General features: G+C 68.1%; 404 protein-coding genes, 1 tRNA gene, 1 other RNA gene, 1 pseudogene and 2 riboswitches (1 of these 409 running past the window's edge). Of the genes and pseudogenes, 234 read left to right on the top strand and 173 right to left on the bottom strand.

Going from position 1 to position 459212, the window contains the following annotated elements:
- The 6 genes in view from AB0P21_RS12435 to AB0P21_RS12410 are tightly spaced (at most 37 nt apart) and all read left to right on the top strand, a layout consistent with a single transcriptional unit that may run on beyond the window.
- Positions 1 to 25 carry the 3' portion of a ThuA domain-containing protein gene (locus AB0P21_RS12435; RefSeq protein WP_363696027.1) on the top strand. It extends 710 nt beyond the left edge of the window, so 25 of the gene's 735 nt are visible here — the last part of the coding sequence; its start codon lies beyond the left edge, outside the window; it ends in the stop codon at positions 23 to 25.
- Between the two features lie 37 nt (positions 26 to 62).
- Positions 63 to 1451, top strand: a complete 1389-nt coding sequence (locus AB0P21_RS12430) for a phosphomannomutase/phosphoglucomutase (protein WP_363696026.1) — start codon at positions 63 to 65, stop codon at positions 1449 to 1451.
- Positions 1451 to 1654, top strand: coding sequence for a Trm112 family protein (locus tag AB0P21_RS12425; RefSeq protein ID WP_363696025.1), 204 nt, complete (start codon positions 1451 to 1453; stop codon positions 1652 to 1654). The genes AB0P21_RS12430 and AB0P21_RS12425 overlap by 1 nt, the downstream gene beginning before the upstream one ends.
- Positions 1654 to 2736 (top strand): hypothetical protein, encoded by a 1083-nt coding sequence (locus tag AB0P21_RS12420; RefSeq protein WP_363696024.1) that lies wholly within the window; start codon positions 1654 to 1656, stop codon positions 2734 to 2736. The genes AB0P21_RS12425 and AB0P21_RS12420 overlap by 1 nt, the downstream gene beginning before the upstream one ends.
- Positions 2730 to 3896: a mannose-6-phosphate isomerase, class I gene (manA, locus tag AB0P21_RS12415; protein ID WP_363696023.1), complete on the top strand. Its 1167-nt coding sequence runs from the start codon at positions 2730 to 2732 to the stop codon at positions 3894 to 3896. The genes AB0P21_RS12420 and manA overlap by 7 nt, the downstream gene beginning before the upstream one ends.
- 36 nt (positions 3897 to 3932) lie before the next feature.
- Positions 3933 to 4892 carry a cation diffusion facilitator family transporter gene (locus AB0P21_RS12410; RefSeq protein WP_363696022.1) on the top strand — a complete coding sequence of 320 codons (960 nt, stop codon included), beginning with the start codon at positions 3933 to 3935 and terminating at the stop codon, positions 4890 to 4892.
- A gap of 201 nt (positions 4893 to 5093) precedes the next feature.
- Here the strand turns inward: AB0P21_RS12410 and AB0P21_RS12405 are convergent, their stop codons facing one another.
- The 4 genes from AB0P21_RS12405 to AB0P21_RS12390 form a co-directional block, all read right to left on the bottom strand.
- Positions 5094 to 5756 carry an ABC transporter ATP-binding protein gene (locus AB0P21_RS12405; RefSeq protein WP_363696021.1) on the bottom strand — a complete coding sequence of 221 codons (663 nt, stop codon included), beginning with the start codon at positions 5754 to 5756 and terminating at the stop codon, positions 5094 to 5096.
- A gap of 19 nt (positions 5757 to 5775) precedes the next feature.
- Entirely contained in the window at positions 5776 to 7734 is a 1959-nt protein-coding gene (locus tag AB0P21_RS12400; RefSeq protein ID WP_363696020.1) for a hypothetical protein, read from the bottom strand.
- Positions 7735 to 7890: 156 nt separating this feature from the next.
- Complete coding sequence (locus AB0P21_RS12395) at positions 7891 to 8220, bottom strand: lactococcin 972 family bacteriocin (protein ID WP_363696018.1); 330 nt, start codon at positions 8218 to 8220, stop codon at positions 7891 to 7893.
- Positions 8221 to 8448: 228 nt separating this feature from the next.
- A complete protein-coding gene (locus AB0P21_RS12390; protein WP_363696017.1) occupies positions 8449 to 8817 on the bottom strand; it encodes a MerR family transcriptional regulator in 369 nt (122 codons plus the stop codon).
- Between the two features lie 120 nt (positions 8818 to 8937).
- Here AB0P21_RS12390 and ahcY point away from each other — a divergent pair, with 120 nt between their 5' ends.
- Entirely contained in the window at positions 8938 to 10371 is a 1434-nt protein-coding gene (gene ahcY, locus AB0P21_RS12385) for an adenosylhomocysteinase (protein ID WP_363696015.1), read from the top strand.
- Between the two features lie 60 nt (positions 10372 to 10431).
- Here ahcY and AB0P21_RS12380 read toward each other — a convergent pair whose 3' ends face one another.
- Positions 10432 to 11187, bottom strand: a complete 756-nt coding sequence (locus AB0P21_RS12380) for a class I SAM-dependent methyltransferase (RefSeq protein ID WP_363696014.1) — start codon at positions 11185 to 11187, stop codon at positions 10432 to 10434.
- A 19-nt stretch (positions 11188 to 11206) separates the two neighbouring features.
- Positions 11207 to 12199, bottom strand: coding sequence for an RDD family protein (locus tag AB0P21_RS12375; RefSeq protein ID WP_363696013.1), 993 nt, complete (start codon positions 12197 to 12199; stop codon positions 11207 to 11209).
- 82 nt (positions 12200 to 12281) lie between these two features.
- On the opposite strand from AB0P21_RS12375, the gene AB0P21_RS12370 reads away from it, so the two are divergent.
- Positions 12282 to 13280 carry a stage II sporulation protein M gene (locus tag AB0P21_RS12370; protein WP_363696012.1) on the top strand — a complete coding sequence of 333 codons (999 nt, stop codon included), beginning with the start codon at positions 12282 to 12284 and terminating at the stop codon, positions 13278 to 13280.
- A gap of 32 nt (positions 13281 to 13312) precedes the next feature.
- Entirely contained in the window at positions 13313 to 14074 is a 762-nt protein-coding gene (locus AB0P21_RS12365) for a DUF1206 domain-containing protein (RefSeq protein ID WP_363696011.1), read from the top strand.
- A gap of 3 nt (positions 14075 to 14077) precedes the next feature.
- Here the strand turns inward: AB0P21_RS12365 and AB0P21_RS12360 are convergent, their stop codons facing one another.
- The 3 genes from AB0P21_RS12360 to AB0P21_RS12350 all read right to left on the bottom strand — a co-directional run bounded on the left by AB0P21_RS12360 (position 14078) and on the right by AB0P21_RS12350 (position 16589).
- Positions 14078 to 15238, bottom strand: coding sequence for a polysaccharide lyase family 7 protein (locus AB0P21_RS12360; protein ID WP_363696010.1), 1161 nt, complete (start codon positions 15236 to 15238; stop codon positions 14078 to 14080).
- A 77-nt stretch (positions 15239 to 15315) separates the two neighbouring features.
- On the bottom strand, positions 15316 to 15981 hold the full coding sequence (locus AB0P21_RS12355; protein WP_363696009.1) for a fibronectin type III domain-containing protein: 666 nt from the start codon (positions 15979 to 15981) through the stop codon (positions 15316 to 15318).
- Between the two features lie 8 nt (positions 15982 to 15989).
- Entirely contained in the window at positions 15990 to 16589 is a 600-nt protein-coding gene (locus AB0P21_RS12350) for a hypothetical protein (RefSeq protein ID WP_363696007.1), read from the bottom strand.
- A 145-nt stretch (positions 16590 to 16734) separates the two neighbouring features.
- Here AB0P21_RS12350 and AB0P21_RS12345 point away from each other — a divergent pair, with 145 nt between their 5' ends.
- The gene (locus tag AB0P21_RS12345; RefSeq protein WP_363696005.1) at positions 16735 to 17271 is read left to right on the top strand and encodes an MOSC domain-containing protein; all 537 of its coding nucleotides are present in this window, start codon (positions 16735 to 16737) and stop codon (positions 17269 to 17271) included.
- On the opposite strand, the gene AB0P21_RS12340 is transcribed toward AB0P21_RS12345, so the two are convergent.
- The 5 genes from AB0P21_RS12340 to AB0P21_RS12320 are packed head-to-tail and all read right to left on the bottom strand — an operon-like array spanning position 17268 to position 22360.
- Positions 17268 to 18560: a DUF58 domain-containing protein gene (locus AB0P21_RS12340; RefSeq protein ID WP_363696004.1), complete on the bottom strand. Its 1293-nt coding sequence runs from the start codon at positions 18558 to 18560 to the stop codon at positions 17268 to 17270. The genes AB0P21_RS12345 and AB0P21_RS12340 overlap by 4 nt on opposite strands.
- Positions 18560 to 19534: a MoxR family ATPase gene (locus tag AB0P21_RS12335; RefSeq protein WP_363696003.1), complete on the bottom strand. Its 975-nt coding sequence runs from the start codon at positions 19532 to 19534 to the stop codon at positions 18560 to 18562. Before AB0P21_RS12335 ends, AB0P21_RS12340 begins: the two co-directional genes overlap by 1 nt.
- On the bottom strand, positions 19531 to 20673 hold the full coding sequence (locus tag AB0P21_RS12330) for a DUF4350 domain-containing protein (protein ID WP_363696002.1): 1143 nt from the start codon (positions 20671 to 20673) through the stop codon (positions 19531 to 19533). Before AB0P21_RS12330 ends, AB0P21_RS12335 begins: the two co-directional genes overlap by 4 nt.
- Positions 20670 to 21317: a DUF4129 domain-containing protein gene (locus AB0P21_RS12325; RefSeq protein WP_363696001.1), complete on the bottom strand. Its 648-nt coding sequence runs from the start codon at positions 21315 to 21317 to the stop codon at positions 20670 to 20672. Before AB0P21_RS12325 ends, AB0P21_RS12330 begins: the two co-directional genes overlap by 4 nt.
- Positions 21314 to 22360, bottom strand: coding sequence for a hypothetical protein (locus AB0P21_RS12320; protein WP_363696000.1), 1047 nt, complete (start codon positions 22358 to 22360; stop codon positions 21314 to 21316). The genes AB0P21_RS12325 and AB0P21_RS12320 overlap by 4 nt, the downstream gene beginning before the upstream one ends.
- Before the next feature lie 228 nt (positions 22361 to 22588).
- On the opposite strand from AB0P21_RS12320, the gene mtrA reads away from it, so the two are divergent.
- The 5 genes from mtrA (at position 22589) to raiA (ending at position 28399) form a co-directional block, all read left to right on the top strand.
- Complete coding sequence (mtrA, locus tag AB0P21_RS12315; protein WP_026163715.1) at positions 22589 to 23266, top strand: MtrAB system response regulator MtrA; 678 nt, start codon at positions 22589 to 22591, stop codon at positions 23264 to 23266.
- 71 nt (positions 23267 to 23337) lie between these two features.
- Positions 23338 to 24999 (top strand): MtrAB system histidine kinase MtrB, encoded by a 1662-nt coding sequence (mtrB, locus tag AB0P21_RS12310; RefSeq protein ID WP_363696491.1) that lies wholly within the window; start codon positions 23338 to 23340, stop codon positions 24997 to 24999.
- Entirely contained in the window at positions 24996 to 26762 is a 1767-nt protein-coding gene (locus AB0P21_RS12305; protein ID WP_363695999.1) for an LpqB family beta-propeller domain-containing protein, read from the top strand. Before mtrB ends, AB0P21_RS12305 begins: the two co-directional genes overlap by 4 nt.
- A gap of 12 nt (positions 26763 to 26774) precedes the next feature.
- Positions 26775 to 27557, top strand: coding sequence for a phosphoribosyltransferase family protein (locus AB0P21_RS12300; protein ID WP_363695998.1), 783 nt, complete (start codon positions 26775 to 26777; stop codon positions 27555 to 27557).
- Between the two features lie 215 nt (positions 27558 to 27772).
- Complete coding sequence (gene raiA, locus AB0P21_RS12295; protein ID WP_363695996.1) at positions 27773 to 28399, top strand: ribosome-associated translation inhibitor RaiA; 627 nt, start codon at positions 27773 to 27775, stop codon at positions 28397 to 28399.
- Positions 28400 to 28638: 239 nt separating this feature from the next.
- Here the strand turns inward: raiA and AB0P21_RS12290 are convergent, their stop codons facing one another.
- Positions 28639 to 29433 carry a serine protease gene (locus tag AB0P21_RS12290; protein ID WP_363695995.1) on the bottom strand — a complete coding sequence of 265 codons (795 nt, stop codon included), beginning with the start codon at positions 29431 to 29433 and terminating at the stop codon, positions 28639 to 28641.
- Between the two features lie 163 nt (positions 29434 to 29596).
- On the opposite strand from AB0P21_RS12290, the gene AB0P21_RS12285 reads away from it, so the two are divergent.
- From AB0P21_RS12285 to AB0P21_RS12270, 4 genes are all read left to right on the top strand, one after another.
- Positions 29597 to 30964 (top strand): BTAD domain-containing putative transcriptional regulator, encoded by a 1368-nt coding sequence (locus tag AB0P21_RS12285; protein ID WP_363695993.1) that lies wholly within the window; start codon positions 29597 to 29599, stop codon positions 30962 to 30964.
- A gap of 27 nt (positions 30965 to 30991) precedes the next feature.
- Positions 30992 to 32209 (top strand): crosslink repair DNA glycosylase YcaQ family protein, encoded by a 1218-nt coding sequence (locus tag AB0P21_RS12280; protein ID WP_363696489.1) that lies wholly within the window; start codon positions 30992 to 30994, stop codon positions 32207 to 32209.
- A gap of 238 nt (positions 32210 to 32447) precedes the next feature.
- Complete coding sequence (secA, locus tag AB0P21_RS12275) at positions 32448 to 35369, top strand: preprotein translocase subunit SecA (protein ID WP_363695991.1); 2922 nt, start codon at positions 32448 to 32450, stop codon at positions 35367 to 35369.
- 75 nt (positions 35370 to 35444) lie between these two features.
- The gene (locus AB0P21_RS12270) at positions 35445 to 36398 is read left to right on the top strand and encodes a nitronate monooxygenase (RefSeq protein ID WP_363695989.1); all 954 of its coding nucleotides are present in this window, start codon (positions 35445 to 35447) and stop codon (positions 36396 to 36398) included.
- Here the strand turns inward: AB0P21_RS12270 and AB0P21_RS12265 are convergent.
- The 6 genes from AB0P21_RS12265 to AB0P21_RS12240 are packed head-to-tail and all read right to left on the bottom strand — an operon-like array spanning position 36388 to position 42493.
- Positions 36388 to 37692: an alpha-glucosidase/alpha-galactosidase gene (locus AB0P21_RS12265; protein ID WP_363695987.1), complete on the bottom strand. Its 1305-nt coding sequence runs from the start codon at positions 37690 to 37692 to the stop codon at positions 36388 to 36390. The two genes, AB0P21_RS12270 and AB0P21_RS12265, sit on opposite strands and share 11 nt — an antisense overlap.
- A complete protein-coding gene (locus AB0P21_RS12260; protein ID WP_363695985.1) occupies positions 37689 to 38615 on the bottom strand; it encodes a carbohydrate kinase family protein in 927 nt (308 codons plus the stop codon). The genes AB0P21_RS12265 and AB0P21_RS12260 overlap by 4 nt, the downstream gene beginning before the upstream one ends.
- A gap of 5 nt (positions 38616 to 38620) precedes the next feature.
- A complete protein-coding gene (locus tag AB0P21_RS12255; RefSeq protein ID WP_363695984.1) occupies positions 38621 to 39442 on the bottom strand; it encodes a carbohydrate ABC transporter permease in 822 nt (273 codons plus the stop codon).
- Positions 39439 to 40362: a sugar ABC transporter permease gene (locus AB0P21_RS12250; protein WP_363695983.1), complete on the bottom strand. Its 924-nt coding sequence runs from the start codon at positions 40360 to 40362 to the stop codon at positions 39439 to 39441. The genes AB0P21_RS12255 and AB0P21_RS12250 overlap by 4 nt, the downstream gene beginning before the upstream one ends.
- On the bottom strand, positions 40362 to 41645 hold the full coding sequence (locus AB0P21_RS12245) for an ABC transporter substrate-binding protein (RefSeq protein ID WP_363695982.1): 1284 nt from the start codon (positions 41643 to 41645) through the stop codon (positions 40362 to 40364). The genes AB0P21_RS12250 and AB0P21_RS12245 overlap by 1 nt, the downstream gene beginning before the upstream one ends.
- Before the next feature lie 38 nt (positions 41646 to 41683).
- Positions 41684 to 42493, bottom strand: a complete 810-nt coding sequence (locus tag AB0P21_RS12240; RefSeq protein ID WP_363695981.1) for an endo alpha-1,4 polygalactosaminidase — start codon at positions 42491 to 42493, stop codon at positions 41684 to 41686.
- Between the two features lie 306 nt (positions 42494 to 42799).
- Here AB0P21_RS12240 and AB0P21_RS12235 point away from each other — a divergent pair, with 306 nt between their 5' ends.
- From AB0P21_RS12235 to AB0P21_RS12210, 6 genes are all read left to right on the top strand, one after another.
- Positions 42800 to 43828 carry a LacI family DNA-binding transcriptional regulator gene (locus AB0P21_RS12235; RefSeq protein WP_363695979.1) on the top strand — a complete coding sequence of 343 codons (1029 nt, stop codon included), beginning with the start codon at positions 42800 to 42802 and terminating at the stop codon, positions 43826 to 43828.
- Positions 43825 to 45117 carry an extracellular solute-binding protein gene (locus AB0P21_RS12230; protein WP_363695978.1) on the top strand — a complete coding sequence of 431 codons (1293 nt, stop codon included), beginning with the start codon at positions 43825 to 43827 and terminating at the stop codon, positions 45115 to 45117. The genes AB0P21_RS12235 and AB0P21_RS12230 overlap by 4 nt, the downstream gene beginning before the upstream one ends.
- On the top strand, positions 45114 to 46016 hold the full coding sequence (locus AB0P21_RS12225) for a sugar ABC transporter permease (RefSeq protein WP_363695977.1): 903 nt from the start codon (positions 45114 to 45116) through the stop codon (positions 46014 to 46016). The genes AB0P21_RS12230 and AB0P21_RS12225 overlap by 4 nt, the downstream gene beginning before the upstream one ends.
- Entirely contained in the window at positions 46013 to 46843 is an 831-nt protein-coding gene (locus AB0P21_RS12220) for a carbohydrate ABC transporter permease (protein ID WP_363695976.1), read from the top strand. Before AB0P21_RS12225 ends, AB0P21_RS12220 begins: the two co-directional genes overlap by 4 nt.
- A gap of 21 nt (positions 46844 to 46864) precedes the next feature.
- Positions 46865 to 47923, top strand: coding sequence for a glycosidase (locus AB0P21_RS12215; protein ID WP_363695975.1), 1059 nt, complete (start codon positions 46865 to 46867; stop codon positions 47921 to 47923).
- Positions 47924 to 48237: 314 nt separating this feature from the next.
- Positions 48238 to 49923 carry a hypothetical protein gene (locus AB0P21_RS12210; protein ID WP_363695973.1) on the top strand — a complete coding sequence of 562 codons (1686 nt, stop codon included), beginning with the start codon at positions 48238 to 48240 and terminating at the stop codon, positions 49921 to 49923.
- Here the strand turns inward: AB0P21_RS12210 and AB0P21_RS12205 are convergent.
- From AB0P21_RS12205 to AB0P21_RS12185, 5 genes are all read right to left on the bottom strand, one after another.
- The gene (locus AB0P21_RS12205; RefSeq protein WP_363695971.1) at positions 49913 to 50317 is read right to left on the bottom strand and encodes a hypothetical protein; all 405 of its coding nucleotides are present in this window, start codon (positions 50315 to 50317) and stop codon (positions 49913 to 49915) included. The genes AB0P21_RS12210 and AB0P21_RS12205 overlap by 11 nt on opposite strands.
- A 1399-nt stretch (positions 50318 to 51716) precedes the next feature.
- Entirely contained in the window at positions 51717 to 52409 is a 693-nt protein-coding gene (locus tag AB0P21_RS12200; RefSeq protein WP_363695969.1) for a helix-turn-helix transcriptional regulator, read from the bottom strand.
- Between the two features lie 59 nt (positions 52410 to 52468).
- The gene (locus AB0P21_RS12195; RefSeq protein ID WP_363695967.1) at positions 52469 to 53440 is read right to left on the bottom strand and encodes a VanW family protein; all 972 of its coding nucleotides are present in this window, start codon (positions 53438 to 53440) and stop codon (positions 52469 to 52471) included.
- Positions 53441 to 53808: 368 nt separating this feature from the next.
- Complete coding sequence (locus AB0P21_RS12190) at positions 53809 to 54333, bottom strand: Rv3235 family protein (RefSeq protein WP_363695965.1); 525 nt, start codon at positions 54331 to 54333, stop codon at positions 53809 to 53811.
- Between the two features lies 1 nt (position 54334).
- A complete protein-coding gene (locus tag AB0P21_RS12185; protein ID WP_363695964.1) occupies positions 54335 to 55390 on the bottom strand; it encodes a LysM peptidoglycan-binding domain-containing protein in 1056 nt (351 codons plus the stop codon).
- A gap of 168 nt (positions 55391 to 55558) precedes the next feature.
- Between AB0P21_RS12185 and AB0P21_RS12180 the strand changes: the two genes are divergently transcribed.
- Positions 55559 to 56104, top strand: coding sequence for a hypothetical protein (locus AB0P21_RS12180; protein WP_363695963.1), 546 nt, complete (start codon positions 55559 to 55561; stop codon positions 56102 to 56104).
- Positions 56105 to 56140: 36 nt separating this feature from the next.
- On the opposite strand, the gene AB0P21_RS12175 is transcribed toward AB0P21_RS12180, so the two are convergent.
- Entirely contained in the window at positions 56141 to 56389 is a 249-nt protein-coding gene (locus tag AB0P21_RS12175) for a helix-turn-helix domain-containing protein (protein WP_363695961.1), read from the bottom strand.
- Positions 56390 to 56576: 187 nt separating this feature from the next.
- Between AB0P21_RS12175 and AB0P21_RS12170 the strand changes: the two genes are divergently transcribed.
- The 5 genes from AB0P21_RS12170 (at position 56577) to AB0P21_RS12150 (ending at position 61289) form a co-directional block, all read left to right on the top strand.
- Complete coding sequence (locus AB0P21_RS12170) at positions 56577 to 57233, top strand: SAF domain-containing protein (RefSeq protein ID WP_363695959.1); 657 nt, start codon at positions 56577 to 56579, stop codon at positions 57231 to 57233.
- A complete protein-coding gene (locus tag AB0P21_RS12165; protein ID WP_363695957.1) occupies positions 57233 to 58498 on the top strand; it encodes a P-loop NTPase in 1266 nt (421 codons plus the stop codon). The genes AB0P21_RS12170 and AB0P21_RS12165 overlap by 1 nt, the downstream gene beginning before the upstream one ends.
- Positions 58499 to 58589: 91 nt before the next feature.
- Complete coding sequence (locus AB0P21_RS12160) at positions 58590 to 59378, top strand: DUF4097 family beta strand repeat-containing protein (protein ID WP_363695956.1); 789 nt, start codon at positions 58590 to 58592, stop codon at positions 59376 to 59378.
- A 46-nt stretch (positions 59379 to 59424) separates the two neighbouring features.
- Positions 59425 to 60081, top strand: coding sequence for an HAD family phosphatase (locus AB0P21_RS12155; RefSeq protein WP_363695955.1), 657 nt, complete (start codon positions 59425 to 59427; stop codon positions 60079 to 60081).
- 2 nt (positions 60082 to 60083) lie between these two features.
- On the top strand, positions 60084 to 61289 hold the full coding sequence (locus AB0P21_RS12150; RefSeq protein ID WP_363696488.1) for a glycosyltransferase 87 family protein: 1206 nt from the start codon (positions 60084 to 60086) through the stop codon (positions 61287 to 61289).
- Here AB0P21_RS12150 and AB0P21_RS12145 read toward each other — a convergent pair.
- Positions 61286 to 62611 (bottom strand): hypothetical protein, encoded by a 1326-nt coding sequence (locus tag AB0P21_RS12145; protein WP_363695953.1) that lies wholly within the window; start codon positions 62609 to 62611, stop codon positions 61286 to 61288. The two genes, AB0P21_RS12150 and AB0P21_RS12145, sit on opposite strands and share 4 nt — an antisense overlap.
- 12 nt (positions 62612 to 62623) lie before the next feature.
- Positions 62624 to 63130, bottom strand: coding sequence for a cupredoxin domain-containing protein (locus AB0P21_RS12140; RefSeq protein ID WP_363695952.1), 507 nt, complete (start codon positions 63128 to 63130; stop codon positions 62624 to 62626).
- A 220-nt stretch (positions 63131 to 63350) separates the two neighbouring features.
- On the opposite strand from AB0P21_RS12140, the gene AB0P21_RS12135 reads away from it, so the two are divergent.
- The 4 genes from AB0P21_RS12135 (at position 63351) to pruA (ending at position 68123) form a co-directional block, all read left to right on the top strand.
- Positions 63351 to 64814, top strand: coding sequence for a wax ester/triacylglycerol synthase family O-acyltransferase (locus AB0P21_RS12135; protein ID WP_363695950.1), 1464 nt, complete (start codon positions 63351 to 63353; stop codon positions 64812 to 64814).
- Positions 64811 to 65350: a hypothetical protein gene (locus AB0P21_RS12130; RefSeq protein ID WP_363695948.1), complete on the top strand. Its 540-nt coding sequence runs from the start codon at positions 64811 to 64813 to the stop codon at positions 65348 to 65350. The genes AB0P21_RS12135 and AB0P21_RS12130 overlap by 4 nt, the downstream gene beginning before the upstream one ends.
- 58 nt (positions 65351 to 65408) lie before the next feature.
- Complete coding sequence (locus AB0P21_RS12125) at positions 65409 to 66350, top strand: Ku protein (RefSeq protein ID WP_363695947.1); 942 nt, start codon at positions 65409 to 65411, stop codon at positions 66348 to 66350.
- A 144-nt stretch (positions 66351 to 66494) separates the two neighbouring features.
- Entirely contained in the window at positions 66495 to 68123 is a 1629-nt protein-coding gene (gene pruA, locus AB0P21_RS12120; RefSeq protein ID WP_363695945.1) for an L-glutamate gamma-semialdehyde dehydrogenase, read from the top strand.
- Positions 68124 to 68136: 13 nt separating this feature from the next.
- Here pruA and AB0P21_RS12115 read toward each other — a convergent pair whose 3' ends face one another.
- A complete protein-coding gene (locus AB0P21_RS12115) occupies positions 68137 to 68796 on the bottom strand; it encodes a TetR/AcrR family transcriptional regulator (protein ID WP_363695943.1) in 660 nt (219 codons plus the stop codon).
- A gap of 139 nt (positions 68797 to 68935) precedes the next feature.
- Here AB0P21_RS12115 and AB0P21_RS12110 point away from each other — a divergent pair, with 139 nt between their 5' ends.
- Entirely contained in the window at positions 68936 to 69799 is an 864-nt protein-coding gene (locus tag AB0P21_RS12110; RefSeq protein ID WP_363695942.1) for an alpha/beta fold hydrolase, read from the top strand.
- 69 nt (positions 69800 to 69868) lie between these two features.
- Here AB0P21_RS12110 and AB0P21_RS12105 read toward each other — a convergent pair whose 3' ends face one another.
- Entirely contained in the window at positions 69869 to 70366 is a 498-nt protein-coding gene (locus tag AB0P21_RS12105) for a DUF2505 domain-containing protein (RefSeq protein WP_363695940.1), read from the bottom strand.
- A 93-nt stretch (positions 70367 to 70459) separates the two neighbouring features.
- Between AB0P21_RS12105 and AB0P21_RS12100 the strand changes: the two genes are divergently transcribed.
- A complete protein-coding gene (locus tag AB0P21_RS12100; RefSeq protein WP_363695939.1) occupies positions 70460 to 70846 on the top strand; it encodes a VOC family protein in 387 nt (128 codons plus the stop codon).
- Here AB0P21_RS12100 and AB0P21_RS12095 read toward each other — a convergent pair.
- Positions 70843 to 71472 carry a TetR/AcrR family transcriptional regulator gene (locus AB0P21_RS12095; protein ID WP_363695937.1) on the bottom strand — a complete coding sequence of 210 codons (630 nt, stop codon included), beginning with the start codon at positions 71470 to 71472 and terminating at the stop codon, positions 70843 to 70845. The genes AB0P21_RS12100 and AB0P21_RS12095 overlap by 4 nt on opposite strands.
- A gap of 118 nt (positions 71473 to 71590) precedes the next feature.
- On the opposite strand from AB0P21_RS12095, the gene AB0P21_RS12090 reads away from it, so the two are divergent.
- A complete protein-coding gene (locus tag AB0P21_RS12090; RefSeq protein WP_363695936.1) occupies positions 71591 to 72592 on the top strand; it encodes a PhnD/SsuA/transferrin family substrate-binding protein in 1002 nt (333 codons plus the stop codon).
- Between the two features lie 15 nt (positions 72593 to 72607).
- Here AB0P21_RS12090 and AB0P21_RS12085 read toward each other — a convergent pair whose 3' ends face one another.
- On the bottom strand, positions 72608 to 72982 hold the full coding sequence (locus tag AB0P21_RS12085; RefSeq protein ID WP_363695934.1) for a MerR family transcriptional regulator: 375 nt from the start codon (positions 72980 to 72982) through the stop codon (positions 72608 to 72610).
- Positions 72983 to 73076: 94 nt separating this feature from the next.
- On the opposite strand from AB0P21_RS12085, the gene AB0P21_RS12080 reads away from it, so the two are divergent.
- A complete protein-coding gene (locus AB0P21_RS12080) occupies positions 73077 to 74027 on the top strand; it encodes a hypothetical protein (RefSeq protein ID WP_363695933.1) in 951 nt (316 codons plus the stop codon).
- A 96-nt stretch (positions 74028 to 74123) separates the two neighbouring features.
- On the opposite strand, the gene AB0P21_RS12075 is transcribed toward AB0P21_RS12080, so the two are convergent.
- Positions 74124 to 75017: an aminoglycoside phosphotransferase family protein gene (locus AB0P21_RS12075; protein ID WP_363695932.1), complete on the bottom strand. Its 894-nt coding sequence runs from the start codon at positions 75015 to 75017 to the stop codon at positions 74124 to 74126.
- Positions 75018 to 75136: 119 nt separating this feature from the next.
- Here AB0P21_RS12075 and AB0P21_RS12070 point away from each other — a divergent pair, with 119 nt between their 5' ends.
- Genes AB0P21_RS12070 through AB0P21_RS12060 form a run of 3 tightly spaced genes read left to right on the top strand, consistent with a single transcriptional unit; the run spans position 75137 to position 77989 of the window.
- Positions 75137 to 75553: a hypothetical protein gene (locus tag AB0P21_RS12070; protein ID WP_363695931.1), complete on the top strand. Its 417-nt coding sequence runs from the start codon at positions 75137 to 75139 to the stop codon at positions 75551 to 75553.
- Positions 75481 to 77181 carry a DUF1906 domain-containing protein gene (locus tag AB0P21_RS12065; protein ID WP_363695930.1) on the top strand — a complete coding sequence of 567 codons (1701 nt, stop codon included), beginning with the start codon at positions 75481 to 75483 and terminating at the stop codon, positions 77179 to 77181. The genes AB0P21_RS12070 and AB0P21_RS12065 overlap by 73 nt, the downstream gene beginning before the upstream one ends.
- Positions 77182 to 77212: 31 nt before the next feature.
- The gene (locus AB0P21_RS12060; RefSeq protein ID WP_363695928.1) at positions 77213 to 77989 is read left to right on the top strand and encodes an acyltransferase domain-containing protein; all 777 of its coding nucleotides are present in this window, start codon (positions 77213 to 77215) and stop codon (positions 77987 to 77989) included.
- 73 nt (positions 77990 to 78062) lie between these two features.
- On the opposite strand, the gene AB0P21_RS12055 is transcribed toward AB0P21_RS12060, so the two are convergent.
- From AB0P21_RS12055 to AB0P21_RS12040, 4 genes are all read right to left on the bottom strand, one after another.
- Complete coding sequence (locus AB0P21_RS12055; RefSeq protein ID WP_363696487.1) at positions 78063 to 79028, bottom strand: helix-turn-helix domain-containing protein; 966 nt, start codon at positions 79026 to 79028, stop codon at positions 78063 to 78065.
- A gap of 92 nt (positions 79029 to 79120) precedes the next feature.
- Entirely contained in the window at positions 79121 to 80947 is a 1827-nt protein-coding gene (locus tag AB0P21_RS12050; protein ID WP_363695926.1) for a glycoside hydrolase family 76 protein, read from the bottom strand.
- A complete protein-coding gene (locus tag AB0P21_RS12045) occupies positions 80947 to 85035 on the bottom strand; it encodes an AbfB domain-containing protein (protein WP_363695925.1) in 4089 nt (1362 codons plus the stop codon). The genes AB0P21_RS12050 and AB0P21_RS12045 overlap by 1 nt, the downstream gene beginning before the upstream one ends.
- Before the next feature lie 122 nt (positions 85036 to 85157).
- Entirely contained in the window at positions 85158 to 86537 is a 1380-nt protein-coding gene (locus AB0P21_RS12040; RefSeq protein ID WP_363695924.1) for a glycoside hydrolase family 76 protein, read from the bottom strand.
- 286 nt (positions 86538 to 86823) lie between these two features.
- Between AB0P21_RS12040 and AB0P21_RS12035 the strand changes: the two genes are divergently transcribed.
- A complete protein-coding gene (locus AB0P21_RS12035; protein ID WP_363695923.1) occupies positions 86824 to 91299 on the top strand; it encodes a glycoside hydrolase family 2 TIM barrel-domain containing protein in 4476 nt (1491 codons plus the stop codon).
- On the opposite strand, the gene AB0P21_RS12030 is transcribed toward AB0P21_RS12035, so the two are convergent.
- Positions 91289 to 93118 carry a hypothetical protein gene (locus AB0P21_RS12030; RefSeq protein ID WP_363695921.1) on the bottom strand — a complete coding sequence of 610 codons (1830 nt, stop codon included), beginning with the start codon at positions 93116 to 93118 and terminating at the stop codon, positions 91289 to 91291. The two genes, AB0P21_RS12035 and AB0P21_RS12030, sit on opposite strands and share 11 nt — an antisense overlap.
- Positions 93119 to 93334: 216 nt before the next feature.
- Between AB0P21_RS12030 and AB0P21_RS12025 the strand changes: the two genes are divergently transcribed.
- Positions 93335 to 93922 carry a hypothetical protein gene (locus AB0P21_RS12025; protein WP_363695920.1) on the top strand — a complete coding sequence of 196 codons (588 nt, stop codon included), beginning with the start codon at positions 93335 to 93337 and terminating at the stop codon, positions 93920 to 93922.
- A gap of 51 nt (positions 93923 to 93973) precedes the next feature.
- On the top strand, positions 93974 to 94816 hold the full coding sequence (locus AB0P21_RS12020; RefSeq protein WP_363695919.1) for a tryptophan 2,3-dioxygenase family protein: 843 nt from the start codon (positions 93974 to 93976) through the stop codon (positions 94814 to 94816).
- A gap of 127 nt (positions 94817 to 94943) precedes the next feature.
- Here the strand turns inward: AB0P21_RS12020 and AB0P21_RS12015 are convergent, their stop codons facing one another.
- The 3 genes from AB0P21_RS12015 to AB0P21_RS12005 all read right to left on the bottom strand — a co-directional run bounded on the left by AB0P21_RS12015 (position 94944) and on the right by AB0P21_RS12005 (position 102304).
- A complete protein-coding gene (locus AB0P21_RS12015) occupies positions 94944 to 95900 on the bottom strand; it encodes a family 43 glycosylhydrolase (protein ID WP_363695918.1) in 957 nt (318 codons plus the stop codon).
- Positions 95901 to 96014: 114 nt separating this feature from the next.
- Positions 96015 to 101126, bottom strand: a complete 5112-nt coding sequence (locus AB0P21_RS12010) for an AAA domain-containing protein (protein ID WP_363695917.1) — start codon at positions 101124 to 101126, stop codon at positions 96015 to 96017.
- Positions 101123 to 102304 (bottom strand): M48 family metalloprotease, encoded by a 1182-nt coding sequence (locus tag AB0P21_RS12005; protein WP_363695915.1) that lies wholly within the window; start codon positions 102302 to 102304, stop codon positions 101123 to 101125. The genes AB0P21_RS12010 and AB0P21_RS12005 overlap by 4 nt, the downstream gene beginning before the upstream one ends.
- Positions 102305 to 102379: 75 nt before the next feature.
- Here AB0P21_RS12005 and AB0P21_RS12000 point away from each other — a divergent pair, with 75 nt between their 5' ends.
- From AB0P21_RS12000 to AB0P21_RS11975, 6 genes are all read left to right on the top strand, one after another.
- On the top strand, positions 102380 to 103327 hold the full coding sequence (locus AB0P21_RS12000) for an FkbO/Hyg5 family chorismatase (protein ID WP_363695913.1): 948 nt from the start codon (positions 102380 to 102382) through the stop codon (positions 103325 to 103327).
- A 66-nt stretch (positions 103328 to 103393) separates the two neighbouring features.
- Complete coding sequence (locus tag AB0P21_RS11995) at positions 103394 to 104029, top strand: hypothetical protein (protein ID WP_363695912.1); 636 nt, start codon at positions 103394 to 103396, stop codon at positions 104027 to 104029.
- A 23-nt stretch (positions 104030 to 104052) separates the two neighbouring features.
- Entirely contained in the window at positions 104053 to 104742 is a 690-nt protein-coding gene (locus AB0P21_RS11990) for a response regulator transcription factor (RefSeq protein ID WP_363695910.1), read from the top strand.
- 2 nt (positions 104743 to 104744) lie between these two features.
- Positions 104745 to 106079: a HAMP domain-containing sensor histidine kinase gene (locus AB0P21_RS11985; protein ID WP_363695909.1), complete on the top strand. Its 1335-nt coding sequence runs from the start codon at positions 104745 to 104747 to the stop codon at positions 106077 to 106079.
- Between the two features lie 148 nt (positions 106080 to 106227).
- Complete coding sequence (locus AB0P21_RS11980) at positions 106228 to 111963, top strand: RHS repeat-associated core domain-containing protein (protein ID WP_363695907.1); 5736 nt, start codon at positions 106228 to 106230, stop codon at positions 111961 to 111963.
- A 76-nt stretch (positions 111964 to 112039) separates the two neighbouring features.
- Positions 112040 to 112510: a MarR family winged helix-turn-helix transcriptional regulator gene (locus tag AB0P21_RS11975; RefSeq protein ID WP_363695906.1), complete on the top strand. Its 471-nt coding sequence runs from the start codon at positions 112040 to 112042 to the stop codon at positions 112508 to 112510.
- A gap of 17 nt (positions 112511 to 112527) precedes the next feature.
- Here AB0P21_RS11975 and AB0P21_RS11970 read toward each other — a convergent pair whose 3' ends face one another.
- Genes AB0P21_RS11970 through AB0P21_RS11955 form a run of 4 tightly spaced genes read right to left on the bottom strand, consistent with a single transcriptional unit; the run spans position 112528 to position 116636 of the window.
- Entirely contained in the window at positions 112528 to 113562 is a 1035-nt protein-coding gene (locus AB0P21_RS11970) for a LacI family DNA-binding transcriptional regulator (RefSeq protein ID WP_363695904.1), read from the bottom strand.
- Position 113563: 1 nt separating this feature from the next.
- A complete protein-coding gene (locus AB0P21_RS11965) occupies positions 113564 to 114400 on the bottom strand; it encodes a carbohydrate ABC transporter permease (protein ID WP_363695902.1) in 837 nt (278 codons plus the stop codon).
- Positions 114397 to 115317, bottom strand: coding sequence for a sugar ABC transporter permease (locus AB0P21_RS11960; RefSeq protein ID WP_363695901.1), 921 nt, complete (start codon positions 115315 to 115317; stop codon positions 114397 to 114399). Before AB0P21_RS11960 ends, AB0P21_RS11965 begins: the two co-directional genes overlap by 4 nt.
- Positions 115314 to 116636, bottom strand: coding sequence for a sugar ABC transporter substrate-binding protein (locus AB0P21_RS11955; RefSeq protein WP_363695899.1), 1323 nt, complete (start codon positions 116634 to 116636; stop codon positions 115314 to 115316). The genes AB0P21_RS11960 and AB0P21_RS11955 overlap by 4 nt, the downstream gene beginning before the upstream one ends.
- Before the next feature lie 141 nt (positions 116637 to 116777).
- On the opposite strand from AB0P21_RS11955, the gene AB0P21_RS11950 reads away from it, so the two are divergent.
- The 12 genes from AB0P21_RS11950 to AB0P21_RS11895 all read left to right on the top strand — a co-directional run bounded on the left by AB0P21_RS11950 (position 116778) and on the right by AB0P21_RS11895 (position 131409).
- Positions 116778 to 118802, top strand: coding sequence for a beta-galactosidase (locus AB0P21_RS11950; RefSeq protein ID WP_363695898.1), 2025 nt, complete (start codon positions 116778 to 116780; stop codon positions 118800 to 118802).
- Positions 118802 to 120364: a glycosyl hydrolase 53 family protein gene (locus AB0P21_RS11945; RefSeq protein WP_363695896.1), complete on the top strand. Its 1563-nt coding sequence runs from the start codon at positions 118802 to 118804 to the stop codon at positions 120362 to 120364. Before AB0P21_RS11950 ends, AB0P21_RS11945 begins: the two co-directional genes overlap by 1 nt.
- 47 nt (positions 120365 to 120411) lie before the next feature.
- A complete protein-coding gene (locus tag AB0P21_RS11940) occupies positions 120412 to 120933 on the top strand; it encodes a nuclear transport factor 2 family protein (RefSeq protein ID WP_363695895.1) in 522 nt (173 codons plus the stop codon).
- 65 nt (positions 120934 to 120998) lie between these two features.
- On the top strand, positions 120999 to 121877 hold the full coding sequence (locus tag AB0P21_RS11935; RefSeq protein WP_363695893.1) for an alpha/beta hydrolase: 879 nt from the start codon (positions 120999 to 121001) through the stop codon (positions 121875 to 121877).
- Positions 121878 to 121909: 32 nt separating this feature from the next.
- Positions 121910 to 122410, top strand: a complete 501-nt coding sequence (locus AB0P21_RS11930; protein WP_363696486.1) for a MarR family winged helix-turn-helix transcriptional regulator — start codon at positions 121910 to 121912, stop codon at positions 122408 to 122410.
- 91 nt (positions 122411 to 122501) lie between these two features.
- Positions 122502 to 122783 (top strand): hypothetical protein, encoded by a 282-nt coding sequence (locus AB0P21_RS11925; protein WP_363695891.1) that lies wholly within the window; start codon positions 122502 to 122504, stop codon positions 122781 to 122783.
- Positions 122780 to 123688 carry an FAD:protein FMN transferase gene (locus tag AB0P21_RS11920; protein WP_363695889.1) on the top strand — a complete coding sequence of 303 codons (909 nt, stop codon included), beginning with the start codon at positions 122780 to 122782 and terminating at the stop codon, positions 123686 to 123688. Before AB0P21_RS11925 ends, AB0P21_RS11920 begins: the two co-directional genes overlap by 4 nt.
- Complete coding sequence (locus tag AB0P21_RS11915) at positions 123688 to 124236, top strand: hypothetical protein (protein ID WP_363695887.1); 549 nt, start codon at positions 123688 to 123690, stop codon at positions 124234 to 124236. The genes AB0P21_RS11920 and AB0P21_RS11915 overlap by 1 nt, the downstream gene beginning before the upstream one ends.
- Positions 124233 to 125444, top strand: coding sequence for an NADH-ubiquinone oxidoreductase-F iron-sulfur binding region domain-containing protein (locus AB0P21_RS11910; RefSeq protein WP_363695885.1), 1212 nt, complete (start codon positions 124233 to 124235; stop codon positions 125442 to 125444). Before AB0P21_RS11915 ends, AB0P21_RS11910 begins: the two co-directional genes overlap by 4 nt.
- The gene (locus AB0P21_RS11905) at positions 125432 to 125653 is read left to right on the top strand and encodes a ferredoxin (RefSeq protein ID WP_363695883.1); all 222 of its coding nucleotides are present in this window, start codon (positions 125432 to 125434) and stop codon (positions 125651 to 125653) included. The genes AB0P21_RS11910 and AB0P21_RS11905 overlap by 13 nt, the downstream gene beginning before the upstream one ends.
- A gap of 124 nt (positions 125654 to 125777) precedes the next feature.
- Positions 125778 to 130643, top strand: coding sequence for an NAD-glutamate dehydrogenase (locus tag AB0P21_RS11900; protein WP_363695881.1), 4866 nt, complete (start codon positions 125778 to 125780; stop codon positions 130641 to 130643).
- An 82-nt stretch (positions 130644 to 130725) separates the two neighbouring features.
- Entirely contained in the window at positions 130726 to 131409 is a 684-nt protein-coding gene (locus AB0P21_RS11895) for an IMP cyclohydrolase (RefSeq protein WP_363695879.1), read from the top strand.
- A gap of 3 nt (positions 131410 to 131412) precedes the next feature.
- On the opposite strand, the gene AB0P21_RS11890 is transcribed toward AB0P21_RS11895, so the two are convergent.
- Positions 131413 to 132150 (bottom strand): GntR family transcriptional regulator, encoded by a 738-nt coding sequence (locus AB0P21_RS11890; protein WP_363695877.1) that lies wholly within the window; start codon positions 132148 to 132150, stop codon positions 131413 to 131415.
- Between the two features lie 163 nt (positions 132151 to 132313).
- Here AB0P21_RS11890 and AB0P21_RS11885 point away from each other — a divergent pair, with 163 nt between their 5' ends.
- The 12 genes from AB0P21_RS11885 (at position 132314) to AB0P21_RS11830 (ending at position 146437) form a co-directional block, all read left to right on the top strand.
- Positions 132314 to 133315 carry a Gfo/Idh/MocA family oxidoreductase gene (locus AB0P21_RS11885; protein WP_363695875.1) on the top strand — a complete coding sequence of 334 codons (1002 nt, stop codon included), beginning with the start codon at positions 132314 to 132316 and terminating at the stop codon, positions 133313 to 133315.
- Complete coding sequence (locus AB0P21_RS11880) at positions 133312 to 134193, top strand: sugar phosphate isomerase/epimerase (protein ID WP_363695873.1); 882 nt, start codon at positions 133312 to 133314, stop codon at positions 134191 to 134193. The genes AB0P21_RS11885 and AB0P21_RS11880 overlap by 4 nt, the downstream gene beginning before the upstream one ends.
- Positions 134193 to 135134 carry a 5-dehydro-2-deoxygluconokinase gene (gene iolC / locus AB0P21_RS11875; protein WP_363695871.1) on the top strand — a complete coding sequence of 314 codons (942 nt, stop codon included), beginning with the start codon at positions 134193 to 134195 and terminating at the stop codon, positions 135132 to 135134. The genes AB0P21_RS11880 and iolC overlap by 1 nt, the downstream gene beginning before the upstream one ends.
- Positions 135135 to 135745: 611 nt before the next feature.
- Positions 135746 to 136618 (top strand): deoxyribose-phosphate aldolase, encoded by an 873-nt coding sequence (locus AB0P21_RS11870; RefSeq protein WP_363696484.1) that lies wholly within the window; start codon positions 135746 to 135748, stop codon positions 136616 to 136618.
- A complete protein-coding gene (iolB, locus tag AB0P21_RS11865; protein WP_363695869.1) occupies positions 136615 to 137502 on the top strand; it encodes a 5-deoxy-glucuronate isomerase in 888 nt (295 codons plus the stop codon). The genes AB0P21_RS11870 and iolB overlap by 4 nt, the downstream gene beginning before the upstream one ends.
- Before the next feature lie 349 nt (positions 137503 to 137851).
- Positions 137852 to 139771, top strand: coding sequence for a 3D-(3,5/4)-trihydroxycyclohexane-1,2-dione acylhydrolase (decyclizing) (gene iolD, locus AB0P21_RS11860; RefSeq protein WP_363695867.1), 1920 nt, complete (start codon positions 137852 to 137854; stop codon positions 139769 to 139771).
- Positions 139764 to 140657 carry a TIM barrel protein gene (locus AB0P21_RS11855; protein WP_363695865.1) on the top strand — a complete coding sequence of 298 codons (894 nt, stop codon included), beginning with the start codon at positions 139764 to 139766 and terminating at the stop codon, positions 140655 to 140657. The genes iolD and AB0P21_RS11855 overlap by 8 nt, the downstream gene beginning before the upstream one ends.
- An 81-nt stretch (positions 140658 to 140738) precedes the next feature.
- On the top strand, positions 140739 to 141734 hold the full coding sequence (locus AB0P21_RS11850) for a sugar ABC transporter substrate-binding protein (protein ID WP_363695863.1): 996 nt from the start codon (positions 140739 to 140741) through the stop codon (positions 141732 to 141734).
- A gap of 9 nt (positions 141735 to 141743) precedes the next feature.
- Positions 141744 to 142790 carry an ABC transporter permease gene (locus tag AB0P21_RS11845; protein ID WP_363695860.1) on the top strand — a complete coding sequence of 349 codons (1047 nt, stop codon included), beginning with the start codon at positions 141744 to 141746 and terminating at the stop codon, positions 142788 to 142790.
- Positions 142787 to 143662 (top strand): ATP-binding cassette domain-containing protein, encoded by an 876-nt coding sequence (locus AB0P21_RS11840; protein WP_363695859.1) that lies wholly within the window; start codon positions 142787 to 142789, stop codon positions 143660 to 143662. The genes AB0P21_RS11845 and AB0P21_RS11840 overlap by 4 nt, the downstream gene beginning before the upstream one ends.
- On the top strand, positions 143659 to 144837 hold the full coding sequence (locus AB0P21_RS11835) for a Gfo/Idh/MocA family oxidoreductase (protein ID WP_363695857.1): 1179 nt from the start codon (positions 143659 to 143661) through the stop codon (positions 144835 to 144837). Before AB0P21_RS11840 ends, AB0P21_RS11835 begins: the two co-directional genes overlap by 4 nt.
- A 103-nt stretch (positions 144838 to 144940) precedes the next feature.
- Positions 144941 to 146437, top strand: a complete 1497-nt coding sequence (locus AB0P21_RS11830; RefSeq protein WP_363695855.1) for a CoA-acylating methylmalonate-semialdehyde dehydrogenase — start codon at positions 144941 to 144943, stop codon at positions 146435 to 146437.
- 180 nt (positions 146438 to 146617) lie between these two features.
- On the opposite strand, the gene AB0P21_RS11825 is transcribed toward AB0P21_RS11830, so the two are convergent.
- The 3 genes from AB0P21_RS11825 to AB0P21_RS11815 are packed head-to-tail and all read right to left on the bottom strand — an operon-like array spanning position 146618 to position 149753.
- Positions 146618 to 147619, bottom strand: coding sequence for a Gfo/Idh/MocA family oxidoreductase (locus tag AB0P21_RS11825; RefSeq protein ID WP_363695853.1), 1002 nt, complete (start codon positions 147617 to 147619; stop codon positions 146618 to 146620).
- Between the two features lie 14 nt (positions 147620 to 147633).
- Complete coding sequence (locus AB0P21_RS11820; RefSeq protein WP_363695852.1) at positions 147634 to 148773, bottom strand: phytanoyl-CoA dioxygenase family protein; 1140 nt, start codon at positions 148771 to 148773, stop codon at positions 147634 to 147636.
- A gap of 11 nt (positions 148774 to 148784) precedes the next feature.
- The gene (locus tag AB0P21_RS11815) at positions 148785 to 149753 is read right to left on the bottom strand and encodes a LacI family DNA-binding transcriptional regulator (protein WP_363695851.1); all 969 of its coding nucleotides are present in this window, start codon (positions 149751 to 149753) and stop codon (positions 148785 to 148787) included.
- A 183-nt stretch (positions 149754 to 149936) separates the two neighbouring features.
- Between AB0P21_RS11815 and AB0P21_RS11810 the strand changes: the two genes are divergently transcribed.
- From AB0P21_RS11810 to AB0P21_RS11800, 3 genes are read left to right on the top strand one after another with little or no spacing between them, the layout of a single operon-like run.
- Positions 149937 to 150974, top strand: a complete 1038-nt coding sequence (locus AB0P21_RS11810) for a Gfo/Idh/MocA family oxidoreductase (RefSeq protein WP_363695850.1) — start codon at positions 149937 to 149939, stop codon at positions 150972 to 150974.
- Entirely contained in the window at positions 150971 to 151756 is a 786-nt protein-coding gene (locus tag AB0P21_RS11805; protein ID WP_363695849.1) for a TIM barrel protein, read from the top strand. The genes AB0P21_RS11810 and AB0P21_RS11805 overlap by 4 nt, the downstream gene beginning before the upstream one ends.
- Positions 151757 to 151809: 53 nt before the next feature.
- Positions 151810 to 152553, top strand: coding sequence for a GntR family transcriptional regulator (locus AB0P21_RS11800; RefSeq protein WP_363695847.1), 744 nt, complete (start codon positions 151810 to 151812; stop codon positions 152551 to 152553).
- A 14-nt stretch (positions 152554 to 152567) separates the two neighbouring features.
- Here the strand turns inward: AB0P21_RS11800 and AB0P21_RS11795 are convergent, their stop codons facing one another.
- Both AB0P21_RS11795 and AB0P21_RS11790 read right to left on the bottom strand, forming a co-directional pair.
- Entirely contained in the window at positions 152568 to 153845 is a 1278-nt protein-coding gene (locus AB0P21_RS11795) for a hypothetical protein (RefSeq protein ID WP_363695846.1), read from the bottom strand.
- A gap of 16 nt (positions 153846 to 153861) precedes the next feature.
- On the bottom strand, positions 153862 to 154362 hold the full coding sequence (locus AB0P21_RS11790) for a SigE family RNA polymerase sigma factor (protein ID WP_363695845.1): 501 nt from the start codon (positions 154360 to 154362) through the stop codon (positions 153862 to 153864).
- 279 nt (positions 154363 to 154641) lie between these two features.
- Here AB0P21_RS11790 and AB0P21_RS11785 point away from each other — a divergent pair, with 279 nt between their 5' ends.
- The 8 genes from AB0P21_RS11785 (at position 154642) to AB0P21_RS11750 (ending at position 160728) form a co-directional block, all read left to right on the top strand.
- Complete coding sequence (locus tag AB0P21_RS11785; RefSeq protein ID WP_363695842.1) at positions 154642 to 155919, top strand: ATPase, T2SS/T4P/T4SS family; 1278 nt, start codon at positions 154642 to 154644, stop codon at positions 155917 to 155919.
- Positions 155919 to 156779, top strand: coding sequence for a type II secretion system F family protein (locus AB0P21_RS11780; RefSeq protein WP_363695841.1), 861 nt, complete (start codon positions 155919 to 155921; stop codon positions 156777 to 156779). Before AB0P21_RS11785 ends, AB0P21_RS11780 begins: the two co-directional genes overlap by 1 nt.
- Positions 156776 to 157714 (top strand): type II secretion system F family protein, encoded by a 939-nt coding sequence (locus AB0P21_RS11775; protein ID WP_363695839.1) that lies wholly within the window; start codon positions 156776 to 156778, stop codon positions 157712 to 157714. The genes AB0P21_RS11780 and AB0P21_RS11775 overlap by 4 nt, the downstream gene beginning before the upstream one ends.
- 14 nt (positions 157715 to 157728) lie before the next feature.
- The gene (locus AB0P21_RS11770; RefSeq protein ID WP_363695838.1) at positions 157729 to 157929 is read left to right on the top strand and encodes a hypothetical protein; all 201 of its coding nucleotides are present in this window, start codon (positions 157729 to 157731) and stop codon (positions 157927 to 157929) included.
- A gap of 593 nt (positions 157930 to 158522) precedes the next feature.
- A complete protein-coding gene (locus AB0P21_RS11765; RefSeq protein WP_363695836.1) occupies positions 158523 to 158936 on the top strand; it encodes a TadE family protein in 414 nt (137 codons plus the stop codon).
- Positions 158937 to 159007: 71 nt separating this feature from the next.
- Positions 159008 to 159424: a hypothetical protein gene (locus tag AB0P21_RS11760; RefSeq protein ID WP_363695835.1), complete on the top strand. Its 417-nt coding sequence runs from the start codon at positions 159008 to 159010 to the stop codon at positions 159422 to 159424.
- Positions 159425 to 159453: 29 nt separating this feature from the next.
- Positions 159454 to 159852, top strand: a complete 399-nt coding sequence (locus tag AB0P21_RS11755) for a Tad domain-containing protein (RefSeq protein ID WP_363695833.1) — start codon at positions 159454 to 159456, stop codon at positions 159850 to 159852.
- An 81-nt stretch (positions 159853 to 159933) separates the two neighbouring features.
- On the top strand, positions 159934 to 160728 hold the full coding sequence (locus tag AB0P21_RS11750; RefSeq protein WP_363695831.1) for an SDR family oxidoreductase: 795 nt from the start codon (positions 159934 to 159936) through the stop codon (positions 160726 to 160728).
- Between the two features lie 11 nt (positions 160729 to 160739).
- Here the strand turns inward: AB0P21_RS11750 and AB0P21_RS11745 are convergent, their stop codons facing one another.
- Complete coding sequence (locus tag AB0P21_RS11745; protein ID WP_363695830.1) at positions 160740 to 161570, bottom strand: NAD(P)H-binding protein; 831 nt, start codon at positions 161568 to 161570, stop codon at positions 160740 to 160742.
- 48 nt (positions 161571 to 161618) lie between these two features.
- Between AB0P21_RS11745 and AB0P21_RS11740 the strand changes: the two genes are divergently transcribed.
- The 3 genes from AB0P21_RS11740 (at position 161619) to AB0P21_RS11730 (ending at position 164388) form a co-directional block, all read left to right on the top strand.
- Positions 161619 to 162374, top strand: a complete 756-nt coding sequence (locus tag AB0P21_RS11740; RefSeq protein ID WP_363695829.1) for a helix-turn-helix domain-containing protein — start codon at positions 161619 to 161621, stop codon at positions 162372 to 162374.
- A 63-nt stretch (positions 162375 to 162437) separates the two neighbouring features.
- Positions 162438 to 163559, top strand: coding sequence for a peptide chain release factor 2 (prfB, locus tag AB0P21_RS11735; RefSeq protein WP_363695828.1), 1122 nt, complete (start codon positions 162438 to 162440; stop codon positions 163557 to 163559).
- A 103-nt stretch (positions 163560 to 163662) separates the two neighbouring features.
- Positions 163663 to 164388, top strand: a complete 726-nt coding sequence (locus AB0P21_RS11730; protein ID WP_363695826.1) for a pentapeptide repeat-containing protein — start codon at positions 163663 to 163665, stop codon at positions 164386 to 164388.
- A 45-nt stretch (positions 164389 to 164433) separates the two neighbouring features.
- On the opposite strand, the gene AB0P21_RS11725 is transcribed toward AB0P21_RS11730, so the two are convergent.
- Positions 164434 to 165873: an MFS transporter gene (locus AB0P21_RS11725; RefSeq protein ID WP_363695825.1), complete on the bottom strand. Its 1440-nt coding sequence runs from the start codon at positions 165871 to 165873 to the stop codon at positions 164434 to 164436.
- 113 nt (positions 165874 to 165986) lie between these two features.
- On the opposite strand from AB0P21_RS11725, the gene AB0P21_RS11720 reads away from it, so the two are divergent.
- Positions 165987 to 166841, top strand: a complete 855-nt coding sequence (locus tag AB0P21_RS11720; protein WP_363695823.1) for a helix-turn-helix transcriptional regulator — start codon at positions 165987 to 165989, stop codon at positions 166839 to 166841.
- 39 nt (positions 166842 to 166880) lie between these two features.
- On the opposite strand, the gene AB0P21_RS11715 is transcribed toward AB0P21_RS11720, so the two are convergent.
- From AB0P21_RS11715 to AB0P21_RS11705, 3 genes are all read right to left on the bottom strand, one after another.
- Complete coding sequence (locus AB0P21_RS11715; RefSeq protein WP_363695822.1) at positions 166881 to 167828, bottom strand: right-handed parallel beta-helix repeat-containing protein; 948 nt, start codon at positions 167826 to 167828, stop codon at positions 166881 to 166883.
- Positions 167829 to 167933: 105 nt separating this feature from the next.
- On the bottom strand, positions 167934 to 169367 hold the full coding sequence (locus tag AB0P21_RS11710) for a cellulase family glycosylhydrolase (RefSeq protein ID WP_363695821.1): 1434 nt from the start codon (positions 169365 to 169367) through the stop codon (positions 167934 to 167936).
- Positions 169368 to 169531: 164 nt separating this feature from the next.
- Positions 169532 to 170440, bottom strand: a complete 909-nt coding sequence (locus AB0P21_RS11705) for a LysR family transcriptional regulator (RefSeq protein ID WP_363695820.1) — start codon at positions 170438 to 170440, stop codon at positions 169532 to 169534.
- Positions 170441 to 170513: 73 nt separating this feature from the next.
- On the opposite strand from AB0P21_RS11705, the gene AB0P21_RS11700 reads away from it, so the two are divergent.
- Positions 170514 to 171422, top strand: a complete 909-nt coding sequence (locus AB0P21_RS11700) for an EamA family transporter (protein ID WP_363695818.1) — start codon at positions 170514 to 170516, stop codon at positions 171420 to 171422.
- Here the strand turns inward: AB0P21_RS11700 and AB0P21_RS11695 are convergent.
- Genes AB0P21_RS11695 through AB0P21_RS11685 form a run of 3 tightly spaced genes read right to left on the bottom strand, consistent with a single transcriptional unit; the run spans position 171367 to position 173704 of the window.
- Positions 171367 to 171915 carry an NADAR family protein gene (locus AB0P21_RS11695; RefSeq protein WP_363695817.1) on the bottom strand — a complete coding sequence of 183 codons (549 nt, stop codon included), beginning with the start codon at positions 171913 to 171915 and terminating at the stop codon, positions 171367 to 171369. The two genes, AB0P21_RS11700 and AB0P21_RS11695, sit on opposite strands and share 56 nt — an antisense overlap.
- On the bottom strand, positions 171912 to 172628 hold the full coding sequence (locus AB0P21_RS11690; protein WP_363695816.1) for a TIGR03943 family protein: 717 nt from the start codon (positions 172626 to 172628) through the stop codon (positions 171912 to 171914). The genes AB0P21_RS11695 and AB0P21_RS11690 overlap by 4 nt, the downstream gene beginning before the upstream one ends.
- A complete protein-coding gene (locus AB0P21_RS11685; protein ID WP_363695815.1) occupies positions 172625 to 173704 on the bottom strand; it encodes a permease in 1080 nt (359 codons plus the stop codon). Before AB0P21_RS11685 ends, AB0P21_RS11690 begins: the two co-directional genes overlap by 4 nt.
- Positions 173705 to 173856: 152 nt before the next feature.
- On the opposite strand from AB0P21_RS11685, the gene AB0P21_RS11680 reads away from it, so the two are divergent.
- The gene (locus AB0P21_RS11680; RefSeq protein WP_363695813.1) at positions 173857 to 175074 is read left to right on the top strand and encodes a serpin family protein; all 1218 of its coding nucleotides are present in this window, start codon (positions 173857 to 173859) and stop codon (positions 175072 to 175074) included.
- Here AB0P21_RS11680 and AB0P21_RS11675 read toward each other — a convergent pair.
- Positions 175005 to 175559 (bottom strand): helix-turn-helix domain-containing protein, encoded by a 555-nt coding sequence (locus tag AB0P21_RS11675; protein ID WP_363695811.1) that lies wholly within the window; start codon positions 175557 to 175559, stop codon positions 175005 to 175007. The two genes, AB0P21_RS11680 and AB0P21_RS11675, sit on opposite strands and share 70 nt — an antisense overlap.
- Entirely contained in the window at positions 175556 to 175972 is a 417-nt protein-coding gene (locus AB0P21_RS11670; RefSeq protein ID WP_363695810.1) for an SRPBCC family protein, read from the bottom strand. The genes AB0P21_RS11675 and AB0P21_RS11670 overlap by 4 nt, the downstream gene beginning before the upstream one ends.
- A 91-nt stretch (positions 175973 to 176063) precedes the next feature.
- On the opposite strand from AB0P21_RS11670, the gene AB0P21_RS11665 reads away from it, so the two are divergent.
- The 5 genes from AB0P21_RS11665 (at position 176064) to AB0P21_RS11645 (ending at position 180233) form a co-directional block, all read left to right on the top strand.
- Positions 176064 to 176249 carry a hypothetical protein gene (locus tag AB0P21_RS11665; protein WP_363695809.1) on the top strand — a complete coding sequence of 62 codons (186 nt, stop codon included), beginning with the start codon at positions 176064 to 176066 and terminating at the stop codon, positions 176247 to 176249.
- A 78-nt stretch (positions 176250 to 176327) separates the two neighbouring features.
- Positions 176328 to 176714 (top strand): Imm1 family immunity protein, encoded by a 387-nt coding sequence (locus AB0P21_RS11660; RefSeq protein WP_363695808.1) that lies wholly within the window; start codon positions 176328 to 176330, stop codon positions 176712 to 176714.
- A 235-nt stretch (positions 176715 to 176949) separates the two neighbouring features.
- Positions 176950 to 177792, top strand: coding sequence for a nitrilase-related carbon-nitrogen hydrolase (locus tag AB0P21_RS11655; protein ID WP_363695806.1), 843 nt, complete (start codon positions 176950 to 176952; stop codon positions 177790 to 177792).
- 26 nt (positions 177793 to 177818) lie between these two features.
- Positions 177819 to 179225 (top strand): dihydropyrimidinase, encoded by a 1407-nt coding sequence (gene hydA, locus AB0P21_RS11650; protein WP_363695804.1) that lies wholly within the window; start codon positions 177819 to 177821, stop codon positions 179223 to 179225.
- A gap of 9 nt (positions 179226 to 179234) precedes the next feature.
- Positions 179235 to 180233, top strand: coding sequence for a TIGR03842 family LLM class F420-dependent oxidoreductase (locus AB0P21_RS11645; protein ID WP_363695803.1), 999 nt, complete (start codon positions 179235 to 179237; stop codon positions 180231 to 180233).
- Here the strand turns inward: AB0P21_RS11645 and AB0P21_RS11640 are convergent.
- From AB0P21_RS11640 to AB0P21_RS11615, 6 genes are all read right to left on the bottom strand, one after another.
- On the bottom strand, positions 180223 to 181581 hold the full coding sequence (locus AB0P21_RS11640) for a polysaccharide deacetylase family protein (protein ID WP_363695801.1): 1359 nt from the start codon (positions 181579 to 181581) through the stop codon (positions 180223 to 180225). The genes AB0P21_RS11645 and AB0P21_RS11640 overlap by 11 nt on opposite strands.
- A 132-nt stretch (positions 181582 to 181713) precedes the next feature.
- Positions 181714 to 183069, bottom strand: a complete 1356-nt coding sequence (locus AB0P21_RS11635; RefSeq protein WP_363695799.1) for an FAD-binding oxidoreductase — start codon at positions 183067 to 183069, stop codon at positions 181714 to 181716.
- Between the two features lie 32 nt (positions 183070 to 183101).
- On the bottom strand, positions 183102 to 183950 hold the full coding sequence (locus AB0P21_RS11630) for a carbohydrate ABC transporter permease (protein ID WP_363695797.1): 849 nt from the start codon (positions 183948 to 183950) through the stop codon (positions 183102 to 183104).
- A 1-nt stretch (position 183951) separates the two neighbouring features.
- Positions 183952 to 184872 carry a sugar ABC transporter permease gene (locus AB0P21_RS11625; protein WP_363695796.1) on the bottom strand — a complete coding sequence of 307 codons (921 nt, stop codon included), beginning with the start codon at positions 184870 to 184872 and terminating at the stop codon, positions 183952 to 183954.
- The gene (locus AB0P21_RS11620) at positions 184872 to 186209 is read right to left on the bottom strand and encodes a sugar ABC transporter substrate-binding protein (protein ID WP_363695795.1); all 1338 of its coding nucleotides are present in this window, start codon (positions 186207 to 186209) and stop codon (positions 184872 to 184874) included. Before AB0P21_RS11620 ends, AB0P21_RS11625 begins: the two co-directional genes overlap by 1 nt.
- 70 nt (positions 186210 to 186279) lie before the next feature.
- The gene (locus AB0P21_RS11615; protein ID WP_363695793.1) at positions 186280 to 187326 is read right to left on the bottom strand and encodes a PfkB family carbohydrate kinase; all 1047 of its coding nucleotides are present in this window, start codon (positions 187324 to 187326) and stop codon (positions 186280 to 186282) included.
- 141 nt (positions 187327 to 187467) lie between these two features.
- On the opposite strand from AB0P21_RS11615, the gene AB0P21_RS11610 reads away from it, so the two are divergent.
- The 8 genes from AB0P21_RS11610 to ssrA all read left to right on the top strand — a co-directional run bounded on the left by AB0P21_RS11610 (position 187468) and on the right by ssrA (position 193131).
- Positions 187468 to 187848: a hypothetical protein gene (locus AB0P21_RS11610; protein ID WP_363695791.1), complete on the top strand. Its 381-nt coding sequence runs from the start codon at positions 187468 to 187470 to the stop codon at positions 187846 to 187848.
- The gene (locus tag AB0P21_RS11605; protein WP_363695790.1) at positions 187841 to 187999 is read left to right on the top strand and encodes a hypothetical protein; all 159 of its coding nucleotides are present in this window, start codon (positions 187841 to 187843) and stop codon (positions 187997 to 187999) included. The genes AB0P21_RS11610 and AB0P21_RS11605 overlap by 8 nt, the downstream gene beginning before the upstream one ends.
- 159 nt (positions 188000 to 188158) lie before the next feature.
- The gene (gene ftsE / locus AB0P21_RS11600) at positions 188159 to 188848 is read left to right on the top strand and encodes a cell division ATP-binding protein FtsE (RefSeq protein WP_360283195.1); all 690 of its coding nucleotides are present in this window, start codon (positions 188159 to 188161) and stop codon (positions 188846 to 188848) included.
- A gap of 58 nt (positions 188849 to 188906) precedes the next feature.
- On the top strand, positions 188907 to 189818 hold the full coding sequence (ftsX, locus tag AB0P21_RS11595) for a permease-like cell division protein FtsX (RefSeq protein ID WP_363695788.1): 912 nt from the start codon (positions 188907 to 188909) through the stop codon (positions 189816 to 189818).
- A 57-nt stretch (positions 189819 to 189875) separates the two neighbouring features.
- Positions 189876 to 191336, top strand: a complete 1461-nt coding sequence (locus AB0P21_RS11590; RefSeq protein ID WP_363695787.1) for a M23 family metallopeptidase — start codon at positions 189876 to 189878, stop codon at positions 191334 to 191336.
- Positions 191337 to 191520: 184 nt separating this feature from the next.
- On the top strand, positions 191521 to 191991 hold the full coding sequence (gene smpB, locus AB0P21_RS11585; protein ID WP_363695785.1) for an SsrA-binding protein SmpB: 471 nt from the start codon (positions 191521 to 191523) through the stop codon (positions 191989 to 191991).
- 101 nt (positions 191992 to 192092) lie between these two features.
- A complete protein-coding gene (locus AB0P21_RS11580; RefSeq protein WP_363695783.1) occupies positions 192093 to 192650 on the top strand; it encodes a DUF1707 and DUF4870 domain-containing protein in 558 nt (185 codons plus the stop codon).
- A gap of 101 nt (positions 192651 to 192751) precedes the next feature.
- Positions 192752 to 193131: a transfer-messenger RNA gene (ssrA, locus tag AB0P21_RS11575) on the top strand.
- A 42-nt stretch (positions 193132 to 193173) separates the two neighbouring features.
- Here ssrA and pcaC read toward each other — a convergent pair.
- The 5 genes and pseudogenes from pcaC to pcaH form a co-directional block, all read right to left on the bottom strand.
- Positions 193174 to 193527 (bottom strand): 4-carboxymuconolactone decarboxylase, encoded by a 354-nt coding sequence (pcaC, locus tag AB0P21_RS11570; protein WP_363696483.1) that lies wholly within the window; start codon positions 193525 to 193527, stop codon positions 193174 to 193176.
- Between the two features lie 96 nt (positions 193528 to 193623).
- Positions 193624 to 194325, bottom strand: a pseudogene (locus AB0P21_RS11565) (alpha/beta fold hydrolase); the annotation flags it as partial.
- Positions 194322 to 195530: a lyase family protein gene (locus tag AB0P21_RS11560; protein WP_363695781.1), complete on the bottom strand. Its 1209-nt coding sequence runs from the start codon at positions 195528 to 195530 to the stop codon at positions 194322 to 194324. The gene AB0P21_RS11560 and the pseudogene AB0P21_RS11565, both read right to left, overlap by 4 nt.
- 5 nt (positions 195531 to 195535) lie before the next feature.
- Positions 195536 to 196078 (bottom strand): protocatechuate 3,4-dioxygenase subunit alpha, encoded by a 543-nt coding sequence (gene pcaG, locus AB0P21_RS11555; RefSeq protein WP_363695780.1) that lies wholly within the window; start codon positions 196076 to 196078, stop codon positions 195536 to 195538.
- Complete coding sequence (pcaH, locus tag AB0P21_RS11550; protein WP_363695778.1) at positions 196075 to 196812, bottom strand: protocatechuate 3,4-dioxygenase subunit beta; 738 nt, start codon at positions 196810 to 196812, stop codon at positions 196075 to 196077. Before pcaH ends, pcaG begins: the two co-directional genes overlap by 4 nt.
- A 101-nt stretch (positions 196813 to 196913) precedes the next feature.
- Here pcaH and AB0P21_RS11545 point away from each other — a divergent pair, with 101 nt between their 5' ends.
- From AB0P21_RS11545 to AB0P21_RS11535, 3 genes are all read left to right on the top strand, one after another.
- Positions 196914 to 197522 carry an IclR family transcriptional regulator gene (locus AB0P21_RS11545; RefSeq protein ID WP_363695776.1) on the top strand — a complete coding sequence of 203 codons (609 nt, stop codon included), beginning with the start codon at positions 196914 to 196916 and terminating at the stop codon, positions 197520 to 197522.
- 135 nt (positions 197523 to 197657) lie between these two features.
- Positions 197658 to 198833, top strand: a complete 1176-nt coding sequence (locus AB0P21_RS11540; RefSeq protein WP_363695774.1) for a 4-hydroxybenzoate 3-monooxygenase — start codon at positions 197658 to 197660, stop codon at positions 198831 to 198833.
- 330 nt (positions 198834 to 199163) lie between these two features.
- The gene (locus tag AB0P21_RS11535) at positions 199164 to 201464 is read left to right on the top strand and encodes a M4 family metallopeptidase (RefSeq protein WP_363695772.1); all 2301 of its coding nucleotides are present in this window, start codon (positions 199164 to 199166) and stop codon (positions 201462 to 201464) included.
- A gap of 49 nt (positions 201465 to 201513) precedes the next feature.
- On the opposite strand, the gene AB0P21_RS11530 is transcribed toward AB0P21_RS11535, so the two are convergent.
- A complete protein-coding gene (locus tag AB0P21_RS11530) occupies positions 201514 to 202086 on the bottom strand; it encodes a TetR/AcrR family transcriptional regulator (protein WP_363695770.1) in 573 nt (190 codons plus the stop codon).
- A 64-nt stretch (positions 202087 to 202150) separates the two neighbouring features.
- Between AB0P21_RS11530 and AB0P21_RS11525 the strand changes: the two genes are divergently transcribed.
- Positions 202151 to 202807, top strand: coding sequence for a class I SAM-dependent methyltransferase (locus tag AB0P21_RS11525; protein ID WP_363695768.1), 657 nt, complete (start codon positions 202151 to 202153; stop codon positions 202805 to 202807).
- On the opposite strand, the gene AB0P21_RS11520 is transcribed toward AB0P21_RS11525, so the two are convergent.
- The 3 genes from AB0P21_RS11520 to AB0P21_RS11510 all read right to left on the bottom strand — a co-directional run bounded on the left by AB0P21_RS11520 (position 202800) and on the right by AB0P21_RS11510 (position 205418).
- On the bottom strand, positions 202800 to 204002 hold the full coding sequence (locus AB0P21_RS11520) for a hypothetical protein (RefSeq protein WP_363695766.1): 1203 nt from the start codon (positions 204000 to 204002) through the stop codon (positions 202800 to 202802). The two genes, AB0P21_RS11525 and AB0P21_RS11520, sit on opposite strands and share 8 nt — an antisense overlap.
- A gap of 133 nt (positions 204003 to 204135) precedes the next feature.
- A complete protein-coding gene (locus AB0P21_RS11515) occupies positions 204136 to 204852 on the bottom strand; it encodes a hypothetical protein (protein ID WP_363695764.1) in 717 nt (238 codons plus the stop codon).
- Positions 204849 to 205418, bottom strand: coding sequence for a helix-turn-helix domain-containing protein (locus AB0P21_RS11510; RefSeq protein ID WP_363695762.1), 570 nt, complete (start codon positions 205416 to 205418; stop codon positions 204849 to 204851). Before AB0P21_RS11510 ends, AB0P21_RS11515 begins: the two co-directional genes overlap by 4 nt.
- Positions 205419 to 205479: 61 nt before the next feature.
- On the opposite strand from AB0P21_RS11510, the gene AB0P21_RS11505 reads away from it, so the two are divergent.
- The 5 genes from AB0P21_RS11505 to AB0P21_RS11485 all read left to right on the top strand — a co-directional run bounded on the left by AB0P21_RS11505 (position 205480) and on the right by AB0P21_RS11485 (position 211791).
- Positions 205480 to 206361: a nucleotidyltransferase domain-containing protein gene (locus AB0P21_RS11505; protein ID WP_363695760.1), complete on the top strand. Its 882-nt coding sequence runs from the start codon at positions 205480 to 205482 to the stop codon at positions 206359 to 206361.
- Positions 206362 to 206459: 98 nt separating this feature from the next.
- Positions 206460 to 208586 carry an alpha-galactosidase gene (locus tag AB0P21_RS11500; protein WP_363695759.1) on the top strand — a complete coding sequence of 709 codons (2127 nt, stop codon included), beginning with the start codon at positions 206460 to 206462 and terminating at the stop codon, positions 208584 to 208586.
- Between the two features lie 46 nt (positions 208587 to 208632).
- Complete coding sequence (locus AB0P21_RS11495; RefSeq protein WP_363695758.1) at positions 208633 to 209547, top strand: sugar ABC transporter permease; 915 nt, start codon at positions 208633 to 208635, stop codon at positions 209545 to 209547.
- Complete coding sequence (locus AB0P21_RS11490) at positions 209544 to 210425, top strand: carbohydrate ABC transporter permease (protein WP_363695757.1); 882 nt, start codon at positions 209544 to 209546, stop codon at positions 210423 to 210425. The genes AB0P21_RS11495 and AB0P21_RS11490 overlap by 4 nt, the downstream gene beginning before the upstream one ends.
- 10 nt (positions 210426 to 210435) lie before the next feature.
- Complete coding sequence (locus AB0P21_RS11485; RefSeq protein WP_363695755.1) at positions 210436 to 211791, top strand: extracellular solute-binding protein; 1356 nt, start codon at positions 210436 to 210438, stop codon at positions 211789 to 211791.
- Here AB0P21_RS11485 and AB0P21_RS11480 read toward each other — a convergent pair.
- The 3 genes from AB0P21_RS11480 to AB0P21_RS11470 are packed head-to-tail and all read right to left on the bottom strand — an operon-like array spanning position 211788 to position 214155.
- On the bottom strand, positions 211788 to 212567 hold the full coding sequence (locus AB0P21_RS11480; protein WP_363695754.1) for an ABC-2 family transporter protein: 780 nt from the start codon (positions 212565 to 212567) through the stop codon (positions 211788 to 211790). The two genes, AB0P21_RS11485 and AB0P21_RS11480, sit on opposite strands and share 4 nt — an antisense overlap.
- Positions 212564 to 213352 carry an ABC-2 family transporter protein gene (locus AB0P21_RS11475; RefSeq protein WP_363695752.1) on the bottom strand — a complete coding sequence of 263 codons (789 nt, stop codon included), beginning with the start codon at positions 213350 to 213352 and terminating at the stop codon, positions 212564 to 212566. The genes AB0P21_RS11480 and AB0P21_RS11475 overlap by 4 nt, the downstream gene beginning before the upstream one ends.
- Positions 213349 to 214155: an ATP-binding cassette domain-containing protein gene (locus AB0P21_RS11470; protein ID WP_363695751.1), complete on the bottom strand. Its 807-nt coding sequence runs from the start codon at positions 214153 to 214155 to the stop codon at positions 213349 to 213351. Before AB0P21_RS11470 ends, AB0P21_RS11475 begins: the two co-directional genes overlap by 4 nt.
- Before the next feature lie 159 nt (positions 214156 to 214314).
- Here AB0P21_RS11470 and AB0P21_RS11465 point away from each other — a divergent pair, with 159 nt between their 5' ends.
- The 3 genes from AB0P21_RS11465 to AB0P21_RS11455 are packed head-to-tail and all read left to right on the top strand — an operon-like array spanning position 214315 to position 216453.
- Positions 214315 to 214689, top strand: a complete 375-nt coding sequence (locus AB0P21_RS11465) for a DUF1707 domain-containing protein (RefSeq protein WP_363695749.1) — start codon at positions 214315 to 214317, stop codon at positions 214687 to 214689.
- On the top strand, positions 214686 to 215102 hold the full coding sequence (locus AB0P21_RS11460; RefSeq protein ID WP_363695748.1) for a hypothetical protein: 417 nt from the start codon (positions 214686 to 214688) through the stop codon (positions 215100 to 215102). The genes AB0P21_RS11465 and AB0P21_RS11460 overlap by 4 nt, the downstream gene beginning before the upstream one ends.
- Positions 215092 to 216453: a multicopper oxidase family protein gene (locus AB0P21_RS11455; protein WP_363695747.1), complete on the top strand. Its 1362-nt coding sequence runs from the start codon at positions 215092 to 215094 to the stop codon at positions 216451 to 216453. The genes AB0P21_RS11460 and AB0P21_RS11455 overlap by 11 nt, the downstream gene beginning before the upstream one ends.
- 2 nt (positions 216454 to 216455) lie before the next feature.
- Here AB0P21_RS11455 and AB0P21_RS11450 read toward each other — a convergent pair whose 3' ends face one another.
- From AB0P21_RS11450 to AB0P21_RS11400, 11 genes are all read right to left on the bottom strand, one after another.
- A complete protein-coding gene (locus AB0P21_RS11450; protein ID WP_363695746.1) occupies positions 216456 to 217577 on the bottom strand; it encodes a putative sulfate exporter family transporter in 1122 nt (373 codons plus the stop codon).
- Positions 217577 to 217717, bottom strand: coding sequence for a hypothetical protein (locus AB0P21_RS11445; RefSeq protein ID WP_363695744.1), 141 nt, complete (start codon positions 217715 to 217717; stop codon positions 217577 to 217579). Before AB0P21_RS11445 ends, AB0P21_RS11450 begins: the two co-directional genes overlap by 1 nt.
- A gap of 97 nt (positions 217718 to 217814) precedes the next feature.
- A complete protein-coding gene (locus tag AB0P21_RS11440; protein ID WP_363695742.1) occupies positions 217815 to 218009 on the bottom strand; it encodes a hypothetical protein in 195 nt (64 codons plus the stop codon).
- An 89-nt stretch (positions 218010 to 218098) separates the two neighbouring features.
- Positions 218099 to 219193 carry a sulfite oxidase gene (locus AB0P21_RS11435; RefSeq protein WP_363695740.1) on the bottom strand — a complete coding sequence of 365 codons (1095 nt, stop codon included), beginning with the start codon at positions 219191 to 219193 and terminating at the stop codon, positions 218099 to 218101.
- Positions 219194 to 219246: 53 nt separating this feature from the next.
- Positions 219247 to 219855, bottom strand: coding sequence for a response regulator transcription factor (locus AB0P21_RS11430; RefSeq protein WP_363695739.1), 609 nt, complete (start codon positions 219853 to 219855; stop codon positions 219247 to 219249).
- Positions 219852 to 220997 (bottom strand): sensor histidine kinase, encoded by a 1146-nt coding sequence (locus AB0P21_RS11425; RefSeq protein WP_363695738.1) that lies wholly within the window; start codon positions 220995 to 220997, stop codon positions 219852 to 219854. The genes AB0P21_RS11430 and AB0P21_RS11425 overlap by 4 nt, the downstream gene beginning before the upstream one ends.
- Before the next feature lie 24 nt (positions 220998 to 221021).
- Positions 221022 to 221756, bottom strand: coding sequence for an ABC transporter permease (locus tag AB0P21_RS11420; RefSeq protein WP_363695737.1), 735 nt, complete (start codon positions 221754 to 221756; stop codon positions 221022 to 221024).
- A complete protein-coding gene (locus AB0P21_RS11415; protein ID WP_363695736.1) occupies positions 221753 to 222655 on the bottom strand; it encodes an ABC transporter ATP-binding protein in 903 nt (300 codons plus the stop codon). Before AB0P21_RS11415 ends, AB0P21_RS11420 begins: the two co-directional genes overlap by 4 nt.
- Before the next feature lie 121 nt (positions 222656 to 222776).
- Positions 222777 to 224204, bottom strand: a complete 1428-nt coding sequence (locus AB0P21_RS11410; RefSeq protein WP_363695734.1) for a glycosyl hydrolase family 18 protein — start codon at positions 224202 to 224204, stop codon at positions 222777 to 222779.
- Positions 224205 to 224467: 263 nt separating this feature from the next.
- Positions 224468 to 225322 carry an EamA family transporter gene (locus AB0P21_RS11405; protein ID WP_363695732.1) on the bottom strand — a complete coding sequence of 285 codons (855 nt, stop codon included), beginning with the start codon at positions 225320 to 225322 and terminating at the stop codon, positions 224468 to 224470.
- 21 nt (positions 225323 to 225343) lie between these two features.
- Positions 225344 to 225973, bottom strand: coding sequence for a TetR/AcrR family transcriptional regulator (locus AB0P21_RS11400; protein WP_363695730.1), 630 nt, complete (start codon positions 225971 to 225973; stop codon positions 225344 to 225346).
- A gap of 70 nt (positions 225974 to 226043) precedes the next feature.
- On the opposite strand from AB0P21_RS11400, the gene AB0P21_RS11395 reads away from it, so the two are divergent.
- From AB0P21_RS11395 to AB0P21_RS11385, 3 genes are all read left to right on the top strand, one after another.
- Positions 226044 to 227495: an NAD(P)/FAD-dependent oxidoreductase gene (locus tag AB0P21_RS11395; RefSeq protein WP_363695728.1), complete on the top strand. Its 1452-nt coding sequence runs from the start codon at positions 226044 to 226046 to the stop codon at positions 227493 to 227495.
- Positions 227496 to 227569: 74 nt separating this feature from the next.
- Entirely contained in the window at positions 227570 to 228886 is a 1317-nt protein-coding gene (locus AB0P21_RS11390) for a hypothetical protein (RefSeq protein WP_363695726.1), read from the top strand.
- Entirely contained in the window at positions 228883 to 229092 is a 210-nt protein-coding gene (locus tag AB0P21_RS11385) for a hypothetical protein (RefSeq protein WP_363695725.1), read from the top strand. The genes AB0P21_RS11390 and AB0P21_RS11385 overlap by 4 nt, the downstream gene beginning before the upstream one ends.
- On the opposite strand, the gene AB0P21_RS11380 is transcribed toward AB0P21_RS11385, so the two are convergent.
- Both AB0P21_RS11380 and AB0P21_RS11375 read right to left on the bottom strand, forming a co-directional pair.
- The gene (locus AB0P21_RS11380; RefSeq protein ID WP_363695723.1) at positions 229055 to 230599 is read right to left on the bottom strand and encodes a fibronectin type III domain-containing protein; all 1545 of its coding nucleotides are present in this window, start codon (positions 230597 to 230599) and stop codon (positions 229055 to 229057) included. The genes AB0P21_RS11385 and AB0P21_RS11380 overlap by 38 nt on opposite strands.
- A 94-nt stretch (positions 230600 to 230693) precedes the next feature.
- Entirely contained in the window at positions 230694 to 231452 is a 759-nt protein-coding gene (locus tag AB0P21_RS11375; protein WP_363695722.1) for a MerR family transcriptional regulator, read from the bottom strand.
- 109 nt (positions 231453 to 231561) lie between these two features.
- On the opposite strand from AB0P21_RS11375, the gene AB0P21_RS11370 reads away from it, so the two are divergent.
- The 3 genes from AB0P21_RS11370 to AB0P21_RS11360 are packed head-to-tail and all read left to right on the top strand — an operon-like array spanning position 231562 to position 235201.
- Positions 231562 to 233370: a hypothetical protein gene (locus tag AB0P21_RS11370; protein WP_363695720.1), complete on the top strand. Its 1809-nt coding sequence runs from the start codon at positions 231562 to 231564 to the stop codon at positions 233368 to 233370.
- Positions 233367 to 234188: an SDR family NAD(P)-dependent oxidoreductase gene (locus tag AB0P21_RS11365; RefSeq protein WP_363695719.1), complete on the top strand. Its 822-nt coding sequence runs from the start codon at positions 233367 to 233369 to the stop codon at positions 234186 to 234188. The genes AB0P21_RS11370 and AB0P21_RS11365 overlap by 4 nt, the downstream gene beginning before the upstream one ends.
- A 56-nt stretch (positions 234189 to 234244) precedes the next feature.
- Positions 234245 to 235201 (top strand): alpha/beta hydrolase, encoded by a 957-nt coding sequence (locus AB0P21_RS11360; RefSeq protein ID WP_363696481.1) that lies wholly within the window; start codon positions 234245 to 234247, stop codon positions 235199 to 235201.
- Here the strand turns inward: AB0P21_RS11360 and AB0P21_RS11355 are convergent.
- Positions 235198 to 235479 (bottom strand): DUF6855 family protein, encoded by a 282-nt coding sequence (locus AB0P21_RS11355; protein ID WP_363695718.1) that lies wholly within the window; start codon positions 235477 to 235479, stop codon positions 235198 to 235200. The two genes, AB0P21_RS11360 and AB0P21_RS11355, sit on opposite strands and share 4 nt — an antisense overlap.
- 44 nt (positions 235480 to 235523) lie before the next feature.
- Here AB0P21_RS11355 and AB0P21_RS11350 point away from each other — a divergent pair, with 44 nt between their 5' ends.
- From AB0P21_RS11350 to AB0P21_RS11335, 4 genes are all read left to right on the top strand, one after another.
- Positions 235524 to 236669: a CoA transferase gene (locus tag AB0P21_RS11350; RefSeq protein WP_363695717.1), complete on the top strand. Its 1146-nt coding sequence runs from the start codon at positions 235524 to 235526 to the stop codon at positions 236667 to 236669.
- Between the two features lie 147 nt (positions 236670 to 236816).
- Positions 236817 to 238373: a sugar ABC transporter ATP-binding protein gene (locus tag AB0P21_RS11345; RefSeq protein ID WP_363695714.1), complete on the top strand. Its 1557-nt coding sequence runs from the start codon at positions 236817 to 236819 to the stop codon at positions 238371 to 238373.
- On the top strand, positions 238370 to 239398 hold the full coding sequence (locus tag AB0P21_RS11340) for an ABC transporter permease (RefSeq protein WP_363695713.1): 1029 nt from the start codon (positions 238370 to 238372) through the stop codon (positions 239396 to 239398). The genes AB0P21_RS11345 and AB0P21_RS11340 overlap by 4 nt, the downstream gene beginning before the upstream one ends.
- A 31-nt stretch (positions 239399 to 239429) precedes the next feature.
- Entirely contained in the window at positions 239430 to 240437 is a 1008-nt protein-coding gene (locus AB0P21_RS11335) for a substrate-binding domain-containing protein (protein ID WP_363695712.1), read from the top strand.
- Positions 240438 to 240501: 64 nt separating this feature from the next.
- Here AB0P21_RS11335 and AB0P21_RS11330 read toward each other — a convergent pair whose 3' ends face one another.
- Both AB0P21_RS11330 and AB0P21_RS11325 read right to left on the bottom strand, forming a co-directional pair.
- Entirely contained in the window at positions 240502 to 240897 is a 396-nt protein-coding gene (locus tag AB0P21_RS11330) for a hypothetical protein (protein WP_363695710.1), read from the bottom strand.
- Positions 240898 to 240955: 58 nt separating this feature from the next.
- Positions 240956 to 241954: a LacI family DNA-binding transcriptional regulator gene (locus AB0P21_RS11325; RefSeq protein ID WP_363695708.1), complete on the bottom strand. Its 999-nt coding sequence runs from the start codon at positions 241952 to 241954 to the stop codon at positions 240956 to 240958.
- Between the two features lie 128 nt (positions 241955 to 242082).
- On the opposite strand from AB0P21_RS11325, the gene AB0P21_RS11320 reads away from it, so the two are divergent.
- The 3 genes from AB0P21_RS11320 to AB0P21_RS11310 are packed head-to-tail and all read left to right on the top strand — an operon-like array spanning position 242083 to position 244494.
- Entirely contained in the window at positions 242083 to 243519 is a 1437-nt protein-coding gene (locus AB0P21_RS11320) for an NAD-dependent malic enzyme (RefSeq protein WP_363695706.1), read from the top strand.
- A gap of 25 nt (positions 243520 to 243544) precedes the next feature.
- A complete protein-coding gene (locus AB0P21_RS11315) occupies positions 243545 to 243940 on the top strand; it encodes a VanZ family protein (protein ID WP_363695705.1) in 396 nt (131 codons plus the stop codon).
- Positions 243937 to 244494: a YqgE/AlgH family protein gene (locus tag AB0P21_RS11310; RefSeq protein ID WP_363695704.1), complete on the top strand. Its 558-nt coding sequence runs from the start codon at positions 243937 to 243939 to the stop codon at positions 244492 to 244494. The genes AB0P21_RS11315 and AB0P21_RS11310 overlap by 4 nt, the downstream gene beginning before the upstream one ends.
- Before the next feature lie 32 nt (positions 244495 to 244526).
- On the opposite strand, the gene AB0P21_RS11305 is transcribed toward AB0P21_RS11310, so the two are convergent.
- Positions 244527 to 244793, bottom strand: a complete 267-nt coding sequence (locus tag AB0P21_RS11305; protein WP_270132618.1) for a DUF3039 domain-containing protein — start codon at positions 244791 to 244793, stop codon at positions 244527 to 244529.
- A 289-nt stretch (positions 244794 to 245082) separates the two neighbouring features.
- Here AB0P21_RS11305 and AB0P21_RS11300 point away from each other — a divergent pair, with 289 nt between their 5' ends.
- Both AB0P21_RS11300 and AB0P21_RS11295 read left to right on the top strand, forming a co-directional pair.
- A complete protein-coding gene (locus AB0P21_RS11300) occupies positions 245083 to 246852 on the top strand; it encodes a DEAD/DEAH box helicase (RefSeq protein ID WP_363696479.1) in 1770 nt (589 codons plus the stop codon).
- A 1203-nt stretch (positions 246853 to 248055) separates the two neighbouring features.
- Complete coding sequence (locus tag AB0P21_RS11295) at positions 248056 to 248385, top strand: MarR family transcriptional regulator (RefSeq protein WP_363696478.1); 330 nt, start codon at positions 248056 to 248058, stop codon at positions 248383 to 248385.
- A 5-nt stretch (positions 248386 to 248390) separates the two neighbouring features.
- Here the strand turns inward: AB0P21_RS11295 and AB0P21_RS11290 are convergent, their stop codons facing one another.
- Positions 248391 to 249239 (bottom strand): helix-turn-helix transcriptional regulator, encoded by an 849-nt coding sequence (locus AB0P21_RS11290; protein ID WP_363695702.1) that lies wholly within the window; start codon positions 249237 to 249239, stop codon positions 248391 to 248393.
- Between the two features lie 102 nt (positions 249240 to 249341).
- Here AB0P21_RS11290 and AB0P21_RS11285 point away from each other — a divergent pair, with 102 nt between their 5' ends.
- Both AB0P21_RS11285 and AB0P21_RS11280 read left to right on the top strand, forming a co-directional pair.
- Positions 249342 to 250064 carry an SDR family NAD(P)-dependent oxidoreductase gene (locus AB0P21_RS11285; protein ID WP_363695700.1) on the top strand — a complete coding sequence of 241 codons (723 nt, stop codon included), beginning with the start codon at positions 249342 to 249344 and terminating at the stop codon, positions 250062 to 250064.
- A gap of 246 nt (positions 250065 to 250310) precedes the next feature.
- On the top strand, positions 250311 to 251546 hold the full coding sequence (locus AB0P21_RS11280; RefSeq protein ID WP_363695698.1) for an MFS transporter: 1236 nt from the start codon (positions 250311 to 250313) through the stop codon (positions 251544 to 251546).
- A 142-nt stretch (positions 251547 to 251688) separates the two neighbouring features.
- Here the strand turns inward: AB0P21_RS11280 and AB0P21_RS11275 are convergent, their stop codons facing one another.
- On the bottom strand, positions 251689 to 252423 hold the full coding sequence (locus AB0P21_RS11275; protein ID WP_363695697.1) for a hypothetical protein: 735 nt from the start codon (positions 252421 to 252423) through the stop codon (positions 251689 to 251691).
- 55 nt (positions 252424 to 252478) lie between these two features.
- Here AB0P21_RS11275 and AB0P21_RS11270 point away from each other — a divergent pair, with 55 nt between their 5' ends.
- Positions 252479 to 253123, top strand: a complete 645-nt coding sequence (locus tag AB0P21_RS11270; RefSeq protein ID WP_012919439.1) for a helix-turn-helix domain-containing protein — start codon at positions 252479 to 252481, stop codon at positions 253121 to 253123.
- Between the two features lie 908 nt (positions 253124 to 254031).
- Here AB0P21_RS11270 and AB0P21_RS11265 read toward each other — a convergent pair.
- Positions 254032 to 254505 (bottom strand): Lrp/AsnC family transcriptional regulator, encoded by a 474-nt coding sequence (locus tag AB0P21_RS11265; RefSeq protein WP_363695695.1) that lies wholly within the window; start codon positions 254503 to 254505, stop codon positions 254032 to 254034.
- 152 nt (positions 254506 to 254657) lie between these two features.
- Between AB0P21_RS11265 and hppD the strand changes: the two genes are divergently transcribed.
- The 7 genes from hppD (at position 254658) to AB0P21_RS11230 (ending at position 261158) form a co-directional block, all read left to right on the top strand.
- Positions 254658 to 255860: a 4-hydroxyphenylpyruvate dioxygenase gene (hppD, locus tag AB0P21_RS11260; RefSeq protein ID WP_363695694.1), complete on the top strand. Its 1203-nt coding sequence runs from the start codon at positions 254658 to 254660 to the stop codon at positions 255858 to 255860.
- 192 nt (positions 255861 to 256052) lie between these two features.
- The gene (locus AB0P21_RS11255; RefSeq protein WP_363695692.1) at positions 256053 to 256523 is read left to right on the top strand and encodes a hypothetical protein; all 471 of its coding nucleotides are present in this window, start codon (positions 256053 to 256055) and stop codon (positions 256521 to 256523) included.
- A gap of 43 nt (positions 256524 to 256566) precedes the next feature.
- Positions 256567 to 257940: an FAD-linked oxidase C-terminal domain-containing protein gene (locus AB0P21_RS11250; RefSeq protein WP_363695691.1), complete on the top strand. Its 1374-nt coding sequence runs from the start codon at positions 256567 to 256569 to the stop codon at positions 257938 to 257940.
- A gap of 150 nt (positions 257941 to 258090) precedes the next feature.
- Positions 258091 to 258696 carry a hypothetical protein gene (locus AB0P21_RS11245; protein WP_363695689.1) on the top strand — a complete coding sequence of 202 codons (606 nt, stop codon included), beginning with the start codon at positions 258091 to 258093 and terminating at the stop codon, positions 258694 to 258696.
- A 6-nt stretch (positions 258697 to 258702) separates the two neighbouring features.
- Entirely contained in the window at positions 258703 to 259401 is a 699-nt protein-coding gene (cseB, locus tag AB0P21_RS11240) for a two-component system response regulator CseB (RefSeq protein ID WP_363695688.1), read from the top strand.
- A gap of 1 nt (position 259402) precedes the next feature.
- Positions 259403 to 260647: a HAMP domain-containing sensor histidine kinase gene (locus tag AB0P21_RS11235; RefSeq protein WP_363695687.1), complete on the top strand. Its 1245-nt coding sequence runs from the start codon at positions 259403 to 259405 to the stop codon at positions 260645 to 260647.
- 79 nt (positions 260648 to 260726) lie between these two features.
- Positions 260727 to 261158 carry a hypothetical protein gene (locus AB0P21_RS11230; RefSeq protein WP_363695685.1) on the top strand — a complete coding sequence of 144 codons (432 nt, stop codon included), beginning with the start codon at positions 260727 to 260729 and terminating at the stop codon, positions 261156 to 261158.
- Positions 261159 to 261220: 62 nt separating this feature from the next.
- On the opposite strand, the gene AB0P21_RS11225 is transcribed toward AB0P21_RS11230, so the two are convergent.
- Positions 261221 to 265003 carry an endo-alpha-N-acetylgalactosaminidase family protein gene (locus tag AB0P21_RS11225; RefSeq protein WP_363695683.1) on the bottom strand — a complete coding sequence of 1261 codons (3783 nt, stop codon included), beginning with the start codon at positions 265001 to 265003 and terminating at the stop codon, positions 261221 to 261223.
- A 259-nt stretch (positions 265004 to 265262) separates the two neighbouring features.
- Here AB0P21_RS11225 and AB0P21_RS11220 point away from each other — a divergent pair, with 259 nt between their 5' ends.
- Genes AB0P21_RS11220 through AB0P21_RS11210 form a run of 3 tightly spaced genes read left to right on the top strand, consistent with a single transcriptional unit; the run spans position 265263 to position 269572 of the window.
- Positions 265263 to 265436: a hypothetical protein gene (locus AB0P21_RS11220; protein ID WP_363695682.1), complete on the top strand. Its 174-nt coding sequence runs from the start codon at positions 265263 to 265265 to the stop codon at positions 265434 to 265436.
- Between the two features lie 18 nt (positions 265437 to 265454).
- Positions 265455 to 268247 (top strand): lantibiotic dehydratase, encoded by a 2793-nt coding sequence (locus AB0P21_RS11215; protein ID WP_363695681.1) that lies wholly within the window; start codon positions 265455 to 265457, stop codon positions 268245 to 268247.
- Entirely contained in the window at positions 268244 to 269572 is a 1329-nt protein-coding gene (locus tag AB0P21_RS11210) for a lanthionine synthetase C family protein (RefSeq protein ID WP_363695680.1), read from the top strand. The genes AB0P21_RS11215 and AB0P21_RS11210 overlap by 4 nt, the downstream gene beginning before the upstream one ends.
- A 7-nt stretch (positions 269573 to 269579) precedes the next feature.
- Here the strand turns inward: AB0P21_RS11210 and fahA are convergent, their stop codons facing one another.
- A complete protein-coding gene (gene fahA, locus AB0P21_RS11205; RefSeq protein WP_363695679.1) occupies positions 269580 to 270782 on the bottom strand; it encodes a fumarylacetoacetase in 1203 nt (400 codons plus the stop codon).
- Positions 270779 to 271630 carry a hypothetical protein gene (locus AB0P21_RS11200; RefSeq protein WP_363695678.1) on the bottom strand — a complete coding sequence of 284 codons (852 nt, stop codon included), beginning with the start codon at positions 271628 to 271630 and terminating at the stop codon, positions 270779 to 270781. The genes fahA and AB0P21_RS11200 overlap by 4 nt, the downstream gene beginning before the upstream one ends.
- Positions 271631 to 271701: 71 nt before the next feature.
- Between AB0P21_RS11200 and AB0P21_RS11195 the strand changes: the two genes are divergently transcribed.
- Positions 271702 to 272892 carry a homogentisate 1,2-dioxygenase gene (locus tag AB0P21_RS11195; protein ID WP_363695676.1) on the top strand — a complete coding sequence of 397 codons (1191 nt, stop codon included), beginning with the start codon at positions 271702 to 271704 and terminating at the stop codon, positions 272890 to 272892.
- Positions 272893 to 272970: 78 nt separating this feature from the next.
- The gene (locus tag AB0P21_RS11190) at positions 272971 to 273597 is read left to right on the top strand and encodes a hypothetical protein (protein WP_363695674.1); all 627 of its coding nucleotides are present in this window, start codon (positions 272971 to 272973) and stop codon (positions 273595 to 273597) included.
- Here AB0P21_RS11190 and AB0P21_RS11185 read toward each other — a convergent pair.
- The gene (locus tag AB0P21_RS11185; protein ID WP_363695672.1) at positions 273594 to 274403 is read right to left on the bottom strand and encodes a polysaccharide deacetylase family protein; all 810 of its coding nucleotides are present in this window, start codon (positions 274401 to 274403) and stop codon (positions 273594 to 273596) included. The two genes, AB0P21_RS11190 and AB0P21_RS11185, sit on opposite strands and share 4 nt — an antisense overlap.
- A gap of 147 nt (positions 274404 to 274550) precedes the next feature.
- Between AB0P21_RS11185 and AB0P21_RS11180 the strand changes: the two genes are divergently transcribed.
- The 5 genes from AB0P21_RS11180 to AB0P21_RS11160 all read left to right on the top strand — a co-directional run bounded on the left by AB0P21_RS11180 (position 274551) and on the right by AB0P21_RS11160 (position 280562).
- Positions 274551 to 276443 (top strand): 5'-nucleotidase C-terminal domain-containing protein, encoded by a 1893-nt coding sequence (locus AB0P21_RS11180; RefSeq protein ID WP_363695670.1) that lies wholly within the window; start codon positions 274551 to 274553, stop codon positions 276441 to 276443.
- A 93-nt stretch (positions 276444 to 276536) separates the two neighbouring features.
- Positions 276537 to 277226, top strand: a complete 690-nt coding sequence (locus AB0P21_RS11175) for a GntR family transcriptional regulator (protein ID WP_363695669.1) — start codon at positions 276537 to 276539, stop codon at positions 277224 to 277226.
- Positions 277223 to 277981, top strand: a complete 759-nt coding sequence (locus AB0P21_RS11170; RefSeq protein ID WP_363695667.1) for a creatininase family protein — start codon at positions 277223 to 277225, stop codon at positions 277979 to 277981. The genes AB0P21_RS11175 and AB0P21_RS11170 overlap by 4 nt, the downstream gene beginning before the upstream one ends.
- Before the next feature lie 117 nt (positions 277982 to 278098).
- Positions 278099 to 279025 (top strand): PHB depolymerase family esterase, encoded by a 927-nt coding sequence (locus tag AB0P21_RS11165; RefSeq protein ID WP_363695666.1) that lies wholly within the window; start codon positions 278099 to 278101, stop codon positions 279023 to 279025.
- Between the two features lies 1 nt (position 279026).
- Positions 279027 to 280562 (top strand): AbgT family transporter, encoded by a 1536-nt coding sequence (locus tag AB0P21_RS11160; RefSeq protein ID WP_363695664.1) that lies wholly within the window; start codon positions 279027 to 279029, stop codon positions 280560 to 280562.
- A 28-nt stretch (positions 280563 to 280590) separates the two neighbouring features.
- Here the strand turns inward: AB0P21_RS11160 and AB0P21_RS11155 are convergent, their stop codons facing one another.
- Both AB0P21_RS11155 and AB0P21_RS11150 read right to left on the bottom strand, forming a co-directional pair.
- Entirely contained in the window at positions 280591 to 281259 is a 669-nt protein-coding gene (locus tag AB0P21_RS11155) for an alpha/beta hydrolase (RefSeq protein ID WP_363696476.1), read from the bottom strand.
- A gap of 80 nt (positions 281260 to 281339) precedes the next feature.
- Complete coding sequence (locus AB0P21_RS11150; protein WP_363695663.1) at positions 281340 to 282356, bottom strand: amidohydrolase family protein; 1017 nt, start codon at positions 282354 to 282356, stop codon at positions 281340 to 281342.
- A 94-nt stretch (positions 282357 to 282450) separates the two neighbouring features.
- Between AB0P21_RS11150 and AB0P21_RS11145 the strand changes: the two genes are divergently transcribed.
- Together AB0P21_RS11145 and AB0P21_RS11140 are read left to right on the top strand one after the other, a co-directional pair.
- On the top strand, positions 282451 to 283164 hold the full coding sequence (locus AB0P21_RS11145; protein WP_363695662.1) for a TetR/AcrR family transcriptional regulator: 714 nt from the start codon (positions 282451 to 282453) through the stop codon (positions 283162 to 283164).
- A gap of 154 nt (positions 283165 to 283318) precedes the next feature.
- Positions 283319 to 283912, top strand: a complete 594-nt coding sequence (locus AB0P21_RS11140; protein WP_363695660.1) for a malectin domain-containing carbohydrate-binding protein — start codon at positions 283319 to 283321, stop codon at positions 283910 to 283912.
- A gap of 59 nt (positions 283913 to 283971) precedes the next feature.
- On the opposite strand, the gene AB0P21_RS11135 is transcribed toward AB0P21_RS11140, so the two are convergent.
- Together AB0P21_RS11135 and AB0P21_RS11130 are read right to left on the bottom strand one after the other, a co-directional pair.
- Complete coding sequence (locus AB0P21_RS11135; RefSeq protein ID WP_363695659.1) at positions 283972 to 284532, bottom strand: ATP-binding protein; 561 nt, start codon at positions 284530 to 284532, stop codon at positions 283972 to 283974.
- Between the two features lie 6 nt (positions 284533 to 284538).
- On the bottom strand, positions 284539 to 285117 hold the full coding sequence (locus tag AB0P21_RS11130; RefSeq protein ID WP_363695657.1) for a nicotinamidase: 579 nt from the start codon (positions 285115 to 285117) through the stop codon (positions 284539 to 284541).
- Between the two features lie 123 nt (positions 285118 to 285240).
- Between AB0P21_RS11130 and AB0P21_RS11125 the strand changes: the two genes are divergently transcribed.
- Positions 285241 to 286581: a SidA/IucD/PvdA family monooxygenase gene (locus tag AB0P21_RS11125; RefSeq protein WP_363695655.1), complete on the top strand. Its 1341-nt coding sequence runs from the start codon at positions 285241 to 285243 to the stop codon at positions 286579 to 286581.
- A gap of 14 nt (positions 286582 to 286595) precedes the next feature.
- Here the strand turns inward: AB0P21_RS11125 and AB0P21_RS11120 are convergent, their stop codons facing one another.
- The gene (locus AB0P21_RS11120; RefSeq protein WP_363695654.1) at positions 286596 to 288257 is read right to left on the bottom strand and encodes a hypothetical protein; all 1662 of its coding nucleotides are present in this window, start codon (positions 288255 to 288257) and stop codon (positions 286596 to 286598) included.
- Between the two features lie 149 nt (positions 288258 to 288406).
- Here AB0P21_RS11120 and AB0P21_RS11115 point away from each other — a divergent pair, with 149 nt between their 5' ends.
- Entirely contained in the window at positions 288407 to 289165 is a 759-nt protein-coding gene (locus AB0P21_RS11115; RefSeq protein ID WP_363695653.1) for an AIM24 family protein, read from the top strand.
- A gap of 76 nt (positions 289166 to 289241) precedes the next feature.
- Here AB0P21_RS11115 and AB0P21_RS11110 read toward each other — a convergent pair whose 3' ends face one another.
- The gene (locus AB0P21_RS11110) at positions 289242 to 289655 is read right to left on the bottom strand and encodes a hypothetical protein (protein WP_363695652.1); all 414 of its coding nucleotides are present in this window, start codon (positions 289653 to 289655) and stop codon (positions 289242 to 289244) included.
- Between the two features lie 396 nt (positions 289656 to 290051).
- On the opposite strand from AB0P21_RS11110, the gene AB0P21_RS11105 reads away from it, so the two are divergent.
- The 5 genes from AB0P21_RS11105 (at position 290052) to AB0P21_RS11085 (ending at position 294061) form a co-directional block, all read left to right on the top strand.
- The gene (locus AB0P21_RS11105; protein ID WP_363695651.1) at positions 290052 to 290183 is read left to right on the top strand and encodes a hypothetical protein; all 132 of its coding nucleotides are present in this window, start codon (positions 290052 to 290054) and stop codon (positions 290181 to 290183) included.
- Positions 290184 to 290249: 66 nt separating this feature from the next.
- Positions 290250 to 291347 (top strand): ThiF family adenylyltransferase, encoded by a 1098-nt coding sequence (locus tag AB0P21_RS11100; protein WP_363695650.1) that lies wholly within the window; start codon positions 290250 to 290252, stop codon positions 291345 to 291347.
- Complete coding sequence (locus AB0P21_RS11095; RefSeq protein WP_363695649.1) at positions 291344 to 292627, top strand: PqqD family protein; 1284 nt, start codon at positions 291344 to 291346, stop codon at positions 292625 to 292627. Before AB0P21_RS11100 ends, AB0P21_RS11095 begins: the two co-directional genes overlap by 4 nt.
- The gene (locus tag AB0P21_RS11090; RefSeq protein WP_363695648.1) at positions 292624 to 293220 is read left to right on the top strand and encodes a DUF3105 domain-containing protein; all 597 of its coding nucleotides are present in this window, start codon (positions 292624 to 292626) and stop codon (positions 293218 to 293220) included. Before AB0P21_RS11095 ends, AB0P21_RS11090 begins: the two co-directional genes overlap by 4 nt.
- A gap of 76 nt (positions 293221 to 293296) precedes the next feature.
- Positions 293297 to 294061, top strand: a complete 765-nt coding sequence (locus AB0P21_RS11085) for a helix-turn-helix transcriptional regulator (RefSeq protein WP_363695647.1) — start codon at positions 293297 to 293299, stop codon at positions 294059 to 294061.
- Between the two features lie 284 nt (positions 294062 to 294345).
- Here the strand turns inward: AB0P21_RS11085 and AB0P21_RS11080 are convergent, their stop codons facing one another.
- The 3 genes from AB0P21_RS11080 to AB0P21_RS11070 are packed head-to-tail and all read right to left on the bottom strand — an operon-like array spanning position 294346 to position 298177.
- On the bottom strand, positions 294346 to 295713 hold the full coding sequence (locus AB0P21_RS11080; RefSeq protein ID WP_363695645.1) for a carboxyl transferase domain-containing protein: 1368 nt from the start codon (positions 295711 to 295713) through the stop codon (positions 294346 to 294348).
- On the bottom strand, positions 295710 to 296852 hold the full coding sequence (locus tag AB0P21_RS11075; RefSeq protein ID WP_363695644.1) for a CoA transferase: 1143 nt from the start codon (positions 296850 to 296852) through the stop codon (positions 295710 to 295712). Before AB0P21_RS11075 ends, AB0P21_RS11080 begins: the two co-directional genes overlap by 4 nt.
- Positions 296849 to 298177 (bottom strand): SLC13 family permease, encoded by a 1329-nt coding sequence (locus tag AB0P21_RS11070; protein WP_363695643.1) that lies wholly within the window; start codon positions 298175 to 298177, stop codon positions 296849 to 296851. Before AB0P21_RS11070 ends, AB0P21_RS11075 begins: the two co-directional genes overlap by 4 nt.
- An 83-nt stretch (positions 298178 to 298260) precedes the next feature.
- Between AB0P21_RS11070 and AB0P21_RS11065 the strand changes: the two genes are divergently transcribed.
- Positions 298261 to 298989 (top strand): FadR/GntR family transcriptional regulator, encoded by a 729-nt coding sequence (locus AB0P21_RS11065; RefSeq protein WP_363695641.1) that lies wholly within the window; start codon positions 298261 to 298263, stop codon positions 298987 to 298989.
- Positions 298986 to 299744, top strand: coding sequence for a sulfite exporter TauE/SafE family protein (locus tag AB0P21_RS11060; protein ID WP_363695639.1), 759 nt, complete (start codon positions 298986 to 298988; stop codon positions 299742 to 299744). The genes AB0P21_RS11065 and AB0P21_RS11060 overlap by 4 nt, the downstream gene beginning before the upstream one ends.
- On the opposite strand, the gene AB0P21_RS11055 is transcribed toward AB0P21_RS11060, so the two are convergent.
- From AB0P21_RS11055 to AB0P21_RS11040, 4 genes are all read right to left on the bottom strand, one after another.
- On the bottom strand, positions 299741 to 300757 hold the full coding sequence (locus AB0P21_RS11055; protein ID WP_363695637.1) for a YdcF family protein: 1017 nt from the start codon (positions 300755 to 300757) through the stop codon (positions 299741 to 299743). The genes AB0P21_RS11060 and AB0P21_RS11055 overlap by 4 nt on opposite strands.
- A complete protein-coding gene (locus AB0P21_RS11050) occupies positions 300754 to 301641 on the bottom strand; it encodes a phosphatase PAP2 family protein (RefSeq protein ID WP_363695636.1) in 888 nt (295 codons plus the stop codon). The genes AB0P21_RS11055 and AB0P21_RS11050 overlap by 4 nt, the downstream gene beginning before the upstream one ends.
- Positions 301642 to 301728: 87 nt before the next feature.
- A complete protein-coding gene (locus AB0P21_RS11045; RefSeq protein ID WP_363695635.1) occupies positions 301729 to 302760 on the bottom strand; it encodes a hypothetical protein in 1032 nt (343 codons plus the stop codon).
- 38 nt (positions 302761 to 302798) lie between these two features.
- Positions 302799 to 303614, bottom strand: coding sequence for an inositol monophosphatase family protein (locus tag AB0P21_RS11040; RefSeq protein WP_363695634.1), 816 nt, complete (start codon positions 303612 to 303614; stop codon positions 302799 to 302801).
- A gap of 24 nt (positions 303615 to 303638) precedes the next feature.
- On the opposite strand from AB0P21_RS11040, the gene AB0P21_RS11035 reads away from it, so the two are divergent.
- The gene (locus tag AB0P21_RS11035) at positions 303639 to 304907 is read left to right on the top strand and encodes a D-arabinono-1,4-lactone oxidase (RefSeq protein WP_363695632.1); all 1269 of its coding nucleotides are present in this window, start codon (positions 303639 to 303641) and stop codon (positions 304905 to 304907) included.
- Between the two features lie 724 nt (positions 304908 to 305631).
- On the opposite strand, the gene AB0P21_RS11030 is transcribed toward AB0P21_RS11035, so the two are convergent.
- A complete protein-coding gene (locus AB0P21_RS11030; RefSeq protein WP_363695630.1) occupies positions 305632 to 306966 on the bottom strand; it encodes a nicotinate phosphoribosyltransferase in 1335 nt (444 codons plus the stop codon).
- Positions 306967 to 307015: 49 nt separating this feature from the next.
- Here AB0P21_RS11030 and clpS point away from each other — a divergent pair, with 49 nt between their 5' ends.
- From clpS to AB0P21_RS10995, 7 genes are all read left to right on the top strand, one after another.
- Positions 307016 to 307303 (top strand): ATP-dependent Clp protease adapter ClpS, encoded by a 288-nt coding sequence (clpS, locus tag AB0P21_RS11025; RefSeq protein ID WP_328320582.1) that lies wholly within the window; start codon positions 307016 to 307018, stop codon positions 307301 to 307303.
- Positions 307300 to 307851 (top strand): DUF2017 domain-containing protein, encoded by a 552-nt coding sequence (locus AB0P21_RS11020; protein WP_363695628.1) that lies wholly within the window; start codon positions 307300 to 307302, stop codon positions 307849 to 307851. The genes clpS and AB0P21_RS11020 overlap by 4 nt, the downstream gene beginning before the upstream one ends.
- Before the next feature lie 40 nt (positions 307852 to 307891).
- Positions 307892 to 310996: an isoleucine--tRNA ligase gene (gene ileS, locus AB0P21_RS11015; protein ID WP_363695627.1), complete on the top strand. Its 3105-nt coding sequence runs from the start codon at positions 307892 to 307894 to the stop codon at positions 310994 to 310996.
- A 10-nt stretch (positions 310997 to 311006) separates the two neighbouring features.
- Positions 311007 to 311984, top strand: a complete 978-nt coding sequence (locus tag AB0P21_RS11010; protein WP_363695625.1) for an aldo/keto reductase — start codon at positions 311007 to 311009, stop codon at positions 311982 to 311984.
- A gap of 65 nt (positions 311985 to 312049) precedes the next feature.
- Positions 312050 to 312502 carry a M67 family metallopeptidase gene (locus tag AB0P21_RS11005; protein WP_363695623.1) on the top strand — a complete coding sequence of 151 codons (453 nt, stop codon included), beginning with the start codon at positions 312050 to 312052 and terminating at the stop codon, positions 312500 to 312502.
- A 1-nt stretch (position 312503) separates the two neighbouring features.
- Positions 312504 to 312782 carry a MoaD/ThiS family protein gene (locus AB0P21_RS11000; protein ID WP_270132520.1) on the top strand — a complete coding sequence of 93 codons (279 nt, stop codon included), beginning with the start codon at positions 312504 to 312506 and terminating at the stop codon, positions 312780 to 312782.
- The gene (locus AB0P21_RS10995) at positions 312782 to 313732 is read left to right on the top strand and encodes a cysteine synthase family protein (protein WP_363696475.1); all 951 of its coding nucleotides are present in this window, start codon (positions 312782 to 312784) and stop codon (positions 313730 to 313732) included. Before AB0P21_RS11000 ends, AB0P21_RS10995 begins: the two co-directional genes overlap by 1 nt.
- 13 nt (positions 313733 to 313745) lie before the next feature.
- Here AB0P21_RS10995 and AB0P21_RS10990 read toward each other — a convergent pair whose 3' ends face one another.
- The 3 genes from AB0P21_RS10990 to AB0P21_RS10980 all read right to left on the bottom strand — a co-directional run bounded on the left by AB0P21_RS10990 (position 313746) and on the right by AB0P21_RS10980 (position 316748).
- Positions 313746 to 313991 carry a hypothetical protein gene (locus AB0P21_RS10990; RefSeq protein ID WP_363695621.1) on the bottom strand — a complete coding sequence of 82 codons (246 nt, stop codon included), beginning with the start codon at positions 313989 to 313991 and terminating at the stop codon, positions 313746 to 313748.
- 117 nt (positions 313992 to 314108) lie between these two features.
- Positions 314109 to 316349: an excinuclease ABC subunit UvrA gene (locus AB0P21_RS10985; RefSeq protein WP_363695619.1), complete on the bottom strand. Its 2241-nt coding sequence runs from the start codon at positions 316347 to 316349 to the stop codon at positions 314109 to 314111.
- 36 nt (positions 316350 to 316385) lie between these two features.
- Positions 316386 to 316748 carry a hypothetical protein gene (locus tag AB0P21_RS10980; protein WP_363695617.1) on the bottom strand — a complete coding sequence of 121 codons (363 nt, stop codon included), beginning with the start codon at positions 316746 to 316748 and terminating at the stop codon, positions 316386 to 316388.
- A 180-nt stretch (positions 316749 to 316928) separates the two neighbouring features.
- Between AB0P21_RS10980 and murI the strand changes: the two genes are divergently transcribed.
- The 3 genes from murI (at position 316929) to AB0P21_RS10965 (ending at position 319400) form a co-directional block, all read left to right on the top strand.
- A complete protein-coding gene (gene murI, locus AB0P21_RS10975; protein ID WP_363695615.1) occupies positions 316929 to 317732 on the top strand; it encodes a glutamate racemase in 804 nt (267 codons plus the stop codon).
- 91 nt (positions 317733 to 317823) lie between these two features.
- Positions 317824 to 318570 carry an MBL fold metallo-hydrolase gene (locus AB0P21_RS10970; protein ID WP_363695614.1) on the top strand — a complete coding sequence of 249 codons (747 nt, stop codon included), beginning with the start codon at positions 317824 to 317826 and terminating at the stop codon, positions 318568 to 318570.
- On the top strand, positions 318570 to 319400 hold the full coding sequence (locus tag AB0P21_RS10965) for an alpha/beta hydrolase (RefSeq protein ID WP_363695613.1): 831 nt from the start codon (positions 318570 to 318572) through the stop codon (positions 319398 to 319400). Before AB0P21_RS10970 ends, AB0P21_RS10965 begins: the two co-directional genes overlap by 1 nt.
- On the opposite strand, the gene AB0P21_RS10960 is transcribed toward AB0P21_RS10965, so the two are convergent.
- The gene (locus AB0P21_RS10960; protein WP_363695611.1) at positions 319397 to 320578 is read right to left on the bottom strand and encodes a Gfo/Idh/MocA family oxidoreductase; all 1182 of its coding nucleotides are present in this window, start codon (positions 320576 to 320578) and stop codon (positions 319397 to 319399) included. The genes AB0P21_RS10965 and AB0P21_RS10960 overlap by 4 nt on opposite strands.
- Before the next feature lie 145 nt (positions 320579 to 320723).
- Between AB0P21_RS10960 and AB0P21_RS10955 the strand changes: the two genes are divergently transcribed.
- The 4 genes from AB0P21_RS10955 to AB0P21_RS10940 all read left to right on the top strand — a co-directional run bounded on the left by AB0P21_RS10955 (position 320724) and on the right by AB0P21_RS10940 (position 323572).
- Positions 320724 to 321548 (top strand): SGNH/GDSL hydrolase family protein, encoded by an 825-nt coding sequence (locus AB0P21_RS10955; protein WP_363695610.1) that lies wholly within the window; start codon positions 320724 to 320726, stop codon positions 321546 to 321548.
- A gap of 119 nt (positions 321549 to 321667) precedes the next feature.
- On the top strand, positions 321668 to 322384 hold the full coding sequence (rph, locus tag AB0P21_RS10950; protein WP_363695608.1) for a ribonuclease PH: 717 nt from the start codon (positions 321668 to 321670) through the stop codon (positions 322382 to 322384).
- Positions 322381 to 322986: an RdgB/HAM1 family non-canonical purine NTP pyrophosphatase gene (gene rdgB / locus AB0P21_RS10945; protein ID WP_363695607.1), complete on the top strand. Its 606-nt coding sequence runs from the start codon at positions 322381 to 322383 to the stop codon at positions 322984 to 322986. The genes rph and rdgB overlap by 4 nt, the downstream gene beginning before the upstream one ends.
- Before the next feature lies 1 nt (position 322987).
- The gene (locus AB0P21_RS10940; RefSeq protein ID WP_363695605.1) at positions 322988 to 323572 is read left to right on the top strand and encodes a hypothetical protein; all 585 of its coding nucleotides are present in this window, start codon (positions 322988 to 322990) and stop codon (positions 323570 to 323572) included.
- A 21-nt stretch (positions 323573 to 323593) separates the two neighbouring features.
- On the opposite strand, the gene AB0P21_RS10935 is transcribed toward AB0P21_RS10940, so the two are convergent.
- Both AB0P21_RS10935 and AB0P21_RS10930 read right to left on the bottom strand, forming a co-directional pair.
- Positions 323594 to 324172 (bottom strand): dihydrofolate reductase family protein, encoded by a 579-nt coding sequence (locus AB0P21_RS10935; protein ID WP_363695603.1) that lies wholly within the window; start codon positions 324170 to 324172, stop codon positions 323594 to 323596.
- Between the two features lie 108 nt (positions 324173 to 324280).
- Positions 324281 to 325549 carry an MFS transporter gene (locus AB0P21_RS10930; RefSeq protein ID WP_363695601.1) on the bottom strand — a complete coding sequence of 423 codons (1269 nt, stop codon included), beginning with the start codon at positions 325547 to 325549 and terminating at the stop codon, positions 324281 to 324283.
- 56 nt (positions 325550 to 325605) lie between these two features.
- On the opposite strand from AB0P21_RS10930, the gene AB0P21_RS10925 reads away from it, so the two are divergent.
- A complete protein-coding gene (locus AB0P21_RS10925) occupies positions 325606 to 326172 on the top strand; it encodes a CGNR zinc finger domain-containing protein (RefSeq protein ID WP_363695598.1) in 567 nt (188 codons plus the stop codon).
- Between the two features lie 4 nt (positions 326173 to 326176).
- Here AB0P21_RS10925 and AB0P21_RS10920 read toward each other — a convergent pair whose 3' ends face one another.
- Positions 326177 to 326452, bottom strand: coding sequence for a hypothetical protein (locus tag AB0P21_RS10920; RefSeq protein WP_363695597.1), 276 nt, complete (start codon positions 326450 to 326452; stop codon positions 326177 to 326179).
- A 157-nt stretch (positions 326453 to 326609) separates the two neighbouring features.
- On the opposite strand from AB0P21_RS10920, the gene AB0P21_RS10915 reads away from it, so the two are divergent.
- Positions 326610 to 326852 (top strand): hypothetical protein, encoded by a 243-nt coding sequence (locus AB0P21_RS10915; protein ID WP_363695595.1) that lies wholly within the window; start codon positions 326610 to 326612, stop codon positions 326850 to 326852.
- Between the two features lie 438 nt (positions 326853 to 327290).
- Here the strand turns inward: AB0P21_RS10915 and AB0P21_RS10910 are convergent, their stop codons facing one another.
- Complete coding sequence (locus tag AB0P21_RS10910) at positions 327291 to 329621, bottom strand: M4 family metallopeptidase (protein ID WP_363695593.1); 2331 nt, start codon at positions 329619 to 329621, stop codon at positions 327291 to 327293.
- A 473-nt stretch (positions 329622 to 330094) separates the two neighbouring features.
- On the opposite strand from AB0P21_RS10910, the gene AB0P21_RS10905 reads away from it, so the two are divergent.
- Positions 330095 to 331975 carry a CocE/NonD family hydrolase gene (locus AB0P21_RS10905; RefSeq protein ID WP_363695591.1) on the top strand — a complete coding sequence of 627 codons (1881 nt, stop codon included), beginning with the start codon at positions 330095 to 330097 and terminating at the stop codon, positions 331973 to 331975.
- A 52-nt stretch (positions 331976 to 332027) separates the two neighbouring features.
- Here AB0P21_RS10905 and AB0P21_RS10900 read toward each other — a convergent pair whose 3' ends face one another.
- On the bottom strand, positions 332028 to 333041 hold the full coding sequence (locus tag AB0P21_RS10900; protein WP_363695589.1) for a LacI family DNA-binding transcriptional regulator: 1014 nt from the start codon (positions 333039 to 333041) through the stop codon (positions 332028 to 332030).
- Between the two features lie 471 nt (positions 333042 to 333512).
- Between AB0P21_RS10900 and AB0P21_RS10895 the strand changes: the two genes are divergently transcribed.
- From AB0P21_RS10895 to AB0P21_RS10885, 3 genes are all read left to right on the top strand, one after another.
- The gene (locus tag AB0P21_RS10895; protein WP_363695588.1) at positions 333513 to 334661 is read left to right on the top strand and encodes a LuxR C-terminal-related transcriptional regulator; all 1149 of its coding nucleotides are present in this window, start codon (positions 333513 to 333515) and stop codon (positions 334659 to 334661) included.
- Between the two features lie 754 nt (positions 334662 to 335415).
- Positions 335416 to 337353, top strand: a complete 1938-nt coding sequence (locus AB0P21_RS10890; RefSeq protein ID WP_363695586.1) for a M6 family metalloprotease domain-containing protein — start codon at positions 335416 to 335418, stop codon at positions 337351 to 337353.
- 165 nt (positions 337354 to 337518) lie between these two features.
- Entirely contained in the window at positions 337519 to 338526 is a 1008-nt protein-coding gene (locus AB0P21_RS10885) for a helix-turn-helix transcriptional regulator (RefSeq protein ID WP_363695584.1), read from the top strand.
- A gap of 132 nt (positions 338527 to 338658) precedes the next feature.
- On the opposite strand, the gene AB0P21_RS10880 is transcribed toward AB0P21_RS10885, so the two are convergent.
- The 5 genes from AB0P21_RS10880 to bcp all read right to left on the bottom strand — a co-directional run bounded on the left by AB0P21_RS10880 (position 338659) and on the right by bcp (position 345155).
- Complete coding sequence (locus tag AB0P21_RS10880; protein WP_363695582.1) at positions 338659 to 340875, bottom strand: S8 family serine peptidase; 2217 nt, start codon at positions 340873 to 340875, stop codon at positions 338659 to 338661.
- A gap of 262 nt (positions 340876 to 341137) precedes the next feature.
- Positions 341138 to 341482, bottom strand: coding sequence for a hypothetical protein (locus AB0P21_RS10875; protein WP_363695581.1), 345 nt, complete (start codon positions 341480 to 341482; stop codon positions 341138 to 341140).
- 1106 nt (positions 341483 to 342588) lie between these two features.
- Positions 342589 to 342669: transfer RNA gene (locus tag AB0P21_RS10870), tRNA-Leu, on the bottom strand.
- A gap of 53 nt (positions 342670 to 342722) precedes the next feature.
- A complete protein-coding gene (locus tag AB0P21_RS10865) occupies positions 342723 to 344357 on the bottom strand; it encodes a VWA domain-containing protein (protein WP_363695579.1) in 1635 nt (544 codons plus the stop codon).
- Positions 344358 to 344684: 327 nt separating this feature from the next.
- Positions 344685 to 345155, bottom strand: a complete 471-nt coding sequence (bcp, locus tag AB0P21_RS10860) for a thioredoxin-dependent thiol peroxidase (RefSeq protein ID WP_363695577.1) — start codon at positions 345153 to 345155, stop codon at positions 344685 to 344687.
- A 265-nt stretch (positions 345156 to 345420) separates the two neighbouring features.
- Between bcp and AB0P21_RS10855 the strand changes: the two genes are divergently transcribed.
- The 6 genes from AB0P21_RS10855 to AB0P21_RS10830 are packed head-to-tail and all read left to right on the top strand — an operon-like array spanning position 345421 to position 350452.
- Positions 345421 to 346935 carry a circularly permuted type 2 ATP-grasp protein gene (locus AB0P21_RS10855; RefSeq protein ID WP_363696473.1) on the top strand — a complete coding sequence of 505 codons (1515 nt, stop codon included), beginning with the start codon at positions 345421 to 345423 and terminating at the stop codon, positions 346933 to 346935.
- Between the two features lie 16 nt (positions 346936 to 346951).
- A complete protein-coding gene (locus AB0P21_RS10850; protein ID WP_363695576.1) occupies positions 346952 to 347899 on the top strand; it encodes an alpha-E domain-containing protein in 948 nt (315 codons plus the stop codon).
- Complete coding sequence (locus tag AB0P21_RS10845) at positions 347896 to 348738, top strand: transglutaminase family protein (RefSeq protein WP_363695574.1); 843 nt, start codon at positions 347896 to 347898, stop codon at positions 348736 to 348738. Before AB0P21_RS10850 ends, AB0P21_RS10845 begins: the two co-directional genes overlap by 4 nt.
- 18 nt (positions 348739 to 348756) lie before the next feature.
- Positions 348757 to 349800 carry a glucose 1-dehydrogenase gene (locus AB0P21_RS10840; protein WP_363695572.1) on the top strand — a complete coding sequence of 348 codons (1044 nt, stop codon included), beginning with the start codon at positions 348757 to 348759 and terminating at the stop codon, positions 349798 to 349800.
- A 53-nt stretch (positions 349801 to 349853) separates the two neighbouring features.
- Positions 349854 to 350117, top strand: a complete 264-nt coding sequence (locus tag AB0P21_RS10835; RefSeq protein WP_363695571.1) for a DUF3618 domain-containing protein — start codon at positions 349854 to 349856, stop codon at positions 350115 to 350117.
- The gene (locus AB0P21_RS10830) at positions 350114 to 350452 is read left to right on the top strand and encodes a co-chaperone GroES (protein ID WP_363695570.1); all 339 of its coding nucleotides are present in this window, start codon (positions 350114 to 350116) and stop codon (positions 350450 to 350452) included. The genes AB0P21_RS10835 and AB0P21_RS10830 overlap by 4 nt, the downstream gene beginning before the upstream one ends.
- 13 nt (positions 350453 to 350465) lie before the next feature.
- On the opposite strand, the gene AB0P21_RS10825 is transcribed toward AB0P21_RS10830, so the two are convergent.
- Positions 350466 to 350843 carry a DoxX family protein gene (locus AB0P21_RS10825; protein ID WP_363695569.1) on the bottom strand — a complete coding sequence of 126 codons (378 nt, stop codon included), beginning with the start codon at positions 350841 to 350843 and terminating at the stop codon, positions 350466 to 350468.
- Positions 350844 to 350940: 97 nt separating this feature from the next.
- Between AB0P21_RS10825 and AB0P21_RS10820 the strand changes: the two genes are divergently transcribed.
- From AB0P21_RS10820 to AB0P21_RS10780, 9 genes are all read left to right on the top strand, one after another.
- Positions 350941 to 351417 (top strand): MarR family transcriptional regulator, encoded by a 477-nt coding sequence (locus AB0P21_RS10820; RefSeq protein ID WP_363695567.1) that lies wholly within the window; start codon positions 350941 to 350943, stop codon positions 351415 to 351417.
- A gap of 42 nt (positions 351418 to 351459) precedes the next feature.
- Positions 351460 to 352056, top strand: coding sequence for a TetR/AcrR family transcriptional regulator (locus AB0P21_RS10815; protein ID WP_363695565.1), 597 nt, complete (start codon positions 351460 to 351462; stop codon positions 352054 to 352056).
- A 29-nt stretch (positions 352057 to 352085) separates the two neighbouring features.
- Positions 352086 to 353012 carry an alpha/beta fold hydrolase gene (locus AB0P21_RS10810; protein ID WP_363695563.1) on the top strand — a complete coding sequence of 309 codons (927 nt, stop codon included), beginning with the start codon at positions 352086 to 352088 and terminating at the stop codon, positions 353010 to 353012.
- Positions 353009 to 354115: a succinyldiaminopimelate transaminase gene (gene dapC / locus AB0P21_RS10805; RefSeq protein WP_363695561.1), complete on the top strand. Its 1107-nt coding sequence runs from the start codon at positions 353009 to 353011 to the stop codon at positions 354113 to 354115. Before AB0P21_RS10810 ends, dapC begins: the two co-directional genes overlap by 4 nt.
- A 101-nt stretch (positions 354116 to 354216) precedes the next feature.
- On the top strand, positions 354217 to 355590 hold the full coding sequence (locus AB0P21_RS10800) for a M15 family metallopeptidase (protein WP_363695559.1): 1374 nt from the start codon (positions 354217 to 354219) through the stop codon (positions 355588 to 355590).
- 215 nt (positions 355591 to 355805) lie between these two features.
- The gene (locus AB0P21_RS10795; RefSeq protein ID WP_363695557.1) at positions 355806 to 356348 is read left to right on the top strand and encodes a hypothetical protein; all 543 of its coding nucleotides are present in this window, start codon (positions 355806 to 355808) and stop codon (positions 356346 to 356348) included.
- Positions 356349 to 356391: 43 nt separating this feature from the next.
- On the top strand, positions 356392 to 357546 hold the full coding sequence (locus AB0P21_RS10790) for an amino acid deaminase/aldolase (RefSeq protein WP_363695555.1): 1155 nt from the start codon (positions 356392 to 356394) through the stop codon (positions 357544 to 357546).
- Entirely contained in the window at positions 357543 to 358844 is a 1302-nt protein-coding gene (locus AB0P21_RS10785) for a D-arabinono-1,4-lactone oxidase (RefSeq protein ID WP_363695553.1), read from the top strand. Before AB0P21_RS10790 ends, AB0P21_RS10785 begins: the two co-directional genes overlap by 4 nt.
- 22 nt (positions 358845 to 358866) lie before the next feature.
- A complete protein-coding gene (locus AB0P21_RS10780; RefSeq protein WP_363695551.1) occupies positions 358867 to 359589 on the top strand; it encodes a PIG-L deacetylase family protein in 723 nt (240 codons plus the stop codon).
- Between the two features lie 66 nt (positions 359590 to 359655).
- Here AB0P21_RS10780 and AB0P21_RS10775 read toward each other — a convergent pair whose 3' ends face one another.
- Positions 359656 to 360069, bottom strand: a complete 414-nt coding sequence (locus AB0P21_RS10775; RefSeq protein WP_363695549.1) for a hypothetical protein — start codon at positions 360067 to 360069, stop codon at positions 359656 to 359658.
- A 9-nt stretch (positions 360070 to 360078) separates the two neighbouring features.
- Between AB0P21_RS10775 and AB0P21_RS10770 the strand changes: the two genes are divergently transcribed.
- The gene (locus tag AB0P21_RS10770) at positions 360079 to 360930 is read left to right on the top strand and encodes a hypothetical protein (RefSeq protein WP_363695547.1); all 852 of its coding nucleotides are present in this window, start codon (positions 360079 to 360081) and stop codon (positions 360928 to 360930) included.
- A gap of 230 nt (positions 360931 to 361160) precedes the next feature.
- Here the strand turns inward: AB0P21_RS10770 and AB0P21_RS10765 are convergent, their stop codons facing one another.
- From AB0P21_RS10765 to gndA, 3 genes are all read right to left on the bottom strand, one after another.
- Positions 361161 to 361712 (bottom strand): DUF6817 domain-containing protein, encoded by a 552-nt coding sequence (locus tag AB0P21_RS10765; RefSeq protein WP_363695545.1) that lies wholly within the window; start codon positions 361710 to 361712, stop codon positions 361161 to 361163.
- A 959-nt stretch (positions 361713 to 362671) separates the two neighbouring features.
- Positions 362672 to 363196 carry a DUF6319 family protein gene (locus AB0P21_RS10760; protein WP_363695543.1) on the bottom strand — a complete coding sequence of 175 codons (525 nt, stop codon included), beginning with the start codon at positions 363194 to 363196 and terminating at the stop codon, positions 362672 to 362674.
- A 111-nt stretch (positions 363197 to 363307) separates the two neighbouring features.
- Positions 363308 to 364747 carry an NADP-dependent phosphogluconate dehydrogenase gene (gndA, locus tag AB0P21_RS10755; RefSeq protein ID WP_363695542.1) on the bottom strand — a complete coding sequence of 480 codons (1440 nt, stop codon included), beginning with the start codon at positions 364745 to 364747 and terminating at the stop codon, positions 363308 to 363310.
- A 188-nt stretch (positions 364748 to 364935) separates the two neighbouring features.
- On the opposite strand from gndA, the gene AB0P21_RS10750 reads away from it, so the two are divergent.
- Together AB0P21_RS10750 and AB0P21_RS10745 are read left to right on the top strand one after the other, a co-directional pair.
- A complete protein-coding gene (locus AB0P21_RS10750) occupies positions 364936 to 369687 on the top strand; it encodes a DUF2961 domain-containing protein (RefSeq protein WP_363695540.1) in 4752 nt (1583 codons plus the stop codon).
- A gap of 11 nt (positions 369688 to 369698) precedes the next feature.
- On the top strand, positions 369699 to 370235 hold the full coding sequence (locus AB0P21_RS10745) for an isochorismatase family protein (protein WP_363695538.1): 537 nt from the start codon (positions 369699 to 369701) through the stop codon (positions 370233 to 370235).
- On the opposite strand, the gene AB0P21_RS10740 is transcribed toward AB0P21_RS10745, so the two are convergent.
- Positions 370219 to 370923, bottom strand: coding sequence for a 3-keto-5-aminohexanoate cleavage protein (locus tag AB0P21_RS10740; protein WP_363695536.1), 705 nt, complete (start codon positions 370921 to 370923; stop codon positions 370219 to 370221). The genes AB0P21_RS10745 and AB0P21_RS10740 overlap by 17 nt on opposite strands.
- 76 nt (positions 370924 to 370999) lie before the next feature.
- On the opposite strand from AB0P21_RS10740, the gene AB0P21_RS10735 reads away from it, so the two are divergent.
- Positions 371000 to 371845: a class I SAM-dependent methyltransferase gene (locus tag AB0P21_RS10735; RefSeq protein WP_363695534.1), complete on the top strand. Its 846-nt coding sequence runs from the start codon at positions 371000 to 371002 to the stop codon at positions 371843 to 371845.
- Positions 371842 to 372975: a lipase family protein gene (locus AB0P21_RS10730; RefSeq protein WP_363695532.1), complete on the top strand. Its 1134-nt coding sequence runs from the start codon at positions 371842 to 371844 to the stop codon at positions 372973 to 372975. Before AB0P21_RS10735 ends, AB0P21_RS10730 begins: the two co-directional genes overlap by 4 nt.
- 868 nt (positions 372976 to 373843) lie before the next feature.
- Here the strand turns inward: AB0P21_RS10730 and tyrS are convergent.
- Both tyrS and AB0P21_RS10720 read right to left on the bottom strand, forming a co-directional pair.
- A complete protein-coding gene (tyrS, locus tag AB0P21_RS10725) occupies positions 373844 to 375046 on the bottom strand; it encodes a tyrosine--tRNA ligase (protein WP_363695530.1) in 1203 nt (400 codons plus the stop codon).
- A 163-nt stretch (positions 375047 to 375209) separates the two neighbouring features.
- A complete protein-coding gene (locus AB0P21_RS10720; protein ID WP_363695529.1) occupies positions 375210 to 376253 on the bottom strand; it encodes an aminoglycoside phosphotransferase in 1044 nt (347 codons plus the stop codon).
- A gap of 75 nt (positions 376254 to 376328) precedes the next feature.
- On the opposite strand from AB0P21_RS10720, the gene idi reads away from it, so the two are divergent.
- From idi to AB0P21_RS10705, 3 genes are all read left to right on the top strand, one after another.
- Complete coding sequence (gene idi / locus AB0P21_RS10715; protein ID WP_363695527.1) at positions 376329 to 376904, top strand: isopentenyl-diphosphate Delta-isomerase; 576 nt, start codon at positions 376329 to 376331, stop codon at positions 376902 to 376904.
- A gap of 79 nt (positions 376905 to 376983) precedes the next feature.
- Complete coding sequence (locus AB0P21_RS10710) at positions 376984 to 377541, top strand: sigma-70 family RNA polymerase sigma factor (RefSeq protein ID WP_363695526.1); 558 nt, start codon at positions 376984 to 376986, stop codon at positions 377539 to 377541.
- 115 nt (positions 377542 to 377656) lie between these two features.
- Positions 377657 to 378565 (top strand): GNAT family N-acetyltransferase, encoded by a 909-nt coding sequence (locus AB0P21_RS10705; RefSeq protein ID WP_363695524.1) that lies wholly within the window; start codon positions 377657 to 377659, stop codon positions 378563 to 378565.
- Here the strand turns inward: AB0P21_RS10705 and AB0P21_RS10700 are convergent.
- Entirely contained in the window at positions 378516 to 379538 is a 1023-nt protein-coding gene (locus AB0P21_RS10700; RefSeq protein ID WP_363695523.1) for a 2-dehydropantoate 2-reductase, read from the bottom strand. The genes AB0P21_RS10705 and AB0P21_RS10700 overlap by 50 nt on opposite strands.
- A gap of 50 nt (positions 379539 to 379588) precedes the next feature.
- Entirely contained in the window at positions 379589 to 380233 is a 645-nt protein-coding gene (locus AB0P21_RS10695) for a TetR/AcrR family transcriptional regulator (protein WP_363695521.1), read from the bottom strand.
- 81 nt (positions 380234 to 380314) lie between these two features.
- Here AB0P21_RS10695 and AB0P21_RS10690 point away from each other — a divergent pair, with 81 nt between their 5' ends.
- Both AB0P21_RS10690 and AB0P21_RS10685 read left to right on the top strand, forming a co-directional pair.
- The gene (locus AB0P21_RS10690) at positions 380315 to 380755 is read left to right on the top strand and encodes a VOC family protein (protein ID WP_363695519.1); all 441 of its coding nucleotides are present in this window, start codon (positions 380315 to 380317) and stop codon (positions 380753 to 380755) included.
- A gap of 1 nt (position 380756) precedes the next feature.
- Positions 380757 to 382022 (top strand): AAA family ATPase, encoded by a 1266-nt coding sequence (locus tag AB0P21_RS10685; protein ID WP_363695518.1) that lies wholly within the window; start codon positions 380757 to 380759, stop codon positions 382020 to 382022.
- A gap of 14 nt (positions 382023 to 382036) precedes the next feature.
- On the opposite strand, the gene AB0P21_RS10680 is transcribed toward AB0P21_RS10685, so the two are convergent.
- Entirely contained in the window at positions 382037 to 383140 is a 1104-nt protein-coding gene (locus AB0P21_RS10680; RefSeq protein ID WP_363695517.1) for a peptidoglycan recognition family protein, read from the bottom strand.
- 122 nt (positions 383141 to 383262) lie between these two features.
- Between AB0P21_RS10680 and AB0P21_RS10675 the strand changes: the two genes are divergently transcribed.
- Both AB0P21_RS10675 and AB0P21_RS10670 read left to right on the top strand, forming a co-directional pair.
- On the top strand, positions 383263 to 386112 hold the full coding sequence (locus tag AB0P21_RS10675; RefSeq protein ID WP_363695515.1) for a BTAD domain-containing putative transcriptional regulator: 2850 nt from the start codon (positions 383263 to 383265) through the stop codon (positions 386110 to 386112).
- Between the two features lie 75 nt (positions 386113 to 386187).
- Positions 386188 to 388743, top strand: coding sequence for an AAA family ATPase (locus tag AB0P21_RS10670; protein ID WP_363695514.1), 2556 nt, complete (start codon positions 386188 to 386190; stop codon positions 388741 to 388743).
- A 46-nt stretch (positions 388744 to 388789) separates the two neighbouring features.
- Here the strand turns inward: AB0P21_RS10670 and AB0P21_RS10665 are convergent, their stop codons facing one another.
- A complete protein-coding gene (locus AB0P21_RS10665; RefSeq protein WP_363695513.1) occupies positions 388790 to 390151 on the bottom strand; it encodes an FAD-binding oxidoreductase in 1362 nt (453 codons plus the stop codon).
- A gap of 125 nt (positions 390152 to 390276) precedes the next feature.
- A complete protein-coding gene (locus AB0P21_RS10660; protein WP_363695512.1) occupies positions 390277 to 391296 on the bottom strand; it encodes an aldo/keto reductase in 1020 nt (339 codons plus the stop codon).
- 219 nt (positions 391297 to 391515) lie between these two features.
- Here AB0P21_RS10660 and AB0P21_RS10655 point away from each other — a divergent pair, with 219 nt between their 5' ends.
- Entirely contained in the window at positions 391516 to 392475 is a 960-nt protein-coding gene (locus AB0P21_RS10655) for an AraC family transcriptional regulator (RefSeq protein ID WP_363695511.1), read from the top strand.
- Here AB0P21_RS10655 and AB0P21_RS10650 read toward each other — a convergent pair.
- From AB0P21_RS10650 to AB0P21_RS10630, 5 genes are read right to left on the bottom strand one after another with little or no spacing between them, the layout of a single operon-like run.
- Positions 392472 to 393431 carry an ABC transporter permease gene (locus AB0P21_RS10650; RefSeq protein WP_363695510.1) on the bottom strand — a complete coding sequence of 320 codons (960 nt, stop codon included), beginning with the start codon at positions 393429 to 393431 and terminating at the stop codon, positions 392472 to 392474. The genes AB0P21_RS10655 and AB0P21_RS10650 overlap by 4 nt on opposite strands.
- Before the next feature lie 13 nt (positions 393432 to 393444).
- On the bottom strand, positions 393445 to 394368 hold the full coding sequence (locus tag AB0P21_RS10645) for an ABC transporter permease (protein ID WP_363695508.1): 924 nt from the start codon (positions 394366 to 394368) through the stop codon (positions 393445 to 393447).
- Positions 394365 to 395378: an oligopeptide/dipeptide ABC transporter ATP-binding protein gene (locus AB0P21_RS10640; RefSeq protein WP_363695507.1), complete on the bottom strand. Its 1014-nt coding sequence runs from the start codon at positions 395376 to 395378 to the stop codon at positions 394365 to 394367. The genes AB0P21_RS10645 and AB0P21_RS10640 overlap by 4 nt, the downstream gene beginning before the upstream one ends.
- Positions 395378 to 396367, bottom strand: a complete 990-nt coding sequence (locus AB0P21_RS10635) for an ABC transporter ATP-binding protein (protein WP_363695505.1) — start codon at positions 396365 to 396367, stop codon at positions 395378 to 395380. The genes AB0P21_RS10640 and AB0P21_RS10635 overlap by 1 nt, the downstream gene beginning before the upstream one ends.
- Before the next feature lie 3 nt (positions 396368 to 396370).
- The gene (locus tag AB0P21_RS10630) at positions 396371 to 398173 is read right to left on the bottom strand and encodes an ABC transporter substrate-binding protein (protein ID WP_363695504.1); all 1803 of its coding nucleotides are present in this window, start codon (positions 398171 to 398173) and stop codon (positions 396371 to 396373) included.
- A 168-nt stretch (positions 398174 to 398341) separates the two neighbouring features.
- On the opposite strand from AB0P21_RS10630, the gene AB0P21_RS10625 reads away from it, so the two are divergent.
- From AB0P21_RS10625 to AB0P21_RS10615, 3 genes are all read left to right on the top strand, one after another.
- Positions 398342 to 399025, top strand: a complete 684-nt coding sequence (locus AB0P21_RS10625; protein WP_363695502.1) for a response regulator transcription factor — start codon at positions 398342 to 398344, stop codon at positions 399023 to 399025.
- 2 nt (positions 399026 to 399027) lie between these two features.
- Positions 399028 to 400464, top strand: a complete 1437-nt coding sequence (locus AB0P21_RS10620) for a HAMP domain-containing sensor histidine kinase (RefSeq protein ID WP_363695500.1) — start codon at positions 399028 to 399030, stop codon at positions 400462 to 400464.
- Between the two features lie 130 nt (positions 400465 to 400594).
- A complete protein-coding gene (locus tag AB0P21_RS10615; RefSeq protein WP_363695499.1) occupies positions 400595 to 402193 on the top strand; it encodes an ABC-F family ATP-binding cassette domain-containing protein in 1599 nt (532 codons plus the stop codon).
- On the opposite strand, the gene AB0P21_RS10610 is transcribed toward AB0P21_RS10615, so the two are convergent.
- Positions 402166 to 402999 (bottom strand): hypothetical protein, encoded by an 834-nt coding sequence (locus AB0P21_RS10610; protein ID WP_363695497.1) that lies wholly within the window; start codon positions 402997 to 402999, stop codon positions 402166 to 402168. The genes AB0P21_RS10615 and AB0P21_RS10610 overlap by 28 nt on opposite strands.
- A gap of 97 nt (positions 403000 to 403096) precedes the next feature.
- Here AB0P21_RS10610 and AB0P21_RS10605 point away from each other — a divergent pair, with 97 nt between their 5' ends.
- Together AB0P21_RS10605 and AB0P21_RS10600 are read left to right on the top strand one after the other, a co-directional pair.
- Positions 403097 to 403621 carry a CGNR zinc finger domain-containing protein gene (locus AB0P21_RS10605; protein WP_363695496.1) on the top strand — a complete coding sequence of 175 codons (525 nt, stop codon included), beginning with the start codon at positions 403097 to 403099 and terminating at the stop codon, positions 403619 to 403621.
- Positions 403622 to 403644: 23 nt separating this feature from the next.
- Positions 403645 to 404166, top strand: coding sequence for a GNAT family N-acetyltransferase (locus AB0P21_RS10600; RefSeq protein ID WP_363695494.1), 522 nt, complete (start codon positions 403645 to 403647; stop codon positions 404164 to 404166).
- Here AB0P21_RS10600 and AB0P21_RS10595 read toward each other — a convergent pair.
- Together AB0P21_RS10595 and AB0P21_RS10590 are read right to left on the bottom strand one after the other, a co-directional pair.
- Positions 404120 to 405100 carry a cation diffusion facilitator family transporter gene (locus AB0P21_RS10595; RefSeq protein WP_363695492.1) on the bottom strand — a complete coding sequence of 327 codons (981 nt, stop codon included), beginning with the start codon at positions 405098 to 405100 and terminating at the stop codon, positions 404120 to 404122. The two genes, AB0P21_RS10600 and AB0P21_RS10595, sit on opposite strands and share 47 nt — an antisense overlap.
- On the bottom strand, positions 405100 to 405507 hold the full coding sequence (locus AB0P21_RS10590) for a metalloregulator ArsR/SmtB family transcription factor (protein WP_363695490.1): 408 nt from the start codon (positions 405505 to 405507) through the stop codon (positions 405100 to 405102). The genes AB0P21_RS10595 and AB0P21_RS10590 overlap by 1 nt, the downstream gene beginning before the upstream one ends.
- Positions 405508 to 405612: 105 nt before the next feature.
- Here AB0P21_RS10590 and AB0P21_RS10585 point away from each other — a divergent pair, with 105 nt between their 5' ends.
- Together AB0P21_RS10585 and AB0P21_RS10580 are read left to right on the top strand one after the other, a co-directional pair.
- Positions 405613 to 406638 (top strand): LacI family DNA-binding transcriptional regulator, encoded by a 1026-nt coding sequence (locus tag AB0P21_RS10585; RefSeq protein ID WP_363695489.1) that lies wholly within the window; start codon positions 405613 to 405615, stop codon positions 406636 to 406638.
- Complete coding sequence (locus tag AB0P21_RS10580; protein WP_363695487.1) at positions 406625 to 407854, top strand: MFS transporter; 1230 nt, start codon at positions 406625 to 406627, stop codon at positions 407852 to 407854. Before AB0P21_RS10585 ends, AB0P21_RS10580 begins: the two co-directional genes overlap by 14 nt.
- Here the strand turns inward: AB0P21_RS10580 and AB0P21_RS10575 are convergent.
- Positions 407842 to 410151 (bottom strand): glycosyl hydrolase, encoded by a 2310-nt coding sequence (locus AB0P21_RS10575; RefSeq protein ID WP_363695485.1) that lies wholly within the window; start codon positions 410149 to 410151, stop codon positions 407842 to 407844. The genes AB0P21_RS10580 and AB0P21_RS10575 overlap by 13 nt on opposite strands.
- Before the next feature lie 108 nt (positions 410152 to 410259).
- Positions 410260 to 411282, bottom strand: a complete 1023-nt coding sequence (locus AB0P21_RS10570; protein WP_363695483.1) for a LacI family DNA-binding transcriptional regulator — start codon at positions 411280 to 411282, stop codon at positions 410260 to 410262.
- A 205-nt stretch (positions 411283 to 411487) separates the two neighbouring features.
- Here AB0P21_RS10570 and AB0P21_RS10565 point away from each other — a divergent pair, with 205 nt between their 5' ends.
- The 5 genes from AB0P21_RS10565 to AB0P21_RS10545 are packed head-to-tail and all read left to right on the top strand — an operon-like array spanning position 411488 to position 418345.
- Positions 411488 to 412819 (top strand): extracellular solute-binding protein, encoded by a 1332-nt coding sequence (locus AB0P21_RS10565; RefSeq protein ID WP_363695482.1) that lies wholly within the window; start codon positions 411488 to 411490, stop codon positions 412817 to 412819.
- Entirely contained in the window at positions 412819 to 413712 is an 894-nt protein-coding gene (locus AB0P21_RS10560; RefSeq protein WP_363695480.1) for a sugar ABC transporter permease, read from the top strand. The genes AB0P21_RS10565 and AB0P21_RS10560 overlap by 1 nt, the downstream gene beginning before the upstream one ends.
- Positions 413709 to 414524, top strand: coding sequence for a carbohydrate ABC transporter permease (locus AB0P21_RS10555; protein WP_363695478.1), 816 nt, complete (start codon positions 413709 to 413711; stop codon positions 414522 to 414524). Before AB0P21_RS10560 ends, AB0P21_RS10555 begins: the two co-directional genes overlap by 4 nt.
- On the top strand, positions 414521 to 416956 hold the full coding sequence (locus tag AB0P21_RS10550) for a glycoside hydrolase family 2 protein (protein WP_363695477.1): 2436 nt from the start codon (positions 414521 to 414523) through the stop codon (positions 416954 to 416956). The genes AB0P21_RS10555 and AB0P21_RS10550 overlap by 4 nt, the downstream gene beginning before the upstream one ends.
- A 9-nt stretch (positions 416957 to 416965) precedes the next feature.
- Complete coding sequence (locus tag AB0P21_RS10545) at positions 416966 to 418345, top strand: glycosyl hydrolase (RefSeq protein ID WP_363695475.1); 1380 nt, start codon at positions 416966 to 416968, stop codon at positions 418343 to 418345.
- On the opposite strand, the gene AB0P21_RS10540 is transcribed toward AB0P21_RS10545, so the two are convergent.
- The 3 genes from AB0P21_RS10540 to metE all read right to left on the bottom strand — a co-directional run bounded on the left by AB0P21_RS10540 (position 418338) and on the right by metE (position 422527).
- On the bottom strand, positions 418338 to 418832 hold the full coding sequence (locus tag AB0P21_RS10540) for a GNAT family N-acetyltransferase (protein WP_363695473.1): 495 nt from the start codon (positions 418830 to 418832) through the stop codon (positions 418338 to 418340). The two genes, AB0P21_RS10545 and AB0P21_RS10540, sit on opposite strands and share 8 nt — an antisense overlap.
- Before the next feature lie 12 nt (positions 418833 to 418844).
- Positions 418845 to 420047: an ornithine--oxo-acid transaminase gene (gene rocD, locus AB0P21_RS10535; RefSeq protein ID WP_363695471.1), complete on the bottom strand. Its 1203-nt coding sequence runs from the start codon at positions 420045 to 420047 to the stop codon at positions 418845 to 418847.
- A 164-nt stretch (positions 420048 to 420211) separates the two neighbouring features.
- Entirely contained in the window at positions 420212 to 422527 is a 2316-nt protein-coding gene (metE, locus tag AB0P21_RS10530) for a 5-methyltetrahydropteroyltriglutamate--homocysteine S-methyltransferase (protein WP_363695470.1), read from the bottom strand.
- 131 nt (positions 422528 to 422658) lie between these two features.
- Positions 422659 to 422872, bottom strand: a riboswitch (cobalamin riboswitch).
- An 87-nt stretch (positions 422873 to 422959) separates the two neighbouring features.
- Between metE and AB0P21_RS10525 the strand changes: the two genes are divergently transcribed.
- Positions 422960 to 423478 (top strand): hypothetical protein, encoded by a 519-nt coding sequence (locus tag AB0P21_RS10525; protein ID WP_363695469.1) that lies wholly within the window; start codon positions 422960 to 422962, stop codon positions 423476 to 423478.
- Here the strand turns inward: AB0P21_RS10525 and AB0P21_RS10520 are convergent.
- The 8 genes from AB0P21_RS10520 to AB0P21_RS10485 all read right to left on the bottom strand — a co-directional run bounded on the left by AB0P21_RS10520 (position 423475) and on the right by AB0P21_RS10485 (position 435155).
- Positions 423475 to 424773: an aspartate aminotransferase family protein gene (locus AB0P21_RS10520; RefSeq protein WP_363695467.1), complete on the bottom strand. Its 1299-nt coding sequence runs from the start codon at positions 424771 to 424773 to the stop codon at positions 423475 to 423477. The two genes, AB0P21_RS10525 and AB0P21_RS10520, sit on opposite strands and share 4 nt — an antisense overlap.
- Entirely contained in the window at positions 424770 to 426131 is a 1362-nt protein-coding gene (locus AB0P21_RS10515) for an aminotransferase class III-fold pyridoxal phosphate-dependent enzyme (protein WP_363695466.1), read from the bottom strand. Before AB0P21_RS10515 ends, AB0P21_RS10520 begins: the two co-directional genes overlap by 4 nt.
- Positions 426128 to 427675, bottom strand: a complete 1548-nt coding sequence (locus AB0P21_RS10510) for an aldehyde dehydrogenase family protein (RefSeq protein WP_363695464.1) — start codon at positions 427673 to 427675, stop codon at positions 426128 to 426130. The genes AB0P21_RS10515 and AB0P21_RS10510 overlap by 4 nt, the downstream gene beginning before the upstream one ends.
- Before the next feature lie 200 nt (positions 427676 to 427875).
- The gene (locus AB0P21_RS10505) at positions 427876 to 428805 is read right to left on the bottom strand and encodes an ECF transporter S component (protein WP_363695463.1); all 930 of its coding nucleotides are present in this window, start codon (positions 428803 to 428805) and stop codon (positions 427876 to 427878) included.
- Positions 428802 to 430421: an ATP-binding cassette domain-containing protein gene (locus tag AB0P21_RS10500; RefSeq protein WP_363695461.1), complete on the bottom strand. Its 1620-nt coding sequence runs from the start codon at positions 430419 to 430421 to the stop codon at positions 428802 to 428804. Before AB0P21_RS10500 ends, AB0P21_RS10505 begins: the two co-directional genes overlap by 4 nt.
- Positions 430418 to 431515, bottom strand: a complete 1098-nt coding sequence (locus tag AB0P21_RS10495; protein WP_363695460.1) for an energy-coupling factor transporter transmembrane component T — start codon at positions 431513 to 431515, stop codon at positions 430418 to 430420. Before AB0P21_RS10495 ends, AB0P21_RS10500 begins: the two co-directional genes overlap by 4 nt.
- Positions 431512 to 432528, bottom strand: coding sequence for a hypothetical protein (locus tag AB0P21_RS10490; protein WP_363695459.1), 1017 nt, complete (start codon positions 432526 to 432528; stop codon positions 431512 to 431514). The genes AB0P21_RS10495 and AB0P21_RS10490 overlap by 4 nt, the downstream gene beginning before the upstream one ends.
- Complete coding sequence (locus tag AB0P21_RS10485) at positions 432525 to 435155, bottom strand: prenyltransferase/squalene oxidase repeat-containing protein (protein ID WP_363695457.1); 2631 nt, start codon at positions 435153 to 435155, stop codon at positions 432525 to 432527. Before AB0P21_RS10485 ends, AB0P21_RS10490 begins: the two co-directional genes overlap by 4 nt.
- 141 nt (positions 435156 to 435296) lie before the next feature.
- Positions 435297 to 435441: riboswitch (cobalamin riboswitch) on the bottom strand.
- Between the two features lie 58 nt (positions 435442 to 435499).
- On the opposite strand from AB0P21_RS10485, the gene AB0P21_RS10480 reads away from it, so the two are divergent.
- The gene (locus tag AB0P21_RS10480) at positions 435500 to 438544 is read left to right on the top strand and encodes a hypothetical protein (RefSeq protein WP_363695456.1); all 3045 of its coding nucleotides are present in this window, start codon (positions 435500 to 435502) and stop codon (positions 438542 to 438544) included.
- Here AB0P21_RS10480 and AB0P21_RS10475 read toward each other — a convergent pair.
- From AB0P21_RS10475 to AB0P21_RS10450, 6 genes are read right to left on the bottom strand one after another with little or no spacing between them, the layout of a single operon-like run.
- Positions 438537 to 440723 carry a TIM-barrel domain-containing protein gene (locus AB0P21_RS10475; protein ID WP_363695455.1) on the bottom strand — a complete coding sequence of 729 codons (2187 nt, stop codon included), beginning with the start codon at positions 440721 to 440723 and terminating at the stop codon, positions 438537 to 438539. The genes AB0P21_RS10480 and AB0P21_RS10475 overlap by 8 nt on opposite strands.
- Complete coding sequence (locus AB0P21_RS10470) at positions 440723 to 441859, bottom strand: glycoside hydrolase family 15 protein (RefSeq protein ID WP_363695453.1); 1137 nt, start codon at positions 441857 to 441859, stop codon at positions 440723 to 440725. The genes AB0P21_RS10475 and AB0P21_RS10470 overlap by 1 nt, the downstream gene beginning before the upstream one ends.
- An 8-nt stretch (positions 441860 to 441867) precedes the next feature.
- Positions 441868 to 443124, bottom strand: a complete 1257-nt coding sequence (locus AB0P21_RS10465; RefSeq protein WP_363695451.1) for a sugar ABC transporter substrate-binding protein — start codon at positions 443122 to 443124, stop codon at positions 441868 to 441870.
- A gap of 19 nt (positions 443125 to 443143) precedes the next feature.
- Entirely contained in the window at positions 443144 to 443968 is an 825-nt protein-coding gene (locus AB0P21_RS10460) for a carbohydrate ABC transporter permease (RefSeq protein WP_363695449.1), read from the bottom strand.
- Positions 443961 to 444830 (bottom strand): sugar ABC transporter permease, encoded by an 870-nt coding sequence (locus AB0P21_RS10455; RefSeq protein ID WP_363695447.1) that lies wholly within the window; start codon positions 444828 to 444830, stop codon positions 443961 to 443963. Before AB0P21_RS10455 ends, AB0P21_RS10460 begins: the two co-directional genes overlap by 8 nt.
- A complete protein-coding gene (locus AB0P21_RS10450) occupies positions 444827 to 445996 on the bottom strand; it encodes an ROK family transcriptional regulator (RefSeq protein WP_363695446.1) in 1170 nt (389 codons plus the stop codon). Before AB0P21_RS10450 ends, AB0P21_RS10455 begins: the two co-directional genes overlap by 4 nt.
- A gap of 246 nt (positions 445997 to 446242) precedes the next feature.
- On the opposite strand from AB0P21_RS10450, the gene AB0P21_RS10445 reads away from it, so the two are divergent.
- The 4 genes from AB0P21_RS10445 to AB0P21_RS10430 all read left to right on the top strand — a co-directional run bounded on the left by AB0P21_RS10445 (position 446243) and on the right by AB0P21_RS10430 (position 454156).
- Complete coding sequence (locus AB0P21_RS10445; RefSeq protein WP_363695444.1) at positions 446243 to 447424, top strand: ROK family transcriptional regulator; 1182 nt, start codon at positions 446243 to 446245, stop codon at positions 447422 to 447424.
- 98 nt (positions 447425 to 447522) lie between these two features.
- Positions 447523 to 450783: a TIM-barrel domain-containing protein gene (locus AB0P21_RS10440; RefSeq protein WP_363695442.1), complete on the top strand. Its 3261-nt coding sequence runs from the start codon at positions 447523 to 447525 to the stop codon at positions 450781 to 450783.
- Positions 450780 to 453626 (top strand): TIM-barrel domain-containing protein, encoded by a 2847-nt coding sequence (locus tag AB0P21_RS10435; RefSeq protein ID WP_363695440.1) that lies wholly within the window; start codon positions 450780 to 450782, stop codon positions 453624 to 453626. The genes AB0P21_RS10440 and AB0P21_RS10435 overlap by 4 nt, the downstream gene beginning before the upstream one ends.
- A 269-nt stretch (positions 453627 to 453895) precedes the next feature.
- On the top strand, positions 453896 to 454156 hold the full coding sequence (locus AB0P21_RS10430) for a hypothetical protein (protein ID WP_363695439.1): 261 nt from the start codon (positions 453896 to 453898) through the stop codon (positions 454154 to 454156).
- 346 nt (positions 454157 to 454502) lie between these two features.
- Here AB0P21_RS10430 and AB0P21_RS10425 read toward each other — a convergent pair whose 3' ends face one another.
- Entirely contained in the window at positions 454503 to 455003 is a 501-nt protein-coding gene (locus tag AB0P21_RS10425; RefSeq protein ID WP_363695437.1) for a MarR family transcriptional regulator, read from the bottom strand.
- Between the two features lie 128 nt (positions 455004 to 455131).
- Between AB0P21_RS10425 and AB0P21_RS10420 the strand changes: the two genes are divergently transcribed.
- The 4 genes from AB0P21_RS10420 to AB0P21_RS10405 are packed head-to-tail and all read left to right on the top strand — an operon-like array spanning position 455132 to position 459010.
- A complete protein-coding gene (locus tag AB0P21_RS10420) occupies positions 455132 to 456109 on the top strand; it encodes a DMT family transporter (RefSeq protein ID WP_363695436.1) in 978 nt (325 codons plus the stop codon).
- Complete coding sequence (locus AB0P21_RS10415) at positions 456012 to 457127, top strand: ROK family transcriptional regulator (protein WP_363696472.1); 1116 nt, start codon at positions 456012 to 456014, stop codon at positions 457125 to 457127. The genes AB0P21_RS10420 and AB0P21_RS10415 overlap by 98 nt, the downstream gene beginning before the upstream one ends.
- The gene (locus tag AB0P21_RS10410) at positions 457111 to 457953 is read left to right on the top strand and encodes a TIM barrel protein (RefSeq protein ID WP_363695434.1); all 843 of its coding nucleotides are present in this window, start codon (positions 457111 to 457113) and stop codon (positions 457951 to 457953) included. The genes AB0P21_RS10415 and AB0P21_RS10410 overlap by 17 nt, the downstream gene beginning before the upstream one ends.
- A gap of 1 nt (position 457954) precedes the next feature.
- Complete coding sequence (locus AB0P21_RS10405) at positions 457955 to 459010, top strand: Gfo/Idh/MocA family oxidoreductase (protein ID WP_363695433.1); 1056 nt, start codon at positions 457955 to 457957, stop codon at positions 459008 to 459010.
- Positions 459011 to 459212 lie beyond the last annotated feature (202 nt).

The following is a 459212-nucleotide window of genomic DNA, read 5'->3' as shown; positions in this document are numbered from 1 at the left end:
ACCCGGGTGGTTCGAAACAGCCTGAAACACAGGTACGAGGTCGGGCCAGATAAGGTCCACGCATGGTTGACGTAGCTGCGATCTTCAAGGCGTACGACGTCCGCGGGGTCGTCCCGGACGAGCTGGACGAGGCGGTGGCCCGGGCGACCGGGGCGGCGTTCGTCGAGGTGCTGGACGTTCTCGCCGGTCCCGGAGCCGTGGTGATCGGCTACGACATGCGTCCGTCGAGCCCTGGGCTGGCCGCCGCCTTCGCGGAGGGGGTGACCAGCACCGGGGCCGATGTGATCGACATCGGGCTGGCCTCCACCGACCAGCTGTACTTCGCCTCCGGGCGGTTGCAGCTGCCCGGTGCGATGTTCACCGCGAGCCACAACCCGGCGCAGTACAACGGGATCAAGATGTGCCGCGCGGGCGCCTCGCCGGTCGGCGCGGAGTCCGGGCTGCGCGATATCGCCGACCTGGTCGCCAAGACGCTGATCGACGGGCTGTCGCCGGTCGCCGTACCGGGGCACGTGAAGCACAAGGACCTGCTGACGGCGTACGCGGACCACCTGAACGACCTGGTCGACCTGACCGGCATCCGGCCGCTGAAGGTCGTCGTCGACGCCGGCAACGGGATGGGCGGGCACACCGTGCCGGCCGTCTTCGCCACCGGCCCGGTCGAGATCCTGCCGCTGTACTTCGAGCTGGACGGCAACTTCCCGAACCACGAGGCCAACCCGCTCGACCCGAAGAACCTGGTCGACCTGCAGGCCAGGGTGCGCGAGACCGGCGCCGACCTGGGGCTGGCCTTCGACGGCGACGCCGACCGCTGCTTCGTGGTGGACGAGAAGGGCGACGCCATCTCGCCGAGCGCGATCACCGGCGCGGTCGCCGTCCGGGAGCTGGCCAAGCACCCCGGGTCGACCATCCTGCACAACCTGATCACCTCCAAGGCGGTGCCGGAGCTGGTCGCCGAGCACGGCGGCGTGCCGGTGCGGACCCGGGTCGGGCACTCCAACATCAAGCAGAAGATGGCCGAGACCGACGCGGTCTTCGGCGGCGAGCACTCGGCGCACTACTACTTCCGGGACTTCTGGCGGGCCGACACCGGCATGCTCGCGGCACTGCACGTGCTCGCGGCGCTCGGTGAGCAGGACAAGCCGGCCTCGGAGCTGTTCTCGATCTACGAGCGGTACGTCGCCTCCGGTGAGCTCAACAGCCGGGTCGACGACGCCGCCGCCACGGTCGCGGCGATCGAGGACACCTACGGCGACCGGGAGGGCATTACCGTTGACCACCTGGACGGTCTGACGATCGACGCAGGAGACTGGTGGTTCAACGTGCGCACGTCGAACACCGAGCCGCTGCTGCGGCTTAACGTCGAGGCCGGGGACGCCGCCACCATGGAGCGTGTTCGCGACGAAGTACTGGCCCTGATCACCGGTGCGCCGGTGGAGGAGAAGAAATAATGCCTGTGAACCTGGACCCCGACCTGCTGAGCATCCTGGTCTGTCCGAAGTGCCGGTCGGAGTTCCGCGTGGACGACGAGGCCAGTGAGCTGGTCTGCACCAACGCGACCTGCGCGCTGGCCTACCCGGTCCGCGACGACATCCCGGTGCTGCTGATCGACGAGGCGCGCGAGACCAAGGATGCCGAGGCTTCCGACAACTGATGAGTGCCTTCGACGATTCGCGGCTGGACGACCCGGCCGCCCTCGAGGCTTCCGACCACCTGCTCCGCCGGCTCGCCGGTGCCGGCGCGCGCGTGCGGGCCGAGCTGGAAGCCTCCGAGGACTCGCTGTCCCAGCTCTCCACCGACGGCTTCCGGCCGCGCGCGATCGTCGCGGCCGGCCGGGACGCGCGACTGGTCCGGGCCGTGCTGGAGCCGGTCTGCCCGGTCCCGTTCGTGGCGTGGCCCGGTCCGGGTCTGCCGGGGTGGACCAGCCCGCTCGACCTCGTGGTCGTCCTGGGCGGCTCCGACGACGACCCGGGCGCGGTGTCTGCCGCATCCGAGGCCGTACGACGTGGCGCGGGTCTCCTGGTCGCCGCACCGCCGGACTCCCCGGTAGCGCAGGCCTCTGCCGGTTCCCGGCACGCAGTACGGCTGCCGTCGCAGTCGGATGACCAGCTGGCTGCCGCTGTCGCAGTACTGCAGGGGTTGCACCAGATGGACCTCGGACCCGCTGTGGACGCCAAGGCGGTCGCGGAGATGCTCGACGAGGTGGCGATCGAGTGCTCGCCCAACCTCGACCTGGCGTCGAACCCGGCCAAGGACCTGGCGCTCATGCTGGCCGACGCGCTGCCGCTGGTCTGGGGTGGGTCTGTACTGGCCGCTCGTGCCGCGCGACGTGTTGTGGAGGCTGTGCGGCTCGCTACCGGCCGTCCGGCTCTTGCAGCCGACTGTGGACACCTGCTGCCGGTGCTGGCGAGCCAGCCGCCGCGGGATGTCTTTGCCGACCCCTTCGACCAGGCAGAGGAGCTCCGGCCCGGTCTGGTCATCCTGGACGACGGTGTCGAGGACGCAGGCGTTGCCGAGCACCGTCGCCAGCTGATGGACAAGGCGGAGCGTCACGACGTACGGGTGCACGTGGTGACCCAGGCGAACGGGACCGACGTCGCCCGGTACGCCGCACTGACGCAGCACGGCCGGTACGCCGCGGCGTACCTGGGCATTGGTCTGGGCCGCTACGGCACCCCGAGGGACGACCAGGCTCCGAGCGGTGCAGGCAACCCGGCGGAGGACCCGGCGTGGTAGTTCGGCTCCAGAACACCATCCGCGACTACGCCTGGGGTTCGCGGACCGCGATCCCCGAGCTGATCGGGGTGGAACCGGATGGCCGGCCGCAGGCCGAGGTGTGGATGGGCGCGCACGAGTCGGCGCCCTCCCTGCTGCCGTCGGGGGAGTCGTTGTTCGCTTTGGTGTCCGCGGACGCCGTCGGTGTGCTGGGGGAGGAGACCGCCGCTGCTTTCGACGGGCGGTTTCCCTTCCTGGCAAAGATCCTGGCCGCCGAGCAGCCGTTGTCGATCCAGGCGCACCCCTCGCGGGAGCAGGCCGTGGACGGCTTCGCGCGGGACGAGGCGGCCGGGATTCCGCGGGACGCCGGCGATCGCAACTACAAGGACGCCTGGCCGAAGCCGGAGATCCTGATCGCGCTCGGGCCTTTCGACGCGTTGGTCGGCTTCCGGCCGATTGCATCGTCGGTCGCGCTGCTCCAGACGCTGGGAGTGCTGGACGAACTGCGCGAGCTGCTGCTCGACGGCAAGCTGCAAGAGGCGTTCACGTCGTTCATGAGCACCGACCGGGATGCCATTCGTCCGTTGGTCGCGGCGCTCGGCGAGGCCTGCCGTGCGTACGAGGGTGCAGAGTTCGCGTTGGAGACCGAGACGCTGGCCCGACTGTGCGACGAGTTCCCGGACGACCCGGGGGTGCTGGCCGCGTTGCTGCTCAACCGGGTGCGGTTGGAGCGCTTCGACGCGGTCTACCTGCCGGCCGGGAACGTTCACGCTTATCTGCACGGCACGGGCTTCGAGGTGATGGCGAACTCGGACAACGTGTTGCGTGGTGGGCTGACGCGCAAGCACGTCGACGTACCGGAGCTGGTGTCGGTGGTTGACTTCGAACCGCTGGAGTCGCCGCTGCTCGCCGGGACCGCGGTGGCACCGGGCGTGACGGAGTACGAGACGGGCTGTGAGTACTTCGCCGTACGGCGGATCGACCTGGCCGGTACTCCGGTCGAGGTGGCCGCCGGAGGTCCGCGGATCGTCGCGTGTGTGGACGGATCGGCCACGGTCGGTGCCGGGGGCACCGATGAGGTGGTGGAGTTGTCCGCTGGGCAGTCCGCGTTTCTTCGTGGACCCGAAGGACCCTGTACTCTGCGTGGTTCCGGCACGGCGTTCGTCGTGTCCGCTCGCTGATCCCCTTGTCTTGAGAGCCCCCGGAGGACAACGAACATGGCTGGTGGCGGTAACAAAGCCGTCGTCGCGGCACTACTGGCTAACACCGGTATCGCGGTCACGAAATTCGCCGCCTGGGGGCTGACCTCGTCGGCCTCCATGCTGGCCGAGGCGATCCACTCCCTGGCCGACGCGGGCAACCAGGTGCTGCTGCTGGTCGGCGCCAAGCGGGCCAAGCGGGAGGCCGACGAGCTGCACCAGTTCGGCTTCGGCCGGGAGCGCTACGTCTACTCGTTCATCGTCGCGATCGTGCTGTTCAGCGTCGGTGGGTTGTTCGCGCTGTACGAGGGCTACCACAAGGTGCACGAGCCGCACGCGATCGAGCACTGGAAGTGGGTGCCGGTCGCCGTCCTGCTGGCCGCGATCGTGATGGAGTCGCTGTCGTTCCGGACCGCGATCGTCGAGGCGAACAAGATCCGCGGCAACACGTCGTGGACCCGCTTCATCCGCAACGCCCGCTCACCCGAGCTGCCGGTGATCCTGCTCGAGGACTTCGCCGCGCTGACCGGCCTGGTGCTGGCGCTGATCGGCGTCGTGCTGACCCTTGCCACCGGCAACGGAGTCTTCGACGGCCTCGGCTCGATGGCGATCGGCGCGCTGCTGGTGGTGGTCGCGATCTTCCTGGCGATCGAGATGAAGTCGCTGCTGCTCGGCGAGTCGGCCACCCGCGAGGCGCAGCAGAAGATCGTCGCCGCGATCGAGAACACCCCCGGCGTCCAGCGCCTGATCCACATCCGCACCCTGCACCTGGGTCCGGAAGAGGTCCTGGTGGCGGCCAAGCTCGGTGTCCCGACGGATGCCGACGCGGCAACCATCGCGGAGACCATCAATGCTGCCGAGCGCGCAATTCGCGAGGCGGAGCCGATGTCGCAGCACGTTTACCTCGAGCCGGATATTTATGCCGAGGGTTACAACCGAGAAGAACGCCCCGCCGTTCCCGAGGCGCCTTCCCACTAACAACTTTTGTATTTGGAAAGCCCCAGCCACCAGCACACGCTGCAGGTGGCTGGGGCTTTCCGGCTCCTACCGCTTACTGCGTGGAGGCCCGCGGAGTCCGCTATTGCTCGGCTGTCGGTGCTGGCTTGGCGTAGCACTCCGCAGTAAGCGGTGGAGCCGGCGGCGGGGACCCGCGCCGGTGGGTGCTGGTGGTTGGGGTTACTAAATGTTGTTGGTGACCAGTTCGGGGCGGACCAGGGAGTGGCGGGTGTCGCAGGCGGCCATCATTTCGTCGTCGTGGGTGGCGACGATGACGGTGCAGCCGCGGCCGGCCAGGGCGCGGAACAGGGAGATCACCCGGGTCCGGTTCGCTTCGTCCAGAGAAGCCGTGGGCTCGTCGACGAAGACTGCTTTGGCGTTCTTGTAGATGGCGCGGGCGATGGACAGGCGTTGTTTCTCGCCGCCGCTGAGGTGGGAGGACAGTTCGTTGTTGCGGCCGGTCAGGCCGGTCAGGTCGAGGGCCTCGTTGAGCGCGGTCTGGTTGCCGAGGACGCGGGAGCCGAAGATGCTCGACTTCATCACCACGTTGAAGGCGACCGACTCCTCCTCCATCACGCCGTAGTCCTGCAGGACGAAGGCGCCGGAGTCCTTCCAGAAGCGGCGGCGTTGGCCGGCCTTCCAGTCGGTGGTGTCGACGCCGTCGACCAGCACCCGGCCAGAGGTCGGCTGCTGGAGCAGGCCGAGGCAGTGCAGCAGGGTCGTCTTGCCGCAGCCGCTGGGCCCGACCAGCGCGGTCATCGTGCCGGGCTCGAACACGAGGGACGCCTGGTGGACGATCGGGCGGCCGTCGATGACGACGGAGACGGCTTCGGCTTCTATCTTCATGATCGCGTTTTCTTCCCGTCTACAGTCTGCGTCGGCTGACGTTCTCGAAGGTCCAGCGGGTGGCCAGCAGGTGCGTCACCGGCGCGGCGAGCAGTCCGACCAGCGCGGCGGCGGCGACCAGCAGGGCTCCGTCGCCGCGGCGGAAGCCGATGATCATCACGGCCAGGCCGAGGCCGACGCACCACTCGATGATCACCCGGTCGGCCAGGATCTCCCGCCATTCCTGGCCGGCCAGGCGCAAGGGGAAGTCGCGTTTGGCGCGCAGTACGGCGGTGATGAAGGCGGCGATCAGCGACGAGACCACCAGTGCGACGATCAGCGCGATCAGCGAAACGCCTTGCAGCCAAGCGAAGTACGCCGTGAACTGCGCCAGCAGGACGCCTTCCTCGGCCGCGTACTTCACCTGTGTCTTGTACTGCAGCCCGTGCTCGATCAGCAGCGCCTGGGTTTGCCCGAGGCCGGTGAAGACCAGGTTGCGGGTGGACGCCGCGGAGGCGAGGAAGTCGTCGTTGAAGGTGGCGTGCAGCTGCGGCGCGACCATCACGATCGCGTCCTTGGGGAAGATCAGTTCCCCGCTGCCACCGCCGGCCAACGGCACCTTGCCTGCTTGGGAGAAGTGGTAGAAGGAGATCTTGCTCAGCGCCGCGGCGCCGGTCGACTTGTCCCTGGTCCACAGGTCCAGGTTCGGCCCGACGAACTCCTTGACCCCGGCCGGAAGCTGATCGGCCGGCAGCGCCGACAACCCGGGCAGGTCACCGGACGCGCCCTTGTTCATCAGCCGTAACCAGCCTGGACTGACCAGCGCCAACGTGTCGTACTTGCCGAGGTCGACGCCTTCCAGCGCCTCGTCCTCCCAGGTGTACGACAGCGCGACCGCGTCCTTCTTCTCCGCGTCGCCGACCACATCGCCGACCTGCTTCATGATCTGCTGGAAACCCTCTTCGCCCAGCGCCGCCGGGACCGACACCACGACCTGGTCGGCCAGTGCCTTCCAGCGGGCTTGTTGCTCGGCCGATCCACGAGCAGTGGTGTACGCGGTGAAGGCGGGCGCGACGGCGGCCAGTACCAGCACGAAGGTCAGTCCTTTGAGGACCAGTGACACCTTGCCCAGCGACTTGACCGCTGGTTCGCGCCTGGCCAGCATCGCCGGGCCTGGCCAGGACGCGGCTGACATGCCGACCGCGAAGGCCATCGTCAGCGCGATCACGATCACGTCGAACGTGACCAAGATTCCGAGGTACTTCGGGACGAAATCCCAGCCTTGCGCGACCCCTGTCCACGCCAATGCGAGGACATCGACCACGACCGCGCCGGTCAGGATCGCGACCAGGAATCCGGCCAGGTCCTCGTACTGGATCCGCCAGGTCGAGACACCGGCCAGTGCGCGCAGGGCCCGGCCGCGGGCCTTGACCGACAGCCAGTACAAGACCAGCGACACCATCAGCGCGGTCGCGGCCAGCAGGCTGGTGGCGAAACTGCCTTGTTTGACGACCAGCCGCAGCGTCCCGCCGAGATTGTTGTCGTTCCATTTGGTGATTACCCGGTGCCCGGTCAGCCAGGTTTTGAAGGCCGGGAGTCCGTTGGTGGAGCCGGTGACAAGGTATTCGCCGGAGGCGTAGGAGTGCTCGAGTGCTTCTTTGCCGCGGACGGTGGCGTCCTGGTCGTTGCCGAACCGGCGGACCCGCTCGGGCAGGTCGCCTTCGGTGCCGACCTTCACGAACACCTGGCCGGTCTGGTCGCCGCTGAGATCCGGCGCGACCTTGACCAGGCCGAGGTGCAGGCTGTCGCTCAGTACGCCGAGCTCGCGGATCGCCTGGGTCTCGTCCATCCCGGTGCTGGAGAAGTCGAGGTTGACGATCGACTTCGTCGACAGTTCCTGGGGATACGACCGGTCGTGCATGGTCGCGACCAGCGTGACGGCCACCGCCAGCAGCGCGAACAGCAGCGCCGACACCGCGACGGCGATTTTCCTGTGCACCGGCTTGTCTCCAGGCGATCAAATCAGGGGTGGGCGGGACGGATGCCCCGTGGTGGCCGCTCATCTTCGCACGCAGCGCTACCCGACGCGACTCTGCGCACATGCCACCGGCCCGGCCGTTGGGGGCCGACCGGGCCGGTTGCGCTCAGCGGTTTATCAGCAGGTGCGGTAGTAGTAAGCGTCGTCCGCGCCCGGGGTGTTGATGGCGGACTTCTCCGCGATCGACTTCTGGTTCGACGCGGTGTTGATGCTGCGGACCAGGTCGCCGTTCAGCTTGACCGACGAGCCGTGGCAGCCGCTCACGGTGTAGTACGAACGCACCTTCACGTTCTCGAAGCCGTACTTCCAGGTGCCGCCCTCGGCGGGCTTGCGGGTCTCGATGCCCACGTGCAGCCAGGCGTTGGCCGACGGCAGCGCGACGCCGACGCCAGCGAAACCGAGTCCCGCCATCAGCGCGACGGCCATTCCCTTACGTGCCTTGTTCATTCGTTTTCCCTTTCCTAGAAAACGGGGCGGAAAGGGGTGCTGCGAACCAGAAATTCATCCGGAAAAAAAACTCGGCTCCGCAACCCCCTCGTGACGGAAAAGATACGAGACCTACACAATACGAAGCAATCCCGCAGGGTCACGAAAAGGTAACGAGTGGAATTAGTTGCAGGAACCTGCAATGAATATGACAGAAATTGTTAATGGTGTAATCGTGGTCGTTTTTATTCAGCGTGGACGGTTGTGCGGCGGCGGCAGGGTGCCGGACCGGCCGAGCCAGCGCAGGGCGCGTTCGCGATCGATCTCGGCCGGGCTCGGCGGCGAGGTCAGCCGGCCGGTGCGGTAACCGAGGTCGCGGATGTCGGCGGCGACCGACGGCTCGGCCAGGGCTTTCAGGGCGAAGGCGAGCGCGGCCGGCGTCACGTCGTACCGGCGTTCCAGTTCGAGGGCGAGCTTGACCGCGGCCAGGTCGCGGCCGTCGTACTGGCGCTGGGTGGTGCGGGTGGCGCGGGAACTGGGCAGCAGCCCGAGCGCCTCCCGGTAGCGGAGCATGCGGGGGGTGGTGCCCAGGCTCTTGGCCGCCTCGGTGATGCGCATGACGCCAATCCTGACATTTCAGTGTCAAAAACGCCGACCCGGCGGCCCGTCACCCGGCCCCGGACCTCTAGGCTCGAACTCGGCAGCAAGTAACCACGTCCCCAGGGGAGCGGTAACGGTATGACCTTCGACTACAAGGTGGCAGACCTCGGCCTGGCCGAGTTCGGGCGCAAGGAGATCCGGCTCGCCGAGCACGAGATGCCGGGTCTGATGGCGATGCGCGCGCAGTACGGCGAGAGCAAGCCGCTGGCCGGCGCCCGGATCATGGGCTCGCTGCACATGACCATCCAGACCGCGGTGCTGATCGAGACGCTGACGGCGCTCGGCGCCGAGGTGCGCTGGGTCTCCTGCAACATCTTCTCCACCCAGGACCACGCGGCCGCCGCGGTCGTCGTCGGCCCGGACGGTACTGCCGACGCCCCGCAGGGTGTCCCGGTCTTCGCCTGGAAGGGCGAGACGCTGGAGGAGTACTGGTGGTGCACCGAGCAGGCGCTGAACTGGCCCGGTGAAGGACCGAACATGATCCTGGACGACGGTGGCGACGCCACCATGCTCGTCCACAAGGGCACCGAGTTCGAGAAGGCCGGCGTCGTTCCGGACCCGTCCACCGCGGAGTCGGAGGAGTACGCCGTCGTCCTGTCGGTGCTGACCCGGACCCTGCAGGAGGACCCGCAGCGCTGGACCACCATCGGCCAGGGCATCAAGGGTGTCACCGAGGAGACCACCACCGGCGTGCACCGGCTGTACGAGATGCACAAGGCCGGCGCGCTGCTGTTCCCGGCGATCAACGTCAACGACTCGGTCACCAAGTCGAAGTTCGACAACAAGTACGGCTGCCGGCACTCGCTGATCGACGGCATCAACCGGGCCACCGACGTGCTGATCGGCGGCAAGGTCGCGTTGGTCGCGGGCTACGGCGACGTCGGCAAGGGCTGCGCGGAGTCGCTGCGCGGCCAGGGTGCCCGGGTGATCGTCACCGAGATCGACCCGATCTGCGCGCTGCAGGCGGCGATGGACGGCTACCAGGTCACCACGATCGAGGACGTCGTCGGGATCGTCGACATCTTCGTCACCACCACCGGCAACAAGGACGTCATCACCGCCGACCACATGGCGGCGATGAAGCACCAGGCCATCGTCGGCAACATCGGTCACTTCGACAACGAGATCGACATGGCCGGGCTCTACAAGACGGCCGGTATCGAGCGGGTCAACATCAAGCCGCAGGTCGACGAGTTCCGCTTCCCGGACGGTCACACCATCATCGTGCTGTCCGAGGGCCGGCTGCTGAACCTCGGCAACGCGACCGGGCACCCGTCGTTCGTGATGTCGAACTCGTTCACCAACCAGGTGCTGGCGCAGATCGAGCTGTTCGCGAAGACCGCGGAGTACCCGACCGACGTCTACGTGCTGCCCAAGCACCTGGACGAGATGGTCGCCAAGCTGCACCTCGGCGCGCTCGGGGTCAAGCTGACCGAGCTGTCCAAGGAGCAGGCGGAGTACCTCGGGATTCCGGTCGAGGGTCCGTACAAGTCGGACGCTTACCGCTACTGAGTTCGAGCCGAAGGGCGTCGTACCGGGAGGTCTCCGGTACGGCGCCCTTCGGCGTTCCGGTCAGCGGATGGCGGCGAAGAGGTGCTTGTCGGCGACCTGGCCCAGTACGGCGACCTCGGCGAAACCGGCCTTGCGGTACGACTGGATCGTGTCGGTCAGGGTGATGTCGCGGCCCTTCCAGCGATCCGCGAACCGGGCTTCCCGCTCGGCCAGCAGTTCGGCGAAGGCGGGCTCCGCGGCGGCCGCGTCCCACCAGGTCTGCCAGTCCTCGACGCCGCTGGCGTGCGAGCCGGCCCAGATCTCGTCGCGCAGCTCGACGGCGAGCGCGTCCAGCCGCGGTACCTCGTCGGGGCCGAGCCGCATGGTGTCGGCGTTGAGGAACACGCCGCCCGGGCGGATCCGGCGGCCGAGGGTCTGCGCGACGGCGTCGAGGTCGGCCGGGTCGAGCCAGTGCAGTGCGGTGGCCGAGCAGACGGCGTCGATCTGACAGTCACCCATTACTGCGTCCCAGCCTGGTGTCCGCAGGTTGGCCTCGGCGAAGCGGACCTGGTCGGAGGCGGTGGTCTGCCGGGCGATCTCCAGCAGGAACGGGTCGAGGTCGAGGCCGATGATCTCGGCCTGGGGGAAGCGCCGGGTGGCGCGGGCGGAGATCGAGCCGGGGCCGCAGGCCAGGTCTACGAACCGCTTCGGCTGGTCGACGAGGCGGTGGACGACGTCCAGCATGAGCTGGAACTGGTCCTCGCGGTCGGGGAGGTAGCCGGCCTGCTGGGTGTCCCAGCGGGTCAGCCAGGTGGTCCAATCCGGTTGATGCGACATGGTCGCAAGAGTAGTCGGGTTAGGTCCACTGATCTGGTTCGCTGCCGGGGGCGTGCCAGCCTTCGGCGTTGATCTTGGTGGGCTGGGGTGTGGGGGGCGGGGAGTGTGGTGGGTAGGGCTGGAGGTTCGGCGGCCTGACGTGGCTGTCGGGTGCGGGTTGCAGGCCGTAGGGGCTGGGTGGGGCGAAGGGGCCGGCTGGTACGGCGTACGGGTTCACCGGGGGACCGAAAGGGCCTGTGGTTGTTGCGTAGGTGGCTCTGGCGGTGGCTAGGCGGGAGAGCTCACGGCGGCGGCGTTCGGCCAGTACTGCGGACAGGAACGCGGGGGCGATGATCGTCACCGGGGGTGCGGGAGCTACCACCTGGCCGACTCGGTAGGCCAGGGCGTCACCGAGGGAGATCCGGGCGACTGGCTCTAGCTCCATGTACCGCGCGAGGTACTCGCGGGAGGTGTTCGCCAGCTCGTCTGTCAGGCGCGACAGCTCCAGCGACTGCGCCCACTGGACCAGATGACCAGGAACGAACAGCGGCGGCGACGCCATCGGCTGGTGCCGCTCGCGGATCACCACCGTGCCTGCGACCATGTCGCCGATCCGCTTGCCCTGCTTGTTCATCAGGCTCGCCACGATCCCCGGGCTGGCCGCGAACCAGGGCGCGAAGTCGACGAACAACCACAGCAGCGCCCGGACCAGCGCGTGCCGGAACCTGATCGAGCTGCCGTCGTCGCGGACCACCTTGAGGCCGAGCATCATCTTGCCGAGCGTCTTGCCCCGGGTCAGCGTCTCCATCACGACCTTGTAGCCGACCAGCACCAGCAGCACGGTGATGAACACCAGCGCGATCCCGAGGGCCTGGCTCGCCTCGGTCAGCAGGAAGCCGAGCAGCGCGCCGAGCAGCACGGTCAGCACGATCACCTGGATGACGAAGTCGATCGCGCAGGCCAGCGCCCGGGTCGGCATCCGCGCGATCCGCACCTCGAGGACCACCGCTTCCCCCGTGACCAGCTGAGACACCGCAGCCCTCCCTACCCGTAAACCGACACCCCGGACAGCTAGTGTGACGCAGCAAAGAGCCAGTAGAGCTTAGGGAGGGCTGATGGACGTAGAAGCGTTCGTGTCCGTGCATCAGCCGCAGTGGGATCGGCTGGCCGCTCTGACTCGTCGGCAGCGCCGGCTGACCGGTGCCGAGGCCGATGAGCTCGTGTCGCTCTACCAGCGCGTCGGTACACACCTGTCGGCGCTGAGGGCCAGTGGCGCCGACCCTGTCACCATCGGACGGCTATCAGGCCTCATCGCCGACGCGAGAGGCGCAGTGACCGGTGCGCAGGCTCCTGTCTGGCGGGACATCTCCCGGTACTTCCTGGTGAGCTTTCCTGCCGCTCTGTACGCGTCACGCCGCTGGTGGCTCACCGTCGGTCTGTTGTTCTACCTGGTGGCCACCTGGATGGCCTGGCGGATCATCGCGCACCCAGAGGTGCTCGACTCGGTCAGTACGCCGTCGCAGATCCAGGAGCTCGTCGACAAGGACTTCGCCAGCTACTACTCGGAGAACCCGGCCCAGGACTTCGCCCTGCGGGTCTGGATCAACAACGCGACCATCTCGGCCGCGGTACTGGCGATCGGGGTGCTGCTGGTCCCGGTGGTGTTCGTGCTGTGGAACGAGTCGACGCGCCTGGGCGAGATGGCCGGGATCATGATCAGCTACGACCGGGCCGATGTGTTCTTCGGCCTGATCACGCCGCACGGTCTGCTCGAGCTGACCGCGGTGTTCGTCGCGGCGGCGGCCGGGCTGCGGCTCGGCTGGTCCTGGATCGCGCCCGGGCCGCGAACCAGGATGCAGGCGCTGGCCCAGACCGGCCGGGCCACCGTCGGGATGGCGATCGGCCTCGGCGCGATCCTGCTGGTCACCGGTCTGATCGAAGCGTTCGTCACCCCGTCGCCGTTCCCGACCGCGGTCCGGGTCGGCATCGGCGTACTCGCGGAGCTCGGATTTTTTGTCTATGTGTGGACGCTCGGTCGCAGAGCGTACAAGTCCGGCGAGTACGGCGACGTCGAGGAAGCCGACCGCGAGGCCAGTGCGCCAATCAGTGCCTGAGGCCCCGTTTTCCCGTGGGTACGTGGATTTGTATGACCACCGCCCAAAGAGCACAGAACAGCCGTTTGTACTCCGTCGCGATCACCGTCGGCCTGATCGCGTACGGCGTTGTCCACCTGTTGATCGCCTGGATCGCCCTGCAACTCGCGTGGGGGAAGTCGTCCGAGCAGGCTGACCAGCAAGGCGCCCTGCAGGAACTGGCCAGCAAGCCCTTCGGCACCGCGTTGCTGTGGGTGGTCGCGATCGGGCTGCTCGCGCTGGTGGTCTGGAAGGTGCTGGAGCTCGTCTACGGCCACCTCGACACCGAGAAGAAGGTCTCGTCGGCCGGCCGCGGCGTCGTCTACCTCGCGCTGTCGATCAGCGCCGCCAGGATGGCGATGGGCTCCGGCGGCGGCAACCAGCAGAAGGGTATGACCGCCAAGCTGATGGAGTCCGGCCCCGGCCGGATCCTGGTCGTGGTGATCGGCCTGGTCATCATCGGCGTCGGCATCCGCCAGCTGTACAAGGCCTACACCAAGAAGTTCACCGAGGACCTGACCGGCGGCGTCTCCGAGTCGACCATCATGCTCGGCCGGGTCGGCTACGCCGCCAAGGGCGTCGCCTTCGTGATCGTCGGTGTCCTGTTCGCGGTGGCCGCCATCAACTACGACCCGGAGAAGGCCGGTGGCCTCGACACCGCGCTGCGCACGTTGAAGGACCAGCCCTTCGGCTCGGTGCTGCTCACCCTGATGGCGCTGGGCATCGCCTGCTTCGGCGCCTACTGCTTCGTCTGGTCGCGCAACGCCAAGAAGTAGGGCTCACGAGTGGCTGACGGTCAGGTCGTGGATGGTGGTCTGGCCGTAGTTGGTCGCGGCGCAAGGTGACGAGTTGCCGCAGTTCGCCTGGGTGTAGGCACCAGCCTTGAAGTAAGCCCCGGAGAAGGACTTGCTGAGGGTCGTCTGCAGGACGCCGTTGTAATAGGCCTTCACCTTGCCGCCGCTGACCACGAACTTCGCCTCGTAGACAGTGCCGAGCACGTACGAGCTGGTGACCAGCTTGTGGTGGGTGGTGTCGCCGTTGGTGATGTAGAGGCTGCTGCCTTCCAGGCGGAACACGGTGACGTCGTCGTCGGCGTCGTGGATCTGGGCTCCGACCAGATGCGGCTTCTCGGTCGGCAGGTGGTCGAACGACTCGCGCACCACCAGCGTGTGCGTCCCCGAGGTCGACGACCAACTGGCGTTGCTGGTGCCGTTGTTCGCCATCTCCCGCAGTTCCGAGCGCGGGTTGCTCGAGCCACTCGTGGTCACCCCGTTGACCGGGGCCCGGAACTGGACGCCGTCGCCGGCGACCACGAAGTACGGGGTGTTGGTGTAGGTGTCCAGGGCGGGTCGCTTGATCTCGGTCGGGCTGCCGGCCGAGCCCGTCGGCAGGGTCAGCTTCCAGTTCGTCAGATCGAGCACGTCAGCCGGCACGCCGCCGGGGTCGGTTCCGCCGTCGGCGCCCCAGACCTCGATCTCGGTGATGCTGTTCCAGCTGCCGGTAGTGCCGCTGTTCTCGACGTACCCGTGGCCGACGTACCGGATCTTCGACGCGGGCTGGTCGGTGAAGTCGAAGGTCTGCAGCCCGGTGGTGGTGCCGCTGCTCCGGCCGTCGAACACGTCGATCCAGGCCGAGCCGTTCCAGAGCTGAAGCTCGAAGTCGTTCTTGCGGGTGTCGCCCTTGTAGACGGCGACCTTCAGGTGCGACACGGCGCGGGACGCTCCGAGATCGAGCTGCAGCCACGCGCCGTCGCCATCGCCTGACCAGCGGGTCGTGTAGCTGTTGTCCACCACGTTCGCGGCGACGTTGGCATCGCTCGTGCTGGCTGACACGGAACTACCCGACGGAGTGATCTCGACGGCGGCCGCGGCCGCCTGGCCGGTGGTTGCTCCGGCGCCGATCACCACCAGCGCAAGGCTCAACACGAGCTGACGTCTCATCGGCTTCCTTCCATAGGGTCGATCAACTCTAGGTTGCCGACCCTGTTCGGACAGTGAGCTGTCCGGAAGCTGCCAGCTCAGTCCGCGCCGGTGGTCTGATGAGCGAGGTTGGAGGGTTCGCCTCGGTGGAAGGCCCGGATCCGGTACGACGCGATGCGTTCGGCAGGCAGCGTGGTCAGCTCGGTGAAGGTCGAGTCCGGGTCGACGAATCCCGCCACCCGGTACTGCGGCCGGCCGTGCGGCTTGATCTCCAGCAGGTAGCCGTCCTCGTCGGAGGCGTTGTCCTTCCAGGTCACCCGGACGCCGTCCTTGCCCACCGACTTGGCGGCCACCTCGGTTGGCGCGTTCGCCGTCGGGCTCTCGCCGGCGGTCCGGTAAATGGTTGCTGCGGGCAACTTGACCTCGACGGCGGTGGAGACCGGGCCGAGGACCGGGGTGACCCGGTAGTAGAACGGTGTCTTCGGCATCAGGTCCGGGTGCTCGAACTGGCGCTGGCCGGCGCCGGCGAAGTCCAGGATCGTGTAGCGGCCCTCGGGCTCGGTGGCGAACTCGACGATCGTGCCGGCCGAGTCCGTGGGGGCGCCGGACCAGTCCAGGGTGATGTCGGTGGGAGTCGTCAGGGTCGCGGTGAGCTGGAGGCCGGCCGGTGGCGGCGCGGGCGCGCCGGCCGGCTGATCGGTCGCGTGGGATGCGCAGCCGGTCAGCACGGCCAGCAACGTCGCCGCGGTGGCGATGCGGATCAACGTGAGTCCTACTTCCGCCAGAAGTTGACGCCGCTCCACTGGACCGTGACCGGTCCCTTGCCGCTGTCGGTCCGGTAGGAGCCGAACTTGTCGTAGAAACTGCCGCCCGGGCTGGAGATGTTCAGCTTGAGTGAACCGTTGATGTACGTCTTGTGCGAACTGCCGACCACGTGCACGGTGTTCACCCGTACCGAGGTCCCGACGGTGGCGCCGTTCGCGATGGTGCCGCCGCCGACCCGGTACAGCCGGCCGCCGTTCTCCACCGCGAGCATGAAGAATGGGCCGGCCGAGCTCTCGTTGAAGGTCTGCTTGAGGCTGATCCGGGTGCCGCTCATCGAGCTGATCCGGAAGTAGCCCTCGAACTGACGGGAACCGCTGGTGTAGGTGGCGTACCGGCGTTCGGCGCGCTGGTCGCCACTGCCGGTGGAGCAGGTCAGCTGGAAGGTCAGGCCGTTGATCTGACCGCAGCCGCGTTCCTGCTCGGTGAAGGAGGGGGAGTAGGAGGTCCAGCCACCCGGCTCGACCTCGGCGAAAGCGCTGGGGGCGGCGAGCGTCGCGCCGGCGGCCAGAACGGCAGCCAGGGCGAGCGCGCGAAAGCGTCTCTTCATGGGATTTACCTCATCGGATAGTTCGGGGCGTTAACTGTCCGCGTACGCTCGCTCACCATAGGGCAAACGCTTACCGAACCGACAGAGCTGTCGGTGGGATTTTGTGGAACCGAGTTCCATTAAGCCGGTTCCCTAGGCTGGGAGGATGAGAGTCCACAGCGTTCACCGCGACGACAAGCACCGGTTCAGCAAGTCGCCGGTCGGTGAGATCGAGCTGATCGAGGGATTCGGGGTCGCGGGTGATGCCCACGCGGGCGCGACCGTGCAGCACCTCCACCTGGTGCGCAGGGACCCCACCGCACCGAACCTCCGGCAGGTGCACCTGATCCCGCTTGAGGTCCTCGACGAGCTCGCGACCAAGGGGTACGACGTGGCGCCGGGCGAGCTGGGTGAGAACGTCATGACCGCCGGGCTGGATCTCTTCGAATTGCCGACCGGTACGAAGCTCCACCTGGGCGACTCCGCGATCGTCACGGTCACCGGACTACGGGACCCCTGCAGTCAGATCAACGGGCTGCGCAGAGGCCTGCTCAAGCAGCTGGTGACCAAGGCCGAGGACGGCACGGTGCTCCATCGGGTCGGGATCATGAGCGTCGTCACCGTCGGCGGCATCGTCCGGGCCGACGACCAGTTGACCGTCACGCTCCCGGCCGGTCGCCACGAACCGCTCTGCCTGGTCTAGAGCCGGCCGGCCTTCTTCAGTGCCAGGTACGTGTCGGCGAGCGCAGGAGCGATCTGCTCTGGGTTCTCGTCGACCACGGTGGCCCCTGCTCGGCTGAGGACGGCGGTGACCCGTTCGCGGTCCAGACGGGTCCGGGCGGCCGAGGCGGCCCCGTAGATCTCGATCATGTCGGAGGTGGTGGTCTCCATCTCCGTCAGCCGGGGATCGGCGACAGAGGCCAGTACTACGACGTGGCGGCGCAGCAGCGGGCCGATGACCGGCAGCAGGGACTCCTCGATCACTGCCGGGTCCAGGCCGGTCAGGATGACTACCAGGGAGCGCTGGCCGAGGCGTTCGAGCACCTGGGAGACGACCACCCGGAAGTCCGTCTGCACGAGCTGGGCGTCCACATTGGCCAGGGCGTTCACGAACGACGGCAGCACGTCCTGCGGCGCCGGGCGGCGGACATCGGCTCGTACCTCGGAATCGCAAGCCAGCAGGGAAACCCGGTCACCAGCACGCGTCGCCAGCGCGGCCAGCAGCAGCGCCGCGTCCATTGCATGGTCCAGTCGCGGGGCATCGCCGACCCGGCCTGCCGACATCCGGCCGGAGTCGATCACGATGGCTACCTGCCGGTCGCGCTCGGGCCGCCAAGTACGCAGTACGACGCTGTCTCGGCGGGCCGTTGCCCGCCAGTCGATGCTGCGGACGTCGTCACCCGGCACGTAGTCCCGCAGCGAGTCGAACTCGGTGCCCTGACCCCTTACCAGCAAGGCGGTCCGGCCATCGAGCTCACGTAGTCGCGCCAGTCGCGACGGCAGGTGCTTGCGGCTGTTGAACGGCGGCAACGCCCGTACGGTCCACGGCACCTTGTGGGACCCCTGCCGACCCGCGAAGCCGAGCGGGCCGATCGACCGGATGGTCACACGATCAGCATGCCGATCCCCACGCCTGGTGGGCACCAGGTGCGTCGTCAGCCGCCGCCGCTCGCCACTGGGCAGGTCAAGCTTGTGTGGCGGATCCTGTACGCCGGCCGACGGCGGCCAGGCATCGCGCAGCAGCCCCTTGACCCGGCGCCCCGGATTGGCCACCAGCAACGTCACCACAGCCTGCTGTCCCAGCCGCAGAGCGGTATCGCCCTCACGACTCAACTGCAGCCGCCGTGGCGACCCAGCCAGCAGCAGGTCGACCAGGCACACCAGCAACACCACTGCGACCACCAAGCCGACCCCGGCCCACCGCGGCATCACAGCGGCTACGAAGACGACTCCTAGCCCAGCGAGGACGCCGGCCCGGCCAGTGAGGACCATCAGCGTGGCACTGGCACCGTGGCCAGCACACTCTCCAGTACTGCGTCCGCCGTCACACCTTCCAGCTCTGCCTCCGGCCGGATCTGCACCCGGTGCCGCAGACAAGGCCGCGCCATCGCCTTGACGTCGTCAGGGATCACGTAGTCGCGCCCGGACAGCCAGGCCCACGCCCGGGACACGGCAAGCAGCGCAGTGGCACCACGAGGCGACACCCCGAGCTGCAGCGACGGCGACTGCCGAGTGGCCCGGCAAAGGTCAACCACATAAGCCAAAACATCTTCCCGTACTGCGACCCGCCGTACTGCGGCCTGCCCGGCCAGCAGGTCCTCAGGCCCGGCCACCGGCCGCAACCCCGCAGCGGCAAGGTCGCGCGGATCGAACCCCTGCGCATGCCGAGCCAGTACTGCGATCTCCGCGTCGCGCGGCGGCATCTCCAGCGTCACCTTCAGCAGGAACCGGTCCAGCTGGGCCTCGGGCAACGGGTAGGTGCCCTCGTACTCGATCGGGTTCTGGGTCGCGGCGACCACGAACGGGTTCGGCAGCAGCCGCGGCTCGCCGTCGACGGTGACCTGCCGCTCCTCCATCGCCTCCAGCAGCGCGGCCTGCGTCTTCGGCGGCGTCCGGTTGATCTCGTCCGCGAGCAGGATGTTGGTGAAGACCGGTCCCTTGCGGAACTCGAACTCGCTCGTCTTCGCGTCGTACACCAGCGACCCGGTGACGTCACCGGGCATCAGGTCGGGGGTGAACTGGACCCGCTTGGTCTCCAGCCGCATCGCCATCGACAGCGCCCGCACCATCAGCGTCTTCGCCGTTCCCGGCACGCCTTCCAGCAGCACGTGGCCGCGGCAGAGCAACGCCAGCACCAGCGCGGTGACGGCCATCTCCTGGCCGACCACGGCCTTGCCGATCTCGTTGCGCAGCTCGACCAGTGCCTGCCTGGCCCGTTCGGGGGTGACCTCGGTAGCGGTCGTCACGGGTGTCGTACCTCCAGCGTCAGCACGTTGAGCTCATGGGACAGGAACATCAGGGCGGAGTCGTCGACCGGTGGTTGACCATAGAGCAGTTCGTAGAGCATTGCGGGATCCCTACCGGTGCGGGCGGCAACTGTCGTCACCACGGCGGTCGGCTCGGCCCGGCGAGGGATCCCGTGGGCCTTCTGGAGCTTGCCGAGCGCGGACTCGCGCAGCGCGGCCGCGGCACGGTCGCGAGCCCGGGACCGACGGTAGAGCCTTGCCCTGCCCTCAGTGGTCTCCGCCGCGTGCACGATGACCGGCAGCGGCTCCGGCACCACAGGTCCGAGCCGGCGGCCACGCCAGATCGCCACGATGAAGGCGGCGAAGGCCAGCGCCCAGGCGATGTACCGGACGTCCGGCGGGACCAGTGGCGGTCCGTCGGACTTGTCGTTGCCGCTGGAGCTGTTGCTCTCGTACTGCGGCAGGTACCAGACCAGGTTCGAGTGGGTGCCGAGCAGGTTCAGGGCCAGCGCCGCGTTGCCGTCCTCGGCCAGTTGGGCGTTGGTGAAGGTCCGCGACGACCCCACCACGTCCACGATCTTGCCGCCCGTCTCGAGCCGGATCACCGTGTGGTTGATGCCGTCGCCGTAACAGGTGGTGGCCGAATCGGGAGCGGAGTACGAGACGCCGCTGACGGTCGCTGCACCGGCTTTGACCGCAGCAGGCAAGTCGCAGCCGGGGAAGCGGCTGCCCTCCGGCAGCGACTCCGACGAGTTGAGTACGCCGGGTGCAAGGACCTCCAGAGCCCTGGAGCTCGGGCGGATGAGCACCACATGGCTCCAGCCGGCCCGGTCGATCTTCTCCCAGTCGGCGCGGCGCAAGGACCCGCCGGGCCCGATCAGCAGAGTGCCCGACGCGGAGTCGACGGAGTCCGCAAAGGTCTCGGTACCGGTCACCTCGACGCCGTGGTCCTCCAGCAGAGCTGCCAGCGCCTTGGCCCCGGACGGCTCAGCAGAGTCGGGGCTGAACGGCCCCGAGGTCCGTGCGGCACCAGCGATCAAGAGAACCAGTACTACGAGCACCAGGCCGCCGGTGATCAGCATGGGCAGCCGCAGCGCCCGCCAAGCGTCGGTGCCGCTCCGGCCGATCGCCGTACTCATTCCTGCACCAGCTGTCGCGTCGACACGTGCCTGGCAGCCTCATCGGCCGCCACCACTCGCGCATAGCGCTCTGCTGTCCCCGGCCGGTTGCCGTAGACAACCTCCGTGAACATGAGCGCCGCCGGCTGCAGCGGCTCCCGCAGAGCAGGCACTACCCGCCCCGCGTCCGCCACAGCCTCGTACGCCGTACGCCCGGGTCGCTCGTCGAGCACGGTGCGCTCGGTCAGCTCGGCAACGCAGGCACGGAACCTGCTGCGCACCGCAGCCGTGTAGTCACCACTCGCCGCTTCGCCCTCGGCCTGAGCCCTGTACTCCGATGCGCTGCGTGGCCGGCCGGTCTCGAAGACCGTCTGGCCCTTGATGCCGCGGGTGGTGCGCAGGACGCCGGCTCGCCAGAGGACGACCACAGCGATCAGCGCGATCAGCCCGAGGAGCATCAGCAGACCCGCGTGACCGTCGGGGGTCTGGCCGGTCAGGTTGCCCAGCAGGTCGCCGATCCAGTCCATCACCTTGCCGATGATCCGGGACACGATGTTGTCGCCGGCCTGGCCGTAGGCCGGTTTGGACAGCTCCTTGGCGGCCTCCCGCGCGGCGTCGTCGCGGCCGATGTCGATCGGCGGCTCGGCGAACACCAGGGCCCTCACAGGATCGACCCCGGCTGTTGCTGGGCCGGGTCGACCACCGGCCGGAGGGCGGGCCGCAGCCAGAGGTCGAGCCCCTCGCGCCGCACCCGCAGGTCCAGATAGATGAGTGCCTGGACGGCCGACATGAAGGCGAGGCTGGCGATCAGGGTCAGCACGGTCGCGACCCCGGCGGCGACGCCCAGCACGACGGCGATGACGGTCGCACCGGTGTCCTCGCTCCCGTCGGCCCAGGACCCGAGCGTCGCGATCAGGGTGCCGATCCCGAACTGCAGCGCGTAGCTGACGATGTTGACCACCACTCCGCCGAACAGCAGGATGCCGAGCACCCGCCAGAACTTGCCCCGGACGAGCTGCCAGGAGCGCCGCAGCGAGCCCCAGATGCCAACCCTGGCTGGGATGTAGAGCCCGATGTCCGGCGCGTGCTTGCCCTCCATCAGCACGACGGTGCCCGCGAGCACCAGCCGGATCCCGAAGACCAGCACCAGCACGCCGCCGACCATGACCAGTAGTACGGACACCAGCCCGGCCGCCTCCGACGAGATCACCGCGTCAGCGCCGGAGCCGAGGCCGAAGACGCCCAGCCCCCAGCCGGCGATCACCACGACGAAGCAGAGCGACTGGACGATGCCGACGGCCGCCAGCGCGGGCAGCGAGCGGCGTACCAGCCGGAGCAGCTCCCGTGGGCCCACCCGGTTGGCCAGCTGACTGCGGACGGCGGCCAGGGCGATGATGCCGGACAGCATGCTCGACACGACGGCGAACAGGATCAACTGCAGGCCGTACATGACCAGCATGGAGATGCCGGCCTGCTCGAACGGGGAGTCGGCGTTGAAGAAGCCACTGAGGCCGCCGGGCACGGTCAGCTGGGTCAGCGCGGCCTGGACGGCGGCCAGCGCGATCCCGGCCAGCACCGGCAGGCCGAGCATGATGGCCTTGTTGTCCGAGATGGTCCGGGCGGCGTTGTCGAGCAGGTCGGCCGGCAGCCACGGGCGCAGCGGTTCGGAGTACTCCGAGCTCTCGTAGACCCCGATGTCGTCGCGCATGCCGCCCCCTCCCTGAGTTGCCCCGACCTGTGCAGTGCACCATGATCACAGCCCGGGCGGTCCATACCTCCATTAGTACGGTCCCGCTCGGCGATCCGGCGTGTGCGCTACCCGGAGAATGGGACACTATCCGTAGTGCGTACGATCAGCGCCCGCTGGGCGCAGCCCAGATCCGGACCGGCCGTGAGATATCCAGGGAGCAATGGCGTGGCAGAAGGTAACCGGACGATGCGGGGCCGAGTCCTCATCGTCGATGACGACACGGCGTTGTCCGAGATGCTCAGCATCGTGCTGCGCAACGAGGGCTACGACACCTACCTGGTCGCCACCGGCGACAAGGCGGTGCCTGCTTTCCGTGAGTTCAAACCCGATCTGCTGCTGCTCGACCTGATGCTGCCGGGGATGGACGGGATCGACGTCTGCCGCGCGATCCGGGCCGAGTCCGGGGTGCCGATCGTGATGCTGACCGCCAAGAGCGACACCGTGGACGTGGTGCTCGGGCTGGAGTCCGGCGCCGACGACTACGTGGTGAAGCCGTTCAAGCCGAAGGAGTTGGTGGCCCGGATCAGGGCCCGGCTGCGCCGGATGGACGAGCCCGGCCCGGAGTCGCTGACGATCGGCGACCTGACCATCGACGTGGCCGGCCACTCGGTCAAGCGCAGCGGCGAGACGATCCAGCTCACCCCGCTGGAGTTCGACCTGCTGGTCTGCCTGGCCTCCAAGCCGTGGCAGGTGTTCACCCGTGAGGTGCTGCTCGAGCAGGTCTGGGGCTACCGGCACGCGGCCGACACCCGGCTGGTGAACGTGCACGTCCAGCGGCTGCGCTCGAAGATCGAGAAGGACCCGGAGCACCCGGAGATCGTGGTGACCGTCCGTGGCGTGGGCTACAAGGCCGGTGCGGACTGATCGAGTACGGACGCGACGACCAGTCGCAGGCGGACAAGCCGGCAGCCGAGCCGGAGCCCCGCGGAACCGAGATCGAGCTCACCGCCGCCGGGGCTGACTGGCACGCCCAGCCGCAGCCGCTGTGGCAGACCCATCCGCGGCACTGGCCGGACGTCTGGCGGCGCTCGATCCAGGCCCGGATCGTGACCGGCACCCTGCTGATGTCGATGGTGGTGCTGATCCTGGTCGGCTGGGTGATGATGAGCCAGGTCACCGACGGCATCCTGGAGTCGCGCCGCGACTCCGCGCAGAAGGAGGCGGTCGCCCAGCTGGCCTCGCTGTCCGGTTCGCTGAACGCGGCCGACCCGGGCGCGATCCAGCTGAAGTTGTCCCAGCTGGTCGCGGGCTCCAACCGGCCCGGCCTGTACGAGGTGGTGCTGATCCCGAGCGACAGCGCCGAGTCCAACGCGATCCGGGCCACCGGTCTGGTCGAGAGCGACTCGATCCCGCAGGAGCTGCGGGCCTCGGTCTCGCGGGACGAGACCAAGCTCTGGGACACCTACATGCGGATCCGCTACACCAGCGGCCAGAGCGAGCCGGGACTGGCGATCGGCTCCCAGCTCCGGGTGCTGGACGCCAGCGGCCAGCGCTACGAGGTCTACTTCCTGTTCCCGCTGACGGCGCAGAAGGAGACGCTGGACGTTGTCCAGCGGGCTCTGCTGACCGCCGGCCTGTTGCTGGTCGTGCTGCTCGGCGGCGTCGCCTGGCTGGTCACCCGGCAGGTCGTCACGCCGGTCCGGATGGCCCGGCGGATCGCGGAGCGGCTCGCGGCCGGCCGGCTCGAGGAGCGGATGCAGGTCCGCGGTACCGACGACCTGGCCCGGCTGGCGGTCTCGTTCAACAAGATGGCCAGCAACCTGCAGCAGCAGATCCGCCGGCTGGAGGAGCTGTCCCGGCTGCAGCGGCGGTTCGTCTCCGACGTCTCGCACGAGCTGCGGACCCCGCTCACCACGGTCCGGATGGCGGCCGACCTGCTGCACGACATCCGCGACGACTTCGACCCGATCAGCCGCCGTTCGGTCGAGCTGCTGCAGAACGAGCTCAACCGGTTCGAGGAGCTGCTCGCCGACCTGCTCGAGATCAGCCGCTTCGACGCCGGCGCAGCGGCGCTGGACCTGGAGGACATCGACCTGCGCGACATCGTCTCGCGGGTGCTGGAGAACCACGAGACGCTGCTGGAGCGCAAGGGCGCCGAGGTCCGGCTGGAGATGCCGGAGCCGTGCCGCGCCCAGGTCGACTCGCGCCGGATCGAGCGGATCCTGCGCAACCTGATCGGCAACGCGATCGAGCACAGTGAGGGCAGGCCGATCGTGATCAGCACGGCGTACGACGAGGAGGCCGCGGCGGTGGCCGTCCGCGACCACGGTGTCGGTTTCCGGGCCGAAGAGGCCGAGATGGTGTTCAGCAGGTTCTGGCGGGCCGATCCGGCCCGGGCCAGGACCACCGGCGGGACCGGGCTGGGCCTGTCGATCGCGCTGGAGGACGCCCGGCTGCACGGCGGCCGGCTGGACGCCTGGGGATCGCCCGGTGACGGCGCGTACTTCCGGCTCACGCTGCCGCGTCGCCCGGACATCATCCTGACCGGCTCGCCGCTGCCGCCGCGGCCGACCGATGCCGTCCGGGTGGTGACCGAGATGTCGCTGGTCGACGTCGGCGCGCCGTACCAGAAGCTCACGGGTGGTGATGAGTCGTGAGCCGCAAGCTGTTGGCCGGAGTACTGGCTACTGCTCTGCTTGCGGCCGGTTGCGCGACGGTGCCGACCAAGGGCCCGATCCGCAACAGCAGCCAGGACGCGCCGGCGACCGGTCAGAACGGGATCGGCGTCAAGGCGCGGCCGCCGCGGCCCAATGCCGAGGCTCCGCAGTTGGTGAACGGCTTCCTGGAGGCGATGTCGGACTCGCGGGCGTTCGATGTCGCCCGGGAGTACATGACCGCCGAGGCGGCCGGCGCGTGGAAGCCCGAGTCCAAGATCTGGATCTACGACCAGAGCGCGAGCTCGGGGGTTTCGCGGGGCGCCGACAACAAGATGCATCTGTCGGCGCCGCTGATCGCGACCATCGATCCGCGGGGCACCTGGACGCCGGCGCCGAACGGCCAGCCGCTGAACTGGACCTTCGAGCTGACCGAGGTGTCGAACCAGTTGCGCGTCACGAACGCGCCGCCCGGGGTCTTCCTGGGCAGCAATCAGCTGGATTCCAAGCTCACGCCCCGGGCGCTGTACTTCTTCAACCCGTCCAAGCGCCTGCTGGTGCCCGACCCGGTCTTCCTGCCGTTCAACCTGTCGCCCGGCCAGGAGGCCACCCAGCTGGTCCAGGAGTTGCTGAAAGGCCCGACCGACCGGCTGGGCAACGGTGTCGTCTCGCTCGCCCCGCCGGGGACGACGGTGAACGTCTCGGTGCCGGTGGACAACGGCGTGGCGACGGTCGCGTTGAGCGACACGGTCGCCGCGCTGACCGACGCCCAGGACCGGGAGCGGCTGGCCGCCCAGATCACCAAGACGCTGCGCCCGATCACCGACCGGGTCCGGATCACGGTCGCGGGCGCCCCGCTGCTGCAGGACCGGGACGTGCTGCAGTTCACCAACCTGTTCAGCCAGTGGGACCCGTCGGTGCAGAACGGCAAGCTGAAGGACCTCTACGGCCTGCGGGACGGCAAGATCCAGCGGATCCAGGGGCAGGACGACGGCCAGACGATCGAGTCGCAGCCGATGAACGACAGCCAGCTCTACTCCTACGACGCGAAGTCGTTCGCGGTGAACCTGCGCGGTGACTCCGGCGCGATCGTGACGTCGACCAAGGGCGGCCGGCCGGTGGTCGTCGTCGGCCGGCTGGACGCCCCGAAGACCGAGAAGCCCGAGTCGCCGATCCCGGCCGAGGGCAAGGTACTGCGGCCGAGCTTCGACTACGAGGAGAACCTGTGGGTGCTGGACCAGGCGGACAGCTCGTCGCCGAGGCTCCGGGTGCGCGGGCAGGACGGCAAGCTGCAGACCGTGTTGGCGAAGTTCGGCGGTCGGCCGATCGCTTTGCGGATGGCGCCGGACGGGGTCCGCGCGCTGCTGGTGGTGGAGTCGAAGGGCGTGAACACCGTGCTGACCGGGACGGTCGAGACCAACGAGAAGAAGCAGCTGGTGCTCGGCCGGTTCAAGTCGCTGCAGTTGCGGCTGGCGGACATCACCGACGCGGCCTGGAGCAACACGGGCGTGCTGGTGGCCGGCAAGGCGATCAAGGGTGAGCAGTCGCGGCCCTGGCAGGTGAACATGGACGGCTCGCAGCGGCGGGTGATTCCTGGGGGCAGCGACAAGTTCGACGCGGTGCTGGTGGCGTCCAATCCGAACATCGACACGTTGCCGGCGGTGCAGGACAGCAAGAAGCAGTTGCACTGGCAGGGCAAGGACCTGACCTGGGTCAGCCTGGCCGAGGGCGCGGAGGGGCAGATCACTCCGGTCTATCCGGGCTGAGCCTGGCACCGCTTGGCTTGGCTTGAGCTGCTGCTGGCTGGGTTTTCCACAGGCGGGCTTGACTGCGGTTGCGGTGCAGGCTGGGTTCGCGGATCGTGGTCCGGGTGGCTGCTGCGGGATGCGCTGGTCGATCTCGTGCTGGGTGGGCGCTGCGCGGGGTGCGAGCGGCCGGGGACGGCGCTCTGCCCCGCGTGCCGGGCTGCGCTGGCCGGCAGTACGCCGTACCGGGCGTGGCCTGAGCCGGTGCCTGCCGGGCTGCGGCCGACCACGACCACAACGGAGTACGGCGGGATCGCGCGCTCGGTGATCCTCGCCCACAAGGAGCAGGCCCGCTATGCGTTGGCGCGACCGCTCGGCGAGGCGCTGGCGATGGCGGTCCAGACCACCCTCGGCCCGGCCCGAGCGGCGTGGCTCTGTCCAGTGCCGTCGTCGCGAGCCACGGTCCGGCGGCGCGGCCACGACCCGCTCCGACGGCTCACTGTGGTGGCGGCCGGCCGGCTCCGCCGCAGCGGGTACGACGTACGGGTGGCTGATGCGCTGACCGTCGTACGGCGTCCGCTGGATCAGGCCGGGCTGTCCGCCGAAGGCCGCGCGGCCAACCTGGCTGGGGCTTTCGCGGCCCGTTCGCGCTGGGCTGAAAGGCTGACGGGTCAACCGGTGCTGGTGGTCGACGACGTGCTGACCACCGGATCCACGCTCGCCGAGGCCTGCCGGGCCTTGGCATCGCAGGGAATTCCGGTCCTCGGCTGCGCCGTGGTCGCGGCCACCCGGCGGCGCGTCGGGTCCGGTTCATGAAACCGTCCCTACCGGTTTTCGCAGAAGCCGACTAGCGTTGGCTCATGACACCCGCTTGGGCTTGTCGAACTGGGATGTGGACGAGGACCGGATCAGCCGGCTTCCTTCCCACGGAGTTCGCCGGGCCGGACAGCGGGTGTTGTCGTTTCGGGCATCCGCAGCATGGTTACGGGGGTCCGAAGACGTAACAGAGTCGCCGATCGATGGAGGTTTCCGTGGACGTCGTTGTCAAGGGTCATCACTGCGAGGTCAGTGACCGCTTCCGGCAGTACGTCGAGGAAAAACTCGAGCGGATCGAGAAGGTCGATCACCGGGTACTGCGATGCGAAGTAGAAGTCAGCCAGGAGAAGAACCCGCGACAGCACGACCGGGCGATGCGAGTCGAGCTCACGATGTACACCAAGGGCCCCGTGGTCCGGGCCGAAGCCTGCGGCGAGACCAAGCAGGCCGCGTTCGACGTCGCCCTGGACCGGTTGCAGGCACAGGTCCGCAAGGCGGCCGACCGCCGCCGGGTGCACACCGGCCAGCACGCCCCCGAAGGACTGCGGCACGTCGCCGCGAAGCAGGCGCTGAACGGCAACGCTCCTTCGTTGGAGGAGCCGGTCGCCGAGGACGAGGTGCCGACCCAGAAGTTCGGTTCGCTGACGGTGACCGGTGACGGCCCGCTGGTGATGCGCGAGAAGACCCACACAGCCAAGCCGATGTCGCTGGACCAGGCGCTCTACGAGCTGGAACTGGTCGGGCACGACTTCTACCTGTTCGTCGACGCCGACGAGAACCAGCCGAGCGTGGTGTACCGCCGCCGCGGCTACGACTACGGCGTGATCCGGCTGTCTGTCTGATCTTCGGGAGGAGCCACAAAAATGAGGGGCCCGGTCCACTGGACCGGGCCCCTCATTTCCTTCCCCTGTGAAGGTTCAGTGCCCTGGGTCGGGCGTTGTTTGGCGCTTGCGGCGCCCAGGCACGCACCTCGCGGCACTTGACGAGCATCCACGATGCTCCGCATCGAGGACGCTCCTCAAGCACCGCGATGCACGCACCTGGACACCGCAATCACTCAAACAACGCCCGACCCAGGGCACTAGCTGTCGATCTGCGCCTGCAGTGCCGCGGCGTAGGTCGCTACCTCGGCATAGACGCCCGGGTTGCCGGCGTCGGCGCAGCCGATGCCCCAGGAGACGACACCGAAGAGCCGGCCGTTGAGGACCAGCGGGCCGCCCGAGTCGCCCTGGCAGGAGTCCTTGCCGCCGTCTTCGTAGCCGGCGCAGATCTCACCGGCGCCCGTGTAGCCCTCGCTGGCGTAGGCGGACTCGCAGTACGCGTCACCCAGTACCGGCACGGCGACCTTCTGGAACGTGTCGTCCGGGCCAGTGCCCTCGGTGGCGCCCCAGCCGTAGACGACCGAAGCAGCGCCGGCGGCGTCAGCGGCAGCGCTGGTCTCCAGCGCGAGAGTCGGTACGCCGTCGAACGGCGTCGCCAGGGTCATCACCGCGACGTCATGCCCCGGAGACTTCCCGTACTCCGGGTCCGCCCAGATGCTGGTGATCTTGGAGGTCTTGCCGCCGGTGCCGGACAGCTCGTCGCGGCCCTGGATCGCTGTGTAGGTGCTGGCTGCCGCGGTCGCGCAGTGCGCAGCGGTGACGATCTTGTTGGCCGCGACCAGCGTGGAGCCGCAGTACTGGCCACTGGGGACCGGGGAGCCGCTGTTGTTCAGTGCGATCGCCCACGGGGCGTCCGCGGTACTGGCGAGGTCTCCGCCGACAATCCGAGTGTGCGGGCCGGGCGGCGGCGCGGCGTTGGCCGACACTGCTCCGAGGGACGCTGCGGTCAACGCACCAACCGCGAGTACGGCGCGAACCAGCTGCAGTCTTGACATGCCTCACACTCCAGGGGTGATTGGGGCAGCGCGGGCGGCGCTGCCTGCCTCGACACTCTCGCGCCTACCGGTGGTAGCGCACCTCTCACTTGCGGTAACTCGGAAGTTATGACCGCTGCGATCCCTACACTCGGTCGGTCTGGACCGGAGCGAGGAGAGCCCGATGAGGACTGTGAGTTATGAGGTGCTCGGGCCGCTGACCGTCCGGCGCAACGGCATCCGGCGGGACGTGGGCCCTGAGCAACGACAGCGGATTCTGGCCGCCCTGCTGCTGCACGCCAACCAGGCGGTCCCGCTGACCGATCTGGTCGCCGCTGCCTGGGACGGCAAGCCGCCCGCGGACGCTGACCAGGTGGTCCGCACCCAGGTCGCCGCACTGCGGGACCTGGTAGATCCGCAGCGGATGGCCAGAGCCGCCGAGTTGCTGATCACGCTGGCGGACGGCAGCTACGTGCTGTGCGTCGAGCCGGGCGACAGCGATCTCGACCTGTTCAACCGGGACGTCGAGCGGGCCGGCGAGTTGCGGGCCGCGGGCAGCAACGCCGAGGCCGCCAAGCTGCTCCGTACTGCGCTCGCGCTCTGGCAGGGCACGCCGCTGGAAGGCCTGACTGGTCCGCTGTTCGACAACGCCCGCGCGCAGCTGGCCGATGCTCGGCAGCGGGCTCAGGAAGCGCTCGACCAGCTCGGCACCGGTCAGTCCGCCTCCTCGCCTGGCCAACCGCCCGCCACTACCTGGTCGTCCGCACAGCCGATGACGCGTTCTCAGCCGCCGACGCCCTGGCAGGCCCCGTCCTCCGCGTACGGGACGCCGCAGCCGGTGGAGCCTGCTCGGCCATCGGTGGCGAAGCTGGTCGTGCTCAAGCTGCTCGGTGCGGCGGTACCGGTCGTCTCGCTCGGGTTCCTCGGCTGGCTGGTCACCGCGGGAGTCGCGCTCAAGCGCCGCAGCCTGGCGCTCGGATTGTCGGCCGCGGCTTACCTGGCCAGCATCGTGTGGTTCACGGTGTACGTGATGGTTCCTCCGGAGGAGCCTGAGTTGTCCAACGGTCAGGCCTTGGTCACGCTGCTCTACCTCTGCGCCGGCATCGCCTGCTCGATCCAGGCCGCCATCGTGATCGGCAGCCCCAAGCGGCGCGCTGGCCTGCAGCCGCCGTACCTGCTCCGGCCGCAGCTGCCGCAGTACCAGCCGCAGCCGTTCCAGTCGTCGCAGCACTCGCCCGACGCCGTACTGCGGAACGAGGCGCGGCACCTCGCCAGCACCCAGCCTGCTCGCGCTCGCCTGCTCGGGATCGGCCGCCCCGACCTGCCCCGGCAGTTCGACGACGGCGGCCTGATCGACCTCAACGACGCCCCTGCGGACCTGCTCGACACCCTGCCCGGGGTCACCGGCAAGCAGGCCGCGGCGATCGTCGTCAGCCGCCTCCAGAGCGGCCGGTTCCGCCGGGTCGACGAACTCTGGACCAGAGGCCTGCTGCCCGGCCCGTTGGCCCCGGAGCTCACCGACCGGCTGGTGATCATCGACCTCCAGGACTGAGTTTTGTCGGTGCCACCAGGCAGACTTCTGCCCGTGACTACCGAGGTGTTGTCGACGGCTCAAGCCCGGCGGATCGCGCTCGCCGCTCAGGGGTTCACCGATCCGCGCCCGAAAGGCGTGCCGGACTCGCGCGCGCTGACTCGCGTGCTCGGCCGGATCGGCCTGATCCAGATCGATTCGGTCAACGTGCTGAGCCGAGCGCAGTACCTGCCGCTCTACTCCCGCCTCGGGCCGTACCCGCGCGACCTGCTCGACCGCGCCGCGGGCAAGTCGCCGCGCAAGCTGGTCGAGTACTGGGCGCACGAGGCGTCGCTGATCCCGGTCGAGACGCACCCGCTGATGCGGTGGCGGATGGCCCGGGCGAGCACCGAGGCGTGGGGCGGTCCGCGCTCGATCGCGGTCGAGCGGCCGGAGCTGGTCAAGCAGGTGCTCGCCGACGTGCGCGACCACGGCCCGTTGACCGCCCGGGAGATCGACGACGACGTCGAGCGCGACCGCAACAACTGGGGCTGGAACTGGTCCGACGTCAAGCGCGCGCTGGAGTTCCTCTTCTTCGCGGGGGAGATCACCGTCGCCCGGCGCAACCAGCAGTTCGAGCGGATGTACGACGTACCGGAGCGGGTGCTGCCCGCCTCGGTGGTCGCGACCCCGACCCCGACACCCGAGGAGGCACATCGCGGTCTGGTCTCGATCGCGGCTCGCTCCCACGGTGTCGCGACCGCGCAATGCCTGAAGGACTACTTCCGTACTGCGCCCGCCGCCACCGCGCAGGCGATCGCCGAGCTGGTCGAGGAGGGTGAGCTGCTGCCGGTCACCATCCAGGGCTGGAAGCGCCCGGCGTACCTGCACCGCGACGCCAAGCTCCCACGCCGGGTCAACACCAGAGCCCTGGTCAGCCCCTTCGACTCGCTGGTCTACGAGCGCACCCGCACGGAGGTCCTGTTCGACTTCCGCTACCGGATCGAGATCTACGTCCCCGCCGAGAAGCGCATCTACGGGTACTACGTGCTGCCGTTCCTCCTCGGCGACCGCCTGGTGGCCCGCGTCGACCTCAAGGCCGACCGCACCGCCGGCGTCCTCCTGGTCCAGTCGGCCCACGCCGAGCCGAAAGCCCCCGCCGAGACCGCCGAGGAACTGGCCGCCGAGCTGACCCAACTAGCCGGCTGGCTGGGCCTCGACCAGGTCCGGGTAGCCGGCGGCGGCGACCTGGCCCCCGCCCTGAGCATCGCCCTCCGAGGCTCCTAGCCACCCACCACCACCCACATCAACACCCCAGCGGGGCGTAGTACTGGAACTTTTCGGACCTCTCACTCGTGGGTGGAGCAAGGCGTGGCTCACTCCGGGGAGTGGGTTGGCGCCCGCCGCCCAGTACCATGGGTGGCGCCCGCCAGGCGGGCAGTCCGTGCTGCGTCCGTCACCGGGTACGCACGGTCAGGCACCCGCCGCATTGAAGGCTGCACAGTCAAGGAGTGGACCCCCCACGATGAAGGCGTTCGACAAGTTACTGCGGATCGGCGAGGGCAAGATCGTTCGCAAGCTCGAGAGCATCGCCAAGGTGGTGAACTCGATCGAGGACGAATTCACCCCGATGTCCGACGAAGAGCTGCGCGCCCAGACGGCCGACTTCAAGCAACGGGTCGACAACGGGGAGTCCCTGGACGGCCTGCTGCCGGAGGCCTTCGCGGTCGTCCGCGAGGCGGCCAAGCGGACCCTGCACCAGCGCCACTACGACGTCCAGATCATGGGCGGCGCGGCGCTGCACCTGGGCAACATCGCCGAGATGAAGACCGGTGAGGGCAAGACCCTGGTCGGCACCCTGCCGACCTACCTGAACGCGCTGTCCGGCAAGGGCGTGCACGTGGTCACGGTGAACGACTACCTGGCTCGCTTCCAGGCCGAGTGGATGGGCCGGGTGTACCACTTCCTCGGCCTCGACTACGGCGTGATCCTGCCGGAGATGACCCCGGCCGAGCGCCGGCTGGCCTACGCCAAGGACATCACCTACGGCACCAACAACGAGTTCGGCTTCGACTACCTGCGCGACAACATGGCCAACTCGATCGAGGACTGCGTCCAGCGCGAGCACAACTACGCGATCGTGGACGAGGTCGACTCGATCCTGGTCGACGAGGCCCGGACCCCGCTGATCATCTCCGGCCCGGCCGAGGACTCGCAGCGCTGGTACGTCGAGATGGCCAACCTGGCCGGCGTGCTGAAGCCGCGGTTCGCCGACGACAAGATCGCCGAGGACCAGCGCCCGGTCGCCGACTACGAGGTGGACGAGAAGAAGCGCACCGTCGCCATCCTCGAGCGCGGGATCGAGAAGGTCGAGGACCGGCTCGGCATCGACAACCTGTACGAGTCGGCCAACACCCCGCTGATCAGCTACCTGAACAACGCGCTGAAGGCCAAGGACCTGTTCCGCAAGGACAAGGACTACGTGGTCGTCGACGGCGAGGTGCTGATCGTCGACGAGCACACCGGCCGGACGCTGCACGGCCGCCGCTACAACGAGGGGCTGCACCAGGCGATCGAGGCCAAGGAGAAGGTCGAGATCAAGGAGGAGTACCAGACGCTGGCGACGATCACCCTGCAGAACTACTTCCGCCAGTACAGCAAGCTGGCCGGGATGACCGGTACGGCGCAGACCGAGGCCGCCGAGTTCTCCAAGATCTACGGCCTGGGCGTCGTCCCGATCCCGACCAACAAGCCGATGGTCCGCCAGGACCAGCGCGACCTGATCTACCGCACCGAGGAAGCCAAGTTCGAGGCCGTCGTCGAGGACATCGCGACCCGGCACGAGACCGGCCAGCCGATCCTGGTCGGCACCACCAGCGTGGAGAAGTCCGAGCGGCTGTCGAACCAGCTCCGCAAGCGCAACATCGCGCACGAGGTGCTGAACGCCAAGCAGCACGCGCGGGAGGCCGCGATCGTCGCCGAGGCGGGCCGTAAGAACGCCGTCACGGTGGCCACCAACATGGCCGGCCGTGGTACCGACATCATCCTCGGCGGCAACCCCGAGCACCTGGCCGACAAGGACCTGCGCGCGCGCGGGATCGACCCGGTCGAGTCCGCGGAGGAGTACGAGGCGGAGTACCCGAAGGTCCTGGAGAAGTTCGAGAAGCTGGTCAAGGACGAGCAGGTCGAGGTCCGCGAGGCCGGCGGCCTGTACGTGCTGGGCACCGAGCGGCACGAGTCGCGCCGGATCGACAACCAGCTGCGTGGCCGGTCCGGCCGGCAGGGCGACCCGGGCGAGTCCCGCTTCTACCTGTCGCTGGAGGACGACCTGATGCGCCTGTTCAAGCGCGAGATGGTCGACTGGGCGATGTCGCGCAACGACGACGACACGGTGCCGCTGGAGAACAAGGTGGTCACCAAGGCGATCGCGTCGGCGCAGTCCCAGGTCGAGGCGCAGAACTTCGAGACCCGGAAGAACATCCTCAAGTACGACGACGTGATGAACCGGCAACGGCACGTCGTGTACGACGAGCGCCGCCGGGTGCTCGAGGGCGCCGACCTGCAGGACCAGGTGCTCGACATGCTCGACGAGACGGTCACCGGCTACGTCCAGGGCGCGACCGCCGACGGGTTCGCCGAGGACTGGGACCTGGACCAGCTGTTCACCGCGCTGAAGACGCTGTACCAGACCGAGGTCACCGAGGACGAGCTGATCGAGGAGGCCGGCGGCGACCGGTCCGGGCTCACCCAGGACTTCCTGGTCGACAAGTTCATCGGCGACGCCCGCGACGCGTACGCGCGGCGCGAGGAGAGCCTCGGCTCCGACGCGATGCGTGAGCTCGAGCGCCGGGTGGTGCTGAGCGTGCTGGACCGCAAGTGGCGCGAGCACCTGTACGAGATGGACTACCTGCGCGAGGGCATCGGCCTGCGCGCGATGGCACAGCGCGACCCGCTGGTCGAGTACCAGCGCGAGGGCTACGACATGTTCGCCGCCATGATGGAGTCCATCAAGGAGGAGTCGGTCGCGTTCATCTTCAACGTCGAGGTCGACATCGAGGCGATGCAGGCCGACCTGGCCGCGCAGGCGGAGCTGGCCGAGCTGGAGGAGACCGAGGCCCAGGACATCCTGGTCCCGGGCGCCCCGGTGGCCGAGTTCCCGGGCCGTCAGTCCGGTGACGACGACGAGGACCGCCCGCAGGACGCACCCCGTCCGCAGGACACCCCGAAGCTGCGCGCCAAGGGCCTGTCCAACGAGAGCCGCCCGCAGCGGCTGACCTACTCGGCGCCGACGATCGACGGCGACGACGAGGTCTCGGTGCACGCCGACGCGGTCGAGGGTGGCGCCCTGGAGTACCCGGGCACCCCGCGCAACGCGGTCTGCCCGTGTGGTTCGGGCAAGAAGTACAAGCGCTGCCACGGCGACGCTGCCTCGGACGTCTACAAGTAACCACGCAGTACTCTCGAAGGCCCGCTCCCAGTTGTTGGGGCGGGCCTTCGGCTTTGCGGAGAAAGAGGGAACGAGATGGGCACCTGGTTGACGGACACGTTCGGCTTGCCGGTGCCGGTGGTCGGGGCGCCCATGGCGAACGTCAGCGGCGGCCGGCTGACCGGCGCGATCTCGGTGGCCGGCGGACTGGGGATGCTCGGCGCCGGCTCCGCGGTGTCGGCCGAGTGGATCCGCACCGAGGGCGCCGTCGCGGCGGCGACCGGCAAACCGTACGGCGTGGGCCTGATGGCATGGTCGGTCAAGGACCACCCCGACCACCTGGACGCAGTACTCGAGCTGAAGCCGGCGCTCGTCTCGCTCAGCTTCGGCGACTACCGCCCGTACGTCGAACCGCTGCGCGGCGCCGGCATCGTCGTCGCCACCCAGGCCGGCACGGTCGCCGATGCCCGTGAGGCGATCGACGCAGGAGTCGACGCGATCGTCGTCCGTGGCGCCGAGGCGGGTGGGCACGGTCGCAACGAGGTCGCCACACTGCCTTTGCTGCAAGCGATTCTGGACCTGACCGACCTCCCGGTCCTGGCCGGCGGTGGCATCTCAGGCGCTCGCGGGCTTGCCGCAGTACTGGCTGCTGGTGCGGCCGGCGGCTGGATCGGCACAGCCTTCCTGACCTGCGAAGAGGCGCTGACCCCCGATGCCTCGCGCCAGCGCCTGCTGGAAGCCGACGAGACCGACACCGTTTACGGCACGGTCTTCGACGCCGCCTCCCGAGCAGGCTGGCCGGACGAGTTCGGCGGCCGCGCTCTCCGCAACACCTTCTACGACACGTGGGAGGGACGTGAAGACGCGCTGAAGTCGGATGACGAAGGCCACCAGCAGTACGTCACTGCAACTCGTGGAGCGGACCCCACCTCAGCCTCGCTGTACGCCGGCCAAGGTGTGGGCGCGCTCCACAAGTCCACTACTGCAGCGGAGGTCGTTGCCGACCTCGCCACCTACAAGAACTACCTGAAAGCCGCGCTCACAGACTGAGCTGTGCCCGGAGAGCGGGAGCCAGATAGTTGCTGTGGGCCTCTACCAGTTCGTTGGCCATCGCCCAGATCTGTGGCACCGTCAGCGCCGCCGACGTGGCCGGGTCGACCATCAACGCCTGACGGATCGCACGCGGGTCGTCCTCCAGAGCGGCACGGACAACCAGTTCGTTGACACCGACGTACGCGCGGTTGAGCGCTGCACACTGCGCCGGCAACGCGCCGACGGCGGTCGGCTGAACACCCAAAGCATCAACCAGGCAAGGAACTTCGACCACTGACCCATCGGGCAGGTTGGAGATCAGTCCCGTGTTCACCACGTTGCCGTAGATGGTCCGCGGCGTCCCGGTGACGATGCTGTGGATGACCTGCGGCGCATACTCCATCGTGCCCTCGACCGGGATCGGGTCGCCGGTCTTCAGCGCGTTCCGGGTGCCCTCGTAGAGCGCGACGTTCTCCTCGATGATCCGCAGGTAGTCGCCCACCGGCAACCGCAGCCGCTCCACCTCCGACGCGTCGTGCAGATACCACGGCACGTACTCCGACGAGTGCTCGCTCGTCTCGGTCGGGTAGTAGCCAAGCCGCTTGTACATGTCGACTCGCACCCGCCGGGCCAGCTCGGGATCGCGGGCGATCACCTCGTCCAGCGCCGGGTACAGGTCCTTGCCCTGGTGCTCGAACCGCATCACCCACGCCTGGTGGTTCACCCCGGCGGCCAGGTAGTTCACCTCGGCCAGCGGCACCCCCACCAACGCGGACAGGTCGTGCAGCGTCCAGTAGACCGAGTGGCACAGCCCGACCACGTTCTTCACGCCGAGCGCCTTCAGGTACCAGACGTTCATCGCCATCGGGTTGGTGTAGTTCAGCAACCACGCGTCCGGACATACCTCCGCAATGTCCGCCGCCAGTCCCTTCAGCACCGGGAACGTCCGCAGCGCCCGGGACACCCCACCGACCCCGAGCGTGTCCGCGATCGTCTGCCGGACGCCGTACTTCGCCGGGATCTCGAAGTCGAGCCGGGTCGCGTCGTTCATCCCGACCTGGATGATGTTGATGACGAAGTCGCTCCCGTCCAGCGCCGCCCGCCGGTCGAGATGCTCGGTGATCCGCGGCGACACCCCACGCTCGGCGGCGATCGCCGCCGCGGCGCCCGAAGCAGTCGTCAGCCGCTCGGGATCGATGTCGTGCAAGGCGATGTGCAGCTCACCCAGGTCGTCGAAGCTGAACAGGTCGGCCAGCAACCCCTGGGTGAAGACGACGCTTCCGGCGCCGACGAATGCGATCTTGGTCGTCATCGTGCACTCTCCAGAGCAAGCTCCCAGTCGGCCTGCCCGGCGGTACCGCCGGCTGCACGCGTCGACAATGATCCACAGGCCGCAGCGATCGCCAGCGCCCGTTCCCGGCCGAGGCCGTTCAGTACTGCGGCGACGTACCCCGCGTCGAAGCTGTCCCCAGCCCCAACGGTGTCCACCGGCTTCGCTGCGAGCGCAGGGGCCCTCAGGATCTTCGAGCCGTCATGCGCCAGAGCACCGGCCGCGCCGTCCTTCACCACGACCAGCGGTCCGCGGCGAGCCAGGATGCCGGCCGCATCCTCCAGTACTGGGTGCCCTGTCAACGCATGCGCCTCAGCCGCGTTGGGGAACAGGATGTCGGTCACCCGCAACACTGCATCCAGTACTACGCGATCCCACCGCCCACTCGGGTCGTCGTTGGTGTCGAGCGAGGTGGTCGCCTTGTTGCTCTTCGCCTCCTTGAACAGCGCCGCCAGCCCAGCAGCGAGCTCAGGCATCAAGTAGAACGAGGCAGCGTGCACGTGCCGCACAGAACGCAGCAGATCCACCGGTACGTCGTACGAGGTGGTCGCAGGCAAGCAGCCGGGAGCAGTGAGGATCGCCCGGTCGTCGCCGGATGTCAGTACGGTCGTCAGGGGAGTGGGCAACAGGTCGTCGACCACTAGCGCCGACACGTCAACACCCCGCTCCACCAGCGCGTTGCGGACGAACTCGCCCGCAGGGTCGTTGCCCACGCGTCCGGCGAAGGCCACACTCAGCCCCAGCCGGGCAGCGCCGCACGCCATGATCGCGGCGGAGCCACCGAGTACCAGTGAGCCGCTGTTGACCAGCCGCTCGCGCTGCCCAAAGGGAAGCGCTTGTGGAACAGGTCCTATCACCACATCGGGGTTTGCATCCCCGATGACTAGCAAGTCAAAACCACTCATATCTGTCAGCCCTTAAGTCCAGTGGAAGCCAGCGAGCGGATGAACGCCTTCTGGGCCAGCAGGAACCCCAGCAGTACCGGCAGCACCGTGATGACATTGCCCGCCATCACCGCCGCCCACTGCGTGTGGTGCTGGCCCTGGAAGGTCGTCAAGCCGAGCTGGAGGGTGTAGTTGGTGTCATGGTTGATGGCGATCAGCGGCCAGGTCAGGTCGTTCCAGGTACTCAGGAACGTCAGGACGGCAACAGTGCTGAGCGCAGGCTTGGCCAGTGGCAGCACCACGGACACGAGGATCCGCAGCCGACCACAACCGTCGAGCCAGGCCGCCTCTTCGAGTTCACGCGGCAGCGAGACGAAGAACTGCCGGAACAGGAACACCGAGAACGGCGTCACCAGCGACGGCACGATCAGCGCGCCCAGCGTGTCGATCAGGCCGAGCTCCTTCATTACCAGGAAGGTCGGGATCATCGTCAGCTGGAACGGGATCACCATCGTCGCGAGCATCATCCCGAGCAGCAGCTTCGACCCGGCGAACCGCATCCGGGCGAACGCGTAGCCACCGAGCGACCCGAGCACCAGGTTGGCGGTCACCGCGACCGCCGAGACGATGAACGAGTTGAGGAACCAGCGTGGGAACAAGGCGTTCCCGAGCACGAACCGGTAGCCGTCCAGCTTGATCCCGGACGGGATCAGCGCCGGTGGGAACCGGTTGATCTCCGCGTTGCTCATCACCGAGCTGACCAGCAGCCAGATCAGCGGCAGCGCGAACATCAGTGCCAGCGGCGCCAGGACGAGATGCCACGGACTGAAGGGGAGGCGTTTGGTCATCGGGCGGCCCTCCGTCGGTAGAGCTGCAGGGCGAGGCCGATGACCAGCAACGCGACAGCCAGCGCGTACGCCGCGGCCGCGCTGTAGCCGGCCGTGAACGTCTTGAACGCCTTCTCCCAGATGAAGTAGACGATCACCGTGGTCGAGCCGAGCGGCCCGCCCTTGGTGGTGACGAAGACCAGGTCGAACACCTGCAACGCGTTGATCGTCTGGAACAGCACCAGGAAGATCGTGACCGGGGTCAGCGTCGGGAGGGTGACATGGCGCAGTACGCCGGCCTTGCTCGCGCCGTCGATCCGGGCGGCCTCGACCAGCTCGTTCGGAACCCCTTGCAGGGCAGCGAGATAGACGATCACGCAGAAGCCGGTCCCGCTCCACAACGAGATCGCGACCAGCAGGTAGAGCGCCTGGCCGGGATCGCTGAAGAAGCCCTGCGCGGGCAGCCCCAGCTTGTGCAGCACCGAGTTGGCCGCCCCGAACTCGGGATCGAGCACGAACGAGAACAGCACCCCCTGGGCGGCCGCCGAGACCACGAACGGAACGAAGACCAAGGTGCGGTACAAGCTGATGAACTTGATCTGCCGGTCGAGCATCAACGCGATCGCCAACCCGCCGACCACGCTCAGCGGCACGTAGAGCACGGTGTAGATCAGGGTGTGCTCGACGGCCGAGGAGAAGTTCGGGTCCTTCGCCAAGGCCTTGTAGTTGGCCAGGCCGACCCATTGGCTGGGGGAGACCAGATCGTTGGCCTGGAACGACAACAGCAGCGACCACAGCACGGGCACCACGCTCAGCCCGAGGATGATCAGCACCGACGGGCTGACGAAGGCCCACGCGGTCGCCCCCTCGCCGCGGGTCCGCCGTTTGGCGGCCCGCCGTGCTCGAGGGTCGATCGTGAAGGTGCCGACGACACTGGCCATCAGCTGGGCACAGCCAGGAGGGCGTTGCACTGCTTGACGCACTCACTCAGCGCGTCGGCAGGTGACTTCTTCCCCAGCAGTACGGCGACGGTCGCCTGGCCGAGCTGCTGCGAGATCTTCGGGTACGCCGTGATGGTCGGCCGGACCTTCGCGGTCTCCAACGCGTCGACGAAGACCTGCAGCCCCTTCGTGCCGGCCGCGTGCTTCGTCCACTCCGGCAGCGCGGCCGTCGTCGTGGTGACCGGCAGGCTGCCGGCCTGGATGTCCCAGCGGACGTCCTGCTTCGGGTCGTTCAGCCATTTGACGAACTCGGTCGCCGCCTTGACCCGGGCCTTGCCGTTGTCGAACACGGTCCAGGTGTCCGGCCCCGAGATGGTGACCGGCTTCCCGGAGTACGACGGCAGCGGTACGACGCCGTAGTCGACGCCCTTGTCGATCACGTCCGGCAGCTGCCAGGGGCCGGTGGCAACCATTCCCATCCGGCCGCCGAGGAACACCTGGTAGAGCTGCTCGCCGCCCGGCTTCGGGTCGACGTACAGGGACTTGTCGGTGCGCAGCTTGTCGAGGGTGCCGAAGACCTGCTCGCCGACCTGGTCGAAGGCAACGGACTTGCCGTCCTCGCTGACCACGTTGCCGCCGAGGTCCCAGATCATCGGCCAGAGCCGCCAGACCGTGTCCTCGTCGCCGACGCCCGGCCAGCCGGTGCCGAAGATCCCCTTGGCGGGGTTGTTCAACTGCTGTGCGGTGCTGGTGAAGTCGTCCCAGGTCCAGCCCGCCTTCGGCTCTGCCAGGCCGGCCGCGGCGAAGAGTTTCTTGTTGTAGACAACGCACAGGGAGTCGAGCAGCGCCGGCGCCGCCCGGACCTTGCCCTGCACGGTGACTGCGTCGCGCGCGGCCGGCCAGAAGTCCTTGAGATCCATCGAGGCGGACAGGTCGGCCACCTTGGGACTGCGGGTCATACTGGCGAGGTCCGACCCGAAGATGTAGGCGATATCCGGGTAGGACCCCGCGGCCAGTCCCGCGGTGACCTTCTGCAGCATGCTGTCCGCCGTGACCCCACCGCCACCGCCGACGATCTTGATCAACGGGTGGGTGTCGTTGAACTGCTTGATCAAGGCATCGAGCGCCTTCTTGCCGGTGTCGGTCTGGCCGTGCCAGAGGTCGACGGTGACGACGCCACCGGCTTCCTCGTTGTCGGCCGACTTGCCGCAGGCAGCGAGACTGCCGGCGGCTGCCAGAGCGGCGGAGAAGCGCAGGATGTCGCGACGGGTTGGTGAAGACATGATTGACCCCAAAGACTTGGCAGGAGAGGAAAGACGGATCAGCAGGTCTTGCGGACGTACCCGCCGCTGCCCGGCGTGGAGACGTCCACGTCGCGCTGCACGATGCTGAGCCGGCTGCCGAACGCGCTGCAGGCCTTCTGCCGGCCGCTGTTCGTGTACTCGATCACGATCACGTTGTTGCCGAAGTAGTCGACGTAGTCACCGCACTCGTCGTACTGGCCGCACTCCTCGGCGACGGCGAAGTCCAGGCCGACGCTGCTGCGGTACTGGGACAGTTCGACGGTGTTCTTCTGGGCGATCGCCAGGTTCTTCGAGTGCGAGTAGTCGGCCAGCAGTTTCAGGTACGTCCTGGCCTGGCTGGTGCTGATCAGGTTCTTCGAGCGGGAGAAGCTGTCGTAGTTGTCCGGCTCGATCGCCTTGTAGCCCTTCGAGGCACAGCCGTCGATCCAGCCGTTGACCTTGGCGGCGACCCGGGCCGCCTTGGCGCCGCGGATGTCGAGCAGCGCCTCGCCCCAGTCCTCGTCGATGACGAGCTTGCCCTGGGCGTCGCGCAGCAGCAGGTCCGACGGCCACTGGCTCTGCTCGCCGGGCTGGACCTGGAAGGCGTTCACGTAACAGATGTTGTAGGCGCCGGAGGCGATCGCCGCGGTCCGGTCGCGGGTGACGACCTTGACCCCGGTGGGCGGGGTGTAGGCGCCGCCGATCTGGTAGTCGAACTTCTCGTGGACGGGCGGGAGGGTGACCGCCGCGCTGGCGGAGGTCGCGGTGAGGAGGGAGGTGAGGGCGGTGGCCGCGATGGCGGCGGCCGCTGCGGCCACCACCAGACGGCTAGGGCGGAAACGGGACACGATTGCTCCATCGGTCCAGGGGACGCTACCCCGCCTCGGGCCGTCGCCCTGGCGCCTGGAAACCGGACTTGAACAGGAGTTCTTACCGGCTGGGTGCGTCACTGCAGCGTGGGCCAGACAGGCCCGGCACTGATGGCTTAGTTAAGCGATCCGGCGGCACAGCGTCAAGAGCAAACCTGCAAAGGAGTGCGCGGAAACCTGAAGTTAACGCAGTCCTGCGCATTCGCGGTGAGCTCTTGACGGCGAGGGTTTGGACCGGTTTAGTGGCTCTCTAAACCGGTTTAAACACTCAATCCTGGGATGCAGATGAGTAAGGAACGGCCGACGATCGCGGATGTCGCGGTCCGGGCAGGTGTCTCCAAGGGCGCGGTCTCGTTCGCGTTGAACGGCAAACCCGGCCTGGCCCAGGCCACTGTCGACCGGATCCTGGCGGCCGCCGACGAGCTCGGCTGGCGGCCGAGCAGCCGGGCCAGGTCGCTGTCGGTCTCGAAGGCCTTCGCGCTCGGTCTGGTGATCACCAGGGACCCTGGAGTGCTGTCGTCCGACCCGTTCTTCCCGGCCTTCATCGGCGGTGTCGAGAGTGTGCTCGCACCTCGCGGGCAGGCGCTCGTGCTGCAGGTGGTCGCACCCGGCGAGGACGAGGAGGCGGGGTACCGGCGGCTGGCCCAGGACGGCCGGGTCGACGGCGTCTTCCTCTCCGACCTCAGGCACGAAGATCCCCGGATCGACCTGCTGACCTCGCTCGGTCTGCCCGCGGTCACGCTGAACCGCCCCGAGGTGGATTCACCGTTCCCCGCGGTCTGCCTGGACGATCGGCCGGGCACGGTCGCCGTCGTCCAGCACCTGCTCGAGCTCGGCCACCGCCGGATCGCGCACGTCGCCGGACCACAGGACTTCGTACACGCGACGGCGCGTACCGACGCCTTCGTCTCCGCCCTCGCCGAGGCAGGGCTGCGACCCGCCGGGGTCGAGACCAGCGACTTCACCGCCGCCGGCGGGATCGAAGCGACCAAGCGGCTGCTCGCGCTCCCCGAGCCGCCGACCGCGATCTTCTACGCCAACGACCGGATGGCGATCGCCGGGATGGGCGCCGCCCAGCAGACCGGCCTCAGAGTGCCCGACGACCTCAGCATCGCGGGTTTCGACGACAGCGAGCTCGCCGAGTTCGTCCATCCCGGTCTGACCACCGTGCGCGCCGATCCGTACGCCTTCGGCGAGGCGGCCGCCCGGACCCTCAACCAGCTCGTCGACGGCGAAGGGCCGGTAGCCGATCTGGAGCTGCCGCCCGCTCGCCTGATCATCCGGCGGTCAACCGCCAACCTGGAGGACAGATGAAGCACAAACTCGTGGCCGCGCTAGTGGCCTTCGGCCTCGCCGGTACTACGGCCGCCTGCGGCGGAAGCGGTGGTGGCGGCGATGCCGACGCGGCGGCCCAAGCCCGCGGTGAGATCACCGTCTGGCTGTCGAACAACGCCGAAGAAGTGGCCTGGGGCAAGCAGATGGTCGCCGCCTGGAACGCGGCGCACGCCGACCAGAAGGTGACCGCCCAGGAGATCCCCGCGGGCAAGAGCTCCGAGGAGGTCATCGGCGCCGCGATCACCGCGGGCAACGCGCCCTGCCTGATCTTCAACACGGCGCCCGCCTCCGTCTCGCAGTTCCAGAAGCAGGGTGGCCTGGTGGCGCTCGACAGCTTCGAAGACGGCAAGGCCTACCTCGAGGAGCGCAGCGGCAAGACCGCGGAGCAGTACAAGTCGACCGACGGCAAGTACTACCAGCTGCCGTGGAAGGCCAATCCGGTGATGATCTTCTACAACAAGAAGGTCTTCGCCAAGGCCGGGATCGACACCGCCAAGCCGCCGCTGGCGACGTACGACGAGTTCCTGGCCACGTCGCGCAAGGTGGTGGCCGCGAAGGCGGCGAAGTACGCGATCTATCCGGCGCCGAGCAACGAGTTCTACCAGTCCTGGTTCGACTTCTACCCGTTGTTCGCGGCCGAGACCGGTGGCAAGCAACTGGTTGCCGATGGCAAGTCCCAGTTCGCCTCGGACGAGGGCAAGAAGGTGGCCGGCTTCTGGCGCACCCTGTACGCCGACAAGCTCGCGTCGCAGGAGAAGTACACCGGTGACTCGTTCGTCGACGGGACCGCCGCGATGGCGATCGTCGGCCCGTGGGCGGTCGCGACGTACAAGGGCAAGGTCGAGTGGGGCGCGGTACCGGTGCCGACGTCGGCCGGGAAGCCCGCTGCCGAGACCTACACCTTCAGCGATGCGAAGAACGTCGCGATGTACTCGGCCTGCAAGAACCGCGGTACCGCGTGGGACGTGCTGAAGTTCGCCACCAGCAAGGAGCAGGACGGCAAGCTGCTGCAGGGCACCGGGCAGATGCCGTTGCGCGCCGACGTGGCCGGCGCCTACCCGGAGTACTTCGCGAAGAACCCCGACTACAAGCAGTTCGCCGACCAGGCCGCGCGGACCGTCGAGGTGCCGAACGTGGCCAACTCGATCACCATCTGGCAGACCTTCCGGGACGCCTACTCCAAGTCCGTGATCTTCGGTCAGCAGGATCCGGGCGAGGCCCTCGACGGCGCCGTCCAGAAGGTCGACCAGCTCGCCGCCGGGTCATGAGCCGCCGGACCGGGGTGCTGGGTGTTGTCCTGGGCAAACAACCGATCGGCACCCTGTTCGTCACCCCGTACGTGGTCTTCCTGGCGGCGATCTTCGCCTACCCGCTGGGATTCGCGGTCTACATGTCCTTCCACGACTACTTCTTCACCGCGCCCGGCGCGATCGTCGAGCGGCCGTGGGTGGGCTTCGCGAACTACGCCGCGGTGCTGTCCGACCCGGCGGTCCGGCGGTCGTTCGTCAACGTCGGCATCTTCTTGCTGATCAACGTGCCGCTGACCGTCATCCTGTCGCTGCTGCTGGCCTACGCCCTGAACGCCGCGATCCGGTGGCGGACGTTCTTCCGGGTCAGCTACTACGTCCCGTACGTCGCTGCGTCGGTTGCGGTGGTCGGTGTCTGGCTGTTCCTGTTCAACTCCGATGGTCTGGTCAACCGGATCCTCGGGCCGCTCGCCCCTGATCCGTCCTGGCTGGTGAACTCGAAGCTCGCGATGCCGACGGTGGCGATCTACGTGACCTGGAAGCAGTTGGGCTTCTTCATCCTGCTCTACCTGGCCGCGCTGCAGAACGTCTCGAAGGACCTGTACGAGGCGGCGTCGATGGACGGCGCCGGGCGGCTGAAGTCGTTCTGGAACGTGACGGTGCCAGGGGTCCGGCCGGCCACCACGCTGGTCGTGCTGCTCGCGACCGTGACGGGAGCGAACTTGTTCACCGAGCCGTATCTGCTCACCGGGGGCGGCGGTCCTGACGGGGCGTCGGCCTCACCGGTGCTGATCATGTACCAGAAGGGCATCGAGCAGGGCAATCCCGACATCGGCTCGGCGATCGGGGTGCTGCTGGTGATCGGCGTGCTGTTGCTGGCGCTCGTCGAACGCCGCTTCGTGGGGCGGGAGGACCGATGAAGCCGAAGAGTCCGTGGCGGTTCCTGACCTTGCTGGTCGGCGCCTTCGTCTTCCTGTTCCCCTTCTACTACATGCTGATCGGCAGCCTGCAGGCCGAGCCGGACCCGTCGGTGAAGGGCGCCTTCCCGTCGCCGGGCAACCTGACCGGGAAGAACTACACCGAGATCAACGCGGCGATCGACCTCGGCCGGTCGTTGCTGAACTCGGGCATCTTCACCGGCGGGGTCATCCTCGGCACGCTGGTCTTCGGCGTACTGACCGGCTATGCGCTGGCGCGGCTGCAGTTCCGTGGCCGCGGTGCGGTCTTCAACCTGATGCTGCTGGTGCAGGTGGTCCCGTTCCAGCTGCTGACCATCCCGCTGTACGTGATGATCGTGCGCAGCTACGGGCTGGCCGACTCCTATCTCGGCATGATCGCGCCGTTCGCGATCAACTCGACCGCGGTGTTCGTGTTCCGGCAGTACTTCCTGCAACTGCCGCAGGAGTTGTTCGACGCGGCCCGGATCGACGGCGCCGGTGAGCTGAACATTCTTTGGCGGGTGGCGATCCCGTTGGTCAAGCCCGCGTTGCTGACCGGGGTGCTGCTGACCTTCATCGGGCCGTGGAACGAGTTCCTCTGGCCGTTCCTGATCACCAAGCAACAGGATCTGCAGCCGCTCGCCGTGTCGTTGTCGAACTACCTGACCACCGTGTCGGCGCGAGCGGCGAACCCGTTCGGCGCAGTACTGGCCGGTGCTTGTGTGCTGGCTGCTCCGGCGGTCGGGCTGTTCATCGTCTTCCAGCGACGCTTCATCTCCTCCAGCCTCGAGTCCGGGGTCAAAGGCTAAGTTCTGAAAGGGTTTCCCGCTGTGACTGTTCCTTATACCTTGACGCGTCTCGGTGTCGTGATGACGCCGGAGCCGGGCAACGAGCTGGAGTCCGAAGGGGTGCTGAACCCCGCCTCGGGGCACACGCCCGATGGCAGGCTGTACCTGCTGCCGCGATTGGTTTCCCCGGGCAACGTTTCCCGGGTCGGGCTGGCCGAGGTGGTGCTGACGGACGGTGTGCCGACCGGGGTTTCGCGGGAGGGCGTCGTACTGGCTCCTGACGAGGGCTGGGAGCGGGGGCTGAACAACGCCGGAGTCGAGGATCCGCGGGTGACCTGGATCCCGTCGCTCGGCAAGCACGTGATGACGTACGTCGCGTACGGGCCGCTCGGGCCGAAGCCGGCGCTGGCGGTGTCGGACGACCTGCGGACGTGGACCCGGTTGGGGCCGCTGCACTTCGAGTACCAGGCCGACCTGGACACGGATCTCAACCTGTTCCCGAACAAGGACACGGTGTTCTTGCCCGAGCCGGTGCCTGGCCCGGACGGCTCGCCGGCCTACGCGATGCTGCATCGGCCGATGTGGGACCTGGGCTGGTTCCGCGAGGGCGAGGGGGTGCATCTGCCGGCCGGGATCAAGGACGATCGGCCGGGGATCTGGATCTCCTTCGTACCGGTTTCGGAGGTCGAGCGGGATCTGCGCAATCTGGTGCATCTGCGGTCGCACACGCTGGTGGCGATGTCGGAGTACCCGTTCGAGGAGCTCAAGATCGGGGCCGGGCCGGCGCCGCTGCGGGTGCCCGAGGGGTGGCTAGTCATTCACCACGGGGTGACCGGGGAGCAGCCGAAGGGGTTCGATCCGACCACGCAGAAGGTCAGCTATGCGGCGGGCGCGATGCTGCTTGATTTCGAGGATGTGACCCGGGTGATCGCTCGGACGGCTGAGCCGATTCTGGTGCCGGAGACCGAGGAAGAGCGGATCGGAACGGTGGGGAACGTGGTGTTCCCGACGGCGATCGAAGAGGTCGATGGGGTGCATTACGTGTTCTACGGAATGGCGGACGCGAAGATCGGCGTCGCTCGGTTGGATCGGTTGTCATGACGGTCAGCCGTCGTACGGTTCTTGGTGGATCGCTTGCAGTTGCTGCTGTCTCCACCGTGTCGCTTCCGGCCAGTGCTGTTTCTGGCTCGCTGACCAATCTCGCTCATCTGGACTATCTCGGAGATCTTGTTTCACCGCCCGCAGCAAGTGGGCACTCCACGTACGGCTCCGGTCCTGTTGGTGTGTTGTGGACATACGCCGACCGCCGCGACGACGGCTCCTATGCCCGCATCGGCGGAGGGTCTTTCGACCCTTCCACCAACACTTACGGCCAGGGTGCTTATAACGCGGATGACTTAGCTCGAGCGGCTGTCGTGTATCTGCGGCACTACTCGGCGAATGGCGATGCGCACAGCAGGCAGGCGGCGTACGGGTTGCTGCGGTCGCTGACGTTCCTGCAGACGACCAGCGGCGCCAACGCGGGCAACGTGGTGCTGTGGATGCAGCCCGATGGCACGCTCAACCCCAGCGCTGACCCGGTCGAACTGCCTGACCCGTCTGACTCAGCTGCGTCGTACTGGCTGGCCAGGACGGTCTGGGCGCTGGGGGAGGGGTATGCGGTCTTCCGGTCTGTCGACGCCGGGTTTGCTGCCTTCCTGCGCGCACGGCTGGAGTTGGCGATCGCTGCGCTGGAGCGGCAGGTGCTGGTGCACTACGGCGACTGGAACATCGTCGACGGCCGCCGAGTCCCAGCCTGGCTGATCGTTGCCGGCGCTGACGCCACCTCCGAGGCAGTGCTCGGCTTGGCTGCCTATGTGGGCGCGGGCGGCGGCTCTGCTCGCGCCCGACGCGCACTGGAACGCTTCGCCGAGGCTGTTGCAGCCATGGCTGCCGGGGACACTCAAACCTGGCCGTTCCGAGCTCTGCTGCCTTGGGGCGAGTCCATCTCGGACTGGCATGCCTGGGGAGCGCAGATGTCGTCCGCGCTGGCTGCTGCCTCCGCAGTACTGCGATCGCCGCGCCTCCTGAAGCCCGCAGTCGGCGACACGGCCGGCTTCACCCCACTACTGATGACTGCCGGCGGCCCCGACAATGGGTGGCTCCCCGCCCCCATCGACCGCACCCAAATCGCCTATGGCGTCGACGCCCGCCTACAGGCGCTACTCGGAGTCGCGTCGGCAGCCAACCGCCCCGGCCTCCGCCAGGTCGCCGCCTTCGTAGCCGCCTGGTACTTCGGCGCGAACCGCGCAGGCTCACCCATGTACGACCCGGCGACAGGCAGAACCTACGACGGCATCTCCGCCGAGGGAGTCATCAACCGCAACTCCGGCGCCGAATCCACCATCCACGGCCTACTCTCCATGCTCGCCCTGGACGCCAACCCCTCCCTGGCCGCACAAGCCCGCACCCTAGGCCCCGCCACCCGCACTCTCTTCGGGCTCCACACCATCGAGGCAGAGTCGGCCACCCTCTCCACTGGTGCAACAGTCGTCACCCCGCCATCCCCCTGGACCGGCGAATCCCAATGGAGCAACAACTCCTATGTAACCTTCGCCCCCGGCAGCACCGCCACCTGGACCCTGCCTGCTGCTGACCAGCCGCAGCTAGTTCTCCCCATCGTCGACCTGGTCACCGACCGCAACGCCGGCCGAACCACTTGGTCCACCGCGGGTCGCCCTCTAGGCACCATCAACCACGGCACCGGCGGCCCCCAAGGCGTCTCAGCCGCCCCCGGAGCCCTACTCCCACGCACCCTGCCGCGTCCCCTCCCCGCCGGCACCACCCACCTAACCGCCACCGCCTCTCAATCTCCTGGTGTTGCGCGGCGGGTAGACGCGGTCCTGCTCCTACCTCTGATCTCCAAGTTGCAACTAGGCTCCGCGATCCTCCTCACCAGCGCCGACACCCACCCGCGCTCGTACAAGGTCTCGCTACCCACCGCCCGCCGCAGCGTAGTGACCGCCTACGACAGCACCGGCGCTCTCAAATCCCGCTCCGTCATCAGAGCCAAGACCTTCAGCGCCCCCGTCTCCCCAGGAGGGTTCACCGTCATCCTCTGAGCGCCGCGGCCGCCCACTCCGCCACAAAGCTGAACGCCAACCCGCGCTGCTGAAAGAGGCGCCGGCTGTCAACCTGCTGGTGATACGCCCCGTGAGACACATCGGAAGCCCGGCTGAGCACCAACGGCAGCAACCAGGCGTACTTCACCATCGACGCCTGCACAGCCCGCAGTACCACCGCCGGATCCCCACCCCACCCACCCTCGCGAAGCCCGTCGAGATAACTACTGACGCACGTCTCCGCAAGCTCACCGATCCGCTCAGCCGGCCAGAACAGATCGAACACCGCATCGGGAATGTAGTTCCCGATGTCCTCACCCAACGCGCCGTCCCCAGCAAAAGCCCAATCCAGCAAGGCGATCTCACCATCCGGCCGCCTGATCACGTTGGACACCCAAAGATCAAGATGACACTCAGCCCGCGGTGACTGCTCAACAATCCTCAACAGTTCTTCGCGACGAGCAACCATCTCCACCCACGCCCCACGCAACCCCACCGGCCAGTTGTCAGCCACCAACGGCTGCCGCCACGCCGCATCATCATCAAGCACACCCCAAGGCACCTCACGGCTCGTCGAGTACTCCCGCAAGAACCCCTCAGAAGTCCACCCCCGCCCCGGCGCCCGCCGCGCCTGCCACCGCCCACACCCCCGAGCAAGCGCCGCATGATCCTCCAGCGTGAACTCCGTCCCCGGACGCCCCGCAATGTCCTCCAAATAAAGCACCGCACCCCCGGCACTCTCCTCAACCTCCGCCCCCGGCAACACCAGCCCAGTACCGTCCAGCCGAGCCCGCAGCCCAGCATCCCGGTAAACCTCCACCTCCCGCCGCCAGTAGTTCCAATGCCGCACCCGGTCAGAAGCCGCCCACCCAGCAACCCCCTGCACCACAGCCTGCGGCCTCTGCTCGCTTGACCCGGACCTGCCTGACCCGGACCTGCCTGACCCGGACCTGCCTGACCCGGACCCGCCTGACCCGGACCCGCCTGACCCGGACCCGCCTGACCCGGACCCGCCTGCCCCGGACCCGCCTGACCCCGACCCGCCTGACCCGGACCCGCGTGGCCCAGGCCCGCTTGGCTCCTGAGCCTCCGGCGACTCCGCCCCCGCGGCAACCTCCTGCGCCGCAGCCTCCCGCCATGGCCCGCCTGCCCCCTGCCCGCCCGGCTCAGGTCCGCCTGGTCCAAGCCCGCTTGACTCCGGAGCTCCCGGCGATTTGGCCTCCGCAGCAACCCCCTGCGCCGCAGTCTGCTGCCTCGACCCGCCTGGCCCCGGCTTGCTTGACCCAGGCTCGCCTGGCGCAGGTCTACCTGGCGCCGGAGCACCCGGCGCCTTCGCCCCCGCGGCAACCCCCTGCGCCGCAGCCTGCTGCCTTGACCCGACTGGGCCGGGCTCGCCTGACTCCGGGTACCTCGGCGACTCCGCCCCCGCGGTAACCTCGTGCGCCGCAGCCTCCAGCCTTCGCCCGCCTGCCCTCTGCCCGCCCGGCCTAGGTCCGCCTGGTCCAGACACACTTGACTCCGGCGACCCCGCAGTAACCCCCTGCTGCCTCGACCCGGCTGGGCCAGGCTCGCCTGCCTCCGGGTACCCCGGCGACTCCGGCACCGCCACACCCACCGCGCCCGTTGCCCCGGGCAACTCCGCCGCACTTGCCGGCTTACGGAGTTCCTTGCGGATGTAGCTGTTGCCGTCGTCGGTGATGATCCGCTCGACGTTGGCGGTGACGGCATTCAGCGGGTTGTGACGCAACTGGACCGCCGAACCACCTCGACGCGGAAAGCTCATGACCCGATTCTCACGCCAGCAGAGTGCGCGGCGGCACCCCGGTCAGCGCCTTCACGTCTCGACTGAAATGCGCCTGATCGGCATACCCGGTGCGCGCTGCCACCTCCGCGAGTGACAACCCGGCTCGCGCCCGGTCGAGCGCGAGGTTCAGCCGCAGTACCCGATCCAGCATCTTCGGCCCGTATCCGAACGCATCCAGGCACCGCCGATGCAACTGCCGCTCACTCAACCCGACACTCCCCGCGAGCGCCGGTACTGCGACCCCGCGCCGAACGCCACGCAGTACCTGACCCACCAACCGATCAGGCGCCTCATCGAACAACTCACCCGCGACCTCCTCCAGCGCCAGCGCCGGAATCGCAGCCCTCCCGATCCGGTCCGCCAACCGCCGACTCCGCCCAGGCGACCAGATCTCACCCAGCGGAACCAGTTGATCCAGCACCTCCCGAGCCGGCACCCCCAGAAACCCCGGCGCGGTCCCAGGCGCGAACCTCAACCCGGCGTACCGAACCCCCGCCTCAGCAGCCCCCACATGCGCCCGGCTGTCAGGCCCGGCCACCGCCAACTCGCCCTCGATCCAGAGCAGATCCATGCACCCGTCAGGCAGCACCCGATAGGCCTCGCCATCCGCAGTACGAGCCCACAACACAGCACCGGGCAACGCTGCTGCCCGCTCCCGATAGACGCCGACGTCGGTGCTCACAGAACCAGTTTGTAGCCCGCCACCGACATTTCAATCCGCCTGCCGTGCGCAGAGCAGCGTCAGGCGGCTGGGGGGAAGCGCTGGACTGACGTGTCGATGTCGATGACGTCCACGCCGGTCGGGAGGTATTTGACCAGGGCGACGTTCTCGCGGATCAGCTGGTCCTCGAGCGGCGAGCCGGTACGGCGGTCGATGACGGTGCGCCAGATCTCGTTGCGACGGAAGTACTCGGTGCCGGCCCGGAGGAAGCGCTCGCCGCGAGCGAAGACGCGGTACGACGAACTGGTCGGCTCCTCGGCAAGGATCTCGCCTTCCAGATAACGCTCGCCGACGCCGACCCGGAGCTGGAAGGTCTGGTCGGTGTCGTTGCGGAACTGCAGGTCCACGTAGTTGTAGACGATGCTGCACCCGACGCCCCAGGGCAGTACTCGGCCGTTGTCCGGGAACGGATCGAAGCTGTGGGTCGAGCGCTGCGTCACCGTCAACGGCGAATGCAGGACCATCCAGTGCAGCAGGTTGGCGAGCTGGCAGATGCCGCCGCCGATCCCCGGCCGCGCCTGGCCGTTCGACAGCCGCATGCCCTTCTTGTATCCCTTGCGCCGCGTCGCGTTGCCGACCAGCTTGTTGAACGAGAACGTCTCGCCCGGCTTGATCAGCACACCGTCGACCTGCGCACAGGCGAGCTCCAGGTTGGTCACCTTGTTGTGCTGCATCCACATCTCGGTCTCCCCGAGCTGCCGCAACAGCAACGACTTGTGCCGCTTCACCCGAACCGGTAGATCCACACCGCGCCGATCCCGCGCGTACGCCGTATCGGACCGGATCCACTCGACGCGTCGCCGAGCCCGGTGGTACCGCACCGCCAGCGGATACAACGCAGGCACCCGCTCCGACCAACGCCGCCGCTCAAGCTGCGGCAACACTCGCGCCAGCTCAGTCGGCGTCAGCTGGTAGGGCGCTTCCGGCGTTGGCGTTGGCGTCGGCGCTGTGCGCTCGCTGACGGGCAAGGTGCCGGTGCTGATTTCCTGCATGCGTTCCCCCGGAACGGACTGGATCGATCCCCCTGACCGACCTCGATGTTGATCAACCTCGCAACGCTAAACCCGTGCCTGCGACAGCTAGGTGACAACAGGCACACGATCGGGTTGCGTCAGGTAAGACGCCGCAAAGCTCAGCCAAGTTCGAGAGCAGATCGGTCGAGTTCGAACGGTGCGGCAGAGTTCGGCAGATGAGCAGGGTTCGGGAGTAGGTCGGCTGGGTTCGTGCGGGTGCTGCTGGGGTCGGGAGCGGGTCGGCTGGGTTCGAAGGCGGTGCGGCCAGGTCTGGAGCGGGTCGGCTGGGTTCGTGTGCGGTGCGGGTGGGCTGAGTTCGAGCGGAGTACAGCCGGGTCGGGAGTTGGTCAGCCGAGTTCGAGGGCGGTGCAGATCCAGCGGTTGCGGTGGACTTCCAGGCGGAGGGCCATTGCGCGGGAGCGGTCGCCGTAGCGGACGTGGGCGCTGACCTCGGCGACCTCGATGGCGGGGGTGAAGACGTGGACCGAGCGGACGGCGCTGCGTTCCTTGGCGCTGCGGGCGGTCGCGGTCGTGGTCAGGCCGAGGACGCGGACTCGGCGGTTGAGGTCGCTGAAGACGACCGTGTCCGTGAACCGGATCAGTTGCCCGATCGGGCGATCACCGGCGAGTACTTCGGCGACTGCCTGCACCAGGCGAGTCGCCCAGGCTTGGGCGTCCGGCAGCGACGGGCCGGTCGGGACCAGGCGTAGTACGGGCGGAGCCGGAGCTGGGTGGAGGTCTGGCGCCTCTTGGTAGCGGAGGGCCAGAGAGCCTTGTGTCATGGGGGTTGCGGCGTGCGCGCGCCGACGCGAGGTGCGGGGAGTGGAGGTCGGCAGGGGACGGACGGCGGCGAGTTTCGGCTGGTTGCTCATGTCACTTCTCCTGGTAGGTAGGCGGCACGGGGTGAACCGGCGCCGGCGCGGTCAGCACCTGGCCGGGGTGAATCACGTTGGGGTCGGGTCCGATCAGTTGGCGATTGGCGGCGTACCACTGGGGCCAGCGAGTCGCGATCGCGTCGTCGGTCGCGCCGGGGCCCAGCTCGGCTGCTGCGATGGACCACAGCGATTCGCCTGGCTTGACCAGGTGCGAGGCAGCTCGGGTGAGGTGGCCCGACTGCAGGGTTGTGTAGCGGGTGGGTGCGCCGGTGGTCGGTCGATCAGGCACAGCAATCGGACTGACCGGAGGCTTCGCCGGTACTGCGGTGCGCCCAACGGGCTTGTTCGGTACTGCGGTACGCGACGCGGACGTCTGCCTCCGTGGCTTCGCGGCGTCCGTGGTTGTCGGTCGAGCTTGTTGCACCGGCTTGCTGGCGGCAGGGTTCCCAACGCTTGGCTTCTCGCCGAGTTGGACCGTCGACCTTGGCTCGACTGCACTCCAGGGGCGCCGACCGGCGGAGGGCTCATCCGTGAGGTTCACCGTCGAGCGGGGCTCGGTGGCGGCCCACGGGCGGGGGCTGGTGGGGGATCCGCCTGTGAGGTTCACCGTCGAGCGGGGCTCGACAGCCGCCCAGGGGCGGGAGTTGGAGTCGCCGGTGAGTTGGATGGTTGAGCGGGACTCAACCGCGCGGTAGGAGCCGTCGCCGGGGGTGGCTTGGGCTACGCCGATGGTGAGTGGGGTGACCGCGGCGACACCTAGGGCGGAGCGGAGCAGGGTTCGTGAGCCTTGGGAGGTGATGCGGGTGGCGACCACCGAGGCGCTGCGGCCGATGAAGCCGGGGGCTTGCTCGAGGACCGTCGCGAGGACTGCGATGACGAGCCAGCAGTAGGCGGCCCACGCCACCGCGCCGATCGCGAGGGAGGCCAGCGAGGTCAGGTCCTGGGCGGTGGCGGCTTCGATCGAGCCTGCGGTCACCCAGCGCAGCAGGAGGCCGAGGCCGGCCAGCGCGCTCAGCGCGAGCAGTCCCTTCAGTCCCCGGATCGTTGCGTTCATCTGTTTTGACCTCTGACCTATGAGTTTGTGTGAGTTTGCCTTGGCTTGATCAATATAGACCTGACTAGACCGGCTTTGGCAAGTCGAAAACGTCCGGCTCATGTCACGCAGTGTTGAACTGAGCGACGCAGCGTGTCCGGTGACCGCCGCGGCGGGTAGGTTCGCGGCATGCGTCTGGAAGCTCTGTTCGCGGATCTGGAGTCGCAGTTCGAGGCTCTGCAGGACGGCGATCTGTACGGCGAGGTGGCGGATCGGATCCGCGCCGAGGTCGGCAAGATCACCGTGCTCGATCGCCTCCGGGGCGCGGTCGGGACGCCGATCCGGGTCGAGTTGAGGCATGCCGATCCGGTTCAGGGCACGCTCATTCGGGTCGGCAAGGACTGTCTGTTGCTGGAGGCCGAGCGCTACGAGGAGTGGCTCGTGCCGGATACCGCACTCATCGGGATCCACGGGCTCGGCCCGTTCGCGGAGCCTGCCGAGGGGGCCGTCGCGGCCAAGCTCGGCCTGGCCCACCTGTTGCGGGGGATCGCCCGGGATCGCTCACCGGTGACGGTGTTCTGCGGCGGCAGTCCGGTCACCGGCACGATCGACCGGGTCGGCGCCGACTTCCTGGAGATCGCCGAACACCCGCTGGACGCGCCGCGTCGCCGTACCGAGGTCTACAACTCCCGCCTCGTTCCCACCCAGGCCCTCGACGCCGTACGCCGCCGTTAGAGCTGCTTGCTGCAGTGCCCGCAGCCAGACCCAGACCTAGATCTGCACGTCTTCGCTGCTCTCGGCCTCTTCGCCGAACGGGTGGCTGTTGATGAACTGCTTGGTCTCGGTGTAGAGCCGCTCGATGTACTTCTCCAGCTCCGTCGACTCCACCCGCCACTGGCCGCGGCCGCCGATCTTCACCGCCGGGATGTCGCCCCGGCGGACCAGCGCGTACACCTGGTTGGCCGAGATGTTCAGGACTTCGGCGACGTCGGACAGCTGGAGGAAGCGTGGAGCCGGCATCCGTGCGGTGTCCCTTCGAGTCGGCAGCTGGTGGTTGCTTCAGTTTGCCACTATTGACATCCGAATGAGGCCGTTTGTCCCCAGGTGCCCCCGACCTGTGGATAAGGATGAAGGTCTAGACCGCGGACACGGCAGAATGTCGTCGCCGACAGCGATCAAGTGGTAACCGAACTGGGGAGTGTTTCGAGTGGCCGACAGTCCTGTGCTGCGCAGTGGGTTCGCAGCGCCGTCCACGCCGACCCTGCGCACCCGGCGGGCGCGCTGGAAGGACGGCCGGCTGCTGCTCGGCGTGCTGCTGGTCGCGATCACCGCGCTGGCCGGCGCGAAGCTGCTGGCCGCGGCCGACGACACCACCGCGGTCTGGGCCGCCAAGCGGGACATCCCGCTCGGTGTCACGATCAGCGGCGACGACCTGACCACGATGAACGTCCGGTTCACCAGCGACGACGTAGCCGGTCGGTACGTCGCCGCTGACGCGGACCTCAAGGGCATGGTCGCCACCCGGGCGATCGGCAAGGGCGAGTTCGTACCGCTCCAAGCGGCGACCACCAAGTCCGACAGCGAGCGCACCGAGCTGCCGCTCTCGGTCGCGGCCGGCCGGCTGCCGTCCGACATCGCGGTAGGTGACCACGTCGACATCTGGGTGGTGCCCAAGGAGCAGCCGGCCGCGAAGCTCTGGGCCGAGGTTCGCATCGTGCAGCTCGACACGGTGAAAGGCGTCTCGGGCAGCTCGGCGCGACGGCAGGTCCTGATCGGCTTGGACAGCAAGGACCTCAACCAACTGCCGAAGACCCTGGCGCTGCTCAACACCGGCGAGCCCGTGCTGGTCCGGCGGGGCCGCTGATGTCGGTCCCCGTCCTCCTCGCAGTCACTGGCGCCCCATGGGAAGCAGACGTCGTACGCCGGGCCGAAAGAGCCAATGGCATCCGGGTGGTCCGCCGCTGCGTTGACATCGCCGACGTGATGGCCGCGGCAGCCAGCGGTCAGGCACGTGCCGTCGTGCTGGCCGAAGACCTGCCCAGGCTCACCTCTGACGCAGTAGCCGCCCTGCACGCCCGCCGGATCGCAGTGGTCGCGCTGGTCGACCCCTCCGACAACGGCGAGCCGAGCGGCGCCGAAGACCGCCTGAGCCGGATGGGCATCGAGCGGATCCTTCCGGCCGACGTCAGCGCGGACGACCTCGGTCGAGCGATCATCGACGCAGTCGAGTCGGGCCCGCCGGCGACCGTCTCCCACTTCGCAGGCGGGTTCGTACCGTTCAACAGTGAGTCGACAGCCAACCAAGAGGTGCCGTACGGCCAGGGCACCGGCCGGATCATCGCCGTCTGGGGCCCGACCGGAGCGCCAGGACGCAGTACGGTCGCGGTCGGGCTCGCCGCCGAGCTGGCAGCGCGTGGCATGCCGACCCTGCTGGCCGACGCCGATGTGTACGGCGGCACTGTGGCTCAGTTGCTCGGCATGCTCGACGAGACCTCAGGCCTGGCCGCAGCGGCTCGCTCAGCGGGCGGCGGCTCTCTAGATGTCGCAGTACTGGCCAGGCACGCCCGGCAGGTCGGCCCGAATCAGCTGGTCCTCACGGGACTCAGCCGCGCCGACCGCTGGACCGAGCTGCGCCCCACAGCGGTCGAGTCGGTCTGGTCGACCGCCAGGATGCTCGCGCCCTGCACTGTGGTCGATGCGGGCTTCTGCATCGAGAGCGACGAGGAGATCTCGTTCGACACGCTCGCGCCGCGCCGCAACGGCGCCACCCTGGCCACCCTCGAGGAGGCCGACGAGGTGATCGTGGTCGGGACCGCTGACCCGGTCGGGCTCACCCGGCTGATCAGGTCGCTGCACGAGCTCAGGACCGCAGTACCGTCGGTCACCACCCGAGTAGTGGTCAACAGGGTTCGCTCAGGGTCTCTCGGGGCTTCCCCTGCCGACGCTGTGAACGAGGCCCTCAACCGGTACGCCGGTGTACAGGCCGCCGCGTTGCTCCCGTTCGACCAGGCGGCTTGCGACGCAGCGCTGTCGCACGGCCGGAGCCTGGTGGAGGCTGCGAAGTCGAGCAAGCTGCGCAAGGCGCTGCAGCAGCTGGCGGCGGGGGTTGTCAGGGATCACCTCAGTTGAATTCGGGGGTTAACCCCACCGACAAGGCCGCCGGGTTGTGCCAGGGTTGACCGCAAGGCGCCGACCGCGGCGCCGGCAGCAGGGGAGAGCGATGTCCGACGTCGAGGGCCGTCCGGCCGGCACCATGAGCACCGAGCGCCGCTACGGCATCGCGATCTCGGTCGCCCTGATCCTGGGCGGCGTCTACTGGGCGCTCACCGGTCTCAGCGAGGACACCAAGACCAGCCAGCAGAGCTACCAGGTGGTCGGTACGACGCTGGCGATCGACTCGTCCTCGGCGGAGCTGGAGGTGCGCTCCGGCGATGTCAGCGAGATCAAGGTCGACCGGCGGTTCGAGCGCAACGCGCTGGGCTCCGACCCGAAGGACAAGTACGACGGCGGCAAGCTGACCATCACCGACTCCAGCTGTGGCTTCCTGTCCTTCGGCTGCGACACCCACTATGTGGTGACCGTGCCCAAGGACCTCGACGTGTCGATCAAGACCAGCAGCGGCAATCTCAAGGTGAGTGGCCTCGACGGCCGTACCAAGCTCGAGTCGAGTTCGGGCAAGATCGAGGCACACGACCTGTCGGGTGACCTGGAGGCGGAGACTTCGTCGGGTGACCTGGAGGCGACCGGGCTGGGATCCGGCTCGGTGATCAGCAAGAGCAGTTCGGGCAGCATCGAGCTGACCTTCAACTCGGCGCCTACCGCAGTACAGGCGAAATCGAGCTCGGGTGACGTGCTGGTGCAGCTCCCGGTCGGCAGCGAGACCTACAAGGTCGACACCGACACCAGCTCCGGCGACGAGCGCGCCGACGTCAAGGTCGACCCCGCCTCGACCCGCACGATCACCATCGAGACCTCCTCCGGCGACGCGGTCGTCGAGTACGACGGGTGAGCGGGCGGCCGGAACCCGTCACCTTGTCCTGAGTAGTCTTGCGCGCATGCCTGACGACACGCCCGTACTGCGGGGCCTGCTGGTCGACTGGGGTGGAGTGCTCACCTCCGGTCTGGACGAAGCCCTGCGCCAATGGGCCGAGTTGGACGATCTCGACTTCGACGCCTACTACCGGGCGATGGTCGACCTGCTCTCCGCCAGCCCGGTCGAGTCCGAGGTGAACCCGATCCACGCGCTCGAGCGCGGCCAGATCGCGGTCCCCGACTTCGAGCGCAAACTGGCCGCGATGCTGGTCCGCCGCGACGGTGGCGAGGTCCAGGCCGAGGGACTGCTGGAGCGGATGTTCGCGCACTTCGAGCACCAGCCGCAGATGTCGGCGCTGATCCGGCGGGCCCGCGGGCACGGCATCAAGACCGCGCTGCTCTCGAACTCCTGGGGCAACACCTACCCGCGGGAGACCTGGGACGGCATGTTCGACGACATCGTCATCTCCGGCGAGGTGCACCTGCGCAAGCCGGAGCCGGAGATCTACCACCTGGCCGCCGAGCGGCTCGTCCTGCGGCCGGAGGAGTGCGTTTTCGTCGACGACATGGAGATGAACGTCGTCGCGGCCCGCGAGCTGGGCATCACCGCCATCCTGCACACCTCGTACGACCAGACGAGGGGCGAGCTGGAAGCGCTCTTCGGGGTCGACCTGACGTGACCATGACCACCACCTCTCCCACCACGGACCGCCGCTGGCTGGTCGCCGCCATCGTCGGTTGCGCGGCCCTGGTCGCCCTCGGCGCCTGGGCCTACGGACTGTTCGACGGCATGATCGACCTCCGCGTCTACCGGATGGGCGGCTCGGTGCTGCTCGACCGCGCCTCCCTGTACGACGCTCAGCTGCCTGGCTCGGGTCTGCCGTTCACCTACCCACCGTTCGCGGCGATCGCGATGCTGCCGCTGGCCGCACTGCCGTGGGGCGTCGCCCTGGTCGTGTGGACCACGATCTCGGTGCTCTGCATCGCGCTGATCTGGCGGGCCGCGTTGCCTGCGAACGCCTGGACCCTCGTCCCGGACCAGTGGCGCGACCGGCGGATCGCAGTACTGGCTGCGTTGACGGCGGTGTCGCTGCTGCTCGAGCCGGTCTGGCAGACGATCCAGTTCGGCCAGATCAACTTGTTGCTGACCGCAATGATCCTGCTCGACCTGGTCCGGCCGAAGGACGCGAAGTGGCGCGGCTTCTGGGTCGGCGTGACGATCGGCGTGAAGCTGACACCGCTGCCGTTCCTGGCGTTCCTGCTGATCACCAAGCAGTGGCGGGCGTTCCGCAACGCGCTGCTCGGGCTGGTCGCGACGATGGCGGTCGGATTCGCCGTCGTGCCGAACCAGTCCTGGGAGTACTGGACCGTTGTCATCCGCAACGCCAATCGGGTCGGCGGCCTGGCCTACACGGCCAACCAGTCGTTCCGGGGCTTCCTCACCCGGCTCGGCGACGAGGCGTCCTGGGTGGAGCCCGCCTGGTTCTTGCTCTCGGCAATCTTCGGCCTGCTGGTGCTCTGGCTGGCCCGCCGGTACTGGCTGGCCGACGACCGGGTCACCGCGATCTCCGTGATGGCCCTGGCCGTCCTCTACGCCTCGCCGGTCTCCTGGAGCCACCACTGGGTCTGGATCATCCCGCTCGGCATCAGCCTGATCCGCGCCGTCCACCGCGAGTGGGGCACCCGCCCCGCCCTCGTCACCGGCATCCTTTGGTACGGGCTGTTCATGCTCAGGTCGATCTGGTGGGTCCCGTTCCGCGACGACCGCGAACTCAGCTGGACCTTCTGGCAGTCCATCCCCGGCAACTCCCACCTGATCCTGGGCCTGCTGGCGTTCCTCACCCTCGCCTACACCAGCAGGTCCCTCCCGAAACAGCCTGCCAGCTAAGACGAGAACAGCAGGAGCAGGCCGCCGATGGTGTAGCCGACCATGACGACCAGCAACGGGAGTTGGCCGGCCAACGCCTTGTGGCGGGGGAAGAGGGCAACCGCCCGGTCATGCGCGGAGACGACGCCCATCAGGTGGCCGGAGACGACCGCGAGCACCTGGATCACGGAGATCGTGGTGCTGTGGTTGGTGATTCCGGTGTTCAGGCCGAGCAGGCCGGTGCCGAAGATGTTGGCGCCGTTGGAGAACGGATCGCTGAGGTAGATCAGCGTGCGCTGGCCCTCCAGGATGAGCAGCGTCAGGTAGTGCGCGACGACGTACCCGAAGGCGATCGGTACTACGGAGTGCGCGAACAGGCCGGGCAGCGCGGTACGGGAGCTGTCGGACAAGCGGCCGGCCAGCAGGGTGGCGCTCGAGTACGTCACCAGCACGAACAGGATGAAGGCGATCAGCGCGAGGGTGCCGAGCGTGGTCATCGAGTAGTCGGTGCTCTGCGCCCAGCCGATCCAGGCGGTCGAGTTGGAGAAGCCGTCGTACGCCGTGGAGCCGAGCAGCGCCGCGACCATGCCGACCAGGCCGGGTTGCGCCTTCAGGCCGTCCAGGTTCTCCAGCGGGCGGCGGAGTACCAGCTTGCCGTCGTCGCGGCGGCCCCAGGGGGACATCCGCGCCATCAGGGTCGCGTAGACCTCGAACGGGTCGGCGGTGGAGAACCAGCGGTCGCCGAACAGGATCGCGCCGAACAGCGTGATCACGACGTACAACGCGAGCCAGGCCTGCAGCACCGGCAGGGTCGCGCGATCCGGCGCGACCAGCTCGAGCCAGGTGAAGGCGAACACGCCGAGCGCGGCAGGCCACAGTCCGAGCCACTTCGGCAGCGGGAGCACGCCTTGCGACGGAGGCTGCCGGAGCGCCTTGCTGAGCAGCAGATGGATCGTACGCAACGGGTTGAGCGTGCGCCAGACCGGTCCGAGCAGCAGCGAGATCGGCACCAGGCCGACCCAGACCAGGATGTAGACGAACCCGAAGATCGGGTTGGTCAGCCGGTCCACGCCGAACATCAGCGCGACCATCGCGTACAGGAAGGTGGCCAGCCCGACGATCCGGACGAACCAGCGGAAGCCCGGCGCGTCCACCGTCCGGGTGATTGCGTCCGGCAACGGCTTGCCGGACTTGTCGCCCCGGTACTTCGGCGTACGCCAGGCCAGCCCGAGCACGACGAAGGAGAGCGCGATCGCGACCCCGGCGCCGCCGACGGCCAGCCCGAACGGGATGGGCAGGTCTTGCCGGCCGCCGATACCGTGCAGCGGCAGCAGAAGAGACATCACAGCCGCGGGTCAGGAAACGACGAGCTTGGCGACCAGCTTGCCGCTCTTGTGCGTCTCGAGCTCGAAGGTGCCCTTCATGTCCGCGGTGAACTTGACCGAGGTGGGCTTGCCCGGCGCCAGCTCGAGCTCCTTGTCGTAGCCGTGCAGGTGCAGCTCCTCCTCGGCGTCGCTGACCGCGGTGATCAGCACGCTCTGGCCCGCCTTCACCTTGATCGCCGAGCCGCTCGGGTTGACCTTGCCGTTGGCAACGGTGACGTTGACGGTCACGTCGGCCTGCTCGCCGGACGGGTCGGCGGTGTTCGACGGCGCCTTGGTGTTCGGCGTGCTGGCCGGGCCGCTCGGGGTCTCGGTCGGCGCCGACGACGGCGCGGAGGACGGGGCCGAGGAGGGCGCGGTCGACGGGGTGCTGCTCGGAGTCGCGCCGGCCCCGGAGTCGTCGCCGCAGCCGGCCAGGACCAGCATGCCGAGAGCGGGCAGGAGCGCGAGCGCGGTACCGCGGGAGAACGTCGAACGCATGATGCGAGGGGCCTTTCAAGGAGATTCAGTCTGCCGGGCGCACGACACGCCCTCTTGCCTGACGAACGTCCGGGCCCCAGTGTTCCCGGTATGCACCATCAGTCGTGTCACGATCGCTGACAGCCATGTTCGCCGTTCCAGGCCAGTGTCGCAGCCTGCTGTCGGCGGCCCCGGTTAGGGTGACTGGACACAGCGCCACCAGGCAGAAGGAGGGCCCGCGATGCCGGACCGGTTGACGTCGCTGGACCTGACCTTTCTGAAGGCCGAGAGCGCGGCCACGCCGATGCACGTCGGCACGGTGGACATCTTCGAGCCGCCGGTGCACGGGGACGACGGATTCGACTACGAGAGCCTGGTCGCGCTGATCCGCGACCGGATCGCCTTCGTCCCGCGGTACCGGCAGCGGATCCAGCACGTGCCCGGCCGGTTCGCCGGGCCGATCTGGGTCGACGACGAGGAATTCGACATCACCTTCCACGTACGCCGGTCCGCGCTGCCGCGCCCCGGCACGCACGCCCAGCTGCTGGAGCTGGTCGCGCGGATCATGTCGCGCCGGCTCGACCGGGCCCGGCCGCTGTGGGAGATGTATCTGGTCGAGGGCCTGCAGGGTGACCGGTTCGCGATCATCTCGAAGTCGCACCAAGCGCTTGTCGACGGCAACAGCACGGTCGACATCGGCCAGGTCGTCCTGGATGCCACCGCGCACCCGCGCGACACCCCGACCGACACCTGGCAGCCTGCCCACCCGCCGTCGGCGCTGGAGCTGCTCGCGGGCGTCTTCGCCGATGCGACCCGGCACCCGACCGCGGTGCTGGAGCTGGCGCGCGCCGAGATGGCCAGCCTGACCGGCTCGACGTCGGTGCGGGAGGTGCTCGGCGACGTGGTCGGCTCGGTGGTTGCCCAGCGCCACGTTCAGGAGAGCTCGCTGCACGTGAAGACCTCCGGGCAGCGCCGATTCACCACGGTCCAGACGGATCTCGAGGACTATCGGGCCGTCCGGGCGATGCATGGCGGCACGGTCAACGACGTGATCCTGGCCGTGGTGGCCGGTGCGCTCCGGGCCTGGATGATGACCCGGGGCGAGTCGGTCAGCCCGACCCGCGGCGTGCGCGCCGTCGTACCGGTGAGCATCCGGGACGACGATGACGAGGAGCCGACGTCGCTCGGCTCACGGGTGATCGCCTCGACGGTGAACCTGCCGGTCGGGGAGAACTCCCCGGTGATGCGGCTGCACCAGATCTCGTACCAGACCAAGGTGCACAAGGACACTGGGCGAGCCGTCAGCGCCCGCTCGCTGGTCGGGATCGCCGGCTTCGCGCCGACCACCCTGCACGCCCTCGCGGCGCGGGTGGCGACCGAGACCGTGCGGCCGATCGACGACGTGGTGATCACCAACGTTCCGGGTCCGCAGTTCCCGCTGTACGCCCAGGGCGCGCCGATGCTGGCGTCGTACCCGGTGGTGCCGTTGATGCCAGGGCAGGGTTTGTCCGTGGGAGTCACGTCGTACGACGGCAAGGTGTCCTTCGGGCTGAACGCGGACCGGACCGCGATGCCCGATCTGGCCGTCTTCGCCCAGTGCGTCACCGACGCGCTGGACGAGCTGCTGGACACCACGAAGGGCAGCCGTAGCCGCGCATCGCGTGGTCGCAAGAAGCCACGCAGTCCCAAGAAGGCGGAGTCATGAGGGTCTACATCCCATCCACCATCCCCCGGCTCGACGCCGCCTGTCATTCGGGGGAGTTCGGTCCCGCGCCACAGCTCGCGTACGCCGTGACGCCGGCGCTGCGGGAGTGGTTCGCGACCGCGGACGACGAGGAGCTCGAGTACGCCGCGATGGCGCAGGCCGCTCGCGCGTCGGTCGGCCTGCTCGCGGCTGACCCTGACGCCGCCCGGAGGCGCGTAGTGGTCGCCTGCGAGGTGTCTGCGGTGCCGCCGGCCGATGGGACGGTTCAGCTGGGGGATGCCCGGCTGGAGCTGCACGTGGTGGTGCCGTGGTCGGCCGTCGCCGCGGCGCATCTGGACAGCAAGGATGCCGTCGAGGTGATCGCCAAGGCCGCCGAGCTGTGGGACGTGGCGCAGGGTGACACCGCGAATCCGGCCCATGAAGACGCTGTTTTCGCCCTCGACTCGTGCGAAGGTGAAGACCTGCTGTGGTACGCGACACAGGAGATCCCGGACTTCCTCGCGGCTGAGGGTCCGCACGGCGGGCACCGGGCCTGACCGGTTGAACCGGCTCGGTCGATGACTCGGGCGACGAACTGACAGGGAGCTGATGGCGATGCAGGCGATCTGGAAGGGCGCCATCTCGTTCGGGATGGTGACGATCCCGATCAAGGTGTTCTCGGCGACGGAGGAGAAGGACATCTCCTTCCGGCAGGTGCACACCGAGGACGGTGGCCGGATCCGGTACAAACGGACCTGCCAGGAGTGCGGCAAGGAGGTCCCGTACTCCGATATCGGCAAGGGCTACGAGATGGCCGACGGCCGGATGGTGGTGCTCGAGCCGGACGACTTCGCCGACCTGCCGCTGTCCAGCAAGAAGGTCATCGACGTACTGGAGTTCGTGCCGGCCGACCAGGTGGACCCGCTCTACCTGGGCAAGTCGTACTACCTCGCCGCCGACGGCGGTCCGGGCGCCAAGCCGTACGTGCTGCTCCGGGACGCGCTCGAGGGCTCCGAGCTGTACGCGCTGGTGAAGGTCGCGCTGCGGTCGCGGGAGAGCCTCGGCCTGCTCCGGACCCACGAGAACGTGCTGATCCTGCAGGTGATGCTCTGGCCGGACGAGGTACGCGACTCCTCCTTCGCCGCGCCCGACGAGGACGTGGAGATCCGCAAGCAGGAGAAGGCGATGGCCGAGTCCTACATCGACACCCTGCGCGGCGAGTTCGACCCGGACCAGTACCACGACGAGTACCGGCATGCGCTGGAGCAGGTCGTCGAGGCCAAGGCCGCCGGCGTCCCGATGCCGGCCGAGGCGGAAGAAGAGGAGACCGAGGGCGCCGAGGTCGTCGACCTGGTCGCCGCGCTCCGTGCCTCCGTCGAGGCAGCCAAGGCCCGCCGCGCCGCCGGTGGTTCCGGTGGTGGCGGTCAGGGCGACGCCTCACCCGCGAAGAAGACCCCGGCCAAGAAGGCGGCCCCGGCCAAGAAGACGGCAGCCGCCAAGAAGGCAGCTCCAGCGAAGAAGACCGCAGCCAAGAAGGCAGCTAAGAAGTCGGCTTGATCACACTCCGCCCAGGACACCTCACGAGGGGTCCTGGGCGGAGGTCTGAGTAAGACCTGTCAGGTTCGTGGTCTGTGGTTGGACATGGCACCATGAAGGCGCCAGCTGAGAACCAGTCGAGCCGACCGAGGAGCACCGCACACCATGGATGCCGTCACCGCAGTACCCACCCCGATCAACGAGACAGTCCGTGGGTATGCGCCCGGTTCGCCCGAGCGGGGCAGCCTGGAGGCGAAGCTCAAGGAGTTCAACGCGGCCGGGGCGATCGACCTGACCTGCACGATCGGCGGCGAGCAGCGGCTCGGTGGCGGGTCGACGTTCCAGGTCGTTCAGCCGCACAAGCACGCGCACGTGCTCGGCACCCTCGGTAACGCCACCGAGGCCGACGGCAAGGCGGCCGTCGACGCGGCGCTCGCGGCGGCTCCGGCCTGGCGCGCGCTGTCCTTCGACGACCGCGCCGCGGTCTTCCTCAAGGCCGCCGACCTGCTGGCCGGCCCGTGGCGCGACACCCTGAACGCGGCCACCATGCTCGGTCAGTCGAAGACGGCCCAGCAGGCCGAGATCGACGCCGCCTGCGAGTTCATCGACTTCCTGCGCTTCAACGTCGCGTTCGCGCGCAACATCATCAGCGACCAGCCGATCTCCTCGCCGGGGATCTGGAACCGGGTCGACTACCGCCCGCTCGAGGGCTTCGTCTACGCGATCACCCCGTTCAACTTCACCGCGATCGCCGGCAACCTGCCGACCGCGCCCGCGCTGATGGGCAACACGGTGGTCTGGAAGCCGTCGCCGACCCAGCAGTTCGCGGCGCACTGGACGATGCGGCTGCTCGAGGCCGCCGGTCTGCCCGCCGGTGTGATCAACCTGGTCACCGGCGACGGCATCGACGTCAGCAAGGCCGCGCTGACCCACCCCGACCTGGCCGGCATCCACTTCACCGGCTCGACCAAGACCTTCCAGAGCCTCTGGGGCACGGTCGGCGCCAACATCGCGGGGTACAAGACCTACCCGCGGCTGGTCGGCGAGACCGGCGGCAAGGACTTCATCCTGGCCCACCCGTCGGCCGACCCGGCGGTGCTGAAGACCGCGATGGTCCGCGGCGCCTTCGAGTACCAGGGCCAGAAGTGCTCGGCCGCCAGCCGCTCGTACGTGCCGCGCAGCGTGTGGAACCAGATCCGCGACGACATCGCCGCCGAGACCGACTCGCTCACGATGGGCGACGTCACCGACCTGTCGAACTTCATCGGCGCCGTGATCGACGACCGCGCGTTCGCCAAGCACAAGGCGGCGCTCGACCGGGCCCAGCAGTCGGCCGGTATCGAGGTCCTGGCCGGCGGCACCTACGACGACTCCGAGGGGTACTTCGTCCGGCCGACCCTGCTGGTCTCCGACGACCCGACCGACGAGATCTTCAACACCGAGTACTTCGGCCCGATCCTCGGCGTGCACGTCTACGAGGACGGCGACTTCCACCAGGTCATGCAGCAGATGGAGAGCTCGGCACCGTACGGGCTGACCGGCGCCGTCATCGCGCAGGACCGGCACGCCGTCGCCGAGGCCGCGGAGTACCTGCGCTTCGCCGCGGGCAACTTCTACGTCAACGACAAGCCGACCGGCGCGGTCGTCGGCCAGCAGCCGTTCGGTGGCGCCCGCGCGAGCGGCACGAACGACAAGGCCGGCTCGATGTGGAACCTGATCCGCTGGGCCAGCCCGCGGTCGATGAAGGAGACCTTCGCCCCGCCGACCGACTACCGCTACCCGCACCAGGGCTGAAACGACCGCAGGGCTAGACGACCAAACCCCTGCGAACGGTGATGTAGAACGACGTCATGTCCTCGACCAGGATCTCCACCTGGTCGGGGGCGTAGACGTCGGCGTCGAGCAGCCAGTCGGCGATCTGGTCGAAGAAGCCGCCGATCAGCCCGATGGCGACCGCGTGCCGGGAGCGCCGGTCCAGCTCGTCCGGCGGCTCGACCTCCTCGTCGGTCTCGGCCGGAGCGTCGTACCGGTCCCAGATCTGCTCCATGAAGCCGGCCGCCCAGCGGCGATTGGTACGCCGCTGCCGCTCGACGGTCTTGGAGATCCCGCCGGCCTGGCCGAAGGTGACCTGCGCGACCCGCGGATCGTCCAGTAAAGCGTGCGCGAAGGCGGCGATGATCCGCGGGACCGCCTCGCGTTCGTTGCCCTGAGCACCGGCCGCGACGGTCATCATGTCCGCCATCAGCCGCTCCGAGGTGCGCTGCAGCAGCGCGACGTAGCAGTCCTCGCGGTTGTCGAAGACCTCGTAGAAGCTCTTCGTCCCGACGTACGCCGTACTGCAGATCTGCTCGATCGAGGTGCCCAGGTACCCGTGCTGGGCGATCAGGTCGAGCGCGGCGTCCAGGATCTGCTCCCGGCGCTCGGCTTTGCGTTGCTCAGCTGTCAGACCTCTGATCACTCGACCCATGGCGTGACGTTACCCCCGGTCGCAGGTCGGCAACCAGTCGATGAGTTATGAACACGAGGACTTGTTCCAAACTCCTGGACGTGCTCCACTGTCGGTCATCCCGTCGTCACCGAACGACACTGCCCCTCGGGAGCCGTTTATGCGAAATGTCCTCCGGCGTACTGCGGCGAGCCTGGTGGCCGCCGCGATGCTCGCCACCAGCTTCACCGCCACGGCGCAGGCCGCAGCGCCCAGCTCGGGCTTCGACAACTGGTCCTGCAAGCCCTCGGCCGCACACCCGAACCCCCTCGTGCTGCTGCACGGCCTGGGCGGCAACGGCCCCGGCAACTACTCGTTCCTCGGCCCGTACCTGGCGGCGAAAGGCTACTGCGCCTACACGCTGACCTACGGCCAGGCGACCCCGCTCATCCCGGTCGGCGGCACGATCTCGATCGTCCAGTCGGCAGCGCAGATCGAGGCGTTCGTCGACCGCGTCCGGCAGAGCACCGGCGCCGCGAAGGTCGACATCGTCGGCCACTCCGAGGGTGGTTTCCAGAGCCTGTACGGCCCGAAGGTCCGTGGGTACGCCGGCAAGGTCGGCAAGGTGGTCGCGCTCGCGCCGCCCACGCACGGTACGACGTTCGCCGGGCTGGTCAGCGTCGGCGACTACCTCGGTCTGCGCCCGCTCGTCGACCAGGTACTGCGCGACTTCGGCTGCCCGGCCTGCGACGAGATCATCGTCGGCGGCTCGGAGGTGGCGAAGCTGACCGCCGGCCCGATCGCCCAGCCGGGGGTGAAGTACACGGTGATCGCGTCGAGGTTCGACGCGCTGGTGACACCGCACGAGACGTCGTTCATCCGGGAGGCGGGCGTGAAGAACCAGTTCGTCCAGGACACCTGCCCACTCGATCCGGTCGGCCACGTCGGTCTGGCATTCGACCCGACGGTCGCGCAGCTGGTCGCGAACGCGCTCGACCCGGCGCATGCCAAGCGGGTCCTCTGCGGCTTCGGTCCGCCGCTCTAGGTCTGGGGGTGGCGCGGCTGCCGGCGGCAGGGGAGCCGGCATCCGCGCCATTTTTTCCAGGTCAGGCGGTCAGTTGGTGCCGTCGTGCCAGTCGCGGCCGAGGTCGTGCTCCTTCTGCAGACCCTTGCGGATCGCGTCCACCACGAACGGCTCGATCTTCTTGCCGATCAGCGGCACCGCGACCTTCACGTCCAGCGAGATCGCCTGCACCGTCTCGCCACCGGTCGCGCTGATGGTGGCGGTGCCCTTGAGGGTGACCGGCGTACCGGCGATCTCACCCTTCACATCGGCGTTCCGCGACCCGTCGGCGTTCGCCGGGTGCCAGGTCTCGGTCTGCACGACGGTCAACGTGCCGCCGACGAACTTGCGCGCGATATCCGGTACGTCGTCCGACGCCATCTCGCGCTGGACCCGTACGACGGTGTCGCCGCCGGACGTGCTGACCTTGACGTCGTACGACAACGCGTTGGTCTTCTCGCAGGCCTGCTCGCGGAAGGTGGCGTCGGTGACGATCGCGAAGACTTCCTCAGGGGTGGCGTCGTACGACGCCGACATCTTCAGCTCCATGCCGGACATCATGGCATCCGTCCGGTACCGCGCCCGCGCACCCGCCGGGTCATGCGGACGGGGATTATCCGGGATTGCCGTTACCGTGCAGGAATGGCGAAACACTGGACCCTGGGATGCGACGCGAACGATCCGGCGAAGCTGGCTGAATTCTGGGCCGGCGCGCTGGGCTACGTGAAGGAGCCCGGCTACGACTTCCCGTTCGGCGCCTCGATCATCGACCCCGACGGTGTCGGCCCCGCGATCGGCTTCCTGCAGGTGCCGGAGGGCAAGACGTCGAAGAACCGGATGCACATCGACGTACGGGTGGCAGGCGAAGGCCCGTGGGACATGGCCGAGCGCGAACGCTTGATCCGGGCAACCGTCCCCGAGTTGGTGGCGGCCGGAGCCACCTACGTGCGCGAGGAGGTGGAGGACGACGGGGTGCTTGCCCACGTCGTGATGCTCGACCCCGAGGGCAACGAGTTCTGCGTCGCCTAATCCTTCAGCTCTGACCCACCCGGCGTCAGGACGCCTGCCTGAGACACCAGAACCTGCAGCTCGCGGGCGAAGGCCGCGGTGTCATCGAGGCCGAAAGCAACGCGCTGGAGAATCAGCCCGTGCAGCAGCGCCATCAGCACCCGCGCCGCCTGGTCGGGATCGACCTCGGCGGCAACGGTGCCGGCGCTCTGTCCGCGCCGTAGCGCGTCCGCGAGATCGGCTCGTGCCTGCTCGAACCCGGCGGCCGCGCGTTCCCGCATGCTCTCGTTCGTCAGCAGCTCGCCCCAGATCTGAACCGTGCAGCGCAGCAGCTCGCCGACGGCATCGCGGTCCCTCTCCCCGCTGATCGGATCGGCCGTGGCGGCGAGCAGGTCGGCGACCGATGCTGCACCGGCCACTTGGTGAAGCGGGGCGAACATCATCGCGAAGGTCTCGCCGGCGATCTCGAGAATGATGTCTTCCTTGCCGGCGAAGTACCGGTACGACGCTCCTGCCGAGACCCCGGCCTCGCGAGCGATGTCGGGCATCGAGGTCTGGTGGAACCCCTGCCGCGAGAAGCAGCGCCGCGCGGCCGCGACGATCGCGGCGCGGTTGGCGTCTCGGCGTTCTTGGGTGATCCGCGGCACAGGGTCCCTCCGGAGTGGTCAAAATGAACAGGCATTCATCTTGACACGGGAAGGCCTGCGAGGTCACAGTCAAAGTGAACGCTCATTCACGGTAAAGATCTGACGAAGGAGCTCACTGATGACTGACCTGGCACTCGACCTCGCGGTGTACCGCTACGAGCACACGGCAGCGCTGCTGGACGGCAGCGTCGACATCGCCGGTGTCGACGCGACCTGGCACACCGCGCCGGTGGTCACCGACTTGTTTCAAGCCATGGTCCAAGGCTCGTACGACGTGGCCGAGCTCGGGCTCACTTACTCCCTGCGCACCTGGGACACCGGCGAGTCGCCGTTCCTGGCGTTGCCGATCTTCCCGAACCGCAACTTCCGCCACTCGGCGATCTTCGTTAACGCCGACAGCGGCATCACCAAGCCAGAAGACCTGGCTGGGAAGACGATCGGCGAGTTCGCGCTCTACGGGCACGACGCGGGCGTGTGGCCGAAGGGTATTCTCAGTGACGAGTACGGCGTGACGCCCGACCAGTGCCGCTGGGTGATCGGCGGCACCGACCACCCGATCCCGTCGTTCGACTGGATCCCGCAACCCGTTCCCGACGGAGTGGACGTGCGGCACGCCGCGGAAGGGCAGACGCTGGCCGGCCTGCTGGAGTCCGGAGAGATCGATGCGCTGATCTCGGTCGACGTCCCCGAGGCCCTGGTGTCCGGCGCTTCCTCCTCGAAGATTCGCCGGCTGTTCGGAGACTACGAGTCGGTCGAGCGCGACTACTTCCGCCGTACCGGCATCTTCCCGCCGATGCACCTGGTCGCGATCCGCAGAGAACTCGTCGGGCAACCCGGCCTCGTCGAGGCGGTCTACGCGGCGTTTGCCAAGGCCAAGGATCTAGCGGCAGCGCAGTACCTCAAGGGTGCACTCAAACAGCAGATGGCCTCGATGATGCCGTGGATCAGCCAGTTGTTCGCCGAGAACCGTCGCCTGATGTCGGACGACTGGTGGCCGTACGGCGTCGCGAAGAACCGCGTCGCGATCGACACCTTCCTGCGCTACCACCACGAACAGGGCCTGTCGCGAACCCGCCTGACCTGCGAAGACCTCTTCGTACCGGAGCTGCTGACCTCGTGAAGCGCTGCGCCGTGCTCACCGCGGGCGTTGCTGCCGGTTCGGCTGCGCACTGCGAGCGCGGACCATGGCCAGATCCAGCGCATCGCGGGTCTCGAGCAACTCGGTGATGTGGGCCGAGAGTCGCTCGCGTTCGACGGCCATTCGGTCGAGCGCGGCCAGGGAGGTGTCGAAGCTCGGTGTGTCCACGCAGGGAAGCAGTTCGAGGATCGTGCTGCTGGACAGTCCGGCGGCGTAGAGGCGCTGGACGAACGCGACCCGCTCGAGGGCTTCCTCCCGGTACTGGCGATGCCCGCCCGGGCTGCGCTCGCTCACCAGCAGGCCTTGTTCTTCGTAGTACCGCAGCGATCTGACGCTGACCCCGCTGCGGTGAGCGAGCTCGCCGATCTTCATCTCCACGCTCCTCGTCGGGCCTTCGGCCGTACGGCGTGAGCTGTGCCACAGACGGTAGAAACTCACACGGATGTCAGGTTCTAGCGTAGTTGACATGTCTACCAAACCTTGGCGCCTCGCGCTTCGCACCCTCGCCGCAACCTCGGTCGCTCTGGCAGCGGTTGCCGCTCCCGCGTCCGCTGCGACGCCACACCAGATCACCGTCAACGGCCCCAACGCCTTCCCCGAAAGCATTGCCGCCGACAACCACTTCGTCTACACCACCAGCATCGGTGACGGCGCCGTCTACCGCGGACGCGTTGGCGCCAAAGCTCTCGAACCCTTCCTGCCGGCCGGTCAGGACGGCCGCACCCAGGCAACCGGGATCAAGGTCGCCGGCAACCAGCTCCTGGTCGCCGGCGCCTTCACCGGCCAGTTCTTCGTCTACTCCACGGCAGGCAAGCTGGTTGCTCGCTACACCGTGCCTGCGACGGGGGAGCAGACCCTGGTCAACGACGCGGCTGTCACTCCTGATGGCGACGTCTACATCACCGACTCTTTCCGCGCTGTGGTCTACCGGATCCCGTCCGCCGAGGTTCGCGCCCCCGCGACCGGAATCCGCCGGACCCTCGAAGTTGCCTACCATCTGCCGAACTACGTGACCGGCGAGTCCAACGGCAACGGCATCGTCGCCACCCCCGACGGCAAGAACCTGATCATCGGCTACTGGCACAGCGGCGCGCTCTACCGGCTGACCCTCGCCACTGGCGCAGTACGGCAGATCTCAGCATCGGCCCTGCCCAGCGCCGACGGCATCGTCCTGCGCGGAAACACTCTCTACCTAGCCCGCTCGGTGAGCAACCAGATCGCCACCGTCCGGCTCTCCCGCGACCTCACCCGAGCCACTGTCGTTGCCGAACGCACCTATCCCGGAGCCGACACCACCACCGGTATCGCCATCAGCCGAAACCGGCTCCTGGTCACCAACTCACAGCTGGACACCTACCTGTACGGCGACCCGCAGACCAGTCCGGCCTTCACCGTGCAGACGCTGCCACTGCACTGACCGAGCAACAGGACAGCGGCCGGCCTGAGCTCCCGTCCAGCAGCAAGAGCGGGGAGAGTTCGTGGGAGAGCGGCGCACGGTGGACTTCCTGCAGGGCTAGTGGTTGGCCGTGAGGCGATCCGCTTCGGCCAGCAGCAGGTTGCCGAACGGTTGGAAGCCGATGCTGCAGGCGTAGACGCCGCTGAAGACTCGGTGGATGGATCCCCATTCCCAGATGGCAGTCGCATCCACTCCCGTGCGAGCTGCCAGCCGCTCGGTCCGCTCCCGGAGGTCATCGCCGAGATCTGGGGTGCAGCGGACGATGGTGCCGAGATCACACGCCGGTTCGGCCCGCAGTCCGAGTGGATCGATGAGCTTGTAGCTGCCGTCACTCGCCTGCAGGGCATTCAGCTCGTGGATATCACCGTGGACCAGCACCGCGGACCGATCGTCGTGGGCGAGGCGACGACGCTTCATGCACTCCAGAGCGTCCGCGACCGTGGCCGGAGTACACGGTCGCCCCGCTAGTTCCCAGAGTTCTGGCAGCCGATCCGCGTACTGCGCTGCCAGCGTCGCGCCGGTCGGAAGGTCGACGTCGGGACCGATCGGACGCCACAGGCGAACCGCCACGTCGCACAGCAGGTTGTGGCGGCTGGCCGGGTCGGCCACCACGTCGGACATCGGAGCCCCGAGGCGCTCCAGCAGAAGTGCTTGTCGACCTACGTCTTCGCCTAACAGCTTGGCGCATCCCTCTCCGTTCGCCAGACGCAGCGCCGCGGCCTCTGGCTTGAGGTCCCGGCCGGGGATGCCGATCTTGAGGACCGCCGGAGTTCCGTCAGCCACCGTTGCCTCGACGACCAGGGCGACGTGACCGCCCGCGAAGCTGGACCCGATTGTCAGAGACCACTCCTGGGCCAGCGAGTCGACCACCGCTGGTAGCTCGTCCAGCCAAGCTTCGTTCCCGTCGGCGATGACCGTCCTGCGGACCTGGTCTGGGATGTCGAGGCTCACATCGCCAGCCTAGAGCCCGGGCAAGTTGCAGGAAGCTGCAGAACTCAGACGCCCGGAAGGAACCTTTGCCTGGATAGGGTTTCCAGGTTCGGGGGTGGGCCATCTGTGAGGAGTTGTGCGTGAGGTTCGTCAGACCTGCTGTGTTGTCGACGGTGGTTGCGCTGGTCGGTGGGCTGGTTGCCGGAGCAGCGGCCGAGGGGGTGGACAGCAAAGTCGTTTCGTACCGCGGGTACGAGGTGACGGTGCCCGCCTCCTGGCCAGTCGTTGATCTGGACAAGGATCCGACCGCTTGCGTGCGCTTCGACCAGGCGGCGGTCTACCTAGGACGCAGTACTGCGCAGGCTGATTGCCCAGCGCATCTGGTCGGTCGGAGCGAGGGGCTCGTGCTGGCGCCGTTGAGCGGGCCGGCTCGGTCGAGCGATGGTGAGCTCCAGGTTGCCGTCGAGGGCGCTGGAGTGCTGGAGTGCTGGCGACGGCGTACTACGTGCCCGGCGCGGACCAGGGCGCTCGCAAGGTGCTCGGTACGGGGCGCGTGACGGCCAAGGCAAAGGCGCAAGCGGTACCGGCTCCTCGCAAGGCTGTGGCGGCGCCCTCGATCGTCGCGACCCGCGACATCACGGGGCCCGCGTTCGACACCTGCGCGACGCCGAGCCAGGACACCATGAACGCCTGGGGCGCGCCGAACACGCCGTTCCACGCCATCGGCCTCTACATCAGCGGTGGGCTGCGGGCGTGCCAGCAGTTCAACCTGACGCCGGCGTGGGTGACCGAGCAGGACGCACATGGCTGGCAGTTCCTGCTGATCGACGCAGGCAAGCAGGCGCCGTGCTCCAACTTGGCGAGCAAGATGTCGTCGGTCCCCGCGACCGCACTCGCCGAGGGGCGCGCCGCGGCGGCCGCGGCTGTCGTGGCGGCGCAGGACCTCGGCTTCGCGCAGCGCAGCCCGATCTACAGCGACATCGAGCACTACACCTCGACCCCGGCATGCAAGGCGGCAGTGCTGTCGTACCTGAGCGGCTGGACGCAGGAGCTCAACACCCGCGGGTACGTCGGCGGTGCCTACGTCAGCGCGTCCTCTGGTGGCGTTGACCTGTCCAGCGCCTACACCAGTACTGCGTACACGCGCCCGGACAACCTGTGGTTCGCCCACTGGGGCAACAAGCCTGACCTCACCAGCCGGTTCATCCCCGCCACCTACTGGGCGTCACACCAGCGGGTGCACCAGACCGCCAACGTCAGCGCGACGTACAACGGCGTGACGCTCAAGATCGACGAGAACGTGATGGACCTGACGGCACCGCCGGCCGCCGTGACCGGCTTCGGCGCGACCGGCCGCAACGGTTCCGCCGTACTGAGCTGGACGCTGCCGGCCTCGACGGCGATCAGCCAGGTTGTTGTCCGCCGCAACAACGGCGGGGTCGCGCCGGCCCTTCCGACCGCCGGTACTGCGGTCTACGCGGGTCCGAGTGCTTCGGCTGTCACCGCTACCGGACTGGTGAACGGCACGAGCTACACGTTCCGGACCTGGGTGAAGGACAAGTTCGGCAAGTACAGCCCCGGCACTTCCAAGTTCCTCGCAGGCACCTCGACCACGGCGGCCGCCTCCGCGTCTTCGATCATGTACACCGGATCGGTCACCCTGAGCAGCCAGGTGAAGCAGGCCAACACCGGCGCGGCGCTGGCCGGCGTACCGGTGACGCTGTACTCCAAGGCGATCAACGCGTCGAAGTGGACGACGGTCGCAACGGTCATGTCGTCGGCGACCGGCGCGGTGAGTTCGGTGCAGAAGCCGGGCGTCTCGACGGCGTACATGTGGGCCTACAACGGCTCAGCCGACCTGCTGGGCTCAGGCAGCGCTGCTGTCACCGTTGCCGTGCGCCCCGCGATGTCGGGCTACCTGACGCCGGCTGCGATCAAGCTCGGTGCCAGCACTCTGCTGTACGGCTACCTGAACCCGCCTCACGCGGGCTCGACGGCGTACCTGCAGCAGAAGTCAGGCACCAAGTGGATCGCGGTGACCACGGGCAAGGTAACGGCCAACGGAAAGTTCGCCTTCAGCATCAAGCCCGCTGCTCGCGGTACCTACACGTACCGCGTCGTCTGGCTCGCGGACGCCGACCACCAGGGAACGCAGACGCCGTCGAAGGTTCTCACCGTCAGTTAGCCAGTACTGCGGGGCTTATCGTAGAAGACATATGTCGACTCCGAGGCTTGCCGAACTCCGCCGGCTAGGTGTGCCCGAGGGCTTCCTCGGGCACATCGTCGACTCCTGGCCGGATCCGGACCGGACGCCAGAAGCATGGCAGGCACTGCAGAACACCTGCGACGCCCTGCGCGCCGACATCGGGGCCCTCGCCCCGTCGCAGGAGTGGCCGGATCCGCCATTGGATCAGCGCTACTTCTACTTCCAGGCCTTCGCCACGATCGCGCCGGACGTTCGGCGCTGGCATGCCGACCACGGTGTCTCGGACGAAGTATCGCGAGCCAGCTTGGCGGACCTCGGCAACAAGGTGGCGCAGACCGGCAAGCAGAACTGGCTGGCCCACCACTTCCGCGGCCGGCTGCTCCGGCTGGGGCGGTTCCAGTTCGAGCCGACGCCGGAGGGACTGCTGGAGGTCCACATCCCCGGCGACGGCCCGATGCCGCCTGAAGCATGTGACGACTCCTTCGCTCAGGCGGCAGCGTTCTACGGCCCCGACTACCCGCAGGTGACCTGCCACTCCTGGCTGCTGGACGAGCAACTCAACGACTACCTGCCGCCGGACAGCAACATCATCCTGTTCCAGCAACGCTTCACCCCGACCGGCGAATCAGGCGACGCCGACGACTTCCTGATCGAAGCAGTGTTCGGCCAGGACGCCGACCGGTCGAGCCTGCCGCGAGACACCACCCTGCAGCGGGCAATCATCGATCACCTTGCCGCAGGCAACCACTGGTACCACCGCACCGGCCGGCTCACCCTGCCAAGGTGAACCGGTGTCGGACAAGGTCGCTCGACCTTGTCCCACCGACTTCCGTGGCGCGAAGTGGTCACGACCAACACGCTTACAGCCAGCCGCGCTCGCGGGCCTGCCAGCCGAGCTGCAGGCGGGAGCGCGAGTTGGTCTGCTCCATCAGCTGCTGGACCCGGCGCGCGACGGTCCGGCGGCTGATCCCGAGCCGCGCGCCGGCCGCGTCGTCGGTGAGCCCGGCGACCAGCAGCGACAGCAGGTAGCGGTCCTCGGCGGACATCGGCGCCTCGCTCTCCAGCCCGTCCGTCTCGGTCACCGACAACGGCGTCGCACGCATCCAGACGGTCTCGAACAGCGCGACCAGGGCGTCCAGCAGGCTGGACGGGTGCACCAGCAGGGCGGCGTCGTGGGCGGAGGTGTTCCAGTCCAGCGGCAGCAACGCCAGCTCCCGGTCCGCGACGGCGAGCTTGGTCGGCAGAGCGTCGGCGATTCGGGCCTGCTCCCCGGACTGCACATGGGTGACCGTGCTCGCGGACAGCAGTGGATCCTCCAACGCCGTGCTGTCGTAGACGACCCGATAGGCCACTCCCGCGGACTGCCGCTCCAGTTGCGTCTGGTTCACCTCGGCCGACGCGACGTACGGCGGCGCGACCAGTCCGCGGAACTCCTTCTGCGCGGTCTGTTGCACCCGATCGAAGGCCCAGCCCACCGCGGCCTGGCCCGAGACGATCTCGATCAACTCCTCGGTACGCCGGTTGCTGGGCTTGCGGTAGGCCTCGGCCGCCAGCCGTTGCACTGCCTCGCGAGTCCGGATCAGCTCCTGCTCCTGCTGCCGGACGAACTGCTCGACCGCCAGATCAGGCGGTACCGCGACGACCAGTTCTTCCGGCGGCGGAGTGCGGTGGATGAACCCGTCCCGCTGCAGCGCGGCGACAGCCCGCCGTGCCTGGGGGACGTTCAGTCCGACCCGTTCGGCGAGCTGGGCCACGGAAGCGCTACCCAGCCGGATCAGGGCCAGGTAGGTCGCTTCCTTCAGCTCAGTCAGGTCGGCCGGGGTCATCACAGGCCCGGGGTGATCGGAACGCGCATGGGATCTTCTTACCAGCGAAATCCGAGATCCGACAGGATTTTTCCGAATCCGGTCCTCGGAGGTCAAGGAGTGGCGGCCAGGATGCCTCCGAGTGCGCTGGCCTGGGTGCGCCAGTCGCGGGGGTTCGTGCCTTGGCCGGTCCAGCGTTGGCCGAGACGGTTGAGGGAGTCGCGGTCGGACTGCCAGATCGTGTCGGACTGGCGCGGCGCAAAGGTCCGGTACGCCGCGGCGCCGGTCGCGTCGGCCAGGTCCGTCAGATAGCGCATGAAGATGCCCTTGAACTGTTTCTGGTTGTCGTCGCAGCTCGCGGAGCCGACGTCGCAGGTCTCGGTCAGGATGCCGTTCGGGCTCAGCGCCGAGGAAGCGATGGCGGCGTCGGCGAGCTGCCGGGCCGAGGTGAGCAGGGCCGCGTTGCCGGTGGCCCGCCACAGTTCGAGGGCGCCGCCGATCGCGAGACCCTGGTTGTAGGTCCAGACGGTCTGGCCGTTGTTGCCGCAGGCATTGGTCAGGCCGTCGTTGACCAGCTTGGCCGAGTTGATCATGCCGCTGGCCTGGAACCAGTTCCAGCCAGTTGTTGCCCGTTGCAACCAAACGGTGTCACTGGGCAACCGGTTGTGCAGCGCGGCGGTCATCCGGACGTACAGGCCGTTGGTGATCGCGTTCTTGTAGGTGCGTTCGCGATCCCACCAGACGCCGCCGCCGCAGGTGCTGGTGTCCCAGTAGCCGTGTACGTAGTTGGCGATCGTCACGGCCATGTCCAGGTACTTGCGGTCCCCGGTCAGGTCGTACGCCTGGATCCAGGCGATCGCCCACCACTCGGTGTCGTCGATCGCCCGGCTGATGAAGTTGCCCTCCAGTGCGTCGCCGCTCTTCACACCGGCCGGGAAGACGCCCTTGTTCTCGGTGAAGGTCCGGTCGACGATCCAGCGCAGATCCGTCCGGTTGGTTCGCTTCTGGTAGTCCATCAGCGTGGTCACGGCCACGGCTGAGTTCCACCAGCTCGACAGCCACCAGGCGGTGTCCGGGCGGTAGGAGTACATCAAAGCGTCAGCGGCGGCAGCTGCCCGGTCGGTCGCCGGCCTTGCCCACGCAGTACAGGCTCCGTTGGATCCTTCCACCGCACGACCACAGGCCCGTACTGCGCCGCCGTACAGCTTCGACTTGGGGTCCTTCGTCGCGAACAGCGCGGTCTTGGTCGACGTCGCTCCGCTCGGCACGCTGAGCCGGCCGAGGGAGGAGCCGCCGGGCCAGGAGGCGCCTTCGTTCCAGGAGCGGTCGAGCCAGATCTCGTCACCCGCCCGGCCGGTGTCGATGGTTGCCCAGGCCATCCCGCGATTGTCCACGTGCAAGGCGATTCGGCGGTTCGCCAAGGTGGTGGACGGTACCGGCTGGCTGTCTCCGACCGGACTGGCCGAGCCGTCGCAGGCTGCGTCGCAGACCTTGACGTGAGCCCAGTCGGTGCAGACCACGCCGCTCGCGTCACCGCAGGCACGGATCAGGCCGCGCCGGTGGCCGGCCGGGTCGGCCTGGTTGTACATCAGCGTCCGCGTTCCGGTCCAGGACGACGGGATTGTTGCCTTGCCCAACAACCCGTCCCAGGTCGCGCCGCCGTCCCAGCTCCGGTCCAGCCAGACCGCGTTGCCGGTGCTGCCGTTGTCGATACTGGCCCAGCCCATCGCGTCCTTGTCGGAGACGTGCAACACGATCCGGCGTCCGTTGAGCACCTTCTCCGCCACCGGGAAGGTCTCCTCCTGCGCCCGCGACGGGTCCAACGTGTCGCACGCGACCGAACACACTTGCGCTGCCTCGAGTTTCGTCTGAGAAGCCTCGGCGGCCGGTGCCGGAAGCAACACCGCCAGCAGTACCGCAGCCAACAGGATCCTCATCATCAGCCTCCCAGTCCGGCCGTGTCGGCCCAGGTGGTATCGGCGTCGTAGCTCCCCGCGCCGTCCCACGGATTGGCGCCTCCGGCAACAGCTATGTACACAGCCTCGTTGGCGTGCCTGACGTAGTGGGTGGGATAGTTGAACGACTGAAGCGAGACGTTGCCCGCGCCACCCGCCCGCGCTGGTTGCGCGCAGAACGTCGCGTCGTTCTTGTAGGTGGCCGTGCCGTCGTTGGCGTCCTTGTAGAGCCGGTACCCGCGGTGCCGCAGGTACTGCCCCGGGAAGTTGCGGGACTCCAGCGAATAGCAACTGCTCTCCGCCAACCCCGGCCGGACGATGAAGCTCGCGTCCTGCCGAGCCTGCAAGGGTGATCCCGCGTCGATCACGTCGGTCCGGGCCGCGCCGTCCAGGTGTCGCAGGTAGCGGTTGGTGTAGCCGGGGGTGGTGACGCGGAACGAGCGCACCTGCCCCTCGGCCAGATCGGCGCCGCTGCGCCACCACGCCGGTACGACGTTCCAGGTCGAGTCCTCGCGGAACGATCCGCCGGTGTCGCTGTCGAGCCAGACCTCCGAGTTGCGATGCCGCAGGTAGTACCCGGGCAGGTTCTTCGACTCCAGCGACGTACCGCCGCCGCTGAGTCCTTCTCGCGCGCAGAAGGTCGCATCGGCGTTGAAGCTGCCGCCGGTGCTCGCTTCCTTCAGGATCCGGAAGTTGAAGTGCCGCAGATACTGACCGGGGAAGTTGCGGGACTCGAACGAGTAGCAGGCAGCATCTGCCAGCCCCGGGCGGACCCAGAACGCACTGTCCTGCTTGAGCCCCTTGGCGCTGGCGGCGTTGACGACCTCGGTCGCGGCAACCCCGTTCGCGTGCCGGAGATAGCGGGTCTGGAGCCCGGTGGTGGTGACCTTCAGCGACGAGAGCTTGCCGACCGGCAGCACGGTCCCCTTCGCCGCGGCGATCACCTTGAGGTTGACCTCGCGGACCTTGGCGAAGTCCATCTTGCGGACCTGCCGGTCGTAGGTGAAGAAGCCGTTGATCTCGTCCTCGACATCGGTCGGCTCGGTGTAGACACTCGCCGACAACCCCGAGCCGGTGATCAGGTCCGAGAGCTGGCTGGTGATCTGCACGTACCGGTTGGTCAGCGCCTCCGGGGTCGGCAGCATCTCGTAGGCGAAGGTGTCGCCGGTCGACCACTCGTGACCGGTCACGTGCAGCCCGAGCCCGCCGTACTCGCCGAGGGCGAGGATCCGGGTCGCGGACGGAGCTCTGGCGACGCCCGGCCCGACGTACATGTGGTCGTCGATCACGTCGCCGTTACCGGGGTCGGGATCGGAGTCGCAGCAGTTCGAGCCGGAGTTGTGGTTGACCAGCCGGGTCGGGTCGAGGCTCTTCACCAGGTCGGCGATCCGGCCCGCGTCGAACTCACCCCAGCCCTCGTTGAACGGCACCCACTGGACGATCGAGGTGATGCCCTTGTGGTTCTCGATCATCCGCCGCAGCTCGGTCTCGTACCGCGCTTCGCCGGTGGCCGAGGCGTTCCGGCCGGCCACCAGGGCCGGCATGTCCTGCCAGACCATCAGCCCGAGCTTGTCGGCGTGGTAGAACCAGCGCGCCGACTCGACCTTGATGTGCTTGCGGACCATGTTGAAGCCGAGCGCCTTCTGCTGTTCGAGATCGAACCGCAGCGCCTCGTCGGTGGGGGCGGTGGACAGTCCGTCGGGCCAGTAGCCCTGGTCGAGGGTGCCCAGCTGGAAGACGAACTTCCCGTTCAGCGTCGGGCGCAGTACCCCGCCGAGCATCGCCTTGCCGACCGACCGCATCCCGAAGTACCCGCCGACGGCGTCGCCGCTGCCGAGGGTCACCTTGAGGTCGTACAGGAACGGGTCGTCGGGCGACCACAGCCTGGCGTTGGGGACCGCGATGCGGAACTGGGTGCCGACCGTGCCGGTTGCCTGGCCGACCACCTGGCCGCCGGAGAGGACCTGCGCGGTCACGGCCTGGTCGGCGGTGCCCTGGACGGTCAGGTCGAGGGCGCTCGCTGCGACGTTCGGAGTGGTGTCGAGACGGGTGATCTTGGCGGCGTTGGTCGGCTCGAGCCAGACGGTCTGCCAGATGCCCGAGGTCGGGGTGTACCAGATGCCGCCGCGGTTGAGGCGTTGCTTGCCGAGCGGGATGTCCTCGGTGTCGACCGGGTTCCAGACGCCAACGATGATCTCGTTGGAGCCTGCGCGCAGCGCCGAGGTGACGTTGTAAGAGAACGCGTCGTAGCCGCCTTCGTGGGTGCCGAGCAGGGTGCCGTTGACCCAGACCTTGGACTGCCACATGACGGCGCCGAAGTTGAGCTGCACCTGCTGGCCGGACCATCCTGCGGGCACGGTGAAGGTCCGGCGGTAGTACATCCGGTTCTCGTGCCGCTCGATGCCGGACAGCGCCGACTCGATCGGGTAGGGGACCAGCACCTCCTCAGCCAGGTTGGTGCCGATCGGCGGGGTGTTGAGGTTGGCGGTCGGCGCGAACTGCCAGGTGCCGTTGAGGCTTTGCCATTGTGTGCGGGTCAACTGCGGTCGCGGGTACTCCGGCAGTGGGTTGCTGGTCGACACCTGGTTCGACCAAGGCGTCGGCAGCCGAGGTGGTTTCGGGGCAAGGTCAGCCGCCGGTACTGCGCTCGCTCCGGCGCCGCCGTTTGCCTGTGGCACCGCCACTCCGCCGGTCACCTTGCCGAGGTTGGTCCAGCTGCCGTGACCGTCACCGCCTGCCCACGCGTAGACGGTCGCCGCGTTGGTCGCCGGGTCGCCGAGGATGTAGTCGGCGTTCCCGTCACCGGTGAAGTCGCTGAAGCTCACCCGGTCGGCAGTCGTGGTCAGCCCGGTCGCGATCTTGCCCAGCCCGAGCCATCCACCGCGTCCGTCACCGCCGCGATTCAGCACCCCCTGCACGGATCCGTCCGCGGCGATCGCGCTGTAGTCGGCGCGAGTGTCACCGTCCAGGTCAGCGAACCGCACCTTGGTCCGATCGGTCGTCGTCCCGGTCGCCACCTGCCCGAGCGATGACCAGTTGTTGACGCCCCGGTTGAGCCAGGCCGAGACAGCGCCGCTCGCCGCGATCGTCAGGTAGTCGGTCTTGCCGTCGCCGTCGAAGTCCGCGAAGCGCACGGAGTTGTGATCAGTGGTGACACCTGAAGCGACCTGTCCCGCAGCCGACCAGCCGCCCCGCCCGTCTCCGCCGCGGTTGAGCCAGGCCGAGACCGACCCGTTGGGGTTGATCACCAGGTAGTCGGCCCGGCTGTCACCGTCGAAGTCGGCGAACCGCACCCGGGTCGCGTCAGTCGTCGTACCGGTTGCGACCTGACCCAGCGCCGACCAACCACCACGGCCGTCGCCACCGCGGTTGAGAAACGCCTGTACTGCGCCGTTGCTCGCGACCGTGAGGTAGTCGAGCTTGCCGTCGCCGTCGAAGTCGGCCCAGCGCACCTTGCCGGAGCCGCCTGCCTCGTTGCCTGCGTTGAGCGCGGGCTTCGCGGCGATCACGCCGTCGGAGTACGCGCGGTCGAGCGCCGGGTAGATGACGTTCGCCATCCGCTGGTAGCCGGCGTCGTTGGGGTGCAGTCCGTCGGGCAGCTCCGCGGCGGTCAGTGCGGGGGAGTCGACATGCCGGATCTTCGGGCCGGTCACTGTTGCTTTGATCGCGGCGTTGAAGGTGGCGACCTTCGCCTGCGCACCGGAGGTGGTCGGGATCAGGCCGATCACGATCACTGTCACACCGGGCTTGTCGACCATGATCCGGTCGACCAGCGCCTTGAAGCGTGCCGGAGCGTTCGGCACGTCGACGTTGCGGTTGAGGTCGTTGATGCCGAGATGCAGCGTGACGACGTCCGGCTTGGCGCCGGCCATCCAGCCGTCAATCTGGGCGCGCACTTGGTCGATGATCCAGCCGCTGTGTCCTTCGTTCGCCAGGTCGGGCAAGCTGCCGGAGGCTTGCGAGCCGACGAAGTTCGCGTCGTAGCGAGATTGTCCGCCGATCAAGGTGGCCAGCGGCCGCCGGTACGACGACGAGGTCGCGCTGCCGACGCCGGCGGTGATCGAGTCACCCAACGGCAGAATGCGAAGAGTTGGTTTGGAAGGTACTGCTTGGGCGGGGGCCGTAGTCAGTACAGGTGACAGCAGACCAGCTATCAGTGCAGCCGCCAGAGCCAGCGGTGTTGCGAGCCGGCGCTTCACGAGGCTGCATTCATCAGGTCGAGGGCACTGTGCTGCCGGGCCGCGCTGAGAGCGTCGACCGGGCCGTACCACCGCAAACCGTACTGATCCATCGGAGTCCTGTCGGAGGCATAAGCCCGGTCGGCCTGCTTGCGCAGGTACGTCGTATAGGGATGGTCGGAGAGCGCCGCGTTCAGCTTGCCGAGCCCGCGCACATGCGCGCCCTTGAAGGACTGCCCGTCGCCGCCGCAGTCGCTGCTGCCCTCACACGGCTCGCGCAGGATGCCGTCGGCGGTGTTGAGCGCCGACGAGGTGGTCGCGGCGTTGGCGATCTGCCGCGCCCTGGTCAGATAACTGGTGTTACCGCTTGCCTTGGACAACTCGGTCAGTGCCCCGAGCAACACTCCCTGGTTGTAGCTCCAGGCAACATCGCCGTTGTTCTTGCAGGTGGAGAGGCTGATCCCGTCGTTGACCAGGTTCGAGCTGTTGATCATCCCGGTCTGCTGGAACCAGGTCCAGCCGCTCTGCGCCCTTTGCAGGTACGTCGTGTCGCCCGCGATCCGGTTGTGCAGAGCAGCGCTGAGCTGGATGTAGAGCGAGTTGGTGATCGCGTTCTTGTACGTCTTCGCCTGGCTCCACCAGACCCCACCGCCGCAGGTGTTGTCCCAGTGCGCTGCCATGTGGTCGGCGTCGATCCGGGCCGTCTGCAGGTACCGCGCCTCGCCGGTCAGGTCGTAGGCAGCGATCCACGCGAGACCCCACCAGCCGGTGTCGTCGATGTAGTCGTTGCGGAACTGACCCTGCTGGGCGTTGAGGTTCAGGTCGTAGGTGCGCCCGATCGCGTAGCGGTAGCTGTTCATCCCCGACACCCGGGCGTTGTCGATGATCGCGGTGAGCGCATTGGCGGCGTTCCACCAGCCGGTGGTGTCGAACATCCCGGTCGACCGGTTGTAGAACTGCATCTGCGCGGTCGCCGCGGCGGTCCGCCGGTCCCACGCGTTCCAGGTGGTGCGCGCCCACGGAGTACAGGCGATGTCGCCGCGGTCGCCGGCCTTGCCGCAGGCCCGCAGCGCGCCGACGCCCTGGTTGTTCCAGTCGTCGACGTTGAACATCTGGCTGCGCCAGCCGGACTGGCCGGCCGGCGTCACGGTGTTGCCGAGCCGGCTGCCACCGGCCCAGCTGCGGCCGCCGTCCATCGAGCGGTCCAGCCAGACCTCGTCACCAGGATTGCCGTTCTCGATCGAGGCCCAGCCCATCGCGTCCGTGTCGTCGAAGTGCAGGCGGATCGTGCGGCCGAAGATCCCCGCCGTGACGGGGGACCGGTCGGCCGGGGAGAGCGCCGGATCGCGGGAGTCGCAGTACTTGTTGCAGATGGTCGCCTGGACCGCTGTCGTCACCGCCGGAGTGGATGCGGGGGCCGGGGGTGGAGCGCCGGCCGGAATAGACATCGCTGTCAGGGCGACAGCGGAAACGATTCCAACGATCATGGTGTTCTCCCTGGGGCGGAGGGATGAGAGCGCTTTCAGTGAAAGTAGAGCGCGCTGTGTGAGGCCGTCAATACTGCAGGTGATCGAAGCTGTGGGAAAACGTCGGACAGTCCGGGTCTTGACCCCGTCTCACCGGGCCACCTAGCGTGCACCGAGGATGAACACTGTGTGATCTTGTTCGATTCTGAGGAGTGCGATGTCCGCCCGTCGCCTGAACTGGTTCGCTGCGCTGGTTGTTCTGTCGGGAGTGCTCGTCGCGGTGCCGGGCTTTGCCGGCCCCGCCGACGGCCCTGCCGATGTGCACACCTATCTGGAGGATCCCGGCAAGGTCGCCGAAGGCCAGGTCGCGCCGCACAGCCGGCTCTGGCCGTACGCCGACGAGGCGTCCGCAGTACGGGGTGAGGGGTCGCCGTACGTGCGATCGCTGGACGGCTCCTGGAAGTTCAAGCTCGTGGACAAGCCGGGTGACGTGCCAGCCGGCTATCAGGCGCCGGGGTACGACGACTCGAGCTGGTCGACGGTGAACGTGCCGCACACCTGGCAGAGCGACTTCCTCGATCACCCGATGTTCCGGAACATCCCGGAGGAGGTCTGGCCGGACGTGCCGCCCGCGGTGCCGCGGGACGTGAACCCGACCGGCGCCTACCTGAAGACCTTCACCGTCCCCACGGGCGAGACCGGGCGCAGGCAACTGCTGCGGTTCGAAGGTGTGACGAGCGGCTACTTCGTCTGGGTCAACGGTAAGTACGTCGGCTACGACCAGGGCGGTTACAGCCCGGCCGAGTTCGACATCACCGACGTCGCCAAGCCTGGCCGCAACCTCGTCGCGGTCCAGGTCCACCGCTGGGGATCGGGGTCGTATCTCGAGGACTACGACCAGTGGCGGTACGCCGGGATCTTCCGCGACGTCTACTCGTACTCCGTTCCGTCGGCGCGGATCCAGGATGCCTACGTCACCACGGATCTGGACGCCTCATACCGCGACGCAACGCTCTCCGTCGACGCCGAGCTGGCCGGCGCCGCGCCGGGCTCTGTGCTGACCGCGACCCTGCGCGACCCGAGCGGGAAGGTCGCCTCCACCTTGAGCGGCGGCCCGAAGCTGACTGGTGTCGTGCAGAACCCTGCGAAGTGGTCCGACGAGACGCCGACGCTCTACAGCTTGGTTCTCACCCTGACGGATCCGGCCGGCCAGGTCGTGCACCGGACCAGTCAGCGGGTCGGCTTCCGGGAGATCGAGGTCAAGGACAAGCAGGTCCTGCTGAACGGCAAACGGATCTTGTTTCGAGGCGTGAACCGGGCCGAGACGGATCCGAAGACCGGCCGGCACGTGACGCGCGAGGCGATGGAGAAGGACGTCCGGCTGATGAAGCAGCTGCACGTCAACGCGGTGCGCACCTCGCACTACGAGAGCGACCCGTACTGGTACGAGCTGGCCGACAAGTACGGTCTGCTGATCGACGACGAGGTCGACATCGAGACGCACGCGCACGAGTCCTGCCCGTCGGAGTGCCTGGCCAGCAAGCCCGAGTGGCAGGCGGCGTACCACGATCGGTTCGTCGCGATGGTCGAGCGGGACAAGAACCACCCGAGCGTCGTGTTCTGGGACACCGGCAACGAGGCGGGCCTCGGTACCGCGCACTACGCGATGGCTGAGTGGGCCGATCGCAACGAGCCGACCCGGCTGCTCTACCACCAGTCCAACTCGCCGGACGGCGATGCGCCGTTCGCCGATGTCGCCGGCCCGCGCTACCCGACGCCGGCCTCGCTGGAGAACAAGGCGAAGACGTTCAGCAAGCCGATCGTGATGGGCGAGTATGCCCATGCCATGGGCAACGGTCTCGGCAACTTCGACCAGTTCTGGGCGCTGGCCCGCAAGTACCCGTCGATGCAGGGCGGCTTCATCTGGGACTGGGCCGAGCAGAACCTCGAACAGCCGCTGATCACCACGCCGGACTCGTCGCCGGGCAAGGTGCAGGCGTTCTTCGTCGGCAAGCCGGCGGTGGTGCCAGGCCATCAGGGCAACGGCGTCGAGCTGTCCAGCCTGGACGACTTCGTCAACGTCTTCCGTGCTCCGGCGCTTGACGTAGGCCGCGAACTGACCCTTGACGCATGGGTCAAGCCGGCCAGCTGGACCGGCTCGATGCCGATCTTGACCAAGGGTCAGCAGTACGCGTTGCAACAGCCCGGGGAGAAGACCCTGGAGTTCCGCGTCACCCTGAATGGTCGGGAGAAGGTAGTCACCGCCCCAACCCCTTCCGGCTGGCTCGGGAGTTGGCACCGCGTCACCGGCACGTACGACGGCGCCGCGCTGACCCTGTACGTCGACGGCGCACCAGTCGCCTCGACGCCGGCCACCGGCACGATCGAACCGGGGATCTGGGAGGTGAACGTCGGGCGCAACGCGCAGACCCAGCAGGATCAGACCAGCACTCGGCTGGCTCACGGGACGTTTGACCAGATCCGGATTCTGCGGCGGGCGCTCAGTGGGGCGGAGATCGCGGGTGGCGGTGACTTCCCGCAAGACGCGGTGCTCGCGCTGGACTTCGAGAAGACGGTCAACGCGGGGAGGTTCCAGAGTCTCGGGATCAGCTTGTCCGGCACGGACGGTCTGATCGGGACCGACCGCTACCTGCAGCCGGAGACGGTGGAGATGGCGTGGTCGCAGTCGCCGCTGCGGTTCTCGTCGACGGCGCCGGGGGTGGTGACGCTGCGGAACGAGCAGCAGTTCGCGCCGCTCACCTTCGATCTTCGCTGGGCGGTGCGGCAGGCCGGTGAGGTGGTCAAGCAAGGCACGCTGCCGGTGACGTTGCCGCCGGACAGTTCGCGGACGGTGGAGTTGCCGGTGGCTGCCGACAACCCGCGCTCACTCGAACGGTTCCTCGATCTGGACGCCGTGAGTGGTGATGCGCTGGTGCAGCGGGACCAGTTCCGGATCGGCGGCACGGTGGTGGCCGGAGTCGGTGCCCGACCTGCCGTGGGTCAGCCGACCGTGGTGACCCACGGTTCCCGGACCGTCGTCTCCGGTCAGGACTTCAGTTACACCTTCGTCGCCGGGAAGCTGACCTCATTGGTTGCGCGAGGCAAGGAATTGCTGAAGCGCGGTCCGGAGCTCGACGTCTGGCGACCCCCGACCTCGAACGAGACCTATGACTGGGGCACCGCCGACCGCCAGGTCTGGAACGAGCTCGGACTGGATCGACTCCAGTCGACGACAGGTGTCGTCGGAGTGAAGTCACTGTCCGACGGCCGGGTCGAGGTGACCGTGCCCAGTGTCTCGGCTGCGCCGGGACATGCGGCGGAGTTGTCGTTCGACCAGACGATGACCTACACGGTCGATGCCGCCGGCGCGATCACGCTGGCCCACCAGGTGACGCCGCGCGGTAGCAAGCTGACCAATCTGCCGTACCTGCCGCGGGTCGGCTTCTCGCTGCAGGTTCCCGAGACCCTGAGCAAGTTCGCGTACTACGGTCGCGGTCCCGAGGAGAGCTACAACGACCGCGCCTCGGGCACTCGGGTCGGCGTCTATCGCAGCAGCGTGGACGAGCAGTACGTGCGGTACTCGCGACCGCAGGCCTACGGCAACCACACCGACACGCGCTGGACAAGTCTCACCGACAGCCGCGACGGCGTGCTCGTGGCGGCCGCCAAGGGAGACTCGGTGGATGTCAGCGTGACGCCGTACGACCGGCTTGACCGGGCGGAGTACGAGTTCCAGAAGCAGTTCGTCCGCAACCCTGGCTGGGTGACCTTGCATGTCGGGGATGCCGAGACGGGGATGGGCGAGACGCCGAACAGTGTGCAGGCGCCGTACCGGATCGATCCCACGCAGCCACGCTCGTACGCCGTGACGCTGCGGCCGCTGTCGGCGGCCGAGGCCGTGACGGGTGCACCGGTGGTGACTGGGCCGGCGGCTTGCGATCCGACGGTTGCGGTGAAGCCGCAGGGCGAGGCGAAGCAAGGGGTGGCGCAGACCGTGCAGGTGACCGTGACCGGTGAGTGCGCCGAGCCGGTGCGTGGCACGGTGGTGAAGCTTGCGGCGCCGAGTGGTTGGACAGTCGCGCCGGTCACGAGGTCGGTGGGCGACATTGTCGCTGGGCAGACCAAGACGGCTGACTTCGCCGTGACTCCGCCGGTTTCGGCCGGCTTCGGTGACTATCAGTTTGTTGCCACGACGACCTATGACGGAGGTTTGCCGATCACGTCGACGGCAGCCGTGTCACTGCCGTTGGCGCCCGGGCAACGCTGGGCGAGCGATCTTCCCTTTGCCGGCGCGCCAACCAATGGGTGGGGGCCGGTCGAGCGTGATGCCAGCAATGGTGAGGATGCGGGTGGGGATGGTGGACCGCTGGTGTTGGGGACAATCACCTATGCGAAGGGTTTCGGCGCGCATGCCAACTCGCTGATCACGCTGGATGTTCCGGCCGGGTGTACTCGCTTCGACGCCACGGTTGGGCTTGATGCCGAGGTCGGTGGCTCTGGCAGCGTCACGTTCGAGGTGCGGGCGGGCGGCGCAGTACTGGCTACGACTCCGCGACTGACTGGTGGTGGCAGCGGTGTTGCTCTGACGGCTGATCTCTCCGGTCAGGCGCAGGTTCAGTTGGCTGTCACGGATGCCGGCGACGGCAACGGACTCGATCACGCGGACTGGGCCGCTGCTCGCCTTACTTGTTGAGAGCGGTGAGGGTGACGCCGGTGGTCAGGTGGCCCGTGAGGGTGGCTCGGCCGCCGGTGGACGGCTGGGCGAGCAGGTTGCCCTTGTGGGCTTGGCCGTTGACGGTGATTCGGTCCACCCGGCGGCTGCCGGCGGCCAGCAGATAGGAGCCGCCGGCCGGCGCCTTCCAGTAGGTGGAGGCGAGGACGTTCTGGTCGAAGCGGCTGCAGGCGGCTGTGTTGACGGCCTTGCCTGCCGCCGCCGGTGCCGCTCCAGGCGCCAGTAGGTGCGCACTGGCCCAGCCGTTGCCTTCCCAGGTGTCCGAACGGGTGCAGACCCAGCTACCGCGGCCGCCACCGGGCAGGGGCTGCTCGGCGAAGATCCAGTTGTTGGCGGACCGGATGCCCTGGCTCTGCAGGGTTTGCAGGCTGCAGGCGGTCTGGGCCCAGGTCAGCAGTGCAGCACTGCTGGTCGCTTCGCGAGGAGCACGTGCGGTGCCGCTGGACGGCGCGGGCATGTAGGTCAGGTGGACCGGGCTGAGGCCGCCCAGGTGGGTCAGCAGGAAGGCGTGCTTCTCTGCGACCGTGGGGGCCGACCGGAGCTGCAGTGTGGGCCAGGAGGAACAGGTGGGCGGGGCAACCGCGCCAGTGATGCCGTCTACGCGGGCGAGGCTGGTCGACGGCTTGTTGGGCTTCACCAGGTCGCGCAGGGTCGCGCTGGCGATCCAGGGAGCTGTGAGGAAGCGGACGCCTTTGGCCGACTCGCTGATGGCTACTGCTGCGGCAGTTGTCACGTCTGCGTTGTCGGCGCGGGCTACGACGAGTCCGCCGCCGTCGGTGTAGCGGGCGAGACGCTGGCCGTCGTACAGGAGGACTACGGGCTTGCTGTCGACCGTGCCGGCGTACAGGAGTTGTGGGGCCTGGTTGGGCGGGGCGATCGGCGTACCGGCTACTGCGGTGACTCCGTTGCCGGTGGACCAGGTGCGGAGTGCGGTGGTCAGGAGCGCCTTGTCTGCCAGGAGATCGCCGCGAGGTGCCCAGGCGGTGAAGTCGACTCGGGCGGTGTCCTGCCAGCGTGTGGCCGCAGTACGGGTTAGTTCGTCTGCTGTCAGCTTCGAGGCGAGGACCAGGCGGTTCTCTGTCTGCTGGGTGGCGGCGGCTGGTTCATCGGTGTCGCCAGTGGCGAGTAGCGAGAACAGGATCGCCATGGCGACGAGTGCTGTCACAGCGATGACTACTGCGCGGCCGCGGGCCTTGCGGCGTACCAGGTCGGTTGGTGCCAGGCGCACGTCGCAGGGGTCGAACACTGCGGCGTCCAGCGGGCCGCCTGGTCCACCGGCGGTGCCTTCGTCGAGCAGGCATGCCTCGTTGACTGCGGCTTGAGCGTGCTGGATGCCCATGGCTCGCAGCTGCAGTTCGGCCTCGTCGACGGAGAGTCGCTCGGCCTCCACCAGTGCCCAGGCGGCACGGGCCTCGGGGGTGATGCTGCTCAGTGCCTGGTCGAGGGTGATGTCGTCCGCGGCACCCGACTGCGGGAACAGGCGAAGGCCCCAGATCTGCGGGAGCAGGCGGAGCGGCGTACGGGAGTTTGCTTGCTTGATGGCGCCCTGGACGACGCGGCGGCGCAGGAAGTCGGCGACGTCGGTCTCGCCGGGCAGCTGCCGCTCGAGCCGGCGGCGGTCGGGCAGAGCGCGCTGAACCACGCCGTGCGCGGTGAGGATGCGCCGGTGCCGGCCGAGAGAGGCGGGCAGGATCAGGTACGCGAGCCGGACGAAGGCCGGATAGTTCTCCAGCAGTGCCGCTTCGGCGTCGGCCGGAGTGACGGGCGGGGTTTCGGCCACGGACGAACTGGTCCTGCGGTTGGCCAAGACTTCGATGTCGCCCACTCCTCAGATCGGCACTAGCTCCTCACCGAGAACCCAACGAGCGACATGGCCCGTGGTCACACCGCCCGCCCGACGGACGACATCGCGACCGCTTCCTGACAAGTCCCTGACATCGTCTTCATACGGTGTGCGACAGGATCTCCGGACCGGTCAGGACAGGAAGGTCGAACGTTGCCCGCTCGTCGCTCGACGCTCATCGGCGTGGTCGTCGCCCTCGCGGTGAGCCTGCTCGGCCCGTCGGTGGCGGTTGCCCTGCGCGATCACTCTCAGGCAGCCGCTGCAGGGTCGGCCTTGAACTGGGTCAGTCTGATCACCGGCGACCAGGTGGCGATCGACGCTGCCGGCTCAGTAGTGGCCATCCACCCTGCCACCGGCCGCGAACGCATCTCCCTGACGCTGCAGCAGACAGGCGACCACCTGTACGTCGTACCGGCTGATGCTGCTGATCCGATCTCCCGCGGGCTGGTCGACCGGCGACTGTTCGACGTCGCGCTGCTCAGCCGCCCGGAGTACCAGTGGCAGAACTCAGCGGGGCTCGCGATCATCGTCACCTACCGCGATCGCCGCAGGCCGCTCTCTGCAGGCGGTGTGCGGGTCGAGCATCTCTACACGTCGATCAACGGCGAAGCGCTGACTGTCACCGCCCCGGCCGCCGCCTGGTCGCGGCTGACCGGTGATCCGTCGGTGAAGAAGATCTGGCTGGACGCGGTCCCTGCCGACCTCTCGAACCAGCGCGGCGGAGAGATCCGTACGAGTTGACGCGTTCGGGTGACCGATGTCACCGAGCGTGATCGCGGTTATCCTCGGCGCGTGAGTGAGACGAGCGGGGTTCAGCCCAGCGGTGAAGCGGTGACAGGCCGGTGGGACGGGGTGGACGTCCACTTCGGTGAGGAAGGTGGCCGGCTCACCTACGGCAGCTACCTGCGGCTGGGGGAGCTGCTCGACCAGCAGCGGCTGGAGTCGGACCCGCCGGCCCATGACGAGTTGCTGTTCATCACGATCCACCAGGTCTACGAGCTGTGGTTCAAGCAGGTGCTGCACGAGATGACGGCGTCGCGGGACGCGATGCTGGCCGGGCAGCTCTGGCGAGCGCAGCACCTGCTCCGGCGGGTGCACACGATCGAGCGCACGCTGACCCAGCAGGTCGACATCCTGGAGACGATGACGCCGCAGGACTTCGGCGAGTTCCGGCACCGGTTGTCGCCGGCCAGCGGGTTCCAGTCCGTGCAGTTCCGGGAGATCGAGTTCCTCTCGGCGGCGAAGGATCCGTCGTTCGTGAAGCGCTTCCGCGGGCTGAGCGCGGCAGAGAAGGACCGGCTGGAGCGTCGCCTCGCCGAGCCGACGCTGTGGGACGCCTTCCTCGTGGTCCTCGAGGCGGCCGGCTTCTCGACCACCGACGAGGACGACCTGCGCAAGGCGCTGCAGACGGTGGCCGGCGACCGCAGCAGCTACGGCGAGATCTGGGAACTGGCCGAGGGCCTGGTCCAGCACGACGAACTGGCCGCCGCCTGGCGCGCACGGCACGTGGTGATGGTCGAGCGGATGATCGGCACCAAGCCCGGTACTGGTGGCTCCTCCGGCGCCGGCTACCTCCGCAGTCGCCTGGACCTCCGCTACTACCCGCTTCTCTGGAACCTCCGCTCGTCCCTCTGACCAGCTGTCGGTGGGGCGCTGCTCCACCTCGTGCAACTCGGAGCCGAGACGGCGTTGTCGAGGTCGACCGGCCCGGTGTGGACCCGGAGCAGTTGCTCGGGGCCCACACCGTGTTCGGCCCTGCTAGCTAGTACAGGAACGGGACGTTGTCCGCGGTCCAGCGGATCTCGCCGACCCAGCCCGCGCGGTCGCCGGTCCTGTTGCTGGGGTTGGGCCAGGAGTGGAAGGCGATGCGGTAGACGCCTCCGTCGTTGATGATGGTGGCGCCACCGGGCCCACACAGGCCGTGCAGGTCCTGCGAGATGACGGTGCGCCCGCGCGTGAAGGTGCTGGCGAAGGATGGCGCCTTCCACACGGTAGTGGAGTAGCTGCAGTCGTCGTAGTGCTTGCCAGCTGCGGCGGTGGAGGCGAACATCCACAGCGTTCCACCGTGGAAGACGAAGCTGGGTGCCTCCATCTCACCGTCGTTGGAGACCACGGTGCGGCGGTCGGTACCGGGGTTGAGACCCGCGGCGTCGACCTTGACGGCGCGGATGCGGTAGGTGCCGCCTGAGTGGGTCTTGTACACGAGCCAGCGCTGTCCGGAGCCGTCCTGGAAGTCGGTGGCGTCGATCGCCTCCTGGCTCTGCGCCTCACACACCGGGCCGCCGGTGGCGACGAATCCACGATCGGGCTGGCGGGAGACGGCGGTGCCGACGCAGTTCGCGTCCCAGCCGCTGCCGCGCTTGGCGGTGAAGTACATGACGTAGAGCGGCGCGCCGTCTTTGCTGGTCTGGAACACGTGCGGCGCCCAGGGATTCTGCTTGCTGGGGTCGTCGATCACCCAGCCCGGCATGGTCGTCATCGTCTTGTTGGTCGCCGTGTACGGGCCGGTCGGCGAGGTCGAGGAACGCACCGGGTAGCCGCCACCGGTCGAGTAGATGTAGTACTTGCCGGCGGCGTGAAAGATGTCAGGGTCGGCGGCGTTGGCCGCCACTTTCACCGCGTGGCCCGGTGCCGCGTTCGCGGTCAGCGCCGGTGCTGTGGTCAGGCCGAGAGCCAGCAGCGCGCAGGCGGCGGTTCTGGCGACGAACGTTCTTCTCATGTCCACTCCATCAGGTTTCTTGGTGGTCTACCTGGGTGAGCAGATCAGTCATCAACCGGTCACGGGGAGTTTCCGATCAAAATCGGTCAACCTCGTGACTGAGCGTGTCGTCTCTCAGGACACGTCGGAGTTCAGGGTGTCCAGGAGGCGGGCCAGTACTGCGTCGGGGTTGCCGGCCCAGTCGCCGGTCAGGACGTGATGGGTGCGCCAGCCGCCGGTGGCGAGAGCGCGCGGATGGGTGGTCAGGCGTTCCAGCAAGGTGTCGGCGGCCAGGCGCTCTGGTGTGTCGACCAGTACTGCGAGCCGATGGCCGGTGTCGTCCGGCAGGCGCAGAGCGAGGTCGCAGCGGAAGACAGACTCGCCGACCGCAGTCTCGACGACGATGCCGTTGTCCCGGAGGGCTCGCGTCAGTTGGTCAACCACTGCGGACTTATTAACCTGAGACGTCTTAGTGCCTGCAGCGGTGGTGCCGCCGCGGGTTGGGTACTGTGCCAAGGCTGCTCGGGTGGCTTCGGGGTTCGCCTGCGACACCGCATTCGCGTAGGCGAGGAACCGCCGCAGCGTGTTGGCGCCGTCGTTGTAGGTGTTGGTGATCGCCTCCGGCTCGATGCTGCTGACGATCACCATGTGCTGCCGGGCTCGGCTGAAGATCACGTTCAGGCGCTTCTCGCCGCCGGAGGTGTTGATCGGGCCGAAGTTCATCAGCATCCGCCCGTCGGGGCCGGCCGCGTAGCAGACGCTCATGATGACGATGTCGCGCTCGTCGCCCTGCACGTTCTCCAGGTTCTTCACGAACAACCCGGCGTCCTGCTCGTCCCGGGTGCGGACCTGCTCGGCCTCGTACTGCGCGCCGAAGTCCGGGTCGGCCTCCGCCAACTCGTCGAGCGCCCGCTCGATCTCGCCCTGTTGGGCCTCCGAGAACGCGACGATCCCCAGACTCTTCCCGGTGTCGCGGGCCAGGATCTCCCGCACCAGCCCGGCGATCCACCGCGCCTCCGCCGGATTCGTGCGCCGTACGTAGACGCCATCGGCAACCCGTACGGCGGTGATGCTGCCCGCCAGCATCCCGTCGACAACCTCGGTGACCTGCGAAGGTGAGTTTGTGAGTTGTTGATCCACTGAGTGCTCGTCGCCCGCGCGGACCGTCCACGGTGGTGCGGGATGCGCTGGCAGCCGATCGGGGATGGTGGCGAGCCGGCCCTGGTAGAAAGCCGCGTTGCTGAACGAGATCAGCGCCTCGGAATGACTCCGGTAGTGCCAGGTCAGCATCGTCGACGCGAGCCGGAGCGCGCTGATCGCCAGGAAGCTGTCGTCGGACAAGGCGACACCGACCTGCTCGACGTCGTCGTCGGGGTCCGCGGTCGGGGTGCTGACCCGGAAGTACTGCGTGGGTGGCAGCTGCATCTGATCGCCGACGACGATCACCTGAGGTGCCCGGTGTAGCGCGGGAATCGCTTCCTCGATCGGGATCTGGCTCGCCTCGTCGTAGATGACCACGTCGAAGAAGGTGTCGAGCGGCAACGTGTCCGAGACCGACGACGGGCTCATCAGCCAGACCGGACGCAGCAGCGAGACGACCGCACCGGGGGCCCCGGAGGCCAGGTCGCGGATCGACTTGTAGCGCATCACCTTGCCGAACTCGTGCTCCAGCTCGCGCCGGCCGGCCCCGAACGTCTTCTTCCGTTGCCGATCCTCCGGCGACATCCCGGTCACGCTCGCCTCGGAGTGCGCGAGCTCGGTCAGGAACCGCCGCCGGACGCCGGCCACCACCACCTCGGCGTTGATCGCGGTCAGCTCGTCGTACACCAGACCCAGCTCGCCGACGATCGCGTCGAGCCGCGCGGACGTCACCTCGCTGAGCAGCGGGGTCGCCGCCCGGGCACGCTCCCAGTGCAACGCGCAGACGGCGTACTCGAGCTGGTCGGGCGTCGCATCGAACTCCCGCACCGCAGCCTGTACTGCGGCAGGCGCCTCGCCCAGCCGGCGCATCACCGAGACCAGCCGCTGCACCACCGGTATCAGCCCACCTCCGGCCAGCACCTCGACCACCGCCCGCACACCACCGAGCGTCCGCTCGCCGTATTGCTCGATGAGCAGCTCGCCAGTGATCTCCTCGGCCTTCTCCAAGGCGGTGGCCACCTGGGTGAGCCGGGCTGCGAGCGAACCGCCCTTGGTCAGCTGGTCTCGCCAGGTCGCCAGGTCGTTGTCTTGGGTCAGTTGCTGGAGGACAGCTGCGAGCGCGACGGGATCTTCGCTGCCCCAGGTGTTTAGTGCTTTCGCAGCGCTCGCCTTCACCGCGGCGGTGGCGTCGTGTGCGGCGACCAGGGTGGTGAGGGTCTCCGTGATCGATGGCTGGACTGCCCGGCTGGACGAGTCGAAGCGGGAGCGGACCAGGGACTTTACCCGCCGCCAGTCGCCGGAGAGGAAGGAGAGCAGGCCACCTTCCTTGCCTTGGGCAATGATGAGCGCCGAGCGGGCGTCGGCAGGCGGGAGCGGATCACTCCAGCCGGCGGCCTCACCCCAGGCAGTGCGCTCGGCGGCGAGCAGCACGTCGTGTTCAGCCGCCGCAGCCCGCAGCTCCTGCGATGAAGAGGAGCCGCTGTCCAGTACTTCGCTCTTGCCGCGCTCAGCAAGAGGCAGCACAGTCACCGCAAGCCGCGCCAGACGCCGGATAACGCCAAGCTCAACCTCAGCCCAAGCAGTAGAGGTTTCTGTGGCGCTGAGGGTGGTGGCGACCGCCGTCCAGGCAGCTTGGGCTTTGGTAGCGGTGGCTGGGATCTCAATGTCGGCACCCGGGGCCGCCCAGACCGCTGGAGCGATGAGACTCAGCGGACTACGAGCCAGTACTCCGCCACTGCCCGGATCCGCGCCGGCCAGTCCGGACGCCAACTCACCGACAACCTCCCGAGCCGCCCACCAATCACCAGGCGTGGGAATCAACCGCCGCTGGGCGGGATCGAGCGATCCACCCCACTCGTGCGAGCGCAGCTCCGCCAGCGTGTTGACGACGGTTCGCAGCGGTGGCGCACCTTCACCGAGGTGGGCTTCGAAGGTGGTGATGGTGTCGAGCAGACGATCGACCCGGCCGACCAAGCCATCACGGCGGGCAGTCAAAGCGTCGAGGTCGTCGGCGGCGGCCAGCCAGGCCTCGTAGGTGTCGCGCAAACCGTGCACGAACGCCTTCTTGTCCGCCTGCGAGTCGTGGATCAGCGTGCACAGCCCGTCCAGCCGGCGACTGACCAGCCGAGCATGTACGACATCGAGCGCGGCGCGTTTCTGGCAGACGAACAGCACCCGCTGACCGCGTGCCACGAAGTCCGCGATCATGTTGGTGATGGTCTGCGACTTGCCAGTGCCCGGCGGCCCTTGGATCACGAAGCTCTCGCCTCGCTGAGCCCGCGCCACCGCCGCGACCTGCGAACCGTCGGCCGGCACCACCAGATGCCGCTCTGACGTCGGCAGCTCCGGCGGATCGGAGACCAACGGCCGCGGCCGATCCGAGAACAGCTGGTCGAACGACGGGCAGGATCGCCCGGTCTCCAGCAGTTCGTCGTAGTCGCGTACCAGCCCGAGCGTGCGGTAGTTGAAGTTCGCCAGCGCGACCGCGCACAGGTCGACGTCCCACGAGTACGGGCTGCCGTCGTCGCCGGTCTCCAGCACATACGTGTCGGTCTCGATCGCACCAGGTCGCCGCGGCTCGCCGAACACCACACTCAGCGGCAACTCCTGCACGGCAAGCTGATTGCGGAAGATCTGCACCCCGAGCGGCTGGTAGTCCGAGCGCCGGTAGGAATACGTATAGCGCCGGCCACCGAACTCGTTGGCCGTGTTCCCGTGCTGGCGGCGACGGTAGTTGCGCAGCTTCACCATCGCGCGCTGCCGGACCAGATCGATCCGCGGCTTCGACCGCAGATGCAACTGCAGCCCCGGCTCGGAGGCCTGCAACTCCGCCCGCAGCCGCTCGTGCAGTACGCCGATCGCGTCCGGCTCGGTGAGATCCACCCTGGCCGGCAGACTGATCCCGTACAGCTGGTGCAGGTGATGCCGCAGCGTCGGGTTGATCTCCGCGACCGGATCAGTGATTCGCAGCGTGTACGAGTCGCGCACGCCACGCTTCTTCGCGAGCTCGACCTTCACCAGCACCAGCGGCGAGGTCAGCCGGGTGGCCGGGTCGTTCTTCAGGTCGTGCCAGCGCAGAAACGCGGGCACCAGCCGCAACTGATCCTGCCCGTACTCCGCGCGGTCGCGTCTGGCCGTCGAGATCAGCTTGTCCACCGCGCCCGCGGCGTACGGCGCTTCGTCGTACCGGACCCATTTGCCGAGGGCCTGCGGCTTGCCGTTGACCAGCAGCCCGGCGAGGTCGGCGTTCCAGGTGAAGAGCTGCTCGGCCCGGATGTTGCGGACGTCGAGCATCAGCGGGACCGAGACCTCGGTCAGGTTGACCGTCTGGGCGGTGTGCCGGAAGTTGACCAGGCGGTTGCGCCGGGAGAGGTCGAAAAGCCTGTCCCGCAAGGCTTTCAGCACTGCTTCGCGCCGGTCGGCCGTGCCTTGGGTGATCGCGTCGACGTCGAAGTCGAGCGGCTGGTCGCGGTAGTTCTCCAGCTGCTCGGTCAGCGACCGCAGGTCCTGGGCGCGGTGGTGCCGGTCGGGCTCGGCCATCTGGGCGGCGACCGAGATGATCACCGGATGCAGCGTCCCGGTCAGCGAGTAGTAGTTGCCCCGGGCCTCGATCAGTCGGGCGACGTCCTCGGTGCGGGACAGGTCGAGTCCGCAGCCGAGCCCGAGCAGCAGCTGGCCGAGGCTGAAGATGTCGGTCAGCGGGTCGTGATGGCCGAGCACGTGCTCCCAGCTCTGCCAGCCCGGCACGAGCACCGGCGCGGTGATCGCCTCCGGCACCGGCTCGGTCACCCGGACCTGCGGTCGGCCGCCGCTCTCGCTGAAGTCCAGGTCGACCTGTCGATGCGCGACGACCTCGACCGCGGCCGCCCGATGCCCTTCCCGGGCAGCGATCTCGCCGGCCTCGATCAACGGCCGGGTGGCGTCCTCCGGCGCGAAACCCAGCCGGGTCTGGTCGTCGACGGTGATCCGCTCGAGCCCTCGCAGCGGCGCGACCAGCCCGCGCTCGTGTACCTCCGCGGTCGCGTGGAACAGCGGCAGCACGGCAGCCAGCAACGCATCGTTGCCGAGGCCACCCTGCGAGACCGCGAGCGCGACGAGATCCTTCATGACGTCACCGCCCGGGTCAGTTCGGCGCGACGCTTGTCGCTCCAGCCGAGCTCGTCGTCGGCAAGATCGTCGTACTCCGCGAGCCCCGCCCGACGAGCCAACGCCAGCGAGGCGATCAGTCCGTCGTCACCCAACTCGGCATCGGACGTCGCGAGGTCGAGCAACAGATAGCAAAGGTATTGCCGAGTCGCCGCGGTCAGCGCCCGAGGCCGGGGGATCGGAGCACCATCGACCGGACGGATCCCCAGTGGCTCGTCGAAACGCGGCACCGCACCACCCGGTACGCCGAGAGGCCCCGGCGGATCCGCGAAGGCAGCCGCAAAGGTCGCGACCGTGTCGGTCCGCAACCCCTCGGCCTGCGCGATGTGGGCCGCGAAGTCCATGCTCAACTCGCGCAGTAGAACGGCGTCGAGCAGATCAGGTGAATCCACGTCGAGCGGGCCGGTCAGCAGCACCTCGACGTCTTGCTCAGCCAGCCAGTTTTGCAAGGCCCAGGCCCGCGCGACGCCCTCAGGGTGACTCGTCCCGCGACTGCCCGTGCTCAGATCCAGCTCACCGGCCTGGCGAAGATAGGCGTCCGGATCCACCGAGCCCAATCCGGTCTGGACCTTCAGCAACGCGCGCACCGTAGTACGGAGGTCTCCGCAGGCGATCAGCGCACCGCGATCGGCGAACAGCTCGGAGGCCATCACCCACCGCCGATGAGTCTCCAAGTACTGCGCTGGGGTGCGCGCATCACCCGCTGCTGCGTCGAGCAACCGATCGGCAGCGAGGTACGCGCCGTCGTCGAGAGTCCACAGCACCCGATGCGCCAACTCGTGCCCGCAGACGGCCGTCAACTCATCAGCGTCCAGCCGCTCCAGCAGCGGACCCTCGAACAGGATGACCGCCCGATCCGCTTGGTGCAGCAACGAGGCATTGGGCTGCCCGGCCCCTTGCGCCTGGAAGAACTCGAGCTCCACCTGAAGCCCGAGCGCCTCCACTGCCTGCCGCCCGGCCGCATGCAGCTCAGGATGGCCGGCTGCCTCCAACCGATACGTGTTGCGCAACAACGCGTCACCCAGCGCGGAGTCCTGTGCCTCGTCGTCGCGCAAGGCCGCCCAGGCGCGCTCGTCCACCCGGCGTAGGTGCGCGAGCACGGACCGGTGATACCCCAGCGGCGAGAGCGATGTGACCACAGCGTCACCCTAACGAGCGCCACCGACGAAAAGTTCTCCTGCGCTCCGCTTGGGTCGGTTGGTACTTTCTGCTTCGTGGATCTGAACTGTGTGGTCGGCGACGTGAGGCGCGTCGAGCATCCGTTGGGGATCGTCTTGCACACCACGCCGGAACCCGACGATGTGACCTCGGTGGTCGTGGACCTCCCGAAGACGCCGCTGGTTCGGCTGCCTGACGTGCTGGACCCGGCCCAGAGCTTCGCCGAGGTCTGGACGACCGGTCGGCCGGTGGAGTCGGGCGAGTTCGACGACGTGGTCTTCGGCCACGACGGCGAGTACGTGTTCTGCGCAGTACGGGTGCCCTCGGCGGACAAGTACGCGTCGGTGGTTCGGGACGCGTATCTGAGTGCTCTCTACGCGGTGGCCGACCTCGGGTACCCGCACATCTTCCGGATCTGGAACACGGTCTCCCGGATCAACGGGCGCACCGCCGACGGTCTGGAGATCCACCAGGAGTTCTGTCGCGGCCGGGCCGAGGCATTCGACCTGTCACCGGTCCGGCTGGCCTCGCTGCCGGCCGGTACCGAGGTGGGCGGACACGGCGACGGGCTCAGCCTCTACTTGCTGTCCCGCCGCACCGAGCCGCACGTCGCGATCGAGAACCCGCAGCAGACCCCGGCGTACCGCTACCCCACGCAGTACGGTCTACGCCCACCGGCGTTCGCGAGAGCCGCCCGGAACGGCGATCAGCTCTACGTCTCCGGTACTGCGGCCATCCTCGGCCACGAGACCGTGCACCCAGGAGACGTCGTGGCGCAGTGCCGGACGACCGTCGACAACCTGAGCACGCTGCTGTCCTCGCAGGACGCCGACCTCTCCGTACTGCGAACGGTCAAGGTCTACGTCCGCCACGAGTCCGACCTGGCCGTCGTTCGCGACCAGTGCCGGCAGCACTTCGCGCCGGACACCCGGATCGTCTATCTGGTGGTCGATCTGTGCCGCTCGGATCTCCTGGTCGAGATCGAGGCTGTCGGTCAGCTGTAGTGGTCACCAGGCACTAGTGTCAGCTCGGTCCGCGTTGGGCATTGGTAGGGACAACCGACCGAGGAGATGACCACCGTGAAGCTCTACTCCGATGTGGGTGTGCAGCGGTTCGGGCAGGTCTTCGGGGATCTGCTGCTACTGGGCTGGATCGCGTTCTGCACCGCGCTCGGCCTGACCGTTTTCAAGATCACCAACGCCCTCGGCTATCCGGGGCGCAAGACCGCCGAGGCCGGCGACGGGCTGGCCGCCGACCTGCACAAGTTCTCGGAGCCGGTGGGCCGGGTGCCCGCGGTGGGAGACGAGTTGAGCGCGCCGATCGAGGGCGCGGCCAAGGCGGCGACCAGGCTGGCCGAGGCAGGCCGCGACCAGGCCCATGCGGTGGAGCAACTGGCCTACCTGCTGGCCGGCGTGACGATCGGCCTGCCGGTGCTCTTCGCGCTGCTGATCTGGCTGCCCCGCCGGATCAGGTTCTCCCGCCGGGCCACGGCGGCCCGCAAGTTCATCGACAGCGACTCCGACCTGGACCTGTTCGCCCTCCGCGCGATGGCCAACCAGCCGATGCACAAGCTCGCGAAGATCTCCGACGATCCGGTCGGCGCCTGGCGCGAGGGGGACGCGGCGGTGATCACCCAGCTGGCCGACCTGGAGCTTCGGAGTACGGGGCTCAAGCTTCCCAAGGCTGCTCTTCCCAAGCCTGCTTAGGGCCACGGTCTACGCTCAGGAGCATGGCAAGGGTGCTGCTGGTCGAGGACGACGACGCGATCCGGACGTCGCTGAGCAAGTCGCTCACGGCGGCCGGCCATGCCGTCACCGCGCTCGCCAGCGGAGCCGACGGGGTCGCCTCGGTGGCCCGCGACAAGCCCGATGTGATGCTGCTCGATCTCGGGCTGCCCGATCTGGACGGGCGGGACGTGCTTGCGATGGTCCGGTCGGTCAGCGACGTACCGGTGATCGTCGCGACGGCCAGGGACGACGACGCGAGTGTGGTGCGTCTACTCGACGCGGGCGCCGATGACTATGTGATCAAGCCGTTCAGCTCTGCGCAGATCGACGCCCGGATCAGAGCCGTGCTGCGCCGAGGCGGCCCCGACCAGCCTGGCGAATCGACCCTGAGTCTCGGCGCGCTCTCCATCGACCCGCGCAGTCGCGAGGTGACCGTCGACGGTCAGCCCGTCGACCTGACGCGCAAGGAGTTCGACCTGCTGCTCGCCCTGTCGCGGCGGGCCGGAGCCGTGGTGACGAAGCGCGAGCTGCTGGCCGAGGTCTGGGGTCTGCCCTGGGGAGGCGGCGACCGCACGGTCGACGTCCACTTGTCCTGGCTGCGGCGCAAGCTCGGCGAGACCGCAGCCGAACCGCGCTTCCTGCACAGCGTCCGCGGAGTCGGAGTGAAGCTCGCCTCGCCGGATGCGAGCTGACGATGCGCCGCCGGATCCTGCTGCTCTCGGTCGGGATGACCACGCTGGTGGTGCTCGCGTTCGCCGTCCCGCTGACCATCCTGATGCGGAACGCCGTGGTCGACGACTCCCTCAAGACGGCCCGTCTGCAAGCGGTCAACCTCGCCTACTACGTCGGCGACCAGGACCACACCGCGGCCGACATCCAGGCCTACATCGACGAATTCAAGGGCGATGCGGCGGGCAGCATCTCGGTTCGGCTGGCCGACGGCACGACCCTCGGCGACCCGCCGCCCGGCGGAGTGGCGACGCCCAAGCCGATGGCCGGCGGTGACGGCGACGGTGATGACGACGGCAGACGCGGCCCGCCGAAGGTGACGGACGCGACCTTCCGCGACGTCGGCGGCGGCAAGGCGACCGAGATCACCGTCAAAGGCCCGGCCGGTCCCGCCTCGGTCTGCCTCTTCCTGACGAGCGACGAACTGTACGACGGCCTGCTCACCGGCCTCCTCATCCTGCTCGCAGGCAGCCTGCTCGTCTTGCTCCTCAGCATCGCTGGCGCGGAGTTCGTCTCCCGCCGCCTGGCCCGTCCGCTCGAAGAGACCGCCCGTACCGCGGAACGCCTCGCCCGTGGCGACGTGGATGCCCGCGCACCGACCACCGGACCGGCCGAGGTCGCCAAGGTCGGTGCCGCCCTCAACGGTCTGGCCGATCGCATCGACGAGGTCATCGCGGTCGAACGCGAAGCCGTCGCCGACCTGTCCCACCGGCTCCGTACTCCGCTGACGGCACTCCGCCTGCAGGTCGAGGCGCTCCCCGACCGCGAACGCGCCGAGGAGCTCAACACCCAGGTCAACAGCCTCGAACGCACCTTGACCGCGGTGATCAGCGCCGCCCGCCGGCCCCAACGCGAAGGCCGGGTCCCGCACTGCGACGCGGTGGAGGTGACTCGTCAGCGGGCTGCCTTCTGGGAGCCGCTGTTCGAGGACCAGGGACGTGAGCTCGTCCTCGAACTGGCCCAGCCGCCCGCGATGGTCCGGGCCTCGGCCGAGGACCTGGCGGCTGCTCTCGATGCGTTGGTGGAGAACGTCGTCGCGCACACCCCCGACGGCACCTCCGCGCGCATCGTCCTGACCCGCCAACTTGTTGGCAACAGCAACGGTGTGCTCATCGTGGTTACCGACGAAGGCCCCGGGATCCCGCTCGGCGCCGGCGAACGCGGCCGCAGCGACCGCGGCTCCACCGGCCTCGGCCTCGACATCGCCCGGCGGTGCGCCGAAGCCGCCGGCGGCCGGCTGACCATCCACCCGAACCTGCCGGCCGGATCGTCGGTTCACCTGACGCTGGCCGCGCCCTAGTCATACACGACCGGAGGTCCCTTTCGGCCTCGGTGGAATGTGGTGCGCGCCGCTCGCCGCCCATCTACCTTCAGGCCTGCAGAGGTCACGGATGGGTCCGTGACGAGGGGGCTCACTCTGCGCTGCTGACCGCGAGGAAACCATTCGCATGCGCCGATCTGCCATCACAGCCGCTGTCGTGTTCTCACTAGCGCTGACCGTAGGACTGTCCGCTCCAGCACAGGTGGTGGCCGCCGTCGCGGCTGGCCCGTCGGTGCCGTTGCCGGAGACCAACTCTGTGCCGGTCACCGGTCAGTCGGTCGAAGCCCGGGACGCCGACGCTGCCACCACCAACGCGTTGCAGGGCAACCAGCAGCCGGGCGGTACTCCGGCAGCAGACGGCGCCGGGAACCCGAGCGCGACTCCGTTGGCAGCCTCTGCGACCTGGAACGTCTCAGGGCAGACCGGTGACTTCAGCTGGAGCTACCCGTTGCGGGTGCCGCCCGCACCCGGCGGACTGGAACCGAAGCTGGCCCTGTCCTACTCGTCGTCCAGCATCGACGGCCGCACCAGCGCGACGAACAACCAGCCGTCCTGGGTCGGTGACGGCTGGGACCTCAATCCCGGTTTCGTCGAACGCACCTACGGTGGCTGCGCCGACGACAAGGAAGGCACCACCAAAGGTCAGGCGGTCGGCGACCTGTGCTGGCGCAGCGACAACGCCACCGCCTCGTACGCCGGCTCCGGCGGGATGCTGATCCCCGGCGCGAACGGCTGGCGCAGCAAGAACGACGACGGCTCGCGGGTCGAGCGGCTGACGGCGCCCGGCAACGGCGACAACGACGGCGAGTACTGGAAGATCACCGCGGTCGACGGTACGCAGTACTTCTTCGGCTCCCGGGCGGACGCGAAGTCGGTCTGGACCGTCCCGGTGTTCGGTGACGACGACAACGAGCCCTGTCACCAGACCACCTTCGCCGCCTCGTCCTGCAAGCAGGCCTGGCGCTGGAACCTGGACAAGATCGTCGACCGGTTCGGCAACACGATCCTGCTGCAGTACCAGACCGAGACGAACAAGTACGGCCTCAATTTCAAGGACACCGCTGTCGAGTACGACCGCGGCGGCTGGCTGGACCGGATCGACTACGGCCTGCACAGCGACGGCACCGGCCAGGCTTCCGCCCGGGTCCTCTTCGGCACCGAGCAGCGCTGTGTACCGGGCAGTGTCTGCACGCTGGACCGGAAGGAGAACTTCCCCGACGTACCGCTGGACGCCGGCTGTGACACAGCGACCTGCAAGGACAAGTACTCGCCGACGTTCTGGAGCACCAAGCGCCTCGCCTCGGTGACCACCCAGGTACTGCGCGGCTCGTCGTACAGCGACGTGGACAAGTGGAACCTGGACCAGCAGTTCCCGAAGCCCGGGGACGGCGAGAAGCCGGCGCTGTGGCTGAAGTCCATCAGCCACACCGGACTGGCCGGCGGTGCGATCACGTTGCCACCGGTGACGTTCGAAGGCGCACCGTTCGCCAACCGGGTGCACCAGGCCGACCAGCTGTCGCCGGTACTGCGGTATCGGCTGACCGGCATCGTGTCGGAGTCCGGCGGTCTCACCTCGGTCAACTACGCGGCACCCGACTGCCTCGCCGCTCCGGCGCACCCCGAGTCGAACACTCTGCGCTGCTTCCCGGCGCGCTGGAAGAAGACGAAGGACTATGCCGAACGCACCGACTACTTCAACAAGTACGTCGTCGCGTCGGTGGCGCAGTCCGACCGGCTCGGCACCAACCCGCAACAGGTGACCAGCTACGAGTACCTCGGTGGCGCTGCCTGGCACTACAGCCAGTCCGAGTTCACCCCGCCCGACAAGAAGACCTGGGACGACTTCCGCGGCTTCGCGAAGGTCAAGATCCGCACGGGCACGTCGAACGATCCGGCCGGTCCGGTGACGATGACCGAGCAGCGGTTCTTCCGCGGTATGAACGGTGATCGGGCCACGCCCACCGGCGGCACCAAGCCGGCCGCGATCGAGGACTCCGAGGGCGGCAGCTACCCCGACCACGACTGGCTGCAAGGCGTCGGCCTCGAGACGATCACGTATCTCGGCGACACCACCAGCGTGGTGCGGAAGTCGATCACCGAGCCGGTCTGGCAGGGACCGACGGCCACTCGCGGCGAACACAACGCCTACCTCATCGGCGTCGGAACCACCCGTGACCTGGTCGCGCTGGACGGTGGCCGCGGCTGGCGGACCACGAAGACCGTCACCTCGTACGACGATCACGGCCTGCCCACGAAGGTGGATGATCTCGGCAACGTCGCCGATCCGGCCGACGACACCTGCACCACCACGTCGTACGTGCGCAACACGACTGCCTGGTTGCTGAATCTGCCGTCGCGGGTGGAGCAGGTCGCGGTGAACTGCGCGACCACCCCGGTCTTCCCGCAGCACGCGATCTCCGACGTGCGGACGTCGTACGACGAGCAGAACCCGGGGACGGCGCCTGTGCGCGGCGCGGTGACCCGGACCGAGGAGTTGGCCGAGCGGCCCGCCGCCGGACCGGAGTACACGACTACCTCGACGGCGCGTTACGACCAGCACGGCCGGGTGATCGAAAGCGGGAACGCGCTCGGCAAGCTCACCACCACGACGTACACGCCGGCCACCGGCGGCCCGGTGACCAAGACCGTGGTGAAGAACCCGCTCGGCCACACCAGCAGCGTTGCTGTCGATCCGGCCTTCGGGAACCCGTTGACCAGCACAGACGCGAACAACCGGGTGACCGAATCGACGTACGACGCGCTCGGCCGGGTGACTGCGGTCTGGCAGCCGAACAGGCCGCGGGGTGGCAGCAGCCCGCAGTCCGCGAACGCCACCTACGCGTACCAGGTCCGCAATGACCAGCCGAGTGTCGTCACCGCCAACACCATCGGCCCGAACGGCCGCTACGTATCGGTGAACACGATCTACGACGGCCTGCTGCGACCCCGTCAGATCCAGGCGCCAGCTGCGGGCGGTGGGCGGCTGCTGACCGACACCCGGTACGACTCGCAAGGCCGGGTGTGGAAGGCGACCCAGCCGTTCTTCAACGCAACCGAGGTCGACGGCAACCTCTGGGTTGCCAACGACAACGAGGTGCCCGGCCTGACCACCACGCAGTACGACGGCGCCGGTCGTCTGGTGGAGTCGATCTTCAGCGGTGGCCCGACGGAGAAGTTCCGCACCAGCACCCGGTACGGCGGCGACCGGGTCAGCGTCGATCCGCCGGACGGCAGTCCCGCGACCACCAAGATCGACGACGCCCGCGGCCGGGCGATCGAGTTCCGCCAGTACTACGGCAGCACGCCGACCGGGAGCTCCGACGCCACCCGGTACGAGTACACGCCGGCCGGGCAGCTGGCCGCCCTGATCGATGCCGCAGGCAACCGTTGGGAGAACACCTACGACCTGCGCGGACGCAAGGTCAAGGCGAACGACCCGGACCGGGGAATCAGCACGGCGACCTACGACGCGGCGGACCGGGTGGTCACCCAGACCGATGCGCGGGCCCAGACCGTCGTCTCCACCTATGACGACCTGGACCGCAAGACCGCCGAGTACTCCGGGTCGCTGACCGGCCGCAAGCTGGCGGCGTGGACCTACGACACATTGCCCAGCGGTCTGGTGGCCAAGGGACAGCCGGCCACGGCAACCCGCTACGACGCCGACGGCAACGCCTACACCAGCGGCATCGACTCCTACACCGCGCTCTACCTGCCCAGTCGCACCACGATGAGCATCCCCGCCAACGAAGGCGGCCTGGCCGGGGTCTACACCTCGAAGTACACCTACAACCCGGACGGCAGTCTGCAAAGCGAGACCCTGCCTGCAGCAGGCGACCTGCCGGGGGAGTCGGTCTTCCACACGTACGACGACGCCGCCCGCCCGCTGCGCACCTACGGCGGCACGGAAGGCAGCACTACCGAGTACGCCCTCAATACCGAGTACACCCGGTACGGCGAACAGCAGCGCGTGCACCTCGGCGAGGGCAGCAAGCGGACCTGGCTGTCGACGTATTACGACGACAACACCCGACAGGTCAACCGAACCATCGTGGACGCCGAGCTGCCGCAGCCGATGCAGTCCGACACCCGCTACACCCGCGATGCGTCCGGTGGCATCACCTCGATCGCCGAGAGTGCGCCTGGCGTGCCGGACGATCTCCAGTGCTTCCGCTACGACCACGTGCAACGGCTGACCGAGGCCTGGACCGCAGGCGCCGGCTGCACCGCCAACCCCGCCGTACCGGCTCTCTCCGGGCCGGCGCCGTACTGGCAGAGCTATGGGTACGACAAGGCCGGCAACCGGCGTACCGATGTACAGCACGCTGCGGGTGGCGACACCACTCGCACCTACAACTACCCGGCCACTGGCCAGGTACGGCCGCATGCGGTGAGCTCAGTGACCACTAGTGGTCCAGGGGGCAACCGCAGTACCGGCTACGGCTATGACGCGGCGGGGAACACGGTGACTCGCGGTGCCCAGAGTCTCGCCTGGACGCCCGAGAGTCGGCTCGACAAGGTCACCGAGGCCGGTGCGGACACCACCTCGGCGTACGCCGCCGACGGCAGTCGTCTGATCCGGCGCGAGTCGTCCGCTGCAGTGCTGTACCTGGCAGGCCAGGAGATCCGGCTGGACAAGGCCACCGGCAAGCTCACCGGAACCCGGTACTACGAGCACAGCGGTACGCCGATCGCGGTCCGGACCGCCACCGGTCTCTCGTGGCTCGCCAGCGACCATCACGGTACGCAACGGCTGGCGATCAGTGCGGAGACTCAGACAGTGGCGCGGCGACGCGAGCTCCCGTTCGGTTCGCCACGTGGCGCAGCCGCCTCGGCCTTCCCGGGGGAGAAGGGGTTCGTCCGCGGCACTCTCGACAGCTCCACCGGGCTGACCCAGCTCGGTGCCCGCTCCTACGACCCGGACACCGGGCGGTTCATCTCCGTCGACCCGCTGCTCGTGGTGGACGATCCGCAGCAGCTCGACGGCTACTCCTACGCTGCGAACGGCCCGGTGAACGGCTCCGACCCGACCGGCTTGGCGAGGTCGGACGACGACAACATCGGGACCTACCGCGACGGCAAATGGATGGGCTCGAGCCCGCCGCAGGTCACTCCCGACGGCCGCAGAATTCCCAAGGCCTCTCAGCCGTCGTGCAACAAGGGCGGCGACTGCAGGGCAGGCAGCCGGGGCACTGTGCGGCCTCCCGGCTCCCAGCCGTCGTGCAACAAGGGCGGTGACTGCAGGGCAGGCAGCCGTGGAGTCGTGACGCCGGTACCGCCGGCTCCGCCGGCCGCGCCGCCCTCGGGAACGTTCAGCGGCTGGTCGATCTCCTGGTGCTACTCGGCCAGCATCCAGTTCTGGTTCGGTCACTCGGGCGAGGGCTGTATCTCCCTCGACAGCCACGGCATCGGGCACTCGGAAGCCAGCAAGAACTACTACGGGCCGGGTGCCGGACTCGGCCTCACGATGGGGCCGAAGTTCGCCACCACCGACATCCCGGGGCTCGAGGGCCCGGACTCCTCCGTCGGTGGTGAGGTCAAGATCGGCGGGGTCGGCGTCGGGCTGGAGGGCGCCAAGAGCGATGGGCCCAAGGGCAACCGCACCGACGGGTCCTGGAGCGTCGGAGCGTCAGTGGGACCGGCACTCGGTCTGGGTGGCTATCTCAAGGGCCTCGAGCAGTTCGGCAAGGTGGCGAAGATCCAGGGCTTCCTCGATCGCTACGGCATGGGGTCGGGCGCGCTCGGCCGTGGTGAGGCCAGTTCCGACTACTACTTCCAGTGGGACGGCTGGGTGCAGCGGGCGCAGCAGGGCTACCAGGAGGCTGCCCGGAACGGCACTCTCCAGGACCGGGTCCACGGCTGATCCCCACCGCGGCTCCCGGACACCCCGGGAGCCGCGGGCGGGTGGATCGACAACCGAGTTGTCCTAGGCTGGAGCCATGCCTCGTTCCGGTGCCAACCTCGCGTTGCTGATGCTCGGCGGTTTCCGTTCGCTGGTCGACGCCGCCACGGTGGAGTTGGCCGCTCGCGGCTATCAGGATGTCCGCCCGGTGCACGACTTCGCGCTGCGGGCGATCGCGGGAGGCGCCGACAGCGCCTCTGAGCTCGGCCGGCAGATGTCGGTGACCAAGCAAGCCGCGGCGCGGACCGTCGCCACGCTGGAGGAGCGCGGTTACGTCGGCCGCGAGGTGGACCCGGCCGATGCCCGCCGAATGCGTCTCCAGGTCACCGACCAGGGCTTCGCCGTACTGCGGACCGGCGAGGCCGTTTTCGACGAACTGCGAGCGCAATGGCAACAGCAGATCGGCCCGGAGAAGCTTGCGGAACTCGAGTCGCTGCTGACCGAGTTGGTCGGCGAGCAGCCGGTCCGGCTCGACACCCCCGGCTGGTTCGCCCGCGACCAGGCCTGAGTCGGCGCTTCGAAGACTCAGGTCGAAGCGCGCTGTACCAGCGTGGTCGGCAGGATCACCGTGGCCGGCTCCTCACCGTCGATGAGCTCGGTCAGCAGCCGGACCATCTCGCTGCTGATGCGTTCGAACGGCTGCCGCATCGTGGTCAGCGCCGGCGTCATGGTGGCGGCCAGATAGGAGTCGTCGAACCCACCGATCGCGATGTCCTCCGGCACCCGCTTGCCCTGGGCCGCAAGCGTGGCCAGCGCACCGGCCGCCATCAGATCGGAGGCAACGAACACAGCGTCGATCTCCGGCCGCGCGGCCAGCAGCTCCGCCATCGCCCGTTGCCCGCCCAGCCGCGAATAGTCGCCCTTAGCAACTAATCCTTCGTCGTACGAGGAGCCGAGTTCGTCGCGATACCCCTGCAGACGTTGGACACCACCAGGGGTGTCGAGCGGTCCCGTGATGGTGGCGATGTGCTGCCGGCCGATGTCGCGGAGGTGCCGCACCATCGCGCGAGCACCGGCGATGTCGTCGGCGGCGACATAGCCGACCTTCCCCTCGTAGCCCAGCGGGGTGCCGCAGGCAACGATCGGCACCTGCTCGCGGAGCAGCGCCGCGACCACCGGATCATCAGCGTGCGACGAGATCAGCAGGACGCCGTCGACATGGCCCGCTGTCACGTAGTCGGTGACCCGGCGCCGCTCTTCCGGAGTACCGGCGACCATCAGCAGCAACGGGATGTCCCGCTTCGCCAGCGCGTCGGCCGCGCCGCGGAGCAGGACGGAGAAGTTCGGGTCCTCGAACAGGAGTTGCTGCGGCTCGGTGAGCAGGAAGGCGACCGAGTTCGACCGTCCGGTGACCAGGCTGCGGGCGTGCCGGTTGGCGGCGTACCCGGTCGACTTGATCGCTGCCTGGACGGCGGTCAGCGCCTCGGGGGAGACCCAGTGGCCGCCGTTGAGCACGCGGGAGACCGTGCCCCGGGAGACGCCGGCGACGACGGCCACGTCCTTGATGGTCGGTCGCCTGCGATTGCCGTTCTGCTCCACAGGCGTCGAGTCTACGGTCACCTCAACTCTTCACCGCCCCCGCCGCGAGGTCCACCTTCCAGTACCGCTGGAGGGTGAGGAACAACGCGAGCAGCGGCAGGATCGACAGCAGGGACCCGGTGATCACCGACGTGTAGAGGCTCGGCTGGGACGCGCCCTGGTTGAGCAGCCCGGACAGCCCCACGGTGAGCGGGAAGAGCTTGTCGTTGCCGAGCATGATGTAGGGCAGCAGGAAGTTGTTCCAGATCGCCACGAACTGGAACAGGAACACGGTCACCAGCCCCGGCGCCATCAACGGTGTCGCCACCGAGCGAAAGATGCGGTAGTCGCCGGCGCCGTCCACCCGCGCTGCCTCCACCACGTCGTCGGGCACCGACGCGGCCGCGTAGATCCGGGCCAGGTAGATGCCGTACGGGCTGATGATGCTGGGCAACAGCACCGCCCAGTACGTGTTCGTCAGCCCGAGCTGAGCCAACAGCAGGTACTGCGGAACCGCCAGCACCACGCTCGGCACCAACACCCCGGCGAGCAGCACGTTGAAGATGCCCTGCTTCCCCGCGAACGAGTACTTCGCCAGCCCGTACCCCGCGGCGGCCGACACGATCGTCGACAGGACAGCGCCGACTCCGGCGTACAGGGCAGTGTTGGCCATCCAGCGCCAGAACAGTCCACCCCGGTACGCCGTCAGGTCGGCGATGTTGCCGAAGAGGTGGCTGGACGGGGAGAACGTGAACGTCGAGAAGAGTTCGTCGGCACTCTTCGAGGAGGCGATCAGCACCCAGAGCACCGGCAGCAGGCAGTACCCAGCGCCGACCAGCAGGATCGCGGTACTGACCGTGCTGGTGCCGCGGGACCTCATCGATTCTCCTGACTGAAGGCGCGGTTCTGGACCAACCGCAGGAAGCCGAACGAGAGCACGAAGGTCGCCACCGCGAGGATCACCGAGGTGGCGGCCGCCGAGTGCAGGTCGTCGCGGGTGAACGCGTCGCGGTACACCTTCATCAACGGCGTCCAGGTGCTGGAGATGGTGTTGGTCAGCGGTCGCAGCGTCACCGGCTCGGCGAACACCTGCAGGGTGGCGATCAGCGAGAACACGAACGTCATGATCAGCGACGGCAGCACCACCGGCACCTTGATCCGCCACGCGATCGCGATCTCGTTGCAGCCGTCCAGCTTGGCCGCCTCGTAGATCTCGGACGGGATCGCCTTGAGCGCGGTGTAGATGACGACCATGTTGAACCCGACGCCGCCCCAGACCGCGATGTTGGCGACCGCGTAGATCACCGAGCCCGACCCCAGCACGCTCGGCACCTCCCAGCCGAGTTTGCCGAACACGTAGTACAGCGGGCTGACCGACGGGAGGTAGAGGAATCCCCACAGCAGCGAGGAGATCACGGCCGGCACGGCGTACGGGAGGAAGATCGCGAGCCGGCTGAAGCGGGTGGCTCGCGCGCGCGGGCTGTCCAGCAGGAGCGCGAACAGCAGGGCGAGGCCGAGCATCGCGGGGACCACCAATACGCCGTACGCGGCGACGCGGAGCACGCTCGAGGCGAACTCGCCGTCGGTCAGGGCCTGGGAGTAGTTCGACAGCCCGGCCCAGACCTCTTCGCGGGAGCCCTTGCCGAGCCCCAGGCCCCGGACCTTGACGGTCCGGAGGCTGAGGTAGACGGCATAGCCGATCGGCAGGGCGAGGAAGGCGCCGAACAGCAGCACCGCCGGCGCGAGGAACGCGTACGGCGCGACCGTGCGGCGCCGACTGCTCGACGAGGTGCTCACTTGACCGAGAATCCCGAGCTCTTCAGGTTGTCGAGCGTGGTCTTCTGCATCGCCTGTACTGCGGCCGTGAAGCCGGCCTTCGACTTGGACTCCGCCGCCTTGCCGAACTGGTCGGTGTAGGCGGAGTACGCGACGTTGACGTTCGGCCCGAAGGTGAAGCTGCGCGCGGTCTTGGCGGTCTCGGCCGCGACTTGGTAGAAGTCTGCCTGGTTGGCGAAGAAGTCCGGCGGCGTGGACAGCGCGGCGCTCTGGCCAGGCTGGTCGGCCGGGTAGATCCCGCTGACCTTGGCCAGCGCCTGCACGGACTCGGGCGAGGTGTTCAGCCACTCGATGAACTTCGCGGCCTCGGCCGGGTGCTTGGACTGCGAGGTGACGGCAGTTGCCGAGCCACCCCAGTTGCCAGTGGCCGGCTGGTCCTTCGACCACTGCGGCAGCGGAGCCATCGCCCACTTGCCCTTGGTCGCCGCGGCGTTGCCGGCCAGTACTCCGGGCGCCCAGATCGCCGAGATCCAGCCGACCTGCGTGCCGTTGTTGAGGGCGGCGTTCCACTCCGGGGTGTACATCGGCTTGTTGTCGATCACGCCGGACTCGACCAGGCCACCCCAGTAGTCGGCGACCTTGAGAGTCGGCTCGTCGTCGACCGAGACCGACCAGGACTCACCGTCGATGCCCCACCAGGACGCACCGGCTTGCTGGGCGAGCCCGGCGAACCAACCCGGGTCGTTGGCGGAGAAGGTCCCGAGGTACTTCTTCGGGTCGGCGGCGTGCAGCTTCTGGGCGGTCTGCGCGTACTCCTCCCAGGTCGTCGGCACAGTCAGCCCGAATTGCTTGAAGAGGTCGGCGCGGTAGTAGAACTGCATCGGCCCGGAGTCCTGCGGTACGGCGTACACGGCGTCGCTGCCCAGCGTCACCGACTTCCAGACGCTCTCGGGGAAGTGCCCGGCCACACCGGAGTCGAGCTGCTTGGAGATGTCGGCCAGCGCTTCAGCGGAGACCAGCGTCGGGATCTTCTGGTACTCCGCCTGCATCAAATCCGGTGCGCCGCTACCGGCCTTGATCGCGGTCAGCAGCTTGGTGACCGCCGGATCGCCGCCGTCCTGTTTGTTCACGGTGACCTGGATCTCGGGGTGCTTGGCGTTCCAGCCGGCCACCACCTTGTCCATGTTCGGCGCCCAGGTCCAGAACGTCAGCTTGACGTTCTCCGCCGGTTTGCTGCTCTCGGCGGACGGGCTGGAGTCCGTGCCCGAGCAACCGGCCAGCAGCAGGAGTGCCGTGCCTGCCGCCAGCGCCGCGCGCCGGATACCGCTGTGTGATCGCATCTCGTTCCTCCATCGACCTGGGCTGTGCACGTTCACAGTGATGCTCAGTTCCAACTCTTGTCAACAGCGGGTTTCATCCTGTTTCCTTGCTGTTGCGACCGAGTAACAGCCTGTGCGCGTGCACAGATTTAGGGAGTCCGAGTGGAATTGACGGGTACCAGGACCAAGGCCTCCGGCTGGCTTCCGGGCGTGTCCGCGATCAGTTACGGCGGCGACTACAACCCGGAGCAGTGGCCCGAGGAGAGCTGGCCGGCCGACATCGAGCTGATGCGGCAGGCAGGGGTCAACCTGGTCAGCATCGGGGTCTTCTCGTGGGCGCTGATCGAGCCGCGGCCGGGCGAGTACGACTTCGGCTGGCTCGACCGGCTGGTCGAACTGCTGCACTCCGCTGGGATCCGGATCAGTCTCGGTACGCCGACTGCCTCGCCACCGGCCTGGTTCTTCCACCAGCATCCCGAGGCGCGGGTGGTGACCCGGGAGGGGACCACTCTCGGGTTCGGTTCGCGCGGGATGGCGAGCCCGAGCTCACCGGCGTACCGGGCGGCGAGTGTGGCGATCGCGTCAGCGCTGGCGAAGCGGTACGGCTCGCACCCGGCGCTGGCGGTCTGGCATGTCCACAACGAGTACGGCGCTCCCGTGTCCGAGTGCTACTCCGAGGAGAGCAGCCGGGCTTTTCGCCGGTGGCTGCAACGGCGGTACACCAGTTTGGAGGAACTCAACTCCGCCTGGGGTACTGCGTTCTGGGGGCAGCGCTATCTCGAGTGGGAGCACCTCTCCGCACCTGCCGTCTCGGCGAGTGTGGTGAATCCGGCTCAGCGGCTCGACTTCGCGCGGTACACCTCGGACGCGTTGCTGCAGTGCTTCGTCGCCGAGCGCGACGCGATCAGGGCCGAGTGCCCGGACGTGCCGATCACCACCAACTTCATGGCCGGCACCTGCCCGTCGGTCGACCTGTGGAGGTGGGCGGACGAGGTTGATCTGGTGGCCAACGACCACTATTTGGTCGCCGAGGATCCGCGCAGCCAGGTCGGCCTGGCGCTGTCGGCGGACCTGACCCGGTCGATCGCGCGCGGACGGCCGTGGATCCTGATGGAGCACTCGACCTCGGGTGTGAACTGGCAGCCGCGCAACCTGGCCAAGCGGTCGGGGGAGCTGGCCCGCAACGCGATGTCACACCTCGGCCGCGGTGCCGATGCGGTGATGTTCTTCCAGTGGAAGGCGTCTCGCAGCGGCGCGGAGAAGTTCCACTCGGCGATGCTGCCGCATGCGGGCACCAAGAGCCGGATCTGGTCCGAGGTCTGCGCTCTCGGCTCGGAGCTCGGCGGCCTTGACGAGCTGCTCGGCTCCACCGTGACCGCCGAGGTGGCGGTGCTGTGGGACTGGGAATCGTTCTGGGCGCAGGATCTGGAGTGGCGGCCCAGCGCGGACCTGTCCCACCGCGAGCGCGTCGATGCCTTCTACGACCGCCTGTGGCGCGATCAGTTGACGGTCGATTTCGCTCACCCCGAAGCAGACCTCTCCGGCTACAAGCTGGTCGTTGCCCCGGCTTCCTATCTCCTGACAGAGGTTGCCGCTGACAACCTCCGGCGCTATGTCGAGGGTGGGGGGACGCTGGTCGTCTCGTATTTCTCGGCGATCGTGGACGAGTACGACGCGGTGCACGAAGGCGGCTTCGGCGCGCCGCTGCGCGACGTGCTCGGGGTGACGGTCGAGGAGTTTCTTCCGTTGCGGGCCAGGGAGAAGGTCAGGCTCACGCTCGACGGAGTCACCGGTGATGTCTGGACGGATGATGTCGCGCTCCACGGGGCCGAAGTGTTCGCCGCGTACGAGGACGGGCCGGCAGCCGGGAAGCCCGCGATCACCCGCAACGCGTTCGGGGCCGGGGTGGGCTGGTACGTGTCCACCCGGCTGGATGCGGACCAGCTTTCCGTCGTCCTTGAGCAGGCCTATCGCGATGCGGGGATCACGCCGGGGGACGGACCTGAGGAGCTCGAACTGATCCGCCGGCGCAGCGCCGGCGCGGAGTACCTGATCGCTGTGAACCACGGGAACAAGCCGGCCGATCTCCCGATCGGCGGCACCGATCTGCTCACCGGGGAGGCGGGTGAGTCGCTGAAGGTCGAGGCCGGCGGCGTCCGCGTCCTGCGCATCCACCAGGAGGACTGATGAGGATCTTCACCGGCTTGACGCTCACCTTGGGTCTGCTCGCCGCCACCCTGACGACTGCGCCGGCCCAGGCCGGCGGGCAGCCAAATGGGGGCTTCGAGCAAGGATTGGCCGGCTGGACAGTGACCGGTACGCCGGGAGCGGCCAAGCTCGAGACCGGTGGGCGAACCGGCAACCGGCTGACGCACTGGTCGGCCAGTGCCTACCGGGTGACCACGAGGCAAGTGGTGAAGCTGCCCGGCCGTGGCTGGTGGACGGTCAGTGTCTGGGGCAAGGGCGGCGGCTCGTTCAGTGCGACCAGTTTGTCGGTCAGCGGTTGCGGCTCGCCGGTCTCGGTGACGATGCCGCTGACCGAGCAGGACGACGCGTGGGTCCGCTCGGCCGTCTCGGTGTACTCCGCTGGGAAGCGCAACTGCGTCGTGTCCCTGACGACGGCCGGGCCTGGCGGGACGTGGGCGAGCTTCGACGATGTCGCGGTGGCGCCGGGGCGAGTGGTTCGGACGATCCGTGGTGGTGACCTCTCCGGTCTGGCCAAGAACGAGGACTTCGGGGCGACGTACCGGTCGGCTGATGGGAAGCGCGGCGACGCGGTGAAGATCCTCGCCAAGTCGGGGATGAACCTTGGCAGGTTGAAGGTCTGGGTCGATCCGGCGGACGGCTACAACGACCAGGCGCACGTGGTCGCGACGGCGAAACGCATCAAGGCCGCGGGGATGAAGCTGCTGGTCGACTTCCACTACTCCGATCGCTGGACCGATCCTGGCGCACAGGGCGTTCCGGCAGCTTGGCGTGGCAAGACGGCCGAGCAGACCGCGGATGCGCTCTACCAGCACACGCGTGAGGTGCTCAAGGCGTTGAAGGCCGCAGGCGTGACCGCGGACTTCGTGCAGGTGGGCAACGAGATCAACCCGGGAATGCTGTGGCCGCTGGGCCAGACCTGGGACGTCGACCCGGACGACGGCGTACCGGGGGCTCAGTGGGACAACCTGGCGTCGTTCCTCAAGGCGGGCGCGCGGGCGGTCAAGGAGGTCGACCCGCGGACGCAGGTGATCCTGCACCTGACGAACATCAACAACGGCATCGGCAGCCTCACCTGGTGGTTCGACGAGGTGGTCGCCCGCGGTGTCCCGTTCGACCTGATCGGTCTGTCGTACTACGGCTACTGGCACGGCAGCCTGGCTGATTTGCAGAACGCCGTGACCACGCTGTCGGCCCGGTACGACAAGGACGTGCTGAACGTGGAGACCGCGTATCCCTTCACGCTCGCTGACGGGAGTCCCGCCTACGAGAACGTGATCGACCTGCCGAGCGAACTGGTGCCCGGCTATCCGGCGACTCCGGCGGGCCAGGCAGCGCAGTACCGCGCCGTACAGGATGCGGTCGCCGCGGCCGAGGGTGGACGGGGGATCGGCACCGTCTATTGGGAGCCGGCCTGGACCTCGGTACAGGGAGCCGGCTGGGACCCGGCTGATCCAGCCTCGGGCAATGCCTGGGAGAACCAGGCGCTCTTCGACCACACGGGCCGTCTGTTACCCGCAGCCCGATCACTTTACATGCGTTAACTCGTGCAGTAAGTTAACGCTTGTAAACATAAAACGGAGGAGCGGACATGACGAAGAACTGGATCAAGACGGCGGTTGCGGTTTCGGTGGCGACCGTGGGGGTCGGGGCGGTCGCGGTGACTGCCCCAGCAAGCGCTCAGGTGCCGGCCGCTGTCGTGGTGGCCTCCCATTCGAAGAGCATCGTCGGTCAGTGGGAGTCGGCCTGGACCAAGAATCAGCCGGCCAAGATGGCTGCGCTGTTCACTCGCGACGCCGTCTACACCGACCTCGCGTTCGGCGCGGAGTGGCACGGTCAGGCGGAGATCGGCAACTGGGTCACCAAGACGCACGCGGTCATCAAGAACACCAAGGTCACGGTGCACTCCTCGTTTAGCAGCGGCAACCAGATCGCGATCGAGTGGACCTTCTCCGGTGTGATGCCGGGTGCGACCAAGCCCTTCGCCGTACCGGCCACCACGATCATCAAACTGCGCGGCGAGAAGATCGTCTCCAACTCCGACTACTACAACCTCGCCGCCCTGCTCAAGCAGTCCGGCCTCCCCGCCGACTGGCCGGGCGCCGGCAACTGACGGTTGGTGATCTCTGGACATCGACAACCATATTGTCTATCTTGGAAAGACAACATGGTTGTCCAATGAGGGAGTTGTTCGGCGTGACCATCAGTCATCACACCGCGGACGTGAACGGAACGACGCTGCACTACGTCTCGGCCGGGGACGACGGGTCGCCCGTCGTCCTGGTCCATGGCTTTCCGGAGACGTGGTGGGTGTTCCACAAGCTCATCCCGCTGCTCAGTCGCAAGCACCGCGTCTTCGCTGTCGACCTGCGTGGCTTCGGGGATTCGGCGGTCGCGGGCGAGGATCACAGCAGTGCGATCGCCGCGGCGGACCTACGCGAGTTCATCGCCGCGCTGGACCTGGGGCCGGTGCATCTGACCGGGCAGGACGTTGCGGGCGCCACCACCTATCGCGTGGCCGCGGGTGAGCCCGGGCTCGTCAAGAGCCTGGCCGCGATCGAGACCGGTCTGCCCGGGTTCGGGGTCGAGATGCTGGGGGATGTCACCCATGGCGGCGCGTGGCACATCGGCGTACTGGCTGCGCCGGGGATCGCAGGCATGCTGCTGCCCGGCCATGAGGAAGCGTTCCTCGCCGACTACGCCATCCCGGCCATGAACGGGACCCCCGAGGCGTTCACCGCTGATGACGTCAAGGAGCTCCTGCGTTCGTACTCGCGGCCGAGCGCCTGGGCTGGTGCTGCCGGCCTCTATCGCTCGATGCTCGCGGAAGGCGAAGAAATCAAGGCGCTTGCGGCCAAGAAGCTCGAACTGCCTGTGCTGGCCGTCGGCGGCTCGTCCGGCGACTTCACGCCCAACACCTTCAGGCAGGTCGCCGATGACGTGACGCCGGTCGCGATCGACGGCATCGGGCACTTCGTCGCGATGGAGGCGCCGGACCGGCTCGCCGACGCCCTGCTGGCCTTCTATCAAAAGGTCGACTCAGCACAGCCGCGGTGAATGAAGGTTGATGCGTCAACCTCGCCGCTATGATGGGTGGTGTGGCGAACGAACCGTGGCTCGACGACGACGAGCAGCAGGCCTGGCGCAGCTATCTGCTGATGCGCCGGACGCTGGAGACCCACCTGGCCCGGCATCTGCAGCGGGAGTTCGGGCTGTCCGAGTCCGACTTCGAGATCCTGGTCAATCTGTCCGAGTCGGAGACCGGCCGGATGCGGGCCTTCGAGCTGGGCCAGGCGACCCAGTGGGAGAAGAGCCGGATGTCGCACCACCTGAGCCGGATGGAGAAACGCGGGCTGATCCGCAAGGAGGCCTGCGACGCCCGCTACCCGGAGATCGTGCTGACCGACGAAGGACTGGCCGCGATCAAGGCCTGCGCGCCGGGCCATGCCGGCCGGGTCCGGGAGTTCTTCATCGACGTGCTGGGCAAGGACCGGGTGGCCGCGCTCGGCCAGGCCTCGGCCGATGTGGTCGAGGCGGTCGAGCGGCATCAGCAGACCGATTGCCCGCCCACGGTTCGCGGCTGCGGCTGAGAGCGGTTCTCAGCCGGATCTCAGCAGAACTTGACGTCGGCTTGAGGGTCTCTTGGTGTGGGCCTGAGCCCTTCGCCGCGAGGCTTTCGGCATGGTCACCACAGCGCTCGATCCTCATCCAGACCGCACTCGCTGGCTGCGCAGGTCGGCGGCGGCCGCCATCGCCACCGTGGTTCTCGGGATCACCGGGACCGGCTTGGCTGTCGGCATCGTCTCCGCACGTCAGGCCGACGACTCCGGCGGCACCCAGGCGACACCTGAGAGCTCCAACTCCGGGACAGACGACTCGGGGAGCTCCAACTCAACTGATGACAGTGGGCTGGGAACTGCTCAGCAGGACGCTCCGACGCAGGGCGGGAGCAACGGCTCATGAGCGCCACCCGCACCTGGCAGGCGTGGAGCTGCACGGTCCGCCTGACTGTCGACGATCCCGTAGTACTGGGTGCGGCCGCGGGTGCTCTCAAAGCCCTGATGGATCGCGTGGACAAAGCAGCCAGCCGATTCAGACCCGACTCCGAGCTGTCCGCGGTCAACACCCGCGCCGGCTCGATGGTTCCGGTCTCGCGGCTGCTGGTCGACCTGGTCGACGTGAGCCTCGTCGCCGCCTCCATGACCGGCGGTGCAGTCGACCCGACCGTCGGCGCTGCTGTCGTGGCCGCCGGCTACGACAGCGACATCGAAACCGTCCGTACCCGGCTACCGAAGGCCACTCGGCCGACAGGTCCCGCCCCCGGCTGGCAGCAGGTCAGGCTGAATCGCAAGGTCGCCATGGTCGGCATCCCCAAGGGGACTTCCCTGGATCTAGGTGCCACAGCCAAGGCCTGGACCGCAGACCGAGCCGCACTGGTCCTCAGCAAGCGCCACGGGTGCGCAGTACTGGTTGAGATCGGTGGTGACCTCCGAGCCGCTGGTACGCCGGCTGAACCGTGGGTCATCCGAGTAGCAGAGCGCGAAGGCGAGTCAGGCGTCGCAGTAACCCTGGCCCACGGCGGCCTCACCACCTCCACCCGTACTGCGCGCAGCTGGGCAACCCCGAGCGGCCACGCTCACCACGTCATCGACCCGCGCACCGGACGACCAGCAGACGGCCGCTGGCGCACAGCCTCGGTCTGGGCGCCGACTGCCCTCCGAGCCAACACCTTCAGTACTGCGCTCGTCGCCACCGGCGATGCGGCATTCGGACGCCTGACCCTCGCAGGTCACCCGGCCCGACTCATTGCCGACGACGGCGAGATCACCGAACTGTCCGGCTGGCCTGCCAAGAGCAGGGCCGCCTGATGACGCTCTGGTACCTGGCCCGGGCGGCCGGTGTGATGGCACTGATCTTCTTCACCGTCGCAGCCTCTCTAGGAGCCCTGGGGTCGGGCAGCCGAGTCGCGGAGCGCCGGTTCTGGCTGCAGTACGTGCATCGCTCGGCCGCAGTCACCGGGTTGCTGCTCCTGGTGGCCCACGTGGTCGCAGTGGTCTCCGACAGCTACGTGGACATCAGTGCCTCCGTAGTGGTCTTGCCCTTCACTGCCGGCTATCGGCCCTTCGCGATGACTGTCGGTGTGCTCGCGATGTACGGCCTGGTCATCGCAGCTCTCGTCGGAGCAGCCAGAGGACGGTTGGCCCGCTCCGAGGCATTCACCAAGCGCTGGCGCTCGATCCATGTCGCCGCCTCGGTCGGCTGGTTGCTGTCGATCGGCCACAGCCTGCTGGCCGGCACCGACCGCGGTACGCCGTGGATGCTCGCGATCACACTCACCTGCTTGGCGGCCGTCGGCGCCGCTGTCGCCGTCCGGATGCGGAGCAGGACCACAGCTCGCTTGGTGAGGACCTCATGACGATCCTGCAAGAGACCCCGACCATGCTGCGCGCGATCGGACAGCCCCGCCTCCTCGCTGGGCTCCAGGACGGTCGTGCCGACCTTCGGCGGCATCTCCACGAGCACGGCCCGCTGCCAGAGCTCACCAGGGCGACCTACGGCGAGCTTGCTGCTGCCGTCGGACTACGAGGCCGAGGTGGTGCTGCCTTCCCGGTCGCGCTGAAGCTTGCTGATCTCCCGGCCAAGGGCATCGAGGCAGTAGTCGTCAACGGCTCCGAGAGCGAACCGCTGAGCCGCAAGGATCGCCAGCTCCTCAGCATGGCGCCGCACCTCGTACTGGATGGGGCTACTGGGCTGGCCCGGGCTCTCCGGGCACCGCTGGTCCTGGTGGCTGTCCACGACGCCGAGGCCGCTGCATCGGTCCGGGCCGCGCTGCTGGAGCGGCAGGATGGAGTGGAGGTCCAGGTGGCTGATACGCCTGGGCGGTTCGTCGCTGGTGAGGCGAGGGCCGTGTTGAGCGTCCTCGAAGGAGGGCCTTCGGTGCCGCCGGGACGGAAGGTGTTGCCGACCCGGAAGGGCTACCGGCAGCGTCCGACCTTCCTGTCGAACGTGGAGACCTTCGCCCAGCTCGCAGTACTGGCCAGGTTGGGTGCGCATGAGTTCAGCAGCACGGGCCTGATCAGTGAGCCTGGCACTCAACTGCTGACGATCGATGGCGTTGTTGAGCGTCCCGGGGTTGTGGAGACACCTACCGGGATCCCGTTGGAGGCGATCCTGCGGTTCGCCGGGGCAGCCGAGGGTCCTGTCCTGGTCGGTGGGTACCACGGGAGGTGGCTGCCGACCGACCTGAGCCGCCCGGAGACAACCGGTGGCGCCGGGATCGTTCTGGCGCTCGGCACGGAGACCTGCCCGCTCGGAGAGGTCCAGCGGGTGGCCCAGTGGCTGTCGAGTCAGTCGGCGGGCCAGTGCGGTCCCTGTGTGTTCGGACTCGCTGCCCTCGCAGACGACTTCGCCCGGCTGGTCGCCGGAGACCCGGCGGGCTGGCACGACGCCCAGCGGCATCTGGGGCTGGTGCCGGGCCGGGGTGCCTGTGCTCACCCGGATGGATCAGCTCGCTTCCTCGCCTCGGCGCTGGAGGTCTTCGACGACGATGTCCGGCAACACCTGGCGGGCGGCTGCGGCCGCGTAGTACGGGGAATTCTGCCGGTACCTGGATGTGCCTGGTGAACAAGCTGGAGATCGACTGGACCCGCTGCGACGGGCACGGCCTGTGCGGGACTCTGTTGCCCGACGACGTGTGGCTCGACGAGTGGGGTTTCCCCGTGCTTCGTGGTCGCGAGATCACGCGCGGTGAGCTGGCGAACGCGCGCCGCGCAGTACAGGCTTGCCCGGCCCTCGCGCTACGGCTGGCGGACAGTGTTAAACGTGATTCGTAAGGCATCGGAAAGGACCGTCCCGCCATCACACCAGTGACCGAAGTGGACTAATCTTTGGGTTAGGCGCACAACGTCGTGCGCCCGGCGCAGAGCGCCGTTTTGTCACGCGTGGAGACGGTGGGGAATGCAGAGCAAGCTGGACGTCCAGAAGGCGGATGTTCTCGCCAAGGCGGTGGCCGCGGGATCGCACGGCAAGGACCAGTCGGTCGATGCCGGCAAGCTCCGGACCTTCCTCGAGCGGTACTACCGGTACGTCGCCGCGGAGGACGTCGCGGAGCGGCAGCCGACCGACTGCCTGGGCGCTGCCAAACACCACTACAAGTCCGCGCTGACCCGGCCGCAGGGCACGGCCAAGGTGCACGTCTTCACCCCGACGGTGGAGGAGCACGGCTGGTCCGCGAACGGCCGCACGGTGGTCGAGATCGTGATCGACGACATGCCGTTCCTGGTCGACACCGCGTCGATGGTGATCACCGACCACAACCTCGAGCTGCAGCTGCTGGTGCACCCGCAGTTCGTCGTACGGCGTGACGTCACCGGCACCCTGCAAGAGGTGCTCGACGACGCGGCCGCCGCGGACGAGCACGACCTGGTCCGCGAGAGCTGGATGCACCTGGAGGTCGAGCGGATCGCTGACCCCGCCGAGCACCGCCAGCTGGAGCAGGCGCTGCAGCGGGTGCTCGAGGACGTCCGCGAGGCCGTCGAGGACTGGCCGAAGATGCACGAGAAGGCCGTCTCGATCGCCGAGGGCCTGGACGCGTCCAAGCTGCCGGTCGGCGACAACGAGGTGGCCGAGGCCAAGGAGCTGCTCGAGTGGCTCGCCGACGAGCACTTCACCTTCCTCGGCTACCGCGAGTACAGCTTCACCATGCGCGGCGACCAGGGCGTACTGCGTGGCATCCCCGGCACCGGCCTGGGCATCCTGCGACCTGACCCGAAGCAGGACGAGAACGCCGGACTGCTGCCGCCCGAGGTGAGCGCGAAGGCCCGGGAGCGCAAGCTGCTGATCCTGACCAAGGCGAACTCCCGCTCGACCGTGCACAGGTCGTCGTACCTGGACTACGTCGGCATCAAGCAGTTCGACGAGAACGGCGAGCCCGTCTCGGAGTGCCGCTTCATCGGGCTGCTGTCGTCCACGGCGTACACCGAGAGCGTCATGCAGGTCCCAGTACTGCGTCGCAAGGCGATCGAGCTGTTCGCGCGGACGGGCTTCGACCCGAACAGCCACAGCGGCAAGGGACTCCTCGACGTACTGGAGACCTACCCGCGCGACGAGCTGCTGCAGGCGCCGGTCGAGGACCTGCTGCCGATCGTGCAGTCCGTGCTGCACCTGCAGGAGCGGCGCGCGGTCAAGCTGTTCGTCCGCCGCGACGTCTACAACCGCTACCTGTCCTGCCTCGTCTACCTGCCGCGTGACCGCTACACCACCGCGGTCCGGCTCAAGATGCAGCAGATCCTCAAGGACGCGATCGGCGCCGAGTCGGTCGACTACGCGGCCTACGTGACCGAGTCGGTGCTGGCCCGGGTGCACTTCGTGGTCCGGATGAAGCAGGGCTCGACCGTCGGCGAGTTCGACTCCGAGATCCTGGAGCAGAAGGTCGTCGAGGCCACTCGCGCTTGGCAGGACGACTTCAACGTCGCGCTGCACCAGCAGGGCGGCGACGGTGCCGTCACCCGGCTCGCCAGCCAGTACGCCGGCGCTTTCCCGGAGGCGTACAAGGAGGACTTCGACGCCCGCATCGCGGTCCGCGACGTCTCGATCCTGGACAAGCTGCCCGCTGAAGACGGGCTGGCCATGTCCCTCTACAACCCGATCGACGAGGAGTGGGACGGCGAGCGCCGGTTCAAGGTCTACCGGACCGGCTCCGCGCTGTCGCTGTCCCAGGTGCTGCCGCTGCTGACCCACATGGGCGTCGAGGTGATCGACGAGCGGCCGTACGAGATCCGCCGGCCCGCCGGTACGGCGTACATCTACGACTTCGGGCTCCGGGCGCCGCAAGGCTCCGAGGAGAAGGAGGAGCTGCGCGGGCTCTTCTCCGACACCTTCCAGGCGGTGTGGGAAGGCCGGGCAGAGAGCGACAAGCTCAACGCCCTGGTACTCCGTGGCAGCCTGTCGTGGCGGCAGGTCTCGATCCTGCGCGCCTACCAGCGCTACATCCGGCAGGGCGGCACGCCGTTCAGCCAGGACTACATCGAGAACACCTTCCTCAACCACGTCGACGTGGCCAAGCTGCTCGTCCAGCTGTTCGAGACGAGCTTCGACCCGGCCCGTGGTGCCGCCGACGATCCCAACCGGGTGACCGCGGTGGAGCAGCTGGAGAAGGAGATCGTCGCCGCGCTGGACACGGTGAAGAGTCTCGACGAGGACCGGATCCTGCGGTCCTACCTGACCGCGATGAAGGCGACACTGCGGACCAACTTCTTCCAGCCAGCCGCCGATGGCACGCCGCGCACGTACATCTCGCTCAAGCTGGAGCCGAAGGCGATTCCGGAGCTGCCGCAGCCGCGGCCGGCGTACGAGATCTTCGTGTACTCGCCGCGGGTCGAGGGCGTGCACCTGCGGTTCGGCGCGGTCGCGCGCGGCGGGTTGCGCTGGTCGGACCGCCGTGAGGACTTCCGGACCGAGGTGCTGGGTCTGGTCAAGGCGCAGATGGTGAAGAACTCGGTGATCGTGCCGGTGGGCGCGAAGGGCGGGTTCTACGCCAAGCAGCTGCCGGATCCCGCGGTGGATCGCGATGCGTGGCTGGCCGAGGGCATCGCGTCGTACAAGACCTTTATTTCCGGGCTTCTGGACATCACCGACAACATTGTTGCCGGTGACATCGTTCCGCCGTCTTCGGTGGTCCGCTACGACGGTGACGACGCGTACCTGGTCGTTGCCGCGGACAAGGGCACGGCGACGTTCTCCGACATCGCGAACGGGGTGGCCAAGGAGTACGGGTTCTGGCTGGGTGACGCGTTCGCCTCGGGTGGTTCGGTCGGTTACGACCACAAGGCGATGGGGATCACCGCGCGCGGTGCGTGGGAGTCGGTCAAGCGGCACTTCCGCGAGATGGGCCACGACTGCCAGAACGCCGACTTCACTGTCGTCGGCGTCGGTGACATGAGCGGCGATGTGTTCGGCAACGGGATGCTGTTGTCGGAGCACATCCGGCTGGTCGCGGCGTTCGACCATCGGCACATCTTCCTCGACCCGACCCCGGACGCGGCGTCGTCGTTCGTGGAGCGGCAGCGGTTGTTCGACCTGCCGCGGTCGTCGTGGGCCGACTACGAGCAGTCGCTGATCTCTGCCGGCGGCGGTATCTACCCGCGCACCGACAAGGCGATCCCGATCACGCCGGAGGTCCGCGAGGCGCTCGGCCTGGAAGGGCATCCGACCTCGCTGACGCCGAACGAGTTGATGCAGGCGATCGTGAAGGCGCCGGTCGACCTGTTCTGGAACGGCGGCATCGGCACCTACGTGAAGGCCGAGGCCGAGTCGCACGCCGATGTCGGCGACAAGGCCAACGACGCGATCCGGATCAACGGCGGCGAACTGCGGGCGAAGGCGGTCGGTGAGGGCGGCAACCTGGGCTTCACCCAGCTCGGCCGGATCGAGTACGCGAGCGCCGGTGGCCGGATCAACACCGACTTCATCGACAACGTGGCCGGCGTGGACACCTCCGACCACGAGGTGAACATCAAGATCCTGCTCGACAAGGTGGTCGCCGACGGCGACCTGACCGAGAAGCAGCGCAACGACGTGATCGCGTCGATGACCGACGAGGTCGGCGCGCTGGTGCTCAAGTCGAACTACCGGCAGAACATCGGCCTGGCCAACGCGACCTCGCAGGCGCCCGCGTTGATGCACGTCCACCAGGACTGGGTCCGCCGGCTGGAGAAGCAAGGCCTGCTGGATCGGGAGCTGGAGTTCCTGCCGAGCGTCGCGGAGTTCAAGCGCCGCAAGCTGGAAGGCCGTGGGCTGACCTCGCCGGAGCTGTCGGTGCTGATCGCCTACACCAAGATCGTGCTCGAGGCCGAGCTGCTCAAGACCTCGCTGCCCGACGACGACTACCTGGCCGCGAAGCTGACCAGCTACTTCCCGAAGGCGATCCAGGACCGGTTCGCCGGACCGATGGAGTCGCACCAGTTGCGCCGCGAGATCATCACCACCCAGGTCGTCAACGAGTTCATCAACTCGTCCGGCATCACGGCGTACCACCGGTTGTCGCTGGAGACCGGCGGGACGGTCGAGGACGTCGTACGGGCGAACCTGGCCGCGTCGCGGATCTTCGCGCAGCCGGAGTTGCTGGCCCGCAACGCTGAGCTGGACAACATCGTCGATGCGGAGACGCAGACGGCGATGCGGCTCGAGACGCGCACGCTGGTCGAGCGGGCGACCCGGTGGCTGGTGTCGAACCGGCGACCTCCGGTCGACATCGCCGAGCTGATCGAGTTCTTCGCGCCGGGGATCGCCAAGCTGACCGCCGCGCTTCCCGAGGTACTGCGTGGGCGCGAACTGGCGTTGTTCGAGCACCGCCGCGAAGAGCTGGTCACCAAGGGCGTGGCGGAGGACTTCGCCACCCGGATCGCGGTGCTGCCACCGGCGTACGCGGCACTGGGCATCGTGGAGACGGCGGATCGCGACGACCTCGACGTACTGGAGGTCGCGAAGGTCCACTTCGCTCTCGGCGAGCGGCTGCACCTCGGGCTGTTCCTGGAGCGGATCATCGGCTTGCCGCGGACGGACCGCTGGCAGACGATGGCCCGCGCTGCGCTCCGCGACGATCTGCATGCAGTCCACGCACATCTGACGGCCCAGGTGCTGGCATCGACCGACGCCTCGCTCGAGCCGGAGGACCGGGTCATCGCGTGGCAGGACCTGAACGAGACGGCGCTGTCGCGGGCCGCCACGATGATGGAGGAGATCGTCGAGACCGAGGGGCCGGAGCTGTCGCACTTGTCGGTGGGGCTGCGGCTGGTCCGCACGCTGCTCAACAACCAGGCGTAATCGGGCATCGGGCGGCGGCCGTTCTTTCTCACGGCCGCCGCTTGGTGTTCGAGGTCGCCGGATCTGAGGCTAGGCTTCGCCCGTGGCGACCCTTGTGGATGTAGCTGGTGGTTGTGAGTATCCGGGGCGCGGGGTGGCGATCGGGCGGGACAGCGACGGCGTGCCCTTCGCCGCCTACTGGCTGACCGGCCGGAGCCCGGCGTCCCAGCAGCGCGAGCTGGTCGTTGCGGAGTACGAGATCGTGGTGCAGGACATCAGCGGCGCCGGCACGGACGAACTGCGTCACTACACCGCCGCCGTCCGCACCGAGGACTGGGTGATCGTCGGCAACGGCACCCACGTCAGCGAACTCGCGAACACCCACGCCGACTGCGTGGACCTCCAGGTGGCGCTCCGCAACATCGACTACGAGCCGGACCCGCCGATCCGCACCCCACGGATCTTTGCCGGCGCCGTCACCGAAGGCCCCGAACTCCTGGACGTAGTAGTCGGCTCCGCCCGCTCCTACTCCGCCGACCAGGTCCAGCACCCGTCACTCTTCCTCCGCCGCTCCGAAGAAGCCACCGCCGGCGTCGTCACCACCTACTCCGGCACCGCGGCCGATGTCGTCACCGACGGCTACCCCCAAACCGTCTCGGTCGAGGTGGAGTGGGAGTCCCTCCCGGACCTCCTCTGGGACCGGCTGGACCCGACCCTGCGCATCGGCTTGGTCGTCATCCCGCTCCACGTGGAAACCTTCGAAGAAGCAATCGTCCGGAGTCGTTGAGACCTATCTCTCGGAGACGATGACGTCGACCGAGTACTGGTCGGCGCGGTAGCAGTGGTCGCCGAACTCGACCGGGGAGCCGTCGGCGTCGTAGGCGCTGCGGGTCATCGTGACCAGCGGCTCGGCCTTGGACATCTGCAGGGTACGGCGTTCCTCGGCGGTGGCGTTGCGGGCGCCGATGCGTTGCCGGGCGACCGTCGGGCGAATGCCGCGGGCGCGGAGTACGGCGTAGAGGCCGTCGGTCTCGAGTTGCTCGGTGGTCAGGTCGTCCATTGTCGGGGGCAACCAGTTGCGGAGGATCGCGAGCGGTTGGTCGCCGGCGTAGCGGAGGCGGACGATCGAGACCAGCGGTGTGCCCGGCGGGAGGCTGAGGGCCTCGGCGGCGCGGTCGTCCTGGGCTGAACAGACCAGGGAGAGTACGTCGGTACGCGGCGTGCGCCCCTCGCGGATCAGGTCGTCGTACAGGCTGGTCAGCTCGGCGCGACGGTGCACCATCTGGTTGGCGACGGTGGTGCCGATCCCGCGCCGTCGGACCAGCAGGCCTTTGTTCACCAGCTCGGAGATCGCCCGGCGGACCGTCGGCCTGGACAGGCTGAGCCGGTCCGACATCGCCAGTTCGTTCTCGAAGGCGTCGCCGGGGCGCAGGGTGCCGTTGCTGACGGCAGCAGTGAGCTGCTCGGCGAGCTGGTGATAGAGCGGCACCGGGCTCGTCCGATCGATCTGGATCGGAAGGGCGACCATGCCCGGATATTACAGGAACGACGTTTGTATGTCCCGACGTGAAAATGTGCTTACAAAGTATTGACACCCCTGGCGTCGCCCGCGAAGCTGACTGGGCGAACCAGTACCGCGGCCGGCCAGTCGGCGGGCACTCACGAACGCCTTGACGAGAGGGCACAACAGGATGCGAATCGGGTTGGTCGGAGCCGGTCGGATCGGGGCGTTCCACGCCGCGACCCTGAAGGGCCTGGCGGCGGTCGAGCAGGTCGTCGTCACCGATGTCGACACCGGCCGGGCGGAGCTGATCGCCAAGGACCTCGGCCTGGAGTTCGTGGCCACCGTGGACGAACTGCTGGGCAGCGGGATCGACGGCTTCGTGATCGCCGCCGCCACCTCCGCGCACGCCGACCTGATCTCGCGAGCCGTCGCGGCCGGGATCCCGACCTTCTGCGAGAAGCCGGTCGCGATCGACCTCGGCGAGACCCAGCGGATCGTCGCGCTGGTCGAGGCCTCGGACGTCCCCGTGCACATCGGCTTCCAGCGCCGCTTCGACGCCGGCTACCGGTCGGCGCAGGAGCAGGTCGCGAGCGGTGAGCTCGGCTTCATCCACCACATCCGCGCGAACACCAACGACGCGTTCCCGCCGCCGCGGGAGTACATCCCGACCAGCGGCGGCTTCTTCCGCGACTGCACGGTGCACGACTTCGACATCATCCGGTTCGTCACCGGCCGCGAGGTGGTCAGCGTCTACGCCACCGGCGCCAACCGCGGCGAACCCTTCTTCGGCGAGTACGGCGACATCGACGCGGCCGCTGCGCTGCTGACCCTCGACGACAACACTTTCGTCTCGGTCAGCGGCACCCGTTACAACGCGGCCGGCCACGACGTGCGGATGGAACTGCTCGGCTCACTCGGCTCGATCGCGATCGGGCTGGACGAGCACACCGCGCTGCGATCGGCCGAGCCCGGCGTCACGTTCCCCGACGGTCATTCACACGGCACCTTCATGGACCGGTTCCAGCCGGCCTACGTCGCCGAGCTGACCGCGTTCACGGAGGTCGTCGCCGGTACCCGTGCGGTGCCGTGCACGGTTCGCGATGCCCTGCAGGCGTTCCGGATCGCGGATGCCTGCGAACTGTCCCGCCAGGAAAAGCGTGTTGTCGCGTTGGAGGAGATCGGCCGATGAGTGACGTTGCCACCAGGATCGCCGGCGCCCCCATCTCCTGGGGTGTCTGCGAGGTCCCGGGCTGGGGTTGGCAGTACGACCCGGACACGGTGCTCGCGCAGATGCGCGACGTGGGCATCGCCGCGACCGAGTTCGGGCCGGACGGGTTCTTGCCGGACGAGCCGGCCGAGAAGGCGAAGGCGCTGGCGGATCTCGGGCTGCGGGCGGTCGGCGGGTTCGTGCCGGTAGTACTGCATGATCCGGGGCACGATCCGTCGGCTGAGGTGGCTCGTGCGCTGGAGGGTTTTGTCGCCGCCGGCGCCTCGACGCTGGTGCTTGCTGCGGCGACCGGGCTGGACGGGTACGACGACCGGCCCGTGCTCGACGCGGTCGGCTGGAGCACGTTGCTGGCCAACCTCGACTCGCTGGCCGGGCTGGCCGCGAAGCAGGGGATCACCGCGACGCTGCATCCGCATGTCGGCACGATGGTCGAGAACGCCTCCGATGTGGATCGGGTTCTGGAGGGTTCGTCGATTGGCCTGACGCTGGATACCGGCCATCTGCTGATCGGCGGGGTCGACCCGGTTGCCCTTGCTTTGAAGCACACTTCGCGGATCCTGCACACGCACTTGAAGGATGTCGACGCCGGGTGGGCGGCTCGCGTGCAGTCAGGGGAGGTCAGCTACACCGACGCAGTACGGGGCGGGATGTATCGGCCGCTGGGTGGTGGCGACATCGATCTGAAGACGATCGTGTCGGCGCTGGAGAAGTCCGGGTACGACGGCTGGTACGTGCTCGAGCAGGACACGATCCTGGCCGGGCGCCCTGACGGTGACGGGCCGCTGGCCGACGTACGGGCGAGTATCGAGCACCTGCGCCGGATCGCCGAGGCCGTCTGATGGCTGACGACGTACTCACCATCGGGCGGATCGGCGTCGACCTGTACCCGCTGCAGACCGGGACGCGGCTCGAGGACGTCGAGAGCTTCGGCAAGTTCCTCGGCGGCAGCGCGACCAACGTCGCCGTCGCGGCGGCCAAGCACGGCCGGAAGTCAGCGGTGATCAGCCGGACCGGGAACGACCCGTTTGGCACCTTCATTCACCGCACCTTGCTGGAGCTCGGGGTCGACGACCGGTTCGTAACGCCGGTCGAGGGCCTGCCGACGCCGATCACGTTCTGCGAGATCTTCCCGCCGGACAACTTCCCCTTGTACTTCTACCGCTTCCCGAAAGCGCCGGACCTGGTGATCAACCCGTCCGAGCTCGACCTGTCGGCCATCCAGGAAGCGTCGATCTACTGGTCGACAGTCACCGGACTGTCCGCCGAGCCGAGCCGCACCGCGCACTTCACCGCCTGGGAAGCCCGCGCCCGCCGCCCGCTGACCGTCCTCGACCTCGACTACCGCCCGATGTTCTGGGCCGACCCGAGCGAGGCGCACGAGCAGGTCAACCGCGCACTCCAGCACTGCACAGTTGCCGTCGGCAACCGTGAGGAGTGCGAGGTCGCGGTCGGCGAAACGGACCCCGACAAGGCGGCACAGGCGCTACTCGACCGCGGACTGGACCTCGCAGTCGTCAAACAAGGCCCGAAAGGCACGCTGGCCCGCACCCGCGACGAACGAGTCGAGGTACCACCCTTCCCGGTCGAGGTAGTCAACGGCCTAGGCGCCGGCGACGGCTTCGGCGGCGCGCTCTGCCACGGCCTCCTGGCCGGCTGGCCACTCGAGAAGGTGATCCGCTTCGCCAACATCGCCGGCGCCATCGTCGCCTCCCGGTTGGAATGCTCCACCGCCATGCCCACCGAAGCCGAAGTACTGGCTCTACTGGAGGAATCCGCATGAGCGCCGACGACGAGGCTCTGGAAGCCAGTGGTCTGTACGCCGGCAGACGCCAAGCGGGCGAGACTTCCCAGCCAAGCGGCTCCAATCAGCCCAGCGCCGCCGCCGACCAGCGCAGCGGCAACACTCTCCACGAAACCAGCGGTGACGCTTCGCAGGGCACCAGCCGTGACGCTTTGCAGGGGACCAGCGGTGACGCTTTGCAGGGCACCAGCGGCGACGGGGTTCAGCGGCCTGGCGGCAACGAGGTTCAGTGGACCACCGGCGACGCTCACCGGCCCAGCGGTGACACTCCCCAGCCCAGCGGCGACACTCTTCACAGAAACAGCGCCGACGCTTTGCAGGAGACCAGCGGCGACGAGGTTCTGGGCATCAGCGCCAGGGCGCCTGAGTCTGGCGGAGCTGGTGCAGGTCAGCCGACCGGCGCCGATGCACCTGAGACCACCGGCGAGCTCCACGAGACCTCACCCGGCCAGGACAATCCCGCAGCCGCCACCCCGCTTGACTCTGGCTCCGGCGAACTGCTCGGTGGCAGTGGTCAGGCTGAGAAGCGTGCGGTGGTGAGCGGTGGTGGGTTTCGGCGGGGTGGGTTGGGCGGCGAGCTGGGGAGCGATGTGAATCCGACGGAGATCAGGGTGCGGTATCCGGAGCGGATTGCTGAGGCCTGGCAACAGCGGCGGCGGCGGGAACTGGTGGGTGACGATGGTCGGCTGCTGATCGTGGCCGCCGACCACCCGGCTCGGGGCGCGCTTGGAGTGCGGGACGATCTGATGGCGATGGCCAGTCGGCCCGCGTTGATCGACCGCCTGCGCACCGCGCTGCGGCGGCCGGGGGTCGACGGAGTACTGGCGACACCCGACATCCTCGAAGACCTGTTGCTCCTCGGCGCCCTTGAGGGCAAGGTCGTCATCGGGTCGATGAACCGTGGCGGGCTGCAAGGCGCGTCGTTCGAACTGGACGACCGGTTCACGGCTTACGGTACGGCGGATGACATCGCCGGGCGGAGGCTGGACGGCGGCAAGATGCTGACCAGGATCTGCCTCGACGACCCCGGCACGGTGGCGACGCTGGAGAGCAGCGCCCAGGCAGTGACCGAACTCGCCGAACGCAAGCTGATGGCAATGGTCGAACCGTTCTGGTCAGTCCGCCGAGACGGCCGGGTGACCAACCTCCTGGACCCCGACTCCGTCATCAAGTCCATCCATATCGCCGCCGGCCTCGGCGCCACCAGTGCCTACACCTGGCTCAAGCTGCCAGTCGTCGACGACCTGGAAAGGGTGATGGAGGCAACAACCCTCCCGACCCTCCTGCTCGGCGGCGACCCGACCGTAGCGCCCGAGGAGACCTACGCCTCCTGGGGGAAGGCTTTGAGCCTCCCGTCGGTCCGCGGCCTGGTAGTAGGCCGAGCCCTCCTCTTCCCGCCCGATGGCAACGTAGCCGCCGCTGTCGACCAAGCCTCTTCTCTGGTCCACGGGGGTGCCGCATGACCGAGTGGTTCCGGCGTGCGGGCTCCACGGCTCGTGACGGCTTCGACGTCGCGGTCAGTCCGGGGGAGAAGGACTGGGAGCACACCGGTCTGTACGTCGCCACGCTGCGCCCGGGGCAGTCTGTCGAGATCGACACCGGTGACTCCGAATGGCTCGTGTTGCCGCTGTCGGGGTCCGCTGAAGTAATCGTCGACGGCGAGACTGTTGCGCTGGGCGGGCGCGCTGACGTGTTCGCCGGCGCGACCGACCTCGCATACGTCCCGCGCGGCACCACCATGGCTGTGGTGAGCGCAGGCGGCGCACGGATCGCCTTCCCGCACGCACGCGCGGCCTCGGACTATCCGTTCCGGCGGATCGGCGTCGAGCAGGTCGAGACCGAGCTGCGCGGCGCGGGTATCGCCTCCCGGCAGGTGCGCAACTTCGGTACGCCGGCGGTGCTCGAGGCCGACTCGATCATCGCGTGCGAGGTGCTCACCCCGGCCGGGAACTGGTCGTCGTACCCGCCGCACAAGCACGACGAGCACAAGCCTGGCAAGGAGAGTGAACTCGAGGAGATCTACTACTTCGAGCTCCAGCTCTCCGACGCCGCCCCTGAAGTTGTCAAGGGCAACGACCCGATCGGTTACCAGCGGGTCTACGGCACCGGCGACCGCCCCATCGACGTACTGGCTGAAGTGCGCAGTGGGGATCTGGTGCTGGTGCCACACGGTTGGCATGGTCCTGCGATGGCGCCTCCTGGGTATGACATGTACTACCTGAACGTGATGGCTGGTCCTGGTGCGGAGCGGGAGTGGCTGATCAGCGATGACCCACAGCACGGCTGGGTCCGCGAACTGTGGAAGACCGAGCAGATAGACCCCCGACTCCCCTTCGGGAAGAGCTGATGGAGGCCTCGAGCAACCGCGCCGGACAGACCAAGCCAAGGCGCGGAGCAGCGACGACGACTCCGGGCGAAGTCGCCGGTGGGTGGTTGGTCGGGCAGGCGGTGCCTGCGAGTGGACTCGCTGGTGAATGGGTGTTCGGGCAGGCGGTGCCAGCGGGTGGCCCCGCCGGTGAGTGGGTGGCCGGGCAGCGGGTGTCCGCCGGTGAGGCCGCCGGTGGATGGATGGTTGAGCAGGTGGTGGCTGAGGGCGGAGATGCCCGGCGGCCGTTGGTCGGAGTGTCGATCTGTCGGGGTAGGGCCGGTGGGTGGCAGGTGGATGAAGTGATGACGACGGGTTTCGGAGGAGAGCTATGACGGTGCGTCTCACGGTCGCGCAGGCGCTGGTGCGCTTCCTGAGCGTTCAGTACTCAGAGCGCGATGGGGAGCGGCAGAAGCTGTTCGCGGGTTGCCTCGGCATCTTCGGGCACGGCAATGTCGCGGGCATCGGGCAGGCGTTGCTGCAGTCCGAGTTGGATGACCCCGAGGCGCTGCCGTACATCCTTGCCCGCAACGAGCAGGCAATGGTGCACACAGCCTCCGCCTTCGCTCGGACCCGCGATCGTCTGCAGACCTACGCCTGCACGGCGAGCGTCGGTCCCGGCTCGACCAACATGATCACCGGTGCGGCGCTGGCCACGGTCAACCGGCTACCGGTTCTGCTCCTTCCGTCGGATGTGTTCAGCACCAGGGTGGCGACTCCGGTGTTGCAGGAACTGGAGAGCACGACCGCCGGCGATGTCTCGGTCAACGATGCCTTCCGCCCGGTCTCGAAGTACTTCGACCGAGTCTGGCGCCCTGAGCAACTGCCTTCGGCGCTGCTGAACGCCATGCGCGTGCTGACCGACCCGGTGGAGACAGGCGCGGTCACCATCGCCCTTCCGCAGGACGTGCAGGCGGAAGCCTTCGACTGGCCGGAAGAGTTGTTCGCCGAGCGCACCTGGTACGTCGCGCGTCCGTTGCCTGAGGCATCCATTGTCGACAAGGCGGCAACGCTCATCCGGTCTTCGCGCAAGCCGCTGATCGTGGCCGGCGGCGGTGTCGCCTACTCCCGTGCTCAGGACGCGTTGCGCCAGTTCGCCGAGCGGACCGGTATCCCGGTGGCGGAAAGCCAGGCAGGCAAGGGATCGCTGCGCTACGACCACCCGCAGTCGGTCGGCGCGGTCGGGTCCACGGGCACGACGGCGGCGAACGCGCTGGCCCGCGAGGCCGACCTGGTGATCGGCATCGGAACCCGCTTCGCCGACTTCACGACGGCGTCGCGGACCGCCTTCCAGAACCCGGACGTCCGGTTCGTCAACATCAATGTGGCGCGCTTCGACGGTGGCAAGCATGCTGGTCTCCCTGTCGTCGCAGATGCCCGGGAAGCCCTTGTTTCCTTGGCGTCTGAGGTCGGTGATTGGTCCGTGCAGGACGATTACAGATCATTGACGGCCGAGCTCGCAACTCGGTGGGACGCGATTGTGGACAACACCTACAACCCGCCCGCCGAGGTGACCGGGAAGCTGGCCGGAGGGCTGCTCACCCAGGGCGAGGTGCTGGGCGCCGTCAACGAATTGTCGGCGGCGTCTGATGTGGTGGTGTGCGCGGCCGGTTCGATGCCGGGCGACCTGCACAAACTCTGGCGGACTCGCGACCCGAAGGGATACCACGTCGAATATGGCTTCTCCTGCATGGGTTACGAGATCGCCGGCGGCCTGGGCGTCCGCCTCGGCGCGCCCGAGCGCGACGTCTTCGTCCTGGTCGGCGACGGGTCGTATCTGATGATGTCGAGCGAGCTGGTCACCGCCGTCCAGGAGAACATCAAGATCATCGTCGTCCTGGTGCAGAACCACGGCTTCGCCTCGATCGGCGCGCTGTCCGAATCCCTTGGCTCACAGCGATTCGGTACGGCGTACCGGCGGCGCAGCGGCGACGGGCGGTTGGACGGCGACTACCTGCCGGTCGACCTGGCCGCCAACGTGCGCAGCCTCGGGGTCGAGGTGCTCGACGTGAGCAGCCGCGCCGAGCTGGAGAAGGCGATCGGTACGGCGAAGGCCGCCGACGGTCCGATCGCGATCCACGTGAAGACCGATCCGCTGATCAGCGCGCCGGGCAGCGAGTCGTGGTGGGACGTGCCGGTCAGCCAGGTCTCCGACCTCGACTCGACGCAGGCCGCCTCAGCGCAGTACGAGGTGTCCAAGCGGAGTCAGCGGCCGTACCTAACCCCCGTCGAGGGGGACCGCCATGGGTAGCGTCAAGGTCGGTAGCGCGCCCGACTTGTGGGGTGTCTGGTTCGCGAACGACGAGCGGCAGACACCCTGGGAGCGATTCCTCGACGAGGTCGCCGCGGCCGGCTACACCCGGATTGAGCTCGGCCCGTACGGCTATCTGCCGACCGACCCTGGCCAGCTGAAGGACGAGCTGGGCAAGCGCGGCCTCGAAGTCACGGCCGGCACGATCTTCGAGCACCTGCACCGGGCGGACTCGTGGGACTCGACCTGGGCCGATGTGTCGGCCGCGGCTGAGCTGGCTGCCGCGATGGGCGCCAAGCACCTGGTCGTCATCCCGTCGATGTGGCGCGGAGACAACGGTGAGGTGGTCGAGCCGCGGCTGGACCACGAGGGCCAGGCCCGGCACGGGCAACAGGTGACCGAGCTCGGCCGGCGAATCGCCGCGGAGTACGGGTTGAAGACGCAGTTCCATCCGCACGCGGACGGGCATGTGGACAGCCAGGAGACGGTCGAGCGGTTCCTCGCCGAGACCGACGGGGAGCACGTCAACCTCTGCCTGGACACCGGCCACATCAGCTACTGCGGTGGCGACAATCTGGAGCTGATCCGGAAGTACCCGGAGCGGATCGGCTACGTGCACCTGAAACAGGTCGACCCGGTGGTGCTGGCGCAGGCCGAGGCCGACGGCATCGGCTTCGACGAGGCGGTCCGGCGCGGCGTCATGTGCGAGCCGCCGCTCGGAGTGCCTGAGTTGCCGCCGGTGCTCGACGCGTTGGCGGGTCTTGACGTGGATCTGTTCGCGATCGTCGAGCAGGACCTGTACCCGTGCGCGCCCGACGTACCGTTGCCGATCGCGGAACGGACCCTGGGATACCTGAAAACCCACGGGGGTGGTGTATCCGTATGACGACCAGCAGAGTATTTCTCACTGGTCACATCCACACGCCGCGGCGTTACCGCGGAACGTCTGAAAGGCTGGTTGGTTCTCATGGTTCGGTGGCAGAAGAAGGCGGTGGCCACGGGGGCGGCGCTCGTGCTGGTCGCGGCGCTGGGCGCCTGTAGTTCCTCCGGCGGCAAGAAGGAGGAGGAGAAGGCGAGCGGCTCGTCCGGCAACGTGGCGACCACGCCGCGGATGAAGGTTGCCCTGATCACCCATTCGGGTCCGGGCGACACCTTCTGGGACATCGTCCGGCGCGGCGCCGAGGCGGCCGCCCAGAAGGACAACATCGAGTTGCAGTACTCCTCCGACCCGGACGGGGCCGCCCAGGCCAACCTGGTGCAGACGGCGATCGACTCCAAGGTCGACGGCATCGCGGTCACCCTGAACAAGCCGGACGCGGTGATCCCGAACGTCAAGAAGGCGATCGCGGCGGGGATTCCGGTGACCGTGCTGAACGGTGGCCTGGACACCTGGAAGTCGTCCGGCGCGATCGGGTACTTCGGTCAGGACGAGCGGATCGCCGGCCAGGCGACCGGTGAGAAGCTGAAGGCGCTCGGCGCCAAGAAGGTCATCTGCGTCATCCACGAGCAGGGCAACGTGAGCCTCGAGGCCCGCTGCCAGGGCATCAAGGACAAGTTCGGCGCGGTCGAGAACCTGAACGTCAACGGCACCGACCAGCCGGGCACGCAGGCGACGGTCACGTCCAAGCTGCAGCAGGACAAGACGGCCGACTACGTGGTCGCGCTGAACGCAGGGATCGCCCTGACCGCGGTCTCGGCGGTCAAGGACGCGGGCTCGTCGGCCAAGGTCGGCAGCTTCGACATGAGCAAGGAGATGGCCAAGGCGGTCAAGGACGGCACCGTCGACTTCGCCGTCGACCAGCAGCCCTACCTGCAGGGCTACCTGGCCGTGGACGCGATCTGGCTGAACAAGACCAACGGCGACACGATCGGTGGTGGCGAGGCGACTCTCACCGGGCCGGCGTTCATCGACAAGACGAACATCGAGGCCGTCGAGAAGTACGCCGCGGCCGGAACTCGCTGAGGTAGGGCCATGGCATCGACCATCACGACGCCCGCGGGGCTGGACGACCGGGTCGCGGCCCGCTCCGTGGGGGCCCGGCTGCTGAGCCGGCCGGAGATCGGATCGCTCGTCGGCGCGGCGGTGATCCTGATCTTCTTCGCGGCCAGTGCCGCGCCGTTCCGGGACATCAACAACACCGGCACGATCCTCTACCAGGCCGCACTGATCGGTGTCATGGCAGTGCCCGTCTCGCTGCTCATGATCGGTGGGGAGTTCGACCTGTCGGCCGGGGTGGCGGTGACCACGGCCGGCCTGACCGCGGGCATCTTCTCGTACCAGCTGAGCGTCAACGTCTGGGTCGGCATGCTGGTCGCCCTGGCGGTGGCGCTGCTGGTCGGCGCCTTCAACGGCTGGCTGCTGATGCGGACCGGGCTCCCCAGCTTCCTGGTGTCGCTGGGGACCTTCTTCATTCTGCAAGGCCTGAACATCGCGGTGACCCGGCTGACCTCCGGCGCGGTGGCGTCGAACTCGATCAGCGACATGGACGGGTTCTCGTCGGCGCACGCGGTGTTCGCCTCGCAGTTCAAGATCGGCGGGATCACGGTGAAGATCCTGATCGTGTGGTGGCTGGCCTTCGTGGCGATCGCGGCCTGGGTGCTGTTGAAGACGAAGATCGGCAACTGGATCTTCGCCGTCGGTGGCGATGCGGCCGCGGCCCGGGCGGTCGGCGTACCGGTGAAGAAGGTCAAGATCGGGCTGTTCATGACGGTCGGGTTCTTCGCCTGGTTCACCGGGATGCAGCTGCTGTTCGTGCAGAACGGCGTGGTGCAGTCCGGTGAGGGTGTCGGCAAGGAGTTCCTGTACATCATCGCCGCGGTGGTCGGCGGCTGCCTGCTCACCGGCGGCTACGGCTCGGTGGTCGGCGGCGCGGTCGGCGCGCTGATCTTCGGCATGGTGCAACTCGGTGTCGTCTACGCCGGCTGGAACCCGGACTGGTTCAAGGCGTTCCTCGGCGTGATGTTGCTGCTGGCCACGATCGTGAACCTGGTCGTCAAGAAGAAGGCGGAAGCGCGATGAGCACCACGAGCAGTTTCGCCGACGAGGCGGCCACCAGCCCGACCACGCCGGTCGTGCACCTGGACGAGGTCGGCAAGAGCTACGGCAACGTCCAGGCCCTTCGCGGGGTGTCGCTGGCCGTGCGGCAGGGCGAGATCACCTGTGTGCTCGGCGACAACGGCGCGGGCAAGTCGACGCTGATCAAGATCATCGCCGGCCTGCACGAGCACACCGACGGAACCCTGTCGGTGAACGGGGAGGCCCGGAAGTTCAAGTCGCCGCGGGAGTCGCTGGACAGCGGGATCGCCACGGTCTACCAGGACCTCGCGCTCGCCCCGCTGATGTCGGTCTGGCGCAACTTCTTCCTGGGCAACGAGATCACCAAGGGGTTCGGCACCCTGGACGACCGGCGGATGAAGCGGATCGCGCAGGAGGAGCTGACCAAGATGGGGATCTCGATCCCCAACCTGGAGCAGCCGGTCGGGATGCTGTCCGGCGGTCAGCGCCAGTGCATCGCGATCGCCCGGGCGATCTACTTCGGCGCCAAGGTGCTGATCCTGGACGAGCCGACCGCCGCGCTCGGCGTCAAGCAGTCCGGGGTGGTGCTGAAGTACATCGTGAAGGCGCGCGATGCCGGTCTCGGCGTCGTCTTCATCACCCACAACCCGCACCACGCCTACCTGGTCGGGAACCATTTCGTCGTCCTCAAGCTGGGCCGGGTCGCGCTCGACACGCATCGCGCCGAGATCACCCTGGAGCAGCTGACCAACGAGATGGCGGGTGGCTCCGAGCTGGAGGCGCTCAGCCACGAGCTCCGCAACATCGATGTGGAGTCCGTCGTACGCCCGGCCGACGGGACGGGCAAGATCGAGTCCCCGCTGGAGAACACATGACGCAGGACCTCAGGATCGGGATCATCGGCGTCGGGGCGATGGGTGCCGATCATGCCGAGCGGGTCGCCCGGCGGATCTCGGGAGCGCGGCTGGTCGCTGTGTCCGACCCGGACACGGCTAGAGCCGAGGCGCTGGCCGCTGCCCTGAACCAGGCGCCGGGCAAGCGGTCTGCCGGGCCGCCGGTCGCCGGAGGGGGAGGTGGCGCCGGAGGAGCAAGCGAGGCGGGCGGTTCCGGGGGAGCGAGTGGGGCTGCCGGGGCGACCGGAGCGGGTGACGCCGTGGGATCGGCCGCTGCCGGAGCTGCGGGTGTGGGCGGCGTACGGGTGATCAGTGATCCGTTGGCGTTGATCGGTGATGCCGAGGTGGATGCGGTGATCATCGCGTCGCCGGGTTTCGCGCATGTCGAGCAGTTGATGGCTTGTCTGGAGCACGGCAAACCGGTGCTCTGCGAGAAGCCGTTGACGATGGACGCCGAATCGTCGTTGCGGGTGGTCGAGGCCGAGCACAAGATCGGGCGGCCGTTGATCCAGGTCGGTTTCATGCGCCGCTTCGACCCGGAGTACTCGCGGTTGAAGCAGGTGCTGGACTCCGGGGAGCTCGGCCGGACACTGCTGCTGCACAACGTGCACCGGAACAAGACCGTTCCGGAGACGTTCCGCAGCGAGATGATCGTGCGCGACTCGTTGGTGCACGAGGTGGACGTGGCGCGCTGGCTGTTCGACGACGAGATCGTCCGGATCACCGTGCACGCTCCGAAGCCGACCAGCCTGGTCGGCGAGGGGGTGCTCGATCCGCAGCTCGCCGTGTTCGAGATGGCGAACGGCGCACTGGCCGACGTGGAGGTGTTCGTGAACTTCCAGGTCGGCTACGAGGTGCGCTGCGAGGCGGTCGCCGAGAAGGGCAGCGCGACGATCGGCCTCGGGGTCGACGTACTGACCAAGCAGGCCGGACACTGGGGTGGTGCGGTGCCGGACGACTTCCGGGTCCGCTTCGGGCTGGCGTACGACATCGAAGTCCAGCGCTGGGTGGATGCCGCGGCGCGGGGCGAGATCGACGGCCCGACGGCCTGGGACGGGTACGCCGCCGCCGCGGTCTGCACGGCCGGCGTGCAGTCCCTGCAGGAGGGGCGCCCGGTGGAGGTCGAGATGGTCAGCCGGAGTGAGGTCCTCGGGTGAGCCCCAGCCTCGATCCCGCCCTGTTCCGGGACGTTCCGAAGGGTCCGGGCACGGATCTGCGAGAGAAGAACATCGACTTACTGTCCAAGCAAGGGATGCAGCTGTGAGCATTGAGCGAATCACCCATCTGGTCGGCGGCGCCCCGTGGACGGGAGTCTCCGAACGCACCAGCAAGGTCTACAACCCGGCCACCGGCGAGGTGACCGGTGAGCTCGATCTCGCCTCGGCGGCGACCGTCGACGAGGTGGTCAAGGTCGCCCACGACGCGTCGAGGACGTGGGGCCGGATCTCGCTCACCAAGCGCGCGCAGGTTCTGTTCGCCTTCCGCGAGCTGCTGAACGAGCGCAAGGAGGAGATCGCCGCGCTGATCACCGCCGAGCACGGCAAGGTGCTCTCGGACGCGCTTGGCGAGGTCACTCGTGGGCTCGAGGTGGTCGAGTTCGCCTGCGGCATCCCGCACCTGCTCAAGGGCGGCTTCAGCGAGAACGTCTCCACCAACGTCGACGTCTACTCGATCCGCCAGTCGCTCGGCGTGGTCGCGGTCATCTCGCCGTTCAACTTCCCGGCGATGGTGCCGCTGTGGTTCGTCCCGATCGCGATCGCCTGCGGCAACAGCGTGGTGATCAAGCCGTCCGAGAAGGACCCGTCCGCGGTGAACGCGGTCGCCGCGTTGTGGAAGGAAGCAGGTCTGCCTGACGGCGTGCTGAACGTCGTGCACGGCGACAAGGAGGCCGTCGACCGGCTACTGGAGCACCCGGACATCAAGGCTGTCTCCTTCGTCGGCTCGACCCCGATCGCGCGGTATGTGTACGAGACCGGCACGAAGAACGGCAAGCGCGTCCAGGCGCTCGGCGGCGCCAAGAACCACATGGTCGTGCTGCCTGACGCCGACCTCGACCTCGCCGCCGACGCGGCCGTCAACGCGGGCTTCGGCTCCGCGGGAGAGCGCTGCATGGCGATCTCCGCGCTGGTCGTGGTCGAGCCCGTCGCGGACGACCTGATCGCCAAGATCCGCGAGCGGATGGGGACGCTGAAGACCGGCGACGGCACCCGTGGCTCCGACATGGGCCCACTCGTCACCGGACCGCACCGCGACAAGGTCGTCGGGTACGTCGAAGCCGGGGTCGAGGCCGGCGCCGAGCTGGCCGTGGACGGCCGCGAAGGGCCGTTCGACGGTGGCGACGACGGGTTCTGGCTCGGCCCGACGCTGTTCGACAAGGTCACCCCGGAGATGTCGATCTACACCGACGAGATCTTCGGCCCGGTGCTCTCGGTACTGCGGGTTGCGTCGTACGACGCCGCGCTGGAGCTGGTGAACTCCAACCCGTACGGCAACGGCACCGCCATCTTCACCAATGACGGCGGCGCCGCTCGCCGCTACCAGACCGAGGTCGAGGTCGGCATGGTCGGCGTCAACGTGCCGATCCCGGTGCCGATGTCCTACTACTCGTTCGGTGGCTGGAAGAACTCGCTGTTCGGTGACACCCACGCGCACGGCACCGAGGGCGTGCACTTCTTCACCCGCGGCAAGGTGATCACCTCGCGCTGGCTCGACCCGTCCCATGGCGGGCTGAACCTCGGCTTCCCGACTCACGACTGAGTGGCGACTACCCCAGTCGAGCCACCACTCAGGTCTCCAAGCTAACCGCAGATCGGCTACTCAGCGTGAGCTGACACCGAGTCTGGACGGAGTTGCAACACAGCCTGGATCCGAGGATCCAGGCTGTGTTCGAGTCATGCCTCAGGGGTCGGCTGCCGGTGCGCCGGCTCTTGGCGGAGGCTAAAAGGTCGTCGCAGGTCGAGGCAGCAGGCCTGCCTCGCGATAGCACTCGTCGATCAGCTCCATCGTGGCGTGGGCATCGTCCGCGTCCGTGATGAGCGGAGCACCATCGCGCAGGTGAGCAGTGAAAGCCTCCAACTGGTAGGCATAGGACGACTTGGTGCCCAGCCGCTCGACCCAGGTGTCCTCCTTGGTCTTGACGGTGACCCGGTCGTCCAGATGCGGCAGCACGAAGCTCGGCGCGAAGGCCTCGCCGCGCGTACCAGTGATCCGCAGGCTGAAATCGAGGTCCTCGCCCGCCATGCTGGTCCGCACCGCGCCGGTCGCGCCGTTGGGGAACAACAAGTCCGCGTTGAGCCACTCGTCCACACCAGGGAGACGCTTGCGCTCGCCCGCTCGGGCACTGGCCAGCTTCGGCGCACCGCCGCCCCATGGGGCCAGCATGCGCTGCGCGTGCAGGGCGTAACAACCGACGTCCATCAGCGCGCCACCAGCGAGCTGCAGGGACCAGCGCGGGTCGTCATCGTCCGGTGGCGGCATCACCATCGTCGCCTCGACGTGCTGCAACTCACCCAGCTCGCCCTTGGTCAGCAACTCCTGCAGCCGCCGCATCACCGGGTGGAAGAGGTAGTGGAACCCTTCCATCAGCACAACGCCCTGCTCACGCGCCGCATCCCGCACCTGCGCGGCCTCGATCGCGTTGCTGGCCGACGGCTTCTCGGTCAGCACATGCTTGCCCGCGGCAATCGCTCGCAGGTTCCACGGGCCGTGCAGCCCGTTGGCGAGCGGGTTGTAGATCGCCTCGACCTCGGGATCGTCGACCATGTCCTGGTAGCTCGCCAGCACCCGTTCCACACCGTGTTCGGCCGCGAACGCCTCAGCGCGGCCGGTGTCCCGGGCCGCGACGGCCACCAGCCGGGCGCCGGTCAGCCGGGCCGGTTCGACGATCGCCCGGCCCGCGATCCGGGCGGCTCCGAGAATTCCGATGCGAAGCGGTTCCATACGTTCTCCCTTGCTCAGATGTCATCCGTACGGCGGCGGACGGCGTACTCGTCGAGGGCCTGCTGCAGCCGGAGATCGGGCCAGTCCTCGGCGAGGGCTTGGCGGACCAGGTCGGCCTGGGTCTGGGGAGCGAGACCGCCGATCGGCTGGTCCCGGTCCAGGTTGGTCGGGAAAGCGTATCCCTCGGCGCTCGCGGCGATGACATTGTCCAGATCGAAGGCGTCATCGTGCCGCAGAGTACGCAGTACGGGATAGAGGGTGACCGCCATCCGGACCCGGTCGACGCTCTCCATCGCGCGACCGAACGCGGACGAGATCTGCAGCAGGTTCGCCATCCGGAAGATGTCCGTCGAGTGATTGCTGCCGGCCGCGTGGAAGAGCGCCGGGTTGAAGAACACGGCGTCACCCTTGGTGAGCGGTAACTGCACGTGATGTTCGACGAAATGAGCGCCGAACTCGGGCTTCCGCCAGGCGAGGTAGCCGTGCTCGTACTTGTGCGAGTGCGGCAGGTAGAGCGTCGGTCCGCTCTCCACCGGCATGTCACAGTGCGCGACCGCCCCTTGCAGCGTCAGCACGCTGGACAGCTTGTGCACATGGGCAGGGTAGGCAGCCGCGACCTCGGTGGACTGGAAGCCGAGGTGGTAGTCGCGATGCACCGTCTGACCTTCACCTCCTGGATTCACCACGTTCACCTGCGAGGTGACCTGGTACGCCGGACCGAGCCAGGCCTTCGCGACCAGCGCGAGCAGATCGTTGGAGTAGTAGGCGGCGAACACCTCGGGCGCCCTGATCGCCAGCTTCTCCAGGGCGTTCCAGACCCGGTCGTTGGCACCGGGCTTGGCGAAATGGTCGCCGGCCGCAGTACCGGCTCGGTGCTGGTCGTCGATCATCGCCTGGAACTCGGAGGTGGTCGCGTTCACCACATCGTTGCCAAAGGCACCCTTCAGTACGACGATGCCTGGGCCGTCGCTGAGCGCTTTCGCGAACTCCGCCTGGATCTCGCGGGGATCCTCTTTGCGGATCCGGGCGGCGTCGTAGAGCGGTACCTGCTGCTCGATCGACTCGGCGAACGGGTAGTCGGCGGGGTCGGTGTCAGTTCGCAGTACTGCGAGCAGGTCGTCCAGCTTGGCGTCTTCGGGCTTGAGCCAGGTCATCGTGTGCTCCTCTAGGAAGCCGGCGGGGAGGTGGTGGAGCGGGGGACGAGTGTTGGCGGGATCGGAGGCGTTGGGGCGGTGGGCGCGTCTGTCAGGCGGGTGTGGGCCTTGGCGATGGTTTCGGCTGCCAGGGCGGCTGTGTTCTGGGCAATGGTGGTCAGACTGATGTGGGAGAGCCTGGAGATGGTGGTGTTGTCGTAGCCGACCACAGAGAGGTCTTGAGGGACCCGGAGAGATTGGCGGATGGTGTCGAGGAAGCCGGTCGCCAGGCGATCGTTGAAGAGGGTGACCGCGGTAGCCGGTGGGGCGTCGTTCAGAAACGTCTTGGCGGCGTCAGCGCCCTCAGCCTCTGTGCGGCCGCCTGTTTGGACTAGCGGTGACAGGCCCGCGTGGCGCATGGCATTCCGATAGCCCGTACGACGCTCCGCAGCGCCAGAGGACTTACCGCCATCGATGTGCAGGATGCTGCGGTGTCCCAACGACAGCAGGTGTTCGACAGCCAGCCGCGACCCTGCCATGTCGTCTGTGCGTACTACGTCGACGCCTGTCGCCTTGACCTTGCGGCCGACGACTATGACGGGCTGCGACTCGGTCAAGGCAGTCAGGGCAGAGGGAGACAGTTGCGGGCCCAGCAGGACCAATGCCTCGCAGCGATAGTCGAGCAGCGACTGTACTGCGCGGGACTCCTGTCGCGACGGGGCGACAGCACTAAGTGCCAGGTCGTACCCGGCGGCCTCCGCAGCGGAGTACAGGGCCTCTACCAGGTCGCCGTGAAAGGGAGCCTGTACGTCGAACGTCACGCCCAGCAACCGGGTCCGGGTGCGACCAAGCAGCCGGGCGCGATGGTCCGGGCGGTACCCGAGCTCGCTGCCGGCCGCCAGCACCCGGGCCCGGGTCGCCTCGCTCGCGCCGGGGGCGTCGCGGTAGACGATCGACACCAGTGCCCGGGAAACCCCAGCCACCCGCGCAACGTCCTCCATGGTCGCTCGCCCTGACACTCAAATACCTCCAGATGGAACGAAAACGATTACTTTCCAGAAGTCTTGACGGGCCCATCAAAGCAGTGTTCGCTAGCTCGTGACTAGAGCGCTCTAGTAAATGTTGCTACGAATAGTAGTTGCTCGTCACAACGGGGAATCACACGTCCTGAGGGGACCGACGACATGCGCACCGATCATGGACTGCAAGTCATCCGCATCGCACTGGTCGGCGCCGGCCGGATCGGCACCATGCACGCGGGCAACATCGCCCGCCGGGTGCCGGCCGCCGAGCTGGCCGCCGTGGTCGACCCGCGCCTCGACGCGGCCGAGACGCTGGCGGCGCAGTACGACGCCAGACCGCACGGCGACATCGACGACGTGCTGAAGGATCCGGAGATCGACGCGGTCGCGATCACCTCGATCGCCCAGGTGCACAGCGAGCTGGTGGTCCGCGCCGCCGAGGCGGGCAAGGCGGTCTTCTGCGAGAAGCCGGCCTCCCTCGAGCTGGCCGAGATGGATCGCGCGATCGCCGCGGCCGACCAGGCCGGCATCGTCTTCCAGGTCGGCTTCAACCGGCGGTTCGCCCGCGACTTCGCCGCCGCCCGGGCCGCGGTGGTCAACGGCGAGATCGGCACCCCGCAGCTGATGCGCTCGGTCACCCGCGACCCGGGCTGGCCCGCCGGGATGACGCACGCGGCCACCATCAAGCCCTGGACGATCTTCCGCGAGACGTTGATCCACGACTTCGACACGCTGCTCTGGCTCAACCCGGGCGCCGAGCCGGTCGAGGTCTACACCCGCGCCGACGCGCTGGTCGCCCCGCAGTACAAGGACGGCGGGTTGCTGGACACCGCCGCGGTGATGCTCAGCTTCGACAACGGCGCGATCGCGACCGCCGAGGCGAACTTCTCCGCCCTCTACGGGTACGACGTCCGCGGCGAGGTGTTCGGCTCGAAGGGGATGGTGACGGCCGGCCGGCACGCGACCAGCCCGATGCTGCAGTACGGCGAGCACGGGATCAGCCAGCACACGCTGCGCAGCGACGAGGAGATGTTCGTCGACGCCTACGTGGCCGAGATGTCGCAGTTCGCCGACGCGATCCGGACCGGCTCGACTCCGCCGGTCACCGGCCGGGACGCGCGCAACGCGCTGCAGGTCGCGCTGGCCGCGATGAAGTCGCACGAGGAGCGCCGGCCGGTGCAGGTGCAGGAGATCGGGTGAGGCTGGCCGTCTGCGCCGAGATGGTCTTCACCGACCTGCCACTCGTCGAGCGGGTCGAACGCATCCACCAGCGCGGTTTCGACGTCGAGATCTGGGACCACACCACCAAGGATGTCGACGCGCTGATCGCGACCGGCGCGACGTTCTCGTCGATGACCGGGTACGTGCACGGATCGCTCACGCATGACCAGGACCAGTTGCTGAAGACCGCCGAGCAGTCGATCGAGGTGGCGCACCGGCTGGGCTGCCCGCGACTCAACCTGCACGGCACCGAGCTGGGCGAGGGCGGGCTGCCTGTTCGTCCGCAGTACGGGGTGACTGGGGAGATGTGGCTGGCGGCCGCGAAGACCCTGGCGCGGCTGGCCGAGCTGGGGGCCGCCAACGACGTGATGTTCGTGCTGGAGAACCTCAACACCGAGGTCGACCACCCGGGCGTACCGTTCGCGAAGGCTGCCGACACGCTCGCGCTGGTCGCGGCCGTCGACCACCCCAACCTGCGGCTGATGTTCGACCTCTACCACGCCCAGATCGGCGAGGGGAATCTGATCGCGCTGCTTCGCAAGGCTGCTCCTTTCATCGGCGAGATCCAGGTCGCCGACGTGCCGGGACGCTGTGAGCCCGGCACCGGGGAGATCAACTATCCGGCCATCGCTGCGGTGCTACGAGAGCTCGGATACGAGGGGACCGTCGGCCTGGAAGCCTTTGCCCACAGCGATAGTGAGTTGGCTCTGCGCCGGTTCGCGGACGCGTTCGGCGGGACGGTCAGATTGGAAGACATCTGATCAAATCCCGGCTCCGACTCGACGGTGCGCCCCGCAGACCCCAAGATGTGCCCATGAGCACCGTCCAGGTCAGCGTAGATCGCACCAGCCGTACCCCGCTCCACGTCCAGCTCGCGCAGCAACTCGAGTCGGCGATCCAGGGCGGTGACCTGCCGGTCGGTTCGCGGCTCAGCAACGAGGTGGACCTCGCGGAGGCGTACGGGCTGAGCCGCCCGACTGTCCGCCAGGCCATCGCTCGCCTGGTCGACCAGGGGCTGCTGGTACGCAAGCGCGGTGTCGGCACCCAGGTGGTCGGGAACTCGGGGCAGGTCCGCCGCAGCCTCGAACTGACCAGCCTGTACGACGACCTGTCCGCGGCGCACCGCAAGCCCCAGACCGAGGTACTGCGCTTCGGCATCGCCCCCGCGAGCCCGGACGTCGCCGCAGCGCTCCAGTGCGAGCAAGGCGATCGCGTACTGCGCCTGGAGCGGCTCCGCCGTGCTGACGGCGAACCGCTGGCCCTGATGCGCAACTGGCTGCCGCCGGAGGTGCTGGATACGGACCCGAACACTCTGGCCGAGCGCGGCCTCTACGAGTTGCTGCGGGCCGAGGGGGTGCGGCTGAAGGTAGCTCACCAGACAATCTCGGCGCAGCCCGCCACTACCGAACAAGCCCGACTCCTCATGGAGGAGCCGGGCTATCCGTTGCTGGCGACCACACGGATCACCTACGACGACCACGGGCGGGCAGTGGAGTTCGGCTCCCACCTGTTCCGCGCTTCGCGCTACGCCTTCGAGCACACCCTCGTCCACCGCTGAGGGCGCTACTGCCGCTACTTGGTGCCGGGGAACTTCCAAGCCTTGTTGCCGGCCATGTCGAGCAGCTTCTCCGCGCTGATGGCCGGCTTGGGTCGGGTGTGCTTGGAGCCCTTCTCAGCGACGGCGTTGTAGCTGGTCAGGGTGATGTAGCGGCCGTCAGGGAAGTGGATCGCAGCGGTGTTGCCCAGCACGCCTTCCTTGTCCTGCCGGCTTTCGCTGTACTCGGGTGAGTTCTTGTCCCAGCCGGCCACGGAGCCGTCGGCCCGGAGCGTGCAGTGGTTGGGAGCTCCCTCCACTCCACACTTCTTGACCGTCATTGCCTGGTAGGTGATGAAGACCTCGACGTACGACAGTCCCTTGCCGTCGTTCACCAGGACAGATGCCGCGTTGTAGTCGGCCGGAAGGCCGCCGCGGGTCTTCGGCTGCGAAACCTGCAACCCCTTCGGCAGCACGCTCTTGAGCGTCTGCAGGGTCTGCTGCACCGGTACTGCGGGCTTGCTCGCGCCAGGGCTGGGAGGTTGCGGCTTCTCCGAAGTAGTGGACTCCACAGGCTTCGCCGGGAAACGCCAGAGGTCGCTGTCCGCGATTGCGGTCAACTCGGCCGCAGTCAGGGCAGGCGCGGCGCGGGTCTTCTCTACTGTGACTGCGCCTTCGCGAGTCACGGTGTTGCCGTTGTAGCTGGACAGGCTGATCGACTCACCGCCGGTGCGGACCAGGTAGATGTGGTTGTAGACCACACCAGGGGTTCGCTTCTCGAACTCGTCCTTGACGACGGTGAGGCGAGACCCGTCCGGGCGGGTGACGCAGGTACCGGGCTTCTGGTCGGAGCAACCAGGGCTCTGGCCGATCGCCGGCCTGATCGCCAGGCTGATCAGCGACAAGCCCTTGCCGTCGTTCAGGCTCAGGTCTGCCTGGTGGCCGCCGCCGTCGTCCCAGACGTTGACCTTGGCGACCTTGAGGCGCGGAGGCAGGAGCTTGGTCAGGGTCGCCTGGGTCTCCTTCAGGGTGGCGGGCTTCGCCGCGACCCTGCCGGTGTTGGTGGCCGACTGCTTGGTCGGAGTACTGGCTGCCGGCGGCTCCGCGTCCTTGGCGAAGAGCTGGCTGCCGCTGACGATGATGCCGGCGGTCGCCAGTACGGCGGCCGCGCCGCTGAAGCTGACCAGGGCGGTCCGGCGGCGGCGCAGGGTGGCGCCCCGGGCCATGCCGCGTTCGACCAGGTCGCTGGACTCGGGCTCGAGGTTCTCGGTCGCCCGGCGCATCAGCTCGGGCAGGGTGTCGTTCAGGTTCTTCATCGGGTTCCTTCTTCGGTCAGAGAGCGATCAGGTGGTCGGCGTCCGCACCCAGGACGGCGCGAAGCCGGTCCAGGGCGCGTGACGTTCGGGTCCTGATCGCACCGGCGTTCTTGCCGAGATCGAGCGCGACCTGTTCGACGCTGCGATCTTCGAAGAACCGCAGCACCAGCACCGCACGGTCGAGAGGGGACAGCTCCGCCAAGGCGTTCTGCAGGGAGATCCGCAGGGCCGGATCGCCTGGCCGGTCGGCTCGCTCCGGCATCGAGGAGACCGGCTGCTCGCTCCAGCTGCGCCGCCGCCGTTGCGAGATGAAGGTCCTGGCCAGCACGGTCTGCGCGTACGCCGGTGGGTTGTCGATCCGCTGCAGACCCCGCCAGGCCCGGAACATCTTCGCGAGCGTCTCCTGGACCAGGTCCTCGGCATGGTGCCGGTCCCCGGTCAGCAACCATGCGGTCCGATACAACTGCGGTGTTCGCGCTCTGGCGAACTCCTCGAAGTCGTCCGTCGTAGATCTCATCCCGGCCTCTCCGTCGTGGTCTCACCCTGTACGACGCGTCACCCCGCCACGGGCGTTACACCTTGAGTCTGGCCGCCGGGGAGGTCGTCGCCGGGGTTGCAACAAGGTGCAACCGGCTGGACCCGGTGGTGAGCGTTTGGATACGTTCGGTGAACCTCCGGCATGCCAGGGTTATCCACAGGCAGCCGGGATCGGGTTGGCGCCGGTGGACCCCGGGTTGAAAGAATGTTGCTCAGGGTGACCGCGAGGGTCGCTCCGAGGAGAGCTCACGGGGAGACGATGACAGCCGACAGACTTGCCCCGCGCCGGTCCGGCTGGAGCGACGCGGTCGAGCTGATCGACGCCCAGGTCCGCGACCTGGTCCGCCGCGAGGGCATCGACCCGCTGCGCAACCCGGGCGCGGTGAGCACGATCGTGGCGACGGTCGTCAAGGAGTACGACGAGCGCAGCCTGACCGGGATCGTGCCGCCGATCGGCGACCTGGAGGCGGTCAGCCGTGAGGTGCACGACCGGGTGGCCGGGTTCGGCCCGCTGCAGCGCTACCTGGACGACCCGGCGGTCGAGGAGATCTGGATCAACGAGCCGAGCCGGGTCTTCATCGCCCGCGAGGGCCGGCACGAGCTGACCACCACGGTGCTGACCGAGGAAGAGGTCAGCGATCTGGTCGAGCGGATGCTGAAGACGACCGGACGCCGGATCGACGTCTCGCAGCCGTTCACCGACGCGCGGCTGCCGGACGGCAGCCGGGTGCACATCGTGCTCGGCGGGATCACCCAACGCTACGCGGCGATCAACATCCGGAAGTTCACCGTCAGGGCGACCCGGCTGGCCGACCTGGTCAGCCTCGGCTCGCTCACCCAGCACGCCGCGGCGGTGCTGGACGCGGCGGTCGCGTGCGGTCTCAACATCCTTGTCTCCGGCGGCACCCAGGCGGGCAAGACCACGATGCTGAACGCGTTGTCCGGCTCGATCCCCGGCAGCGAGCGGGTGATCAGCTGCGAAGAGGTCTTCGAGATCAAGCTGCCGATCCCCGACTGGGTCTCGATGCAGACCCGGCAGGCCGGTCTCGAAGGCACTGGTGAGGTCCGGCTGCGGGACCTGGTCAAGGAGTCGCTGCGGATGCGGCCGAGCCGGGTGATCGTCGGCGAGGTCCGCGGCGAGGAGTGCCTCGACCTGCTGCTGGCGCTGAACAGCGGCCTGCCGGGCATGTGCACCATCCACGCGAACTCGGCCCGCGAGGCGCTCACCAAGATGTGCACCTTGCCGTTGCTGGCCGGCGAGAACATTGGCTCGAGGTTCGTACTGCCGACCGTTGCGGGCTCGGTCGACCTGGTGGTCCACCTCGGGATCGGCCACGACGGTCAGCGCCGGGTGCGCGAGATCCTCGCGGTGAGCGGCCGGATCGAGGGCGACGCGATCGAGACCGAGCACCTGTTCGCCACCGTCGACGGCCAGCTGCGGCGAGCCGAAGGGCAACTGCCGCACCCTGAGCGCTTCACTCTCCGGGGGTACTCGCCGGCCGGTCTGCTCACCGAGTTGCCGCGAGGGGTGGCCTGATGGGACTGCTGCTCGGGTTGTTCTTCGGGATCGGCTTGCTGCTGATCATCTGGGCCTTCGTTTCGCCGCGCGAGACCAAGGCCAGTACTGATGGCCGCCTGACCACTCGGAGCCGCGATCTGCTGGCCGCGGCTGGAGTCGAGGGGGTGACTCCGGCTGCCTTTATCGGCGCGTGTGGGATCACGGGGTTTGTCGGATTCATCGTGATGTTCCTGGTGTCGGCTGCGCTGCCGATCGGGCTGGTCTTCGGGGTGATGGCGGGGAGTCTGCCGGTCGCGCTGCTGAAGAGTCGCGCACGGAAGCGGCTGGCCGAGTTCCGCGAGCTGTGGCCTGATGTGGTCGACAACATTGCGTCCGCAGTACGGGCTGGGTTGTCGTTGTCCGAAGCCCTGGGGCAGGTCGGGGAACGCGGGCCTCTGCCTTTGCGGGAGCCGTTCCGCCGCTTCGGGTCGGACTATGCGTCGACCGGGCGGTTCGCGGACTCGCTCGACCGGCTGAAGGCGAGACTGGCCGATCCGGTCGGCGACCGCGTGATCGAGGCGCTGCGAATCGCCCGCGAGGTCGGCGGCGGCGATCTCGGCCGCCTGCTGCGCTCCCTGTCGAGCTTCCTCCGCGACGACGCCCGCACCCGCTCCGAGCTCGAAGCCCGCCAGTCCTGGTCGGTCAACGGTGCCCGGGTCGCCGTCGCCGCGCCCTGGCTGGTGCTCGCGATGCTGTCGTTCCAAGGCGACGTGATCCAGCGCTACAACTCCCCGATCGGTGCCCTGATCATCGGCGTCGGCGCGGTCGTCTGCGTGCTTGCCTACCGCCTGATGCTCCGCATCGGCCGCCTCCCCGAACCAGAGCGAGTACTGCGATGAACCCGATGCTGCTGGGTGCTTTTCTCGGCGCGCTGCTTGGCGGCGGTCTGCTGCTGGTACTGCGCCGCTTGCCGTTCCTGCGCAAGCCGTCCGTCGACGACCGGATCGGGCCGTACCTGCGCGACATCGGTGGCTCGGACGTCTTTCTCGGCGTGGTCAACTCCGGTTCGCCGTTCTACGCGATCGTCCGCCTGTTCGGTCCGCTGCTGCGAGCCGGTGCGGTGCGACTCGAGCGGATCCTCGGCGGTGCGCTGTCCATCCGACGCCGGCTGGCCCGCGCCGGAATCGACCGTACGGTTGAGGAATTCCGGATCGAACAGGTCCTCTGGGGCGCAGCCGGCTTCGGCGCAGGTCTGCTGACCGCCTTGATCGCCCTCTCGCTCGGCTTCGGCAACCCGATCGGTCTGCTCGTCCTCTGCTGCTTCCTCGCCGTCATCGGCGTGCTGTCCCGCGACACCTACCTGACCAGCCAAGTGAGCCGCCGCGAGCGCCGCCTGCTGGCCGAGCTGCCAACCGTGGCCGAGCTACTCGCCTTGTCAGTCGCCGCCGGTGAAGGTCCAGCCGCCGCACTGGATCGAGTCGCCAGATCATGCCGCGGAGAACTCGCTGACGAACTCCAACGAGTCCTCGCCGAGACCCGCGCAGGTGACCCGCTGGTGCGCGCCCTCGACGCCTTGGCCGACCGCAGCGGTTTGGTTGCCTTGTCCCGCTTCGCCGACGGCCTGGCCGTCGCGCTCGAACGCGGCACCCCGCTGGCCGACGTACTGCGTGCTCAGGCAGGTGACATCCGCGAAGCCAGCCGCCGTGAGCTGATCGAGTCGGGTGCCCGCCGAGAGGTCGCCATGATGATTCCGGTGGTGTTTCTCGTGCTCCCGGTGACCATTGCCTTCGCCTTCTATCCGGGCGCTGTCGGGATCCGGCTGATCGCCGGATGAATTGAGGAGATGCCATGTCCCTGCTGATGACCAGACTGTTCGTAGCCCTGGTGACCAAGCCCCGACCAGCCGCAAAAGAACGCGGCGACGTCCCCGGCTGGGTCCTGATCACGGTGATGACCGCCGGCCTGGTGGTCGCGATCTGGGCACTCGCCGCCGACCAACTCAAGGAGATGCTCGAAAAAGCCCTGGACTCGGTCGCCAACAAGAAGTGACCCCACCCCCATCCAACCCCGCCCACCCCCGGGCGGCACCCCACCCTGCGCGCCCTCGGGCGACATCTGACGCGGCCCGCCGCCGGGCCGCGCTCCACCCTGCCTGGGCACGGACGACGCTCCGCCCTGCTCTGCCCACGGGTGCATCCCACCCTGCCCGGGGCCCGGCTGCTCCTCGTCCAGCCCGCCCACGACCGGCAGTCCGCGCTGCCCGATCCCGGGCGGCGCTCCACCCTGCGCGGTTCCAGGTGGCGCTCCGTCGTCTGGCCATTCCCGGGGTGGCATCCCACGTCGCCCGCCTGCAGGCGGTACTTCGCACGGCTCGCCCTCAGGCGGTGCTCCATCCTGCCCCGACCAGCCCGACCAGCCCGACCAGCCCGACCAGCCCGACCAGCCCGACCAGCCCGACCAGCCCGACCAGCCCGACCAGCCCGACCAGCCCGACCACCTTGGTGGGCCGGGTCAGCTCGGCAAGCTCGGTCGGCCCGGCAAGCCCGGATAGCTCGGCAAGCCCGATCTGCCCGGCCAGCTCGGGTATCCACCTTCGGGACTCGGCGCGTCTCCCACAGGTTTGGTGCCTCCGGCGTCTGCTTGTGCACGGTTCTCGCCTGGCGGGACTGCCGCGACGGCGTCGGGGCGAGTGTGGGGCTGCGGTGGTGGATTTTGTGATGGTTTCGGTGTTGGTGGTGCCGTTGTTTCTCGGAGTACTGCAGGTGGGGCTGTTTCTGTATGTGCGGAACACGATCACAGCGGCAGCCTCCGAGGGCGCGCACTACGCGGCGGTGCTGAATCGGGAGCCTGGTGATGGTGAGGCGCGTACGCGGGAGTTGGTGAACGGTGTCGTGCGCAACGAGTTGATCGACTCGGTGGAGGCACAGCAGACCGAGGCGGATGGGCAGCCGGTCGTGCTCGTTGTGGTGAAGGCTCATATGCCGCCGCTGGGTTTGTGGGGGCCGGGGATCGACTTCACCGTTGAAGGCCATGCGGTCAAGGAAACCGGCGAATGACGAGACAGCGAACCCAGGATGGGCGCGGTGAGCGGGGTGAGTGCGGCGGGCGCGGTGAGCGGGGTAGTGCGGTGGTTGAGTTTTCTTGGCTGGCGTTGTTGCTGTTGGTGCCGCTCATTTACGTGATGCTCGGGGTTTTTGACGTACAGAGGGCGTCATACGGCGCTACTGCTGCGACTCGTGCGGCAGGGAGGGCGTTCATCATCGTGCCGGCTGGGTTGTCGGAGGATGACGCGCGGTCGCGGGCCTTCGAGGCGGCGCGGATGGCGATGAAGGATCAGGGGATGGAGTTGTCGGCTGATCAGTTGAAGATCACCTGCAACCCTGCGTGTCTGGAGCCGGGGTCGACGGTGACCGTTGAACTGGATGCTGAGGTGCCGTTGCCGTTGATACCTGACGCGCTGGGTGGTGAGCGGCCGGCGATTCACATCAGCGCGTCGCATACCGAGTCGTACGGCGAGTACCGCGAGGCCAAGGGCAACGGATGAGAGCCCGGCGGAGGGGTGAAGAGGGGCAGATGACGGTGCTCATCATCGGGTTCATGGCGGTGGTGCTGATGATGATCGTGGTGGTCACTGATATCTCGAAGGTGTTTCTGGTTCGGCGGGATTTGGATGCGACGGCTGACGGTGCGGTACTTGCTGCCGCGAATGGGTTGGCCGCGATCTACTCCCAGCCGGCTACTACTGGCAACGCACAACTCGATCCGGACGAGGCTCGGCGGCTGACGGCGGACTATCTGGATTCTGTTGGTGCAGGCAACCGTTTTGCCGGGTTGGACTGGTCGGCCGATGTCACTGGGACGACGGTGACGGTGACGTTGACTTCTACGGTCGATCTGCCGTTCGAGCCGCCTGGGTGGCAGGGGTCGGCTGATATTGCTTCGGATGCGTCGGCGATCGTGCCGATTCGCTGAGGGGTGCGTGGGGTCAAAGCCCTCGGCTGCCCAGCGGCGGGGTTGCGGGGTGAGGTTTGGGGTGTCGGGCAGAGTGGGGCCATGGACATCGATCTGGCTGGGCGACGGGCGTTGGTTTCTGGGTCTAGTCAGGGGATCGGGTTGGCCATTGCCACTGAGTTGGCGCGGTCGGGGGCCGCGGTGGTGGTCAATGGGCGGGGGCAGGAAAAGACCGAGCAGGCTGCTGAGGTGGTTCGGCGGGAGGTGCCGGGGGCTGAGGTTCGGGCGGTGGCGGCTGATCTGGCCTCGGGGGAGGGGGCCGAGGTGTTGTTCGCCGAGGTGGGGGAGCTCGACATCCTGGTCAACAACCTGGGGATCTTCGGGGCGAAGCCGGTGCTGGAGATCGATGACGACGAGTGGCGTCGGTACTTCGAGGTGAACGTGCTGTCCGCGGTTCGGCTGATTCGGCATTACCTGCCGGGGATGATGGAGCGTGGGTTCGGGCGGGTGATGAACATCGCGAGTGACTCGGCGGTGGTGACGCCGCTGGAGATGGTGCACTACGGCGTGACGAAGACGGCGCTGCTCGCGGTGACGCGGGGGTTCGCGAAGGCGGCGGCTGGTACCGGGGTCACGGTGAACTCGGTGATGGCCGGCCCGACGCATACGCCGGGCGTCGAGGAGTTCGTCGGGGAGTTGGTTGGCGATGAGTTGCCTTGGGATGAGGCGCAGCGGCAGTTCATGAAGGAACACCGGCCGTACTCGCTGATCCAGCGGCTGATCGAGCCGCCGGAGATCGGCAACATGGTCGTCTACCTCAGCTCCGACCTTGCCTCCGCGACCACCGGCGGTGCACTCCGTGTCGATGGTGGCTACATCGACTCGATTCTTCCGTAGTCCGTCGCCGTCTACTGGGCGAAGACGGTGGGGTTGTCGGTCAGCCAGGTGGTGAAGGTGCGGGGCGGGTGGTTGGTGATGAGCTCGACGGTCGGCTCGATCGGGTGTGGGCTGCCGACGCGGGACGCCCAGTAGGACATCAGTGAGGCGAGCTGCGCGGGGTTGCGCATGGTGGTTGCGAGTTCTTCGAAGGCCTGCTCGGGAGTGAGGTCGACGGCGTCGATCGGTACGCCGGTGAGCTGGGTGATCAGCTCGAGCTGGTGGCGACGGGTCATCGATTCGGGGCCGGTCAGCAGGTAGGCGCGACCGTCGTGGGGGCCGCCGGGGCCGTCGAGCAGGACCTTGAGGGCGACGTCTGCGATGTCCTGCTCGTGGATCGGGGCCTCTTCGGCCTCGAGGTACGGGAGGCGGAGTTGGCCGGTCGCGCGGAGCTGGTACGACCAGTAGGTCGCGTTTGACATGAAGGTGCCGGGCTGGAGCGAGGTTGTCGCGTAGGCGCCGCTGGTGATGATGCGCTCGGTGTCGGCGTGCGGGTCGCGGGCTGCGTTCTCGTTGTCGGCTTGCGCGGACATCGAAGAGAGCAGGACGACCTGCTTGAGGCCGGCGTTCTCCGCAGCTTCGACGAAGAGCTCGGCGGTGGTCGGGTCGGAGTACAGGAAGACCTGGGAGATGCCGTCGAGGGCGGTGGCGAGAGAGGCCGGGTGCGCGGGGTTGAGGGCGACGGCGCCGGGGAGGCCGGCGGGTTCGCGGCTGGCGACGCGGACGGTCCGGCCGGCGGCGACGAGACCAGTGTGGACGGCGCGGGCGATCTTGCCTCGGCCGCCTGTGATGAGAACAGACATGGAGTTGCTCCAAAGATGTAGTGACTACATTTATGGAGGGAGTAAAGCATGGGGCGTTACGCTCTGTCCATGGCGATGGAGGAGCTGGGGCGGCGGGAGCGCAAGAAGCTGCAGACGCGGCAGGTGATCTCGGATGTGGCGACGACGCTGTTCATGGAGCGTGGGTTCGACCAGGTGACGGTTGCCGAGGTGGCCAAGGCGGCTGATGTTGCTGTGCAGACTGTTTTCAACCATTTTCCGACCAAGGAAGATCTGCTGTTCGATGAGCAGCGGTGGTGGGTCGGGCCGGGGCAGGTGATTCGTGAGCTTCCTGGTGGGGTGGGGATGGTTGAGGTTGTTGAGGCGCTGGAGGGTCATTATTTGAGCGTTATTCGGGGGCGGTTGCGGTCGGGGCATCTGGTGACGTGGAAGGCGTTCAGCCGGACTATTGACGAGAGTCCGGCGCTGCGGGCGCGGAGGCGGCGGAACGCAGAGGAGATGGAGGCGTTGATCGTCGCGGCGCTGCGGGAGCGGGAGTATCGGGGTGCGCTGGAGCTGAGCGGCGGGTCGGGGGTGGAGGCGAGCGGTCGGTCGGAGGTGGAGGCGGGCGGCCGGTTGGGGGTGGAGGTGAGTCCGCAATCCAGTCCGCTGATGGCGCGGTTGATCGCCGCGCAGTACGCGGCGGCGCAGAAGGTGTTGGAGGAGGAGCTCGGGCGGGTGTTGCCGGAGAAGCCGAACGGGGTGCAGATCGCGCAGGCCGAGGAAGAGCTTGAGCGGGCTGTCCGGGTGGTCTTCGGCACCCTGAAGCGTGGCCTGCAGCACTGAGCAGGACCCGGCTGGAGAGCTGGATTCCCGGGGTGTGCTGGTGAGCGGGTACGCTGCTTGGTTGTGGCTGGACCTGATTTCGACGCTGACCTGAAGCAACTCGACGCGACCCTGACCTCGATCGAGAAAGTTCTCGATCTCGGGGGGATGCGGCGCGACATCGCCGACCTCGGAGAGCAGGTCGCCGCGCCTGATCTGTGGAACGACCAGGCCAACGCGCAGAAGGTGACCTCGAAGCTGTCCCGGCTGGAGGCTGACCTGGAGCGGGTGGTCAAGCTGCGCGGCCGGATCGACGATCTCGGTGTGCTGGTGGAGATGGGCCGCGAGGAGAACGACGCGGACACGCTGGCCGAGGCGGAGAAGGAGATCCAGTCGCTGGGCAAGGCGATCCAGTCGCTCGAGGTGCGCACGCTGCTGTCCGGTGAGTACGACGTGCGCGAGGCGCTCGTCACGATCCGTTCCGGCGCGGGCGGCGTCGACGCCGCCGACTTCGCGGAGATGCTGCAGCGGATGTACCTGCGCTGGGCCGAGCGGCACGGCTACGGCACCGAGGTCTACGACACGTCGTACGCCGAAGAGGCCGGGATCAAGTCGACTACGTTCGGCATCAAGGCTCCGTACGCGTACGGCACGCTGAGTATCGAGACGGGGACGCACCGGCTGGTCCGGATCTCGCCGTTCGACAACCAGGGCCGCCGGCAGACCTCGTTCGCCGCGGTCGAGGTGGTTCCGGTGCTGGAGCAGACCGACGAGATCGACATCCCGGACGAAGAGCTGCGGGTCGACGTGTACCGGTCGTCCGGGCCGGGTGGGCAGAGCGTCAACACCACCGACTCCGCGGTCCGGCTGACCCACATCCCGACCGGGACCGTCGTCTCCTGCCAGAACGAGAAGTCGCAGCTGCAGAACAAGGCCTCCGCGATGGTGATCCTGAAGGCGAAGCTGCTCGCGCTGAAGAAGGCCGAGGAGCGGGCCGAGATCGACTCGCTGCGCGGCGACGTGCAGGGCTCGTGGGGCGACCAGATGCGCTCCTACGTGCTGCACCCGTACCAGATGGTCAAGGACCTGCGGACGCTGTACGAGTCGGGCAACACCAGCGGCGTCTTCGACGGCGAGATCGACGAGTTCATCGAGGCGGGCATCCGCTGGCGGCGTACCGGCCAGACCGCCGCCGAGCAGAACTAGTACTGCGTACGCCCGGTCGGCCGTGAACCCAGCAGAACCCGAAGACGCCAGGGCTGAGCTCAGAGCGGACTGCGGGAGCTGCTTCGGGCTGTGCTGCGTCGCGTTGACGTTCGCCAAGTCGGCCGACTTCGCGATCGACAAGGCGGCGGGGGAACCCTGCGCGAACCTGGACGACGCGTTCCGCTGCGGGATCCACCAGCAGCTCCGGCCCAAGGGGTTCCAGGGGTGCGCGGTCTACGACTGTTTCGGCGCCGGCCAGAAGATCTCGCGACTGGCCGGCCGGAGCTGGCGGGAGCAGCCGGGGCAGCAGATGTTCGCGGCGTTGCCGGTGATGCGGCAACTGCACGAACTGCTCTGGTACCTCGCTGAGGCGTTGGAGCTCGACCAGACCAGGGCGATCCACAAGCAGTTGCGCACGGCAACTGATCGGATCGAGCAGCTCACCCGGACGCCGGATGTCACCGCCGTTGATCTGCCGGGTGAACGGGTCAAGGTCAACGAGTTGTTGCTGCGCACCAGCGCGCTGGTGCGAGGCAAGCAGAGCAAGGCGAAGGAACGCCGCGGAGCTGACCTGTTCGGGGCCAAACTCCGCGGCGCTGATCTCCACTCCGCCAATCTCAGAGGTGCCTATCTCATCGCCGCCGACCTCCGTGAAGCAGATCTCCGGCGAGCGGATCTGATCGGCGCCGACCTGCGGGATGCTCGGCTGGAAGGCGCGGATCTCACCGGCGCGCTCTTCCTGACGCAGTCACAGGTCAACGCAGCCCGGGGAGATGCGAAGACGAAGCTGCCGCCGGCCGTGAGCCGCCCAACCCACTGGGCCAGCTAGCCCCGGACCAGGCTGGACGCCGGACCGGGGCACACCTCGGCTGGACTACTTAGCCCGCAGTTGGTGGGTCACCGGTGTCATCAGCAACGAGATAGCCGTGATCGCCAGCGCAACAGCCGCCAGCGCCCCACCTTGCCCCCAGGAAGTCCCAGCCAGCGCCAGGTACGCCGTACCGACGGTTGCCGCCCCCAGCGCGAGACAGGTCTGCTGACTGGTGAGCAGGATCCCGCTCCCCAGCCCAGCCTGAGCTGGCGGGACCTGGCCAACCACCACGCCCATCAGCGGCACCATCACCAGACCGCTGCCAAACCCCGCGATCAACATGGGAATCGCGAGCGTCCACGGCGTCACGTCAGGCCACAGCGTCAGCGCAACCACAGCCAGTACGGCGTACCCGATCGACTGCACGATCCAGCCGCGCAGGATCAGCCCAGCGCCGTACCGCTGCTGCAGACGCGGCCCGTAGATCGACGTGATCAGGAAGCCGACCGACATCGGCAGCAAGCTCAGACCGCCTTCCAGCGGCGACATCCCGGCCTCGCCCTGAGTAGCGAGCGCGAAGACGAACATGAACCCGCCGAAGGTGGTGAAGAAGCCAACGGCCAGCAGCAAGCCGATCTGCATCGGCCGCAGACGCAGTACCGACGGCGGGATCAGCGGTGAAGTACCGGCCTTCTCCGACCGATGCTGGTGTACGCCGAGCAGCGCGACGGCCGGGATCGTCGCAGCCAGCGACAGCCAGGTCCACAACGGCCAGCCGAGCGCACGCCCCTCGGTCAGCGGCAGAAGCAGCAACACCAGCGTGAGTGCCAGCAGTCCGGCGCCGACCAGGTCGACCCGCTGAGCCTTGGCGGCACGAGTCTCGGGCAACAGCTTCACCGCGGCAACCAGCGCGACCAGCCCGACCGGCACGTTGACCAAGAAGACCGCCCGCCAGCCAAGGCCGAACACGTTGGCCTCGACCAGCGCGCCGCCGAGGATCTGCCCGAGCGCAGCAGCCGAGCCACCAGCGACGCCGAACATCGCCATCGCGCGGGCCCGGTGTTCGCCGGTCAGCAGGCTGCTGATGGAGGCAAGCACCTGTGGCGTCATCGCCGCGGCCGCCGCACCTTGGAGCACTCGAGCGGCGAGCAGTACACCGATCGTCGGTGCAACCGCGCAGATGAGCGACATCACGGTGAAGCCGATCAGGCCGATCAGGAACAGCCGCTTGCGGCCGAACCCGTCTCCCAGCCGACCGCCGACCACAAGCAGCGTGGCATTGGCGATCCCGTAACTGCCGACCACCAGCTGCAGCTCACCGGCGTTGGCCCGGAGGTCGGAGCCGATCGCGGGCAGCGCGACGTTGATGATGAAGAAGGAGAGCATCGGCAGGAAGGCGCCGAAGAGCAGCGTCGTGAGGGCAACGGGGCCAAGCAATGGCGAGGGCGGCGGCGAGGTCGGTGGCGGAGTTGCCACCCGGTCGGTCTGGAGCTGGTCTGTCATGTGCACCAGCTTGCGGCCGTTCGCAGCCTGGTGGTGAGAGCCTGGTTATCCTGGTATTGGCACCACCTGGCACCAGGCTTCCGTTCAGCGGCGCCGACCAGCACGATGGAGAGGTGAGCCTCCTGAGCAGCATGCCAGCCGCCACCGACAAGGAGGAGCGGCGCCGGGCGCTGTCGGCGTTCCTGCGCAGCCGCCGCGAGCGGATCCAGCCCGACGAGGTCGGGTTCGCGCCAGGCGGCCGACGCCGTACGCCGGGCCTGCGGCGCGAGGAGGTCGCGCAGCTGGCCGGTGTCGGGATCACCTGGTACACCTGGCTCGAGCAAGGCCGCGACATCAACGTCTCGGCTCAGGTGCTCGAAGCGATCTCCCGCACTCTCCGCCTCGACAGGCTGGAGCGCAACCACCTCTACACCCTCGCCGGGATCGCGCTCGGCCCCGCCAAGGGCGACTGCTCCGCACTCCCGGACTCCGTCCAGCGGATGCTCGACCAGCTCTCGCCGTACCCGGCTCTCGTCCTCAATTCCCGGTACGACGTACTCGCGGTCAACGAGGCGTATTGCCGGGTCCTCATCGATCTGTCGGCGATCCCGGTCGAGGAACGCAACCTGCTCTGGTTGACCTTCGCCTCGGACGAGTGGCAGTGCGCCTTCACCGACGGTGATTCGATCAAGCGGCACATGGTCGCCGGCTACCGCGCCGCCTCAGCGGATCACCTGGGCGAGCCGAGCTGGCAGGACCTGACCCAACGGTTGCTGGCGAGTTCACCGCTGTTCGCCGAGCTCTGGGAGCGGTACGACGTGGCCGGTCCCAGCTCGAAGGTGAAGGTGGCAACCAACGAGCGGGTGGGCGCGTTGCGGCTGGAAGCGTTGAATCTCTGGGTGAGCCAAGCTGGTGGGATGCGGCTGACCGCCTACACCCCGGTCGACGACGAGACCGAGGCCAAGCTGCGCACACTCGTCACCGGGTGATTGCCGAGGGCATCAGGTGCCCCCGGCAATCAACAGCCGTCAGCCGACCGGTACTCCGGGGTTGGCGAGCCCCTTGCCGCCGGTGACCGTGTTGGAGCGGTCGATGGTGACCTTGCAGCTCGACGCGTTGTAGTTGACGATGTTGAACGCGTACCTCCCGGCGCCGCCGGCTCCGGTCAAGTCGGACCTGTTGTTGCGGAAGACCGTCCCGCAGCCCCAGCCGGGTTGCTGGGTGTGCGTCTCGTAGCCGTTGTTGGTGGTGTTCTTGCCGGTGTTGTTCTCGATCAGGTAGTTGTTGCCCTTGACGTCGATCCAGCTGTCGTCGAAGTTGGCGCCGGTCAGGCCGCGGCCGTCGAAGGTGTTGCCCGCGACCCGGCCGTCCCTGGTGCCTTCCTTCAGGTCGATCGCCTCGCCGCCGACGTCCGGACCGATCGTGTTGTCGAGGATCTGCACGTTGTCCGACCGGTCCGAGGTGCCGCCGGCGCTGCCGACGTACACGCCCTCGCCCATCCCGCGGCCGTCGTTGCCGGTGTCGTAGATCCTCGAGTTCCTGATCGTGCCGTAGGTGCTGCTGTTGCGGAAGTGCACGCCTTCCATGTCCAGGTCGTGCACGGTGACACCGTCGACGACGACCCGGGTCGCGCTGTCGATCATGATGCCTTTCTGGCCGCCGGTGACGGTGATTCCCTTCACCTGCCAGTAGCTCGCGCCGTTCAGGTGCAGGCCGTAGCCGCCGCCGGCGGTGAGGACGGCCTTGGCCGAACCGCTCAGGGTGATGGGCGAGGACAACGTACCGGAGGCGGTGGTCTTGAAGTTGCCGGTGTAGGTGCCGTCGGCAAGTTTGATCGTGTCACCGGCTTTGGCGCCGGTCAGCGCGGTCTTGAGCTGCGCGGCGGTGGTGACGTTGATGGTGGCGGCGTGCGCCGGGGTGGCGGGGAGGAGCGCCGCGATCAGGGCAGCGGGCAGCACGAATTTGGTGAGTCCCATGAGAGGGGGCCTTTCAGGGTGTACGACGGGAGGGGGCGTTGCGTCGTTCACAGGAGAAGAGCAGCCCGGGCCGGCACTGGGGCGGTGTGCCGGCCCGGGGAGTCGCTAGCTGGTCGGGAAGTCGTCCGGGGTGCGGATCCGGTCGCGGATCCAGACACCGGCCGGCTTCAGGACCGAGGTACCGGTGAAGTTGTTCCCGGCGCAGGTGCCTTCCTTGAAGACGGCGCCGGAGCGGAAGTCGTCGGAGAAGTTCCAGTTCGTCCAGCCGATCTTCTTGCTGGCCAGGAAGTCCAGGTACTTCTGGGTGTTGGTGAAGTCGTTGGCGCCGTCACCGCTGGCGGTCTGGGTGCCGAACTCGGTGATGAACAACGGGATCCGGTCGGCGGCCCGGGACAGCGCGTTGAAGTACTCCGCCTTGTGCGACGCGGCGTAGAAGTGGAACGTGTACATGAAGTTCGTCGCGTTGATCGGGTTGTTGATCACGTCGGCCTCGGTCCGGCCGTCGGAGATGCCGAGCGACCCCCAGCCGTGGGTGCCGACGAAGACGACGCCGTCGGAGTCCTTGGCCCGGATCACCGGGATCATCTGCTCGGCGTACGACTTGATCGCGGCCCAGGAGACGTTGTTCGGCTCGTTGGCGATGTCGTAGATGATGTTCTTCTTGTCCTTGTGCCGCTCGGCGATCTCGGTGAAGAACGTCTTCGCCTTGGCCAGGTTGGCGTTCGGGTCACCCGGCGTCAGCTGGTGCCAGTCGACCAGGGCGTACATGCCGCGCTTGGTGGCCTCTTCGATGTAGCTGTGCACCAGGTCGGTGAACTTGCGCGGGTTGGTCTCGTAGCCACCCTCCTGGATGTACATCGCGATCCGCAGTACGTCGGCGTTCCAGTCGGTGGCGAGCGCGTCCAGCGAGGCCGGCTTGATGCAGTTGGCGTACCACTGGATGCCGTGCGTGCTCATCCCGCGGAGCTGGATCGGCTTGTTGTACTGGTTGCACAGCTTGGTGCCGCAGACGTGCAGCTGGCCGTTGATCGAGACCGGCGTCCCGCCCGGGCCGGGGCCCTGGACGGTGTCGATGGTCAGCGAGTCGGCGTTCGGGCCGCCGTTCGCGGTCGCCGAGGTGGTCTTGATTTTGTTGCTACCAGCAACGAGAGTCGCGGTGGCGGTGACCGTCTGGTACGTCGTCCACGCGCCGGTGCCCTGGAAGCCCAGGTCGTCGGCGGCGAGCGCGCCGTTCACGGTGACGTCGACCGGCCGGTTGACCGTCGTGCCGTTGGCGTAGCGGAAGCTGAGGGTGTACTGGCCGGCCGCCGGGGCGTTCACGGTGTACTCCACCGAGCTGCCGACGACGTTGTCGAAGTTGACGAACCCGGTGCCGGTGAACCCGGCGTGGTTCGACTCGACGACACCTTGGGAAATGGTGGCGGCCTCGGATTCGTAGCGAACCGGGGCGGCGGTGCTGGTGCTCGCGCCGGTGGTGACCAGGGCGGTCGCGGCCAGCGCGACTCCTGAAACCAGGGCGAACCATCGGGGGCGGATCATCACGGGCCTCCTACTGCGTCAGGGGCGGGGACGAGAGGGGTCAATTCTTATTAGGAAAGTTTCCTAATAGATTGCCGGGGAACTTAGCCCTGATGCAGGGTGCTGTCAATCGATCGCCAACAGTGACCAGGCAAATTCCCGTGGGGTGGAACGAAAGGCCCGAGTTAGGCGGTGTCGCGGGAGGACCAGGCGGCTTTCAGGGCGGCCAGAGTGACCGCGATGGCAGGCCGGCGAGCGGTGGCGGTGCGCCAGACGGCGTACAGGCGACGGCTCGGGGCGGGATGCAGCGGGATGGCGATCACGCCGTCGGGTAGGGGGCCGCGGCCGAGGCGGGGGAGCAGGCCGATACCGATGCCTCGGGCAAGCAGGGCGAGCTGGGTCTGGTACTCCGCGATGAAGTAGGCGACCTCGGGCTCGACGCCGGTGTTGCGCATCGTGCGGGTCAGCCACTCGTAGCAGATCGACCCGGCCGGCTGGCAGATCCAGCGTTCGCCGACCAGGTCGTCCGGGCGGACGAGCTCCTTGCCGGCCAGGCGATGCGCGGCCGGGACCAGGACGTCGGCGGGATCGGAGCCGAGCTTCACCCTGGACAGTCCCTCGGGGATCGCGAGCGGGGTGTTGTGCCAGTCGTGCACGATGGCGATCTGGATGTCGCCGCGAGCGACGGCGGCGACGGCCTCGAACGGGTCGGTCTCCGACACCGTCAGGTCGAGTGCGGGATGGTCGGCCAGCAGCTTCGGCAGCACGGCCGGCAGGATCCCGCGGGCGGCCGTCGGGAAGGCGGCGATGGCCAGCGAGCCGATCGCCTGGCCGCGCTGCTCCTCCAGCGAAAGCTCGGCGTTCTCGACCAGTTGCAGGACCTGGGACGCCGTGGCCGCGAGCTGCTGCGCCGCGTCGGTCAGGACGATGCCCCGGCCGCGCTTCTCGATCAGCACGGTGCGCGTCTCGCGCTCCAGCTTGGCGAGCTGCTGGGAGACCGCCGACGGGGTGTAGCCGAGCGCCTCCGCGGCGCCGCCGACCGACCCGTACGTCGCGACGGCGTGCAGCGCGCGCAACCGGCCCAGATCAATCATGTAGCACTCCTACAGTGTCAGCGGTAGCAGTCCGTGCTGGTTCTTAACTGTAGCTCAGCCCAGACTGGAGCACATGAACCCTCGTCACGTCCTGCTCGCGCTCGCTGTGGTGGTCGTCTGGGGCATCAACTTCGTGGTCATCGAGGTCGGCCTGGAAGGCTTCCCGCCGTTGCTGTTCTCCGCGCTGCGGTTCTTCTTCGCCGCGGTGCCGGCCATCTTCATCCTTGGTAAGCCCCGGGTTGCCTGGCGTTACGTGATCGCCGTCGGGCTGGCGCTCGGGGTGGCGAAGTTCGGCCTGCTCTTCGTGGGGATGGACCACGGCGTACCGGCCGGGTTGGCTTCGCTCGTGCTGCAGTGCCAGGTGATCTTCACGTTGCTCTTCGCCGTCGTCGTACTACGGGAACGGCCGCGGCGCACCCAGCTGCTCGGCATCGCGATCGCGTGCGTCGGGATGGGGTTGATCCTCTTCGATCGTGGTCTCGCGGCGCCGGTCGGAGCACTCGGGTTGGTCATCGCGGCCGGTGCCTGCTGGGGCGTCTCCAACATCGTCACCCGTCACGCGAAGCCGCAGGACACCTTGCGCTTCATGGTCTGGGTGAGTGCTGTCGCCGTCGTCCCGCTGCTGGCGCTCTCCGCGCTGACCGAGGGCGTAGGCAACGATCTCGATGCCTTGCGCACCATTGACCTGACCGGAGTAGGTGCCATCGGCTACCTCTCCTTCCTGGCCACCCTGTTCGGCTTCGGCATCTGGGGCTTCCTGCTCCGCCAGTACGACGCCAGCACGGTGGCGCCGTTCTCGTTGCTGGTCCCGGTCGTCGGGATGGGCGCTGCCTGGCTGCTGCGGGGCGAGCAGGTCGGCCTGCAGCAGGGCATCGCAGCCGTACTGATCATCGGCGGCATGGCCTGCACGGTGATCCGGCGGCGAGTCAGGACCGAGACAGCTGTTCGCGAGCCTGTATTAGCGCAAAGCCCAGTAGGTTGAGGCCTCGCCACTGGGCTGGGTGTGCGGCGCGCTCGTCGTCGGCCGCGAGGCCGATACCCCAGATGCGGTCGACCGGACTGGCCTCGACCAGGACGCGGTCGCCGGTGCCCAGCAGGTAGCCGAGCAGCGCCTCGTTCTGGCGGAACTTGTGAAGGTTGCCCTCGACAACCAGCTGGACGCGGTGTTGTTGCCAGGTCTCGGTGTCGAAGCCGGTGACCTGGCGGCCGATCGCTTTGGCTTCCTGGGGATGCCCGGCCGCGATCGCCGCGCGGGCCGACTCCTCGTCGCCGAAGAGTCGGGCCTTGGCTGCCATCATCCAGTGTTCGGCGGTCGGGTAGCGGATGTCATCGACCGTGAACGGGGCGTAGTACCACTGGCTCAGGCAGGTAGGGCCGACGCTGCCGTCGCGGTTCGGGGTGTCGCCCCAGAAGAAGATGTACTCGTGGCGTCCGTCGAGCAGGTCGGCGGCCGAGAGCGGCGTACCGGTGGTCACTCGTATTGATTGGCCGGCGGAGTGACGTTCTGTACTCCGGTGACGGTCAGCGCGGCGACGTCGCCGTCGGTGCGCTTGGTCGGCTCGGCCCACTCGCCGGTCACGGTGACCCACTGGTTCTTCGGCGGCGCCGTCTGGCCGCGTGCCTCGACCATGAACGCAGTACCGTCGGCGACGCAGCAGGTCAGCCCGATCCGGGAGACGTACCAGGTGCCGTTCTTGCCCGGCGTGACGAAGCCGGTGAGCTGGAAGTTGCGACCCTTCATGCTCTCCTTCTCCCAGACGGCCCAGACGGCGTAGTCCCGCACCGCCAACGGTACCGGGGCGGTGCTGTCGGCGCTCTCGGAGAGGAACGAGTTGCCCTTCGGCGCGACGGGTTTGGACGACACCGGTGACTGGCGCTGGGCCGCGTCGGCGCCGAGCGCGGGCGGGTCGACCACGAGCAGCGCGAAGATCGGTACTACGAGCAGCCACGCCGCGCGAGGCAGCAGGTGTCCGTGCCCATGACCGTCGTCGGCGTGATGGTCGCCAGGCTTCTTGCGGGTGTCCGCGAGCACGTCGGCGACCGCCAGCACGATCAGGATGATGCCGGCCGCCAGCAGCATCCAGCGCATCCCGGGCTTCACATAGCGCAGGTAGGTGTTCGAGGTGGCCAGCTGGACCACCGCTGCACCGACGAAGACGACGACGAGTCCCGCGACATTACGCCTCACAGCAGCCACCATCCGACGAGAAGACTGGACAGGATCGCGACCACGAAGGTGGCCGGGGCGAACCGGATCGCGAACCTCGGCCCGAAGGTGCCGGCCTGCAACGCGATCAGCTTCACGTCGACGATCGGCCCGACCACCATGAACGCGAGCCGCGCGGTCAGCGAGAACTGGGTCAGGCTGGCGGCGACGAACGCGTCGGCCTCCGAGCAGATCGCCAGCAGCACGGCGAGCACGCCGAGCACGACGACCGAGAGCAGCAGGTTGCTCGCGACGTGATCCATCCACGCCCGCGGTACGACGACGTTCAGGGTGGCCGCGGCGGCCGCGCCGACGACCAGGAAGCCGCCCGCGTGCAGGAAGTCGTGCAGCATCGACGAGCGGAAGACCTCGAGCTTGCCGGTGCCCTCGGCGTGCCGGTTCTTCGGCATCTTCAGCCACGAACTGCCCTTGCCGGTCAGCAGCCACAGCCAGCCGAGGATCATCGAGACGCCCAGCGAGGTGACCAGCCGGGCGACCACCACCTTCGGCTGCCCGGGGAACGCGACCGCGGTCGACGCGAGCACGACCGGGTTGATCGCCGGGGCGGACAGCAGGAACGCGATCGCCGCGGCCGGGGTGACGCCGCGGTTCATCAGCGCTGCCGAAACTGGTACCGAGGCGCACTCGCAGCCCGGCAGTACTACGCCCGACACACTCGCGACCGGTACTGCGAGCGCCGGGTGCTTGGGCAGCGCCTTCGCGAAGAAGGACGCCGGTACGAACGCGGTGAGGGCGGCCGAGAGCAGCACGCCGAGCACCAGGAACGGCATCGCCTGGACGGTCACGCCGACGAACATGGTCGCCCAGGTCCGGACGCCGTCATCGGTGAACAGCCCGGCGAAGATCCGCCGGCCGAACAGCGCCAGCACCACCAGGATGACGAGCGTCAGGGTGAACGCGATCGAGGAGCCGGTGGACTCCTTCTCCTCGGGTTCGGCCGGTGCGGACGAGGGCGGTGGGGGCGGTTCGGCCGGCGGGACGGGATCTGCCGTCGTCACGGCGGAATCCCGCTCGTCGGTGGCCTCAGGCGAGCTCATGGGCGGCATCCTGACACAGCGGAACGCGCCCGGACGAGTACTCACCGCGCTGGTGAAATGAAAATCAGCGTCATTCCGCCGAATAGTCGTGATGCGCTCCGGCGCCCCCGGCCGACAGGCCCGATGACCGTCGGCGTGGCAGGCTGAGAGGTATGGATTCCGATGTCGTACAGGCCGTCAACCGCCTCACCTCGCGCTGGGCCCGGGAGCTGCCGACCGGTGGCAACACTGTCGTGTCCGGGCTCGGGCTCTGGCCGCTGCTGGCGTTGCTGGCGACGGCGGCCGATGAACCGGGGCGGAGCGAGTTGGCCGAGGCGGCTGGGGTCGATGCCGGCGATGGCGCGGCCAAGGCGGTCGAGTTGATCGAGGCTGTGGACAGCGCTCGCGATCTGCATGCGGCGCTCGGGGTGTGGGTGCACGAGCAGTTGAAGCTGAGCGAGTCGTTCGATTCCGTAGTACCGGCTGCGTTGAGTGGGACGTTGACGGGTGATCTGGCGGGGGACAAGGCGAAGCTTGATGCGTGGGCGACGAAGCACACGGACGGGTTGATTCGGGAGATGCCGCTCGAGGTGACGCCGGATCTTGCCGTAGTACTGGCGTCGGCGTTGTCTTTGCGGACGACTTGGGAGCTGGCGTTCACGGAGCAGGTCAGGCAGGTGCACGAGGGGCCTTGGGCGGGTGGCGCTTGGCATTGGCTGGAGCGGACCGATCGCGACCTGGGGACGGTGAGCCTGTACGACGGGCTGACGGTGGTGACCGTGCAGGGAGACGCTGATGTGGACGTGCTGCTCGGGATCGGGGCTGCTGATGCGCCGCAGGCCGACGTACTGGGTGGGTTGCTGGCCGCGTCGGCAGGTGCTGATGGGCTGGCCGGCGCGGAGTTGATCGAGCGGGGTCAGCCGGGCGACGACGTGGCGCCGGGGGTGCGGATCGGGCAGACGACTGCGCCGGTGCCGGATGTGAGGCTGTCGCTGCCGTCGTTCAAGGTGGAGGCCGAGCATGATCTGCTGGATCTGCGTGAGCTCTTCGGGCTGGCGACGGTGACCTCGTCGCCGCGCGGTGCTGGGCACTTCAGCGCGCTCAGTCCGGACTCGCTGGTGGTCGGGCAGGCGCGGCAGACCGTACTGGCGCGGTTCTTCGCGACCGGGTTCGAGGCGGCCGCGGTGACGGCGATGGGGTTGATGCGGACGTCGATGCCGACCAAGCAGGCGCGGCGGCTGGAGGTGTCGCTGAATCGGCCGTTCGCGTTCGTCGCGGTTCATCGGGAATCCCGGCTGCCGGTGGTGGCCGGATGGATCGCTCAGCCGACGGAACCCGCTGTATGGAACAGTCTGTTGAGGAGGGCGGAGGCCTCGTCGACCTGGTCTTGATCTCCGGTCAGCAGGAGGTCGAAGAGCAGGCCGCGCGAGGCGGCCAGGCCGAGGCGCGCGTACACCGGGGCTTGGTCCGTGGGGACGCCGGCGCGGATGCAGAGGTCTGTCAGCGGTGGCAGCCAGACGTTGATCAGGTCTGCTTTGAGCGCCTCGGTGTGCGGGAGATTCTGCATGGCGTGGGCGGACAGCTCGAAGAACAGCGGGCCGTAGATCAGCGTGGCCTCGGTGACTCGGCGCCAGAACCGCTCGGAGAGCTCGGCGATCGGGAGGTCCTGGTCGGCGAGGGTGCTGAGCAGCTCGCGTTGCTGGGCTTCGACCGTGCGGACGACGTCGGCCAGCAGGCCTTCGCGGGAGCCGAAGTGGTAGATCAGCATTCGGTGGCTGGTGCCGATGCCCGTTGCGATGGCGCGCAGACTCGCGTCGCCGATGCCGTGCTTGGCGAAGTACTCGACGGCGTCGGTGAGCAGATGCTCGCGGCTCACGCCTCGCTGACCTTCTTCAGACTCTGGCCTTCGAGCGCGATGTACTCCCGGGTGAGCTTGGCGTACAGCTTGCCGAACACCCAGCCGAGCGGCCCCTCCTGGATGATCGTCGCCGTCACGACGGTGCCCTCGGGGGTGCTCTCGACCCGGTGACCGCCGGTCGTCTTGATACCGGGCGCGCGCGAGACCCATTCGAAGTACTCGCCATCGACCAGCTCGGTCACCTCCCAGACGGCGACCGGCAGCTTGGGCTGCCGGACCCGGGTCTTCGCGCCGAGATGGATGGGACCTGGGTCGAGCCGCTCGACCGCGGTGATGGTCGGCGTCCACTCCGGCCACTTCGCGACGTCGCTGAAGATCGCCCAGACGCGGTCGGCCGGAGCCTGCACGGTAACGGAATGATCGAAGCGCATGTACCAAATGGTACATGTTTTGCGTCAGATGTCGATCAGATCTCTCGTCCTGAGGTCTTCGTGTCCGCCCCCGGCAGGTAGGGTCAGGCGCATGGCTGACCACAACGTCCCGGACAACGAGCAGGACCCGGGCGCGAGCACCCAGATGTTCCGCGCCTTCGTGAACGAGGCCCAGGCCGAGCCGACGGTAGAGCCGAAGGTGAACGGCCGCACCCTGGCCATCGCCGGCGCGGTCGTCATCGTCCTCGCCATCGTCGCCGCAATCCTGGTCCTCTGACCCTCGCTCCCTTGATGTGACCGCCGTCGCTCCACAGGCCCGACGGCGGTCTGTTGACCCCTCCCAGCGGGCTGTCGGGTGACTTCCCCCGCGGTACTGGACTGGGACGGCAGCGACGATGCGGGTGAGATCAACGCGCCGACCTGGGCCGAGGTCGACGAGCGGCTCAGAGCATTGAACGGCTACGACCGAACGATCCTGACGCTGACCCGGGGCGACGCTCACCTGGCGGTCGGTGGCGACGCCGCGAGTGGGCTTGTCCTGTACGTCGACCTCGGTGGCGAGGACTTCCGCAACCTGATCGGCCCCAGGACGGACAAGTGTTTGGTGGAAATAGTGGCTGGCGGACAGCCCGGCAACTACCAATCTCGCCAGGTGGTCTCGGTGGAGCAAGCCCTGGCCGCCGCAAGGGTCTTCTGGGAAGCAGGCAAGCTCGACCCGGCCCAAACCTGGGAAACCCATTAGGCCCGTTCCGTGTTCGTGCCCGGCCGGGTGAGTCAGCCGTTCGGTTGGGACGCTCTGGTGGAGGCTGTCGAGCATTTTCAGGCTGTTCTTGCGAGATCGATCCGAGGCCTGGGAGTAGACACCTCGGTGGTCTCGCGGGACCTGATTCGCTGGGGTTCCCGCCTTGACGGCTGATGGTCGTTGACGGGGGGCCGTTGGCGGATGGAGCATGGGGGCTCGGCTAGGGAGGTCTCGGATGGCGGACGTAGTCAGGGCGGCGCTGGTTCAGACGAACTGGACCGGTGACCAGGAGTCGATGACGAAGGCGCATGAGGAGTATGCGCGTCAGGCGGCGGCTGCTGGGGCGAAGGTGATCTGCTTTCAGGAGCTGTTCTACGGGCCGTACTTCTGCCAGTTGCAGGATCCCAAGTTCTACGAGTACGCCGAGAGTGTGCCGGGGCCTACGACCGAGCGGTTTCAGGCGTTGGCCAAGGAGCTGGGCCTGGTGATGGTGCTGCCGATGTACGAGCAGGAGCAGCCGGGGGTGTTGTACAACACCGCCGCGGTGATCGATGCTGATGGCAAGTACCTCGGGAAGTACCGGAAGAACCATATTCCGCAGGTGAACGGGTTCTGGGAGAAGTTCTACTTCCGGCCGGGGAATCTGGGGTATCCGGTGTTCGACACCGCGGTCGGCCGGATCGGCGTCTACATCTGTTACGACCGGCACTTCCCGGAGGGGTGGCGGGCGTTGGGGTTGGCGGGGGCGAAGATCGTGTTCAATCCGTCGGCCACCAGTCGCGGCCTGTCGTCGTACCTGTGGAAGCTCGAGCAGCCGGCCAGTGCGGTGGCCAACGAGTACTTCATCGGGGCGATCAACCGGGTCGGGATCGAGTCGGAGTTCGGGGAGAACGACTTCTACGGAAGCTCGTACTTCGTGGATCCGGAGGGCAAGTTCGTCGGCGACGTCGGGCACGACTACGACCCCGAGCTGATCGTCCGGGACCTGGATCTGGGGTTGCTCGACACCGTGCGCGATCGGTGGCAGTTCTACCGGGACCGGCGGCCGGACGCTTACGGGGACCTGACCAAGCCGTAGCAGGCCGCACAAAGGGAGCGCCGAAGATGTCGTTGCTGATCAAGGGTGGGACTGTGGTCGGGCCGACCGGGGCTCAGGTCGCGGATGTGCTGGTCGACGGCGAGAAGATCGTCGCGCTGTTCGATCCGGCGTACGGGCAGAGCGTGCAGGCGGAGCAGGTGATCGATGCCGCAGGCAAGTATGTGATCCCGGGCGGGATTGACGCGCACACGCACATGGAGCTGCCGTTCGGCGGTACTGCGGCCAGCGACACCTTCGACACCGGGACGCGCGCCGCGGCCTGGGGCGGGACAACCACCATCATCGACTTCGCGGTGCAACGCACCGGCGAGGTGGTGCAGGATGGGCTGGCCGCCTGGCATGCGAAGGCCGAGGGCAACTGCCACGTCGACTACGCGTTCCACATGATCCTCGGTGGGGTCGACGGCGATGCGCTGAAGGCGATGGATCAGCTCGTCACCGACGAGGGCATCACGAGTTTCAAGCTGTTCATGGCCTATCCCGGAGTCTTCTACTCCGACGACGGGCAGATCCTCCGCGCGATGCAGACCGCGCGTGAGAACGGCGCGATGATCATGATGCACGCGGAGAACGGGATCGCGATCGACGTCCTCGTGCAGCAGGCGCTGGCCCGCGGCGAGACCGATCCGATCTACCACGGCATCACCCGGCCGGCCGCGCTGGAGACCGAGGCGACCAGCCGGGCGATCACGCTGGCCGAGGTCGCGCAGGACTGCCCGCTCTACATCGTGCACCTGTCCGCGAGCGGAGCGCTGGAAGCGGTCGCCGCGGCGCGCAACGACGGCCGGAACGTGTTCGCCGAGACCTGCCCGCAGTACCTGTACCTGACGCTGGAGGACCAGCTCGGCGCACCCGGGTTCGAGGGTGCGAAGTACGTCTGCTCGACGCCGCTGCGGAGCAAGCACGAGAACCACGCCAAGGACCTGTGGAAAGGGCTCCGGAGCAACGATCTCGCGGTGGTCTCGACCGATCACTGCCCGTTCTGCTTCAAGGACCAGAAGGAGCTCGGCGTCGGCGACTTCTCCAAGATCCCGAACGGGATCGGTGGCGTCGAGCACCGCGTCGACCTGCTGTACCAAGGGGTCGTCGACGGTCAGCTCAGCCTCGAGCGCTGGGTCGAGACGATCGCGACCACGCCGGCCCGGATGTTCGGGCTGTACCCGCAGAAGGGCATCATCGCGCCGGGGTCGGACGCCGACATCGTGATCTACGACCCGGCCGGCACCACCCGGCTCGGGGTCGAGACCCATCACATGAACATGGACTACTCGGCGTACGAAGGCGTGGAGATCGCGGGCAAGGTCGGCACGGTGATCTCGCGCGGCGAGGTGATTGTGGCCGATGGCAACTACCATGGCCGGAAGGGCCGCGGCCGGTACCTGAAGCGCGGCCTCTCGTCGTACCTGGTCTAGGGGGAAGCTATGGACTTCGGAGTCGTGTTCCAGCTGGATCCGCCCGCGTCCGCCGTGGTGGACCTCGCGCGCAAGGCCGAGGAGGCCGGGTTCGACTACGTCTGGACGTTCGACTCGCACCTGCTCTGGCAGGAGCCGTTCGTCATCTACAGCCAGATCCTGGCCGCCACTGAGCGGGTCGTCGTCGGCCCGATGGTGACCAATCCGGGCACCCGGGACTGGACCGTGATCGCGTCCCAGTTCGCCACCCTGAACGAGATGTTCGGCAACCGCACGGTCTGCGGGATCGGTCGCGGCGACTCCGCGCTGCGCACGCTCGGCGCCAAACCCGGCACGATCGCGGAGATGAAGCAGTGCGTCGAGGTGGTCCGCGAACTGGCGGCCGGGCGCACGGTCGCGTACCGCGGCCAGCAGCTCAAGTTCAGTTGGGTGGAGGACGGCAAGCTCGAGGTCTGGGTGGCGGCGTACGGGCCGAGGGCGTTGCAGGCAACGGGTGAGGTCGGCGACGGCTACATCCTGCAGCTCGCCGATCCCGACATCGCCGCCTGGATGATCTCCGCCGTACGCCGGTCCGCCGAGGAGGCCGGCCGCGATCCGGCGAAGATCACCTTCTGCGTGGCCGCACCGGCGTACGTCGGTGACGACCTGGAGCACCAACGCGACCAGACCCGCTGGTTCGGCGGGATGGTCGGCAACCACGTCGCCGACATCGTCGAGCGGTACGGCGCCGACGGCGGCGTGCCGAAGGCGCTGACCGACTACATCGAGGGACGCAAGGGCTACGACTACGCCGAGCACGGCCGGGCGGGCAACACCCACACCGATTTCGTGCCCGACGAGGTCGTCGACCGGTTCTGCATCCTCGGACCGGTCGAGAACCACCTGGCCCGGCTGGAGGAACTGAGGGCGATCGGTGTCGACCAGTTCGCCCTGTACCTCCAGCACGATGCCAAGCAGGAGACGCTGGATGCCTACGGCAAGCAGATCATCCCGGTCGTCAACGGATGATGTTGATGGTCAACGGCACCGAGGTGACGTTGCCTGCGACATCGGTCGCGGTCGCGGTCACCGTGTGCACCCCGACGGACTTGGTGCTGCTCCAGTTGTAGTTGTACGGCGACGACGTGTCGGTCTTGAGCGTCGTCGTACCGTCCTTGAAGACCACCTTCGCGACACCTGACCCGCCGGTGTCGGTCGAGGTCGCCACCAGCGGGACCGTCGCGCTCCGCTGGTACGTCGAGTTGTTGGCCGGGCTGGTGAAGGTGACTGCCGGCGCCACGCCGTCGACGCGAATCTGCTGCGATTTGGTTGCCTCGACATGGCCATCGACATCGGTCGAGTAGTACTTGACCGTCTTGGTCGAGGTGAGGGCGAACGGCCCGGTGTAGGTGACGGCCGTTGCGCTGGTCACCGGGTTGCTGCCGTCGGTGGTGTACCGGATACTGGCGATCGCCGAGCCGTCGGCGTCGGTCGCGGTCAGATCGACAGCCACCGAGCTGGACAGGTACCAAGCCGTGGTGCAGGCAGCGCCGTTGCACTTGATGGTGGTGACCGGCGGGCTGGCCGGCGCGGGTCCGCCGCCACCCATCACCTCGCCGACCGTCTTGACGACCGTGCCCGAGCCCTCGCGTGCCTTGAGCCAGTCGAGGAACGCGGCGAACGTGGTCGGGCTGAACGAGCTGTCGCCGGTGCAACTGTTGGAGCAGATGCCGTGGAAGCTGAGCACCACCCAGCCGCCGCCGTGCGTCTCGGCCTGCGTGACGTACTTCTGCATGGTCGCCAGCGTCGTACTCGACTCGGCGGAGTCCGGTCCGCGCAAGGCGAAGGCGTCCTGCGGTGGGATCGACTCGGCGTAGTCGCAGTCGTCGCAGTCCGGGCCGCGGATGTCGCCGACCGTACGGGCGCTGGAGTAGCCGCAGCCCTGGACGACCTGCTTGGCGGTGCTGTTGTAGTCGGCCTCCGGATAGGCGAACGACGCCGGTGCCGGGAAGCCCTGCGCGATCAGGTTCGACCGGTCGTTGCAGACCTGGGCGGTGGCGTTGGCCCGGCTGACGCTGGTCAGGTTGACGTGGTTCAGCGTGTGCCCGCCGATCTCGTTGCCGGCGTCGGCGATGGTGTGGATCTGCGGCCAGGTCAGGTAGTACGCCGACGAGCCGACCAGGGCCGAGTTGATGTAGAAGGTGCCGCGCATCCCGCGCGACTGCAGCGTCGGCACGATCGCGGCGTGGGACGCCTGGCCGTCGTCGAAGGTCAGCGTGACGACGGTGTTGGTGGCCGCCGCGGCCGGCTGGATCGCGAACAGCGATCCGGCCACCAGCACGAGCGCGGCAAGTTGCACGGCAAAGCGATGTCGCATGACAAATCCCCCCTTGCTCCCCGGTCCCCACTTCTGCCCCCAGGGGGACCCCCACGCGTCAGAGTACGGCGGGCCGCTGACGTCGGCCAGAGGGCGGAAGAAAGAAGCGGACCGGGGAACGAGAGGCAAGCGTCAGGCCGGGCCGTACGGGAACAGGGTGTTCGGGTCGTACGTCGCGCGGACCTCGGCGAGGCGGGCGAAGGTTTCCTTGGGCCAGGACGCCTCGTACGAGCCGGGGACCTTCAGGCCGCCGGCGTAGTTGATGGTGGTCTCGGAGGAGACCCACGGCTGGAGCGGGGTGAGCAGCGCGTCGGCTGCCGGCGGCAGGACAGTCTCGAACAGGCTGGGGTCGGGGACGCCGGCCATGAAGTACGTGTACGCGCCGCTGCGACCGCCGACAGCACTGCCCTCCGGTACGTCGCGCTGGGTCGCGCCGCCGAGGTGACGGAGCTCGATCGCGATGAACGGGACCTGCTGGTCAGGGCCCGCCGCGCTGAGGAACGCCTCGACGAAGCCGGCGTCGAGATCGGTCAGCAGGCCGCCGCGGTCCCAGCCCGGGCCAGGGTCCCTGGGGTCGTTGTGGATCGTCGCGATCGCTGCTGCCGGCATCTCGGCGACCGCGTCGATGATGGTCGGGCCGACGTCGCGGATCGGCTGGAAGAGTCGCTCGCCCTCGGCCGGGTCGCCGACGAAAGCGAAGCGGGCGCTCAGCACCGTCTTGCCGCGCAGCGGTTCCGGGATGAACTCCAGCGGAGGCAGCCGGAGGATGGCGACCGAGGAGGTCGCGGTCTCGGGCAGCGTGTGGGTCCAGTCGACCCAGGTGGCGAGCGCGTCGGCGATCTGCGGGGCGTCGAAGAACACCGAGCCGCCGTACAGGGTGCTGAGCTCGACGAGTTCGAAGTCCAGCGAGGTGACGATGCCGAAGCCGCCCTTGCCGCCGCGCAGCGCCCAGAACAGGTCCGGGTTCTCGGTCGCGCTCGCGGTGACGACCTCGCCCGAGGCGGTGACGACCCGGAAGCCGCGGGCCCAGTCGGAGGAGAAGCCGTAGGTGCGGGAGAGCGGGCCTAGACCGCCTCCAAGGGTGTAGCCGATACAGCCAACGTTGTCCGAGGCCCCGGCGACCGGTGCCAGACCGTGCTCGGCCGCGGCCTCGATCACCTCGGCCCACCGGCTGCCGGCGTTGATGTGCGCGATCCGGGTCGCGGGGTCGATGGTGACGCCGGTGAGCCGGGAGGTGGTGGCGAGGATGCCGTCAGTCACCGGTACTGCGGAGCCGTGGCCGCTGGCGAGCACGCGGACCGGCGTACCGGCGGCTGCTGCGACGCGGACCAGAGCGGCGGCGTCTTCCTCCGAGGTGAGGCCGACGGCGACCTCGGGAGTGTGCACGGTCGCCGTGTTCCAGGCGGCGACCTCGGTGCTGAAATCGGCGTCGTCCGGGCCCAGGACGGGGCCGGCGACGGAGCTGCGGAGCTGGTCGATCAGGGTCATGATGCCTCTCTTTTCAAGCCGTAATGCCGTTACTACTCACTGATTCCGGTGCGCTCGACGCCTTCGACGATCCAGCGCTGCAGGAAGACGAACATCACCACCAGCGGCAGGATCGCGATGGTGGCGGCAATGAACAACTGCGGGAGGTTGATGGTCTGCGCGGTGAGGAAGGTGGACAGCGCGATCTGCACCGTCCAGGCGGACTGGTCGGGCGCGATCACCAGCGGCCAGAGGAACGCGTTCCAGGAGCCGATGAAGGTGATGGTGGCGATGGCGGCGATGAACCCCTTCGAGTTCGGCACCACGATCCGCCAGAACGTGCCCCAGTACGCCGTACCGTCGAGCGCCGCCGCCTCTTCGAGCTCGCGCGGGAAGTTGAGGAAGTACTGCCGGAACAGGAAGGTCGCGAACGCCTGGAACAACCCCGGGATGATCAGCCCGCGCAGCGTGCTGACCCACCCCAGCGACGAGACCAGCACGAAGCTCGGCACGAACGTCACCGCCGCCGGGATCAGCAAGGTGGCGACGATGAAGTAGAACACCGCGTTGGCGTAGCGGAACGGGATCCGGGCCAGCCCGTACCCGGCCAGTCCGGAGATCACCAGGACGCCGATCGTCTGCACGGTGGCGATCACCAGTGAGTTGACCAGCGACCTGAACATCGGGACGGCCGGATTGCTGAACAGGTCGGCGATGTTGCTCCACTGCAGCGACGAGGGGAACAGCTTCCAGGTCGGTGCGGTGATGTCCTGCTCGGTCGACAACCCGTTGCGCAGCAGCAGATAGAACGGCAGCAGGAAGAACAGCGCGCCGATCCCCAGTACGACGTACCGGAGCACGCTGCCGGTCTTGTCGGCGCGGGACCGCTGGACCACTGCCATCTCAGTCCTCCTTCCGGCCGAGGCCCAGGAAACGTCCCTGGCCGAGGGCGACGAGCGCGATCAGCAACGTGAGGATGACGGCGCCGGCGCTGCCGTGGCCGAAGTCCTGACCCTGGCCGAGCGCCGCGTAGTACAGGTAGACCAGGGGCGGTCGCGCGTACGGCGGGTACTGCCCCGAACTGGAGAGCAGGTTGTAGAACTCGTCGAAGGCCTGGAACGCGTTGATCAGGAGCAGCAGCAGTACCGCGGTCGAGGTCGCGCGGAGTTGCGGCAGCGTGATGAAGCGCAGCACCTTCCACCCGGTCGCGCCGTCGATCGCGGCCGCCTCGTAGAGCGACGGCGCGATCCGCTGCAGCCCGGCGAGGAACAGGATCATGTAGAAACCGGCCTGCAGCCACATCCGCGCCGACACGATCACCAGCCAGTACCAGGGTGGCTGGGTGACCGAGAGCCAGGCGATCGGCTCGATCCCGAACCAGTCGAGCACCGTGTTGGCCAGGCCGAACCGGACCCCGGAGAAGATCGAGAGTTTCCAGATCAGCGAGGCCACGACGTACGAGCAGGCGGTCGGCAGGAAGAAGACCGAGCGGAAGAAGGTCTTCGCGAACCGGGCCCGGTTGACCAGCAGCGCCAGCCCGAGCGACATCACGAAGCTGGTCGGCACGATGAACAGCGCGAACACGACGAAGGTGAGCAGGCTGGAGCGGAAGGACGAGTCCTTCAGCATGTCGAGGTAGTTGCCCAGGCCAACGAAATCCGTCGGGGTGACCGTGTTGTAGGCGTCGAAGAAGCTCAGCCAGATCGACCACAGGATCGGGACGTAGACGAACACCACCAGCCCGAGCACGAACGGGCCGACGAAGATCAGGAACCAGAGGTTGCGGTCGTACCTGCCCCGCAACCTGGCGGTGACGGTCGACATCAGCCGGCGACGCGCTTGAGTTCCGCCTCCACGATCGCCTTGACGGCCTTGATCTCGGTGGCCGGGTCGGTGCCGTTCTTGATGATCCGGTTGAGCGCGTCGGAGTACGCCGTGCCGGACTTGGGGGTCCACAGCAACGGTGTCTGGGCGTGCCCGTTCTCGTTGACGAACCGTACGGCGTCGGCGGCCGGTCCCGACTTCAGCTTCTCGGCCTTCTCGGCCAGGCTCTTGCGGGCCGGGATGTGGAAGCCGTACGACTGGGCCCAGTCGAGCTGCTTGTCGGTCTGGTCCACCCACAGCCACTTGACGAACTTCTTGGCCGCGTCGACGTTCTTCGACTTCGCGCTGACCGCGGAGCCGTAGGCGCCGACCGTGACGCTCGGCGCGCCGGTCGAGCTGTCCAGCTTGGGCCAGGGCAGCACGCCGAAGTCGTCCGGGAACGCCTTCTGGATCTGCGGGAAGGTCCACAGACCGGTGAACTGCATCGCGGTCAGCCCCTGGGTGAAGGCGGACGGGTCGGACCAGTCGGTCGGTGCCCCGAGCAACAATGCCTTGGAGGTGAACAGCTCGCGCAGCTTGCGCAGCGACTCGACCGCGGCCGGGTCGTCGAAGCCGAAGGCGTTGTCCTCGGTGAGATAGTCGACGCCGGCCGACCACAGCGCCGGGCCGCCGAGGATGCCGACGCCGCCGTCGTTGCCGACGAACAGGCCCTTCACCTTGTCGGTGGTCAGCTTCTTGGCCGCGGCGATCAGCTCGTCGACGGTGGTCGGCGGCTGGACGCCGGCGGCCGACAGCAGGCTCTTGCGATAGACGAGCAGCTGCATGTCGGTCACCTGCGGTACGGCGTACAGCTTGCCCTGGTAGGTGTTACGGGCGATCAGCGACGGCGTGAAGTCGGCCTTGGTGTCGCCGAGCAGGTCGGTCAGGTCGACCACCTGCCCGCCCTTGATCATGTCGATGCTCGGGCCGTTGCCGTACTCGAAGATGTCCGGTCCGCCGTCGGTGAGCAGCGCGGAGGCGGTCTTCTTGTCGTAGTCGCCGGGGGACCACTGCACCGTCACGGTGGCGTCGGGGTACTCCTTGGCGTACTTCTCGACCGCCTGCTGGGTGCCGGCCTCGCCGTACTGGTGGTACCACTGCGCCAGGGCCGGCTTGCCGCCCGAGGAACCGGAGCCGCCGTCCGACTCGCGGCCGGTGTTGGAGCCACAGCCCGCGACCGCCATCGCGGCCAGGCCGCCGCCGACGGCCAGGAACTTCCGGCGGTTGAATCCGTTGCTACCAGCACCCGACATCTCGACGTACCTCCGCAGTTCCGGCGCGGTCCCGACACCGCGCACCGATCTTCCGACCCTAAGGCCGCAAGGGGCTGACGTCGTGCTATTTCCACTCCGTGAAAATGTTTCTCCGTCAGGCGTCGGAGAGCCGGGCGATGGTGGCGCTGGCGCGGCGGACGATCGGGACCGGGCCGGCCGGGAGGACGTCGCCGATGAAGGTGTAGTGCCGGAGGATGTCGGGGTCGACGTCGCCGGGGCGGCTGCGGGAGTGGTCGCGGACCCAGTCGATGATGTCGCCCCAGCCGGGCGCTGCCAGCGAGCCGCCGAAGTGCTGGACGGACAGGCCGGCGCAGAGATTACCGAAGGCGAGCCGGTGGGCGAGCGGCCAGCCGCGCAGCGTGCCCAGCACCAGGGAGGCCAGGAAGACGTCGCCTGCGCCGGTCGGGTCGTAGGAGCGGACCGGCAGGGCGGGGATGTGCTCCTCTTCGCCGGTCAGCGAGTCGATCGCCAGTACGCCGTCCGACCCGTTCGTCACCACAGCGAGCGGCACCCGGTCAGCCAGCTTGTGCAGCGCGGCCTTGGGGGTGTCGGTGCGGGTGTAGGCCATCGCCTCACCCGCGTTGGGGGTGAAGGCGTGGAAGCCCTCGAGTACGTCGAGGACCGCGGGGGACCAGACATCGGTCGGGTCCCAGCCGACGTCGCCGAACAGCAACGCGCCGGACTCGCGGGCCTCGGCCGTCCAGCTCGGCAGTTCCTCGGCGACCGGCACGATCGCGGAGCGCGTCCGCAGGCCCGGGCCGACCAGCTTGCTCGGGTCGCCGGGGGCTTCGTGGGCGTGGGTGACCATCGCCCGGTCCCGGTCGATCGACATCGAGACGGTGACCGGGGAGTGCCAGTGGCCGATCCGGCGCGAGTGCGACAGGTCGACGCTCTCCTGGTCGGCGAGCGTGCGCCAGCAGAAGTCGGCGTACACGTCGTCGCCGAAGACGGCGGCCAGGCCGCTGCGCAGGCCGAGCCGGCTGGCGGCGATGGCGAAGTTGGCGACGCCGCCCGGGCAGGAACCCATCCCCTCGGCGAAGATCTCGGTCCCGGTGGTCGGCGCGGACTCCAGGCCGGTCAGCACGATGTCGAGGAACACGGTCCCCTGCACGAACACGTCGTAGCAGTCGATCTCGTCCATCTGCTGAGTCTGCTCCTTCGTCCGGTGACACTGCGGTGGTGAGAGATTGTCGGTGGCGGCTGGTGTGCTGTCCTTCGTAGCATCATCGACCGGCCATCACCACGGATTTGGGAGGAACGCGATGAGTTCTGGGGTGTGTCCGTGATCCCGATCTGGATCCAGGTGGTCGGGGTGGTCGCCACCGTGCTGAGCCCGTTGCTGGCGCTCGGCGGCGTCGCGCTGGGCGCCTACCTGACCCGCAAGGGCGAGCGGGAGCTGGACACCTGGCGGCATCGCGAGGAGACCATGCGGATGGTCCGCTGGGCGGTCGAGCAGATCCTGGACGGCGACGAGGCCGGTACCGACGCCGGCGTGGTGACGCTGCGCTCACTGATGCGCTCGGAACTGTTACAGGCCGAGGACTACGACCTGGTCGCCGCGCTGACCGCCGCGGTGGCGATCGACCGGGTCGGCTCGGCGGCGTACGCTGATATTGCCGAAGAAGGCGCCGATGTGGTCGAGGGAGACAGTGCCCATGGTTGAGAAGAAGACCGTTCGGGTCTCCCGCCAGGCCATCGAGCTGGCCCGCCTGCACGTGGAGGCCGCCCGCAAGGCCGGCCGCAAGCCCGAGCCGGGCCTGGCCCGGATCGCCGACGCCCGTCCCCAGGCTCCGGGTTCCCCCGCTCCCGCCTGACCTGTACGACGTACGCCCGGGTATCGGACGGGGCGGCATGCCTAGTCGGAGCGGCGGGTTGCAGCACCTACACTGATCGACGGCCGCTCCGGTGGCGTACGGTGCCCTCGTGGTTATCTGTGTGTCACTCCCTGTTCCCGACCACGGCCGGAATCTCACGTGATCCGCTTCGAGAATGTTTCCAAGACGTACGAGGGCCAGTCCAAGGCTGCCCTGCTGAACGTCGACGTCGAGATCGAAAAAGGCGAGTTCGTCTTCCTGGTCGGCACCTCCGGTTCCGGCAAGTCGACGTTCCTGCGCCTCGTCCTGCGCGAGCACCGGACCACCAAGGGTCACATCATGGTGGCGGGCAAGGACCTGAACCGGCTGGCCAGCTGGCGGATCCCGCAGATGCGCCGGCAGATCGGCACCGTCTTCCAGGACTTCCGGCTGCTGCCGAACAAGACGGTCGCCGAGAACGTCGCGTTCGCCCTGCAGGTGATCGGCAAGCCGCGCTCGCACATCCGCAAGACGGTGCCCGAGGTGCTCGAGCTGGTCGGTCTGGACGGCAAGGAGGACCGGCTGCCGGACGAGCTGTCCGGCGGTGAGCAGCAGCGGGTCGCGATCGCCCGGGCGTTCGTCAACCGGCCGATGATCCTGATCGCCGATGAGCCGACCGGAAACCTCGACCCCGGCACCTCGGTCGGCATCATGAAGCTGCTGGACCGGATCAACCGGACCGGGACCACCGTGGTGATGGCCACCCACGACGTCTCGATCGTCGACCAGATGCGCAAGCGCGTGATCGAGCTGGAGAACGGCCATGTCGTCCGCGACGAGTCGCGTGGCGTCTACGGCTACCAGCACTGACCGCTGCCTGACCGCCTCGCCTGCCTGCAACAGGGCTGATACAGGGACTGACTGACTGATGCGCTTGAACTACATCCTCTCCGACCTGGGGATCGGCCTGCGCCGGAACCTCTCGATGACGATCGCCGTCGTCGTCACCATCTGGGTCTCGCTGTCGCTGTTCGGCAGCGCGCTGCTCGCCCGCGAGCAGGTCGACCTGATGAAGGGGAACTGGTACGACAAGATCCAGATCTCGGTCTTCCTCTGCACCAAGGACTCCGGCGGCCGCGGCTGCACCGGCGCCGAGGTGACCACGGAGCAGAAGAACCGGATCAAGCAGGCGATCGAGTCGAACCCGGACACCGCGCCGGAAGGCGTCTTCGGCGAGTCGAAGAAGGACGCGTTCGAGCAGTTCAAGAAGCTGTACAAGGACTCGCCGATCGTCAGCACGGTGACCGAGGACCAGATGCAGGAGTCCTACCGGGTCAAGCTGAAGGATCCACAGCGCTACCAGAACCTGGTCAGCGCGGTGGCGGGGCTGCCCGGCGTCGACAACGTGCAGGACCTCAGACAGTTCCTCGATCCACTCTTCGACGCCCTGAACAAGCTGAGATGGGGAGCGCTGATAGCAGCGGGCCTGCTGCTGGTCGCGGCCCTGATGCAGATCTCCAACACGATCCGGCTGGCGGCGTACGCCCGGAGACGGGAGATAGGCATCATGCGCCTGGTGGGCGCCTCGAACTTCTACATCCAGCTGCCGTTCCTGCTGGAGGCGATCCTGGCGGCGCTGATCGGGGCGGTCCTTGCCTGCGGCACCCTGTGGCTCGGCGTCTACTTCCTGATCACCAAACAGGCGGAGGAGACGTTCCGGGCCTGGGAGCGGGTCGGCGCGCCCGAAACCTTCCGGGCCACCTTGATCATGGTGGTGGTCGGGCTGGTGCTGGCGGTCGTTCCGACATTCCTGACAACCCGGAAATACCTCAAAGTCTGACCTGGGTGACCTATCGTGCAGTAGCACGTCACTTTCACCCATAGCAAGGGGTCGACTGTGGTCCCGCACTTCCCCGGTGCGAACCCGCGCAAGCGGGGGAGCATCAAGCGAGACGACAGCATCGGCGCCGCCGCCACACCGTTGGGACGATCCGCCAGGCAACGCCTGCGCGGCGCGCCGCAGCGGCAGACGGTCATCGCCGCTTGCTGCGTTGTCCTGTCCATGACCGCCGGAGCACTGGCGGTGGTTCCCGCTGCCCAGGCGGACCCACCGGATCCAGCCGCGAAGAAGAAGCAGCTCGACTCGCAGATCAACGAGTCGAAGGCCGACTTGAAGCAGTCCTACGACCAGGTCGCCAAGTCCGTTGCCGCGTACAACCAGGCGGAGACGCAGTACAAGGCCGTCACGGTCCGGTACGCCGTTGCGCAGGGCAAGCTCAGCGCGGCGAAGGCGGCCGACGTGGTGGCGGCCGGCAAGCTCAAGCAGGCCGAAGAGGCGCTGAAGACGGCGATCTCGGACGTCGACGAGGGCGAGCAGGTGATCCTGCGGCAGAAGCAGGTGGCCGGCCGCGCCGCGCAGTCGGCGTACCAGCAGCAGAACAGCCTGGTCGGGCTGTCCATCGTGCTGCGCGGCGCCTCGCCAGCGGACGTTGCCAGCGGCATCCAGGTGCAGCGGAACGTGTTCAAGATCCAGAGCAACACGATCACCAAGCTCAACAACGCCCAGGCGCAGCTCGCGAACAAGCGGGTCAAGCTGACGGCGGCCGAGAAGGTCGTCTCCGCGCAGCGGGCCGAGTCGGCGCGCACGGTCAAGGAGGTGACCGCGCTGACGCTGCAGGTCGCCGCCGACAAGGCCGAGGCGGCCAGGCTGGCCGCGGCCAAGCAGACCACGCTGAAGGTCGCGGAGCGGGACCGGAACTCGGAGCAGGCGCAGTACAACGCGCTGGTCGCCGAGCGTGGCCGGGTCGAGCAGATCCTGATCGCCCGGGCGAAGGCCGAGAAGCTGGCGGCGGCGAAGGCGGCTGCCAAGCGCAAGGCGGCCCGCGAGAAGGCCGAGCGGGAGAAGGCCAAGAAGGAGAACCGGCCGCCGCGCGACGTACCGGACGACCCGCCGCCGAGTGACTCGTCGGGGCTGAGCTACCCGATCAACACCTACATCACGTCGCCGTTCGGGATGCGGTTCCACCCGATCCTGAAGTACTGGAAGCTGCACGACGGCACCGACTTCGGCGCCGGCTGCGGTACGCCGATCCACGCGGCGGCCAGCGGGCGGGTGACGGACAAGTACTACAACGGCGGCTACGGCAACCGGTTGTTCCTGTCACACGGCGTGATCGACGGCTCGTCCATCACGACGGTCTACAACCACCTGTCGAAGTACGCCGTGAGCAGCGGCCAGCGTGTCCGCAAGGGCCAGGTGATCGGGTACGTCGGCACAACGGGCTACTCGACCGGCTGTCACCTGCACTTCATGGTCTACCAGGACGGCCGCGTGGTTAATCCGATGAAGTGGTTGTAAGCGGTCGGTGTTGGGATTTGCTTCGCACCGGCGCCGCCCAGGCGGGCACCTCGCGGCGTTGGAGAAGCGTCCACGATGCTCCGCATCGAGGACGCTCCTCCGCCTTGCGATGCACCCACCTGGACGACGCCGGCACTGAAGCAAATCCCAACACCGACCGCTGAGGATCTGGGATACTGGCCGGATGGTGAAACAGACCGGCCACAAACCGATCGCGCAGAATCGTAAAGCGCGGCACGACTACCACATCGACGACGTGGTGGAGGCCGGACTCGTGCTGACCGGGACCGAGGTGAAGTCCCTGCGGCTGGGTCGGGCCTCCCTCGTCGACGCCTTCGCGTCGGTGCGGGCCAACGAGCTCTGGCTGCAGAACATGCACATCCCGGAGTACACGCACGGCACGTGGACCAACCACGAGCCCCGGCGGACCCGCAAGCTGCTGCTGCACAAGGACGAGATGCAGAAGCTGATCAAGGCCGTCGAGCAGCAGGGGGTCTCGCTGATCCCGCTGTCGCTGTACTTCAAGGACGGCTACGCGAAGGTCGAGCTGGCCACCGGGCGCGGTAAGAAGGATTACGACAAGCGGAACGCGCTCGCCGAGCGGCAGGCCGACCGCGAGGCGCAGCGCGCGCTCAGCGACCGGCGCAAGGGCTAGAAGTAGCCGGCCCGAGCGCTGCGAGTAGTAGGGGTCCCGCCAGGGGTTGCTCCGGGCGTCACCCGATGGGGTGGCGGCCCGGCGGCAGGCAGGCTGAAGGCATGTCCACTTCAGACCTGCTGGTGACGCCGGCCCAACGGGACCGCGCCGTCGAGATCATCCAAGAAATGTACGCCGACGGCCGCCTGGACCGCCTGGAGTTCGACACCAGGCTGGAACTCGCGCTGAAGGCCCGGACCCGAGCCGAACTCAACGGCACCTTCGACGGCCTGGTCGCCCGCCCGGTCCCGACCTTCGCCCCAGCGGCCTTCACCCGCCCGCAGCTCCCGGTCAAGCAGTCACCCGGCCGCGGCATGGGCCTGGTCACCCACTGGCTCGGCTTCCCGACCTTCTTCGTCGGCCCCGCCCTGGTCGCCGCCGGCGCCGGCAAGCAGAACCCGGTGGTCCGCAAACACGCCGTCGAGGCCCTCAACTTCCAGCTGAGCGCCTTCGGCCTGTTCGCCCTGCTGGGAGTCGTCACCGGCGTCACCGACGGCTTCACCGGCTTCCTGTTCCCGCTGCTCGGCCTGGTCTGGTTCGTCCTGACCGGCATCGGCGGGCTGGCCGCGCTGGTGGGCTCGGAGTTCAAGTACCCGTTCACCCTGCGGCTGATCAAGTAGTCCGGGAATCCCAGGTGCGGGCGGTTGGTTCTACTTGATAGTGTGAAGGTTCCGCGGTCAGTCAGAGCGCTACCGGGCCGCGGATGTTTGACAACTCAACAGGGGGTGAACGGTTTCGACTTTGGCTGTACGTTTCGAGCGAAGCGGGCCGAGGATCCAGGGTTATCTCGTAAACGATCTCTGGAAAACAATAACTGCCAAATCTACATCGCGCAGTAGCTTCTCTCTCGCCGCCTGACGGCCTGAGCTAACAGAAGCGGTCAGCCTGGGGTTGCTTCCGACCCAGTTCCTGGCCTCAGCTAGGAAGCTTGCTTCGTCAACTCGGTCACGGGGTTGACGCGGGACATTTACAGTGACTGAGCTCGTCAGCAACCCTGTCTGTGGGAGTGCTGGAGCTGAGAAAAGCGACTAACAGACTGCGCCCGGAGAAGTCTCGAGTCGGCACTGAAGGACGCGGGTTCGATTCCCGCCACCTCCACCCCTGAGTAGTTGGACAAAGCCCCGGCCATCGGCCGGGGCTTTGTCATGTCCGGTCGAGGTCGGTGAGGACTTGCTGGGCTATCCGGAAGGCGGTGTTGGCGGCCGGGACGCCGCAGTAGATCGCTGTCTGGAGGAGGAGTTCTTTGATCTCGTCCGGCGTCAGGCCGTTGGTGCGGGCGGCGCGGAGGTGGAGGGCCAGTTCTTCGTGGTGGCCGCCGGCGACCAGGGCGGTGAGGGTGATCAGGGAGCGGCTGCGGCGGTCGAGGCCGGGGCGGGTCCAGATCGTGCCCCAGGCGTACTGCGTGATGAGGTCCTGGAAGTCGGCGGTGAAGTCGGTGGTGGTTGTGGTTGCGTGGTCGACGTGGGTGGCGCCCAGGACCTCGCGGCGGACTGTCATGCCGGCGGTGCGGACTTCGGCGATGGTCGGCGCGTTGGTGGTGTGAGCGTGGATCAGGCGGGCGACTTCCAGTGGTTGTTCGGCGGGGGCGAGGTGGGCGGTGTTGTCGAGGACCACCAGGCGGCCGTTGCTGACGCCGGTGGCGATCGCCTGCAGGCTTGCTGGGGGAGTTGGTACGTCGTCGCGGCCGGCGATGGCTAGTACCGGGGTGTGGATGGTGGCGAGGCGGTCGCGTACGTCGTGGGTGGCGAGGGCTTCGCAGGCCTGGGCGTAGCCTTCGCGGTCGGTGTCTCGGAGGGCGTGGAGGAGGGCGGCGCCGGTTTCGGGGGCGCGGTCTAGGAAGCCGGGGGCGAACCAGCGGGTGGCTGAGGCTTCGAGAACGGCGGTGGTGCCGGAGGCTCGGACAGTGGCGGCGCGTTCGTGCCAGGTGTCGGGCTCGCCGATCTTGGCGCCGGTGCAGAGGAGGACGGCTGACTTGACCCGGGTAGGTGCCTCTAGCAACAGATGGAGTCCGACGGCGCCGCCGATGGAGTCGCCTGCGTAGCTAAAGGAGGTGTGGTCGGCCAGTATCGCCAGCACGCCTGCGGCGAGTTCGGCCAGCGTGTACGGCGATCCGACGGTCGCGTTGGTGCCGTGTCCTGGTAGGTCCCAGGCGATGACTTCGAAGCTGTCGGTGAGGTGCGCGGCTGCCTGCGACCAGAGGGTTTGGGCCGAGGTGCCGAGGGAGGGGCCGAGGACGAGCAAGGGCAGACCGGGTGCGCCGCCGAGGTGTACGGCGGTGATTCTTGGGACGGTCACGCGTTGTCCTCCAAGAAGGTGCGAGCACGGGCGACGGCACCGGCGACCAGTTCGCTGGTGATGCCGAGGTACGTCGTGGGGTCGGGATCGTGCTTGGCGCCGAGCAGGTCGGCGACGCCGCGGCGCTCGGCGAGGACGTCGGCTGCTGAGGCTTCGAGCGTGGTGCGCATCCGGGCGGCGTTGACCTGCAGGCCTTGCAGGAGCTCGGTGGTCTGCGAGGCCGCGACGACGGTACGCCGGCCGAGAGTGTGGAGGGTCGCCCATTCGGTGTGCCAAGCGCCGTCGGGGCGCTGGTCGCCGGTCATCGCCGAGGCGAGATGCATGGTCGAGCCGAGGGCGGGCGCGGCCAGGGCGGCTCGGCGTACGAGGATCGCCAGCACCGGGTTCTGCTTGTGCGGCATGGTCGACGATCCGCCGCCGGTCGCCTCGGTCAGTTCGCCGATCTCGGTGCGCGAAAGCGTCGCGACGTCGGTGGCGACGTGGCCCCAGGCATCGGTGCAGGTCACCAGCGCATCGGCGGCCCCGGTGAGGGGCGCCCGGGAAGTGTGCCACGGGCGGCGAGGGCGGAGACCGAGCGCCTCGGCGGTCATCGTCACGGCCTGTGCGACAACGGAAGGAGCCAGCTCACGCAGTACTGCGAGCTCTGTCGTCGCTGCAAGGGTTCCGACGGCACCGCCCAGCTGCACCGGCAAATCCTTGCGCACGGCAACGACCAGCTCGGCCGCGTCGACAAGCCCATCAAGCCAAGATGCCGCGACGGCCCCGAACGTCGTCGGTACTGCATGCTGTGTCAAAGTCCGCCCGACCATCGGCGTCTCAGCATGGCTCTCGGCCAGCGCCGACGCCGCGATCACCTGGGACCGCAGCTCGTCCAGCAGCCGGTCGAAGACGTCGCGCAGCATGAGCACAAGCGCGGTGTCGAGCACGTCCTGGCTGGTCAGTCCGCGATGCACCCACTCACTGCCGGTTCGCGAACGCAGCAAGTTCACCAACGGGAGCACGGGATTGCCGCCGCTCTCAGCGCCCAAGGCAACGGTCTCCACGTCGTCAGCGGTGAGATCGCAAAGGCTGGACGCCGGCGCGAGACCGGTCTCGACGAGCGCGGCCAGCCAGGCGTTCTCCACGCGCACCATCGCCTCGAGCAACGATGCCTCGGACATCAACTCACCGGCGCGCTCGTCGCCGGCCCAGAACAGATCGGCCATGGCTCTCACTGTCCCGCAAAGGTCAGGAAAACCGTCTCGTCATCACCCTGCAGAACGATGTCGAACACAAACCCAGTGGCATCGGCCGTAGCGACGAGCGTCCCACGACGCTCCGGGTCGACTGACCGCAACAGTGGGTCGTCGGCCAGTGCAGGATCGTCCGGGAGATAGGCACGAGTGAAGAGCCGATCGAGCAGACCGCGCGCGAAGACGGTGACAGCGAAGAACGCCGCACGCCCCGACTCGGTCGCACCCGGGACCAGAGTCGTGAACGAATAGTGCCCCGCGCCGTCAGTTGCCGACCGCCCCCAACCGGTGAAGCTCCAGCCATCGCGATGCAGCGAGCCGGGTTGCTGGACGACCGACCCATCGGGAGCGGCCTGCCAGATCTCGATCAGCGCGTCCGGGATCGGTACGCCGGCGCCGTCAAGCACCCGGCCGTGCAGCCGGATCGCGTCGGCGCGACCGGGCGGTACGAGCTCCGAGTCGCCCTCGAAGGGCAGCGCGTAGTGGAAGAACGGCCCGACGGTCTGCCCCGGTGTGGTCATTCGTCAGCCTCCTCGCGCCAGGTGCGGTGACTGCCGGTCAGCACAATGTCCCAGCGGTACCCCGTGCTCCACTCCGGCGTCGTCAGATCGTGGTCGTACGACGCCACCAGCCGAGCCCGTGCGGCAGGATCCGTGATCGACTGGTAGATCGGGTCGAGGGCGAACAGCGGGTCTCCCGGGAAGTACATCTGCGTCACCAGCCGCTGCGTGAAGCTGGTGCCGAACAGCGAGAAGTGAATGTGCGCCGGGCGCCACGCGTTCCGATGGTTCTTCCACGGATACGGCCCGGGCTTGATGGTCTGGAACCAGTACGAACCGTCGCCACCGGTCAGGAATCGCCCGGCGCCGGTGAAGTTGGGATCGATCGGCGCGGGATGCTGGTCGCGCTTGTGGATGTACCGCCCGCCCGCATTGGCCTGCCACACCTCAACCAACTGCCCCCGGACGGGCCGGCCCTCGCCGTCCACCACACGACCGGCCACCGTGATCCGCTCACCGAGCGGCTCCCCGCTGTGCTGGATCGTCAGGTCCGCCTCGAGCGGGCTGACGTCCTGCGGTCCGAAGCACGGCGCCCACCGCTCGATCGTCTCCGGATCGGCGTGATGCAGATCCTTGGTCGGATGACGCAGAACGCTGCTCCGGTACGCCGGATAGTCGGTCCGCGGCTGCTGCCCACGAGCACTGGAGAGCTGTTCGATCTCCGCACTGATCTCGGCCTGCGAGGGAAGGGTCACCCGACAGACGCTAAGGCTGGTCACCGAGTGATGCGAGGATGGTCTTCCACTGGACGGAAGGACCCGACGTGGCCGGCAACGCCTCACAACCAGGCGCATCGGTGGCCTCACGCGTGCTCGCGCTGCTGGGCGCCTTCGACTCGGACCATCGCGCGCTCACGCTGACCGACCTCGCACGCCGCGCCGGTATCCCGCTGGCAACGGCACACCGCCTCGTCGCCGAGCTGGTCGAGTGGGGTGCCCTAGTACGCCGTACTTCGGGCGAGTATGTCGTAGGCCGGCGAGTCTGGGACCTCGGTTTGCTGGCCCCCGCCCAGTCCGGCCTGCGTCAGGTCGCATCCCCGTTCCTCAACGACATCTACGGCGCAACGCTGGCCACGGTGCACCTGGCCGTCCGTGATGGCGCTCAGGTGCTCTACCTGGACCGCGTCTCGGGGCACGCCTCCGTGCCGGTGGTCAGCCAGATCGGTTCGCGGCTCCCGCTGCACGCGACCGGCGTCGGCAAGGTCCTGCTCGCTTATGCGCCACAGGAGATCCAGGCCGAGGTGCTGAGTAACCTCACCCGAGTCACGCCGTACACGATCACTCAGCCTGGCCGGCTGCGTGAGGATCTGCGCCGCGTGCACCGCGAGGGGTACGCCGTGACCACTGAGGAGATGAGTCTCGGGGCGAGGTGGTGGCAGCGCTTGGCATCGTCGTACCGAGCTTGAAGCGTGATCGGGCCCGGCTGGCAGCTGCACTGCAGGTCGCCGCGCAGGGAGTGGGACGCAGCCTCAGCGGCTGACTTTCACTGAGTGGAAGCGTCGAGTGGCGCTGCCAACCGGGGCACGCCTTGACTGAGCGGCATGCGTACCGAGGTTGCCATCATCGGCGCCGGCCCCGCCGGACTTCTGCTGTCCCACCTGCTCGCCCAGGACGGGATCGAGTCGATCGTGGTGGAGACGCGCTCCGCGGAGTACGTCGCCTCCCGGATCCGCGCCGGGGTGCTCGAACACTCGACCGTGGAGCTGCTCGATTCGGTCGGTCTCGGCGGGCGGCTCCGGGCCGAGGGCGACGAGCATCGAGGGATCTACCTGCAGTGGCCGGAGGAGCGGCACCATCTCGACTTCGTCGACCTGACCGGATGCAGCGTGTGGGTATATGGGCAGACCGAAGTACAGAAGGATCTTGCTGCCGCGCGAAGCGCCGCGGGGCAGGAGATCCACTACGAGGTCACTGATACCGCGCTGCACGATCTCGACACCGAGCGCCCGTCGGTCAGTTTCAAAGACATCGATGGCACTCGTCAGACCATCGAGGCGGCTGTCGTGGTCGGCTGTGACGGGTCGTTCGGGCCCAGTAGAGCAGGGATTCCCCAGACCGTGCGCGAGTCGGCGGAGCGGGTCTATCCGTACTCCTGGCTGGGCATCCTGGCCGATGTCGCCCCCTCGACGGACGAGCTGATCTATGCCTGGCATCCGGACGGTTTCGCGATGCATTCGATGCGCTCGGCAACTGTCAGCAGGCTCTACCTCCAGGTGCCCAACGGCACGGACGTCAGCACCTGGTCGGACGACCGGATCTGGGACGCGCTGGCGACCCGGCTCGGCCACGGCCAGAACGGCTGGCGGTTGCGGCCGGGACCGATCACCGAGAAGAGCGTCCTGCCGATGCGCAGCTTCGTCCAGACGCCGATGCGGCACGGACGCCTTTTCCTGGCGGGCGACGCGGCGCACATCGTGCCCCCGACCGGCGCCAAGGGCCTCAACCTCGCCGTCGCGGATGTCGCTGTACTTGCCCCGGCACTACTTGCCCTACTTCGCAAGAAGGACGCCGGCCCGGCCAACTCGTACTCCGAGAACGCGCTGCGCCGGGTCTGGCGCTGCACGCATTTCTCCTGGTGGATGACCACGATGCTGCACATCAGCGAGGACCCTTTCGACGCACACCTCCAGCTGTCGCAGCTGCGCTGGGTCACGTCCAGCGAAGCCGGTGCGGCGGGTCTCGCCGAGAACTATGCGGGGCTCCCGATCGGCTTCTGAACGGGGTCGTTGACAACGTCCCAAGCGGCCCGGTTTCAAACCTCCGGGCACCCATGGCATTTGTCATGGATCTGAGGGGTGGAAAGCGGTCTCTGGAGGGTGACAACGCAGTCACTTGGCGTGTTGGTGTCAGCGGCATTTCCGCGCCTTGCTGGCGAATATCGGCAGGCATAGTGTCCGGTCGCGCGCTTCACCGGCGGTGGAAGAGGGGGAGGGATCGCAGGTCGTCGAGTGGGGAGCCGGAGCGTTCCAGGCGGAGGTGGTGCTGCCGCTTGCCAGCCCGGCGGTGCGCGACCCGCCCAGCACCATTGTCGCGAAGGGACCATACCGATGGTCTTGTTCCAGCGTTCCCGCACATCCGCCACCGTTCTCGCGATCGCCAGTCTCACGGTAGTCACCGGGCTGGGATCCACGGTCTCCACCGCCGCACCGAGTGCGGCGCCACCGCCCAGGCCGACACCGGCCCAGTCGAAGACGTTCGCGGCCCAGTCCGCCTCGACCCTGGTGGCGGGCCGCCCAGCCGGACTGCATGCCGGCAAGAGCGACAGCTTCATCGCCAAACCGGTCATCTCCGACCCGTCCGGGCTGCAGTACGTCCCGTACGAGCGGACGTTCAAGGGCCTGCCCGTGATCGGCGGCGACTTCGTGGTCGTCACCGATGCCGCCGGCGCCGTCAAGGCGACCTCGGTCGCGCAGACCGCCGCGATCCCCGAACTCGCCACCAAGGCCGGTGTCAACGCCGCCACCGCGAAGGCGACCGCGACCAAGCAGCTCAAGAGCGTCACCGCCAGTACGACGCCGACGCTCGCGGTGTACGCCCTCGGCAGCACCCCGCGGCTGGCCTGGCAGTCCCGCGTCACCGGCAGCAACGGCAGCGAGCCGTCGAGCCTGTCGGTGTACGTCGACGCGGCCACCGGCAAGGTGCTCGGCACCAAGGAGCACGTGCTGGCCGGCAACGGAACACCCGCCTTCAGCGGTCCGCCCCCAGTCACCCTGGCCACCACGCTGACCGGTAGCACCTACTCGATGAAGGACCCGGTCACCACGAACCTGTCCTGCCAGGACGCGGCGAACAACCAGACGTTCTCCGGCCCGGACGACAACTGGGGCAACGGCACCGGCACCAACAAGGAGACCGGCTGCGTCGACGCGCTCTACGCCGCGCAGACCGAGAAGAAGATGCTGACCGACTGGCTCGGCCGCAACGGCATGGACGGCAGCGGCGGCGCCTGGCCGATCCGCGTCGGCCTGAACGACCAGAACGCGTACTACGACGGCACGCAGGTCCAGATCGGCAAGAACACCGCCGGCGGCTGGATCGGTTCGCTCGACGTGGTGGCGCACGAGATGGGCCACGGCATCGACGACCACACTCCGGGCGGCATCTCGGGTGGCGGAACGCAGGAGTTCGTCGCCGACACGTTCGGCGCGGCCACGGAGTACTACAGCAACCAGCCGGCGGCGTACGACCCGCCGGACTTCCTGGTCGGCGAAGAGGTCAACCTGGTCGGCAGCGGGCCGATCCGGAACATGTACAACCCGTCGGCGCTCGGCGACCCCAACTGCTACTCGAGCTCGATCCCGGGCACCGAGGTGCACGCGGCGGCCGGCCCCGGTAACCACTGGTTCTACCTGCTGTCGCAGGGCAGCAACGGTTCACCGGCGAGCCCGACCTGCAACAGCTCGACGGTGACCGGGCTGGGCATCCAGAAGGCCATCAAGATCATGTACAACGCGATGCTGATGAAGACCAGCAGCAGCACGTACCTGAAGTACCGCACCTGGACCCTGACCGCGGCCAAGAACCTGTACCCGGGCAGTTGCGCCGAGTTCAACACCGTCAAGGCGGCGTGGGACGCGGTGAGCGTTCCGGCGCAGGCAGCTGACCCGACCTGTACGACGGGCGGCGGCGTCACCGTCGGCAACCCGGGCAACAAGACCGGCGTCGTCGGTACTGCGATCGCTTCGTTCACGCTGACCGCTACCGGCGGCACCGCGCCGTACACCTGGTCGGCCACCGGCCTGCCGGGCGGCATCACCATCGGCTCCTCCACCGGCACCATCTCCGGTACTCCGACCGCGGCGGGCACGTTCAACGTCACCGCCACGGCCGCAGCCACCGCGGGCGGCTCGGGCAGCACGTCGTTCACCTTCACCATCACCGGTGGCGGCGGCGGTTGCTCCGGTCAGGTGCTCGGCAACCCGGGCTTCGAAGCCGCGAGCGCGACACCGTGGACGGCGACGTCCGGGGTGATCGACAGCTCCTCCGGCCAGCCGAGCCACGGCGGCACGAAGAAGGCCTGGCTGGACGGTTACGGCACCACGCACACCGACACCCTGAGCCAGTCCGTCACCATCCCGGCCGGCTGCACCGCGACCCTGTCGTTCTGGCTGCACATCGATTCGGCCGAAACGACCACGACGGTCCAGTACGACAAGCTGACCGTCAAGGCCGGCGCCACCACGCTGGCGACGTACTCGAACCTCAACAAGGCCGCCGGCTACCAGGTGCGGTCCTTCAACGTCTCGTCCCTCGCGGGCACGACGTCCACCATCACCTTCACCGGCATCGAAGACAGCTCCCTGCAGACCTCGTTCGTCATCGACGACACCGGCCTGAACCTGAGCTGACCTCCTGAGAGGGGCCCCGGCAACCACCCAATGGGTTGCCGGGGTCTCGTCACGTCCGGGCCAGGTACTGCGTGACGAGGTGGTTGGTGTACTTGCGGGGGACCGGCTCGCCGGTGACGAGGACGCGGTAGTAGATCGGGCCGACCAGTTGCTCGATCACCGCATCGACCGCGGTGGTCGCGGGGAGGTCGCCGCGGTTGATTGCTTTGAGCAACGGCTGGCGGTCTCGCTCGCGTTGTCCGACGAGGTGGTCTTCGCGGAGCCGCTCCGCTAGTGCCGGGTCGTGTTGTGCTTGCCCGTGCAGAGCGCGGAAGACGGCGCCGGCGTCTGTCTTGGTGAGGAAGTCTGCGATCCGGCGCAGGTGGCGGCGGAGGTCGGTGGCCAGGTCGCCGGTGTCGGGCGGCGTCAGGTAGTCCGCGGCGTCGTCGATGAAGGCTTCGAGCAGGATCTCGGTCTTGGACGGCCACCAGCGGTAGATCGTCTGCTTGGCGACGCCTGCCCTGGTGGCGATGCCCTCCATCGTCAGCCCGGCGAACCCTTTCTCCACCAGGAGACCGTCGGCTGCCTCGAGCACGGACTGCCGCGCCTCCTCGCTCCGCCCGTGTCTGTTGCCGTGGTGCATGCCCGATCGCTCCTCCGTGGGGGTGTTCTTGTCTAGACTCTACGTTGCGTCTAGCCTAGCTGTCATGACCAACACACTGGAGAGTCCGGAAGTCCGCAACGTGCTCGATCGGCTGTTCGCCGATGCGGAGCGCGACGATGATGTGCCTTCGCCCTGGGCGGAGGGTCGTTCTTATGAGTCGGCGACCGCTTTGGAGCGTGCCGATGCGTTGGCGGAGGTCTACATGCCGATCTCCGCTGCTGGGGGTGGGTTGCTGTATTCGCTGGTGCGTGCGGTGCGGCCGAAGACGGTGGTGGAGTTCGGTACGTCGTACGGGATCTCGACGGTGTACTTGGCTGCTGCTGTTGCCGACAACGGGGTCGGGCGAGTGCTGACGACCGAGCTGAGCGAGACGAAGATCGCTGCTGCGCGGGGGAGTTTGGATGAGGCCGGGGTTGGCACCTCGGTGACCATCCTGGGCGGGGACGCGTTGGAGACGCTCGCCGAGGTGCCGGGTCCGATCGATTTCGTGCTGCTGGACGGGTGGAAGGACCTCTGCCTTCCGGTACTACGCCTGCTGGAGGACCGGCTCGCTCCGGGTGCTCTGGTTGTTGCCGATGACATCAGTTTCGCGAGCATGGGGGAGTACTTGGCGTATGTGCGCGACTCGGCGAACGGGTACGTCAGCACCGAGTTCCCGGTCGAGGACGGGATGGAGATCAGTTGCCGGGCGGCTAGTTGAGGGTCATGCGGGGTTCGCCGTTGAGCAGACCGGTGCCGGCGATCGCGCAGGAACCACCGCGGTTCTGGGTGTAGGCCTGCCGGACGCACGAGCGAACAGCCAGCTGACCCCAGTAGTTCGGGTGGATGGACTCCTGGATGAAGTAGTTCGAGCCGACCGTGGTGACGGTGCGGATCTGGTTGACCCACTCGGTCTTGTCGACAGCCGTCGCTTGGGTCCAGGAGGACAATCCGACCTCTTCGTACAACCCGACAGTCTTCTCGCAGAGCCGGCGACCGTTGAAGGTCGACTGCAGCTCCAGCAGCCGCGCATTCGCCAACCCGGACTCACCGATCGCCGCCCGCACGGTGCTGTTGATGGTCGGCAGGGCGGTGGTGTTGGCCCAGTCGGCGTCGGCGTTCCAGAAGCCGCAGCCACCGGTGCTCTGCCGCGTGAAGCCGGTTTGGCCGTAGCGGAAGCCACTGGCCGCAGGGATCGGCGACGGATACGTCTGCACCAGCAACGTCCACGCGGTGTCGCCGTACCCCGCATTGCGCATCGCGGTCCGGACGTTCTGGAAGGCGGTCGAGATCCGGCCACGCACCGCGGTGACGTTGGCCGCAGTGAAGTTGGCGACCACCGAGGAGTCGTCGCGGCAGTAGTCCGGGTTCCACGAAGGCGAGACCAGGAAGTTCGTCACGCAGGACTGCACCACCGACGCGAAGTTGAAGTCGTTGCCGCCGATCGAGACGACCACCTGCTTGACGTTGTGGCCGGCCGCGAACTGCTGCAGGAGCTTCGCCTGGCCGAGTTTGCCGGCGCCGTTGTCGTAGAAGTCGAGCCCGGGCTTGAAGTCGTCTCCGGCGGAGGTGGCGGTGCGGGCGCCGGAGCAGGCCAGGTTGAGGCCGCCGACGCCGCCGCCGATGTACGCCTCGGCCGACTTGCTGCGGTGGCACTTGGCGATCGTCTCCGCGGTCCCGGCCGGGTTGTCGTGGTACGCGTGGGCGCCGAGCGCGTCGGCCGGCGCCTCGGAGTTGTTGGAGCTACCGGCCCAGCGGCCTGCTTCGCCGGAGATGTAGGAGTCGCCGACGGTCACGACGTACGGCGTACCGGAGCCGGGGCCGTCCGCGTGGGCTGCGGGGGCGGCGACGACCAGGCTGCCGGCCGTCAGGGCGAGTGCGGTGATGGACAAAGACAGGCGACGTGAACTGAGCACCGGGCGGTCCCCTCGTGGAAGGTGGCGACCGATCGGACCCCGTGACGGTCACCGTGCAGCGAGAATGTACTTCCGGGTAACGACCGAAGATAGACCGAGAGTGCTGGCACGTTTGCGCCCTGTCACCACCGGGTCAGGTTCCGGGCAGTTTCTGCTCCGGATAGCGGGGCGACCACCAGGCCTGCCAGCGCGCGTCGACACCTGCGCGGACCTCGTCGCCGACGCCGTAGAAGGTCAGCACGGCCATCGCTGCGCCGGTCGGCTTCTGCTCTGAGACGCCGGCATGGCTGAGCACCAGCAACCCGTCGCCCCACTGGTCCACCGTCAGCCCGACCTGGTTCTCGGACCGGAAGAACACCTGACCGGTCACCAGCTCGCCGACCACCTCACCCTCGTACGCCGAACCAACAGCGCCGTCGAGCCCCAACTCCGAAGCCGGCCCCGTACTGCGATCACCCGCGCCCGAGTAGAAGAGCGTCCGCCGCGCCTCACCCGGATGCCGCTCCAACGCGAACCGGAGCTGCTGGATGAACGTGGTCCACCCCTCGGTGATGTCGTCGTAGTACGCATCCCATTCCGGGTCGTCGCCGTGCGGCGCCCGCGTCAGCGTGATCCGCGACCCGCCCTCCCAAGGCTCGACCGCGAACACGTCGCCACCCTGGAGCTCCAGCGTGTGCGCCTCGCCGTCCTCGGTGAAGGCGGTGAAGAAGATCAGGTCGATCTCGGCATCCAGCCCCTCGTACTCCCAGCCGTGCCAGTGCTGGATCTTCTCCTTGTTCCGCAGCGCGTCCCAGACCGCCTCGACCGGCGCGGCCACGGTCACCACGATCCGCGGCGTCCCCTCGCTCATTCAGCTCCTCCTGTACTCCGCGGTGCCGGGTGACCGCCGGCGACCAGTCGATAAGGCCGCCCATCGGGCGTATCGAATGCCTCGACCACCTGCCGAACCGCCTCGGTCAGCGCATCGGTGAAGCGATGCAGATCGCCAGGCTTGCCCAGCCTTACTTCTGTCTCCAAGGTGAAGGTCAGCAGCCGCTTGCCCTCGGCATCGGCCTTGTTCTGCATCCGGGCCACGTCGCGAACGGTGCCGGCGGCAACCTCCACCAGGTGCTCGGCCGCGTACTGATCGCCGAGCTGGCTGAAGGCCCGGCCCATCACCGACGGATCGACGACGAACGACCCGGAGGTCGCGCGCAGGATCCGCTCGACGCACCCCCGCCGCTGCCGCTCCTCGACCAACTCGACCAGCCCGGCCTTCTCGAGCTCACGCAAGTGGTAGTTGACCCGCTGCCGAGGCAGCTCCAACACAGCCGCCAGCTGAGTCCCGGACGCAGGCTCCTGCAACAGGTCGAGCAGTTGCCGCCGCAACGGCGACAGCGCTGCCCGGACCTTTTCGGGCTCCTCCAGCAACTTCATGCCGCCCACTGTGGTATTGACAGTTTCATTTGTCAATACGCGATGGGAGAGCATGGGACGCATGTCGCAGCTGCCGGTGGGGAGTCAGGTCGTGGTGCGGGAACGGGCCGGCGCGACCGGGCGAGTCAGCAGGATCACCGACGACGGTCAGTACGTCGTGAAGCTGGTGGACGGGCGGGAGCTGACCGTCCGAGCCGACCAGCTCAGCCTGCGCTCGGAGTACCAGGCCGAGGCGATCGCGGTGGATCAGCCGGACGGGCATCGGCTGGTGCGGGAGCACACGATCTACGCGGCGGTGGTGGGGTCGAGGGCGTACGGGCTGGAGACGGAGACCTCGGACACCGACACGCGGGGCGTGTACGTCGCGCCGACCGAGATGTTCTGGTCGCTGGGCAAACCGCCGATGCATGTCGACGGGCCGGACGAGGAGTGGTTCTCGTGGGAGGTCGAGCGCTTCTGTGAGCTGGCGCTGAAGGCGAACCCCAACCTGCTCGAAGTACTGCACTCACCGCTTGTCGTACAGCAGACCCCTCTCGGCGAGGAGCTTGTTGGCCTCCGCCGGAGCTTCCTGTCGCAGTTGGCCTACCAGACCTACTCGGGCTATGTGCTCAGCCAGTTCAAGAAGATCGAAGCGGACTTCCGCCGGGACGGTGCTCCGAAGTGGAAGCACGTGATGCACCTGATCCGCCTGCTGATCGCTGCGCGGACGCTGCTCGACGAAGGTGAGTTGCTGGTCGATGTCGGCGACCATCGCGAGCGGCTGCTGGCGGTACGGCGCGGGGAGGTGTCGTGGGGCGAGGTCGAGCGCTGGCGGATCGAGCTGCATGCCGACCTCGAGCGCGCGCTGCGGACGACGAGCCTCCCGGCGACTCCTGATGTGGCGGTGGTGGACGGCTGGCTGAGGTCGGTCCGGAAGAGGAGTGCGCACGACACCTGCTGCTGATTGCGATATTTACTTAACCAGGTGAAGCTATTGACAGCGGACCTGGTTGGGTAAATAGTTTCAACCTGAAAACAATCAGAAAGCAGAGTGAATCAACAGTGTCGAACATCAAGGTGCTGCAGCTCCGCTCGGCGGGTGTCAGTCTTGTGCTGGACTGTTCCGGTCCGGCGTTGCCGTCCGTGCTGCACTGGGGTGCAGACCTGGGACCGCTGGACGAGGCGGCGCTGGTTGGGCTCAGGCGGGGAGCCGGTGCGGTCCAGGAGGGTAACGGGCTGGACGACAACCTGCCGGTCGCGATCGTGCCGGAGTACTCCGCGGGCTGGTTCGGCCTGCCGGGGCTCAACGGGCATCGTGATGGGCAGAACTTCTCCGCGTCCTTCCAGCTCGGCGAGGTGACGCAGACCGGCAACACCGTGAACGTCGCCGCTGCCGACGCGCAGGCCGGGGTGAGTCTCGCCTTGGTGATCGAGCTGACCGACTCGGGTCTGGTCCGGGCCAAGGCGGAGCTGACGAACACCGGCGGATCGGCGTACACGGTCGACGGGCTGGTGCTCGCGCTGCCGGTACCGACCGAGGCGACCGAGCTGCTCGACCTGACCGGCCGGCACATCGGTGAGCGGCACCCGCAGCGGCACGCGTTCACGCAGGGCGCGCACATCCGCGACAACCGCCGCGGTCGCACCGGCGCCGACGCCACCCTGTTGCTGATCGCGGGCGGCCGCGGTTTCGACTTCGGCTCTGGCGAGGTCTGGGGCGTGCACACCGCCTGGAGCGGCAACCACCGCTCGTACGCCGAACGCGGCATGAGCGGGTACGCCGTGATCGGCGGCGGCGAGCTGCTGCTGCCCGGCGAAGGCCGCCTCCAACCCGAGGGCTCCTACAGCACCCCTTGGATCTACGGCTCGTACGGCGTCGGCCTCGACCAGCTGTCGACCCGATTCCACGAGTACCTCCGGGCCCGCGAAACGCACCCGAAGACGGACCGCCCAGTCGTGCTGAACACCTGGGAGGCCGTGTACTTCGACCTCGATCTCGACAAGCTGAAGGCACTCGCCGACGCGGCCGCCGAGGTCGGCGCCGAGCGGTTCGTGCTCGACGACGGCTGGTTCCGCGGCCGCCGTGACGACCACGCCGGCCTGGGCGACTGGTACGTCGACGAAGGCATCTGGCCGAAGGGCCTGCACCCGCTGGTGGACCACGTGACCGGCCTCGGCCTGCAGTTCGGGCTGTGGTTCGAGCCGGAGATGGTCAACCCCGACTCCGACCTGGCCCGCGAGCACCCGGACTGGATCCTTGCCACCGGCAACCGGCTGCCGCCGACCGCCCGGCACCAGCAGGGTCTGAACCTCGGCATCCCGGAGGCCTGGAACTACCTGCTCGAGCGGATCGACAGCATCCTGACCGAGTACGACATCAGCTACGTCAAGTGGGACCACAACCGCGACTTCGTTGACGGCGGCAACCAGCAGACCGGTACGGCGGGGATCCACGAGCAGACGCTCGGCGTCTACCGGCTGCTGGACGAGCTCAAGCGCCGCCACCCCGGCGTCGAGATCGAGTCCTGCTCGTCCGGCGGCGCCCGGGTCGACCTCGCCATCCTGGAGCGGACCGACCGGGTCTGGGGCAGCGACAGCAACGACGCGCTCGAGCGGCAGAAGATCCAGCGCTACACCCAACTGCTGCTGCCGCCGGAGCTGATCGGCTGCCACGTCGGCCCGCCGAAGGCGCACACCACCGGCCGGACCCAGACGCTCGCGTTCCGGGCGGCCACCGCGTTGTTCGGCCACTTCGGCATCGAGTGGGACATCAGCGCGGCGTCGGCCGGGGAACGCGAAGAGCTGGCAGGGTGGGTCGCGTTGCACAAGTCGCTGCGGCCACTGCTGCACACCGGGCGGGTTGTTCGCGCCGATCGTGGCTCGGACGACTTCCTGCTGCACGGTGTGATCGCTCAGGACGGCTCGCACACGGTGTACTCCGCGGTGCAGCTGGCCCAGTCGATCACCTCCGACACGGGCCGGGTCCGGCTGCCGGGTCTCACCAAGGACCGGGTCTACCGGGTCAGCAAGATCGCCGCGCCCGGCCCGGAGCCGCGGCACTCGGCGAAGTGGTGGGCCGACGGCGGCACGGTCGAGCTGAACGGCGCCGCACTGGCGGCGGTCGGCGTCCAGGTGCCGGCGCAGTGGCCCGAGACCGCGATCCTGCTGGAAGTCCGAGCGATCGACTGAAGCCGTCGCCCGGCCGACGGCCAACCCCGAGGAGGACAACGTCCCCGTGACCACGACGACGAGTACGCCGGACGGCGTACGGCGGAAACGACGAAGGTACGGGGATCTGAAGGTCGCGATGATCTTCCTGGCCCCCGCGACGCTGGGCTTCGTGGTGTTCTACATCTGGCCCACGCTGCGGGGTGCCTACCTCAGCTTCACCGAGTACAGCCTGCTGTCCGCGCCGAGGTTCAACGGCCTGGACAACTACGACCGGATGATCCACGACAAGTTCTTCTGGAACGCGCTCGGCGTCACCGTCGAGTACGTCGTGATCAACATCGGGCTGCAGACCGTGCTCGCGGTCGGGATCGCGATGCTGATGTACCGGCTGACCCAGTCGATCACGGTCCGGGCGGTGATCCTGGCGCCGTACCTGGTGGCGAACGTCGTGGTCGCGCTGGTCTGGTACTGGATGCTCGACTTCCAGATCGGCATCGTCAACCAGGGCCTGAGCTGGCTCGGGATCGACCCGGTGGCGTTCTTCGGCGACTCGCACTGGGCCATCCCGACCGTTGCCGGGATCAACGTCTGGCGGCACATGGGCTACACCGCGCTGCTCGTCTTCGCCGGCCTGCAGACGATTCCGAAGTACGTGTACGAGGCGGCCGAGGTGGACGGCGCGTCCGAGCTGAAGACGTTCTGGCGGATCACCCTGCCGCTGCTGCGGCCGGTGATGGTGATGGTCCTGGTGGTCACCATGATCGGCTCGTTCCAGATCTTCGACACCGTCGCGGTGACCACGATGGGCGGTCCGATCAACGCGACCCGGGTGATCTACTACTACATCTACGAGCGGGCGTTCACCCGGTTCGACTTCGGCTACGCCTCCGCGATGGCGATGGTGCTGTTCGCCATCCTGGCGATCGTGTCGCTGCTGCAGTTGCGGTTGCTGCGGGCCAAGGAGAGTGACCTGTCATGAGGACCCGCGTGAGTCCGGGCCGCGTGGTCGCCTGGGCCTGCCTGATCGTGCTGACGATCCTGACCCTGTTCCCGTTCTACTGGATGCTCCGTACCGCGCTGTCGAACAACACCCAGCTGGCCGGCCACCCCGGCTCGCTGCTCCCGGTCGAGACGACGCTGGGCGCCTTCAAGCGGGTGCTCGGCCTGTCAACCGTTGCCGAAGCACAAGCCCAGGGCGGATCAGGTGCCTCGGTCAACTTCTGGCTTTACCTGCGCAACTCGTTGGTGGTGGCAGCCGTCACGACGGTCTGCCAGGTGTTCTTCAGCGCGATGGCGGCGTACGCGTTCGCCCGGCTGCGCTGGCCCGGCCGGGACCAGGTGTTCGCACTGTTCCTGGCCGCGCTGATGGTGCCGCCGATCTTCACCACGCTGCCGAACTTCGTGCTGATCAAGAACCTCGGGCTGCTGAACAGCTTCGCCGGCATCATCCTGCCGGGCGCCTTCATGACTCCGTTCGCGATCTTCTTCCTGCGCCAGTTCTTCCTCGGCATCAGCCGTGAGCTGGAGGAGGCGGCGATGATCGACGGCGCCGGGCACCGGCGGATCTTCTTCGGGATGATCATCCCGATGAGCGTGGCGCCGATCACGACGCTGGCCATCCTGACCTACATCAACTCCTGGAACGACTACTTCTGGCCGTTGCTGGTCGGGCAGCAGGAACAGGTCCGCGTGCTGACGGTTGCCCTGGGCATCTTCCGTTCGCAGACCCCGCAGGGCAGCCCGGACTGGGCCGGTCTGATGGCCGCGACGCTGATCGCCGCGCTGCCGATGATCCTGCTCTTCCTGGTGTTCGCGAAGCGGATCACCAACTCCATCGGCTTCTCCGGAATCAAGTGAGGTGGCTGCGATGAACCTGTCCCGACGAACCTTGCTGAAGGCCGGAGTCGCGGGCCTGGCCGCCTCGGCGGTGGCCGGCTGCAACAACGGCGCCGCCGACCGGCCCGACGGCGAGATCTCCTACTGGCTCTGGGACGCCGCCCAGCTGCCGATGTACCTGGAGTGCGCCAAGGCCTTCCAGCAGCAGAACCCGCAGTACTCGGTCAAGATCGAGCAGAACGGCTGGAACGACTACTGGAACAAGCTGGTCACCGGCTTCATCTCCGGTACCGCGCCCGACGTGTTCACGTCGCACTCGTCGAAGTACCCGCTGTTCGCCGACAAGCTCCAGGTGCTCGCGATCGACGACTACGTCGCCAAGGACAACGTCGATCTGGGGATCTACCAGAAGGGACTGGCGGACCGCTGGGTCGGTGCCGACGGCAAGCGGTACGGACTGCCGAAGGACTTCGACACCGAGGTCTACTTCTACAACAGCGCGCTGACCGAAGCGGCCGGGATCAGCGCCGAGCAGCTGAACTCGATGACCTGGAATCCGAAGGACGGCGGCACCTTCGAGCAGATCGTCGCCCGGCTGACCGTCGACAGCAAGGGCCGGCGAGGCGACCAGCCCGGCTTCGACAAGGAGAACATCAAGGTCTACGGCCTCGGCTTCGGTGACGCCGGTGGCTCCGACGGCCAGACCAGCTGGAGCTGGTACGCCGCGACCAACGGCTGGAAGTACTCCGAGGGCGAGCCGTGGGGCACCAAGTTCTTCTACGGCGACCCGAAGTTCACCGAGACGATCGGCTGGTGGCGCGGGCTGATCACCAAGGGGTACATGCCGACGCTGGCGCAGGCCAAGTCCGGAATCGACATCACCGCGACGTTCGGCGCGGGCAAGTACGGCATCACCCCGAACGGGTCGTGGATGCTCGGCACCTACGGCTTGCTCAAGCAGGTGAAGACCAAGCTGGCCCGGCTGCCGGAGGGTCCGAACGGCAAGCGGATGTCGATGATGAACGGGCTGGCCGACAGCATCTGGGCGGGCACCACCCGCAAGGACGCGTCCTGGGCGTGGGTGAAGTTCCTCGGCTCGCAGCAGGCCCAGGACATCGTGGCCAAGGCTGCGGTCGTCTTCCCCGCGGTCAGTGCCAGTATGCCGACGGCAACGGCCGCGTTCGCCAAGGCGGGCTGGGACATCGCACCCTTCCTCGAACCTGTTGAGGCGGGCAACGTCTTCCCCTACCCGGCCAACCCGAACGCTGCCGATGTCACCGCGGTGATGACGCCGGCGATGGAGTCGGTGCTGGGCTTCCAGTCCGACCCCAGCTCGCTGATCCAGGCCAACAACGACGTCAACCAGATCCTGTCGGCGAACTCCTAGCTGGCGCTGCTGTAGCGGCGGCTGGCGAGGTGCCAGTGCAGGACGGTGAAGGCGAAGCCGATGGCCAGTAGTAGCAGACCTGCTGGGAGCGCAGTGGCGGTGCCGGTCAGTACGTCGACCGGCACCGCCGCGATCAGCCCGGCGGGGACGATCGTGGTCAGGACCAGCTGGACGGACTTCGGGAAGTAGACCAGCGGGTACTTGCCGGCTTCGCGGAGCTGGAGGGCGACGTCGTTGACCGGGTCCGTGCTGTCGAGCCAGAACGCGAGATAGACCAGGTTGGCCCAGAGCAGGCTGTAGCCGATGCAGCCGGTCGCGGTCCAGAGCGCTGCCTGGGCGAGCAGGGCGGGATCGAGCTGCACGTTCGCCGCGTGGGCGCCGGCCACCGCGAGGCTCAGACCCGTGAGGACCCGGCCGAGCTCGGCCGGCTCCATCCAGCGGAAGGTCGCGAAGAGCTGGGCGTTGACCGGGCGGATCAGGATCAGGTCGAGTTCGCCGCGGCGTACGTAGCCGTCGATCCGGCGGAGGTTCGGGGTGACGAAGCAGTCCATCAGGCCGGTGCAGGCGCCGTACAGGCCGACGATGACCAGGGTCAGCGGTCCGCTCCAGCCGTCGGCGGCTTGCGCGATACCGGTGAGGATGAGGACCGGGATCAGGCCGAGGACCAGCTCCGCGGCCGAGGCGACAGCGTTGATGATCGTCTGGCTGCGAAACTGCAGGTCGCGGCGGACCGCTTGCCGGAAGCAACTCCACCAGAGCCGGGCGTACCGCTTCATGCGCCGGCTCCCTGGTAGCTGCGCAGACCGACTCGCCAGGTGAACACCGCAACGCCGAGGAACGCGGCGAACCAGCCTGCCTGCAGGGCGAAACTGCCGGCGGACGGCGCGCCCAGCAGGACCTCCAGCGGGAACGACACCATGAACCGGAACGGCTGGACGGCGAGGAAGCCGGAGAACATCGCGGGGAAGAGGGCGAGCGGGATGAGCGCGCCGGACAGGATGCCCGAGAGCAGGAAGCGCAGCCGGTTGACCGCGGTGACGTCCTCGAACCAGAACGCCAGCGAGCCGATCACGATGTCGAGGGTGAACGTCATCGCGCCGGCGATCAGCAGGGCCAGCAGGAAGGCCAGCCAGCGACCGACCGAGGACGGCAGGGCGACCTCGTCGCGGAAGATGACGCCGAGAGCGGCGACCAACGGGATCAGCAGGACGAGCTTCACCAGCTTCTCGCCGACGTTGTTGGCGAGGCCGTTGAGGTGAGTCGAGCACGGGCGGATCAGCCACTTGCTCAGCCCGCCCAGCCGGATGCTCTCGGCCAGGTAGGCCGAGGTCCAGCTGGAGGTCAGCATGGTGACGACACTGACCAGTACCAGGTACGTCGTCAGGAAGGACTCGGTGACCGGCGGGGTCGCGCCCTGCTCGATGGCGCCGCGCCAGACGAGCAGCGAGATCGCCGGGGCGATGATGTTGCCGAGCTGCAGGAACAGCAGCCACCAGCGGTAGGTCAGGGTGGTGGTGATCTCGCGGGCGATCAGCGCACGGAGTACGCGGGCGGACCTCACGCGTCGGCCGTGAAGAGCTTGGACATCACCTGGTCGAGGTCGGCGTCGACTCCGGCGTCCGACTGAGCGCGGAGGGCGGCGAGGTCGCCGTCGAAGATGGTGCGGCCGTGGTTGATGACGGCGACCCGGTCGCACAGGGCGGCGACGTCGTTCATGTCGTGGCTGGTCAGCACGATCGTGGTGCCGAGGTCGCGGTTCAGTTCGGCCAGGAAAGTGCGGACGGTGAGCTTGGCGACCACGTCCAGGCCGACGGTGGGCTCGTCGGCGAACAGCAGGTCGGGGCCGTGCAGCAGGGCGAGCATCAGCTCGCAGCGCATCCGCTGGCCGAGTGAGAGCTTGCGGACCGGGATGTTCAGCAGGTCCTGGATCTGGAGGCGCTCGGCGAGGTCGGTGACGGACTGGTCGAACCGCGCCTTCGGGAGGGCGTACATCTCCTTGTGGATCAGCAGCGAGTCGTACGTCGAGACGTCCCACCAGAGCATCGACTTCTGGCCGAAGACGACCGAGATCCGGGAGAGGAAGTCGTAGCCGCGTTTGGACGGGCGATGGCCGAGTACCGCGACCTCGCCTGCCGTCGGGCGGAGCAGGCCGCACAGCATCTTGATGGTGGTGGTCTTGCCGGCGCCGTTCGGGCCGAGCAGGCCGATCACCTGACCGCGCGGGACGGTGAGATCGAGCGAGTCGACCGCGACGCGCTCACGGCGCTGCGGGCGGAAGAGGCCTTTGACGGCACCGCCCAGACCGGGGCGTTGCTCGGTGTAGCGGTAGGTCTTGGTCAGCGCATTCGTCCGGATCGCAGGCACCTGTTCGAGACTAGCGCCCCGGCGGGATCTGGATCACCTGGTTTTCGGCCGTGTACCTCAGCGGGAGTAGGCGAGGTGTCGCCGTGGAGACGACGCGGTGGGGGTGGGTGTGGCGACACGATCGGTGCAGTCGGAGAACTGCGAGCACTGAGGAGTGTCATGAGCGAGGAGCGGTCGATGAGAGTCGGCGATCGGGAGCGGGAGGAGGCGGTTGCTCGGCTGGGGGAGCACTACGAGGCTGGGCGGCTGAGTGCTGAGGAGCACCAGGAGCGGGTTGGCGAGGCATTGCAGGCGAAGACGCAGGCCGAGTTGGCGGCGTTGTTCGTGGACCTGCCGGGTAAGTCAGCCGACCCGGGGAAGACGCAGTACCAGCCAGCATGGAAGGGAACCAAAAGACCTCCTGTACCTGTCCTGGTGGCGCTTGCTTTGGTGGCGTCCGTTGCGTGTGTGGTGCTGGGTGGGCATCCGCCGGTGTTGCCGTTGGCGTTGCTGGTTATCGGCGTGGTGTTTTTGAAGAGGCGGCGGCGCGCATGAGGGCGGCGTACCGGGTGGTGGCATCCGTCATCGCGGTGGCGGTGGTGTTGCAGGTGGCGTCGATCGCGTTGGCGGGGTTCACGGTTGCGAGTGATGCCGAGGACGGCGTGACGATCGGGGCGGACTACAGCAACTTCGGGCAGAGTTATCACAGCATGGCCGGTACGGCGATCGGGCTGCTGGCGTTGGTGTTTCTGATCCTGTCGTTCCTGACCGATGTACCGCGTGGGCGCACTTTGGCGGGGGTCGTGGTTGGGCTGGTGGTGTTGCAGTTCGTGCTGGCGGTGGTGTCCTTCGGTACTCCGGCACTGGCGGTCCTGCACGGGATCAACGGGCTGGCGATCGCTGGGGTGGCCGGTGCGGCGTCGCGGCGGGCTGCGGCTGTGGACCAGGCTGCGACCAGTGCGGCGTAGGTGGATCGCCCTGGGGGTGACGCTGGCGCTGCTCGCACCGCTGGCGTACCTCTGGGCGACCAGCCTGGTCCCGAACGACTATTCGGCGATGGAGATGGGGTACGCCGACTACGGCGGCGGGCCGTCGGGTGGGCATCAGCACCACGGGGGCCAGAGTGTTGCCGACCTGGTCGGGCCGCAGACCGGTAAGCCTGAGGTGGCGGTGACGCTGATTGCGCGGAAGCAGAGGTTCACGCTGGCCAGTGGTGAGTCGGTGGAGGGGTTCACGCTCAACGGGTCGTCGCCGGGGCCGTTGATTCGCGCCCGGCGGGGTGACCTGGTCGAGGTGACGCTGGTCAACGAGTCCGTGCCGGACGGCGCGACGCTGCACTGGCACGGGATCGACGTGCCGAACGGGGAGGACGGGGTCGCGGGCGTCACCCAGGACGCCGTACCGGTCGGGGGCAAGCACGTCTACCGGTTCAAGGCTGAGGAGGCGGGGACGTACTGGTACCACTCGCATCAGGTGTCGAGCGAAGAGGTGCGGGACGGGTTGTTCGGGACGATCGTGATCGGTGCCGCCGAGGACGACGTGATCGCGGTGATCCACACCTATGACGGGAAGCGGACGATCAACGGGCGGACCGGCCCGTCCCAGGTAGAGGTTGCCGCAGGCAATAAAATCCGGGTGGTCAACACGGACAACAGTCTGGTGCGGGTTGGGCTGGAAGGCGCGCCCTACAAGGTGGTGGCGGTGGATGGACGTGACGTGCGCGGGCCGACGGAGGTGACGGGTGCCTTCCCGTTGGCTGCCGGAGCACGGGTGGATCTCGAAGCGCTGGGAGCGGCCAGGCTGGTGACGGATTTATTGCCTGACGCAACGGTTGACCTGTTGAGCTACGGTACGCCGGCGCCGCTCGGGCTGGATCCGGCGAAGGCCGATCGGCGCTTCGAGTACCGGATCGGGCGGCGGGTCGGATTTCTCGACGGGGTGCCGGGGCTGTGGTGGACGATCAACGGGCACAAGTTTCCCGACGTGCCGATGTTCATGGTGGCCGAGGGGGACGTGGTGGTGATGAAGATCAGCAACACCAGCGGGCAGGCGCATCCGATGCACCTGCACGGGCATCATGCGGTGGTGCTGTCGCGGAACGGCGTCGCCGCGACCGGGTCGCCGTGGTGGATCGACACGCTCGAGGTCGGCGACAAGGAGACCTACGAGATCGCCTTTGCCGCCGACAACCCGGGCATCTGGATGGATCACTGCCACAATCTGCCGCACGCGTCGGAGGGGTTGATGACGCATCTGGCCTACGAGGGCGTCAGTACGCCGTACCGGGTGGGTGGTGAGCAGGGAAACAAGCCGGAGTGAGATCAGGTCAGGTCGACTCCCGAGAAGAGCAGCAGGGACAGCCCGAGGCCGATGACGAGGTTGAAGACGACGGCCGAGCCGAACACGACGATCGGCCGCCAGCCGGCCTCCTTCAGCGAGGACGCCTTGAACTCCAGTCCGATGCTGACGAACGCGAAGATCAGGAACCAGGTCCGCAGGTCGTTGATCACGCCGATCTCGGCCTTGCCCGCGGCCGCGCCGACCTGGTCGAGGTAGATGGTCGCGATCACCGAGGCGGCGATGAAGCCGAGGACGAACTTCGGGAACCGCACCCACAGCTCGCGGGCCGCCTCGGACTTGCCGGGACGGGCACCGGTGCGGTCGACCTTGAAGGCGAAGTACGCCGTCAGTCCGACCGCGACGAAGCCGATCAGCGCGTTCTGGGTGGTCTTGACGATCGCGGCGACCTGCAGGACCTCTTCACCCGCGACGGCGCCGGCCGCCGTGACTGCTGCGGTGGTGTCGATGTTGCCACCGATCCAGGCTCCCGCGACCTCGCTCGACAGGCCGAATGCGTCAGCGAGCGCGGGTAGCAGGAAGATCGAGGGGAGCGCGAACAGAATGACCAGACTGGCCGCGTAGGCGAGCTGCTCCTTCTTCGCCTGGACTGCGCCGGCCGCCGCGATCGCCGCGCTGACACCACAGATCGAGACGGCGGAGGCCAGCAGCGCCCGCAGCTTGTCGTCGAGCCCGAATCGTCCGGACAGCCACCATGTGAAGCCGAAGACCGAGGCGATCAACAGGACGGCCTGGGCGATCGCCGGTCCGGCCGCGGTGACGAGGATCTTCAGGTTGATCGAAGCGCCCAGCAGCACCAGGCCGGTCTTGATGAAGAACTCGGTCCGGAAGCCGCTTGCAAGCCGGTCCCGCAGGCCGGTGGCGGACAGGATCGCGTTGGCCAGCAGGCCGATCACGATCGCGTAGACCGGGTACTCGATCGCCGCGCCGATCTCGGCCAGCCCGGTGCCTTTGGTCCAGGCGGGCACGTGCTTCTCGAAGTACCGGGTCAGGGAGCCGAGGACGAGTACGGTCAGGACGCCGGCGACGATCAGGCCGGTCCGGGGTTTGGCGGTGACGTCGGGGGAGGTGTCGACGGCGCTCATCAGGGCACCAGGCCGGTCGGGATGACGCCGGTCAGGACCAGGGCGACCAGGACCAGGCCGGCGATGGTGGCCAGCCAGTCCTCGGTCAGGTGGATCCTGCGGACGCGGTCGACGGGTTCCTGCGGGGCTTCTTCGGACATGACGGGGACGGCCTTCCGGGCGGTGGTTGGTACGCCGAAAGGTAGAGCAATCCGCAATGTCGGGTAAGACGGTCGACAAACTGCTCAAATAGTGAGATCAGGCCGAAGAGGTTGCCCGTAGCAAGAGTTGCTGGCAGGCGGCGTCGAGGGCGGCCCGCTGGGAGGCGTAGAAGCCGTGCCAGTGCGGGTCCTCCGGGGTGGAGTCGGTGTGGTCACCGATATCGGCGTACCAGTCGCAGCCGGCCCGGAAAATCCGTGCGTGCAGGTGCAAATCGTCGTCGTGATCGCTCATCGCCCGCATCCGGTTGAGGTGAGAAATCGTGCGTCTGCCGATCACCATCATGAAACGCGCCGGCGCCGATTCCCCGGCCCGACACGCCGTCAGCGGACCAGAACGGTGATCCGCTGGGCCGAGTTGTTCGCGAAACCGCCGCGGTTCCAGGGTGCCTCGATCGGCTGCACCCGGCCGCTGCGGTCGTGCGCGCGGACGGTCAGCACGTGCTCGCCCGGCACCGCGGACCACTCGAAGGAGAAGCCGCGCCACGCCAGGTCGTTGCTGTCAGCATCGAGTTTCGCGTCGGTCCAGCTGACCCCGGCGTCGACGCTGACCTCGACCCGCTCGATCGGCGCCCAGCCGGACCAGGCCCGGCCCTGCAGGACGACCGGCCCGGCGTCCACGAACCGGTGCCGGCTCATGAAGTCGGGGTGGCCGGGCGGGATCAGCAACGCGCGCGGCTCGATCCGGGTGACCGCGACGCCGACCTCGTCGGCCTGCTGCCGGAGCCGGTAGGCGACCGCGTTCTGGTAGCCGGTGAACTCGTGGTCGATCAGCTCGATCGAGCGCAACCACTTCACGCTCGCCATCCCGTACCAGCCGGGCATGATCAGCCGCAACGGGTACCCGTGCTGCGGCGGCAGCGGGGCGCCGTTCATCTCCCAGGCGACGATCGCGCCGGAGTCGAGCGCCTCGGCCAGCGACAGCCCGCGCTGGTAGTCCTGCTCGATCCCTCGCTCGAAGCCGTGGTCGGCGCCGGTGAACACCACGTCGATCGCGTCCTTGCGGATCCCGGCCGACCGGAGCAGATCAGCCAGCGGTACGCCGGTCCACTCCGCCGTGCCGACCGCTTCCATCAGCCAGGGCTGACTGATCGGCCGCGGATGCAGCGCCGCCCGGCCGTTGCCCGCACACTCCAGGGTGACCCGGATGGTCTGCCGGCCCATCGCCCGCAGTTCGGTCAGCCCGAACGACAGTGGTTGCTCGACGCAACCATCAACGGAGAGTCGCCAGGTCGCCGCGCTGGCGGCCGGGATGTCGTAGTGCACCAGCACGTAGTGCAGCCCGGGCGGCGTCAGCTCGTAACGCAGCGCCTCCAGCGGAATCCCGTGGTTGCGAGCCGCCAACTGCAGCTCGTCCCCGGTGATTCCCTCGCCTGTGTCTGCCAACCGCCCTTTGGCGCTGAACTGCTCTACCGACATTGTGCTGACCCCCTCGATCCCCAGCAGCCTAAATCACGGCGGCGGGGGAGTCATCAGAGCCAGCCGTTGTCCAGCGCGATCCGGGCGGCCTCGGCACGGGTCCGGGCGCCGGTCTTGCCGATCGCGGCGGAGAGGTGATTACGGACAGTGCCCTCGGACAGATGCAGGCCGCGGGCGATGTCGGCCACGGTGCCACCGTCGCGGGCGGCACGCAGTACGTCGGACTCTCGGGCGGTCAGCGGGCTCGTCCCCGCCACCAGCGTCTCGGCCGCGAGTGACGGATCGACTACCCGCAGACCCTGGTGCACCCGCCGTACTGCGTCGGCAAGCTGCGCCGCCGGAGTATCCTTGACGACGAAACCGGACGCACCGGCCTCCATCGCGCGCCGCAGATACCCCGGCCGCCCGAACGTCGTCACCATCAGCACCCGAACCCCCGGTACTGCGCTCCGCAACGCGGCCGCCGCCTCGATCCCGTCCAGTCCGGGCATCTCGACGTCGAGCAACGCCACATCCGGATTCGCCGTCCGCGCCGCCTCGACCACCTCGTCGCCGCGGCCGACCTCGGACACCACCTCGAGATCGGGCTCGAGATCCAGCAGCGCGGCCAGGGCGCCCCGGACCAGCGCCTGGTCGTCAGCGAGCAGCAGCCGTATCGTCACGGGCCAACTCTGACAGCCAGCCGGAAGCCGCCACCCGGCGCGGTCCCGATCTCCAACGACGCGCCGGCCTGGTCGACCCGCTCCCGGACCCCGACCAGCCCGTGCCCGGACGTCCCGCCACCAGGCGTCGGCCCCTTGCCGTCATCCAGTACTTCGATCTGCCGCGCGCTCAGCTTGACCGTGCACTTCTTCGCCCCCGAGTGCCGGACCACGTTCGTCACTCCCTCGCGCACCACCCAGGCGAACAACTCGCGCTGCGCCTCCGGCACCTCGTCCACCACGGTCGGCAGATCAGCCTTGATCTCGGCCGCCTGCAACGCGGCCCGCGCCGACACCAGCTCCCCGGCCAGACTCAACTCGCGGTACCCGGCCACAGCAGCCCGTACGTCGGCCAGCGCCGCCCGCGCCAGCTTCTCGACATCGGCGACCTCGATCGCGGCCCGCTCCGGGTTGGCCTCGATCAGCCGCCCGGCCAGCTCGGCCTTGACCGTGATCACGGTCAGCGAGTGTCCGAGGATGTCGTGCAGGTCCCGGGCGAACCGGTTGCGCTCCTCCTGCACCGCCAGCTCGGCGAAGTCCTGCCGGGCCAGCGTCAGCTCGATACTGCGCAGCATCGCCCGGCGGATCCCGAAGACCGCGAGCCCGCCGAGCACGATCGACAGGCCGTAACTCCCGTCGTCGTGCCAGCCCGGGATGGTGTGCAGCGCGAGCTCGGCGATCGCCAGCAGACTCGCGCCGAGCGCCACGCCGTACCGCAGCGGGAGGATCATCATGCCGAGCGCCTCGACGAACACCAGCGAGGTCAGACTCGTCACGCCCGCGGCCGGCAGCATCAGCGAGGCCAGTCCGAGCAGCGTCGCGATGAAGGTCAGCTGCAGGCCGAGGGGGGTCTGGATCCGGGCCATGTTCCTGGTCCGGGCGTACCAGAAGAACGACATGTAGGCGATCACGAAGCCGATCACCCCGACCAGCCCGAGCAGCCGCTCGCCCATGTCGTCGTGCTTGACGATGGTGTTGAACGGCCGGAGCAGGAAGAACAGCCAGACCCCGGCCAGCAGCCAGCCGAAGCCCGGGCGCCGGCGCATGTCGTCCAGGGCCGCGCCGGCGCCCTCGTACTGTTCCCGCGGAGTCTGGGTGCTCACGAATTCACGCTAACCGCTCGGCGCTCAGGCCCGGGCCGTGTCGGCGCGGAATCGGCGGACCGCGATCAGGCCGAGGACGACGGTCCAGCCGAGCACCACCAGCACCGCGTTGGTGTCCAGCCCGCTCTGCGACAGCGCGCTGCGCGAGCTCTGCCCGGTCCAGTACGCCGGGGTCAGCTCGGCGATGTGCTTCATCAGCGACGGCATCGAGTCGACCGGCAGCCAGAGTCCACCGAAGGCGGCGATCAGCATCGTGCTCAGCCCGGTGATCGGCTGCACGCTGTCCGGCTTGGCGACGTACCCGATCACCAGGCCGATCGCGGCGAACGGCAGGGCGCCCAGCCAGGAGACCAGCACGACGCTGATCCACTGGCCGGCGGTCAGGTGCACGTGGCCGGCCGTCATCCCGAAGAGGAAGACCACCACCAGCGGCGGGATCGCCAGCAACAGGGACAGGATCACCTTGCTGATCACGTAGGCCTGCGGCTTCAGCGGGGTGAGCCGCAGGGTGCGGTTCCAGCCGCCGTCGCGCTCGGTGGCGATCGCGCCGCCGCTGCTCATCGCGGCCGACATCGAGCCGAAGATCGCCATACTGACCATCACGTAGGCGATCGCCGAGATGCCGTCCTGGTTGGCGTCCTGCGGGATGGTCAGGCCGAAGATGGCGAACAGCACCACCGGCATCAGGATCGCGAAGATCAGCACCCGCTTGTTCCGCAGCGTGCGGCGCAGATCGAACTTCAGGTAGTCGAGATTCATGCCACTGCCTCCTGCTCGGCGCCGAGCGCCAGGACGGCGTCCTCGAGGTCGGCCGAGGTCACCTCGATGTCATGGGCAACGGTGTTGGCCAGCAGATATCGCAACGTGTCGTCGGAGTCCGCGCACTGCAGCAGTACGACGTCGCCGCGGGTCTCCACCGTCCGTACGCCGGGCAGCGACGCCAGCGCGGCGAGGTCGGCACCGGGCACGGTCGCGCGGATGGTCCGGCCGGACACACTCGCCTTGATCTGCGCGGCGGTGCCGTCGGCAACGACCTTGCCGGACCGCATCAGCACCACGCGGTCGGCGTACGCGTCGGCCTCCTCCAGGTAGTGGGTGGCGAACAGGACCGTGCGGCCGCGGGCCGTCTCGGCGTGCATCGAGGCCCAGAAGTCGCGCCGGGACTCGACGTCCATCCCGGTGGTCGGCTCGTCCAGCACGATCAGGTCGGGCTGCGGGATGATCGCCATCGCGAACCGCACCCGCTGCTTCTGCCCGCCGGACAGGCCTTTCATCTTCCGCCCGGCCAGGTCGGAGATTCCGGCCCGGTCGAGGGCCTCGGCGACCGGGATCGGGTCGCGGTGGAGTCCGGCGACCAGGTTCAGCAGTTCGCCGACCTTGGCGTCCTCGATGATGCCGCCGCTCTGCAGCATCACCCCGACCTTGCCGGCCGCGATCGCCTCGGCCGGGGTCGCGCCGTACACCTCGACCGTGCCCTGGTCCGGCCGGACCAGACCGAGCAGCATCTCGATCGTGGTCGACTTGCCGGCGCCGTTCGGGCCCAGCATCGCCACCACCTCGCCGGGCCGGATGGTGAGGTCCACCCCGGCCACGGCCTGTACTGCGCCGTACCTCTTGGTCACTCCGCTCAGAGTGACCGCAGTCGTCGTTTTCGTCATACCCAGCAGCCTGCCGCCGTACCGCGTTCTGCTCCTGGGGCGGGCGTCACGACCTACCCATGACAAACGTCAGCCCGGGAAGCCTCTGGTGGAAGGCTTCCCGGGCTGATCGGATCACTGCTTACGCAGGCAGGGTCCAGAGCTGGTTGGCGCTGGCCGCGCAGGTCCAGATCTGCAGCCGGGTGCCGTCAGCCGAGCTCTGGCCGGTGGCGTCCAGGCACTTACCGGACGACGGGTTGCGCAGGTTGCCGTTCGACTGGGCCTGCCACGACTGGGCGCCGGTGCCGTTGCAGTCGTACAACTGCACCAGCGAGCCGTTCGCAGTACCGGCTGCGTTCACGTCCAGGCACTTGCCCAGGGCGCGGATGGTGCCGTCGGTGCCGACCGTCCAGGTCTGGCCGGCGCTGCCGTTGCAGCTCCACAGCTGGACCGCGGTGCCGTTGGCGCTGCTGCCGCCCGCGACGTCGACGCACTTGCCGGCGATGCCCTTGACCGGGCCGGTCTTGCCGCCGGTCGGCGGGGTGCTGCCACCGCCCGCGGCGTCGAAGATCGCGCTGACCAGCGAGGTGCTGCCGGTGGTGTCCTGGGACAGCTCCCAGTTCATGATGCCGCCGGCGTTGGCCACCGCCCAGGTGGTCTTGCGCTTGATCGTCGGGATGCCGTTGTAGCACTGCTGGCCGCCGCTGTTGATGCAGTCGACGTTGGCGTTGGCCGGGTTCATCGCCACGATCTGGGCGTAGGTCAGGTAGCCCGGCCGGCTGTAGAACGGGACGCCGAGCACGGTCTTGGCCTTCGGCAGGCCACGGTTCTTCCAGAAGTTCGCCGAGGCGATCGACCAGTCGTAGTTGGCGTGCGGGCTGCCGCCGTCGTACGCCATGATGTTCAGCCAGTCGACGTAGCCGAAGACGGCCGGCTGGACGCCGTACGCGGTACCGCCCTCGGAGACGACCGCGGCGGTGAGCAGCTTGCCGTTGGCGTGCAGGGTGTTGCTCAGCTGCTGCATCAGCGCGGTGTAGTTGTTGCCGGAGGTGCCCGGGTCCGGGTACTCCCAGTCGATGTCGACGCCGTCCAGGCCGTACTGGTTGATGACGCCCATCACGCTGTTCACGAAGGTGGTCCGGGAGCCGGAGTTGCCGGCCAGCGCCTCGAAGTTCGAGTCGTTGCCGTCGTTCCAGCCGCCGATCGCGAGCGAGACCTTGACGCCGTTCTGGTGGCCGAGGCTGACCAGCTGGGACAGCTTCGAGGTGTTCTCGATGCCCTGCAGGGTGCCGTTCGCGTTCGGCAGCGCGAACGCGTAGTTGATGTGCGTCAGCTTGCTGTACTGGATGGCGGTGACGCTGCCGGACCAGGACGGCATGTAACCGACGCTCTTGAACCCGGCTGGCAGCGCGGCGGCGGCGCTCGCGGCAGCGGGGGCGGCGGCCGCGGTCTGGGCCGCGTCGGCGTGAGGCGCCGGCGCGAAGGTCGCGATCAGGCCGGCGGTGCCGGTGGCCAGGGCGAGGGCCGCGACGGCCACTCGACTTCGGAGCTTCATCCTTGACGACTTCATGGGGGGCGGTGTCCTTTCGGATGGACCTTCGCGCCGCACCCGGCCGGTTCCTGCAGATCGACGAGGACCGTCCGGGCGCCAAGGGCGGCGCACGGGCGGTACGTCTTCTCGAACACCTTCCGGGGGCGGCTGTTGCGAAGGTGAATATAGAAGAGATCTGACCGAAGTCATGGCAAGTTTGCTCGGATGTCTCACCGGCGTCAAGACATCGGGACGGGTAAGAATGCGCATTCTCAGTGCGGACATCCCATGAATTCGGAGGTTTAGATCTCCGGAGCCTCGGTCCGCGAGCTCCGGGTGATGCTGATCGAAGCGGCCACGACGCAGGCCATGCCGGCCAGTTGGACGGCCGCCAGGCGCTGGCTGAGGATCAGGAAACCGGCGGTCGCGCCGACCGCGGGCTCGATGCTCATCAGGATGCCGAAGACGACGGGCTTCATCCGGCGCAGCGCCAGTGTCTCGAGCGAGTAGGGGAGGACCGAGGACAGCAGGGCGATCGCCAGTCCGATCGCCAGCGAGTGCCAGTGCAGGAGTTCGCTGCCCGCGGTGATCAGGCCCGCGGGGGCGGTGATCAGGGTGCTGACCACCATCGCGAGGGCGAGGCCGTCGAGCTGGGCGAACCGGCGGCCGGTCTCCGCGCTGAGCAGGATGTAGCAGGCCCAGAGCAGGCCGGCGATTCCCGCGAAGCCGACGCCGAGCCAGTCGACCTCGGACAACTCGTTGCCGTTGACCAGTACTACGCCGAGCGCCGCGCCCGCGACCGCGATCAGGTCCCGGCGTTTGCGGGACAGCGCGGCGGCCAGGCCCAGGGGGCCGATGAACTCGATGGTGACCGCGACGCCCAGTGGCAGTCTCTCCAGGGCGAGGTAGAAGGAGAGGTTCATCAACCCCAGTACGGTGCCGAAGGCAACTACTGCCAGGAGGTCGCGTCTGGTGCGGTTGCGCAGACTCGGGCGGGCGATCAACAACAGGATCGGTACGGCCAGGGCGAGCCGGAGCGAAACGGTGCCGGCGGCCCCTAAGTCCTCGATCAGCTTGGCAGCCAGTGCGCCGCCGAACTGCACGGAGACCACGCCGCCCAGGACCATCGCCGTCGGCGGCACCCGCAATGTACGCACAAAGGGAATGAGATCACGGGGTCAGCCCCGCAGTGAGTCCAGGCCTCGCCAGAGGAGTTCCTGCAGGGTGGTGGCGAGTTTCTCGACCGACGGGGTGCCGCCGTTGCGGGTGCGCCAGACGGCCAGCCGCTCGGTGGCGCCGGAGACGCTCTGGGCGACGATCTGGATCTCGTCCTCGTCGTGCGGGCGATCGGCGGGCAGGTTGAGCCGGACCATCATCGCGATCAGGTCGACGAACTCGTCCCGGACCTCGTCGGCGGCCTGGGCGGCCGGGCCGGCGGCGAGCATGCCCTCGTCGACCAGCACCGACCAGGCCCGCGGGTGCTCGTCCAGGAAGGCGAACCAGGCGACGAAGCCGGCGTACATGGCCTGCTCGGGGTCGGGGGCGGCGAGGACCGCGTCCGAGACGGCGTCCAGGAGCTGCGCCCGCAGGCGGGACAGGCAGGCGAGGAACAGGCCGTCCTTCGAGCCGTAGTACTGGTAGATCAGGGGTTTGGAGACGCCGACCGTGGCGGCGACGTCGTCCATCGAGGTGCCCTGGTAGCCGCGGTCGCCGAAGATCTGCTCGGCCGCGTCGAGGATCTCCCGCTCCCGGGCCGCGCGATCCCGCCGGCGCTTCACCGGTACTACGTCGTCCGTGGTCGAGGTCACTTGCGCAGTCTAACTGACTCCGAGTAACTTACTGGGAGTAAGTTCTTTCCGACCGCTCCTGGAGGCTCCTGTGACGACTCAACGGCATCGGATCGTGGTGATCGGCACCGGCTTCGCCGGGATCGGGATGGCGGTCCGGCTGAAGCAGGCCGGCTATCACGACTTCGTGGTCCTGGAGCGGGCCGAGGATGTCGGCGGGACCTGGCGGGACAACACCTACCCGGGCTGCCGCTGTGACGTCCCGTCGCACCTGTACTCGTTCTCGTTCTCGCCGAACCCGGAGTGGTCGAGGACGTTTTCGCCGCAGCCGGAGATCGAGGCGTACCTGCAGAAGGTCACCGACGGCTTCCGGGTCCGGCCGCACATCCGGTTCGGGCATGCGGTGCAGTCGGCGCACTGGCAGGGCGATCACTGGCTGATCCACACCGACCAGGGCGACTTCACGGCTGACGTGGTGCTGTCCGGGATGGGCCCGCTGGCCGAGCCGTCGATTCCGAAGCTGCCGGGCATCGAGTCGTTCGAGGGGGAGGTCTTCCACTCCGCGCAGTGGAACCACGACCTGGACCTGAGCGGTCGCAAGGTGGCCGTGGTCGGGACCGGCGCCTCGGCGATCCAGTTCGTGCCGGCGATCCAGCCCGACGTCGAGGAGCTGCACCTCTTCCAGCGGACGCCGCCGTGGGTGATGCCGCGGCCGGACCGCAAGATCACCGCTGGCGAGCGTGCCGTCTATCGCGCGTTTCCCCTTGCCCAGAAGGCTGCTCGGGCGGGGATCTACTGGACCCGCGAGTCGACCGTGCTCGCCTTCGCCAAGATTCCTGCCTTGATGAAGGTCGGTCAGCGGGTCGCCGAGCGGCATCTGCGGGAGCAGGTCCGCGACCCCGAGTTGCGCGCCAAGCTGACGCCGGACTTCACCCTCGGCTGCAAGCGGGTGCTGCTCTCCGCCGACTACTACCCGGCCCTCGCTCAGCCGAACGTGAACGTCGTGACCGACGGGATCCAGGAGGTCACCCCGACCGGGATCGTCACCGAGGACGGCGTGAAGCACGAGGTCGACACGATCATCTACGGCACCGGCTTCCGGGTCACCGACCTGCCGGTGATGGACATGCTGCACGGCCGCGACGGCAAGACCCTGCGGGAGGCCTGGAAGGACGGGATGGAGGCGCATCTCGGGACCGCGATCGCCGGCTTCCCCAACTTCTTCCTGCTGATCGGGCCGAACACGGGGCTCGGCCACAGCTCGATGGTGTTCATGATCGAGTCGCAGATCGCCTACATCCTGGACGCGCTCAAGACGATGGACGCGACCGGAGTGCGCGAGGTGGAGGTCCGCCCGGAGGTGCAGCGGGAGTTCGTCGACGGCATCCGCTCCTCGATGCGCAACACCATCTGGACCCGCGGCGGCTGCACCAGTTGGTACCTGGACGCCAAGGGCCGCAACACGACCCTCTGGCCGTCCTTCACCTTCAAGTTCCGGCAGCTGACCCGGCGCTTCGACGCCTCGCAGTACAGCACCCGCTGACAGCCTCTCGCTATGTGACATTCATCGTGTTACATTCGATCGGTCAGATAGCGAGCGCTGATCGGAGGGTAGCCGTGGCACTGCTGCTGCTCCCACTGCACGGTATCGGCGGCCGGGGTGACCTTCCCGTGCCGCTCTGGCTGGCTGTCTACTCGGCAGTTGCCGCGGTCGCTGTCTCGTTCTTCGCACTCGCGGCGTTCTGGTCGAAGCCGCGCTTCGAGCTCACCACCGGTACGCCGTTGCGTCGGCTACGCCAGGTGGTCGATGCCCGGCCGACCCGCTGGTTGCTCAAGGCCGCCGGATTGGCGGCGCTCGCCTTGTTGCTCGGAGCATCGTGGTTCGGGAGCAGTTCGCCAGGACTGAACCCTGCGCCGACTTGGCTCTACGTCTGGATCTGGGTCGGCATCATCCCGTTATCGCTGCTCTTCGGCCCGGTCTGGCGGCTCGCCAACCCGCTCCGAACCCTCGCCGGGCTGGTGCCGCGTACGTCGTACCGGTTGCTGCCTGATGGGATTGCCTACTGGCCTGCCGTTGCGGGGTTGTTCGGGTTCCTCTGGCTGGAGCTGGTCTACCCGGAAGGCTCGCAGCCACTGGTCGTCGCGACCTTCGTGACCGGCTACGCGCTGGTGAATGTTGCTGCAGGCATCATCTACGGGCCGCGCTGGTTCGCCGTCGGCGACAGCTTCGAGGTGTACGCCGAAGTGCTCGCCAAGCTCAGCCCGCTCGGCCGCGACCACCAACGCCACCTCGTACTACGCAATCCGCTCGCCGGCCTCGCCACTGTCCCGCAGGAGCCAGGGATGGTCGGCCTCCTGTGTCTCCTGCTCGGCTCGACCGCCTTCGACGGCATCAGCCGCTGGTCGGCCTGGAGCAGCCTCACCGGTGAGCTGGGTCCGGCCGCGCACGTTCCCGTCTACACCCTCGGCCTGCTGGCCGCGGTCGCACTCGTCACAGCCCTCTTCTTGCTCGCTGCCCGGTCGACCGGCTCGGCGAGGATCCGGCCGGGCGCGCTCGGCCGGGCCGGCTTGCCGGGCGCGTTCGTGCACTCGCTGGTGCCGATCGCGATCGGGTACGCCGTCGCGCACTACTTCTCGTTCGCGATGTTCCAGGGGCAGGAAGGGTTGCTGCTGGCAACGGATCCGTTCGGCCGCGGCTGGGACCTGTTCGGCGTCGGGAATGCGCGGATCGACTACGCGTTCCTGGGTACCGGTCTGATCGCGGCAGTGCAGATCGGTGCGATCGTGCTCGGACACGTACTCGGGGTCGTGTCCGCGCATGATCGGGCCACCCACCTGTTCCGGCGGCGGCAGCTCCGGCGGGCGCAGTACCCGATGCTGGCGGCGATGGTTGCCTTCACCGCCGGCGGGATCGCGCTGGTGACCGCGTCATGATCGCGCTGCACATGGGTGGCATTCCGGAGCTGGCGATGTTCCTCGGGCCGATCCTGCTGATCGTCGCGTTCGTCAGGATCGCCCGCCGCAACGAGGCGACGCTCACCGAGGACCACGAGGACGACTGGGATGCCGACCTCGGCGATCTGCCCGAGGCCGGCCGTGGCGTCAGCGAATCTTTACCGGGGTCACAGCGCCGTTCCTGACGTTGCGGCCGTCGCTGACCTGAACGCGGTAGCTGAGGGTCTGACCGCTCGGCAGGCGAACGTCGGTGAAGCTGGTGACGGTCGGCTTGCTCCACGGGTAGGAGCTGAGCTTCCAGCTGGCCAGCTTGGTGGTGCCGCGGAACAGGGTGTAGGTCAGCGCGATGTTGTCCGCGTCGACCACGGTCGGGAAGCTGATCGCGGCCTTGCCGGCGCGGGTGCTGGAACCCTTCGGCGCGGCCGGCACGGCAGGCGTGGCGCCGCCGGGGGTGTTGGTGAAGCGGGCCAGACCTTCCTGGATGGTGCCGTTCACCTTGACGAACTCGCCGCCGACCCACAGGTCGTTGCCGCCGGAGGCGAACGCCAGCGGGCCGACCAGCGTCGTACCGCCGGCGTCGGTGGTCGGGTGCCACGGGCCGAGCTTGCCGTTGATGGTGCTCTCGACCAGCAGGTGGTGGGTGCCGGTGCCGTCCTTGAAACCGCCGTCCCGGCTGCAGTCGTGCGCGTGCGAGCCCTTGTAGAGCCAGTTGCCGATGGCCTGGATCGCCTCGGTCGCGCCCAGGCAGTTGTTCTGCCAGAGCAGCTTGCCGGTGGTCGAGTCGGCCGCCAGGACGCCGTCGTAGCAGCCCAGGCCGCTGCCGGCGTTGGCGACGAAGACCTTGCCGCCGAGGGTGTCGATGTCGCGGACCGTGCTGGTGCAGTCGAAGGACGGCTCCGGGATCGCCGCGGCGGCCGGCATCGCGAACGCGGCGCCGTCGGTGGTGTTCACCATCGCCAGGGCCCAGTGGTCGACGTTCTTGAGCTCGCTGAAGGCGCCGCCGACGAAGACCCGGGTGCCGTTGTCGTTCAGGTCGATCGCGTAGACCTCGTCGTCCGCGTCCGGATCCCAGGGCAGCAGGATGCCCTTGTCCAGCGTGACGGCGGCCAGCCGGTTGCGCTCCTTGTTGTCCACCCGGCCGAACGAGCCGCCCAGGTAGACGCTGTTGCCGGAGATGGCGATCGCCTTCACCCGGGTCGCGACCGACGGGTCCCAGCCGGCAGTCAGCTGGCCGGTGGCGACGTCGAACATGGCGACGTGGTTGCGCTTGACGCCGTTGACGGTGGTGAAGTCACCGCCGATCACGACCCGCTTGCCGTCCGGGCTGGACGCGATCGCCCAGACGGCGCCGTTCAGCTTCGGCGCGAACCGGGTCGGCGCACCGGTCGAGCGGTTGAAGGCGGCCACGTAGGTGCGGGCGGCGTCGCCTTGGCCGGCCGGCTTGCCGGGCTGGCGGATCCTGGTGAACAGGCCACCGGCGTACACGGTGTTGCCCGCGACGGCGAGCGCGTTCACGGCCGCGTTGGTCTGCCAGGACAGCTGCTTGACCGACGACAGCGCCGAGCCGAAGCCGGGGGGTGAGGCCACGGTCGTGCCCGAGGTCGCGGCGACCACCGGCCGGCCCGAGGAGGGGATCAGTGCCGCGCCGATGACGGCCGCGGCGGTGACGACTACCAGTACTGCCTTCTTCATGACCGTCCTCAGGACTGAGCCGTGCTCGTGACATTCTGCGACCAAACGATAACTGTCGGCACGTGCAGAAGTTACGCGGTTCAGGAAACCGGAGTCAGCCGGTGGAGGGCAACGCGTCGGGGTCGAGGCCCAGCTCCTCGTAGGCGACGACCTCGATCTCGCGGCCCATCGCCTCCCGGAAGGCGGCGACCAGGGCCTGGCCGGCCAGCGGGATGATGTTCTCCAGGGTGCGCTGGATCTCCGGCCAGCCCTCGGCCGGCAGTCCGGCGTCGGCGAACTCGCGCCAGACCGTGCCGCGGAACAGCTCGACGTAGACCTTGGCGACCGCGTCGGCGTGGTCGAAGAGCTTGGGCAGCATCTCGAAGATCGCCTCCAGCGGGACGCCGAGCTTGATCACCTCGAGGCCGGTGCGGAGCAGGTCGGGGTTGGGGATCCGGAGCCGGTCGTCGTCCTGCCGCTCGGCGATGCCCAGCTCGACCAGCTTGGCGATGGTGGCCGCGTTGTGCGGGATGCCCGCGCGGTCGGCCAGTTGCTGCTCGGTGATCACCTCGGGCTCGGTCGGCGTCCAGGGGCTGACCAGCGTCTCGAAGACGCCCAGCGCCAGCGCGCCGTCGGGCAGGTCGCTCATCATCCGCTCGACCGCGGCCAGCGTGTAGCCCTTGTCGAGCAGTTCGCGGACCAGCGTCAGCCGCGCGACGTGGTCGGCGCCGTAGTACCCGGTGCGGCCGGCCAGACGCGGTGGCGGGATCAGCCCGCGGCCGGCGTACGCGCGCACGTTCCGCACGGTCATGCCCACCTTCGCGGCTAGCTGATCGACCGTGAACTCCGCATCTGGGCCCGACTCGGCCGGCATCTGTCCTCCCACCCTTGACAGTCTTCCAGACTCCACGTTACATATCGTATGTAACATCGCTCGTGGCGTATCTCTGTGCAGTCCCTGGCCCGAACTGAAGAAGTCCCGCATGACCGTCCCGTTGGCGGCCTCGACCGGAACCGCGACGTTCGACCAGATCGCGATCGTCACCGGCCTCGTCTCGTTGCTGTACCTCGCACTCGCCGTGCTGTTGTGGCGCGAACGCACCGGGCGGGTGACGCTGGTAGGGCGTCTCGCGGACACCATCGGGAGGCTGGACGGAGTCCCCCGATGGGCCGCGCTGACGCCGTACCTGCACGCCGTCTCGCTGCTGTCCTGCGCCTTCGGCGTCTGGTGGGACATCGCGGTGCACATCGACCGCGGCCGCGACACCGGGCCGTTCGGGACGCCGGCGCACTACCCGATCTTCTTCGGCATCCTCGGCGTGATCGTCTCCGGCGTGCTGCCGATCGCGCTGGCCCGCAAGCCGTTGCCGGCCCGGACGATCAAGCTGACCAAGGGCTGGCGGATCCCGTGCAGCGCGGCGCTGGTGACGGTGTGCGGGACCTTCGCGCTGGTCGGCTTCCCGCTGGACGACGTCTGGCACCGGCTGTTCGGCGAGGACGTCACGCTCTGGGGGCCGACCCACCTGCTGATGATCGGCGGGGTCGTCTTCTCGATCTTCGCCCGGCTGCTGGCCTCGGCCGAGGTCGAGCAACTGGTCGGTCTCAACCTGCGCCGCCGGGCCCAGGAGATCATCGCCGTCGGCGCGCTGCTGATCGCGTGGGACCTGTTCAGCACCGAGTTCAACTACGGCGTCCCGCAGTTCCCGCTGATCCTGCAGCCGATCCTGATCGTGTTCGGCTCGACGCTGGCCTTCACGGTGCTCCGGGCGCGTCGCGGTCCTGGGTCGACCTTCGGTGCCCTCGGCACCTATCTGGTGATCCGCGGCGGCATCGCCTGGGCGGTCGCCCAGCCACTCGGCGAGATCGTCGGCCACTTCCCGCTGCTGATCGTCGAAGCGGTCCTGGTCGAGCTGACCGCGCTTGCGCTGGGCAACAAGAACCGGTTCCGGCTGGGACTGGTCTCCGGTGCGCTGATCGGCACGGTCGGCGTGGTCGCGGAGTACGGGTGGTCGCAGGTCTGGATGCCGATCCACTGGCCGGCCTCGATGCTTCCGTCGGCGCTGGGCTTTGGCGTGGTCACCGGTGTGGGGGCAGGGCTGGTCGGCGCCTGGCTGGCGACCCGGTACGCCGAGGTCGCGGGCGAGGTTCGCGACACGCCGCCGGTGCGGCTGACTCACCAGCTCGGCGCGATCGGGCTGGTCGCAGTACTGGCTGCGCTGTTCTTCTCCGTACCGCGATCCGCCGGCCCGGGGGTGAGCGCGACCGTGTCGCTGGAGCCGGTGGCGGTCGGGTCGCAGCCGACGGCGTACGTGACGGTGAAGCTGCAGCCTGCTGATGCGGCCGAGGATGCGCGCTGGTTCGAGGCGCTGGCCTGGCAGGGTGGCGGGCAGATGACGCACGCGATGGAGAAGGTTGCTGATGGCACCTACCGGTCGACCGAGCCGCTGCCGATGTACGGCAAGTGGAAGTCGATGCTCCGGCTGCACCAGGGCTCGCGGGACATGGTGGCGATGTGGGTCTACGCGCCGGAGGATCTGAAGATCGAGAAGCCGGCCGAGCAGGTCTCCAACGGGGAGACGGTCGACTTCATCGGCGAGCAGCAGACGCTGCGGCGCGAGGAGCGGACCGATGTACCGCGGTGGATGTGGAACGGCGGCTATGCCTTGCTGGCTGTGGTTGGTTCGTTGGAGCTGCTCGGGATCGCGTGGCTGGTTGGTCGTGGTGCTCGCGGTGGGCGGTTGCGCGCGGCGCATCTCGAGGGATCCTCCGAGCGGGAGAAGGAGATCGCATGACGGGCCGGGCGGGTCTGCGGAAATCTGGAGCTTGGGATCTGCGCGGGAAGAAGGCGCTGGTCACGGGTGCTGCCGGGGCGTTCGGTGCGGCGACTGTCGAGCAGTTGCGAGCTCGTGGGGCCGAGGTGATCGGGCTCGATCTGCAGAAGAGCGACGACGTGATCGAGTGTGATCTGACGCAGGCCGATCAGATTCCGGGGGCGGTGGACGAGGCGGTCGGGCGGCTCGGCGGGCTGGATCTGCTGATCAACAACGCGGGGATCGGCGTACCGGCGCTGGCTGGGGAGGCGCCGGATGCGGTGGCTCGCAAGGTGATCGAGGTGAATCTCTTCGCCGGCTGGGGAGTCACTGCGGCTGCTCTGCCGGTACTGCGTGCCGCTCGCGGGCGGGTGATCTTCGTGTCCTCCGGGCTTGCGTATGTGACGCTGCCGTTGGCTGCGTCGTACCTGGTGTCCAAGCGGGCGATCGACACCTATGCGGATGCGTTGCGGATCGAGAACGGCCGGGCGATCGACGTGAGTGTGATCTATCCGGGGTACGTGCCGACGCCGATTCATGATGCTTCGCTGGCGCGTGGGGTGGATCTTGGGTTGTTCCTGCCGGCTGAGACGGTGGCGCAGGTGGTGGGGACGATTGTGGAGGTGGCGGGTGCTCGGCGGCCGCCGCGGAATCGGGCTTCGACCCGATCGACGGGCGTGGGCGTGGCTGTTGCGCGGCATCTGCCGTCGGTGGCTGATTGGGTCGTGAGGTTGCGTACGAACCAGCAGCGCCGCAAGGGTGGGCTGGGAGAGCTGTCCGAGAAGCTGGGGAAGATATGACGATGCAGGCGGAGCGGTCCGGGAGAAGCGGGGCTGAGGAGGCAGGGGCCGCCGCGGTGGCGTCTGGTGCGGTGGTGACGCCCGATGGGGTGCGGCTGCATGTAGAGACGACCGGGTCGGCGGATGCGCCGGTGACCGTTGTGCTTGCCCATGGGTGGACCTGCTCTACGCGGAGTTGGCATCACCAGTTGGCTGGGTTGCCTCGGGTGCTGGGCTCTGACGCGGTGCGGGTGGTTGCCTATGACCACCGCGGGCATGGTCGCTCGGCTGCTGCGCCGGCGGGGACTACCCGGATTGAGCAGTTGGCCGATGATCTGGCTTTTGTGCTTGATGAGGTGGTTGGCGACGGGCCTGTGGTTTATGCCGGGCACTCGATGGGTGGGATGACGTTGATGGCGCTGGCCGAGCAGCGGCCGGAGCTGGTTGGTTCGCGGATCTCTGCGGCTGCGTTGGTGGCGACGTCGTCAGGGCAGTTGGCGTCGCGGGCGTTCGGGTTGCCGGCGCGGTTCGATCGGCCGGCTTCGGTGGTTGCGCCGCGGGCGATGAATCTGGCGGGGGCGCGGCTGGAGCGACGGGCGGGTGCTCGCGCGAGTGCTGATGCTCGGCGAGCGAGCGCAGTACGGGCTGCTTGGTTGCAGGGGGCATCTACTGCGGTGCGGCGGCCGGCGTTGAAGCAGTTGGTGTTCGGGAAGCAGGTGGATCCGGCCGAGGTCGACATCCTGCTGGCGGATCTGGCGGTGTTGCCGGGGGCGTCTTTCGGTGGGTTCTTCGAGGCGATCGTGCAGCACGATCGCGGCGAGGCGCTGAAGGTGCTCGACCAGATCCCGGTGGAGATCATGCACGGGACGCGGGACCGGTTGATCTCGCCGCGGCACGGCAATCGGATGGCCGAGTTGGTGCCGTCGGCGCGGCTGTGGATGTACCCGGGCGCCGGACACATGCTGATGCAAGAACGGCCACGTGACGTCACTCAGCGCCTGGCGTCGTTGGTCCGGAAGGTCCGGGCGGTTTAGAGAGCTCGCATGCGGTTGTTGCGGGCGTTGTGTTCGACCTCGGCCGGGCCGAGCGCGGCGGGTTGCTGCTCGTCCGTGTTGCCGAGGAGCATCCAGTCGCCGTGCTGCTGGAGCATCGCGTGCAGATCCTCGATGCATCGGGCCTGGTAGCTCAGCTTGGTGCTTCCGACCTGGCAGACGAGCGTGTCGTCCTCGCGGTACACCTGGTACTGCGAGCCGCCGGGCGGCGTACTCAGCGCCCATGGATCGGCTTTGGTCCCACTTCCGGTGAACGCCATCACAACCCCCTCCTTCTCTCGGAGGCTACGCCTAGGGTGGCGGGGTGCAGAACCTCTTGTCTGACCTGGTGGTAGTCGACCTGACCCGGGCGTTGTCGGGTCCTCATGCGGCGATGATGCTGGGTGATCTCGGGGCGCGGGTGATCAAGGTCGAGACGCCCGTCGGTGGTGACGACAGCCGGGGGTGGGGGCCGCCGTTCGTCGAGGGGGAGTCGACGTACTTCCTGTCGGCCAACCGGAACAAGGAGTCGGTGACGGCTGATCTGAAGTCGGCCGAGGGGAAAGAGTTTCTGACCAAGCTGGTGCGCAAGGCCGATGTGCTGCTGGAGAACTTCCGGCCGGGGGTGCTCGATCGGCTCGGGTTCTCGGTCGAGGAGTTGCACGCGCTGAATCCTGGGTTGGTGATCTTGTCGATCACCGGGTTCGGGCATGACGGGCCGGAGGGGCAGCGCGCGGGGTACGACCAGATCGCTCAGGGCGAGGGCGGGCTGATGAGCATCACGGGGGCCGTCGAGCCGACCAAGACCGGCGTACCGATTGCTGATCTGCTGGCTGGGATGTACGGGGCGTACGGCGTACTGGCGGCTTTGCACGAGCGGAACGTGACCGGGCGCGGGCGGGTGGTGCGGACGAGTCTGCTCGCGTCGGTGGTCGGGGTGCATGCTTTTCACGGGACGAAATGGACTGTGGCGGGGGAGTTGCCGGAGCGGGTGGGGAACCACCATGCGCAGATCGCGCCTTATGGGATGTATCGGACTGCCGATGACATCGTGCAGGTCGCTGTCGGTTCTGAGGGGCAGTGGCGGGTGTTCGCGCCGCTGGTGGGATTGGATCCGCTGGATTCGCGGTTTGTCGGGAATGCGGATCGGGTGGCGCATCGGGACGAGTTGACCGCGGCGATCGAGCTCGCGTTGGCCGGTGCGCCGGCGGATGAGTGGTTGCGGCGGTTGGCGGCTGTGGGCATTCCGTCGGGGAAGGTGCGGGACTTCCAGCAGGTTTACGAGTGGGAGCAGACTCGGTCGCAGGGGTTGCTGATCGAGGTCGAGCATCCGACGTTGGGGACCGTCCAGCTGCCTGGCCCGCCGTTGCGGTTCGACGACCAGCCGTATGCGGGGGCGCGGGAGACCAATCTTCCGCCGCCGCGGCTCGGTGAACACGACGAATCCGTTCGTGCCTGGTTGGACGAGTAGGCCGGCCCCAGAGCAGCGTCTTTCGGCAGTCCTCGAAAGGCTGTTGGCGAGTGTCTGCGGGTACCTAATCTTCGTAAGGGGTTGACGGTGCGCGCGGCGCGGGTCTAGCGTCCGGGAAATCGATTACTTGGCGACCGCGGAGGTGTCATGCCGGAGCCTGCGGACCTGGTCCGGATGTCGCGGATCGGCAAGCGTTACGGCGGTGTACAGGCCTGTCGTGAGGTCGACTTCAGCCTCGGGACGGGTGAGGTGCACGCGTTGCTCGGCGAGAACGGGGCCGGCAAGTCGACGCTGATGAAGATCCTGTCCGGTGACGTCACGGGGTACGACGGGGTCATCGAGATCAACGGGGAACGGGTCACCTTCGGCGGGCCCACCGACGCGCAGGCGGCCGGGATCGCGATGATTCACCAGGAGCTCGATCTGGTGCCGGGGCTGTCGGTGGTCGACAACATCTTCCTCGGGCGGGAGCTGCGCACCCGGCTGCGGACCGTGGACCGGCGGCGGATGGAGCGCGAGGCGCGGGCGTTGCTCGAGCGCAGCGGGGTCGCGCTCGACCCGCGGCGGCCGGTCGGGGAGTTGCGGGTCGGGGAGCAGCAGCTCGTCACGATCGCGAAGGCGATCTCGCTGGACGCGCGGGTGCTGATCATGGACGAGCCGACCTCGGCGCTGACCAGTTCCGAGGTCGAGCGGTTGTTCGTGGTGATCCGCGAGCTGCGGCGCAGTGGCGTCGGGATCGTCTACATCTCGCACCGGATGGAGGAGATCGCGCAGGTCGCCGACCGCGCCACCGTACTGCGGAACGGGCAGAACGTCGCGAGCTTCGACCCGCGGTCGCTGAGCACCGCGGAGGTGGTGGAGGCGATGGTCGGGCGGCCGGTGCAGACCCTGTTCACCACGCCTGACGCGGCCACGGGCGACGAGCTGCTCCGGGTCGAGGGGCTCAAGCTCACGCCGCGGCGGCCGCGGCCGGGGCGGCGCGATCCGGCGGGCATCTCGCTGAGTGTCCGGGCCGGGGAGATCGTCGGCTTGGCCGGGCTACTCGGCTCCGGGCGTACCGAACTGCTCGAGACCCTGTACGGCGTTGCGCCGGGTGGCACGCGGTCCGGGCGGATCGTGTTGCAGGGACAGGTGATCCAGCCGCGAGGGCCTCGACATGCGTTGAAGCACGGGATCGGGTTCGTCCCCGAGGATCGGCGGACGTCGGGGCTGGTGTTGTTCCACTCGATCCTTGCGAACACGGTGGTGTCGAGCTTGCCGGCGTACGGGCGACTGGGCGTGGTCGCGCGGCGGATGGAGCGGGCCGCGTCGGTGCGGATGGCGGACCGGTTGCGGCTGAAGTTCGGGCGGTTGCAGGACGAGGTCGGGACGTTGTCGGGCGGCAATCAGCAGAAGGTGGTGTTCGGCCGGATGCTGCTCACCTCGCCGCGGCTGTTGCTGCTGGACGAGCCGACCAGAGGGGTCGACATCGGCGCCAAGTCGGAGATCTACCGGCTGCTGGGTGAACTGGCCGGCCAGGGGATCGGCGTACTGCTGGCCTCGTCGGAGCTCCCCGAGCTGGTGGGGGTCTGCGACCGGGTGGTGGTGCTGAGGGACGGGCGTGATGTGGCGTCGTTCTCCACCGCCGAGTCGTCCGAGGGTGATCTGCTGGCCGCCGCGATGGGAGAAGGCGCAGTGTTCGAAGAAGCCGGAGGGCTCCAATGACCAACCCCCAGGACACCCCGGCTCAGACGGCGGTCGCAGAGAGATCAGGGGGAGTGGTCGCGACCCTCTTCCGCTTTCAAAGTGTTTTCGGACTGCTCGCCGTCTTCCTCGCCGCCATCATCTTCTCGCCCAAGCGCGACGGAGAGATCCTGTTCGTCAGCGCCGACAACCTCGCCAACGTGGTCCGGGCGGTCTCGGAGATCGGCATCATCGCGGTCGGGATGACGTTCGTGATCCTGATCGGCGGGATCGATCTGTCCGTCGGCGCCGTGCTCGGCCTGGCCGCGGTCGGGTCCGCGGTGCTGATGGTCGAGAGCGACTGGGGCTTCCTGCCCTCGATCGTCGTGGTGCTCGCGGTCGGCCTGGTCTTCGGCGCCCTGCAGGGGATGGCGACCGCGATGATCGGGATCCAGTCGTTCATCGTCACTCTCGCGGGCCTGCAGATAGCCCGGGGCCTGGCCAGAATCTGGTCCGACGGCCAGGGCGTGGCAATTGCCTATGGCAACGGTCCGAACGAGGCGCCGAACTCGTTCGCGATCCTCGGTGAGCGCACCTTCGGCGGGCTGGTGCCGATCCCGGTGCTGATCTTCGCCGTGGTGGCGATCGCGGCGGTCGTCTTCCTCCGGGTGAGCGCCTTCTCCCGGCACCTGTACGCCGTCGGCGGCAACGAGAAGGCGGCGCGGCTGTCCGGCGTACCGGTGGTCCGGGTGAAGATCGCCGTCTTCGCGATCTGCGGGTTGCTCGCCTCGCTGGCCGGCATCGTGCACGCGGTCCAGCTCAACCAGGGCAGCCCGAACGACGGGATCGGCTACGAGCTGGACGCGATCGCCGCGGTGCTGATCGGCGGCACCAGCCTGGCCGGCGGCCGGGGCTCGGTGGCCGGGACGGTGGCCGGCGCGCTGCTGCTCGGCGTACTGAACAACATTCTTGCCCTGAACAACATCGACTCGAACATCCAGCTGCTGATCAAGGGACTGGTGATCGTGGCGGCAGCCGCGCTGCAACGGCTCCGCCCCGCCTCGTAAAACGTTCTTCCTCTGCAAAGAAAGGCTCGTCATGCGAAACCTGAAAGCGCCCCTCGCCGCCGCGGCCGTCGCCGCCCTGGTGCTGGCGGGCTGTGGCACCACCAGCGAACGAACCTCGGACTCGCCCTCGGCCGGCAGCTCCAAGGAGTGCAAAGGGGCCGACGGCAAGTACGTGATCGGGATGAGCCAGGCGAACGTGGCCGAGCCGTACCGGCAGCGGATGGACGACGACATCAAGGCTGCCGCCAAGGACGTGCCGCAGTTCGAGGTGAAGTTCGCCGACGCGGCGCAGGACAACGCCAAGCAGGTCGCGGACGTGGAGAACTACATCACCCAGCAGATCGACCTGCTGATCATCAGCCCGAACGAGGCCAAGCCGCTGACCGCGGTGGTGAAGAAGGCCTACGACAAGGGCATCCCGGTACTGGTCCTGGACCGCAAGGTCGAGGGCGACGCGTACACCGGCTTCATCGGCGGCGACAACGTCGAGATCGGCACCGAGGCCGGCAAGTACGTCGCGGAGAAGTTGCTGCCGCAGGGCGGGAACGTGGTGGAGCTGAAGGGCCTGGCCGGCGCGACCCCGCAGGCCGAGCGGCACCAGGGCTTCGTCGACGCGATCAAGGCGAACCCGAAGATCAAGATCGTCGCCGACGCCAGCGGCGACTGGCTGCGGGAGAAGGGCCAGGCGCAGATGGACGCGCTGCTGAAGGCGAACCCGAAGATCGATCTGGTCTACGCCCACAACGACCCGATGGCCGAGGGCGCCTACCTGGCGGCCAAGGCGGTCGGGCGGGAGAAGGAGATGAAGTTCATCGGCATCGACGCGCTGCCGATCCCGTCCGGCGGCATCAAGGCGGTCGACCAGGGCCGGCTGAGCGCCACCTTCACCTACCCGACCAACGGCAAGGAAGCGATCGCCGCGGCGAAGAAGCTGCTGGTCGACTGCGGCACGATCGAGAAGTCCCAGACGCTGAAGACCCGGCTGATCGACAAGGAGAACGCCGCGTCGATCTACGCCGAGGAGAACCCCACCGGCTGATACCGCCCGCTGCCGCTGCCCGGCCGACGGCTCACCCAGAGCCGCCGGCCGGGCAGTTCGCCGTTCAGCAGGGGCCGGACCACTTCGCCGAGGCGGCGTTGCTCCAGATGACCTGGTTGTAGCCGCTGAGTCCGCTGCCCTTGTTGAACCGGACGTTCGGCGAGGTCGGCTGGCCGAGCGTCTGTCCCGGCGGGACGCAGTAGTAGGCGCCGGTGTAGTTGGTCCCCCAGTAGAGCCGGACCCAGTCGCAGCCGGAACAGGGGTAGCCGCTGTTCTGCAGCAGATAGATCTTGTTGGTGCAGCTGCCGAGCGTCGGCGCGTTGCCGGACCATTCACACCGGCTGCCGTTGGTGACGTTCCAGACCGCGAACGTGCCGTCGGCGGCGGAAGCCGTAGGGGCCGTCAGAACGGCCGTGAGTAAGGCGATGGCGGCCATCAGGCCCAGAGAGAGTCGTCGCATGCTCTCAGAGTCGAGAACCCTGACCGGTCGCGCTAACCCTTCCACTGTGATCGAAAGGTCACTCCGAGTGCCGGGAGCTGCCGCGCTCGATCAGCCGGGCGCCGAGGGTGGTCGTGGTCGGCGGGCGGGTGTTGTCCGCGATCCTGGCCAGCAGCAAGCGGGCGGCCACAGTCCCGATCTCGTACGCCGGCTGCGCGACGACCGTCAGCGGCGGATCGACCAGTGCGGCCCAAGGCGCGTCGTCGAAGGCGACCAGGCCGACCTGCTTGCCCGGACGCACCCCGTGCTCCTGCAGCGCTTGCAAGACTCCGACCGCCATCGCGCTATTGGCCACCAGCAACGCGTCGGGTGGTTCCGGCTGGTTGAGCAGGTCCCGCGCTGCTCGATGGGCACCCGCTGCCTTGTACTCCGTACGCCGGACCAGCTTCGCCGTACTGCGGACCTTCGCGGCCTTCAACGCATCGCGATAACCCGCAAGCCGGTCGTCCGCAGTACGAACTCCTGCGGGACCCGTGATGCAGCCGATGCGTTGATAGCCCTGGGCGATCAAGTGAGCCGTGGCCTCCCGCGCGGCCAGCCTGGTGTCAACCAGTACGACGTCGCTGGCCTGCTCCGGCAGCGGCCGGTCCACCGCGACGAAGGCCGTTCCGCGTTGCGCCAGCTTCTGGACGCTCTTCGTCGTACCGGTGGGGGAGAGGATGACGCCGGCCACCCGCTCCTGGATCGCGATGTCGATGTAGCGGTTCTCCTTGTCGGCGCTCTCATCGGAGTTGCAGAGCACGACCGAGTAGCCGACCTCGTGCGCGACGTCCTCGACCCCGCGCGCGATCGCGGTGAAGAAGGGGTTCTCGACGTCAGAGATGATCAGCGCGACCACCGCCGCCTCCTGACGGCGCAGGTTCCGGGCCGGGCCGTTCGGCTGGTAGCCGAGCTCCTCGGCGGCCTGCCGGACCCGGGCGACCAGCTCCGGATCGACCGTGGACTTGCCGTTCAGCGCCCGCGAGACGGTCGCCGTCGACACCCCTGCCAGCGCAGCGACATCGCTGATCGTCGCCATCCCAGCTCCCCTCGACGCCCGTCAGAGGCCTCAGCGTAGCGGGCGGGTAATGGATTACCCAGCAGTAGGCCGTGCACATTACGTACAGAACCCTCGGGCCCTACCAGTGACATGAGAGGATCACCCGCGTGACTGCCTTGCCGAGCGTTTCCTACTCCATCACCGTCCGCCTCGAGGTCCCTGCCGGTGGCTCCACGGTGAGCAAACTGACCACCGCCGTCGAGCAGGCCGGTGGCCTCGTCACCGCGCTCGACGTGACCGCCTCCGGGCACGAGCGGCTGCGGATCGACGTGACCTGCGCCGCCGCCGACACCGAGCACGCGGGCCGGCTGGTCGAGGCGATGCGCGCCGTACCGGGCGTGGAGATCGGCCGGGTCTCCGACCGGACCTTCCTGATGCACCTCGGCGGCAAGATCTCGATGGAGGCCAAGCACCCGATCCGCAACCGGGACGACCTCTCGATGATCTACACCCCGGGAGTCGCCCGGGTCTGCCTGGCGATCGCCGCGAACCCGCAGGACGCCCGCCGGCTGACGATCAAGCGCAACACCGTTGCCGTGGTCACCGACGGATCCGCCGTACTGGGCCTGGGCAACATCGGTCCCGAGGCCGCGCTGCCGGTGATGGAGGGCAAGGCCGCGCTGTTCAAGCGCTTCGCCGGCATCGACGCCTGGCCGTTGTGCCTGGACACCCAGGACACCGAGGAGATCATCGCCGTGGTCAAGGCGATCGCGCCGGGCTTCGCCGGGATCAACCTGGAGGACATCTCCGCGCCGCGGTGCTTCGAGATCGAGGCCCGGTTGCGCGAGGAGCTCGACATCCCGGTCTTCCACGACGACCAGCACGGCACGGCGGTCGTCGTCACCGCCGCGCTGTTCAACGCGCTGCGGGTGGTCAACAAGGACATCAGCCAGGTGCGCGTCGTGCTGTCCGGCGCGGGCGCGGCCGGTACGGCGATCCTCAAGCTGCTGATCGAGGCCGGGGTGAAGGACACGGTCGTCGCCGACATCGCCGGGGTCATCCACACCGAGCGCGAAGGGCTGTCGCCGGAGCTGCGCTGGATCGCGGAGAACACCAACGCCGCGCAGTACAGCGGGGACCTGAAGGGCGCGCTGGCCGGGGCCGACGTGTTCATCGGCGTCTCGGCGCCGAACATCCTGGACGGCGCCGACATCGCCACGATGAACGCCGACGCGATCGTCTTCGCGCTGGCCAACCCCGATCCCGAGGTCGACCCGGCGGCGGCGCACGAGCACGCGGCCGTGGTCGCGACCGGCCGCAGCGACTTCCCGAACCAGATCAACAACGTGCTGGTTTTCCCGGGCGTCTTCCGCGGTCTGCTCGACGCGCAGTCGTCGACGGTCTCGATCCAGACCGAGCTGGCGGCCGCGAAGGCGCTGGCCGGTGTCGTCACCGACGACGAGCTGAACGCCGACTACATCGTGCCGAGCGTCTTCCACCCGGAGGTGCACAACCGGGTCGCGCACGCGGTCCGCGAGGCCGCGGGCGGCAAGGCGCCGGCCGCCGAGATGTTCCCGGACGACTCACCGGGCGCGCTGATTTGAGTCACCTGTTTTGATGGACTCCATCTTGACTGCAACCGACGTCCGGAAGTCCCGTACCGCGTGGATCTGGCGCGCCGCCTTCGTGGTGGCCTGCCTGATCCACCTGTACGGCGTGTACGCGCCGCATCAGGCCGGCTCCGACGTGCAGTTCCCGTACTCCGACAAGTTCGCGCACCTGTTCCTGTTCGGATCCGTCGCGTACTTCGGCCTGCGCAGCGGCGTACCGGCCCGGTGGTTGCTGCCGATCGTCGCCGCGAACGCGGTGATCAGCGAGGTGGTCCAGTACTACTGGCTGCCGTTCCGCAGCGGTGACGTGTTCGACACGGTCGCCGACCTGTGCGGGCTTGCGCTCGGCGCCTGGCTCGGGTTTCGCGCGCTCCGGGTTCAAAAAGGTGCTGGGCAGGACATGATGGGGCAATGACGGCCCCGACCCTGACCGGCTCGCTGCTGGTGGCGACCCCGCTGCTCGACGAGCCACCGTTTCGGCGGTCGGTGATCCTGCTGCTGGATCACGACGAGGACGGCGCGCTGGGCGTGGTGGTGAACCGCGCCGCCGACCTGGAGGTCGACCGGGTGCTGGCCGACTGGTCGGACACCGTGAGCGAGCCCGGTGTGCTGTTCATGGGCGGCCCGGTGGGCACCGACAGCGCCCTCGCGGTCGCCGAGGTGATCGAGTCGGCCGACCCGCCCGGGTGGCGGGAGTGCTTCGGCCGGATCGGGCTGATCGACCTCGACGTGCCGCCCGCGCTGCTGGCGGGCGCGATCCAGCGGATGCGGATCTTCGCGGGGTACGCCGGGTGGTCGAGCGGGCAGCTGGAAGGCGAGATCAGCGAGGGCGCGTGGTACGTCGTACCGTCCGAGCCCGATGACGTGTTCAGCCTGCAGCCGGAGGGGTTGTGGCGCCGCGTGTTGCGGCGCCAGCGTGACGAGATGGCCTATCTGGCCACCTATCCGGACGATCCGACCCAGAACTGACCCGGCCCTGGGCTAGAGCCGGGTTGGGCGAGCTATTCCTTGTCGTTGTCGTCGTCCCCGGGGTTGAGCGACTCCCAGATCTCCTTGCACTCCGGGCAGACCGGGAACTTCTGCGGGTCGCGACTCGGCACCCACACCTTGCCGCACAGGGCGACCACCGGGGTGCCCATCACCATGGCCTCGGTGAGCTTGTCCTTCGGCACGTAGTGCGAGAACCGCTCGTGATCGCCCTCGTCCAGCGACGGCATGGTCCGCTCGTCGATGACCGTCTCTGCGCCGGGGCTCAGCTGAGTACTCATAGCCACGAGTGTAGGTCGCCAGGGCCGGGAACCCCCAGTTTTTCTCCACAGGCCATCTCGGCTGGGCGCGGTGCTCCGACACGCCGCGTCCGGATGCCGGAGAGATACGGCGCGGGGCATATGCGCAGGTCGCGGCGGGTGCGGGGCCTGCGCAGCGGCGTACGGGGGCTTCGTCGAGCCCGCCGATCTGACCTTGCCGAGGATGTCGGGTAACGTTCCTGCACGGCCGACAGTCGACTATCGGGGGAGTATGCCGTCCGTGGATTCGCACGCGCCAGCAGCACCAGCCGTGCTTCCTCCGGCCTATCCGGACCGCGCCGCGTGGGGAACTGCGAGCAAGCTGCGGGCCTGGCAGGCGGAAGCACTCCAGCTCTACTTCGAAAAGCAGCAGAAGGACTTTCTCGCGGTCGCCACACCGGGCGCGGGCAAGACGACGTTCGCGCTGACCGTCGCCGCCGAACTGCTGCACCGCCGGATGATCGAGCGGATCACCGTGGTGACGCCGACCGAGCACCTGAAGGTCCAGTGGGCCGACGCGGCCGACCGGGCCGGGATCGCGATCGACCCGACCTTCGCGGGCGGCAAGGGGCGGACCAACAAGGACTTCCAGGGCGTCGCCGTCACCTATGCCGGCGTCTCGGTGAACCCGCTGGCCTTCCGGGTCCGCACCGAGCGGTTCCGCACGCTGGTGATCCTCGACGAGGTGCACCACGGTGGCGACGCGCTGTCGTGGGGTGAGGGTGTCCGCGAGGCGTTCGACCCCGCGACCCGCCGGCTGGCGCTGACCGGTACGCCGTTCCGCAGTGATGAGAATCCGATCCCGTTCGTCACGTACGAGTACGGGCACGACGGGGCGCAGCGCAGCCAGGCCGACTACACCTACGGCTACGGTCACGCGCTGCGCGACCACGTCGTACGGCCGGTCATCTTCATGTCGTACTCCGGCGAGATGCGCTGGCGCACCAAGGCCGGTGACGAGGTCGCGGCGCGACTCGGTGAGCCGCTCACCAAGGACCTGACCGCCCAGGCGTTGCGTACTGCGTTGTCGCCGACCGGCGAGTGGATGCCCGCAGTACTGGCGGCTGCTGACAAGCGGCTGACCGAAGTACGGCGACACATGCCTGACGCGGGTGGGCTGGTGATCTCGGGTGACCAGAACACGGCTCGTGCTTATGCGAAGGTGCTGAAGGAGCTCACCGGCGAGGCGCCGACCGTCGTGCTGTCCGACGAGAAGGCCGCGAGCAAGAAGATCCAGAAGTTCTCCGACGGCGAGCAGCGCTGGATGGTCGCCGTCCGGATGGTGAGTGAGGGTGTCGACGTACCGCGGCTGGCGGTCGGGGTCTACGCGACACCGACCTCGACGCCGCTGTTCTTCGCCCAGGCCGTCGGCCGGTTCGTGCGGGCGCGCAAGCGGGGCGAGACGGCGTCGGTGTTCGTGCCGTCGGTAACCCGGCTGCTGAGCTTCGCGGCTGAGATGGAGGTCGAGCGGGACCACGTGCTCGGCCGGAAGAACTCTGGTGAGGACGGCGATCTGTTCGCCCTCGAGGATGATCTGCTGAAGAAAGCGAACGAGGCCGAGGGCGCCAGCGACGATCTGGACGCTAAGTTTGAGGCGCTTGGGTCGGATGCGAGCTTCGATCGGGTTGTCTTCGATGGTGGCGATTATGGGACCGGTGGCGACATCGGGTCTGACGAGGAGATGGACTTCCTCGGACTGCCTGGGTTGCTGGAGCCTGATCAGGTGCGTGAGTTGCTGCGGAAGCGGCAGGCGAAGTCGCTGGCGGCGCAGAAGAAGTCTCAGCGGGGTGCTGGTGCTTCGGCTGAGGCTGAGGAGGTTGCGCCGGTTGAGCTGGCTACGCATGAGCAGGTCGCGCTGCTGCGGCGTGAGTTGAATGGGATGGTTGCGGCTTGGCATCACCGGACTGGGCAGCCGCATGGGGTTATTCATAATGATCTGCGGCGGAAGCTTGGTGGCCCGGCGGCGGCGCATGCGTCGTCGGAGCAGTTGCGGGAGCGGATCGAGTTGATCCGGGACTGGGCCACGCAGCGGCGGGCTTGAGATTTGTGTGGTGGGGTGATGCGGGCTCGTGACGCTGGGCGTCACCTCGCGGGACCGGATGCTGACGGGATCGTCGACCAAGATCAGTGGAGCCAACTGCGGGCTCGTGACGCTTCGCGTCACCTCGCCATCTGAGACGCGGTGGCAGCACCTCGGTCGTGGGCAGCCTCGTGACGCTGCGCGTCACCTCGCCCGCTGAAGCTGCGGTTGCCGCAACCCGGCCGCCGCGCTGGGCTCGTGACGCTGGGCGTCACCTCGCAAGACCGGATGCTGACGGGATCGTCGACCACGATCGGGCGAGCCACCTACGGGCTCGTGACGCTGCGCGTCACCTCGCAGGACTGAATGCTGACGGGATCGTTGACCAGACTGGGGCACCGGCAAAGGCTCGTGACGCTGGGCGTCACCTCGCGGGACCGGGTGCTGATGGGATCGCCGGTCAGCATCGTCTGAGTCGTCTGCTGCTCGTGCGGCACGCGTCAGTTCGTCGGTTGGAGACTGCCGCGGCAGCGCGCCGGGTGCGGCAGCTTCATGACGCTTCGCGTCACCTCGGCGAAGGTCGGATTGGTGGCGTACATCGGTAGAGTCAGGCTCCGACCCTGCGGTGGGCCGTACGGAGAACGGCGCCGAGAACAGTGTTCTGTTAACAAGAACAATGTTTTAGTCTGGCCTGCACGCGTCTCCGGAAGCGAAAAACGAGCACACCGACAGGCAGTAGTCGCTCAGGTGATCTCGTTTCAGGCGGCGATGGGTTGCCAACCGGCGCAGTACGGGCACTACTTCCTGTCCGTATGCACGGACCAACTGTCCTAGTCGGCCTGGTGGATGGCCGAGACCGCGCGGAGGTGCGGCACGACGTCGGTGGCGACTGCGTGGTCTCTGCCATGTGCTCCCGGCCGCGGGAAGCCGTGTCATGGCCTCGTACTGCGCTGCGCTCGTCCGCTAGGCGTAGTTCGCGACGTGGGTGCCGTCGAGGCTGGCGTGCAGGTTGGCTGACAGGAAGCCGTCGGATGCGGCGAACAACTCCTGGGTGGACCGGCCGAGGGCGTCGACGAGTTCGTGCTGGGCAGTTAGGAGTGACGGTGAAGATGTTGATCAGGGTGACCGACGAGGGCGTCGGTGGAGGGTCGTCGTGGCATCAGGTATCCGGATCAGACGGTCGGGTGTGCGCTCAAGCGGTTGCAGCAGACGCTGCGGGGGCGGATGGATGCCGCGCTTGCGCAGTACGGGCTGACCGCTCCGCAGTACGCCGTGCTGGCGTTGCTCGCGGAACGTCCGGGGATTGCGAATTCCGAATTGGCGCAGCGGAGCTCTGTCGCGCCGCCGACGATGATTCGGATGCTCGGTTCGCTGGCCGAGGCTGGGTTGATCGATCGGGCTCAGCGGGGTTGGTGGGGCGCGGATTCGCAAGGTCAGCTTGACGGCTGCGGGGCGGGATCGGGGTCGAGGCAACTGCTGGGCTGGTCGAGCGGTTCGAGAATCTGCGCGCCGAGGAGGCTGGTACGGCTAAGGCCGAGGTGCTGGCGTGGTTGAACGTGTCAGCTGACGCGCTGGCTCAGGGACTGGGTGCCGACGACCTCGAGCAGTCGGAGTGCCCGGTCGGAAGGGGAGCGGGGGGCGGCGGTGTAGAGGATGACGCGTTGGTCGCGTTCGGGGATGAGCAGGACCTCGCAGACGACGTCGATGCGGCCGACGGTTGGGTGGTGGATTGTTTGGCACATGCTCTGCTGGGTGGCGACCTCGTGGAGTGCCCAGATGCGGGCGAACTCGTCGCTGCCTTCGACCAGGTCCGTCACCAGCGCTGCGATCGATGGGTCAGCGGGGTAGCGGCCGGTGGCTGCTCGGAGGTCGGCCGCGGCCTCTCGGGCAAACTCGGTGGTCTGCCGCTCCCCGAACCGCTCCTCCTGCCGCGACCCCGACAGGAACCGCAGGCGCAACAGATTCCGCTCCCGTGGTGGCAATGCGGAGAAGTCGGTGATCAGCGCCGCAGCTAGCGGGTTCCAGGCCAGTACGTCGTACTTCGCGTCTAGAACCAAGCCGGGGACGTCCAGCCGTACCAGCATTCGCAGTACTCCGGTACGCACGTCCGTGGGCGGTCCCGTTGGAGGTGCCGGCTGCTCCCCGGCCAGCCGGAACAGGTGAGCTCGCTCGTCGTCGGAGAGTCGTAGTGCTCGCGCCAACCCGGTTAGTACCGGCCGGGACGGTCGCGGGCCACGGCCCTGCTCCAAGCGGGTGTAGTAGTCGGTCGACATCGTGGCGAGCCCGGCGACCTCCTCGCGTCGCAGGCCCGGCGTCCGGCGTCGGAGTCCGGCGGGCAGGCCCACGTCGTCCGGTCGCAACCGCTCCCGTCGGATGCGGAGGAACTCGGCCAGCTGTGCCCTGTCCATGGCTCCCAGCATCTCAAGCGCCGCGATAGGTAACCAGGGACCGCCGGTCCCAGGCTCGACCCGCTCTGCCTGGACGGCTGAAGTCAGCCAAACATCTACGGCATGAACACAGTCGCACTCATCACAGGCGCCACCAAAGGAATCGGCCGGGAGATCGCCCGGCAGCTCGGCGAGGCCGGCTACATCGTGTTGATCGGAGCGCGGGACCCGGCGCGCGGCGAGGCCGTCGCCAAGGAATTTGTTGCTGATGGCATCAAAGCCGCGGCGGTCCAGCTCGAGGTGACCGATCCTGCGTCGATCCGGGCAGCCGCTGCCCGGATCGCGGCCGAGCACGGGAAGCTCGACGTACTGGTCAACAACGCTGCGATCATCCCAGCAGGCGATGGAGGCGTGAGCGAGGTTGCCGCGTCGGCCCTCCGGGCCGCGTTCGAGACCAACGTGATCGGTCTGGTCGAGGTCACTGCCGCATTGCTGCCCGTACTGCGTAAGTCCACCGCTGCCCGCATCGTCAATCTGTCGAGCTCGCTCGCGTCCTTCACACAGGTCGGCGATCCTGCGTCGCGGATGTCGACCGTTCGGACCCTCGGCTACAACTCTTCCAAGGCCGCCGTCAACATGGTCACGGTGATGCTGGCCAACGAGCTGCGCGGCACCGGGATCCTGGTCAACGCAGCCGACCCGGGCAACTGCGCGACGGACATGGGCGGCTGGGACGCACCCCGTACGCCGGCAGAAGGCGCGGCCGTCGCCGTACGGCTAGCCACCCTCGGCCCCGACGGCCCCACCGGGGAGTCGCACGCAGAGTCCGGCCGCCTGCCCTGGTGACGCCGCTCCTAGGGGCGACAGCGTGCATGGGGTGACGCCAAGGCTGGGGTAACACCGTGCATGGGGTGACGCCATGCCTGGAGCGACACCGCGCCTGGGGTGACGCCAAGCCTGGGGTGACGCAATTACTGGAGTGACACCAATCTGTGGGTAACACCACCCTCGCCGCGACATCTGCCACCGTGGTTTTGAGACCTGTCGTGCCCTGGTGTCGCGACTGGCAAGTCGTGACATAAGTTCAGGCGTGTGGCTCGCCTGCTGACTGACCTTCGTCCGCTCAAGGAGTCGGCCGATTTTCGCCGATTGTGGGTTGGGTCGTCGGTCTCGCAGCTTGGTCAGCAGATGACCGCGGTGACGGTTTCGATCCAGGTCTACGCGTTGACCCACTCGACGTTCTCGGTGGGGCTGGTCGGGCTCTGCTCGTTGGTTCCGCTGATCGTGTTCGGGCTGTACGGCGGCGCGATGGCCGACGCCATCGACCGGCGTACGCTCGCGCTCATCTCGTCCGGCGGGCTGTGGCTGCTCTCGATGCTGTTGGTCGTCCAGTCCGAGCTGCACTGGAACAAGGTCTGGGTCCTGTACGCCGTGGTCGCCGCCCAGTCGGCGTGTTTCGCGGTCAACAACCCGGCTCGGTCCGCGATCATCCCGCGCCTCATCCGGCCCGAGTTGCTGCCGGCCGCCAACACGCTCAGCCAGGCCGCGTTCAACCTCGGCTTCACGGCCGGTCCGCTGCTGGGGGCGGTCGTGATCGCCTGGCAGGGGTTCGGCGCGGCGTACCTGGTCGACGTGATCACCTTCACCGCTGCGCTCTACGCGCTGTTCCGGCTGCCTGCGGTGCCGCCGACCGGGCTGGTACGCCGGGCCGGGCTGCGCTCGGTGCTGGAAGGGTTCAGCTTCCTTCGGGCTGCTCCGGCGCTGCTGGCGACCTTCGTCGCGGACATCCTCGCGATGGTGTTCGCGCAACCTCGGGCGCTGTTTCCTGCGGTCGCCGGCGCGTTCTTCGCGGGCGGGGTGAAGACGGTCGGGCTGCTGCAGGCCGCGCCCGCGATCGGGGCGCTCGTGGGCGTGCTGTTCTCCGGCTGGGTGAGCCGGGTCCGGCGGCAAGGAGTGGCGATCGTCGTGGCGATCAGCGTCTACGCGGCGGCGGTCGGCCTGTTCGGGTTGTCGCGGACGATCTGGCTCGGCGTCGCGTTGCTCGCCTTGTCGGGGGCGGCGGACATGGTCAGTTCGGCGTACCGGAACACGGTGTTGCAGTCAGCCGCTCCCGACGCGATGCGCGGTCGGCTGCAGGGGGTCTTCATCGTGGTGGTGGCGGGCGGGCCGAGGCTCGGTGACTTCGTTGCCGGTACGACGGCGTCGATCAGTACGCCGACGATCGCGCTGCTCGGCGGGGCCTGCGTGTGCATCGTGGGGTTGCTGGTGCTGCTCGCTTGGAACAAGCCGTTCCGCCGGTACGACTCCGAGGTACGGGCGCTGCGGTGATCGTGCCGCCGGTACAGCTCCGAAGTACGGGTACTCCTGCGCTGATCGCGTTCCGCCGGCACAGCCCCCGAAGTACGGGCGCTGAACGCGTACCGCCGTGCAGCTTCCGCAGTACGGGCAGTGCGTTGACCGCCTGCTGAGATCAGCCGCCGGTGGCGAGTTCCTTCAGCACCTTGCCCCAGGACGGCATCTCCGGGTTGATCCGGTTGATCTCCTTGTCGTCCACGGTGACGACCTTGCGGTCGCCGAGCGGCTGCTTGAGCTTGATCGAGACCAGTTCGATCTGCTCGTCCGGCGGGCACGGCTCGGGGTTGTCGATCACCGCGGTGATCTTGTCGGTCTCCTCCTTGACCTTCAGATCGATCGTGCAGTTGAAGCCGACGCCGATCAGCAGGTTCACCTCGTCGTACTTCGGCGGGTTCTGAACCCACTTCAGGTACTTCGGCCGCTTGTCCTTGACCAACTGGTAGCTGGTGACCGGCTGCTGGACCTTCTCGTTGGCCACGCCTGATCCGTCGCTGATGAACGCGCCGAAGATCTTGTCGACGCAGGGATCGGCGTCCTTCTTCCGATCGTCGGCGGCGCCCCACGCCTTGGCCGCGAGGTAGCAGCCGTTCGCCTCCCGGTTGAGCGAGATGTTGAAGCCGACGAGTGCGAGGGCGCCGAGCGCCAGTACGCCGGCCAGCAGCCGGCGGGCCTGGATCTGCCGGGGGCCGAGGACCGTGGACTCCTCGGTTTGCTCGCCGCCGGGAAGCTGCTTGAACAGGCCGAGGACGCTGCTCGTCCACTGCGGATTGACCAGAGTCGGGACGGCGTACAGCAGCAGTAGACCGACGCAGATGGCGATGGCGGGGAGGAGCGCCCAGTAATTTCGCACGGCAGCAAGATACGGGGACATCGGGCCGCGGGCCGAAAAAGGTTACGCTTCGGCTGTGCCCGCAGAGACGTCCCAGACTCTCGATCGGGGACTAACCGTCCTCGAGTTGCTGGCGGACGCCCCGGACGGCCTGTCGATCACCGAACTGGCGGCCTCGCTCGGGGTCAGCCGGACCGTGGTTTACCGCCTGGTCAACACGCTGGAGTTGCACCGGCTGGTGCGGCGCGACAGCGAGGGGCGGGCGCGGCTCGGGCTCGCAGTACTGCACTATTCGCGGCGGGTGCAGCCGACTCTGCGTGACGCGGCGCTGCCGGTACTGCGCTCGCTGGCCGAAGACACTGGTGCGACGGCCCACCTGACGGTGGCTGACGGTGACGAGGCGCTGGCGATCGCGGTGATCGAGCCGAGCTGGACCGATTTCCATGTGTCGTACCGGATGGGGTCGCGGCATGCGCTCGACCAGGGTGCGGCGGGGAAGGCGATTCTGGCCGGTCGGCGGAAGCCTGATCCGGCTGGGCGGCCGTTCGTGATCACCGCTGGTGAGTTGCAGGCTGGGGCGCAGGGTGTGTCGTCGCCGGTGCTCGGGGTGCCGGGGGTTGAGGCGTCGATCGGTGTGGTTGTGCTGGGGAAGCTGGATCGGGATTTTGTGGGGCCGCGGGTGGCTCGGGCTGCGGTTGAGGTCGCCAAGCGGCTTGCTTGAGGTCATCAGTGCGGGCTCGTGACGCTGGGCGTCACCTCGCAAGTTGTAGATGCTGACGCTGTCCACCGCTGATTCGCCAGCACCTCGCACGGGCTCGTGACGCTTCGCGTCACGTCGCGTGGCGATCAAGTGCGTGATCGGCGGGTCGGTCCCCGGGAGTTGCCGTCGGTTGGCTCGTGCCGCTGCGCGTCACCTCGCAGGACCAGATGCTGACGGATTCTTTGGCCAGAGGCGGCTGGCCAGACGACCGGCTCGTGACGCTTCGCGTCACCTCGCGTGGCGATCAAGTGCTCGGCGGGTTGGCCCCCGGGAGTTGCCGTCGGCGGGCTCGTGACGCTGCGCGTCACCTCGCGGGACCAGATGCTGACGGATTCTTTGGCCAGAGGCGGCTGGCCAGACGACCGGCTCGTGACGCTTCGCGTCACCTCGCGTGGCGATCAAGTGCTCGGCGGGTTGGCCCCCGGGAGTTGCCGTCGGCGGGCTCGTGACGCTGCGCGTCACCTCGCGCGGCGATCAAGTGCGTGATCAGCGGGTCGGTCCCCGAGTTGCCGCCCGCGCACGGGCTCGCAACCCTCGGCGTCACCTCGCAACTGCAGATGCTGATCGGATGACCGACCAGATCGAGCGGCCGCCCTCGCCGGGGCTCGTGACGCTGCGCGTCACCTCGCAGGACCAGATGCTGACGGGATGGCCAGCCGGTCCCTGGTGCCTTTGCGCGAGCTCGTGACGCTTCGCACCACCTCGCAAACCACACGCTGACCGAACCTCGCCTAACCGCCCGATCGACCAACAACCCGCACCCAGCCGCCCACGCGACGGAGGAGCGGCCTTCAAAAAGGGTGGGTGGGAGCAGTCGGAGCTGGGAGCGACGAAGGAGCGAGCGGCGGAGGCTGCGCGGGCGCAGTACCTCACCCCCGACTAGCCGCATGCAGCAACGGCAGCACCCGGTGCGGCACCTGCTCCGCCAGCGCGATCACCGTCGAAGCCCGCTGGATCCCACGCACGATCACCACCTGATCGATCACCCGCTGCAGATCAGCATTAGACCGCGCCACGATCCGGCACCACAGATCCTCAGCCCCAGTGATCGTGTAAACCTCCAAGACCTCAGGGATAGCAGCCAAAGCAGCAGCGACCGTCTTATGGCCGGACCCCTGCTCGATCTGCAAAGTGGCGAAGGCTGTCACCGGATACCCGATCTCCGTCGTGTCGACGTCCGGCCCCCAGCCGCGGACCACGCCGTCGCGCGCCAGGCGATCCAGCCGGGCCTGCACAGTGCCACGCGCGACGCCCAGGCGGCGGGAGGCCTGTAGGACGCCGACGCGGGGTTCGGCGGCGAACAGGTCGAGGATGCGGGCGTCCAGGGCGTCCACTCCGGACATGGGTTCCTCCAGGTGGTCAGGGTGACCAAATAGTCCAATGATTGGCTGAGAATACTGAGCAGAGTGTTCAGTAAAACATGGTTCTGTTGCGCAACCTGTCCTGGTCCGGCGAAGCTCACGCAAGCCAGTGGAAACCGACCGGGAGGACCCCGATGACCAGCACCGACCTCACCCCCGCAGAGCTCGACGCCGATCTCGACCTCGACCAGTTGAAGCAGCTCGTCGGGCTGGTGCCGTACGACGAGAGCACCGATCCGTTCCCCGTGACGGCGATGGACGCGGTGGTGTTCGTGGTGGGTAACGCGACCCAGACCGCGAAGTACTACCAGCTCGCCTTCGGGATGGACCTGGTCGCGTACTCCGGGCCCGAGAACGGCAACAAGGACCACAAGGCGTTCGTGCTGAAGGCCGGCTCGGCGCGGTTCGTCATCACCGGTGGCGTCACCCCGAGCAGCTCGCTGAACGAGCACCACCGCAAGCACGGTGACGGCGTCTCCGACATCGCGCTCGAGGTGCCCGACGTGGACAAGTGCATCAAGCACGCCCGCGCCCAGGGTGCCGTCGTGCTCGAGGAGCCGAACGACGTCAGCGACGAGCACGGCACCATCCGCCGGGCCGCGATCGCGGCGTACGGCGACACCCGGCACACGCTGATCGACCGCAGCCGGTACGACGGCCCGTACCTGCCGGGGTTCGTCGAGGCGCACACCTCGGTGGTGCGGCCGGAGGGCCACCCGAAGCGGCTGTTCCAGGCGGTCGACCACGTGGTCGGCAACGTCGAGCTCGGCCTGATGGACGAGTGGGTCGGGTTCTACAACAAGGTGATGGGCTTCGTGAACATGGCGGAGTTCATCGGCGACGACATCGCCACCGACTACTCCGCGCTGATGAGCAAGGTGGTGGCCAACGGCAACCACCGGGTCAAGTTCCCGCTGAACGAGCCGGCCATCGCGAAGAAGAAGTCGCAAATTGACGAGTTCCTGGAGTTCTATGACGGAGCCGGCGCTCAGCACATCGCGCTGGCCACCAACGACATCCTGCGCACCGTCGACATCATGCGGGCCAACGGCGTCGAGTTCCTGAACACGCCCGACTCGTACTACGAGGACCCGGAGCTGCGGGAGCGGATCGGCAACGTGCGGGCGCCGATCGAGGAGCTGCAGAAGCGCAAGATCCTGGTCGACCGGGACGAGGACGGCTACCTGCTGCAGATCTTCACCAAGCCGATCGGCGACCGGCCGACGGTGTTCTACGAGTTGATCGAGCGGCACGGCTCGCTCGGCTTCGGAAAGGGCAACTTCAAGGCGCTGTTCGAGGCGATCGAGCGCGAGCAGGAGCGCCGCGGCAACCTGTGACGAAGCGGTCGGCCGAGTGCTGACCGAGGCTCAGTAGAGACCGATCGGTACACCTACCGTGACGCGCCCGCGACACACCGTGGCGGGCGCGTCGCCACGTCCGAATAACGGATTGACTGTCAGGTCAGGTGAGGTTCGGCTACTGTGCCCAGTGAGTGTGCGTCGGGGCGTACGCTCAGGAAGGGTTTTCCCATGAAGACACTGGGCATTGTGCTCAGCACCGCGAGTCTGGCCGGAGCAGGTATTTTCGCCTTGGCCACAGCAGCTCAGGCGGCGCCCGCCGCGAGTTGCCGAGGTGCGACATCCATCAAGTCCGCGCCGGTCCTCCGTGACGGACGACCGCCAACCTGGGGCAGCATCCGGCTCGTCCGGGACGACTGCTCGCAGTACTGGGCCGAGATCACCATGAATCCTCGGCTCGCCAAGAACCAGAAGGCGAATGCCTACCTGGTCCAGTACGGCGGCGCCAACGCCGGCCGTCAGCTGTCGTGTGACAGCAGCGGTGGCAACGGCGCCGTGACGGCCGGGCAGCGAACCTGCCGGACGCCGAAGGTCAAGTCCACCGACACCAGCGTCACCTTCGCTGCTGTCGCCCGTGAGTTCCACAACTACGGCAGCGGCTACACCGAGATCTCGGAGAATTCCACCGGCCGGGATCGCTAGTACCACCTGCCAGACAAGCGAGAAACCGCTTAGGCTCAAGGATATGAACGATCTAGTCGAGCGTCTCCGGCGTGTGCTGCCGCCGGAGGCCCTCGTCACCGATCAGGACCGGATCCAGAGCTACCGGTACGACCGGGCGATGTTCTGCCCGGCCGGTGAGCCGATCGCGGTAGTGCTCGCGCGGGAGACCGCCCACGTCTCGGCGGCGATGAAGATCGCCGCCGACGCGGGCGTTCCCGTTGTGCCCCAAGGAGCCCGGTCCGGGCTCTCGGGCGCGGCGAACGCGATCGACGGCTGCCTGGTGATCTCGCTGGAGAAGATGGACAAGATCCTCCAGATCGAGCCGGTCGACCGGTACGTCGTGACGCAGCCGGGCGTGTTCAACGCCGTGCTGTCCCGCGCCGTGGCCGAGCAGGGGTTGTTCTACCCGCCGGACCCGTCCAGCTGGGAGTTCTGTTCGATCGGCGGCAACCTGTCGACCAACTCGGGCGGCCTGTGCTGCGTGAAGTACGGCGTGACCACCGACTACGTGCTCGCGCTCGAGGTCGTGCTCGCCGACGGCCAGGTACTGCGAACAGGGCGGCGCACCGTCAAGGGCGTCGCCGGCTACGACCTGACCAAGCTGATCGTCGGCAGCGAAGGCACCTTGGGGATCATCACCGAGGCGACGCTCGCGCTGCGCCCGCAGGCAGCCCGTCCGCGCACGATGGCGGCGCTGTTCGACTCCGGTGTCGCGGCCGGCGAGGCGATCGTGGAGATCATCCGCAGCGGCGTTTCGCTGTCCCTGCTGGAGATCATGGACCGGACCACGATCAAGGCGGTCAACCAGTACAAGCGGATGGACCTGCCGACCGAGGCCGCGGCGATGCTGATCGCCCAGTCGGACGCGGGTGGCGAGGCCGGTGCGGCCGATGTGGCGGCCGTTGCCAAGCTCTGCCGCCAGTACGGCGCGATCGAGTGCATCGAGGCGGACGACCCGGCCGAGGGCGAGCTGCTGCTGGAGGCCCGCCGGGCCGCGCTGACCGCGCTGGAACAGCTCGGTACGACGATGATCGACGACGTCTGCGTACCGCGGTCGCGGCTGGCCGACTTCATCGGCGCGATCGAGCGGCTCTCCGCCGACCTGGACATCACCATCGGCGTGCTGGGGCATGCCGGCGACGGCAACATGCATCCGACCGTCGTGTTCGACGCCGCCGATCCGGACCAGGCGGCGCGCGCCCAGGTGGCGTTCGACAAGGTGATGGAGATCGGCCTGGAGCTGGGCGGCACGATCACCGGCGAGCATGGGATCGGGGTGCTCAAGCGGGACTGGCTGGTCGAGGAGATCGGCCCGGTGGCCGTCTCGGTGCACCGCGCGATCAAGGCCGCGCTGGACCCGAAAAACCTGCTGAATCCCGGCAAGGTGGTTTCGTGAGGGTTCTTTCATCTTCTGTGATCCAACCGCAACGGAACTGCCGGAGCCATTGGACGATCATGGCCGTCGAATGTGACGTGCCGGCCGCACTATGGAAGGAAGTTGTCTGAAACCGGGGGAAGCATCGTGAGGCGAGGTTGGAGGTCACCCATGCGAGCAAGGCAGTTGTTGCCGACCGTGCTGGCGTCGACCGCCCTCGTCGTGCTGTCCGCCTGCGGGAACGGCAGCGGCCTGCGGGTCGAGGGCGCTGAGCCGTCGCCGGCTCCGGCCACCCCGTCCGTGACAACCAACTTCGGTGCCGGGCGAACGCCGGGCCCGAGCGTCAAGGTCGCGCCGGCCGCGTTCACGCTGCCGCAGGTGCGCGACAGCCTGCAGCGCGACAAGCAGCTCGAGAGCTTCTTCAAGACCCTGGTCAGCAAGTGCTCGATCGTCGATCGCTGCCTGACCCAGGGCCCGTCCGTCGACGTGATGAAGACCGGCCGGTCGCAACTGGTGGTGCTGATCCACACCAACGAGAACTTCATCGTGGGAGCCGTCCTGATGGCCGACTCGCCGAAGGGGCCCCGCCGGGTTTGGAGTTTGAAGGCCGATCAGTTGAAGATCAATCCCAGCAAGCAGGGTGATCTGGTGGTCGAGTCGCAGATATTCGCGCTGGACGACTCACCTTGTTGCCCGTCCGGACGCTTGGTCGAGGTCTACCGTTGGGCCGGCGGGCAGATGACCAAGGTGAATTCGAAGGCGCAAAAGGGAGACTGAACTTCAGTGGTACCGGAAGAACCGGCAGCGCGCATCCTGATGGTCGAGGACGACGCGGTGATCCGTGAGGCGACCCAGTTGACCCTTGAACGCCATGGGTACGACGTCACGACGGCCGAGGACGGCCTCGAGGCGATCGAGAGTTTCGAGAAGATCCATCCGGACGCGGTGATGCTCGACATCATGCTGCCCGGTCTGGACGGCATCTCTGTCTGCCGCCGGATCCGGGAGACCAGCACGGTGCCGATCGTGATGGTGTCCGCCCGCGGTGACGCGCTGGACGTGGTACTCGGGCTGGAGGCCGGCGCCGACGACTACGTCACCAAGCCGTTCGACACCCAGGTGCTGGTCGCCCGGCTGCGCGCCGTACTGCGGCGGGCCGTGTCCGACCCGGAGCGGCCGGCTCAGGCGAGCGGTGCGACCGTCGAGTCGTTCGGCGACCTGGAGCTCGACCGCGAGGCACTCGAGGTGCGCCGGGCCGGTACGACGGTCCAGCTCACGCCGACCGAGCTGAAGCTGCTGATCGAGTTCGCGAACAACCCCGGTGTCGTGCTGAGCAGGTCCACCCTGCTGCAGCGCGTCTGGGACTACGAGTGGGGCGGCGACGGCCGGCTGGTCGACGTCCACCTGCAGCGCCTGCGGACCAAGATCGGGGCCGACCGGATCGAAACCGTGCGCGGATTCGGATACAAGCTGCGGGCTTGATGTGGGCCTCAGGAGCAAACTAGGGCTGATCTTTGTCCTGGTTTCCTCGCTGGCGATTCTCGTGCTCTGCGTCGCGGTCTACACCCAGGCCCAGTCGGCCCGGCTGGACCGGACGCGGAGCTTCGCCGACGAGCGGATCCAGGCCGCGGCGCTGAGCTACGAGCGCAGCGAGGTGCCGGTGTTCGGGGCGCGGCTGGAGGACCCGGAGCTGCCGGCGCAGCTGCGCGAGTCCGTGATGGACGGCAAGCGGGCCACCTTCAAGACGGCCTCGCCGAACGCCAAGATGTGGGCGGCGGTCGCGGTCAAGAACGGCCAGATCCTGTCGATCCAGCAGGACTACGAATCCAACGACGCGTCGATGAACGCGTTGCGCCGCGCCTTGATCCTAGGCGGTATCGGCACCGTCGCGCTGGTCGCCCTGGGCAGCGTGGTCGCGGCGGGCAGCCTGTCCCGCCGGATCGTCGCGGTCGCCGGTACTGCGCGCCGCATCGCCGCGGGGGATCTCGATGCCTCGGCCGCTGAGGCCGCAGGCAAGGGCAAGGACGAGGTCCAGGCGCTGGCCACGGCGTTGGACACGATGGCCAGCTCGTTGCGCGGCCAGCTGGAAGCCGAGCGACGGTTCACCGCGGACGTCGCCCATGATCTCCGGACGCCCGTCACCGGCCTCCTGACGGCAGCTGAGCTCCTGCCGCCCGGTCGCCCCAGCGAGCTGGTCCGCGACCGCGCCAAGGTACTGCGCAGGCTGGTCGAGGACCTGCTCGAGATCGCCCGGTTCGACTCGGGGGTCGAACAGGCCGACCTGGAACACGTCGGGATCGGCGCCTTCGTCGGCTCGGCCGTCGGCCGGTTGCGGATGCAGCAGTCGCTGGCGCCCGACAGCGTCGTCGTCCACCGGATCGGCCGGGAGGAGACGATCTCCACCGACTCCCGCCGGATCGAGCGGATCCTGGCGAACCTGATCGTCAACGGCCTGCGGCACGGCCGGCCGCCGATCGAGGTGACGGTCGAAGGCCGGACCATCGAGGTGGTTGACCATGGCAACGGTTATCCCGAGGAGTTGATTGCCGAAGGCCCGCGCCGGTTCCGCTCCGGAGTGGCCGAACGCGGCGTCGGCCACGGCCTCGGCCTGACCATCGCGGCCGGTCACGCGAAGGTGCTCGGCGCCCAACTGACCTTCGGAACGGCCCCCGGCGGCGGCGCGTGCGCACGGCTGGTGCTGCCCGACAGCCCTGAGATGGACCTGTAACACAACCTTTCGCGAAGACGTGGCGTCTCCAGTATGTCGGGTTCACCAGAGCCCTTACATACGAGGGGAAACCAAGAAAATGCGCACTCGCACTCAGGTCGTTCGCCGTTCTGCCGCTGTCGTCGCCGGGATCGCGCTGGCCGCGGCCGGGGTCGGTGTCGCCGGGGCCCTGCAGGCCAACGCGACGCCGGACACCACCAAGATCACCAGCGTCAGCAGCACGAACGTCGCGGCCAAGCCGTCGATCACGATCAAGTCCGACAAGGTCACCGCGAAGGCCTGGGCGAAGGTCTCCTTCAGCGGCAAGACCACCGGGATCGCGGCCAAGTCGGTCGTCCAGGTCCAGCGCCTGGAGAACGGCAAGTGGGTCAACTTCCCGGCCACCACCAAGGTGACCAGCTCGGCGACCTACTCGGTCTGGGTGCAGAGCGGCCGGCTCGGCGTGAACAAGTTCCGCGTCGTCACGGCCAAGGCCACCAGCGCTGCGGTCTCGGTCACGATCACCAAGTGACACAAGAGAAAGCGGCGCCATCACCTCGGGGGAGTTGGCGCCGCTTTCTTTCGCTGTAAGGGCTATCGGGTCCCGTAGACGTTCAGCTCGGCGGCGGAGCCGAAGGCGGCCCCGTTCATCGAACTGGTGCCGACGAACTTGAGGTACCGACCCGCCTTCGCGGTGAAGTCGACCCGCTGCACCGCGATCGAGTTGGGGAACTCACCGGTCTTCACCGGCGCACCCCAGTTCTGCCCGTCCGCGCTGACATACAGCTCGTACCCCTTGAACATCCCGTTCGTGCCACTCTGCCGGGGCAGATAGCTGAACCCGTTCACCTGGTACGTCGTACCGAGGTCCAGCGTGAGGTGATGCGGGAAGGTAGCCGGCGTCGGCACCTCCGACCAGGCGGAGTGCCACATCGTGCTGGGGTTTCCGTCCAGTGCGTCGACAGCAGGACCACCGGTCGCGACGTCCTCGCTGCTGACGTCAGCCACCTTGATCCGGGACTGCGGCACGATGCCCGGCGGCAACAGCGTCGCCTCCGCGGAAGTGGTTGCCTGACCGCCGGTTGCCGTGAGCCCGTACTTGCCCGCAGGCGTCCCGGCAGGAGGCGTCACGGCCCAGCTGGTCGTGACACTGGTGCCGGCGGCAACTGTCGCGTGGGTGGCGGGAGTGGTTGCCGTGACGGTCCAGCCTGCCGGAGCAGTGAGGGCCAGCGTGATGTTGTTGACGGCAACCACGTCGTTGTTGGTGAAGGTGCTGACGACCGTGTTCTCCTCGCCGGACACCATCCCGTTCAGACCGGCGCCTGCCAGGCTCAGCGAAGTACAGTCTGCGGCTTCGCTCGAGGCGCCGAGATCGGTGACGGCGAAGTTGTCCAGGACGAAGTCGGCCTGGTCGCCGCCGGAGGACAGCTTCCGCAGACCGACCCAGTAGTCGCCGCCGCAACCGGCCACGAACTCCTGGTTGAAGGTGGCCTTGGTGCGCTGCGCACCGATCGGCGTCGCCTTCACCTCGACCGACTTCGGCCGGTCCACGCCTTGCACCCAGCTGTACTGGCCGGCGACGCCACTTTCGTAGTCGAAGCTGACCTTGTACTTGTGGCCCGGCGTGAACGGCACCGTCGCCGGGGTGGTCCGGTAGACGAGGCCCTCGTTCTCCTCGTGCGACTTCAGCGACCAGTCGCCGTCGAGCACGTCGTCGACGAGCTTCCCGTTCCAGCCCGCCTGCGTGTACGGCGCGTGCTTCTTCGCCAGGACGGTCCGCGGGTCGGTGGTGCCACCGGCGTCGCCCTTCACGAACGGGCCCCAGCCCTGGTCGACGTTCTCGAAGTCGTCGACGAGTCCGGCGCCGGGGCGCGTCGTCTCGACCACTCGTACGTCGTCGACCCGGACCTTCGCCGCACCGGCTACTGCACCGATGGTCAGGTCAGCGGTCGTGCCCTTGGCCTCGAAGACTACCCGTGCCCGCTGGTAGTACAGGCCCTGCTTGTCATCGGAGGCCACCCGGTTCATCGCGGTCGAGCGGTCGACCACCACCGAGGTGCCGTTGACGTCGAGCGTGGTCGTGCGGGACTTGCCCGGCTCGACCTCGAGCCATGCGGACGCGCTGTAGGTGCGACCGGGGGTGAGGTCGCGGATCCGCTGCTTGAGCGTGGTCTGCTCCGCGCGGAGCTCGGCGACGTGCTGCCCGTTGGCGAGGGTGCCGATCGAGGCGTTGCCGGCCGGCTTCCAGGCCCGCAGGTCTCCAGCGTTGAAGCCGGGGTCCTCCAGGTGACTGCCGTCGCCCCACTTGGCATCCGCGAGACGCGGCGCCTGCTCGGGGTACAGGACGTACGGCTGGCCCGCGTCGGCGGTCAGCGTCACCGCGCCGTTGCGGACGGGCGCAGTGCCGATCCGGACGCGGCCGGTGTCGGTCAGCTTGTAGACGGTGAAGCGGTCGGTGGTGAAGGCCGCCGGGACCTGCCAGGTGGTCGCGCCGCCGGCCGGGTTGTAGTGGTAGAGCTTCGTGTTCTTGTCCCACGGCAGCAGGTACTTGTCGCCGTCGAGGACCTTCGCGGTGCCGACGCTCAGGCTGCGCTTGCCGTTGGCAACCGTGCCGCTGACGTCGCCGGTGAAGCTGATCGCGTTGGCGTTCCAGTCGACGATCTGCTGCTGCTGGAGGAACTTGGTCGGCAGGTTGCGCTTCCAGATGTTGGCGTAGAAGGCGTTCCAGTCGGTCTCGCCGGTCCAGCCCTCGAACTCGACGATGGAGGCCTGGCCGAGGATCGGGTCGGCGTTCCAGACGTCCTTCTCGTGGTTGCGGACGAACCGGATGATCTGCGAGTTCAGCCCCTTGTTGGTGGCGCCGCCGTAGTCCAGGTCGTTGGCCCAGTGTGACCACAGCGAACTGCGCTCGTGCCGGTCGGCCCACTCGGTGGCGATCTGCCAGCCCTGGTCGGCGAGCTGCCGGCTCAGGCCGTCCGCGAGCCAGCCGGACTGGTAGTACACGTCGATGTAGAGCTCCTGCAGGTTCGGGTCGGTCTCGTCCCGCAGCTGCTGGAAGCGCTCGACGATGTTGCCGGAGGCAAGGTCAGGACGCTGCTTGATGTAGTAGCTCTGGTTCAGCCAGTTCCAGCCCTTGCTGGTCTTGTCGACCAGGTCCTCGCTGAACGCGTTGGCCTCCGGGTAGGACTCGGTCGCGTTCACGTGCACCCCGAACGCGGCGTTGTAGTCCTTGCCCTTCTTCAGCAACGTGTTGAGGTCGGTCAGCCCACCGGCCCGCACGTTGTAGTTGCCGCCGTAGTCAGGGTGAGCGGAGTCGTGGCCCTCCGAGCCGTAGCCCTTCAGCACAGCCATCTGGCCGAGGCCGTCGGTCGCGAGCGAGATCCGCTTCACGTCGTCCAGCGTGCGCAGGAACGGGTGCGTCGCCTGGCTGGCGAAGTTGAACGGGATGTGGGTGATCACCCGGTCCTTGACCTGGTCGCCACCCTTCGGCTCGGTCATGATCGAGCGGAACGCGATCGCGCCGTCCTGCCAGTCGACCGTCTTGTCGTTGTTCGCATCGGGCGTCACGACGACCTTGGCCCACGGCAACGGCTCCGTGTACGGCGAGGTGTCGGCGCGGTAGGTCCACTGGCCGCTCCACACCCCGACGCGACTCGTCCCGTCAGCCGCCTTACGAGCGCGGTGCCAGAACCGGGCGCCGTCGTCGACGGACTGACCGGACGGCTTGTCGTAGACCGAGTTCGACTCGATCCCCGCAGCCAGTCCGCTGGTGTTCACGAACGCGTACGCCGCTCCGGTGGCGGCAGGCTCGGCCGCGGTCGCAGCTGTCACCGGGGTGACCTTGTCGGCGGTCCGGGTGGAGTCCGGGTCGAGCGTGGTGAAGGCGGTGGTGGCGCCTGGGTCGCTGCTCGACACGGAGACCAGGTCGTGGTTCGGGATGTCGATCGTCTTGACGCGGGAGGCCTCGGTGTCGCGGACCGCGTCGATGCTGAAGGTGGTCACCCGGCCGGTCAGCGCCAGGCTGGCGTCCAGCTCCACGCCGGGCAGCGCGTCGAAGGCCAGCTTGTACTGCGCCTTGCCGGCGATCACCGTCGGCGGTCCGGTCAGCCGGGCGGCACGCGCGACCCCGTTGACGGTGACGGACGAGATCACGTCGGGCTGACCACCGAGCGCTTTGCCGGACGCGTTGTCGGCGTACCGGATGACGCGGGGGAAGTCGGCGGCGACGGTGACGGTCAGCTCGGGGGAGGTGAGCGTGAGGTCGGTCGTGGCTGCGCCGGCGGCCGGGTCGGCGGTGGCTGCCGGGGGCGGCACGGCGATGAGGAGACCGGCGGCCAGAGCGGCTGCCGTGAGGGTGGGAAGTACGGGTCGAGGCACGGGAACTCCTGACGGGCGGGTCACTGTCTGACGGATTCTGCGTACGTAACCGCCAACAAGTCAATAGAAACGAACACTAATGAACAATTTTAGTGAACGATTAAGTCGAGTCGAGTCAGTCCTTGACAGCGCTGCAGAGCCAGAAATTGGTGCCGTTGTCCACCCGGACAACCCGTTGCAAACGCCAACTTCCGGGTGTTGGCTGCTGCGGTACGTAGCTGACCGGCTACGGCATCCGCCTCTGCGAAGGGTCAACACCATGAGCCTCACCGCGTTCGAACTGGACATCGATGTCATTCCCGCCTCGGACCCGTCACTGGGCCGGCCGGCCCGCCCGGAGGACGCCCGCGAGGTCGACGAGAAGAGCCGGCTGACCCCGGGAACCCGCAACACCTACGCGGTCGGCATCGCCGCCTGCGTTCCGTGCTGCTGACAACTGATTCCTGACCACGTGCCGACCTTCCGGCCAGGCGCGTTCGCAGTACTGCGGCTGGCGGCCGCACCGGCCGCCGCCGCAGTACTGGCCGGCACTGCACTGGACCCGGCTACGGCTGAGGTCGAGGAGCTTCGCGGGTATCTGAGCGCGCTGCTCGCAGATGAGCAACTCCGAGAGGCCATCGAGGTCTCCAGTCCGTCGCTGGCTGCTGCGCTGTCCAAGCTCGGAGTGGACGCCGGGCCTGGCTCGCCGGCTGCTGCGGGAGCGGGCTCGGGTGCGCCGGATCGTGCGAAGGTGGAGCGGGCTGTGCTCGCGACCACGCGGTACCTGCTGCGGATGACCGGGCGCCCGACGCCGTTCGGGCTGATGGCTGGCGTGGCTCCGATCCGCTTTGACCAGACCGCCAAGGTGCGCATTGGCGCGGACCACACCCGGGTGACCTCGCCGGACTCCGGCTGGCAATACACGGCTGAGCGCCGGCGACTCCCGCTGCGGGTGGTCGCCAACAACTTGGCTGAGGTCCGCGGTGATCGTCTGGTGCTGCACTACCTGCGGAAGCTCACCGATGATCAGCCCGGCCGCCAGCTTTCCATGGCCAACTCTCCGGTGGTGCGCCTCGTCCGAGAGGCGGCCCGGGTGCCGATCGCGTACGACGTACTGCGTGGGCAGTTGCTGGTTGCGCATCCTGAAGCGTCGGTGGCTGATGCTGACGAGATGCTCGGGCAGTTGTTGGCACGGGAAATCCTGCTCGCTGAGTACCCACCTGTACAGGTCACCGAGGCGCAGGTTGATCTGCGGTTGGATGCGGATGTGCGGTTGCCGCAGGCGGTTGCTGATGAGGCGGCTCGGGCCGCCGGCCTGTTGTGGCGGCTGTCGCCACCCGGTGACGGGCTCCCCGACCTCGCGAGCTATCACCTCGACTTCCTCGACCGCTACGGCACCGACCGCATCGTGCCGGTCCTCGAGCTCCTCGACCCCCACCTCGGCCTGGGACCACCCGGCGGCTACCGCATCCCGCGCGGCGAGCGCCCGGCGGCAACAGCCCCCAACAGCTACCCGGCCACCCGAGACCAACTACTAGCCGCAGCCCTCGCCTCCAACACACCTGGCGAGTTGGTGCTCGACGACGCGCTGGTTGACCGCCTCGCCGGCGACAGCAGCGATCAAGCGCCCAACTCCATGGATCTGTGCGCCCAACTCTTCGCCGACTCTCCCGAAGCGCTCGACCGCGGTGACTTCCTGCTCGCCGCGACCAGCGGATCTCTCTCCGCCGGAGCGATGATCGGCCGGTTCGCCGGCATGCTCGACCTGACCGAACCACTCGGCGAGCTCCTCGGTCGCCACCACGACCCTCTCCCGGTACAACTGCGGTTCCAGCCGTTCGAGCCCCGCTTCGGCAACGTCCTGCGAGAACCTCAGCTGGTGCCTCACACGCTTGCCGTAGGCACCTTCGCCGATCCCGACGATCCAAAGGTGATCGACATCAGGGACGTTGCCGTCGGCACCACCGGCGAGCGCCTGTACCTGGTGGCCCCGAAGCTGGGTCGCGAGCTCGAAGTACTGCGACCCAACATGCTCAACATCGTCACCGGCGCACCCAACGCGGCTCGCTTCCTGGCAGCGATCGGGATGGCCGGGCGGCGATTCTGGACCCCGTGGCAGTGGGGCCGGCTGGAGGTTCTCCCGAAGCTGCCTCGCGTGCGATCAGGCCGCACGATTCTCGCTCCCGCGTTGTGGCGAACGGATCCAGCCCTGACCTCCACCCACCTCACCGACACCGACTGGCGTGACCAGCTCGATCGTTGGCGAGAGCAACTGGCAGTGCCGGACGTAGTACGGGTGACGACCTTCGACCACCACCTCGACCTCGACCTCCGGCTTGCGCTGCATCGACGGCTGTTCCGGGAGCAGCTGCGCAAGGATCCGAACTCCGTGGTCAGCGAGACGCCGGCGCAGTACGGGGCCGGGCTCGGGGTGACTGCCGGCCACGCCAACGAGCTCGTCATACCGCTGATCTCGACCGCCACCCGCGAGGCCGTTCCCCCCAACCCGTCCTGGCGTACGGCGAACGCACCGCGGGCGCGCTACCTGCCCGGCGGCGAGTGGCTGTCCGCGAAGGTCTACCTGCTCGACGACCTGCACGACGCGTTTCTGGCCGGCCCGATCGACCGGTTGATCGAGCGGATGGGAGCCGAGCGCTGGTACTTCCTCCGGTACTGCGATCCCGGCGCGCACCTGCGCCTTCGCTTCCACCACGGCGATCCGGCGATCCTGCATGACTGGGCCAGCGAGGCGGCCGAGGCCGGCCTGATCCGCACGGTGGTCCTCGACGAGTACGAGCCCGAGACAGTCCGGTACGGCGGCCCGGAGGCGATCGCGGCGGCCGAAGACCTGTTCTGCGCCGACAGCCGGGCCGTCATCGAACAGCTGAAGCTCAAGTTGCCGCAGTCAAGGGAAGCGCTGACCGCCCTCAACCTCGGCGACCTACTGAGCAGCCTGGGTGACCTGGATCAATGGTTCCTGGACACCTATCCGATCGACCTCTCGAACGAGCTGCCGCCGGCCGAGCGTACGGCGTTCATCGCGTTGCAGCAGGACTTCGAGCCGCTTGATTGCTGGCAGCAACGAACTGCCGCAGCGCGTCGCTACGCCGAGATCATCGACGGCAACAAACAAGCAGTGATGAGCGTCCTGCACCTGCACGCCAATCGACTGGCCGGCATGGACCGCTCCGCCGAGAACCGTGCCTACGGCCTGCTCCGCGCCGGACTGCGCAGGCAACTCGACCGAAGGAGACACGGCCGATGACGCACGAGACTGCCACGCCGTCACCTGGCGCCGACACGCGCGCCAAACCCGGAGCGCAGGCGGTAGTCGACACGTTGGCCGACCGGCTGCGCGATCCAGAAGCCGTAGTAGCCGCGACAACGGCCAATGGCGACCTGATCGACATCGCCGACATCCCTTGCCCGCCGTGGGATCCGAGTACCCTCTCGCGCGGCCCCGGCGCCCTCGCGATCCTGTACTCCGAACTGGGTGACCGCGAGACCGCCCACGAGTATCTCCTCCGCACGGTGGCCGCATCGGGTTCGAGCCCGGTCGACGGCCCGTTCCAGGGGTTAGGTGGCCTCGCGACGGCGACTCGCCTGGCGGCGCGCGATCCTGACGACTACGCCGGGATCCTGGGTCGGCTCGACGATCGGATGAGTGAACACGCACGCTGGTTGGTGCGAGTCCACGAGGCCACCCGGCAGGGCGGCGTACCGACGTGTGCCGGGGTGGTGGACACGATCAGCGGGCTCAGTGGCGTCGGCCGGTATCTGCTGGCCCGCGGCCGCTTCGACGTACTGCGGGAAGTGCTGTCCTGCCTGGCCACGTTGCGCGAGCCGATCGTGGTCGACGGCGTACCGGTGCCGGGGTGGTGGTTCGACGGGACCGAGAAGTCGCTCGTCGGGCCGGAGTTCGAGCAGGGACAGGTCAACTTCGGACTGGCCCACGGGATCCCGGGTCCGCTCGCCTTGCTCTCACTCGCCTGGACCGCAGGCGTCCGCGTCGAGGGACAGGCGGAGGCGATCGAGTGCATCGCCGACTGGCTACTGGAGTGGCGCGAAAAGGATGCCTGGGGCAGCTATTGGACGGCCTACATCCCTCTCCCGTACTACGCCGACCGTACTGCGGCCGAGCCACCGCGGCCGGCCCGCGCCTCTTGGTGCTACGGCGCGCCCGCGATCGCCCGGACGCTCGAGTTCGCAGCGACCGCCTTGGACAGGCCGGAGTGGAGCGAGGCGGGGCTGGAGGCCTTCCGCTCGCTGCTCACCCGGCCCCGCGAGAGTTGGGGCATCACCGACGACGCGCTCTGCCACGGCTGGGCTGGGATGCTCAATCTCTGCACCATCTTCGACCGCAACCACCCGGACGAGAATTTCGGAGCGGTAGCCGACGAGATCGCGACCGGTTTGGCCGAGCGTTTCGACCCCGCGCTGCCGTTCGGCTACCGCTACCACCAACCACTCGCCGAGCTGAGCCTCGACCTGCCCGGTTTGATGGAGGGCGCGGCCGGGATCGCGCTCGCCCTCGACGGCTACGTCCGCGCGCCTCGAACCGGGTGGGATTCGGCTCTGCTGCTCAGCTGATGCAGGTCTAGGTGGCCGGCAGGATCCGCCCGCTGACAGAGCCCAGGCCGATGGTGGTGCCGTCGGAGTTGGTCGCGGTGGCGGTGATGGTGACCTCGTCGCCGTCCTGCAGGAAGGTGCGCTCCTCGCCCTTCACCGTGATCGGCTCGCGCCCACCCCAGCTGAGCTCGAGGAACGAACCGCGCTGGTTCTTCTCCGCGCCGGACACCGTGCCCGAGGCGAACAGGTCGCCGGTCCGGACCGAGGCGCCGTTGACCGACAGGTGGGCGAGCATCTGCGCGGCCGACCAGTACATCTCCCGGTACGGCGGAGTGCTCACCAACTCGCCGTTCCAGAACACCTCGAAAGTGATGTCGAGATTGGTCAGCCGCTCGCTCGCGAGATAGGGCAGAACGGCCGGCTCTTGGGTGTCCAGGGCAACTTCCGCGCCTTCGAGGGCCTCCAGCGAGACCACCCAGGGCGAGATCGAGGTGGCGAACGACTTGCCGAGGAACGGGCCGAGCGGCACGTACTCCCAGGCCTGGATGTCGCGGGCCGACCAGTCGTTCAGCACGACCACGCCGTACACGTGATCCTTGAAGTCCGCCACGCCAACCCGGCTGCCGAGCGAGGATGGTGTGCCCACGACGTACCCGAGCTCCACCTCGATGTCGAGCCGTTGGGACGGCCCGTACGACGGGATCTCGGCGGTGGGCGCCTTGCGTTGGCCGCTCGGCCGGACGATGTCGGTGCCACTGGCAACGACCGTCCCGGCGCGGCCGTGGTACCCGACCGGCAGGTGCTTCCAGTTCGGCAGCAGCGGCTCGGCGTCCGGGCGGAACAGTTTGCCGACGTTGGTCGCGTGGTGCTCGGAGGCGTAGAAGTCGACGTAGTCGGCGACCTCGAACGGCAGCAGCATCGTCACCGCGGACTGCGGGATCAGGTACGGCTCGACGGCGTCGCGGTTGGTCTCGTTGCGGACCAGGTCGAGCAGCCACTCGCGGGTCGCGTGCCAGGCCGGCCGGCCGAGCGCGAGGAAGGCATTCAGCGTCGGCTGCGCGAACACCTGCGCTCCGTCGAGCATCTGGGCCGAAGCGACCGGGGCAAGGTCGATCACCAGGTCGCCGATCGCCGCGCCCACCCTCGGCTCCTCGTCGCCGGTCCGGAAGATGCCGAGCGGCAGGTTCTCCGGTCCGAACGGGGAGTTCGCGGGGATGTCGATCCAGGTCACTGGTCCTCCAGCAGGTTCAGGGCGGTCAGGTCGTGGCGGGGTTCGTCGATGCTGCACGAGCCGAACGAGGTGAACCACCGGCGGGTGCTGATGGCCTGCTCCTCGGTCAGCTCGGCTGCTGTGGCTGCGAGGCTCTCGCCGTCGCGGTTCTCCAGTACTGCGGCAACCTCGTCCTGGTCGGCGCCGTCGAGCGAGGCGCGGGTCGCGAGCAGGACGTTGAGGAAGCCGTGGTGCTCGAAACCGGTGTCTTCGGCGGTGTGCCGAACAGCGTTGTGCAGACCGGCCGTGCACTTGAACGCGACCTCGCGGTCCAGGCAGGCGGTGATGAAGGCGGCGATCTGGCCGGCGGTCGGGAAGAGCGACGGGTCGAGGCCGCCGGTGCGCAGCTTGGCGGCGTACCCGGCGTCGGCGACGACGTCGAGCGCGCGCTCCCAGCCGCCCTCCAGACCGATCTCGACGAAGGCGGTCTCGTCGTCCAGGCAGTCGTCGCAGGCGCGGACCACGCGTAGCGCGTTGCGGGACAGGTCGTCCTCGTCGCGCAGCCGGACCTCGACCGCCTTGACGACGACGTCGGCCGAGCGGTCGCCGTACCGGACGGCGGGCTCGATCCCACCGGCGCCGCCGGTGATCACCACCGAGACGTCGAGCGGCGAGCCGGTCCTCGCAGCCTCGGCGGCGACCTTCATCAGGTTGTCGTCGGTGCAGATCAGCGGACCGACGAGCTCGGCGTACGGCGCCTGCCGGTGCGCCCGGTGGGCGGTGACGGCTTCGACCAGGGGGAGGTCGCCGGGCGGGAACATCGCCGCGTCGTCGACCAGGTGCCGGAACAGGGCAGGGATGGTTGACATGGCTCCGAGCCTAACGGATGCTTTCGGTAAGCGGACACACGTGTTCGATAATCGGTGTGGGAGAAGGAGTCATGGCGTTCTATCGGCAGGCAGGGCAGATTCCGCCGAAGCGGCACACCCAGTTCCGCAAACCGGACGGCGGGCTGTACTACGAGGAGCTGATGGGCGAGGAGGGGTTCTCGTCGGACTCGTCGCTGCTGTACCACGCGGGCGTGCCGTCGGCGATCGTCGATTCCCAGCTCTGGGAGCTGCCGGACCTCTCGACCACGGCGAACCATCCGCTGACGCCGCGCCACCTGAAGCTGCACGATCTGTTCGCGTCGGGCGCGGGCAACAACGTGGTCGAGCAGCGCCGGCTGGTGCTGGGCAACGGCGATGTCCGGATCTCGTACGTGATCGCCGCCGAGGTCTCGCCGTACTACCGGAACGCTGTCGGCGACGAGTGTGTGTACATCGAGCGCGGCTCGGCGGTGGTGGAGACCGTGTTCGGGGTGCTCAACGCGGTCGAGGGCGACTACGTGATCATCCCGCGGGCCACCACGCATCGCTGGCTGCCGGGTGCGGACGGCGTACAGGCCTACTGCATCGAGGCGAACAGCCACATCGCGCCGCCGAAGCGCTACCTGAGCCGGTACGGGCAGTTCCTCGAACACGCGCCGTACTGCGAACGCGACCTGCACGCGCCCGGCGCGACCTTCGTTGTCGAAGGCACCGATGTCGAGGTGCTGGTCAAGCACCGCGGCCACGGCGCTGCCGGGATCGTCGGCAGCCGGATGACGTACGCGACGCACCCCTTCGACGTGGTCGGCTGGGATGGTTGCCTCTACCCCTACACCTTCAACGTGAGCGACTTCGAGCCGATCACCGGCCGGATCCACCAGCCGCCACCCGTGCACCAGGTCTTCGAGGCCAACAACTTCGTCATCTGCAACTTCGTGCCGCGCAAGGTGGACTACCACCCGCTGTCGGTGCCGGTGCCGTACTACCACTCGAACGTGGACTCCGACGAGGTGATGTTCTACTGCGGCGGGGACTACGAGGCACGCAAGGGCTCGGGGATCGGGCTGGGGTCGATCTCGCTGCACCCGGGTGGGTATGCGCACGGGCCGCAACCAGCCGCCATCGAGGCGTCGCTCGGGGCTGAGTCCTTCGAGGAGTTGGCCGTCATGGTCGACACCTTCCGGCCGCTGGAGGTCGGCGAGGGCGGCGCGGCCGTCGACGACGGGGTGTACGCCTGGACCTGGGCCGGCCGCCGCCTGTAGCCATCCCGGCAGCCCGCGTACGCGGGCCGGGGTCCGTGTCGCAGAGCAGCCGGACCCCGGGCCTGAGAAGGTTGGGGGATGAGCGATCAGGTTCCGGTGCAGACGTTTGTCGTCGGCATCGATCAAGCGGCCGTCCTGCAGCGGCGGGCCGTGGTCAGCAAGGGGCAGCGGCGGGGTGCCTGGGTGACCCTGGGGATCGGGGCCTTGGGCATCGGGCTGGCGGTCTACGCGCTGGTCGCGTTCCAGGGCGCCGGGATGTGGCCGTTCTCGTTGCTGTTGATCGCGGCAATGGTTCCGCTGGTGGCGAGCACGGTGCTGGCGCTCAGGCTGGACAAGGAGCGGCAGCGGTGGTTCGCGGCCAACGAGTTGCCGCCGGTGGCGATGCGGATGTCGCCGAAGGGGCTGGCGCTGGCCTGTGAGGGGGCGGCGTACCCGGTGTTCCTGCCGTGGGCCGCGGTTCAGGGCTTCAAGCAAGTCAAGATCTTCGGTCAGTTCGTGCTCGAGCTCAAGCTGAAGCCGGGCATCGGCGCGACCACCGCAGGCGTCCGCGGGCTGGATCAGCCCGCGGTGCGGTCAGTCGTCAAGCCGAGCCCGTTGCTCAAGCCGACCGGTCTCTACCTGGTGAAGGCGCTGGACCAGCCGGTTCACGTCATTGATCAGGCCTTGAAACACTTCTCGGACGGCAAGTCCTCGATCGTCAGCTAGCAGGGGAGCGCGCGGAAGGTGAAGCCGCGCGCCCGCAGTTGGGTCAGCGCGCGGTCGAGGGCCGCGACGGTCTGGGTGCGGTTGCCTCCGCCGTCGTGCATCAGGATGATCGCGCCGGGGAAGGCGCCGCGGAGGATCTCACGCTCGATCCTGGCCGCGCCGGGCTTCTCCCAGTCGTTGGTGTCGACGTCCCAGAGCACCTGGCGCTGGTGGTTCGCCGCCGCGACCTTCGCCACCGCCGGGTTGGTGTCGCGGTACGGCGGGCGGAAGCACTTCGACTTCACGCCGCTGAAGATCTCCTCGTGCACCCGCTTCGGCGTCAGGTGGGTGAGCATCGGGTGGTCCCAGGTGTGGTTGCCGATGCTGTGACCCTGGCCGCGAGTGGTCTCGACCAGTTCCGGGTGCGCTGCCGCCTCCTTGCCCAGGACGAAGAAGGTGGCCTTCGCCTGGTGCCGGGCCAGCACGGTCAGCACCTTCGGCGTGAAGACCGGCTGCGGCCCGTCGTCGAAGGTCAGGTAGATCACCTTGCCGTCGTTGCCGAGCGTCCAGTCGTCGGCCGTGGTACTCGCGGTCCGCTGGTTCTTCCGCCCGGCGGCCGTGGTCCGGTGGCCCGCCTTGGTCGATCCCGGTTTGGAGAACTTCGAGAACTTCGACTGGATCGGTTTGGCCGGCACCCGGCCGGCTGGTCCGCTCGCCAGTTGGCGGTCGCTGGAGGGCGACGCCGCGGACGGGTTGGCCGCCTGGGCGAGGGCGGCTCCGAACAAGATGGCGGCAACGAGAAAGAGTTTGCCGGGCGGCAAGGTCATTGCGGCATCCTCTCGCGACGACCGGGCCATCCGGGCACCACCCCCCGGCGTTTCGGACGTATCGTGCCTCTCGGGGCAGGTCGGGCCGGCCCACAGGCAGGCCCGGCGGACCCCGGCCAGAACCCGACGACGCGTGAGGCGACAGTGATGACGGACAGCGACCAGACGACAGCCGGTACGCCGGCCGAGCCGGTAGGTGGAGTTGAGAACCACGGCATGGGCAGGCGAACGGTGATCGGCGGTGCCGCCGCGACGGCGCTGGCAGCGGCCGGTTTCACGGCGGCACCGGCGTACGCGGGCAAGCCCAAGGAGCCGGAGGTGGTCCGGCTCACCGTGATGGGCACCACCGACCTGCACGGCAACGTCTTCAACTGGGACTACTTCAAGAACGCCGAGTACGACGACTCCGCGCACAACGACATCGGGCTGGCCAAGATCGGCACCCTGGTGAAGGCGGTCCGGACCCGGATCAAGGGCGAGCGGCACGCCCCCGACCCGCTGCTGATCGACGCCGGCGACACCATCCAGGGCACTCCGCTGGCCTACTACTTCGCCAAGATCCAGCCGATCACCGGTGGCCACCGGCACCCGATGGCCGCGGCGATGAACGAGATCGGGTACGACGCCGCCGCGCTCGGCAACCACGAGTTCAACTACGGCCTCGACATCCTGCGCAAGTTCCAGAGCCAGCTGCACTTCCCGCTGCTCGGCGCGAACGCACAGGACTGGACCACCGGCCTGCCGGTCTTCCCGCCGTACGTGCTGAAGAAGGTCCAGGTGCACGGCCAGGGCCAGATCACGGTCGGCATCCTCGGCCTGACCAACCCCGGGATCGCGATCTGGGACAAGGCGAACGTCGAGAACAAGGTCAAGTTCGGCGGCATCGTCGAGCTCGCCAAGGAGTGGGTGCCCAAGGTCCGCGCGGCCGGCGCCGACATCGTGATCGTCTCCGCGCACTCGGGGATGGACCTCTCCTCGTCGTACGGCGACGCGCTGCCGGTGCCCGAGAACGCGTCGGTCCTGATGGCCGAGACCGTCCCGGGCATCGACGCCGTCCTGGTCGGGCACGCGCACCTGGAGATCCCGCAGCGACTGGTGACCAACAAGGTCACCGGCGCGCAGGTGGTGCTGACCGAGCCGCTCAAGTGGGGCATGCGGCTCTCGCTGATCGAGCTCGACGTGCAGAAGGTCGGCGGGAAGTGGACGGTCCTCGACCGGCACAGCCAGGTGCTGAACGCGAACACGGTGATGTCCGACCCCAAGGTGGTCCGGATCCTGCAGGAGGACCACGACAAGGTCGTCGGCTACGTCAACTCCAAGATCGGCACCTGCACCGAGGCGATGTCGGCCGCGACCGCGCCCTGGGAGGACACTGCCGCGCTGGACTTCGTGAACTTCGTCCAAGCGGACGCGGTCAGCAAGGCCCTGGTCGGTACGCCGCAGGCCACACTGCCCGTACTCGCGATCGCGGCGCCGTTCAACCGCGCCGCCGCGATCCCCGCAGGTGACGTCTCGGTGCGCGACGTGGCCGGGCTCTACATCTTCGACAACACGCTGCTCGCGGTCACCATGACCGGCGCCCAGGTGAAGGACTACCTGGAGTTCTCGGCGCAGTACTTCAAGCAGGTCAGCGGCCCGGGCCCGTTCCCGTCCGACCAGGTCACCAACGCGGTGACGCCGACCGCGCCGGGCGGTACGCCGGACTACAACTACGACATCCTGGGCGGCCTGACCAAGCCGCTGGCCTACAAGATCGACATCGCCAAGCCGACCGGTTCGCGGATCACCGACCTGAGCTACGACGGTGCGCCGGTGGCCGCCGGCCAGCAGTTCGTTGTCGCGGTCAACAACTACCGGCAGTCCGGCGGCGGCAACTTCCCGCACGTCAAGACCGCGCCGGTGGTCTACAACCGGCAGGTCGAGATCCGGCAGCTGATGATCGACTACGTCACCGCCACCGGTGAGGTGAACCCGAACGCGTTCCACACCACCGACTGGTCGCTGACCGCCAACGGCGCGCCCGTGGTGGTCACCTCCTGAGGTACCCAGAGGCTCCCCGCTCTTCGGAGTGGGGAGCCGCTGTCTGGTCCCGAGGTCTTGACCCCGGAAGAGAGCAAGTGATTTAGTCACTTTGTGACTTACTCAACGATGGATGTGACCCCGAGCCTGTCGGACCGGCTGACCGAGGCGATCCTCGGCATCATCCGCGACGCCGACCTGGGCCCCGGCGACGCCATCCCGTCCGCCCGTGAGCTGGCCAAACGCTTCGAGATCACCACGCCGACCATCCGCGAGGCGCTGCGCAAGCTGGAGGCCACCGGGGCGGTCGAGTTCCGGCACGGTTCGGGCACCTACGTGGGTCCCACGATCAACAACGTCGTCCTCGCCAATCCGCACCGCCCGCCGATCACCAAGGAATCGGTGCTGCAGCTGATCGGCGCTCGCCTGCTGATCGAGCCGGCGGTGGCGGCTCAGGCCGCAATCGCTACTCAGTCTCTGGACAAGCTGGAAGCTGCGGTGACCAACGCGCTCACCCCACCTGGTGGTCCCGCGTTCGCGCTCAACTTCCACGTGGAGCTGGCGGCGGCGAGCGGGAATCCGGTGGTCGAGGAGTTGATCGGCAGCCTGCTCAAGGTGCGGTTGCGAGAGCAGCAGCAGATCCGGCAGCTGTACGACAATCGCAACCGCGATTACGAGGAGCACCGGGCAATCTTCGAGGCCGTGCAGGCCGGTGACGCCGCCGCTGCCGAGCAGCTCACCCGGGATCACCTCGATCACATTCGCGTGGCCGTCGAGGCTGCTGAGTTCTTGGAGTTGCCGTGAGCAACAAGTTGGCAGAGATGACGACCGACCAGGCGCGCGACGCCGTCCGGCTGGCACCGCTGGTGATCATCCCGGTCGGGGCGCAGGAGCAGCACGGCGGCGGAATGGCGATGTCCACCGATACCGTCCGCGCCGAGGGTCTCGCCGACCTGGTGGCCGATCGGCTCGAAGGTCGCGCGGTGATCGCGCCGCCGCTCAACTACGGCGTCTCCCCGCACCACATGGCGTTCGCCGGCACCATCACGTTGTCCCCGGCAACCTTCCAGTCCGTACTGCGTGAGCTGATCGCGAGTCTGCAGCAGCACGGCTGGACCCAGTTCCTGGTGATCACCGGGCACGGCGGCAACAACGCGGCGCTCAGCGTGCTGGCCCAGGAATACCTCCTGCACCCGGAGCTCACCTTCGCGTGGACACCCATCACGCCGCTCGTCTCCGACCTGATCGCCGGTATGGACGTCAGCCAGGTGCACGGTCACGCGGGCGAGGCCGAGACCGCCCAGATGCTCTATCTCGAACCCGACCTCGTCTACGCCGAACTCCTGGAGCCCGGCGCCCTGCTACTCGACGATCTGACTCCGAAAGCCCGGCTGTCCCGGCAGGCCCAAGGTCCACGCCTGTCCGTCGGGTTCGACGCGTACCACAAGCGTGGCGTCCTGGGTGATCCCCGACGTGCCACCGCCGAGGACGGCCGACTCCTGGTCGAGACCGCCGCTGACCGCATCGCCGCCTTCGCCGACGAGTTGCTCTCGGCCTGATCGCCGCCGGTCCTGGCCGGCGCTACGTAGTACCGAACTCACTCTTACTGGACCGCCCGATGCGTTCCAGGCGCGAGCCTGCCCGCCCGCAGGCCGCCGGCCCGAGGAGGCACCCTGATGAACCTCGCACGCCCGAAAACCCTGGCAGCCATCCTGGTCGCGGCCGGCCTGGTGACCGCCGCCACCGTGTTGCCCACGGCAACAGCAGCCCAGCCGTCCGCCCGTACGGCGGGTTGCGGCAAGCAAGCCGCGCCGACCGGCGACTACTCGCTGGTCAGCGGCGGCCTGACCCGAACGTACCGGCTGCACGTGCCGGCGAAGTACAACGCGAACAAGGCCTACCCGTTGATCGTCGTCTTCCACGGTCGCGGCAAGACCGGCGCCCAGACGGAGGCGTTCTCGGACCTGTCGAAGCTCGACGCGGTAGTTGCCTACCCCAACGGTGTGCTCGGCGACGAGGCCAAGCAGGCTTGGCAGGGCGCGCCGTACTCCGCCAAGGGGGTCGACGACGTGAAGTTCACCGCCGACCTGCTGGACGGGTTGCAGGCGGCGTACTGCGTCGACACTCGAGCGGTCTATGCGACCGGAAAGTCCAACGGGGCGGGCTTCACGGGGATCCTGGCCTGTTCGATGGCTGACCGGTTCGCTGCGATCGCGCCGGTGGCGGGTGCGTTCTACCAACAGGGCAAGCGGTGTCAGCCGAGCCGGCCGGTGCCGGTCCTCGACATCCACGGGACCGGAGATACCACCATCCCGTACGACGGTGACGGTGCGCGCGACCTGCCGAGTGTGCAGACGTGGGTCCGCGACTGGTCGGTGCGTGATCACTGCAGCGCCGACCCGCGGACCAAGCAGCTCGGCGACGATGTGCTGATCACCACCTACAAGGGGTGCAAGGCGGACGTCGTACACGTTGCGGTCACTGATGGTGGGCACTCCTGGCCGGGCTCCGATGCCGCCTCCGGACCGGGGTACGTGACCCAGACGTTCGAGGCGCACGAGCTGATCGGTGACTTTTTCGCAGCTCACAAGTTGAGGAGCTGAGATGACGACGACTGCGACCGAGCCGAAGGAGCTGCCGCGCCTGGTCCGGGCGATGGCGGTGATCGAGCGGGCCGGCAACGCGCTGCCGCATCCGTTCTGGCTGTTCTGGATCCTGTCCGGGATCCTCGCCGTGGTGAGCGCGATCCTGGCCGCGCTGGACGTCTCGGTGATCTCGCCGAAGGATGGCAAGACCGTCGCGGTACAGAATCTGCTGTCCGGTGACGGGCTGCAGATGGCCGTCTCGACGGCGGTCTCGAACTTCGCCGAGTTCCCGCCGATGGCCACCATCGTGGTGGTGATCATGGGCGTCGCGCTGGCTGAGCGGACCGGCTTCCTGCAATCGGTGATGAAGGTCAGCGTCTCCCGGGTGCCGACCTCGATGGTGGTCTTCGCGGTCGCCTTCGCCGGCACCATGTCGCACGTCGCGTCGGCGGCGGCGTACATCATCCTGGTACCGCTCGGCGGGCTCGCGTTCCGCGCGGTCGGCAAGTCGCCGATCCTCGGCATCGTGGTCGCCTACACCGCGATCGCCTCGGGGTACGACGCCAGCCCGATCCCGACCCCGAACGACGCGATCTTCGCCGGCATCACCGAGGCCGCGGCCAAGACGATCGACCCGGAGGCGAGCGTCTCGCCGCTGTCGAACTGGTTCTTCAACATCGCGTCGTCGGTGCTGCTCGCGCTGGTCATCACTTTGGTGACCCGGCTGGTGCTGAGCAAGCGCGACGACCTCGACGCCGATCCCGATGCGCCTGGCGATGACCCGGATGCGCTGACGCTCTCTTCGCGGGAGCGCACTGGGTTGCGTCGTGCCGGTCTTGTGTTCTTGGTCAGCGCGGTCGCGATCGTCGCCGTGCTGATCCCGCACGGTTCGCCGCTGCGGGGTGAGAACGGCAGCATCGTCGAATCGCCCTTCCTGGATGGGATCGCGATGGTGGTCGCGGTGCTGTTCGGGCTGGTCGGGATCACGTACGGCGTGACGGTCGGCGTGATCAAGACCGGCGGCGACGTACCGCGGCTGATGGGGGAGGGGATCAAGCAGATGGCACCGGTGCTGGTGCTGTTCTTCGCGATCGCCCAGTTTTTCGCGTACTTCAGCTGGAGCAAGATCGGCGATCTGCTGTCGGCCGAGTCAGCGCGGTGGCTGGGTGACCTCGGCGCACCGACCGTCGTGATCTTCCTCGGCATCCTGGTCCTGCTGACCCTGATCAACATCCTGGTCACCAGCGGCTCGGCAATGTGGTCGCTGACCGCGCCGATCCTGGTGCCGATGATGCTGCTGCTCGACGTCCCGGCCGAGACCACTCAGGCGCTGTTCCGGATCGCTGACTCCGGCTCGACCGCGATCACCCCGATGAGCCCGTACTTCGTGATGGCGCTGGGCTTCCTGCAGCGGTATCGGAAAGACGCGGGGGTCGGAACGCTGGCGTCGTACACGGTGGCGTTGGCGATCCCGATGACCATCGCGTGGACCCTGCTGTTCCTGGCTTGGTGGGCCCTGGGGATCCCACTCGGTCCCGGTGCGCCGGTCCGGTAGTTCTTCCCACTCGCGGCTCTTAGGATGGCTAGCCGAAGCGGGCGTGAATGGCGGTCAGCAGTTCGTTGGGTCGGGTGCGCTGAACTGCGTGCCCGGCGCCTTCGATGGTGACCAGTTCGGCATCGGGGATCAGTGTCGCGGCCTTCGCCAGCAGCTCCTGGGGTGCCGGGCTGGTCGATCCACCACCGACGAGGAGAGTCGGTGCGGTGATCAGCGGGAGATCGGCCCACCAGGCGGGATCGGGGTCGCCCAGCTGGGCGAAGATCGCGGTCAGCACGGCCCAGTCGAAGCCCGGGTCCTCGGCCGGCTCGGGCGGCACCGTCCAGTCACCTCGGCCGTCCGGCGGCGGGCTGTCGACGAGGATCAGCCCGGTCAGCCGGTCGACGTACCGCTCGGCGAAGATGGTCGCGACCGTGCCGCCCATCGAATGCCCGCAGAGCAGGAACTTCCCCAGCTCGAGCGAGTCGACGAACTCGGCCAGGTCGTCACACATCAGCTCGAACGAGTACTCCGCAGGACGAGGGCTTGCGCCGTGCCCGCGCTGGTCGAGCGCGATCACCCGCCAGTCCTCGGCCAACTGCGGAGCGATGGCCGCCCACGTGGAAGCGTCTGTGTGCGAGCCGTGCACCAACACCATCGGCGGCGCAGTCCGCGCGCCGTACTCGTCGTACCGGAACTCACCGGCCGTCAACGCCACCTTCAACTGCCTGATCCTTTCCCGGGGTCTCCCATCCAAACCCAGAGCCGACCGGCTTGCAAGCGAAGCCTGATCCCAGCTCACCGGCCGGTCAGGCGCTCCCAGTTGCCGTTGCCTATCGCAACCTTTTCCTGGTCGGTGAAGGGCGCGTTCTCGAGGAAGCTGCGGGCGACTCCGCGGCTGGTGTCGAGGAAGGGGAAGTCGTCGGGCCTCGTCCCGTACGTGTACGGGTAGTCGGTGGAGTACAGCATCCGGTCGGTCCCCACGACCTCTGCGGTCCAGCGCATGTAGCGCTCGCTGACGGTGCCGCTGCCGGCTACCCAGAAGTTCTGCCGGAAGTAGTCGGCGAGGGGGCGCTGGAGGTCGGTGTTGGGAGCGATGACGCCGGTATGGTCGAGGTAGAAGAGGATGACCTCGCCCCAGTGGCCGGCGATCACCTGAAGGTCGGGATTGCGGTCGAAGACGCCGGTGAAGATCATCCGCAGGTACTGGACCCCGAGGTCGTAGTACCAGCCCAGTCCGGCGGTGGCCAGACCCATGCCGACGGCACCTAATCCCGAGTAGTAGGCGTCAATGACCGGCTTCACCGGGATCTGCGGGTGGAAGTGCAGCGGGACTTGAAGGCGTGCTGCCGTCGCGTAGAGATCGTCGTACTCCGGTGCGTCGGCCGGCTTGTCTCCGGTGCGTCCGTAGAGCATCGCGCCGCGGAAGCCGAGTTGGGTGACAGCGCGTTCCAGCTCGCCGGCAGCGGCTTCGGGATCCGGGGTCGGGATCGCGGCGAAGGCCTGGAATCGTTGCGGGTTGCTGCTGACGATCTCGGCCAGGGCATCGTTCGCCTCGCGGGCGACGCTGAGGGCGGTCGCGGCGGTGAGGTTCTGTACTCCGGGGGTGGCGAGCGAGAGTACTGCGACGTCCAGGCCCTGATCGTCCATCTTCGCGAGCCGCTGCTCGCCGGTGTCGCGGAGCCGGCGCGCGATCACGTCGTCGCCGAAGCCGAGCTGCGGGGTCTGCGGCACTCCTGCCTTCGCCCAGGCGTCGAGTACTACGGGCAGTGCGACGTGTTCCTCGACGCCGACGATCCGGATCTTCTCTGACATCTTTGGGCTCCTCAACTAGCTGATTATCAGTGGAATCATTTGGACGGTATCAGTGATACTGGCAGTGGTTCAAGCAAGTTGATAGCTTTGGTTCATGGAGACCGTGGATGCCACCGGCGGTGGGCGCGAACTCGTTCGCCAACGGGTGATCGAGGCTGCTTCCGACCTGCTGGCGCGCGAGGGGCGCGAGTCGGTCACCACCCGGGCAGTCGCCTCGGCGGCGGGAGTGCAGCCGCCGGCGATCTATCGCCACTTCGGCGACATGGACGAGTTGCTGGAGGCAGTGGCCGAGCACGGTTACGCCAAGTTCCTGGCCGCGAAGCAGGTCGTACCGGCTCCGAGTGACCCGGTCGAGGACCTGCGCGCGGGCTGGGATCTCGCGGTCGAGTTCGGACTCGAGAACCCTGCGCTCTACGCGTTGATGTACGGCGAACCTCGCCGCGGTACGTCGTCAGCCGCTTTCCAGGCGGGCATGCAGATCCTGATCGGCCGGATCCGCCGGCTCGCCGCCGCTGGCTGGCTCCGGGTCGACGAGCGACTCGCGGCCGCCCTCATCCACGCGACCGCGCGCGGCGCAGTACTCACCTGGCTGTCGCAACCCGAGGACCAACGCGACCCTGCTCTGTTGACCGCGATGCGAGAGTCGATGGTCGTTGCCGTCACCAACGAGAAGCCGGCCGTCCAGGGCGACGGCCCGGCCAGCGCAGCCCGCGCGCTGCGGGCAGCGTTGCCTGACCAGACCGCACTCAGTGCCTCGGAGACCCAACTCCTCGGCGAATGGCTGGACCGCCTCTCCGCCGACGGCTGACCCCACTCCTGCTCTTGCTGGGAGGTCAGTAGCTGTTTATGCTCTGAGAGAGCGCTCTCTGATCATTTCCTGCGTACGGCAGGTGATCAATTGCGCATTCTCCTGCGCACTGACCCGCCCCTCAGCTCATCTGGAGACAGAAATGAACAGCATCATGTCCAGAGGTCGATCCAGAGCCGTCGTGCTCGGCGCTCTGATGGCTTTGACCTTTGCCTTGCTCGGGAGCGCCGCGTTCTCGGCGTCGCCCGCGTCCGCCGTACCGGCGCCCGTGCAGATCGATCTCGCCGGTGCGGGCGGAAGCGGGTTCCTGCCTGACAGCTACGGGAACGGCGGCGGGCTCGTCGACACCAAGCCCGCCGGCCGGATCGCTCTCGACAACTGGGGACCGACCGTCACGCATCCGATCCCCGCTGACATCTGGCACACCGCGCGGTACCTCGAGTCGAGCTACCGGGTGACAGATCTTGCCCCCGGCAACTATCAGGTCCGGCTGTACTTCGAGGACTGGTACTTCACCCGCACCGGACAGCGGATCTTCGACGTCGCGATCAACGGCACGAAGGTGCTGACGGACTTCGACATCATCGGCACGGCGGTCGCCAAGGGCGCGGACGGTGGTGCGGTCTTCGGGGTGGAGAAGTTCTTCCCGGTGACGGTCGACGCGAGCGGAGTCATCTCGATCGACTTCCTTCGCGGGAAGGAGAATCAGCCGCAGGCGAGCGCGATCGTGATCGTGCCGACGGACTGAGCCGAACACGGCGGCCCGGCGCGAGAGCACCCACGCGCCGGGCCTTCACCCGTCAGGCTTCAGCGGGTCGGCGCGCTCGCGCAGTACTGGTCAGGTAAGGACGGCCAGCGCACCGACGCCCAGTGCGACCAAGTCTCGTAGCCTGCCGGGACTTGCGGAATCTGTGCGCCGAGCAGCTCCGCTTCGTCGGGTGCCTGGAACTGGGCCCGCCACTGCTTCAGTTCACCTTCGCTCATCGCGAACGTCTGATCCGGAGTCTTCGCGAAACGGTCGACGGTCCGCCTGCGTTGTTCCTCGGGTTCGATCGGCAGGTAGATCACCTGGCTGTGCACGCCAATGGCGTGGGCGATCCAGCGGAGGGCGGAGCGTTCGTCCGTGCCCCAGAAGCCGAAATCGAAGACGACGTCGGTACCGAGCGCGGCGGCTCGCATACCGGCTTCGATCAGCTTGCCTTCGACCAGGTCGCGTTTGTCTGCTGGGTTTTCCTCGCCGAACAAGGCGATCTGCCACTCGTCCGGGGTCAGTCGGAGGGCGGGTGCGCTGAGTTCCAGCTCCTTGGCGCGAGTCGTCTTCCCGGCACCGGGCAGGCCGACGAGCAGGTAGATCTGTGCTTGGTGCATTGAGAATCAGGTGAGGGTGATGCCCGCGGTGCGTAGGTCGACGAGCGTTTGCTCGGTGCTCGCCGGGGCGACGCCGGCGGTGAGAGCGGTCAGGACCGTAGTACCGAAGCCCTCGCGGTTGGCGTCCAGAGCAGTTGCACGGACGCAGTAGTCCGTGGCGATTCCGCAGACCTCGACCTCGGTGACGCCCTTCTCGCGGAGCCAGTCGGCGAGGGGCTGGCCGTTTTCGTGGCACTTGCCTTCGAAGCCCGAGTACGCCGCGGCGTACTCGCCCTTGTCGAAGATCGCGTCGAAGGGTTGCGGGTCGAGGTTGGGGTGGAAGCCGACGCCGTCGGTGCCGGCTACGCAGTGGACCGGCCAGGAGTTGACGTAGTCGGGGGTGGCGGAGAAGTGGTCGCCGGGGTCGATGTGGTGGTCCCGGGTCGCTACGACGTACGTCCAGGAGCGGTCGGCTGGTTCGGCGTCGTGCCAGCGGTGCAGGAGTTCGCCGATTCGGAAGGCGACGTCGGCGCCGCCGCTGACTGCCAGGCTTCCGCCTTCGCAGAAGTCGTTCTGCACATCGACCACGATCAGCGCCCGGCTCATCACAGCACCCCTTCGAAGAAGAGTCTTTGAGCCCCCACCGTACAAGCTGACGACACTCCCGCACGTGCTCGAATCGCGAAGGGTAGGCTAACCTAAATCGGATCTTCGGAGAGGACTGGCATCGTGGGGTTGGCGGCACAGGCGGGGAATCCGGTGTACGACGTCATCGGGGTCGGGTTCGGCCCGTCGAACCTGGCCTTGGCGATCGCGGCGGGTGAGCGCGGCGCGGCCTCGCCGCGGGCGCTGTTCCTGGAGCGGCAGGCCGGTTTCGGGTGGCACCGCGGGATGCTGATCGAGGACGCGACGATGCAGGTGTCGTTCCTCAAGGACCTGGTGACGCTGCGGAATCCGGCCAGCGAGTTCAGCTTCCTGAGCTTTCTGCACCAGAACGGCCGGCTGATCGACTTCATCAACCACAAGACGCTGTTCCCGCTGCGGATCGAGTTCCACGACTACCTCGAGTGGGCCGCGGACAAGGTCTCCGACGTGGTTCGTTACGACCGGGAGGTCCAGTCCGTGCGGCCGCTCCGCACGGACGGCGTGATCGACGCCTTCGAGGTCACCTCGACCGGCCAGGGCGGGACCTCGATCGACGTCACCCGCAATATGGTGCTGGGCGTCGGCCTCACGCCGCACCTGCCGGCCGGGATCAGCAGGTCGGACCGGGTCTGGCACAACCAGGAGCTACTCACCCGCGTGCGGGAGCTCGATGGCCGTACGCCGGGGCGGTTCGTGGTGGTCGGCGCCGGGCAGAGCGCGGCCGAGGTGACCGCCTACCTGCACGAGACCTTCCCGCAGTCCGAGGTGTGCGCGGTCTTCTCCCGGTACGGCTACAGCCCGGCCGACGACAGCCCGTTCGCCAACCGGGTCTTCGATCCCGGCGCGGTCGACGAGTTCTACTCCTCGCCGGAGGACGTCAAGCAGATGGTGCTCGACTACCACGGCAACACCAACTACTCCGTGGTCGACGGTGAGCTGATCGAGGCGCTCTACAGCCGCCAGTACCGCGAACGCGTGCTCGGCATCCAGCGGCTGCGCACCTTCAACGTGTCCCGCGTGGTCGATCTGGTCGAGTCCGACCAGGAGACGACCGTCACGATCGAGTCGCTCAGCACCGGCCAGAAGACCGAGCTGCCGGCCGACGTGGTCGTGTACTGCACCGGCTACCGTCCGGCCGACCCGGTGTCGCTGCTCGGCGACATCGGCGAGCTGTGCCGTCGGGACCAGGAGGGCCGGATCAAGGTCGGTCGCGACTACCGGGTGCAGACCACTGGCGAGCTGCAGGCCGGCATCTACCTGCAGGGCGGCGGCACCGAGCACACCCACGGGCTGGCGTCGTCGCTGCTGTCGAACACCGCCATCCGGGCGGGCGAGATCGTCGAGTCGATCGCCGCCGCCAAGGTTGCTCAGGTAGCCGACATCGACCGGCCGCACGCCGTACCGGACGTCGTCGGCTTGCACTGATCACCTGACCGCAGCTAGACCGTCAGCCGCTTCCTGAGCTCCTCCAGGTCGGCGGCGACGGCCGCGGCGCGCTCGCTGTCCTGACCCTGGTACGCCGCCAGCTGGGCGGAGGCCTCGGCGGAGTCGGACCGCAGCCGGGTGATCCGGGTGGCGGTGTCGGCCTGCTCGGCGCCCCGCTTCTGCCGGGCCGTCAAGTAGCCGTAGCCGCCGAAGCCGATGATCACCAGCCCGACAGCGATCCACAGCGGGTGGGTCAGGCCGAGCCCGACCGCCACCACGAGCCCGACCACGGCTGCCGCGATCGGGCCCCGGAGGTCCCGAGCCGACAACGGCTGCACGGTCGCGGCGATTGCTGCCTCGGCGGATGCCAGTGACAGCCGCTCGGGGCCGTCGGTCAGCAGCGTGACCGGCCGCCACTCGATCTCGGCGCTCACCTGGCCAGGGGTGGGTTGGCTCGCAGCCTGGGCGAGCGTCTCGGCATCAGCCAGTACTCCGGGCGACACGATCCGCAGGGCGGCCGCTGCGAGGTGCGGCTGGTCGGCGTTGGCGAGATCCGCCTCGAGCAGCTTGTCGATCGCACCCGCCTGATCGTCCAGGGCGCCGCCACCAGGGGCGTTGCCGTCGGTGAGCTGGGCCCGCAGTTCGGCGACGCGGGCGAGCGGCTCGCGCTCGGGAGCGCTGCCCTCGGAGATCAGCAGGCGCAGTACGGCGGAGGTGCTGTCCGGGTCAAGGCTGCCCTGAGCAGTACCGGCCGAAGTGCTGCCGCCCTTCGCGGCACTGCCCCGAGCGGTATTGCCCCGAGCAGCTCCACCCTGAGCGGCACCACCCTGAGCCGGGCTGCTCACAGCAGCGCTGTCCTGGGCAGGCTGGTCGCCGGCCGCGTAGGCGAGCGCACGGTCCGGTTCGAGCACGCTGGTGTCGCCGGTGATCGCCTCGACGGCACTGCGCAGCCGGGTGAGATCGGCGCGAGCCTTGGCCTGGTTGGCGATCTCCTTGAAGGCCGGGGCGGTGACCGCGACCTTCTCGGCGCGCTCCACGATCTTGCCGGCCCAGCGCTGGGTCGCGGCCGTGCTCGGCAGCTTCAGCTTGTTGATGATCGCGTTCTGGCCCTCGATCCCGAACCCACCGCGGGCGGCCGTCGTCCACAGCGCCCGCTGCACCCGGGTGATCGTGCCGTCGGCGGAAACCTTGCCGAAGGCAATCTCCAGCCACTCGGTCCGGACCTCGTTCCGCCGGCCCAGCGCGGCGAGCGCGAGACAGAGGAAGACCGAGGTCCGCAGCTCGTCGCGCCGCATCGCCTCGGCCAGTGCGGTCTGCTCCGGAACTCCGTCGGCGAGCCCGCGAATCGCTTCCACCGCAAGCCCCAGCCAGTACTCCGGTACGTCGTGTTGCGTCGCCGCCGGAGTCTCACCGGACGCCAGCGCCGCGAGCACCTGCCCCGCGTGCCGGCGGATCTCGGCGGCGTCCGCGAAGCCGATCAGGTCGTAGCGGATGTCGGACAGCTCGACGAACGCGTTGAACGCGGTGGTCAGGCGCTCCAGCCGGGTCTCCATGCTGCCCTGCACCTGGGACAGCCGGAAGCGCAACGTCGAGGCCTCCGACGCCGCCTGCGACATCTGGTCCCGGAGCTCTTCCAGCTCACGGTTCTGCCGGCGCTCTGTGTAGTAGTCGTTCATCGGCCTACTCCCGCTAGATCGGTCCGTGCGCGGACCAGCATCGCGTGTCGCCGGGGTCATGGCGAAACAGGGGTGGACCAGGGTGGCACCGGATGCGCCGGCGGTGCGTCCGAACCTACGCTCGGGACAAACCACTAGGAGGGGGAACCATGCGGAGCGAACTGTTCGCCGCGGCCAACCAGGAGCAGGAGTCGGCACAGGCGGGGCTGCGGCTGCAGAACTCGAAGCTGCTGAAGGTGGAGTTGCGAGGCGAGGTCTTCGCCCGGCAGGGCGCGATGGTCGCCTACCAGGGCAACGTCCAGTTCGAGGCCCAGGGCGCGGGGGGAATCGGCAAGTTCCTGAAGCAGAAGCTCACGGGTGAAGGCATCCCGTTGATGAAGATGCGCGGTCAGGGCGACGTGTTCCTCGCCGACCGGGCCTCGGACATCTACCTGATCGATCTGGACGGGCCGCACGACGGGCTGAGCATCAACGGCGCCAACGTGCTGGCCTTCGAGCCGACGCTGAGCTGGGACATCAAGATGGTGCAGGGCACCGGGATGATGTCGAACGCCGGCCTGTTCAACTGCAACTTCTCCGGCCAGGGCCGGATCGCGATCACTTGCAAGGGCACGCCGGTCGTGCTGAACGTCGACCAGCCGACGTTCGCCGATCCACAGGCCGCGGTCTGCTGGTCGACCAGCCTGCAGACGGGGTACCAGCGCGCCGATCAGCTCGGTCTCGGCACGCTGCTCGGCCGGACCACTGGTGAGGCCTTCACGATGAGCTTCGCCGGTCAGGGCTTCGTCGTGGTCCAGCCCTCGGAGGAGCCGCCCGGCGGCTTCCTGGGTGGCACGGGCGGCGGTCAGCAGTCGGGTCAGGACGGCGGCGTGGCCGGAGTACTCGGGGGTCTCCTCGGCGGTCGCTAGTACCAGCAACAGGCGCCGGGCCCGGCTGGCCGTAGTACTGGCCAGCCGGACCCGGGCTCCAAGTGCTACTCAGTGATCAGGGACGCAGTGCCGGGGCAACCATGTCGAGGACAGCCCAGTACGCGTTGCTGAAGACGTGGTCCGGCTGCAGCGTGGTCGGATTGACGCTCGTGGACGTCTCGACGCCGACCCAGCCCTGCAGCTTGCGATCGTCGTCGATCACCTGCAGCAGCGACTGCACGTGGTTGTTGGCCCGGTAGCAAGGCTTGCCCTGGGCCAGACACTCACACCAGTAGGTGTAGGCGTTGTTGCGGGCCGGAGCGAGATCCGCCAGGTAGCGGATCCGGTCCACGTTGGTGGATCCGGCACAGCGGCAGCCGGTGTTCTTCTGCCGCAGGCCGACACAGTCGCTGCCCTGACACTTGAGCCAGCTGCCGTAGCCGATGCCGAACGTCGCCGAGTAGTTGGAGAACGTGGTCGGCACGCTCACCGGCCCGACCGGCCCAAAGTAGGAGTCGCTGCTGATCCGGGCTAGTTTGCCGCCCTCGACCGGATCGAGGATGACGGCAGGCAGGGTCGCAAGCGATCGATTGAAGCGTCCGAATGGTTTACCTCGGTTATTCAAAGGCCATTCCGGCGGCTTTCATGGGGGTTGCCGAAATGAATCTGGGTAGTGATTACCCATTGACGCGGATCCGCCGCCTGAGCAGCGTTCTCAGGCGGGGATCCGGGGCCGGCGGCAGTCGGCCGTTTGATTCGGAAAATGCTCACGGATTGTCAGGAAAAGCATTTCTCCGGATGTATTGGAATTAGTTGCCTTGGGTGCTCTAATGATCGCGTTGCGGTACCGCCGCAGCGCGATGGCAACCAGTTCCTGGAGGAAGTCATGGAGAAGGTAGAAACCCGCGAGCCGAGGAAGCTTCTCGTCCGCAAGCTGGAGAACCTCGAGACGACCCTGATCATCACCGACCCGGGCGGCGGCACGAACCCGGGCTGCCGCGACGCCACCTGCGGCTAGTCGGTCCAGGTTCTCGGCCGGGACGCGGGCACTGCCCGCGTCCCGGTTTCACCAGGAGGGGGAGCGATGCAACGGCCACGGATCAAGGGCATCCACAAACCCGTCCGGCTGACGCCGACGCTGATCAACATCGGCGGCCGGCAGCTCGGAATCGGGGCCGAGATCGACGACGAGGACGGCGACCGCTGGCAGCTCCTCGGGCTGATGGACGGCACCCGCACCTCCGACGAGATCGTCACCGCGCTGCGGGCGGACCGCCCCGAGCTCCCCGCCGAGGAGATCGCCGACACGATCCAGTCGCTGATCGAGGCCGGCTACGTCGAGGACGCCGACGGGCCGATCCCGGCCAACCTGAGTCCGGAAGAGATCGACCGTTACGACCGGGCGACGACGTACTACTCGTGGGTGGATCTGACCCCACGACCCAGCCGGTACGACGTACAGTCCCGCCTGAAGGCCAGCAGTGTCGTAGTACTCGGCCTCGGTGGCACCGGCTCGGCAGTTGCCTCCTCACTCGTGGCAGCCGGCGTCGGCACCGTGCACTGCGTCGACTTCGACACCGTTGAGGCAGGCAACCTCACCCGCCAGCTGCTCTATACCGAGGACGACCTGGGCAAGCCCAAGGTCCCGGTGGCCGTCGAGCGGCTGAGCAAGATGAACTCCCACGCCACCGTCACCGGCGAGGAGAAGCAGGTCTTCTCCACCGATGACGTCGCCGCGCTGATGGCGGACCACGACCTGCTCGTGCTGTGCGCCGACCAGCCGCAGAAGCTGATCCGCCAGTGGACCAACGAGGCCGCGCTGCGCACCAACACCCCCTGGATGCTCGCCCAGTACGCCGGTCCGATGGCGGTCATCGGCCTCTTCATCCCCGGCACGACCTGCTGCCAGGAGTGCCTGGCCAGCATGACCGACGTGATCCGGGAGCAGTACGGCCAGGAGCCGGAGGACCTGTTCCCCTTCGACGGTCACGCGGTGATCGCGCCGACGGCGAACCTCACCGGGCACATGGCGGCGATGGACGCGGTCTACCACCTGGCCGGCATCCCGACCAGCACTTCCGGCCGGATGTTCCACCTGAGCCTGACCGACCTGACCTACCACTACGTCGTCACCCCGCGGACCGGGGAGAAGTGCGAGACCTGCGGCTGGGTGGGTCGATGACGATCGCCGCCCTCGACGACACCAGCCGGCCCAGCGTCGGCCACCTGATGGTCCGGCAGGAGGACGAGGACGAGTACGTTCTCGGCAATCCGGAGACCGGCCGGTTCGTCGTCGTACCGGAGGCCGGTGCCCGGCTGATCGAGCTGCTCAGCGCGGGCCGGACCGTGGCCGAGGTCGCCGACACCCTGGAGCAGGAGCTCGGCGAGCCGGTCGACGTGGTCGACTTCCTCGAGATGCTGGTCGAGGCCGGCATCCTGGACGAGCACGAGGCGAGCGGTGCGGCAGCGGTCGAGCGGGAGGTCGAGCAGGCCGACCCGAAGGTGAAGGTCAAGTACTGGGCGGTCTCGAAGATCCCGCCGTGGATCGTCAAACCCCTGTTCGGCAAGGCCGCCTGGACCTTCTACGTCGGCTGCCTGGTCGCCACCGGGGTGATGTTCGTCGCCGACCACTCGCTGCTGCCCAGCTACGAGGACGCCTTCGTGGTGAGCGACCTGGTGCTCAGTCTGCTGATCACCAACGTGGTGGTGATGGGCCTGGCGATCGTGCACGAGATCTGGCACGCCTTCGCCGGCGCGGCCGCCGGGGTGAAGTCGCAGTTGCGGCTGGAGCGCCGCGGCATCTTCGTCGTACTGGAGACCGACCTGACCGGTCTGTGGGCGTTGCCGCCGGGCAAGCGCTACAGCCCGTTCCTGGCCGGGATGGCCTTCGACTCGTTCGTCCTGTTCGCCGCGGTCGCACCGCGGTTCGCCTACTCGCGCGGCTGGCTCGACCTCAATCCGAACCTGGTCCGCTTCCTCGCGATGCTGGTGCTCAGCCAGGTCGGCAAGCTCGCCTTCCAGACGATGGCGTACCTGCGCACCGACATGTACCTGGTGATGGCCACCGCGACCGGCTGCAAGAACCTGCACCAGGTCACCCGGCTCGGCCTCAAGCGGCTGATCCGCAAGCTCACCCCGCAGGAGCAGGTGATCCTGCGCGACGCCGACGCCAAGGACCTGAAGGTGGCCCGCTGGTACCGGCTGCTCTACCTGGCCGGCATCGTCTGGATGGCCTGGTTCGCCTGGAACTTCATCGTGCCGGCCGCCAAGGTGACGCTCGGCTGGGCCTCCGGGGTGATGGTCGGCGCGCCGCTGTTCAGCTTCTACTGGTGGGAGGGCGTGCTGTTGATCACCTTCGGCCTGGCGAACCTGACCGCGCCGCTGTTCGTTGCTCTGCGCAACCGGATCCGGGCCCGCCGGGCCAAGGCAGCGGTGGCCGCGGCCGAGCCGGTGGCAGCATGAAGACCGCGCGGAAGTGGGGGCTGCTGGTCAGTATCGTCGTCACCGGCCTGAGCGTGCTGACCATGTCCGGGCTCGCCTTCGGCGTGCTGCTCGGGTCGTTCGCGAAGGAGCCGGCGCTGGCCTGCGACCAGGTCCCCGGCACCCCGCAGCCGTTCGAAGGCCGGCGCCACATCGCGTACGACGGGGAGAAGCACGACCCGTACAAGTCGCTGCCCCCGACCTCCGGGCCGCACTCGCCGCGGGTGGTCCCGCCGGGCATCTACCGCAAGCCGATCACCGAAGAGCTGCAGGTGCACGTGCTCGAGCACGGTCACGTGTTGCTGCAGTACGCCGACGACGTACCGGCTGACGTGGTGAAGGAGCTGGAGCGGCTCGGTCGGCAGTATCCGCGGGACGTGGTGGTAGCGCCGTACCCGAAACTCGGTCACGGGATCGCGCTCAGCGGATGGCAGCGGTCGCTCCGCCTCGAGGCACTCGACGAGGCGGCCATCCTCGACTTCGTCAAGGTGGTGCCGGGGCGCTACAACCACCAGTGGCGCAACGGCGCGACCGACTGTCTGCCGCCGCATCCACTCGCCGAGGACGAGAACTGACGACACCCTTCGGCTACTGGTCCGACACCTTCGCGTGGCAGTATCTGCCTCGACAACCAACCACGGGGGGTGGGGGATGGGACGCGAGGAGTTCTGCTTTCCCGGCCGGCAGGCTGTCCTGGATGCCTCACTACGCCTGCAGTTGGTCCGCGCGGCGCGCTGTGACGAGTGGGCCGCCGGCGGCCGGACGGCGAATGCCGAGGTGCACCTGTTCGGGCAGGACCATCTGAGCCTGCGGGACTGGCTGCACAGCGAGTGCTCGGCCGCCGAGGAGCTGATCGCGGTCACCTCGACCCGGGACCAGACCGTCCAGTCGTTCGTGCCGAGCCATCGGGTGAACTGCGAGATAGTCGCGGCCGGGATCCGGATGACCAGTTTCTTCGACCCCAGTGGCGGCTCGTCGGCGGTCACCGACTTCATCGCCAGCGCCGGGGAGATGCCGTACTACGTCGCCTGCGGGCCGATCCAGATGAAGCTGATCGACGGCGAGCGGGTGCTGGTCGAGGGCCCGGTCACCGACGACGGGCAGCGCGGCCTGATGCTGATGGACGGCACGGAGGCCGTCAACGCGGCCCGGCAGTACCTGAAGGCGGTCCGGCAGACCGCGATCCGGGCGGGCGAACTGCGCGACCGCGAGGTCGAGCTGACGCCTCGGCAGCACCTGATCGCCCACCAGCTGAGCGAGGGCTGCACCGACGACCAGATCGCCGAGCGGATCCAGATCAGCGTGCGCACCGTGCGGTACGAGGTGTCCCGGCTGCTCGAGGTGCTGGAGGTCAAGACCAGGTTCGCGGCCGGCGTCCGCTACGCCCGGATGAAGGCGCCCACCGCGAAACGGTGAGCGCCCGGTCCACTAGCGGCTCTTCTTGCCCGGCGGGACGATGGTGCTGTCGCCGGGGTTGACCTTCGCGGTCTTCGGTTGCTTGGGCTTGCGGACTTCGCGTCCGCCCTTGTTCTTCGCCATGGAGTTCTCCCGGGGTGAGGATGTCGCGGTGGGCTGCCTGAGCTCTGAGAAGAGCCGGCTCTGCAGAGAGCCTGCTGCGCCGCGGAACTCCTGGTCCCCGGTGGTTAACCGAACCGTACACCCCAGCAGCCGCCCGCCGGGCCGGAACCGAGACGTCGGCTTCAGCGGCTGAGATGCTCCGCGCACTCCGCCGCCAAGGCCTTGGTGAGAGCTTCGGGGGTGTCGTCCTCGGGCTCGGGGACGATGTGGTGAACGGTGCCGTTGGCGCGCAGCTCGGTCGAGGTGATCCGCTGGGCCGCGGCCAGCTCGGAGGCGTGGCCGGTGTCGCCGTACATGATCGCGCTCGCGCCCTCCGGTGGCAGCGGCGCCAGCCAGGCGTGTTCGGCGGCGATCACGATAGTTGCCGGGAGCAACGCCAGGGCGCCGCCGCCGGTGCCTTGGCCGAGCAGGACCGAGATGGTCGGCACCTTCAGAGTCGCCAGGGTGGCGATGCACTGCGCGATCTCGGCGCCGACTCCGCCTTCCTCGGCGGCTGCGGACAGCTCCGCGCCCGGGGTGTCGATCACGGTGACCAGTGGCAGGCCGAGGTCCTCTGCCAGGTGCATTCCGCGTCGTGCTTGGCGCAACGCCGTCGGGCCCATCGGCTTGTCCTGCGAGCGATCCTGACCGACCAGCACGCAAGGCCGGCCGTCCAGGCGGGTCAGCGCGACGAGCATGCTCGCGTCCGGCTCGGTCAGCCGGACGGTGCTGGTGGCGGCGTACCGGAGCAGGTCCCGTACGCCGGCCCGGTCGGCGCGCCGCGTGCGTAGTACGGAGTCCCAGCCGTTGGCCCTCCCGAGGTCCCCGGTACGCCGCTCCAGCGTCGGCGCGTCCGGCGGATCGACCAGCACCGCCAGCGCCCGGTCGAGCAGGACGGGCAGATCGGCAGCTTCGACGACGCCGTCAATCACGCCGTACGCCGCGAGGTGCTCGGCGGTCTGCACTCCGGTCGGGAAAGGCTTGTCGTACAAGGCTTCGTAGACCTTCGGGCCGAGGAAACCGATCAATGCGCCGGGCTCGGCGACCGTGATGTGCCCGAGTGAACCCCAGGAGGCGAAGACCCCGCCGGTGGTGGGATGCCGCAGATGCACCAGGTAGGGGAGGCCCGCTGCTTTGTGGGCCATCAGCGCGCGGGAGATGCGGACCATCTCGACGAACGCCGGAGCGCCTTCCTGCATCCGGGTGCCGCCGGATGCGGTCGACGCCAGGATGGGGAGTTGCTCGGCCGTTGCGCGCAGTACGGCGTCGGTGATCCGGGCGGCCGCGGCCCGGCCGATCGAGCCGCCGAGGAAGGCGAACTCGCTGGCTATCACCGCGACCGGCCGGCCGCGCATCAGGCCGCGACCGGTGAGCACGGACTCATCGGTCCCAGCCCGCTGCTCTGCTGCCTCGAGTTGATCCCGGTACGACGGATCGCGCTGGACCGGCTGGTCCCAGGACTCGAACGAGCCGGAGTCGAGCACGACCTCGATCAGCTCGCGCGCGCTCATCCCAACCACTCCCGGATCGCCGCGCCGTGCTGGTCCAGCGTCGGGGGAGCAGCATGCTCACCCGGGGTCGTCTCCGCCTCGCCCTGGAAGAACCGCAGCGGCGGCCCGGGCAACCGCAGCGCGCCGAGCGTCGCGTGCTCGACATCGATCAGCAGGCCCTGGCTGGCCGTCTGGTCCCAGGCATAGACCTCGTCCAGCCGGCGAACCTTCCCGGCCGGAATCCCCGCCTCGCTCAACCGCGTCAGCAACGCCTCGGCCTCGTACGTCGCGAAAGCCTGCTCCACCACCGCGATGACCCGCTCCCGCGCAGCCACCCGCTCGGCGTTCGTCCCGAGCCCTTCCTCGGCAATCCCGAACGCCGTGCAGAACCGTTGCCACAGGCCCTCGCTCCCGACGGCGATCTGCACCGCGCCGTCCGCGCACCGGAACAACCCGTACGGCGCGATCGACGGGTGGTGGTTGCCCTGCGCAACGCCAACCTCGCCGGCCACGGTGTAGCGGGTGCCCTGAAAAGCATGGACGCCGACGACCGCCGCCAGCAGCGAGGTACGCACGACGGAGCCGACTCCGGTCCGGTCGCGTTCGTGCAGCGCGGCGACCACGCCGTACGCGCCGTACATGCCGGCCAGCAGGTCGGCGATCGGCGTACCGACGCGTTGGGGATCGTCCGGTCCTGATCCGGTCAGCGACATCAACCCGGCCTCGCCCTGCGCGATCTGGTCGTACCCGGCGCGCCCACCCTCAGGCCCGTCGTGCCCGAAACCGGTGATCGACAGGACCACGAGCCGTGGGTTCCGCACGCGCAGCGCATCGATGCCGAGCCCGAGCCGCTCCAGTACGCCGGTGCGAAAGTTCTCCACCAGCACGTCGGCCCGATCGACCAGCCGCAGCAGCAACTCGTGATCGGCCGGAGCCTTGAGGTCGAGCGCGATCGACTCCTTGTTGCGGTTGGCCGACAGGAAGTACGTCGACTCCCCGCCCACGAACGGCGGCCCCCACCCGCGGGTGTCGTCGCCTGATCCGGGTGCTTCGACCTTGATCACCCGCGCGCCCAGGTCGCCGAGCATCATCGTCGCGTGCGGACCCGCCAGGGCGCGGGACAGGTCGACCACGAGGACTCCGTCGAGCGGTCCGCTCATCGGTGACCCCAGCCCGGCAGCACCAGCGCGGCCCAGACCAGCAGGGGCCCGACCACGACCACGATGGTGCTGTAGACGAGAATCTGCTTGTAGTACACGGGTTCCGTGATCGAGTCCGGCCGGTTCGCCAGCATCAGCGCGCCGTTGGTCGAGAACGGGCTGACGTCCACGATCGTGGACGCGACCGCCAGCGCCGCGACGAAGAAGCCGGCGCTGATCCCGCCGTTGGCGATCAGCGGGACGGCGATCGGGATGATCACCGGCAGCAGCGCGGTCGAGGAGGCGAAGGCCGAGACCACCCCGCCGACGTAACAGAGGATCAGCGCGCCGATTGCCACAGCGCCGAGACCCGCCGCCCACTTGCCGACGAACTCCGGCGAGCCGGCCTTGGTCAGGATCGCGGCGTAGGTGCTGACGCCGGCGACCAGCAGGACGGTCGGCCAGGCGATCTGCTTGACGGCGTCCTTGTGCTCCTTGGGCTTGAGGGTCGCCAGCACGACGGCCGCCGTGATGGAGACGAAGCCGATGTTCTTGTCGAAGACCAGCGCGACCACGGCGACCCCGACGAAGGCGATCAGCGTCAGCACCTGATCCCGCCGTACGCCGAGAGCCTGGGTGCCAGTCGGCGCCGAGGCGCCCATGCCCCGCGCGGGGACGGTCGCACCACCGCGGTGCAGGTCGTCGGCCAGCGTGTCCGGATCGTTCGGGTCGGCGCGCAGCGCGATCAGTTTGCGGCCGCCGAGCAGCACGAAGAGGATCGCCGCCATCACCAGGTTGACGGCGAGGCTGGCCAGGAAGACGGTCAGCTCGCTGGACGGCAGGTTGTTCTGCTCCATCACCGAGTTGGTGATCGTGCCATAGATGCTGATCGGCGAGAAGCCGCCGCCCTGGGCGCCGTGCACGACGAACATGCCCATCATCAACGGGTTGATCTTGTACCGGCCGGCGAAGCCGAGCGCGATCGGCCCGATGATCGCGCAGGCGGCCGGGCTGGCGGCGCCGATCGCGGTCAGCAGGGCGGTGACGGCGAACATCACCCAGGGGATCAGCGCGACCCGGCCACGAACGGCCTTCACCGCGCTGCTGACGATCAGATCGACCGTGCCGTTGTTCTTCGCTATCGCGAACAGATAGGTGACACCGATCAGGGTCAGGACCAGGTCACCGCTGACTCCGGCGAGGATCTCCTTCTCGCTCAGTTTCAGCGAGTACATCCCGACGAGCCACGCCGCGACGTACGCGAGCGCGCCCATGTTGATCGGAAGCAGCGTGCCCATCACGAAGAGCGCGACGAGGGCGAGGATCGCTACCCATTCTGGTCCCATGGTGAGATTCCTTACTCCGGGGCGGGGTGGATCACTGGCCTAGCCAATAGCTCAATGACCCAATTGTCAATAAGCTTCCTGGTATGGCAGACGACCGTTTTCCCCGTCCGGTACTGCGCACCAGGCTCTATGAGCAGGTCGCAGAGCAGATCACCGGCTGGATCGCGGAGAACGGTCTACGGGCCGGCGACCGGCTGCCGCCCGAGCGAGAACTCGCCGTCCGGCTAGGAGTCAGCCGGGCCACGCTGAGCCAGGCGCTGGTGGCGCTGGAGGTGATCGGGGTGGTGATGGTCCGGCACGGCGACGGGACCGTGCTGACCGATCGGGCCCGGACCGGCGCGGTGATCGACGCGATTCGGGCGCACGCGGACCGGCTGCCCGAGATCATCGAGGCACGGGACGCACTGGAGTCGAAGCTCGCCGCGCTGGCCGCAGTACGGCGTACTGATGCTGATCTGGCGGCCATCCGCGCCGCGCTGGAGGAGATGGAGCGGGACATCGCGGCCGGCGGGCGTGGCGTCGAGGGCGACGAGTTGTTCCATGGAGCTGTCACGCGGGCGGCACGATCGGAGTTGCTCGCGCAGATGATGGCCGCGCTGGAGGACCTGATCAAGGAGACCCGGCTCGAGTCGCTCTCGCAGCCCGGGAGGCCCCGCGAGTCGTTGGCCGGCCACCAGCGGATCGCCGATGCCATCGTCGCCGGCGATGGCACCGCCGCCGCCATCGCGATGCACGAACACGTCTTGCTGGTCAGCGATGTCGCGCTGCTCCGCGAGCCGGGCCATGACGGGCCGGCGCGTGGACAGCTGTGACGGGGCTTGAGCAGCTCGCGATTATCGGGGCCGGACTCGGCGCGGGGTTGCTGACCTCGACTGTCGGAGTTGCTTCGCTGGTGAGCTTTCCGGTGCTGATCGCACTCGGCATCCCGCCCGTAGTGGCGAACGCGTCGAACACTCTGGGCCTGATCCCGGCCGGGCTCGGTGGATCGCTCGGCTATCGACGGGAGTTGCGCGAGCAACCCAAGGTGACCTGGTTCGTGGTGATTACCTGTGCTGTCGGCTCGGTCGGCGGCGCGGTACTTCTGCTGGCCCTGCCATCGAGCGTCTTCGAGTCGATCGTGCCGTGGCTGATCCTTTTCACCTGCTTGCTGGTCGGCGCCCAGCCCTGGATCTCTCGCTGGCTCCGCTCCCGCAAGCCCGACGACCACGGACCCCGTACTGCGCTGTCGCCCGCGACCACGTTCTTCGCCGCCCTCACCGGCGTCTACGGCGGGTACTTCGGCGCCGGCTCCGGCGTGATGATGATGGCGGTGCTGAGCCTCGGTCTCGACCTGGAGCTGCGGGTCGTCAACGCCCTGAAAACGTTGGCGATCCTGGCTGCCAACCTGGTCGCCGGCCTGATCTTCGTCTTTGTTGCCGACCTCAACTGGACGGCGGTCGGCCTGCTCGCGGCCGGCTCGCTCGTCGGCGGCTACACCGGCTCGCACATCGGCCGGCTGCTGCCGCCGACCCTGCTGCGCATCCTGATCGTGCTGGCCGGCATCACGGCCGCCGTCACCATGCTCTAGCTGGTGGCGGCCCTGAGGAAGCCGCCCAGGAAGATCAGGCCGAGGATGATGCCGTTGACCCATTTGTGCTCGGCCACCACGGCGACGAACTCACGGATGGTGGCGCTCGGCCAGAAGTAGGCAGCGGTCGGGGCGCCGAGCACCTGGCCGTTGACTTTCGCCTTGCGGGCGGTGAAGGCGGCGCGCAGCGCGTGGTAGTTGTTGGTGACGATCACACACCGGTACTTCGGGTTCAGGCCGGCCATGATGCGGCGGCTGAAGGTGAGGTTCTCGAAGGTCGATCTCGACTCGTCCTCGAGCAGGATCTGGTCGGCCGGCACGCCGCGATCGACCAGGTAGGTCGCCATCGCGTGCGACTCCGGGATCTCCTCGTCGGGGCCTTGGCCGCCAGAGGTGATCAACTGCGGCGACCGGCCCTTCGCGCGTTCCTTCTGCCAGACGGCGTGCGCCTTGTCGAGCCGGCTGGCCAGCAGCGGCGGGACCCGGGTGCCGCGGATACCGGAACCGAGGACGACGATGAAGCCGACCTTGCGGAAGAACCGGACCCGGGCGTAGACGAACGAGTAGGCCAGGAAGCAGACGAACAGGAACGAGATGTAGGTCAGCGCCGCGATCAGCGTCTCCCGGATCGTCTCCAGCGCCGGCGACTCCAGTTGCTCCACGATCACGCTGAACCCGACGAACCCGATGATGCCGAGCCCGGCCAGCAGCGACAACAGGTTCGCGGGCCGGCGGCCTTCGCGCTTCCACATCGTCACGCCGTTGGCGGTCAGCACGATCGCGAGCACGAAGATGGTCAGCGGGACCGCCACCAGGACGGCGAAGACGAGGACGTTCGCGGCAGGCTCGTAGACCGAGTCGATCAGGAACACCGAGCCGATCCCGGCGAACAGGATGGTCAGCACCAGGAACACGCCGTTGCGCAGCACCCGTCGCTCCCGGATCCAGGTGATCAGGAAGAGCAGGAACCAGAATCCGGCGATCCCGAACGGGACGATCACCCAGGTGTTCATGCCGCCACCTCGGCCTGCTGCTCGGCGGGCGCTTCGGCCTCCAGCCGCCGCCAGGTCGCCCAGAAGATCAGCGCGGTGATCGCCGATCCGGCGGTGGCGAGCGAGGTGCCGCCGAGGTACAGCGTCCAGGTGTTGTCCCGGGTCGAGGTGTGCAGTCCCTCCTGGGCGATCGGCACGATCCAGAGCAGCGCGCCGAGCGCGAGGCTGACGGCGGCTCCGATGCAGACCAGGACGACGAAGATCACCCGCGGAACGTAGCGCCTGCCCACTCGCTCCCGTACTACGCCTCGCCGGGCCAGCCACCACGAGGCGCAACAGGCCAGCGCCAGCGCGATCGCGTCGGCCGCGAGCGTGTCCGACAACCGGTGCCACTTCGCCGCCATGGTGTACGCGCCGATGCCGGTCGCCCAGGGCAGGACGAAGAACAAGGTCAGCCCGCGCCACCGGTACGGCACGACGATCAGGGCGGCGAACAGGACGGTCATCGCGATCGTGGTGTGCCCGCTCGGCAGGCTGTTGCCCTTGTAGTGACCGACCACCTCGACCAGGTCGGGCCGGACCAGGATGAACCGCTTGAGGCTCTGCGTCACCACCTGCCCGCCGACGATCACGCCGACCGCCGCGATCATCAGGTCCAGCCGCCGGCGGACCAGCGCGACCACGGCGATCAGCAGGCAGGCGGCGGCGAGGGAGTAGACGGTGATCTGCGCGAGGGCGTCATCCGCGGTGAGGGCCTCGCTGCGGTTGTACGACTCGTCGGCGCCGCGCAGTACGGCGTTCTCCAGCTCCTGGCCGGGAGCGGTCCAGACGGCGAGGAGGTAGACGGCGACGGCAGCGAGGGCTGCGGCTCCGGCGGTCAGCGGCCAGCGCCGGAACGAGATCACTTCGAGTAGCTCCTTGGTCACCGAGAGGCCGGGCGCTGGTCATCAAACCACGCGCCCGGCCGCCGATCGGGGATTTGGGAGCGGGTGTCAGGCCAGGCCGGTGAGCGACTTGATCGTTGCCTTGTGCAAGTTCGGGATCACGTTCAGGGTCTTCTTGTCACCGCGGTACAGGTGCGAGCCGGACTCGTAGACCAGGTACGCGTTACCGCCGTAGCCGGTGATGCCCTCGGTCATGCTCGGCGCCCGGAAGCAGTACAGCTTGGCCTTGTCGAGATCAGGCTGGCCGCGGCGGACGGAGTACAGGTTGCTGCGCTTGTCCCGGCCGTACGACGTGCTGAAGATGAAGTGCGTGCCGGTGACCATCAGGCCCTGGGTCTTGGTCGGGATCTCCCAGGCCGTCTTGAGCGTGGTCAGCGAGCCGTTGCTGTTGACCCGGTACTGGTACATCTTGTCGCGGCCCTTGTCGTTGAAGTTCCCCGACCACAGGTAGCTGCCGTAGCTGGTCAGGAAGGAGGCGCCGTAGACCTTGCGCTCCGGGCCGACCGGCTTGATGTACGGCGTACCGGCCTTCTTCAGCGCGGCCTTCAGGGTGGACAGCTTGTACTTGCGGATGCCCTTGGTGCTGCCCTGCACGAACGCCCAGCCGTTGCTGACGGCGATCCCGCCGGCGTGGGTGGCGTCGATCGCGACCACGCCGACCGTCTTGTTGGTGGCCGGGTCGATGCCGATGATCTGCGCCCGCGAACCCGTGCGGTAGGAGGCGATCAGCAGCAGGTCCTTCTTGCCGTCCCAGTTCGACCAGGTGCCGATGCCCTGCGGCGTGTGGGTGCCGAGGCTCGGGATGGCAGCGCTCTTCTTGAACCGGTTGTCGTACACCTTCGAGGCGGACGGGCCGTCGTAGTCGTGCTTGCCGCCGACCGTGGTGCTGCAGCTGATCGCCCTGGCAGCAGCGGCCGCCTGCTGAGCAGCAGCCTGGTCAACCACGGTGGCCGGGGTCTGGGTGGTGGCCTGCGAACTGTCCGACCCGTTGACCGCGACGATGGCGGCTCCGCCTCCGGCCAGTACTGCGGCAAGTCCCAGGGCGGTGGTCTTGGTGAGACGGGTCTTGGGGAAACGCAAGATGTATTCCTCTCGAATGGGCGTGCCCCAGACACTAGCTACTGCTGGAGGTCAGCCAGGAAGTTCTTGAGCGCCTTGGGGTCGAGATCCGGGCTGTAGGCGGCGTAGTTCGGCTGGTTCCAGCCTGGTTCGCCGCCGAAGGCGAGGTAGGTGGCGCCGGCCTGCTGGACCAGGAACTCACCGGCGCAGATGTCCCACGCGTTGATCGAGAAGCCGACCGTCGCGTCGACCCAGCCGGCCGCGACGTGCGCGAGGCTGAGGGCGGCGCTGCCTGGCCTTCGCAGCGTTCCGTACGCCGTGACGAGTTCACCGAAGGAGGCCAGGCCCTCGGCACCGTGGTTCGCCACGTCGCGGGCACTCGGGTAGCCGGTCAGAATGGTTGCCTCGGCCTCCTCGCGGGGACCGGACGAGCGCAGCGGGTTGGCGTTGAGCCAGGCGCCGGACAGGTCGGCGGTGAACAGGTTGCCCGCCATCGGGTCCAGGATCGCGCCGGCCACGATCTTGCCGTCGAGCACCGCGCCGATCGACGTACAGAAGAAGGCCAGGCCGCGGGCGAAGTTCGCCGTACCGTCGATCGGGTCGACGTACCAGGTGACCTCGCCCTGGCCCTCGTGCTCGCCGTCCTCCTCGCCGACGATGGTGCTGTCGGGGAAGCGCTTGGTCAGCAGCTCGGAGATGGCTTCCTCGGCCCGCCGGTCATGCACGGTGACCGGGTCGTGCTTGTCCCGCTTGAACTCGACGTCCATCCCGGCCCGGAACGCGGCCCGCAGGTCGTCGGCGACCAGCCGGGCCGCCTCGGCGGCGGTGGCGGCCAGGTCTTGGGACAGCGTGATGAGCTCAGCGTCGGAGGGCATGGGCCTCAAAATATCCGACACGATATGCAAAGCTGCGGGGGACTACTGGAGGGCGTGGGGCAGATGGCGAAGAACTGGGCAGGCAATGTCACCTTTTCGGCGGAGGTCCGGACACCACGGACAGTGCCGGAACTACAGGAGCTGGTGCGGCTCTCCGATCACGTCCGGGTGCTGGGCAGTGGGCACTCGTTCAACCGGATCGCGGACACCGACGGCACGCTGGTCTCGGTCGCCGGCCTGCCCCGGATCGCGGCGATCGACCTCGGCGACGACACCGTGACGATCTCGGCCGGCCTCCGGTACGGCGAAGTGACGGGGGCGCTGCAGGACGAGGGCCGGGCGCTGCACAACCTCGGCTCGTTGCCGCACATCTCGGTGGCGGGCGCCTGCTCGACCGGGACACACGGCTCGGGTGACACCAACCGCCCGCTCGCGGCCGCCGTCAGCAGCATCACGTTCATCGCGGCCGACGGTGAGCTGGTCACGCTCAGCCGCGGCGACGCCGACTTCCTCGGCTCGGTGATCTCGCTCGGCGCGCTCGGCGTGACGGTCGAGCTGCAGCTCGATACCCAGCCGACGTTCGACATCAGCCAGGTCGTGTACGACGGCGTACCGGTGGAGCGGCTCGGCGCGGACTTCGAGGAGATCTTCGCGAGCGCCTACAGCGTCAGCGCCTTCACCGACTGGGTCGACCCGGACGTGATGATCTGGCGCAAGCTGCACGCCGGTACGCCGTACGAGCCTGACTGGATGGGTGGGCATCTCGCTGATGGTGGGCGGCATCCGATCAAGGCGATGCCGGCCGACTTCGCCACCCTGCAGGGCGGCGTCGCTGGGCCGTGGAACGAGCGGCTGCCGCACTTCCGGCTGGAGTTCACCCCGAGTAATGGCGAGGAGCTGCAGTCGGAGTACTTCGTGCCGCGCGCTGCTGCTGCGGAGGCTTTCGAGGTGCTGCGGTCGTTGGGTCAAGTGATGGCGCCGGTGATGCAGATTTCGGAGGTCCGGACGATCGCGGCTGATGAGCTGTGGCTGAGCCCGAGCCAGGGTCGCGACTCGGTGGCTCTGCACTTCACCTGGATCCAGGATGAGACTGCTGTCCGGCCTGTGGTGGCTGCGCTGGAGGAAGCGTTGATGCCGTTGGGGGCTCGGCCGCACTGGGGGAAGGTCTTCACCGCCGACGCGGCGGCGCTGCGTGAGTGCTATCCGAAGGTGCCTGACTTCATCGAACTGGCGGCGAAGTACGACCCGGATGGCAAGTTCCGCAACGACTACCTGAATACCTATCTGCCTTAGGTCTTTGCCCCACCCGTACTCACGTTGCAGCTTGAGCGGCGTGCCCACCCAAACCCGCGAGGGGTGCGGTGGGCGCGTCCGTCTCCGTTTGCTGGTGCTGCGATCTCCGCCTGTCCGGAGATCTGTTTGAAGCGGTGGTGTCGAGCCTGCTCACCCACGGTCGCCAGCCGGAGGGCTCGTGGCGCTGGGCGCCACCTCGCTTGCGCTTGGATGCTGACGCGGGTAAGCCTGCGATGCGGATCGGCGGGTCTGCTTGGAGCGGGTGCTGTGTGTGTTCGGGCAGGTCCGCCCGCCGGAGGGCTCGTGGCGCTGGGCGCCACCTCGCTTGCGCCTGGATGCTGACGCGGGTAAGCCTGCGATGCGGATCGGCGGGTCTGCTTGGAGCGGGTGCTGTGTGTGTTCGGGCAGGTCCGCCCGCCAGAGGGCTCGTGGCGCTGGGCGCCACCTCGCTTGCGCCTGGATGCTGACGCGGGCAAGCCTGCGATGCGGATCAACCGGTCTGCTTGGACCGGTGGCGCAACGTCTGCACACACAGCCATCCGCCAAGGGTCGTGGCGCTGGGCGCCACCTCGCTTGCCGAACAGGAAGTCGGAGCCCGACGGTCTCCTGATCGGCACACCCATGTCAACGGACGAATCGTGAGCAGATGGGGCATATCTGTCGACGATTCGTCTGCCGAGGATGCGCAGGTAGGCGGCAGGAGCAGGGAGATCTGCGCCTGGGCTCAGATGTTGCTGCGTTGGGCGAAGGGGTTTCGGGACTGGATGTCGCCGATGTAGTCGGTGGGGATGGCGGGCTCGCCGCGGCTGAGTTGGCTGGCGCTGCGGGGGAGTTCGTCGCGGACCTTCAGGTGGTGGGCCTGGGACTCGGCGGGGGTGGTGCGGCCGATGATCTTGCCGGCTTCGACGAGTGGTTTGAGGAGTTCGCGGTCGTCGCCGTCGTCGACCGGGCGTTCGCCGACGCCGACGAGTTCGACCTCGGCGACGCCGGCGGCGCTGCGGCGGCGGAGCGCGTACTTGCGGCCGCCGATCGAGATCTTGTCGGGGCTCTTCTTGGCGACCGGGACCATGGTGCCGGAGGCGTCCTCGCGGGCGACGAGTTTGTAGACGAAGCCGCAGGTCGGGTAACCGCTGCCGGTTACCAGGGAGGTGCCGACGCCGTAGCCGTCGACCGAGGCGGGCGCGAGGGCGGCGATCTGGTACTCGTCGAGGTCGCTGGTCACGATCACCCGGGTCTTGGTGGCGCCGAGCGCGTCGAGCTGTTCGCGGACCTGGCCGGCCAGCGACGGCAGGTCGCCGGAGTCGAGCCGGACGGCGCCGAGTTCGGTACCGGTCACCTCGATCGCGGTGCGGACCGCTTCGGTCAGGTCGTAGGTGTCCACCAGCAGCGTCGTTCCCTTGCCGAGGGCATCCACCTGGGAGACGAACGCGTCCCGCTCGGAGTCGTGCAGCAGGGTGAACGAGTGCGCCGCCGTACCGGCGCTCGGGATGCCGTACCGGCGGGCCGCCTCCAGGTTGGAGGTGGTGGCGAAGCCCGCGATGTACGCCGCCAGCGCGGACGCGACCGCGGCCTCCTCGTGGGTCCGCCGCGAGCCCATCTCGATACACGGCCGGCCGCCGGCCCACCAGGTCATCCGGGACGCCGCCGAGGCGACCGCGGAGTCGTGGTTCAGGATCGACAGGAAGACGGTTTCCAGCAGCACCGCCTCGGCGAAGCTGGACTCGACCACCAGCACCGGGGAGCCGGGGAAGAAGATCTCCCCGTCGGCGTAGCCGGCGATCTCGCCGCTGAACCGGTAGTCGGCCAGCCAGTCGCGGGTAGCCTGGTCGACGATGCCACGATCGGCCAGGAAGGCGATCGTCTGCTCGTCGAACCGGAACTGCTCCAGCGCGTCCAGCAGCCGGTTCACGCCCGCGACCACGCCGTACCGGCGGCCGTCGGGCAAGCGGCGGGCGAACAGCTCGAAAACCGAGCGGCGATGGGCCGTGCCGTCGGCCAGGCTGGCCTGCAGCATGGTCAGCTCGTAGTGGTCGGTCAGCAAGGCTGTCGTAGCGTTCACAGGGGCAGCCTATTGCGCCGCCGGATCCGAACATGGAGAGAATGGCCAAGTGACCACCGCACCGAGTGAACTCGCGAGCCCCGAAATCGACGAGGCGATCGAGTTGAGTCCACCGTGGGTGACCATCGTCTGGAACGATCCGGTCAACCTGATGGACTACGTCACCTTCGTCTTCCAGACCCATTTCGGCTACTCCAAGGCGAAGGCGGAGAAGCTGATGATGCAGGTCCACGAAGAGGGCAAGTCGGCCGTCTCGAACGGGAACCGCGAGGCGATGGAACGCGACGTCGAAGCCATGCACCAGTACGGCCTGTGGGCCACCTGTGAGAAGTCGTGACCAGATTCCGTAAGCGCAAGAAGACCGTCGTCGTCAGCTTCGCCGAGCACGAGGCGGACATCCTGGCCAACTTGCTCCGCAACCTGGTCGAGCTCCTGTACGACGGGATGCCGCCACGCGCCGCCGAGTCGAGCGACCCGCTGGCCGCGCTGCTCGACAACGACGGGCCGACCGCGCCGCCGGAGGACGTAGTACTGCAGCGGCTGCTGCCGGACGCGTACAAGTCCGACGACCACGCGTCCTCGGAGTTCCGCCGGTTCACCGAGCGCGGGCTGCGCGACAGCAAGGCGTCCGACGCCAAGCGCGTGCTCGCCGCCCTGGAGGAGCACCCCGAGGACGGCATCCCGCTGGAAGGCGACGACCAGCTCGCCTGGCTCCGCGCGCTGAACGACCTCCGGCTGGCCATCGGCACCCGGCTCGACATCAAGGAAGAAGACGACTACGCCGTCTGGGAGAAGCTTCCCGATGACGACCCGCGCCGCCTCACGTACGACCTGTACGACTGGCTCGGCTATCTGCAGTCGGCACTTCTCCACAACATCAAGTAATCGCCCGCGCGGGCAGGCAGCCCGCGCATACCATCGGCGAATGAGCTACCCGAAGGCCGGGCGGACCCGGTTGACCGCGAGTCCGGACTTCCCGCGGATCGAGCGCGACGTGCTCGAGTACTGGGAGTCGGACGGCACGTTCGTCGCGTCGGTGGAGCAGCGGGCGGCGGGGGACGACGGGGAGAACGAGTTTGTTTTCTATGACGGGCCGCCGTTCGCGAACGGTCTGCCGCATTACGGGCACCTGCTCACCGGGTACGTGAAGGACGTCGTGCCGCGGTACCAGACGATGCGGGGGCGCCGGGTCGAGCGGCGGTTCGGGTGGGACACGCATGGGTTGCCGGCCGAGTTGGAGGCTCAGCGGGTGCTGGGGTTGAAGACCAAGGCCGAGATTCTCGCGTTGGGGATCGAGAAGTTCAATGCGGTGTGCCGGGAGGCGGTGCTGAAGTACACCGATGACTGGCAGGCCTATGTCACCCGGCAGGCGCGGTGGGTCGACTTCGGGAACGACTACAAGACGCTGAACCGCGACTACATGGAGTCGGTGATCTGGGCGTTCAAGACGCTCTACGACAAGGGTCTGGTGTACGAAGGGCTGCGGGTCCTGCCGTACTGCTGGAACGACGAGACGCCGTTGTCGAATCACGAGCTGCGGATGGACGACGACGTCTATCAGCCGCGGCAGGATCCGTCGGTCACCATCGCAGTCGTGCTGGAGACAGGTGAGCGGCTGCTGGCCTGGACGACGACGCCTTGGACACTGCCGAGCAATCTGGCGATGGCTGTTGCCCCGGACATCGATTACGTGGTGGTGAACGACGCCGAGGGGCGGCCGACGATTCTGGCCGAGGCGCGGCTGGCGGCGTACGGGTACGGCGAGGTGGTCCGGCGGCTCAAGGGTTCTGAGCTGATCGGGCTGCGGTACACGCCGATGTTCGACTTCTTCTCCGACGTCGAGCGCTGGGGGACCGCCAACGCGTTCCAGGTGATCGCGGCGGACCATGTGACGACGGAGAACGGCACCGGTGTGGTGCATATGGCACCCGCGTACGGCGAGGAGGACCAGCTGGCCTGTGACGCGGCGGGCATCCCGACGCTGCTGACGGTGGACGACGGGGCCCGGTTCACCAGCGTCGTTCCGCCGTACGCCGGGCAGCACGTCTTCGACGCGAACCGGCCGATCATCCGCGATCTGCAGGCAGCGGGGGCGCTGGTTCGCGAGGACAGTTATGTGCACAGCTACCCGCACTGCTGGCGGTGCCGCAATCCGCTGATCTACAAGGCGGTGTCGAGCTGGTTCGTCGAGGTGACCCGGATCCGGGACCGGATGGTCGAGCTGAACGAGCCGATCACCTGGGTGCCGGAGCACGTCAAGCACGGGCAGTTCGGCAAGTGGCTGGCGAACGCGCGGGACTGGTCGATCAGCCGCAACCGGTTCTGGGGGTCGCCGATCCCGGTCTGGCGATCGGACGATCCGGCGTACCCGCGGATCGACGTGTACGGGTCTGTCGAGGAGCTGGAGCGGGACTTCGGCGTCGCGGTACCGGATCTGCATCGGCCGTTCATCGACGAGCTGACCCGGCCGAATCCGGACGACCCGACCGGGCGGTCGACGATGCGGCGGGTGCCGGACGTGCTGGATGTGTGGTTCGACTCGGGGTCGATGAGTTTCGCGCAGGTGCACTATCCGTTCGAGAACACGGACTGGTTCGAGCACCACTTCCCGGGTGACTTCATCGTCGAGTACATCGGGCAGACGCGAGGTTGGTTCTACACGATGCACATCCTGGCGACGGCGCTGTTCGACCGGCCGGCGTTCTCGTCGGTGCTGTCGCACGGGATCGTGCTGGGCAGCGACGGGCAGAAGATGAGCAAGTCGCTGCGCAACTACCCCGATGTGCGGGAGGTGTTCGACCGCGACGGCGCGGACGCGATGCGCTGGTTCCTGATGTCGTCGCCGATCCTGCGCGGCGGCAACCTGGTGGTCACCGAGGCCGGGATCCGCGACGGGGTGCGGCAGGTGATGATCCCGCTGTGGAACGCCTGGTACTTCTTCGTGCTCTACGCGAACGCCGCTTCCGCCAAGGCTGTCTGGTCGGCGTCGTCCGAGGTCGAGCTCGATCGGTACTTGCTGGCGCGGTTGCGGGTGTTCGTCGCAGAGGTCGAGGAACGGCTCGATCGGTACGACGTAGCGTCGGCTTGCGAGTCGGTCGTCAGCTACCTCGACGTGCTGACGAACTGGTACATCCGGCGCTCGCGCGAACGCTTCTGGGACGAGGCAGGCGCTTCCTTCCAGTCTGCTCTGAACACGCTCTACACGGCGCTCGAGGTGGTCACCCGGACGGTGGCGCCGCTGCTGCCGCTGACCGCCGAGGAGATCTGGCGCGGCCTGACCGGTGAGCGCTCGGTCCACCTGACCGACTGGACGGTTGTCGCTGACCTTCCCGATGATCCTGACCTGGTCGCGCGGATGGAGCGGGTCCGCGAGATCTGCTCGGTCGCCTCGGGGATCCGCAAGGCCGAAGGCATCCGCGGCCGTCAACCGCTCCAGACGCTGACCGTCGCGACGCCTGACGCTGCTTCGCTGTCGCAGTTGGTGCCGATCCTGCGCGCCGAGGTGAACGTGCGCGACGTCGTACTCGCTGGGGTCGATGAGGTGGACGCGCCGGTCTCCCAGAAGCTGACCGTCAACGCCCGAGCAGCCGGCCCGCGGTTGGGTCGCGAGGTCCAGACGGCGATCAAGGCGTCGAAGTCGGGCGACTGGTCGGTCTCGGCGGCTGGCGAGGTGGTTGCCGGAGGCATCCGTTTGGTGGAGGGCGAGTATGCGCTGGAGACCACGCTGGCCGAGGGTCACACCGCCAGTGGTCTGCTGTCCGGCGGCGGTTTCGTCGTACTGGATCTTGAGCTGACGCCTGAGCTGGAACGCGAAGGCGTTGCCCGAGATGTCATCCGTGCGGTCCAGCAGGCTCGGCGGGACGCCCAGCTGGAGATCACCGACCGCATCAGACTGCGGATCACGGCAGATGCTCCCACCCGAGCGGCGATCGAGGATCACCGCGAGACACTGCTCTCGGAGACGCTCGCCGACGCCATCGAGATCGCCGAAGGCGACGACCTCTCAGTTGTGGTGGAGACGTCCGCATAGGGTGGGTTGTATGGAAAAGCGGACGTTGGGACGTACTGGACGGGATGTCGGCGTGGTCGGGCTGGGGGCCTGGCAGCTCGGGGCCGACTGGGGCGAGGTGGACGAGAGCGACGCGCTGGCGGTGCTCAACTCGGCGATCGACGGTGGCGTCACCTTCATCGACACCGCTGACGTGTACGGCGACGGGCGGAGCGAGCGGCTGGTCGGGCAGGTGCTGAAGGAGCACCCGGAGCTGACCGTGGCGAGCAAGATGGGGCGCCGGGTCGCGCAGACGCCGGAGAACTACACCCTGGACAACTTCCGCGCCTGGAACGACCGGTCCCGCGAGAACCTCGGCGTCGACACGATCGACCTGGTGCAGCTGCACTGCCCGCCGACCGCGGTCTACTCGACCGACGCGGTGTTCGACGCGCTCGACACCCTGGTCGAGGAGGGCCGGATCGCGGCGTACGGCGTGAGCGTCGAGACCTGCGAAGAAGCGCTCACCGCGATCGCCCGCCCGAACGTCGCCACCGTCCAGATCATCCTGAACGCGTTCCGGCTCAAGCCGCTTGACGAGGTGCTGCCTGCGGCTGAGCGGGCCGGCGTCGGCATCATCGCCCGGGTCCCGCTCGCCAGCGGCCTGCTGTCCGGCAAGTACGACGAGAACACCACCTTCGGCGCGGACGACCACCGCAACTACAACCGCAAGGGCGAGGCGTTCGACGTCGGCGAGACCTTCTCCGGAGTCGACTTCGCGACCGGTCTGGAGGCGGTCAAGCGCCTCGTCCCGCTGGTCCCCGAAAACTCGACGATGGCGCAGTTCGCGCTCCGCTGGATCCTCGACCAGCCCGGCGTGAGCGTCGTCATCCCCGGCGCCCGCAATCCGGAGCAGGTGGCCGGCAACCTCGGCGCCGCCGCGCTGGCCCCGCTCAGCACCGGCGAGCTGCAGGTCGTCCAGACCGTGTACGACGAGCTGATCCGCCCCCAGGTCCACGACCGCTGGTAGTCCACATGCTGGACCGACCCCCTTGGTTGGCAGGGGGTCGCCGGTGCCCTCCGTATCGTGGAGCCGTGCTCACCATCGACCAGGCCACGTACGACGCGATCGTGGCGCACGCGCGCCGCGACCACCCGGACGAGGCCTGCGGCGTGGTCGCCGGCCCGGCCGGGTCGGATCGGCCGGAGCGGTTCATCCCGATGCTGAACGCGGCGATGTCGCCGACGTTCTACGAGTTCGACTCGGGCGACCTGTTCCGTCTCTACCGGGAGATGGACGAGCGCGACGAGGAGCCGGTGGTGATCTACCACTCGCACACGGCGACCGAGGCCCACCCGTCCCGGACGGACATCAACCTGGCCTCCGAGCCCGGCGCGCACTACGTGCTCGTCTCCACCCGCGACGGCGCCGACTCGCCGTCGTACGACGGCCCGGTGGAGTTCCGGTCGTACCGGATCATCGACGGCACGGTCACCGAAGAAGAGGTCAAGGTCGTGGCGGACCACAGCAACCAAGGAGACAACTGACATGGCGATCGAGCTTCGCGTCCCGACCATCCTGCGCACCTACACCGGCGGGGAAAAGGCCGTGAACGGCGACGGCAGCACGCTGGCCGAGTTCATCGACAACGTGAACGGCACCCACCCGGGCCTGAAGGAGCGGATCGTGGAGGGGGAGCCGGAGGAGCTGCGCCGGTTCGTCAACGTGTACGTGAACGACGAGGACGTCCGGTTCACCGGCGGCCTGCAGACCGGCGTGAAGGACGGCGACGTCGTCGTCGTACTGCCCGCGGTCGCCGGCGGCTGATCGTGCGTTTCGACTCCCTGCTCGACTCGGTCGGCGGTACGCCGCTGGTCGGCCTGCCGAAGCTCTCGCCGTCGGGTGACGTGCGGCTGTGGGCCAAGTTGGAGGACCACAACCCGACCGGGTCGATCAAGGACCGGGCCGCACTGCGGATGCTGCTGGACGCGGAGAAGGACGGCCGGTTGCGGCCGGGCAACACGATCCTCGAGCCGACGTCGGGCAACACCGGCATCTCGCTGGCGATGGCGGCCAAGCTGCGCGGCTACCGGATGGTCTGCGTGATGCCGGAGAACACCTCCGAAGAGCGCCGGCAGGTCCTGCGGATGTGGGGCGCGGAGATCATCTCCTCGCCGGCCGCGGGTGGGTCGAACGAGGCGGTCCGGGTGGCCAAGCAGGTGGCGGAGGAGCACCCGGACTGGGTGATGCTCTACCAGTACGGCAACCCGTCGAACGCCGCCGCGCACTACGACGGCACCGCGCGCGAGATCCTCACCGACCTGCCGTCGGTGACGCACTTCGTCGCGGGCCTCGGCACCACCGGCACGCTGATGGGGGCCGGCCGCTTCTTCCGCGAGCACCGCCCCGAAGTACGGATCGTGGCGGCGGAGCCCCGGTACGGCGAACTGGTCTACGGCCTGCGCAACATGGACGAGGGCTTCGTGCCCGAGCTGTACGACCCGACGCTGATCGACGCCCGTTTCTCGGTCGGCCCGCGGGACGCGGTTCGCCGGGTCCGCGAACTGCTCGACAACGAAGGCATCTTCGCCGGTATCTCGACCGGCGCCATCCTGCACGCGGCCCTCGGCCAGGCGGCCAAATGCGTTCGCGACGGCGAGACCGCCGACATCGCCTTCGTAGTCGCCGACGGAGGCTGGAAGTACCTGTCCACCGGCGCCTACGAAGGCACCATCGACGAAGCGGAAGACCGCCTCGAAGGCCAGCTCTGGGCCTAGTGGCCCGCCCGGCCTAGATCTCCTGGGCGAACTTGAAGTACCAGGAACCGTTCTTCAGGAAGCACTGCTGAGCGATCCCGGAGCTTTCCAGATCAATCCGGAAGTCGTTACAGGCTGCCTGGGAGCTGAACGGCCCGATGGTGTGGAACGGACCGTGACCGGCACTCGCCGGTGCGATCTGCAGCGCGACGGCGAGAGCGCCGGTGGTGAGCGCCACGGCGGCGGTACGGCGGATGAAGTGGGACGGCACTCGCATCATGAACTCCGATCACTGGGCGGAAAGTCAGCCGACCGTAAGCGGCATCGGAGCCCACAGCAAGACCTCGCCGGACCGGCGCGAAAGTTCAAGGGTTTGCTTGCCTGCAAGGGAAATCGGCTAGCCGACCGCCCGGCGCAGGTGCTCGGCGGTCAGCGACTTCCGGTCCTTCAGCAGCTCGGCCGGAGTGCCCTCGAACAGGATCCGGCCGCCCTCGTGCCCGGCGCCGGGACCGAGGTCGATCAGCCAGTCGGCGGCGGCGATCACGTCCAGGTTGTGCTCGATCGCGATCACCGTGCTGCCGGCGTCGACCAGCCGGTGCACAATGCCGAGCAGCTGGTCGACATCGGCCATGTGCAGTCCGGTCGTCGGCTCGTCCATCACGTAGACCTTCGCCGGCGTCTGCAACTCGGTGGCCAGCTTCACGCGTTGGCACTCGCCGCCGGACAGCGTGGTCAGCGGCTGGCCGAGCTTCAGGTAGCCGAGACCCACGTCGTTCAGGGAACTGATGGTCGCCTCCACCGAGGAACTGTCGAACACGCCCGCCGCCTCGCTGACCGTCAGCTCCAGCACGTCGGCGATCGAGCGCCCGTCCAGCTCGTAGCCGAGCACCTCAGCGGTGTAGCGGCGGCCGTCGCACACCTCGCACAGCGACTTGAGATCGTCCATGAAGGCCAGCTCGGTGTAGACGAACCCGAGACCCTTGCAGTTCGGGCAGGCGCCCTCGGAGTTCGAGCTGAACAACGCCGGGCTGACGTCGTTCGCCCGGGCGAACAGGTCACGGATCTCGTCCATCATCCCCGTGTACGTCGCTGGGCTGGAGCGCCGGTTGCCGGAGAGCTGACTCTGGTCGATCGCCACCGCCTCCGGGTACTGCGCCCGCAGTTCGTCGTTGATCAGGCTGCTCTTGCCCGAGCCGGCCACTCCCGTCACCACCGTCAGCACACCGACCGGAAGCTCCACCGTCACGTCGCGCAGGTTGTGCGCCGACGCGTTCGCGATGGTCAGCATCCCGCTCGGCTCCCGTGGCGAACGGTTGAGTGGCGCCGCCCGCTCCATGAACCGGCCGGTCTCGGTGTCCGCCGAACGCAGACCGGCCACATCGCCCTCGTACACGATCCGGCCACCCGCCGGACCGGCTCCCGGCCCGACATCGACCACGTGATCCGCGAGCTCGATCACGTCCCGGTCGTGCTCGACCACCAGCACCGTGTTGCCCTTCTGCTGCAGCTTGCGCAGCAGCCGACCGAAGCGTTCGACATCGCCCGGATGCAGCCCGGCGGTCGGCTCGTCGAAGATGTAGAGCATGTCGCCGAGGCTGCTGCCGAGGTGCCGAACCATCTTGATCCGCTGGGACTCGCCACCCGACAACGTGCTGGTCTGCCGATCGAGGCTCAGGTACCCGAGGCCGATGGTGACCAGGTTGCCGAGCCGGTCGCGCAGGTTCTCGACCACCGTGGCCGCCTCGGGCTCCTTCACCCCAGCCAGTACTTCGAGCAGCTCATCGGCCTGCAGTGCGGCGAACTCGGCGATGTTGCGCCCGTCGATCCTGCAGCTGAGCGCCTCGGCGTTGAGCCGGCCGCCCTTGCACTCCGGGCACACCCCCGAGGACACCAGCTTCTCGAACACGGCCCGGTTGGCCGCCGACATCTTGCCGACGTCCTTGCGCAGGAAGAGCCGATGGAACCGGTCGATCACGCCCTCGTAGTCACTCGGTGTGCCGTCCACCGGCTTCGGCGCGCGAGCTCCCCGGCGCAACGTGTTCCACTCGCGGGCGGAGTACCGGCTGAGCTTTTTGCCTGTGTCGAACAGGCCGGACTCGGCGTAGTACTTCCAGTACCAGCGGCCGACCCCGAAGCTCGGATGCCGGAACGGGCCGTCGTCGAGCGAGCGCGACCGGTCGACGAACGCCTTCTCGTCGAGGGTCGCGCTGATCCCGGTGCCCTGGCAGGCAAGGCACATGCCCTCGGGGTCGTTGAACGAGAACCGGTTCGAGTACCCGATGAACGGCTTCCCCGCGCGCGAGAAGGGCAGCCGCAGCAGCGGGTGGATGTCGGTCACCGTGCCGACGGTGGAGCGGGTGTTGCCGCCGATCCGGCGCTGGGCCACGACGATCGCGGGGGAGAGGTTCTCGATCGCGTCGGCATCCGGTTGCCCGTACTTCGGCAGCCGGTTGCGGATGAAGGTGGTGAAGGTTTCGTTGAGCTGGCGCTGGGCCTCGGCCGCGATGGTGTCGAACACCAGCGACGACTTGCCGGAGCCGGACACGCCGGTGACCACGATCAGTCGATGCTTCGGCAGCTCGACCGACACGTCCTGCAGGTTGTTCTCCCGGGCACCCTGGATGCGGATCACGCTCATCACCGCAACGTACCCAGGGGCACCGACAGAATTCGGTCAGGTCTTGAAGAGCACCTTGCGTCCTAGTCGGGGATGGACGCCGCGGCCCTTGCAGCTGTTGCAGGGTCGTTGGGCGTAACTGAAGATCGTGCCGTGATGCCGGCCGGCGCCCTTGCAGCGATTGCACTTGGCATTCGGGTGCAGGGACAGCGAGACCAGGTACAGGGCGAAGGCGGCGAGCACGAGGAGCAGCAGCATGCCGGTCGGGCCGATCGTCGACGCGACGTCGGCGCTGGTGCTGGACGTGTTCGTTTCCACAGCCGGACCGGCGGCAGAGCCTGCCACCGCGGCGTTGCTGGGGTGCGGATTCGGTGCACCGGTGGTGCTGAGAACCACCGCGATCTGGACCACCAGGTTCATGGCATCGCGGGGGGCGGTAGGAAATGCATCCGCTAAGAGTGGCCTGGGTCACGTCACATTGCAATTCCTGAGAGTAAAGATGTGGATAACTCCGGCGTGTCGTTCTGCGCGGTCAGGTAAGCCTTACTTCAGCTCTGCCCGTTACCGGCCTTGTCGGCGGTGAGAGCTAGGGTTGGAACCGTGACAGACGCGCCGATCGGCATCTTCGACTCAGGGTTCGGCGGGCTCACGGTGACCCGGTCGGTGCTCGACCAGCTGCCGCACGAGCCGATCCTCTATCTGGGCGATACGGCCCGCCAGCCGTACGGTCCGAAGCCGATCGCCGAGGTCCGCGAGTACGCGCTGGAGTGCCTGGACCATCTGGTCGAGGCCGGCGTGAAGATGCTGGTGATCGCCTGCAACTCGGCCAGTGCCGCGATGCTCAGGGACGCTCGCGAGCGGTACGACGTACCGGTGGTCGAGGTAATCCTGCCGGCCGCCCGTCGCGCCGTCGCGGCTACCCGGAGTCAGCATGTCGGGGTGATCTGCACGCAGGCGACCGCGACTTCGCTTGCCTACGAAGACGCTTTCGCCGCTGCGCCGCAGGTTCGGCTACTGACCCAGGCCTGTCCGAGCTTCGTGGAATTCGTCGAGGCCGGGGTGACGTCCGGGCCGGAGTTGCTCGCCGCTGCTCACGAGTACCTCAATCCGCTGGTCGAGGCCGGCGTCGACACCCTCATCCTCGGCTGCACCCACTACCCGTTGCTGACCGGCGTGATCTCCTACGTGATGGGTGACAACGTCTCCCTCGTGAGCAGCGCGGAGGAGTGCGCGAAGGACGTCTACGGCGTGCTCACCAAGCGCGGGCTGCTGCGCGCCGACGACCTGCCGGCCCCCCGGCATCGCTTCGTCACCACCGGAAGTCCGGAGGAGTTCGCGGCGATCGGGTCCCGGTTCCTCGGCCCGGTGATCGCCGGAGTGGACCAATTCGCCTGGGTCCGTTGACCGGGGTGGACCGGCCGGCCGGGATTTGGTTGCCCTCGGCGACGCTCTGGTCGCTCTGCGAAGTCGGCAACCCGCCGGTAATCTTCAAGATATGAAGCTCACTGTGCTCGGCTGCTCCGGGTCCGTCCCCGGTCCAGACTCGCCTGCCTCGAGCTATCTGGTCACCGCCGACGGGTTCCACCTGATTCTCGATCTCGGCAGCGGCGCGCTCGGCGCGCTGCAACGCCACCTGTCCGTGCCGGAGATCGGCGCGATCGCCTTGTCCCACCTACATCCTGACCACTGCATGGATCTGACCGGGCTGTACGTCGCGGCGAAGTACTCGCCGTGCTCGCCGCTGCCCAGGATCCCCGTCTACGGCCCGCCGGGCTCGGCGGGGCGGATGGCACTCGCCTACGACCTGCCGCTGGATCCGGGGATGGAAGAGGAGCTGGACTTCCATACCTGGAAGGAAAAACAGCAGATCGGGCCGTTCACCGTGCGCACCGTGGAGATGGTGCACCCGGTACCGGCGTACGCGATCCGGGTTGAGTACGGCAACAAGTCGCTCGTCTACTCCGGTGACACCGGCCCGAACGACGGGCTGATCGACCTGGCCAAAGGCGCCGATCTGCTGCTCTGCGAGGCCGCGCTGCGCGACGACGACCCGAACAACCCACCCGATCTCCACCTGACTCCGGCCGACGCGGGCGAACACGCCAAGCGGGCCGGGGTGAAACGCCTCGTCATCACCCATGTCCCGCCCTGGTTCGACCGCGAGACCCAGGCGATAGGGGCCCGCCGCACCTACCCGGGCGAGGTCCTCGTCGCCACCCCGAACTCCACCTTCGACATCTGATGCAACTGGTCCCGCTGTCCGACGGGATTCGCCTGCGCAGTTGGACCACCGGTACGCCGACCGCGGCGCCGCCGGTGGTCCTGCTGCACGGCGGCCCCGGGTTGTGGGACTACCTCGAGCCGGTCGCCGCGATGCTGGACGACCGGACGGTCGTGCATCGCTTCGACCAGCGCGGCTGCGGTGGCTCGGATCCGTCGGACCAGCAGACGATGCAGCGTCTGCAGGACGACATCGAGGAGCTGCGGCAGCACTGGGGACACGACCGGGTCATTGTCCTCGGCCACTCGTTCGGGGCGAAGCTCGCCCTGACGTACGCGGCTGCCTATCCGGAGCACGTCGCCAAGGTCGGCCACTTCAGTGGGGTCGGCCTCGGCGACTGGCGCACGCCGTACTACGAAGAGCGCGACCGGCGGGCGACGCCTGCGCAGGTGGCGCGGCTGACCGCCTTGCAGGTAAGGCGAAAACCCGAGGAGGAGACGGAGTTCCGGGCGCTGTCGTGGTTCACCGATCATGCCGATCGGGAGCACGCGTGGCAGTGGGCGCTGGAGGATGCGGCGTACCCGTATCCGATCAACTTCGCGGCCAACCGGGCGTTGAGCGGTGAGACGAACGCCTGGTCCGATGAGGAGTTCGCCGCGCTGGCGGCGAGTTTGACGATGCCGGTCTGGATGATTCACGGCACGGGCGACCCGCGGCCGGCGAGCGCAGTACTGGCTCTTGCCGAGCACATCCCTGATCATCAGATCCGCTTGATCGAAGGCGCCGGCCACATGCCCTGGCGGGAGCGGCCGGACGCGCTTCGTCAAGTTCTGCAGGAGTTTCTGGCCTAGCGGGGAGCCTGGCCGCCTTCGAAGTACTCGATCAGGGCCGGGTCCAGTGCAGGGATGTCGATCGGCGTGCCGCCGGTGCGGAGCGAGGTGGTCGCCGCGTAACCGGCCGCGACCGCTGCCCGGGCCGCGATCGGCGAGGTCAGCGTGGCGCCGCCGTCGCGGACGAAGCTGATGAACTCCGCCACCAGCCGAGGATCGGCGCCGCCGTGGCCGCCCTCCGCGGCGGGGATCTCGACGATCTGGTCGGCGTCCTCGCGGTACCCCGAGCGCTTGCTGTTCCAGACCTTCACCACGTCACCAGGGCCGTCTCCGAAGTTCTCCAGCCGGCCCGCGGTGCCGATCACGGTGTAGTTGCGCCAGTAGTCCGGCGTGTAGTGACACTGCTGGTAGGTGAGGAAAACCCCGTTGTCCAGTTGGAGATTCGCCATCGAGAGGTCCTCGACGTCCATCACCGGCGCCATCCCGGTCTGGGACAGCGGCGGCCAGTTGTCCTCCGACACGAACTCGGCGAACCGTTGCCCGGAACGGTCCTGGCGATCCTCGATCCCGCCGTACACGGTCAGGCCGCCGAGCGCGTTCGCCCGGGTGGTGTAGCCGCCGGCCAGCCAGTGCATCACGTCGATGTCGTGGGCGCCCTTCTGCAGCAGCAGGCTGGTGCTGCGGCGGCGGTCGGCGTGCCAGTCCTTGAAGTAGAAGTCGCCGCCGTGACCGACGAAGTGCCGGCACCAGATCGCCTTGACCTCGCCGATCGCGCCGGCCTCGATCAACTCGCGCATGGTGAGGACGACGGGCATGTGGCGCATGTTGTGCCCGACGTACAGGCGGGTGCCGGACTCGTACGCCGCCTGCAGCACCCGGTCGCAGCCGGAGGTGGTGATCGCCAGCGGCTTCTCCACGAAGACGGCGATACCGGCCCGGAGGAAGTCGATCGCCGGGTCCTCGTGCAGGTCGTCCGGCGTGGTGATGAAGACACCGTCGAGCTTCAGATCGAGCAACTCGGTGTGGTCGGCGTAGGCCTGCGCGTCCGGGTACAGCTCGAGCGCGGCGGCTCGCTGCGCCTCGACCGGGTCGCAGAGCGCGACGATCCGGGACCCCTCGCCGGGCGCGTGGGCGTGGTTGGCCAGCCGGCTCCGGGCACCGAGCCCGACCACGCCGAACCGAAGGTCTTCTGTACTCATGCCAGCGACTCCTGCACGTAGATGATTGTTAAACCCTATGTCTGAACACTTCCGATCTTCAACACCCCTCTGATTCCGAGCTGTCCACCGATCGGCCATCTCAGGCTCACGCCCACCTCGGACAACTGCCGCAGGATGGCGGAATGTGAGCCTCCACTACGTGGCACTGGGCGACTCGACGACCGTGGGTGTCGGGGACCCGATGAACGGCAGTACGACCGACCTGGCCGGTGCCGGTGCGTGCTCGGGGGAGGGGTGGCGGGGCTGGGCCGCGCTGCTCGCCGACTCCCTGGGCAGCTCCCACCGTGTGACCTTCGCCAACTTCGCGACCAGCGGCGCCACCGCGCCGATCGTGGCCGCCGACCAACTCCCGTCGACGGGCACCGGCCCGATCGACCTCGCCTCCCTGATCGTCGGCGTCAACGACGCGATGCGCTCCGGCTTCGACGCCGTCCAGATCCACGACAGCCTGCTGTACTGCGCCGAGCAGCTGACCGCCCGCGGCGCGCTGCTGCTCACCGTCCGCTTCCACGACCACGGTCAGGTCTTCGGCCTGCCTTCGTGGTTGCGCCGTCCGCTCTGGCACCGGATCGAGCAGGTCAACGCGATCTACGACGAGCTGTACGCGCGGTACGGCGGCATCCGCCTCGACCTGGCCGACTACCCCGAGGTCTACCAACGCGACTTCTGGAGCATCGACCGCCTCCACCCCGGCGAACGAGGCCACCGCCACCTCGCCCGAGCCTTCGCCGACGCCCTGGCTGGTCGGGGCCTCCCCATAGCCAACCCTCCAGCCCTCGATTGCGCCGGCCAGCCACCAACGAGGTGGGCCGACGCAGCCTGGCTACTCCGCGAAGGCGCCCCCTGGCTGGGCCGCCGAGCCGGCGACCTCGCCCCATGGGCAGCCCGCATGGCGCTGTCCCAACTGCGCCCGCCGCCGGCGGACGTCCGCATCCCCACCAGCAGCTAGCAGTCCGCCCGCCACCTCCGGGTGCTCGCACCCTCACTCCACCGCCGCCGCGCGGAGCGCGGTGGCGGTTCGTTCTGTCGATGCGGAGGTGCAGGGACTTCGGGCATAGGGTTTCGCCTATGGCTCGTATTGATGGACGTACCGCTGACCAGCTCCGCCCGGTGACGCTGACGCGGAAGTGGCTCGACCACGCCGAGGGGTCGGTGCTGGTGGAGTTCGGGAAGACCCGGGTGCTCTGCGCGGCCAGCGTCACCGAGGGGGTGCCGCGCTGGCGGAAGGGCTCCGGCCTGGGCTGGGTCAGCGCGGAGTACGCGATGCTCCCGCGGTCCACCAACACCCGCTCGGACCGCGAGTCGGTGAAGGGCCGGATCGGTGGCCGGACGCACGAGATCTCCCGGCTGATCGGCCGGTCGCTGCGCGCGGTGATCGACTACAAGGCGCTCGGCGAGAACACCATCCTGCTCGACTGCGACGTGCTGCAGGCCGACGGCGGCACCCGGACCGCCGCGATCACCGGCGCGTACGTCGCGCTGGCCGACGCGGTCACCTACCTGCGCGACCGCAAAGCGCTCAAGGGCGAGCCGCTGACCGGCTCCGTCTCGGCCGTCTCGGTCGGCATCATCGACGGCGCCCCGATGCTCGACCTCTGCTACGAGGAAGACGTCCGGGCCGAGACCGACATGAACCTGGTGCTCACCGGCGACGGCAAGTTCATCGAGGTGCAGGGCACCGCCGAGGGCGCGCCGTTCGACCGCGACGAGCTGAACAGCCTGCTCGACCTCGGGATCGCCGGCTGCGCCGACCTGACCAAGCTGCAGCAGGAGGCCCTCGCGTGACCAAGGTTCTGCTGGCCTCGAACAACCAGAAGAAGCTCGAGGAGCTGCGCCGCATCCTGACCCCGATCGTGCCCGGCATCGAGGTGCTCGGGCTCGGCGACGTACCGGCGTACGAGGAGCCGGCCGAGACCGAGCCGACCTTCGAGGGCAACGCGCTGCTGAAGGCGCACGCCGCGCTGGCCGCGACCGGCCTGCCGTCGATCGCGGACGACAGCGGCATCTGCGTCGACGCGCTGAACGGGATGCCCGGCGTGCTGTCGGCCCGCTGGTCGGGCCCGGCCAAGGACAACCACACGAACAACCTGCTGCTCCTCGGCCAGCTGGAAGACGTGCCCGACGAGCGCCGTACCGGGTCCTTCGTGGCCGCCGTCGCGTTCGTCCGCGCAGGCGCCGAGGACGTGATCGTCCGCGGCGAGATGCCCGGTTCGGTGATCCGCGAACTGCGCGGCACCGGCGGTTTCGGGTACGACGTGCTCTTCCAGGCGGAGGGGTACGACCGCACCACGGCCGAGCTGTCGGTCGAGGAGAAGGACGCGATCAGCCACCGCGGCAAGGCGTTGCGCGAGCTGGCGCCGATCGTGGCGAAAGCACTGGAGGCCTGACATGTTGTTCGCTGGACCTGACAAAGAAGGCGTCGAGACGGGCAAGATCACCGCGGCGTACCGGCGCTGGGCCGAGGCCCGCGTGGTGGAGGGCCGGATCTACCGGACCAACGCCGGCCGGATCGAGATCGACAGCGTCCGCGAGGTCAAGCCGGACCTGATCTCCGACTACGACGACGACGTCTTCGCCGCCGACCGCCAGAACGCCCGCGACGTACGCCGCCGGCTGCGCGGCAACGAGGACTGGCCGACCTTCCTGATCAAGTTCCACCTGGTCGAAGGCGCCGACCCCCGCGAGGAGCTGGCCGCGACCGCGGAGCTGACCGAGGAAGACCTCGAAGACCTCCGCACCCGGCTCGCCAAGCTCGACGAGCTCAGCAAGCACGGCGCCTGGACGACGGCCGTCCTGCAGAAGATCCAGGCCCGCCCCGCCACCCGCGCCGGCGACCTGGCCGCCGACTTCGACCGCGACACCCCCGGCTTCAAACTCGACGTCCGCAAACTCAAGAACCTCGGCCTCACCTACAGCCTGGAAACCGGCTACGAACTCTCCCCAAGAGGCCAGGCGTACCTGAAGTCGCTGTAGTTCGGCTGCTGCGCTCGTGTTCTAGTGCAGGGTGGGCTGGTATACGAGTTCTTGGGTGCTGCCGTCCAGGATGTGGCTCTCGATCAGGGTGAGATCGAAGTCGGGGACGTCGGCGAAGACCGGGTTCACGCCGGTTTTGCCGGTCAGTACCGGGAAGACCGTCAGCTGGATGCGGTCCACCAGGCCGGCGGCGAGCAGGGCGCGGTTCAGGGCCAGGCTGCCGTGCGAGCGCAGTGGTACGTCGGACTCTTCCTTGAGTCGGGCGATGATCTCGACCGCGTCGCCGGTGGCGACGGTCGCGTCCGGCCAGTCGAGCGGGGCCTGGAGCGTGTTCGACAGGACCGTGGCCGGGCGCTGCCGCAGTTCGGTGAGCCAGGAGCCGGCCTCCTGGAACATCTCGGGGGCCACCACGGTCGCCATCTTCTCGTTGAACCGGTAGGTGGTCGCCCCGAAGACGATCCGCTGCTGCTCGGAGTACTGCTCGAACCGCCGTTGGAGGAACTCGGGACCCGCCTTGCCCCAGCAGCCACCCCAGTCGCCGGTGTGGTTGGCGTAGCCGTCGAGGCTGGCGAAGACGTCGAAGGTGTAGGTGGCGGTCATCGTGATCTCCTTGGGAATCGGGCGCCCGCTCCGGGCTGCCTCACAACACTGCTACGAATGCTCCGGCCCGGATCCGACAACGGGCCGGGAAATTGTTTTGATGCAGGGTCAGTTCTGCGCTGCGTCGTCGATCCGGCGCAGGTGGGGGACGGGGGAGAACGCGACCCAGGCGGTGGCCAGGGTGACGCCGATCGCGCCGATGATCATCGTCGGGTGGGCGCCGATTCGGGTGGCCAGTAGGCCGCCGGCGCCGGCGCCGGCGGGGAGGACTCCCCAGGAGACCAGGCGATAGGCCGCGTTCACCCGGCCGCGGAGCTGTTCGGGGACGGCGATCTGGCGAAGCGTCACTGCGTGTGAGTTCGCGATGCCGATCCCGACGCCCATCACCACGAACACCGCGGACAGTACGGCGAGCGCGGCGCCGCCGGGTGGGCCGGCGAGGAGTACGCCGAGAGGCGCGGTGTTGCCGAGGATCAGGGTGGTGAGCAGGACGCGGCCGTAGCCGAAGCGTGCGGTGAACCGTGATCCGAACCAGGCGCCGGCGAAGGATCCGATGCCGCCGGCCGTGAAGACCAGCCCGATCTCGGCCGGGCCGAGTCCCAGGCCGTGCACGGAGTGGACCAGGAGGCCGAGGATGAACAGTTCGTTGAAGAGGTTGAAGGTGGCCGCCTCGCCCAGCAGCGCTCTGATGTAGCGGTTGCTTGCTGCGGCGCGGAGTCCCGCCGTGAGGCCGGAACCGGTCTCGGGGCGGACCTGATCGACCGGCTGGGACGGCAGTTGGTTTCGAAGGCCGGCGAGGGCCAGCCCGGAGATCAGGAAGCTTGCCGCGTTCGCGGCGACAGCGACTGGTGCGGTGATGGTCTGCACGAGCAGTCCGCCGATGCCGCGACCGCCGATCTCGCTGGCGGACTGGCTGGCCGAGATCTTGCCGTTGGCCTCTACCAGTTGGTTGCCCTCGACAACGCTGGGCAGGAAGGCGAAATCGGCCAGCTGGTAGAGGACGGTGAGGATGCCGGCGCAGAACACCAGCCCGTACAGCACCTCGATCCGGGCGACGCCGAGCCAGATCGCGGCCGGAATCGCGGCGACGAGCAGGAACCGGCCGAGGTCGGCAGTCACCATCATCGTCAGCCGCTGGCTGCGTCGCCGATCGACCAGGACGCCGAGCGGGAGGGTGGCGACCAGGAACGGCAGGAACTGCGCCATCCGCAGGAACCCGACCTGCTGCGCGGTGGCGGACAAGGTGACCAGCGCCAGCAGCGGCAGAGCCAGCTCGGCGATCTCCGATCCGAAGAAAGAGACCGAGGAGGCCAGCCAGATCCGGCGGAAACGGCGATTGCGCCAGACCGCAGTACTGCCCGAAGTAACCGTCGTCATGAGAAAGAAGGTTATGGCGTAACCTCTGTTCGACGCAAGACGGTTATTCTGGCGGTATGGATCTCTCTCCCTCGGCGGCACCCGGACGGCTGGAAACGGTCCGGGCCTTCGTCAACACCTGGGACATCGAAGCGAGAACCGAGGTGCTGACCTCACCCGCGGCGCTCGCCGGCTGGCTGATCGAGGCCGACCTCCTGGCCGCTGCGGACCGGGCAGCGGGCGAACTGGATTTCGAGCGCGCGATCGCCCTCCGCGAGGCGATCAGGTCAATCCTGGAGTCGAATCATCGCCGCGCCGAACTTGCACCGTCCGCAGTCGAGGTGGTCAATACGGCGGCCGCGCGAGCCCGCTTGAGGCCGAGTCTGACCGTCGAGTCACGCTGGAGTGTCGAGGCCGAGGCCGACGGGGTCGACGGCGCCCTCGGGCGTCTGCTCGTGATCATGACGACCGCGATGAACGACGCCACCTGGGTGCGGCTGAAGGTGTGCGGCAACGACGCCTGCCGGTGGGCGTTCTACGACACCTCCCGCTCCCGAACCGGGCGCTGGTGCTCGATGGAGATGTGCGGAAACCGCGCGAAACAACAAGCATGGCGTGGTCGCCAGGACGAAGCGAGGTCCTGACCGCTCACGGTCGCACGGGCGGGAGCGAGGAGCGCAGACGTCCGGCGGCCCGGAGGATCTCGGCGCGGTTCTTTGCCGACTTGATCCAAGTCGGAAGCCGTTCCACCACGCTCGCCCACTGTCGATCCACCCCACGCTCGCGAAGACGCGCGCCGACGGACGCCTCCAGCAGATCGAGATGCTCGGCGTTGTAGGCCCACAAGATCTGGCCGCAGCAGTCCGTCTGGAGCCACAGAGGATGGTGAAAGTAGGGATCGATCGCGTCGCTGGAAGTCTGCACCGTCGAACGGATGTCGGCGTGATGGCCGCAAGCACGACATCGCAGCGATCGTTCCGCCGCGACAGGGCCGTCGCCTTGGTGCTCCGGAGGACCAGGGTGGCTCAGTACGACGGCGCAGCCGTCGCAGACCCGCTTCATCAACTCAATCGCCGCAGCCGTGGCGGCAGCAGTCCGAACCTCCGGGGACGAGCAGCTCGGATGCGACGCGGACGCCGGCGAGGCCAATCAGGCCAGCGCAGAGTTGGCGACTCAGTGGCCGAACGGGTCGATGGACCTGGCGGTAGTGATCGGACTCCTTACGAGCCTGCCCCACATCACCGGACGCCCGCTCGACCACGCCGATTTCGAACGCATCGTCGACGAGGCGCTGATCCCGCTGTGGGACAGCCGACGCCGGTGAAATAGCAAGGTATCGAGCGCCCGACCACGACGGTCCCGGCGGTTGTCGTTGCCATGATGGTGGTGCTGCCGCTGACCGATTTCGCTCTCCATGCGGCCGTATCACTGGAGTGGCCGCTACTGTCCCTGGCCGGACTGATCGCCGCCCTGGTCCGCTCCGACCGCTTGTCAGGCGGCACGGTGATGCCGAAGTCTGTCGGTGACGGCAAGAACCGCTGCGCGAACCACACCGTCACAACGTTCCTCACAGGGGCGAGCGACTACCACCTCACGGCCGACGCAGCACCCCGCTGCCCCAACAGGGGAGTTCCGTGCAACTGTGCGAGGTCGCATATCGCGGGGTACCACGAACGCCAGGAACCACCCGTGTCAGCACAGTACTGCCGCTGCTCCAGGGCCCGGCGGACGAGTTCGAGACCGCCGGGCCCCTCTCAGCTATCTACTTGGAGCAGGTGTAGATGGTGGCGTTGTCGAGCCACCAGTTGCCGGGCAGGATGTCGGAGAACTCTCCGCCGTTGCCGTTCCAGCGGAACTTCAGCAGGCTGCCGCTGAACTGCGACACGTCCAGCCGGCTGGTCTCGAAGCCGCCGGAGTTGCCGTGCCAGGCGGCCGGGTCGTCGTCGAAGTTCGGGTCCACGGTCGGCCCGTTCTTCCACGGCAGCGCCGAGCTGTCCTGCCAGGTCACGCCGTTGTCGACGGAGTAGTCCAAAGTGCCGGTGCCGGAGCGGAACCAGGAGAACAACTTCGCGTTGTAGAAGTTGTACGCGTGCGTGAAGCGCAGGTACGTCTTCTCGTTCTTGATCTTCATCGCGTTCTTTGTCTGCACGGTGATCGATGACTCAGGCTCGGTGATCTTGCCGTACATCGAGTCGTCGCCGTCACCGGAGTAGGACATTTCGATCGGTGAGTTGGGATCGCGATCGGCTTTGCCGAGCACCCAGCCGGGGCTACGGGTGACGACGCCGTCCGGGTACTGCTTGAAGCTGGTAGTGATCAGGTTCTTCACCTTGGCGTCCGTGGTGTCGCAGACCGGAGCCTGGACAGGTTTACCGATCGAAGGCTCCAGATCTAGTTCAGTGGCCTTGATAGCCTTTTCGATCTCGGCGCAGTCGGCCTTGGTCATGCCCTTCACGTCGTGCTTCTGGAGCACGTTGCAGACGGCCCGCAGGCCCTCGGCCAGGTCGCCGTAGTCGGCGCCGGTGGTCAGCACCTTCTGGGTCTCGTGCCACAGCGCCTCGGACTTGGGGATGCCGATGCCGGCCACGGTCTGGCCGTTGAAGGTGCCGCCGTCGGTGATCAGGAACGCCGTCTTGTTGCCGACGCCGGAATTGAGGTGCACGCCGCCGGCGTCCTGGAAGTACTTGTCGTCAAAGAATTTCGGGCTGGTCATCTTGTCCGGGTGACCGAACGCGGTCGGGTCCTTCAGGGACCGGATCACGCCGAGGCTGGAGCCCTCGCCGATCTGCCAGCGGTTGGCCGCGGTGTCGTCCGCGGACCCGTTGGTCAGGTCGACGAACTCGCCCATAATGTCGGACAGCGACTCGTTGATCGCGCCGGCCTCCCACAGGTAGGCCAGGGCGGAGGTGTGCTGGGTGACGCCGTGGGTCAGCTCGTGACCGGTGATGTCGTCGGTGCTGACGCCTTCACCGAAGGCCATCTGCTCGCCGTTCCAGAACGCGTTGGCGTACGGGCAGCCGCCGTCGACGCAGATCCGGACGGTGCCGCGCAGCGCCTTGCCCAGACCGTCGCCGTAGTCGGCGCCGATCAGGTCGGTCAGGTCGGTGCCGACCCCGGCGAAGGTGTCGGAGGTGTCGCCGAAGAACTCGAAGACCTGGTTGACGTCCGGCACCGCCGAGGCGGGACCGCTCTCGACCCGGCTGGCCGCGAAGACGCCGCCGCCGCAGCGGACGTCCTTACCAGTGTTCTGGACAACATCGCGGTTCGCGTCACACACGACGCGGTTGATGTGCTCGGTCAGGTCCCAGGCGAGCAGCGTCTTGCCGGCCGACGCGTGCACCATCGCCTGCCAGCGGGTGTCGTTCGGGCCGGTCACGTTGTACAGGTAGACCGGGACGGCGACCGAGCCGGGCTGACGGGTGACCAGGCTGAGGTCGAACCAGCGCGGGCCGTCCAGCTTGGCGGTCAGCGTCGAGGCGTCGAGCTTGCCGCGGTCCGCGACGGACTGCAGAGCGGCGCTCTGCGCGGCGGCCTTGGCGGCGTCGGCCGCCTCGGGCTTCGGGAACGCGCCGTACGTCGCCAGCGCGACCTCGCCGTTGGCGGACTCCAGCGAGCCGGCCTTGTCCAGGGTGGTGACGATCTCGCCGCCGTACACCTGAACGCCGTCGATGCTCTGCTGGAACCGGACCTGCGAACCGAGCGCGCTGAGCGAGCTCGACTTCGCCACCAGGTCGGCCGGGCGGGCACCGAAGTACGGCGCGATCGCGGTGACCTGCGCCTTGGCGACCGCTACCGTGTCAGGGTTGCTGCTGCCCGGCTTGCTGCCGGGCAGTTTGCTGGCATTCGTGCTGACCGAAGCTGGAGCCTTCAGCGGCTCGGCCGGCCGGATCGAGTGCGCGCGGCCGGTGGCATCGCGCATCGCGACCATGCCCTTACCGCCGGCCTTCGGGGTCTCCAAGGTGCGGATCTCCGGGGCCTTTTCAACTACGTTGTCGGACGACGGGACAGGGGCACTGTTGGCCGACCCCGGTGCCGTCAAGGTGATGAAGACCGCGCCGGCGGTCAAGCCGGCGAGCCAGGTACGAGCTTTCATTCTTTTCCTCCCTTTGCACTACACGCATTGAGAGGGGCGAGGGCTGCAATCTGTCACCTGGCCGATCCATTGCGCGACCTTACGTGAGCCATCTCACGCAAGTGGCTTTTGCCGGCGCTCGATCTGCCGAGGCATGGGCAGTGAACGACTGAAAACAATTCCGCGCACGAAGGCGGCCAGCATTTGTCCGGTTTGCCACCTCGCCAGTTCCGGCCAAATCGGAGCCTGGATCGCCGTTCCGGCCGATGCAATACTCGCTGAGCTTCCGCCGGGCGTCTGCCCCCGCCGGCGGGGACGTTCTCCTTTTTCCAAGGGAGATTCCGGTCCCTCACCGCCACAGGAGGATCCCCATGTCAATCGACCGTCATTTCCGAAGGTACCGGCGACTGCTGGTGCTCGCGTCCGTTCTGGCCCTGGCGCCACTTTCGATACCCGCCGCGACCGCAACCGGTACGGAGGATCCGCTGCCGTTCGTGGAAGGTACTCAAACGGTTGCAGCTTACGACTACGACAACGTGATCCGGGAGAAGATCGAGGTTCAGGTCCCGACCGATGGCGACGCCGACGGAGTACCGGACCGGGTCACCATCGACGTCATCCGCCCGGGCGAAGCAGCCGAAGCCGGCATCAAGGTCCCGGTCATCATGCAGGCATCCCCCTACTACGGGGCGTTCTACTCACCTTCGGAATTCGACGGCAAGGGTGTCCGCCAAGTCTACGGCGGAGTGCTGGACAACTACTTCGTCCCTCGCGGCTACGCGGTGGTCTTCGCTGACCTGGCCGGTACCTTTCGCGCCACCGGGTGCGACGACGTAGGGGCCCAACGCGAGATCGCCGGCACAAAAGCCGTCGTCGACTGGTTGAACGGCCGCGCCAAGGGGTTCACCACCGCCGGGGCGCCGGCCACCGCGAACTGGTCCACCGGCCAGACCGGGATGATCGGAGTCTCCTGGAACGGCACGATCGCCAATGCCGTAGCCAGTACCGGCGTAGAAGGACTCAAGACCATCGTCCCGATCGCGGCCATCTCCAGCTGGTACGACTACACCCGCAGTGACGGGATCGCCAACGACGGACACATCGGATATCTGCACAACTTCGTCAACAACAAGAAGTCGCCGAACTGCAACGCCCAGACCGCCGTTCTGGAGGAGCAGTCCGACAGCGCCACCGGGAACTACAGCAAGTGGTGGGACCCCCGGAACTACAACCTCAACGCCAAGAAGGTCAAGGCCAGCGTCTACGTCGTTCACGGTCTCGCCGACGAGAACGTGAAAACCCGCCAGTTCGGGCAGTGGTGGGATCAACTGGCCGCCAACAACGTTCCTCGGAAGATCTTCCTACACCGCGACCAGCACATCGACCCCATCGACTTCGGGCAGATGTGGCTCGACCGCCTGCATCCCTGGTTCGACTACTGGCTCCAAGGCCTGCAGAACGGCGTGATGGACACACCGATGGCCACCGTTCAGCAAGACGACGGTACCTTCACCGAAGAATCCACCTGGCCCGCTGCCGCGGCACGACAAACCCGGCTCCGACTCGGCACCGGCTCTCCACTCAGCATCACCAGTAGCGGCCAACCCACGAACGACCTCACCGCCGTCAACCCCACATCCGCCGATTCCGGTCAAGCACTCTTCCTGAGCGAGATCCTTCCAGAGCAGACCAGACTGTCCGGCACCGCATCCATCAGCCTCAAATTCAAAGCCGACAAGCCAGCCACAGGTATCCAGGTGCGACTCGTCGACTACGGCACAGCGGCACGGTACTCCGGCCGAGACTACGAAGTCGATCAGGTCTGTTACGGAGACGGGGACAACTCCGACACGGGGTGCGAGGACCACACCGAGAACGCCCTCACTACCAGTGATGCAGCCGTTGTCACTCACAACAACGCGGACGCGGGGCATTGGCGAACGCCTTACCGTCGGGAGAAGCTGGTTCCGGGCCGCTGGTACGACCTGCGCATCAAACTCAACACCGACGACGTCACTTTTGCCGCTGGGCACCGCATCGGTGTGGCCGTGACCGCCGAGCCAGACCTCAACGCCTCCAACCCGGAGACCGATCCCACAGACATCTGGGGCAGCGCCGAGCGTCGGCCATCCGGTCCTGTCACCGTCACCGTCGACCCGCTGCGATCCTTCCTGACTGCACCACTCAGTGGCGGCATCCCTACCCTGCGACCCGAGACTGACGACCGGCCGGCACAAACCCGCGAACTCGCCGGCTCAGATCGCACGGCCCGTCCGGCCGCCCCGACGAAGTCCGCGCCGTTCCGGCTCGCGCAGCCAGAACCGGAGAAGGACCCACGCAAACTGATGCAGGAGTTCATCGAAGCCTCCAAGTAGCAAGGCCGCGGTCCGTCCTTGGTCATCGGCTACGGACGGACCGCACGCACAATCATCCCTCAGGTGTCCAGGACGCGAGTGCCGTGCCTCTCGGCACCAGGCACCACTCCTGCCGGTGCACCCGGGCCGGTAGTGGTTTGGCCGCATTCAGCCGGCTGAAGACAAGCTCACCCACAGCAGCGAAGTCCGGCTGTCGCGGCCCGATCGAGCTCAGCGGCGGATCCGTATAGACCCCTTCGGGCGAGTTACCCGTCCCAAGGATTTCTACGTCGCCAGGGACGTCGAGTCCCAATCTGCGCGCGGCCCACAACGCGCTGATTGCCGCGAGGTCGGACGCCGCGTAGATCGCGGTCGGCCGGTTCCTGCCCCGCTGCAACAACTCCAGGCTCGCCTGAAATGCCAACTCCCGCGAGCCACCAACATGGCGGATCAAACTCGGTCTGATCGGAACTCCTCGTTCGGCCAGCGTTTCCTGGTAGGCGGCATAACGCTCACCCACCAGATTCGGCGGATCGTCGACGTCATTGCGCAAACAGGCGATCCGCCGGTGGCCGGCGTCGATCAACGCGTTCACCGCCTGCTTGCAGACCGCGAGCTCGTTGCTGCGTACCACGTCGAAACCATCCGGCTCGACAAAATTGTTCAGCAGCACGATCGCCATCCCGCGAGCCAGCAGCGGCTGGATCGTGGTGAGGTCGAAGGCCTGGTCCGCGACAGCGTCGATGACAGCGCCGTCCGCCAATCCCTTGCTCAGATAGCCCTGCCAGTCTCCTGAGGCGAGTAGCACCGCCGAGTAGCCGTTCTGTTCTGCAACCTCGCCGATCGCGACCGCCATCCCTTGGGTCCAGGGCGAATCGGGCCAGCGCAGCGCAAGGGTAATCTGCTCGGTGCGCCCGCGCCGCAGCCCCCGGGCCGCCTGATTGGCGACGTACCCCAACTCCAGAGCCGCTGCTACCACTCGCTGGCGGGTTAGCGAAGTCACTCGCCGCTCGGTATCGCCCGAACTGTTCAAGACGATCGACACCGTTGCGGTGGAGACACCGGCCCGCCCGGCGACGTCTCGCACGGTCGGTGGCCGAGTCCTCGCCACTTTTCGGCCAACAGTCACGTCCGCATCACTGATCCGCCCACGGAAGCACTGGCATGCCTTAGCTGTACCACAGGTTAATCGATTACACCAGTGATTCGAGGGCGGAACCGATCTGCACCCGGACTTCGATTCCACTCTATGCCAGTACATGGTTAATCGTTTAGAATCGTCCAGCGAGACGCGGGGAGGGGCACCTGTGACGGTGGACAGCGCGGTCCGGAGGGGTCCCCTTGCCCATGGCAACTCACCGGGGGACCGCTTTGACCAGTTGGATCTGGTTCTCACCTGACGCTCGATCGACCCGTCCGGACGACCACTTCGAAAGACCCGCCAGGACAGTTGGCGGGCCTTCTTCAGGCAGCAGGCATTCCGGATGGTGTCCCGTTGCGACCAAGTCCGGTATAGGACGAGCAAAATCTGCGGGATAAGTACAGAACGGGCAGAATCATGGGCACAGTAGGCAGCGACAAGAATTCAGAGGCGGATCGGAAAGGCCATTCGTGTCAGCTATCTCGCTCTCCGGGCGCTGTACTGAATACCGGCCACTATCTCCGCGCCATCAGGAGCATAAATCCGGAGTCGACGGTTCGCAGCGTGAGGACGACGTCGGTGTGGCCAATCGCTGGCGGTGAGCGGCTGCTCAGTGAGGTCGTGGAGCAGACCTATCGGTTCTGCGTTCAGCAGGGTTCGATCGGGGCCGAGGAGTTGTCTGCGGCAATGAAGGCCGACCGGTCAACCTCCCTGGGCGCGGTCACAGAACTCGCCCGGCTCGGGCTCGTTCGGATCGACGACGGAGTCGTGACGCCGGTCTACCCCATGTCGGCCCTGCAACCAGTTGCCCACAGCAAAGCTCAGCAGGCCATCGCAGCCTGGGAGGCCGCGTTGACCCTCTCGGAGGTCTGGACCACCGCACACCAACGGTCCGCGGCGGTCGAAATGCTCAGCGGTGGACAGCAGACCCGCGAAGCAGTGGCCGACGTCCTACGCGATGCCGGCTCCGATGTCGCCGCGCTCAGCGTCAGTCCGTCTCTCGACGTACCCGACCTTCCAGCATCGAGGCCTCTGCCCGGCAGTCAGGAAGCCATAGCCCGTGGCGTGCGGTTCCGGGTCGTCTACGGCCAGCCGATTCTTTCCAGTTCGGAGACCCTCAAGGCCGTCAAGACTTCGGTCGCGAACGGAGAGGAGGCGCGTTACCTGCCCCACGCGCCGATCGACATGATTCTGTGCGACGACCGGCGAGCGATCATCACTCCGTCCGGAATCCGGGGCGGACCCGCACCATCGATCGTCGTCTACGAGCCGTCGTTGCTCGATTCACTGCTGGCCGTCTTCGAGTCGTGCTGGTGGCTGGCCGTGCCGCTGTCTCACGGTGGCGACCTCAGTGGGCCCGACTCGGAAGTGCGCGGAGGTCTGACCGATGATCAGCGCCTCCTGCTGACCTTGCTGGCAGCAGGACTCACCGACGAGTCGATCGCCCGGCAGCTCGGCGTGTCCGAGCGAACCGTCGGCCGTCGTCTGTCCAGACTGCAGATGATGCTCGGTGTGAACTCACGTTTCCAGCTTGGCGTGCAGGTCACGCGCAGGGGCTGGATGTAACCCGGAAAGTAGCGGTGCCAGCCGCCGCCGGGGGAATAAGGAGCAGCCACTGGCACCGCTTTCCCAGAACGCGGGCACCGGACCAGGCGGTAAACCCGGCAAGGGTGTTCGATCTGTTTTCACATATCGCCGGACCCTGAACATTCTGGTCTTGCCAGAGTAGCAACCATTGATGGTTATACAACACCTCCACGCAAGGGAGTTCCCTCAAAAGCCGAGAGCGCGCATATGACCGTTGCTGCTGGCCATATGCGCGCCCCGTCCATCAGGTCTCGCCCCTCTTTCCTGATGGACGGGGCGCGGCGCCGATCTCGCCGACCCGGCAGGAATTGTCGGACGAACGACACAGCGATCACAATATGAGCACCGTCCGAAATTGCGCCATGAGTGCCGATGGCCTATTCAGGAAATGTCCGGATAAGGCCACGGGGATATCTCAAGGATAGCGCAGTGACATGCCATGCTCTGGCTCCGGTTCGCGATCGGACGCGACCGCGCGAACTGCCCCATTCCACAGTGCCCTGAGGAGGCGACAACTATGAACCGTCGTCCAGTTCTGTCCCGCGTGGCGGCCCTTGCCGGCGCCCTGGCCGTATTCACCAGCATCGCTCTGGCCCCGCCGTCCTCATCGTCTCCAGCATCCAGCCCGCTGCACCCCTGGCAGTTCGGCAACTGGCCACGAACTCAGCCATGGCAGCAGACATCGTCCGATCAAGGCAAGGTGACACCGCCGGCGGTGCGTTCGTCACCGACGATGAATCAATCCGGATTTCCAGGGCCGATCGACCCGCAGAACTGGGCGAACCCGGACCACATGACCTGGTCGGACTACCGCAAACCCCCTGGCACGAACTGGGCCGATCCCAAGGTCAAGGGCTCGGTCCGGACCCTCCGGGGCGCACTGGTGCTGGCAGACTTCCCGAACCAGCCGTTCGTGGTCACACAACCGCAGAACAGCACCGTCTTCGGGAACCCGTCCGCGGAAGCCAACGGAGTTCCCCGGGAGCAGGTCGCCAAGTTCTATGCCGACTTTCTGAACACGCCAGGGACTCTCAACAGGGGGCACACCCTCCACGAGTACTGGATGGAGGACTCCGGCGGCCGCTACGGCATCGAGTTGACGTCCTTCGGGGCATATCGGCTGCCGGGCAAGAACTACGAGTACGGGATGGAGTTCCAGTCCGGCGACGACTGCCCGCCTGCCAACGATTGTGGCCGCGATCTGGAGACGGACGCAACGAAGGCATGGTACGCGGCAGAGGGTGACGCGATCCGTGACAAGTTCGACTTCGTCTTCTTCCTCGGTGCCGGTCAGGACGAGTCGTCGACCTGGCAGGAGTTCGGCCCGATGAAATTCGAGACGAAGGAAGACGTCCCCGACACCTTCGGACCGCCGAACGCCACGATGAAGAACTGGGCGCGCACCCGTTACGTTCCCTGGACCTCATGGGCATCAGGTTCCAGCCTGTGGCCGGCAGCCGACATCACTGGCCTTACCTCAGTACAGGCCGAGAGTTCCGGGATGTCGGTGTTCGCCCACGAGTTCTCCCACATTCTCGGCATCCTCGACAACTACAACAATCCGTTCGGTGCACCTCCACGCCGGTCCTACAGCGGGCCGTGGGAACTACTGAGCCGAGGCGCCTTCAACGGCCCTGGCGGCCCACACAGTCGCTGGCTCATCCCACCCACGGCCGGCGCGTCGATGGGAGCCCAACACATGCTGCGAAGCAAGATGCAACTCAAACTCGTCGATGAGAAGAACGTCCTGCGATTGTCCCGGGAGGGACTGAAAGAGTCCGGCCTCGTGCTGGCCCGGGTGACCGCCCGTTCGGTACAGCCAGGGGCGACCGGGCTGTCCGGTATCAACGTCGCGCTCGGTGCCAGCCCGTCGGCACCCGGCGACCTCGCCCCGTCCTGCGACACCACTACCGACCCACTTTGCGACGGAGGTGGGTACGACAACTACACGATCGAGGTCGTGGACCGGATGGGTACCGACTCCTTCACGCCCGACTCGGGCGTACTGCTGGCCAAGACGCGGAACGAGGACGTCGCGCCGTCGGAGTGGGTCATCGACGCGAATCCGCAGGACATCAAGATGACCGACTACGTGAAGCCGGACGGCACGAAGGTGCCGATCACGATCGGCGACTATCGGCAACTGTCGGACGCGTTGCTGCACGCCGGCACCGACTCCGGCAGCGTGTACGAGTACACCGATACCGCGAATCGGCTGCACTTCTACATACTCGACCTGCATCGGGACGACCAGGGTCAACTCAGCTACGACGTGGCGATCAGGTCTCTGGACGGCGCCGGTCCCCAGCGCCGCGGACTGACCCTTGACAAAACCACCGCGCAGGCAGGAACAAACGGCCTTCGCACCTGCGACTTCGTTCTCACCAACAAGGGTAAAACTGCGCCGGTCCGTGGCAAACACCCCGAAGGTGTCAGTGCCTACCTGGGCAGCGACGTCTACCGATTGTCAGCAGCCGTGGAAGGAAAGGGCTGGCAGGTTTCGTTGCCCAACGCCCTCACCTCCGCCGCGTTCGGACAACAGGTACGGATCCCTGTGTATGCACGTCAAACCAGCACAGGTGACGCGCGATCCCGGGTACTGCTGACTGCCACTTCCGAGAGTGACCCGACGAAGACCGCCACGGCTACCTGCCGGATCAACGGCAACTGAGAAGTGACGGCGGACCGCCGTCCCCGGCGACCGGTCAGGCACAGTCGTCCACGTTTCCCCTGTCAGATCTGGACATCGTCCAACGCCGAAACCACCAACTGCTGCACGGAAGCAGCCCTAGGATGAGCGAGATCGCGAGGTGACGCTAGCCGCAGGGAGGGCGCGATGGGGTTGTCCGAGAGCCGAGACGGTGAACAAGTCTATGCCGAGATCGCCGCCACCGGACCGATCAGTCTCGACCGGCTGAGCTCGGTGATGGCGTCGACGAAGCACGATCTCCAAAGCGCCGTCGCGGCGCTGACCGAACTCGGACTTGTCCGAGTGGACGCTGACGGCCTGGTTGCGTTGCCTCCGTCATTGGTCCTGAGCAACCACGCCGAGACCCACCGCCGCGAATGGATGCGGCTCCGCGACATCGCCTCGAGGTACTCAGCTGTCTACGACCGAGGCAGCAACCCTTTGTCTATTGAGGTGTTGACCTCGGCAGAGGCGATCTCCAGCGCCTATCGCTCACTTGCCGAGTCGGCAGAAGCCGAGGTGTGTGCACTGCATCTCGGCATCGTCGCCGGTCAGGACCGGCAGGACGGTTTGGTCAACGACGGATTCGTCAAGGCCGTGAGCCGAGGAGTTCGCTTCAGGGTGGTCTACGATCACCAGGTGCTCCAGACTCCGGTCGGACGCGAGATCGTCCAGCGCTCGATCGAACTCGGCGAAGAGGCCCGCGTCTACCGTGGCGTTCCGATGACGATGCTGATCGGCGATCAGCCGCAAGGGATGATCCTGGTGCCGGCTGCCACCGACCATCGGTTGGTCGGCGTCACGGTGCCCGGTTCGTCCCTGCTCCGCAGCCTGTCAGCTGTCTTCGAATTCTTCTGGCAGGCAGCGGTACCGCTGCCTCGTCAACTCGACCGCTATGACGCCGACGAGCCGGGTGCTGTCAGCGACGTCGAGCAGCGAATCATCTCGTCCCTCGCCGCCGGCCTGACCGACGACAGGATCGCGAACGAACTTGACATCAGTCAACGGACCGTCCGCCGTTACATCGCGCGCATCGAGAGGCGGTTCGGCGCGGTCAGCCGGTTCCAACTCGGTATGCAGATCATGCGCACGGGCATGTTCACGCAGGCGATCCCTCCCCCTGCACCGGCTCCCGGCGAGCAACTCCGACCTTGAGGGACCTCGGTCATCGGCTGGAGGATGGCGCTGGTTGCGGTTGGCAACAAGTGGTTCGGTCCCGGAAGCAGCAAAGCAACTGCCCACGAACGTGATCGCTCGTGGGCAGTCTGGCATGGTCTCGTTTTCTGACTATCCAGGGTTCTGGTTCTTCGGCAGGACACACTTCGGCCTGGCCGTGTCGAACACCCTGGTGTCCGGGTCGACGCAGGTGGTGATCCACCAGGTCTGCTGCCCATAGGAGCGTCCTTGGTCAACCGTCACCTTGCCTGCCTGGTCGACCTCGCAGGGGTTGTCGAAGGTACAACTCTCGCCACTGTCGTTGCCGGTGTTGTTGATCCCGATGATGTCGCGTCGTTTCGAGTCCACGATCGGCGATCCGGACGTACCGTGGATGGTGTCGCAGGGCTCCGCATAGCGCAAGGAATCTCGCCAGACCCAGCCGGCCTCCTTCACTTGGTACACGAGGCCCTGCCCACGGCAGTCCCAGGTGTGTTTCCAGTAACTGGACGGGATGAACAACTGCTCGTCACCGGCAGCTTGCTTGTCCCTGATGGTCAGCGGATTCAGACCGGTCCGTGCCTTGACGGCGGAGTACGAGTCCGTCAGCCGGTACAACGCGATGTCCGTGCCGGTCATGGTTGCATACAGAAGGCGATCGGCCTCGACTGTGCCGCTCGCAGCACCTTCGGCGTTCAGCAGGGTGCCCTTTCGGCTCGACGGCTCGTCGGTGACCACCACGCCAGGCCGTAGCCGATCGAGGTCGTAGCAGTGTCCATTCGTCAGCATCATTGCTCGGTCGTCATCGTGCGAGCTGGGGAACCTGACCAGTGACGCGGAGCAGTTGCTCAAGGCAATGGTCGAGGTAAGGTCGCCGGCCGGCTCCTTGTATCCGGTCACTGCCTGGAGAGCATCCGTGACGCCCACCCCGAAGAACGAGTTGTCGGCTGTGGTCCCGCTGCACCGGGTGTCGGGCGGGCAGGCGTTGTGATCCGCGTCCGCCCGTAGCCTCTGAGCCAGTTCGCGCGGCCCCCAATCAGGGTTCGCCGACTTCAGGAGCGCGGCAACACCGGCGACGTGGGGCGACGCCATCGACGTACCGCTGATTCGGCCCCACTTGCCCCCAGGCATCGTCGACAAGACACCACTTCCGGGCGCGGCGATATCTATCACACCACGGCCGTAGTTGCTGAAGCCGGACTTGGCCTTTTCGTTGGTTGTGCTGGCGACAGTCACGACATTCGGCAATTCGGCCGGCAGGTCCAGACACGAGTTGCTGATCGATCGCGGTACCCGTTGATCCTTTGGGATGTCACCGGGACTGTTCCCGTCGATCTGCTTGTTGTGCAGGTCGTAGTCCTCATTGCCCGCGGCAGCGACTGAGAGAGTGCCGCGGCCGAAGGAGAATTTGAATGCCCTCCGCACCGCCTCCTGGACAGCTCCCTGATCGGCGCCGTCATTGCACCAGAAGTTCCAAGGGTCGATGTAGTAGCTGTGATTGGTGACGTCCATCTGACGCTGGGTCGCCCAGAGAATTCCGCAGATGGCGTACTCCGGGTAGATGAAACCGTTGTCGTCGGTCACCTTGACCGAGGCGAACCGTACCGACGGCGCGACTCCCACGACGCCAGTGCCCGCCCGTTCGACGGTACCGGTCTTCGCGGCGGCGATCGTTCCGGCGACGTGCGTCCCGTGGTATCCCTGCTTGGCTCCAGGATTCGGTCTCCAGGCACCGGGCGTGGTGTCCGGTACTCCGCTGTTGGTGCAGTTCACCGAGTCGGCCGCCGCGAAGTTCGGCGCCAGGTCCGGATGGGTGTCGTCCACCCCGCCATCGACGACGCCGACCAGCACCTTCGGCGATCCGGTGGTGACGTCCCATGCGCGGTCGGCCTTGATCTGGGCCATGTCGGGCTGCACCGACTCCCTCGGATCCGCCGCGGCGAGGAAGGCGTCACCCCGCTGGACGAACGGCTTGTCCACCGGCGCCACTCGAGTCGCGCCCACCGACTGCACGGCAGGCCCGCTCTTCCCACGCCGTACGTCGTAACGGAAGTTGGCGTTGCTCGACTGCACCACCAGCACGCCGATCTCGGACCAAGTTTGAAGGACAGTGCCACCAGCCTCCTCGACGGCATCTGCCGCGCGAGAGATCTGAGCGCTGTCAGGGCGAGCGTTGATCAGGTAGTTCATCAGCGGACCTGCTGCCTGCGGCTCGACCGACGCCGGTGCAGCCGAAGCCGGATTCACCGTAGTGACTCCGGCTGTCGCGACCACCAAAGTAGCGATCGCTGCCGGCAGCCGCTGGCGGCTGCCGGGAGATCGGAAACGCGGGCGGAGTTTTCGGGACATGACGCTCCTCAGATTCATTCGACAGATCCTCAACAGCGGGGCTCCGGCTCAGGGTGACACGGCGCAGGCCGGCGACGAACTGCTGAACCTGTCGCATTCACGACATCTAAGTCTTTCGGCTGTCGGAATCTGACCTCGGCTCATTCGAGGAAAGGAACTGCGCACAACTAATAGACCTTTCCCGCGTCAGCGTCTTCTCGTTGCCTTTTGAGGTGGCAACACGAACGGGCTGTCTGCCGGATGCCGCAACCGACCCCTTGAATCACGGCTCGCGCTGTGCGCTCTCACCAGGAACGCTCTGGTGAACGAGCTTCGACCTCGACATCGAGTCGCCCGAAGACGATGTGGAGGCCACGGGCGCAGCGATCACCGTGACCTGATTGCTGTACGAAGAGCGCTTCGAGATGATGATCCTAGACATCGACGTTGTCTTCACGACCGCGTAGATACGTCCGACCGCAACGTCGCCGAGCCCTTGGCTTGGAACTCGGTCGATGAGCTCGCTGACCCAGTGGTGTTTGCCGCCGCCAACGATGCAGTTGCCGCGAGCCCCGTCGGCGAACTCGGCGAGGAGGTAGCCCTCATGGCGTCGTTGCCGTTGCTCCAACTCATGTCATTTTAAATCTGACCACCAGGTCGACGCGCTGTTGCGGGCCGGTGCAGCAGGTGCGACATTAGCGTGGGGGAGACAGGCTGCCAGCGCACCGTATCGCCCTTTCTCTGAGCCTGATGAGGCATTGCTCGGCATCCAGATCGCTGGGGTCAGGGCGAGGCCGCCGCCGCGTCGGCAGGCGGTTTCGGTGTGGAGTCTGAGGATGAGACTGGCGAGGGCCGGGTCGGTGCCGGTCGTGGCCGCGATCCGATTGATGTCGGCGAGTTGTGTGTCGGAGATTGCTTGGCGCGTGGAGGTGAGGCGGCGAGGTGTTCGGTCGCCGAGCGTCCGCGGCGGACGGTGAGGGTCGTTTTTAGGGTTTCGGTGAGTTGGCGGATTTCGGTGGGGATGGGTTCGTCGAGGCGGCGTGTGCCCCAGTGCTCCAGCAAGCGGTTCCAGTAGGAGCTGTAGACGCGGCGGGTTCCGGCTCCGACAGCTGTGCTGACGATGGGGACGTACTCGGCGAAGGTAGGAGCGGCTCTTGTGGGGCGGCGGTTGCCAGGAGGTCGGTGACGCTGACGCCTAGGCGTGCGAGCAAAAGACGGGCGGGTTCGATGTCGGCGCTGTTGGTTTGCGTCATAGTTCTGCCCCGTCGGCGAGGAGGGTGTCGAGGGTGGCTGGCGGGTAGATCGTCAGCCGTGAGGTAGCCGGGTCGGCGGCCGGGAGGACTCGGTCTCCGGTGGTGAGTGCGCAGTGGCGCTGCAATGGTGCAGGGATGCGCACATGGCCTTTGGCCGTGAGATGGAAGTCGCCGGCCGGGTCGGGTGTGATCAGCAGCGCTCCGCGTAGCGCGGTCCAGGTAGAGCGAGGTCGGAAGACCACGCCAGCGCACGCGTGATCCGAGTGTCGGCGAGGCGGCCTCGGTCGTCGACCGCTGATAAGCCGTAGACAGTCGCCGCGGTCCGTCGTATGGCCAATGTGGGCAGGGGAAGACGGCTCGGGGGCTGTTGCGAGGACATCTGCTTGATCGCCGATGCGGGCAACCGAAGTGCTGGAATCAGCGGGCTGACGGGTGTTCGTCTACTTGAAGCTTTTTGTGTGGCAGGTATGCCACGGTCGTGTGCCAGAGGCGGGACTTGAACCCGCACGCCCGAGGGCACCGGCACCTAAAGCCGGCGTGTCTGCCATTCCACCACTCTGGCCGGGGAAAGATCCGCGTCCCCCCAGGAGGACATCCTAGGGGGACGCGGAGTGGTCAGCGGCTCTGCAGGGCGTCGATGAAGACGTCGCGCAGGGCTGCGGGGTTCTTCGCCACGTAGCTCTGGCCGCCGGTGGCCGCGGCGAGCTGGCGTAGCTCGTTGGCGTCGGCGTCCGGGCCCATGCCCAAAGCGATGATCCGGACCGGTTGGGCCGGGTTCTTCAGGCTTTCGAGTTTCTGGAGGGTCTCGGCCAGGGTCGGGCCGCCGGGGTTGTCGTTCTTGCCGTCCGTGAAGAGCAGGATGGTGTTGACGGCGTTCGCGTCGTAACTGCTGCGAACCGCCTGGACGGCGGCGATCGCGGTGGTGTACAGACCGGTACTGCCGCCCTTGATCGGCTTCTGCTGTGCCATCACGGTGGTGATCTTCTGCCGCTGCGCCTGGTTCAGCGCGGCGATCGGGACCACCTCGCGGAAGTCGGCGCCCAAGGGGCCGATCTTCGTGGAGAAGGTCCAGACGCCGAGTTGGGCGTTGTCCGGGAAGAGCTTGAGCCCGGCGGTCGCCGCCTCGATGGTGATCTGCCAGCGAGACTTCGAGCCGACCATCTCGGCCATCGAACCCGACACGTCGATCACGGCCAGCGAGTGCGCCGACAGCGACAACCGGGTCCAGGTGAGCAGCGTCTTCTCGACCACTGCCGCCGACGGCGCCGGGAGGCGCACGATCGTGCCGTTGCCCCGTCCGCCGCTCAGCTCGCTCACCAGCGGGTCACGGAAGGCCGCGTCGTCGCGCGCCGTTCCCGCGTCCCGGGAGATCAGTTCGGCCGCCAGCGCCTTGCCGGCGTCGGCGTAGGTCTCGTCGTTGGTCTGGGAGGTGACCACGACCGGGTAGTCGAGCAGCAAGGTGCCGGTCTTCGGCACCACTGCCTTCAACTCCGAGTCGGGGTGCTCGTCCTGGTACTTGACGAAGCTCTGCTCCGACACCGGTACGACGATCTTGCTGCCCGCCTGGCCGGCCCGGCTCAACAGGCCGTTCACGTCGGTGTACGGCTTCGCCATCGACCCCAGCCGCTGAGCGGTCGGGACGATCACGTTGCCGACGTCCCGCTCGCTGGCCGAGGTGGCCTGCCGCTCCGCCTGGAGGGCGAGCAGAGCCAGCGCGCCGGGCGACTGGCTGAGCGGGTCGAGCAGTGCGGGCTGAGCCTTCGAGAACACGCCGAGCCAGGAGGAGGTGTCGGAGAAGTTGGCCGACATGCCTGCCAGTACCAGCGGTGAGGTCGCGATCGAGGGGACCGCGATGGTCGGCACCTTCTGGCCGTCGTCGGCCTGGGAGACCCACAGCGACGAGTCCGGGACCCAGAGATCGGGCCGGCCCTCAGTGCTGTTCGCGATGTCCCGCGCCACCTTGGCCGAGGGGGCCGAGGAGATGTTGAACTTCAGGCAGGCGGTGTTCTCGTCCTTCTTGGCGGCCAGCGACTTGGCCGCCGACTCCAGCAACGGCTGGACGTCGGGCGACGTGGTGAGCCGGACCTGGGTCGGGTTCTCACACGACTTGCCGCCGAGGAAACCATCGGCACCCGATTCCGATCCGAAGGAGCGGACCACAAAGACGGCACCCAAAGACAGCACCAGGAGACCGACGGCGGTCAGGTACAACGGACGCCGGCTGGTGTTGCTGTTGTTACTTTTCGTCACCGCAGAGGAGTGTTTTCCCATCGCGGCAGGTCCCTCCCTCCCAGAGGCAGACTGCGGGCGCAGATTACCCGGTTTGCACTGGTCAGGGCGACGCGCGACGCACAGGTTCACGCCGTGGATGGGGGGTTGTGAAGGACCGTGATCAGGTGCTGACGGACGGCTTGTCCCTCAGAGACCGGAAATTGTCACGGAACGTGGTGTTTCCGCTGCGAACAGGTGAGAACATGGTGTGATCCAAATCACAGTCACGAGCTAGCTCAAACGACCGTTCCATGGACCAGGCCCATGAAACGGTTGCGGGTTTCCCTTCGCGAATTGTCCTGACAATCAGGCGAGACCGAGATCGCGGCGCAGCTTGGCGACGTGCCCGGTGGCCTTCACGTTGTACTGCGCGACCGCGATCTTGCCGTCGGCGTCGATCACGAAGGTGGACCGGATCACGCCGGTCACCTTCTTGCCGTACATCGTCTTCTCGCCGAACGCGCCGTACGCGGTCAGCACCTCTTTGTCCGGGTCGCTGAGCAGCGGGAACGTCACGCCGTCGCGCTCGCGGAACTTGGCCAGCTTGGCCGGCTTGTCCGGCGAGATGCCGAGCACGGTGTAGCCGCTGGCCTGCAGCGAGTCGAGCGAGTCGCGGAAGTCGCAGGCCTGCTTGGTGCAGCCCGGCGTCATCGCGGCCGGGTAGAAGTACACGATCACGTTCTTGCCGCGCAGCGCGGTCAGCGCGACGTCGTTGCCGTCCGCGTCGGGGAGGGTGAACTCAGGCGCGGCGTCGCCGACGGACAGACGTTCGGACATCGTGGCCCCCAAGAGGTGGATCGGGTGATTGTCCGACATTCTGCCGTACGCCGCCGACAGCTTCGCAAGTGGCTCCTGGGGCCTGTGTTACCCGGATGCGGTTCGCTTGTTACGTGTGGGAAAACTGATCCCGGATCCTGGTGCGAGGTCGGCGCCGGTGAGTCAAGATGCGGAGATGAGCCGCGTATCGATCCGCCCCGCGGGCCCACCGTTGTTCGACGGCTACCTGGATCCGGGCCGGCCGCATGCCGATGCGTACGACGAGATGTTCGACCCGGCGGCGGCCGACGAGGTGCGGCCGGCGTACCGGCGGTTGCACGAGTCGCTGGCCCAGTTGCAGCCTGCTGACCTCACCTCGAGGTCGGAGGCGCTCGACCGGGCACTGGTCGACCAGGGCATCACCTTCTCGCTGTCGGGCGAGGAGCGGCCGTTCCCGCTCGATCTGGTCCCGCGGGTTATTACCGCGTCGGAGTGGTCGCGGCTGGAGCGCGGCATCGTCCAGCGGGTCCGGGCACTGGAGGCGTTCCTGGCGGACATCTACGGCGCCCAGCAGATCGTGGCGGACGGCGTACTGCCCCGGCGCCTGATCACCTCCTGTGAGCACTTCCATCGCCAGGCCGCCGGGATCGCCCCGCCCAACGGCGTCCGGATCCACGTCGCCGGCATCGACGTCGTCCGCGACGAGCAGGGTGACTTCCGGGTGCTGGAGGACAACCTCCGCAGCCCGTCCGGGGTGTCCTACGTGATGGAGAACCGCCGGACCATGGCCCGGGTCTTCCCCGACCTGTTCGCCAAGCACCGGGTGCGTGCCGTCGGCGACTACGCCGTCCACCTGCTCCGCTCGCTCCGCGCAGCGGCCCCAGCCGGTACTACGGACCCGAACGTGGTCGTCCTGACCCCAGGCGTCTTCAACTCGGCGTACTTCGAGCACTCGCTGCTGGCCCGGCAGATGGGCGTCGAGCTGGTCGAGGGCCGGGACCTGTTCGCCCGCAACAACGTCGTCTACCTGCGGACCACCGAGGGCGAGCAGCGGGTGGACGTGATCTACCGGCGGATCGACGACGAGTTCCTGGACCCGGTGCACTTCGAGCCGGACTCGGTCCTCGGTGTCGCCGGCCTGGTGAACGCGGCACGGGCGGGCAACGTGGTGGTCGCCAACGCGATCGGCAACGGGGTCGGCGACGACAAGCTGATCTACACCTATCTACCGGAGATCCTGAAGTACTACCTGGGCGAGACCCCGCTGCTGCCGAACGTCGACACCTTCCGCTGCTGGCTGCCGGCCGAGCACGACGAGGTGCTCGATCGGCTGGACGAGCTGGTGACCAAGCCGGTGGAGGGCTCCGGCGGCTACGGCATCGTGTTCGGCCCGGATGCCTCGGCCAAGGAGCTCGCCGCCCAGCGACGCCGGATCAGGAGCAATCCGCGCGGCTGGATCGGGCAGCCCGTAGTACAGCTGTCCACTGTGCCGACCAAGGTCGGTGAGCGGCTGCAGCCGCGGCATGTGGACCTGCGGCCGTTCGCGGTGAACGACGGCGAGTCCGTGTTCGTCCTGCCCGGCGGGTTGACCCGGGTGGCGATCCCCGAGGGCAGCCTGATCGTCAACTCGTCCCAGGGCGGCGGTTCCAAGGACACCTGGGTGCTGGCGCCCAGGGCCTCGGAGGAGGACGCCGAGCTGCGCGGCCGGGGCCTGGCCGCGGCCGGCCTGCGCTCGGGCGAGGCCCGTACTCCGGAGCGAGGCCCGGAGCTCAACGTCGCCCAGCAGCAGCAACAACAGTGATGGGGAGGTGCTGACGATGCTCGCACGCAACGCCGAGTCGCTGTACTGGATCGGCCGGTACGTCGAACGCGCGGACGACACGGCGCGAATCCTCGACGTGTCGGTGCACCAGTTGCTCGAGGACGCGACCGTGGACGCCGACACGGCCAGCCGCCGGTTGCTGGCGGTCCTCGGGATCGAACCGCCGCAGGGGACGTCGCTGGACGTGTGGACGCTGACCGAGCTGGTCGCGATGTCCCCGGACCGTTCGGGCTCGATCGTCGCCTCGATCTCCAGTGCCCGCGAGAACACCCGGGTAGCGCGGGAGGTGGTCTCCAGTGAGCTGTGGCAGTGCATCAACTCGATGTGGAACGCAGTACCCGAGCGGCAGCGTGCTGCTCGCCGGGTGGGGCCGCACGAGTTCTTCACCTTCGTGGAGGACCGCGCTGCGATGTTCGCCGGGCTGGCGGACTCCACGATGAGCAGGGACGACGGCTGGCGCTTCCTGGTGCTCGGCCGGTCGGTGGAGCGCGTGGACATGATCGTGCGGCTGCTGATGTCCAGGGTGGGCGACAAGCCGACCTCGCCCGGCTGGGTGACAGTACTGCGCTCCGCTGGCGCCCACGACACGTACCTGCGGACCTACCGGGGTGCTCTCGACGCCTCCCGGGTGGTGCAGTTCCTGCTGATGGACAGGCTGTTCCCGCGGTCCGTGTTCCACGCGCTCACCAAGGCCGAGGCGTGCCTGGAGGAACTCGACCGGGGGCCGTCCGCTCGAATCGGTGCGAGCGCGGAGGCCAGCCGGTTGCTCGGGAAGGCCCGGAGCGACCTGGAGTTTCTGCGACCGGCCGAGCTGCTCGACGACCTCACTGGCCGGCTGCAGGCGCTGCAGGCGACAGTGAAGGAGGTCGGCGAGGCTGTGTCGCAGCAGTACTTCCACGCGGTGCCCTGGGTCGAGTGGAACAACGCGGAGGTCAACCTATGAGATGGAGACTCCGGGTGGTCCACACCACCGGCTACCGCTACGCCACGGCTGTCACCCAGTCCTACAACGAGGCGCGGCTGACCCCACGCAGCGACGACCGGCAGAACGTCATGGTCACCCGGCTGGAGACAGTGCCGACGACCAGGGCCTACCGCTACACGGACTACTGGGGCACGGAGGTCAACTCCTTCGACATTCACGGCCCGCACACCGAGCTGAAGGTGATAGCGGCCTCTGTGGTCGAGACCGCCGCGCAGCCCGCTCCTGAGGAGGAAGCGACCTGGGCGGACGTGCGGTCGCCGCAGAGCCTCGACAAGTACGGCGAGTACCTGGAATTCGCTGCCTACGTCCCCAAGCACAAGGAGTTGGCCGCAATCGCCAGGGGACTCCGCAGGGGACTCACTCCGGCTGAGACGGTCCTGGCCGTCTCCAAGTGGGTCCACAGCACTCTCACCTACCAGCGCGGCACCACTGGCGTGCACTCGTCGGCAGTGGATGCCTGGCAGGCCGGTGAAGGCGTCTGCCAGGACTACGCGCACCTGACGCTGGCGATGCTCCGCGCGGTCGGCGTACCGGCTCGGTATGTGTCTGGCTATCTCCACACCAAGGCTGACGCGGCAGTGGGGGAGACAGTGGTCGGTGAGAGCCATGCCTGGATCGAGGCGTGGACTGGTGGCTGGTGGGGCTATGACCCGACCAACGACATCCCCATCGCTCACCGGCATGTCTGGGTCGCCACTGGTCGCGACTACGGCGATGTGTCGCCGCTGAAGGGCATCTACTCGGGTGGAGCTGCCACGGCGATCGATGTGACGGTGGACATCACTCGACTGGCTTAGATGGGGCACAGTGTTCGTATGCGGGCGATGACGGTGGTGCCGGGCAAAGCGGACTCTGCGTCGATCGGCGAGGTTCCGGAGCCGCCCGAGTCCGACGGCTCGATCCTGGTCGAGGGACTTCTCGCTGGGATCTGCGGAACGGATATCGAGCTGTGCAGCGGCCTGTTCGGCACCGGCCGTCCCGGCGTCGACAAGCTCGTGATCGGCCATGAGTCACTCGGCCGCGTCCTCGAAGCGCCTGCCGGCTCAGGCTTCGCCACTGGCGACCTGATCGCGGGCATAGTCCGCCGCCCAGACCCCGTACCGTGCCCAGCCTGCGCTCGTGGCGAGTGGGACTTCTGCCGCAACGGCCTCTACACCGAGCGCGGCATCAAAGCCATGGACGGGTACGGCGCCGAGCGCTGGCGCGTAGACCCGTACTACGCCGTACCGGTGCCTGCGCAGCTCGGGCACCTCGGAGTACTGGTCGAGCCGGCCAGCATCCTCACCAAGGCGTGGGACCAGATCGACCAGGTCGGAGCGCGATCCTGGTACGGCCCGGAGCATGTGCTGGTCACCGGGGCCGGGCCGATCGGGCTGCTGGCCGCGTTGATCGCCAAGCAGCGCGGTCACACGGTCCACGTGCTCGACCTGGCTACTGACGGCCCGAAGCCGCAGCTGGTCCGGGACCTCGGCGCGGAGTACCTCACTGATCTCTCCGACCTCGCAGTGGCGCCTGACATCGTGCTGGAGGCCACCGGAGCGGGACAGGTCGTCTACGACTGCGCCAAGTTGCTGCCGCCGGCCGGGGTGATGTGCCTGACCGGGATCTCACCCGGCCCGGCGTCCATCGACATTCAGCTTGATGCGCTGACCCGGCAGCTCGTCGTACGGAACGCGGCCCTGGTCGGGACGGTGAACGCGGCCAAGCGGCACTATCCAGAGGCGGTGGACGTGCTGCTGGCGGCCGACCCGGCGTGGTTGGAGCGGTTGATCACCCGGACCGTGCCACTGTCGACCTGGCCGGACGCGTTGGTGAAGGAGCCGGGCGACATCAAGGTGGTCGTCGATCTCCAGGCCTGACCGGCAGCACGGATCTGCAAGGATGGGCAGTAACCACTGTGAAGGGAGCCCTGGTGTCGGACACGCAGGCTCGGACCACCGAGCAGATCGAAGCGGAAATCGCCGAAACCCGCGCGCGACTGGCCTCGACGGTCGACGAGCTGGTCGATCGGGCGCACCCGAAGAACGTCGCCAAGCGGCAGGTCGAGCAGGCCAAATCCCAGGTCTTCGACGAGCGCGGCGAGCTGCGCACCCAGAAGCTGGTCGCCGTCGGCGCCGCGGCGGTCGGCGTGATCGGCATGCTGGTCATGATCCGCAAGCTGGTGGGCCGCCGGTGACCGCTCGCAAGAAGCTGTCCGACGACAAGCTGCCGATCCGGATGCTGCACGACCGGGTCCTGGTCTCGATCGAGACCGAAGGCGAGCGCAAGTCGTCGTCCGGCATCCTGATCCCGGCCACCGCGCAGATGGGCCGCCGGCTGGCCTGGGCGAAGGTGGTCGCGATCGGCGCCAACGTGCGGACCGTCGAGGTCGGCGACCGGGTGCTGTTCGACCCGGAGGACCGGGCCGAGGTCGACGTCCGCGGCGACGACTACGTGCTGCTGCGCGAGCGCGACCTGCACGCGGTCGCGTCCGGCCGCCTCGAGGACGGCCAGACCGGCCTCTACCTGTAGGTCCGCTGGGTCGTCAGAAGCTGTTCGGACCGAAGCGGAAGATCGCCACGACCAGCGCCAGCACCAGGATCACCGCGTTCAGGATGATCGGCTGCGACTCCTTGCGGCGGGCGTGCACGACGATCGCGCCGAGCATGATGACCGCCAGCCCGGTCGCGGCCAGCGGGACCAGGACCGGGGCGATGTCGAGAGCGCCCGGCAGGATCAGGCCCAGCGCGCCGAGCGCCTCGGCGGCGCCGATCAGCTTGAGGGTGCCGGCCGAGAAGTCCTTGGTCCAGCCCATCTGGGGGTTCTCGCCGAGCTTGGCCTTCGACTGGCTCAGCTTGGTGACACCGGCGGCCAGGAAGAACGCGGCCAGGACTCCGGCGACGATCCACAGGAACACATTCATCAGTGACGATCCGCTCTCGAAGTGTTAGTTGACGTATCAACACTGAACCGTAGCGGGCCTGACTTGAAGCGTCAACCAACTCGGCTAGAGTGGTTCCATGAGCGGGGACGACGAGGTGCGCTGGCTGGCGCCGGACGAGCTGGCCGCCTGGATGTCGCTGGCGGCGCTGCTCTTCAAGCTGCCCGGCGCGCTCGACTTCCAGTTGCAGCGCGACTCGAACCTGACCCACTTCGAGTACTTGGTGATGGCCGGGCTGTCCGAGTCGCCCGACCGGTCCCGCCGGATGAGCGACCTGGCCGGCTTCTCCAACGGCTCGCTGTCGCGGCTGTCGCACGTGGTGAAGCGGCTCGAGAAGCGCGGCTTCGTCGTACGGCGTCCCGACGCGGCCGACGGCCGGATCACTGTCGCCGCGCTGACCGATGACGGCTATCAGCAGCTGGTCGCCGCAGCGCCCGGGCATGTCGCGGCCGTCCGGGAGTTCGTGATCGACGCGCTCGATCCCGAGCAGCTGGATCAGCTCAAGGCGATCGGCGACCGGATTCACCAGAAGCTCGATCCGGGTCGGTCCTGCTAAATCTCTTGTTGTTGGGCGAACGCTCGTGCTTTTATTGGCGTCGTGAGCAAAGGTGAGGAGACCCGCGCCGCGGTACTGGACGAGGCGGCCCGGCAGGTCAGCCTGGTCGGGCTCGGCGGGCTCACGATCGGACTGCTCGCGGAGCGGACCGGGCTGTCGAAGAGTGGGCTCTTCGGGCACTTCCGGTCCAAGGAGCAGCTTCAGGTCGCGGTGATCGACTGGGCGAGTGAGCTGTTCGCCGAGCGGGTGATTCGGCCGGCTCTGAAGGCGCCGCGCGGTGAGCTGCGGCTGCGGGAGCTGTTCGATCGCAAGCTGCGCTGGGACAACGGCGATCTCGCCTTGCCCGGTGGCTGTTTCTTCGCCAGCATCTCGGCCGAGCTGGACGACGCGGCGCCTGGTCCGGTGCGCGATCGGGTGGTGCAGATCGAACTCGACTACGTCGACACGCTCGCCACCGTCTTCCGGACCGGGATCAGCGAGGGGCAGTTCCGGCCCGACGCGGATCCGGAGCAGTACGCCTTCGACATCCGCGGCGTGCTGATGTCCTACCACCTGGCCAGCCGGATGCTGGCCGACCCCAAGGCCGAGGATCGGGCCCGCGCCGCGTTCGAGGCGCTGCTCCGGGCGGCCAGGATCTGACTCTTGATACTTCCCTGCAAGGAGTAGCGATGGCGGCAAAGAAAAGCACGAACGGTCGGACTGTGGAGAGAACGCGGCGGCTGTTCCGGTTCTCCGAGGTGGTCGCGCCGTCGATCGGGGCGCGGCTGCTGGACTCGATCTGGTTCCAGTTGCCAGTGGTGTCGGAGCAGGCCAAGCGGTTGCGGGTGGAGCTGCCCGAGGCGGTGCCGATCGAGCTGCCGTTCGAGGGCGGGGTGATCCGCGGCCGGTGTTGGGGTGACGGGCCGACCATCTATCTGGTCCACGGCTGGGGTGGCTGGGGGCTGCAGTTGGCGGCGTTCATTCCGCCGTTGGTCCAGGCCGGCTTCCGGGTCATCGCGTTCGACGCCCCGAGTCATGGTGACTCGGCGCCGGGGCGGGAGGGGGCCAAGCGGTCGAGCCTGCCGGAGTTGGCTGATGCCTTCCAGGCTGTGGTGGCCGCCTGCGGATCGGCGTACGGGGTGATTGCGCATTCGCTCGGGGCGGCCGCGGTGTCACTCGCGCTGCGGGACGGGGCTGGTGCGCGGAAGGTCGTCTTCTTGGCAACGGCGACCGACTTCCGGGAGGGGCTGGCGCAGTACCAGCAGCATTTCGGGTTCGGGCCGCGGGTCCGGGAGGGCTTCCTGCGGCGCTTCACCCGCAAGTTCGGGGCAATGGAGAGCTATGCGGTGGTGCCGATGATCGACAGCCTGGCCGAGGAGCGCGAACTCCCGGCGCTGCTGGCAGTCCACGACAGCTCGGACCGCGAGACCTCCGTCGAGGGCAGCCGGAAGGTCGTCGAGGTCTGGCCGGGCGCTCAGTTGCATCTCACCGACGGCCTGGGCCACAACCGGATCCTCCGCGATCCAGCGGTGGTAGCGGCCGTAACGGCCTTCTTATCCACAGAGCGGGCGGTCGCCGACCAGCCGCAGGCGATTCAGGAGACAATGCGGGGGTGACCTTCGCACCCACCTCCAGTCGTCTGCCGGACTTCCCCTGGGACAAGCTCGCTCCCTTCAAGCAGAAGGCGGCGGCGCATCCCGACGGGATCGTCGACCTGTCGATCGGCAGCCCGGTCGACCCGGTGCCGGAGCTGGTGAAGAAGGCGCTGGCGGACGCGGCCGACGCACCGGCGTACCCGACGACACTCGGTACGGCGTCAGCGCGCCAGTCCGCTGTCGACTGGCTGGCCCGCCGGGCCGACGTGACCGGGGTGGATCCGCAGGCCGGGATCCTGCCGGTGATCGGCACCAAGGAGCTGATCATGCTGCTGCCGACGCTGCTCGGCATCGGCGCCGGCGACACCGTGCTGATCCCCGACCTGGCCTACCCGACGTACGAGGCGGGTGCCGCGCTTGCCCGCGCGACGAGCGTGCCGGTCGCCGACCCCACGCAGTACGAGGGGGCGGTGCGGGTCGCCTACCTCAACTCCCCGCGCAACCCGTCCGGTCAGATCACCTCGGCCGACGAGCTGCGTACTGCGGTCGAGTGGGCCCGGGCAAACGAGGTGCTGCTGGTCAGCGACGAGTGCTACCTGGAGTTCGGCTGGGACGCGAAGCCGGTCTCGGTGCTGCACCCGGAGGTCTGCGGCGGCAGTTTCGACAACCTGCTTGCCGTGCACTCGCTGTCCAAGCGCTCCAACCTGGCCGGCTACCGCGCCGGTTTCGTCGCGGGGGACGAGGCGGTCGTCGCCGAGCTGCTCGCGGTCCGCAAGCACGCCGGCCTGATGGTGCCGGCTCCGATCCAGGCCGCGATGGCCGCAGCCTTCGCCGACGACACGCACGTCGACGAGCAGCGCGATCGCTACCTCCGCCGCCGGACCGTACTGCGCGACGCGCTGACCGAGGCAGGCTGGGAGATCACCCTGTCGAACGGCGGCCTCTACCTATGGGCCTCGCACCCGGCGTACGACGCCTACGAATCTGTTGCAGCCTTGGCCGATCGCGGCATCCTGGTCGCTCCCGGTGCCTTCTACGGTACGGCGGGTGAGCGGCATGTGCGGGTCGCGCTGACCGGCACCGACGAGCGGATCGACGCGGCCGTCAAGAGATTGCACGAATAACCGAACTTTTGGGGTCCGGTGTGACGTCTTCCTGGGTACAAGCCTCTTAGTAGGTGAGAGGAGAGCTGGGGTGGCTCTCCCGATATGGGGAGGACTGACCCATGAAGCCTCGTGCCTTGGGTTCGGCCGCAGTGGTGGCGGCGCTGTGCCTTGGACTGGTTCCGGCGAGCGCAGGCGCCGCGGAGGACCCGGCGTCACCGACTCCACCGGGTGCGACGCAATCGATCCCAGCGCCGGTCACCGCGGAGGCCACCACGCCGAGCCCGGCTCCGGTCGAGGAGCCGACACCGGCTCCGTCCACGCCGACACCGACGCCGACGCAGGCGCCGACGGTCACGGCGGAGATGCTGCCGATCACGCTGAACCAGCCGGCCGCGACCTGGGAGGACCGCCCGATCACGTTCGCCGGCCGGCTCGAGACCGGCCTGGTGAACTCGTACCTGACCCTGTGGGAGAAGCTCCCCACCGGCTGGGTACTGCGCGGTTCGACCCGCACGATCGCCAATGGCGCCTACAAGTTCCTCTACACCGCCCCGAACCCGGGCGCTGCCGTCTTCCGCGTCGTGATCGGGGTCAAGTTCCCGAGCGCCGTCGGCAATACCCCGGACCGGACCGTGAACGTGCTCGACCGCACGCTGGTGATGACCAAGCCGGCCGCGTCGTACATCGTGCTGACCGGGGTGAAGATGACCGGCAAGCTGACCCCGCCGGAGCCCGGCAAGAAGCTGGTCGGCCTGCAGGACCGGTTCGGCGGCAAGTGGCGGACGCTGACGAGTGCGTGGATCGCGGCGAACGGGACGTTCGCAGTACCGGTACCGGACAACCTGCCCGCCACCAAGACCGTCCGGGTCGTCACGCTCGGCGGCGCATCCACGGCGGTCGAAGCTTCGGCGTACGCCGTGATCACGATCTCAGCGCTGCTGAACGCCAAGGTCTCCAACATCTCGGCGGCGTCGATCAACAAGACCTACCGGGCCGGCTGCCCGGTGAAGCCGTCGCAGCTGCGCTATCTCACCTTGAACTACTGGGGTTTCGACGGACTCGTGCATCGCGGCGAACTGGTCGTCCGGGACGCCGCGGTGGCGAAGATGATCGCCGTCTGGACCGCGAGCTTCAACGCGAAGTTCCCGATCCGGCGGATGCAGCGGGTCGACCTCTTCGGCGGCAGCGACATCAAGGCGATGGCGGCCGACAACACCTCGGTCTTCAACTGCCGCCAGGTCACCGGCAACCCGTACGCGCTGTCCCCGCACTCGTACGGCTTCGCGATCGACATCAACACCGTGGAGAACCCGTACCTCGCGGCGAACAACGTCTGGTACCCGTCGAACGGCCTGGCCTACCGCAACCGCAAGCTGGTCCGCCCCGGCATGCTGTTCGCCAGTAGCGCGCCGACTCGCGCACTGATCAACGCAGGCTTCTTCTGGGGCGCCGGCTGGCGGCAGCCTGACTACCAGCACTTCGAGCCGAAGTGAGAGCCGTCCTGGGAGTTGCTGCTGCTGCAGCTCTCCTCTGCTTTGGCTGCAGCGCTAGGGAGCCTGCGGTCTCTGCCTCGAGCCCGACGCCCGGGGGTGGAGGCACTGTCCCCATCCCCACCAACACGTTGAGCACTGTCGCGCCTACTGATGCCGCCCAGCCCCCGGAGCTCCCGGAGCAAGGCACGGCACCTCCACCGGCTGCGGCAGGGCCAGTGTCATCCAAGAACCTCCCGGCCCCCGCCAAGCTCGGTACCGGCTGGAAGACCTACACCGACCCAGGGGGAGCCGAGGCGGGCTTCCTGGGCAACGAGACCTGGACCCGCAGCCGTGAGCCCCACCAGGCCGCCTTCGAGGCACTACCCGTCGGTTGCGGCAAACCACTGCCGACAGCCTCGCTGCCGGTCCCGAAGCACGCACTGCAGGGCTCCTACCGCACAGGCGCCGGCACACCAGCCACAGTCCTCGTACTGCGCTTCGCCGACGCCGGTGCGGCTTCCGGGTACTACGGCGGCTACCAGGCGCGCATGACGGCCTGTGGCAACAAGGGCAACCTGCAGGTGACGCAACTGTGGTCCTCGCCGGATGCGGTCGCTTCGGTCCGCGCTTATGTGGACGCCGAGGCCTTTGTGGAGGTTTCCACCCTCAAGGGCTCTACGGTGGCACTACTGGCGCAGTCTGCCGCGAAGCCGGCTGCGCAGGCGGCCTGGGCGCGCAGCGTCGTACCGGTACTGCGGGCTGTGATCGATTCGCCGTAAAGATGTACTACCTTTCAGTATTTATTGGCTCTAAACTCCGGACATGGGTGACTTCGACAGGTACGGGCGGCTGACGGCTGAGCTGGAGCCGCCGTACGCGGTGATCGACCTGGCCGCGTTCCGCCGCAACGCGGACGATCTGGTCCGCCGCGCCGCCGGGACGCCGATCCGGGTGGCCTCCAAGTCGGTGCGCTGCCGCGCGCTGATCAAGGCCGCGCTGGACCTGCCCGGCTTCCACGGCGTGATGAGCTACTCGCTGCCGGAGGCGATCTGGCTGGCGCAGAACGGCGTCGACGACATCCTGATGGGCTATCCGACCGTGCACCGGGCGGCACTCAAGGAGCTGGCCGGCGATGCCGAGCTGGCGTCCCGGATCACGCTGATGGTCGACGACTTCGAGCAGCTCGCCTTCATCAAGGCGGCCACCGGTGGCGGTGAGCGGATCCAGGTCTGCCTGGACATCGACGCGTCCCTGCGGATCTTCGGCCAGCACCTCGGCGTCCGCCGGTCGCCGCTGCGTACGCCGGAGCAGGTGCTGGAGCTGGCCCGCCGGGTGGTCGCCGACGACGCCTTCGAGCTGGTCGGCGTGATGTTCTACGAGGCCCAGATCGCCGGCCTGCCCGACACCTCGCCCGCGGTCCGGCTGGTCAAGAAGCTGTCGGCCAACGAACTGTCCGACCGTCGCGGCCTGGTCGTCGACGCGGTCAAGCAGGTCGCGCCGCTGCGGCTGGTGAACTCGGGCGGTACCGGCAGCCTCGAGGTCAGCAGCGCCGACCCGGCCGTCACCGAGGTCACCGCCGGCTCCGGGCTCTACGGCCCGACCCTCTTCGACAAGTACGACGTGTTCCAGCCGGAGCACGCGGTCGCCTACGCGCTCGGAGTGGTACGCCGCCCGACGCCACGGATCGCGACCCTGTTCGGCGGCGGTTACATCGCCTCCGGCCCGGCCAAGAAGACCCGCCAGCCGCTGCCGAGCTGGCCGCTCGGGCTGAAACTGCTCGGCACGGAAGGCGCCGGCGAGGTCCAGACGCCGGTCGCGGGTGAGAATGCCCGTGGGCTGAAGATCGGCGACCGGGTCTGGATGCGCTACGCCAAGGCAGGCGAGATGCTGGAGCGGTTCGACGTACTGCACGCGATCGACGGCACCGAGCTGACCGAGCTCGTGACGTACCGGGGTGAGGGGAAGAACTTCGGATGAGCACCTGGCGCAACTGGTCCGGCACCGAGTCGGCGACCGGTGTGGAGATCCTGCGGCCGTCGTCGGTCGACGAGGTCGCCACGCTGGTCAAGACGGCGGCCGAGCAGGGCAAGCAGCTCAAGGCGGTCGGCTCCGGCCACTCGTTCACCGGCTGCTCGGTGCCCGAGCAGGTGATGATCCGGCTGGACGGCCTGTCCTCGATCACCAGTGCCGACCAGGCCTCCGGCCGGGTGACGCTGGGCGCGGGCACCGGGCTGGCCAAGCTGAACGCGGGTCTCGCGTCGTTCGACCTGGCGATGGCGAACCTCGGCGACATCGACAAGCAGACCATCTCCGGCGCGATCTCCACCGGCACGCACGGCACCGGCGCGAAGCTGGGCGGCCTGGCCACCCAGGTGGTCGGGATCGAGCTGGTCACGGCTGACGGCTCGGTGCTGAACTGCTCGGCCGAGGAGAACCCGGACGTCTTCAATGCCGCGCGCGTCTCGGTCGGCGCGCTCGGCGTGATCACCGCGCTGACCTTGCAGACCGTGCCGGCCTACCTGCTGCGCGCCCAGGAGATGCCGCTGCCGCTCGGCGACGTCCTCGGTGGCTTCGATGAACTTGCCGATGGCAACGATCACTTCGAGTTCTACTGGTTCCCGCACACCGACGTCGCGCTGACCAAGCGGAACAACCGGGTCACGGCCGGCGTCGGCGCCTCGCCGGTCGGCAAGGTGCGTGGATGGGTGGACGACGAGCTGCTCTCCAATCGCGTCTTCGAGCTGACCAACCGGCTGTCGGTACGCCGCCCCGCGCTGGTGCCGCGGATCAACCAGCTCGCGTCGCGGGTGTTGTCGGCGCGCGAGTACGTCGACGCGTCGTACAAGGTGTTCTGTTCCGAGCGGAACGTGGTGTTCCGGGAGTCGGAGTACGCCGTACCGCGTGAGCACGTGGTCGAGGTCGTGCGGGAGTTGCGCGCCTGGATCGACCGGTCGGGGGAGCGGCTGCCGTTCCCGATCGAGGTCCGGGTCGCCGCGGCCGACGACATCTGGCTGTCGACGGCGTACGGGCGCGACACCGGGTACATCGCGATCCACCAGTACCACCGGCTCGCGCACGACCGGTACTTCGACGCCTTCGAGCAGATCGTCGGGGCGTTCGGCGGCCGGCCGCACTGGGGCAAGCTGCACACGCTCCAGGCCGACGACTTCCGTGCGCGGTACCCGCGGTTCGACGACTTCCTCGCCATCCGTGATCGGCTGGATCCGCAGCGTGCGTTCGCGAATCCCTATACCCGTCAGGTGTTCGGAGCCTGACTGTTCGTCGTAGCCTGACGGTATGAGTGCACCGGAGCCGCTGGAAGCGTTGCCTGAGGACTGGACCAAGGCGCTGGCGATCGTTGCCCACCCCGACGACCTGGAGTTCGGCGCGGCCGCGGCGATCGCGCGCTGGACCGGTCAGGGCAAGGAGATCGTCTACGTCCTGCTGACCTCCGGCGAGGCCGGGATCGACGGCATCGCGCCGGCCGAGAGCGGCCCGCTGCGCGAGGCCGAGCAGGTCGAGTCCGCGCGGATCGTCGGCGTCTCCTCGGTCGAGTTCCTCGGTCAGCCCGACGGCACGATCGAGTACGGCGTCGCGCTGCGCCGGCTGCTCGCGGGTGTGATCCGGCGGCACCAGCCGGAGATCGTGATCACGAACAACTTCCGCGACACCTGGGACGGCGACGTGCTGCTGAACCAGGCCGACCACATCAGCACCGGCAAGGCGACCCTCGACGCCGTCCGGGACGCGGCGAACCGGTGGATCTTTCCCGACGACGGTGAGCGCTGGGGCGGCGTACGGCAGGTGTGGACGGCCGGCTCGCCGAACAGCAAGCACGCCGTCGACACCAGCGAGACGTTCGACGTCGGGGTCGACTCGCTGAAGGCGCACAAGGCGTACATCGATGGGTTGAACTGGCCGCACTTCGACGCGGGTGAGTTCCTCGAAGGGATCGGTCGCGCGGCGGGTAGCCGGCTGGGAACCACCTTTGCGGCGCCGTTCGAGGTGTTCACGGTCTGACTCTGTACTGAATAAACCGTTTCCTCAGCTCGCCCGTGTCGCGAGGTGAGGAAACGGTTCGTCCTGTCAGTTGTCGGGGAGATCGAGTGAGGCTTTCAGGTGCGGCGGAGTGGGCAGTGGGTTGCGGGGTTCACGGTCCCCACTGAGGTCGGGACCGGGCGGGTTGCCGGGACCGGTCCAGGAGCGGACCAAGGTGCGCCCTCTGCGGCTGAGCCGGTGCAGGTCGAGCTGCAGGACCTGGGTGGCCGGGATGCCGAGCTGGGCGAGCGTCCGGTTCGCCATCAGCGCCGCCTCGTCCTGCTTCCGCGGGCTGAAGTTGTGCTGCAGCACGAGCGCGACCTTGCCGTCAGGCAGTTCCTCGATCCGGCGCAGATGCATGCCCTTGTCGAGCCGGCCGGAGAGCAGAGCCAAGGAGAAGTAGGCGGAGGTGGACTGACGCCGATCGACCTCGGCGCGGGCGATCACTTCGTAGCGGGCCATGCTCCGATCATGCGTCGCCCACCGCAGGTTTTCCAGCAATCCCCAACGCTGGCGCTGAACCCACCGCCGGACACGCCGGACAATCTGTCGAACACGCCGCCGGGCTCGCCGCCGAGCACCCGGCAGGACTCGCTGCCGACCAAGCAGCCGGACTCGCTCTCGGCCAAGCGGCCGGACACATGGCTGAGCTCGCTCTCGGCCTCGCCGTCGAATACGCCGCCGGACTCGCTCTCGGCCTCGCCGTCGAATACGCCGCCGGACTCGCTCTCGGCCTCGCCGTCGAATACGCCGCCGGACTCGCTCTCGGCCTCGCCGCCGAGCACGCCGCCGGACTCGTTGCCGGCCTCGCCGTCGAACACGCGGGCGGACTCGCCGCGGGAGATGCGGCCGAGCATGCGGCCTGACTCACGGCGGGACTCGCCGCGGGTAGACGCGGGGATGCCGGGCTTGCGGGTGCCAGACTCGGAGGCGCAGGCCCAGCCGACGGAGGAGGCGATGGGCGTGACGAACGACGAACCCGCCCCGAGCCCGGCGAACCCTTGGCACCCACCCTGGTGGCTGCTGGCCTTCGCGCCGTTCTGCTGGCTGCTGATCGGCGCCCTGGTGCTCAGCCACCGAGGCTGGCCGACAGCCCTCGCCACAGCAGCCCTGCTGGCACCGCTCGGGATGCCGATTCCCGCAGTACTCCGGCTGATCAAACGCCACCCACACCTGGCCGGCGTCTACGTGGCACCACTCACCTTCGTCGCCACCATCCTGCTGACCGACCTACCCCTCTGGCTCTGCACGGCCGCGACCGTCGCCGCGACCCTGCTCGCCCTCCTGATCACCACCATCCGGGCCTTCTCCCAGGCTGAGTAGCAGGTCGCCGGACAGCGATCCACTCATCGGCGAGGACGACGTGGCCCAATTGCTTCACCACGGCTCAGGGAGTGCCGAGCCCGCAGTGATCAGGTGCTGCAGGCTGCCCTTGATGTAGTGCCGCCACGCCATCGAGCAGGCGCCGTAGCACGGTCGAGTAATCACGCCCGGTGGCCCTGGCAGCGGTGTACTCCGCGGTGGTCATCTCAGGATCCGGCGGGGTCGACTCCTCAGGATGCCGGGGCGATCAGGCCCACGGCTCGATTGGCTTCGGCTGTCACCGCAGGGGAGGCGAGCGACTGCCACCGGGGAATCTGCTCCTGCAGAAAGGCCTGCAGCTTCGGCCTCAGGTCCGGCGCATGATCGAGAACGTCCAGCTCGTTGACGATCGTCAGATCGACGAACTCCCGCAGCTCCGCCGACGACAGCTCCTCCGACGTACCGGTGAACCGGTCGGTGACCGTGCTGTGCTCGGCCAGATCCCGCCAGCTGGTCTCGCGATCGCAGGCGCCGTACCGGTAGACCAGCAGTTCCGCGTCCGGCCCGATCACGGCCTCCAGTACGGAACGCTCCTGCTGCCAGTCGAACAGATGCGTCGGAAACCCATCCGTCCCGTACGCCGCATGTGCCAGCCCCGCCAGCACCAACGTCTCGGACCCGCCCAGCTCCCGCAGTCGTTTGGCGACCCGATGCAGGTGCACGTACAACGTGCCGCCCGCATGGTCCAGCTCATCGGCACCCCGCACGAGCAACAACGATCCCAGGTCTTGGAATGTGCTCATCTGACCCCTTCTGTTCGGAGCGGTCAGGGCCCGACAGGACCGGCCCAGGCAAACAAGGTACGACGCAATTCCCCGCTTCGCCCAGCAGTGCGGCGTGCCGGATCGGTCACATCGCGTTCATCTCTCGGCCACCGACCCGGCAGCACCTCGATGTGTCCCCCGAAGCACCTCGCCGGACGCCTCGGGCGAGGTGCTTCGGGGAACCGCCCGCCAACCGGCAAAGGGAAGTTGCTGGTCGTCGGGCGAGCTTGATTCTTGTTAGCTGCAAGGCCGCGCCGCGTTGCTTGCTGGCGCGGGGCTCTTGCTGGGGTGAGGCGAAGGAGAGAGCGTTTTCATTGCCGCGGTGGGGCTTCTGAGTCACCAAGCGGGCGACGCAGGAGGCGGCACCGGGTAGGTGGGAGCTAAGCGACGTGTGAGCGACGCAGGGGGCTGCGCCGGGGTGGGTGGGGGCTAGGTGCCGTGCAAGCGCTGCAGCAGACCACGCCAGGGTTTGGGGGAGCTGAAGTGCCAGGTCAGCAACGCAGGAGACTGCGCTCGCGCCAGGTGGGAGCTAAGTGCCTTGTGAGCGACGCAGGACGCCGCGCCGGGGTGGGTGGGAGGTAAGCGTGTGCGCGACGCGGTGGACCGTGCCAGGGTGGATAGGGGCTAAGCCGCGGCCGAGGGTGTCACACCGGTACCGGGCTGGACGATCTGCTCTGCGCCGTGCGAGCGCCGCAGCAGAACGCGCCAGGGGGCGGGAGCTCAAGCGCCAGGTGGAAGCTAAACGCGTGTGAGCGACCCAGCAGGGTCGCGCCCGGCGCGAGTGGGAGCCAACCGTCAAGCGAGCAAAACACCGGTGGGAGCCAAGCGTCAAGCGAGCAAGGCACCGGCGGGGGAGACCCCAGCGCACCCACCGGGAGCGAGCCGGGGGTGCGCGGGGTCATGCTCCCGGTGATGAGCCGGCAGCAAATCCAGAAAACCTAGTCGTCCAGCTCGGCGAGCGCCTTGCGGGCTGCCTCGAGCTCGGCCTCGAGGGCGGCGACCTTCGCGGCTTGCTGCTCGCGGGCGGCGTCGATGACCTCGTCGATGGGGCCGGACAGGTCTTCGTGCAGTTCTTTGGCTGCGCGGGAGACGGCTGCGGCGGCGACCAGGAGGTTCTTCGCGATGTAGCTGTTGCCCTGCTTGAGCTCGGCCTTCCACTCGCCGTCGGCGGTGCCGGTGACGGTCAGGGTGAGCTCGAGCGTCTTGGTCTTCTTCGGGGCCGCCTTCTTGGCCGGCGCCTTCTTCGGCTTCTCGGCCACTGGAGCGACCTCGGCGGTGGAGTCGGTGGAAGACGACGAGTCGACCGGCGCATCGCCAGCAGGCCCGTCGACCGGCGCGTCGGTCACCGGAGCGGCGGCGGTGTCTGCCGCGGCAGCGGTGTCGGTGTCGGCCGAAGAGGTCACTGCTTCGGGAGTGTCGGCGGCGTCGGTCTGAGCTTCTGCTGCAAAAGTGTCTACAGTCATCGTTGCGGCGATCTCCCTGGGTGACATGTCCCCGCCGAAGCGGGCTGGCGCTGAGAGTGTATTAGAACACACGTTCGACCCTCAGCGCCAATCGCCCAGCCACTCAGCGTGTCAGGCGGAGCGCTCCTTGCGGTCACCCGACCAGTCCAGGTGGAACGCGCCCTCGCGGTCGGTCCGCTGGTAGGTGTGCGCGCCGAACAGGTCGCGCAGTCCCTGGATCAGCGAGGCAGGCAGCCGCTCGGCCCGCAGCCCGTCGTAGTACGACAGCGCCGCCGAGAACCCAGGAGCCGGTACGCCGGCCGTGGCCGCCGTCGCGACCACGCGACGCCAAGCGTCCTGACCGTTCACGACCGCTTCCTTGAAGTAGTCGTCGACCAGCAGCGACGGCAGGTCCGCGTCCCGGTCGTACGCCTCCTTGATGCGGTCCAGGAAGCGCGCCCGGATGATGCACCCACCACGCCAGATCGTCGCCATCGCGCCCAGATCGATGTTCCACTCGTACTGATCTGAGGCCGCCCGGATCGCGTCGAACCCCTGCGCATAGGCAACCAGCTTCGACGAGTACAGCGCGTGCCGCACGTCCTCGATGAACGCGTCCCGGTCAACCGAGACCTTCCCGTCCGAAGGCCCAGCCAGTACTCCGGCAGCCGCCTTCCGCCGCACCGAGTCGCCCGACAGCGAGCGCGCGAACACCGCCTCGGCCATGCCGCTCACCGGGATGCCAAGGTCCAGCGCGACCTGCACGGTCCACCGGCCGGTGCCCTTCTGCTCCGCCTGGTCGAGCACGATGTCCACGAACGGCCCACCGGTCGACTCGTCGACCTGGCTGAGCACCTCCGCGGTGATCTCGATCAGGAACGACTCCAGGTCGCCGGTGTTCCACTCCCGGAACACGTCGGCGATCTCCGGCGCGCTCAGCCCCAGCACGCTGCGGAGCAGGTCGTACGCCTCGGCGATCAGCTGCATGTCGGCGTACTCGATGCCGTTGTGCAGCATCTTCACGAAGTGACCCGCGCCGTCCGGGCCGACGTGCACGCAGCACGGCTCGCCGTTCACGTGCGCGGAGATCTTGGTCAGGATCGGGCCGAGCGACTCGTACGACTCGGCGGACCCGCCCGGCATGATGCTCGGGCCGTTCAGCGCGCCCTCCTCGCCACCGGAGACGCCGGCGCCGACGAAGTGCAGGCCCTTGGCCTTGAGCGCGTCCTCGCGGCGGCGGGTGTCGGCGAAGTGCGCGTTGCCCGCGTCGATCACGATATCGCCCTCGTCCAGCAGCGGCACCAGCTCGTCGATCACCGCGTCGGTGGGCTCGCCGGCCTTCACCATCACGATGATCTTGCGCGGCTGCTCCAGCGCGGCGACCAGCTCGGTCAGGTCGGTGGCCGGGGTGAACTCGCCCTCGTGGCCGAACTCCTTGATCAGCGCGTCCGTGCGGCCCTGGGACCGGTTGTGGACGGCGACCCGGAAGCCGTTGCGGGCCAGGTTGCGGGCCAGGTTGCGGCCCATCACCGCGAGTCCGGTGACGGCGATCTGGGCTGGAGCTGAACTCATGGATTTCTCCTGCGGGTGAGTGCTCGAAGTCTGACTACGGGACCAGTCTGCGGCCAGAACCATGACGACGGGTCATCGGGTGCCCAACTGCTGGAACACGCTTCCCATTCCCGGTGACCCCTTTTCAAGCGCTCCGATTCGATGGTAGACATCTGAGAAATCGATTTCCCAGATCGTGAGGTCCGCCCATGACCAGATCTCCCGGACGAGCTGCCGCCGCACTTCTAGGCCTGGTTCTCGTCCTGCCGGCAACCGTCCAGCCAGCCTCGGCCACCACCGCCAGTACGCCGTACGCGGGCGGCAACGGCCCGGTCGGCTGGGACGTCTACCGCGGTCTCGACCGCCTCCCCGAGCTCCAGACCGGCGTCCGCAGCAAGCAGTTCTCCAGCTTCGGCCGCGACGGCACCAACAACGACGGTTTCGACGGCGCCTACTCCTGTCTGCGTACTACGTCCGCCGGCTGCGTGCTCGCCGAGGACGACGGACCCGGCGAGATCGCCTCCATCTGGTTCACCCGTGACGAGGGTGATGTGCGCAAGACCGGCACCATCACCGTCGAGGTGGACGGCAAGAAGGTGCTCGACGCGGGCCTCCAGGACGTTGTCGACGGCAAACTCGGCTCACCCTTCGTCTACCCGCTGGTCGCGAACGCGCTCGAGACCAGCGGCGGCGTCTATCTCCGGGTGCCGATGCCCTACCAGAAATCCATGCGGGTGACCGTCCAGAACAACCCGCTCTTCTACCACGTCGACTACCGCGAGTTCCCGGACGCGAGCGGCGTCAAGACCTTCAATCCGGCCGACAAGGCCGAAGACGTCGTCGCCCTCCTCAAGGCGTCCGGCACCAAGGACCCGAAGCCGGCCAACCCACAGGCCAGGACCACCAAGACCGCCGTGAACCTTGCCCCCGGCAAGCAGCTCACGCTGGCGGACGCCAAGGGCCCGGGTGAGATCAGCGCCCTCCGGCTGAAGCTCCCGCAGATCGTCGGCCTGGATCTGAAGACCTTCGCCGACGACGGTCGCGCCTTCGTCGGCGGCAGCAAGTTCACCCTGAAGATCGACCCGGCCAACACCGGCGTCAAGCTGATCCGCCGGCTGGACCTGCGGATCGGCAACCAGCGCGCGAAGGTCTTCGTCGACGGCGTCCAGTCTGGTGAGTGGACCCCGCTGCCGGCCAAGGGCGCGCAGTGGGCCGATCAGGTCGTCGAGCTGCCGGCCGGCGTGACGGCCGGCAAGGACAAGATCGAGATACGCAACGAGTTCATCTCGTCCGACCTCGACTTCAACGAGTTCACCTACTGGGCCGACTCCACGGTGGGTGGCACCAGCAAGCGCACCGACACCCTGGACGTCGGACCGCAGCACCTCGCCGACGAGCAGGCCCATGGCTACTCGATCACCAATCAGCGATGGGAAGGCTCCCACTCGATGCCGTACGCAGCCACCCCGGCGGACGGCGAACGCGTGAAGCCCTCGGACGCGCTGCTGTCCGGCGTACGGGTGCAGGTCGCCGTGGACGGCAAGACGCGCGTCGACGCCCCGCTCGGCGAGTTCTTCGGCTCCGGTCTCGGGGAGAACGAAGTCCGCTCGCTCTTCTTCGCCATGGACCCGGACGGCTGGTACTCCGCCTGGTGGCCGATGCCGTACCTCGCCCGCGCCACCGTCAAGCTGGTCAACACCTCGCAGTACAAGCTGTCGGGCGGTCAGGCGGAGGTCACCTCGGCGCGGGATGCCAAGGCGGCGATCGACCTCGTCACCGGCAAGACCGGCTACTTCACCGCACTGTCGCACCGGGCCGAGCCCACGATGGGCCAGGACTGGCTGATCGCGGACACCACTGGCCGGGGCAAGTTCGTCGGCGTCTCGCACACGATGGAAGGCCTGCAGTCGGACGGCAACACCCGGGGCTATCTCGAAGGCGATGAGCGCGTGTACGTCGATGGCGAGCGCACCCCGGCCATCCACGGCACCGGCACCGAGGACTACTACGAATCCGGCTGGTACTTCAACCAAGGCACCTACTCCACGCCCTTCCACGGGAACTCGGGCCACGAGGTCAACGCCGGCCAGTGCAAGGTGGAGTGCGACAGCGCGTTCCGGCTGCACATCAGCGACGCGATCGGCTTCCAGAACCAGCTCACCTTCGGGATCGAGCACGGCCAGCAGAACGATCACCCGGCGATCTACGGCTCGACCGCCTTCCTGTACTCCGCGGCGCAGTTCGGCGCTCGCGAAACCGACCGGATCGACACCGGCGACGCGCAGAGCCGCCGGCAACACCAGTACGCCGATGGCGCGGCGACCCAGGCCGACCTGACCAGCGTCTACGAGGGCGACCACGACGACATCACGCTGACCGACCAGGTCCGCTCCGGTACTGCGCCGATCCGCTTCACCGCGAAGGTCGATCCGATCAACCGCGGCGTGACGCTGCGTCGTACCAGCGACCAGAACCAGCCCGGCCAGTCGGCGAAGGTGTTTGTCGACGGCAAGGAGGTCGGCACCTGGTCGCAGCCGCTCGGCAACCCCAAGCAGCGCTGGCTGGACGACAACTACCAATTGCCCGCAGCAATCACCTTCGGCAGGACCAAGCTCACGATCGAGCTCAGGCCCAGCACGCAGTGGACCGCGAGCAACTACGTCGTCCAGTCCTCGGTCATCCCGTACGCCGATCGCCGCGCTCCCGGCCAGGTGCTGAACTTGAAGGCCGTGAGCCGCCCCGACAACGCGATTGCGCTCAGCTGGGCTGACGCGGCGGACGACAGCGGCGTCGCGAAGTACAACATCTACGCTGCGAAGCAAGGCGCGGCCGAGAAGCTGGTCGGTACGAGTGCCGTGCCGGGCTTCGTGCACAAGGGGATCGGCCTGCAGGAGACCTGGACGTATCGTGTCGCAGCGGTCGACCTGGCCGGGAACGTCGGCGCGAAATCCGCGAAGGCTCAGGCGATCTCGGGCAGCACGATCCGGATCGAGGGCGAGTCGATGCTGCCGGTCTTCTCGGCCACGGTGCCGGTCGATCCGCAGGGCAACTGCTGCGGCGCGAACTGGTCGGGCGGCGCGCAACTGTGGATCCATGGCGCCAAGGCAGGCGACCAGGCGGTATTGCCCTTCACCGTTCCGACCACGGGCAACTACAGCCTCTCGACTGCTCTGACCAAGGCCGCCGACTACGGGATCGTTGACCTGAGCATCGACGGCGCGAAGGTCGCCACCTTCGACGGGTACGCCGCGACCGGGGTGACCACGCAGACGGTTGACCTCGGCACCAAAGCTCTTGCGGCGGGCAAACATCAGTTGGCGATCGCCGTGACCGGCAAGAACGCGGCGGCGACCGGTTTCCTCTCTGGTCTCGACCTGCTCGACCTGGAGCTGTCCGTGATCAAGAGCGAGCCGTTCACCCGGACCGAGACGGTGGTTGCCGCTGGCAAGTTCGTCAAGGTCTACGACCCGAGCGTCGGCGAATCCAGTCCGTGGTACTACAACGACCACACGATGATCCAGGACCGCACGACCGGCACCTGGCACGTCTACGCGATCACCCACGCGGAGCCGGCGAACCCGCTGGACGAGAAAAGCTTCGGCCACGCGACTGCGCCGTCGCCGAACGGGCCGTGGACCAAGCAGCCGCCTGCGCTGGTGGCTGACCCGGCCGCTGGTGAGCTGCACATCTGGGCGCCGTACGTGCTGTACGACCAGGGTGTCTACTACATGTTCTACGCGGGCGGGACGGCCGACCATACGGCGTACCGGATGTCGCTGGCGACCTCGACCGACCTGGTGCACTGGACCAGGAGCTCCGCCAACCCGTTGTTCACCGACGGGTTCGACGGGCGCGATCCGATGGTGCACAAGGTCGGCAACCAGTGGGTGATGTACTACACCGCCAACTCGACGCCGAGCGGCGGCAACCACATCGTTGCCTATCGCACCAGTACGGACCTGCTGCACTGGGGTGAGCGCAACGTTGCCTTCGAGCACCCGCAGACCGGGACGTTCGGCGGGCCGACCGAGTCGCCGTTCGTGGTGCAGCGGGGGACCGACTGGTATCTGTTCGTCTGCTGCGACGGCGGCTACGAGTCGACAAAGGTCTACAAGAGCAAGAATCCGCTGCACTTCACACTCGATCAGCTGGTCGGCACGATCCAGTCGCATGCCGCGGAGGTCGTCCAGGACGGGACCAACTGGTATGTCACCGGCGCCGGCTGGGGCAAGGGCGGACTGTTCGTGGCGCCGCTCGACTTCAGCAAGGAACAGGTCACGAAGGGCACGGTGGTGAGTACGAAGTACTACAAGGCCACTGTGGAGACGACTCCCCGGGCGGTGCTGACGAAGCTGGAGGTCGACCCGGCCGGGCAGGCGCAGTACAAGCCCGCGTTGGACTCGTCGTCGCGAGCGACCGCGCCTTATCTGGGCGTCGGCAACTTCGGCGCGACCGACCTGACCGGCGCGGCGGCGCAGGTGCTGACCGCGGACGGAAGCCTGCAGCTGAAGGGCATTCCACTCGGTGACGAACCGATCACCGCGGACTGGTCGTTCGCGTTCGGTGCGAAGACGTTCGACACGAGCCTGCGCTGGAACGTCAACTCCGCGCCGAGCGCGCCGCTGTGGGAGGTCTCGTTCAACGTCGACTCCGCGCTCGCCGACCAGGGCGATCCAGGCGGCTTCGGTCGCGACGGTGACTACCCAGGGCTGCCGAAGTGGTCGATGGCAACGAGTCCGGGCTTGAGCGTCGTCTCGGCGTACAAGCAAGGGTCTGCCTGGGCCGCGGACAACCACTGGTACGACCCGTCCAACGCAGCCATCGCCTGGCAACCGCTCTGGCAACCCGGCGGCCGAGTGTGGGCTCCCGGCACCTATGCCGGCGGCACCTGGCGCTTCGGCTTCTCGTCCACCGAGAAGGACACCGCGTTCGCCAACAACCTGGCCTCGTCCATGTCATAGGGTCCGCAAATGTGACCTCTCTTGCTCTCGATCCCCGTACTACGGCACTGATCCTGATCGACCTGATGCCCAGGATCATCGCGCTCGACACGGCACCGCTGACCGGGGCAGCGGTGCTGGAGCGCTGCATCACGCTGGCCAAGGCCACCAGGTCGGCAGGCGGTCTGGTCGTCAACGTCCGGGTCGAGCGTCCGGGCGTCGACGTCCAGCCCGAGGGCAGCGAGCTCGCCCCGGAGCTCGACCCGCAGCCGGGTGATGTGGAGATCGTCAAGCGCACGGTCGGCGCCTTCCACCAGACCGGTCTCGACGACGTACTGCGAACTCGCGGCATCACAACCGTCGCCCTGGCCGGCATCGCCACCAACTTCGGCGTCGAGTCCACCGGCCGGGTCGCCGACGAGCACGGCTACGACACCCTCTACGTCACCGACGCGATGACCGGCCTGGACGGCACGGCTCACGACTTCGCGAGCTCCTACATCTTCCCGAAGTTCGGCACGGTCTGCACAGGGGCGGAGTACGCCGCCGCGCTCACGACGCCAGCGTGATCAGCTGGCCGTTGCCCGTGACGGTCTCGCCGTGCGGCCCGGTCACCATGTCCTCGAGTCCGGCGCGCAGCCCGTACCCACGGGCTCGCGCCCACTCGAGCACCGGCCAGGCCCACTCGTTCTCACCGTGAACCACGAGTTCGAACCCGCTGGGGAGCACCTCCAGCGTCGCCGCTGCCGCCGCAACTCCGTCGGCACCCGGTGAGATCCCGGGCAACGCCTCCACCAGCACCCGCACGACAGGACCATCCCAAGCCAGGAACTTCCGCGCCGCGTCCGGCGTGAACAACCCGGCCTCGATCCCGATCCCGCGCTCGATCAGCAGCTCGGCGACCTGCACGGCACCCTCTTCGTGCCAGTTGACGCTGGCGAAGTCCGGCCCGGCCGACCAGTCACTGAGCAGGGCGATTCGCCGGTCCAGGTCAGGCGCGATCTCCTCGCGGGTCGCGACGCCGATGGCCAACCCAGGACACTGCGCCCGGACGGCGGCCACAGCCGGCTCGACGTCGGACCAGCGCAGGCTCTCCCGCTCGTCCACCCCGCGCGGATGGAAGTGCACCGCGACAGCGCCCGCCGCGGCAGCGTCGTACGCGGACTGCGCCAGCTCAGCGGGAGTCACCGGTACGCCGGGATGGTCGGCTCGCGAGCGGTCGCCGTTCAGGCAGGCCTTGAGGATCGGTTTCGACACCTTGCCAGCTTGCCAGCCGGAAGGGTGATCCCGAATCGGGCCGGCTGCGTACTGGTGCTGACTGAAGGGAGTCACCATGTCTGTCCGGATCGATCCGGGGAACACCGACCAACTCCGCGCCTGGGACGGCGCCGAGGGAGCTTTCTGGGCCGCCGAGGCCGAGTTGTTCGAGCACGCGCTGCACCGGTACGACCATTCGCTGCTGCGAGCGGCGGGAATCCTGCCCGGCAACAAGGTGCTCGACGTCGGCTGCGGCACCGGCAGCCTCACTCGAGCGGTCGCCGAACGCAACCACCCCGGTACTGCGCTGGGCGTCGACCTCTCGTCGCCGATGGTGGCGATCGCGTCGCGTTCCGCGGAGGTCGCCGGGTTGCGGAACGTCGAGTTCCTGCAGGCCGACGCACAGGTGTATCCGTTCGCGGACGACGAGTTCGACGTGGTGGTCAGCCGGACCGGCAGCATGTTCTTCGCCGACCAGCTCGCCGCCTTCGAGAACCTAGCCCGCACAACCCGACCGGGCGGCCGGCTTGCGTTGCTCAGCTGGCGATCGGCTGCGGAGAACGAATGGTTCACCTCGCTCGCCGCTGCCCTGAGCGCCGGCCGCGAGCTTCCGTCACCACCGGCCGGGGCGCCCGGTCCGTTCTCCCACGCCGACACCGCGCGAGTCACCGAGGTGCTCGTCGCGGCCGGCTTCGACAAGCCGTCGTTCGAGGCGCTGGACGAGCCGATGTACTTCGGCCCGGACGTCCCCACCGCGGAGCGCTTCGTGCTCGGCGTCCTGGGATGGCTGGTCGACGGACTTGACGACGAGACCCGTGCGCAGGCGCTCGAAGCGCTGCGCATCGACCTGCAAACTCACCTGACCGCCGAGGGCGTCGCGTACGCCTCCTCGGCCTGGCTGATCGGAAGTCGAGCGGTATGAACAACCTCGGAAAGGTAGGCCGGATCGCCGGCGCCATCCTGCTGGCCGCAGTACTGGCAGCTGGGATGGCAACGACCGCGGATGCCCACGGGAAGCCGGGCAAGGTCGTGAAGATCGAACGCTTGCCGGAGAGCCTGCGATTGCCCGGCGCGGCCAAAGCTCAGCGGTTGCACTACACGTCAACGGGCTTCGACGGCCGGCTGACTGTTGTCTCGGGCGCCTTGTTCGTGCCACCCGGGAAGGCGCCGAAGGGCGGCTGGCCAGTGCTCAGCTGGGCGCACGGCACGGTCGGCATCGCGGACAACTGCGCGAACTCGATCAGCGGACGTTCGCAGCGAGACATCGACTACTTGACCAGCTGGCTGGCCGCCGGCTACGCGATCGCCGCCTCGGACTACGAAGGCTTCGGCACACCGGGGACGCACCCGTACCTCAACGGCAAGTCCGAGGCGTACGGCGTGATCGACATCGTCCGCGCAGCCCGGCAGGCCGACAGGTCACTCAGCCGGAAGTGGATCGTCTCGGGTCAGTCGCAGGGGGCACAGGCGGCGCTGTTCACCGGCGCGCTGCAGGACAAGTACGCGCCGGAGCTGGACTATCGAGGGACGATCTCAACCGCGCCGATCTCGCAGTGGCAAATGACCTTCGACGCGGTCAAGCCCTTCGTGCCTGACACCCCGGCGAACCCGTTCGTGATCCTCATCCTGGCCGGCACGAAGGCTTCGCATCCGCTGACCTTCAACCCTGATGTCTATCTGACGGCTTATGGGAAGTCGTTGTACCAGAAGGCGATCACCACCGAGTGCTACACGGCGATCGCCCAGCTTGCCGTGGGCAAGAAGTCGCAGGACCTGTACTCCGTGGATGCCGCCGAGGCCGATCGTCTGCTGGATCTGTTGATTGCTGACGGCGAGATCCCGATCAAGCAGCACGAGCAGCCGATCTTCCTGGCCCAGGGCACCGCCGACACTGTTGTGTTCGGTCCGGCCACTACCGTCACTGCGGGGCAGTTGGGTGCTGTTGGCAACGAGCTGACCTACCGGACTTACCCGGGGGTCGACCACAACGGGCTGATGGCGGCGGCCAAGGCTGAGATCCTGGAGTGGGCGGGGGATCGCTTCGGGCGGTGAGGTTGTCAGAGATGTGGTGAGCTGTGGCGCACCTGCTGGGCGGATTATTGCTATCCGCTTGGTGGGTGCGTTGCTTTGTTGTGTACGGCGGGCGGTGCCGCGAGCTGGGGCGCGGCAGTCCCGCGAGCCGTGGCAGATCGCCCCGGGGGTGGCCGTCGGCTCCTGGCAGGCTGTTCTTCTTGGATCTGCGCCAGACCACCATCCTCAACCCCCCCCCGCTGGGTTTGCGCGACAGCGCCAGCAGTCGCCTGCGATGCAGCCGGCGTAGCGGAGCGGAGCAGGCGTCGCGAGCCATGGCCGGGGACGCTCCCGCGAGTCGTGGCAGCCAGCTCCGGGTGCGGTTGATGGACTGTCGGCAGGTGTTCTTCTTGGGCCTGCGCTAGACCGCCATCCTCAACCTCCGTGGGTCTGCGCGCGTCAGCGCCAGTACTCGCTGGCGATGCAGCTGGCGTAGCGGAGCGGAGCAGGCGTCGCGAGCCGGGTGGGTGCGTGCGATCCTCAACCACCGCGGGTCTGCGCGCGACAGCGCCAGTAGTCGCTGGCGATGCAGCCGGCGTAGCGGAGCGGAGCAGGCGCCGCGAGCCGGGTGCGTGCGGTACTGGTCGGCGGGCTCTTGGCAGGTGTTCTGTTTGGCCTGAGCCAGTTCGCCATCCTCGACCGGCACGGGGTTGTGCGCGTCAGCGCCAGTAGCCGCTGGCGATGCAGCTGGCGTAGCGCAGCGGAGCAGGCGCCGCGAGCCCGGGCGGGTGTGGGCGTTCCAGTCCGCCGTCCTCAACCACCGCGGGGTTGTGCGCGTCAGCGCCAGTACTCGCCTGCGATGCAGCTGGCGTAGCGCAGCGGAGCAGGCGCCGCGAGCCCGGGCGGGGTTTCAGGCGGGGACGATGCGGTGGAAGGTACGGGAGCCGGAGCGGAGGGTGACGGGTTCGGCGAGAGCGATGGTGACGTCATGGCTGTGCACTTTCTGGTCGTCGATCGAGACCGCTCCCTGGCGGATCAGCCGGCGGAGTTCGGAGTTGCTCAGCTCAGGGCGGGCCGCCTGCAACAACTCCAGGATGGTCGGTCGGGAAGCCTGCACCCTCACCTCCGGAAGGTCAGCCGGCGTACTACGAAGGCTGAACTGCGACCTGAAGGCAGCCCGTTCCGTCTTGGCGACACCCGCGCCGTGGTACCGCGTGACCACCGCGGCCGCCAGCATGAGTTTGGCGTCGCGAGCCGCCGGACCGCCTTGCGTGGCAGCGTCGCCGAGCCCGGCGACGAGATCGAGCGGGAGTTCGGTGTAGACGTGTGCGTACGTCTGGACCAGCGAGTCGGGCAGGCTCATCAGCTTGCCGAACTTGTCCCGGGCGGTGTCCGTCAGGGCGATGTAGTTGTTCAGCGACTTGGACTGCTTCGCTCCGCCGTCGATGCCCGGCGTGATCGTGGTGATGATCAGCGCCTGCGGCGGCGCTCCGAGGCGCTGCTGGAAGTGCCGGCCGAGTTTCTCGTTGAAGAGTTGGTCGGAGCCGACGATGGTCAGGTCGCTGGCCAGTGCGAAGCTGTCGTAGCCCTGCAGTACCGGGTAGACCAGCTCGTGCAACGCGATCTCCCGCCCGGCCGCGACGCGATCGCGGAACATGTCGCGCGCCATCAACTGCGCATGCGTGACCTGGCTGAACAGGCCGAGCAGCTCAGCGACGTCCATCGCGCCGAACCACTCCGAGTTTCGGCGGACCTCGAAGACCTCGGGGTCGGTCCGGAGGACGAGCGAGACCTGGGCAAGGAAGGAGTCTGCGTTCGCCGCGATCTCCGCCGGGGTGAGCACCGGGCGGGTCTCCGAGCGGCCGGTCGGGTCGCCGATCTGCGTCGTCAGGTCGCCCAGCAGGAAGACCACCTGGTGGCCGAGGTCCTGCAACTGCCGCATCATCCACAGGTTGACGGCGTGGCCCAGATGCAGATCGGGTGCCGTGCAGTCGACGCCGTACTTGATCCGCAGCTTGCGCCCGGACGCGAGCCGCTCGATCAGGTCGGCCTCGCCGACGATGGTGTCGGTGGTCCGCCGTAGCCGTTCGAGCACGGCCGGTACTTCGTTCATCAGGTTCCTCTCAACAGGCAGAGGCACCCCACTTCAGTGCCTCCGGCAACGGAAAGAGGCAGGAACCTGACGGTTCCTGCCTCGGAGGCTCTGGGGTGGAGCGAAACTGACAGCTACCAGCCGGCTCGTCCCAGAGCCGGTCGATACTGCGCGCTTCGCTTGATCACGTGCTCAGGCTAACAGCCCCGAGCTCGACCAGGTACCGAGTTAGTTCCAGCCGCTGCGCCACCAGCGTTGCCAGTTCGTCCGTCACCGTTTCGGCCAGCCGGTCGAGCGGGATCGACAGGAAGGCGCTCCGCAGGATGAGCGCGCCGTCCAGACCGGCCCGTACGTCGTCCTGACTGATGCCGTCACGGCCTTCGGCGATCAGACCGGCGTGGTAGCGCCTGATCACCAGCTCGCGCAGGTCGGCGAGCTCGTCGACGGTGAGCTCACCGGAGTGCGCGCGGCCGATCAGGAGCTGACCGAGATCGTCGCCAGCGGCAACCAATCCGCTCAGCGTCCAGTCGATGGCGACGAAGGTGTCCGGGGCGTCGGCCGGGACCAGCAGGTTCTGCGGACAGGCATCGCCGTGGCTCATCAACTGGGGTCGTCGCGCCAGTTCGGCGAGCAGCCGGGGAATCCGCGCAGCCAACTGAGCCAGCTCCTCCCGAAGCCCGGACCCAGCCAGCAGCGGATGCCGCCAGGTCGCCGGATCGAGCAGCGGCCGGATCGCGAACTGCTCGACGAACCCCTCGATCATCAGCCTCGTCAACCGCCCGGGCGACCGATCAGCCGCAGCCGGCAACGCATCGTTCGCAGTCAACCGCACCCCCAACCGCCCCAGCAGCTCAGCCGCCCGCCCGTACCGATCGCGATCCCACGGCGACTCCGCAGTCCGAACATTCTCTACAACCAGCGCCAGGTGATCGTCATCCAGCAGCTCCGCCGAGTAGAGCTCCGGCAAACGCAACCCAGTGGGCAGCGAGGACGCCAGCCCATCCAGATAGACGTCAGCCTCGTACCGCCACAGATCCCCGGCCAGCGCCAGCACCCGGAACTCCGCCGGCGCCAGCTCGAGCGCAGGCCACAGCCGATAGCTGCGCAGTACTTTGACAAAACCGTTCCGCCCCCGGAACAACCCGGCCGTGGTCGGCGAGTTCGCGGCGTACCCGACCTCCTCGAGCCGCCACGCCGCGGGCAGCCGGTGTTTCAGCTCTGCATCCATCCTTCCTTTCTAGGGTTCAGGCGGGGGACGCGCATCGGTAGCGGTTGCCTATCTCAGAGCGGCTAGGCTCGACGGGTGCAGACGGAGATGGTGGTCCTGGTCGACGAGAGTGGTCTCGCGATCGGCACCGAGGACAAGGCGACGGTGCATCACGCCGCGACGCCGCTGCATCTCGCGTTCTCCAGTTATGTCTTCGACGACCAGGGCCGGGTGCTGCTGACCCAGCGGGCGTTCAGCAAGCGCACCTGGCCGGGCGTCTGGACCAACAGCTGCTGCGGGCATCCGCTGCCGGGCGAATCGTTCGAGTCCGCCGTACGCCGCCGGCTGGCTGACGAGCTCGGGTTGGTGGCCGAGACCGTCGAGCTGATGCTGCCGGCCTTCCGGTATCGCGCCGAGATGCCCAGCGGTGTCGTCGAGAACGAGTTGTGCCCCGTCTTCCGAGTCGCCTGTACCGGTGAGCTGGTCGCCGATCCGGCCGAGGTGGCGGCGTACGAGTGGGTGGAGTGGGGCGATCTCGCAGTACGAACCGATCTGTCGCCGTGGTGCGTACTGCAGTTGACGGAGCTGAGCGGCCTCGGTCCGCACCCGCTGGAGTGGCCGGTTGCCGGCCCCGAGCTGCTCCCTGCCGCCGCGCAGTTAGGCACCTCCTAGCCGTTTCTAGGTAGGTCTTACCGATGACCCGGTAGCTGTATTCCCCGAACTCTGGAGAGACACCAGAGGAGGGGAAGAGATGACACCGGGGGACGCAGAGTCTTTGGGGGCACGGTTCCAGCGCGGCGAGGACGCGGCGCTGGGGGAGATGTACCAGCAGTACGCCGGCCCGATGTTCGCGACGGCGATCAGTCTGCTCGGGAATCGTGAGCAGGCGGCCGATGCGGTGCAACGCGCATTCCTGCAGGCCTGGCAGGCCGCTGACGGGTTCGACCCGCGGCGCGAGCTGAAGCCGTGGTTGTACGCGATCACGCGGCGCGCGGCCGTCGACGTCTACCGCCGCGAACGCCGTTCGGCGAAGAACGTGTCGCTGCAGCTCGTGCGGGAGCTACCCGACGACGGACCGGCGATGGAACGCGTCTGGTACGTCGCCGAGGTCCGCGACGCCTTCCGCCGCCTCCGCGCCCAGGAACGCGAAGTCCTCGAACTCGCCTACTACCGCGGCTACACCCAGCAGGAGATCGCCGCCGAGCTGGGTCTTCCACTCGGCACGGTCAAGAGCCGGACCTCGCGAGGCCATCGCCAACTGGCCGATCTCCTCGCCCATCTCCGCGAACCCACCGCGCTGGCCAGCTGACAGCAAGCCGATCTCACCGACGCGACCCGCTGCCGCCGACCGGGACGGTCGGCCGGCAAACGGTCGGCCGGCAAAATAGCGCGCCGTTTCCGGCCGGCTGAGGCAAGCTGTCGCCATGAGCACGATCATCCGGCCGGCGATCACGGACGCCGACTACGAGGACTGGCGGGGCGTACGGATCGCGGTGCTGCCGTACGAGCGCTGCCCGACCGTCGCGGAGATGCGCAAGTTCGAGCGACCCGACCGGCTGATGCTGCTGGCCGAGGTGGACGGCAAGGTGGTCGGCAGCGGGCTGGCTGTCCGGTCGGACGACGGGGAGCGGGCGTCGCTGGCGCCACGGGTCCGGCCCGAGGCACGGCGGCAGGGTGTCGGGACGGCGTTGCTGCACGCCCTGGCCGACCATGCCATCGCCCACGGCTACGCAATGGCCGGCGGCGGCACCGATGACGAGGGGTCGCGGCTGTTCGCCGAGCGGTTCGGGTTCGTCGAGACCAATCGGCAGGTCGAGCAGGTCCGGCGGATCGGGATCGAACCGGCCCCGACGCCGTCGGCGGAGTACGAGATCGTCTCAGTCGCCGAGCGGCCGGAGCTCTGGGCGGCCGCGTACGACCGGGTCGCCCTGCCGACCATCCCCGACATGGACGTGCCGAGTCCGCTCAAGGTCACGGCCGAGGAGTGGGCGACCGGCTGGATCAACGATCCGGCTGCGATGTTCGTAGCCGTGGCCGGCGACGACCCGATCGGCGTGGCCGGGCTGCTGATCGACACGGATCAGCCGGAGCGGGCCGAGGTCGCCTACACCGCCGTACGCCGGGAGTGGCGCGGCAAGTCGGTCGCGGCCAACCTCAAACGCGCCAGCATGGCGTGGGCCGCGGACCACGGCATCACCGAGATCTACACCTGGACCCAGCGCGGCAACGACTCGATGCGCCGCCTCAACGAGCACCTCGGCTTCAGCTACGGCATCGTCAGCATCAGCTGGCAGGCGCCGCTGCCGCTGACCAAAGTTCCCGCAGGAGAGTAGCTCCGGGCATGGCCACCGACCGGCCTGCCTCGGCCGTGCGGATCAGCTCGATCAGCTTCGCGTTCACCGGAGCGGCGAGGCCGAGGGACTCGGCCAGGCGGACGACCTCGCCGTTCAGGTAGTCGATCTCGGTCTTGCGACCGGCCTGCAGGTCCTCCCACATCGACGTCCGGGCGAGTGGGTCGATGGCGAGCATCTTGCTGGCCAGGAGCTTGAAGAGGAAGTCGGGAAGGCTCAGCAGCGCAGGCAGCCGGTGGGCCGGCAGCGCGGTGATCTGGGCCGGGGTGATGCCGGCGGCCTTCAGCAGCGCCAGGGTCTCGAGCTGCGCGACCGCCAGGCAGCGGCGATAGGCCCGCTGGGCGAGCTCGTCGCGCAACGGCAGGTCGGACAGCGCGTTGACCGGGTTGTTGAGGTTGAGCAGCAGCTTCGCCCACTGCACCGGGAGGATCTCGTCGTGCAGCGTGAGCGGCAGCCCGGCGTCGTCGAACGCGCCGAGGTAGGGCGTCAACGCAGGATGACGCTGGACGTCCAGCTTGCCTTCCGTCCCTTGGTGGAAAGCGCCGCCGCCCCGGTTGAGCACGTTGAACGGAACCATCCCGGTCAGCACAGTGTGTTCCGGCAACCGCTCCTGCAGTACTTCGCCGTTGCGGATCCCGTTCTGGAAGCTGACCACCGTCGCGCCGGGCTTGAGCACCGCCGCAAGCTCGTCAGCGGCGGCCGCCGTCCCCGCTGACTTGACCGTCACGAGGACGAGATCGGCCTCGGAAGCCGCGTCCGGCGTGGTCTCGTACCGAACCTCCCCAGCCGGTACGACGAGGTCGGCGCCGAGGTAGTCGGTCAGCCGCAGGCCGTGCTCGGCCACCTCCCCGGCGAGCCGCGGCCGGCCGATGAAGATCACCTCCGCACCACCGGCCGCCAATCGTCCTCCGACGTAGCAACCGATCCCGCCGGCGCCGTACACCGCGATCGTCATTCCGGTCTCCTCAGCCATCTCCGGCTTCCCTCGAATCATCTCGCCAGTCACTATGTCTGGTCGATCAGCAGGTCGGCGTACGTGCCGGCGATCCAGAGCTCGAACCGGTCCCAGCCCCAGCCGCGCTCGTTCACCAGGCGATGGAAGAGGTCGGAGCCGTTGAGGGTCCAGAGGATGTCGGTCGCGGCCTCGACGTCGAGTCCGGCGCGCAGGCCGAACTTCTCCGCCAAGTGCCCGGCCATGTAGCGGCAGCCGAACATCAGCTCGGCGTCCAGGGTTTTCAGGACCTCGGCCAGGTCCTTGTCGCCAGCGGCTGCCTGGGCGCGGGCCATCCGGACCAGTGGTGTGGTTCGCTCGCCGATTTGTCGGGCCAGGCTGGCATACAGCGTGAGGCACTGGCGTGCGTCGGTCGCGGCGCCGATCGCCTGGTAGACCGGCCGGTCGGCCATCGGCACCGGCTCGTCGTCGCCGGCCAGGGCGATGTCGTAGACCGTTTTGAAGACTGCCTGCTTGCCGCCGATCACGTTGTAGACCGTCTGGACACTCACTCCGGCCTCGGTGGCGATCGCGGCCAACGTCGTGCCGAGGTAGCCGCGGTCGAGGAAGAGCTGCCCGGCCGCGGTCACGATCCGGGTCCGGGCCAGCGCGGTCTGCTCGCTTCGCAGGGCGCTGGAGTAGCGGCGCTTCTCGGCCACGGGGCAAACTCCTTGACACTTCGTTGGAATCAGCTTCAAACTAATTGTAGATAGTTCAATCCTATGATGTCGGGGGAAGCGATGACAGCGGAACTGGACGGGATCTTCGGCGCGAAGCTCCCGGTGAAGGACCTGGCGGTGAGCCGGGAGTGGTACGAGAAGGTCTTCGACCTGACCGCCGTGTTCGAGTTCCCGGACGAGGACGGGGTGGTCCGGGGCGTCGTCTACGAGTCGTCCGGGCTGGGGGACTCCTGCCTCGCGCTGCGCGAGCGGCCGGACATCGCCGGGCTGTCCGGCTTCGATCCGGTGCTGTTCGGGATCAAGGACAAGGCCGCCGCCGACGCCTGGCACGAGCACCTGACCGGGCTGGGCATCGAGCACCAGGTGGTGCTCGCCACGATCGGCTGGCTGGTCATCTTCCACGACCCGGACGGTCTGGAGATCCACCTCTACAGTCGTGCCCGGCATGGCATCGACCTGGAGAACAGCCCGGGTCACGGCCGAGCCGTCGCGAAGGTCTGAGATGAGCCATCAGCACTCCGCAGTACTCAATGCTGCGACCGAGCACACCGCGGTACTGCGTGCCGCGGCCGAGCGCGCGCTGGCCGGCCACGGGTCGGTCTTCCTGATCACCGGCGAGACCGGGATCGGTAAGAGCAGCGTGCTCAGGTCTTTCGCGGCCGAGCTGACGAGTGCCCGGGTGCTGGTGGGAGCTTGTGACGAGGTATCCGCGCCGCCGCGGCTGGGGCCGTTGCGGGATGCGGGGTGGCCGGTTGACCTGGGGTACCAGGAGTTGCTGGCCAGGTTGGGCGAGCGTCCGACGGTGCTGCTGGTGGATGACGTCCAGTGGGCCGACGACGCCACGCTCGATCTGTTGAGCTATCTGGCTCGCCGGGTGGCCGGCCACCCGTTGCTCGTCGTACTGACCTTGGCTGACGACAGTCGGCTGCCGGAACGTCTGCATCGCTGGATCGGGGGATTGGCGACTGCAGGCGCCCAGAGGTTGCCGTTGGCACCTTTGGGGCCGGAGGAGGTCGGTCGACGGGCGGCGGGTGTCGGGGCGGAGCAGCTGGTTGCGCTGACGGGCGGGAATCCCTTCTACCTGTCCGCGTTGCTCGCTGCTTCCCCCGGCGCCGCCGTGCCCGCTGCCATCTGCGACGCGGCATTGGCCAAGCTCGCGCGGTTGAGCGACGAGTGCCGCTCGGTGGTCGAGCAGCTGGCGGTCGTACCGGGGACGATCGAACTTGAACTGGTCGAGCAGTTGACCGGCGGCGACGCCGGCTTGCTGGCCGAGGCGGAGGAGTACGGGCTGCTGGAGCTGAGGCACCAGGGGATCGGCTTCAGGCACGAGATCGTCAGGATGGCGATCGAGCAGCTGCTGCCGGGGTTGTCCCGCCGCGGATTGCAGAAGCGTGCGATCGAGGTACAGACGCGGGCGGGTGATCGCTACCTGGGCCGGCTTGCGGAGGCCGCAGACTTCCGGTTGCGCAACGAGGCTGTGCTGGCTCGAGTCCAAGGCCAACCCTCGTACGTCGTACCGCGTGGTCCGTCGGCGGCGCCTCGGGCCAACCCGGGTGGCCTGACAGCCAGGCAGGCCGACGTACTGGCGCTGGTCACCGACGGTCTCACCAACGCGGAGATCGCCGAGAAGCTGGTGCTGTCGGTCCGCACCGTCGACCATCACGTCTCCGCCATCCTGACCCGGCTCGGCGTCTCGACCCGGCGCGAAGCGGCGACAGCGGCCAGGGAGGCGGCGACAGCAGCCAGGAGGGTGGCCGCCGTCGCCTGACCAGACCGCCGCGCTCAGTTTTCTGTTGCCAAGAGCAAGCGGTTGACATCGGTGCGGACCTCCGGCAGCTGCGGGTAGAAGGCGTCGCCGGGACAGGCCGTGGCGGACCAGTTGCGGTGGCCGGAGATGGCCGGCACGGTCCGCGTCGCACCGCTGATCGGGTTCACGTAGTTCACCTGGCCCAGGGGATCGACGCCGGTCGTGCCTGCCAGGGCTGCGAGCACTCGGACGAGACTCGCGCGCGCAGCGGGTGTTGGCAGAGTCGTCGTCAGGTCGCCCAGCAGGGAGACGCCGACGTTGCCTGCGTTGAAGCCGCCGACGTGAACGCCGTTGCACATCCTGGGTGCGTCGCCGACCCGGCCGTGGAAGACCGGGATCGGGTCGGGACCGGAGTACCGGCCTTCGTAGACGGTGCCGTTCTGGTCGATCAGCAGGTGGTAGCCGAGGTCGCCGAAGTCCTCGCTGATGGTGTGGAAGAAGTAGATCGCGCGGACGGTGGCGGCCGGGTTCGGGTCGATGTTCGCGGTCACGGTGTGATGCACGGTGAGCGTCTGGACGCCGAAGTACGCCTGGGGAAAGATCTCGCTGCCATCCGCGGCGAAGCGCAGACTCTCGTCGGCGCCCCACCCCGCCCGGCCGACGAACCGGAATCCGTGTACCTGCTGACTCTTGGCCGGCTCGGCGATGATCGGGCCGTCCGTGGTGTTGATCGCGACTGTTCTCACGTCGGTCGCTCCGGGCGGCGGCGTCAGCTGATAGGCGGCGGCACCACCTGCGGGCAGTAACGCAGTACGGCGTCCGCTGCCGGACGGATCGCCCGGCTTCAGTGGCAGCCACGGGCCCCAACCGGTCCGCGCCCGCCGAAGCCGGTACGAGCCGCCGAGCCGCGGGCCGGTCCAGCTGACGCCGAGATGCCCGATCGGGAAGTCAGGCGTGCTCACCAGCCGCTCGGCCCCGGAGAAGGCCGCGAGCGTCTCCGGAATCCCCGCCTCGGCCGGTGGCGCCCCGAAAACCGCGCCGGGGAAGGCCGCTCCAGCCGCGCCGGAAGCCGCCGTGGTCCGCGCGACGGAGGGGACGAGTACTCCGCCGGCCAGGAGCCGGGGAAGAAGCTTAGGCATCTGGCTGCATCCTTTGCGTTCGTTGGTCCTCTCACCGTCCGCGATCCGGTAGCGCCCGGGCATCGGTAGCCACTGCCTAAATCCCCGGTCGCGGTGCCCACGGTTCATTTAGGCTGGGCACCATGGCGCAGGGGCAGCTCCCCGTCCGGTTGTCCAGCTTCGTGGGCCGGGAGACCGAGCTGACCGAGCTCGCGGAACTGGCCGGCAGCCACCGGCTGGTGACGTTGACCGGGCCGGGAGGCGGAGGCAAGACCAGGCTGGCGTTGACGCTGGCGGATCGGCTGCGTCCGGCGTACGGCGGGCGGGTCCGGTGGGTGGGGCTGGCTGACCTGGCCGCCGGTGGCGACTCGGCTGGGCTGCTCTCCGTGGTCGCCGATGCGCTGGATCTGCCGGGGGCGACCGAGGAGGAGCTGGTCGGCAAGCTGGTTGGGCAGTCGTTCCTCGTGGTGATGGACAACTGCGAGCACCTGCTCGACCCGGTCGCGCGGCTGATCCGGCGGTTGCTTCGAAGCTGTCCGGAGCTCAGTGTGCTGGCGACCAGTCAGGTGCCGCTCGGTAATCCGGGGGAGATCGTCTTCGCCGTGCCGCCGCTGGGGGTCGAGGCCGAGACGCTCTTCGTAGAGCGCGCTCGCGCGGCGTCGTACGGGTTTGAGCGGACTGCGGCGAATGCGGCTGACATCGCGCTGATCTGTCAGCGGCTGGACGGCGTGCCGCTCGCGATCGAGTTGGCGGCGGCCTGGGTTCCGGCGCTGTCGCCCGCGCAGATCGCGGCTCGGCTGGACGACAGCTTGAGCGTGCTGACTGGCGGCGACCGCGAGGCGATGCCTCGGCATCGGACGTTGCGCGGGGCGCTCGACTGGAGCTGGGAGTTGCTGGCCGAGCCGGAGCAGGCTCTGCTGGCGCAGCTTGCCGTGTTTCCGGGTGGGTTCACCGTCGATGCGGTGGAGGCGGTGGCCGAGCTGGGTGAGGCGGATGTGCTGCATTCGCTGTCCAGGTTGGTGAATCGCTCGCTGCTCGTGGTGCAGCAAGGCGACGAGGTGCGGTACCGGTTGCTGGAGATCGTTCGTCAGTACGCGGCGGCACGGCTCGGCGGCGACGCGGGGCCGGCGCGGCGGCAGGCGCAGTACGCGCTGGGGGTGGTCGAGCAGGCGGCGGGCAAGCTGGAAGGCGAGGAGCAGCAGGAGTGGCTCGACCTGCTCGGGCTCGAGCGGCAGAACATCCGGGCGGCGTACCGGTGGTTTGTCGGACACGGCGAGATCGAACAGGCCGCGAGGCTCGTGGTGGGGGTCTGGTGGGCGAGCTACCTACTCGGCCGGTACGGCGAAGTGCGCGAGTGGCTGGAGGAGATCGTCCGGCTTCCTGCTGTGCTGCCGGTCAGGTTGCGGGCGGAGATGCTGCTGGCCGCCGGGTCATTGGCGCACTTGCAAGGCGATGCGGCTCAGGCCGAGGAGCGGGTGCGCGCCGGCATTGCGGCGTACCGGGAGGCGGGTGAGCCGTCCGTCGAGGCGATGGAGCTGCACTGGCTGGGCGGGGTGGCGATGCGCCGTGGTGAGTACGCCGAAGCGCGGCGGCTCGGCGAGCGGTGCGTGGAGCTTTGGCGTGCGGCCGGCAACGAGGCGAAGTACTCGAGAGCCCTTGATTACTTGGGGATGCGGGAGTTGCTGGCAGGGGAGCTCGATCATGCGGAGGAGGTGATCCGGCAGGCGCGGGCGCGGTACGAGAGTGATGGTGACAGCGAGGGGCTCGGCTGGGCGACGGTGTTGCTGGGTGGGGTCGCGCATTATCGGGGTGAGCGGCTGGTCGCGCGGGCGTTGCTGACGGAGGCGCGGGAGCGGAGCGAGGCGAATCATCAGCTGACCACACTCGCCTGGTCGCTGCAGTTGCTGGGACAGGAAGCGCGGCGGGATGGGCTGCTTGATGATGCTGACGCGCTGCTGAGTGAAAGCCTGCGGTTGCACCACGATGCGGGGAATCGCTGGCGGGTGGCGACAGCGTTGGAGGGGCTTGCTGCGGTTGCTGTTGCGCGAGCGGAGGCAGGCGGCGACGCGGTGGTGCGCTCGGGCGACTGGGCGCGGGCGGTGCGGTTGGTGGGGCATGCGGCGTTGATTAGGGAGCGGCTCGGGGTACCGGTGCCGGCTGTTGAGCGGGCTGATGTGTCGGCGGTGGTTGCTGCCGCGCAGGAGGCGTTGCCGGCGGCGGAGTACCGGGGGTTCTGGGCGGAGGGCGAGATCCTCAGTCTGGAGAAGCTGCTCGGCGAGGAGCCGACCGCTCGTCCGGCCGTGGCGCCGCTGACGATTGTCGAGTCGCGGGTGGAGCCGTTGCGGATCGTTGCGCTCGGCAATTCCGAAGTACGCCGGAACGAGACTGTGCTGGACGCTGCCGATTGGGGTTATGCCAAGCCCCGGGAGCTTTTCTTCTACCTGCTCGGCTCGGGACCGGTCCGCAAGGATCAGATCGGCGCCGAACTCTGGCCGGAAGCCACGGCCGGCTCACTCCGCAACAGCTTCCACAGTTGCCTGCACCAGCTTCGCAGGACCCTCGGCCGGTCCGACTGGATCACGTTTCGCCGCGGCCGCTACGAGTTCAACCAGTCACTCGACCACAGCTACGACGTGGCGACCTTCGAAGCCGACCCCGAGCAGGCGATCGACCTCTACCAAGGCGATTACCTCCCCGACCTCGGCGGCGCACTCTGGCTCGAGACCCGCCGCCAAGCGCTCCGTCAGCGCTTCGAGCAGGCACTGTTCACGCTCGCCGAATCCCACATGAAAGCGGGCCGCGCCGAAGAAGCCATCGCTTGCTACGAACGAGCCATCACCCACGACCCCCTCCTCGAAACCGCCTACCAAGCCCTGATCAAGCTCCACCTCGCCCAGGGCAACCGCGCCCAGGCAGCTCGCGAGTACAAACTCCTGGCCGACGAACTGCAGACCACCCCCTCACCTCAGACCACCGCTCTGCTGCTGCCCTGATCAACCAACAGCACTTCCCACAGCGGCGCGCGGGACGGTTGGAGTGGAGATGTCTGGCGAGGGGGAGGTCTGGACGTGCGCAACGGTCGGGGGCGGCTGTGGGAGCGAGATCAGGCAGTCAATGAGCTGCTTGGCGCCGTGGAGGAGATGCGAGCGGGGACGGGATCGCTCGTCCTGGTGACAGGGGAAGCCGGGATCGGGAAGACGAGCGTGGTGTGCCAGGTGCTCGGGCGGATCGGGCGAGAGATCCGCGTACTCCGTGGCGCGTGTGACGACATGCTGGCGCCGCCACCCCTGCAGCCGTTGCGGGATGCCGCGAGGGGAACCGGCGGGCCGCTGGAGCATGCACTGGCGCAGGACGACAGCGACCTCCTGTACGAGGCGATCGTCGCGGAGCTCGGTACGCCGGAGCCGACCGTCCTGTTGATCGAGGACGTGCACTGGGCCGACGACTCGACGCTTGACCTGCTCCGCTACCTCGCTCGCCGGTTGCAGCGCGTCAACGCCGTGCTGGTGCTGACCTATCGCGCCAACGAGATCGACCCACGACACCCGCTGCGTGCGCTGCTAGGCGCCCTGACCGACGTCCCGGTACGCCGAATCGCACTCGAACCGCTGTCCGTGGACGCGGTCAACGCGATCGCGCGCGACTCGGGTCGCGACGGCGGCGACCTGTTCCGGCTGACCGGCGGCAACCCGTTCTATCTGACCGAGGCGCTTGCCGGGCCGGCGGACGCAGTACCGGCGACTGTCGTGGATGCGACTCTGGCCCGGTTGCACACGCTGGATCCGGAGTCCGTGAGCGTGGTCGAGCAGCTGTCGGTGATCCCGACGCCGGTCGGGCTGCACCAGATCGGGCCGTTGCTGGGCGACCGGCTCGACGCGGTCACTCGCGCTGAGCAGCGCGGAGTACTGGAGACCGACGACTCCGGGGTGCGTTTCCGGCACGAGCTGGCGCGGCAGGCGATCGAGCAGTCGTTGCCGGCGATCAGGCGGCGGGCGCTGAACGCGGCGATCGTCCGGCTGCTCCTCGGCTGCGATGTGGATCGCGAGCTGTCGGCGCTGGTCCATCACGCGGTCAAGGCCGGAGAGGTGGCAACCCTCGCGAAGTACGCGCCGCGGGCCGCCGCCCGAGCGACCAAGGCAGGCTCGCACCGGCAGGCGCTGACCCACTACGAGGCAGTCATCCCGTACGCCGACCAACTGCCGGCGGGCGATCGCGCGAAGGTGCTGGCCGGCTACGCGTGGGAGCTGCACATCGCGCATCGCTTCCCTGAGGCCGTCGAGCGTTGCCGCGCGGCGGTCGTCCTGTTCGAGGAGCTGGCCGATCAGGGTCCGTTGGCCGAGGCGTTGCTTCAGTTGAGCCGGCACTGCTATCTCGCGGGGGAGACCGGCGCCGCGCTCAAGGCGGTCGGCCGTGCGCTGGAAGTTGCGCAGGGCAACGATGAGGTGTGGCCGGCGGCGGTCGGCTGTCACGCGATGATGCTGGTCCTGACCGGTTCGCCCGGCGCTGCGCTACCGGCGTTGGAGGAAGCCCGTCGGCTGGCGGAGCGGGCGGGGAAGACCGATCTGGTGGCACTCTGTCTCAACTACCTGGGGTTGGCTCGGTGTGACCTGGACCAGCCGGGCGGGCTGCAGAGTCTCCGGGACAGTGTCGGTACTGCGCTGGCGACCGGGGACTACGAGGCGGTGGCGCGCGGCTACACGAATCTGGTCGAGATGCTCTACCGCGCAGGGCGATGGGACGAGCTGGAGGAGACGATCGCAGCCGGGTTGGAGTTCACCCGGGAGCGGGGTTTCGGCTCGCACATCTACAACCTGGAGACGCATCGAGCGTTGCTGATGATGCGTCGCGGGGAGCTGAGCCAGGCGGCTAAGCACCTGCGGGAGCTGATCGACACGGTCGACGAAGCAGGCATGCTGACGGTCCTCAGCACCTCCAGCCTCGGCCGGGTGCTCGCGCGACTGGGTGACTCGGCCGCGGAGCAGTTGCTGGCTGACGCATGGGAGTTGGCTCGCAGGCAGCAGTCCGTGCTCGGTCTCGGGTACGCCGCGACCGCGTACGTCGAGTGGGCCTGGCTCAACGGGCGGCCGGATCTCGCTCGGGCGGTCGGTGCGGAGTTCGATAAGGCGGGCGTCGGGGTGCCGGTGCTTGAGACCCCGGCGTACCGGGAGCTTGGGCGGTACCTCGCGCTGGCCGGTGGGTTCGGTGCCGCCGACGGCTGGGAGGAGACGCCGTACGAGCGGGCGTTGGGGCTGGCCACGACGGACCAGCGCGAGCCGATGCTGGAGGCGCTGCAGATCTTGCTGAATCTCGGTGCGGCGCCGGCGGCCTCTCGGATCCGTCGGCGGCTCACGGAGCTCGGTGTTGCCAGGATTCCTCGCGGGGCCCACGCCAGCTCGCGGAGCAACCCTGCTGGGCTGACCGATCGACAGCTGGATGTGCTGGTTCATCTGGTCGAGGGCTGTACCAACGCGGAGATCGCGGAGAAGTTGGTGGTCTCCGTTCGCACGGTGGACCACCACGTCTCCGCGATCCTGTCCCGGCTGGACGCCCGCAGCCGCCGCGAGGCCGCGCGGATCGGCAAGACCCTGGATCTGACCGCCGTACCCCGTCGTCAGCCTGCCTGAGCCGCGGGTCCGGCGCGCGACCTCCTGGTCGGCTTCGGGGTCCAGGTCAGCTGATCGGGTGATTGCCCCGGATGACCGCCTGCGGGTCGACGCGCTGCTTGACCGCGCGCAGCCGCTCCCGCACCGCAGGCGCGAAGATCTCGCTCAGCGGTTCCTCGCCGGAGAAGTTCAGCACCATCCGCTCCGAGATCCACGGCGCCAGCTGCGCCTGGACCGTCTCGATCGCGGCCGCGACCGGCGCGGCGAGTTCAGGCACCGGCACGATGCCACCGAAGAGCAACAGGTAGGGATCGTCGATGGATCCCGCCGCACCCTGCGCCTCGTCCGCGCGAGCGAAGGCACCGCCGAGGTGCCGAATCTCGAACACGAACAACGGCGACTGGCTGCCCGGAGCGGCGACCTCGAGCAGCGCCGCCAGAGCTTCCTCGTCGAAGGAGTTGAGCAGAACGGCCTTCAACAACCCGGGTGTCGGCTCCTCCGGCTCCTGCGCGAGCGTCGTCACGGCATTGAGCGAGAGGCTCGCCAGCCCGTCGTCCATCGGCTCGGCGACCGCGCGCAGCGGGGCGATCAGCTTCTCCGCCTGGTCCGCGTCGCCGAGGTAGACCGTGTCGACAGCCGTCACCCATTTGCCCCGCAGCGGCTCGGGGATGAACGGCAGATCGGGCAGGTTCATCAACCAGGCCCACAGGGTCAGCTCGTCGGGCGCGTTCGCGGTGATCTCGGTGAAAGCACGCAGTACGTCGCGAACGTGCTCGACCGGCCACACCATCCGCCCGCCGTAGAGCTGCGGCGCGAACTGCAACTCGAGCTCCGCCGCGACGACGATGCCGAACTCGCCACCGCCACCCCGCAGCGCCCAGAACAGCTCCGGATCGGACTCACGCGTGACCCGCTGCCGATCGCCCGCCGCGTTGATCAACTCGAACGCGCGGACCGTGTTGGCGGCTTGCCCGTACTTCCGGCCGAACCAGCCCAGCCCGCCACCCAGCGCATATCCGACGACTGTCGTGTCGCCGTTGCTCCCCGGCAGACTGGTCAGCCCGGTCCCGGTCAGTGCCGCGTTCAGGTCCCGCCAGCGGACCCCTGCCCCGACCCGGACCACGCCGTCCGCGAGGTCGACGTCGATCGAGGTCAGCGCGCCGGCCCGCAGCAGGATGGTCCCGTTGATCGCCGAGGTCGCACCGTGTCCACCCGGCTGAGCTGCGACCGCAAGCCCGTGCTGCCGCGCGAATTGGATCGTGGCGGCAATGTCCTCCGCTCCGGCGACCTGCACGACCGCGGCCGGCCGCTGATCGAGGATCAGATGCCACGCACCGCGCTCGGCATCCCACTCCGCGTCTTCCGCGCCGATCACCCGGCCGTCGACGAGTCCGCGCAGCTCGGCCACCTGCTCTGATGTGAGCGTCATTCGTTGTCCCCCTGGGAAAGAATCGATCCGGGCTCCAGACAGAACCCGGCGATTCTTTTGTACGGCGGATCACCGCCCCGCTCATCGGCAACAACTGCCTATATCGAGCCAGTCGGACACCCATATCAGGCAGCCGGATGCCGCCAGCTCTGGTCGGCCTGGATCCAGCCCGGGTAGCGCAGCGGAGTCCGGCTGACCTCGTCCAGCTCGGCAAGATCCTCGGTGCTCAGGTCGAGGTCGACAGCGGCCAGGTTGCCGGTCAGCTGGTCGAGGCGCTTGACGCCGGCGATCACGCTGGTCACGGCGGGCTGGGCGAGCACCCAGGCGAGCGCGGTCTGGGCGACCGTCGCCTCGTGCCGCTCCGCGACCTTCCGCAGTACGTCGATGATGGCGTAGGCCGACTCGGCATCGACCGGTGGGAACTGGGTCCTGGTGTGCCGCGCATCGGCATCCGAGACCCCGGTCCGGTCGAACTTGCCGGACAGGAAACCACCGGCCAGCGGGCTCCAGACCAGCAGCCCGACCTTCTCCTCGGTCAGCAACGGGACGAGCTCGGCCTCGATGTCACGCCCGGCCAGCGAGTAGTAGGACTGCGACGCGACGAACCGCGACAACCCGAGCTGATCCGACTTGCCCAGCGCCCGGGCCAGCTGCCACGCGGCCAGGTTGGACGCCCCGAGGTACCTGACCTTGCCAGCCCGTACTGCGTCGTCGAGCGCCCGCAGCGTCTCCTCGATCGGCGTGACCGGGTCGAAGTTGTGGATCTGGTAGAGATCGACGTGATCGGTGCCGAGCCGGCGCAGACTCTCGTCGAGCGCGTTCGTCACGTGGTACCGCGACAGGCCGGCGTCGTTCGGGCCCGGTCCCATCCGGGCGGACAGCTTGGTGGCCAGCACCACCTCGTCCCGCCGGGACTTGATCACCCGGCCGAGGATCTCCTCCGACTCGCCGTCGGCGTACACGTTGGCGGTGTCGATCAGGTTGACGCCGTGGTCGAGCGCGGTGTTGACGAGCGTCCCCGCGGCGACGTCGTCGAGCCCGCCGACGTGGTTCCAGGGCGGGGTGCCGGCCCCGCCGAAGGACATGGCGCCCAGCGCGATCCGGGACACGTACAAACCGGTCGCACCGAGCTGAGCGAACTTCATGATTCTCCTTTTCGTGGTCTCTTCACCACGCGAGCGTGGTGAGTAGGGCGTTCGTGCACATCTCCGGCGCCCAGGCACGCACCTCGCGGCACTGGCGAAGCGTCCACGATGCTCCGCATCGAGGACGCTCCTCCAGCACCGCGATGCACGCACCTGGACACCGGAGCTGAAGCACGACCGCCCTACTCACCACGCTAGGAGGACCGCAGTGGATACTCCATGAGTAGGCGTCCGGAGTACTTGATCGATCGTCTGGGAGGAGTCGCCGGGATGGATCCGCTGTCGGAGATGCTTGCCCTGCTCAACGTCGAGGCGGCTCTCCCCTCCCGGCTCGAGGCCGCCGGCGACTGGGCACTGCAGTTCGACGGGTACGCCGACATCAAGGTCGGCGCCGTCCTGGCCGGTAGTTGCTGGATCACCGCGGCCGGCAGCGAGCCGTTGCTGCTGGCAACAGGTGACTGCTACCTGGTGGCCAGCGCCCGGGCCTTCGGGGCTGCCTCCAGCCTCGACGTCCTGCCGGTCGATGGGCACGCCGTCTTCGAGGCCGGTGGCTACCCCGAAACCGTCTACTACCAGACCACCGCCGGCGCGCCCGATCAGACGATCATCGTGGGTGGCGCCGTCAACTTCGACCGGACCACCGCCGCGCTGCTGCTGGATCATCTGCCCACCACCGTCCGGATCGCCGCCGACAGCAAGCCGGCTGCCGCGCTCCGCCCACTGCTTGAGCTTCTCGGCGAGGAGTTCGCGCACGCCGAACCCGGTGCTGCCTCCGTGCGCGACCAGCTGACCAAGGTGCTCTTCGTCCACGCGCTCCGCGCGATGATTGCCTCCGACAACCGTCCGTCCGGCTGGCTCGGCGCGCTCGGCGACCCGAGTATCGGCCCAGCCCTGGAGCTCCTGCACCGCGATCCCGCCCGGCGGTGGACGGTCGCCGAGCTGGCGGCGAAGGTCGGGCTGTCCCGGAGTACCTTCGCGCTCCGGTTCAAGACGCTGGTCGGGATGTCGCCGCTCGACTACCTGGCCCGCTGGCGGATCCAGGCGGCCGGCCGGGCGCTGCGGTCCACCGATCGCACCGTCCACTCGGTCGCCACCGAGTTCGGCTACGGCTCCGAGAGTGCCTTCAGCAACGCGTTCAAGCGCGTCACCGGGGAGTCGCCCGCCAGGCACCGCCATTAGTGGAGCCTCACGCGCGGATCCAGTACGGCGTACGCGATGTCGACCAGGATGTTCGCGATCACCACCGCGGCGGAGGCGAACAACACGATCCCGATGATCACCGGGAGGTCCTGCTGGTTGATCGCCACCACGGCGGTCTGGCCGAGACCGGGCAGGCTGAAGACCGTCTCGATCACCACCACCCCGCCGATCAGCTGGCCGAGGTCGATGCCGAACTGGGTGACGACCGGGGTCATCGCGCTGCGCAGGCCGTGCCGCACGATCACCCGGCGTTCGCGGATGCCTTTCGACCGCGCGGTACGGATGTAGTCCTCGCCCAGCACATCGAGCATCGCGCCGCGGGTGAGTCGCGTGTACGTCGCCGCGAGCAGCAACGCGAGCGCGATCCACGGCAGGACCAGGTGCTGCACCCAAGCCCCCAGGCCCTGGGTGATGCCGCTGTAGCCGCCGGCCGGGAACCACTTGAAGCCCGCGAGAGTGAGCTGGAAGTACAGGAAGTACAGCAACAGCAAGCCGAGCAGGAACGACGGGAACGAGTAGAAGAACAAGGAGAACAGGGTCAGGCCGCGGTCGGCCAGCGAGCGGGGATGAACCGCGGAGATCACACCGTTGAAGACCCCGAGCAGCAACCACAGCACGGACGCGCCGAGGGCGAGCGAGATGGTGACCGGCAGCGCCTGACCGATGATCGTCGTCACCGCGACCTGGTGGTAGTAGTCGAAGCCGAGGTTCCCGTGCAGGGCGTTCTCGACGAAGTTCAGGTACTGCTTCCAGACCGGCAGGTCGAGACCGAGCCGGCTCTTGATCGCGGCGATCGTCTCGGGCGTCGCCTGCCGGCCGGCCAGCGTCTGCGCGACGTTGCTAGGGGCAACGAAGAACAGGCCGAAGACGGCCAGTGAGATCAGCCAGAGCACCAGGATGCCGTGCCCGATCCGGCGGAGCAGGAACAGAGTCATCGCAGACCACCCTTCAGCGCAGCCGGTCGGCCCGCGGATCGAACGCGTCCCGGACCCCGTCGCCGAACAGGTTGAAGGCGAGGGTGGTGACGAGCAGCGCGATCCCGGGGAAGAAGATGAACCACCAGGCGGTGGTGTAGTAGTTCTGCGAGGCGCTGATCATCCCGCCCCAGTCGGCGGTCGGCGGCGGCAGTCCGAGACCGAGGAACGACAGTGTCGCCTGGGTGACGATCACCACCGGGATCAGCAACGTGGTGTAGACGATCACCGGCGCGATCACGTTCGGCAGGACGTCGACGAACATGATCCGCCGGTCCCCGGCCCCCAGCGACCGGGCCGCCTCGACGAACTCGCGCTCGCGCAGCGACAGCACCTGCCCACGCACGATCCGCGCCACCGAGGCCCAGCTGAAGAAGCCGATCACGCACACCGTCACGGTCAGACTGGGACCGGTCACCGACACCAGCGCGATCGCGACCAGCAGGAACGGCACCGACAGCACCACGTCGATCAGCCGGGCCAGGACGGTGTCGACGATGCCGCCGAGGAAACCGGCCGCCAGGCCGAGCACCACGCCGATCGCCACCGTGATCGCGGTCGCGGCCACCCCGACCAGCAGCGAAACCCTGGCCCCGTAGGCGATCCGGACCAGGATGTCGCGGCCGAGGTCGTCGGTGCCCAGCCAGAACGTCCCGTTCGGCCCCTTCGGCAGCCCGTCCGGCGTCAGCCCGAGATCGCGGTACTGCTCGTTCGGCGGATGCCCGGTGACCGCGGCGAAGACCGGCGCGAAGACCGCCATCAGCACGATCAGCACGATCACGCCGAGCGAGATCATCGCCACCCGGTCCCGGCGCAGCCGCGCGATGGCGAGCGCCAGCGGACTGCGCCCCTCGATCGCAGCCGCCGGCGCCACGCTCACCTCCAGCGCCGCGGTCATGACGCCTTCAGTTCCGGTACTGCGGCCGACAGGTCCTCGCCGACCGCCAACGGGAAGAAGCACGCGGTCCGGTGCGCCGGGGTGTCGCCGAGCACGGGCTCCAGGCCCGGCTCGGCGACACCGCACTGCGCCCGGGCCTTCGGACACCGGGTGTGGAACCTGCACCCCTCCGGCGGGTTCGTGGCCGAGGGGATCTCACCCAGCAGGATGATCTGCTCCCGGCTGTCAGCGGTGTCCGGATCCGCCACCGGGAGGGCGGACAGCAGTGCCCTGGTGTACGGATGCCTGGTCTGCTCGAACAGGTCGTCGGTGGGCGCGACCTCGATGATCTTGCCCAGGTACATCACCGCGATCCGGTCGCTCACGTGCCGGACCACGGACAGGTCGTGCGAGATGAACACGTAGGTGAGCTCGAACTCGCGCTGCAGATCGGCCAGCAGGTTGATGATCTGCGCCTGGATCGAGACGTCCAGCGCCGACACCGGCTCGTCGCAGATCACCAGCTTCGGCCGCAGTGCGAGCGCCCGGGCGACCCCGATCCGCTGCCGCTGCCCACCGGAGAAGTCGGCCGGGAACCTGTTGTAGTGCTCGGGATTCAGCCCGACCAGCTCCATCAGTTCCTGGACCTTCCGCTTCCGCTCCGCGCCGGCCGAGAGGCCGTGGATGGCGAACGGATCGCCGATGATCGAGCCGACCCGGCGGCGCGGGTTCAGCGAGCCGTAGGGGTCCTGGAAGATCATCTGGACCTCCCGCCGCAGCGGCCGCATCGCGCGTCGCGACAACCCGGTCAGGTCCTTGCCGTCGAACCAGACCGAGCCCGACGTCACGTCGTACAGGCGGGCGATGCAGCGGGCCAGCGTCGACTTGCCGCAGCCGGTCTCGCCGACCAGCCCTAGCGTCTCGCCCTTGCGCACCTCCAGCGAGACCCCGTCGACCGCGCGCACCACCTCCTTGCTCTGGGTCGGGAACTCCTTGCGCAGGTTCTCGACCCGCAACAACGTCTCGGTCATCAGGCCACCGCCTTCGCTACGTCGTGGTCCAACCAGCAAGCCGACTGATGCCGCGAATCACCCTGTACGTCGGCCAACGGCGGCGCCTCGACCCGGCACCGGTCGAAGACGTGCGAGCACCGGTTCGCGAACGGGCAGCCGGCCGGCAGGTTGATCAGGCTCGGCGGCGTCCCGGGGATCGGCGTCAGCCGCTTGCCGCTCTGCGCCGGCAACGACGCCAACAGCCCTTGGGTATAAGGGTGGTGGTTGCGATAGAAGATCTCCCGGCGCGGCGCCCGCTCCATCACCGCGCCGGCGTACATCACGATCACCTCGTCGGACATCTCCGCGACCACGCCGAGGTCGTGCGTGATCAGGATGATCGCGGTGCCGAACTCCTCCTGCAGCCTGCGCATCACCCCCAGCACCTGCGCCTGCACGGTCACGTCCAGCGCCGTGGTCGGCTCGTCCGCGATCAGCAGCGCCGGGTCGAGCGCCATCGCCATCGCGATCATCACCCGTTGCCGCATCCCGCCGGAGAACTGGTGCGGGTAGTCGTCGATCCGCTCCGCGGCCCGCGGGATGCCGACCAGGCCGAGCAGATCGGCCGCCCGGCGGCGCGCCGCCTGCTTGGAGATCTGCCGGTCGTGCGCCTGGATCATCTCGACGATCTGCCACCCGATCCGGTACTGCGGGTGCAGGCTGGACAGCGGGTCCTGGAAGATCATCCCGATCTCGGCGCCGCGCAACCGGCGCAGCGTCGAGGGGTCGGCGGTGATCAGGTCGGTGCCGTCGAAGTACGCCGTACCGGACACCGTCGCGCCGCGGGTCAGGCCGGTGATGGTCTGGGTGGAGACGCTCTTGCCCGAGCCGGACTCGCCGACCACGGCCAGCGTCCGGCCGCGCTCGACGTCGAAGGACAGCCCCCGGACGGCGCGGACGGTGCCGTCCGGGGTGTCGAACGAGACCTTCAGGTCCCGAACCTCCAGCAGTGCTCCTGTGGTCGGCACAGGTCAGCCCTGCTTGCCCTTGGCCAGCCACACGTTCGTCGGGTCGTAGTTCTGCAGCGAAGGGACGTAGACGGCGTTCTTCACCTGTTCGGCGTGGTAGTTGGCCTGCTTGTTGTTGGTCAGCGGGTAGAAGGCGGCCTGGTCCATCACCCGGGCGTCGGCCTTGGCCCACAGCTCGGCCGCCTGGTCGGTGGTCGGCGCCGCGATCGCCTGCTTGATCAGCGTGTTGGTCTCCGGGTCGTCGTAGAGGCCGAAGTTGCTGCCGACCGGCGGGAACGACGGCTTGCCCGAGAACAGCGGGTTGAAGAACGAGAGCGCCGCGTTGCCGTACCAGTCCGCGCCCCAGCCGGCCAGCGACAGGTCCCAGACCCCACGCTGGGCCACGGTCGGCACCTGCAGGTACTTCACGTAGAAGTCGGCGTTCGGCGACGGCACCCCGGTGACGGTGATCCCGACCTTGGACAGGTCCTGCTGGATCGTCTGGAAGGCCTTGCTGCTGCCCTCGGCCGCGTTGCGGTAGAGGAACTTCAGCGTCAGGTTCGGGAAGCCGGCCTCGGCGAGCAGTTGCTTGGCCTTGTCCGGGTCGTACGGGTACGGGTCGATCTGCTTCGAGCCGACGATCACGTCCGGCAGCACGTGGGTCAGCGGCGGGTTGAGCGTCTTGCCGCCGAGCACCTGCAGGATGTGGTCCCGGTTGATCGCGTAGCTGAGCGCCTGGCGGACCTTGGGGTTGGCCAGCGCCTTGTTGTTGTTCGGCGAGACGGTGTTGTAGATGACGTACGGATTGGAGCCCGCGGTGTCGCCGATGGTCAGGTTGGGGTCCTTCTTGGCCTGCAGCGCGGGCAGCTGCGACGGCGGGGGAGCGACGTCGAACTCCATGTCGGCACTCGGCGTACCGGTTTGCAACTGTTGCTGGACGGAGTCCTGGCTGACGGTCTCGTTCACCACGACCTTGTCCACGTAGGCCTTGCGGACCGGGTCGGTGGCCGGGTCCCAGGCCGGGTTGCGGGAGTAGGTGATCGACTTGGTCGGCACCCACGAGTCCACCTTGTACGGGCCGTCCGACGGCGAGTTGTTGCCCAGCTCGGTGCTGCCCGGGAGGTACTTGAGCACCTCGACCGGTGCGGGGGAGAAGGCCGGCAGCGTCAACATGTCGACGAAGTACGTGGCCGGCTGGGTCAGCTTGAACTCGACCGTGGTCTCGTCCTTGGCGACCACGCCGGGCAACGGCGTCTTCTCGAGGTAGGCCTGGATCGCGGCGGCCGTCTTCGGCACCTTGGCGAAACCTTCGGCGAAGGCCTGGTAGCCGACCAGCAGCGCGGCGAAGTCCGGGCTGCCGCCGAACGGCTGGACCGGGTTCGCGGTCCGCTTGACGCCCCGGACCAGGTCGGCCGCGGTGACCTGGCGGGCCGGGCTGGTGTTCCACTTCGCGCCGGGCTTGATCTTGATCGTGTACGTCTTGCCGTCGGCGCTGATCCCGCCGTTGGCCGCGGTCGGGATCTCGGTGGCCAGGTCGGCGACCGGGCTGGTGTTCTTGCCACCCGGCTCGGCCGGGTAGGTGAACAGCTGCCGGCTCCACAGCCGCAGGTTCAGGTAGCCGACCGAGTAGTAGCTGACGTTCGGGTCCATGTAGTCGACATCGCCCTTGCCCAGCATGTTCAAGGTGCCGCCGGTGACCGGCGTACCGGCCGAATTGGTGCTCAGCCCACCGGGTGGGGTTTCCTGACCGGTGTTGCAGGCTGCCAGCGTGAGGCCGGCGACAGCGATCAGCGCGACCGCGGCGAGCCTTCTTCCGGAACTGGCCATCTGGTCCTCCTCCGAGACGTGATAGAGCTGAAGCTAGGACTGCCGGCCCGCTCCGCCCGCCCGGTCACGCAAGCGTCAACGTCTTGTCATCTCCGCCCGACGGCCAGATGACGAAGTCATGACAGACGTCACCGTGTGAGTAGCCCTCCGGGGGGCCACACTGGTGACGTGGCGCACAGCTTGTTGTTGGTCGACGACGAACCGCGGATCCGGCGGGTCCTGCGGCTTGCCCTGGAGGACGAGGGCTACGAGGTCTCCGAGGCGGCCAACGGGCTGGACGCGCTGACCGCGCTCCGGCGCGAGCCGCCCGACATCGTGCTGCTCGACATCATGCTGCCGGACCGGGACGGCTTCACCGTCTGCCGGGAGATCCGCCGCAGCAGCGACGTGCCGGTGATCATGGTGACCGCGCGGACCGACAGCCACGACGTGGTCGCCGGGCTGGAGGCGGGCGCCGACGACTATGTGACGAAACCACTGGTGGCCAAAGAGCTGTCGGCCCGGATCCGCGCCCTGCTGCGCCGGGTCGAGCCGAACGGCACCCCGGTGCTGGAGCAGTTCGTGGTCGGCGACCTGGCGATCGACGTACCGGCGGCCGAGGTGGTCCGCGACGGCGCCGTGCTGCCGCTGACCCGGACCGAGTTCAAGCTGCTGATCGAGCTGGCCTATCTGCAGGGCAAGGTCTGCAGCCGCGAGCACCTGCTGTCGAAGGTCTGGGGCTACGGGTACTTCGGTGACAGCCGGATCGTCGACGTGCACATCCGGCGGCTGCGGCTGAAGATCGAACGCGACCCGGCCTCGCCGAGACACCTGGTCACCGCGCGCGGTCTCGGCTATCGACTGGTGAGCTGACCTTGCGTGGACGATTCGGCCTGCGCGACCGGGTGATGCTCGCCTACGGGCTGCTCGCGCTCGGGCTGTCCGGCGTACTGGCGCTGGCCACCTGGACGGTGGTCTCCACCTACCTCACCCAGCAGCGGACCTCCTCGGCCGTGGTGGAGACCGCAGACAACGCGGCCACCCTGCACTACGGCCTCTACGGACTGACCCCGGACTGCCTGCCGATCCGCCGGTCCGACATCGAGTGCGCCACCTCTGTCGCGGTGGCGCCCACGGAGGTGTCGAACCTGGTCGTCGCGCTGCCGTCCAACGACTCCGCGTCCATGCTGCTGCAGTACAACGAGCGCTGGTACAGCGGCACCTCGCCGGTCGATCCGGCCAACATCCCGCAGGACATGATGCTGGCCGCGCGCAGCGGCATCGAGGTGCATCGACGGCTCGAGGTGGCCGGGCAGCAGGTCCTGGCGGTCGGGGTGGCGATGGGCAGCCCGGGCGAGGTCTTCTTCGAGCTGCATCCGATGCACCGGCTCGACACTACGTTGCACAAGCTGAAGCTGACCCTGATCCTGGCCGCGATCGTCACGGCCCTGCTGGGGCTGGCCGTTGGACGACTGGCCAGCACGGTGGCGCTGCGGCCGTTGGCCGAGCTGACCCAGGTGGCGGCGGCGGTCGCCCGCGGCCGGCTCGATGCGCGGCTGCAGGCGGAGAACGATCCGGACCTGGGTGGGTTGGCCCGCTCCTTCAACCAGACCGCCGAGGCGCTGGAGAAACGGGTTGCCGCGGACGCGCGGTTCGCCGGCGACATCAGTCACGAGCTGCGCACGCCGCTGATGACGATGATGAACTCGATGCAGCTGATCCAGAACCACCGCGACGAGTTGCCGGGATCGGTCCGGGAGCCGCTCGAGCTGCTCGGCGACGATCTGGACCGGTTCCGCCGGCTGGTGGTCGATCTGCTGGAGATCTCCCGCGACGACGGCGGCGACCAGGGCACCCGCGAGACCGTCCGGATCGCCGATCTGGTCCGGGCCGCGGCCGATGCGACGGCCGGCCGCGAGATCACCGAAGTGGCGCCGGACGCGGCCGAGCTGACCATGAAGGCGGACAAGCGGCGGCTCGAACGGGTGATCGCCAACCTGGTCCACAACGCCGAACAGCACGCCGGCGGCTGCAAGGGCGTCGCGGTCAAGGCCGGTGGCCTCGGCGTGATCGTGTACGTCGACGACGCCGGTCCAGGCATCCCCGAGGCCGACCGGGAGCGCATCTTCGAACGCTTCGGCCGCGGCGACACGTTGCCCGACAGCCGCATCGACGCCCAGCGCGGCGGGATCGGCCTCGGCCTGGCCATCGTCGCCCGGCACGTCCAGTGGCACCGCGGCGCGATCCAGGTCAAGGCCCGCCCCGAGGGCGGCGCCCGCTTCGTGATCGAACTCCCCGCCAAGAACCCCTGAGCAGTAATTCGGGTGACGGCCTGGTCGACCGTACCTACAGTGGGGGTATGGCTACCTGCCTCTGTGTCTAGCTGCGAACCCGCTTCCGAACCAGAAGTGCGTCCGCAGTACCTCACAGAGAGCAACCATCATGATCACCGTCCGCGGTGTAGATATTCGCGTCGGCGCCCACCTGCTGCTGTCCGACCTCGCGTTCCACATCAGCCCCGGCGACCGGATCGGCCTGGTCGGCCGCAACGGCGCCGGCAAGACCACCCTGCTGAAGGCGCTGGCCGGCGAGGACCGCCCGGCCGGCGGCACGATCGCGACCACCGGATCCGTCGGCTACCTGCCGCAGGACCCGCGCGCGGCCGACCCCGCCATCACGGTCACCGCCCGGATCCTGTCCGCCCGCGGCCTCGACCTCGCAGTACAGCGACTGCGGAAAGCAGAGCTGGCGATGAGCAACGCCGTCGGCGACGCTCAGGAGCGGGCGATGGCTGCCTATGCCCGCGCCGAGGCACAGTTCCAGGCCGGCGGAGGCTATGCGGCCGAGGCTGAGGCTGCTCGACTCGCGGCCGGCGTCGGGTTGCCGCCGCGCGCCCTCGACCAGCCGGTCGGGGAGTTGTCGGGTGGTCAGCGCCGCCGGGTCGAGCTCGCACGCATCCTGTTCGCCGAGCACGACACCTTGCTGCTGGACGAGCCGACCAACCACCTCGACGCCGACTCGGTCGGCTGGTTGCGCTCGTTCCTGCTCGGCTACTCCGGTGGGCTCGTCGTGATCAGCCACGACCGTGACCTGCTCGCGGCGACGGTCAACCGCGTCTTCCACCTGGACCCGCAGCGCACCACGATCGACGTGCACAACACCGGCTGGACGAAGTACCTCGAACAGCTCGACCTGGACGAGCGTCGCCGGACCAGGGAACGCCAGACGGCCGAGCGCAAAGCCGCGGTCCTGAACGCGCAGGCCGACAAGATGCGCGCCGGCGCCTCGACCGCTGCGGCGGCCAAGAACATGGCGCGGCGGGCCGGCAAGCTGCTCAACGACCTCGAGCCCGTACGCCGTACCAACCGGATCGCCAAGATCCGGCTGCCCGACCCGGTCCCGTCCGGCCGGACCCCGTTGACGGCCAGCGGTCTGACCAAGTCGTACGGCGGACTGCAGGTGCTCAAGGGCGTCGACCTGGCCGTGGATCGCGGCAGCAGACTGGTCATCCTCGGCCTCAACGGCGCGGGCAAGACCACCCTGCTGCGCATCCTGGCCGGCCGTGAGCAACCGGACGCCGGTCGGGTGGTGCACGGTCACGGCCTGCGGCTCGGCTACTTCGCCCAGGAGCACGACACGCTGGACCTGGCCGGCACCGTCAGGCAGAACCTGGCAGCGGTCGCGCCCGGCCTCAACGACGGCGAGGTCCGCAACGTGCTCGGCGCGTTCCTGTTCTCCGGCGACGACGCGGACAAGCCGGCCGGCGTCCTGTCCGGCGGCGAGAAGACCAGACTGGCGCTGGCCGGTCTGGTCCACTCGGGCGCGAACGTGCTGTTGCTGGACGAGCCGACCAACAACCTGGACCCCGCTTCGCGGGGCGAGGTCCTCGGCGCGGTGGGCAACTACCCGGGCGCGATCATCATGGTCACCCACGACGAGGGGGCGATCGAAGCGCTCCGCCCGGATCGCGTGCTGATCCTGCCCGACGCCACCGAGGACCTCTGGACCGACGACTACCTGGAGCTGGTCTCCCTGGCCTGAAGTCCCAGCTCGGAGCTGACCCAGGAGATGCGGTCCTCCTTGGCCTGCTGGTCGAAGAAGTGGTCGGCGGTCGGGTAGAGGCTGACGGTCGCCTTCGGTTTCGCCGCACCGAAGGCGGCCCGCACCTCCGGCGTGATGTAGACGTCGCGACCGGCCCACTGCAGGTAGACATCGTTGCTGCGGGCAATGTTGTCGACCGGGTCGAGCCCGGCGAACACCTTGCGATAGGCAACGGCCTGATCGGCCGGCAGGCCAAGCCAGTACTTGTCGAACCAGTTGGCCCAGGTCGCGTCACCGGCCATGAAGACCAGCGCCTGCGCGCGTTTGCCCAGCAGCGACCCGTACATCGCGCCGTAGTCGTGCCCGATCACCGCAGTACGCCGCTTGTCCACGCCCTCCTGGTCCAGCAACGCCTGGTACGCCGCTTCGACGGCGGCGAGTTGCTTCGTCACCTTGGCCCGGTCGGTCCGGTCGCCGACCGGATCGCCCGCCCACGGGAACGTGAGGTCCGGCAGAATCGCGACCGTGCCGCGGCCGGCCAGCGTGATCGCCTCGGCCAGGAACTCGGTCCGGTTCTGGGTCGGGTTCGGCGGCCCGAACCAGTGCAGGTAGAGCGCCCCGGCGAGCTTCTGCCGCTTCTTCGCCGGCCTGACCAGGTACGCCGTCACCGGCGCCTGGCCGCGGACCGCGATCTGGATGTCGGTCACCACCACCGGCTCCGGTCTGTCCCCCCGATCGGCGGCCGCCGTCCCCGCGACCCCGAGCAGCAAGGCCCCCACCATCGTCGCCAGCACGAATCTCTTCATACCCGCCCCTAGTCATGAGTCAGTTGATAAACTGTCTTAACAACTGACGACGGTAGAGCCGTGCGATCGCCTGGTCAAGGCGAGAGAGGATGTCCGGATGAGCAGCGTGCCGGCCACCGACCCCTGGCTCGGCTTCGTGCTGGACCTCTGCAACACCTACGACCTGCTCGAGGATCCGCCCGATCGCCTGACCATTCCGCTCGTCGCCCGGCTGGCGGCGCGCAACGAGCTGGCCGCGCTCGACTTGGTCGAGGCGGATCTCGAGCCGGTCCGGGTGGTGCGCGATCAGCTGTACCGCGTCTTCGCCGAGGCCGACGCGCAGACGCAGTACGGCGTACTGAACGGGCTCTTCGACCAGTACGGCGCCACGCCGCGGCTGATCGAGGGTCCTCGGCTCGCCGCGACAGGCGGCGCTGATCCAGTTGCACGGCTGGCGGTTTCGGCCGCTGACGCGTTGGCGCGAGCGATTGCCGGCGGCTCGGCCGGTCGGCTGCGGACCTGCGCGGGCGACCCGTGCCGCTGCGTCTACGTCGACCGCACCAAGGCGAACCGTCGACGCTACTGCTGCGAGCTCTGCAACGACCGGATGGCGTCAGCTGCGTACCGGAGCCGGAGAAACTGAACCCGGTGAGCGAGGATGGCCGGGTGACTTCTTCCCTGACGATCCGGCGCGGTGGGCTCGACGAAGTACCGGCCGTGCTGGAGTTGCTCGACAAGGCGACCGAGTGGCTGGTCGCGCGTGGTCGCACCGATCAGTGGGGGACCGAGGCGCACTCGACCAATCCTCGGCGGGTCGAGCAGATCCGGGGATTCGCGACCGACGGCGGTCTGTGGGTCGCCGAGAAGGCCGGACGGGTGGTCGGCGCGCTGGCGGTCGGCGATGCGATGTCCTACATCCCGCCCGCTGAGGAGCCCGAGCTGTACATCCGGCTGCTGGTGACCGATCGCGCGTCGAAAGGCAGCGGGATCGGCACCGAACTGCTCGACCATGCCCGCATGCTGGCTCGTGGGCTCGGCGTCGAGCTGCTCCGGGTGGATTGCTACGGCGGTGGCGACGGCGCCCTGATCCGGTACTACGAGAAGGAAGGCTTCACGCGGGGCGAGCCTTTCGGCGTACAGATCAGTGATTCGGAATGGCCGGGTCAGATCCTGTTCCAGCGGCTGTGACCTCGACCCGGCGGTGTACTGCGCCGTGGGCGTCGCTGCAGTGAGCGGCCTCGACATCGGCTGACGCGTGGTCGACCTGGAGCGTCGAGTGGGTCAGGTGATACCGCTCGGCCAGCAGAGCCTCGATCTCGCTGCGGATCTGGTGGCAGTCGAGTCCCTCGCTGACCAGGATGTGCGCCGACGCGGCGGGCTCGCCTGACGTGATCTCCCAGACGTGCAGGTCGTGCACCTCGACCACGCCCGGGATCGCGCACAGCTCGGTGCCGACCCTGGCCGGGTCGAGCCCGGCGGGAGCTGCTTCGAGGAAGATCCGGCCGGAGTCGCGGACCAGGCCGATACCGGCCTTCAGCATCAGCGCGGCGACGATCAGCGCGGCGATCGAGTCGGCGCGGGTGAAGCCGGTGAGCAGCACCACCAAGCCGGCGACGGCGGTCGCGACGAAGGCGAACAGGTCGTTGAGGATGTGCTGGAACGCGCCCTCGACGTTCAGGCTGGAGCGGTTCGCCTTGCTGATCAGCCAGGTGGCGAACAGGTTGACCACGATCCCGACCACACCGGTGATCAGCACCAGCACGCCCTCGACCTCGGGCGGATGGATCATCCGGCTGACCGACTCGTAGACGAAGAACGCGGCGAGCAGCAGCAGGGTGATGCCGTTGGCCTGCGCGGAAAGGATCTCGACCCGCTTGAGCCCGTAGGTGAACCCACCGGCGGGCGGCCGGGCAGACAGCCGGATCGCGGCCAGCGCCAGCGCGATCGCGGCGGCATCGGTGAGCATGTGCGCCGCGTCGGTGATCAGGGCCAGCGATCCGGCCGCGAATCCAACCACCACCTCGGCTGCCATGAAGGCCAGGATCAAAGCCAGCGCCCCGCTCAGCAGCTTGCGGTCAGCCTCCGCACTGACCCCGTGGCCGTGACCGTGCCCCGCGCCCATCAGCCACGCTCCGGGTGAATCGCGTCGGTGTGCTCGGTGTGCGCGACGGCAAGGTCGACCAGCATCCGCACGTGCGCGTCGTCGAGCCGGTAGTACGCCATCCGGCCGTCCCGGCGTACCGAGACGACCCGATGGGCGCGAAGCAACCGCAGTGCGTGCGAGGTGGAGGACTCGGTCATCCCCGCCACCGCCGCGAGATCGCAGACACACAGCTCGCCGTCCAGCAGTGCCACCAGCAACTTCAGCCGGCGCGGATCGCCGAGCAACCCGAACACGTCGGCCGTGTCGACGACATCGTCCTCGGAAGGCATCCTGGCATGCACGGCCGCCACCCGCTCCGGATCCACCAGCTTGACGTTGCAGCTGTCGATCACCGCCGGCGCGTGCACATCTGCAGAACTCTTCATACGTCTCACTGTAGGGCAAGCCGCTCCGGCTTGACCACGGCCCTTCGCCTGAGAGCGCTCTCAGGTCTACCGTTCGACGCACCCTGACAGAGAGTGCGACCGCCGATGAGCAGGCTGAAACCCACGATCGAGGACGTCGCGCAACTGGCCGACGTCTCCCGCGCGACCGCGTCCCGCGTGATCAACAATCTGCCTGGCGCCTCCGGGCCGCTGCGCGAGCGGGTCCACGCGGCCGTCACCGAACTGGGCTACCAGCCGAACGAGACCGCCAGGGCGCTGGCCACCGGGCGTCAGCGCGCCATCGACGTGATCGTCGTGACCTCCGATCCCGGGGTGGGCTGGCTCGGCACCCATCCGTACATCAGTCGCGTCCTCGCCGGCCTGATGCCCGTCTTGCAAGGCGCCAACGCCCAACTGCGGTTGCACGCCGTTCGCCAGGAGACCGCTGCCGACGAGCTCGATGAGATCGCCTCGAACACCACCCTCGGCGCGGTCTTCGCCGACATCACGCCGGCCCTGGCCACGCAGTTCTACCGCCGGTGCCGTCGCGCCGTCTCGCTGGTGCGTACCGATTCACCCGTGCCCGGTGTGCAGGCCGACAACCTCGGCGGCGCGGACGAGGCGGTCAACCGCCTGTACGAGTTGGGACATCGCCGGATCGCCGCCATCCACGGGCCTGCCCTCAACCCCTGCGCGATCGACCGGCGGGCCGGCTATCTGCGTGCGACGCAACGCCTCGGCCTTGCGGACCTGAGTGCCGATGGCGGGTTCCTCCGGGAAGGTGGCTATGCCGCCGCACAGCAGTTGCTCGAACGACACCCGGACCTCGACGCGATGTTCGTCGCCTGCGATCTGATGGCCGCCGGCGCAGTACAGGCCATTGCCGCGAGCGGCCGGCGGGTTCCGGACGACGTGAGCATCATCGGCTTCGACGACAGCATCGCCGCGGTCTGCAGCAACCCGCCGCTGACCACGATGCGGCTGCCGGTCGAGGAGATGGCCGCCGCCGCGGGGCGCCTGCTGCTGGCGGGCGGGCCGGCTCGTGGCCACCGGCAACAGTTCTCGGTCGACCTCGTCGTACGGGAAAGTACTCGCGACCTCAGCGCAGGGAGGGTCGGTGGCACTCGATGACCCGGTTCAGGCTCCGGACCCGCTGCTGGTGCGTACGTCGGCACTGCGGCTGACCCTCAGCTCGCCGTTGTACCGCGGCGCCACCGTCGCCGTCTTCCTGTCCGCCCTCGGCTTCTCGGCCGCAGCGCCACAGATCGCGTCCTTCCTCGTCGGCGAGCTGGGCGCCTCGCTGTCAGCCGCCGGGTTGTTCTACCTCACCAGCCTGACCGCGCCGGTGCTCGGCTACCTGATCGGCCGACGGTCGGACCGTACCGGCGCCCGGCTGGGCCTGTTCCGGGTCTGCGCCGTGGCCGGGTTCGCGGGCTGGCTGGGCATCGCGTACTCCACTCAGCTGTGGATGCCCTATCTGATCAGCGCGATCGTGCTCGGCTTCGCCGGCGCCGCGACCTCCCAGCTCTTCGCAGCCCTTCACGACGGGCTGCAGGAGTCTCCGAACCCCAGCAACGACGGCGTGATCGCCATCGTCCGGATGGCGCTGACCGGCGGTTGGGTGATCGGCCCCGTTGCCGGTTCCTTCCTGGCCGCCCAGACGTCGTTGCGAACGATGCTGCTGGCAACGGCGATCTGCACCCTGGCGCAAGTCGTTCCGCTCGGGTTCCTCCGGCCGCCTCCGCCCTTGACGGAGCAGCCGGACGAACCGCGCGGCCGCGCTCCCGGCGTACGAGCTATGGCGCCGCTTCTCGCGTTCACCGGGCTCTATGTGCTCGTCTACGCGGGGGAGCCGATCAAGTACGCCTACCTGCCGATCTACATGAACGAGCAACTGCACCTCCCGGCCGGTATCAGTGGCGCGGTCATCGGCATCCAGCCGCTGGTCGAGATCGTCCTGATACCGCTCGCCGTTCTGGTGGCCCGCCGGATCGGGACGATGCGGCTGATGGTGGTCGGCGCCGCCTTCGGTGTCGCCGCCAACCTGTGCTTCGCCACCACCGGCACCGCCATCGGCCTGTTCGCGGGCCAGATCCTGATGGGCGGCGTCTGGGGAGTCTTCGCGGCCCTCGGAATCATCGCTGCCCAGCGCCTTCTCCCGTCGGCGGTAGCAACTGCCTCGGCCATCTTCCTCAGTTCCACAGCCCTGGCCTCCGCTCTGGGCGGCGCCGGTGGAGGCCTCGGTGTCAGCACCCTCGGCCTCCCCGGCGTCTTCTTCATCCCAGCTGTCCTTGGCCTGCTGGCTGTCGTCGGTCTAGGGATTCTGAGCCGGGCTCAGCGGTGGTAACGCTGGAAGAACTGCCACATCAAAGTGTTGGCGTTGATCTCGCGGGTGGTCTTGCCGTTGCCGGTGGATTCGTACGGTGAGCCCGGCCAGGTGTGGCCGCCGTCGGAGACCGAGTAGAGACTGACCTCACCACTGTCGCGGCAGCCGGAGTAGGTGGTTTTGGCCACGTGAGTGGCGATCTGGGTCGTGGTCGGCGTGGTGCTGCAGCCGTCGATCGTTGCCCAGCGCTGCTGTGCTGCGGGGACGGAGTACCGCCACAACTCGGTGCCGCCGCCGTTGTAGGGATTCGTGTTGTCCTGCTGGCCATGGAACGCGACCACAGGTACTGCGTTGCTGGGCTGGCACGAGGAGGCGTCAGGCTTCGACGTGTCGGCCGGGTCGGGGCGCCCCGAGCGCAGACCGGCGACCGGGGCGATGGCGGCGAGTTTCCCTGGCTGTGCGCAGGCGAAGGCCGAGGTCATCCGGCCGCCACCGGAGTAGCCGGTGCCGTAGAGCCGGGTGGTGTCGGCGCAGAGTTGGGCGCTGACGACATCCAGTGCGGTGGACAGGAAGCCGACATCGTCACGAGCACCGGCGGGCGGAGTACCGACGCCGGGGACGTTCCAGGCGTAACCGCTGCTCGCTGGGATCACGCCGGTCGGAGCCATCACGAGGTACTGGCCGGCATCGGCGGCGGGCTTCATGTCCGAGTACGAGAGCTGGCCGGTGCCGGTGCCTTGGGTGCCGTGCAGGTTCATCACCAGCGGCAGCTTGCTGGTCGCTGATGCGCCGGCCGGGATGTAGACGGTGACCGGGTAGGTCTGGCCGCCGTACTGCACCGAGACCGTGCGCTCACCAGGTGCCGCGGTGCGGGTGCAAGAAGCTGTGCCGGTCGGTAGCGTCCACTGCTGCCAGGGGTTGGTGTTGGCGTCCCAGATCTGTAGGCGGGTGCCGTTGGTGGTGTTGCCGCCCGGTACGTCGAGGTTGCGGCCTGACTGGGGATTGCGGAGTTGGTTGCCGTTCTGCTGCCACTGCTGGGCGCCGCTGCCGTTGCAGTCCCAGAGTTGGAGCTTGGTGCCGTTGACTGTTGCTTGGCCGGTCACGTCGAGACACTTGCCCAAGGCACGGATCGTGTTGTCGGTGCCGACAGTCCAACGTTGAGCCGTGCTGCCGTTGCAGTCCCACAGCTGGACGGCGGTGCCGTTGGTGGTGCTGGCCCCGGCGACATCGATGCACTTGCCGCCGACGCCGGTGATCTGGCCGGTCCTGGGTTGCGGGGTCGAGCCGCCGGGGACGGTGATCTCGCCGCGGTTCAGGACGCGCGGGTCGTAGTACGTGTTCTTGATGCCCTGGTTGGTGTTGTACTCCGGTTTGATCAGCCAGTCGATCCAGACGCTGAAGTAGGTCCACTTGTTCTGTGCTGCCATCTGGGCCGGGGTGGGAGTCCGGCCGACCTCTGCCAGCGCGATCGGCTTGCCGTGCGAGACGTTCTGCATCGCCTGGTACCACTCGGTCGAGGGGAAGTAGTCGACCCAGACGTCGAGTGTCGCCAGGTCGACGTACTCGTCGCCGGGATAGTACTGCGAAACCTGGGCCGCGCCGCCGGCGACGTCCTTGACGTTCCAGACCCAGACGATGTTGTCGAATCCCTTGCTCAGCAGGTAGTCGTGGGTGATCTGGAAGAGTTTGCGGCTGCCGGTGGCGCCCGGCCGTCCACCCCACCAGGCCCAGCCTTCGTTCATCTCGTGCTGTGGGCGGAACAGCACCGGGATGCCGGCGTCCTTCAGCTGCTGGAAGTAGGGCACGGTCTGGTCGAGACGCCGCTTCCAGGCGGTGTTGAGCGACCCTCCGTCGGTGATCAGGTCCGACCACTGAGGATCGGACAGATGACTGCCCTTGACCGGCCAGCTGCCGCCTTCGAACTGGCAGGTCGCGACGAGCGGGGCGCAGGCGTGCCAGGTGATGGCGGGGATGGAGCCGGCGGCCCAGACCGCCTTGGCCTGGTCGAAGACCTTCTGCCGGCTGTCGATGTCGTTCTGGCTGAAGCCGAAGTCACCACCCCAGACGCCGGGGTACTCGCCGGTGATGTCGTGCACCTTCTGTTGCCACTGGCCCGGGTTGTTGTTGGGGCCGTCCTGCTGGCCGGACAGCCAGTTCTTCCCGGTCAGTCCGGCGAAGTAGTTGACGAGTTGGGGTCTGGTCACGGCGGCGGCAGCGGCCGGCGCCGGTGCGGCGAGGGTGGGTGGCGCGGGAAGACCGGCAGCGAGGCCGATCGCGGCGGCGATGGCGACGATCCGGGAGCGAGAACGCAGCGACATGAGTTCGTACCTTTCGGGAGGCGGGGCGGCCATGCCCTGTAGGTAGAACGTTTTAGGTGCTCATCTCAGGCAGTGTCAAGGCCTCGTGCTGGAACGCGACAGTAAAAGTCAGCCGCGTGGGCGCGCGGTCGACGATCTGGGCATCAGCCGGGGGCGCTGGGTCGGGTGGGACGGGTGGTCGACGCCACGCATCACGTCGAACAGGGCTGTGGTCACCTCGGCGCCGAAGGCGTGGATGTCGTGACTCATCGCCGACAGGGCCGGCCGGGTCAGCTGGCAGAGCTGGGAGTCGTCCCAGGCCAGCAAGGACAGATCGTCCGGCACCGACAGCCCGAACTCGTCGGCGACCCCGAGGGCGGCCACGGCCATGATGTCGTTGTCGAACATGATCGCCGTCGGCCGGTCCGCGGCCAGCAGCAGGTTGCGGCAGGCCCGGCTGCCGGAGTCGGGGGAGAAGTCCGCCTGCTCGGTCCGTCCGTCCAGTCCCAGGTCCTTGATCGCCCGGTCGAACGCGGCGGCGCGGATCACCGAGTGGCCGAGGTCGGGCGGTCCGCCGACCCGGCCGATCCGGCGGTGTCCGAGCGCCGCCAGATAGCGGACCGCCTCGTCGATCGCCGCCTCGTCATCGGTCCAGACGGCGGTGAACGGGCCGGCCAGCGAGGGCATCCCGACGACCACCGCGGGCAGCCCGATCTCTGCCAGGGCAGGGATGCGGGGATCGTCCACCTTGAGGTCGACCAGGATGCTGCCGTTCACCCGGCCGCCCTGCCACCACTGCTTCTGGACCTCGATCTCCTCGGCGGCGTCGGTGATCCGGAGCAGCAGCGAGCAGGAGTTCCGGCTCAGCACGCTCTCCACGCCGGAGATGAACTCCATGTAGAACGGCTCCAGGCCGAGCAGGCGGGCCGGCCGGGCGATCACCAGGCCGACCGTGTGCAGCGAGTGCCCGGACAGCGTGGCCGCGGCGAGGTTCGGCCGCCAGCCGAGCTCGTTGGCGGCGGCCAGGATCCGCTCGCGGGTCGCGGCGGAGACGCCCGGACGGTCGTGCAGGGCGAGGGTGACCGCGGAGTTGGAGACCCCGGCCCGCGCGGCCACGTCCCTGATGGTGGCCTTGCGCTTCGTACCCGCCACTGCGGTGCCCACCTCACTCGTCGGTGACTGCGATCTGAGCCGCAAATCTATCAAGGACCGCCAGAGTTGCTTTAACGATCCACAACCCGACCCTCGGAGAACCAGCGAAGTACGCCCAGAAAGTTTACTAAAACGTTCTATGGACAGCACGCGGTCCGGCGTCTAGGTTGAGCAGCCATCAGCTCGTCGACGAGGAGTGACGGACATGCGAAGGACACGTGGACTGGTTGCGGGGATCGCCCTGGTGATGGCCCCCGCGATGACACTGACCGCCTGCGGCGGCGGGAGTGAGAGTGACCCGAAGGGCGCCGAAGTGGTCGCGGTACCGGCGGATCCGGCGGCGGTGACCGGCACGATCACCGTGCTGACCAACCGGACCGACCAGGTGCAGGACGGTACGGCGAAGGCCTACGCGGCGGAGTTCAGCAAGATCTACCCGCAGGTGAAGGTCGAGTTCCAGGGCATCACCGACTACGAGGGTGACGTCAAGATCCGGATGAACAGCGACGACTACGGCGACGTGCTCTCCATCCCCGGCACCGTGCCGACCAGCGAGTACCCGACGTTCTTCGCGCCGCTGGGCAGCACCGACGAGTTGTCGAAGACGTTCGACTTCACCGAGCGCAGCGCGGTCGACGGCAAGGTCTACGGGCTGGCCAACATCGGCGTGGCCAACGGGTTCGTCTACAACAAGGCGGTCTGGAAGCAGGCCGGGATCACCGAGTGGCCGAAGACGCCGGCCGAGTTCCTGGACGCGCTGAAGGCGATCAAGACGAAGACCGGCGCGACGGCGTACTACACCAACTACAAGGACGCCTGGCCGTTGACCAACTGGGGCAACGCCGTCGGCTCGCCGAGCTGCGATGCGAGTGCGAGCGACAAGCTGGCGAGCACCAAGGAGCCGTGGGCGCAGGGGCAGGACATGAACGTCGCCGACACCCTGCTGTACGACATCGTGCACGGCGGACTGTCGGAACCGGACCCGAACACCACCAACTGGGAGAACTCCAAGAACCTGATCGGCACCGGCAAGGTCGCCACCATGTGGCTCGGCTCGTGGGCCGTGGTCCAGATGCAGGAGGCGGCGAAGAAGGCCGGCAAGAACCCCGACGACATCGGCTTCATGCCGTTCCCGACGCAGGTCGACGGCAAGTGGTGCACCGCGGTACGGCCTGACTACCAGTACGCGATCAACGTGCACAGCAAGAACAAGCCGGCTGCCCGGGCCTGGATCGACTGGTTCATCACCAAGTCCGGTGACGCGCAGAAGGCCAAGTCGCTGTCCGCGGTGAAGGGCACGCCGTTGCCGTCCACGCTGCAGCCGTTCCAGGACGGCGGGGTCGAGTTCGTCAACATGACGTTCGCCGACGCCGCGAAGGTGGCCGACATCGACAAGGCCTCCGAGGTCGGCATCAGCGCCGCGGAGTACCGGCAGCGGATCGTCGACGTGGCTCGCGGTGCCGCCAAGGGCGACCTGGCCGGCATCTTCGGTGAGCTGAACAAGAAGTGGTCCGAAGCCCAGACGACCATCGGCTGATGCGGGCGACCCGAACAGCTGCCAGGGCCGCCAGCCCCCGGCGCTGGTACACGCCGTGGCTGTATCTGCTGGTGCCGGTGGCCCTGCTGGTGGTGTTCACCTACATCCCGGTGGTGAGCATGTTCTCCTACAGCTTCACCAGCTGGAACGGCCTCAGCCCGGTCAAGCGCTACGTCGGCCTGGACAACTACGTCGACCTGTTCACCAGGCCGCAGTTGCTGCAGGTGTTCGCGGTCAGCCTGTTCTACCTGGTGGGCGCGGCGGTGCAGATCGTCGTGGCCCTGTACTTCGCGACCATCCTCAGCTTCAACACCAGGCTGCGGAACCTGTTCAAGGGGATCCTGTTCTTCCCGTACCTGATCAACGGGGTGGCGATCGGTTTCGTCTTCCTCTACTTCTTCCAGCCGGGCGGCACCCTCGACACCGTACTGCGCCCCTTCGGGGTCGAGCCGCACGCCTGGCTGGGAGATCCGTCCCTGGTCAACACCTCGCTGGCCGGCGTCTCGGTCTGGCGGTTCATGGGACTGAACATGGTGCTGTTCCTCGGCGCGATCCAGTCGATCCCGCCGTACCTGTACGAAGCGGCGGCGCTGGACGGCGCGAGCCGGTGGCAGCAGTTCCGGCACATCATCGCGCCGGGGATCAAACCGATCCTCAGCCTGAGCGCGATCCTGGCGGTCTCCGGCGCGCTGGCGGTCTTCGAGATCCCGTTCATCATGACCGGCGGCTCGAACAACAGCGAGACGTTCGTGATCCAGACCATCAAACTCGCCTTCAACTTCAACAAGGTCGGACTGGCCTCGGCCGCCGCGGTGGTGCTGCTGGCGATCGTGTTGCTGGTCACCCTGGTCCAGCGCTGGCTGGTGCCCGACGAGAGAGTCGAGATGTCATGAGCCGGCTGTTCCGGTACGGAACGTTGCTGTTGGCAAGCGCCGTGGTGGTGGTCCCGTTGCTGGCGGTCTTCCTGACCTCGCTGCGCACCGAGCAGGAGCTGGCGGCCAACGCCAGTCCGCTGGCGCTGCCGGACAACTGGTTCAACCTGGACAACTACGTGGTCGCTTTCACCCAGGGCCACATGCTGCGGGCGTTGTGGAACACGTCGTTCATCCTGTTCTTCGCGCTGATCGGCACGGTCTTCATCGGCTCGATGACGGCGTACGCCGTGGACCGGCATCAGTTCCGGGGCAAGAAGATCGTGATGGCATTGTTCCTGATCGCGGCGCTGGTGCCGGGCGTGACGACCCAGGTCGCCACCTACCAGGTGGTCGACGGGCTGGGCGTGATGGGCACCCGGTGGGCGCCGATCCTGCTCTACATGGGCACCGACATCGTCTCGATCTACATCTTCCTGCAGTTCATCCGGTCGATCCCGATCGCCTTGGACGAGGCCGCCCGGATCGACGGCGCGGGGTCGCTGACCATCTACTGGCGGGTCATCCTACCGTTGCTGCGACCCGCGATCGCCACCGTGGTGATCGTCAAGGGGGTTGCCATCTACAACGACTTCTACATCCCGTTCCTGTACATGCCGGCCGAAGGACTGGGCACCATCTCGACGTCCCTGTTCCGGTTCAAGGGACCGTTCGGAGCGCACTGGGAGGTGATCTCGGCCGGAGCGGCGCTGGTGATCCTGCCGACCCTGGTCGTCTTCCTGGCGCTGCAACGCTTCATCTACAACGGATTCGCGGCGGGAGCCACCAAGTGACCAAGCAGCTGATGCCACTGACGTCGGGCTGGACCCTCTGGCTGGCCGGCGGGTCCGTCCCCGACGATGCCGCGTATCTTCGCGAGCTGATCGTGCCGGCCGAGGTCCCGGGATGCTGTCACCAGGACCTGCTGGCCGCGGGCCACATCCCCGACCCGTACGTCGGCCGCAACGAGCTGGACGTCGCCTGGATCGGCCGGGCCGACTGGCGCTATGACACCACCGTGACCGCGGTACCGACCGGGTACGAGCGGGTCGACCTGGTCTTCGACGGGCTCGACACGGTCGCGACCGTGACGCTGGACGGCGCCGAGATCGGCCGCACCCGGAACATGCACCGGAGCTACCGCTTCGACGTCACCCGACGGGTAGCGGCCGGCTCACACTTGTCGGTGCTGTTCACCTCGGCGTACACGGAGGCCGAGGCGGTCAAGGCGCAGCTCGGCGAGCGGCCCAATGCCTATCCCGAACCGTTCAACTTCCTCCGCAAGATGGCCTGCAGCTTCGGCTGGGACTGGGGACCGACGCTGGTGACGGCGGGGATCTGGCGGCCGGTGCGGCTGGAGGGCTGGAGCACCGCGCGACTGGCGAATGTCAGGCCGCTCGTCACGGTGGTTGACGGCACCGGCCGAGTGGAGGTCCATCTCGACGTTGAGCGGACCGCGGCCGGTGAGGACCGAAACTTGCGGGCAACCCTCGAGGTCGGTGGCAGGACTGCGGAGGTAGAGATTCCGGCGGGTGCGCGGACGGCGGTCGTGGAGCTGGAGGTGCCTGATGCGGCGCTGTGGTGGCCACGTGGGTACGGGGACCAGAACCTGTACGAGTGTCGAGTGACCCTCACGGATGCCGGCACCGAGCTGGATACATGGCACCGGCGCATCGGCTTCCGCAGTCTTGACCTGGACCAGTCGACAGACGAGCACGGTACGGCGTTCGTCTTCAAGGTCAACGGGGTGGCGACGTTCGCGCGTGGCGTCAACTGGGTCCCCGACGATGTCTTCCCGTCTCGCGTCGATGCCGAGCGCTACCGGCACCGCCTGACCCAGGCCGCCGACGCAGGCGTCAACCTGGTGCGGGTCTGGGGTGGCGGTATCTACGAGGACGACGCCTTCTACGACCTCTGCGATGAGCTGGGCCTGATGGTCTGGCAGGACTTCCTGTTCGCCTGCGCGGCGTACCCCGAGGAAGAGCCGCTGGCGAGCGAGGTCGAGGCCGAGGCGCGCGACAACGTCGTACGGCTGATGCCGCACCCGAGTCTGGTGCTGTGGAACGGCAACAACGAGAACCTGTGGGGGTTCCGCGACTGGGACTGGGAGGAGCCGCTGGCCGGCCGCACCTGGGGTGAGGGCTACTACCTCGACCTGCTGCCACGCCTCGTCGCCGTACTCGACCCAACCCGCCCGTACTGCGCCGGCAGCCCGTGGTCGGGTTCGTGGGACCACCACCCCAACGATCCCGCGCACGGCCCGTCGCACTTCTGGGAGGTGTGGAACCGCCGTGACTATCTCGACTACTTGAACGACGTCCCGCGATTCGCTGCCGAGTTCGGCTGGCAGGCGCCGGCGGCGTACGCGACTTTGGAAGCCGCGCTACCCGGTGAAGAGCTCATTGCCGACTCGCCAGGCATGCTGCACCGCCAGCGAGCCGAGGACGGACTCGGCAAGCTCGACCGCGGCCTGGCCGACCATTTCCTGCCACCCGAGGACTTCGACCGCTGGCACTACCTGACCCAGGTCAATCAGGCTCGCGCCGTCGCCACCGCCGTCGCGCACTGGCGTTCGCACTGGCCGGTCTGCTCCGGCACCATCGTGTGGCAGCTCAACGACTGCTGGCCGGTCACGTCCTGGGCCGCGATCGACGGCGCTGCCCGCCCGAAACCCCTGTACTACGAACTGCGCCGTCTCTACGCCGACCGGCTGCTCACCCTCCAAACCCGGGACGGCCACCACGTCGTCGCTGTGGACAACCAATCGGACCAGGAGTGGAAAGACGTCGCCTCGGTACGCCGGATGCAGGTCGACGGAGCTGTGCTGGCCGAAGACACCCTCGCGTTCGCAGTACCGGCGTACTCCGTTGCTGTGTTGCCGCTGTCCGACGACGTGCGCACCCTGAAGGACACCGAACGCGAGTTGCTGGTCGCCGATGCCGGGGAGCTACGCGACGTCGTGCTCGGCACGGAGGATCGTGATTTCCGCTACCCGCCGGCCGACCTCCTGCTGACCACCAATGGTCTGGTGGTGACAATCACCGCGCAGACCTTCGTCCGCGATCTCCTCGTCCAGGCCGACCGGCTCGGGCCGCAGGCTCAGGCCGACCGAGGCCTCATCACCCTGCTGCCTGGCGAGAGCTGCGAGGTCGTCATCAGCGGTCTCGACCCGGCCGCCCTCGATCCAGCGCTGCTCCGTGCAGCGGTGTTCTGCATCAACCCTTAGGAGGAACAGGTGTACTTCCGCCCCAAAGTCATCGCCGCCCTGGCCGTGCTGGCGCTCGTGCCCGCACCCCAGGCCCAGGCCTTTCCGGCCACACCCAAACAGAACGTCATCAACTACCTGAGGTCGACCGCCGGCCAGGGCATCGTGTCCGGCCAGCACAACAAGGAACCGGCCGCCCTGCCGTCGCAGTACACGCAGCAGGTGAAGGACGTCACCGGCCTGTACCCCGGGCTGTGGGGTGGCGACATGATGTTCCGCGCCGACGACGTCAACAACCGGCAGCGCGTGATCGACCAGGCCAAGACCGAGTGGGCCAACGGGTCCCTGGTCGCCCTGACCTGGCATGCCTGCGCGCCGACCGTGGCCCGCACCTGTGAGTTCGAGGGCGGGGTGAAGAAGCAGCTCGGCGCCGGCCAGTTCCAGGAGATCGTCACCGGCGGCACCAACCTGAACAATGTCTGGCGCAGCCGGATGGCGGAGGTCGTTCCCTACCTGCGCCAGCTCAAGGACGCCGGTGTGCCGGTGCTGTGGCGGCCGTTCCACGAGATGAACGAGAGCTGGAACTGGTGGGGCAACCAGCCGGGCGCGAACGGCGGCGCCAAGATCTACCAGCAGATGAAGGACTACTTCGACAGCCAGGGCCTGGACAACCTGATCTGGGTCTGGAACGTGCAGGACAACCCGGCCGGCGGCTGGGCGAACTACTACCCGGGCGCCAACTACGTCGACGTGGTCTCGCTCGACGTCTGGTACAAGGGACTCCCCAGCACGAGCGACTACCAGCAACTGCAGAACATCGCCGGCACCAAGCCGATCGCGCTCGCCGAGATGGGCAAGGTCCCGACAGCCTCCCTGCTCAGCAGCCAGCCACGCTGGTCCTACTTCATGCTCTGGTCGGAACAACTCCGCGGCAGCAACACCGACGCCGAGATCCGTACTGCGTACGCCCTGCCCCGAGTGCTGAACCAGGGCGAGGTCGTCATCAGCGGCGGCACCAACCCGCAGCCAAGGACCGGCCAGATCACCGGAGTCGGCGGCAAGTGTGTCGACGTCGCCGGAGCCAGCACCACCAACGGCACCGCCGTCCAGCTCTGGGACTGCAACGGAGGCACCGCCCAACGCTGGACCATCGGCACCGACAACACAATCCGTGCCTTGGGCAAATGCCTCGACGTCACCAGTGGCGGAACAACGAACGGCACGAAGCTTCAACTCTGGGACTGCAACGGCAGCGGCGCCCAGCAGTGGCAGCAATCCGGCAACCAGCTCCGCAATCCGCAGTCAGGCCGCAACCTCGACGTACCTGGTGGCAACACGAGCAACGGCACCCGCCTGCAGATCTGGGACGCCAACACCAACCCCTGGCAGCAGTGGACGCTGCCTAGCTGAGGCGCAGCTCGTACTCGACCTGAGCGAGTGGGGTGCCATCACCGAAGTCCCGTTCGGTGGTGGCACCCGTCTCGGTGAAGCCTGACTTGCTGTAGAACCGGCGGGACTGCGGGGTGTCGCGCAACGTCCACAGGTGAACGCGATCGATGCCTTGGGCCCGCAATGCCTCCAGGGTCCCGGTCATCAGGGCCGCCGCGACGCCGGTGCCCCAGCCGTCCGGATGACCGTAGAAGCTGTAGAGCTCCGCCTCGCTCTCGGCGGTAGGCATGCTCCAGGAGAAGGCCAGCGCGCGACCGTCCACCTTGGCGACCAGCACCAGCCCTTCGGGGTCGGCGATCCGGTCGTGCCAGCGGTCCAGTCGTGAGCTGATCTGGCCGGCCGCGAACTCGGTATCGAAGAACGGCGCGTACGCCGCCTCCCAGGAGGCGGCATGCACGATGCCGATTGCTTCACCGTCGGCCGCGGTCGCGCGGCGTACCTCGATCATCTGCCCAGGATCTCAGCCCGCGAGGGCCTTGAGCGACAGGGTCAGCCGCTCGGTCATCCAGTCGAGATCGTCGGTGGTGATCACCAGCGGCGGAGACAGCCGGATGGTCGAGCCGTGCGTGTCCTTCGCCAGTACGCCGTGCTCCGCGAGTTGCTCGCACAGCGCACGGCCGCTCCCGAGCGCCGGGTCGAGATCCAGCCCGGCCCACAGACCGTGCACCCGCAGCCCGGCGAGGCCGTGAGCCTGCAGAGGCTCCAACCGGTCGCGCAGCTCCTGCTCCATCGCGAGCGCGTGCTCCTGCAGGTCACCCGGCTCGAGCAGCTTGATGACGGCCCGCCCGATCGCCACCGCCAGCGGGTTCCCGCCGAAGGTGCTGCCGTGCGTGCCGGGGGTGATGACATCCATCACCGCACGGTCGGTGACGACGGCCGACAGCGGCATGATGCCGCCGCCGAGCGCCTTGCCGAGGACATAGACATCCGGTACGACGCCCGCCCGCGAGCTCGCGAAGGTGGCGCCGGCCCGGCCGAGACCGGACTGGATCTCGTCGGCCATCATCAGCACCTGGTTCCTGGTGCAGACCTCGCGGACCGCGGCCAGGTAGCCGGCCGGCGGGACGACCACACCGGCCTCACCCTGCACCGGCTCGATCAGGACGGCGACCGTGGTCTCGTCGATCGCGGCCTCCAGCGCGGCGGCGTCGCCGTACGGGACGGAGCGGAAGCCGGGCGTGTACGGGCCGTAGTTGTCGTGGGCCTCGGTGTCGCCGGAGAAGCTGATGATGCTGATGGTCCGGCCATGGAAGTTGCCGTCAGCAACGATGATGGTGGCTTCGCCGTCCGGCACGCCCTTGACCAGGTAGCCCCAGCGGCGGGCCAGCTTGAGCGCCGTCTCGACCGCCTCGGCGCCGGAGTTCATCGGCAGCACCGCGTCCTTGCCGGACAGCGCGGCGAGCTCGGCGCAGAACGGGCCGAGCTGGTCGTGGTGGAAGGCTCGGCTGGTCAGCGTGACCCGGCCGAGCTGCTCAGTGGCGGCGGCGATCAGCGCCGGGTGCCGGTGGCCGAAGTTCAGCGCGGAGTAGCCGGCCAGGCAGTCCAGGTACCGCCGCTCCGAGGTGTCGGTGACCCAGACGCCTTCCGCCGCCGCCACCGTAACCGGCAGCGGGTGGTAATTGTGCGCGCCATAGGTCTCTTCGAGCACGATCGGGTCAGTCACAGGTCAGCCTTTCGGTCACGGAGCTCGGACCTGGCCGAGCTTAGGGGGCGACCGCGCTGCTGAGGAGGCCGAGGTGCAGATTGTCCGACATTCGGTCAATCTGCTGAGACCAGAAGACCGGGACCAGCCTTCCGACAAAGGCTGGTCCCGGTCGGTCAGAGGGGTCAGGACGGCAGTTCGTCCCGTACCGCGCGCGCCGCGGCCACCAGGTTCTGCAAGGAGTCGCGAACCTCCGCCCAGCCCCGCGTCTTCAGCCCGCAGTCGGGGTTGACCCACAGCCGCTCGGCCGGGATCGCGGCCAGGCCCTTCTGCAGCAGCGACACGATCTCGGGTGTGCCGGGCACGCGCGGCGAGTGGATGTCGTAGACACCCGGTCCGACCTCGCGGGGATAGCCGGCATCGCTCAGCTCATGCGCGACCTGCATATGCGACCGGGCTGCCTCCAGGCTGGCCACGTCGGCGTCCATCTCGTCCAGCGCGTTCAGGATGTCGCCGAACTCGACGTAACACATGTGCGTATGGATCTGGGTGTCCGCCCGCACGCCACTGGTGCTCAGCCGGAACACCTCGGTGCCCCAGGCCAGGTACGCCGCGCGATCGGCCTGCCGCAGCGGCAGGGTCTCCCGGAGGGCCGGCTCGTCCACCTGGATCACCGCGGCGCCGGCCGCCTCCAGGTCGTTGACCTCGTCGCGCAGCGCGAGCGCGACCTGGCGAGCCGTGTCGCTGCGCGGCTGGTCGTCGCGGACGAACGACCAGGCGAGCATCGTCACCGGCCCGGTCAGCATGCCCTTCACCGGCCGATCGGTCTGCGACTGCGCGTACTGCCACCAGCGCACGGTCATCGGCTCCGGTCGCGAGATGTCTCCCGCGAGCACCGGCGGCCGCACGTACCGGGTGCCGTACGACTGGACCCAGCCGTGTTGCGTTGCGAGATACCCGTCCAGCTGCTCCGCGAAGTACTGGACCATGTCGTTGCGCTCGGGTTCGCCGTGCACGAGCACGTCCAGCCCGGCCTTCTCCTGGAAGGCGAGCACCTCCCGGATCTCCGCCTGGATCCGCTCGTCGTACTCCGGGACGCCGATCCGCTCGGCCCGCAGCTCGGCCCGCGCGGTGCGCAGCTCGTTGGTCTGCGGGAACGACCCGACCGTGGTGGTCGGCAGCAAGGGCAGTCCCAGGCGCGCTCGCTGGGCCACACTCCGTTCCCCGTACGGCGTCGCGCGGCGACTGTCCGCCGCGGTCACGCCGGTCAGCCGGTCGCGGACCTCACTGCGGTTGGTCAGCGCCGACCCGGCTCGCGCGTCGTGCGCCGCGCGGTTGGCGGCGAGCTCGGTCGCGATCGCCTCGGTGCCCTCGGTGATGCCGCGAGTCAGGGTGACGATCTCGGCCGTCTTCTGGCGCGCGAAAGCCAGCCAGGGCAGGACTTCCGGATCGAGATCCGTCTCGGCGGCGACGTCCAGCGGCACGTGCAGCAACGAGCTGGACGAGCTGACGTCGACCCGATCGGCCAGCCCCAACAGGGTGGCCAGCGTGGAGAGCGACTTGGACAGATTGTTGATCCAGATGTTGCGGCCGTTGACGACACCCGCGACCAGCCGCTTGCCGCGCAGCCCGCCGACCGAGGCCAGTGCGTCGAGGTTGGCCTCGGCGGGTCCGGTGAAGTCGATCGCGAGACCTTCGACCGGAGCCTTCGCCAGGACGGGGAGGGCTTCGCCGAGGCGGTCGAAGTACGAGGCGATGAGGAGCTTCGGGCGATCGGTGAGGTTGCCGAGCGTCGCGTAGGCACGCGCTGTGGCGTCCAGTTCGTCGGTCGTGCGGTCCTGGATGAGCGCGGGCTCGTCCAGTTGCACCCACTCGGCGCCGGCGGCCCGCAGGTCGGCCAGCACCTCGGCGTACACGGGGAGGAGTTGGTCGAGCAGTGAGAGCGGCTCGAAGCTGTCGGCGACGCCCGGAGCGGGCTTGGCCAGCAGGAGATAGGTGACCGGGCCGACGAGGACCGGGCGGGCAGCGAGGCCGAGCGCGACGGCTTCCTGCAGCTCGGTGACCTGCTTGGTGGAGTCGGCCGTGAAGACGGTGTCCGGGCCGAGCTCCGGGACCAGGTAGTGGTAGTTCGTGTCGAACCACTTCGTCATCTCCAGCGGCGCCACCTCTTGGGTGCCGCGGGCCATTGCGAAGTAGCCGTCCAGTGGGTCGGCGGCGACGGCCGAGCGGTGCCGCTCGGGGATCGCGCCGACCAGGGCGGTGGTGTCGAGCACGTGGTCGTAGTACGAGAAGTCGCCGGTGGGGACCTCGTCGATGCCGTCGGCGGCGAGTCGCCGCCAATTGGCCACGCGCAGGTCCTTCGCGGTCTGCCGGAGGGCGTCCGCGCTGACGCTGCCCTTCCAGTAGCCCTCGATGGCCTTCTTCAGTTCACGGTTGGGACCTTGCCGGGGGTAGCCGTACACGGTGGCCCGTGCTGCCGCGGCTGCGGACTTGCTGGTCAAGCGTCTCTCCTTCGTGAGGCGTCTCGTCGGACCAGGCGACTCGCGGAAGGGGAACAGCAGACACGGACCGTCGAATGGTCACATGCGCGCCGCGACCTTCCCACGAGGTCACCGAGGTCGACCACGAACGCTGAGCGTCCATGGGCAGTGGCAGGTCTTCGGACTCGCGGGCACGTCTGTTGCCAGACACCTAGTGGCCGTCGCTTCCCAGGTCCGCAAGGACCCAGTGCTGATGACGGCGGTCGTTCCCACTCACCGCTGCGGGGCAGTCCCGGAATCACACCGGGTTCCCTCTTACGACGTCCTACCTGGCGGGCAGGACGAACCAACTGCGATCACCACAGTACCCGCTGGAGTTGCTCTCGAGATGCGGGCTGCACAGTTTTTGCATAAGTTAGGCACTCAGTCGATCGGTGAGAAGGGTGGGGCCCGATGAAGGTTCGGCGAATACTGGCGGGGTTGGCCACGGTGGCGGCGCTCGCCGTCGCACTGGTGCCGGCCACGGTCGAGGACGCACCGGCGGAGGCGGCCGTCACCCGGTTGGGCAGCGCGGGGTACTGCCCGAACGCCAACGGCGTGACCGTGATCGTCGACTACCAGGGCCTCGGCGGGGCGACCGAGATCCGTTGTGCGCCGGGCGATCAGACCACGGGGCTGGCCGCGCTGGAGAACGCCGGGTTCGTCGTCACCGGCACCAACCGGTGGGGCAAGGCCTTCATCTGCCGGATCAACGGCAAACCGACCGCGGCCACCGAGCCGTGCGTCAACACGCCGCCGGCCAGCGCGTACTGGTCGTACTGGCACGCGCCGAACGGCGGCAGCTGGACCTACAGCCAGTCCGGCGCCTCCGCCCGCAAGCCTCCGCTCGGCAGCTTCGAGGGCTGGTCCTTCTCCCAGAACGCGGGCCCGACCACCAACCCGCCGCCGCGGGTGGCGCCGGTCCGCCCCTAGGTCACCTGCCGTACTGCGATCGCCGTGCGCTCAGCAAGCTCCGCGACCTGAGCGTCGGTGATCACCAGCGGTGGCCCGAGCAGGACGAGGTCGCCGGAGACGCCATCGGCACAGCCGGTGGAGTGGTAGAGCAGCACACCTGCTTCTTTGCCTGCAGCGACTATTCGCTCGGCGACGCGATCGGCCCGTGCGTACGGCGTACGGGTTGGTCGGTCGGCGACGAGTTCGACCGCGCAGAGCAGCCCGAGACCGCGGATGTCGCCGACGGCCGGGTGATCGCCCAGCTCTGCTTCGAGTGCCGACTTGAGGGCTGCACCTTGTCTGGCTGAGGCTGCGATCAGGTCGCGCTTCTGCAGCACCTTCAGTACTGCGTGCCCGGCCGCCGCGCCAACGACGTGGTGCGAGTAGGTGAAGCCATGGGTGAAACCGGCGATCTTCTCGTGCACCTCGCCACTGCAAGCAGCGAAGCCGAGTGGCCAGTAACCCGACGCCGCGCCCTTGGCGGCGACCAGGATGTCCGGCCGCACCTCCCAATGCTCACAGGCGAACCACTTCCCGGTCCGCCCGAAGCCGGTCATCACCTCGTCGGCGATCACCAGTACGCCGTACCGGCGGCAGACCCCGGTGATCGCGGGCCAGTAGTCGTCGGGCGGCACGCAGGCACCGAGCGCTGCACCCGAGATCGGCTCGGCAATGAAGGCCGCGACATTTTCCGGGCCCTCGGCAAGGATCAGCGCTTCGAGCTTCTCCGCATGCTGCTGGCCACAGCCTTCGGGGTGCGTCGGGAACTCGCACCGATACTCGTACGGCGTCGTGGTGTGCCGCGCGGATCCCAGCCACGGAAGATACGGCGCCCGCAGCCCGGGCCGCCCGGAAACGTCTAGCGCGCCCCGAGTGTTGCCGTGATACGCGCCCTGTCGGCCGATCACCACAGACCGATCCTCACCCCGGGCCAGGTGGTAGGCGCGTGCCATCTTCAGCGCGGTCTCGACCGCTTCGCTGCCGCCGGACACCGGATAGATGTGCGGATCGTCGACGGGTAGCAGGGGAGCCAGTGCGGCGGCGTAGTTCTCCAGCGCGGCGGAGGCGAAGGCGGTGCCGTGCGCATAGGAGACCAGCTTGGACTGCTGGGCGATCGCCTCTCCGACCTCCTCGACGCCGTGCCCGATGCCGACCACGATCGCGCCGCCCGAGCCGTCGAGGTACCGGCGGCCGGTGGTGTCGAACAGCAGTGCGCCGGAGCCCCGTGCAACAACCGGAAGGTCGTTGCCCGGGGCCCGAGAGAACACGGTCATCCGGCGACCGCGGCGCCGAACAGCTCCAGCGCGGTCTGCGCCTCGGCCGCCGACACCACCAGCGGCGGCGACATCCGGATCGAGCTCTCGCCGCACTCGAGCACCAACAGGCCACGCTCGAACGCACGCTGCTGGACCTCGGCCGCCTGCTCCGCGGTACGGAACTCGACGCCGATCATCAGGCCGAGACCGCGGACGTCGACGATCTGCTCGGGGAACTTCTGCTGCAGCTCACGCAGGCCGGTCATCAACTGCTTGCCGATGGTGTCAGCGTTGGCGAGCAGCCCTTCCTCCTGGATCACCTCGAGAGTCGCCAGCCCGGCCGCGCACGGGATCGGGCTACCGCCGTACGTCGAACCGTGGGCGCCGGCCGGCCAGCTCTCCATCAGCTCTGCCCGGGCCATGAACGCGCCCAGCGGCAAGCCGGAGGCGAGACCCTTGGCGCTGATCAGGACATCCGGCTCGACGTCCTGGTGTTCGATCGCCCACATCTTGCCGGTGCGTCCCGCGCCGGACTGGACCTCGTCGGCGACCAGCAGGATGCCGTGCCGGTCGCACAGCTCGCGCAGCCGGGTCATCCAGCCGGCCGGCGGCACCAGGTACCCGCCCTCACCCTGGATCGGCTCGACGAAGATCGCCGCCACCTCGCTGGGGGAGACCTGGTAGCGGAAGAGGGTGTTCTCCAGGTAGTCGAAGGTCGCGTCCTCGTCGTGGACCGGCGCACCCGTGATCGGGTCGCGGCCGTTGAACGCGTACGGCGCGTGCAGCACGCCGGGCAGCAACGGACCGAAACCCTTGTGGTACTTCGCCTTCGAGGCGGTCAGGGTGACCGCTCCCATGCTGCGGCCATGGAAGGCGCCGAAGAAGCTGATCACGTACGGGCGGCCGGTCGAGTACCGGGCGAGCTTGAGCGCTCCTTCGACAGCCTCGGCGCCGGAGTTGCTGAGGAACACCCGGACCGGGTCGCTCATCGGTGCGGTCGCGGCGAGTGCCGAGCACATCTCCGAGTAGATCGGCAGGTAGAAGTCGCTGGCCGAGTAGTGCAGGAGGGTCTCGGTCTGCTGCTTGACGGCCTCGACGACGCGCGGGTGGCAGTGGCCGGTGGAGTTGACCGCGATGCCGGCGTTGAAGTCGAGGAAGAGGTTGCCGTCGGCATCCTCGATCGCCAGGCCGTGGCCGCGCTGGGGGACCAGCGGGTAGGCGCGCGGGAGAGAACGGCTGGTGATGGCGAGGTCGCGCTCGACGATCGCGGCGGAGAGCGGGCCGGGCAGGGCGGTGCGGACGTCGGGGAGCGGTCGGTCGGCCAGCCAGTCGGGGCGTACTTGGACAGACTTGCCCGGAGAGATCGTCGCGGTCATCGGGTTACCACCGTTCGGGACTGTTCGCGGAGGAACTGCTGGACGTAGTACAGGCCGCCACCGGCCTTGCCGGAGGTGCCGGAGCCCTTCCAGCCGCCGAACGGCTGGACCCCGGGCCAGGCGCCGGTGGTCGCGCCGGCGGCTCGGTTCACGTAGACGACGCCGGCTTCGATCCGGTCGAGGAACTGGTCGACCTCGGCGTCGTCGGCGGAGAAGAAACCCGCGGTCAGCCCGAGGTCGGTGTCGTTGGCGAGGGTGAGCGCCTCGTCGAGCGAGTCGACCGGGACGACGGCGACGAACGGGACGAACAACTCGTCGCGCAGCAGCCGGTCGTCCGCGGGGAGACCGGTGACGACGGTCGGCTGGACGTAGTTGCCGTCGATCACGTTGCCACCGGCCACGATCTGGCCGTGCTCGCGGGTGTGCGCGACGGCGGCCAGGAACCGCTGGACGGCGGCGGGGTCGATCACCGGGCCGACGAAGGTGTCGCGGGCGGTCGGATCACCGACCACCACCGACTTCGCCTTCTCTGCCAGGGCGGCGACGAAGGGTTCGAAGACCTCGCGCTGCACGTAGACCCGGGAGCAGGCCGAGCACTTCTGGCCGGAGAAACCGAAGGCGGAGCGGGCGATCCCGGCCGCGGCGAGGTCGAGATCGGCCTGCGCCGACACGATGGCGGCGTTCTTGCCGCCCATCTCGCAGACCACCGGCTTCGGGTACGACGTGGCGAAGCTGCGGTAGATCGACATGCCGACCTGGTACGAGCCGGTGAAGGTCAGCCCGGCCACGTCCGGATGCGCGACCAGCAGCCCGCCGACCACGTCACCACCCGGCAGGACGTTGAAGACGCCGGCCGGCAGCCCGGCGTCACCGAGGCATTCGGCCAGCTTGGCGGCGGTGAAGGATCCCTGCGGGCTGGGCTTGAGGACGACCGTGTTGCCGGCGACGAGCGCTCCACCGGCGGGGCCGGCGGCCAGCGCCATCGGGAAGTTGAACGGGCTGATCACGCCCCAGACGCCGTACGGGCGGAGCACGCTGGTGGTCTGCTCGGCGTCGGAGAGCTGCTCCATCGGGCGGACGAAGCCGTTGTTGTCCTCGACCTGACGGCAGTAGTAGCGGATCAGGTCGGCGGACTCCTCGACGTCGCCGAGGGCCTCCAGCCGGTTCTTGCCGACCTCCAGGCTCATCAGCGCGGCGAGCTCGTTGGAGCGTTCGCTGATCAGGTCGGCGGCCTTGCGCAGTACGGAGATCCGTTGCTGCCAAGGGGTTGCGGCCCAGCTGGTCGCGGCGCGTTTGGCCGCGGCGACAGCGTCGTCGACGTCGGCGGCGGCCGCGCTCTTGACGGTGCAGAGCAGCAATGAGGGGTCGCCGGGGCTGGTCACCTCGAACGCGTCGCCACCGGGACGGGCGACGCCGTCGATGGTCGGGGTGAGGGTCGCGCCCAGCCAACTACGGGCCTCGTCGAGACCCTTGTCGTAGGCCGCGTGCAGGTCTTCGTTGTCGGCGGTCAGAGTGGCGTAGGTGACGCGGAATTTCTCGGTCATGAATGCTCCTTCGCGGAGTGGCCGGAGATCGGGGGACGCGCAGAAGCCCACCGACCGCGAAGCGGGTCGATGGGCTGACGTGAGGGCCTTAGCCGGGGGGAAGCAGAGTGAGCGGCTTGAGGGAACCAGCGAGTCGCATGAGACGGTCCCCTTCCTGATAGCGCCTGCTCACCTGTCCCGGCCTTTATAGCACCGGTTGCCTACTCGGTGCGGTGATGCGCCTCACGGGGTCTGGGGCCGAACGTGCCCTTGACACCGAACGACGCGCGATGGGCGGTCCGGCGGAGGGTGGCCAGTACCGCGGGGCCGAGCAGCAGGATCGCCACCGTGTTGGTGATCGCCCGGCCGGTGTCCCAGCCGCCGGTGGAGGTGAGCAGAGTGAAGACCGCGAACCGGTGCAGGTTGTCGAGCACCGGGGCGCCGGCGATGTAGGAGATGCCGCCGTCGTGGTACGGCACCTCGGCGTGCGTGATGAACGGCCAGAACCAGAGGTTCATCAGGAAGCCGAAGGCGTAGGCGACAAAGATGCCGTAGGCAACGAGCATGGCGATCTCGCCCTTGCCGCGGATCCTGCGGGGCAGCAGTCCGGCGCCGAGACCGATCCAGGCCGAGCAGATCATCTGGAACGGCAGCCACGGTCCGACGCCGGCGGTGAGCAGCGCGGAGGCGAACAACGACGTACAGCCGAGCAGGAAGCCGAAGCCTGGGCCGAAGACCCGGCCGGCCAACACCAGCAGGAAGAACACCGACTCGATTCCGGCGGTGCCGGCGCCGAGGGTCGGTCTGAGTGCGGCGTTGACCGCGGACAGCACGCCGAGGATGGCGAGTGCTTTGGAGTCGAGTCCGCCTTCGGACAGCTCTGCCAGGACGACCATCACCAGCACCGGCAGGATTACCACGAAGATGAAGGGCGCATCGCTGGCGTGCTGCATCGGTGCCGGCTCGACCTTGGTGAGCAGAGGCCAGAGGAACATCATCAGGCCGGCCACAGAGGCGAGCACCAGGACCACCGCAGAGCGTGGACCAACCTTGATCGCCCCGGTCCGCAAGCCGGTCGCGCCTGGCGGCGCGACCGGCTTGCGGGTAGCGGAGGGGCGGGCGGCTGCCGCTGCATCTCGGCTGCGCCTCATGCGCTGACCTCGCTTGTTTCCAGGGCTGATTGCACTGCGTCGACTGTGAGCCAGGGGGCCGGGGCAAGGATCTTGGCCACCTGGGGAGCAAAGGCTGGGGAGGCGCTGACCACCTCGGCGGTCGGGCCGTCGGCAACTATCTCGCCTTCGGCCATCACAACGACGCGGTCTGCGGTGGCGGCGACGAACTCGACGTCGTGGGTGGCGACAACGACCGTGTGACTGTGCAGGGCGAGGTCGCGGATCACCCCACGCAGGCGAGCCTTGGCGGCGTAGTCGAGGCCGCGGGTGGGTTCGTCGAGCAGGACGATTCTGGGTGCGGCTGTCAGTTGGATCGCGAGCACGAGTGAGAGGCGTTGGCCCTCCGACAGGTCGCGGGGGTGCCGCTTGTCGGAGATGTCGGGGACGATTCGGTCCAGCAGGGTGCGGCAGGTGCCTGGCGTGGCGCCGGATTCGCGGTCGGCGGCGGCGCATTCGTCGGCGACGGACTCGAGGTACAGCAGGTCGCTGGGTGACTGCGGGACCAGACCGACCTTCTTGCGGGACTCACGTCGTTTGAGGGTCTTCGGATCCTTGCCGTCCACCTCGACCGAGCCGCCTTGGCGTGGGCCGGCTCCATGGACTGCCCAGAGCAGAGATGACTTGCCGGAGCCGTTGCGGCCCATCATCGCGGTGACCTCACCCTTGTGGAGGGTGAAATCGACACCACGAACCGCCACGACCTCGCCGTAGCGGACCACGATCTTGCGAGCAGTGAGCGACTTCTCCACCAGTTGATCTGACGTAGTTGTTGGAGGTTTGAATGGAGCGAGCTGTTCGCGGAGGGGACCGGCGACTCGGCGGGCGTCGCGGACCGACAGGGGAAGTGGCGACCAGCCGGCGAGGCGACCCAGTTCGACGATGGGCGGGGCGACGGACGACGTGCGCAGTACCTCGGCGGGGTCGCCGGAGATAACCGAGCCGTCGCCCGGGAGGTAGAGCAGCCGGTCTGCGTACTGGACTACGCGTTCCATCCGGTGTTCGGCGACGACCACCGTGACGCCCAGGTCGTGGACCAGGCGGGTGATGGCGGCCAGCACGTCTTCGGCTGCGGTGGGGTCGAGGGCGGAGGTGGGCTCGTCCAGAACAAGAACGCGCGGGTGGCTGGTGAGGACCGCTCCGATGGCGACGCGTTGTTGCTGACCGCCCGAAAGAGTGCGCAGTGGTCGACGGCGAAGCTCCGCGATGCCCAGCAGGTCAAGGGTTTCCTCGACTCGCTTGCGCATCGTTGCCGACGGCACCGCGAGTTGCTCCATGCCGTAGGCAAGCTCTTCCTCGACGGTATCGGTGACGAAACCCGACAATGGATCCTGCCCGACCACGCCGACGAGATGCGCGAACTCGCGCGGTGGGCGGCTGCTGGTCGGGATGCCGTCGACGGTGACCTCGCCGTCCAGATGGCCGCCGGTGAAGTGCGGAACCAGTCCGTTGATCGCGCCAAGCAAGGTGGACTTCCCGGTCCCGGTGCGGCCGGTGAGCAGGCAGAGCTCGCCCTCGGGAATGGTGAGGTCCACGTCAGCGAGCACTGGCGTAGTACTGCCGGGGTAGGTGATACCGACGTTCTCGAAGCGGATCACGAGGCCTGCTCCTCCATCTCGTAGGCAGGTCTTGGCACCAGCCAGGCGGGCAGTACGGCGATCAGCACCCCCACTGCGGGGAGCAGATCGACCACCGGCCAGGTCAGTGGGCGCAGCGAAGGGTTCAGGTTGGCCGGGTCGACAGTGCTGCTGCGATAGAGCAACACGCCTGCCGCGAGTCCACAGACGGCGGCGACGATCTCGGCCAGCCGCCAGTGATCCGGCCGGTAGCTCGACCGGTGCACGCGCCGACCCGCCGAGATCATGCCGACCGCGGCGATCACCACCCCGGCCGCGAGCATCGGCATCGCGAGGTACCGCGGGGTGGTGCCGTCCAGTACGCCGTACACGCCGACGCAGATGCCGGCGAGACCGACGATGAGGAAAGCGCCGGTGGTGACGCGAGCCCCGCCGGTCAGTGCACCGGATCGGCCGTAGCCCCGACTGTCCATTGCCGCTGCCAAGCGCAACGACCGGTCGAGTGCGTCCTCCAGTACCGGAATCGCGACCGCTCGGAAGGTGCGGATGCCCTTCTCGGTGCTGCCGCGCAAGCTGCGGGCGCGGCCGACCCGGACGACGCTCTCGGCGAGCTGCGGAAAGACGGAGACCGCGACGACGACGGCCGAGCCGACCTCGTACAGGGCGGACGGCACCGACTTCAGCAGCCGCTTGGGGTTGGCGAGGGCGTTGGCGGCGCCGACGCAGATCACCATGGTGGCGAGCCGGAGGCCGTCGAAAGCGCCGCCCAGCAGGGATTCCACGGTGACCTGACCGAACAACCGGATACCGGCGGCCCAGGCGGGTAGCGGGATCTCGGGCAGGGTGAAGAGGATGTTGTCGCCTTCGCCGCCGCCGAAGATGATCCGGTAGACGACTCGCATCGTGACGATGAACGCGCCGAGGATCAGGTACATCCGGAAGGCGAGTGCCCAGGGAGCGTCGCTTCTCCGGCTCACCACGACATAGGTGGTGACGGCGAGGATCAGCGCGAGCAGCAGCGGGTTCGTCGTACGGCTGGCGGCTGTGGCCAGGCCGAGCGCCCAGAACCACCAGGCGGCGGGGTGGAGGGAGCGAGGGAGCCAGTAGGCGCTCACGTGCGCGGGCGGCGTCGGTGCTGCGCGGTGAGGAACGCAGCGGCGAGCAGGATCAGTACTGCGAAGCCGGTCAGCACTGTGCTGGTCGGTATGCCCTTGGGGACGTCGCTGGAGGCTGCTACCTCGCCGCCGGACCAGGCGACGTCGCCGCTGCCTGAGTCATCAGTGGGACTTCGCGGGTCACCTGACGTGGGGCTCTGATTGCGGGGGAGACCCGGGGGGAGGGTGCTGCTGGTTGTGGGGAGGACGCCGGGTGCCGTGGTCGACGGTCGGCCGGTGGTCGGGTTGTTGCTGGGTTGGGTGTTGCTCTGGTTCTGGTTGTTGCCGGGGATGGTGACTGTGCTGCCGGGGTCGTCCTGCCCGTTGGTGGGGGCGCTGGGCTGGCTGGGCTGCGGGCCTTGCGTCTCACCCGGGTCATTGCTGGTCGGGCGCTGGGACGGCTGCTTCGTCGGCTGCGGTTGGGGCGCGCTGCCTGGCCGCCGGGGAGTGATCCGCGGCTTCGGGTTCGTGTCGGCCGAGGCGTTCAGCGAGAAAGACCAGCCTTCGAACCCACCGCGAAGCGCCTCCCTGTTCTTCACTCCCCACTGGCTGTACTGCCACTGCCCACCGTTCGACGCGTGCCAGTAGGACCAGTATCCCGACGCTGGAGGCGTGTCGATACAGGACTCCTTGTAGTTCTCGCGCCCCTTGACCGGGAGCACCTCGTTCGCCCCCGGCCGCCCTTCCAGCCGGCAGATGAACGCCTCACCCCAGCGTCGCGTCCCGTCCAGTTCGATCCCTGCGTCGAGCAGCGCGGAGTGCCCGGTGAACCCGCGGCCTACCGGCCCGGGAGCGCACCGCACGATCGTCGTACCGCCCAGTGCCTGGAAGTCGATGACCACGGTCACGCCTTCGTCCGTCGGGCAGAAGCCGGGCTTGCCGTGCCCGGGATCGACCTGCGGTGTAGCAACAGCAGTCAGCGGTGCGGCAACCACCAGGCCGGCAAGCAGTACTGCGAACAGCCGCGCCCTCACTGGTTCACCCTTCGACGGGCCATGAGCCAGCCGAGCGACGCGCCACCCGCAACCAGTACGAGAGCGAGCAGGATCCACAGCGGCCACCGGCCGAGACCCGTGTCCACTGTCGCGGCCGCCTGCTTGGTGTTCTGGTCGGACGTGAACGGCGCTGTAGCCACCCGGTCGAGCACCGACTGGTCGACTGTCAGCAGCGACCCACCGGCCGATGCCACCATGGCGGGCACCGTCGCACCGCGATCACTCGGCCCACCCGGCTGGACCGGGAACGAGCCATCAGGCCGAGCAGCGGCCGACAGCCGCTGCTGCGACGCGCCAGTGTCAGCTCCGGCCGCCTTCAACGCCGCAATGGCTGCCGCGGTCGCAGCCACGTTCGGCTGACCGGCCAGCTGCCAGCCACCGCTCCAGGCGCCGTCCGCGTCTCGCCGATCGGTCAGCGCCTTCAGCGCCCGACTCAGCGGCACCTGTACTGCGGCCGCGTCGGCATCGCCGTGTTTCGCGTTCAGCGCCTGGAGAGCGAGCGCAGTACTGGTGATGTCGCCCGTCTGACACTTCTGCTCGGCCGGCCCGAACTGCGCCGGGAACGAGCCGTCCCCACACTGCTGCCGGAGCAGCCCGTCCCGTGCCTTCTTCGCATCGTCGCCACGACCGACAGCGGTCAGCGCCAGTACGCCGTACGCCTGGCTGACCAGGTTGGACTGGTCACCGAGTTTGCTCTGGTCGGTGATCCGCCCGTCCGGCTGGATCCGGCCGGCCAGCTCCCCGGCGAGATCGTTGCCAACGGCATCTTTAGTGGTGAGGGCGAGCAGCAGCACGGTCTTGGCCAGCGGACCGGCGTACCGGGCCTGGTCGTCCTCGTACGGCGCACCGCGGGTGTACGCCGCGAGCGAGTCGGGATGGGTGATCAGCGAGGTGATGCTGCCGAGCGTGTCGGGCAGCTTCCCGGCTTGCCGCAGGGCCAGGCCGAGGTCGACGGTGCCGTCATAGTCGACATAGCGCTTTCCGTCGCGATCGACCTCGAGGTGGTTGGCGCCGACCAGTTGCGTCTGCAGGTACGTCGCTGTGCTGTCCGCGCCGGGACTGCTGGTCTGGGTCGATGCGGGCGGCGTCGTCGGGGCCGTGGTCGGTGGGATGACCGGTGTGGGGGTCACAGTCACGGTCGGCTGTGGCTGCTGACGGGGGAGAGCCGGCGCGGTCGGCATGACGACCACCGTGTTGGTCCGGGTCGTTGTTGCTCGGGGGAGCGGCGGTGCCGTCAAGGTCCGGGTGGTGGTGCGGCCGGGCTTCGGCACGAGCTTGGTGACAGTCGGCGTCGAGGTCGGGCGCTGGGTCACAGTCGCCGTCGCAGTCCGTGTGGCAGTTGCTGTGGCCGTAGCCGTCGCGGTGACCGTCACGGTCGGCGTGGGAACCGTCGGAGGTGTCGTCGGCGGGTTCGGATCGGTCCAGGCCAGGTCGGCGAAGGGGATCGGCGCCAACGCGAACACTGCCTGCGGAGTCGACCGGCGCCATTGGTCGACACCGATGCCCAGTCCGTTGGCGATGCCGTCGGCAAGCGAGTCGCCGTTGTAGGCGATCGCGCCGATATCGGGGACCGCCGGGCCGGTGCCTGCGTTCGCGGCGGTCAGTTGCATGCCTTCGACCCAAGCGGTCGCGCGCGCCGCCTGCTGCGTCCTGCCGTCGCCGACTAGTGCCTGCGCGATCAGCCCGGTGCTGTTGGAGTTCGAGCCTTCCGTGGACACGCCGCCGCCGAAGGAGCCGTCCGGCTTCTGCACGGACATGAGCCAGGTGCTGGCGCGGGCGATGGCCTGGTCGATCCCACCGATGCCGTAGGCCTGCGCGGTCATCAGCGCCTGGACGGCCATCGCCGTACCGTCGCCGTCCGGGGCGCCCCCGGCTTCGTCGCAGGTCTTCAGGTCGTTGTAGAACATCCGGAAGTAGCCGTCGCTGCACTGTTGCCGCAGGAGGTACGTCACTGCCGACTCCGGTACGCCGCCCGAGCGGGCCAGCCCGATCACCGCGAGCGACTGGCTGAAGATGTTGGTGTCGTCGCCCCCTGTCGCCTTGTCGCGGAGCCTGCCTTGCTCGACGCCGGCGTCCTGACCCGCGATCAGGTCCAGCGTTTCCTGCCGCATGTTCCGGCCGCCGAAGTTGGTGACGTCCTTGCCCGCGGTCACGGCGGACAGCAGCACCTTCGCGGTGGCGCCGGCGATCCGTGCCTCGGGGTCGGGGTACCAGCCGGGACCCGCGTAGTCGGGCACATGGGTCTGGACGGCGTTGACCACCTGCGCGATCACCGTTGGATCGGCCTCGGCGGCGATCAGGCCCCACTGGGTGTCGATCGTCAGGCCCCAGTCGGGGCCCGCGAAACCGGGGATCGCGCCGTCGACGAGCTGGCCTGCCATCCACTGGGCGGCAGCTGTAGCGCCGGCGGTGGCGGCAGTCGTCGCGGGCGCTGCCTGCATGGTCTGCGGTGCCCGCGCTGCCTGCGCTGCCCGCGCTGCCCGCGCGGCTTGGGCGGTCTGCGCGGCTGGTGCGCTCTGCGCTGCTTGGGCGGGCAGGGCCGTAGTACCGGTGAGCAGTAGGGCGGAGGCGGCGAGTGCTGACGACCAGCGAGCGGTGGTGCGCATGGGACCTGGCTTCGGGGCGGGCGGCCGAGGACGGTGGTCCAGCCGCAGCCCGCTCGTCGCCCCGGCGCGCGCGTCGGCGCACGCGCAGCGGGGGACGGAACGTCGTCGGTCCGGACTCCGCCCGTAGACCACGACGGGTGAGGAGTTCGCAGGCTCGTCGGCGGGTGGTCCGGCTCGCGGAAGTCACCTTCCGCCCACGGTTGCGGGTCAGCGCCGGCTTCGGACCGGCTTCCCCCACGCGACGAGTCATGAAGTTGTTGGAGAGCCTGACGAGGTTACCCCGAACCCTTGTTCGACGCAGCGGAGTGTGTCCCAATGTGACTGGGAGTAATGGATCCGTAGCTGTGGGGGCGATGGTGGGGGACGAAGCAGAACCGGGACCGGCGCCGGCCGACTTCCGGTGGGTGGGGGCGATGCTCGCGGCGCTGGCGGCGGTCTGGCTGGCGATGAACGAGATCAGCCTGCTGGCAGCGGGCTTCCTCGCCGACGGCGGCACCTCCTGGTCGTTCCACGGGATGAGCGGACCGCTCGCCGCGCAGCAGTACGGCGGCTGGCACAGCAAGCTGACCGTCGAGCAGTTGACCGACTGGCTGCCGTTGCTGGCGATCTACCTGCTGCTCGACTTCGTCTTCATCGGGATCTACGTGCCGGCGCTCAAACGCTTCGTCCCCACTGGACCCGTGCTGCTACTGGCCGGCCTCGACGCGCTCGAGAACGTCGGGACGTACCTGCTCGGCCGCGAGCGGTGCGGCGGCGGCGACTGTGTCGGCAACGCTCAGGTGATCGGCCTGACCGTGCTCACCATGCTGAAGTGGGTGGCCTTCGCCTCCGTTCTCGTTCTCCTGTTCAGCTATCACTGGCCGACGATCAAAGCCGCCGTACCGCGGATCCGGCGGGCGCTGTGGATCCAGCGGTTCAGCCTGCTCGCCTTCCTGCCACTGGCCTTGCTGACGGTGGTGCCCGGCACCGACGTGCTCGACCAGCTCCCCGACGTACAGCGCCGATGGCTCGACGACGGCACCGGCGTCTGGCACGCGATCGCCTCCGCCCTCCTGTACTACGCGGTGCTGCTGCCGGTGGTCTTCTTGCTGGGCAGGATCCGCAGCGACTGGGCGGTGCGCCGAGTGCGCGGCGACAGCTACGGCTGGCCGTTCTACAACAGCGACGGCGAACCACGCCGCCACAACCTCAAGCTCTGGTTGATCGGTCCGGTGCTGCTGCCCCTGGTGGCGCTGGTGATCGCCGTGTCCGGCCAGGGTGAGGTCTTCAAGCGGCGGCTGATCGTCTTCTGCTTGATCCCGGTGCTGGTACTCGGCCTGTCCCGCTTGCTGCGCGGCAAGCCGGGGGTGGAGCCGGAGAAGTTGCGCGAGGTCGGGCCGTGGTTCCCGCGCGACGTGATGATCGCCGGCGACATGCTCGCGGTGACCGCGGTCTCTTTGGGTGGGCTGGGCATGGTTCGCGCCTTTACCGGTCTTGCTGCGGGCGACGCGGTCGGTCTGTTCGATTCGTCGTACGTCGTGCATCCGGTCGTGGCGGCGCTGATCGGCGTGGTGCTGGGGATCGGGGTGTGGCTGGCCTCGTGGCCGGTGCTGCAGGCGATCCAGCGGTGGGGGCGACCGGAGTCCACCGGGCTGCTTGGCTGGTACGGCCATCTCGTCACGCCTGGCGTGAACCGGGACGGGCGGACGACCGTCGTCACGCCGCCGCGGAGCAAGGTGCGGGCGGGCTTCATCCTCGGCGCGAGTCTCGGGATCTTGTTGCTGGGCTCGTTCCCGCGGCGGATCGCCGAGATGCTCGGGGTGCTGGCGGCGACGATGCTCGCCTTGACGACCCTGGTGGTGCTGGGTGGGGTCGTGGTGGCGTACGCGCAGGAACGGCAGCCGCCGGAGATCTTCCAGACCAAGTGGCTGCGCCAGCGGGCGACGCCGATGATCGGGTTGCTGCTTCTCGCGATGTTGCTGACGAGTCTGATCGGCGGCAGGACCGAGGTCCATCCGTTGACGGCCAAACCCGCGGGCGGGCTGCCCGATCGGCCGACCCTACAGGCGGCGTTCGACGCGTGGGTGGCGCAGCCGACGCGCTGCACGGTCCCGCTGGACGGTGGGCTCAGCCTGCGGCCGATGGTGATGGTTGCCGCGGAGGGTGGCGGTATTCGAGCGACGTACTGGACTGCCTCGGCGCTCGAGAAGCTCAGTACTGCGGGCAGTGGTTGCGGGAAGCATGCGGTGCTGTTCTCAGGTGGTGCCAGTGGAGGTGCGTTCGGTCTGACTGTTGCCCGGTTCACCGATCAGCCGTTGACGGCGGTCAAGGCGATGGCCGGCCACGAGGCGCTCGGGGCGGCGACCATCTCGACGCTGTCGAGCGACCTGCTGGCGAGCGTTGCGGGGCTGCGGTTCGATGCGACCGCGGAGTACCGGACGCCTTCGCGGCAGCCGCTGGATCGGGCCGGCCTGATGGAGACGGCCTGGGAGCGGAAGGTGCCCGCCCTGCGCACGCTGTTCCTGCCGGGTGACGGCAAGGCCGAGGAGGCGATGACTGGTCAACTGATTCTGACCACCACCGCGGTCCGCAACGGCTGTCGCGCGCTGGTGAGTCAGGTCGACCTCAGCGAAGGAGCCCGTACTGCGGACGGCTCACCGGTCTGCGGAACTGGAGTGGCAGGCGCACACAACTACGACCTGTTCGGCGCCTTCGGCTGCGCAGGGAACGTGCCTGCGTTGACTGCCGGACTGCTGGCAAGTCGGTTCCCCTATGTCACGCCGTCCGGAGTAGTCGGGCGCTGCGGCGACCTGAAGGCAGCGCAACTGGTGGACGGCGGCTACACCGACAACACCGGAGTCGGCACGATCGTCGACCTCGCGCCGGCGTGGGGTCCCGCAGTACGCGCGCACAACGACAAAGTCCTTGCCGCGGGCACCGGCGAAGTACTGCTGCCGCTGGTCGTCTACATCGAGAACGGCACCGGCAAAGACTACAGCGTCGGCAACGACGACCCGGCCGATGGCATCGGCAACACTTTCAAGCCAGGGATGAACGTTTCGTCGGTCCCCGAGTTGCTGGTGCCGCCGGTGACCAAACTCGTCACCGCGAAGGAGGACGGTACCGACGACCGCGCCCTCCTCCGCGAGGCCCGAACAGCAGCGATCGGCAACCTGTGCTCGACCTCAACGTCGTGCGCCCAACTCCGCAGCCAACTCCCGAACCAGGTCTACGTGATCAGCCAGAGCACCCAACCGTCCCTGTCCGCACCCCTCGGCTGGACGCTGTCCAAGGCCAGCCAGAACGACCTCGACGCCGACCTGCAACTACAGGCCACCAAACACTGCGCCCCGAACTGCACCGGCTACGGCACGTTGCACGACCTGCTTGGCGCCCTCGGGCTCAGCTGAAGACAGCCGCCAGGTCGGGCCAGCGTGCGGCCTTGCAGTAGACGGGGACGAGTTCGAGCGGTACGTCGCGGGTGACCAGGCCCTGGGGGACGGCCTCGCCTGTCCAGACGTCGATCCAGTCACCTGCTGGGAGGTACGTCGTCCAGGTGGTGGCGGCTGGTTCGAGGACCGGGTTGATCAGGAGGTCGTTGCCGAGCAGGTACTGGTGGGGGTGGTTCCAGATCTCCTCGTCGGTCAGGTGGTCGAAGAAGAGCGGACGCATCAGCGGCTGGTCGGTGGTGATGGTGAGAGCTGTCTGCTCTGCCAGGTAGGGGACCAGCCGCTCGCGCAGTTCGGCGTACCGGCGGAAGAGGGGGATGACCCGCTCGTCGCCGGTGGTCTCGGCGACGTGCCATGGGGTGCGGTCGCGGAGCGGGAGTTGGTGGTGGTTGAACTCCGAGTGGTACTGCATGATCGGCATGAACACCGAGGCCGCGGCGGCGCGCAGGTAGAGCTCGGCGTCCGGGACAGGGCCGGAGAAGCCGGCCAGATCCCAACCCCAGTAGACGATTCCACAGGACGCGGCCGTGAGCCCGGCGGTCACCGAGGCGCGGAACGCCTCCCAGGTGGAGTCCTCGTCGCCGGCCCAGAAGATGCCGTGCGCCTGTGAACCGGTGAAGCCGGCCCGGGAGAAGGTGACCGGCGCCTTGCCTGCGCTGCGCAGCAGATCGCCGAAGGCGCGAGCGTAGTGGACGGGGAACAGGTTGTTGCCTTCGTCACCGCGTTTGCCGTCGGCGTACTGGAGGTCGTGGCCCCAGGCGTGTTCGCCGCCGTCGGTCTTGAAGCCGTCCACGTCGAGGTCGTCGACGAGGTACCGGCGCTTCGCGGTCCACCAGTCACGGGTGCGCTGGGTGGACAGATCGGGCATCAGCGCTTGCGGGAACCACCAGCCACGGTTGTGGTACGCCGTACCGTCGGCCTCCAGGACCGCGTGCCCGTCCCGGACCATCGCCTCGGCATCAGCCGCGACCTGCCCGGTACTGAACTCGGTCTTCTGCAAGGGAATCTGCCAGAGGATCACCTTGATCCCGCGCGCGTGCAGCTCGTCGATCATCGCCTTCGGATCCGGCCAGGCGCCGTCCGCGCGGTACTCGAAGTCACCGGCCGCATGCGCGCTGCCGTCGGCGGTCACCTCATACAGCGCGTCCCGCCAGATGGTGATGCCCTCCTCGTCGCTCCACGCCTCGATCACGATCGCGCCGACCGGGATGGAGAGATCGCGATGCGCGTCCATCCGCGCCATCACCAGCTCCTGGGTGTTCCACTCGTTGCCCGAAGCCCACAACCGGAACACCCACTCGGGCAGCTCCTCGGCCCGGCCGACCTCGTCCAGGAACTGCTTCAGCACGTCGTTCGCCGAGCCTTCGTAGATGCCGAGGTCAACCATCGGGTCGTCGCCCAGGGCAACCTCGATGACGAGCTGGTTGCCTTCGGACGAGTACCACGTACGGCGCGACGTCCGCACGTGGAAACCCCAGCCGGTGCCGCCCACCACATGCGCGAACGGCATCGGCAAGTAGGTCCTGCCGTGCACCCCTTGGGATTTGTACTGCTCGAACACGACGGCGTCCAGCTGCTTCCCGCGCTGGTCCAGTGCGTCGTACCGCTCGCCGAACCCGACCAGGTGCTCGCCCTCAGCCAGCGGCAGGACGAACCGCGCCCGGTGCACACCGGTGGCTGAGACCAACCACTCGACGTCCCGCACGCGCCCGTCACCACCACGAAGCTCGCCGCCGGCGGCGGCCCAAGCGGCGGGCGCGACCTCGAACCAGTCCGTGGACTCCGCCGCGTCAAGCGCGGAGGTGGCGACGTCTCCGCTGTAGGCGTGGAAGCGATACTTCACCGGCTCGGTGAGCGGCGGGGTGACCACCGACCAGCCACCATCCCCGCCGAGTGCGCTCGCCTGCGCCTCCGCCAGGTGACCCTCACCACCCGCCAACGCGGCAGCATCTGCCGCGTTGGCGGTGGCAGGGGACAACGGGAGCTCCACGGCACCCCATTCGCACACCACGCGGGTGACGTCGGGCGAGACGACCACCCCCAGCTGGACCCGCTGCCCCGCCAGCGGCTGGACCGGGATGCGCTGATCGGGGGAGGTGGCGTACGGGTGTTCGATGCCGTGCGGCCGGTGGGTGAACATCAAGCGTCCTTGCTGGTGAGGCCGAGTTCGTCGGCGAGGATCAGGTACATGCCGTGGGACCACAGCAGCGGGCTGGCGACCGTGCCCCAGCGGGCGATCCACTCGTTGCGGGAACCAGGGTGGAGCAGGTGGTGCGGCACCTGCTCGGGGAGATCGCCGTGCTCGTTCACCTGGTCGGCGATCCACCGCAGGTGCCGCAGGGCGCCGGCGGTGTCGCCGGCCGCGGCCAGGTTCCAGCCGAGCAGCGCCGACAACAGGATCCACTGACCGCCACCGTAGAAGACGTCGGCCGTGAAGCGGTGCACCCCGCCGTCGTAGTCCAGATCTTTGGCGACCGAGGCCCGCGTCATCGCGGCCAGCGAATCGTCCGGAGCGACCAAGCCGAACGGCACGATGCAGGCCGGCAGCGATCCGTCCACCGCCGAGCTGCCGAGCCACTTCACCAAGTGCCCGTCGACGATCCCCTCGGTGGTCACCAACGAACGGATGCTGGCGGCAACCTTCAACGCCGGCGCCGACCAAGGTGCCGAGCGCAACGCCTCACAGGTGCCGACCGCAACCAGTCCGCCGTGGATCGCGCCGAGCGTCGACACGTGCCGGTGCTCGACGTGCTCCTCCCACCAGTCGTAGCAGGGCCGGTCCCAGAACGCGACCAGGTAGTCGACGGCAACGTCGATCCCCTCCCGCCAGCGGGACAGGTCCAGTCCGTGCCGGGCCGCATGGGTGACCACCGACCACAGCCACATCCCGTAGCCGTCGGTCTGGAAGTCCCACCACGGGTCCGAACCGTTCTCGCCGTCGAAGGTGAACCGCGTCGGCAGCATCGCCTCGTTCGACGGCGCCTCACCGCGGGCGAGCGCCGCGCGCAGCTCGTCCACCTGCCCGCGCCGCCGGCGCAGTACGCCGTCCACCCAGTCGTGGTACCGGTCGGCGGACGCGACATCGCCGTACCGCGAGATTCCCTCGGCGGTGAACGAGCCGTCGCGCAGCCACGCGTAGCCCTGGTACGCCGAGAACGTCGGCGAGGCGGGATAGGCGCCACCGGCATCCTGGTGCTGGGTGATCACGGCGTGGCTGTGCTCGGCCAGCGCGCGCAGGCGGGTGAGCTCTTGCAGATCCAAGGCAGACAGCGTCATCGGGTCCTTCACTTCTTCAGCAGGCCGTTGACCTTGGTCTGGGCATCCGCGAGCGCCTTCTCGACCGGCTTGCGGCCGGCCGCGGCCGAGGTCAGCTCTGCGGTGACCAGGTCCTGCATCTCCTGCTGACGCTCGATCACCGGCGGCAGCACGGTCTCCTCCAGTGCGGTGAAGACGGCCTTGCGGTTGGCCGGCTTCTGCTGCTCGAGGTACGGCGCGAGCTTGGCCTCGTCACCGACCGGCGGCAGCTCCCAGGAGGTGGCCAGCCGGGTCTTGGTGGTGTCGTCGGACGACGCCAGGAAGGTGACCCACTTCTGCGCGGCCTCGGCGTTCTTGGAGGCGGCCGAGACGACCAGCCCGTTCACGAACATCGCCGACGCCTTCTTGGTGTTGCCCGGCTCGACCGCGACGTCCCACTCGAACGGAGCCGCCGCCATCGCGCTGAACATCCAGATCCCGGTGTGCCACATCGCCAGCTTGCCCGACTTGAACAGCTTCGAGTCGAAGTCCGGCGTGCCGGCGCCGTCGGCCTCGGTCGGCATCGTCTTGCCGACCTTCTCGACCAGGAACTTGGCCGCCTCGACCCCGGCCGGTGAGTTGAAGGTCGCCTCGGTCTTGTCGGCGTTCAGGAACTCGCCGCCGTTCTGGGCCAGCACCTTATAGAACTCGTTGTACGACACCGGCTGGTAGTCGCCCCAGACCTTGGCGCCCTTGTCGGTCAGCTTGGCCGCGGCGGCCTGCTCGTCCTTCCAGGTCCACGCGTCGGTCGGCTCGGCCACCCCGGCCTTCTTGAACAGCGCCTTGTTGTAGAACAGCACGACGTTCGAGAACGACTCCGGTACGCCGTACTGCTTGCCGCCGTCGTTGAACGCCTCGACCAGCGACTTCTTGTAGACGCCGGTGTCGACGTTCTTCAGCTCGGCCAGCGAGCCGTTCTTGGCGTACGTCACGAAGTTCTCGTAGTTCAGCTCGAACGCGTCGGCCGCGGTGCCACCAGCCACCGAGGTCTGCAGCTTGGTGAAGTAGTCCGCGTACGGCACGGTCTCCACCTGGACGGTGATGTTCGGGTTGGCCGTCTGGAAGGCGTCGACGATCGCCTTCAGGTCCTTTTCGTGGCCGTCGTTGGAGGAGAAGTTCATGTACCGCACGACGGACTTGCCTTCCGGCGCGGCGGCTTCCTTGGTCGCCGAACCCTGCCCGCAGGCGGTCAGGGTGAGGGCGAGTGCGGCGGTCAGGCCTAGGCCCACGGTTTTGAGATGACGCATGGCGGTTTCCTTCACTCTCTTACTTGATGCCGGTGTGGGCGACGCCGGCGATGATGTGGCGCTGCGCGAGCAGGTAGACGACGGCGATCGGGACGATCGAGACGACGGAGCCCGCCATCACGACGTCCCACTGGGTGGTGAACTGGCCCTGCAGGGTGGACAGGCCGAGCGGCAACGTCATGAACTCCGGCGACCTGATCACCACCAGCGGCCAGAGGAAGCTGTTCCAGCTGCCCATGAACGCGAACACGGCGACGGTCGCGAGCGCGGGCCGGATCAGCGGCAGGACGACGGTGGTGAAGATCCGCAGATGCCCCGCACCGTCGATGGTGGCCGCCTCGTCCAGCTCCATCGGTACGGCGGTGACGGCCTGCCGGAGCAGGAACACCCCGAAGGCCGACGCGATCGTGGGCGCCAGCAGAGCGAAGTACGTGTCCTGCAGGTTGAACGTCTTCATCTCGATGAACAGCGGCACGACCAGCACCTGCAACGGCACCATCAAGGTGGCCAGGTAGAAGCCGAACACGACGTTCTTGAGCGGGAACTTCAGCCGCGCGAACCCGTACGCCGCCATCGAGCCGGTGATCAGCTGCAGCACTGTCGAGGCGATCGCGATCCCGAGCGAGTTGAGGATGATCCGCCACATCGGGATCGCGTCCAGCAGCGTCCGGTAGGCGTCCAGGGTCGGGTTGTCGACGACGAGTTTCGGGCCGTCGGCCAGCGATCCCTCGGGGGTGATCGAGGTGATCACGGTCCAGAGGAACGGGAACAGCATGATCGCGGCGCCGACCAGCACAGCGGCGTACAGGGCGAGCTTGGCGGGGAGGGAGCGAGTGTCACGCATAGTGCACCCACCGGCGCTGGCCGCGGATCTGGAAGACGGTGATCAGCAGGATGACGGCGAACAGGATCCAGGACAGCGCGGACGCTTCACCAGCGCGTCCGTACCGGAAGGTCAGGTCGTAGATCTGGCCGACCACCACCTGGCTCGAGCCCTGCGGGCCGCCGCCGGTCATGACGTAGACCTGGTCGAAGACCTGAAAACCGTTGATCAAGGAGATCACCACCACGAAGAAGGTCGACGGGGACAGCAGCGGAAGAGTGACCCGCCAGAACCGTTGCCAGGCGCTGGAGCCGTCCACCTTCGCGGCCTCGTAGATGTCCGCCGGGATGGACTGCAGGCCGGCCAGCAGGATCACCATCACGAAGCCGAGGTCCTTCCAGGCCGAGGAGAGGATCACCGCGGGCAGCGCCCAGTGCGGGTCGGTCCACCAGCCCGGCTCGGGCAGCCCGACCGCGCCGAGCACCTGGTTGACCAGGCCGTTGGTCGGGTTGAGCAGCCACTTCCAGACCAGCGCGACGACGACCCAGCTGGTGACCACGGGGAGGAAGTAGGTGGCCCGGAGGAACGCGCGGCCCTTCAGCTTCTGGTTCAGCGCGAGCGCCAGGCCGAGCCCACCGGCGTACACGATCGGGAGATAGCCGGCGACATAGATCAAGGTGTGCAGGAAGACCCGGCGGGTGGTCTCGTCGGTGAGCAGGTTCTTGTAGTTGGCCAGGCCGACCCACTCCATCGGGGAGATCAGGTTCCACTTGTGCAGGCTGACCCAGAGCGAGGAGACCATCGGCACCAGCGTGAAGACGAAGAGCGGGATCGCGCTCGGCAGCAGGAAGAACAGCACCCAGCCGAGGTTCTTGCGTTTCACGGCGTTTCCAGCCGGGCGCGCACCAGGCGGCTTTGCTCGCCGCCGTTCCCGGCCGAGTCGAAGGGGGAGGACAACACCAGCGAGGCGGCGCCGCGGGCCCACTGATCCTCCGTCCACGGCTCCACCACGACCGGTACTCCGCTCCGCGCCGGCAGCAACGACCGCCGGAACGACGGCTCGAACCCGGTCTGCCAGAACTCCCATCCGTCCACTCCTTCACCCATCAGCACGACGACCTCGGGGTCGACCGTGTGGATCACTCCCGCGAGTGCGCGACCGAGCATCCCGCCGGCCTGTTCGAAGATCTCCTGCGCGGCGCCCTCGCCAGTAGTTGCTGCACGCAACAAGGTGGTGAGCGTGCCGCGCGGACCGATCACCTTCCGGTCCCGAGCCGTCCGGGCGATCCCGGCGGCGCCGATGTAGGCCTCGAGACAGCCGGTCGAGCCGCAGGTGCACGGCGGCTGCTCGGTACCGGGGGACCAGACCGGGATGTGCCCGATCTCGCCGGCGCCCCCGTTGGCGCCGCGGTAGATGCCGCCGTCGACGACGATCCCGCAGCCGATCCCGCGCCCGATGGTGACCACCAGGTACGACGAGTGGTCGCGCCCGATCCCGTAGAGCCGCTCGGCGGCGGCCAGCGTGTTGACGTCGTTGTCGACCAGGACCGGCGTGCCGATCGCACTTCGCAGTACCGGTCCGACGGGCGCGGCCTGCCACCCGAGTGTCGGGGCATCGACAATCCCGGACGCCTGCGAGTCAACAGCCCCCGGTACGCCGACCCCCACACCGAGCAGCCGGTCATCGAGCTCAGCCACCTGCTTGGCCAGAATCTGCCCCAGCCGCCCGATCGCATCCTCAGCCGCCGGGTCGTACTCCAGCTCCACCGACGACCTGACGGTCCCATCCAGCTCAACTGTCACCACTGCCACGTGATCAGCAGTGACTTTGGCCCCCAGCGCGACCCCCGCATCCCGCACCAGCCCCAGCAACCTGGCCGGCCGCCCACCCTTCGACGGCACCGACTCCAGCTCCTCGACCAGGCCGCGAGCGATCAGATCCTTGGTCACCTGAGTCACCGTCGCCGGACTCAACCCCAGCCCCCTGGCGATCTCGGTCCGCGAGGTAGGCCCCTGCGTCCCCAGCAACCCGACGATCCCCGAAGGCACCAGATCACCCCGGGGAATCGGATTCTGTCCACTCGCCACAAGCACTCCCGACTTACTTCGCCACTAAATTTAGTAAAAAACTAAGGCCGCCTCCGGGGTGTGTCAAGAGTCCGGAATCGATGGTCACCGGGCGGAGTCGGGTGATCGCTCGCGGGTGAGTGTGTTCGCGAGCTGTTGACCTGGGTCGGGCCGCGGGGTTAGCTTCCGGACACTTCCTTCGGTGACCTTAGTAAGGCGGGTGGGTGGATGCAGCCGGTGCGGGTGGGGAGCAAGGAGCTGATCCGGGAGATCAACTCGTCGCTGGTGCTGGGGGAGCTGCGTGGCGGGCTGGTGTCGCGGACGGAGCTGGCCAAGCGGACCGGGCTGAGTCTGCCGACCGTGTCCGAGATCGTCGGGGAGCTGATCTCCTCGGGGGTGATCGAGGAGCGGGAGACGGCCTCGTCCGGGGGTGGGCGGCGGCCGGTGCTGCTTGGGTTGAAGCCTGATGCCGGGTACGTGATCGGGATCAAGCTGACCGAGACGCGGGTGATCGCGGTGCTCACCGACCTCAACGCGCGGATCGTCCAGCGGGCCAAGGCGACGATCAGTGCAGCCGACGTTGCCGGCGCCGTACGGGCGGTGGCTGCGGTGGTGAAGAAGCTGCGGGCCGGGTCAAGTCCTGTGTACGGCGTTGGTGTCGGGCTGGCCGGGGTGATCGATCGGGCCAACGGGGTGGTCCGGCACGGGACGTACTCCGATTGGCATGACATCGATCTGGCCGCGTTGCTGGAGCAGCGGATCGGGCTGCCCGTGGTGGTCGACAACGACGTGAACACCCTGGTCGCCAGTGAGCAGTGGTTCGGCGCCGGGCGTGGGGTGTCCGATGTGGCCGTGGTCAGTATCGGGCGCGGTATCGGGCTCGGCATGGTGCTCGACGGCCGCCTGTACCGCGGCGCGGGTGGCGGCGCCGGCGAGTTCGGCCATACCAAAGTCGTTGCTGATGGCCCGTTGTGTGACTGCGGTGGACGCGGCTGCCTGGAGGCGTTGATCGGGGAGCCGGCCATCCTCGCCGCCACCGGCAGCAGCACGATCGAGCAAGCCGTAGAGCAGGCCCGCGCGGGCGATCCGGCGGCCCGCAACGTTTTCGATCAAGTCGGCCGAACCCTCGGGACGGCCGTCGGCAATCTGGTCAACCTGTTGAACCCGAAGCTGATCGTCCTCGCCGGTGAGGGCACTCGGGCCGCGGACCTGTTCCGGCCCAGCTTCGACGATGCCCTGCGACAGGCGGTCTTCGACGGTCTGCAGCGCGATCTCGAGGTCGTCGTCGACGACTGGGACGACGAAGCCTGGGCGCAAGGCGCCGCGGGCCTGTTCCTGGGCGAGCTGTTCCAGCCCAATCTCCGCCCCGACGAAGCCGATCGGCCGTCGCTGACCAAACGCTCCGCCTGACCTTTCCGCACTTCCCCCTGTTCTTTCCTTTCCTGAAGTGAGGCCTGTCGATGAGTCCTGCCCGGACATCCAGAAGAAGGTGGATCGCTGCGCTCCTGGTGCTCGCAGCAGTCATCTTCCAGCTGTCCCCGACCCCCGCCTTCGCCGGCACCCTGACCGGCGTCTTCCACGCGCCGTACGGCGCCGACGAGCTCTACAACACCGCCCTGACCGAGCGGGCGCCGCGTGACCCGATGGCCGGTCAGGCCGTCGAGGTGAAGGCGACCACCTGGCCGGTCTCACCCGGTCAGACGGTCTGGATCACCTGGACCAAGAACGGCGTCAACCAGACCCCGGTCGGCGCCGCGTTCGACTACAACAACGGCAACAACACGTACTGGAAGGTCCCGCTCGGCACCTTCGCCCGCGGTGACCAGATCACCTACACGGTCAACGCGGACGTCGACGGCGCCAACCAGAAGACCACCGGACCGTTCTCCTTCTCCGTCACCTCGTACTCCGGAACCGGCAACGTCTCCGGGTTCGTCAACAACGGCACCAGCGTCGACGTCACCACCGGCGACACCGCGGGCAGCTTCACCCCGAAGGTCCGGTTCGCCTTCCCCGCCAACGACCGCTTCCACGTCCAGGTCGCGCCGACCGGCAGCGGGCTGAACATCACCGGCTCCTCGTCGTACACGGTGACCGACAGCGTCAGCACGCTGCAGATCGCCACCACCAAGGTGGTGCTCAAGATCCAGAAGTCGCCGTACCGGGTGGCTGTCTACAAGGGCGACGGCACCACCCTGATAGCCCGGCAGTACGACCCGGCCACCTTCCGCAACACCGGCTGGGCCAGCGACGGCAGCTCCACGGTCACCAAGGTCGAGGACCACTGGCTCTCCCCGGTGGGCGAGCGCTTCGAGGGACTCGGTGAGCGGTACGACGCGCTGAACCAGCGCGGCAAGGACGTCCACAACTACGTCTACAACCAGTACCAGGACCAGGGCCCGACAGCTCGTACCTACCTGAGCGTTCCGTTCTTCACGAACTCGGCCGGCTACGGCATCTACGTGCCCAGCACCCGGTACTCCGTGTTCAACCTGGGCACGCATCTCAGCGACATGGCCGGCTTCACCGTCGACACCGGTGGCGCGCTCAACTCCACGGTCGACTACTACTTCTTCACCGGCACCCGGGCCGAGATGCTCGACCAGTACACCGCCACCACCGCGCGGCCGAAGCTGCCGCCGAAGTGGTCCTTCGGGCTGTGGATGTCGGCCAACGAGTGGAACACCCAGGCCGAGGTGAACACCGAGCTGGCCAACGTCACCTCGAACAACATCCCGCACAGCGCGATGGTGCTCGAGCAGTGGGCCGACGAGGCAACCTTCTACCTGTGGCACGGCGCGACCTACACGCCGAAGCCAGGCAGCCAGGCGCTCGCCTACAGCGATCTGACCTTCCCGGCGGGCACTGCCTGGACCAATCCGAAAGCAATGGTCACGGCCGCGCACGCGCAGAACATCAAGATGATCCTCTGGCAGATCCCGGTGCTGAAACAGGACTTCGACAGCAATCCACCGACAGCGCCGCAGCAACACATCAACGACCGTGACTATGCCGTTGCCCAGGGCTACGTGCTCGGCGACGGCGCGGGCGGCGCCTACCGAATCCCGTCCGGGCAGTGGTTCGGCAACAGCACGGTGCCGGACTTCACCAAGACCGCCGCGACCAACTGGTGGATGAGCAAGCGGGCCTACCTGTTCGACGACGTCGGCATCGACGGGCTGAAGACGGACGGCAGCGAGGCAGTCTTCGGCCGCAACGTGACCAGCGGCTCCGGCCGCAAGGGCGACGAGCTGCACAACGCCTACCCGAACGAGTACACCCGGGCCTACAACGACTTCGTCACCACCAAGAAGGGTGCTCAGGGCACCTTGTTCAGCCGCGGCGGGACCAGCGGCGCCCAGGCGAACTCGATCTTCTGGGCCGGCGACCAGGCGTCCACCTTCGACGCCTTCCAGCAGGCCGTTCGGGCCGGACAGAGTGCCGGTCAGTCGGGCATCCCGTTCTGGTCCTGGGACATGGCCGGGTTCACCGGCACGTTCCCGAGCAGCGAGCTGTACCTCCGGTCGGCGGCGCAGGCAACCTTCTCGCCGATCATGCAGTACCACTCGGAGAAGTCGAACCCCGGTGTCTCCGAGGCCCGGACGCCGTGGAACGTGCAGGCGCGGTCCGGGGACACGACGGTGATCCCGAAGTTCCGCAAGTTCGCCAACACCCGGATGAACCTGATCCCGTATCTCTACACCGAGGCCAAGAACGCTTCCACCACCGGCCTTCCGATGATGCAGGCGATGAGTGTCGCCTACCCCGACGACGCGACGGCAGCGACCCAGGACCAGCAGTACATGTTCGGCCGCCAGTTGCTGGTGGCACCGATCACTACCCAGGGCGCGACCAGCAAGAGTGTCTACCTGCCCGCGGGTGAGTGGTACGACTTCTGGAACGGTGGCCGGGCGCAAGGAGCCGGCACCAAGGTCTACAACGCCGACACCGGCACCATCCCGGTCTTCGCCAAGGCCGGCGCGATCGTCCCGCTCAACTTGAACGCGAACTACGAGCTGGGCGGCACCATCGGCAACAGCGTCGACACCTACACGAACCTTGCCTTCCGCATCTACCCGTCCGGCACCACGAGCTACGGGTACTTCGAGGACTCGGCGAACCAGACCCGCACGGTCACCTCGACGGAGAACTTCGCCGGTCACCAGGTCACCGTGAGCGTGCCACCGCTCGCCACCACGAGCACGCTCCAGGTGGCGTCCAGCAAGCCGAGCTCGGTGACCAAGGGCGGCTCGGCGATGACCGCGCACGCGACTCTCGCCGCACTGCAGGGTGCTGCCGAAGGTTGGTACTGGGATCCGGTGCAGCAGCTCACGCTGGTGAAGACGGCGTCCAGCGCATCTGCGCGGAGCGTAGTACTGAATGGTGTCGACAAGGCGGCCTATGAGGCCGAGTTCGGCAGCAACACCGGTACTACGACGAACACCGACCACCCGGGCTTCACCGGGACCGGCTTCGTCGACGGGTTCGAGACGGCCGGCGACGCGGTGTCGGTGGACGCCAACGCCAGTGTCACCGGCAGCCACGTGATCAAGCTCCGGTACTCCAACGGCGCTGCCACGACAGCGACCCGGACTGTGCAGGTCGATGGCGTAAGTGTTGGGTCGGTCAACTTGCCGAGTACGGGAAACTGGGACACGTGGGGGACAGCCACGCTGACGACCAACCTCACCGCGGGTAAACGTGTGGTGAAGGTGGTCTACGGCTCCGGTGGCGTCAACCTGGACAACATCGGGGTGGTGCGGCCATGAAACGGCTGATGGCTTTCGTCCTGTTGCTGCCGCTGCTGGCTGTGTTGCCAGCGGCAACGGCCGAGGCGGCGGTGCAGCGGGTGCAGTTCACTGCCGGCGGCAACTATCTGGTGGTGGAATTCCTCGACGACGACCTGGTGCACTTCGAGATGGGTGCCGGGAGTGGGCCGGGGACCGGGTCGCCGCTCTTCACCACCACTCAGATCGCCAAGACCAACTATCCCGGGCCGACCAGCCTCAACCAGGTCGGCGGGGTGCTGACGACGCCCGGAATCAAGGTCGACGTCAACACGTCCACGCTCTGCGCGACGGTCTACGACACCACTCGGTCGCCGCAGTTGCTGCTCAACACGACCTGCCCGCGCAATCTCAGCCAGGCCTGGAAAGGGCTGAGCTTCACCAAGTCGTCCATGCAGAACGCCTACGGGCTGGGCGAGCAGTTCTTCATGGGCGGCAGCGCCGACGGCGACTGGGTCGGCCGGCAGCGGACCAGCGGCACCTACGGCAACGCGATGCTCTACGACACCGACAACGGGCCGGTCGGCAACGCGCAGATCCCGGTGCTGTTCGCGGTCGGCGCCAACACCACCAACTACGGGATGTTCGTCGACCAGGTCTACAAGCAGCAGTGGGACCTGACCGGCGATCCGTGGACGATGGACACCTTCGGCGATCAGCTCCGCTGGTACGTGATGAGCGGTCCTGATCTGCCCGACCTGCGCAAGGACTACCTGGAGCTGACCGGCCGCCCGCCGGTGCCGCCGAAGAAGGCGTTCGGGTTGTGGATGTCGGAGTTCGGCTACGACAACTGGAACGAGATCGACACCACCCTCAGCGGACTGCGGGCGAACAAGTTCCCGACCGACGGCGTGATGCTCGACGTCCAGTGGTTCGGTGGCGTCACCGCGGGGTCGGACAACACGAAGATGGGTTCGCTGGACTGGGACACGGTCAACTTCCCGAACCCGGCGACCAAGCTGGCGGCGTACAAGAACACCAACGGTGTCGGCGTGATGACGATCGAGGAGTCGTACGTCGGCAAGAACCTGCCCGAGCACAGCTCGATGGCGTCGGCGGGTTATCTGATCAGGGCGGGCTGCTCGAGCTGCAGCCCGGCGTACCTGACCGGGAACGACTGGTGGGGTCGCGGCGGCATGATCGACTGGACCCAGCCGGCCGCGAGCACGCAGTGGCACAACGGTCAGCGGCAGCCGCTGATCACCGACGGTGTGATGGGGCACTGGCTCGATCTCGGCGAGCCCGAGATGTACGACGCCGGGGATTGGACGGCAGGTCTGCTCGCCGGCAAGCATGCGCACTCCGACTACCACAACCTCTACAACCTGGAGTGGGCCCGCGGGATTGCGAAGGGCTACACGGACAACGCGGTCCAGCAACGGCCGTTCATGTTGGCCCGGTCGGCGGCCGGAGGCATCCAGCGCACCGGTACGGCGATGTGGTCGGGCGACATCGGCTCGAAGCTGACCGCGCTCGCCTCGCAGCAAAACGTCCAGATGCACATGTCGATGTCCGGGATCGACTACTTTGGATCGGACATCGGTGGGTTCCGGCGCGAGATGCTGAACACCGACCTGAACGAGCTCTACACCCAGTGGTTCGCGAACTCGTCGTGGTTCGACGTACCGATCCGGCCGCACACCGAGAACCTGTGCAACTGCGCGGAGACCTCGCCCGACTCGATCGGCGACGTGCCGAGCAACCTGGCGAACCTGCGGCAGCGGTACGAGCTCACGCCGTACTACTACTCGCTCGCGCACCGCGCCTACTCGACCGGCGAACCGCTGATCCCGCCGCTGGTCTACCAGTACCAGAACGACCCGAACGTGCGGGAGGTCGGCCACGAGAAGCTGATCGGCAAGGACCTGCTGGTCGGTGTCGCGGCCGGCGCGAACCAGCGCAAGCGGGACGTCTACCTGCCGGCTGGTACTTGGTTCGACTACTACAACAACACCAAGACGGTCAGCACCGGCCAGACGCTGACCGATGTGCCGCTGTGGCGCAACGGCAAGTTCCAGCTGCCCGCCTACGCCCGGGCCGGCGCGATCATCCCGAAGATGACTGTGGACGACCAGACGATGAACGTCGTCGGCAAGCGCGCGGACGGGACCACCCGCAACGAGCTGGTGGCCCGGGTCTACTCCGACACCACGGCCTCGTCGTTCACGCTGGCCGAGGACGACGGGTCGACGGTGGGCTACCAGACCGGTGCGAAGCGTACGACGGACCTGACGCAGTCGCGCTCGGGCAGTACGGCGACGGTCGGCATCGCCGCGTCGTCCGGCACCTACACCGGGGCGCCGTCGTCTCGACAGAACGTGGTCGAGCTGGTGGCTGACACGCAGGCGTCGGGAGTGACGCTGAACGGGACCGCGCTCACGCAGTACGCGAACAAGGCGGCCTTCGATGCGGCGGGCAGTGGTTGGTACAACGCCGGTGGCAACCTGGTCGTCGCCAAGTCGGCGTCGGTGGCGACGAGCACGGCCAAGTCGTTCGTCTTCACTCTCGGCCAGGCGGTGGTCTCGAAGACGTTCAGCTGCTCCGGCGGCACCACGACGGCCGGGCAGTCCGTGTACGTCGTCGGCAGCGCGCCGCAGCTGGGCGCCTGGTCGGTGGCGAGCGCGGTGAAGCTGGCGCCGACCAGTTATCCGACCTGGACGGGGACGATCAGTAACTTGCCCCCCAGCACGACCGTTGAATGGAAGTGCATCAAACGCCAGGAAGTGAACTATCCGGCGACCGCAGACCAGTGGGGTCCGGATCCGAACCTCTCGTTCACGACCCCCGCGACGGGCAGTGGCGGGACCACCTCGGGCGGTTTCTGAACCGTCGGGGACCGACGCAACGACCCTTCGAGCCGGTGGCACTGTAATGCCAGTGTCACCGGCTGTTGCACGCTCTGAGACCATCGTCACCAGCAGGTATGTCCTGAGTAAGGACTGTGTGAAGAATCAGTGCTGACGGCTTTCCAGGCGTGGTTCACCGGGCTGGGGACCGTAAGTTCGGAGAGGTGTCAGTCGAAGTCAGGAGTGAGCGAAGTGCAACGGGGCAGTCGGTTCGTGCCGTCGGCATGGCCGCTGGGGGCGGTACCGCGATGACGGCGGTCAACAAGGTTCTCATCTTCGCCGGAGTGGCCCTGCTGCTCGGCGGCCTCGGTTTCGGCTTCCGCACGGTCTCGATCGCCGGCACCCCCTGCGGCTCGGTCTTCCAGCCTGCTGCGGGCATTACTCCGATGGCTTGCGATGGTCGGCTGGACAGCTCGGGGACGCTGGTCACCCTGCTCTTGGTAGCCGGCGGGCTGTGCCTCGCCGCTGCGCTTGCCGTGAAGGTCGTCCGCGACCGCGTCACTGCCTGATTGTTTACTGCTTTTACCCCGCGACGTCCGCTGTGATCTCCGCGCGCTCTGCGCTGCGGGTGATTGGTGCGGCTTACCGCCCAACCGCCCGCGACGTCCGCTGTGGCTTCCCCGCGCTTTGCGTTGCGGGTGAGCGTCCCGCCCCTAATCGCCTGGACCCAAGTGGCCCCGGTCCCCGCTTCATCGATTGAGTCGCGTCGCCTGGCCCGATAACGGGCGGCGGGACCCGACTGGCGAAGCCTATGGCCGTCAGCACGCAGTAGCGGACAGCCCAGATGACCTGCACCGCAGAGCGCGGGGGAATCACAGCGCACGCCGCGGGCGGTAGAGCACCCGACAGCTCACGTCACTGCGGCTCGACGCGAGCGAGCCAGGTAGTAAGTAGTTGTTCGAGCTGAGCCGCCTCCTCGCCGGTCAGCGCGGCAAGCAAGCGTTGTTCGTTGAGCATGTGTTCGGTGAACGCCTGGTCGATCAGTTCGCGGCCGGCGGACGTGAGGCCGACCACCCGGCCGCGGCCGTCTTGCAAGGCAGGTCGTCGGGTGACGAGGCCGGCCTGTTCGAGGCGGTCGATTCGTTTCGTCATCGCGCCGGTGGTGACCATGGTGAAGCGAGCCAGCTCGCCAGGCGCCCGTTCGTACGGGTCACCCGCGCGCCGCAGCGCGGCTAGGAGGTCGAACTCTCCCTCGCTGAGGCCGAAGCGCCTGTAGACCACGCAGAGTTCGTCGGTCAGGTGACCGCCGAGGCGGTGCAGACGACCGATCACGCCCTGCGGTGACACATCGACATCCGGGCGCTCACGGGCCCATTCGGCCTGGATCCGGGCGACGTGATCGGGCATGGAAATCATGCGGACCAGCATATATCTTCCAGGGAAGCTATAGTATCTTCCATGGAAGCTACCTGGCGATGGATCCTCGTGACAGCGATCGCGCCGATCGCCTGGGGGGGGGCACGTACTACGTAACGCGCGAGTTCTTGCCCGCCGATCATCCGCTGTACGGCGCGACGATCCGGGCGCTCCCGGCAGGCCTCCTCCTGATGCTGGTCTGCCGCAGACTCCCGACAGGCGCGTGGTGGTGGCGGTCCGTCGTACTGGGCGTGCTCAACATGAGCGCCTTCTTCGCCCTGGTCTACGTGGCCGCGCAACTGCTACCGGCGAGCGTCGCCTCGGTGGTGATGGCGACCTCGTCGGTGACGATGATGCTGATCGCCTGGGCGCTGATCAGCGAACGCCCGGGATTGCTGCCCGCAGTCGGAGCGGCACTGGGCATCGCGGGCGTCGGCACGATGCTGCTGACCGGCGCCGAGTCGATCAAGCTGGCCGGAGTGGCGGCGTCCATCGCCGCGATGGTGATGTCCTCGCTGGGCTACGTACTGACGAAGAAGTGGGGCGCCTCGACAGTCGGAAGGGTGCCGGTTCTCGCGTCAACCGCCTGGCAACTCGTCGCAGGCGGGCTCCTGCTGGTACCGGTCGCCGTCCTGGTCGAAGGCGCGCCACCGGCGCTGGATGCAGCGGCGATTGCCGGCTTCGCCTACGTGAGCATCATCGCCACCGCCGTGGCCTTCGTTGCCTGGTTCACCGGCCTGCGTCATCTCCCCGCGGCCACAGTCGGTCTCATCGGCCTCCTGAATCCGGTCACCGGCGTACTGCTCGGGACCGGACTGGCCGGCGAGGCCCTCACCGGACGCCAGGTGATTGGCATCGTCCTCGTCCTGGGTGGAGTCGCGCTCGGTCGATCGATACGCCGTCCAAGAATTCTGATACCGTCTTTATTAAAGACGGTTCGAAAACTAGGACGGATCGATGGACAGCGCCACCCGAGGGGCCGAGAGATCGGCGAACCAAGTCGCCTGTCTGCTCTGCCTGAGCGGCACCGACGAGGCGCAGACGGTCGGCGCGATCAGCACCGGGACCGGGTTGTCGCGCCCGACAGTGCACGCTGTACTGGATGACCTCCTCGATGTCGGGCTGGTGACGGAGACCAGTCCATCGGCGGCGGGACTTGGCCGACCTGCCCGCGCCTTCCGGTTCGCGCGGGAAGCCGGGCTGGTGGCCGGGGTCGACCTCGGTCCGCGGGGCGCACGCGCTGTCATCTGCGACTTGTCCGGCCGGCGGCTCGCGTACGCCGAACTGATGGGTGACCAGCGTCCCGATATCGCTCTGATCGAGCACGCAGTACAGGTCGTTGCTGCGGAGGCCTCGGTCGACATCAGTCGGTTGCGGGCGATCGGGGTGGCGCTGCCAGGAGTGATCGAGGCCGACGGCCGGCTGCGCGCCAGCCTTGCGATGCCCGATCTGGTTGGGTTGCCGGTCGCGGAGACGGTTGCCCAGAGCATCGGACACTCCGTTGCCGTTGACAATGACATCAAGCTCGCGGCGCTGGCCGAGCAGCGAGGTGGCGCCGGCCGTGGGTACGCCGATGTCGTCTACCTGCAGATCGGCCATCGGCTGTCGGTGTCGATCGTGCTGAACGGCGTCATCCGGCAGGGCCGGCATCGGCTCGCGGGCGAGCTCGGCGCCCAGCGCGGCATGCGCTGGACCCGGAACGCCGAGCGTGGGCAGCTGGTCTGGACGTCGCAGCCGACCGGCGAGGCGGTACTGCGCGCCGCGACAGCGGGCGATCCGGCCGCCCGGGCGGAGATCGAGGACTTCTGCGCGCAGATCGCCGAGCGGGTCGCGACCGTGCTGCTGGTCGTCGACCCCGAGGTACTGGTGGTCCGCGGGGGACCGGCCGCGGACAGCGAAGTACTGCTTCGGTCGCTGGAGGCAGCGGTCGACAAAGAGCTGCTGTTCGCCGAGCGGGCGCCGTTCGTCGCCTCGGCGCTGGGGCGCGAAGCCGTGGTGTTAGGGGCCGTCGGCAACGCGTTCGACCGGTTCAGCTCGGACATCTATGGCGTCCACGGCTACCCGAGCCCGTGGATGCGGATCACTGACGACGTGGAGAGGGCCAGCAGTGAAACTAGGAGTTAGCTCGTACTGCTTCCGCGCGCTGATGGCGCGCGGCGAGATGGACCTGATCGCCGTACTGGACTGGGTCGCGGCCTCACCCGCCGGGCATCTGGAGGTCGCCGCCCCGGACGGCCAGTACTACCTGGACCACGACGAGGTCGTCCGTACTGCGGCCGCGCACGCCGCCGACATCGGCGTACCGATCGTGAACTACCTGGTCAGCGGCGACCTGCGGACGGCCGACGAGAAGGAGATCGACCTGCTGCGCCGGCAACTCGACGTCGCGCACCGGTTCGGCGCCCGGATCTTCCGGCACGACGTCGCGCCGTGGGCGTGGCGGGAGCAGGACCCGGGGGAGTTCGAGTCGACGTTCGAGCAGGTCGTGCTCGGCTGCCGGGCGGTCGCCGACCACGCCGCCGAACTGGGCATCGTGTCGACGATCGAGAACCACGGCTTCTTCATGAACGGCAGCGAGCGGCTGGCCCGGCTCGTGCACGAGGTGGACCGGCCGAACTTCCGGGTCACGCTCGACCTCGGCAACGGGCTGTGTGTCGGCGAGGTGCCCGGCAAGACCGCGGCCGGGCTGATCGACGTCGCCGCCTCCGTGGGAGTGAAGGACTTCCATATCCGGCGTACTGCGCCGGGTGACGGCTGGCTGAAGACGCTGGCCGGTGACTACCTGCTCGGCACGATCGCCGGCCATGGGGATCTCGATCTTCCCGGACTGCTGGCCTTGGTCGGCACGCGGCCCGACGTACCGGTGAGCCTTGAGTTCGAAGGGCTGGAGGCGACTCCGCAGGCCATCGAGCGGTCGCTCAACAACATTCTCGGACTGGTGGGAGCCTGATATGACGACACGGATCGCAGTGATCGGGGTCGGCGCGATCGCCGGCCAGCACCTGATCGCGTACCAGCAGAACCCGCAGTCCGAGGTGGTCGCGGTCTGCGACGTGGACCGGGACCGGGCCAAGGCGCGCGCCGACGAGTTCGGCGTACCGAAGGCGACGGATGTCTTCGAGGAGATCCTGTCCGACCCCGAGGTCGATGCCGTCAGTATCTGTGTGCCGAACATGCTGCACGCCAAGATCGCCGAGGCGGCGCTGCGGGCGGGCAAGGATGTGCTGGTCGAGAAGCCGATGGCTGTCACGGTCGCCGAGGCCGAGACGTTGGTCGCGGCAACGAAGGAGACCGGGCAGGCGCTGCAGATCGGTTACGTACGGCGGTTTGCGCCGAACGCGTTGGTGGTCAAGCGATTCCTGGACGAGGGGGAGTTCGGCGAGATCTATGCCGCGCGGGCGTCGATCATCCGGGCGGCCGGCAACCCGGGCGGCTGGTTCGGTGACGTCGACATCTCCGGTGGTGGACCGCTGATCGACCTCGGGGTGCACATCATCGACCTGTGCTGGTTCTTGATGGGTCAGCCGGTCGCGGTGTCGGCAGCTGGCGCGACGTTCTCGCCGCTCGGTGCCCGGGACAACATTCAGCATCTGACCCGGTACCGCGCTGCCTCGGCGACGGTGGTGAACAACGTCGAGGACTATGCGACCGCGCAGATCCGGTTTGCGAACGGCGCGGTGCTCGACGTCGATACGTCGTACTCGCTGCATGCCAGGAACTCCACCACGGTGAAGATCCACGGCACCAAGGGCGGCGCGGAGATCGAGCCGGAGCTGCTGATGATCACCGAACAGCACGACACGCTGGTGCACATCCAGCCGCAGATCGACTCGCTCGGCTTCGACTTCACTGTCGGGTTTGCCAATCAGATTGATCACTTCTTGCGGATCTGCCGGCGTGAGATCCCTGCCGATGCCACTGCGGACCATGGGTTGGAGATGGCGCGGATCTTGACTGCGATTTATGAGTCTGCGCGGACGGGGGCTGAGGTGACCATCGCCCGCTGATCTTGTTGTAGTCGCGGGCGGTTGACGGCATCTGTCGTAACCGCCCGCGGCGTTCGCTGAGCTTGGCCCGCGCTTCGCGGTGCAGGTGATCTGAGCTGTGGGTTACAGCAGGAGGGGTCCGGCGCCGGGTTAGCAGAAGCTACTGCGGCCTCCGCAGAACCGCCCGCGGCGTTCGCTGTGCTGGCCCCGCGCTTTGCGGTGC

The sequence above is a fragment of the Kribbella sp. NPDC056861 genome, assembly GCF_040687575.1.
In the GTDB taxonomy this organism is placed as follows: Bacteria; Actinomycetota; Actinomycetes; order Propionibacteriales; family Kribbellaceae; genus Kribbella.
Note: the sequence above shows the minus strand (reverse complement) of the source record. Positions and strands in the feature narration are given on the sequence as shown.

Coding starts and splice junctions, on each gene's coding strand:
- AB0P21_RS12430 (WP_363696026.1), top strand. CDS start 63: ATGGTTGACGTAGCTGCGATCTTCAAGGCGTACGACGTCCGCGGGGTC.
- AB0P21_RS12425 (WP_363696025.1), top strand. CDS start 1,451: ATGCCTGTGAACCTGGACCCCGACCTGCTGAGCATCCTGGTCTGTCCG.
- AB0P21_RS12420 (WP_363696024.1), top strand. CDS start 1,654: ATGAGTGCCTTCGACGATTCGCGGCTGGACGACCCGGCCGCCCTCGAG.
- AB0P21_RS12410 (WP_363696022.1), top strand. CDS start 3,933: ATGGCTGGTGGCGGTAACAAAGCCGTCGTCGCGGCACTACTGGCTAAC.
- AB0P21_RS12405 (WP_363696021.1), bottom strand. CDS start 5,756: ATGAAGATAGAAGCCGAAGCCGTCTCCGTCGTCATCGACGGCCGCCCG.
- AB0P21_RS12395 (WP_363696018.1), bottom strand. CDS start 8,220: ATGAACAAGGCACGTAAGGGAATGGCCGTCGCGCTGATGGCGGGACTC.
- AB0P21_RS12390 (WP_363696017.1), bottom strand. CDS start 8,817: ATGCGCATCACCGAGGCGGCCAAGAGCCTGGGCACCACCCCCCGCATG.
- ahcY (WP_363696015.1), top strand. CDS start 8,938: ATGACCTTCGACTACAAGGTGGCAGACCTCGGCCTGGCCGAGTTCGGG.
- AB0P21_RS12380 (WP_363696014.1), bottom strand. CDS start 11,187: ATGTCGCATCAACCGGATTGGACCACCTGGCTGACCCGCTGGGACACC.
- AB0P21_RS12370 (WP_363696012.1), top strand. CDS start 12,282: ATGGACGTAGAAGCGTTCGTGTCCGTGCATCAGCCGCAGTGGGATCGG.
- AB0P21_RS12365 (WP_363696011.1), top strand. CDS start 13,313: ATGACCACCGCCCAAAGAGCACAGAACAGCCGTTTGTACTCCGTCGCG.
- AB0P21_RS12360 (WP_363696010.1), bottom strand. CDS start 15,238: ATGAGACGTCAGCTCGTGTTGAGCCTTGCGCTGGTGGTGATCGGCGCC.
- AB0P21_RS12350 (WP_363696007.1), bottom strand. CDS start 16,589: ATGAAGAGACGCTTTCGCGCGCTCGCCCTGGCTGCCGTTCTGGCCGCC.
- AB0P21_RS12345 (WP_363696005.1), top strand. CDS start 16,735: ATGAGAGTCCACAGCGTTCACCGCGACGACAAGCACCGGTTCAGCAAG.
- AB0P21_RS12340 (WP_363696004.1), bottom strand. CDS start 18,560: ATGGTCCTCACTGGCCGGGCCGGCGTCCTCGCTGGGCTAGGAGTCGTC.
- AB0P21_RS12330 (WP_363696002.1), bottom strand. CDS start 20,673: ATGAGTACGGCGATCGGCCGGAGCGGCACCGACGCTTGGCGGGCGCTG.
- AB0P21_RS12320 (WP_363696000.1), bottom strand. CDS start 22,360: ATGCGCGACGACATCGGGGTCTACGAGAGCTCGGAGTACTCCGAACCG.
- mtrA (WP_026163715.1), top strand. CDS start 22,589: ATGCGGGGCCGAGTCCTCATCGTCGATGACGACACGGCGTTGTCCGAG.
- AB0P21_RS12290 (WP_363695995.1), bottom strand. CDS start 29,433: ATGTCAAGACTGCAGCTGGTTCGCGCCGTACTCGCGGTTGGTGCGTTG.
- AB0P21_RS12285 (WP_363695993.1), top strand. CDS start 29,597: ATGAGGACTGTGAGTTATGAGGTGCTCGGGCCGCTGACCGTCCGGCGC.
- secA (WP_363695991.1), top strand. CDS start 32,448: ATGAAGGCGTTCGACAAGTTACTGCGGATCGGCGAGGGCAAGATCGTT.
- AB0P21_RS12270 (WP_363695989.1), top strand. CDS start 35,445: ATGGGCACCTGGTTGACGGACACGTTCGGCTTGCCGGTGCCGGTGGTC.
- AB0P21_RS12265 (WP_363695987.1), bottom strand. CDS start 37,692: ATGACGACCAAGATCGCATTCGTCGGCGCCGGAAGCGTCGTCTTCACC.
- AB0P21_RS12260 (WP_363695985.1), bottom strand. CDS start 38,615: ATGAGTGGTTTTGACTTGCTAGTCATCGGGGATGCAAACCCCGATGTG.
- AB0P21_RS12255 (WP_363695984.1), bottom strand. CDS start 39,442: ATGACCAAACGCCTCCCCTTCAGTCCGTGGCATCTCGTCCTGGCGCCG.
- AB0P21_RS12250 (WP_363695983.1), bottom strand. CDS start 40,362: ATGGCCAGTGTCGTCGGCACCTTCACGATCGACCCTCGAGCACGGCGG.
- AB0P21_RS12245 (WP_363695982.1), bottom strand. CDS start 41,645: ATGTCTTCACCAACCCGTCGCGACATCCTGCGCTTCTCCGCCGCTCTG.
- AB0P21_RS12235 (WP_363695979.1), top strand. CDS start 42,800: ATGAGTAAGGAACGGCCGACGATCGCGGATGTCGCGGTCCGGGCAGGT.
- AB0P21_RS12230 (WP_363695978.1), top strand. CDS start 43,825: ATGAAGCACAAACTCGTGGCCGCGCTAGTGGCCTTCGGCCTCGCCGGT.
- AB0P21_RS12225 (WP_363695977.1), top strand. CDS start 45,114: ATGAGCCGCCGGACCGGGGTGCTGGGTGTTGTCCTGGGCAAACAACCG.
- AB0P21_RS12220 (WP_363695976.1), top strand. CDS start 46,013: ATGAAGCCGAAGAGTCCGTGGCGGTTCCTGACCTTGCTGGTCGGCGCC.
- AB0P21_RS12195 (WP_363695967.1), bottom strand. CDS start 53,440: ATGCAGGAAATCAGCACCGGCACCTTGCCCGTCAGCGAGCGCACAGCG.
- AB0P21_RS12190 (WP_363695965.1), bottom strand. CDS start 54,333: ATGAGCAACCAGCCGAAACTCGCCGCCGTCCGTCCCCTGCCGACCTCC.
- AB0P21_RS12185 (WP_363695964.1), bottom strand. CDS start 55,390: ATGAACGCAACGATCCGGGGACTGAAGGGACTGCTCGCGCTGAGCGCG.
- AB0P21_RS12180 (WP_363695963.1), top strand. CDS start 55,559: ATGCGTCTGGAAGCTCTGTTCGCGGATCTGGAGTCGCAGTTCGAGGCT.
- AB0P21_RS12175 (WP_363695961.1), bottom strand. CDS start 56,389: ATGCCGGCTCCACGCTTCCTCCAGCTGTCCGACGTCGCCGAAGTCCTG.
- AB0P21_RS12165 (WP_363695957.1), top strand. CDS start 57,233: ATGTCGGTCCCCGTCCTCCTCGCAGTCACTGGCGCCCCATGGGAAGCA.
- AB0P21_RS12160 (WP_363695956.1), top strand. CDS start 58,590: ATGTCCGACGTCGAGGGCCGTCCGGCCGGCACCATGAGCACCGAGCGC.
- AB0P21_RS12155 (WP_363695955.1), top strand. CDS start 59,425: ATGCCTGACGACACGCCCGTACTGCGGGGCCTGCTGGTCGACTGGGGT.
- AB0P21_RS12150 (WP_363696488.1), top strand. CDS start 60,084: ATGACCACCACCTCTCCCACCACGGACCGCCGCTGGCTGGTCGCCGCC.
- AB0P21_RS12145 (WP_363695953.1), bottom strand. CDS start 62,611: ATGTCTCTTCTGCTGCCGCTGCACGGTATCGGCGGCCGGCAAGACCTG.
- AB0P21_RS12140 (WP_363695952.1), bottom strand. CDS start 63,130: ATGCGTTCGACGTTCTCCCGCGGTACCGCGCTCGCGCTCCTGCCCGCT.
- AB0P21_RS12135 (WP_363695950.1), top strand. CDS start 63,351: ATGCCGGACCGGTTGACGTCGCTGGACCTGACCTTTCTGAAGGCCGAG.
- AB0P21_RS12130 (WP_363695948.1), top strand. CDS start 64,811: ATGAGGGTCTACATCCCATCCACCATCCCCCGGCTCGACGCCGCCTGT.
- AB0P21_RS12125 (WP_363695947.1), top strand. CDS start 65,409: ATGCAGGCGATCTGGAAGGGCGCCATCTCGTTCGGGATGGTGACGATC.
- pruA (WP_363695945.1), top strand. CDS start 66,495: ATGGATGCCGTCACCGCAGTACCCACCCCGATCAACGAGACAGTCCGT.
- AB0P21_RS12115 (WP_363695943.1), bottom strand. CDS start 68,796: ATGGGTCGAGTGATCAGAGGTCTGACAGCTGAGCAACGCAAAGCCGAG.
- AB0P21_RS12110 (WP_363695942.1), top strand. CDS start 68,936: ATGCGAAATGTCCTCCGGCGTACTGCGGCGAGCCTGGTGGCCGCCGCG.
- AB0P21_RS12105 (WP_363695940.1), bottom strand. CDS start 70,366: ATGGAGCTGAAGATGTCGGCGTCGTACGACGCCACCCCTGAGGAAGTC.
- AB0P21_RS12100 (WP_363695939.1), top strand. CDS start 70,460: ATGGCGAAACACTGGACCCTGGGATGCGACGCGAACGATCCGGCGAAG.
- AB0P21_RS12090 (WP_363695936.1), top strand. CDS start 71,591: ATGACTGACCTGGCACTCGACCTCGCGGTGTACCGCTACGAGCACACG.
- AB0P21_RS12085 (WP_363695934.1), bottom strand. CDS start 72,982: ATGAAGATCGGCGAGCTCGCTCACCGCAGCGGGGTCAGCGTCAGATCG.
- AB0P21_RS12080 (WP_363695933.1), top strand. CDS start 73,077: ATGTCTACCAAACCTTGGCGCCTCGCGCTTCGCACCCTCGCCGCAACC.
- AB0P21_RS12060 (WP_363695928.1), top strand. CDS start 77,213: ATGTCGACTCCGAGGCTTGCCGAACTCCGCCGGCTAGGTGTGCCCGAG.
- AB0P21_RS12055 (WP_363696487.1), bottom strand. CDS start 79,028: ATGACCCCGGCCGACCTGACTGAGCTGAAGGAAGCGACCTACCTGGCC.
- AB0P21_RS12050 (WP_363695926.1), bottom strand. CDS start 80,947: ATGATGAGGATCCTGTTGGCTGCGGTACTGCTGGCGGTGTTGCTTCCG.
- AB0P21_RS12035 (WP_363695923.1), top strand. CDS start 86,824: ATGTCCGCCCGTCGCCTGAACTGGTTCGCTGCGCTGGTTGTTCTGTCG.
- AB0P21_RS12015 (WP_363695918.1), bottom strand. CDS start 95,900: ATGAGAAGAACGTTCGTCGCCAGAACCGCCGCCTGCGCGCTGCTGGCT.
- AB0P21_RS12010 (WP_363695917.1), bottom strand. CDS start 101,126: ATGAAGGATCTCGTCGCGCTCGCGGTCTCGCAGGGTGGCCTCGGCAAC.
- AB0P21_RS11995 (WP_363695912.1), top strand. CDS start 103,394: ATGACCACCGTGAAGCTCTACTCCGATGTGGGTGTGCAGCGGTTCGGG.
- AB0P21_RS11990 (WP_363695910.1), top strand. CDS start 104,053: ATGGCAAGGGTGCTGCTGGTCGAGGACGACGACGCGATCCGGACGTCG.
- AB0P21_RS11985 (WP_363695909.1), top strand. CDS start 104,745: ATGCGCCGCCGGATCCTGCTGCTCTCGGTCGGGATGACCACGCTGGTG.
- AB0P21_RS11980 (WP_363695907.1), top strand. CDS start 106,228: ATGCGCCGATCTGCCATCACAGCCGCTGTCGTGTTCTCACTAGCGCTG.
- AB0P21_RS11975 (WP_363695906.1), top strand. CDS start 112,040: ATGCCTCGTTCCGGTGCCAACCTCGCGTTGCTGATGCTCGGCGGTTTC.
- AB0P21_RS11965 (WP_363695902.1), bottom strand. CDS start 114,400: ATGAGGTCCCGCGGCACCAGCACGGTCAGTACCGCGATCCTGCTGGTC.
- AB0P21_RS11955 (WP_363695899.1), bottom strand. CDS start 116,636: ATGCGATCACACAGCGGTATCCGGCGCGCGGCGCTGGCGGCAGGCACG.
- AB0P21_RS11945 (WP_363695896.1), top strand. CDS start 118,802: ATGAGGATCTTCACCGGCTTGACGCTCACCTTGGGTCTGCTCGCCGCC.
- AB0P21_RS11940 (WP_363695895.1), top strand. CDS start 120,412: ATGACGAAGAACTGGATCAAGACGGCGGTTGCGGTTTCGGTGGCGACC.
- AB0P21_RS11935 (WP_363695893.1), top strand. CDS start 120,999: ATGAGGGAGTTGTTCGGCGTGACCATCAGTCATCACACCGCGGACGTG.
- AB0P21_RS11930 (WP_363696486.1), top strand. CDS start 121,910: ATGGGTGGTGTGGCGAACGAACCGTGGCTCGACGACGACGAGCAGCAG.
- AB0P21_RS11925 (WP_363695891.1), top strand. CDS start 122,502: ATGGTCACCACAGCGCTCGATCCTCATCCAGACCGCACTCGCTGGCTG.
- AB0P21_RS11920 (WP_363695889.1), top strand. CDS start 122,780: ATGAGCGCCACCCGCACCTGGCAGGCGTGGAGCTGCACGGTCCGCCTG.
- AB0P21_RS11915 (WP_363695887.1), top strand. CDS start 123,688: ATGACGCTCTGGTACCTGGCCCGGGCGGCCGGTGTGATGGCACTGATC.
- AB0P21_RS11910 (WP_363695885.1), top strand. CDS start 124,233: ATGACGATCCTGCAAGAGACCCCGACCATGCTGCGCGCGATCGGACAG.
- AB0P21_RS11905 (WP_363695883.1), top strand. CDS start 125,432: ATGTGCCTGGTGAACAAGCTGGAGATCGACTGGACCCGCTGCGACGGG.
- AB0P21_RS11900 (WP_363695881.1), top strand. CDS start 125,778: ATGCAGAGCAAGCTGGACGTCCAGAAGGCGGATGTTCTCGCCAAGGCG.
- AB0P21_RS11890 (WP_363695877.1), bottom strand. CDS start 132,150: ATGGTCGCCCTTCCGATCCAGATCGATCGGACGAGCCCGGTGCCGCTC.
- AB0P21_RS11885 (WP_363695875.1), top strand. CDS start 132,314: ATGCGAATCGGGTTGGTCGGAGCCGGTCGGATCGGGGCGTTCCACGCC.
- AB0P21_RS11880 (WP_363695873.1), top strand. CDS start 133,312: ATGAGTGACGTTGCCACCAGGATCGCCGGCGCCCCCATCTCCTGGGGT.
- iolC (WP_363695871.1), top strand. CDS start 134,193: ATGGCTGACGACGTACTCACCATCGGGCGGATCGGCGTCGACCTGTAC.
- iolB (WP_363695869.1), top strand. CDS start 136,615: ATGACCGAGTGGTTCCGGCGTGCGGGCTCCACGGCTCGTGACGGCTTC.
- iolD (WP_363695867.1), top strand. CDS start 137,852: ATGACGGTGCGTCTCACGGTCGCGCAGGCGCTGGTGCGCTTCCTGAGC.
- AB0P21_RS11855 (WP_363695865.1), top strand. CDS start 139,764: ATGGGTAGCGTCAAGGTCGGTAGCGCGCCCGACTTGTGGGGTGTCTGG.
- AB0P21_RS11850 (WP_363695863.1), top strand. CDS start 140,739: ATGGTTCGGTGGCAGAAGAAGGCGGTGGCCACGGGGGCGGCGCTCGTG.
- AB0P21_RS11845 (WP_363695860.1), top strand. CDS start 141,744: ATGGCATCGACCATCACGACGCCCGCGGGGCTGGACGACCGGGTCGCG.
- AB0P21_RS11840 (WP_363695859.1), top strand. CDS start 142,787: ATGAGCACCACGAGCAGTTTCGCCGACGAGGCGGCCACCAGCCCGACC.
- AB0P21_RS11835 (WP_363695857.1), top strand. CDS start 143,659: ATGACGCAGGACCTCAGGATCGGGATCATCGGCGTCGGGGCGATGGGT.
- AB0P21_RS11825 (WP_363695853.1), bottom strand. CDS start 147,619: ATGGAACCGCTTCGCATCGGAATTCTCGGAGCCGCCCGGATCGCGGGC.
- AB0P21_RS11820 (WP_363695852.1), bottom strand. CDS start 148,773: ATGACCTGGCTCAAGCCCGAAGACGCCAAGCTGGACGACCTGCTCGCA.
- AB0P21_RS11815 (WP_363695851.1), bottom strand. CDS start 149,753: ATGGAGGACGTTGCGCGGGTGGCTGGGGTTTCCCGGGCACTGGTGTCG.
- AB0P21_RS11810 (WP_363695850.1), top strand. CDS start 149,937: ATGCGCACCGATCATGGACTGCAAGTCATCCGCATCGCACTGGTCGGC.
- AB0P21_RS11800 (WP_363695847.1), top strand. CDS start 151,810: ATGAGCACCGTCCAGGTCAGCGTAGATCGCACCAGCCGTACCCCGCTC.
- AB0P21_RS11795 (WP_363695846.1), bottom strand. CDS start 153,845: ATGAAGAACCTGAACGACACCCTGCCCGAGCTGATGCGCCGGGCGACC.
- AB0P21_RS11790 (WP_363695845.1), bottom strand. CDS start 154,362: ATGAGATCTACGACGGACGACTTCGAGGAGTTCGCCAGAGCGCGAACA.
- AB0P21_RS11785 (WP_363695842.1), top strand. CDS start 154,642: ATGACAGCCGACAGACTTGCCCCGCGCCGGTCCGGCTGGAGCGACGCG.
- AB0P21_RS11780 (WP_363695841.1), top strand. CDS start 155,919: ATGGGACTGCTGCTCGGGTTGTTCTTCGGGATCGGCTTGCTGCTGATC.
- AB0P21_RS11775 (WP_363695839.1), top strand. CDS start 156,776: ATGAACCCGATGCTGCTGGGTGCTTTTCTCGGCGCGCTGCTTGGCGGC.
- AB0P21_RS11770 (WP_363695838.1), top strand. CDS start 157,729: ATGTCCCTGCTGATGACCAGACTGTTCGTAGCCCTGGTGACCAAGCCC.
- AB0P21_RS11755 (WP_363695833.1), top strand. CDS start 159,454: ATGACGGTGCTCATCATCGGGTTCATGGCGGTGGTGCTGATGATGATC.
- AB0P21_RS11750 (WP_363695831.1), top strand. CDS start 159,934: ATGGACATCGATCTGGCTGGGCGACGGGCGTTGGTTTCTGGGTCTAGT.
- AB0P21_RS11745 (WP_363695830.1), bottom strand. CDS start 161,570: ATGTCTGTTCTCATCACAGGCGGCCGAGGCAAGATCGCCCGCGCCGTC.
- AB0P21_RS11740 (WP_363695829.1), top strand. CDS start 161,619: ATGGGGCGTTACGCTCTGTCCATGGCGATGGAGGAGCTGGGGCGGCGG.
- AB0P21_RS11725 (WP_363695825.1), bottom strand. CDS start 165,873: ATGACAGACCAGCTCCAGACCGACCGGGTGGCAACTCCGCCACCGACC.
- AB0P21_RS11715 (WP_363695822.1), bottom strand. CDS start 167,828: ATGGGACTCACCAAATTCGTGCTGCCCGCTGCCCTGATCGCGGCGCTC.
- AB0P21_RS11710 (WP_363695821.1), bottom strand. CDS start 169,367: ATGATCCGCCCCCGATGGTTCGCCCTGGTTTCAGGAGTCGCGCTGGCC.
- AB0P21_RS11705 (WP_363695820.1), bottom strand. CDS start 170,440: ATGATTGATCTGGGCCGGTTGCGCGCGCTGCACGCCGTCGCGACGTAC.
- AB0P21_RS11700 (WP_363695818.1), top strand. CDS start 170,514: ATGAACCCTCGTCACGTCCTGCTCGCGCTCGCTGTGGTGGTCGTCTGG.
- AB0P21_RS11685 (WP_363695815.1), bottom strand. CDS start 173,704: ATGAGCTCGCCTGAGGCCACCGACGAGCGGGATTCCGCCGTGACGACG.
- AB0P21_RS11680 (WP_363695813.1), top strand. CDS start 173,857: ATGGATTCCGATGTCGTACAGGCCGTCAACCGCCTCACCTCGCGCTGG.
- AB0P21_RS11670 (WP_363695810.1), bottom strand. CDS start 175,972: ATGCGCTTCGATCATTCCGTTACCGTGCAGGCTCCGGCCGACCGCGTC.
- AB0P21_RS11665 (WP_363695809.1), top strand. CDS start 176,064: ATGGCTGACCACAACGTCCCGGACAACGAGCAGGACCCGGGCGCGAGC.
- AB0P21_RS11655 (WP_363695806.1), top strand. CDS start 176,950: ATGGCGGACGTAGTCAGGGCGGCGCTGGTTCAGACGAACTGGACCGGT.
- hydA (WP_363695804.1), top strand. CDS start 177,819: ATGTCGTTGCTGATCAAGGGTGGGACTGTGGTCGGGCCGACCGGGGCT.
- AB0P21_RS11645 (WP_363695803.1), top strand. CDS start 179,235: ATGGACTTCGGAGTCGTGTTCCAGCTGGATCCGCCCGCGTCCGCCGTG.
- AB0P21_RS11640 (WP_363695801.1), bottom strand. CDS start 181,581: ATGCGACATCGCTTTGCCGTGCAACTTGCCGCGCTCGTGCTGGTGGCC.
- AB0P21_RS11635 (WP_363695799.1), bottom strand. CDS start 183,069: ATGACCCTGATCGACCAGCTCCGCAGCTCCGTCGCCGGCCCCGTCCTG.
- AB0P21_RS11630 (WP_363695797.1), bottom strand. CDS start 183,950: ATGGCAGTGGTCCAGCGGTCCCGCGCCGACAAGACCGGCAGCGTGCTC.
- AB0P21_RS11625 (WP_363695796.1), bottom strand. CDS start 184,872: ATGTCGACCGTCACCGCCAGGTTGCGGGGCAGGTACGACCGCAACCTC.
- AB0P21_RS11615 (WP_363695793.1), bottom strand. CDS start 187,326: ATGGACGAGATCGACTGCTACGACGTGTTCGTGCAGGGGACCGTGTTC.
- AB0P21_RS11605 (WP_363695790.1), top strand. CDS start 187,841: ATGGTTGAGAAGAAGACCGTTCGGGTCTCCCGCCAGGCCATCGAGCTG.
- ftsX (WP_363695788.1), top strand. CDS start 188,907: ATGCGCTTGAACTACATCCTCTCCGACCTGGGGATCGGCCTGCGCCGG.
- smpB (WP_363695785.1), top strand. CDS start 191,521: ATGGTGAAACAGACCGGCCACAAACCGATCGCGCAGAATCGTAAAGCG.
- AB0P21_RS11580 (WP_363695783.1), top strand. CDS start 192,093: ATGTCCACTTCAGACCTGCTGGTGACGCCGGCCCAACGGGACCGCGCC.
- pcaC (WP_363696483.1), bottom strand. CDS start 193,527: ATGACAGTCCGCCGCGAGGTCCTGGGCGCCACCCACGTCGACCACGCA.
- AB0P21_RS11560 (WP_363695781.1), bottom strand. CDS start 195,530: ATGGCCGATCTGTTCTGGGCCGGCGACGAGCGCGCCGGTGAGTTGATG.
- pcaG (WP_363695780.1), bottom strand. CDS start 196,078: ATGACCACACCGGGGCAGACCGTCGGGCCGTTCTTCCACTACGCGCTG.
- AB0P21_RS11540 (WP_363695774.1), top strand. CDS start 197,658: ATGCGTACCGAGGTTGCCATCATCGGCGCCGGCCCCGCCGGACTTCTG.
- AB0P21_RS11535 (WP_363695772.1), top strand. CDS start 199,164: ATGGTCTTGTTCCAGCGTTCCCGCACATCCGCCACCGTTCTCGCGATC.
- AB0P21_RS11530 (WP_363695770.1), bottom strand. CDS start 202,086: ATGCACCACGGCAACAGACACGGGCGGAGCGAGGAGGCGCGGCAGTCC.
- AB0P21_RS11525 (WP_363695768.1), top strand. CDS start 202,151: ATGACCAACACACTGGAGAGTCCGGAAGTCCGCAACGTGCTCGATCGG.
- AB0P21_RS11515 (WP_363695764.1), bottom strand. CDS start 204,852: ATGAGCGAGGGGACGCCGCGGATCGTGGTGACCGTGGCCGCGCCGGTC.
- AB0P21_RS11510 (WP_363695762.1), bottom strand. CDS start 205,418: ATGAAGTTGCTGGAGGAGCCCGAAAAGGTCCGGGCAGCGCTGTCGCCG.
- AB0P21_RS11505 (WP_363695760.1), top strand. CDS start 205,480: ATGTCGCAGCTGCCGGTGGGGAGTCAGGTCGTGGTGCGGGAACGGGCC.
- AB0P21_RS11490 (WP_363695757.1), top strand. CDS start 209,544: ATGAGGACCCGCGTGAGTCCGGGCCGCGTGGTCGCCTGGGCCTGCCTG.
- AB0P21_RS11485 (WP_363695755.1), top strand. CDS start 210,436: ATGAACCTGTCCCGACGAACCTTGCTGAAGGCCGGAGTCGCGGGCCTG.
- AB0P21_RS11480 (WP_363695754.1), bottom strand. CDS start 212,567: ATGAAGCGGTACGCCCGGCTCTGGTGGAGTTGCTTCCGGCAAGCGGTC.
- AB0P21_RS11465 (WP_363695749.1), top strand. CDS start 214,315: ATGAGCGAGGAGCGGTCGATGAGAGTCGGCGATCGGGAGCGGGAGGAG.
- AB0P21_RS11460 (WP_363695748.1), top strand. CDS start 214,686: ATGAGGGCGGCGTACCGGGTGGTGGCATCCGTCATCGCGGTGGCGGTG.
- AB0P21_RS11450 (WP_363695746.1), bottom strand. CDS start 217,577: ATGAGCGCCGTCGACACCTCCCCCGACGTCACCGCCAAACCCCGGACC.
- AB0P21_RS11445 (WP_363695744.1), bottom strand. CDS start 217,717: ATGTCCGAAGAAGCCCCGCAGGAACCCGTCGACCGCGTCCGCAGGATC.
- AB0P21_RS11440 (WP_363695742.1), bottom strand. CDS start 218,009: ATGAGCGATCACGACGACGATTTGCACCTGCACGCACGGATTTTCCGG.
- AB0P21_RS11435 (WP_363695740.1), bottom strand. CDS start 219,193: ATGTCGGTAGAGCAGTTCAGCGCCAAAGGGCGGTTGGCAGACACAGGC.
- AB0P21_RS11420 (WP_363695737.1), bottom strand. CDS start 221,756: ATGAATCTCGACTACCTGAAGTTCGATCTGCGCCGCACGCTGCGGAAC.
- AB0P21_RS11415 (WP_363695736.1), bottom strand. CDS start 222,655: ATGACGAAAACGACGACTGCGGTCACTCTGAGCGGAGTGACCAAGAGG.
- AB0P21_RS11410 (WP_363695734.1), bottom strand. CDS start 224,204: ATGAAGTCGTCAAGGATGAAGCTCCGAAGTCGAGTGGCCGTCGCGGCC.
- AB0P21_RS11385 (WP_363695725.1), top strand. CDS start 228,883: ATGATCGCGCTGCACATGGGTGGCATTCCGGAGCTGGCGATGTTCCTC.
- AB0P21_RS11380 (WP_363695723.1), bottom strand. CDS start 230,599: ATGAAGAAGGCAGTACTGGTAGTCGTCACCGCCGCGGCCGTCATCGGC.
- AB0P21_RS11375 (WP_363695722.1), bottom strand. CDS start 231,452: ATGCCGGCCGAGTCGGGCCCAGATGCGGAGTTCACGGTCGATCAGCTA.
- AB0P21_RS11370 (WP_363695720.1), top strand. CDS start 231,562: ATGACCGTCCCGTTGGCGGCCTCGACCGGAACCGCGACGTTCGACCAG.
- AB0P21_RS11365 (WP_363695719.1), top strand. CDS start 233,367: ATGACGGGCCGGGCGGGTCTGCGGAAATCTGGAGCTTGGGATCTGCGC.
- AB0P21_RS11355 (WP_363695718.1), bottom strand. CDS start 235,479: ATGGCGTTCACCGGAAGTGGGACCAAAGCCGATCCATGGGCGCTGAGT.
- AB0P21_RS11345 (WP_363695714.1), top strand. CDS start 236,817: ATGCCGGAGCCTGCGGACCTGGTCCGGATGTCGCGGATCGGCAAGCGT.
- AB0P21_RS11340 (WP_363695713.1), top strand. CDS start 238,370: ATGACCAACCCCCAGGACACCCCGGCTCAGACGGCGGTCGCAGAGAGA.
- AB0P21_RS11335 (WP_363695712.1), top strand. CDS start 239,430: ATGCGAAACCTGAAAGCGCCCCTCGCCGCCGCGGCCGTCGCCGCCCTG.
- AB0P21_RS11330 (WP_363695710.1), bottom strand. CDS start 240,897: ATGCGACGACTCTCTCTGGGCCTGATGGCCGCCATCGCCTTACTCACG.
- AB0P21_RS11325 (WP_363695708.1), bottom strand. CDS start 241,954: ATGGCGACGATCAGCGATGTCGCTGCGCTGGCAGGGGTGTCGACGGCG.
- AB0P21_RS11310 (WP_363695704.1), top strand. CDS start 243,937: ATGACGGCCCCGACCCTGACCGGCTCGCTGCTGGTGGCGACCCCGCTG.
- AB0P21_RS11305 (WP_270132618.1), bottom strand. CDS start 244,793: ATGAGTACTCAGCTGAGCCCCGGCGCAGAGACGGTCATCGACGAGCGG.
- AB0P21_RS11295 (WP_363696478.1), top strand. CDS start 248,056: ATGGATGCCGCGCTTGCGCAGTACGGGCTGACCGCTCCGCAGTACGCC.
- AB0P21_RS11290 (WP_363695702.1), bottom strand. CDS start 249,239: ATGGACAGGGCACAGCTGGCCGAGTTCCTCCGCATCCGACGGGAGCGG.
- AB0P21_RS11285 (WP_363695700.1), top strand. CDS start 249,342: ATGAACACAGTCGCACTCATCACAGGCGCCACCAAAGGAATCGGCCGG.
- AB0P21_RS11265 (WP_363695695.1), bottom strand. CDS start 254,505: ATGTCCGGAGTGGACGCCCTGGACGCCCGCATCCTCGACCTGTTCGCC.
- hppD (WP_363695694.1), top strand. CDS start 254,658: ATGACCAGCACCGACCTCACCCCCGCAGAGCTCGACGCCGATCTCGAC.
- AB0P21_RS11255 (WP_363695692.1), top strand. CDS start 256,053: ATGAAGACACTGGGCATTGTGCTCAGCACCGCGAGTCTGGCCGGAGCA.
- AB0P21_RS11250 (WP_363695691.1), top strand. CDS start 256,567: ATGAACGATCTAGTCGAGCGTCTCCGGCGTGTGCTGCCGCCGGAGGCC.
- AB0P21_RS11245 (WP_363695689.1), top strand. CDS start 258,091: ATGCGAGCAAGGCAGTTGTTGCCGACCGTGCTGGCGTCGACCGCCCTC.
- AB0P21_RS11230 (WP_363695685.1), top strand. CDS start 260,727: ATGCGCACTCGCACTCAGGTCGTTCGCCGTTCTGCCGCTGTCGTCGCC.
- AB0P21_RS11220 (WP_363695682.1), top strand. CDS start 265,263: ATGAGCCTCACCGCGTTCGAACTGGACATCGATGTCATTCCCGCCTCG.
- AB0P21_RS11210 (WP_363695680.1), top strand. CDS start 268,244: ATGACGCACGAGACTGCCACGCCGTCACCTGGCGCCGACACGCGCGCC.
- AB0P21_RS11200 (WP_363695678.1), bottom strand. CDS start 271,630: ATGTCAACCATCCCTGCCCTGTTCCGGCACCTGGTCGACGACGCGGCG.
- AB0P21_RS11195 (WP_363695676.1), top strand. CDS start 271,702: ATGGCGTTCTATCGGCAGGCAGGGCAGATTCCGCCGAAGCGGCACACC.
- AB0P21_RS11190 (WP_363695674.1), top strand. CDS start 272,971: ATGAGCGATCAGGTTCCGGTGCAGACGTTTGTCGTCGGCATCGATCAA.
- AB0P21_RS11185 (WP_363695672.1), bottom strand. CDS start 274,403: ATGACCTTGCCGCCCGGCAAACTCTTTCTCGTTGCCGCCATCTTGTTC.
- AB0P21_RS11180 (WP_363695670.1), top strand. CDS start 274,551: ATGACGGACAGCGACCAGACGACAGCCGGTACGCCGGCCGAGCCGGTA.
- AB0P21_RS11165 (WP_363695666.1), top strand. CDS start 278,099: ATGAACCTCGCACGCCCGAAAACCCTGGCAGCCATCCTGGTCGCGGCC.
- AB0P21_RS11160 (WP_363695664.1), top strand. CDS start 279,027: ATGACGACGACTGCGACCGAGCCGAAGGAGCTGCCGCGCCTGGTCCGG.
- AB0P21_RS11150 (WP_363695663.1), bottom strand. CDS start 282,356: ATGTCAGAGAAGATCCGGATCGTCGGCGTCGAGGAACACGTCGCACTG.
- AB0P21_RS11145 (WP_363695662.1), top strand. CDS start 282,451: ATGGAGACCGTGGATGCCACCGGCGGTGGGCGCGAACTCGTTCGCCAA.
- AB0P21_RS11140 (WP_363695660.1), top strand. CDS start 283,319: ATGTCCAGAGGTCGATCCAGAGCCGTCGTGCTCGGCGCTCTGATGGCT.
- AB0P21_RS11135 (WP_363695659.1), bottom strand. CDS start 284,532: ATGCACCAAGCACAGATCTACCTGCTCGTCGGCCTGCCCGGTGCCGGG.
- AB0P21_RS11130 (WP_363695657.1), bottom strand. CDS start 285,117: ATGAGCCGGGCGCTGATCGTGGTCGATGTGCAGAACGACTTCTGCGAA.
- AB0P21_RS11120 (WP_363695654.1), bottom strand. CDS start 288,257: ATGAACGACTACTACACAGAGCGCCGGCAGAACCGTGAGCTGGAAGAG.
- AB0P21_RS11115 (WP_363695653.1), top strand. CDS start 288,407: ATGCGGAGCGAACTGTTCGCCGCGGCCAACCAGGAGCAGGAGTCGGCA.
- AB0P21_RS11105 (WP_363695651.1), top strand. CDS start 290,052: ATGGAGAAGGTAGAAACCCGCGAGCCGAGGAAGCTTCTCGTCCGCAAG.
- AB0P21_RS11100 (WP_363695650.1), top strand. CDS start 290,250: ATGCAACGGCCACGGATCAAGGGCATCCACAAACCCGTCCGGCTGACG.
- AB0P21_RS11095 (WP_363695649.1), top strand. CDS start 291,344: ATGACGATCGCCGCCCTCGACGACACCAGCCGGCCCAGCGTCGGCCAC.
- AB0P21_RS11090 (WP_363695648.1), top strand. CDS start 292,624: ATGAAGACCGCGCGGAAGTGGGGGCTGCTGGTCAGTATCGTCGTCACC.
- AB0P21_RS11085 (WP_363695647.1), top strand. CDS start 293,297: ATGGGACGCGAGGAGTTCTGCTTTCCCGGCCGGCAGGCTGTCCTGGAT.
- AB0P21_RS11080 (WP_363695645.1), bottom strand. CDS start 295,713: ATGAGCGCGCGCGAGCTGATCGAGGTCGTGCTCGACTCCGGCTCGTTC.
- AB0P21_RS11075 (WP_363695644.1), bottom strand. CDS start 296,852: ATGAGCGGACCGCTCGACGGAGTCCTCGTGGTCGACCTGTCCCGCGCC.
- AB0P21_RS11070 (WP_363695643.1), bottom strand. CDS start 298,177: ATGGGACCAGAATGGGTAGCGATCCTCGCCCTCGTCGCGCTCTTCGTG.
- AB0P21_RS11065 (WP_363695641.1), top strand. CDS start 298,261: ATGGCAGACGACCGTTTTCCCCGTCCGGTACTGCGCACCAGGCTCTAT.
- AB0P21_RS11055 (WP_363695637.1), bottom strand. CDS start 300,757: ATGAACACCTGGGTGATCGTCCCGTTCGGGATCGCCGGATTCTGGTTC.
- AB0P21_RS11040 (WP_363695634.1), bottom strand. CDS start 303,614: ATGCCCTCCGACGCTGAGCTCATCACGCTGTCCCAAGACCTGGCCGCC.
- AB0P21_RS11035 (WP_363695632.1), top strand. CDS start 303,639: ATGCAAAGCTGCGGGGGACTACTGGAGGGCGTGGGGCAGATGGCGAAG.
- ileS (WP_363695627.1), top strand. CDS start 307,892: ATGAGCTACCCGAAGGCCGGGCGGACCCGGTTGACCGCGAGTCCGGAC.
- AB0P21_RS11010 (WP_363695625.1), top strand. CDS start 311,007: ATGGAAAAGCGGACGTTGGGACGTACTGGACGGGATGTCGGCGTGGTC.
- AB0P21_RS11000 (WP_270132520.1), top strand. CDS start 312,504: ATGGCGATCGAGCTTCGCGTCCCGACCATCCTGCGCACCTACACCGGC.
- AB0P21_RS10990 (WP_363695621.1), bottom strand. CDS start 313,991: ATGATGCGAGTGCCGTCCCACTTCATCCGCCGTACCGCCGCCGTGGCG.
- AB0P21_RS10985 (WP_363695619.1), bottom strand. CDS start 316,349: ATGAGCGTGATCCGCATCCAGGGTGCCCGGGAGAACAACCTGCAGGAC.
- AB0P21_RS10980 (WP_363695617.1), bottom strand. CDS start 316,748: ATGAACCTGGTGGTCCAGATCGCGGTGGTTCTCAGCACCACCGGTGCA.
- AB0P21_RS10970 (WP_363695614.1), top strand. CDS start 317,824: ATGAAGCTCACTGTGCTCGGCTGCTCCGGGTCCGTCCCCGGTCCAGAC.
- AB0P21_RS10965 (WP_363695613.1), top strand. CDS start 318,570: ATGCAACTGGTCCCGCTGTCCGACGGGATTCGCCTGCGCAGTTGGACC.
- AB0P21_RS10960 (WP_363695611.1), bottom strand. CDS start 320,578: ATGAGTACAGAAGACCTTCGGTTCGGCGTGGTCGGGCTCGGTGCCCGG.
- rph (WP_363695608.1), top strand. CDS start 321,668: ATGGCTCGTATTGATGGACGTACCGCTGACCAGCTCCGCCCGGTGACG.
- AB0P21_RS10940 (WP_363695605.1), top strand. CDS start 322,988: ATGTTGTTCGCTGGACCTGACAAAGAAGGCGTCGAGACGGGCAAGATC.
- AB0P21_RS10935 (WP_363695603.1), bottom strand. CDS start 324,172: ATGACCGCCACCTACACCTTCGACGTCTTCGCCAGCCTCGACGGCTAC.
- AB0P21_RS10930 (WP_363695601.1), bottom strand. CDS start 325,549: ATGACGACGGTTACTTCGGGCAGTACTGCGGTCTGGCGCAATCGCCGT.
- AB0P21_RS10925 (WP_363695598.1), top strand. CDS start 325,606: ATGGATCTCTCTCCCTCGGCGGCACCCGGACGGCTGGAAACGGTCCGG.
- AB0P21_RS10910 (WP_363695593.1), bottom strand. CDS start 329,621: ATGAAAGCTCGTACCTGGCTCGCCGGCTTGACCGCCGGCGCGGTCTTC.
- AB0P21_RS10895 (WP_363695588.1), top strand. CDS start 333,513: ATGGGCACAGTAGGCAGCGACAAGAATTCAGAGGCGGATCGGAAAGGC.
- AB0P21_RS10890 (WP_363695586.1), top strand. CDS start 335,416: ATGAATCAATCCGGATTTCCAGGGCCGATCGACCCGCAGAACTGGGCG.
- AB0P21_RS10885 (WP_363695584.1), top strand. CDS start 337,519: ATGGGGTTGTCCGAGAGCCGAGACGGTGAACAAGTCTATGCCGAGATC.
- AB0P21_RS10880 (WP_363695582.1), bottom strand. CDS start 340,875: ATGTCCCGAAAACTCCGCCCGCGTTTCCGATCTCCCGGCAGCCGCCAG.
- bcp (WP_363695577.1), bottom strand. CDS start 345,155: ATGTCCGAACGTCTGTCCGTCGGCGACGCCGCGCCTGAGTTCACCCTC.
- AB0P21_RS10855 (WP_363696473.1), top strand. CDS start 345,421: ATGTTCGACCCGGCGGCGGCCGACGAGGTGCGGCCGGCGTACCGGCGG.
- AB0P21_RS10850 (WP_363695576.1), top strand. CDS start 346,952: ATGCTCGCACGCAACGCCGAGTCGCTGTACTGGATCGGCCGGTACGTC.
- AB0P21_RS10845 (WP_363695574.1), top strand. CDS start 347,896: ATGAGATGGAGACTCCGGGTGGTCCACACCACCGGCTACCGCTACGCC.
- AB0P21_RS10840 (WP_363695572.1), top strand. CDS start 348,757: ATGCGGGCGATGACGGTGGTGCCGGGCAAAGCGGACTCTGCGTCGATC.
- AB0P21_RS10825 (WP_363695569.1), bottom strand. CDS start 350,843: ATGAATGTGTTCCTGTGGATCGTCGCCGGAGTCCTGGCCGCGTTCTTC.
- AB0P21_RS10820 (WP_363695567.1), top strand. CDS start 350,941: ATGAGCGGGGACGACGAGGTGCGCTGGCTGGCGCCGGACGAGCTGGCC.
- AB0P21_RS10810 (WP_363695563.1), top strand. CDS start 352,086: ATGGCGGCAAAGAAAAGCACGAACGGTCGGACTGTGGAGAGAACGCGG.
- AB0P21_RS10800 (WP_363695559.1), top strand. CDS start 354,217: ATGAAGCCTCGTGCCTTGGGTTCGGCCGCAGTGGTGGCGGCGCTGTGC.
- AB0P21_RS10790 (WP_363695555.1), top strand. CDS start 356,392: ATGGGTGACTTCGACAGGTACGGGCGGCTGACGGCTGAGCTGGAGCCG.
- AB0P21_RS10785 (WP_363695553.1), top strand. CDS start 357,543: ATGAGCACCTGGCGCAACTGGTCCGGCACCGAGTCGGCGACCGGTGTG.
- AB0P21_RS10780 (WP_363695551.1), top strand. CDS start 358,867: ATGAGTGCACCGGAGCCGCTGGAAGCGTTGCCTGAGGACTGGACCAAG.
- AB0P21_RS10775 (WP_363695549.1), bottom strand. CDS start 360,069: ATGGCCCGCTACGAAGTGATCGCCCGCGCCGAGGTCGATCGGCGTCAG.
- AB0P21_RS10770 (WP_363695547.1), top strand. CDS start 360,079: ATGCGTCGCCCACCGCAGGTTTTCCAGCAATCCCCAACGCTGGCGCTG.
- AB0P21_RS10765 (WP_363695545.1), bottom strand. CDS start 361,712: ATGAGCACATTCCAAGACCTGGGATCGTTGTTGCTCGTGCGGGGTGCC.
- AB0P21_RS10760 (WP_363695543.1), bottom strand. CDS start 363,196: ATGACTGTAGACACTTTTGCAGCAGAAGCTCAGACCGACGCCGCCGAC.
- gndA (WP_363695542.1), bottom strand. CDS start 364,747: ATGAGTTCAGCTCCAGCCCAGATCGCCGTCACCGGACTCGCGGTGATG.
- AB0P21_RS10750 (WP_363695540.1), top strand. CDS start 364,936: ATGACCAGATCTCCCGGACGAGCTGCCGCCGCACTTCTAGGCCTGGTT.
- AB0P21_RS10735 (WP_363695534.1), top strand. CDS start 371,000: ATGTCTGTCCGGATCGATCCGGGGAACACCGACCAACTCCGCGCCTGG.
- AB0P21_RS10730 (WP_363695532.1), top strand. CDS start 371,842: ATGAACAACCTCGGAAAGGTAGGCCGGATCGCCGGCGCCATCCTGCTG.
- tyrS (WP_363695530.1), bottom strand. CDS start 375,046: ATGAACGAAGTACCGGCCGTGCTCGAACGGCTACGGCGGACCACCGAC.
- AB0P21_RS10720 (WP_363695529.1), bottom strand. CDS start 376,253: ATGGATGCAGAGCTGAAACACCGGCTGCCCGCGGCGTGGCGGCTCGAG.
- AB0P21_RS10710 (WP_363695526.1), top strand. CDS start 376,984: ATGACACCGGGGGACGCAGAGTCTTTGGGGGCACGGTTCCAGCGCGGC.
- AB0P21_RS10705 (WP_363695524.1), top strand. CDS start 377,657: ATGAGCACGATCATCCGGCCGGCGATCACGGACGCCGACTACGAGGAC.
- AB0P21_RS10700 (WP_363695523.1), bottom strand. CDS start 379,538: ATGACGATCGCGGTGTACGGCGCCGGCGGGATCGGTTGCTACGTCGGA.
- AB0P21_RS10690 (WP_363695519.1), top strand. CDS start 380,315: ATGACAGCGGAACTGGACGGGATCTTCGGCGCGAAGCTCCCGGTGAAG.
- AB0P21_RS10685 (WP_363695518.1), top strand. CDS start 380,757: ATGAGCCATCAGCACTCCGCAGTACTCAATGCTGCGACCGAGCACACC.
- AB0P21_RS10680 (WP_363695517.1), bottom strand. CDS start 383,140: ATGCCTAAGCTTCTTCCCCGGCTCCTGGCCGGCGGAGTACTCGTCCCC.
- AB0P21_RS10675 (WP_363695515.1), top strand. CDS start 383,263: ATGGCGCAGGGGCAGCTCCCCGTCCGGTTGTCCAGCTTCGTGGGCCGG.
- AB0P21_RS10665 (WP_363695513.1), bottom strand. CDS start 390,151: ATGACGCTCACATCAGAGCAGGTGGCCGAGCTGCGCGGACTCGTCGAC.
- AB0P21_RS10660 (WP_363695512.1), bottom strand. CDS start 391,296: ATGAAGTTCGCTCAGCTCGGTGCGACCGGTTTGTACGTGTCCCGGATC.
- AB0P21_RS10655 (WP_363695511.1), top strand. CDS start 391,516: ATGAGTAGGCGTCCGGAGTACTTGATCGATCGTCTGGGAGGAGTCGCC.
- AB0P21_RS10650 (WP_363695510.1), bottom strand. CDS start 393,431: ATGACTCTGTTCCTGCTCCGCCGGATCGGGCACGGCATCCTGGTGCTC.
- AB0P21_RS10645 (WP_363695508.1), bottom strand. CDS start 394,368: ATGACCGCGGCGCTGGAGGTGAGCGTGGCGCCGGCGGCTGCGATCGAG.
- AB0P21_RS10640 (WP_363695507.1), bottom strand. CDS start 395,378: ATGACCGAGACGTTGTTGCGGGTCGAGAACCTGCGCAAGGAGTTCCCG.
- AB0P21_RS10630 (WP_363695504.1), bottom strand. CDS start 398,173: ATGGCCAGTTCCGGAAGAAGGCTCGCCGCGGTCGCGCTGATCGCTGTC.
- AB0P21_RS10615 (WP_363695499.1), top strand. CDS start 400,595: ATGATCACCGTCCGCGGTGTAGATATTCGCGTCGGCGCCCACCTGCTG.
- AB0P21_RS10610 (WP_363695497.1), bottom strand. CDS start 402,999: ATGAAGAGATTCGTGCTGGCGACGATGGTGGGGGCCTTGCTGCTCGGG.
- AB0P21_RS10605 (WP_363695496.1), top strand. CDS start 403,097: ATGAGCAGCGTGCCGGCCACCGACCCCTGGCTCGGCTTCGTGCTGGAC.
- AB0P21_RS10595 (WP_363695492.1), bottom strand. CDS start 405,100: ATGGGCGCGGGGCACGGTCACGGCCACGGGGTCAGTGCGGAGGCTGAC.
- AB0P21_RS10590 (WP_363695490.1), bottom strand. CDS start 405,507: ATGAAGAGTTCTGCAGATGTGCACGCGCCGGCGGTGATCGACAGCTGC.
- AB0P21_RS10585 (WP_363695489.1), top strand. CDS start 405,613: ATGAGCAGGCTGAAACCCACGATCGAGGACGTCGCGCAACTGGCCGAC.
- AB0P21_RS10575 (WP_363695485.1), bottom strand. CDS start 410,151: ATGTCGCTGCGTTCTCGCTCCCGGATCGTCGCCATCGCCGCCGCGATC.
- AB0P21_RS10565 (WP_363695482.1), top strand. CDS start 411,488: ATGCGAAGGACACGTGGACTGGTTGCGGGGATCGCCCTGGTGATGGCC.
- AB0P21_RS10560 (WP_363695480.1), top strand. CDS start 412,819: ATGCGGGCGACCCGAACAGCTGCCAGGGCCGCCAGCCCCCGGCGCTGG.
- AB0P21_RS10555 (WP_363695478.1), top strand. CDS start 413,709: ATGAGCCGGCTGTTCCGGTACGGAACGTTGCTGTTGGCAAGCGCCGTG.
- AB0P21_RS10540 (WP_363695473.1), bottom strand. CDS start 418,832: ATGATCGAGGTACGCCGCGCGACCGCGGCCGACGGTGAAGCAATCGGC.
- AB0P21_RS10525 (WP_363695469.1), top strand. CDS start 422,960: ATGAAGGTTCGGCGAATACTGGCGGGGTTGGCCACGGTGGCGGCGCTC.
- AB0P21_RS10520 (WP_363695467.1), bottom strand. CDS start 424,773: ATGACCGTGTTCTCTCGGGCCCCGGGCAACGACCTTCCGGTTGTTGCA.
- AB0P21_RS10515 (WP_363695466.1), bottom strand. CDS start 426,131: ATGACCGCGACGATCTCTCCGGGCAAGTCTGTCCAAGTACGCCCCGAC.
- AB0P21_RS10510 (WP_363695464.1), bottom strand. CDS start 427,675: ATGACCGAGAAATTCCGCGTCACCTACGCCACTCTGACCGCCGACAAC.
- AB0P21_RS10505 (WP_363695463.1), bottom strand. CDS start 428,805: ATGAGGCGCAGCCGAGATGCAGCGGCAGCCGCCCGCCCCTCCGCTACC.
- AB0P21_RS10485 (WP_363695457.1), bottom strand. CDS start 435,155: ATGCGCACCACCGCTCGCTGGTCGTCAGCACTCGCCGCCTCCGCCCTA.
- AB0P21_RS10475 (WP_363695455.1), bottom strand. CDS start 440,723: ATGTTCACCCACCGGCCGCACGGCATCGAACACCCGTACGCCACCTCC.
- AB0P21_RS10470 (WP_363695453.1), bottom strand. CDS start 441,859: ATGACGCTGTCTGCCTTGGATCTGCAAGAGCTCACCCGCCTGCGCGCG.
- AB0P21_RS10465 (WP_363695451.1), bottom strand. CDS start 443,124: ATGCGTCATCTCAAAACCGTGGGCCTAGGCCTGACCGCCGCACTCGCC.
- AB0P21_RS10460 (WP_363695449.1), bottom strand. CDS start 443,968: ATGCGTGACACTCGCTCCCTCCCCGCCAAGCTCGCCCTGTACGCCGCT.
- AB0P21_RS10445 (WP_363695444.1), top strand. CDS start 446,243: ATGCAGCCGGTGCGGGTGGGGAGCAAGGAGCTGATCCGGGAGATCAAC.
- AB0P21_RS10435 (WP_363695440.1), top strand. CDS start 450,780: ATGAAACGGCTGATGGCTTTCGTCCTGTTGCTGCCGCTGCTGGCTGTG.
- AB0P21_RS10430 (WP_363695439.1), top strand. CDS start 453,896: ATGACGGCGGTCAACAAGGTTCTCATCTTCGCCGGAGTGGCCCTGCTG.
- AB0P21_RS10425 (WP_363695437.1), bottom strand. CDS start 455,003: ATGATTTCCATGCCCGATCACGTCGCCCGGATCCAGGCCGAATGGGCC.
- AB0P21_RS10405 (WP_363695433.1), top strand. CDS start 457,955: ATGACGACACGGATCGCAGTGATCGGGGTCGGCGCGATCGCCGGCCAG.